The following is a 461373-nucleotide window of genomic DNA, read 5'->3' as shown; positions in this document are numbered from 1 at the left end:
CGGCAGCGCCGCCCGCCAGACCGGTGCCCACCACCAGCACCTTGTATTTCCGCTTGTTGGCCGGATTCACCAGCTTCATGTTGAACTTGTGGCGTTCCCACTTGCTTTCAAGGGGGCCGTCAGGGACGTTGGACTTCAATTCCATGGTCAAACCTCAGCGGATGACGCCCAGCAGGACGGAGATGGGGAAGGATAGGTTGACCGCGGCCACGAGCACCGCCAGCACCGTGGCGATGGCCCGGCGGGCGATGTTGTAGCGGGGGTGCGACCACCCGAAGGTCTGGGTGAAGCTCCAGACCCCGTGCCAGAGATGCAGTCCCAGGCAGAGCTGGGCCACGATGTAGACAGCGCTGGCCAGGGGCTGCTGGAAGCCCCGGACGAAGTTTCCGTAGGCGTCGCCATGCACGAAGGCGGGGTGAGCCTGTCCAGTGGTCAGGTGGAGCAGGTGATAGATGATGAAACCGGCTAGGAACACACCGGTATAGCGCATGGTTCGGCTGGACAGGGTGGCAGCCTGGAGCTGCTGAGCCCGGTAGCCCTGGGGGCGGGCGGACCAGTTGCTGAGGGTCAGGCTGAGGGCAGCCCAGGCGTGGAGCAGCACCACCACCAGGAGCACGATCCGGGAGATCCAGATGCCGCCGCCGTGCAGGGATTCCTGCAGGAACTTGGCATAGGCGTTCATGGTCGTGGCCCCCATGTAGGCCTGAAGGTTGCCCAGCATGTGCACGGTCACGAAAACGGAGAGAACAACCCCGGTCACGGCCATCACGATTTTCCGGCCCACTGAGGAGGCCAGGAAACTGGCCTTGACTGGGCTGCCCCAGGTTTGTTCGGCGACTGGCATCAATCCTCCCTTTAACGAACTCGCAGGGTTCTGCGCATGGGTCATTTTGTGGGATCGTTCGTTGCTATATCAAGCAAAGAATATACTTATTTATATATCGATAGATTTATCACATAGTCTGATATGACCGTTGCGTGTCCAGCATGCCACTGGGGGCGGAGGGTTCAATAAAAAACCGCCGCGCAGGGCGGCGGCTCGAAGGGGTCTCGCAAGGCTGATTTCTGGACAGCGGCTTAGCTTTCCAATGCCGTGGGCGTCTTCTTGGTGGCATAGACTGCCCAGACGATGGCAAGGGCGCAAACGATCACTGGCATAAATCCTCCTATAACGAATTCGCAGGGCTCTGCGCAAGGCTCATTCTGTAGGAGTGTGTATGGATATATCAAGCAAATAATATACTTATTTATATATCGATAGATTTATCACGTAGTCTGATATGACCGTTGCGATCTCCGTATGTCATCGGGCGCGGGAGGCAAAAAAACCGCAGCACTGGGCGGCGGTTCAAGGGTGTCTCGCAACTCTAGCTTTCCACCTCAGCAGTCTCCTTCTTGGCGTCATCGTCCACCAGTCCTGGGGTCTCCTTCTTGCTGGTGTATACCGCCCAGGCGATGGCCATGGCGCAGATGATCGCCACGATGATACCTACGATCCTGTTGGAGGTATGGCCTTCGGCGGGGAAGAGGGTGAACTTCATGATGATGCCCAGGGCCAGCAGGCTCACCATGTTCATGACCTTGATGAGCGGGTTGATGGCCGGACCAGCCGTGTCCTTGAGAGGATCGCCCACGGTGTCGCCGGTGACCGCAGCCTTGTGGGCCTCGGAGCCCTTGCCTCCGTAGATGCCGTCTTCGATCATTTTTTTTGCATTATCCCACGCGCCTCCAGCATTTGCCATGAACACTGCAAGTAGTTGCCCCACGAGGATCATACCTGCCAGGAATCCACCCAGGGCGTAGGGGCCCAGGAGAAAGCCCACGATCAGGGGGCAGGCGATGGCCAGGATGCCGGGGCCCACCAGCTCGTGCTGGGCCGTCTTGGTGCAGATATCCACCACGCGACCGTAGTCCGGCTTCTTGGTGCCGGCCCAGATCTCCTTGTCCCGGAACTGCACGCGGCATTCCTGGACGATGAAGTAGGCGGCCCGGCCCACGGCGCGGATCAGCATGCCGCTGAAGAGGAAGGGCACGGCCCCGCCCAGGAGGAAGCCGATGAAGACCTTGGGATCAGCCACCGTCATCTTCCCGGCTTCGGTCAGATACTGGCTGACCTTCATCATGTTGATCTTGTCCTCGCTGCCCACCGCGATGACCGCGATGAAGCTGGAGAAAAGGCTGACGGCGGCGATGACTGCGCTGCCGATGGCGATACCCTTGGTCTCGGCCTTGGTGGTGTTGCCCACGGCGTCGAGGTCCGCGAGGATCTGGCGGGCCCGCTTGTAGGAACCGGGTTCGGCCTTTTCCATCTCCTCCTTGTCGTAGCCCATCTCACCGATGCCATTGGCGTTGTCGGCGACTGGCCCGAAGACGTCCATGGAAATCGTGTTGCCCGTCAGGGTCAGCATGCCGATGCCTGCCATGGCCACGCCGTAGGCGATGAACATGGGGGGCGTCCCGGCGTAGGTCAGCACCGAAAGGAAGACCGCGATGGCGATGACCACGACATTGGCCACGGTGCTCTCGTAGCCCACGGCAAAGCCCTGGATGATGTTGGTGGCGTGGCCCGTGGTGCAGGCCTTGGCCAGGCTCTTCACCGGGGCATGGCTCGTGTGGGTGTAGTAGCTGGTGACCTTGTTGAGAACGATGGCCAGGATCACGCCGATGAAGCAGGTGATGGCCGGACGCATGTCCAGTCCCGCCACACCGAAGTTGGCCCAGGCGGGCAGGGCGGTGGGGTCGCCACCGGGGAAGCCCGCAGCTGCCACGGCGTTCTGCGCCATGTAGGTCGCGTCGAAGCGCAGGTAGTAGGCCCCCAGGATGAAGAAGCCCAGGATGCTGATGGCAGAGCCGATCCAGAAGCCCCGGTGGACGCTGTGGAGGGCTGTGTCGGAGGTATCGTTGGGTCCGGCCTTCACGGTGTAGGTGGAGATGATCGAACCCAGGACGCCGATGCCGCGCACCAGCAAGGGGAAGATCACCCCCTTGTGCCCGAAGGTGGCCATGCCCAGGATCATGGCGGCCACGATGGTCACCTCGTAGCTCTCAAAGATGTCGGCAGCCATGCCGGCGCAATCGCCGACGTTGTCGCCCACATTGTCGGCGATGGTGGCGGCGTTGCGGGGATCATCCTCGGGGATGTCCTTCTCGATCTTGCCCACCAGATCCGCACCCACATCGGCGGCCTTGGTGTAGATTCCACCACCCACTCGCATGAAGAGGGCCAGCAGGGTGCCGCCGAAGCCGAAGCCCAGCAGGGCCTCGTAGGCGTTGACTCCGTACATGAGAAAAATCATGGTGCCGCCCAGAAGGCCCAGGCCATCGGTGAGCATGCCGGTGATGGTGCCCGTGCGGTAGCCGAGCTGCATGGCCTCGCCATAGGAGTGCTTGGCGGCGGCGGCCACCCTCAGGTTGCCGGAGGTGGCCAGGCGCATGCCCACGAAACCCACGCACCAGCTGAAGAGGGAGCCCACCAGGAAGGCACCGGCACGGCCATAGCGGAAGGCCTCGTGGGTTCCGGTATAAGTCACGGCCAGCAGGATGGTGATGAGGATGATCAAGGGGCCGATCTTGGTGAACTGGGCGCCCAGGTAGGCGTTGGCTCCCTCCCGGACGGCGTCCGCGATGTCCTGCATCTTCTTGGTGCCCTGGTCCGCCTTCTTGACCTGTTTGACCAGCATCAAGGCGTAAAGCAGACCGGCCACGGCGATGAGCAGCACGATGATGAGGGCCACCCGTTCCACCGTGTTGAATCCATAGCCATCAAGGAAGGGTGAGAAGAATCGGAACGCACCCTCTCCGTGGCCCTCCGGGGAGGGGGGTGCTCCGGGCTGCCAGGCGTAGGCCACGGCAAAGAAGAGCATCATGAAAAAGAGATAGAACCTCCGTTTCATGGGAGCGTTTTTTAGTCGATCCAACCACTTGGTCACCATGACACCCTCACAAAGAAAGTGATGAAGAGACCGCCCCCGCTGATCGAGCACGGCATGGAAAAAGCCTTGTGGGAAAAGCTAAAAATCGATTTTCTGGTTGAATGCGCCCCAAGGGTAGCAGGAAGACTCAGAGTTGCAATGCTTCTATCGAACCGTTGATTTGATTCCATGATTTCGCCGCTAGACTGGTTCACTGACCGCCGACCAGTAGCGGCAATACCACTTCAGGAGTTCCATGTCCCGCCTATGCCTTTGCACCTCCAAACGCCCCTTCGACAAGTGCTGTGAACCCTACCTCACGGGCAAGAAGCTGCCCGAGACGGCGGAAAAGCTCATGAGGAGCCGTTTTTCGGCCTACGCCCTCTGCAAGGCCGACTACTTGATCGCCACGACTGCGGAAAAGGAGCGGGCCGAACTGGAGCGCGAGGAGCTGACTGCCTACTGCCGGACGGTGAAGTGCATCAGCCTCAAGATCATCTCCACCGAGGCCGGTGGACCCGAAGATTCCGAGGGCATCGTCCTGTTCCACGCCAGCCTCCAGGTGGACGGCAAGCGGATGCTACACCGGGAGAAGAGCCGTTTCGTCCGTGAAGAGGGGCGCTGGGTCTATGTGGACGGCGAGACGAATTAGGCGAGCCGATACATAGGAAACGCCCCTGAATCAGGGGCGTTTCCATTTTCCTCGTTGTCTGGCAGTTCACATCCCCTTGAGCATCCGACGCACCAGGAAGGGACCTTCAAAGATGAGAGCGGAGTAGACCTGGACCCAGGCCGCGCCGTCCTGCATGGCGGCCTTGGCGTCCTCGGCGGAACCGATGCCCCCGCAGGCCACGAGCTTGAGGTGAGGGGGGATGCGCTGAAGGATGCGGCGCTGGACCTCGCGGGCCTTCAGCTTGAGTCCCTTGCCGGAGAGCCCGCCGTCCCCCCAGGAGAGCACCTTGTCCCGGTTGATGTCCGAGACGATTCCGCGGTCCAGGGTTGTATTGGTGGCGATGATGCCGGATAAGCCGGAGGCGGCGATGACGTCCACGATGGCATCCAGCTCCTCGCCGTCCAGATCCGGGGCCAGCTTGACCAGGATGGGCTGGGACTCGAGGCCCATCTCCTTGCGGATCTGCATCATCCCCCCCAGAAGGGGGGCCAGGGCCTCGGGGGCCTGGAGTCGACGCAGTCCTGGGGTATTGGGTGAACTGATGTTGAGGGCGATGTAGTCCACTTCCGGGGCGATGAGCCGATAGGCCTCGCGGTAGTCATCGAGGGCCTTCTCCTCGGGGGTGACCTTGTTCTTGCCGATATTGCCGCCCACGATCAGGCCTTTGGGGCGCCGCTTGAGGCGCTGGGCGACCACTTCGGCACCCTCGGAATTGAATCCCATGCGGTTGAGGATCAGCGATTCCTCGGGGAGCCTGAATAGCCGGGGCAGGGGGTTGCCGGGCTGGGGCTTGGGGGTCACGGTTCCGATCTCTACGGATCCGAAGCCCAGAGCCTTCCATAGGGGCAGAACCTCTGCACCCTTGTCCAGGCCTGCCCCGAGGCCGATGGGAGAGGGGAAGTGCAAGCCGCATGCGTCCATGGCCCGGGAGGAAATGCCCGCTTGGCAGAGTCCTTCGAGGAGCGCCATCGCCCCGGGGATCCCCTTGGCGATACGGCCTCCCTTGAAGGTCAGATTGTGGGCTGTCTCCGGGGAAAGGCGAAAAATCAGGGGACGTAGCAGACGATAGGCATCAAGGGACATGGATCACCGGGAAAGAAAAAGAGCCTGCGGGCTCCTCTTCCAGCATACATGACCCGGAGCGGCCCCTGGCCGCGGCTATCCTGGAGGGATGCGAGGATGCCGATACCACCTGATGGATCTACCCATGGCCTTGGGGCAGGAACAAGGCGATCTCCTGGCCTGTCTGGTCAAGGTGCTGGGAGGAAGCCGGGAGGATTTCGCTGAGGTCGGCCTCGAGCGATTGAGTCTGGACGCACGCCACAAGGGGCGCATCCGCTACCTGGCCACGCTGCGCTTCGAATCGCACCGCGCCTTCCAGGAATGCTCCCTTCCCCCTGGGTGCCGTCTGGTGCGGGCCCCGGAAGCTCCTGACTTCACTGTGCCGCGCGTGACCCACGCGCCACGGGTTGTGGTGGTGGGTACAGGACCGGCAGGGCTCTTCTGCACCCTTCGCCTCCTGGCCCATGGCATCCAGCCCATCGTCCTGGAGCGAGGGCCCCGGATGGACCAGCGCATCCAGAAGGTGGAACGCCTCTGGAACGAGGGCATCCTCGACCCCGAGGCCAATGCCCAGTTCGGAGAGGGCGGGGCCGGGACCTTCAGTGACGGCAAGCTCACCACCCGCACGGGCCACATGTTCACAAAGCATGTTCTCGAACTATTTGTTCAGTTTGGGGCCAAACCTGAAATCCTCTACCAGGCCAAGCCCCACATTGGCACCGAACTCATCCAGGACTGCGTGGTGCGGATGCGCCAGTGGGCCGAGGGGCAGGGCGCTATCTTCCGCTTCGATACGGCCCTCCAGGATCTGCGCTGGTCCAGGGGGCGGATCTCCGCGGCCGTGACGCGCTCCGGGGAGGAGATTCCCTGCGATCACCTGGTACTGGCCCCCGGTCATAGCGCCCGGGATACCCTTGAGATGCTCCACCGCCATGCGATGGGCATGGAGCGCAAGCCCTTCGCCATGGGGCTCCGCATTGAGCACCCCCAGGAACTCATCGACCGTGCCCAGTATGGGGTTTCTGCTGGGCACCCCAGTCTGGGCGCAGCGGACTACAAGCTGGTCTGCAATCTAGGCCCTGATCGGGCGGCCTACAGCTTCTGCATGTGCCCCGGAGGCGAAGTCATCCAGTGTGCCAGTGAGCCCGGGGGTGTGGTGGTCAATGGGATGAGTCGGTCCAGGCGGGATTCCGGTTTCGCCAATTCCGGCCTCGTGGCCAAGGTCAATGTGCAGGATTTCCCCTCGGACCATACCCTCAGCGGAATGCACCTCCAGCGCACATGGGAGGAGGCGGCCTTCAGGGCTGCAGGAGAAAGCTATGGCGCTCCTGCCATGTCCGTCGAAGACTTTCTCAGGGCTCGTGCGACGGGAAAAATCACCCGGCATCGCTTCCGCCCCAAGGCCGTTCCTGCTGATCTGCGCCAATGCCTGCCGGACTTCGTCGTTGACCAGCTGGCTGAGGCTTTGCCTGTCTTCGACCGGAAGATCCGGGGTTTCACCAGCCGCGAAGCCCTTCTGCTCGGGATTGAAAGCCGCACCAGCAGCCCGGTGCGGATTGTCCGGGGGGATAACGGCCAGAGCATCACCCACCCGGGGGTCTACCCCTGCGGCGAGGGTGCCGGCTACGCCGGAGGCATCACCTCGGCCGCTGTGGACGGGATCCGCATCGCGGACTTGGTGGCCGATTCAGCTCCCGTGGTGGATGTGTCCGCGATCCAATAGCTTACTTGCTAATCTTTCAGCTACGTCAATGGCATAGTCGATATCAGCGTCCGTGAGGGCCCCGCTACCGGCAGCAGCCATTCCATTGATGATGTAGAGAGCATAGTGCTCGATACGGTGGAGTTCTCCGTGACGAGCACCCTTGTCGGATGGGGCTTCGTGGGACATGAGCGCCTCCTCTCATCCGAAGCATAGGGCGGATTCGAATCTGCGCCAAAAAGAGCCGATAGGCCCTCTATGTCCTCACGCGCCTCAACCGGAGGAAACCGATGCCCAGGGCCAGGAGCATCGGGGCCGCGGCACCCCACAATGGCGGGATGTCCCCCGCCTGCGCCACCATGGAAAAGAGCGTCTGAACAGCGAAGAAGAGAAGACCTGCGACCAGACCGATGCCCAGGGCCTGACCACGTCCCTTGCGGGGGGCGGGGAAGGAGAGGGAGAGGATTGCAAAGACCAGGCATGGGCCAGCCAACCACTGGAGGAATCGGCCCCAGAGGAGCGTCGCCCGGTCAGGGGAGGGTGCCCAGCGTTGCCACTGGAAGAGGGCCAATGTTGAGGCTTCCTCAGCCTTGGCGTACTGGCGAAGCGCCTGACTCGGAAAGAGGTCGACAGCCTCTGGGCCTGGTTCCATCTTCAGCCCTTCGGCATCGACCTGTTCTGATTGCTGGGTCTTCAACCTCCATCTAAGCAGAAGGCTCCCACCGGGTTCCCTCTCCAGGGGAAAACCCCAGCGGACTTGTCCGTCCATGTACCAGTGGATGCCGGTTCCCCCTAGGTAGAGCCATGAAGTGGCAGCACCTCTCTTTTTGACCTTCTTGGTGATCTGTTGGAGGAGCGCCGTTGCTTTCTGGTTGGCAATCGGGGCCACCACGACCTGGAGGATGAGGGTGCCAGCCAGCACTAGGCCCCATGCTTTCCAGGCGGATAAGAACCACTGCACAAAGCTGACGCCACCGGATTTCAACGCATTCCACTCCCGGGAGGCACACGCTTCCGAAATGGCGAGCACGCTCCCCAAGAGGAAGGCGATGGGCAGCACAAGCACCAGGAAGGGGGAGAGATTCCAAAGCCAGTAGTGCAGGAACACCAGGATGGATACATGATTCTTCGAAAGATCCCCGGCGAGGGATGCGAAGTCGATGAGAAGTCCAAGTCCCAGAAAGGTGAGAAGCGTCCCAGCCCAGTTCTTCAGCCAGACTGATCGGCTCCACTTGTGAAGAATCCCGCTGGAGTTCTGCGCGGCATGATGGGCCATCAGGTGTGGCAGATGAGGAGCCCAGCGGCTGGCTCGCTGCATCAGTGATGCAAACAGAGTCGAAATACGGTATTTCAGGCGTTCCCAGGGACCGTTGCTGTGATGTGGGGTCATTCGCTGCCGGAGCAGGTAGAAACCAGCCCCCAGAAAGAGCAGAGGGACCAGGAAGAGCAGCGCCGGAGCCCGGATGGATCGGTTGACGAAGAGATCTTCCGTCGTTCGCATGATGAAGTAGTAGGCCAGGATCACACCCAGGCTCTTTGGAATGGAACCGCTCCCTGGAAACCGAGGATGGGCGATGCCCAAGGCAATACCCAACAGCAATAGGGCGGCCACCGCAATGGGAAGCGTGATGCGCCGGCTCAGCTCAATCCAGCCCTCCGGCGTGAGGTGAGCAAGAAGAACCCCCGTACCCTCGTAGCGGAGAGGTGTGGGCGGAAGAGGCCGAAAATTCTTGGGAGAAGAGATGATGAGGTTTTGCGTCTTCTGATTGATATGGATAATGTTGTGATCTTTTCTTGAGTAGACCACGCCGTTCACCTCCTCGAGACGCAGGCCCATATCGGAGAGTTCTGACTGGACGGGTGTGTCTAATCGGGTGACATGGTTGGCCACCAGATGCTGCACGGAGTCAGGAGAGACTTCCATGAGGTGGACTTGGCCCGTCGGTGACATCCAGATGGAGGATTGGGGTGCACCGGGTGGATTCCATGGGGCGCTCCCTGGGGCCAGCCAGCGGGTTCTTGCCTCCTCCTGAATGGAGGACTTGAGTGCTGCCTGCCATTTAGAGACCTTGGGGACCAATAGATTGGAGTTCACCAGGGAGAGGACGACGACACCGATGGAAATGAAGGCCCATGGCTTGATGAGGTGACGCATCCCGATCCCGAGTCCATTGGACGCCACCAGTTCAGAACCTTCGGCCATGTGCTGGGTGCCTAGCAGGCCTCCCAGGACGGCCGCCATGGGCAGAACCATGCTCAGATCCTCGGGAATGGAAAGCGCGACCATGGGAAAGACCCATCGGAAGGGGGCCCCCATGTGGAAGAGTTGCCGGGAAATGAACATCAGTTCGTAGGCCAGCATGAGTCCCAGGTAGAACACCAGGGCCCCGGCGAAGGGGGTCAGCCAGCGGCGAAGGAAGTATCGGGGAAGGATCGGGAGCACGGGTGATTTAACTTTCGATAATGTATATTATGTAACCTTGGGCCCATACCGGAAGCCGCTTAACCTTGGTTCAAGCCAAGCAATTAGATGACTTTGGCACCGAGGAGATCGTGGACATGCAGAACGCCACAGAGCTTTCCCGAGGCGTCCTGCACGATCAGGAAGGTGATCTTACGGGTCTCGAAGATTCGGGAGGCTTCAATGGCCATCATGGTGGGCGGCACTGAGATCGGCGACGGGGTCATCAGGTCTTCCGCCCGGAGCTTCAGCGGGTTGATGCCGGACTTCTCGGCTCGTTCGAGGGCGCGTCGGATATCTCCGTCACTCACAACGCCCATCAACTGACCGTCCCGCAGCACGGTAGTCATCCCCAACTTGCCTGAAGTCATGGCGGCAAGTGATTGAGTCAAGGTGGCTTCAGGCACAATGGCGGGAGCATCTGTGTGCATGAGGTCCGAGCACTTCAAGAGCTTGGCCCCCAGGGCCCCCCCGGGATGGAAGGTGGCGAAGCGCTCCCGGGTGAATCCGCTGGAAACCATGCGATGGGCTGCCAGGATATCTCCCCAGATCAACTGGAGCGTGGTGGAGGCCATGGGGGCGAAGTCCAGCGGGCACCCTTCCCCTTCGGGGAGCTGGTAAGGAAAACACCACTTGGCGGCCTGCCCAAGGCGGCTGGAGGCCTTGGAGGTGATGGCTCCGATCTCCACCCCCAGGCGGATAAGGCTGGGAAGAAGGCGCAGGACCTCCTCCGTCTCCCCACTGTTCGAGAGCAGGAGGACCGTATCGTCCGGGGTGACCATGCCCAGGTCCCCATGCAGGGCGTCTCCCGGGTGGATGAAAAGGCTGGGGCATCCCGTGGAGGCCAAGGTGGCCGAGATCTTCCGGGCGATGAGGCCGGACTTCCCCACGCCCGAAAGGACCACCCGGCCCTTGGAGCGGAGTAGATGTCCGGTCCACGATTCCAGGGTCTGGGTATCCAGGGATTCCTGAAGGAGGGCCACAGCGCTGGACGCAGCCTTCAGGACTTGCAGCGCAGCATCCCGGCGCTGCTCGGGTGTGGAGTCGTCAAGGGTCTGGTCAGTCGTGGGCATGGTCATGGGGTCTAGGTTACCATCCAAGCTGAGGGTTGCGCCCTGGAGGCAAGTTCATGATCAATGTGACGGATATCCGCATCAACAAGGTGGAGGGCGACGAGAAGCTCCGGGCCTTCATTTCCATTGTGATCGATGACTGTTTCCTGGTAGGGGACATGCGGGTGGTTGAGGGCGAAGACGGCTACTTCGTAGCCATGCCCAGCAAGCGCAAGCGTGATGGCTCGTACAAGGACATCGCCTACCCCCTCAGCCAGGAGGTCCGGGAGAGCCTGGAACAACAGATTCTGACCGCTTATGAAGCAGCCACGGGTCATCGGGCCATCTCCCTGATCGACAAGGGCGAGGCCAGTACGGTCCGCCCTGACCTTCTGAGTGTCGAGGAGTTCGGATTCACGCCCAAGGGCACTGTCTAGACTCGCTTCCCGCCTGGACAGCCTCACAAACACTAGGTAAACTGACCGCTGCGATGGGGAGTCGCCAAGTGGTAAGGCAGCAGGTTTTGATCCTGCCTATCGAGGGTTCGAATCCTTCCTCCCCAACCACACAGAAGCCCGACCGATGGTCGGGCTTCTGTGTGGTTGGGCTCATCTCTGAAATCAGCTCAAGAGGCTGTAGACATTGTCTCTCTGGCGGGGGCGGAAGCCCGCTTGGCGGATCAGGGTATCCATCTCCCCGATATTGAACTCAAAATGTGTTCCCGCAGCATTTACGACATTTTCTTCCAGCATGAGGCTACCCATGTCATCGCAACCGTAGTGCAAGGCTAGCTGGCCGGTGCGTCCGCCCATGGTGACCCAGGAACTTTGCATGTGCTTGAAGTTATCGAGGTAAATTCTTGCAATAGCAATTGTTCTCAGATAGTCGGCATGGGTGGCGGTGTGCACCCTTCCCTTCCACACCGTATTGCCTGGCTGGAAGGGCCAAGCTGCGAAGGCGGTGTACCCCCCTCCATTGCCCCGGGTCTGGGCTCGGTCCTGTTGTTCCCGTAGAACCTGGAGGTGCTGAATCCTGTCTTCCAGGCTCTCGTTAATGCCAAACATCATGGTTCCAGTGGTTTTCATCCCAATCTTGTGAGCCTCTTCCATGACCTCTAGCCATGCCTTGGTGTCCCCTTTGAGCGGAGCAATGGTCCTGCGAATGCCATCCACCAGGATCTCGGCTCCGCCCCCCGGGAGGCTTCCGAGCCCTGCTTCCCGCAAGGCCTCCAGGGTTCCCTGAAGGCCTAGACCATTCAGGCGGGCCATGGCCCGGATTTCCACAGGGCTGAATCCGTGGACCCAGAGCCCCTGTTCGTGGCGGATCAAGGACACGATCTCCAGGTAATAGGTCCAGGGAAGCTCAGGATTGACACCCCCCTGAAGGAGGATGCCGGTCCCGCCCAGTCGCTTGGCTTCCTCGCACTTCCGGCGGAGCTCGTCCATGGACAGCACAAAGCCAGAGGCATCCCCCGGTGATCGATGGAAGGCGCAGAAGGTGCAGTGGATGTTGCATATATCTGTAAAATTAACATTCCTATCAATTACAAACGTAACCTCATCACCCTTATTGTGACGTTGACGACTGGCCGTGGCCAGGATGGCTAAGTCAGGAAGCTCGGCCTTCTGGCACAGGAATAGTGCTTCCTGATCGCTCAGGCGGTGTCCCTGCTCAAGGGCGGTTTTGAGTTCAGCGATGCGTGGTTCCAAGGAAGACTCCTGGACTTCAGTCTAGCCAATAAAAAGGGCCCGGTGTCCGGGCCCTTGGCGTGCTCAAGTGGCGGCTTCTATTCTTCTTCCTCAACGGCAACCAGAGCTTCCTTGGAGACGAGTTTGACACTGGCCTGGCGCTTGCCCGTGTGCTTGTGGGCTTGGGTTTCCAGCTTCTCCAAGGCCTGAGCCAAGCTGGCATACATGTCGTCCGTTTCCGCACTGGCAAGGAAGTCGCTGGTCCGTGTCTTGAGGGATACCTCCGCGAGGTGACGGTGCTTCTCAACGCTGACGGTGACGTGCACATCGATGATGTCATCGAGGTACGTGGCCATCTTCTCCAGGCGCTCTTGGGAGAAGGACCGAAGAGCGTCCGTAACTTCGACATGGCGGCCGGTGAAGTTTACCTTCATCGCGGACTCCTTAGAAATGGGGCCTGGGAGGCCCGGGGATGAACGGAAGTGAAGTGGTGAAGCTGTTTTGCCCGCTGCATCAGTACCTCTATCGGCGGCGACGGCGGGAAGCTGGAGGAATTTTCAATTCTTCCCTGTATTTGTTAACCGTCCTTCTTGCAACTTTTATTCCGTCACGTTCCAGGAGGCCCGCGATCGCTTCGTCCGAGAGGGGTTTTGCTGGATTTTCGGCCTGCACAAGGCTCTTGATCTTGTGCTTCACCACCGTCGCTGAGACGTCGTCGCCGGATGAGGAACCGAGGCTGGCGCTGAAGAAGTAGTTCAGGTCGAAGAGTCCCTGGGGGGTGTGGATCGTCTTGGCCTTGACCACCCGGGAGATGGTGGACTCGTGGAAGCCCGTCGCCTCGGCCACGTCCCGAAGGACCATGGGCCTCAGGCGCTCTACCCCGTGCTCCATGAACTCCATCTGGAGCTCGACAATACAGGATGCCACCCGGAGCACCGTCCTGTTCCGATCCTCAACCCCCCGGATGAAGTCCCGGGCGGAACGGTATTTGTCGCGGATGAAGTCCTTGTCCCCCTTGCCCTCGGACTTGGAGAGGAAGGTGCGGTACTCTGGGCTGACCTTGAGCCTGGGTACGCCGTCATCATTGAGATAGACCTTCCAGATACCGTCCTCACCCTTGATCACAACCACGTCGGGCTTGACGACCCTATCCCCAGCGGGGTCGAAGGCCCGGCCTGGGGCCGGGTGGAGATGCCGCAGCACCGCCAAGGCGTCCCCCAACTCCTCACTGGTGCAATCCAGCGCTTTCCGGAGGCGTCCATTGTCCCGGAGGGACAGAAGATCGCAGTGCTCCCGGATGATCCGCACCGCCAAGTCATCGGGCTCAGCCCCCGCGTGACAGAGTTGGAGTAGAAGGCTTTCCTGCACGGAGAAGCAGGCGATCCCGCTGGGCGAGAACTCCTGGAGGATATCCAGAAGTTCCCGGAGTTGGGCCCCATCCAATCCCAGTTCTTCGGCCAGAGCTTGAAGATGGGTCTCCTCGGAGCTATCCGGGTCCAACCTCATGAAGCCCTTGGGGTCGATGTGATCAATGATCCGCTCCAACAGGGGAGCCCTGGGGTCATCCGCCTCCATGATCTCGTAGAGTTGGCTCAGGAGATGTTCGTGCAGCGTTTCGGAGTTGGCCAGGCGATCTTCCCAACTGGTCCGCTCATCCTCCGGGAGGTTGCTGGTGCGGGGAAGGTCGGCGTCCCAGGAGTTCTCAGCCCCCAGATCTGTTTCCTGTACCTGCGAGACGCCTTCTTCCGTAAAGCCCTCAAGATCGCTGCCGGGGTTCATCTCCTGGTTTGCATCGGGTTCAATGGCTTCGAAAGCCTCTTCGGACTCGGTGGGGACGGCATCCAGAACCTGGGAATCGTGACCCTCTTCGATGGCTTCGAGGGTGGGGATCTCCTCCCCAGCTTCCACCATCTCCAATAGGGGGTTCTCTTCCAGTTCATGCTCGATGGTATTGCTCAGCTCCAGGAGATTCATCTGCCAGAGCTTGAGTTTCAACTGCATAGCGGGCGTCAGAGCCAATGTCTGGCTCTGGGCGAGTCGCTGGGAAAGACCGTGACCTAAATTAGCCATTAATCGAGCCTGAACCGGTCGCCCAAGTACACCCTGCGGATATCAGGGTCCTCTGCGATCTCATTGGGAAGTCCGTGTTTCATGATCATGCCATCCGCCAAGATATAGGCACGGTCTGCAATCTGCAAGGTCTCCCGGACGTTGTGGTCGGTGATGAGAACCCCGATGCCGCGGGCCTTGAGATCCGCGATGAGATTCTGGATCTCCATCACGGACTTGGGGTCCACCCCGGCGAAGGGTTCGTCGAGAAGCATGATCTTGGGATTGGTGACCAGGGCCCGGGCCATCTCGCAACGGCGGCGCTCGCCACCAGAGAGGCTCATGCCCTCCGTATTGCGAACCTTCTGGAGATGGAATTCTTCCAGAAGAGTCTCGCAGCGCTCTTTCTGCTGGGCCTTGGGCATGGGCAGGAACTCGCCGAGGGCCATCAGGTTCTCCCAGACCGTCAGGGAGCGGAAGACACTGGATTCCTGGGGCAGATAGCCGATCCCCTTCCTGGCCCGGCGGTGCATGGGCATGGTGGTGATGTCGTGGTCACACCAGTGGATGCAGCCCTGGTCCGGTGCCTCCACTCCGACCACCATGTAGAAGGTTGTGGTCTTGCCTGCGCCGTTGGGGCCCAAGAGGCCGACCACCTCACCGGGCATGACCTCCAGGGACACCCCTCGGACCACGGAGCGGTCTCCATAGCGCTTGTGGAGGTTCTCGGCCCTCAGGCTCACCTGGGACGGATTCGTCATTGTTGCACCTCTGCAAGTCCCCTCACCCGCCCCTGCCATTTGGCAGTCCGGGTGGCGACGTCGATCTCGATGGCCTCACCCCAGCCTTCCCCCAGGGAACCCCGGAGGGTGACCGCGCCCGACGCCGTGATCCGTTTGACCGTATTGCCGGGCCCCAGGTGGAGCACGGCCCTCCCGCAGGAGAGCTTCCAGCCCTGTCCCCGGCAATCCACCCGGCCCGTAAGGGTCACGGCGGTGGGGGTCACCTCGCCCTTATCCGCCCGGAGCACATAATCACCCTCGGCACCGGAGAGAGTCCCGTTGAGGCCATCCGGGAAGGTGCTCACGTCGCCAAGGCGGACGAGGCGGGGACCGCTGATCCGCTGCTGGAAGCGCTGGAGGGTGGCTGGCCCCCCTTCCAGAGTCCACCGTGCCTGCTCCCAGAGTAGACGGTTGCCGCGCAGGGTGCCGCCGTCGCTAAGGTCACCCCGGATGGGTCCCGTGAACTCCCAGCGTTCCGGCGTTCCCCTGCCCTCCCCTGCCGTGAAGGTGCCGAATTCACTGCGGCCATGCACCGGCGCCACCATGTGCCAGTTCCGGTTTCCGTAGCGGACCTCGATCTTGGGGCTGCTCAGAGTGCGTCGGCCCCAGGAGAGCACCGCAGTCCCTTCGGCCCAGATGTCCCCCGGCGGGAGGGCGGCTGGCAGGTCCGTACCGCCGGCGACCTGCCGCATCAGCATTCGGGGGGCATCCAGGGAGATGGTGCCGATGTTCAGGGGCTGCTCCAGGCAAACACTCCCCTCCAGCCGGATTCCGTTCTGGGTCCAGCGGGCGCCATCGGAGCGAAGCCTCTCTTGGCCATTCGGCACATTGCGCCTGGCCTTGAAGTCCTTGAGCTCCACCTGGCTGAGAGCCTGTCCCTCCACAGGCCGCGGCGCCTGCCCCTGACTGGCCTCTCCGTTCCATCCGTCGTCGCGTTGGAAGTGGAGCGGCGCGACCCAGTGTATCCATGCGGGGTCGATCTCCGCCCTTTCCGCTTGCAGGCTCCCTCCTTCCAGGGTGGCCCTGACATGATCGAGCTTCCCAGAACTGAAACCATCGCTCAGGCGCAGGGCGTCGACCTCCATAGCTTTGAGGGTGCCAGGTTCCGTCGCCTTCCAGCGGACAGGCCCTTTCTCTACTGTCATTCCGCCATCCACATCCCGCTGCCAGCCGGGAGGAAGGGTCCAAATCCCTCGCCCCTTGCCCTCCAGATCCTGCCAATGCAGGGTACTCAGCCCCCGCCACACGCCGCTGTCCCAGCGCAGGGCGGGACCGGAATCGGGCATCTCGCCCTGACCCATGAGGCTCGAGGTGCTGGGACGGCGAGCTCCGATACGGACGGGGCCATTCATGGTCCAGATCTTGTCCTTGCGATCGGCTGTGGGTGCCAGGACCTTCCAGGTCTCCTGGGCCTGCTCCATGGTTCCATCCACTTTTTCCAGGTGGAGGGCGTTCTCATCCCCGGTCACCGTATCGTATTTGAGAATGAAACGGCCATTGTCGAGCTGCTCGGTGATGGTGCCAAGGCGGCCGATGCGCTGTCGACTCCCCTGGACCGATGCGATTTCGCTGTTCTTGCGGCCCTTGCCCCCACTGACGGCCGCCAGAAACCCCGTATACCCCACGACACCGATCACCAGGCCGTAACCCATGACCCGCCACAGGCGGAGCCGGACGCTCATCAGAACCTGAGGCCTCATGATTCCACCCCAGCCGCCACGGGGGTTTCCACCTTCCAGCTCCGCCCCCAGCGGGCCGAGTCCATGGGGGACACCGCCAAGCGTTGGAAGGAGCCCACCTCCAGGTCATGCTCGCAGGAGAACCAGGTGAGAGGTTCACCTGCGCCCCCAAGGCGCAGCTTGCAGTGCCGGTCCTTGAAGAAGTTCGGCGGAGCCTGCAACGCTCCCTCAACCACCACCAGAGGGGTGGGGAAGCCCTGGCCGAAGGGCTCCAGGCGCTCCAGTTCCTCCGCTCGGGGAACCAGGTCCAGACGACCGCCATCCGTATCCAGGGGAGGAACGCCGATGACGATCGATTGCTCAGCGGCTCCCCGCTCGAAAACCTTCCGGACGAAGGGAAGTTTGGCCGCCTCGAAGGTCATGCCCCCGGCCAGACGGTGTCCTCCACCAGAGATCAGGAAGGGACGGGCCTGATCCAGGATCTCGCTGAGGTTGTAGCCCTCGGGAGCCCGCAGGGAACAGTGGGCCACGCCATCCATAAGCGTGCAGACCGCCGAGGGACGGGCGAAGTTCCGCATCCGGTTCCCGGCCACCACCCCGATCACGCCCTTGTGGGCCTCCGGATCCAGGACAAAGTCGAAGGCTTCGGCCCCCGGTGAGGGCAGGCGCTGCATCAGTTCGTCCTGGATGGTGCGGCGCTCGGCATTCAGCTTCTCGACCTGTTCCGCCAGGGTGGCGGCCTCCTTGGCATCCCGGCAGAGGAGCAGGTGCACGGCATCCTCCGCTCCGCCCAGCCGCCCCACAGCATTGAGCCGTGGGGCCACGTTGAAGGCCAGATCCTGCCCCTTGACCCTGCCCTCGACCTTGGCAGTTCGCAGCAGGGCCGCCAGTCCAGGGGCATTGGCTCCGTTCAGGGCCGCGAGGCCCCGGCGCACCAGCAGGGCGTTCTCCCCCTGCAGGGGCACCATATCGGCCACCGTGCCCAGGGCCACCAGCTTGAGAAGTCCATCAAGAAAGGCCGCATCGCCCCCCCTCGGGAAGGGCACTGCGTCCATGAGTGCCTGGGCCAGCTTGAAAGCCACGCCCACCCCTGACAGATGGGTATTGGGGAAGTTCCCCCGCCCAGGATGAAGCACAGCCCGGGCAGCAGGCAGCTCCTCACCCATGGCGTGGTGGTCCGTGATGATCCAGTCGATGCCCCACTCCCGGCTGGCTGCGACCTCGGCACAGGAGTTGACCCCGCAGTCTACGGAAATGAAGAGCCCGCGTTTGCCTGCATCCGCCAACTGCCGGATGCAGTCCAGGTGGAGACCGTAGCCGTCACTGAACCGATTGGGAATGAAGAAGGAAACCGCGGCCCCCATCCGTTCCAGCACGCGCACCAGGAGGGCCGTGGCCGTGACGCCATCGGCATCGTAGTCGCCATAGACCAGGATGGGCTCCATAGCCGCCACGGCCTGCCGGACCCGGGCCACCGCTTCTCCCATCCCAGTCATCAGGAATGGGTCGTAGCTGCGCTCCCAGGCGGGATCCAGGCGCCAGGCCAAGTCCTCAGGATGATCCGCGCCCCGCAGCCAGGCCAGACGGGCCAGATCTTCCGGGAGGCTCCACTCCCGGGCCAGGCGCCCCCAGGCCACCGGGCCGGACGCCACGGCTCGGCGCAGACACCAGGGACGCAGCATCATGGGTGATCAACCCGCACAACAATGACCTGGCCCCTGGAACGTCCGCGCATGAATCCTCGACTGAATCTATCGAGTGTAGCAGACCGCTAGTGGTGCCCCGCAGGAGCCTCCGCGGGGAGATCCATGAAGGTGACCCGGCCTGTGGAGAGATCGTAGAGGGCGGGCAGGACCTTCACCTTGCCTGCGGCCACGAGATGTCGCACGATTTCGCTGCGGTCCATGATGATCCTGGCCTGACGGAGGGCGTTACCCCGCTCCATGCGGCGCAGATGTTCGGTCGGGGTTTCGTTGGGATCCTCGTGGATCTCCGTCTCAATCCCGGCCATGGCGGCCTGGAGGGACCAGAGATTACCGGGCATGGGCTTGCCATGGGCCTCCTTGACGGCTTTCACCGCCCCGCAGGCCGTGTGCCCCAGTACCACCACCAGCTTGGAACCCAGGTGCTCCACAGCGTATTCCACACTGGCCAGCCCCTGGATATCGGGGCAGTTGCCGGCCTCGCGGATCGTGAAGAGCCGCCCCAGACCCTGATCGAAGATCAGGTTGTCCGATAGACGGCTATCAGAGCAGGTGATGATGACGGCAAAGGGAGCCTGTCCCTTGATCAGGCTGTCCCGGACAGCGGGGTCCTGGTTGCTCATCAGGGAGCGCACCCGTTTTCCGTCCATGAACCGCTTGTTTCCGGCCACCAGTTCGGCCAGGGCAGCGTCGGGGGTCAGGATGGGGTTTTCGAGGAGGACCCGCATCTGGGCCTGGGCCACTTCCTGCTGGAGCTTGACATTGTCCAGCATCAGCCTCTGTTGCACGGCCTCTGAGGCCGCCAGGGTTGCAGGAGCGTGCATGGGCTTGGGCTTGCGAACGACCCGCCGGACGGGTTTGGGGAGCGTCTTGGGAGCTTCCTCGGCCCCTTCAGCCTTCTCAGTCTTCGCCCTCTCCTCCGGCACTGCGGGGCTGTGCTTTACAGCCTTGGAACTGGTCCGTGTCCCCTCCTTCACCACGACCTTGGTAGCCTCTTCATGGGAAGGTGGCTCGTTGGTGGATACGAAACACAGACCGGCTGTGAGCAGGAACGACAGCATGCTTACCTCCTTATGCCTTGCCTTGACAACAATACCCCAAGAAAAGAAGGCCCCGTGATTGATCTGCACTGCCATTCCCTCTACTCGGATGGAACCGATTCGCCTTCCGCTTTGGCCCAGGCGGCCCACACCCAGGGGCTCAAAGCCCTGGCACTCACGGATCACGACACCCTGGCCGGATTGCCAACCTTCATGGCCTGTCAGCCCAAATGCTCCACCCGCCTGATCCCGGGCATCGAGCTGAGTTGCCGATTCATCGGCATGGAACTCCATATCCTCGGCCTCTTCCTGGATCTCCAGGACGAACAGTTGCATGAGCGGGTCCTCGGGCTGGGTCGGCGACGAGAGGAGCGGAATCGCAGGATGATGGAGCGACTCGGGGATATCGGCATCCAGATGGACTGGGAGGATGTGAAATCCCATGCCGGAGCAGAACTGGTATCAAGGGCTCACTTCGCCAGGGCGCTGCATCGCCTCGGCTTTGCCGGAAGCCCCCAGGACGCCTTCAAGCGCATCATCGGCGAGGGTTGCCCCGGCCATGTCCCATTTCAGGAACTGCAACCAGCGGAAGCCTGCCGCTGGATCCGGGAGGCCAAGGGGGTACCGGTGGTGGCCCATCCCGGGCGCTCAGCCAACCGGAACTTCCGCTGGGACCAAGCCATGGCCGACCTCAAGGCCATGGGGATCTGCGGATTTGAAACCTATTACGCCGATTACAGCCCCACGGAAGAGCGCTACTTCCTGAAACTTGCTCTGGAACTGGACATGGCCCGGAGCGGAGGAAGCGATTACCACGGCGCCACCAAACCCGGCATCAGTCTCGGGACCGGTCGCGGCTCCCTGGCCATTCCCGATGATGTCCTGAATGAACTGGAGGGCTGGTGCGAGCGCTGAGGCAGCGTAGAATCTCCCGTATAGAGGCCAGTCATGCCCAGAAAGATCCTGATCGTCGAGGATGATCCAATAAATGTGAAATTCATGTCGGTAGTACTGGTCCGCAAGGGGGGCTACGAAGTTGCCGTTTCGGAGGACGTGGAGGAAATCCTGAGCCTTGCACAGTCGGGAGATATTTCCGCCATCATCATGGACATCAGCCTGAGTCACTCGGTCTATGACGGGAAAAAGGTGGACGGTGTCTTCATCACCCGCCTCCTCAAACAGAACCCCGCCACAGCCAAGGTGCCTGTGATGCTGGCCACGGCCCACGCCATGTTCGGCGACCGGGAGCGCTTCATCGCGGAAACCGGAGCCGAGCACTACATCTCCAAACCCATCCACGACCCGGATCTTTTCCTCCAGGAAATCAGCCGTATTCTGCCGGAAGGCCCATGAAACCCACAGGAAAACCCAAGCCCGGCAAGGGGCCAGAACGCACGGCCTACCGGATCCTTCTTGAATACGATGGGTCCCGCTACCAGGGTTGGCAGAAGCAAGGCGAAAAGCAGTCCGCCCAGGGCGTGCGCACCGTGGCAGGCACCCTGGAGCGGGTGCTGCACCAGGGGGGCCTGCGTGTGCTCAACCTGACGGGTTCCGGACGCACCGATGGAGGGGTTCACGCCGCCGGTCAGGTGGCCCACCTCCACTTGGCGGCCCCGGCTCCCCGGCCTGCGGAGCTGCGGCGGATCTTTGACGAAGGTCTGCCTGCTGATATCGCCATCCGGGAGATCGTCCCCTGCCCCGCCTCCTTCCATGCCCGTCACGATGCCACCTTCCGGACCTACGTCTACCAGATCGCCCTGCGGCGAAGCGCCTTCGCCAAGCCCTACGTCTGGTGGGTCAAGGCCCCGCTCTCCCTGGATAAGCTCCAGCAGGCCTGGTCCAGCTTCGAGGGGGTTCACGACTTCAGCGCCTACGCCGATCTGGAACCCGGGGAAAGCCCCAAGGGCCATGTGCGCTCCTGCCAGTGCGCAAGGGAGGGCGACCTGATCCTGCTTCGGATCACCGCCGGTCACTTCCTGCGGCGCCAAGTGCGCCGCATGGTGGGAGCCGCCGTCCAGTGCGCCCTCGGCCGCGAAAAACTGGAGCAGCTCCGCCAGGATCTGGAACAACCTGGTCCCGAAGCCACCCTCTACTGGTCCGAAAAGGCGGCGCCTTCTTCCGGCCTTTTCCTTGAGCGGGTGGGCTATGCCGGGGATGAGATGGAACCGGAGGCCCGATCGGTGGTGGCGGTGCGGTAGGGGGCGATTTTCCTTGCTTTCGCACTCTTTGAGCCTATCCATTTGGCTGTATAGCTGGAGCACCAGCAATCGCTGTAATGGATTTCCCGGGACGGCAGCTCCAGAGGCGCGCATCCCAGGCACAATCCCATGGAAAAGTCGCAGGATGCCGAGGTCTTGTGTGAAGTATCTTGTAATTAATTAATAATTTTACAATCTCCGCTATTCTTTGAATGTCCTCTACCGAAAGGAACTCAGTGGCAAAGACAAAGGCTCAGGCTGACAAGCGAAAGCGCGAAGTGGAAAAGAGGAAGAAGCTGGAAAAGATCATCCTGAGAAAAGCGGCTGAGATGCCTGATGCCAGCGTTCAGGAAGGGCCCGCCATCGAGAAGAAGACGGACGCTGGAACGCAACCCATCCCTGCCGGGGAGCGACCTGAAGATCCCGGCGTCAAGTGCCTGAGATGCGACGGCACTGGTCACATGATCGTCGATTGCGACTTCTGCAGGGGCCAGGGAGCCGTCACCGTGAAGTGCCGGAAATGTTCCGGATCCGGGACCTATTCCCAGAAAGCGGGCCCATGCGCTCGTTGTGAAGGCAAGGGCGTGCTGGCGGATGGCACACAATGCCCTCGCTGCAAGGGGCACAAGACTCAACTGGCGTTTTCTACCCCCTGTTCCAGGTGTTCTGGTGTCGGCGCCCTGAAGATGGACTGCAAGAAGTGCAAGGGCAGTCTCCAGGTCGAGATCGACTGCAAGACATGCAATGGAACAGGTGTTTATAGGCGGTAGTCGGGTATCCGTTTGCCCACATCAGTCCGTTATGCCACGATTGATTAATCAAGGAGCATTACGGATGGGCGAGCGGTTGCATGTTCACGTATTTTCGGTCGCAGTCGGCCTCCTTGCTCTGTCCATCTCAGGCTGCCAAGGCAGACCCAAGCCCAACCCCACTCCGGTCACACCCCGCCCCGTCGCGAGCATGCCGGTTCCCACTCCGGGCCCCACCCCGAGCAAGCCCGAGTCCAGGCGCGAGACCATCTTCTTCATCAAGAAGGATGCAAGTCTATCCCCTGGAGCTTTGAAGAAGCTCAAAGCGTGGACAGCCTCCTGGGGCAAGGACGGGGTATGGGTACTCGCCTGCCCCGCAAATCCTGGAATCACGCCCTCCCTTAGAGAAAAACGATTCATGGTTATGCGTTCCGAGCTCCAGAAATCGGGTGTCTCCAAGATCGAAACCAAACTCATTCCGCCAGAGCCCGCTGGAAAATATGAGCCCATCTATATTATTAGAACATCCACAAGCGGAGATGGGGCCCCTCCCAGGTGATCCGCCCGTGTGACAGTGTATGAATTGTTTCTTGTTTTCGAGGTTTAGTTGAACACCTCGACAGGGACTGCCTTCCCTGCCTGGATCCTGACGCCATAAACCTTTTTCAAGGCTTGGTGGTTGCTGGGGGTGTAGTGGACGTTCACACCTCCCAGGTCTATCTGGAGGGCATCCATGGCGGCCAGGAAGGCTTCGCGGGTCGGGTTGGCACCGCACTTCTTGAGGCCCTCCACGAAGACGGCGGCATTCACATATCCCTCCAGGCTGCCGTAATCAAGGTTCTCCCCTGCGGCCTTCATGTCCTTCTGATAGGCTGCGATCAGTGGCACCCTGGCGTCAACGGGTGAGGGCATGACCTGGGAGATGTAGACGCCATCGCCATCGGCACCCAGAGCCTGGACCAAGGATTCCGTTCCGACGAAGGAGATGGTCGCAAACGTGGGTTTGAAGTGGTCGGTCTTGGCCTTTTTCACGACTGCGGCCAGAGACTGGTAGGTTCCGATCAGGACGACGGCCTCGGGTTGCGCCTCCTGCAATTTGGCCAGTCCCGCACCGACATCCTCTGTATTCCGCTTGAAGGTGCCCTTCCCCTGGAGACTCATGGAGCGTCGGCGGAGGGCAGCCAGGACACCCTCCTCTCCAGCGGCCCCAAAGGAGTCGTTCTGGACCATGATGCCGATTCTTTTGATCCCCAGGTCCTTGGTCAGATGCTCCACCAGGTATTCCGTCTCGTCCGCATAGGAGGCCCGAACGTTGTAGACGCAATTCTTAACGGGACTCCGGAAAGAATCCGCCCCGGTCAAGGGAGCCACGAAGGGAACCCGGGACTCGGTCACGAGGGGAAGGACGGCCGAGGAGGTCGGCGTCCCCACGTAGCCAAGCAGTGCGAAGACGTTATCGCTCTCGAGGAGCTTCGCGGTGTAGGCCACACACTTGCCCGGCTCATAGGCATCGTCGTAGCTGATCAGCTTGATCTTCCTTCCGTTCACGCCACCGGCGGTGTTCACCTTGTTGAAATAGACGTCCACGCCGACCTTCAACCGGGAGCCCAATTGGGCCGCAGGCCCACTCAATGCATTCGACATCCCGACCCGCAACTCCTGCTGCAGAACGCCCGCTTCACCCCACGCGAATGAAGCGCCTGAAGCAATGATCGACAACAGTGCGGGAAGAAGAATTTCGCGCATGATTCCCTCCAGAGGATGCTTCCTCGGTGAGGGGACTATCGACAAGCTTTTATGGAATCTGAATAATCGTCGATATTCATGAGTTCAAGTGGTCAAAAAAGGGCAAATATACAGAATCTATACAACCCTATTCCAGGCCCTCTTTCCCATCTCCACCTGGTCCCCGCTGGTTTGTGTGGCGGCGAGGCTGGTGGCAAGGGCAAGGACAATCCAGGTCTGTGAAGTGCGGTCCAGCCGGGGCAGGAGCTCAGCCACCGCAGCGGTGGCCAGGAGGCGGTGGCCACCATCGTTCATGGGGTCACTGGCCGCAACGGCCTCGGCCAGGATGGGCATGAGGTCCGTCGGAGCCACTCGGCCCAATACCTGGAGCGCCGTGCGGCGGGCCTCGCGGGGATCGGCATCCAGAATGGCCTCCAATAGATCTCCGGGGTTGGCTTCCCCGTCCACAGGCTCAAGAGCGGGCCATTCCTCCGATGGAAAGAGGTGGATCAGGGCGGCGGCCTGGAGCCACTGGGCCGGCCCAGCCCCCGCCAAGGCGGCAAGGTAGGCGAAGATCCAGGAAGTGCGCCCCTGAAGCCCCCGATCCGCCTCCAGCAGTTTGCGGGATGCCGCTTCCGCCAGGAATCCCAGGACGGGCTCGCCTCTCCTGACCATGCTTCCGAAGAGATCCAGGACCGCCACAAGGCTCCCCTCGCAGATTACGCGGACGGGATCCCCCGAAGGCGCCTGGGGCGCAGGACCCTTCAGGCGCTTCAATGCCCGCTGGTGCCAGTAGAGATCGGCGGGAAGGGCGGCGCAGATGGATTGGAGGAGCGGCAGGAGCCCCGCTCCCAGCCCCAGACGACTGGCCAGATCCTCCATCTGGTGGGCCAGGATGCCTTTGATGCCGGTGCTGGCCATGTCCGGTGACACTCGGGTCCGCAGAGATGCATAGGTCTCGGCCCCAGAGGATGCCTCAGGCACGTTGGCTGCGGGTCCCGTGGCCAATCCCAGGGCGTGGGCCGCCAGCATGCCGTGCAGGGAAGGCACCTCAAGCCAGGGAGCCAGGAGCAGGATGGCCCGCAGCACCATCAAGCCCTGGGCTGATCGCAGGGCGGCGGGGCCTGAAAGTGGTAGGCGTTCCACCAGTTCCTTCAGGGCTGTATCCTGCCCTCCTGTCTTGACTCTCCGGGCATAGACCGCCATGAAGTCCGGCGTAGGCTCCCGCAGTTCCAGAAGCCAGGCCTTCCTCAGAAGATGCTCCATGTCACCAAGTCTCCCAGATTCCTGAGGGTGAAACCCAGTTCCAGGCGATTTTCACGGCTTACCGAACTGGTGGCGTTGAGGGATGTGCGGGAGAACTTCAGGTTCGTGGCGATGCACGGGGTGACATAGGCCAGAACCACCTGTCCCGTGGAAAGCTTCTTGAGGGCCAGGTCATAGTTGGCTGTGAATTCCAGACGAAGGCGGTCATCCATGAAGCGATGCATGCCCCCGGCCTGGATGCCCCGCTGGCGCACCAGGAATGGACTGATGGCCGTGGAGAACAGGGCCAGATTGAGGCGGCTTCCGTCCCCGGTCTTGTATTCCGCCGACAGGGAGTTGTCCCCGGAGCCTTCGCTCAGCGCGGCGGAGCGCCGGAAGCTGATGCGCAGGCGATCGTTGGGCTCGATGTCGAGATCATTGTCGATGGAGCCCCACCCGCTCTCGATCCGCCCATCCGAAAGGATGATGGGCTGGAAGTGGTATTTGGTGGAGATCCTCCAGCGCACCAGATCCAGGTAGTCGCTCCCCTTTCCCGGACGCCCCAGGAGGTGGTGCTTCATGCCGAACTCCAGGCTCCTTTCGCCCATGGCACTGCCTGCCACGCCTGGACGGGAATCGACTTCGTCGAAGCGGGGCACCCTGCCCGCCTGATCGTAGTCCGTGGTTTCCGTGAAGGCGACGAAAGGCTCCAGGACATGCTTGAGATCCCCGCTGAAGCCCATGAGCTTCAGGTTCTCGAAGGTGCGTCCCAGGGGAGGGCCTGAAAGCTGGATCCGGCCGGATCCCAGGAGGCGGTTGGCTGAATCGCCATCCACCCACATGGGATTGAAGGCGGCGCTCTGAGCCGGGTCGAGAAATCCACCATTTGAGATGGAGGTGTCGAAGACCGAGTTGTGCAGGGTGGCGCTGTAATGGGTGAAACGCCCCTGGAGCTGGAGGTCGGTCCGGAAGGGCCCGAACTGCCCGATGCGCCCCTGGAGGCGGGTGAAGATATCCTCCCGGTTCCATCGGTAGGAAGGTTCAGGGAGATCATCTCCAAGATCCAGGCGGTAGGCCATCTGGCCCACTCGGACACCCCCGTCAAGGTAGAAGCGACCTGCAGAGATGGGGAAGAGACGTGCCTGTATTTCAGGAAGTGTTTGCTTTTTTAGTGAATTGGGAAACTCTGAACTATAGAATGCGTCAGATTCCGTGAAGAAGCTCTTCTGCTCCGAGGCGACCAGATTGAAGCTGGCCCAGGAGAAGTTCTTGCCGACGAAGACAGAACTGTCGTAGTTGGCCTGCTGAGCAGTGACAATGCCGCTCCCGTAATCCGATTCCAGGAGCGTGTCCGAAGCCTGATTGATATCTGCCGAGAACTGCCACCCGTCTTCGCGCTGCCAGAGTTCCTTAAGGGAGTAGCGGTACCGGTTCTCGCCATCACTCGTCTGGTGGATGGCCCGGCCCTGGAAGCTGCCCTGATGGGTCGGTTCCGGGCTCCACCGCAACTCGCCGCCCCACATGGTGCCTTGCTTGGAGTAGTACTCCGGCGAGAATGTGGCATCCACGGTGTCCCCGAAGGTCTGGTAGTAGGGGATGCTGAGAGCCCACCCCGTGGCGCCCCCGTATCGGATATTGGGAGGCAGGAGACCGGGTGTTCGCTGGGACTTGGCGGGGTACATGATCCAAGGCATGTAGTAGGGGGTGGGTACGTCCTTGATCCAGAGCCAGAGGTTCTGCATGGTCGCATAACCCTCCAGATCCACCTTGAGGTTGGAGACCATGGCTTTCCAGCCGGGCCTCTCCTCGGGACAGGGGGAGACCTCCACCTTTTCGAATTCCCAATGGCGCAGGGAAGTGAAGGAGACCTGCCTTGAACTGAGGGACCAGGTGGGAGGAATCTCCAGGAGCAGTGCCTGGGCCTCTCCCACCTGCTTCCGCCAATCCATCTTCAGGCGCTCGCAACGAAGTCGGAGCCCAGGCGCCTCCATGCGGATGTGTCCCTCGGCAACGATCTCGTCGGTGGAGGGTGTGTAATGGATGCGGTCCGCCACCAGAAGGATGGAGTCGGTCTGGATCGCCCCGGTCTCCAGGTCCCAGGAGTCGAACTTTTCCGTGACCTTGTCGCCCCGCCAGCGGAAGGGGAGGTGGTTGGAAAGCCCATCCTGGGGGTTGAACGGGCGCATGGGAACCAGCTCCGCAGGAGACGGAGTGGTCTGGGGCATGGGGAACGGGGGCAGCGAAGGGAGACTCTGGGCCCCCAGGCCGCCAGCAATGACACAGAGAAGAGCTGATCGGATCAAGGCATCACGCGCTGTAGATGCGGAGTGCCAGCCAACCCAGAGTTGTGCCGCATGAGGCTGGCCTTCCCGCGAAGGAACCGGACCACCAGCCACCCTCCGAGGAGGGTGGCTGCGGCGGCGATGGGAGCCAGCCAGTGGAGGTGCATGAAATCGTCCCTTCTAGGGATCAGGCCTTGGCCTTGGGCCGCCTGACAGGCTTGGAGGGCTTTTCGGTGCTCGGTTCGACGGGCTTCTCAGCCTTTTCCTCAACCTTCTTGCGGCCACGGGGCGCCGCCTTCTTGGGGGCTTCGGCCACGGGCTCAGCGGGGACAGGAGCTTCCACCTCCGTCACCTTCCGGGGACGGCCCCGCTTCTTGGCGGGAGCAGCAGCCTCGGCGGCGGGTTCCGCAGGGGCCGGAGCGGGGCTTCCTGCGCCCAACTTCTTGGGACGGGGCAGCGGGGTGATGAGGCTGGCCACATCCAGAACCGGCATGGGGGCCGGGGCCACCGGAGCGGCTTCCACCTGGACGACCTTCACTTCCACAGCCTTCACTTCCACAGCCTTCACTTCCGGCTCAGGCTTGGGGGCCACAGGCGTTTCGACGGTGGTGGCAGCTTCCACCGCAGGCGCGGGCTTGCGAGCGGGGCGCCCACGGCGACGGCCTGAGGACTCGGCCTTGGGGGCTGCGGCCTCCCCGGAATCCCCGGCTTCATCTTCGGGCTTGGCGCTTTCGAAGAGGGCACGGAGACGATCCCGCTCCTCCAGTGCGGCCTTCTGGGCATCCCGGCGATCGTACTTGTAGTCGGCACCCCGCTCGATGGCGGAGGGCTTGGGCGCGGGGGCAGGCTCATCCAGGGCCTTCTCGAAGGAGATGGGAGAGTCTCCACCCAGCACCACCGTCTCATCCTCCATGTCCCGGACCCGTTCGGGGCGGCTGGGGGCGGTCGGCTTCTCGGCAGCTTCCTCGTCCTTGCGCTCGATCTCCGCGGCCATCTCGCCGTAGAGCATTTCGGCATCAGCCAGGATGATGATGCGGGTCTCGTGGGTCTCTTCCAGTTCCGCCAGATCCTTGCGCTTCTGGTTGAGCACGGCCATGGCGATCACCGGAGCCAGCTTGACGCGGACCTCCTCGACACCCTCCTTGCTCAGGAGGGACTTGAGGCGACGCACTACGCTGAGCACCAGGGATTCCAGGTTCTTGACCTTGCCGGAGCCTTGGCAGACGGGGCAGTTCTCGTGGGTCACGTTCTGGATGGAGGGACGGATGCGCTGACGGGTCATGACCAGGACGCCAAAGCGGTTGATCTTGCCCACTTCCATGCGAGCCTTGTCCTCGCGCAGGCACTCCACCAGGCGCTCCTGCACCAGGCGGTTATTGGTGTCCCGCTTCATGTCGATGAAGTCGATGACCACCAGACCGGCCAGATCGCGGAGGCGCAACTGGCGGGCAGCCTCCTCGGCGGCCTCCATGTTGGTCTTGAAGGCCATGTCCTCCACGCCTTCGCCGCTGGTCTTGCCGGAGTTGACGTCGATGGCCACCAGGGCCTCGGTCTGGTCGATCACCAGGGCGCCGCCGGAAGGGAGGTTCACCTTGCGGCCGTAGATGCGGTCGATCTGCTCCTCGGTCTGGTACTTGGAGAAGAGGGGCTTCTTGCCGACGTAGTGCTTGAGCACATGGGCGTGCTGGGGCATGGTGCGCTTGAAGAAGCCCTGGGCGGCGTGGAAGGTCTCCAGATCGTCGATGTGGACCTCTTCCATATCGGCGCTGAAGGCGTCGCGCAGGGTTCGGGTGACCACATCGTCTTCCTGCCAGACCAGTCCTGCGCCCTGCCGGTGCTTGTAGCGGTGCTGCACTTCCTTGTAGGTGTCCAGGAGGAACTCCAGATCCCGCTGGAAGTCATCCTTGGTGACGCCCAGGGAAGCAGTGCGGACGATGACGCCGAAGTTCTTGGGGATCTCCAGCTCATCGATGAGCTTCTTGAAGTGCTCACGCTCTTCCCGGCTCTCGATCTTGCGGCTGATGCCATTCATGGGGTTGCCGGGGGTCAGCACCAGGTAGCGGCCCGGAAGGCTGATCTGGGCGGTCATCATGGCGCCCTTGGAGCCCAGCTCCTCGCGCACGGCCTGGACCATGATCTCCTGATCCTTGTGGAGCAGGTCCTGGATGCGGCCTCGGCGACCGTCGGCGCTTACCAGATCCCTGGGCAATTCCCCGATGGGGAGGAAGCCGTTCTTCTGGCCACCGTAGTGGATGAAGGCAGCCTGGAGGCTGGAATCCACACGGACCACCTTGGCCTTGTAGATATTGCCCTTGATCTTCTCGTTATGGACGAACTCGATATCGAAATCCGAGAGTCCTCCATCGACCAGGGTTGCCACCCGGATCTCTTCGGGATCCGTGGCATTGATGAGCATGACTTTCTTGTTCAAAGGTTCTCCTCGGTGGGAGCAGCCGCCATCACCGTTGTAGGGGCTGTCCGCGCTGAAATAGTTGAATGATTGTGAGGGATGGGATGTTCCGTAGATGGGATCGCCACTTGCATCGGGCGGGGATGTTTTTGGCAACTGCCAATCTCGAGCGGGGTCTGATGACTGGGCAGAACGCCTTCATTGTCACAGGCGCGCCTCTACCCGGCAAGGGGCGCCCTCTGAAATCAGTTCACACGGATTTCACATCGTGTTACCTGGGAGGGCGAATCCGGCGTCCAGTCTGAACAAGTCCTATTTTGGAGGATCCAAGATGCACAAGACTCTGGCTTTCGCACTCGCCCTGGTGGCCTGCGGCTCCGCCTTCGCACAAGGTGTGGTGAAGGTGGACCCCAAGCTGGGGGCCTACAAGCAGGTGCCCGGCGTGAACGGCACCCTGAACTCCATCGGCAGCGACTCCCTGAACAACCTCATGACCTACTGGGTGGAGGCCTTCCGCAAGCAGTACCCCAACGTCAAGATCCAGGTCGAAGGTAAGGGCTCCAGCACCGCCCCCCCGGCCCTGATCGAGGGCACTGCCCAGCTCGGCCCCATGAGCCGCGAGATGAAGGGCGAGGAGATTGACAAGTTCGAGAAGAAATACGGATACAAGCCCACCCGCATTGCCGTCGCCATCGACACCCTGGCGGTCTTTGTCCATCGCAACAACCCCATCAAGAGCATGAGTCTCAAGGAAGTTGACGGCGTCTTCTCCAAGACTCGCAAGAGCGGGAGCAGGGAGATCAAGACCTGGGGCGAGCTGGGAATGAAGGGCGAGTTCGCCGCCAAGCCCATCTCCGCCTATGGCCGCAACTCCGCCAGTGGCACCTATGGCTACTTCAAAGAGCACGCCCTCAAGAAGGGGGACTTCAAGGACACCATCAAGGAGCAGCCCGGTTCCAGCTCCGTGGTCCAGAGCGTGGGCACGGACAAGTTCGCCATCGGATACTCCGGTATCGGCTACAAGACCTCCAACGTCCGCGCCGTGCCCCTCGCCGACGATGGCCGCTACAACGGTCAGGCCTTCGAGCCCACCTATGAGAACGCCCTGAATGGCAAGTACCCCATGGCGCGCCAGCTTTACATCTATGTCAACAAGAACCCCCGCAAGCCCATCGATCCCCTCACTCAGCAGTTCCTCACCTTCGTGCTGAGCCACCAGGGACAGGAGATCGTGGTCAAGGATGGCTACTATCCCATGCCCGCCAACATGCAACAGGCTGAGCTGAAGAAGCTGAAGTAGGTAACATGACTCGAATTCCTCCTGCCCTGATCCGGGCGAAGCGTACGGATCGCTTCATGACCGGGATCATCACGATGGGTGGTTTCCTGATCATCGCTGCGGTGCTGGGTATCCTGGTCTTCATTGGCCGGGAAGCCCTGCCCCTGGCCCGCTCGGGCAAGAGCCGCACCAATCCTTCTCTCCAGGTGGCCCCGGTCGCCGGCCTGCTGGCGGATGAGTCCGGCAAGGTCATTGGCCTGCTCCGCCCGGATAGTGGCGTGGAGTGCATCGCTCTCCCCTCCGGCACCCCCCTGGCCACCCTTCAGGATGGCCCTGTCCGCCCATGGAAACAGGCCACGGAACCCTCCTCAAGGGGGGAATTCGCGGTCCTGGACCAGGAGAACAAGCTCTTTTTCGGGCGCTTGAATTGGGAAAAACCATCCGGTGATCCGGATCCGACCCATTGGACGCCCACCGTGGAGTGGAATGGGGGTATGCCCGCGTCCATGGACACCTTGCTGGCAGTCAGGGCCCTGCCCCCCTCAGGCTTGGCCACCCAGCCAAGCTACCGGGTTCTGGCCTCCGGCAAGGATGGCCTCAGCTGGACGGAGTGGAGCGAGGGTGCCCTGACCTGGAAATCCATCACGATCCCTGAACTCCAGGACACGACTCAGGCCATCTGGAGCGCGGACGGCGCTCACCTCTGGGCGGGCACCCGCAGCGGGAACCTTCATTTCCTGAGCATGGAAGGGGAGCCTACCCTCAACAGCAGCCTCGCCTTCGGGGAACCGGTTACCGCCCTTGGTTTTGTTCTGGGTCAGACGAGCCTCCTGGTGGGTGGCGAGCAGGGCAAGCTCTTGGCCTGCCAAGCCATCAAGAAAGAGGATGCGTTCCTCCTCCAGTGGTTCCACCAGTTTGAAAAGCTCAACGGACCCATCCGGGGATTCAAGTCATCTCTGCGCGACAAGCGGTTCCTGGCATGGAGCCCCAATCATGTAGTCGTGGACCATCTGACCACTGAGAACCGGATCTTTTCGGCCTCCGCCCAGGACACGCGCCACGCCTCCCTCAGCGCCAGAGGCGAATTCATCTATGCCGCCAGCAGCACGGGCGAACTCCGATCCTGGTCCATGGATGCACCCCACCCCGAAATCAGTGCCAAAGTGCTCTGGGGCAAGGTCCATTACGAGGGCTACGAAAAGCCCGAACAGGTATGGCAGAGCAGCGGCGGCACCGACGACTTCGAGCCCAAGCTGAGTCTGATGCCCCTGGTTTTCGGCACGCTGAAGGGCACCCTTTTCGCCATGCTCTTCGCCCTGCCCCTGGCCCTCTTCGGGGCCCTCTACACCAGCCAGTTCGCCCACCCCAGGCTCAAGAACATCATCAAGCCCGCGGTGGAGATCATGGCCGCCCTCCCCTCCGTGGTGCTGGGCTTCCTGGCGGGGCTGGTGTTGGCGCCTCTCCTGGAGAAGTCAGCCATCCATGTGATCCTCCTCCCCTTCTTCGCTCTTCTGGCCGCCTGCATCGTGGCTCCCCTTTGGATCCGGATGCCCAAGGGCTTCCGACTGGGCTGGGGACAGGGACGGGAAACCCTGTGGCTGATACCGGCCATCTTCATCGGATTGGGCCTATGCATCGTACTGGCACCTTCCTTCGAGCGAATTTTCCTGGGTGGTGACTTCCGGGCCTGGCTGCTGGCAAAGCACAGCATCACTTACGACCAGCGCAACGCCATCGTGGTGGGCTTCGCCATGGGCTTCGCCGTGATCCCCATCATCTTCTCAGTGAGTGAGGACGCCCTAAGCTCTGTGCCCAAAGCCCTGACCTCCGCCAGCCTCGCATGCGGAGCCTCTCCCTGGCAGACCGCCTGGAGGGTCGTGGTCCCCACCGCCAGTCCTGGCATCTTCAGCGCCATCATGGTGGGCCTAGGTCGGGCCATCGGAGAAACCATGATCGTCCTCATGGCCACGGGCAATACCCCCCTCATGGACTGGAGCCCCTTCAACGGGATGAGGACCCTGGCCGCCAACATCGCCGTTGAGGCCCCCGAGGCTCCGGTGCATGGAACCCTCTACCGGGTGCTCTTCCTCACGGCCCTTCTTCTTTTCGCCCTGACCTTCCTCTTGAACACCGGGGCTGAGGTCATCCGCCAGCACCTCCGCAAGCGCTACGAGACGTTTTGATGACCGAAACCTTGAACATTCCCCCCCGCTGGCGCGCGTTCATCCGCCGCGGCAGCGCTATGGTCTGGCTTTCCGGTGCAGCCCTGGCCCTCTCCCTGCTGATGATGGTGGGACTGGTGGGCTATATTGCCGCAAAGGGCCTTGGCTTCTTCTGGCCGAGTTCCATCGTGCAGGTCCAGACCTCCGAGGGGCCGATTCTGGGCGAGATCTCCGCCCAGGAGAAGGCCCATGGCACGGACCCCGCCAAGACCCAGTTCCGGGTCTGCAATCGTGACCTTTTCGGCCAGGACTACCGTTGGGTGCCCAGTGCTGATATCCAGGATCCCCAGCGCCCCGCCGATGCGGTCCTGGTGGAGCGTCTGGAGAACGGCCCCTTCATTGGATTCATCCAGGATGGGAGCTCTGGGGAGACTCTGGTCCTTCGGGCTGTGGACGGCCAGACCTTGGAAATCCCGCGAAAGCATATCGTTCGAATCGTTCCATCCAATGCCCTCGGCGTCTTCGGCAAGAGCCGGGTCTACGCCTCCCGCCTCTGGGAGTTCGTCGCCGGGGATCCCAGGGAATCCAACACCGAGGGCGGCGTCTTCCCCGCCATCTTTGGAACCGTGATGATGGTCCTGTTGATGTCCATCGCGGTGGTGCCCCTGGGCGTTGTGGCCGCCCTCTTTCTCCGGGAGTACGCCCGACAGGGATGGGTGATCCGAGCGTTGCGCATTGCCGTCAATAATCTGGCTGGCGTGCCCTCCATCGTCTTCGGGATCTTCGGACTGGGCTTCTTCATCTACACCGTGGGCGGAACGCTGGATCAGATCTTCTTCTCCCAGAAGCTCCCCACCCCCACCTTCGGCACCGGCGGTATCCTCTGGGCATCTCTGACCCTGGCCTTGCTGACAGTGCCCGTGGTGATCGTATCCACCGAAGAGGCGCTGTCTGCGGTGCCCCGTAGCCAGCGGGAGGCCAGTCTGGCCCTGGGTGCCACCAAGTGGCAGACCATCTGGAATGTCGTCCTGCCGGGCGCCCTGCCTGGGATCCTCACGGGGCTGGTGCTGGCCATGGCCCGGGGCGCGGGTGAAGTGGCTCCCCTCATGCTCACCGGGGTGGTCAAGCTGGCACCTTCCATGCCGCTGGATGCCAGCTTTCCCTTCCTGCACCTTGATCGCAAGTTCATGCACCTTGGTTTCCACATCTATGATGTAGGCTTCCAGAGCCCCAACAGCGAGGCCGCCAAGCCCATGGTGTTCATGACCACCCTCCTGCTCCTCTTGATTGTCCTGCTGCTCAACCTGGCGGCCCTGCGTCTTCGCAGCAGGCTCCGGGCCAGAGTCGGCGGGAGCAGCTTCTGATGCCCACACCTGGAGTCCTTGATATGGATCTGAACGAACGGCCGGTCATTCCCGAACCGGTCCCCACCATCACGGAGCCACCCCGTGCGGGGGAAGCGCACATACTGAGCCAGCAGGGAACCCCCCTGACGGATCGGGCTGCCCTGGAGGCCCCCACCATGGTCTCCGTGAAGGACCTGAACCTCTTCTACGGTCGCAAACAGGCCCTCCACGGGATCAATCTGGAGGTCGGCAAGAACACCGTCATGGCCCTCATCGGTCCTTCGGGCTGCGGCAAGAGCACCCTGCTTCGATGCATCAACCGCATGAACGATCTCATCGACAACGTGCGGATCGACGGGCATGTCCGGGTGGGCCAGTCCGATATCTACGCCCCTGACGTGGATGTCATTGGCCTTCGGATGCGCATGGGCATGGTCTTCCAGAAGTCCAATCCCTTCCCCAAGAGCATCTACGAGAACGTGGCCTACGGATTGCGGGTCCAGGGTGTGAAGAACAGGGCCGTCCTTGACGAAGCCGTGGAGCGCAGCTTGATCTCCGCGGGGCTCTGGGATGAGGTCAAGGACCGCCTCAACGAAAGCGGCCTGGGTCTCTCCGGTGGCCAGCAGCAGCGCCTCTGCATCGCCCGGGCTCTGGCGGTCAAACCTGAGGTCCTGTTGATGGACGAGCCCTGTTCCGCCCTGGACCCATTGGCCACCTCCCGCATCGAGGAGTTGATCTTCGAACTGAAGCGGGATTTCACCATCGTCATCGTCACCCACAACATGCAGCAGGCGGCCCGAGTCAGTGACTTCACGGCCTTCTTCTGGATGGGGAAACTGATCGAAGTAGGTCTTACTGAAAAACTCTTTACCAATCCGCGGGAGCGTATGACCGAGGATTACATCAGCGGGAGGTTCGGCTAATGGGGCGGCATTTCGACAACGAGCTGCGGGATCTAAAGTTCAGTCTCCTGGCCATGGCCGGCCTGGTGGAGGAGATGGTAGAGCTGGCCCGACAGTCCTTCACCGAGCGCTCCGATGCCAAGGCGGATCGCGTCATCGCCCTGGACCACAATGTTGACGAGCTGGAGCTGAGTCTGGACCAGGCTTGCATCGACCTCCTGGCCCTGAGGGCACCCTTCGCTTCGGACCTGAGACTCTTGGCATCCACCCTCAAGATCGTGCCGGAGTTGGAGCGGATCGGTGACCATTGCACCAACATCGCCAAGCGGGTCAAGTTCATCAGCGCCTATCCCCATATCCTGACGGCCCAGCAGATCGAGGCACTTGGGGAGGCCACCCACTCCATGGTGAAGCGGGCCATGGACGCCTTCGTGAACGGGGATGCGGAACTGGCCAAGGCCGTCATCGCCGACGACGATTTGGTGGACGAAATCTACGTTCAGGTTTCCAAGGACATGCTTCAGATCATGCTCCAGGATCCAAGTGCCATCGAGCGTGCGAGCCACCTGATCATCCTGGTGAAAAACTGGGAGCGGATTGCGGATCAGGCCACTAATATCGCGGAGGAGGTGCTTTTCATCCTGGAAGGCGTCAATGTGAAGCATCCCTACCTCCAGAAGCGCGAGTCCTAGGAGACCCCATGCCTCACCTGCTACTGCTTGAAGATGATGCGGACATCCGGCTTGGACTCGAGCAGCACCTCAAGCGCGAGGGCTTCACCGTAAGTTCCTTTGATACTGGCCGGGAGGCCATCCGGTACATCCTCCAGGCCGGCAACGGCACCCCCAAGCCCGATGTGGCGCTGCTGGATCTCACGCTCCCGGATATTGACGGCCTGGATGTCCTGAGAGCCATCCGTACGGACAACCGGCTCAGGGCCCTGCCCGTCATGCTGGTGACCGCCAGGAACGAGGAGATCGACCGGGTCCTGGGACTTGAACTGGGAGCCGACGACTACATCTCCAAGCCTTTTTCCAGTCGGGAGTTGGTGGCCCGGGTCAGGGCCATTCTCCGCCGAGCGGCCTTCATGGACGCCACCGAGCGCCAGCGTGATCTGGCCTTCGGTCCCATCTCCGTGGATCTGGATGCCCACGTTGCCAGGGTGGACAGGGAGCCGATCGATCTCACCCGCCGGGAATTCGAACTCCTGGCCTACTTCCTTCAGAATCCCCGCCGAGTGCTCAGCCGGGAAAAGATCCTCCAGCAGGTCTGGGGGCTGGAATACCTGGGGGAGAGCCGCACCATCGATGCCCACGTGCGACGGGTCCGGGCCAAGCTTGGGGAGGCATCCAACCTCATTGAGACCGTGGTGGGGGTGGGCTATCGCCTGGGCAGCGTGGACGCCTGAAATCCCTTGAAACCAGCAAAGCCGGGCTTTCATCGCCCGGCTTTGCTGTGCTCCTGGACACTAGTGACTGACCTTCTCCCCTCCAGGCGTTAGGATGGAAAGGTTGGGCCGTGAAAGAGGGAGCCACGATGTCGTTGAATACGTTGATCCGCCGGGTGAAACCCCGGGAAACGGTGTTTCTTGATCTCCTGGAGGCCTCTGCGGCCAATCTGCTGGAGGCGACCCGTTACTTCGACACGACCTTCCGCGAAGGGCAGCCCGGTCACTGGGGCCCCATGAGGGACCGGATGAAGGCGCTGGAGCACAAGGGGGATGCCCTCACGGTCCAGATCATGGACCGCCTCAACCACACCTTCGCCCTGCCTCTGGAGCGGGAGGACATCATCATCCTGGCCCACAAGCTCGATGACGTGGTGGATGGGCTATACGCCCTCTGTGAGATCCTGATGCTGTACAAGGTGGACACTGTGCCGGAGGTGACCCATGAGATCAGTCCGCTCATGGTGAAGGCGGCCCAGGAGATCCCGCCCCTCATCGAGGGATTGCGCACCTTCTCCCAGACTGCGGAGATGCGGGACCGGGTGCTGCTCATGACCGAGATCGAGAACCAGGCCGATGCGATCTACAACCGGGCCTTGGCCGAACTCTTCAGCGTTCCCCGCGATCCTGTGACCGTCATCAAGTGGAAGGAGATTCTGGATCACATGGAGGAAACCTGCGACCGCCTGGAACTGGTGGCCAAGGTTGTGAGTTCCACGATCATGAGAAACGCCTGACAGGCAGTTTGTGTAATCCAATATTGATATATAATTTATACAAATACCGCGCCTAAAACTCAGCAAGCTTCACGTGACACACGATAACCATCCATGTCGAGGTGCCCATGGGTGGTGTCAGCGGATCCAGGGCCACCGCATGATGGAATTATTAGATAGAGGTCGTCTCTCCATTGTGTGGGAATCCAAGCAAAGCAGCCATACGATAATCCGGCGACATGGCGGCCTGCATCCTGCGGAACTTGATGCTTCCCATGGGGTTCGGGTCCTGGCGGAGGAGATTCAGCACGATATGGCGGAGGACCGCGCTGCACTCAGGGCCGCTCCCCTTCCGAGTCCGATTGGCATCTTCCCGAAATGCCACGTCTAGGACCCAGTGGAGCTTGTTCTCGATGCCCCAATGATGGCGGGCGGCCGAACCAATAGCCTCGGCTTGGGTCATGGGCAAGGTGGTGATGTAGAACCGTTCTTCCAGGGCAGACTTGCCGTTGCGCAGCGATTCTGATTGGATTCGCACGATCGTCTCCAGCTTGGGCCATTCCAGGAGAATGCTCTCTGGAAGTTGCTCAACGGCATCCAGGGTGGTCACGCGGCGCCGCTCATTCCGACCACGTCGAGACTCCAAAGACTCGGCGCTGCCGTGAGCAGTGCCCACCAAATTGGCATCCAGACTTTCGAAGCACGCCTTGATGGCCTTGTGGAGGCGCTCCTGGTTGCCCTTGACGGCCAGAAGGTAGTCGGCCTTCTTCGCCACGATCCCCTTGGCGATTCCCTTCTGGCACCCCATGGCGTCGATCGTCACGATGCACCCTTTCAGATCCAGAACCTTGAGGAGTGCGGGAATAGCTGTGATCTCGTTGCTCTTTTCGTTGACGGCGCATTGTCCAAGCACCATATGGTTCGCAGAGGACCAAGCGCTGACCATGTGCAGGGCCGACTTACCGGCTGCAAGCGATGCCCGGAGCGTCTTGCCATCCAGGGCCACAACATCCCCAGGAACCTTCTTCCGTACGTCGCGAACCCAGGAGAGGAAGCACTCTGTGAAGGCCTTGGGGTCGAGCAGGATGAACACCCGGTTGATCGTATCGGCGCTTGGCACACCGTTGGGCAGCGTGAGGAAGGTCCTGAGCCAGGCCTCCTGCGACTTGGCGAAGCGGTGGATGTCCTCCCAGCTGTCAGCGCCACAGAGAACGGCCAGGACGGCGATGAGAATGATGTCGAGAAGGAGGTGCCGCTGACCACGCGTGCTCCGGGGATCGGGCAAGGATTCGAGGTGATCGGCGAGGGTTCTGGCTTTGGTTACCATGGACAGTTCTCCATGGAATGTCATGCCACACTTGATTATGAAGTACAAGTGTTATATGGGCCCGCACAGTTGATTTGCCAGCAATATGGCCCGATTTATTGCTTTTTTGATTATTTGTACATGCGGCGGCCCTGTCAGCGGATCCCTTTCTCTCACGCCGGTGTTGGAACTCGTTCCTGAGCATTGCGTCAACTGCCACGCCTGCATCGCGGCCTGTCCAGTGAAGCATTGCAACGACGGATCCGGGGATCACGTAGTCGTCAATCACGACATGTGCCTGGGATGCGGGCAGTGCATCAAGGCCTGTCGGCATGATGCCCGCCGTCCATTGGATGACGCGGAACGCTTCTTCGCCGACTGCCGCACCGGCGTGCCCATGGTGGCCATCGTGGCCCCAGCTGTGGCGGCGGTCTTCCCGGATCGCTGGCTGAACCTCAACGGATGGCTGAAGTCCATGGGAGTCGAGGCCGTCTTCGACGTGAGCTTCGGGGCGGAACTGACCGTCAAGAGCTACCTGGACCACCTGGAGAAGCATCACCCCAAGGCCATCATCGCCCAGCCCTGCCCGGCCCTGGTCACCTTCGCCGAGATATACCACCCGGAGCTGCTCCCCCACCTTGCCCCCTGTGACAGCCCCATGCTCCATACGGCCAAGATGGTCCGCCGCTTCCACCCCCGCTACCGGAACCATCGCATCGTCGTGGCCAGCCCCTGCGCCGCCAAGCGCCGGGAGTTCGATGAAACCGGCATCGGGGACTACAACCTCACCTTCAACGCCATCCTGAAACGCCTGGAGGAGGACAAGCGTCGGCTCGATCAGTATCCCGAAGCCGAATACGACAATCCCCCGGCCGAGCGGGCGGTGCTCTTCTCCACCCCTGGCGGCCTTCTGGAAACGGCCCGGCGCTGGAACCCGGAGGTGGATGCCGTGACACGGAAGATCGAGGGTCCCCAGGTCATCTATCACTACCTGGCCCACCTGAACGAGGCCATCCAGCGCGGGGAGAACCCCTTGCTGGTGGATTGCCTGAACTGTGAGCTGGGGTGCAACGGCGGCCCAGGAACCCCCAACCAGGGGGCGCATCCAGATCACGTAGAGCATTCCGTCGCCCGCCGGGCCAAGGCCTTACGGCAACGCTACGCCCAGGGGGAGGAACCCTCCCGGGAGCGCATCCAGGCTGCGGTGCTGACCCATATCGAGGCCTTCTGGGAGCCTGACCTCTACCGCCGGACCTATGTGGACCGACGGCGTAACAACAAGGTGGTGAGGCCCATGCCCCAGGAGATCCGGAGCATCTACGATCGCATGGCGAAGGTCAGCTCCAGGGATGAGCTCAACTGCGGGGGATGCGGCTACGGCACCTGCGAGGAGATGGCGGTGGCCATCCACAACGGCCTCAATCGCCCCGAGAACTGCCACCACTACAAGCAGCGTCGCATGGAGGCCGCTGCCGCCGAGGCGGAACGGATGCTGGGGCTGGTGGACCTGGATGCGGAACTGGCTCGCATCAACCGCGCCATGGCCGAGATCGAAAAGGACACCCGTCTGGCCCTCACCATGGCTGAGGAAGCCGTGACCACCATGGGATCGGCCTCCGGTTCAGTGGAGGAACTGGCCCGAACAAGCAAATCCATCGCCCAGTTCACGGGCACGATCCGGGAGATTGCCCAGCAGACAAGGCTCCTGGCCCTGAACGCCTCCATTGAGTCCGCCCATGCCGGGGAAGCCGGAGCCCGCTTCGCCGTCGTGGCATCCGAGATCAAGGCCCTGGCTTTCTCCTCGGGCAAGGCCGCCGATGAGATCGTCGAGCAGGTGGACGCCGTCCGCCGCAACGCTGGCCGAATCGAGACCGTCGTGCAGGACCTGCGCCAGCTCACCGAGAGCATCCACCGCACCCAGGATGCCATCACCCTGGCCGTCGGCCGCCAGCAGCAGGATTCCCGTGGCACCTCCGAGCGGATCCTGGGCATGGCAAGAAGCGTGGCGGATCAGGTGAGGAGCCTGGCGGAGAATAAGGGGTCGAAGAATCCGTAGGCCATGGACTGGCTTGCGGGGGGCTCAGGGTATACCTTGTGGCAGCCTATCCACCCAGGAGCCTCCCATGCTGCGCACTCCGCTGCTCGCCCTCGCTTGCATTGTCCTGCCTGCCCAAGAACAGGCTTGGAAGGCTTTTGGAGAGCGATTGATGACCACAGCCCCGGCCTCTATTCGGAACGGCACCGATCTGGACAAGGCCCGCTTCGTGACCCACATGGTGGCGAACCGGATGGCCGCCCAAGGCATCCCCCCCAACGCCACTTTCAAGGGGCGCCTGCGTGCCGCCTGGACCAGCGGCGTACGCCACGCGGACCGGGGCAGCTGCGGCGATGTGGCAGAGATCCTGGAGGGAGCCTTCCGGGGAGCTGGCATCAAGGGCGATCTTCGAGGGATCGTTGCTGAGCCGAAAGGGGTCGGCCGATACAACGTGGCGGACGTGAACCGGGACCATGGAGCCCTTGCCATGGTGAGCGGTGGCAAGGTCTACCTCTTTGATCCTTGGCAATACGGCCGGACCAAGACATCGTACGCCGGAATGGGCCTCCAGGATCCCTGGAATGGCATGGAACTGGACACCTGGACTGCGGCCATGCGGAAGCAAGGATACGGCACCTTCTCCCTGGTGGACGGCGGAGGCATCGAAGCCTGGCGAGCCCAGGAGACCCGAGCCCAGGAACTGCGGGGGCGGCTCCAGAACAAGGGCGTGCCACGCCCCGCCGAGGCGACCCGCAGTGCCGACGGCACCCGCAGCCAGGAGGAGCGTGATCTCCTCGCCTGCTTCAAGGCCTGGGCCGAGGACGGTATATCCGAGCGCAACCGGAGCGAGCCGGGCGCCAATTACGCCATGGAATGGCTGGAAGGGCCGCGCCTAGAGGGGGATAAAGTCATCTTCGCCTACAGTCTCACCAAGGAATACGGAGAGCCTGGGAAGCGTCGACGCCAGAGTGTCTTCAGCCGAGGCATCTTCAACGATGACGGCAGCCTGAAACCGGGGCAGAACTGGTTCTCGATCGGGGAAGTAAGGGGACTGTGCAACCAGTACCGGGCCAAGTCACGAAGATAGCCAGGGGCCATCTTCTACCCCTTCAAATCCCAGGAAGTTCACGCGGTAATCACAACAGGACCGTCAGCGCCTTCGCCGGATCCGAACCGGAACCAAACTGGGCCTTGGAATCCGAACGGTCGCCAGGAGGATGGAACCCAGGGCCAGAACAAGGAAGGCAATCATCATGCTGCTGGCCATGGGAACCTCCGCGTGTCACTTCACATCGTCTGATGCCGCCCGAAGCTTGAGGGTTTAAAACCTCAGAAAATAACTTCGTCTAAGGCCTATTTGGCACTTATCTCAGCGCTTTGCGCCCTCGATATCCATCCCAAGCAGCTCCAGGAGTTGGTGATCATGGGAATCCCCAGGGTTGGGCGTGGTCAGGAGCTTCTCACCGGTGAAAAGGCTGTTGGCTCCGGCGAAGAAGGCCAGGGTCTGCATCTCGGTGCTCATGGCAGAGCGGCCAGCGCTGAGGCGGATCCGGCTTTCGGGGAAGAGGATCCGAGCCGTGGCAATCATGCGGATGAACTCCAGGGGAGGCGGGGGCTCCACACCCTCCAAGGGAGTGCCTTCCACGCTCACCAGCTGGTTGATGGGGATGCTTTCGGGGGGGGGATTCATCAGGGTCAATTCGTGGAGGAAGTGGATGCGATCCTCCACCTTCTCGCCCATGCCCACGATGCCCCCTGAGCAGACCTCCAGCCCCGCGGCCCTGACAGCCTTGATGGTGCGCAGCCGATCATCGAACTTCCGGGTGGAGATGATGGTCTCGTAGAACTCCCGGCTGCTGTCGATATTGTGGTTGTAGACCGTGCAGCCAGCCTCTTTGAGTCGTTTGGCCTGCTCTTCTGTGAGCATCCCCAGGGTGACGCAGACCTCCATGTCCATGGCAGCCACATCGCGAACGATATCCAGGACCTGCTCAAAGGGCTCTCCGTCTCGCACCTCGCGCCAGCTGGCCCCCATGCAGTAGCGGGTGGAACCGGCGGCCTTGGCCTTCCGGGCACCCTCCAGGACCCGTTCCTTCTCCTTGAGGGGCTCGGGCTTCAGGCCGGTGCCATGGTGGCTCGACTGGGGGCAATAGGCGCAATCCTCCGGGCAGGCGCCGGTCTGGATGGAATCCAGGGTGCAGAACTGGATCTCGTTGGGGTTCCAGTGGGTCCGGTGGGCGGTAGCGGCGCGGAAGAGAAGCTCGGGAATCGGCAGGTCGTGAATGGAGCGTATTTCTTGAATGGTTGGCATCAAAATCCTTGCAAGCCCAAAGATTGAGTTTACCACGCCCCTTGCAGCATGCCCGGCCTCCACATACATTCAGGTCATCCCTTCAAGATTCCGAAACGGATGTATATCCCCTTCAAGGAGATGCCCATGCGCGTCAGATGGTTCTCAAACCTGTTGATCAAGCGGAAGATGTACCTCGTCATCGGGGTGCTGACCTTTGCCCTCCTGGGAAGCGGCTTCGGAGCCTACATCGAGGGGACTCGCGGGATCGCCAACCTGAAATACATGTACGGCACGAACCTCCGTCCCATCGCTGACCTGGGGGAGGCCCGGCGGCAAGCCGAGCGGGCCCGGTTCAACTGTTCCGCCTTCATGTCCGCTCCTCCCCAATTCCAGCCGTTCATCCAGCAGGACATCAACGGCACCGATGCAGCCTTCGACCAGTATTGGGCGGCCTACACCAAGATGCTTTCCAGTGATGTGGAAAAGGCCAAAGCCCCCGAACTCGAAGCAGCGGTCAAGGAGTTCCGGAAGCTGAGGGATCAGCACTTCCTGCCCCCTTCCCGCGCGGGGGAGATGTCCAAAGCAGGCATGTTCATGAAGGAAACCCTGAATCCCCTGATGGAAAAGATTGTCGTCCTGGGCAATGAACTCATGGAGGACAACAGGAGGCAGGCTGAAGAGACCCTGAACGCCAGCATCCGGAAGGTCCGGGCAGAAGCCATCTTCGGACTGGTCTTCATTGCTGCGGCACTAGCCATCTCCATCTTCTTCGGCTATCTCATGATCCAGTCCATCTTCGGATCTCTGACGGAGTTCCGGAAAGCCCTGGAAGCCGTAGCCGCCGGTGATCTCACCGTAGAACCCCACACCGAAGCCAAGGACGAATTCGGGGATATGAGCCTGACCCTGAACAACATGATCAAGCAACTGCGCGGCGTCATGGGGGGGGTGCGTCGCGGTGTGGAGGGCCTGGCCAGCGGTGCCACTCAGCTTTCGGCTTCTGCCGAGGAGATGGCCACCACCAGCGCTGATATCGCCCGGAGTGCGGAGACCCAGCGCACCAGCTCTGAGCGTATGGTCGCCGCTGTCGCGGAACTTTCGGCCTCCATCGATGAAGTCAGCCGCGGAGCCCAATCCTCCCTGGAGCGCCTGGGCGAAGCCCAGGAGGCCACCATCAAGGGTGATCAGGCCGGGGCCGCCACTCACGAGGCCATGGAGGGCATCACCCAGACTGCCGGACAGATCGCCAAGGCGGTCACGGTCATCCAGGAGATCGCCCAGCAGACGAACCTCCTCTCCTTGAACGCCGCCATCGAGGCTGCCAAGGCCGGTGAGCATGGCAAGGGCTTCGCGGTCGTGGCCGAGGAGGTGCGCAAGCTGGCGGAACGCAGCAGCGTTTCGGCCAAGGAGATCGCACGCTACATTGAGGAAGCCAATGATGCCATTCACAAGGGCGGCTCCACCGTGGCCACCTCCGTGGAAACCCTCAAGCAGATCCGCACGATCCTGGAGGAATTCGCCTCCATCATGAGGCAGACCACCACAGCGACCTCCGAACAGGCCGCGGCAGGAGCCGATGTCGCCCGCCAAGTGGAGATGGGTTCCCACGAGGCCATCGCCATCGCCTCAGCCATCACCGAGATGTCCGCCACGACCAATGAGGTGGCCCGGACCTCCGCAGATCTCCACCAGCTTGCCGAAGGTATCCAGAGCCAAGTCAGAAGCTTCAAGATCTGATCATCGACCGGGAAAGCAGAAAGGCGGACGCCCTTGCGGTGCGTCCGCCTTTTTTGTCAGGCACTTCCCACGGGGGGCATAAGCGTCGACTATAGATACAAGTCCAACTGACAATTCCAGTCAATTAGCTGTCTCAAGGAGCCGACCGTGACCATCCAGTGGTTCGCCAACATGTCTGTCAAACGGAAGATGTACCTGGTGCTGGGGGTGCTCTCCGCCGCCCTGCTCCTGATGGGGTTCTCGGCGTCATTGTCGAACAGGATGGGACTGGTGAACCTGGACAGGATGTACAAAGGCAATTTGAAACCCATCGCCGAGCTGGGAGAGGTCCGGCGTCTCGTGGAGAAGACAGCCTTCCACTGTTCGGCCCACATGTCGGCCCCTCCTCAATTCCAGGACGCCATCGATATGGACATGAACGCCACGGATGCGGCCCTGGATCAGTCCTGGGTCGCCTATACCAGGATGCTCTCCAGTGAGGTCGAACGCACCAATGCCCCCAAACTTCAGGCACTCCTCAAGGAATTTCGCGCCGCCCGGGACACCGAATTCAAGCCCGCCTCCCGCAAGGGGGAGACCAGCAAGGCCGGATTGATCATGAAGGACCGGATGCGCCCCCAGATCGCGGAACTCAACCGCCTCGGAGCCCTATTGATGGAGGAGAACGAGTTCCAGGGGGAAGCTGCCCTGAAGCAGAACAGGGCCGCCAGCACGACCTACAACCTCCTCGGGTGGGCTTTTGTCGCTGCATGTCTGGTCATCGGGCTCGGCTTGGGCTATCTCATGGTTCGGACCATCAACGGTTCGCTGACCCTGTTCAGGGGAGCCCTCGAGTCTGTGGCCGCTGGCGACATGACGGTCAAGGCTGCCGTCACCTCCAGGGACGATTTCGGCGACATGAGCCGGACCCTGAACCACATGATCGAACAGCTCCGTTCAGTCCTGGGCGGCGTGCAACGTGGCGTGGAGGGCCTGGCCAGCGGTGCCACTCAGCTTTCAGCTTCCGCCGAGGAGATGTCCACCACCAGCTCTGACATCGCCCGAAGCGCCGAGACCCAGCGTTCAGGTTCGGAGCGGATGGTGGCCGCCGTAGCCGAACTCTCGGCCTCCATCGACGAGGTCAACCGCAGCGCCCAGTCCTCCCTGGAGCGCCTGGGCGAGGCCCAGGAAGCCACCATCAAGGGGGATCAGGCCGGAGCCGCTACCCACGAGGCCATGGAGGGCATCACCCAGACTGCCGGACAGATTGCGAAGGCGGTCACGGTCATTCAGGAGATCGCCCAGCAGACGAACCTGCTCTCCTTGAACGCCGCCATCGAGGCCGCCAAGGCCGGGGAGCATGGCAAGGGCTTCGCGGTCGTGGCCGAGGAGGTGCGCAAGCTGGCGGAACGCAGCAGCATCTCGGCCAAGGAGATCGCCCGTTACATTGAGGAAGCCAACGATGCCATCCACAAGGGCGGTTCCACCGTGGCTACGACCGTGGCAACGCTCAAGCAGATCCGCACGATCCTGGACGAGTTCGCCGCCATCATGCAGCAGACCAGCACGGCCACCTCAGAGCAGGCCTCAGCCGGAGCCGATGTGGCCCGCCAGGTTGAGATGAGTTCCCAGGAGGCCATCGCCATCGCCTCCGCCATCACGGAGATGTCTGCCACCACGAACGAGGTGGCCCGCACCTCTGCGGATCTCCACCAACTCGCCGAAGGGATCCAGAGCCAGGTGAGAACCTTCAAGATCTAGTGCGACACCGAAAACAAGGCGGGTGACCCCATGGCCATCCGCCTTACTCCTGGTGATCCGACTCTTGGAGAAGTGCCAGAATCTGCTGGTGGGACTGGTTCACTTGGTTCACCTGATTCAGGGCGCTGGTACCGGACAGGCTCAGGATCTGCCACTTGATGAGGTTGACGACCTCGTCCAGGGGGCTGGCTTCACGGAGATGGTTGCTGCGGGCGGTCAAGTTCTCCGCCTGGATGCCCAGGGCATTGGAGACAGTCACCAGCCGTTGCACGGAGGCACTCAGGGAGGCACGGGTCTCTCCCACGCTCTTGAGGGCAGCGATGACGGCGGCGGCGGAGGATTCGGCGCTGGCACAGCTTATGAGAGTTGTGGCGCCGAGGGTGAGACCCAGGGCGGAGCTGGCACTCGAGCTGATGGAACCCACAGAGACCCTCACCGTACCGAAACTCCCCACAGCCACATCAAGTTCCGCACCAAAAACATTGGTGCCATTGAACTTGGTGTTCAATCCGATGTCGGCGACCGTCTTGATGATGCTCTGGAACTCGGCGTTGAGGGTCACCCGGTTGGAATCGCTGGTGAAATCCATCCGGGCCTGATTGCTCAGCTCGGCAGCACGGGTGAGGAGGTTCCTCACCTCGCTGAGCACGGTGTATGCGACTTGCAGGTAGCTCATGCCGTCAGCGGCGTTGCGCCTGCCCTGGGAGGCCGTGCGGATCTGGACCAGGGCCTTATCGGAATCCTGATCGGCCACCTTCGGGGTGCTCAGATGCTCGATGGTCTGCCGAAGACCCGTTCCATCGATACTGAACTGGCGGCTTGCAGTGATGGCGGCGATTGTGTTGAGTATGGAAGCCATGGCACCCTCTTTCGTCCTTGCCGCCAGAATCGTGCCTCTACCAGGCGTGATAGAACTGATTGCGCGTGGTCACTTCCAGATCCACCTGGAAGAGTTCCCGGAGGTGGGAGGCCGTCAATAGATGATCCTTGGGGCCATCCTGTGTGATCTTCCCACCCTTGACGAAGATGACCCGCTTGATTTCCGGAATGATATCCGGCAGGTGGTGGGTCACCAGAAGAATCGTGATGCCCTTCCCAGCCAGATGGCGCATGATCTGGCGCAGCTCATCCTGGGCGAAAAGATCCAGGCTGTTGCTGGGCTCGTCGAAGACCAAGGTGCAGGGATCATGAACCAGTGCCCGGGCCACCAGGATCCGCCGAGCTTCCCCGGAAGACATTTCTGAGACACAACGATCCGCCAGATGGCCAGCCTCAAGAAGATGAAGCACGTCCTCGGCCCTGTGCCTCATCCAGGGGCTCACCTCCAGATGGGGCCATAGCCCGATGCTGCTGAAGAAGCCTGAAAGGACAGCCTCAAGCCCGGTGATGGGCCGCGAGCCGAAAAGGCCAGGGTCGTTGGAGACGACACCCAACTTGGAACGAAGCTCCGCCAGATTCCAGCGCTGCCGACCGAAAACCGAGAAGTGGGAATCGTCTGTGGCCAGGGGATAGCATTCCTGGAAGATGGCTTTGACCAGCGTGGACTTGCCACTCCCGTTGGGGCCGAGAATGGCAAGATGCTCTCCCTGTTCGATCCTGAGGTCGATCCGATCCAGAGCCAAGGTGGATCCCCGGTAGACGGACACATTCCGGAAGACCACCAGGGAGTTCTCTTCCCCCCCCACCATCAGTTCTCCTCGGAACTGGGGGCGACCACCCCAGCGGAAACGGCCCAGGTCAGGACCTGATCGGGGGTCAGATCCACGGGACGGAGCCTGGAACGATCCACCATGATCACATAGCCAGAGGTGGGGTTGGGGGCCGTGGGGACGTAGACCGCCACCATGGTTTCCCCTTCGGGCATCGCCCAGCGGCAGTCCGAGCGGGCCACCAAACCCAGAGTGTAGGAGCCGGGCATGGGCCATTCCACCACCACCACCTCCCGGAAGCTCCCTCCCTTGCCCTGCTGGATGGCGGTCATGAGCTGCTTGGTGGCGCCATAGACCCCTTTCACCACCGGAACTCGCAGCATCAGGTCATCCATCCACTGGAGAAGCTGGCGCCCCAGCAGGTTCCCGACCAGAACGCCCACCAGGAAGAGGATCACCAGGATGCCCAGGACCGAAAGGGCGGCCACAGCCCAGTAGGGCAGGATCGGAAGCCCCATCCTGTGGGCAACCCAAGTGAAGGGGCCCTGAAAAATGCCCACCAGTGCGTTGAAGATCATCTGGAGGACCCACAGGGTCACAGCCAAAGGCAGCAGCGTGATGAGACCCGCGACCAGATAGCGACGAATCATCGCTTGGACCCTTCCTTCTCTTCCTGGATGATCCGGCTCTCTCCACGGGCCATCCGATCACTGGCCAGTCGCCAGAAGTTGCGGATATAGGAGACCCCACTCCAGATGGCCAGGATCATGGCCACCCATAGGAGGAGGACGCCCATGCCCAGGAAGAAGCTGTAGGGCCTGTTGAGCTGAATGAAGAAATGGAAGATGCCCACGTTGGTCCACTGGAAGAGCCAAGCATCAAGCTGGGGCCCCAGGATCAGGCAGGAGATGGAGGCAATCTGGGCACCCAGCTTCCACTTGCCCAGGCGCTCGGCGGCGATGGTGATCCCCTCCTCGGAGGCGATGGCCCGGAGCCCCGTGATGGCCATCTCACGGGCCAGGATGATGAAGACCATCCAGGCGGGGGCGAGATTCAGTTCAACCAGAGAAATCAAGGCACCGCTTATTAATAACTTATCAGCAAGTGGATCAAGAAGCTTCCCTAAGGTCGTCACCTGCCGCCACTTGCGCGCAAGATACCCATCCAGGAGGTCGGTAATGGAAGCCGCCCAGAACACCAGGATGCCGATGATTTCATAGCTCCTCACCCTGGTCATCAGCACCACCACGAGGATGGGCACCATGAGGATGCGGGCGAAGGTCAAGTAGTTCGGCAGGTTCATGGATTCGAGGGTTCCCAGGGGGCACATGGCGCCTGATCCAGCATAGCAGGGGGATTCAGGCCGAGGTCTTCCGGAAACGCCCGGTAGCAAGGGAGAGGAGGGCTATTCCCAGCAGGGCCAGGGCGACCATCTGGGGCCAGAGCACCTGGACCCCCTGCCCCTTCAGAAAGATGCCCCGGATGATGATCAGGAAGTGCCGAAGGGGGTTGAGGTAGGTCACCCACTGGATGCCCAGGGGCATGTTGGCGATGGGGTAGATGAAGCCCGAGAGCAGGATGGCCGGCATGATGAAGAAAAAGGTGCTCATCATGGCCTGCTGCTGGGTGCGGCAGGTGGTGGAAATAAGAAGCCCAACGCCTAATGTACTCAACAGATATAACCCTGTAGCCAGAAAGAGAGCGGGAAGGCTCCCCAGGAGCGGGATTTCGAACCAGAAGACCGCCACGACGCTGATGAGCACGACGTCGAAGTAGCCGATGAGCGCGAAGGGGAGCGTCTTGCCCAGGATGAACTCCATGCGTCCCATGGGGGTCACCATGATCTGTTCCATGGTGCCGATCTCCCGTTCCCGGACGATGGCCATGCTGGAGAGAACGATGGAGATGATCATCACCAGCTGGGCGATGACACCGGGCACGAAGAAGTTGCGGCTCTCCAGGTTCGGGTTGAACCAAGCCCTGGAGGCCAGGGCCACGGGCTCCGTATCCAGGCGGGTTCCTGAGCTTCGGGCAAAGCGGTCCACCAGGATCCGCGAATTGAAGGCCATGGCGATGCGGTTGGAGTAGCCCAGGATGATGCTGGCGGTATTCGAATCGCTGCCATCGAGGATGATCTGGGCCTGGGCCGTGCGCCCCCCCAGGAGGTCATCCCCGAAGCCCCGGTTGAGGCGGAGTACGGCCTTGGCCTCCCCGGACTGGATCACTTCCCGTAGCTCCGCGTCGGAACGCAGCCTGCGGATGAGGTCGAAGTGCCCCGACCCCTCGAAACGGGCCACCAGGTCCCGGCTGGAAGGGCTGTTGTCCAGGTCGAAGATGGCGGTACGGATGTGGCGGACATCGGTGGTGACGGCATAGCCGAAGATCAGCACCTGGACGATGGGCACCATGAGGATGACAGCCCTCATCCTCGGGTCCCGGAAGATCTGCAGGAATTCCTTGATGAGCATGTATTTCAGGCGTTCAAGCACGGACGCTCCTAAGCCAGACGCTTCTTGAAGGTGAGCACGGCCAGGGCCAGCATGGCCATCGCGAAAAGGGTCAGCAGCAGGCACTCGGGCCAGAAGATGGCGAGACCGGCCCCCTTCAGATAGAGCCCCCGGAGGAAGGCCACGAAGTAACGGGCAGGCACCAGGTAGGTCACCAATTGGAGGGCCCGAGGCATGTTGGATATCTCGAACATGAAACCCGAAAGCAGGAAGGCCGGAAGGAAGGTCATGGTGAAGGCCAGCTGACTGGCCAGGAGCTGGGACTTGGCCAGGGAACTGATGAGCACCCCCAGGGCCAGGGCCCCCACCAGGTAGATGGCCGACACTCCGAAGAGCAGCCAGAGACTGCCAATCAGGGGCACATCGAAGAGGAAGCGTCCCGCCAGGACGGATAGCAGCATGTCCACCATCCCCACGACAAAATACGGCACCAGCTTGCCCAGGATGAGTTCCGGCCCCCGGATCGGGGTGGAGATGAGCTGCTCCATGGTGCCCGTCTCCCACTCCCGGGCCACCGTCAGGGACGTCAGCAGGGCGGTGATGAGCATCATGATGACGGCGATGAGCCCGGGGACGATGTACCGCTTCGATTCCATCTCCGTGTTGAACCAGGCCCTGGGGCGCAACTCCAGGGCGGGCACCGGTTCCCGGCCCGTCTGGCGCCGGACCCTGGCCACCAGGATCTCCTGGGAATAGGTGCGGACGATGGCTTCGGCGTAGCCCATGGCCAGGGTGGCCGAGTTGGCGTCACTCCCGTCCGCCAGCACCTGGACCTGGGTATTCCGATCCGCTCCCACCCGTCTCCCGAAATCCTGGGGGATCACCAGGGCCAGCATGGCCTCCCGGCGATCCAGGGCCTCCTCCACCTCTCCATATCCCCTGGCCTGGCGCACCAGGGAGAAATACCGGGAATGCTGGAAGCGGGCCTCCAGTTCCCGGCTCTGGGGCGTCACACTCTGGTCCCAGACCACCAGGGGCACCCGGTCCACATCCAGGGTCAGGGCATAGCCGAAGATCAGCAGCAGAACCAGGGGCAGCGCGATGCTGACCCCCAGCGCACGGGGGTCCCGGAGCACATGGATGAACTCCTTGCGGGCGATGGCCCGGAACCGGTTCAAAAAAGGGGAATTCCACCACCAAGACACCAAGACACGAAGAAAAGCGAAAGAAAGAAAAGCTTTTCTTCGTGGTTCCTTAGTGTTCTTTGTGTCTTCGTGGTGGAATTTCATCCCTTGAACTCCCTCTGGGCGCCCTCTTCACGGTCCTTGCCCTCGATGAGGGAGACGAAGACATCCTCCAGGCTGGGCGTAATGCGCTCGAGAGCCCGGACTTCGAAACCCGCCTGCTCCATCGCATCCCGCAAAATCGGCACGATCCGCTCCGCATCCGCCGTCATCAGGTGGATGTCCCGGCCGAAGAGCACGGCATCGCGCACCCCCGGCAGCGCCGCCACGACCGTCAGGGCATCGTGGGCCCGGTCGCAGCTCAGCGACAGCACCTGCTCGGTCATCCGGTGCTCTTTCATCTCCGTGGGCGTCCCCAGGGCCACCAGCTCGCCCCGGTAGATGAGCCCCAGGCGGTCGCAGTATTCGGCCTCCTCCATGTAGTGGGTGGTCACGAAGACCGTTACTCCGCCCCCGGCCAACTGGTGGATGAGATCCCAGAAGTCCCGGCGGCTCATGGGGTCCACCCCCGAGGTAGGTTCGTCCAGGAAGAGCACCGGGGGTTCGTGAAGAAGGGCACAGCCCAGGGACAGGCGCTGCTTCCAGCCCCCCGGGAGCTGTCCCGTACGGGTGCGGCGTTGCGCCTGAAGATGGGCCATCTCCAGGACCCAGGCCTTGCGCTCGGCCTTTTTCGCACCGGGGATGCGGTAGATCCCCGAGTAGAAATCGATGTTCTCCTCCACGGTGAGATCCTCATAGAGGCTGAACTTCTGGCTCATGTAGCCGATGTTCTGCTTGATGGCCTCGCGCTGGGTGCGGATATCGAAGCCCGCCACAGTGCCCGAGCCTCCGCTGGGCTCCAGGAGTCCGCAGAGCATCCGGATGGTGGTGGACTTCCCTGCCCCATTGGGCCCCAGGAAGCCGAAGATCTCGCCCTTGGCCACCTCCAGGCTGACACCCTTCACCGCCACGAAATCCCCGAAGCGCCGTTCCAGGTCCTTTAGGGTGACGACGTTCATGCGTCCTCCCGGGGAATGGCCGAGGTGAAGACATCCTCCAGATCAGGCTCGATGACCTTCAGGCCAAGGACTTCCATTCCTGAGCCCTTGAGGGTCGCTTCGATGGAGGCTTGTCCTGCTTCTCCTTCCGCCACCAGGATGTGCACCCGATCCCCGAAGAGGGCCACCGAACCCACCCGGGCCTCCCGCAGGAGGCGGGCCGCCTCCCGGGGACGGTCACTGCGCAGTTCCAGCAGGGTGCCCTTCAGCAACCCCTTCACGCCTTCCACCGTATCCAGGGCCAGGAGTTTCCCCTTGTGGAGCAGGGCCACGCGATTGCAGCGCTCGGCTTCGTCCAGGTAGGCCGTGGACACGAAGATGGTCACCCCTTCCTTCTGGAGCTGATAGAGAATCCGCCAGAAATCCCGGCGACTCACGGGATCCACGCCATTGGTAGGCTCGTCCAGGAAGAGAACCTTCGGGGTGTGGATCAGGGCACAGGCCAGGCCCAGCTTCTGCTTCATGCCCCCGGACAGGTTGCCGGCCCTGCGCCGCCGGAAAGGGGTGAGGTTGCTGAAGGCCAGGAGCCGCTCCATTTCAGATTCCCGCCCCTTGCGGGGCACCCCGTAGAGATCACCGTAGAAGTCCATGTTTTCCTGGACCGTCAGATCCGGGTAGAGTCCGAAGCGCTGGGCCATGTAGCCGATCCGGTCCTTGAGGGCATCGGCTTCCCGGACGATGTGCAGGCCGTCCACCCAGGCATCTCCCCCTGTGGGATTGAGAATGCCCGTCAACAGGCGCATGGTGGTGGTCTTCCCGGCACCATCGGGTCCCACCAGGCCGAAGATCTCCCCGGGGGCCACCCTCAGCGAGAGCTCATCCAGGGCGACCACCTCTCCGAAGCGGCGCCCCAGGCCTTCCACCCGGATGGCGTCCATCAGCGGTTCTCCAGGATGATCTCCGCGTCCGCGGGCATGCCGGGCTTCAGTTCCATGGCCGGGTTGGGCACATCGATCTTGATGCGGTAGACCAGCTTCACCCGCTCCTTCTGGGTCTGGACGCTCTTGGGGGTGAACTCTGCCTCGGAGGAGATGAAGGACACCCGGCCCTGGTAGACCTTGCCCGGGTAGCTGTCGCTGCGGAGCCTGGCAGCCTGCCCCACCTTGACCCGTCCCAGGTCCGTCTCCTCGACGTAAGCCCGAAGCCAGACCTGCTGGAGGTTCCCAATGGTCACGACGGCGGTGCCCGGCGAGACGTATTCCCGAGGTTCCACGTTCTTGGAGAGGATCACGCCACCGGTGGGCGCCGTCAGGAGCGCGTAGCCCGCCTGGGTCCGGGCCAGCTCGAAGGCCTTCTGGGCGCTTTCGGCCTTGGCCTTGACCTGATCGATGTCCTCGGAGCGTGGCCCCTTTCTCACCAGTTCGTATTGCTGCTCCGCCTGGCGTGCCTTGGCCTGGGAGGCCAGGAAGGCTTCCCTGGCCGTCTGGTAATCCCGGTCCGAGACGATGCCCTTGTCATGGAGGCCCTGATAGCGCTTCTCGTCATCCTGGGTGCGGCGGAGATCGGCCCTGGCCTGTTCGAGGGCTTGGCGGGATGCCTCGACCTCCTCCCGCCGGGAACCCGCCAGGGCGGCCCGGAGGACTGCCTGGGCCGTGGCGGCATCGGCCTGACGGATAGCCAGCTGCTGCTGAAGGTCCTGATCCTCCAGTCGAGCCAGGAGTTGCCCCTCCTGCACCATCTGCCCCTCGTCCACCAGCCGTTCGGCGACCCGGCCTGCCACCCGGAAACTGGCCTGGGTCTGGACCACTTCGATATTGCCGGAAACCTTGATGGCCCGATCGGTTCCATTCCTATGGCAAGCCAGACAAAGCACAGCGAGCATCAAGGGGGTGAAGAGGATCGAAGGCTTCAGCACGGCAGGCTCCCCATGGCGAGTTGGATCCGATCAGTGGCCTCCTGAAGAGAGGCTCTGACCGAAGCGAGAAAAGGCAGGTCTTCTTCCGGCTTCGAGGCGATGCCCCGCCAGAATAGATCGAACCAGGCGAGACGCGCCAAAGGCAGAACGAGTTCCGTGGGAACCCCCGCGATCCGGACCGCCATGATGGGCACCAGATCCAGGATCTCCATGTAGAGCCTCAGGAAAAAGAAGCCCCCCAGGGGAACGATCAGATCCTTGCGGATCTCGCCCTTGGCGATCCCCTCCCGGAAGACCCCCAGCATGGTCTCGAAGACCGGCTTGATGCGCAGGGCGATGGCCTCCTGGATCCCCTCGACACCCCGGGCCAACTCCCCTCGGACCAGGGAACGGAAACCTGGATCCGAAGCCATGTGCGCGTGGACGGCTCCCAGCATTTCCCACAGACGCTGAGCAGTGTGCTGAGCTTCCGTCTCCAGGAGAACGACTTCGAAGCGCCGGACCATGGGGGGGAACTTCCGATCCAGGATGGCCGTGAACATGGCCTCCTTGTTCTCGAAGTGGTAGTAGATCAGCGCCGGGTCGCACCCGGCCTCCCGGGCGATGGCCCGCATGCTGGCCGCCTGGAGTCCATCCCGGCTGAATACGGCCTGGGCGGCGTCAAGCAGCTTTTCCGGTTCGATCCGCTTGGCTTTTGGGCCACGGGATTTGGCTACAGTCATTATTCCGCCTTTTCAACGACTGTTGAATCATGAGGCGGAATCACGGGGGATGCAAGGGGATTTCATCGGGCGTTGAGAAAAGAAAAGAGCCCCGAAGGGCTCTCTCTCACGGATAGGACCGGAACTACTCGACGGAGATGGGGACTTCCGTGGTGTAGTCGAAGATGGCAACTTCGGGGGTCTCGAAGGCGATGCGGCTCTCTTCCACTTCCTTGATGGCCACCTGGGCCCAGAAGGAGGCGAGCTTGGGGGCGTCCTGGGCCTGACCCTGCTTGTTGACGGGGACGACCACCTCGACCTTGGGGTAGGCGCCGCGCTGAAGCTGCTCGCAACGCTTGCCGGAAACCACGACAAAGCGGTACTTGTTGGCGATTTCTTCAGGAATTTGAACAACGGTGCGTTGGATCATGGAGGGCCCTCGAAGGAAGGAAGTATAGCAATCTTTTCGCTTCAATTCCAGACGTGATGGTCGGGCTTTGCCAGGCCATCACGTGGGGGTCAAAGGGGGGACATCGCGAGCGCAGCGAGCAGGCGGTCCCCCCTTCACGGCGGAGTTAGACTGGTAGAGGCGTCCGTAGGACGACCCTGAGGTCTGCATGAAAATCCTGCTTGGTGTCACCGGAGGCATCGCCGCCTACAAAGCGGCCGAACTTGCCCGCCTGCTCGTGAAGGCTGGCCACTCGGTCCGCTGCTGTCTGACGGATGCGGGAAGCCGTTTCATCACCCCCCTGACTCTGGCCACCCTCACCGGAGAGCCTTGCTTCGGAGCCAACCCCGATTACCACGAATGGCGCCCCAATCCCAAGGTCGAGCATGTGGACCTGGCCAAGTGGGCGGATCTCGTGGCCGTGGTCCCCGCCACCGCCGACATCATGGGCAAGACCGCCAATGGCTTGGCGGACGACCTACTCTCCACCATTCTCCTGGCGGCCCGGGGCAAGATCCTCTGGGCCCCTGCCATGAACCAGGCCATGTGGGCCCACCCCGCGGTCCAGGCCAATGTGACCCGGCTCCAGGGCTTCGGCCATGCCTTCGTCAACCCCGTGGAGGGCCTCCTGGCCTGTGGTGACGAGGGCGCCGGAAAACTGGCGGACGTGTCGGAGATCTTCGAGGCCATCCAGACCCTGCTGGCCCCCAGGATTCCCATCCTGGCGGACCGGCACATCCTCATCACCGCGGGCCCCACCCGGGAGGATCTGGATCCCGTCCGCACCCTCACCAACCGCAGCACCGGCTCCATGGGGGTGGAGCTGGCCCGGGCCTTCCGGAACGCCGGAGTCCGGGTCCACCTGGTGCTGGGGGGGGACTTGAAAGGCCCCAGTGGGGTCGAGGTGGTCCGGGTCCGCAGCGCCCAGGACATGCTGGAGGCCTGCCAGGCCCTCTGGCCCGATATGGACGGCTTGGTGGCCGCCGCCGCCGTGGCAGACCAGCGCCCCGAGCACTGCGCCCCCGAGAAGGTCAAGAAGCAGGAAGGGCCCGAAACCCTGGTGCTGGTGCGCACCCCGGACATCCTGGCCACCCTCGCCAGCCAGAAGAAGGCGGGTCAGTGGGTGATCGGCTTCGCCGCCGAAAGCGAGCACCACCTCGCCCATGCCCAGTCCAAACTGGAGAAAAAGGGCCTGGACGCCATTCTCGTCAACGATATCTCCGGAGATCGGGGCTTCGGCTTCCAGGCCAACACCCTGACCCCCATCACCAAAACCGGCCCCCACCCCAGCCTGGGACCAGCCCCCAAGGGGGAACTGGCCCAGGCCGTGGTGGCGTGGTGGGGACAGCGCCTCAGCGCAGGTTCTTGATGTAGGCCACGGCGCTGTCGGCGGAAATCCGGCCCGAGTTGACCGCAAAGCCGATGGTACTGCCGGCCATGATCAGGTCGTAGCTATCGCCGTACATCCCGCCAGCATCGTTGCCGATCACATAGAGCCCCGGGATGGCCCGCCCCTGCTTGTCCACGGCCTCGAAGCGCTCGCTGACCTTGACCCCGCCGAGGGTGCCCAGGGAGGTGGCCACGCTCTTGATGGCGTAGAAGGGGGCCTTCTGGATGGGGTGGAGGAACTTGGGATCCTTGGCGAACATCCCGTCGTGGCGTTCGGTGTAGGCCACGTTGTAGCGCTGGACTTCAGCCTTCAGGCTGGCCGCGGGCATCCCGGTCTTCTTCGCCAGCTCCTCGAGCGTATCGGCCCTGAAGGCCACACCGGCCTTCTCTCCCCGCTGGAAATCGTTCTCGAACTTGTCCAGCTTGGTGGTCACGGGAACCATCACCCCCACGCCCACATCGATCCCCTTGGTCTGCATGTAGTCCAGGCTGCCCTTGTCGAAGACCACGAACATGCTCCCGCCCTGGCGCTCCAGGGCATTTCCGGCGAAGGGCCACTGGAAGATGACGGATTCGTCGCAGAATCGCTCACCACTTGGATTGAGCCAGAGGTGGGGCTGTTTGGCCGCAGCTCCGAGGTGGCTTGTGGTGGACTCACCCACGGGGCCGGGACGGTAGGAGGCCATGACTTCAAGGCCCTCTGGGGCGGCTCCGGCGGACCAGGCCATCTGAATCCCCTCGCCCACCTTGCCCTTGTTGGCGATGGGCATGACATCCGGGAAGCGGGTGTATTTCTGCATCATCTCCTTGTTGTTGAGGAAGCCTCCTGTGGCGATGACGACGGCCTTGGAGTGTATCCGCAGCTTCTCGCCCTTGGCGTTCTCCGCCACGACACCCACGACCTTGCCCTTCTCGATGATCAGACTCTTGGCGGTGGTCTCCTTGTAGAGGGGCTGCCCCAGCTCGGCGAACTTGGCCTGGAAGGCATTGATCCAGCCAGCGCCGCGCCCCTTGTAGATGTGCCAGGTGTAGAGACCTCCGGGATAGTTGGAGGTGAGCTGCTCGAAGTGGACGCCATGCTGGGCCATCCAGTCGATGGTGTCGGCGGACTTGTCAACATAGGCCCGCACCATCTTGGCGTTGGCGCGCCAGTGGCTGTATTCCATGATGAGTTTGAAGGCCTGGTCCCGGCTCAGGGTGTAGTTCATGGCCCGCTGCAGGGAGCTCTCCACGGCGAAAATACCTTCAGAGTAGGCCCCGGTGCCACCCGTCACCGCCTGCTTCTCCAGGAGCACGACCTTGGCCCCCTGCTCTGCCGCCGCCAGACTCGCTGCGGTGCCGGAAGCCCCGGCCCCAACCACTACGATATCGGTTTCCAGGGTCTTCTCTGCCTGGGCGAAAAGGGCCGCGCCTGCGGCAAGAGCGAAGGTCAGGAACCGGATCGATCGGTACATGGCACCACCTGTGGGTTGTTGGATTCGGGGACATTACAACGCCATCCAGCTCCTCATACAAGAACTCATCCCAGGCCTTGTCGGAACAAGGGCCTGGGATGATGGATCCTGAAGACTCCGGGCTATCAGAGCCCGAAGCGGTGCTTGAAGGTGTAGGACACCTCGGCCCGGAGGAAGTAGCCGGGGTCGTTGGATGCCTTGAAATTGCCGGGTATCATGCGCTCGTAGACCACATGGCCCTTGAGATCCTGGGTGAAGCGCATGTCGGCCCGCAGTTCGTAGAGATCGCCGCGATCCTTGTCCGTGCCGGTGGAAGGCTCCAGGGCTGCCATGCGGTAGTAGGTGGCCCGCAGATCCACCGCCTTGCAGGGGGAGCACTTGAATTCCAGCTCCCACATGCCCAGGTTCTGCCAGTAGGCCACACCCTTTTCGGGAGCGATGGCGTAGACGTAATATTCACTCCACTTGGGGAAGCGGCTGAAGACGGGGTTCCATGCAGTGACCTTATTGGAATCATCCTGGCCGGACAGGGCGATGTAGCCAGCGGAAACACTGGGCTTCCAGGCTGCATCGAAGGACTTCTTCACCCGGGCATAACCGCCCCAGGCAGAGATATCCTTGGCCTCAATGGACTGGGCCGCGTTGGCATCCTGGCGACCCCACTGGTAGGCGAACTCACCGGTGGCGCTCCAGCCATGGCCGAACTCCTGGGCCGCGCGGGCGCCCAGGGTGCTGAACTGGCGTTCCGGCTGGAAGGAGGCTGCGGTGGCAGCTCGGTAGTCGTGCGTTTCAGACTTCAGGATGTAGTAGGCATCCAGGGTATTGCCGCTCCACTCCTTTCCGGTGTAGTAGAGACCGATGGCCTGTTCGTTCCGCTCGCTGAGGCGATTGATGGGGGTATCGTCCTCATTGAGCACCGGGAGACGGTCATCCGAATGGTTCGTGATGCCGATGAACTCCAGCTTGGACTTGCTCCAGGCATAGGCCACATCCACGGCGTTGAAGTAGGTGGTGCGGGACCCGTCTCCGCCGGTGCCATCCATCAGGATGAAGCCTTCGCCCCGGACGATGTTCTGGCGACCCACCCTGGCCGAAAGCTGGGGCGTGAACTTGTAGTCCACGTAGAGGGTATCGAAGAAGACCTCACGCCCGTTGTAGGCCGCGTTGTCAGGGCGGGTGATCTTCCTGGCTTCGTGGCAGATCCCCGCAGCGATCTCCAGATCGGGGGTGAGATCCGCCACGGCCCAGAGGCGGCTGCGGAAGCGGTACTGGACTCTGGCATCCGCAGCGGCGCTGTTGAAGTCGGCGTTGTTCCAGCGCTCGGTCCGCACACGCTCCTCGAAGCCGAGGTCGATGGTGGGGGTGAAGCTCTTGGCAGCAGCGTCCTGGGCGGCAAGGCCGCTGCCCGGGATCAGCCCGCAGGTGAGGGTGGCGCAAAGCAGCGCCGTCCGGTGGTTAAGTTTCATCCGTTTCTCCTTATTTGGTCGGGGATGGTTGGGTAGATCAATCAGAACATTTTGTGTATCATTTTCAGCATGCACATTGCGCATTGGATCAATCCAACACCAAGTATACCAAAATTTACACAAAACAGAAACGGCCGATTGATGGGCCGTTTCTGTTTGTGTGCTCGGAGAGGGCCCTGCCGACTTCGACCTTGGTACCGGTCCAGACAGCAGACAAGCAAAGAGCCGCCGGATGCTTACCCATCCAGCGGCTCGGCTATTTTTCAGAAAATCAGCGCTTGACCAGGCAGCAGGCCATGGCGATGGAGTTGGTCTTGGCCTCGGCAGAATCGGAGCGGGAGGTCATGACGATGGGGTGGGTGGCACCCAGGATTACGCCGGCATTCTTGGCCTTGGCGTAGAACGCCAGGCTCTTGCCCAACACGTTGCCGGCCTCGATGCTGGGGAAGAGGAAGATGTCCACCTTGCCGGAGACCTCGCTCTTGATGCCCTTGTGGTGGGCGGCCTCGGGGCTCACGGCCACGTCCAGGGCGATGGGCCCCTCGATAACACACTCGGGGATCTCACCGGCCTTGACAGCCTGGACCAGACCATCGGCATCCACCGTGGAGGGGATCTTGGGGTTGACCTGCTCGTTGGCCGTGAGGGCGGCCACGTAAGGCTTCTGCACGCCCAGGGCGTTGAGGGCCTCGATGGCATTGGTGAGGATCTGCTTCTTCTCGGCCAGGCCGGGGGCCACGTTCATGCCGCCATCGGTGTGGAAGAGGAGCTTCTCGGCGCCGGGAATCTCGGAACCGACGAAGTGGCTGAGCTGGCGACCGGAGCGCAGGCCGCACTCGGCGTTGAGCGCGCCCCGCAGGAAGTTGCTGCTGTTGATGATGCCCTTCATGAGGATCTGAGCCTCGCCGTTTCGCACCAGGCTGGCGGCCTTGAGGGCGGCCTTGTCCAGATCGGTCTCGTTGACGATGCGCACATCGGCGGGAAGGCCGACTTCAGCGGCCATGGGACGGATGGCAGCCTCGTCGCCCACCAGGATGGCATCCACCATGCCGAGGTCGTAGGCGGCCTTGAGGGCTTCGAGGACCTCATGATCCTGGGCAGCGGCCACAGAGACCGTCACCCTGCCCAGTGTCTTCGCCTGATCAACCAGATACTGCCAATTCTTCAACAAGGCTCACCCCTCCAAATGATTAGAAATGCCAATGACAGTCTAGATTCACGAGGCTGTGGCTTCGATCACTTCACGCCCAGCACCTTGAGGAAGCGCCCCATGCCCTCCACTTTGCCCCGGCCCCTGGGGAGGTGAAGGACGGCGACGATCTGCCCGTTGCCCCCCGCAACCCACGCAGAAGTGGCTCCGGGATCGCCCACCACAGGAGCAGTGCCGGTCTTCAGCCACCAAGTCTCGTCCTTCCCAATGGTCACCCCCAAGTAGCGTTGGCACTTCACCAGCAGGAGTTCCTGGGCTGGGTCCATCAGCCACTTCAGCATGGCCTCGGGGCTGGTACGCAACAGCTCGCCGTCCCCCACCCACTCAGGGGTGATGGGGGGCAGCGTGTCTCCGGGGGGGAGACGATTGCCCAGGAAGGGGTTAAAGCCCTCCTCCAGGTGGAGTCGCCCCACCCCTTCGCCCAGGTATTTCTTCCATTCTTCCGCAGAAAGGCGAGCCCAGGTGAGAAAGGCCAGATTGCAGCTCTGTTGGAGGGCCTTCTGCAGATCAAGCTTTCCATGCCCCTTCTTCAGCCAACACGTGTGAGATCCGTCTGTGCCAGTGCATTTGTATTCCATCCCGGCACTGGCCCACTCCTCACCCTCCAGGCGCAGCCAGACCAGCTTGGCAAGGCTGCCCATGGGGTATTCCCGGGAGGTCTCCCCGTACAGCTTCGTGGGTCCGTCCACCACCGCCACTGCCAGTGCCTCACCTGGAAGGAGTTCCGGGGCCACGGGAGCCTGGGCGCCCAGGACACCGCAGATCAGGAGGGCTCCTATAACCCTTGCAGCGCTAAGGTTCCACATCAAAGGTCCCCAGAGTCACCGGGCCCGCGCCCGGAAGTTGCAGTTTCTCGTAGCGCCATCGCCGCTCCTGGTCCGTCCCATCGTCCAGCACGGCCTCCACCACGATGCGCTGGGGATCGCCGTTACGCCAGCCCGAAGTCCAGCGCAGGGTGTACGTACCTGGAGGCGGGTTGTCGTGCCGGTAGTCGCCGGAGTAGCTCAGGAGGCCGCCGGAGGTGCTGCGACGGCCAGCGGTGACCAGATCCCCTCCGGGCTCAAGCACTTCCAGGTGACCATCCCACCAACCCTCAGAGCTTCGGACGGGATTGACCCGCAATCGGATGCGGGAGGAGGAGACCCACCATGTGCGGATCTGACGCAGCCCGGAATCCGGCTCAAAGAACTCGATGCGGTTCTCGCCATTCTGGGCACGGACCTCCATCCGGCTGGTCTCTCCGACCCGCATGTGCCAGGTGGTGGCCTGACCATTGATCCAGACCATGATCCGGCGGTTGCGCCAGGCGTTGGCCTTGATCTCAGCCTCCCGTTTGAGGCGCTCAGCCTTGAGCTGTTCCGGCGTCTTGTCCGGCACATCCTCGGATGCGTCCTCGGCATAGGGGTCGAAGGCCTGGGGTTCATCCTTGGGGGGATTGGGATCCCGGGGATCCACCAGCTTGAAGGCCACTTCCTGATTGGGCTCGCTGATCCAGCCCCCAAGGGGAGTCTTGATCTCCAGACGCCACTGCTTGAGGTCGGGAGTATAGGTCTGGGCGGCGAGTCCGAGACCCACCAGCGCCAGGATCACGGGCAGGAGTCTCATTTCTTGCCTCCTTCCAGGACCTTCAGCGTCAGGCCATCGCAGGTGGTCCACTGGGTTTCGTTGGACATCAGGCTTAGCTTCGCCGGGCGCAGCTTGTAGTTGCCAGCCATCCCGGCCCGGAGCCAGATCCGGGCCACGGGACTGACCCAGGTGTTGAGGCGCGGGAAGAGGAAGGTCACCTTGTCGGGATGCACCTCGATGCGGGGCTTGGACCAGCGGTCGTTCTCGTCCGTGGCGTCCGCCTCGGAGAAGGGCTTGCCTTCCATCACGAAGCCCTCCAGCTTGACTGTCGGTTCCAGCCCGGCTGGGATGGGAACCTCGAGCATCACGTACTCCGCCGCCTGATTGACTCGGATCTGGAGCTCCATCCAGGCCTCCTCGCCCTGCTGAAGCGAGCCGTTCCAGGGCTGGCGCACCCATCCCTGGCGGGGATTGCCCGTGTCCTGGGGGGTCAGGAGCTTCCAGAGCTTGCGCCCCAGATCCAGCCTCAGGGCGCCGGAACTCTCCGCCTTCTGAGGTGGCGCAGCGCTCCCGGGGACCTGATAGCCGTAGGTCCAGACCAGGACCCCCTGACCATTGGCGGTAAAGGTCACGGGCTTGGGCTCATTCATCGCCAGGAAGCCGGGCCTCGGATCCCTGCTGCCCCAGCGGCGGTAGGCCAGACGGTCGGCGCTGGCGAAATCCCAGGATGGACCACCTTGGACCTGGGCCTGGAGATTGGCCTTGCCCCAGTTGAGCTTGCGGGTCTTGGCCAGGCTTGGCACCAAGCCCACCACCTGCGAGGTGGACCAGGTGGAATACCAGCCATAGCCACGGTATTCCGTGCTCAGGTAGGCCTCCCCTGCGGGAAGCAGGGGCGAGGCGGGCTTCAGGAGACAGAGGGCCTTGAGGGCCATGGCCGTGGGCACGATATCGCCTCCGGCATAGCCGTACCAGCAGTCCCGGCGACCTTCCCAGTGGGCCAGTCCGCCTTTTTGCACAGCGGACTGCTCCAGTTTGGCCAGGAGGGCCGCAGCCTTGGGATGGTGAGCCTGGGCCGCCGCCAGGGTGGTCATGGCCAGGACGTGAGCCCCGGGCCAATGGCCCTTCAGGGCCTTGTCCGCGGTGCTGTCCAGCATCCCCTTCACGGGTTCGCCCGTCTGCACCAGGGAAAGGAGGAGGAAAGCCGCGTCAGCCGCAGGGTCCGCCAGGGCTGAATGGTGGGGGTCGTAGGGCTTGGCACCTCGCTCATCGGCCTGCCGGGCGGCTCCCTGGAAGGCCTGGAGGGCGGCCTGGCGGCCACGGCGGTAGGCGTTTTCATCCACCTCGTAGCCCATCTGCCGCATGGCGGCGAAGCTCTGGATGGCATAGCCCGTGGTGTGGGGATTGGAGTCCACCCCGAAGTCCCTGGGAGCCCACCAGCCCCAGCCACCGTTGGGAAGCTGGTAGCCGTAGACCCGGAAGACCCCATCCCGGATGTTGCGGTCCAGGTTCTTGAGCTGGGGCCAGTCCAGGGGCGGCATCAGGCGCTGTTTCACCAGATCCGCCACCATGAGGTTGGGAACAAAGCTCGACAGGGTCTGCTCCACGCACCCGTAGGGGTAGTTGATCAGGTAGGGCAGCGAGGGCGCCAGGAGGTGCTCCAGGTTGCCGATGGGCGTCAGCACAAGACTGGCCTCCCCGACGGCCTTGGGGGGCGTCGGAATGGTGATGGTCTGGGGTCCGCCGCTGAGCACCACCGAACCGCTGACGCTCACGGGCACCAGGGGGTCCAGCACAGGCAGGCTGCGACGTTCGGCGTCCTTGAGGGAGCCGCCTTCCACCCGGGCCGTCACCGTCAGGTTTCCGGTCTTGTCCGTCACCAGAGGCAGCGCGAAGCGGTATTCGCCCTGGTTGACCAGGGAGAACTGGGCGTCGGGGGTCCCAAGAAGCTTGCCATTGGACACTTCGATCCGAACCTTGCCCGAAAGGGGCTGGCCCGAGAGGTTCCGCACCAGGGCGATCACCCGGGCCTCCTCGCCCACCGAAAGGGTGCGCGGAAGGGTCAGGCTCACCTGGAGAGGCTTGCTGGCGGGACGGGAGGACCTTCCGACGCCGATCTTTGTATCCGAAGTCAAAGCCGTGGCGGTGGCCCGCCAGGCTGTGAGGTTGTCCGGCAGGTCCAGTTCGGTGGAGGCCTTGCCATCGCTACCCACGGCGATCATGGGTGCCCAGTGGGCGGTGTCCTTGAAGTTCTGCCTCACCTTGTCTGCGTCATCGCTCTTGAATTCGCCGCGCTTGGTCTGTTTAAGGCTCCATACGGGGCGCTGGCGACGCAGAAGATCGTAGAAGCTCCAGTCCGTGCTTCCGGCCCGGAGCACAGCATGACGCCGGGTCGGGTGGAAAAAGCGCACGGGATCCGGGTGGAGCTCAGCCGAGAGAGCGTAGATGGCTTCGTCCACGACCCCCACGGCCAGATCCGCCGGAACCGGCTTGCCCTGGTAGTCCCGCACTTCGACATTGACTTTCATCTTCTGACCGGGCTGGTAGCGTTCCTTGTCTGGCTGGACTTTCACCTCCAGGCGACGGTCCAACTTGGGTACCCGGATGGGCACCTCCACCATCTGGCGCCGTCCCTCGGCGATGATCTCGAAGACGGCCCAGACATTGGGCTGCATCTCCGCAGTCACCGGAATCTCCACCATGGCTGTGGTCCCCTGCACCGCGCGGGACTGGCGCTGCCCCAGGTTCTCGTGCTCCATGGACCAGTGGAGGGTCAGCTTGGGCTTGGGGAGTTGCACCAGGACCCGGGCTGTCTCGCCCACCCGGTATTCCCGCTTGTCGGCACTCGCTCTCAGGTCCGGGCTGGCGGGCAGTGGCGTGCCTTCCGCGGCTACCGTCATGAGGCGCTGGGCCTGGACCGGCCGCCCGGCCCGATCCCTGGCCTCGGCCACCAGGAGGTAGACCCCTCCCTCGGGAATGGTGATGGGGGCGCTGGGCCCCTGGGCCGAGGCCACGGTCTGGCCTGGCTTGAGGTTATGGGGCGTCGCCCACCAGTTGGTCCGGGTGGCCTCGATCTTCGCAGCCCGAAGCTGGACGGGAATCCCCTTGAGCTCCTGGCCCTCCAGATCCACAGCGCGGGCCGTCACCTGGAAGGGCTTGCCTGGGAGGGCCACCTGACGGTCGGCACCGATCATGAGCACCATGTCCCCGGCGCTGGCGCGGACCTGGGCCTGGCCCGAGTTGCGCTGGCCAGAAGCGTCGGTCACCTTGACCACGAGGCGCCAGAGGCCATCGCCGCTAGCCTTGAGCTCGTCCAAATGCCCCTGTCCGTCCTCGTCAAGATCGATCTGGCCGCCCTCCACGAGTTCGGGGGCCGGGCTGTCGTCCTCATCGTAGTAGGAGAGCCAGGGATCCCGCTTGGGGGCCACCTTGTAAAGGAACCAGTCGGCCTTGGCGTTGCGCACCGCCGCGCCGTAGAAATACTTGGCCTCGATACTGAAGGGCAGCGCATCCCCCAGACCGACCTTGCCCTTGGGCGTGCTGACCTTGACGGAGAAGGTGGGCTTCACGAACTGCTCGACCTTGAACTCCGCCTGGCCGGGCCCCTGGGGTCCCTGGAAGACCACCCGGAAGAGTCCCAGACGGCCTCCGCCCGGGAGCTGGATGGTGGCGCCGTAAGTCCCAGTATCCGCATTCAGGAGCTTGGCTTCGCCCTTGGCCACCTCGGTATCCTCGGGATCCAGGACACGGTAGGGAAGCGAAGCCACCCCCTTCACGACCTGGTTTTCAAGGTTCTCCACCTTGCGGAGGATCGCCTTGACAAAGACTTCCTGCCCGGGGCGGTACAGGGGACGCTCCGTGAAGGCATAGAGGCGCTGTTGCACCTTGGAGAAGCTCTGGCCCTCGATGGCCAGGAGGGCGAAGCTTCCGCCAGCCTGGGCCAGCACCACACGGCGCAGACCAGGTGTGGCCTGGGTCTGAACAAACCCGTCAGAAGCGAAGCTCAGATCCCTGCCCTGCCGGTTCTCGAACACCTGGCCCTTCGCCCCGGCACGGGGCGAGCCATCCAGGGCCGAAAGAGCCTGGATGCGGAGATTGGCGCCATCCTGTTCCGCCAGTAGGGCAAGATCCGTCACCAGCCAGGGGATGTAGGCGGCCTCAGAACCCCGCAGGACCTCCAGAAGGTAAAGCCCCGCCGGCTGACCCGGCAGTTCGATGCGGCTCAGATGGCCATTCCCGCCGGTCTCGTCTTCGCTGTCTTCGTCCTCGGAAGCCTTCCCGCCCGTGATCTCCTCCGAAACCTTGGGCAGGAGCTCCGTGACAAGGCTCATGTCATCACGGCCTTCCAGGGGCATGGCCTCGCCGTGTCTCGGGTTGCGGGCCTCCGTCTTGGCGGCCGTCAGGCGATCGGATTGCTTGGCGGTGTCCCGGAGACTCCGGGTGGCGGTGCGATGGACCGTCACAAAGGCCCGGCGACCGCCCCAGAGAAAGGCTTCCCGCAGGATGTCGAGGGGGTCGCTACCGGCCCGGGTGCCCTCTACAATGGGGGTGCCGCTCTCGGATTGGAGCACCTTCTGGAGGAAGGTTCCGGGGTCCTTGATGCGGTGGATGCGCAGCCGGATATCCGTGGTGATGGGGCCAGCTGCCTCCAGATAGGCAGTCCTCCCAGGCAGTGTCGGTCGGGGTACCGAGAAGGCGCCGACCCAGCCCCCCTCCCGCCAAGGGGCCTCGGCCCCCTTGGGCTTGGCCGTCCCCGTCGTGGGCAGCAGCAAGGCCACGGGGATCAGGAGCGTCAGTAAGGGCTTGAACCAGCGCATATCAGGATCCAGAGACAGGTGAGTCGACAAGGATCTTCCACCGGTAGACACCGAGGAAGCTTGGATTTTCAGGCAAAGGTCGGAATTCCGGGTCGGGGTGGTGGGTCAGCTCGTCCAGTCGGACCCGCCGGACTTCCCCGGACTGCCCGAAGCCTTCCGGCCCTGTGTGGTAGAGCAGAACCGGCTGACCATCCGCATCCGGTCTCACGAAGGCCATGGCGTGATCCGGACTGGCATGGGCTCCGCCCCGGGCAAAGAAGATGAGATCACCGGGGCGGGCCTCGGAGAGTTCCCTGCCGAGGGACACGCAGGCCAAGCGCCGCAGGAAGGCCCCCTTGGCGAAGGGCCTCCAGCCATCAGGTGTGGGAAAGGCCCGTCGCCAGGGCCCTCCCATGGAAAGGGATGGATCGGATGCCGCCGGGGAGCCCTGGAAGCCAACCCGATCGCGCCAGGCTTCGGTGTGGGGACCCCAGGCCTCCCGGAAGGCGAAGCGCAGGAGCCCGGCGCAATCCCGCTGGGCGGGCTCCCATGCGTTGCTGGGAGCCTCCAGCTGCTGCTCCAGGATGCCGACGAACCAGGTGCGGAAAGCCTCCCGGTCGCCCTGTTCAAGCAGGGCCATCCCGGGTGAACCAATTATTGGATAAACCATTAATTGACTTACAAACCTTGGCCAAGCCCGCACGCGGACCTGAACCGGCGCAGTTGGAGCCAGAAAGAAGCCCTCTCGCCCATTGCCCCAGACATCGGCGCCCTCCACCCGCCCCCCCCACGCATGTCGCTCAAGACCGAAAAGGGAGCGGCTCTCCAGAACGATGCGCTGCACAGGATTTCCTGGGGAGGACTCCACCCGAACCCAGGTTTTCCGGGGCGCCAGGGCCCCGTAGGCCACGACCAGCACGGCTCCGGCCAGAACCATGACACGGTGATGCGGGTTCATCGCGGTCGGCCCTCCAGACCGCCAGGACCCCAGTCCAGTTCCATCCCCCGTTTGCCCAAGCCCCGGATGGCACCGAGGAAGGGACCGAAGGTGGAGGCCACCTCGGCCCCGGCCTCATCAGAGGTCGCGGGACCTTCCAGCCACCACCAGGATCGGCCCCCGCCCGTAGCCCGAAGGTAGGCCAGAAGGAGGCTTTCCAAAGCGGCGGAGACCTTGGGGCCATCCAGTTCGGCCCTGGCGAAGGCTGGACTCTGCCAGTCCGCCAGGGTGGGGGCCTGGCCCATGAGACCCGCCGCCACCGCCTGGACCGCCGCATCATCCGTGCCCACCACCAGGGTGTCGTTCACAAATACATAGCTGGGGGAGAAGGCCTGCTCGGTGCGCATGCGATGGATTTCGGCCCCGGCGAAGGGACGCTTCTGGTGCTGTCCCTTGAATAGCTTAGGCAGCAGACGGGCCATGGAAGCCTGGAGAGCGGCCTTCTGGGCGGGTTTGACGGCCACGGCCAGGGCCAGGCTCGGGGTCATGCCGGGCTCGCCGTAACCGCCGAAGAAGCCCGCCTGACCCGAGCGCTGCTGCTCCATGGCCTTGTAGCGGTCTTCAGCCTTCATCTTCTGGAACTGGCCCATGGCCGTCTTCTGGGTGGAGGTGAGGGGGGGAGGCGCCACCCAGCCATTCCAGTAGATCGCCGCTCCCCTTAGATCCAGGGCATTGTGGACGGCGTTCAGCTCATCCCGGAGCCCCTTGCGCCCCTCCCGGCGGGTCTTGGCCTGCCGGAGTTCAGCCTGATAGGCATTCTGCTGTTCAGGGGTCAGAGCCTGCCCCCCATCCGCGAAACTGGGCATGGACGGGTCTTCGATGGGCTCCTGGTGGTCCATGCGCAGGAAACTGGAGACAAGGACCTCCGTGGGGCCCGCCCCCAGGGAGAGGGCCAGGGCTCCAGTCCGGGGCGCGGCCTTGGCGATGAACGGGTTGGGCCAGACCCCCTGGGAGGCCCCCAGGAGACGGCGTCGGATGGCAGTGCGCTCAAAGGCGGCATCCGCACCGATCCGGGGCATGATCCAGAGGGAGACCTCGGTCTCGGGGCGCAGGGCGGCCATGGCCACCTTGCACCACTCCAGACGGTCCCCCAGGTTGGTCTGGGCCTTGGGAAAGAGGAGGGACCTCAAAGGGGCCTCCCGGTCTGAGATCCAAGTGCCCTCGGGAGTGGTGGCCAGGCTCAGGACGCCCCCAGCGCCCCGGACCTGCGTGATCTGGACACCCTTCCAGTCCACGGTCCGGCTGCGTGCCCCCTTGGACAGGGGATTGAGCTTGAGCAGCTCCAGCGCCAGCTTGGTGCGGGTGGGCAGATCCCCAGGGATGAAGACGAGGGTTCCGGCCCCCGGGCCGGAGGTATCCCGGCTTACACCATAATGGAGGATCCATGCCTCGCGGTTCGCCAGGGGTTCCAGGGCGGCGGAAGCCTGCTTGAGCCAGGGGTCGAGGTGACGCAGCAGGAAGCCCGCCCGGGATCCCTGGGCGAGAGCGGCGGAGACGCCCCCTTCCCCGCCGCCAAGGCCCTTCAGTCGCTCCAGGCCGGAACGGAGGCGGCTCATGCGCAGGAGAACCCCCGGCTGGGGCGCCCGCTCCAGAGCCTTGGGCAGGCGCGAGGGCCCGTCGATCTTCGAGAGGAGGACAGGACTGGGAATCCACTGGAAGCGCCATGCGTCATGACCATCCAGATGGAGCCCCAGTCCGTGGGTCCAGGGACGATCCACCCGGTTGCCGGGCTCCATGTAGAGGAAGGGATCCTTGTCGGGAAAGCGGTAGCCTCGCATATAGAGGTAGTGGGCCACCTCATCGCGGTCGGAGGCTTTGCGCAGAGCGGTCTTGGCCCAGGTGTCCAATGGACGCTCCCCCAGGAGGACGAGGGCCGCCCTCCGGGAACGGTCGTGCTCCTTGAGATGCTCCAGGAGCTGAGCGGTCTGATCATCGTAGGACAACTTGGCGTATCGGGTGCTGTTCCACAGATCGTGCCCCTTGGGATCCTTGACCCGGATATACCAGCTCTGGGCCTCATTCCAGGCCCAGGTCTTGGCTCCCTCCGAGCCCCATGCGGTCTGGCCATGGATCGGCGCCCAGGAGCCCATAACGACCACCAGGGCGAGTCCACGCATCAACTGTTCTACCCGCCGCACAGGGCCTCCCCCAAATTAAGGAACCATCATGCTACCGTCATCCGTCCAGATCCAAGAGTGAAGATATGCCCAACCCAAAACCAGCTCTGGGGGTCTACCCAGGAAACGCCCAGCTCCCCAACACCGCAGGCCGGGAAGCCCCGGTCACTTCCGGAAGATTGCCCGGCACCCCCAGGGCGCTGGCCGCACCCAGAAGGGCCCAGCTCACGGCCTCCCGGGCACCGGGCGGGAAGTCGGCATCGTCTTCGAGACGCAGGCCCGGCAGGCGTTCTTGGAGTTCCTGACGGAGACGGCGATGCTGGGCGCCGCCACCGGAGAGCATGAGGGGCGTGCCCTCGGGGCAGAGGCCCCGCAGCCCCAGCGCCACGGCCTCCGCACTGAAGGCCGCCAGGGTGACCAACCGGTCCGCCACCGGCAGCGCCTCCAGACAGGAGATCCTCCCCTCCAGCCACTCCGCACCGAACACCTCCCGCCCCGTGGATTTGGGGAGGGGGAGATGGAAGTAGGGGTTGGCGAGCCAGCGCTCCAGCATCTCTCCATGCACTCTGCCCGTGGCCCGGCCGCCTTCCGGGTCGTAGGGAAGGCCCATCCATCGCTGGGCCGCCAGATCCAGCAGGCTCATACCCGGCCCCAGGTCCCAGGCCCGAACCTCGACCCCATCCCAGACCGTAGCATTGGCAATGCCCCCCAGGTTCAGGGCGATCCAGGGTTCGGCCTGCCCCCGGAGCCAGAGTTCCGTCAGGGGCACCAGGGGCGCCCCCTGCCCGCCAAGAGCCATGTCCCGTCGGCGGAGATCCCAGACCACGGGACAGCCCAGGGCCTCCACCAGCAGGTAGGGATCCGCCAACTGGAGCGTGGCCCCGGCCTCCGGCCGGTGCTGGACGGTCTGCCCATGGAGGCTCGCCATGTGAGGCGTCTTCCCGCTGCGATCCGCCAGCTCCCGAGCCGTCCGGGCATGGTGCTCCCCCAGACGGCGCTGCAGGATGCACAACTCGCCAGGGCTCGATTGATTCCCGGCGGCCCGGAGGACCGCGTGGCGGAGGTCGACGGGATAGGGAGAGTGGAAGTGCTCCAGGAGTTCGAGGAAGGGACGCCCCCCCTTGTACCCTCGGGGCTCGACAGCGACCAGCACGGCATCCAGGCCGTCGGCGCTGGTGCCGGACATGAGGCCCATCACCAGCCAGGGGACATCAGACGAAGGAAGATCTGCCAGAGGGCTCATGGGAGTCATGTTAGCTTAGGCATGTCTCCGAGGTTCCCATGCTCGCGTTGATTCTCCAGAATGGCAATCGTATGGCCCGGCGCGGCGATTCTTCCTCGGCACCGGGATGCGGTTGCTTTGTGGCTATCGCGATCATCGCCATCGTGGCCTTTCTGGTGAAGAAGAGCCTCAAGGACCGCCAGGCAACCCAGCAGCAGTCCCCCATGGCCCCGCGGTCTGCCGGAGAAGGCCCCATCAGCTCCCACACCTTCGCCTGCCCATTCCCCAAGTGCCCCAACTGCGCCGCCAGTGCAGAGAAGATGAGGCAGCAGTGGGACAGCCTGCGCAAAGTCACCTGGACCTGCGGCTACTGCGGTGCTGTCCAGGTGCAAGACCTCCGGGATGATGAACTTCCTCCCAGCGCCAGGCAGCGCCTGGGAATGGATCCCGGCGCAAACCCGAACCAGCCCTTCTACCCCCAGCAGGGCAATGGGGGCATGGGCGGTGTGGGCGGACTCCTCACGGGCATGATGATCGGCAGCATGATGGGGGGCGACCGCCATGGCCACCACGATAATCAGGACGATGACCGCTGGGGCGGTGGCGGAGGTTCCGGCGACTCCGGTGGCGACAGCGGCTGGGGCGATTCCGGCGGAGACGACTTTGGCGGGGGCGATTCCGGCGGCGATTCAGGAGACTGGTCCTGATTACCCGTCTCTCCCACTCCCTGGAGACCACCGCGTTCCCAGAGGAGATCTGGCCTGGACTCGAGGCTTTCAGCCGTGAGGCCCGGAACTACCGTGTCCTTGAAAACCTCAAGGGCGAGAAACTGGTGTGGGAGATCATGGCTATCACGCACACCCGCTGCTTCGAAGCTGATCTGGCCCCATCCCCTCTGGGCTGCCGCCTCAGATTGGAACAGGAGATCCGGGGTCCCCTGGGATGGCTGTTCGGCCTGTTCTGTGCCCGTCGATGGAAGCGGGAGATGGTGCTGACCGCACGAAGGGTGGCGGGGGGAACCGGGCGCTGCTAGGGTGGACCCATGTCCTCCCTGGAAGTGAGCCTGGACGGCGCGTTCTGGCGGTTTTCGGCCCGCCTGGGAGTGGGTGTGCGCCGCAGTCTCGGCCGCCTGGGGGCCATAAGCTGGATTCTGTACCAGTGTTTCTGGCACGGCCTCCGGCTGCGATGGCACCAGCTCGGCGTCGTCCTGGAGGTCACCAGGACGCAGATCCGCTTCACGGCCCTGGACGCCCTCAGCCTCACCTGCTTCACGGCCTTCCTCATGGGGGGCATCACCCTCCTCCAGGTCTTCGGCCAACTCTCCGCCTTCGGAGCCGAAACCTACCTGAGCCGCCTCCTTGCCAAGCTGGTGATCCGGGAGCTGGGCCCCCTGATGGTGGCCATCATCGTCATCGGGCGCAGCGGCACGGCCATCGCGGCCGAAATGGCATCCATGAAGCTGAGCGGCGAGGTGGACAGTCTCTGGGCCTCGGGGATGAACCCGGTGCAGTATCTCCTGATCCCGAGACTCCTGGGGGGCATCGTATCGATCTTCACCCTGATTGTTTTCTTCGGCGCAGTCGCCCTCCTGGGGGGCTTCTTCCTGGCCTGGCTCTGGCTTCCCCTCAGCTGGCGGGCCTTCCTCGACAGTCTTGGGAAGGTCATCGGTTCCCGGGAATTGGCCATCACCCTCGTGAAGTCCATGCTCTTCGGAACCTTCATTCCATTGATCTGCGCCTATTGCGGCCTTCGGGTCCAGGCCAGCCCCACCGAGATCCCCCAGGCGGTCACCAAGGCTGCGGTGTATTCTCTGGTGGTCGTGCTGGTCGGGGGCGCCGTGGTTTCGGTGATGCTCTATGGCTAGGCCGATCCTGCAACTGGATGGTGTAACCCTGCACACGATGGAGGGTTACACGGTGCTGGAAGACGCCACCTGGGAACTGGCACGGGGGGCCAAGCTCCGGGTGAAAGGCCCTTCCTCCCACGGGACTACGGCCTTCCTCCGGCTCTGCGCGGGCCTGATACACCCCCAGTCCGGTCAAGTCCATCTGGAGGGGGAGCCCCTGTCTCCCTATCGCTTCTCCCACCCCTTCCTCGATCGGGGGGGCCTGGCCTGGGTGCCTCAGGATGGCGGGCTTCTGGTGAATCAGACCCTGTTGGTCAACGTGGCCCTGCCCCTCCGCTTCGTGCGAGGGCTGTCCAAGGTCGAGGCCGAGAAGCGAGCCCTCGAATGGCTGGAACGGGTTGGACTGAGCTCCCTGGCTCAGCGTCGCCCCCACGCCATGCCCCCCCAGGAGCGATGGATGGGAGCCCTGGCCCGCTCCGCCGCCTCCGGTGCGGAACTCTGGCTGGTGGACCCGCCCCAGGGAGGCCTCAGCCCCGCCTTGCGGCAGAAGACCCAGGAATTGCTGGACTCGGTCACCGGGGATCCCACCATCACGGTCCTGCTTGTGGAGGATGGCCCCTGGCTGACGGATCCCCCCCGGGACTGGATCCAGCTTGCAGAAGGAAGCCTGTCCACCGGGAGTACGCCATGAAGATCGAACGGGACGATGCCAAGATCGGGGTCATGGTGATCGTCGCACTCCTCCTCTTCGGGGGGCTGCTCATGTATCGGAGCGTTTCGGCCCTGGCGGCCAGGGAGACCCGTCTCAAGGTCCGTCTGGCCAGCGCTTCGGACGCAGTGGTGGGCACCGAAGTCCAGCTCCAGGGCTTCCGGGTGGGTCAGGTCAACAGCATCGAACTGGAGCGCCACGGCGTGGAATACACCTTCCTGGCGACCCTGGGAGTCCAGAAGGACCTACTCCTCTGGAAAGGGACCAGTGCTGTCATGACTTCAAAGGTGGTGGGAGGTTCCTTTCTGGAACTCAAGCTCCCTCCAGTCGAGGGCCGCAAGACCCCCCTGGATCCCGGAGAAGTGCTGGAAGCCACGAATTCCGCTTCTCTGGGCTCCCTCATCGAGGAGATCCAGGGATTTGTCCGCAACCTGGACCAGGGGGTCACCGAATTGCGGACTCACCTTCAAAGGAAAGGCCTGGGATCCCTCCTGGAGCACCCGGCCGTGAGCCGCACCCTGGGGAATCTCGACGCCACCCTGGCGGAATACCGCACCCTGGCCCGGGACGGCCAGACCGTGGCCCGCCACAGCGAGGCCAGCCTGAAGGTCCTGGACCAGGATCTGGCCAGTGCCCAGAAGAGCCTCGTCGTGGTCCAGGAGCTGCTGGAGCGCCGCTCCGATGAGCTGGACAGCATCGTGGTGAACCTCGACGAGAGCCTCCAGAACCTCAGGACCTTGAGCTCCGACACCGAGCAGTTGATGAAGACCAGCGGACCCGAGGCTGCAGCCGCCATCAAAGCCCTGAACCGCAACCTCAAGGCCGCAGAAGAGCTCCTTGAGATTCTCAAGAACAAGCCCAGTCGGGTTCTATGGGGAACCCCCTCCAGTAAGGAGCAGGAAAAGGCCAGGAAGAAGGTGGAGCGCCCGGGGGCGCCCTGAGGGGGCCTCCACCCCCTGACGGGATGCCGAATCAGGTCATCGGTTGCTCCCGCAGGTGAGCCTTGACCCCTTCCACGAAGAGGGGGAGTGCCGGGTTGGGATTGTCGCGCTTCCAGGCCACCACCAGGTCCGTACAGGAGCTCTCGTCTGCAAAGGGCACAAAACGCAGGCGGTCACTGGCCCCCTGGGCCACGTGGCCAGCCAGAACTGCGATCCCCAAACCCGACTCCACCATGGCAAGTGCGGTTTCAAGGTGTTCGGGTTCAGCCACCACCCTGGGCGCGAAGCCAGCCTTGGCGCAAAGCCCCGAAAACCACTCGGACCCAGCGGGAGCATCGATCCGCGATGGCAGCACGAAGGGTTCCCCTGCCAATCGGGAGAAATCGATGCAGTCCTCGGAGGCCAGGGGATGATCCATCGGCATGACCACCATCATCCGGTCTGTGCAGATGCTCTCCCAGGCCAGATCCGGAAAGTGCTCCAGCCCCATGGAGAGGGTGAAGCCCAGATCCAGGCGCCCCTTGTGCAGATGTTCATTCACGAGGCGCCAACTCAACCGCTGGACTTCGAGCGCCACACCTGGGTGATCCCTGTGGAATCGCTTGGTGAGCAGGGGAAAGATCTTCTGGGTGGGCGTCCCGAGCATCCCCAGCCGCAGCTTGCCCACCATTCCCCGTTCCAGATCCCGCACCTTGCGAAGGGCCTCATCCACCCTTGCCTGGATGCCGTAGGCCTCGCTGAGCATCATCGTTCCGGCTGGAGTCAGGCGGACGGTCCTGCGGTTGCGGAAGAAGAGCTGGCGCCCAACCTCTTCCTCGAAATCCGCCACATGGCGGCTCACCGTGGACTGGCTGATACAGAGGAAGTCCGCTGCGGCAGTGAAACTCAGGCGTTCAGCCACCGCGACAAAGTACCGCAACTTGCTCAAATCCATGGCGTGTCCGGAGAAAGTGAAGTCGCACGACTCCCTTTTCATTCTATGCATTTTCTGCATAAGTCAAACTCAATTAATGAATTTTACACAGCTTAGATTGGGATCTAGATTATCCAGTAACAACATTCCTTTTACGGGAGAAACATATGAGCACCGGCATGCAGCGTTTCGGGGAAAGCATGAATCGCATCAAGACCGCCGTGGAACTGGGCACCCCCGACCGGCCTCCGGTTGTCCTGCAGATGAGCGCCTTCGCCGCCCGCCACCTCGGGGTCAAACTGGCCGATTTCTGCGCCTCCCCCGCCCTCTCCAACGAGACCATCATCAAGTCCGCCCTCTCCCTCGGGGACGTGGACGGCGTCACCCTGATGATGATGAATCCCAAGGTGCTTAGCCTGGAGAGCATGTGTGCCGTCGAGACCCCAGGCATCGAGCTGGGGGAGGATGACATGTGGCAGGTGCATGAAACCGAACGCATGCAGCCCGAGGATTACGACGCCATCATCCAGATGGGCTTTGCGCCGTTCATGATGGGGCAGTACATTCCCAAGCACTTCGGCAACCTCATGGCCTCGCTGGGGCCCATGTTCGGCTTCGCCCCCACGGCGGGCAAGAACACTGTGGAGGCGGGCCTGGTGCCCTTCGCACCCCTGGCGGCCATCACCCCCTTCCAGACCTTCATGGGCGGACGTTCCATGGTCAAGTTCAACCGGGATCTCTTCCGGATGCCCGAAAAGATCATGGCGGCCATGGATGTGGCCCAGAAGGATGTCCTCGCCAACGTCCGCAAGCTCATCGGCATGGCGCACCCCTTCGCGATCATGACGCCCATCGGCCGGGCCTCGGGTGAGTTCTACTCACGCAAGGTACAGGAGAAATTCATCTTCCCCCACTACAAGGAGTTGGTGGAGACCGTGGTCGAGTGTGGTGCCTACGCGGCCCTGCATGTGGACGACAACTTCGAGCGGGATCTGGACTTCTTCCGGACCCTCCCCAAGGGCAAGTGCATCTTCCAAGCCGACAGCAGCACCAATATCTTCAAACTCAAGGAGGCCCTGGGCGACCACATGTGCATCATGGGCGATGTGCCGGCCACCATGCTGGCCCTGGGCACCCCTGACGAGGTGCACACCTACGCCACCCGTCTCGTGCGGGAGATCGGCCCTTCGGGCTTCATTCTCTCCTCGGGCTGCGACGTGCCCCCCAACGCCAAGGTCGAGAACGTCAAAGCCCTGGTGGAAGCAGCCAAGGGCTGATCCTCCCACTTCCGAAAAAGAGAGGCGCCAAATGGCGCCTCTCTTTTTCGGAAGTCATATTTTCAATTAAACAGGTTGAAAACATTCAGAAGCATTTTACTCAACCTTTTGTCTCACAAAAATGATTGCCCCTCATCCGTCTTGATCCGATGATATGACCAGAAGCAAGAATCCCTGAACCAGACCGGAACGGATGGGGTTGGGTTGGGGGCAAGCGAGAAGCGTTCAGCTGACCGACTACGGTTGTGTCAGCTCTAGTCTAGCCCGAATTAGAGACTTTTATCTCGATACATCGAGAGCAAATCTGGAGGACACCATGAAGCGCAACATGTACCAGTGGGTCAACGAAATCCTGGCTTCCCCCGAGCGGAAGGCCCTGCCCATCGTCACCTATCCCGGTGCCGACCTCACCGGCGGACGGATCATCGACATCGTCTGCAACGGCAAGGTGCAGTTCGAGTGCATCAAAGCCCTCTCCGATAAGTACCCCTCTGCGGCCGCCATCACCATCATGGATCTCTCCGCCGAGGCCGAGACCTTCGGCAGCCCCGTGAAGTTCTCGGACCACGAGGCCCCCACCGTCACCGCCCCCATCGTCACCGACAAGGCCGCCATCGAAGCCCTCCAGGTGCCCAAGGCCGGCCTGATGCGCACCGAGGCCTACCTGAAGGCCGCCGAACTCGCCGCCGAGAAGATCACCGATCGCCCCACCCTGGGCGGCGTCATCGGGCCCTTCTCCCTGGCGGGCCGCCTCTTCGATGTCACCCAGATCATGATCGCCGTGCGCCGCGACCCTGAGATGATCCACACCCTCATGGCCAAGTGCACCCAGTACGTGACGGAATACATCCTGGAGTTCAAGAAGGCCGGTGCCAACGGCGTGGTCATGGCCGAGCCCACCGCCGGACTGCTCTCCCCCGCCATGTGCAAGACCTTCGCCTTCGACTACGTGAAGCAGATCGTGGACCAGGTCCAGGACGAGAACTTCATCGTGGTGCTTCACAACTGCGGCCACGCGGTGAAGCAGGTTCCTGCCATGGTGGAAACGGGCTCCAAGGTGCTCCACTTCGGCAACGCGGTGGACATGATGGAGATCATGCCCCAGATCCCCGCCGATGTGGTGGCCTGCGGCAACATTGATCCCTCCAATGTCATGCGCACGGGCAGCACCGAGATGGTCCGCGAGAAGGTCTCCGAGCTCCTGGCCAAGACGGCCTCCTACAAGACCTTCGTGCCCTCCACCGGTTGCGATGTGCCCCCCGGCAGCCCCCAGGCCAACGTGGAAGAGTTCTTCTCGGCCCTGGTCGACTACAACCGCGCCCAGGCCACTGTGGCCAAGGAGGCCTGAAGGTTCCGATAAGCTGGAGAGCTGAAAGGTTTACCCCCTCCATGCTCCAGCCCATCGCCCCCCCGCCCTTCAACCTCCAATGGGGATTCAGCACCCGTGCTGAATCCCCATTTTTCATGCCTTCGCGCCTCCTCTCCCAGGTCCACGGCACCCGGGTTCTGGAAGCCTCGGATCAGCTCCAGGAAGGGGACGGACTCTGGACCATGGAACCCGGACGCTTCATCGGCGTGCGGGTGGCGGACTGCACCCCAATCCTGCTGGCTGGCCCCATTGGTGAGCGTCCCTGGGTGGCCGCCCTCCATGCCGGGTGGCGAGGGGCTGTGGGAGCCCTGGGGGAACCAGGAATCCTGCGTAATGCCCTCGGGATCTTCCGAAACCTGGGAGGCAAGCCCTGGGACCTGATCTGGGCCCTGGGCCCAGCCCTCCAGGCCTGTCATTTCGAGGTCGGTGAGGAAGTGGTGGAAGCCGCCCGACGGGATCCAGCCTGGCGGGAGGATCTCGCCAAACCGGGCCCGGGGGGCAGACCCCACCTGGATCTCGCCGCATTCCTGAAGTCCCAGGCTCTGGATCTGGGATTGGACCCGGCGAAGGATGGATCCCTTTCCCGCTGCACGAGGTGTGAGGGGGATATTTTCTACAGCTACCGCGGCGGCGACCTCAAGGAGCGGCAGTGGGGCTGGGTCCGGATTGATTGAGGGGCAGGACCACGCTGACCACCGTTCCCTCCCCTTCGTTCCGGATCGACACGGTCCCGTCGTAGGCAGCCAGGAACTGCCGCACGGAAGGCAAGCCCCCCCCGGGCGAGCGGACATCCATGATGGCGTCCTGGTGCAAGGTGGAAAAGGGCTCGAAGGCGGTGTCCAATCCCATGGGAGGGATGGGGCCACCTTCGTCCCGGATCTCGAAGTGGCTTTCCGGACCCTCCATCCACGCGCGGATGAAGATCGTCCCCGTGGGGGTCGGTCCACCGACAGCGTGCTGCACGATAAACTGCAGCATCTTGGCGAAGTCACTGTACACCCCGAACAGAGGGAAGGCACAGGACTGATCATCAATCTGCACGGCAACGCCAGAAGGAATGACGCCCTCAGCCTGGAGCAGTTCCAGTTCCTGCTGGAAGATCTCCTGTGGCACCAGCCATTCCGGGGTGGCGGGCCCCCCCTGTGCCACCCGTCTTGAGAGAGCCTTGAGAAGACCATCCACCTGACGCACCGCATTGCTGAGCTCACCCAAGGTCTGGCCAACCTCCGCCGAGGGATCCGGCAGCAGCTCAATCAAGTGTTTCCCATTGCTCCGCAGACTGTCCACCGGTGAGCGCAGTCGCTGGGTGATCTTCAGGAAGAGGCTTTCCATGATGACCTGGCGTTCGTGGCGGCCAAGGTCCGCTTTGGCTTGCTGGAGATCCAGGTATGCCTTTTCCATCCCCTCATAGCTGGCGGCCAGGGCACGGCTGCTCTCTGTAAGGCTGGCGATGAGCTCCGCGTTCTCCCGGCTCACGAGAGCCATGGAGGCGAACATGGCCAGCATCTCCAGTTCCAGGGGCAGGAAGGGCTCGGCACGGGACATCACCCAGACCCCCCACTTGGATTCAGAAGCCTGACTGTCCTGCAACACGATCAGACAGGCCTCTCCGTTCAGAGGCCAGAATCCATGGGCTACCCCATCCTCCCAAAGGCGATTCGCGCGAAGCCCCTCCCCGTGGAGGGGAACCCCTTTGGGCAGGACCTGGGCCTTGAGGTAGAAGGGGGAAGTCGAGGGGAGGACCGGAGCCGGTTCCAAAGCCTCTCCGTTCCAGCAAACACCCTCCAGGTAGGCCATGCTCTGGTGGGATCGATAGGCGTACAGGGTGCTGACCTTCAACTCGCCCCGTACTTCCTCGAAAATCAGGGCACTGAGGCTGAGCGGATCATGCTCGGTGAGGATGCTCTGACTGAGGGCCAACAGGCGTCCCAGGCTCTGGTTCCGGGTCTGCAGATCCCGCTGGGTAGCGAGGAGTTTGGCATTGGTATCCTGGGCGACCCGGAGCTGGGCTTCCAGGTGTTCAACCATCTGGGCGCTGAGATTGCGCAGAACGGCGCCTTCCCGCACGGCATCGACTTGCTCTCGGCGCCCCTCTAGATACCCGTTCACCTGTTTTACGAAAGTGAAGGGATCAATGGGCTTGGGTATGAACCCATCACACCCGGCCACCAGGGCGGTTTCCCGGTCGCTCTTGAGGGTCTTGGCCGTCAGGGCAATGATCGGGGTGGTCCGCAGTTCAGCCTGCTGGCGGAACTTGGTGGCGGTTTCAAACCCGGAAAGCCCTGGCAGATTGATATCCAGAAGAACCAGGTCCGGCATCAAGGACAGGGCCATATCGAAGCCCTGGATACCGTCCTCGGCCCAATGGACCTCGAACCCAGCCTGCCCCAGAAGGCGCTGGACAAGACGCCAATTGATCGGGTTGTCCTCGATGCAGAGGATCCGGACGGAGCCAGAGTCAGTCATCGTTGCTCCCCACGCAGTATCGGAAGACTCAAGGTGAAGGTGCTGCCTTCTCCCTTGGTGCTCTCAACCAGGATCTCTCCACCCATCATCCCCATCAGCCGCTTGGAGAGAGCCAAGCCGAGCCCTGTCCCCCCGAATCGACGGGTGATGCTCCCATCCACTTGCTGAAAGGGCTTGAAAAGGCGCCCCATCTCAACGTCGTCCATGCCGATACCCGTGTCAGAAACAGCGACCCGGAATGTATCGCCCTCGACCCATGACCGCAAGGCCACCCTGCCCCGCTCGGTGAACTTGATGGCGTTCCCCAGGATGTTGGTGAGCACCTGTTTCAGCCGGAAGGGGTCTCCCATCACCTGCACAGCCTCCTCGGAGGGTGAAAAAAGGAACTCGATGGGCCGATCCAGGATCAGCCCCGGCGCCAGGAACTTCATTTCCTCCAATACGCTGACGGGATCCATGGGTTCCAGATCCAGCTCGAACTGGCCAGCCTCGATCTTCGACAGGTCCAGGATCGAGTCGATCATGCTCAGGAGGCTGCGACCGTTCTCCAGGATAATGTTCAGATCCTCCCGGACATCATCCGGGATGCGTTCGCTGCTCTCCTGCAAGAGCAGGCCAGAGAAGCCGATGACCGCATTCAAGGGGGTTCGCAGCTCGTGGCTCATGTTCGCCATGAACTCATCCTTCAGCCGATCCACTTCCTGGAGCTTCTGGAAACTGGCCGTCAGGCTTTCGTTGAGCTCAACCAGCTCCACGGTCTTCGACTGGACCTTCTCCTCCAGGGTGTCGGCCCAGGCCTTCAACTCGGCCTTGCTCTGTTCCAGCCCATGGGTCCGTTCCTGCACCACATGCTCCAGACCCGCCCGGGTCTCCTCCAGCTCCCAGATGGTCTCGGTGAGCTGGCGGGTCCGTTCCTGGACCCGGAACTCCAGAAGACGGTTCTGGCGCTCGATCTCTTCCCGACCGGCCCGAAGGCGGCTGGTCATCAGATTGAAGCTCCGCCCCAGATCCTCAAGTTCGTCCCGGCTTCCCACGGAAATGGGGGGACCCTCCAGGTCGCCTTCGGCCACCTTGCGCGCCGTTCTGGTCAACTCCAGCAGGGGGGCGACGTAGTTGTGCGAGATCAGGCGCATCATGGCCAATCCGATCAGAATGGCGACCGCACCCGTGCCGAATCCCATCTGCACGATCTCATGGGAAAACTGGTGGATATCTGCAGTGGGAAGCCCCACAACCATCGAAAGGCCCCCTGGAAGGGGCGCCTCCACCAGGCAGAGCCCCCGATCGTCCCATGGAGCCGCCCCCCCCTGGCGCAATGTGTGGACCCGCCGCTCCAGATCGGCAGGAGTCCTCTGCCCAGCGTAGAGGCGCTCCCCCTTGGGGCCCAGGACTGCGCAGAACGCCACAGCATTGCCGTCATCGATCGCCCTCAGGGCTGAGGCCAGAAGCCTGGGATCCCCGGTCCCCAGGACCGGTTCCACGGCATGCACCGCAACTTCAGAGATGTAGCGGGCGAAGTCGGCCCGACGTTCAAGGGACTGATGCCTAACGTGGTAGGGATAGTACCCGGCAACGAATGCAAGCGAAACAAACACCAGGACGGCGATGAAGATCCCGAGCTTGGTCTTGATGGGCAGACGGAGCATCCGTCATTCTAGCCTCAGACAGGGGTCAGGAAGTGAAAACACGCTGCCCCGTACCGGCGGACCTCAACCTCCTCCCAACCTGGGACTGGGGCTAGGTCGGTTTTTGCATCTGTCTCCCAAACCATGACACCACCTGATGCCAGCCAGCCCAGGAGCCTGGGGGCGATTTCCAGCCAGAGGGCAGCAGCGGCTTCGTAGGGGGGATCCGCGAAGAGGACCGCCACTCCTTGGAACTGGTCCGGAGCCAGACCTCGCACATCCTTGCGCAGTACCGAGATCCCGGTGCCCCGCGTGTTGGCCTCCAGAAGAGGGAAGGCCGCCGGTGCGGACTCCACGCAGGTCACCGGGGCATAGCCCCTGGACCAGGCCTCCACGGAAACCGCTCCTGTCCCCCCGAAGAGCTCCAGGAAGCCCCCCTGGGGCCAACGCTGCAGAATGGAGAAGAGCGCCTCCCGGGCCCGGTCAGCCGTAGGGCGGATCCGCAGATCCCCAGGCTCCAGAGACCGGAGCCGACGCCCCTTGAGAGAACCAGCAATAACGCGCACTACAGACTCCCGGTAAGACTTCGCCCGGAGACCCATCCCCGGAACTGCACGGTGCCGAGCGCGGCTCCGCCAAGCAAGGCACGGGGGTCCGGGGGGACGCAGAGGTCGCTTGCGACCGGACGGTCCCCCCGGAACTGCACGGTGCCGAGCGCGGCTCCGCCAAGCAAGGCACGGGGGTCCGGGGGGACGCAGAGGTCGCTTGCGACCGGACGGTCCCCCCGGAACTGCATCAGTAAGCCCACTTCAGCAGCGTTCCGCCCCAGGTGAACCCGGCCCCAAAAGCCGCCAGCACAAGGGTGTCCCCCTTCCCCATGCGTCCAGCCTCGTAGCACTGGTGCATGGCCGTGGGAATGGTGGCCGCAGTGGTGTTGGCGAAGTAGCGGATGTTGTTGGCCATGAGCTCCGCGGGGAGCTCCAGGCGCTTGGCGGCGGCCTCCATGATCCGGATGTTCGCCTGATGGGGGATGAAGAGCTTCAGATCCTTGGGGTCGATGTTGTTCCGGTCCAGCATCAGCCGACTGGCCTCGGCCATCTCCCGCACGGCCCGCTTGTACACCTCCTTGCCTTCCTGGTAGATGTAGTGCTTCTTGGCGGCCACGGTCTCAGCACTGGCGGGCATCACGGATCCGCCGGCCTCCATGCGCAGGAAGGCACCCCCGGAGCCATCGATGTAGTGCTCGAAATCGAGGATACCCAGGCCATCCTCGACCTGTTCCAGGATCACCGCACCGGCACCATCGCCGAAGAGCACGGCGGTGTTGCGGTCCGACAGATCCAGGATGGAGCTCATGACATCACAGCCCACCACAGCCACCCGCTTGAACCCGCCCCCGGCCACCATATTGGCGCCGGTGGTGAGGCCGAAGAGGAACCCGGAGCACCCGGCATTCAGATCGAAGCCGAAGCACTTGGTGGCGCCGATCTTGTGCTGGATCAGGGCCGCCGTGCAGGGGAAGAACATGTCGGGCGTGGTGGTGCAGGCCACGATGGCATCCAGGTCATCCGGCGTGAGGCCCCGGTTCTTCAGGGCCATCTTGAGGGCCTCGGCCCCCAGATCCGAGGAGCCGACCCCCTTCTCAACCCAGCGGCGCTCCTTGATGCCGGTGCGGGTAGTGATCCACTCGTCGTTGGTCTCGCAGTACTGCGACAGCTCATCATTCGTGACGATGCGATCGGGGAAGAACTGGCCAGTCGCGGTGATGCCCACGGAGGCAGCTAGTTTACGGGTCAATGGAACCTCCAAGTGGAATCCAAACCTTTGATTGTGAACAATCCGGGCCGACTTTGCCACGGTTGCGAATCCAGAGCAGCGAAGACAGAGATTTAGATAGGATGAATCCCATGCGCACCCTGGCTGTTCTCCCTTCCCGATACAAGGCCACCCGCTTCCCGGGCAAGCCCCTCGCCCCCATCGCGGGTCAGCCCATGATCCAGCGGGTCTGGCAGGCGGCCAAGGCAGCGGAAGGCGTGGACCGGGTGGTGGTGGCCACGGACGACGAGCGGATCCAGGCGGCCGTGCTCGCCTTCGGCGGCGAAGTGGTCATGACCGACCCCGCCCTGCCTTCCGGAACGGATCGGGTTGCCGCGGCCCTGGAGGCCCTTGGCGAATCCTTCGATGTGATCGTGAACATCCAGGGGGACGAACCGGCCATGCACCCCGAAACCGTGGGGGTTCTGGTGAGACTCATGGCGGAAAACCCCGATCTGCCTCTTGGGACCGTGGCCTGCCCCTTCAGCAATACCGAGGAGCTCTTCAGCCCCAACATCGTCAAGGTCATCACCAACGATCTCGGGCACGCCCTCTACTTCAGCCGCAGCCCCATCCCCTACCTGCGCAATAGCCAGGTTTTCGAGCAGGACTTCCGCCCCTGGATGAAGCCAGAGCAGCTCGCCCTGTACAAACGCCATCTGGGCCTCTACGCCTACCGCCCCGAAGCCCTCCGGGCCTTCATGAAGCTGCCGCCCCATCCCCTGGAACAGGCCGAGATGCTTGAACAACTCCGGGCCCTGGCCCACGGCATGACCATGGGCGTCGCCCAGACCCCCTACCTCAGCCTGGGGGTGGACACCCCGGAGGATGTGCCCCTGGTGGAAGCGCTGCTGAAAGAACGAGGACTGGCCTAGCCGCAATTGACCAGCACTCCCTGCGCCAGTTCCAGGATCTCGTCGTCGCTCACGCCCTTCTTGCGCTGATCCGCCAGATCCGTGAAGGCGCGGTATACCTGGACCAGCCCATCCCCCTCCAGGAGGATGCCCAGGGCCTCCAGCTTGGCCCGCAGGGCATTGCGACCGCTGTGTTTTCCGAGCACAAGGCCGGTATCGGGGAAGCCCACATCCTCGGGCTTCATGATCTCGTAGGTGCTGCGTTCCTTCAGGATGCCATCCTGGTGCACTCCGGACTCGTGGGCGAAGGCGTTGCGGCCCACCACCGCCTTGTTGGGCTGGGGATCGAAACCCACGAAGCCCGACAACATCCGGCTCGTCCGGTAGATCTCCGGCGTGCGGATGCCGGTGGAGAGTCCCATGAGATCCCGGCGGATCCTCAGGGCCATGACGATCTCTTCCAGGGCCGCATTGCCCGCCCGCTCCCCGATGCCGTTGACCGTGCACTCCACCTGACGGGCCCCGGCGGCTACCGCTGCCAGGCTGTTGGCCACCGCCAGCCCCAGGTCATTGTGGCAATGGACGCTCACCGTGGCCCGATCCCCGATGGCCTGGACCACCCGGCCCACCAGGGGCCCGAACTCTTCCGGGAAGGCATAGCCCACGGTGTCCGGCACATTGAAGATGGTGGCACCGGCATCCGCCGCGACCCGGGCCACCTCCACCAGGAACTCGGGCTCAGTGCGGCTGGCATCCTCGGCACTGAACTCGACCTCATCCACGAAGGAACGGGCGAAGGCCACGGCCTTGGCGGTCTCCTCCAGCACCCGTTCCTTGTCCATGCGCAGCTTGTGCTCGCGGTGGATGGGACTGGTGGCCAGGAAGGTGTGGATGCGCGGTCGGACAGCCCGATCCAGGGCCCGGGCAGAACGTTCGATGTCTTCACGTTTGGCGCGGCTCAGGCTGGCCACGGCGGAGTGCCGGACCTTGGCGGCGATCTCCTGGATGGCGGTGAACTCCCCCTCGGAGGCAATGGCAAAGCCAGCCTCCATGACATCCACGCCCAGAGCCTCAAGCTGAAGGGCCAGCTGGACCTTCTCGGCCGCGGTCATGCTGCACCCGGCGGCCTGCTCACCATCCCGCAGCGTGGTATCGAAGATGAATACACGGTCGCCCATTGCGGACCTCCACAGATCTCAATCTGGAACGCTGGTTCGAATTAAACAAATTGATTCTATTTTTGATACAATTAGCATTCGTGATTGAATTAGCAAAAGCGGAGACGCCATGGACCCCCAGTTTTCCCTCCGGATCTTTCAGGCTGTGGTCAATGAGCGGAGCTTCACCCGGGCGGGTGAGCGGCTGGGGCGCACCCAGTCGGCCATTTCCCAGGCCATCCACCGCCTCGAAGAGGATCTTGGGGAAACCCTCCTGGACCGCAGCGGCAGGGATCTCCTGCTGACGGATGCAGGCAAGGTGGTCTTCGAAGCCGCCTGCCGCCAGGAGAACCTGAACCAGGAACTGATGCACCAGCTCCAGGAGCTTCGCAACAAGAGCGTAGGGCGGATCACCCTGGGGGCCAACGAGAGCATGACCCCCTACCTGCTCCCGCTCCTGGTCCGCTTCCGCCGCCGCTACCCCAAGGTCAAGGTGGTGGTCCGCCGGAGCCGCTCTTCCGAGCTCCCGGAGAACATGCTGCGCGGTGATGTGGACTTCGGCTTCTCGAGCCATCTCCCCAAGGATGAGCGCTTCGACGCCATTTCCATCGCCAGGGACCACCTCAGCTTCGTGGTGGCCCCCAACCACCGTTTGGCTTCACGGGACGAGATTTCCATCCGGGACCTGAGCATGGAATCCTTCATCGCCCACAACGTCAACAGCCCCTACCGGGAGAAGGTCATCCAGACCTTCACGGATTCCCGGGTGGACCTCAACATGGACCTGGAGATGCCCTCCATCGAAGGCATCCGCCTCATGGTCCAGGCCGGAGAGGGCGTAGCCTTCCTGCCCTACCTGTGCGTCAAGAGCGATCTCGAGGCGGGCCTCCTGAAGGAGGTCAAGGTTCAGGAACTCTGGCATGAGCGGGAGATCTACCTCCTGCGCATCGAAAAAAAGCCCCTGAGCCACGCAGCAGAAGCCTTTCTGAGCGTGATCAAGGGCTGAAACAGGATCCATCAAAGCAATGTTTCCTAGTCGCAGGTGGTGCGATCCGGATCCCCCAGGAAGAGGTGGTAGGCCGGGTTCTCGGTCTCATCGGTGTAGGGGTAGCCCACCTCATTCACGAAGCGCTGGAAGGCCTTGCGCTCGGCCTTGGGCACCTGGACCCCTACCAGCACCTGACCATAGGTGGCGCCATCGTTGCGGTAGTGGAAGAGGCTGATATTCCAGGTGTCAGCCATGTGGGATAGGAAGTCCAGCAGGGCTCCCATGCGTTCGGGGAACTCGAAGCGGTAGACCACCTCGTTGATGTCCTGCTTGACCAGGCCGCCCACCATGTGGCGGATGTGGAGCTTGGCCAGTTCGTTGCCCGTGAGGTCCTTCACGCGGTAACCCTTGCCATTGAGCATGGCCAGGGTGCTCTCCCGCTCCTCGCGCCCCTTCACCGCGAGACCGATGAAGACAAAGGCCTGGGAAGGATCGGAAAAGCGGTAGTTGAACTCCGTGATGGGGCGGGGTCCCAGAACCCTGCAGAAGGCCTTGAGGGCACCGGGCTTCTCCTTGAGGTTCAGGGCGAAGAGGCACTCGCGGTCCTCCCCCAGCTCGGCCCGCTCGGCGATATGCTGGAGGCGGCTGAAGTTGATGTTGGCCCCACTGATGATGCCCACCAGATTCTCCTGCCTGGCGCCGGTGGCCTCGACGTATTTCTTGATGCCCGCCACCGCCAGGGCGCCGGAGGGCTCCGCGATGGAGCGGGTCTCGTCGAAGATGTCCTTGATGGCCGCGCTCATCTCGTCTGTATTGACCCGGATGACCTCGTCCACGCACTTCTTGCAGATGCGGAAGGTCTCCTCGCCCATGAGCTTGACCGCCACGCCATCGGCGAAGATGTCCACTTTGTCCAGGGTCACCCGCTTGCCCGCCTTCAGGGAATGGTAAAGCACGGCTGAGCCCTCGGGCTCCACGCCGATGATCTTGGTCTCGGGACGCAGGTACTTGATGTAGGCTGCCACCCCGGCGATGAGCCCGCCCCCGCCGACGGGAACGAAGACAGCTTCGATGGGACCAGGGTGCTGGCGGATGATCTCCATGCCGATGGTGCCCTGCCCCGCGATGACCTCCGGATCATCGAAGGGGTGGACGAAGGGAAGCCCCTGCTCCTTGGAGAGCGCCAGGGCGTGCTCGCAGGCCTCGTCATAGCTGTCCCCGAAGAGGACAGCCTTGGCCTTGCGCCGCCGTACGGCATTCACCTTGATCTGGGGGGTCGTCTTGGGCATGACGATGATGGCGGGAATGCCGAGGTGCTGGGCCGCCAGGGCCACCCCCTGGGCATGGTTGCCCGCCGAGGCCGTGACGATGCCGTTCTTCCGTTCCTCGGGACTCAGCCAGGCGATCTTGTTGTAGGCCCCCCGGAGTTTGAAGGAGAAGACCGGCTGGAGATCCTCCCGCTTCAGGAAAATCCGGTTGCCCAGACGGTCATCCAGCAGAGGCGCCGCATCCAGCGGCGTCTCGATGGCCACCTCGTAGACCTTGGCCTCCAGGATCTTCTTGATGTACTTCGTTGTCATCGGGGGCTCCGGAAAAAGCACTTCCACCACCAAGGCACGAAGAACACCAAGAAAAGCAAAAGAAAGAGAAGAAAGGCATCCTGCTTTTCTTCGTGTCCCTTAGTGTCCTTGGTGTCTTCGTGGTGGAATTCCTCAAAGTGGCAGGTCGTCGGCGTGGAGGGGCTTGGCGCCTTCGCCGCAGTAGGGGGCGACCTCATGGCCGTGGCCCTTGAGGACGTACTTGTAGATCAGGAGACCTTCAAGACCCACGGGACCCCGGGCGTGGATGCGGGCGGTGCTGATGCCCACCTCGGCGCCGAAGCCGTAGCGGAAACCGTCGGCGAAGCGGGTGGAGGCGTTGTGGTAGACCCCGGCGGCGTCCACCTCATTGAGGAAGCGCTCCACGACGGCGGCGTCCTCCGAGATGATGCACTCAGTGTGGCCGGAGCCGTGCTGCCGGATGTGGGCCAGGGCCTCGTCCAGGTCCTTTACGACCTTCAGCGCCAGGATGGGGGCACCGTACTCCGTGTCCCAATCCGCCTCGGTGGCAGCCTGGATCATGGGGGCGATGACGCGGGTGGCCTCGCAGCCCCGCAGTTCGACACCCCGGGGGGTGAGATCCCCCACCAGTTTGGGGATCATCTCCAGGGCTATGGCCTCGTGGATGAGCACCGTCTCCACCGCGTTGCAGGCGGCGGGGTACTGGAGCTTGGCGTCCCGCACCAAGCGCACGGCCATGGCCTGATCGGCCTTGGTGTCCAGGTACATGTGGCAGATGCCCTCGGCATGCCCAAGCACGGGGATGCGGGTGCGGGCCTGGATGGAGCGCACCAGCTCGCTGGAACCCCGGGGGATCACTAGGTCCACGGACTGGTTCTGCTGGAGGAGGATATCGATGGAAGCCCGGTTCTCCAGGATCACCAGGGCGTTCTCGGAAAGCCCAGCCTCCTTGAGCCCTTGCTTCATGAGCCCCACGAGGCAGGCCACGGAGTGGGCGCTCTCCCGGCCGCCCTTGAGGAGGGCCGCATTGCCGGACTTGATGGCCAGGGAGCTGATCTGCACCGCCGCGTCGGGACGGGATTCGAAGATCACCGCCAGGACACCGAGGGGCACGGGACGGCGCTCCAGCACCAGACCTTCGTCGAGCTGGCGGCGGATCTGGAGCCTGGCCAGGGGATCGGCCAGCTCCACCACGGACTCGAGGCCCCGGATCATCTCTTCCACCTTGACCCTGTTCAGCTTGAGGCGCTGGTAGGCCGAGTCGCTCAGTTCCCCGGAGGCCAGCATGGGCTCGGCGGCCTTGAGGTCCTCGGCGTTGGCCGCCAGGATTTCGTCCATCCGCTCTTCAAGAAGCTCCGCAGCCCGACGGAGGGCCTTGCAACGCACATCATGGGCACTGAAGGCCAGCGTGGTGGCCGCACTGCGGGCATCGGCAATCCGCGCCAGCACATCCTGTTCCAGATTCGTCGTCATGCCTTCACCTCTTTCTCCGACCTGGGACGGGGCACGAAATAGGTGCCCACAGGCCGCCCCACGGCCACATCACGAACCGATCCCGGCTTCTCGCCGGAAGCGATGACCACAGCCACACCTGCATCCATCCCCAGGCGGGCCGCTTCGAGCTTGGTGCTCATGCCGCCTCGGCCCCGCTCGCTGCCGCCCTGGGCCAGGGCCCAGATCTCCGGCGTGAGCTCCTTCACCACGGGGATGAGGGGGGCTTCGGGATTCACCTTGGGATTGGCTTCGTGAAGCCCCTCCACATCGGAGAGGATGAGCAGGAGATCGGCCTCGACCTCGGCGGCCACCAGGGCCGAGAGCTTGTCGTTGTCGCCAAAGACCCGACGCCGGGCCGGGGTCTCTTCCACCCGCTCCAGTTCCAGGGTCGAAACGGTGTCGTTCTCGTTGATGATGGGGATCACGCCGAGCTGGAGCAGCTTCTCCAGGGTCGCCCGGAGGTTGCCCCGGCGCACGGGATCCGCGAAGTCATCCTCCACCAGGAGCACCTGGGCGCAGACCGTATCCATGCGGTGGAACCCGGACTGGTAGAGTCCCATCAGTTCGCCCTGGCCCACGGCGGCGCAGGCCTGCTTGAGGTCCAGGGTCTTGGGCTTGGAGGCCAGCCCCAGGCGCAGGGCCCCCAGGCCGATGGCGCCGGAACTCACCAGGACAATCTCCCGTCCATCGCGGCGCAGGGCCACCAGGGCCTCCATGAGGGTGAAGAGGCGCCCCAGGGCGGGATAGCCGTCGGCATCCAGCAGGACGTTGGTGCCGACCTTGATGACGATGCGGTGGGGATGGCTACGATGGAAGGTCATTTCCCCAGCCCTCCAGCCACGCGGGTGGCGTGCTCAATGCCCCGGGCGATGGTGGAGCGCAGCTTGCCGTCCTCCAGCACCATGAGTCCGGCGATGGTGCTGCCGGCAGGGGTGCAGACCTCATCCTTGAGGGCCGCCGTGTGCTTGCCGCTCTTGAGGGCCATGGTGGCGGCCCCCAGGGTCATCTGGGCAGCCAGCTCCTGGGCCACGGCACGGGGGAGCCCGCACTGGACACCGCCCTCCGCCAGGGCCTCCAGGATCACGAAGACGAAGGCGGGGCCGCTTCCACTGAGGGCCGTCACGGCATCCAGGTGCTTCTCCTCCAGGCTCATGACCCGGGCGATGGGCTCGAAGAGGGTCCGGGCCTTGGCCAAGTGATCCTCCGAGGCTGCCTGGCCGGGGGAGAGCACCACCATGCCCTGGTGCACGGAGCAGGCCGTGTTGGGCATGGCCCGCACCACGGGGGTGCCCTGGGGCACATGGGATTCCAGGGATGCCAGGGTGACGCCCGCCGCGATGGAGATCACCAGGGGATGGTGATTCAGGGCACCGACCTTGCTAAGTTCCTTCAGAACCGGCCCGATCTCCTTGGGCTTGACGCAGAGGAGCACCACATCGGACGCCTTGGCGGCTTCCGCAGGGCTGTCGGCCAGGGTGACCCCCATGGCGGCAGCCTTGGGGGCCACGGCCATGTGGTTGGGGTCCGCAGGATGGATCCGCTCCGGCGGGAAGCCGCCGGCCTCCACCAGACCGGCACTGATGGCCTGTCCCATGGTTCCGAAACCGATCACGGCCACGCTAGGGAAAGCAGTCATGGAAGCTCCTGATACGAAAAAACCCCGACCGGTGCGGGGGTGCGGGTAGCGTCGATCTGTTCAACGAGTGAATCTAGCGCGAGACTCCCCACCCACCCCGGAAAATGGGGCGAGGGTGCGGAATGCTGATTCGCAGGGAAATGCACATGGCAGTAGCCTATCATTTCCGGTGAATCCCTGTCCAGGAGAGCCTCATGGCCGTTGCCCACCCCTTCGGAAGCATGCTTGCACCCTTGAAGGAGCTGGGCAGCTTCTTCTCCCTCCCTGCCCTCGGACAGCACCTCGGGCAGGACCTAAGCCGCCTGCCCATCTCCATCCGACTCGTGCTGGAGAGCGTCCTGCGCAATTGCGACAGCAGGCGCATCACGCCGGAGCACGTGAGGCAGCTCGCCGCCTGGCAGCCCGAGGCCCCGCGGGTGGACGAGATCCCCTTCGTGGTGGCCCGGGTGGTGCTCCAGGACTTCACGGGGGTGCCCCTCCTGGTGGATCTCGCCGCCATGCGAGATGTGGCCCGGGAGCTCGGGCAGGATCCGAAGCACATCGAACCCCTGGTGCCCGTCGATCTCGTGGTGGACCACTCGGTGATGGTGGACCACTACGGCACCAAGGACGCCCTGAAACGAAACATGGAGCTGGAGTTCCAGCGAAACCAGGAACGCTACGCCTTCATGAAGTGGGGCATGGGGGCCTTCCAGACCTTCAAGGTGGTTCCTCCGGGCTTCGGCATCGTCCATCAGATCAACCTGGAATACCTGGCCCGGGGTGTCCACCGCAGCGAGGATGGCGTCTACTACCCGGACACCCTGGTGGGCACCGACAGCCACACCACCATGATCAATGGGGTGGGCGTGGTGGCCTGGGGCGTGGGGGGCATCGAGGCCGAGGCCGCCATGCTGGGCCAGCCGGTCTACTTCCTCACCCCCGATGTGGTGGGCTTCGAGCTCAAGGGCAAGCTGCGGGATGGCGTCACCGCCACGGATCTGGTGCTGACGGTCACGGAGATCCTGCGCCGGGAGAAGGTGGTGGGCAAGTTCGTGGAGTTCTTCGGCGAGGGCGCCGCCAGCCTGACGGTGCCGGACCGCGCCACCCTCGCCAACATGGCCCCGGAGTACGGCGCCACCATGGGATTCTTCCCGGTGGACGAGGAAACCCTGGCCTACTTCAAGGCCACGGGCCGGAAGAGGAAGGAGATCGAAGCCTTCGAGGCCTACTTCAGGGCCCAGGAGCTCTTCGGTGTGCCCCAGGCAGGCCAGATCGATTACAGCCAGACCCTCAGCCTGGACCTCGGCACCATCATCCCCTCCCTGGCGGGTCCCAGGCGGCCCCAGGACCGCATCGAGATCGGCCACATGGCCGCCCGTTTCGCGGAGATCTTCCCCAAGTCCCTGCACCGGGCCTACCCAGCAGGCGAGGGACTCGAACTGCACAACGGCGATGTGCTCATCGCCGCCATCACAAGCTGCACCAACACCTCCAACCCCGGCGTCATGCTGGCGGCGGGGCTCCTGGCCCGGAATGCCGTGGAGGCGGGCCTGCGGGTGGCCCCCCACATCAAGACCTCCCTGGCCCCAGGCTCCCGCATCGTCACCGAGTACCTGGAAGATGCGGGCCTCCTCAAACCCCTGGCCAAGCTGGGCTTCAACCTGGTGGCTTACGGATGCACCACCTGCATCGGGAATTCGGGCGAACTGGCCCCAGAAATCAACGAAGTCATCGCGGCCCACGACCTAGTGGGGGCTGCGGTGCTCTCGGGCAACCGCAACTTCGAAGCCCGGATCCACCCGGCCATCAAGGCCAACTTCCTGGCCAGCCCGCCCCTGGTGGTGGCCTACGCCCTGGCGGGGAACGTGACCGTCGATCTCCTGCGGGAACCCCTGGGGGAGAACCAGAAGGGTGAACCGGTCTTCCTCGGGGACATCTGGCCCAAGGCCAGGGAGATCCGGGCCCTGCTCAAGAAAGCCATGAAGCCCAGGGCATTCCGGGAGAACTACGCCAAGGTGGCCAGCAAGCCCGGCAAGCTGTGGGAGAAGATCGCGGGCGCGACCGGGGAGACCTATTCCTGGCCCACCAGCACCTACATCGCCAAGCCCCCCTTCTTCGAGGGATTCGGCCTTGGAGAGAATCCCGGATTCACACCGGGCGTGAGATCGGCGCGGATCATGGCCCTCTTCGGGGACTCCGTCACCACGGATCACATCTCCCCGGCAGGCTCCATCAAGGAGGCCTCCCCGGCGGGGCAGTACCTCCTGGCCCAGGGCGTGGCCAAGGCCGACTTCAATTCCTACGGCTCCCGTCGGGGCAACCACGAGGTCATGATGCGGGGCACTTTCGCCAATGTGCGCATCCGGAACCTCATGCTGCCCATGAAAGAGGACGGCTCCCGCGAGGAGGGCGGCCTGACCCTGCACCAGACAAGCAATAATAAACTATTTATCTTTGATGCCGCCATGCGCTACCAATCCGAAGGCGTGCCCACGGTGGTCTTCGCCGGTGAGGAATACGGCACCGGCTCCAGCCGGGACTGGGCAGCCAAGGGCACCCAGCTCCTGGGCATCAAGGCCGTGGTGGCCCGGAGCTTCGAGCGCATCCATCGCGCCAACCTCGTGGGCATGGGAGTCCTGCCCCTCCAGTTCATGCCGGGCGACTCCTGGGAGACACTGGGAATCGTCGGCAACGAGCTCATCGATATCGAACTCGACCCCGAACTGAAGCCCCAGAGCGAAGCCCAGCTCCGCATCACCCACCCCAATGGGAACGTCATCAATGCCTGGCTGAAGCTGAGGATCGACACCCCCATCGAGGTCGAATACTACCGTGCCGGGGGAATCCTGCCGTATGTGTTGAGGGAACTGCTCAGAGCCAACATCTAGACGAGTGCTGTCCACCTTGACGCTCCGGCTTGGCTTCGGGAGGGTGAGGGGTGCTGCGGAAGTGCCCACTGTTGTATGTATTTATAAATCACATTGGCAACTTGTTTTCATAGCCATTCATCAGCCTTCTTCTTTTATCCTGGCCATCCTGCATATCCTGTTGAAAAGCTTTGAACAGGATGCGCACGGATGGCCAGGATAAAGGATTAAAAATAACGAAACCCCTCCGGTGCAGATCCGCCACGCCGCGCCGGAGCACCTTCCAACCCATGGGACCGTCTGGCGTCCTCAGAGTCGGATCCGGTCCCACCCGTTCAATACGCCAGTTACCCACCCAACCCCTTGAAACGCTGAAGGGTACGCTGGCGCTCCAACGCGTGGTCCACGATGGGGGGCGGGTAGTCCACACCCTCCACCGCCCACGGAGCATGGATCTGCTTGGCGGACACCTCCTCCAGTTCGGGGCAGTACCTGCGTATGAACTCGCCCTCCGGATCGAAGTTCCGGGACTGGGTGACGGGATTGAAGATGCGGAACCAGGGCTGGGCGTCGCAGCCCGTGGAGGCCGCCCACTGCCAGCCGCCGTTGTTGGCAGCCAGATCGAAGTCCAGCAGGTGCCGGGCGAAGAAACGCTCCCCGCGCAGCCAGTGGATCCCCAGGTCCTTGGTGAGGAAGGAGGCCGTCACCATGCGGAGCCGGTTGTGCATCCAGCCCGTGGAGAGGAGCTGCCGCATGGCGGCGTCCACCAGGGGATAGCCTGTCCGTCCCTCGCACCAGGCCTGGAAGCGGGCCTCGGCCTCCAGCCCCTCCTCCCAGGGAATGAGATCGTATCCGGATCGGAAGGCGTGGGATTCCACCTCGGGACGGTGCCAGAGGAGCTGCTGGTAGAACTCCCGCCAGATCAGCTCATTGAGCCAGGCCTGGGCCCCCTCGGTGCCGCGCTCCAGGGCGAAGCGCACCAGCTCCCGGATGGAGATCGTGCCGAAGCGCAGATGGACCGAAAGGCGGGAGCCCCCGTCAATGGCAGGGAAGTCCCTATTTGACTTATAGTTGTCGATCTTTTCTTGAAAACCTTCCCAGAATACCCGCGCGCCCCTGGTGCCCGCCCGCAAAGCCAGATCGGTCTTCCTGAAGCCCAGCTCTTCCAGCTCGGGAATCCGCTCCCCGGGAGGCTTGGGCGCCAGGCGCTCCAGCCCTTCCACCGAAAAAGGCGCCAGACGGTGGGGGCCGAGGGTCCGCATCCAGGCGTTCCGGTAGGGCGTGAAGACCGAGAACATACGCCCTGCCCCCGTCAGGATCTCGTCGGCCTCGAAGATCACCTGATCCCGGAGGGCCGTGAAGGCGATCCCCAGGCCCTCAAGGGCCCGGGCCACGGTCTCATCGCGCCGAACAGCCTCAGGCTCGTAGTCCCGGGCGCAGACCACCTCCCGGACCCCCAGCTCCAGGGCCAGACGAGGAATGATCTCCCGGGCATCCCCGTGCCGCACCAGAAGGCCTGACCGACCTGAAGGCTGCGCCAACTCGCGGTCCAGCTCCCGCACGGAGCCCAGGATGAACTCCACCCTGCGATCCTCTTTCGAAGGCAGGGCATTCAGGATGGGGGCATCGAAAACGAAAACGCAGTGGACCTGCCCGTATCGCCCGAGGGCGTGGTGCAGGGCCGCGTGATCCTTCACCCGCAGATCGCGGCGGAACCAGACAAGGGCGGCGGTGTCACTCATAGACACCCGAGTATAGACTCACACCAAGACTGGCCTACCCCGCTTCGTGGAATCGAGTCCGAGCGCCAACCCCCCTGTTCGCTGTTTCCATCCATTTCATCCTGAATATCCCAGTTTCTCCTTGTAGAGCAGCGGATCGAACTCCGCTCTTCTCCTCGGACAGTCCAGGTTGGTGCAGAGCATGCAGTTCTCGTACTTGGTATCGGTAGAGAAGATGATGCCCGTCAGGGACTTGGTGGGGAACATCATCAGGTTGGGGCTGAAACGGATGCCGGTCTGGGCCTCCACATCCCCCAGGAGACCCATGAGGGGTATCTGCTGATCCAGAGGCCAATCCGGCAGCGAGCCAGGGTTCATCATGGCCACGGGACCCGCCGCGTAGGTTTCACTAACGTGGGGCACCAGGTATTCCATGGTCTTGAGGAGCACCTGTTCCTTGATGGTGTCAGCCCAGAAGCCCTCCAGGGGGCTATCGAAGCCGTGGGACCAGTGGTCCAGCTCCACCCCGCAGGTGGCGGCGAAGGGGAAGACCCGCCCCACCTCCTTGAGGTTGATTTTCACGAGACGGCTCTGGAACGCGACGCCAGCTACCGTGACCGTGTCCTCCCCGATCGCATCGATGGGGGCCATCCGGAAGATGGCCTTGGGACGGGCCACCGCCTGGGCCTCGGCCACCATTTCCGTCAACCGCTCCAGGCGCCGGGGGTTCTCCCTCAGGCGCAGGATGGTCTTGAGTTCCTGGACATCCAGGGTCAGGGGGATACGGTCCAGCAGCGTGGTTTCCATGGGGCTATCCCAGCAGGGCCCGGACCTTGGCCAGGCGCCCTTCCTTCTCGCGAAGCTGTCCCCGCATCTTGTCCACGGCAACCTGGGGAGCCTTGTTGACGAAGTTCTCGTCGGCCAGACGCTCCCGCAGGGGGGTGGCCTCCTTCTCGAGTTTCTCCAATTCCTTCTCCAGCTTGGCTCGGTCCGCCGCCGGATCCTTGAGGCCCGCCAGCTCCAGGGCCACCAGACCGCCACCCACCACGGAAACCGCACGGCTGGGGCTGGCCAGATCGCCATCCAGGAAGCTGAGGCTCTCCAGCTTGGCCATGGACTTGAAGCCGTCCAGGAAGACCTCCAGCTCCTTCAGGGTGGTGAAGCCGGGAAGACGCTTGCCGGGATCGATGCCGTTCTCGGCCCGCAGGCGCAGGATGGCGGAAAGGGCCTCCTGGAACTTGGGCATGAGCTCGGGGTTGCCGCCCTTCTTCTGAAGCATGGGGTGGTCCAGGGGCCAGGACCGGGCCGCCAGGAAGCTGGGCTCACCCGGAACCAGGCGCTCGGACATCACCGCCTCGTGGATCTCTTCTGTAACAAAGGGCACAACCGGGTGAAGGGCCCGCAGAAGGATGTCCAGGAAGTGGAGGATGGCAGCCTTCTGCTCCGTCGTGCCCTGCTGGAGGGTCACCTTGGCCAGCTCGATGTAGGTGGCGCAGAAATCGTCCCAGACCAGGTGGTAGAGGATCTCGGCGGCCTCGTGGAAGCGGAACTCCTCGATGGCCTGGGTGGTGCGCTCCAGGGCGTCCTTCATGCGGGCGGCCATCCAGTACTCGGCCTCGCCCAGCTCGGGCTCCACCGCCAGGGTCACGTCCGGAGTCAGGCTCATCTGCACGAAACGGGCGGCGTTCCAGAGCTTGTTGCAGAAGTTCCGGGAGGCCTCCAGGCGGCTCTTGGAGAGGGAGATGTCCGTGCCGGGGGCCGCCATGGCTGCCAGGGAGTAGCGGAGGGCATCGGTGCCGAACTCCTCCATGGTCTCCAGGGGGTCGATGACGTTGCCCTTGGACTTGGACATCTTGCTGCCGTGCTCATCGCGCACCAGGCTGTTGAAGTAGACGTCCCGGAAGGGCACCTCGTCCGTCCAGAGGAGGCCGGACATCACCATGCGGGCCACCCAGAAGAAAAGGATGTCATAGCCCGTGATGAGGACGCTGGTGGGGTAGTAGCGCTTGAGGTCCCGGGTCTCGTCGGGCCACCCGAAGACGCTGAAGGGCCAGAGGGCCGAGCTGAACCAGGTGTCCAGGGTGTCGGGGTCCTGCTCCAGCTTCTCGGAGCCGCACTTGTCGCAGGTGTCCGGGGCCTCCTCCTCGACCATGAGGTGGCCACAGCCCAGGCAGGTGTAGGCGGGGATGCGGTGGCCCCACCAGAGCTGGCGGGAGATGCACCAGTCCTGGATGTTGTTGAGCCAGTGCTCCCAGACCGTGGCCCAGCGCTCGGGGGTGAAGCGGATGCGGCCATCCCGTACCGAGGCCAGGGCAGCCTTCGCAGCCTCGTCCACCTTCATGAACCACTGTTCAGAGACCAGGGGCTCCAGGACGCAGCCCGTGCGGTCCGAAACCGAAACCTGGTGGGTGTAATCCTCGATCTTCTCAAGGAGGCCCTGGGCCTCCAGATCCGCCAGCACCTTCTTGCGGCACTCGAAGCGGTCCAGGCCCGCGTAGGCGGCACCGGCCTCGGCAGTCATCTTGGCATCGAAACCGATCACCGTGATGCTGGGCAGGTGCAGGCGCTTGCCCGCGGCATGGTCGTTGGGATCGTGGGCCGGGGTGAGCTTAACGCAGCCGGTGCCGAACTTGGGGTCCACCATCTCGTCGGCCACCACGGGAATCTCGCGGCCCGTGAGGGGCAGCTTGAGCATCTTGCCCACGAAGGCCTTGTAGCGCTCGTCCTCGGGATGCACCGCCACGGCGGTATCGCCCAGCATGGTTTCGGGACGGGTGGTGGCCACCACCAACTGACCCGAACCATCCGCCAGGGGGTAGCGGAGGTGCCAGAGCTTGCCCTGCTTCTCGACGTACTTCACTTCCAGGTCAGAAAGGGCGGTCTGACTGGCCGGGTCCCACTGGATCATGCGGGGGCCCTTGTAGATGCGCCCCTGCTTGTAGGCGGCGGCGAAAACCTTGCGCACGGCCTTGTTCAGGTCCGGATCCATGGTGAAGCGCTTGCGGGTCCAGTCCACGGAAGCGCCGAGGCGGCGCAACTGGTTCTCGATATCGCCCTGGTTCTGATCCTTCCACTGCCAGAGACGCTTGAGGAATTCCTCGCGGCCCAGATCGTGGCGGGTCTTGCCTTCGGCCTCCTTGATCTGCCGCTCCACCACCACCTGGGTGGCGATGCCCGCGTGGTCCACGCCGGGCACCCAGAGGGCGTCGAAGCCCTGGGCCCGCTTGAAGCGCGTGAGGATGTCGTGGAGGGTGAAGACCAGGGCGTGGCCCATGTGGAGGTTGCCCGTGATGTTGGGCGGCGGGATCACGATGGACCAGGGCTTCTTTCCACTTTCGGGCTGGGCCTCGAAGATCTTCGAGTCCTCCCACTGGGCATACCACCGGGTCTGGGCGGTCTTGAAATCAAAGGCCTTGTCCATTTCGCGCATTTAGGAATTCCAAAAAGAGTTTCTGGCTCACATCAGGCAAGCGGTACCCGGGAATCGCCCATCCGTGCAGTCTTCCAAGGTCCGAAACAATCAGTTTACATCAAGGATGGGGGCCCACTGGAGCCTTGAAAGGGAAAATGGGAATGGTTGATTTTCACAACATTCATAATGGCTTGCACCGGGTCCGAGGGGACCTCGGTCACATCCAAAGTTGACCTGACCCTGCCATAAGCAGGATCATCATTGGCTGGAATGCCGGAGATACGGGTATTCCAAGCACGGGAGCAGTCAAGATGACCCAATGCCTTACCAGGGATTTCAAGAGGATCGCCATTATCAACCGAGGCGAACCGGCCATGAGACTCCTGCGGGCCGTCCGTGACTGGAATGCCATCCACGAGACCCGGATCAAGACCATCGCCCTCTATACGGAACCTGACCAGGCCGCGATGTTCGTGCGGGAGGCCGACGCCTCCCACTGCCTTGGAACCCCCATGTTCCTGGACGAGAAGGATCTCGACGAGGAAGGCAAGCCCCGCCGCAAGAGCCGTTATCTGGACTACACCGCCCTGCGGGAGGCTCTGGTGGCGACCCAGGCGGATGCCGCATGGGTGGGTTGGGGCTTTGTGGCCGAACACGCCGAATTCGCCGAACTCTGCACGGAGCTCGGCATCACCTTCCTGGGGCCCACGGCCGACGCCATGCGCAAGCTCGGGGACAAGATCGGTTCCAAGCTCCTGGCCGAGTCCGCAGGCGTTCCCGTGACCCCCTGGAGCGGGGGAGCTGTTGATTCCCTGGAGGCTGCGAAGACCCACGCCAAGCACATCGGCTTCCCCCTGGTCATGAAGGCTACGGCAGGCGGCGGTGGGCGGGGCATCCGCTTCATCCACAGAGAGGCGGATCTTGAGGACGCCTTCGAGACATGCGCCGCTGAGGCCCGCAAGGCTTTCGGCGACGGCACCGTTTTCATGGAAGCCCAGGTCAAGGCCGCCCGGCACGTCGAGGTCCAGATCCTGGCAGACCAGCATGGCACCACCTGGGCCGTAGGCACCCGCGACTGTTCTGCCCAGCGCAACAATCAGAAGGTGATCGAGGAGGCCCCTGCCCCCTTGCCCGCCGAAATCGATCGGGCCCTCAAGGAAGCCGCCGTCCGTGTCGCCAAGGCCGCTGGGTACACCAGCGCCGGCACGGCTGAGTTCCTCTACGAACCGGCCACCCAGGACAAGCCTGCGGGCTTCTTCTTTATGGAAATGAACACCCGCCTCCAGGTGGAGCACCCGGTCACCGAAGAGACCACGGGCGTGGACCTGGTGCAGATGCAGATTGCCGTGGCCCGGGGCGAGGCCCTGCCCCCCGAGCCGCCCGCCACCCACGGACACTGCATCGAGGTGCGGGTCTGCGCCGAGGATCCGGCCCGGAACTTCGCCCCGGCCCCCGGCAAGGTGGTCTGTTTCCGCCCCGCCTTGGGCCCCGGTGTGCGCACGGATTCCGGCATCCGGGAAGGGGACCAGATCCCCGTTGAGTTCGACTCCATGATCGCCAAGATCATTGTGACCGGCGCCACCCGTGAACAGGCCAGAGCACGACTGGTGCGGGCCCTGCTCGAATCCCTGCTCGTGGTCGAGGGCGGCAACACCAACAAGGCCTTCCTGCTCCAGCTCCTGCAGCGTCCCGAGTTCGCCACCTCCGCCATCGATACGGGCTGGATCGACTCCCTCATGCGCAAGGGCTTCGGCGGAGCCACCGGGCCCGATGCCTGGGTGGCCCTCCTCACCACCGCCATCGAACTCCACCGGAAACAGCACCACGAAGAGGAAATGAACTTCTTCGCCTCCGCTTCCCGGGGTCGGCCGGTCATGGCCCCCAAGCAGCGCCGCCCCATCGAACTGCGATACGGCGGTGGTACCTATCAGTTCCACGTTTCCACCCTGGAACCTGATTTCTACCGGATCCGAGTGGACAACGCCCAGATCGATCTCTGTTTGAGCCACGACGGCCCTTATGAATCGCGGGTTTCCTACGCGACTCCCGAAGGTCCCAGGCAGCAGCGGGTCATCACCGTGGCCACCGGCCTGGACCATCTGGTCGAGATCGATGGCTGGCGTTACGACATTTCCCGGGATCCCGGTGGCCTGCTGCGGGCTCCCGCCCCCGGCCTGGTCCTCAAGCTCCACGTCAAGGAGGGCAGCCAGGTCAAGGCTGGGGACCGCCTCCTGGCCCTGGAGGCCATGAAGATGGAGATGCCCGTGACGGCCTCCATCGACGGTCGGGTGCGCAAGGTCCTGGTGCGCCAGGGCGTCCAGGTCGCCGCCGGCGAGCCCCTGCTCGTGCTGGAGCCCCTGGTGGAAGCCGGAGCATCGGTGAAGGAGAGCGCCCGCCTCGAATTCCCCAGCAATACCGCCGTGCTGTCCCTTCAGAACGGCGATACGGACCACCGCACCCTCTCCCTGTTCATCCATCGCGAACTGCGCCGCCTCCTCCTGGGCTTCGACCTGGGGGATGACGCCCTGCGGGAGTTCCTGGCGGGTCTGGTGGTTTCCGACCCCGAGACCTCTGCTCCCCAGATCGATTTCGATATGGTGCCCCGCCTGCTGGCGGTCTACCTGGACATTGAGGGACTCTTCTCCCGGCAGTATTCGGGAAGCTCCAGTTCCATGCCCTGGACCTCCCATGAGCAGAGCTTCCACCTCTACCTCCGGGAATACCGCTCCGAGGGTAAGGGCCTGCCCGAGGACTTCCTCTGGGCCCTGCGCAAGGCACTGAAGCACTACGGCATCACCTCCCTGACCCCCTGCCCCGCTCTCAACAGCGCCCTGGTGCGGATCTTCCGTTCCCATCAGAGCCTCGCCACCAAGAACCGGGTCATGACGGCTCTGGTTCAGGCCTGTCTGGATCTGCCGACCTGGCGTGCTTCCGCCCGCCGCCCAGCCTTCCGGAAGATCCTGGACATGCTGGTGGCCCTCACCCAGGACGCCAGCCCCGCTGTCTGCGAGACGGCCCTCCAGGCCCGCTACCAGCTCTTCGAGGCCCAGGATCAGGTCCAGCGCAAGGAGGATGCCCTTGTCAAGGTGCGGGTGGCACTCCAGAAACTCCGGGAGGAGCACTCCTGCCTGGGACCCAGCTTCGATCAGCATGACTCCGAGGAACGCGCCGCCCTCATGAAGGAGTTGACGCGTTTCCCCTTCTCCCTCATGTCCCACTTCGCGCCCATGCTCCTCCAGGGCGAGGAGGGCCTGACGGGACTGGTCATGGAAGTGATGCTGCGCCGCCTCTATCGCCCCAGGCCGGTGAGTGAGCCCTGTGCCCTGCGGGTGGATGGCCGCCTGCAACTCCTGGCGCGCATCGAAAAGGACGGCCAGCCCATCCGGATCCTGGCCACCTTCGCGGAAATCGGCGCGATCAAAGAGGCCCTCAGCGGCCTGAACCATCTGGCGGCCCAGATCCCGACCGGCGCCCGGGCCGTGGTGGACCTCTTCGTTTCGATCCCTGAAGAACCCTGCGAAGAGTCGGACCACAGCCTCCTCACCGATGCCCTGACCATGTGTGAGCTGGATGCCCGCATACAACGGGTCTGCGTCATGCTCATCCACCCAGAAACGGCGATGCAGTATATAACCTTCGCCCGCAAGAAGAAGGGCTGGGAAGAGATCGCCGTCCAGCGGGGCTTCCACCCTGCGGTGGCCGAACGCCTGGAGCTCTGGCGCATGCGGGATTTTGACGCCCGCCGGGTCTTCAGCTCTGATGATCTCCATCTCTTCCATGCCAGGGCCCAGAAGAATCCCCGTGACGAACGGTTCTTCGCCACGGCTGAGGTGCGCGAGCTTCACCCCGTGCGGGATGCCGAGGGGCAGGTCATCGCCCTGCCGGAACTGGAATACACCCTCCTCGAGTCCTTCCATGCCATCCGGGGCCAGCAGCTGGGACGCGGCCCCAAGACCCGCCTTCCCTGGAACCGGGTCACGATTCTCTTCTGGCCGACCCTTCAGGCCCGCCGGGAGGATATCTTCCGGATCGTGGACCGCCTCTTCCCCTCCGCCCACAACCTGGGGCTGGAGAAGATATCCCTGCGCATGATGCTGCAGGAGGACAGCACACAGGAGCCTCAGGACATCGTCCTTTCGATCTCCGACCGCACCGGCCCACGCCACGAGATGACGCTGAACGAACCCCATTCCGAGCCCCTTAGGGCCCTGGATGACTACACCCTCAAGCTGGTGCGGGCGCGGCAACGTCGGGTTCCGTATGTCTATGAGATCGTCAAGATGATCGCCCCGGCGGAAGCCTCGGCCAAGTTCGCAGCAGGCGAGTTCGAGGAATACGATCTGGACCCAGAGAACGGCGATCGATTGATCTCGGTCAAGGGCCGCCCGTATGGCGAGAACGCCGCCAATGTGGTCGTAGGCGTGGTTCGGAACTTCACAGACAAGTACCCTGACGGCATCACCCGCGTCCTAGTGCTCGGCGATGCCATTCGCGAGTTGGGAGCCCTCTCGGAGCCGGAATGCCGCCGCGTCATCGCCGCCCTCAACCTGGCGGAGGAGATGAACATTCCCCTCGAATGGTTCCCGGTCTCCAGTGGCGCCAAGATCGCCATGGACTCCGGCACCGAGAACCTGGATTGGACGGCCTCCGTCCTGCGGCGCATCATCCACTTCACCCAGAAGGGTGGGGAGATCAACGTCGTGGTGGATGGCATCAACGTGGGCGCCCAGTCCTACTGGAATGCGGAATCCACGATGCTCATGCACACCCGTGGCTGCCTGATCATGACCCCCACGGGTTCCATGCTCCTCACCGGCAAACGGGCCCTGGACTATTCCGGCAGCGTCTCCGCCGAGGACAACCTGGGCATTGGCGGCTTCGAGCGCATCATGGGTCCCAATGGTCAGGCCCAGTACCACGCCCATGATCTGGGTGAGGCCTGCCAGATCCTGATGCGCTACTACGAGCACACGTACTGCGCACCTGGCGAGCCCGGTCCCCGCCGCCGTCCCACCAGCGACGAGATTGACCGGAATGTCTGCATGGAGCCCTACACCGGCCCCGAGCCCTTCGAGACCATCGGCGAGATCTTCCAGGAAGAGACCAATCCCGGCCGCAAGAAACCCTTCGATATCCGGGCCACCTTGCGTGCCGTCATCGACAAGGATTGCGAGCCCCTGGAGCGCTGGCCCATCCAGACCGATGCCGACGTGGCAGTCATCTGGGACGCCCACATCGGCGGCTGGCCCGCCTGCATGGTGGGAATTGAATCCAAACCCCTGCCCCGCATGGGCTATGTCCCCTCGGACGGTCCCGATTCCTGGTCCGGCGGCACCCTCTTCCCCCAGGCCTCCAAGAAGATCGCCCGGGCCATCAACGCGGCCTCCGGCAACCGCCCCCTCATCGTGGTCGCCAACCTTTCTGGCTTCGACGGTTCTCCGGAATCCCTGCGGCGTCTCCAGCTGGAGTACGGCGCCGAGATCGGGCGCGCCATCGTGAACTTCAAGGGGCCCATCGTCTTCTGTGTGGTGGCCCGCTACCACGGCGGCGCCTACGTGGTCTTCTCCAAGGCCCTGAACCCGAACCTCAAGGCCCTGGCCCTCACGGGCTCCTTCGCTTCGGTCATCGGCGGCGCCCCTGCGGCGGCGGTGGTCTTCCCCGAGGAGGCCCGCTCTCTGGCCCTCCAGGACCCCAGGGTGGTCCGGGCCGAGAAGCGCCTGAAGGCCGACCCCACGGCCCACAAGGCCCGCAAGGATCTCCAGACCATCCTGGCCACGGTCATGGCGGAAAAGACACGGGAGGTGGCCGAGCAGTTCGATGCCATCCATACCGTCCAGCGGGCCAAGCAGGTGGGCTCCCTGGATGGCATCATCGACCCCAACCAGCTCCGTCCGGCCCTCATCCAGGCCATCGAAGAAGGCATGGGTGTCGCTGGTCCCGCCACAACTGCAAAGAGCTGAGCCACAGGAAGACACCAAGGACACATACCAGCGACCCACGGCTTTGCCCCAGGGCGCATGCGTATCAGCAGCCTTTTCGGGAAACCCCCCGGCTCTGCCGGGGGATGTCTTTATCCTGCCCATCCTGCATATCCTGTTCAAAGCTTTTCAACAGGATATGCAGGATAAAAGCAGAAGGCTAATGAACTGCCGCGAAAATAACGACCATCGGCTTTTACACGCTCAATAAGACCACTATTTGACTCCAGAAGTTCAAACACCTTCAGGGTTGCCGCAACACTAGGGGGAGCGACGCTGTTGGAAAAAATAGGGCCGCACCCTGTGGAGTGCGGCCCGAAAGAGAAGCGGCTTCTGGTATCTGCTAGCTGCAACCCGTGGTGGCGCCGCAGGTCTGGCACTTCAGGCAGGCGCCGTTGCGCACCAGGGTCAGGTGGCCGCACTCGGGACAGGGATCGCCGGTGTAGCCCTTCTCGCGGGCGGACTGGGCGGCGCTGGCGCGCTGGGCGCCCACCGTGGCCATGGTCGGAGCGGGAGCCGCCACCCCCGCCACTTCCGCGGCGGAGAAGAGGGGCACCATGCCGGCGTTGGCGGCCTGGAAGTCCTGGGCGGGGCTCTCGGGCTTGCGGCTGTCTACCAGGTTCATGAGGCGCTCGGGGTCCACCTGGGCCAGCTCGAAGCGGCCCAGGTAGCTGATGGCCAAGTCCCGGAAGACGAAGTCGATGATGGAGGTGCTGAGCTTCACCGCATCATGGCCCGAGACCATGCCATTGGGCTCGAACTTGGTGAAGAGGAAGGCGTCGCAGTACTCCTCCAGGGGCACCCCGTACTGGAGACCCATGGAAACGGCAATGGCGAAGGAGTTGAGCAGGGAGCGGAAGGCCGCGCCCTCCTTGTGGATGTCCAGGAAGATCTCTCCAAGGGTGCCGTCCTCGTATTCCCCGGTGCGGAGATAGAGCTTGGTGCCACCTACGGAAGCCGACTGGGTGTAGCCGCCCCGCCGGTTGGGGAGCTTCTTGCGGTAGGTCCGCACCACCTGATGGGAGAGGGCCTCGGCCATCACCTGGGTCTTTTCGACCACCGTGGCCTCCTCGTCCGCCAGGGCTTCCAGGCCTTCGAGCTGCTCCAGGTTGGTGGCCAGGGCCTGGCTCATCTTGGAGCCGTCCCGGTAGAGGGCCACGGCCTTGAGCATGAGCTGCCAGGAGGCCTTGTAGATCTCGCCAACTTCCTCGACGGTGCTCTCGATAGCCAGGTTGATGGTCTTGCTGATGGCCCCGGAGAGGAAGGGCTGGGCGGCGCCCATCATGCGGATGTGGCCCAGGGGCGCGATCAGGCGCTGGCCCTTGCGACCACAGCGGTTGGCGCAGTCGAAGATGGGAAGATGCTCGGCCTTAAGGTGGGGAGCACCCTCCACGGTCATGGCACCGGCCAGGGCTTCCAGGAAGGTGCTGACGGCGGCTTCGGGGAAGTCCTTCTTCAGGCGTTCCACATCCAGGGTGAAGGCGGGGTCGAAGGCGGTGGGGAGCTTGGCCTCGATGACGGCCAGCTCTTCCTCCGTCCAGCCCTTGGCCAGGAGCTCCTTGCGGGTGATGCCGGGGGTCTGGTCCGTGATCTCAACCCAGCCCACCACGTAGCGTTCGATGTCCTGGATCTGGGTGGTGGTGTAGCCCAGGCGGGCCAGGGCTTCGGGAATGGCGCGGTTCACCAGCTTGAAGTAGCCGCCGCCGGAGAGCTTCTTGAACTTCACCAGGGCGAAGTCGGGCTCGACGCCCGTGGTGTCGCAATCCATGAGGAGACCGATGGTGCCCGTGGGGGCCAGCACGGAGACCTGGGCGTTGCGGAAGCCGTGGGCTTCACCCAGCTCCAGGGCCTTGTCCCAGCTCTGGCGGGCCGCGTTCAGGACGCTCTTGGGGATGCCCTCCCCCGTGAGGCCCTGGGGCGTGATGGAAAGGTTCTCGTATTCGGAGGTGGCGGCGTTGTAGGCGGCCCGGCGATGGTTGCGGATCACCCGCAGCATGTGGGCGCTGTTCTTGGCGTAGCCGGGGAAAGGACCGTGCTCCTTGGCCATCTCGGCGCTGGTGGCATAGGCGTCACCGGTGAGGATGGCCGTGAGGGCGGCGCACCACTGGGTGCCTTCTGGGCTGTCGTAGGGGATGCCCAGGCGCATCAGCATGGCGCCCAGGTTGGCGTAGCCCAGGCCCAGGGTCCGGTATTCGTAGCTCAGGCGGGCGATGGTCTCGCTGGGGAACTGGGCCATGAGCACCGAGATCTCCAGAACCATGGTCCAGAGGCGGATGCCGTGGCGGTAACCCTCCAGATCGAATCCACCATCAGGAGTGAGGAAGGCGCACAGGTTCAGGGAGGCCAGGTTGCAGGCCGTGTCGTCCAGGAACATGTATTCGGAGCAGGGGTTGCTCGCGTTGATGGGGCCATCCTCGGGGCAGGTGTGCCAGTCGTTGATGGTGGTGTTGAACTGCACCCCGGGGTCCGCGCAGGCCCAGGCGGCGTAGTTCACCTTGCGCCACAGGTCCTGGGCCTTGAGGGTCTTGCTGACCTTGCCATCCACCCGGCGGGTGAGCTGCCAGTCGCCGTCGGCCTCCACGGCGCGCATGAAGGCGTCGGGCACCCGGATGGAGTTGTTGGAGTTCATTCCGGCCACGGTGGCGTAGCCTTCGCCATCCCAGCCGGTGTCGTAGGTGTGGATGTCCCGCTCGAAGTCCCCCTGGGAGAGGCGGTACAGGCTCTGGGAGAGGAAGGCCGGGGCGGCGCCGTCCCTCTTGGCCTTGGCCAGGGCCTTGCGCAGCTTCTCGTTGGTCTTGGGGTCGGCATCGCGATCCACGCTGCCTTCCACGGCCTCGCAGAGGGCGTTCCAGTGCCTTACCAGCAGCTGGCTACCGGCGGCCAGCATGGCCACCTTGCGCTCTTCGTTGACCTTCCAGAGGATGAAGGGCTCGATGTCCGGGTGGTCGAGGTCCAGGCAGACCATCTTGGCGGCCCGGCGGGTGGTGCCCCCGGACTTGATGGCCCCGGCGGCCTTGTCACCCACCTGGAGGAAGCTCATGAGGCCGGAGGAACGACCGCCGCCCGACAGGGGTTCTTCGGCTCCGCGGATCTTGGAGTAGTTCGAGCCGGTGCCCGAACCGTACTTGAAGATGCGGGCCTCGCGCTCCCAGAGGTCCATGATGCCGCCGGGGTTCACCAGGTCGTCGTTCACGCTCTGGATGAAGCAGGCGTGGGGCTGGGGCCGCTCATAAGCGCTGGTGGACTGGCGCATCTCCCCGGTCTTGGGATCCACATAGCTGTGCCCCTGGGCGGGACCAGAAATGCCGTAGGCGAAGTGCAGGCCCGTGTTGAACCACTGGGGGGAGTTGGGGGCGCACATCTGGTTGGCCAGCATGTATACCAGTTCGTCATAAAACGCCTGGGCGTCGGCGGGACCGTCGAAGTAGCCGAAGCTTTCCCCCCAATGCCGCCAGCAGCCCGCCAGCCGATGGAAGACCTGTCGCGAATCGCTCTCGCCACAGTTCAGGGCATCGATGCCCTTCCGCCGGAAATACTTCTGAGCCAGGATGTCCACCGCCACCTGGGACCAGCTTTCAGGCACCATCACGTTCTTGGCCTCGAACACCACCGTGCCATCCAGCTTGGTGATGCGGCTGGTCCGGGGCACAAAAGGGATGCCCTCCAGGGGATCGCGACCCTGCTTGGTGAAGTGGCGGGAGATCTGCATGAATGCCTCGGACGCGAAACATGCCCTCCACCGGTGAAGGTGAAGAAGCGATAGGGGGTGGGTGGAACACGACACCCGCCCAGGGGATCAAGGGCGGTCTCGTCAAACCTCAAGGGGTAGTGTCGAGATACAAGATTCACCCCAAGATCTTGGGGTGTCAAGGGCCGATACCCCAATTCACGTCGAGTTCACCCGATCCCCATGTTTTTTCAAAGGTTAATCGTCGGTAAGGGAAAGGCCGAGACACCTATACTGAGCGGTACTCAGACCCGAGCGCAGAGCAGAAGCCACCATGCCCACCACCGACCCCCCCCAGAACGACATCCCGCGGCAGGAACTTGCAGATCGCCTGCGACTCAGCGAGCAGCGGTTCCGGGAGATCGTGGACCAGAACCCCTACGCCGTCCACATGATCGACACCCAGGGACACACTCTCCACGTCAACAACGCATTCCGCAGACTGTTCGGAGAGGCTCCGCCGCCAGGCTACTCAGTCTTCGAAGACCCCATGCTCATCGCCGCTGGACAGCGGGACGCCCTGATCGCCAGGTGCCGTGGGGAGGAGAGGCAGGCCCCGGAATTCTGGGCTGATCCCAGCAAATCGGACCCAAGAGTCCCCATCAGGCGCTTCTGTGTTCGCCTGAACGCCTTTCCGCTCCGGAATCCCGATGGGGAGATCGAAGCGTACGTGATCATGCTCGAGGACATCACGGCCAGGAAATTGGCGGAGGAAGCGCTCCGGGAGAGTGAGGCCAAGAACCGGGCCTTCGTGGAAGCCATTCCCGACCTCATCTTCTTCTCCACCGTGGACGGCATCTGCCTGGACTATCACAGCAGCCACGCCGAGGCGTTGCTCGTCGCCCCTGAGGAGTTCCTGGGCAAAAACATCATCGAATTCATGCCACCGGAAGTCGCCCAGCGCTGCCATGAGGCCTTCCGCCAAGCCGATCTCACCCATTCGGTCCAGGTCGTGGACTACAGCCTTCCCATGGGGGGGAAGTCGGTCGACTTCGAAAGCCGGGTCGTTTCCTGCCTCCCAGGCTCGGTCCTCTCCCTTGTCAGGGATGTCACGGAGAGAAACCGCGCCGAGAAGGCCCTGCGGGAAAGTGAGCAGCGCTTCCGGGGGTTCTTCATGAACACCAGCGACGGCATCCTCTGGCTGTCGGTTCAGGGAGCGGAGGATTATCGCATCGAGGATCTCAACCCGGCAGCCCAGGCCCACTTCCGGATCTCCGCCAGTTCCGCCAAGGGAAAGGCCCTGGGGGAGATCCTCCCCCCGGAAGGCGCTGCCAAGTTCATGAAGGGCTTCGAAGATTGCCTTCAGAGCGGCAGACCTCGAACCTTCACCGCCTCCCTGACACTCCCGGACGGCAGGAAGGACTTCACGACCCTGGCGGTCCCTGTCCTGCGGGGAGAGGGACGCTACGATATGGTGGCCATCGCCCGGGACATCACCCAGACCCTCCAGGCCGAACAGGCCATGCGACAGGCCCAGAAGCTGGAGAGCCTGGGCGTTCTGGCCGGGGGTATCGCCCATGACTTCAACAACCTCCTGACCGCCATCCTGGGCAACCTGAATCTGGCCCAGCTCCATCTCTCTCCGGCATCCCCCGCCCTGCCCTACATCGATAGCGTGGAGAAGACGATCCTCAGGGCCGCGGAACTGACCAAGCAGATGCTGGCCTACAGCGGGCGCGGCCGCTTCGTGGTGAAACCTCACGACCTCAACCATGTCGTACAGGAGATGGCTCACCTCCTGCATGTCTCCATTTCGAAGAAGATCAGCCTCCAGATCCATCCGACCATCCCCCTGCCCCCCATTGAAGCCGATGCTGCCCAACTCCAACAGGTGGTCATGAACCTCGTGACCAACGCCTCCGATGCCATCGGAGACCAGGAGGGCACCATCCAGATCACCACAGGGACCCAGGTGATGGACGAGGCCTTCATCCTGGCCCAACTCCACGGACAGGGCCTATCCCCAGGCCGATACGTGACCCTGGAGGTTTCCGACACGGGGTGTGGCATGACCCAGGAGGTCATCAGCCGCATCTTCGATCCATTCTTCACGACCAAAACCGTGGGACGTGGACTCGGTCTTTCCGCCCTCCAGGGAATCATCCGGGGGCACCATGCGGGCTTCCGCATCTATAGCGAGGTCGGCAAGGGGACAGTCTTCCGGCTATTCTTCCCGGCCATCGAAACCCCGGTGGTCCACCCGGAACCGCCTCAGAACCTTCCGGATTCCCGCGCGGGAGGACTGATCCTGTTGGTGGATGACGAGCCCAGCATCCGGGAAACCACCTCCACCATGCTTGAGGCCATGGGCTTCGAAGTCATGATGGCGAACGACGGAAGGGCCGCAGTGGATCTCTTCCAGCACCATGCTGATCGGGTCCGTCTGGTGCTCCTGGATCTGACCATGCCCCGCATGGATGGCCGGGAAGCCTTCCAGGCCATCCGGAGCCTGAACGCGAATACCCCCGTCATCCTGAGCAGCGGTTACACCGAGCAGGAAAGCAGTAAGGATTTCATCAACCAGAGCCTGCTCACCTTCCTCCAGAAGCCCTACACCTTCCGGGAGCTCAAGGCCGCGATCCAGAAGAGCCTTGAGTAGGCATTCCGGCCCGGGGTCCGGTATACTCGCTCCAAGTTCCCATTTGATTTAAGAAAATTTTCTGATTACCATTAGATCCTTGAATGGCTGTCACCTTTGTGTACGGTCCGCCTGGAAGGGCAGATCGGACGTGGAGGTTCTTGTGGGAGGAGCGTGTGGACATCAAGCAACTTCGTTGTTTCATGGCCGTGGCGGAAAACCTGAATTTCACCAAGGCTGCCAACCAGCTCTTCGTCACCCAGTCAGCCGTCAGCTATCAGATCGCGGGCCTCGAGAAGCAGTTGGACCTGAAGCTCTTCGTACGGGATCGCCATACTGTCCAGCTCACAGCGGCCGGGGAGGTGCTCTTCCAGGAGGCGAAGCGCCTGGTGGCGGAGTTCAATGATGCGGTGGACAAGGCCCGGATGACCGAAAGCGGCATGGTGGGCAAGCTCTCCATCGGCATCCTATCGTCATTCAAGTTTTTGCCATCCCTCATCAAGAAATTCAGGTCCAGCTACCCGAGCATCGCCGTGACGGTGACCCGCCACAACATGAACCAGCTCAACGAGGCCCTCAAGGCCGGGGAACTGGATCTGATCTTCACCATCTCCTTCGCCCTGGCCAATCTCCGCAACGTCCGTTCCTACACCTTCCTGCCGGACGCCGCCGCCATCTTCATGCGCCCCGACCACCCCCTGGCGTCCAAAGACAAGATCTCCATTCTGGATCTCAAGAAGGAACCCATCGTCAGCCTTTCCGCGGAATCCTCCGCTTCCGGCCTGGACTGGCTGGAGAAGATCTGCCGGAAGCGTGGATTCGCACCCAATATCGTCCAGTACTCCGATGATCTGGAAACCCTCCTCTTCATGATCGACGCCGGTCTAGGCATTGGCATCCTTGCCAAGCACGCCATCGGCTTCTACCCCAACTTCAAGCTGAAGGCCGTCCAACTGGAGGACCCGGATGCCAGCATCGAAGGCATCTGCGTCTGGAAAGACCGCAGCAGCAATCCCTCGGTGCCCCTGTTCCTGAAGAAGCTGGGCGTCGTGAGTCCGAACGAAGTCGATCTCTCAAAAGGATGACCAGAAGGGGGGCTGAAAAGCCCCCCTTCTCATATCAGATTCGACGAGGGGAGTTCAGCCCGCGTAAATTGCCATCACCGCGTGCAGCAGCTTGATGGCTTCCGTCTTGGGTCGCTGGAAGGCATTGCGGCCCATGATGGAACCGAAAGCGCCTCCGGCGGCAATCTCCCTGACCTCGGCCAGAACGTCCTCCGTGGCCTTGGCCTCGCCTCCAGAAAAGATCACGATCCGCCGACCCCCGAAGGCGGAATGCATGACCTCAGCCACTCGCTCACGCAGGGTCCCAACCGGCAGGTGATACTTCTCGTACACCTTGACGGCCTCCGGCACATAGGTGTTCGCCTTGGGTGGCTTGACCTTCACGATGTGGGCCCCCAGCTGGCAGGCGATCTGGGCGGCGTAGGCGGTCACGTCCGCCGCCTGCTCGCCCTCCTTGGCCAATCCCGACCCGCGGGGGTAGGCCCAGACCACGGTGGGGAGCCCAACAGCCTTGGCCTCGGCGATCAGGTCCCGCAGGTCCTCGTACATCACGTTGCGGTCATCGCTTCCTGGGTAGATGGTGTAGCCGATGGCGGCGCAGCCCAGGCGCAGGGCGTCCTCCACGCTGCCGGTGACGGCGCTGCAGGGCTCGACCTTGCTCAGGCTGTCGCTGTTGTTGAGCTTGAGGATGAGGGGGATCTCCCCGGCGTAGTCCGAGGCGATGGCCTCCAGGAAGCCCAGGGGGGCGGCGTAGGCGTTGCACCCGGCCTCGATGGCCAGCTCCACGTGGTAGCGGGGATCATAGGCCGGAGGGTTGGGGGCGAAGCTGCGGGCCGGTCCGTGCTCGAAGCCCTGGTCCACGGGAAGGATCACGAACTTGCCTGTGCCCGCCAGGCGCCCCGTATTCATCAAGCGGGCCAGATTGGCCTTCACGCCTGGGTTGTCGGACGCATACCAGGACAGGATTTCCTTCACGCGGTCAGTTGCCATGATGGCCTCCTAATTGGGGTGTGATCAGCCGCAGTATAGTCCCGCCTAGCCATTCATGCCCATCCAAGGGATGAAATGACTTATTCTTCACACCTATCGAATAGCAAACACCCCCCTGCCATGATGGAGACCATGCTCCGCCCCCTCCTCCTTTCCGCCTTGGGAACCCTGGTGCTCGCGGCCGGAAGCGAAGCTGCTCCCCGCCAAGTGGGGGACCCGGAGCTCCTGGAGCAGCTTGCCCCCTGGATGGAGAGCGCCATGGTGAGCACCAGGAACTTCGGGGCCTGGCCGGACACGCCCTGGGAATTGCGCCTGCACCCCGATGATGCCTCCTTTGAAGCGACCACCGCTGCGCCGACCGCCCGGGCTGCGGCCTGGATCGGCGATACCCTGCACCTTCGCCCCTGGGAGAAGCTGAGACGTCGGGATCTGGGCCCCCTTCTGCGCCACGAGTCCGCGCATCGCCGCCTTCTGGACCAAAACTTGACCCGCTGGCGGGAGGAGGCCCTCTGCCTGTGGGCCGAGGGCCACCCGCGCCCTCCCGATCCCCTCCCCCCGGACCCGGCTCCTGCCATCCAAGCCCGTCTGGACCTCGCCCTGGCCGCGGGCACCACCGCAAGCCAAGCCTGGGCCTACGCTTGGCTCCGGGCCTGGCTGGCAGGAAGCCCTCTGCCACAGCTCCCCCCGGTCTCCGCCACCACAAGCGACCCCTGGGAGGCGGTACCATCAGAAGCTCCGGTAACGGTAGTCTGGCCTCCAGAACGGCTTCCCCGGACCCTGGAAGTCAACGGCGAAGAGCTCCGATGGCAGGCGGGCGCCCATTACACCTTCCACGGCACAATCCGCTTCTCTCCTCCGGCCCCGGTATCGGCACTGGAAGGGAACTGCCGCCTGGAGGGCGTCTCCGCGGGCTGGCGCCTGAGCTGGACCACGACTTCAGAGACCTGGATCGCCGCAGCCACCGAGGGCGAACTGGGGGCCGAAGCCCCCTTCGAGGCCAAGCGGGCCTTGGCAGGGGTCCTCAAGGCCTGGCTGGGAGGGCCCAGGCACCCGGATGGAACCCTGTGTCCCCTCACCCACTGCGCCGTAGTGCGCGGCATGCCGACAGCCCAGGCCTTCGAGGCTGTCCGAACAGCACCGCCCTGGCCCATCCCCCCCGAACGGGCCCGTTTCACCGGCTCCCATGGCGGGGCGCCCATGAGCCCCAGGGAGGTCTGGGGCGGCCCGGATGACAGTGTGGCCCTTCCAGGCCCACCGATTCCGGAAGATCCATGGAATACCTGGACACGCCAGGTCAACCCCGCCCAGGTCAAGGCTCTGAAGTCCTCCGTTCGACCAGGGCTCAAACCCGGTCAGCGGGGCATCCGCCTGGGCGCCTCGGGTCCCTATGCCGTGGAATCCCTTCGGTTGGAGGCCGGACGCCGCTTCGGATGGACCCTCTGGCCCAGTAATGCCTGCGAGGCAACCCTGCTTCCAGATGGGAGCCTGCACCTCCTGGGCCACGGCTGGGGCCACAATGTGGGGCTGAGCCTCGCCTCAGCCATCCACCGGGCCCGCTCCGGCGAGAAGGCCGAAGCCATCCTTGCGGACACCTATCCCGGGGGTGCCCTGGATCACTGAATTCCATTGCACTGACAGCTATACTGACGACCGTTCTCAAACCCATCCGCGGGTCTACGGAATCGGCCCAGCCCCTTCAAAAGGAGTCTCAGATGGAAGCCAACATCACCCAGGATGCCATGGGCACCCACATCGACTGGAAGCATGAGGGCATCACCCCCCACATGATCGACTGGTTCTGGTCCAACATGGAGAAGAGCTTCCTCCTGTGGCACCCCGCCCAGCACGAGCCCCTGGTGTGGGCCGTCCCCGTCCAGCACGGCAACCCCATCGGCTCCGTGCACATCGCTCCCCAGACCTGGAACGACGGCACCCGCCAGAACCTCTACATCCGCTTCGAGAAGCTTGAGGATGTCCCCGCCGAGGTCCGCGACTACATCTGCTACGAGCACGTCGTCATCGTGGGCGGGCTGGGGCTGGGCGAAGAGGCCCTGGCCGCCGGGAACCCCATGGGCTACCGCATCCACCAGTGGGAGAAGACCGACTACGGCGTGGTCGGCAAGTCTTCCGCCATCGGTGGCCGCAAGAAGGAGACCCCCGCCGAGGGCATGATCTGGTCCGCCCACTGCATCGAGGAGATCGGCAACTGGGGCAACTTCCTCGCCCCCATCCACCAGCTCTTCAAGGTTGTGACCAACACCCAGTACAACCCCTTCGCCGACCTGAGCGTTGAAGGCAAGGGCCGCAACGCGAAATACAAGTTCATCAAGTAGTCTCCGACTCACCTTGATCGTCCGGGGCGCTCCACCAGGGGCGCCCCTTTTGCATTCTCTCAAGGTGCAGCAGCATCATCGGCTCGTGCGATCGGATCAGGCAGGATCGGCAATCCAAGGGGCAACGGCCGATGGGCAGTTGCCCCTTGGTTCCAGGTTATTTCCCCCGCATCCCGCGAATCCGCCGGATCAGGGCATTGGTCGAGCTGTCATGACCCAAGGGCGGCTCCTCCCCGCTCTCCAGTTCCGGCAGGATCCGGCTGGCCAGGGCCTTGCCCAGCTCCACGCCCCACTGATCAAAGGAGTTGATGTCCCAGATCACCCCCTGGGTGAAGACGATGTGCTCGTAGAGGGCCACCAGCTTGCCCAGGGTCGCCGGATCCAGGCGTTCCGCCAGGATCAAGCTGGAGGGTCGGTTGCCTGGGAAGGTGCGGTGGGGCACCAGGGCCTCGGGAACCCCCTCGCCCCGGACTTCCTCGGCGGTCCTGCCGAAGGCCAGGGCCTCGGCCTGGGCCAGGACATTGGCCAGGAGCATGTCGTGATGGCGCCCGAGGGGGTTCTGGCTCCGGGCGAAGGCAATGAAGTCGCAGGGGACCAGGGCCGTGCCCTGGTGGATGAGCTGGTAGAAGGAATGCTGCCCATTGGTCCCGGGCTCCCCGAAGTAGACAGGCCCTGTCGCATAATCCACGGGACGGCCATCCGAGCTCACAGACTTGCCGTTGCTCTCCATGGTGAGCTGCTGGAGGTAGGCGGGAAAGCGCTTGAGATACTGATCGTAGGGCAGCACCGCCACGGTCTGGGCCTTGAAGAAGCTGGCATACCAGAGGCCCAGAAGGGCCATGGTGACCGGCAGGTTGGCCTCCAGAGGGGCCGTGCGGAAGTGCTCGTCCATTGCGTGGAAGCCGGCAAGCATCTCCCGGAAGGCCTTGGGGCCGATGGCGATCATGGTGGAGAGGCCGATGGCGCTATCCATGGAGTAGCGTCCACCCACCCAATCCCAGAACCCGAACATATTCCGGGGGTCGATGCCGAAGGCCTCGACCTTGGCAGCGTTCGTGCTCACCGCCACGAAATGCCGGGCCACGGCCGCATCGCTGCCCAGTCCAACCAGGCACCAAGTCCGGGCCGACAGGGCGTTGGTCATGGTTTCCTGGGTCGTGAAGGTCTTGGAGGAGACGACGAAGAGAGTCTCTGCCGGATCCAGATCCCGGGTGGCTTCGGCGAAGTCCGTGCCGTCCACGTTGGATACGAAACGGATCACCAGATCCCGCATGACGTAGGGCCGAAGGGCCTCGAAAGCCATGACAGGTCCCAGATCGGATCCGCCGATGCCGATGTTCACCACATTGCGGACGGGCTTGCCCGTGAAGCCCTTCCAGGCCCCGGTGCGCACCTGCTCAGCAAAGGCCGAGAGGCGGTCCAGGGTTTCATGGACTTCAGGCACCACATCCCGGCCATCCACGAAGACCTGTGCGCCCCTGGGTGCCCGGAGGGCCGTATGGAGCACTGCCCGGTCCTCGGTGCGGTTGATGCGGTCTCCGCGGAACATGGCCTCACGGGCATCCAGAAGTCCGCTCTCGGTAGCCAACGCCCTAAGCAGGGTCAGCGTCCGGTCCGTCACGCGATGCTTGGAATAATCGAGATAGAGCCCCGCCCCCTCACAGGAAAGCCGCCCGGCTCGGGCGGGATCCATGGAGAAGAACTCCCGCAGGTGGCATCCCTGAACACTGCGGTATTCCTCCTCAAGGGCCCTCCAGGCCTTTCGCTGAGAGAGGGGCACGGGACTCATGGCAAGCTCCTCAGGCGGGGATCTGGTTCTTGTATCCAGCGAACTTCACGAGACACATGATGAAGAGCACCAGAGTAGCAATCCCAGCCAGCATATTCACCACGGGGATAATGCATAAGCAGCTGCAGATACAGTAGGCCAACCCCAGGTTCTTCCCGCAATCCCCGACATCCGTGCGTCCCTGGCTCTGGAAATAGCCCTGATAGGACTCGGAAATGGCCTTGTAGACGAAGAAGTTCCAGACAAGATTGAAGAGGGGGATGATGAGAAGCCAGACCATTCCAGGCTCCATCTTCCGGTAGGGAGCGGGCACCTTCTTCAGACACTTGCCCAGGAAGAGGATGATGGCGATGGCAATGGCGAGCCCGATGATCGCGCCAATGACCACGATCCCGCAGGCGAGGCCCGCCATGCCCATGGCGGCGGCGGCATCAGCATCGGGGGATCGGCCTTGAAGCAGGGCCAGACAGGGCGTGAGGTTGAGCATGGGCTCTCCTTAATTGGGTTGGAAGTCTCATGTTGGCATGACACACTGCCTTTTTTCGAGGGGCAAGCCGACCTTGAGCCAGTGTGGGAGAGTCCTGCGCGCTCAGGCTCACATCCGGAAACGGCCCACCATCCCCCTCAGTCCCTCAGCTACGTTGGAGAGATCCTCGGCGGTCCGGACGATTTCCTGGACCGTGGCGGAGAGTTCGTGCGTGGCCGTGGCGTTCTGGGCCAGGCCCTGCCCGGTCTCCTGCATCATCTGGTTCACATCGGTGCTGGTGTCGGCCTGGGCCTGGGTGAAGGATCCGATCTGATCAATGCGTTCCGTCACCACCTGGATACGGGACCGGATGGAATCAAGGCTCTGTATCGTGGTGTGGACACTCTCGGTGCCGCCCTGGACGACGTTCCGGGTCAGTTCAATAAGTTCCTCCACATCCTTGGCCGCCCCCCGGGAGCGGTCAGCCAGCTTGCGCACCTCCTCGGCCACCACAGCAAAGCCCTTACCATGGACACCGGCCTTGGCGGCCTCGATGGCTGCGTTCAGGGAGAGCAGATTGGTCTGCCGGGCGATCTCCTGGATAACCCGCACGGTCTGCACAATCCGATCCGTGACCCCTTGGATTTCGGCCATGCTGCGGACGGTTCCCTGCCCTGCCTCGGCGCTGAGCTCGGTATCCGCCACGGCCTTGCGGCTCTCCTGCTGACCATCCTGGGTATGACGGGCCACCAGAGAGGCGTTTTCCGAGAGTTCCTTCATGGACTGGGCCACACGCACGCCAGCAGTCCTCAACTGCTCACTGACCCGGGCGATCTCATCCATGGCCCGCCCCATCTCCCCCGCAGAGGCCGACAGCTCTGTGCTTCCCGAGGCGACGCGGTCCGCAAAGCCCGAAACCTCCAGGATCTGGCCCCGGAGATTGGCGTTATAGGCATTGAAGGCCTGGGCCGCCTGGCCGATCTCATCCTGGCTCTCGATGGCAATGGTCCTGGAGAGATCGCTGTTCCGGAGACCCTCGACCAGTTCCCGGAGGGGGCGGGTGACCCGCCGGACGAAGGTGCGCACCCCCAGGAAGAGCAGGAAGGACAGGACCAGCAGAGTGCCCAGAATGGCCAGGGTGTAGGCCCGGACCTCGGCATCCAGGTCGTCCATGTAGACACCGGTGCCGATGTTCCATCCCCAGGGCTCGAAAGCCTTGACGTAGTTCATCTTGGGGAAGGCTCCCTGCTGGCCCGGCTTGGCGAACATGAGATCAAGGAAGCCCCCCTGGGGCTCCCGCGCAAGCTTGTTCAGCTCCACGTAGATCAGCTTCCCCTTGGCATCCTGGAAGGTATCCACCGCCTTGCCTTCCATCTCGGGCTTGATGGGCACGGTGACGATCTTGAGATCCCGCGTGAAGATATAGAAATAGCCCGTCTTGCCGAAGCGGATCCCCTTGATGAGGTCCAGGGCCCTGCGCTGGGCCTCGGCCTGGGTGATCGCCCCGGCCTTCGCCTGAGCCTCCTGCCCCTCCAGGATTCCGCAGGCGGTTTCCGTCAGGTGCTGAAGGTATTCACGCCGGGATTCCAGCAGGCCCTTCCGGATGACCGGCATCAGCACGAGCCAGGCCACCAGGAAGATCACCCCCAGAGGGGCGAGGGTGAGGGCAACGATCTTTCCGGAAAGGGTCTTCGGAAGCAAGGCCATGATCGTCTCCGGTGGGGGGTGTCATTCCCTCATCGGAGAGCGGCCTCCACAACTCAATTTTCCGGCAGGGCTCCGCTCAGACCCCCGCCAGCGCCTGATCCAAGTCGGCCTTGATGTCGTCGATGTGCTCGACGCCGATGGAGAGGCGGATCAGATCGTCGGTGACCCCCGTGGCCAGGCGATCCTCGGCGCTGAGCTGCTGGTGGGTGGTGCTGGCGGGGTGGATGATGAGGCACTTGGCATCCCCCACGTTGGCCAGACGGGAGAAGAGGTTGACCCGGTTGATGACAGCCTTGCCGACTTCCAGGCCGCCCTTCACTCCGAAGGCCATGATGCCGCTGAATCCGGCACCGGGACGGAAGAAACGCTTGGCGATGGCATGGCTGGGGTGGTCCTCCAGGCCGGGATAGTTGACCCAGGCCACCTTGGGATGGGCCTTGAGCCACTGGGCCAGAGCCAGGGCGTTCTGACCGATGCGTTCCATGCGCAGATGCAGGGTCTCGATGCCCTGGATCAGGAGGAAGGCATTGAAAGGGCTGATGACCGCCCCCATGTCCCGCAGGCCTTCCAGCCGGGCCTTGGCGATGAAGGCCCCAGGGCCCATGAGGTCGGTCAGCACCGCCCCGTGGTAGTTGGGGTTGGGAGAGGTGAACTCGGGGAACTTGCCATTGGCCCAGTTGAAGCGCCCGCCGTCGATGATGATGCCCCCCAGGGAGGTGCCGTGGCCGCCGATGTATTTCGTGGCACTGTGGACCACGATGTGAGCGCCATGAGCCAGGGGATTCAGCAGATAGGGACTCGGAAGGGTATTGTCCACAATAAGAGGCACCCCGGCCTCCTCGGCGATGGCGCCGATGGCCTCGAAGTCTGGCAGGTCCAGCTTGGGATTGCCCAGAGCCTCGGCATAGAAGGCCCGGGTGCTGGGTCGGATGGCCTTCCGGAAGGCCTCGGGATCACCGCTGTCGACAAAGGTGGTCTCGATGCCCAGGCGGGTAAAGGTATTCTTGAAGACGTTGAATGTTCCGCCGTAAAGATTGTCGCTAGATACAATATGATCACCCGTCTTCAGAATGGTGGTCAGCGCCAGGGTGATGGCTGCCATGCCCGAGGCCGCCGCCAGGGCGCCGATGCCGCCCTCGAGTTGGGCGACGCGCTCCTCGAAGACCGCCTGGGTCGGATTGCCGAGACGGGTGTAGATATTTCCGGGCATTTCAAGATTGAAGAGCCGAGCCCCATGCTCTGCGGTGTCAAAGACGTAACTTGTGGTCTGGTAGATGGGCACGGCCCGACTCTTGGTGTCCTGGTCAGGTTTGTGTCCCCCATGGAGAGCAATGGTTTCAAATTTCAGGGGCTGGGTCATGGAGGGCTCCGAGCGCCAGAACGCGGCAACTCCCGAAATCATGGAAGCACTTGGACCACCCGTCAATTTACGACTGCCCAAGCAAGAATCTCATACGGACTGAATCCAACATGTTTAAAGCTTTTTTCTCCCCCCTCACTTCAATCCTGCGCAAACCGCGGTCCACCTCCTCCCAGGGGAAGGGGCACCTCTTGGCTCGCGGGGACATCCGGACGGTCGTGGCAGGACTGGATAAGCGTGGAGAGGGTCTGGTGGTTTGGGAGAACGCTGGCGAGATCTGGTCCGCACGGATGGAATCATCGAGAAGGTCTGCACTGGCAACCTTCCCTGTTTCCGAAGGCAGGCAGCCGACCCTCGCCCTCGCGGAGCACAGCAGGGGCATGCTCGTCTGGATGATAGGCCCTCCTGGGCGGGAGCATCTCCTGGCCTCTACCGTAGAGGCAGGAGGGGCCGTCGACGCCTCCCAGCATCGCCTGGACGCTTCGGGTCCCATCCAGCACCTCCAGGTGGCCATGGACCGCCGCGGGGGTGCCATCGTCCTCTGGAGCCAGTCTGGCCCCAGGGGCTGGGAGATCCGAGTGCAGACCTATGACGGCCGCACCAAGTCCTGGGAGGAAGCCTCCACCCAGCTGGGGCAATCCGATCCCACCCCTACCCGGCCACACCTGATCATGAACAGACAGGGCGTTGCCATGGCGATCTGGCAGGCCCGGGAAGAGGATTGTGAAGGGCTTGTGGTCGCCTACAACTGGCCCCACGAAAGAATCTGGTCCGACCATCTGGTCCGCATCGCCGCCAGCAACGCTGCGGAGTTGACAGCCTCCCTGGACAGCCGCGGGAACGCCCTGGTCTGCTGGATCCAGCGTTTCCCCGGAGAACCGGCCGTCCTGGAAACCTCGCGATTCTCGGAAGCCTCCTGCGAATGGAGTCCCCCCTATACCCTGGCCACGGCCCCAGGCCTGTTCCAACTCCGAATGAGCACCGATTCGAACGGAGAATCCATGCTCGCCTGGAGACAGAAGGAGAACGCCGGAAGCGAGCATCTTTTCGGTCGCCTCTGCCGGAAGGGGGACTGGGGAGACATTCTGCGCATCAATTCCGGGCCAGAGTATCTGGGAGACTATGCCCTCCTCAAGACCGTGGATCAGGCGGCGGTCCTGCTCCTCCCAGTCAGGGGAGGAGCCGTCATACACCGGATGGAGGGAGCCTTCTGGCTACCTCCAATCCCGATCGCCCAGGACAGCACGGAAGTCACCCTGCACCCCACCCTCCTGAAGCACCCTGCTGGGCTCACGGCCCTGTGGCTTTCCGGCAGCCAGAATGACGTCCGGCTGATGGTCTCCAACGTTTCTTGACGCCGGAACCAAGGTAGATGGTCATTCCCTCCACCTCGAAGGATTCGTCTATCCGGGCTGGAGCCCTACCGCGGGGGGGCTTCATCGTGTGGACAGCAGGTACCGCGCCAGATCGAAGTACTGGTGGGCCCCCTTCACCGCCTCCTCCAGATCCAGGAATTCCTCCTGGGTATGGGCCACCCGGATGGACCCTGGACCGGTCATCACCACGAAGCGGTCCCGGGCCAGGTTCCGCAGGGTGTGGGCGTCTGAGGCAAAGGGCACCGGAGCCATGGGGAAGCCCTCGATGGCTGGGAAGATCTCGGCCGCCCGCTCGAAGAGCACCTCCACGACTCCACAGGAAGGGGTGAGGCGGAGGACATCCTTGGAAAAGGTCGTACCCGGCACCGTGCGGGCGAAGACCTTGGCTTCGGCCTCGTCGGGCACCACGTTGATGGCCCGGCCCGCCTGGAGGGTGCCCAGGTTCCAGACCTCTGGGCCCAGGAGGGGATCGATGCGCTCCGGCAATGCCCGCAGGGCATTGATCCAGTCCAGCATGGGGAAGGCCGCGTTGATGCCCTCCTCGGGGGTGCCGCTGTGGGCGGCCTTGCCGTGACAACGGAGGTTCAGGTGGGCGGAGCCCCGCTGCCCTGCGGCCAGGACGCAACCCGTGGGCTCACCATTGATGACGGCAGTCAGACCCTCAAGGCGGGGCCTGAGGTCCAGGGCGATACGAGCCCCCAGGCTGTCGGTTTCCTCACCAACAACGCCGAGGAAGGCCACATCGCGCTGTCCCTGGGCCAGGAGCCCCCGGATGGCCTCCACCATGGTCACCAGGATGCCCTTGGCGTCACAAGTGCCCCGCCCCCAGAGACGCCCCCCCTCGCGATGGGGCGGAATAAAGGGCGGTACCGTATCGAAGTGGGTGCTGAAGAGGACCTTGGGTGATCCCCAGGTGGCCAGGAGGTTCCGCCTCCCGCCCTCTACGGGCTGCCAGTGGAGCTCGGCACCCAATTCACCGAAGAGCTCCATCAGAAGCGGCATGAGGCGGGCTTCCTGGCCCGTCGTGGTCTCGACAGAACAAAGCCGGAGTATCCACTCCGCGATGCGCTCAGGCTCAGGCGAAAATAAAATATTGTCCATTAATCACTCCGGCCAGATTCCATCAAAGACGTAGGTCACGGGCCCGGCCAGGAGGATCCTGTCCTCCACGAAGCGCACCTTCAATTCGCCTCCGGGCATGCGGATCACCACCTCGTCATCCACCAGCCCTCGGTTGCGGCAGACCGCCGCCACCGCACTGGAGCTGGTTCCCGAAGCCAGGGTGTAGCCAGCCCCCCGTTCCCAGATTTCGATGCGCAGGGTGCTGCGGTCGATGACCTCCACAAACTGCACGTTGACCCGCTCGGGAAAGAGGGGGTGGTGCTCGATCTGCGGCCCCAGTCGTCGGGCGGTCTCCGGCGCCACCGGGAGGCCCAGGACCACGGCGTGGGGATTGCCGACGCTGACCCCCTGGATCAGGACCCTTTCCCCGCCCAGATTCAGGGGGAAGTCGCGGATCTCGGCTCCGGGGGCCACCCCCGTGAAGGGCAGGGATTCCGCCCGGAAGGAGGGCCGCCCCAGATCCAGTTCGATGAGGCCGTCCGGCATGAAGCACAAGGGCACCTCACCCGCCGGGGAGGCGATGCGGCCCTTGTCCCCCTTCAGGTATCCCTCATCCCGCAGATACTGGGCAAAGATCCGAAGACCGTTGCCGCTGCGCTGGGCCTCGCCCCCATCGGGATTGAAGATCCGGACCTGGAAGGGCTCCGAGTCGTCCAGGGGTCCCAACAGGATCCCGTCCGAACCGGCGCCCCGCTCCCGGTGGCAGATCCGCGCCACCCGGTCCGCATCCAGATGAAAGGTGTGCTTCCGGGGGTCCATCACGAAGTAGTCGTTGCCCAGGGCGTGGTATTTGCGGAAGGGAATGCCGGAAGGGTTCATGGAGGGCTCTAGGAAGTCAGAAGAACCAGTATCGACGCTCAGGGCACCCAGGCCAAGGTGGCATTAGTGCTGGGTCTGTACCTGGGGGAACAGCTTCTGGAAAGAGGCCTGGACCAGGGGGGTCACCACCAGCAGGTTCAGGGGCAGCGCCATCAGGACGTTCTTCCAGAGATGGCCCAGGTAGATGGTCTTGAGGAATCCGGAGAACCCCACGTGCAGCAGGGTGCCGTAGACCGTCATGATCAGCACCATACTGCCCATGAGGACGGTCCTGAGGGTGATATGGAAGGTCCTGGGGGATTCCTGGGGATGGGCGACCCGGTGTGCAACCCAGTAGGCAACCCTGCCCACCACGAGCAGCTCCACCAACAGGGCCACAAAAAAGCCCGGCCACACCCCCACCAGGAAGGCGGGGATGACCCTGTGGGTGAATCCCAGGGCGAGAACGAGGTTGTACAGCGTCATGCCGATCACCATGCCCGCACACATGAGCGTTCCGAAGACAAAGGATTCCTTGGGGCTCTTCCCCATAACGACCTCCACACAATGAAGTTGGTTTCTATTTCAGGGCGGCGACAGCCGTCTCGAAGTTGTCACCCACCAAGCGGAGCAGGCGCATCAGCTCCCGCCGGTCCCTTTCGCAAAGGGGGGTGATGGTGCTTTCGATGCTCCTCCGGTGCGCCTCGGTGGCCTGGGCATGAAGGGCCTCCCCTTCCCTGCCCAGACGCAGGCGCATCAGGCGATGATCCTTTTCGTCCGCCCAGCGTTCGATGAGCCCCTGCCGTTCCATGCGCTGCAGGATGCCGCTGAGGGTGGCGGGTGAGACGTGAAGGTGCTTGCCCAGTTCCCGCTGGGTGATGCCTTCATGTTCACCGATCACATTCATGCACAGCCCCTGGGTCGGCGGCAGCCCCGGCTTGGGCATGCTGCGGGCCAGCATGGAGAGCCGGAGATGGTTGATCCTCCGGAACTCCTGCATCACGTCCAGGGAAACTGGATCCAAACCTTCCTGGCCGTGGCCGGAAGCATCCTCAGGGCGGTTCATCTTCGTTCCTTCGATTAGAGCGAAGACGGCCAAGAACCTTTTCGCATACGAAAGGTTAGCATGCGAAACATCCTGAAGCAATCCTTCGTTTCATAGCCATCCGCACACAAAAGCGTATATCCCACCACCAGGCAACCCTACCGCGCGGGGTTGCCTGGTGGTGAAAGCGGCTTTTGAAGCTTTACGATTGATGGCAAACGGGTATCAGCGCTTCAGCCCATTCCAAAAAGTCCCCGCCGCTCCCAGGAGGATGCGCCCCAACAGGCTCCCGGTGTCCACGAGATCCAGCAGGTCGCGACCGGAATCCGGCTCTCCCAGTATTCCCCCCTGGTCCGGCGGCAGGGATGCGGCCGCCTTCTTCTGACGCAGGTCCTCCTCCAGCTTCAAGCGCTCCCGTTCACGGGCCTTCTCCAGCCCGCCGCCGTCAACGAAAACCAGCACCTGTCTCAACTCATCCCGGTCAAACCAGAGCCCGTGGTCCCGGCAGGAATCCAGGATGACCCCGGAGATCCGGGCGTAGTTCACCCGGTTCATGAAGCGGGCGCAGACCGGACATTTCCGGTAACGCACGGCGTTCGTGTGCGGAGGCAGCGGAGCCGAAGGAGCGGATTGTCCTGGGAGTGAGAGGTTCTGGGTGGCCCTCGCTTTGGACAGAGCCTCGAAGCAGTCCTTGGCCAGCCACAGCCCCCCACACCCCTGGCACTGGTGGAGATCCACACCTCCGATGGGGGTATTGACCAGCTTCACCTGACATCCAGGGCACTGGAGATCCGAGTTCTCAGGCTGCTCCAGGACCTGGACGGAAGCACCGCAATGCCCGCAGTATCGGGCCCTCAGCGATACCAGGGAGAAACAGGCGGGACAGGCCACAGATGCCAGTTGGGAGCGGCAGTAGGGACATTGGACCTCGTTCTCGCCCACGTTCGCACCACAAGAGGCACAGCGTAAGATCGCGGCTTCCATGCTTGGGATCTCCTTTCGACCAGTCTTTCACCGTTCTGATCCAGCGGCTCAAGATGCCTTCAAGCGGACCGCCTTCCGGGGGTCCACGGTCACCCGGCTGAGGAGCAGCCCCACCAGGAGCGCCATGCCGACCTGGACCATCTGGAGGGCGCTATCCAGCCCCACGTTGACCTGTCGTGATCCCAGGAGGGTGAAGCTCTGGACCCCGATGACCCCGGGGACCAACAGCACCATGGCCGGCAGGAGCGGCACGAAGGGTGTGCGTCCCGAGCGGCGGGCCCAGAGGGTGCTGCCGATGCCCAGGAGGTAGGCGGCGAAGCCGATGCCGAATTCAGGGCCCAGGCCCTCCCCCGCAAGACGAGCCCCCCCGAAGGCTACGACACAGGCCACCAGCATGGGCAGGAGATCCCGCCACCGGGCATTGAAGAGCACGACGAAAGCCGGGGCCACCATGAACATGGCCACCATCTGAACCCATCCGGGAAAGGAGCTGGGCGCCGCCGTCATGCCCGTCTGGAACCAATGGACCCCGATGCGCTGGGCCACCACCATTCCGGTGGCCAGCTGCCCCAGGTCGAGCAGGGTATGCAGTCCGCGGGCGCTGCCCGCCAGAAGGTTGTCCGTGGCCATTTCATTGGTGGTCATGACGATGCCGGGACTGGGGATCAGGACAATGATGGCCCCCAGGGTCACCACCAGGGCGGAAGCCTGGGGAATCCAATGGCAGAGCATGACCGAAAGCAGGCCCGCCACCACCGCCCCCAGGAAAGGCAGCACCCGGATCAAGGTCTGCCGAGCCCTGCAGAGACCGATCATCAGCCCCACCAGGCCACCCAGAACCCCGCCCAGCAGCAGCTCCCGCCATCCCCCATTCAGGAAGACCGTGACACAGGCGGAAAGCAGGGCGTTGGCCAGCACAAGATGCCGTTTGGGGTGGACCTCCGGGGCCGCCACGATGGCCTTGACCCGCTCCGAAGCCTCCTGGAGCCCGATCGCGTCCTTCAGCACCTGGAGGGTGACCTCATGGAGATCCCCGATCCGCCCGAGGTCCATGGTGTCCGAGCGGCCCCGGAGCAGGAAGGTGTGCTGAATGCCGTCAATGGTGATGTAGCTGAAGAAACCCGTGGGGATGGCGAAGAACTGGGCCTCAATGCCCAGCTTCTGGGCGACCTGCCCCATGGTCTCCTCGAAGCGGTTGGCCGGAGTGCCCGTCACCAGCAGGGCCCTTCCCAGCTCCAGCAGGAACTCGATCTGGGGCGAAGCGGGATGGGCCAAGGGTTCCTCCGGCTACCTGGGTGCGTTCCGCCAATGGATCAGCAGGGTCAACCCCAGGAGGATGGCACCGCAGACGATGCAGCAATCGGCGATATTGAAGGTCCAGTAATGCCAATCCCCATAGTAGAAATCCAGGAAGTCCACCACGGAGCCCCGGGTAAGGCGGTCCAGGCTGTTGCCCAGGGCGCCTCCGAGGATGAGCCCATAGGACCAGCGCATGAGGGTGGGTGTCCCAGCCTTGAGGAATTCGTAGCCGAAGTAGAGCACCGCCAGGAGCCCCACCACCAGGAAGAGGGCCATCCGCAGGCCGTCGGAGGCGTTGGCGAAACTCCCGAAGACCGCACCGGGATTGAAACCCAGGGTCAGATTGAAGAAGCCGGGGATCACAGGCTTGACCTCGCCCGGCTGGAACCGGGCGAGGATGGCGGCCTTGGACCAAGCATCCAGCCCCAGGGAGACCAGGGGCAGGATGAGCCAGGGAAGTCGGGTGGTCCAGGCTGGCTTCACGCGTTCGCCCGCACCACGTCCCAGCAGCGGGGACAGAGATCGGCGTCATCGCCCTGCCCGGCCCCGCCCTTGTGGTTCCAGCAGCGGGGGCACTTGGTGCCGGTGTGGGTCGTGACTTCCACGGCCAGTTCCCCTTCCACGAAGCGGAGGCTGGATACCACCAGGAGATCCTCCAGGCTCTCTCCGAGCCCGGCAAGAAGCTGCTGCTGGGCGGCGGGAAGGGAGATGGTGATCTCGGCATCCAGACTGGTGCCAATGGTCTTGGCGGCCCGGTGGGGCTCCATGGCGGCCTGGACGGCTTGACGGACTTCCCAGAGCTTCTCCCAGGTCTGGTCGGCCGGAACGAAGGCCCCTTCGGGGAAACGCTGCTCGAAGACACAGCCCTCGACACCGGGGATGTGCTCCCAGGCCTCGTCCGCGGTGAAGCTGATGAGGGGGGCGGCCAGGATGGCCAGCCCCTCCGCCAGGCGGCGGCAGACCGTGCGGCAGCTCCGGCGGCGGGCGCTGTCCGTGGCGTCGCAGTAGAGGCGGTCCTTGATGATCTCGAAGTAGCGTCCCGAGAGTTCCAGCTGGCAGAAGGAGAGCAGGGACTGGGTGGCCTTCAGGAAATCGTAGGAGAGGTAGGCCTCCCGCAGTTCCTTGGCCAGGGCCAGGAAGGCGCTCCAGACCCAGCGATCCAGAGGAGACCAGGCCTCCTCGGGCAGGTTGTCCGCCCTCGGGTCGTATTCGGAAACCGCCCCCAACAGGAAGCGCAGGGTGTTGCGGATCTTGCGGTAGGCGTCGGCGTTGCGCTCCAGGATGTCCTTGGAGATGCGCACGTCCTCGCTGAAGTCCACGCTGGCCACCCAGAGGCGCAGGATGTCGGCGCCCATGGTCTTCATGACCTCCTCAGGAGCGATGACATTATTCATGGACTTGGACATCTTCTGTCCCTTGCCATCCAGCACGAAGCCGTGGGTGACGACCGTGCTGTAAGGCTTCAGCCCGCTGGCCGCCAGATTGAAGAGGAGCGAGGAGTGGAACCAGCCGCGGTGCTGGTCCGAACCCTCCAGATAGATGAAGTCGCCGTAGTCCTCAGGCTTCAGCTCGGGATGGATGCGACTGACCACCGTGGCGGAAACGCCGGAGTCGATCCAGACGTCCAGGATGTCCGTCTCCTTCTGGAGCGCGCTGGAACCGCACTGGGCGCAGACGGCGCCCGCGGGCTTGAGCTGCTCCACCGGCAGATCGGCCCAGGCCTCGATGCCCCCCTCCTCGATGGCGGCGGCGGCCTTCTCGAAGATCTCGGGGAGCACCAGGGGCTCGCCGCACTCAGAGCAGCGCAGCACGGTAATGGGGGTGCCCCAGGCCCGCTGACGACTGATGCACCAGTCGGGTCGGCCGCTGATCATGGCATGGATGCGGTTGCGCCCCTGGGCCGGCACCCAGCTGGTGGTGTCCACGCCCTCCAGGCCCAGTTCCCGCAGGCTCCGGCCATTCTGGAGCTCGTCGTCCATGGTGATGAACCACTGTTCCGTGGCCCGGAAGAAGATGGGGGTCTTGGTGCGCCAGCAGTGGGGATAGCTGTGCTGAAGCTTCTCCTCATGGAGGAGGGAGCCGTTGGCCCGCGCCTTTTCGACCACGATGGGATTGCAGTCGAAGATGTTCTTGCCCTCCAGTTCGGGGTCGTTCACGGCGGGCACGAAGCGGCCATCGGGTCCCACTAGCTGGAGCAGGCCAAGGTGGTTCGCCAGATTGAAGTCGTCCACACCGTGGTCGGGAGCGGTGTGCACCAGCCCCGTGCCGGTATCCGCGGTCACGTAGTCAGCCAGGAGCACCGGGGACTCCCGGTCGATCCAGGCGTGGCGGGCCTTGAGGCTCTGGAAGGCGCTGCCCTTGCGGATCTCCTTGGTGTGGAGTTCGACGCCGAGCTTCTTCTGGAACTCTTCCTGGAGGCTCACCGCCACGAGGTAGTGCCGGTCCCCGGCCTTCACCACGGCGTATTCCATGTCCGGGTGCATGGCGATGGCCAGGTTGCTGGGCAGGGTCCAGGGGGTGGTGGTCCAGATGGGCAGGTAGAGCGGTGTGGGCAGTTCAAGGCGCCGCGCCTCGGCGTCGGAGACCGGGAAGGCCACGGTGATGGCCGGGCTGGTCTTGTCGGCGTATTCCACCTCGGCCTCGGCCAGGGCGGTGCGGGCGCCGTAGCTCCAGTGGACCACCTTGAGCTTGCGGCTCACGGCGCCCCGCTCGAAGAGCTGCCCCATGAGGCGCACCACGGCGGCCTCGTACTTGGGTTCCATGGTCACATAGGGGGCGTCCCAGTCCCCCAGCACGCCCAGGCGCTGGAAGCCCGTGCGCTGGGTGTCCACCCACTTGTTGGCGTAGGCCCGGCACTTGGCCAGGAATTCGCTGCGGGACATCTCCCGGCGCTTGGGGCCGAGGTCCTTCTCGACGGCGTGCTCGATGGGCAGGCCGTGGCAGTCCCAGCCTGGGATGTAGGGGGACTCGTAGCCGTCCAGCCAGAGGGACTTCACCACGATGTCCTTGAGGATCTTGTTGAGGGCGTGCCCGATGTGGATGGCGCCGTTGGCGTAGGGAGGGCCGTCATGGAGGATCCGGCGCCCCCTGCCCTTCCCGCTGGCGTTCTCCGCCTTGCGATGGGCCTCGATGCGCTGGTAGAGGCCCTCGGCCTTCCACCGCTCCAGGCGCTTGGGCTCCCGCTGGGGGAGGTCCGCCTTCATGGGGAACTCGGTCTTCGGCAGGAATACCGGATACTTCTTCTTCACGGATTCGCTCATGGCGCCCTCGTGCGCAAAGGAGTCCACCCAAGGACCCCGGGATTCGTAAACATTCAGACTACACGGCGGAACGGGAACTGAGAAGGTCCAGTACAGAAAGGTGGGGAGGGTCCGCTTGCGATCCGCGACGACTCCAGCCAAATCCTTCTTTTTCTCCGCGCCCTTTCTTTTAAACCTCTGCGCCCTCCGCGTTGACTCCTTTGATCTTTCCCCCTCAGATCCCGGGATTCACCCAGGGCATCGTCGGACTGGGGGTTCCCACCACTCCGCCCACCCGGACGGCAGCCACCACGATCCATCCTGTGGGCCGACCGATCTCCTTCAGGTTCATGCGGATCCTGCCCCCAGGGGCCGGGAGGTCGGGCCGACGCTGCTCCAGGATGACCTCACCCCGGGCGATGACCTCCGCGGGCGCTGGGCAGGCCAGGCCCAGGGGGAGGTAGTAGACCCTCACCTGCTCGACGCCCACCAGCACCTCGCCCTGGACATCCTTGTGGGGAAGCTGCACCTCCAGCTCCCTCAGGGAGAGCCAGCGCACGGTGCAGGCCTGGGGGGCCACCCTGGGCCTTGGAATGGGGTCTCCCTTCCGGCCGCAGGCGGTGGATGCCAAGCAGAGCCCCAGGAGCAGAGCCGGAGCGGTCAGGTGGGATAGGCTGAAGGGTCGCACGGGACTATGATGCCCTATTCTCAAGAAAGGAACCCCCTTGGAGTGGTCGCTCCCCCCTGAGCTCGCCTGGCCCCAGTTCCTGAGGCTCCTGCGCTATCCTGCGCCCCCCAAGGGCTGGCTGGAGGCGGCGGCGGATCTCCCGGATATACGCAAGCGCCCTCTCCTCCTGCGCTGGATCGCCCAGCACCCCAAGAGCCCCGCCCATCTCCGGATGCGGTTGCTGCCCCGGCTCCCCTGGCGGGCCCTGGTCGCCATCGCCCAGGATGCCAGCGCCCACCCCCAGGCCCGGTCCCATTCCGTGGAACGGCTCCAGGCGCTCTGGGGCGGCATGACCCTCGGGGAGCGCCGGAGCTTCGCGATCCATGCCCCCCGCCCGATGTGGGAGGCAGTCTGGAAGGTGCGGGACACCGGCATCCTGGCGGCCTTCCTGGCCCATCCCAAGCTGGGTCCCGAGCCTCTTTGCGCGCTCATCCAGCCCCCCATGAGCCCCTTCCAGGCCATGGCCCTCCAGCGCTCCCGCTGGCGGGAATCCTCCCTTATCGCCGAGCAGGTGCTGGTGGCCCTGGATCAGAGTCTCGCCCTGCCGGAAAGCGGTCTGGTCCTGGGCATGGCGGCCTCCTGGATCCGGACCCTGTCCATGGAGGAACGTCTCAATGCCGCAAACCGGCTGACCCACCCTGCCCTGCGGAAGATGACCCGGGCCTGGGCGATGCCCATTCAGGACGAGGATTGATCCGCTCAGCCCTCGGTTTCGAGAGCGGCCTCACTCCTGAAGGCGGCCCTGAAGACAAACCTCACAAAGGGGCCGATGATGAAGATCTGAGTAAAGAAGGCGAATGGGAGATTGTAGACCATTTTTTGCAACCAGTTTGAAATAATTTCACAATTAATACCATTATATAGAATGGTTGCAACAAAACTCATGGCCGGGCACATCAGGCAGATGGTCATGGCCGTGATCCCAAGAATGACCACCATGGGCCTGTCCGTCCTCGGATCGACAAAGCGGAAGGCCATCCTTTCAGCGGCCTTGTAGACTATGGCGCTTTCCAGGATGAAGGCGACGGTGAACTCCACGGGGATCTCCCTCGCGGCCAGGAGGAAAACCCGGTTGCTCATCGACCCCATGGCGATGGCCACGTTATAGACCGTAAACGCTGTGACCGAGACAAGCACGGTCAAGGCCATGAAGAACAACTTCTCGAATTTCGTTTGCGGCATACGAGCCTCCCAAAGTCGGTTTGAACACCGTCGCCAACATTGACGAGACAGTGCGCTAGACCTTGGTGCCGTGATCAGGTTTACGTGCAGAATGCACTACATGTGTCGTTTGCCAAGGGGGTCAGGATAGCGCGGGGATGCCGGGGATTCAAGCGGCGTGGCCGTCCAGCTGAATAGCCGAGGATCGTACTTTCCCCGAGGAGAAAAGTCATGTTGGCATAAAGGAAGACCCGGTTATCGGCGTTGCTCAGCCGAAAAAGACATGAGCTGGGATGCAAAGGATGAAAGGGATGAAAAGCCAGAGGAGGCTCGGCGCTCTGGGCAGGTTCAGGAAGGGCAAGGGGGCGTAGGCACCTACGAGCCACAGCCCCCTTGTCCTTCCTGAACGCGTGCGGCTTTGCCGCGCGCCCCAGCATAGCGGGGCGCGCCAGATCGCCTTTGTGGAACATCGTTGCCCGCTGATTGCTTTATCCTGTTCATCCTTTGCATCCCAGCTAATTCATTTTCATGGCATATCAAAGGTCTTTGTGCTGGATGACAACAGAGGCCATCTACTTCACTCTCCCCACCGGGAATCCCTGGCCGCTGATGGACACCGTGGGGAACTGGGCGTGCTTGAAGACCTGTTCCGCCAGGTCCGGCACCTCGGATTCCACGTAGGCCGCCAGTTCGGTAGTGTGGATCAGGCCGCTCTTCCCCTTGTCGGCCCTGCCCAGCATCCCCTGGGTCAGGGTCCAGGTGAAGAGACCGTGGCCCTGATAGCCCTCCAGGGCCTCCTGCACCGAGGTCGAGGCGGAGAGGATCGTGGAGCCCACGGCCCGGGAGAGCACCTTCATGGCGGTGTCCTCGCTCATACCCCGGGTCAGGAGCGCCGTCTGCATGGCCTGCCCCAGCTGACCGGCGTTGCAGGTGTCGATGATGATCAGCTTCTTGGTGGAGGGGATGTTGGCCACCAGCTCCTTCAGCATCCCCTGGGAGAGGGCATCTGCCTTCAGTCGCTGGGTGCTCAGGGCCCCGACATTGGAGGTGATGAGGAAGTATTCCCCCTCGTCCACGGTGCCGTGGCTCGCCAGGTACAGGATGAAGACATCGTCGGGATGGATGGCCTTGAAGCCCTGCAGGGCGCTGATGACGCCCTCCCGGGTCGTGGCCTCCCGGGTGCTCAGGCTCGTGATCTTCACCTGCTCGAAGAGCCCCTGGGCCCCCTGGCGAAGGGTGTCGGCGAAAAGATTCGCGTCGGCCACGGCGTACTTCAGGCTCAGCTTGGGGTTGCGGAAGTCCTGGATGCCGACCACCAGGGCGTGGAGGCTCGGCTTGTGGAGGGACGCAAAGCTGGCCACCACCCGATGGGTGGCCTCGTTGCTCTGCATGGTGTTGTCGGCGTTGAAGGCCGCCGCGCGGATGGTGTGGGTTCCGGGGGACAGCCTGAGGCCGTAGCTGCGGTAGACCGCACCGGCCTCCTCCTTCTGCACCACCTTCAGGCCCCGCCCGCTGTCCATGAGGACCGCCGATCCATCCAGGTAGAGGCGCACATCCCCGATGCCGCCTCCCCGATCCTCAAGCCTCAGGGTCACCCTGAAGTCCTCCGCCGAAGTCGTGGCCGGGGTCTGGACGATGCTGAGCCTGGGGGGCTGCTTCACATCCGCCAGGGTCTTGAACCCCTCCATGCTTACGCCGGAGAGGGCCATCTTGACAAGATCGGGGCGGAAGAAGGCCTCGCGGTAGTTCTCGATGCCGTAGACACTGGCCCCGACCCGCACGTTCATGTAGCGATCGCCATTGAGCGAGGCGTTGTAGTAGCCCTCGGGTGTGATGACAATCCACTCGCCGTCGGCGAAGTGGACAAAGCGCGCCAGTTCCCTGCCCGTCCCGACATCCCATAGACGGGCGGTCACATCCCGGGATTCGGACAGCAATCGCTTGCCGTCCGGCGAGAGGGTCAATTCAGTGATGGCCCCCTGATGGCCCTTGAAGCTGCGGATCAGGGTCTGATCGCTATAACGGAAGAGGTTGATGGTCTTGTCGGTACTCCCGGTGGCAAGCAGGTCGTTCCTGTAGCTGACCGCACGGGCGGTGACGGCCTGGACATGGGCCTTGAACTGCCGGTGTATCCTCCATTTCGGACGGTTGTGGGACATCTTGGCGTCGATGTCCATCTCGTCCTTTGCGTCGATCCTGAAGATGGTGATATCCGGACTGCCCGAGTCCCCGAAGATGGATCCCAGGGGCACATCGACGAAATAGAAGCACCGGTTCCGGGAGTCGTAATCCGAAAAGACCTCTGGCGAAGCGTTGTAGAAGGATTCCTCCTTGACCATCCGGGAGGCCTTTTCGATGGCAAACTGGTCCCCGGACTTGAACAGCTTGGTCAGCTCATGGTGAAAGGCATTGAAGTTGTATGATTTTTCAAGAGATGCCCCGGCCAGGTTCCAACGTTCAACCAAGGTCTCGATGGGATCTTTACTTCCCTGGCCAGGAACCTGGATCTTCATGCTCAGGAAGGCACCGTCCGCCGAGAAGGCCGACCCGTGGATCTCACGGGCAGGAGAGCCGAAATCCCTGATGGCCCGGCCCGTGGCGAGGTCGTAGAGGTCCAGGTGATCCCCCATGGAACTCACAGCAGCCAGACCCTTGGCAAGGCCGTATCCCACACTCGTGACATTCTCCCGCAGATTGATGACGCGCCGTTCCTTGGCCTCGGCGTCAAAGACCCGGAGGCGATAGGGCGATGAAGCCTCGGCCACCTGCATGGCACCGTCCGGAGACTGGAAGGCCATCCCCTCCGGCCCCCGCTTGACGACAGCCTCCATCCGATCGGGGTCGATGGTGACCAGGAGCCCCTGCCCGACAAAGAGCATCCTCCCCTCAGGCGTGAAGCTCAGGTAGGACAGGGTCCAGTAGCTGGAGAGCTTCTGGCCGCTAAAGGTTTTCAGGATCCGACGCTCCTTGACTCCCGCCACGATCACATCGCCGCGAAGGGTGGTGAAGAGCACCTTGGAACTGTCCGGGGAGCATCCGACCGAACGCAGGGGGGGCACGTAGCCAGAGGTACTGCCGGGATCCACCGGGGCCGGGATAGCCGCCAGGAGTCCACCCGAATCAAGATTCCAGATCCGGAGGGCCAGCCCCTCCACCGAGCCGAGAATGCTGCCATCGGGGCTCACATCGATACTGCGCACCTCGTCCTGATGGCCCCAGAAGGTCCTGATCAGGCGCCCGGTGTCGATATCCCAGAGGCGCACGGTCTTGTCACGGCTTCCAGAGACGAGCCTCCGTCCATCCGGGAGAAAGGCCAGGCACTTTACCACCCCTGTGTGCCCGGAGAGAGTCTGAAGCTCCCGTCCGGTGGCGGTCTCCCAGATCCTGATGGCGCTGCCCCCGCTGGCGGCAGCCAGGAGGCTGCCATCCGGGGAGAAGACAATCTTCCTCCCCTCACCGAAGTCGTCGGCGGTCTTGAACCCAAGCTGCAGGTAGATCTCCGGCACCTGGGCTCGGAGCGCCGCAGGAAGGAACAGGAGTCCCAGGATGAGAACAAGGGAGACCCCGTTTCGGCGGAGGAAGAAAGCAGGCATGGGCGTCTCCGGCATGACTTGGAACACAGGCGATGGAGCCGGATTCAGATCCGCCCTACGACCTCTGTAACGCAGCGCTCGATCCCCACCCAGACATCACTGAGACGCGGGTTGTCGAACATGTAGGCAGCCGTGGTCACCAGCTTCAGCGCCTCATCGATGACCACCTCCCGAGGGCTGGGCACAGGCTGATACACGTGGCCAAGCCTTTCCATGGCGGCCTGGACATCACCGCCACTGCCCAGGGTGAGCCGGGCCTTCTTTCCGGCCTTGGCGAGACAGAGCCCCACCATGGCCGGCGCGATGCAGATGGCCCCCACGGGCTTCCCTGCTTCGAAGAAGGCCCCGATGAAGGCCTCCACATCGGGTCGGACCGTCGCCTCAGGACCATGGAAAGCGAAGCCGCAGAGGTTCTTGGCCACCCCAAAGCCTCCGGGGATCACCAGAGCGTCATAGTCGCCCGCCTTGGCCTTCGCCAGATCCAGGCACTGCCCTTTCCGGGCGATGCGGCTGGATTCCTCCAGAATGTTGCGGCTGCCGACCGCCACCTGACCCGTGGCGTGGTTAAACACATGGTGCTGAGGGGCATCGGGCGCGACGCACTGGACCTGGACCCCCTGCTGGTCCAGGGCCAGGAGAGCCAGAACGGCCTCGCGGATCTCGGCACCATCCACGTGGCCGCAGCCGGCCAGCAACACAGCGATACGAGGGGACTTGGGCATGGGAAGCTCCGCGTGAAAGCCCCATTATGCCCCCTTGCACCCTGGGCGATGATCCGAGTGGCCTGTCTTCGGAGGCGCTTTCCAGAAACGGCGGGAACAAAGCTCCACAAGAACGGCCCCAGGGGCCCAGTTCTTCCAAGAAAGTCCTTGCCCAGGCCCGACCGAACGTCGTATATTGAGACTCGTTCTCAACGAGAGGCGCCACCTGCTCACCCTGGAGTCCACCATGAAACACCTCGCCCTGATCCCAGCCCTTTCCGCCATCATCTCCTTCCCGGCCCTTCGGGCTGCGGAACCCGAAGCAGGGGCCGTCCGATCCATCGTCACCGCCCCTGCCGGCCTCACAGACGTGGGTGTCCTTGAGCTGGAATTGGGGGGAAGCCAGAGTTACGGCAAGGACCACACCCGGGAGGGAGGCATCGCTGCCCAGTTCAACCTCGGTCTCAGTTCATGGCTGGACCTGCGCCTCGGCTGGACCGCACGGGCATGGAACCGGGATGCGGATGGCCAGGGCAACGATGGGGTGAGCGATCCCTACATCGGAGGCCAGGTCCTCTTCGCCGGTCAAGACAAGACGGGAGCCGACATCGGTCTCGCCTATTCCCACCTGATGCCCAGGGCCAGTGTCAGCAAGGGGCTCAGCTCCGGCTACCACGAGGACACCCTGCTCTTCACCATCAGCAGGTCCATGGGGCGATGGGCTCTGGATGCCAACGCCGGGGTCGCCCGCACCCGCGTGGAGGACGGTTCCCGCAAGGCGAACCAGAAGGTGGGCTCCGTCGCCATCACCTATGCCCCCGCCCAGGGCTGGAACCTGACCCTGGACACCTACGGGGTGGCCAAGTCCGACCTGGGGGATAGGGAACTGGGCAGCATCCTGGCTGCCAGTTGCGATATCAACGACAAGCTGACGGTGGATATGAGCGTCGAGCGGGGCTGGGCCGATGCCTCTCCACGTTTCGCCTTCAACGCCGGGTTGATCTACCGCATCGGAAAGCTGTGGGGGAACTAGGATGAACACGACACTCCGACTCAGTGACCTCAAGGCCGGGGACCGGGCCAGGGTGACCAGCATCCAGGCCGAACCTGCCATCCGGCAACGTCTTCAAGAGATGGGCCTCACCCGCGGGGAAACCCTGGTGCTGGAAAAAGTCGCCCCCCTGGGTGATCCTATGGAACTGCTGGTCCGCAGCTACCACCTCTCCCTTCGCCGGGAAGAGGGGGCCTGCATCTTCGTCGAAAAGGAAGGTTGAGTCATGGTTACCATCGCCCTCGCAGGCAATCCCAACTGCGGGAAGACCTCCCTCTTCAATGCCCTCACCGGAGCGCGCCAGCACGTGGGCAACTGGCCCGGTGTGACCGTGGAACGCCGGGCTGGGACCTTCCGTTTCGAGAAAGGCGAGGAGGGTACCGTGGTGGACCTTCCCGGTACCTATTCCCTCTCGGCCCGCAGCGAGGATGAGCGCATCGCCGCCTCCTACCTCTCCGAACCTGAAGTGGATGTCATCGTCAACGTCGTGGACGCCACCAACCTGGAGCGCAACCTCTACCTGACGACCCAGTTGCTGGAACTCAAGAGGCCCATGATCCTGGTGCTGAACATGGCGGACGAAGCCAAGGCCCAGGGCCTGGAACTGGACCTGGAAACCATGCGCAAGCTCATCGGGGGCCCCGTGGTGACAACCGTGGGCAGTACCGGCGAAGGGCTGGAAGCCCTTAAGGCAGCCGTCCTGGAGGTCGCCCCCGGAACCTCAGCCCCAACCATGCCCCATGTCAACTATGGCTTGGACATCGAAGGTGAGGTCGCCAAGCTGGAGCTGGAGATCTCGCGGGACGAGAAGCTGGCTGCAACCATGCCCCCCCGTCGTCTCTCCCTGAGACTCCTTGAGGGCGCACCGGATGCCCTGGAAATGGTGGAGCGGAGCCACGCCAGCAAAGCCATCCAGGCCCGCCTGGAGTCCAGTCTGGCCTTCCTCGACGATCACCTGGGGGCCGATGCCCCAACCCTCCTGGCCGAGTACCGCTACGGCTTCGCCCGGGGCCTGGTCAAGGAGTCCGTCAAGCGCGGCGAGACCCCCGCCCTGGACCGATCCTCCCGCATGGACCGGGTTCTGACCCATCGATTCTGGGGCTTCCCCATCTTCCTGGCAGTCATGGTGGCGGTTTACTCCCTCACCTTCGTTGTGGGAGCCTACCCTCAGGACTGGATCGGCACTGGATTCGAGTGGCTACAGGCCTTCCTGGGCAGCCACCTGCCCGAGGGCGAACTCACCAGCCTCCTGGCGAACGGAATTGTGCCCGGCGTAGGCTCCGTGGTCGTATTCCTGCCCGTCATCATGATCCTCATGGGATGCATCTCCTTCCTGGAGGACTCTGGCTACATGGCCCGGGCCGCCTTCATCATGGACCGCCTCATGCACAAGATGGGGCTGCACGGAAAGAGCTTCATCTCGCTCATCATGGGACTGGGCTGCAACGCCCCGGCCATCCAGGCAACCCGCACCATCGAGGCCCGCAGCGACCGGCTCATCACCATCCTGGTGAATCCCCTCATCTCCTGCTCCGCCCGCCTGCCGGTGTATATCCTCTTCGCCGGGGCTTTCTTCAGCCCCTTCCATGGCGCACTCGTGATCGTGGGCATGCACGTCCTGGGTTTCGCCCTCGCCATCATCATGGGCAAGGTGCTCCGTCTGACCCTCTTCCGCCAGGATCAGGCCCCCTTCGTCATGGAGCTGCCCCCCTACCGCATGCCACTCCCGCGCACCACCATCCTCCACATGTGGGAGAAGGGGACCATCTTCCTGAGGAAGGCAGGCACCGTGATCTTCGCGGGCGCGGTCCTCATCTGGTTCCTGAGCCAATACCCGGGCATCAACGACAAGTCCCTGGCCATCGAGCGCCACAAGCAGGAAGAGCAGATCAAGGCCCAGGGGCTCGCTCCCGAAGCCGAAAAGGCTGCCATCGATGATCTGGAATTCGCCCACCAGGGCCGGATCATGAACAACAGCTATGCCGCCCGCTTCGGCCAGCTGGTTCAGCCCATCTTCCGTCCCATCCTAGATCCTGATCACAGACGCCCCGAGGCATGGAAAGATGGCGTAGCCCTCACCGCAGGTTTCGTGGCCAAGGAGATCGTGGTGGGCACCATGGGCGTTCTCAACCAGGCCAGAGAGGAAGGAGAAGAGGGCCAACTCAGCCCACTGCAGCAGAATCTGCGGGACAACTCCGGGTTGACCCCCCTGACTGCCATCGCCTTCATGGTCTTCACCCTGATCTACATCCCCTGCCTGGGCACGGTAGGCATCATCCGCAAGGAGACCCAGAGCTGGGGGTGGACAGGCTTCAGCGTGGGCTACGGGTTGGTCCTGGCCTGGGTCCTCTCCTGGCTCATCGTGACCCTCGGCCGGGCCCTAGGGCTGGGATGACACCCGATGAAGCCCTCCATCGGCATCAAATAGGAATGAGGAGGTTTCCATGCAGACCATCGTCGTTGTCCTGATCGTTCTCGCCGCCGTGGCCTACCTCACGCGCAGCCTCTGGCAGAAGAAGCCCCCCCAGGACAAGTGCGGGGGAGGCTGCTCGGGCTGCTCCTGCGGACACTGAAATAAGGAAGGCCCCCGGGTTCGGGGGCCTTCCTCCAAGATGTCAACAGGGCCGGAAGCCAGGATGCCATCCTGCCCAGCCCCTGACAGCTTTACTGCGGCATTCCTGGGAAGTCCCTGGGCGCCCCGCCCTTCTGCAGGTGCAGCAGGAACTCCTTGTTCCCTTCGCCCCCCAGGATGGGACTCTCCAAAAGCCCCTGGGGTCGCAGTTCCGTGCCACTGAAAAAGGCCCATATCTCCCGGACCACCCGCTCGTGGACGGTCGCATCCCGCACGATGCCCCCGGCGCCCACATCGTCCCGGCCCGCCTCGAACTGGGGCTTCACGAGGAGGACGGCCTGGGCACCCTCTTTCAGACTCGGCAGGATGGGGGGGATGGCCAGGCGCAGGCTGATGAAGCTGAGGTCCGCCACCAGCATGTCGCAGCGCTCAGGGATGGAGGCGGGATCCCAGAGCCGGAGGTTCATCTGCTCCATGGAGACCACCCGCGCATCACTGCGGAGCTTCCAGTGGAGCTGGTTGGTGCCCACATCCACCGAGTAGACCCGGGTGGCCCCCCGCTGCAGCAGGCAGTCCGTGAAGCCCCCGGTGCTGGCTCCGGCGTCGAAGCAGACGAGCCCCTGGGGATCCAGGCCGAAGCCATCCAGAGCCCCCACCAGCTTGAGCCCGCCCCGGCTCACAAAGGGCAACGCATCCCCCCGCAGGCGGATGGGCGCATCCTCGGCGATGGCCGTGCCGGCCTTGGTGACGGGGCGGTCCTCCACCAGCACGTCCCCGGCCAGGATACGGGCCTGGGCCTTGGCCCGGGTCTCACAGAACCCGCGCTGCACGAGGAGTTGATCGAGGCGGATCTTGGCCATCCTCCAAGCTTACAGGCATTCGGCCTGCGGATTGAGGACAGGTTTCCCCTCCGAGCTCTCGTGTGAGAGCATGACACGCGGTAACTACGGGCGGTCAATGTTGCGACAAAGTCACCTGATCGCCGATGCCGATGCCCAAGCAAGGCAACGTCCAGCAGTCCATGGAGATCGTCACTGACATGCATTTGATCAGAAGCATTAAAAAGACCGTAGATAAACTGGATAGATCTCTTCCTAGTCCACGCAGGTACCGACTCATCATGTCAAAAAATGAGATCGAGTTATTCGACAACCTGATACAAAAATCACAGCATTATCTTGAGTTCGGCATGGGTGGAAGTACGATCCGCGCCCTGATCAAATCCAAGGCAAAGGTCTATACGGTTGAGTCCAGCCATGACTGGATAGAAGCCATGCGTGAATACCGCATCATAAGAAACCAGGAGAAACATCGACTGCGTGTTTTTCGAGTCGATATAGGCCCAACCCGAGAATGGGGCCACCCACAGTCGGAAGATCATCATCATTTGTTCGAGGGTTATTCCTCCGGTGTATTCAAATCCATCAACGCCGGGGAACTGGACTTCATTCTGATCGATGGAAGGTTCAGGGTCGCATGCGTCCTGAAAACCATTCTGGCGTGCCACGGAAACGAGAGGGTCAGGATCATGATCCATGATTTCTGGAACCGCGAGGAATACCACCGTGTGCTTGAACACCTGGATGTCCTTGACAAGGTGGATACAGCAGGCATTTTTTCGATCAAAAAGAATGTCGATCTGGCAGCAGTCGAAGCGGACTACAGGATCTACAAGACCGTCCCAGACTGAGTCAGAAGAAAAAGATCCACCTCCAAGCACCAAGACTCAAAGGAAAAGCAAAAGAAAGAAAAGCTGAAAAGCATTAACTTTTAATTATTCATCTTTTCTTTCTTTGCCTTTCTTCGTGCCCTTCGTGTCTTCGTGGTGGAAGTATTTTTTCAGCCTTTGAGCCTGACCAGCAGGTCCTTGGCTTCCACGCTGTCGCCCACGGCGGCGTGGAGTTCTGCCACGACACCGTCCATGGGGGCGTAGACCGTGGTCTGCATCTTCATGGCCTCCATCATCAGGAGCTTGTCCCCCTTCTTCACCTTGGCCCCCACGGAGGTGGAGAGGCTGGCGATGAGGCCGGGGATGGGCGCCGCCACGTGGCTGGGCTCCTCCAGGTCCGCCTTGGGCCGGGCCACGGTCTTGGGGGCGATCCCCTTGTCCAGGATCTGCGCCGAGCGCGCCATCCCGTTCAGTTCGTAGTTCACGGAGCGCTTGCCATCCTTGTCAGGCTCGCCCACCGAAATCAGCTTGATGATCAGCGTCTTGCCGGGCTCGATGTCGACCGTGATCTCCTCGTCGGGCTTCAGGCCGTAGTAGAACGCGGGCGTCGGCAGCTTGGCCACCTCCCCGTACTCCCGCTGCTGCTTCACGAAGTCCGAGAACACCTGGGGATACATCAGCCACGAGAAGAGATCGTCATCCGTCGCCTCGCGGCGCAGCTTGTCCGACAGCTCCCGGCGCAACTCCTCCAGGGCCGCCTCGTCCACCTGCGCCCCCTTGGCCTTCAGGTTCCCGGGCGCGGTCTCCCGCTCATACTTCGCCCTGGCCTCGGCAAACTTCTCGGGACCCAGCACCGCCTGCCAGACGTCCGTCGGCCAGCCGCCCTCGGGCCAACCCAGCCCGCCGGAGAGCATATCGATCACACTCTCGGGGTAGGGCATGGATCCGGGCTCCAGATTCACCACATCCGCGGGCTTCACCCCCCGGCTGAAGAGCAGCAGCGCCATGTCCCCCACCACCTTGGAGGAGGGCGTCACCTTCACGATGTCCCCGAAGAGCTGGTTCACCTCGGCATAGGCCCGGGCGATCTCGGGCCAGCGGTGGCCCACCCCCATGGCGGCGGACTGCTCCTTCAGGTTGGTGTACTGCCCGCCGGGCATCTCGTGGAGGTAGACCTCGGCGGAACCGGTCTTGGGGGCCGTGTCGAAGGGCTTGTAGAACTCCCGCACCTGCTCCCAGTAGTCCGAGAACTCGTTCAGGGCCTCCAGATCCAGGCCCGTGTCCCGATCCGTGTGCTGCAGCGAGGCCACCACGGAATTCAGGTTGGGCTGGGAGGTGCTCCCGGACATCGATGCCAGGGCCAGGTCCACGATGTCCACGCCCGCCTCGGCGGCCTTCAGCACGGAAGACGCCGCCACCCCGCTGGTGTCATGGGTGTGGAAGTGGATCGGGAGACCGATCTCCTCCTTCAGGGCTTTCACCAGCTTGTGGGCGGCGTGGGGGCGGCAGAGCCCCGCCATGTCCTTGATGGCCAGGACGTGGGCGCCCATCTTCTCCAGCTCCTTGGCCAGCTTCACGTAGTAGGCCAGGGAATACTTGTCCCGCTTCTCGTCCAGGATGTCCCCGGTGTAGCAGATCGCCGCCTCGCACACCGCGTGGGTCTTCTGCACCGCCTCCATGGACACCCGCAGGTTCGGCAGGTAGTTCAGGGAGTCGAAGATCCGGAAGATATCGATGCCCGTCTCCGCCGCGTGCTTCACGAAGCCCGCCACCACGTGGTCCGGGTAGTTGGTGTAGCCCACCGCGTTGGCCCCGCGCAGGAGCATCTGGAAGCAGATGTTGGGGATCCGCTCCCGCAGATCCCGCAGGCGGCCCCAGGGATCCTCGTTCAGGAAGCGCATGGCGGTATCGAAGGTCGCCCCGCCCCACATCTCCAGGGAGTAGAGCTGGGGGGCCCGGTGGGCCACGGCACCCGCCCCGGCGAGCATATCGAAGCTGCGCACCCGGGTCGCCATCAATGATTGATGAGCATCCCGCAGGGTGGTGTCCGTGATCAGGAGGCCCTTCTGCGCCTTCGTCCACTCCGCGAAGCCCTTGGCGCCCAGCGCCAGGAGCCTCTGGCGGGTGCCCTCGGGGGGCGTGATCCGGTGGTCGTAAGCCGGGGCCTTGGCCGGGGCCAGGGCCTTGGCGGGGCTGTAACCCTTGGTGTGGGGGTTCCCGTTGACGATCACGTTGCCCATGTAGTTCAGGAGCTTGGTCGCCCGGTCCCGGCGGGGCTTGAAGGCGAAGAGCTCGGGGCTCGTGTCGATCAGGGTCGTCGTCGCCTCACCGCTCCGGAAGATGGCGTGCTCCACCACGTTCTCCAGGAAGGGGATGTTGGTCTTGACGCCCCGGATGCGGAACTCCGTCAGGGCCCGGCGGGTGCGGGCCAGGGCCATCTCGTAGGTCTGGCCGCTGGTCACCAGCTTGGCCAGGAGGGAGTCGTAGAAGGGCGTGATGACGGAACCCGCGAAGCCCATGCCGCCGTCGAGGCGCACCCCGAGGCCGCCGGGGGAGCGGTAGACCGAGATCCGGCCGTAGTCCGGGATGAACTTCTTCTCCGGATCCTCCGTGGTGATGCGGCACTGGATGGCGAAGCCGTTGCGGGGCACCTCCGCCTGCTGGGGCATCCCCACCTCGGGGCTGTGGAGCTCGTACCCCTGGGCGATGAGGATCTGGGCCCGCACCAGGTCCAGGCCCGTGATGACCTCCGTGACCGTGTGCTCCACCTGGATCCGGGGGTTCATCTCGATGAAGAACCACTCGTGGCGGTCCAGGTCGTAGAGGAACTCCACCGTGCCCGCGTTGTCGTAGCGGATCTCCTTGGCCATGCGGGCCGCGGCCTCGCAGAGCTCACTCACCACCGCCGGGGGCAGGCCGAAGCTGGGGGCCACCTCGACCACCTTCTGGTGGCGCCGCTGCACGGAGCAGTCCCGCTCGTGGAGGTGGATCACGTTGCCGTGCTTGTCGCCCAGGATCTGCACCTCAATGTGCTTGGCCCGGCCGATGTACTTCTCCAGGAAGACCGCCGGGTTGCCGAAGGCCTGCCCCGCCTCGCCCTGGGCCTCGTCCAGGAGCGACTCCAGGTCCTCCTCCCGCAGCACCACGCGCATGCCGCGCCCGCCGCCGCCGAAGGCCGCCTTGATGATCAGGGGGAAGCCGATCGACTTGGCGATCTTCATGGCCTCAAGGCGGTCCGACACGGGCTCCTCGGTGCCGGGGAGCACGGGCACCTGGATCCGCTTGGCCAGGGCCCGGGCGGCGGTCTTGTCGCCCATCATCTCCAGCAGCTCGGGCCGGGGCCCCACGAAGATCAGCCCCGCCTCCTCGCAGGCCCGCGCGAAGTCCGCGTTCTCTGAAAGGAAGCCGTAGCCGGGGTGGACCGCGTCCACGCCCTTCTCCTTGGCCACCCCGATGATGCTCTCGATATCCAGATACGCCGCCACCGGCGCCTTGCCCGCCCCCACCTGGTACGACTCGTCCGCCCGGTAGCGGTGGATGCAGAAGCGGTCCTCCTGGGCGAAGATGCCCACGGCCCTCAGCTTCAGTTCGTGCGCCGCCCGGATGATCCGCACCGCGATCTCCGAACGGTTCGCCGCCATCAATTTCTTGACTGGACGAATCCCCGAGGGCTGCGTGGTGGACTTCTTGGCTTTGGACATGGGTCACCTGGGAACGGGTAGACGAAAGGCAAACACCTGGAGATGAGATGCCGGGAAACGGTGGGACGGCGTCCGTCCGTGTTCCATCTTACCCGTTTTGAGGGGAGGATGGCTTCCATGGACCGCATCTACCTTGATCACAACGCCACCACCCGGCCCCTCCCTGAGGTGGTGGAAGCCATGACGGCCTGCCTCCGGGACGGCTTCGGCAACCCCTCCAGCGTCCACGCCTTCGGCCAGAGCGCCCGACGACTCCTGGACCGCGCCCGGGAGCAGGTGGCGACCCTGCTGAATGCCTCTCCCGAAGAGATCCTCTTCACCAGCGGCGGCACCGAGGCGGACAACCAGGCACTGCGTTGCGGCCTGGAGCACGGTGGCTCCCTTGTGACCAGCGTCATCGAGCACCCGGCCATCCTCAACACCTGCCGCTTCCTGGAGGCCAAGGGCACCCGGGTCACCTATCTCCCGGTGGACGAACAGGGCATCCTGCGCCTGGACACGCTGGGGGGGGCGCTTGAAGGGGCCTCCCTGCTCTCGCTCATGGCCGCCAACAACGATCTGGGCACCCTCCAGCCGCTGGCCGAAGCTGCAGCCCTGGCCCGGACCCAGGGCGTCCTGGTGCATACGGACGCCGTCCAGGCGGCGGGCAGGATTCCCCTGGATGTGCGGACCCTGGGGGTGGATCTCCTCAGCCTTTCGGCCCACAAGCTCCATGGCCCCAAGGGGGTGGGGGCCCTGTTCGTGAGACGTGCCCTGCCCCTCCGCCCTCTGATCCAGGGGGGATCCCAGGAGCGCCGCCTGCGGGCCGGGACGGAGAACCTCCCGGGCATCGTGGGCTTCGGTGTGGCCTGCGAATGGGCCCGACAGCGCATGGATGCCAACTGCGAAGGGATTTCCGCCCTGCGAGTCCGCCTGGAGGAGGGCCTGCTCTCCATCCCCGGCTTCCGGCTCCACGGTCACCCCGCCCTGCGCCTGCCCAACACGGTGAACGTGGGCCTGCCTGGAATCCTCGGGGCGGACCTCCTGCTCAACCTGGACCTGGAGGGCATCGCCGTCTCGGTGGGCTCGGCCTGCAGCTCCGAAAGCCGGGAGCCCTCCTACGTCCTGAAGGCCCTGGGCATCCCGGACCTGGAGGCCCGCCAGACCCTGCGCTTCTCCCTGGGCTTCGAGAACACCGAAGCCGAGATCTCCCGGACGATCCAGGTCACCCGGGAGATCGTTCAGCGGCTGAGATGAACAGAGTCAAGCTCCCCCCAGGTAAGCCTCCTTGACCCGGGGATCCTTGGCCAATTCAGAGGCTGGCCCCTCCAGAACAATGCGACCATTCTCCAGCACATAGGCGCGGTGGGCGATCTTCAGGGCCATATGGGCATTCTGCTCCACCAGCAGAAGAGTGAAGCCCAGGGCGTTGATCTCCTGAAGCGTCCGGAAGACCTCTTTGACCAGAAGCGGGGAAAGTCCCATGGAAGGCTCGTCCAGGAGAATCAGTCGGCAGTCGGTCATGAGCGCCCGTCCCATGGCCAGCATCTGCTGCTCGCCACCGGAAAGCGTGCCCGCGAGCTGAGTGCGACGCTCGGCCAAGCGCGGGAAGGTCTGGAAGACCTTCTCATAGGCACTTCGGACCCGGTCCTTTTTCCGGTTGGTCCAGGTCGCCAGGGCAAGGTTTTCCTGAACCGTCAGATTGGGGAAGACGCCTCGCCCCTCGGGGACGTGGGCGATCCCCATGGACACCAACTTGTGGGCGGGCAGGTCCTTGATGCTCTGATCCTGGTAAAGGATGTCTCCCCCATCCGTGGGGATCATGCTGGAAATCGCACGCAGCGTGGTGGATTTGCCTGCGCCGTTGGCGCCCAGCAGGGTGACGATCTCGCCTTCCTGCACTTCCAGATCGATTCCCCGCAAGGCCTTGATGGCACCGTAGGAAACGGAGAGCTTTTCCAGTCGCAGGCAGGTCATTCCGCCACCTCCTCCTCTCCCAGATAAGCTTCGATCACCAGAGGATTGTTCACAACTTCCCTGGGTGCGCCGTTTGCAATGGTCTGGCCGAAATCCAGGACCTGGACGTGCCCGCACAGTTCCATCACGACAGGGATCTGATGCTCGATGAGCAGAATGGCCAAGGGAAAGTCCTGATGGACTTGGCGGATCAGGCGGATCAACTCATCCACTTCGCTGGGATTCATGCCCGCGGCCGGTTCATCCAGAAGCAGGACCCTGGGATCTGTGGCCAGGGCCCGGGCGATTTCCAGCCGTCTCTGTTCGCCGTAGGGCAGGCTGCCTGCCCATTCCTGGGAGCGGTCCGCAAGCCCGAAACGCGCCAAGTGTTCCAGGCTCTCGGCCCGTACCCGCGCTTCCTGGCGTTTGAAATTCCCGGTCCGGAAAATCGCCCCCCAAAGGGTATGGCCGATCCGGGCATGAAAGGCCATGGCGATGTTGTCCAGGACCGTCATGTCCTTGAATAGACGGACATTCTGGAAGGTCCGGGCGATGCCCGCGCGGGCGATGACATCCGGCGGAAGCCCCGTGAGATCCCGGTCTTCCAGCAGAATCTGCCCCTGGTCGGGCTGATACACGCCGGTGATCACATTGAAGGTCGTGGTCTTGCCAGCGCCATTGGGCCCGATGATGCCCTGGATATCGCGCTCTCCCAGTTCCAGATTGAATTCGGAAAGGGAGGTCAGACCGCCGAAGCGCTTGGTCAGGCCTTGGATCCGCAGGGCCATCAGGCCACCCGCTTCGGACGCAGCCATCGCCATTCCTTGTGCCCCATCAGCCCATACTGCCGTGTCAGCATGATCACGATCAGGATCAAGGGACTGATCAGCATCCGCCATTCGGCCAGTTCCGGGGCGAAGGCGCTCAGGAGGTTCCGCAGCACCTCCATCAAGACGGTATAGGCCACGACGCCCAGGATGGAGCCGGAAAGGCTGGCCATGCCGCCCAGGTAGAGCATCACCAGGATCTCGGTGGTCTTGATGTAATCAAAGCTTCGCGGGGTGATGAACTGCTGGGATTGCGCCCACAGGCCTCCCGCCAGGCCAGCGAATGCCGCCGCGATGGTGAAGGCCAGGTTCTTGGTCCGCAGCAGATTGACGCCCATCAACTCGGCGGCGATGGTGTTTTCACGGATGGATACCCACACCCGGCCGAAACTGGATTGGATCAGGTTGCGCAGCACCACGATGGTCAGGAGCGCGCATACCGTGACTGCGATGAAATTGGTGTTCTTGGGAATCCCCGTGAAACCTCTGGGGCCGCCCAGGAAATCCATGTTCTGGATGGCGTTCACGATGATCATGTTGAAGCCGAGGGTGATGATGGCCAGGTAATCGCCGACGGTCTTGAAGGTCAGGCGTCCGATCACGTAGCCGACCAGAGCCGATAGAAGCATGGCTCCGCCCAAGGTGACGACCAGGATGAAAACCTGGCCGATGACGGGCGGCAGGGCGCTGGAGGCGGGCAGAAGCCTGGTGGCGAGCACCGCAGCGGTATAAGCTCCAACCGCCATGAACCCGGCGTGCCCCAGGGCAAATTCTCCCAGGTAGCCGTTGAGGAGGTTGAGGCTGGCCACCAGGATGATGTTCATGCCGATGATCGTCAGCACGTGGAGATAGTAGGGGTTGAACACAGCTGGGCAGAAGCCTGCGTCCGCGAGGAGCTGCATGGGAATGGCGATGACGAGCACGGCGCAGCACACCACCCAGAGGGCAGGCTGGAAAGGGGGCCGTGCTGTTGGTGGGTTGGGTTTCAGAGCCATTTTGTAAGACCGTCCTCCGACTTTTCCGTTTCCATGGCCACTGGGGCTAGACCTTCTTCAAAAGGGGCTTGCCCATGATCCCGCTGGGCCAGATCAGGAGCAGGATGATCAGCAGGCCGAAAGCGATCCCATTCTTCAGATTGGAAGAGAGGTAGGCGACGGTGATGACTTCCACACCTGCCAGGAGAAAGGCCCCTATGACGGCGCCTTCGATGGAGCCGATGCCGCCGATCACGGCCGCGATGAAAGCCTTCCACCCCAAGTCGATGCCCATGTAGGGGTCAAGGGAGTACGCCTGCCCATAGAAGATGCCGCCTGCCGCAGCCAGCGCCGAGCCGATGGCGAAGGTGACCGAAATGATCAGATTGAGGTTCACGCCCATGAGGGGGACCACACTCGCGTTATCGGCCACAGCCCGCATCGCGGTGCCCACAAGGGTCTTGTTGACGATGATCCAAAGGACCGCCATGAGCGCCAGGGAGATCAGGATGATCAGCACCTTGTCCCAGGTGACGAAAACGCCGAGATGCTGCTGGAGCCAGACCACCGATCCTGTCGGGAGCCTGGCTGGGATCTGCCGGGTCTCGGGCCCGATGAGCAGCCGAACCAGGTTTTCGAGGAAGATGCCCACCCCCAGGGCCGTGATGACCACAGACATGCGCTGGGCGTTCCTCAGCTTGCGGTAGGCCACCCTTTCGATGGTGACGCCGACCAGGGCCGTCAGCAGCATGGCCAGGATCATCACGAGGCAGAACGGGAGTCCGCCAAAATGCGTGACAATGATCAGACCGATGAAACCGCCCAGCATGAAGATATCGCCGTGGGCAAAGTTGATCAGGCGGATGATCCCGTAGACCATGCTGTAGCCCAGGGCGATCAGGGCATAGACAGCGCCAAGCTGGGCCGCGTTCAGGAGCTGCTGGATGATGGTGTCCAAGGCGGGCCTAGGGGTTGACAGCGGAATCGAACACGAACTTGCCGTTCACGATCTTGATGACCACTGCCCCCTTCTGGGGATCCCCATTCCCGGCATAGGTGATGACGCCACTGACGCCCTGGAATCCCTTCGTGGCGGCAATAGCATCCCGGATGGCCTTGGGATCTGCCTTGCCCGCAGTGGCGATGGCCTTGCACACAAGGTAGACGGAGTCGTAGGTAAGGGCGGCCGCCGCATCCGGCAGCATTCTGAAGCGGGCCTGATATTTGGCAATGAAGGCCTTGCTGGCAGGATTTTCCGAGTCCGGAGTGTAGTGGTTGGAGAAGGATGCCCCGTTCATGACATCTCCCCCCAGCTTGATGAGCTGTGGGTTGTCCCAGCTGTCACTTCCCAGGACAGCGGCGCTGATGCCCAGCTTGCGGGCCTGCTGAACCTGCAAAGGAACATCGTTGAAATAGTTCGGGAGGAAAAGGACGTCGGGTTTGGCCCCTTTGATCTTGGTCAGCTGGGCCGAGAAATCCGTGTCCTTGGTGTTGTAGGTCTCGAAGCCGACGATGGTGCCGCCGGTCTTGGTGAACTCGTCCCTGAAGACTTCCGCGATGCCTTTGTTGTAATCGCTGGCGATGTCATAGAGCACCGCAGCAGTCCTGGCCTTCAGCTTCTCCGTGGCGAACTGGGCCACGACCTTGCCCTGGAAGGAATCGATGAAGCAGGCCCGGAAAACGAAGGTCCGCCCCTTGGTGACATTGGGATTGGTGGACCATGGCGAGACTTGGGGGACCATCGCGGCTTCGGCGATGGGGGCCCCGGCATTGGAGCACTTGCTGGACTGGGAGCCGATGATGGCGACGACCCTGTCCTGGCTGATCAGCTTCTGGAATACCGTGGCTGTGGATTCCGGCTTGTTTTCATCATCCTCGATGATGAACCTGACCTTCATGGTCTTGTCGCCGACCTTGATACCCTCGGCGTTGACCTCATCCTGTGCCAGCAGAATGGCATTCTTGGTGGACTGGCCCAGAGCCGAAATATCGCCGGTCAAAGGAGCCGAGACACCAATCTTGATTTCCGCGCCACGGGGCTTGCATGCGACCAGGATCAGCATTGCAAATAGTGGGATGATTGTCATTTTTTTCACAGGGTGTTTCCTTAATAAATGCAATCCGTGGACCTACCCGATAAACACCTTGAAACGACTCATTTAAAGTCGCGATAAAAAAGCATAGCGGTCACGCTTGTCTGCACGCAGATTTTTGTTCAGAACCCCGGATCCTCGTTGGCCACCAGCACATGCACATCCGTAAAAGAAGGCTTGCGGGTGAGGATTGTGGTCACGCGGCAGATCCGCTCCGGAGAGTTGCAGTCGAAGCAGGGGCCTGGAGCAAAGCATCCGGGAATCGGTTTCAATGGTGCATGCGCGTCATCGACCTCAGCCATCCCATCCAACCCGGAATGCCTCTCTTCCCCGGCACCCCTGGGCCCCGACTGGAACCCCTGGCCTCTCTTGAACGCGAAGGTTACGTGGAGCAATGGATGGGCATGGCCTCCCACACCGGCACCCATATCGATGCCCCCGCCCATCTCCTCCCGGGAGGCCGGGGCCTTGAGGCGTTTCCAGCGGGACACTTCGTGGGGCCGGGGCTCGTCATCCCGGTCCGATCGGAAACCCTCATCCGCCTTGAGGATCTGGCGCCCTACGAAGCCCGCATCCGGGAATCCCGCTTCCTCCTGCTTCACACGGGCTGGGATGCCCGCTGGGGGGCCCCCTCCTATTTCGAAGCCTTTCCGATCCTGGAGACCGCAGCGGCGGAGTGGCTGGCTTCCTTTGATCTGGCGGGCATCGGCATTGACGCCCCCTCCCTGGATCCCGTGGACAGCCAGTCCCTGCCCAACCATCGGGCCTTCCTGTCGCGGGGCACCTGCCTCATCGAGAACCTGAGGAGCCTTGGAGCCATCGGACCCGAACCGTTCCTCTTCTCCTGCCTGCCCCTGCCCTTCCGGGAAACCGACGGGTGTCCGGTGCGGGCCGTAGCTATGAGGCCTGCACCCTGATCTCTCCGAAGGCTTCGCCCTGGACCAGCTTCACGCGCCCCGTGCGCACCAGCTCCAGCAGAGCCAGGAAGGTGAGCACCAGGTCGTCCCGGGTGATGGAGGTGCCCAGGAGGCCACCGAAGGAGGCCCATTGGCCAGCCTGGAGATGACCGATGACCTCGGCAATGCGCATGTCCAGGGTCTTGGGGGGGGTGCGGACCTCCACCGGAGGCGGAGGGAGGAGGCGCTTGAGGGCGTCCCGGTAGGCCCCCAGGAGATCGAAAAGGGTGGCCTGAATGGGCTCGTCTTCCACCTTGGCATGCTCCAGGATGTCCAAGCCCTGGGTGAAGACGACGGAACGCCATTCAGCCTCCCGGCCCGAGAGTTCCTGGGCCGCCTCCTTCACTTGCTGGTAGTCCAGCAGGCGCTGGATCAGCTCCTCCCGGGGATCCTCCTCCTCGCCATCCTCCTTGGGAGGCAGAGGAAGAAGCATGCGGGACTTGATCTGGAGGAGGTGGGCCGCCATGGCCACGAACTCCGCCGCGATCTCCAGGTTCAGCTCCTCCATGAGGAGCAGGAAGTCCATGTACTGCCGGGTCACATCGGCCATGGGCAGGTCGAGGATTTCCAGCTTGTGCTCCCGGATCAGGTAGAGGAGCAGATCCAGGGGCCCTTCAAAGGCCGCCAGCCGCAGGGGCAGATCCCTGAATTTGGTCTCGAAACCCTTGGGGGGCTCGAAGGTGGCGGGTGGGGTGATGGACTCCATGGAAACCAGTGTACCTGCTTCAGCGGCAAGCGTATCCGAATCCCCAGACCGTCTGGATGAGCTGGGGGGCGGACGGATCAGCCTCGATTTTCTCGCGGAGCCTCCGCACGTACACATCCAGAAGCTTGGGGCTGCCGTAGTGGTTGGTGCCCCACAGGGCGTCCGTGAGTTCCTCCCGGCTCATGGCCCGGCCCGAGGCCCTGAGGAGGTTGGCAAGAAGGTGGAATTCCCGGGGGGTGAGCCTCACTTCTATACCATCCCTGAAGACCCGGCGATTCTGGGGCTCCAGGCGCAGCCCCTTGAACAGCAGGGCGTCGTCCGAGGGCGAAACGGGGTTCAATCGACGAAGCACGGCCCGTATCCGCGCCACCAGCTCCCGGGGGTTGAAGGGTTTCACCATGTAGTCGTCCGCCCCGGCCTCCAGTCCCTGGATCTTGTCGTGATCGTCTTCCTTGGCGGTCAGCATGAGGATCCCCTGCCCTCGCCCCGAGGCCCGAAGGGTCCGGCAGACTTCAAAGCCGTCCATCCCGGGAAGCCCGATATCAAGCACCATCAAGACAGGCCCTTCACACGCACACAGCTCCAAAGCGGCCTCCCCCGAGCTTGCCTCCAGAACCTGGAAACCACTCTTGAGAAGAACTGACCGGATCAGAAGACGAGTCGCAGACTCATCTTCAACAACGATTAGCTTATTTTTACATAAATCCATTGAGCACCCTGATTGCGATTTTTTCCACCAATACAGCCTTGCCACAAGGACTTTAGTGGGCATCAAGAATAATACAAACAATCCAGTATGTATGATTAAAATTTATTCACCACTCAAATCCAACACGACCTCATCAGCCTTCTGAAGCCGGTGTCGCAGATGACGACGCTTTGTGCTACAAAGGAATCATGGAGACCATGAATCTGATCGAAACGGGCGAAGCCCATCGAAAACGGAAGTCCTTCGGCGCTGCCGTGGAGTGCTTCACGCAAGCACTGGAGCAGGAGCCGGAAAACCTCCTGGCCCTCCGAGGCTTGGCCGATTCATTCCGGGGTCTCAAGGCCTTCCCTGACTGCATCGCCATTTGGCGGCGATACCTCGATCTCAAGCCCCGGGATGTCTCCACCATCGTCCGTCTGGGGGATGCCCACAAGAAGATGGGGAATCGGGACGAAGCGATCCGTTGCTACTCCCAGGCCCTGGAGATGAATTCCACCAACCGCTACGCCCTCATGGGCCTGGGGGACCTCTACTACCGGGAGCAGGACCTGTCCAAGGCCCTGGAATACTGGGAGATCCTGATAAAACTGGATCCCACCCTGGTTAATATCCAGACCATGGTGGGCAACATCCACCGGAAACATCTCCGATTCGAGCGGGCCCGGGCCTGTTTCGAGGCCGCGCTCCAGAGCGCTCCGAACAACCCCTACGCCATCTTCGGCATGGCCGATACCCTCCGGGGCCTCGGCGAATTCGAGCAGGCGGCCCCCTTCTGGCGGATCATGCTGAAGATGGATCCGGACAACCACCAGGTCATGACCCGAGCCGGGGATTGCTTTCTACGCCTTTCGCTCTTCACCGAAGCGGAGGAGCTCTTCAAACGAGCCCTGGCCATCCGCTTCGAGAAACCCGCCGGGCTCGGGCTGGCCCGCACCTACCGCCAGATGGGGGCCCACAGAGAGGCCATCCAGTGTTACCGGGACATCCTGGACAGAAGTCCAGACGACATCCGCACGGCGCTCCAACTGGCAGACACCCTGGCCGAGGCATCGGGCCCTCAGGCAGCCAAGGATTTCCTCGTCGAGGAACTGGGCAAGCGCCCCAGCCTCAGGGAGCTGGAGAATGCCCTGACCCGCCTGGGATGACCGTCCACTTGGAACGCAGAGCCCGACAGTAGGCCACAGCTTCCCTGGGCGTCCGACAGAAGACGTCCGCGCCAGCCCAGGCGGCGCTGCTTTCATCGCAGGCTGAACCGCCCACCAGGATCCGGATTTCGTTGCGGAGATCCGCGCGGCGAACCGCTTCCACACAATACCTCATCACCTGGAAGCCAAGACTGGAGGCACAGGAAATCCCGACGAACTTGGGATGGTAGTGCCTGACGGCCCGTTGGAAATCCACGGGCTGCACCCGCACCCCCAGGTCAATCACACGCAAGCCCGCAGCCCCGAGGATGGCCCCCAGGAGATTCTTCCCGAGCTCATGCCCGTCGTAGACCGTTCCAATGAGGATGCTGCCCATGCGCCCCGCCCTCGGACGGCTGGGACCCAGCCCCAGGATCCCCAGCGCATTGGCAAAGATGTCCGAGGCCACAATCATGTCGGCAACGGCATACTCGCCCCGCTCATAGCGTCGGCTCACAATCTCCATGCCCATCTGGAGCATCACGAGGATATCCGCCGCCTTCTGGTGACTGTCCAGAAGCTCCTTCACCCTCTCAAGGGTGGAGGCCTCCGCCAGATTGGCGAATTCATCTACGAGAGAACTGGGCATAGGAGGAGCTTCCCACAAGAAGGGGCCTGCATCGCGCAGGCCCCTTTGGAAAGAACAGTCGCTGAGGACTACTCGTAGAGGCCCTTGCGGTGGGCGCGCAGGTACTTGGCGCAGAACTTGTCCTTGCCGAGCAGGGCCTGGGAGGCGTAGATCATGCCCATCATGTTCTTGTCGCAGGGGTTCAGGATGTAGCCATCCATGCCGACGGTCATGGTCTGAACCACCATGAGGCGGTTCAGGACGGGACGGTTGGGCAGGCCGTGGGAGATGTTGCTCAGGCCGCAGGTGAAGTGGACTTCAGGGAAGCGGGCGCGGATCAGCTTGATGGACTCCAGGACTTCGACGCCGCTGCCATCGTTGGTGCTGAGGGGCTTCACCAGGGGATCGATGTAGATATCGTCCTGCACGATGCCTTCCTTGCCCAGACCTTCGACCAGGTCCGTGGCAATACGGAGACGATCCTCGGCAGTGTTGGGCATGCCGGCATCTTCGATGCAGAGGGCGACAACCTTGCCATTGAATTCCTTGACCAGGGGCAGCACGGTCTTGAAGCGGTGGCTCTCCATGTTGATGGAGTTGATCATGGGCTTGTAACCGGGCTTCAGGAGCTTGAGACCCACTTCCAGCGCCTTGTCATCGGGACTGTCGATGCAGAGCGGGTGGTCGGTCACCGCCTGGATGGTCTCCACCAGCCACTTCATGAGCTCCAGTTCCTGGCCGATCATGTTGCCGCAGTTGACGTCGAGGTAGGTGGCGCCAGCTTCGACCTGCTCCAGAGCGATCTTCTGGATATAGGCGGCATCCTTGGCTTCCACAGCCTCGCGGATAGCCTTGCGGCTGGTGTTAATGAGTTCACCGATAATCATCATTTGGGATTTCCTCCTCGACCATGGAAATACATCTGATATGACCAGTCAAGTGATAATACGAGGGGCGCCCCTCTTTTTGAGACTGGCCTCCATTCTACACCGCCGTACCAAGGGAACCAGAGACCCCGCAAAGCTTATGACTTGAAGGATCCGGGCGCCAGTGGCATTCTGGTTGCTTGGAACCCCTTCGAGGTGCACAGGTGTTACTTCATCTCCATTCTTGATCTTACCGACCGGGCGGAACTGCCCCGATGGCTAGCTGCCCTCGCCAGGAGTGCGGAGACGGAGGAGGATACCCGCAGGACGGTTGCGACCATCCTGGGCGAGGTCCGCTCCGGGGGCGCGCAAGCCGCCATCCGCTGGACTGAAAAGCTCGATCGCGTGGTCCTGGACCTCGATCGTCTCCGGGTGCCCGAATCGGCACTCCAGGAGGCCCGGACCCGACTGGACCGTGAGCAGCCCGAGCTCATGTCAGCCCTCCGCTCCATGATCGCCAACATCCGGCGCTTCGCCGAAGGCCAGCGGGCCTGCCTGCAGGACCTGAGCCTTGGTCTGCCCGGCGGCGGCACTGTGGGCGAGCGCTGGGTCCCCCTGAAGCGCGCTGGTGTATACATTCCCGGTGGAAGAGCCTTCTACCCCTCCACCCTCGCCATGACCGTCATTCCGGCCCAGGTGGCTGGCGTGGAACGCATCGTTGGAGTCACCCCCCCCAAGCCCGAGGCGACGCTGCCCGGGGCCTGGGGCATCGACCCCCTGGTGCTGGCCTGCGCCTCCGAGCTTGGACTTACGGAGCTCTACCCCTTCGGCGGAGCCCAGGGCCTGGGCTTCCTGGCCTTCGGCGAACCCGCCGTGGACATCCTCACCGGCCCCGGCAACCGCTTCGTCTCCGAGGCCAAGCGCCAACTGGTGGGCACATGCGGCATCGATGCCCTGGCCGGTCCCACGGAACTCCTGGTCATCGCTGATGGCAGCGCCAATCCCGCCTGGGTGGCGGAGGATCTCCTGGGTCAGGCTGAGCACGATCCGGATGCCGCCGCCGTCCTCCTGAGCGAGGATCGGAACCTGCTGGAGGCCGTTTCCAGGGAACTGACCGCCCGCATCGAGGCTTCGCCCCGCCGGGCCATCCTGGAGCAGAGCATCCAGGCCCACGGACGACTGATCCATGCCGAACGAGAGCTCATCGTGGCCTTCGCCCAGGCCTGGGCCCCGGAACACCTGGAGGTCTGCGTCGAGGACCCCGAGTCCTGGCTGCCGGATCTGACCACCGCCAGCGCCCTCTTCCTGGGCACTTCCAGTGCTGAGGCCTTCGGTGACTACGGCGCAGGTCCCAACCACGTCCTTCCCACGGACCGGAGCGCCCGCTTCGCCAGTCCCCTGGGCGTGGCCACCTACCTCAAGCGCCAGAGCCTCCTCAGGCTCAGCCCCGCCGACGCTGCTTCCATGGCGCCCTGGGTGGATCGGCTGGCCCAGGCAGAAGGATTGGTGCATCACGGTCGCAGCGCAGCCCTGCGCTGCGGTCATAATCAGAAGTAGGCGCGTCGAACCCGTGTCGCGCCGACCCCCTTCCGCACGGAGGCTTCGCTTCGCCCATTCCCAGCCCGATGAGCAGCCATGACCCTCTCCGCCACCACCCCTTTCACTGAAGTTCTGCGCCAGCGCCTCGGGGCTCCCGAGGGCGGCCTGCTCCTGGGGCCTTCTCCTGCAGCCCTGAAGGAATCGGTGGAAAGCGCCTTCGGAGGTTCAGTCAGCCTGGTGGATGAGACATCCCTCCAGCCCGGCGAACCCAACCAGCGACTGGTGGTGGACTGCAACCCCGACACCCTCCTGCTCCGCAGGGTGGACGGCACGGATCTGGGAATGCTCCTGGGGGCTCCCGAGCGCTTGGCCTGCCTTCCCTCCAGACCGATCGAGGCGGAGATCCTTCCCTCCCTCGGCCCGGTCCGACGCCTCCTGGCCCTGGACATCGATGGGGTGCTCATCGACGCTGACCGCAGCTTCATGGAGGCCGTGGCCCGCACCGTGGCGGAGCTGCGCCCTGCCCTGCCCTGGGGCGATGCATCCTTCCGGGCCTTCAAGCGCCTCGGGGGCTTCAACAACGACTTCAAGCTGGCCGCCGGTGCCCTGGCCCTGGCCGAGGTCTTCGGCAATGTGGACGTCGTGCCCCTGATCGGGGCTGCCATGGGCAAGGGCTTCCCGGAGCTGGAACCCCGCATCGCCGAGCTGGAGGAACAGGTCAAGCCCGTGGTACAGCGCCATTACAGCGACACCATCAGCTTCGAGAAGGCCTTCGCCACCCTGGAGGAACTCCAGTCCACCGGCTTCGAACTGGCCATCCTCACGGGCCGCCCCCCGGAGGAGCTGGCCCTGGCCTGGCTGGTCCTGGGCTTCAGCCTCCCGGCGATCCCCGACCGGGCCCCCCACCTCCGCAAGCCCTCGCCCTGCGGCCTTCTGCAACTGGCCGACGCCTTCCAGGCCACGGAGATCGTTTTCGCCGGGGATACGGTGGATGATGCCACCTGCCTGCGCCGGGCCGCCGAGATCCGTCCCGAGCTGCGCTGGCGTTTCGCCGCCATAGGCCCGGAGCGCCACCGCTTCGAGCGGCCGGAAGACTTTTCCTTTGCCTTCCTTCGTGAACTGCTGCCCGTCCTCCAAAGGGAGTCCGCATGAGAAGTGCCACCCTCCAACGCAAGACCGGCGAGACCGAGATCCGGCTGACCCTGAACCTGGATGGCGGCGAAACCCGCATCCAGACGGGACTGGGCTTCTTCGATCACATGCTCATGCAGATCGCCAAGCATGGCGGCCTGGGCCTCCAGATCGAGGCCAAGGGCGATCTGCCCGTGGACAGCCACCACCTGGTGGAGGACGTGGGCCTCTGCCTGGGCGAAGCCCTCAAGGAAGCCCTCGGCGACCGCCGGGGCATCGAGCGGTACGGCCATGCCTACGTCCCCCTGGATGAGGCCCTGGCCCGGGTGGTCATCGATCTCTCCGGCCGCCCCTGCTGTGTCTTCGAGGCCCCCATGCCCCACCTGGTCATGGGGGATGGCTTCCAGACCGAGATGGTGCGGGAGTTCTTCGTGGCCCTGGCCAACCGGGGCGCCCTCACCCTCCATGCCGATGTCCTGCGGGGCGTGAACCTCCACCACAAGATCGAGGCCCTCTTCAAGGCCCTGGCCCGGGCCCTGCGCCAGGCCGTGGCCATCACCGGGGGGGATGTCCCGTCTACCAAGGGCACCCTGGTCTAGAACTCACCGATCGGAAAAGAGTCAACGCAGAGGGCGCAGAGTTTATAAAGAAAGGGCGCAGAGAAAAGATGAGAAAAGCAATCGAGACAGGCGCCGATCTCGCGAAACCTCCCCGCCCGGTTGCCTTACGACTCCATGCTCAGCGTCCCAGATCCTCCTTGCTTTTCAGCTTTTCTCTGCGCCCTTTCTTTTCTTTCTCCGCGCCCTCTGCGTTGACTCCTTTCCCGCCCCCCACCGGAATGTCCCCATGCTCACTCTGATCGACTACGACGCAGGAAACCTGGCCTCCCTGGAGGGGGCCCTGGAGCGCCTGGGACTGCCCTACCGGCTGGCCCAGGGTCCCGACGAGGCGGGTGAGGATGGCCCCCTGGTGCTCCCGGGGGTGGGTCACTTCGAATCCGCCAAGCGCTCCCTGGTACAGCGGGGCTGGTGGCGGGAACTACCGGGCATGGTGGCCTCGGGCCGCCCCCTGCTGGGCATCTGCCTGGGCCTTCAGCTCCTGGCCGAGGGCAGTGAAGAGGCCCCCAGGGAAGACGGCCTGGGCCTCCTGCCCGGCGTCGTGCGCCGCCTGGGCCCCGGAGTCAAGGTCCCCCACATGGGCTGGAGCCAGGTGACCCTGAACCATGCCCATCCCGCCTTCGGGAACCCCACCGGAGGCTGGCTCTACTTCGTCCACAGCTATGCCCTGGAAGCCAATGAAGGCACCATCCTGACGGCGCACCACGGTCGCGATTTCGCCGCCGTGGAGGCCCGGGGCCGCACCCTGGGCTTCCAGCCCCACCCCGAGAAATCCGGCCCCCTGGGGCTCCTGCTTCTCCAGTCCGCCCTGGCCTGGATGGGCGCAACACGGGAGACGACATGCAACTGATTCCCAGCATGGACCTCATGGCAGGCCGCCTGGTGCGCCTGCGCCACGGTGACCGCAACCAGGCCACCTTCTATGAGTTCTCGCCCGAATCCTGGGTCGAGAAGGTGATGGCCGCCGGAGCTACCCGCATCCACCTGGTGGATCTGGATGCCGCCTTCGGAGAGGCCCACCAGGGCGCCTTCGTCGAATTCCCCAAGCGCTACCCATCGGTCCAGTTCCAGCTGGGAGGTGGCCTGCGGAGCCGGGAAACCGTCCAGGAAGTCCTGGATCTAGGCTTCGAGGCGGTGGTGGGCACCCTGGCGGTCGAGAAGCCCGAGGCCCTCGCGGACCTCCAGGGCCTCATCGCTGCGCTGGACATGAAGAATCTGGAAGTCGTCACCCGGGGCTGGCAGAGCGCCAGCGGCCGCAGCAACGAAGCCATCTTCCGCTCCCTCCTGGACCTGGGCATCGACCGCGCCCTGGTGACGGATGTGGGCCGGGACGGCACCCTGGAGGGGCCAGGCATCGAGGCCACGGCCCTGGTGGCCAAGGCCGGTTTCCAGGTCCAGGCCAGCGGTGGCCTCAAGGCCATCACAGACCTGGAGTCCCTCTCCCTGGTTCCGGGCATCACTGGAGCCATCAGCGGCAAGGCCCTCATGGAAGGCCACATCGTCCTTGAGGATCCCAGGGTCCAGGCCGCCCTCCGGGGAGGTGCCTGATGCCCGCGAAACGCATCGTTCCCTGCCTGGACGTCAAGAACGGCCGAGTGGTGAAGGGTATTCAGTTCAAGCAGCTGCGTGACCTGGGAAGCCCGGTCGAACTGGCCAAGCGCTACGACAAGGAAGGCGCCGACGAGCTGGTCTTCCTGGACATCGCCGCCTCCCTGGAGAATCGCGGCACCCGCGAGGCCTGGGTGCGGGGCGTGGCCCGGGAACTGAGCATCCCCTTCACCGTGGGGGGCGGCGTCTCCTCCGCAGAGGATGGCCGCCTCCTGCTGCGGGCTGGCGCCGACAAGGTCGCCGTCAACACCGCCGCCTCCAACCGTCCCGAACTGGTGACGGAGATGGCGGAGGCCTTCGGGCGCCAGTGCGTCGTGGCCGCCGTGGACGTGAAGCGCGATCCAGAGCTGGGATGGCGGGTCTACCTCAAGGGCGGCACCCAGCCCACGGAGCGCTCCGCCATCGAGTGGCTCTGGCAGCTCAATGAGCTGGGGGCCGGTGAGATCCTCCTGACCTCCATGGACCGGGACGGCACCCTGGACGGCTTCGATCTGGAACTGCTGGAGCAGGCCTCCAAGCTGCCCATCCCCCTGATCGCCTCGGGGGGCGCTGGCAAGGACGTCCACTTCCTGGAGGCCCTCGAGCACGGTGCCGATGCGGTGCTGGCCGCCACCCTGTTCCACGAAGGCATCCTGCCCATCCCCACCCTCAAGACCTACCTCGCGCAGCATGGCGTTGTGACTCGGAGCTGACATGGACATCTCGACCCTCAAATTCGACGAAAACGGCCTGATCCCGGGCATCGTGCAGGATCTCTACGGCGAGGTCCGCATGATGGCCTGGCTCAACCGTGAGGCCCTGGATCTCACCCAGAAGACCGGCTTCGTGACGTTCTGGAGCCGCTCCCGCCAGGCCCTCTGGACCAAGGGGGAAACCAGCGGGAACCGCCTCAAGCTGGTGCAGATCCGTCCCGACTGCGACCGCGACACCCTCCTGATCCTGGCGGAACCCGAGGGTCCCGCCTGCCACAACGGGACCTCCAGCTGCTTCGACGGCGAGGAGCCCTGGCCCACCACCCTGCCCTGGATGGGCCGCCTGGAGACCCTGCTGAAGGGCCGGAAGGCCGCCGCCGACCCCGAGGGGAGCTACACCCAGAAGCTCTTCGCCAAGGGTGTGGACCGCATCGGCAAGAAGGTGGTGGAGGAGGCCGGCGAGGTGGTCATCGCCGCCAAGAACGATGATCGCGAGGAATTCCTGGGCGAGGCGGCAGACCTCATCTTCCACCTTGACCTGCTGCTCCTGAACTACGGCGCCTCCCTCAACGAGGCCATTGAAGTGCTCCACAAGCGCCACGCCAAGGCCACGGGAGGACCCGCCTGATGCCAGTCCGAACCCCACACTTCCCCGATCTCCTCTTCCGGGCCGCCGGACGCCTGCGGCGCTGGGAGACGGCCCTCATGACCCTTCTGGAGCAGGCGGGCTGCCGGGAGATGCACCCCTCGATGGTGATGCGGGATCCCGTACCGGAAGGCGCCCTGCGCTTCTTCGACGGCGAGGATCTGGTGGCCCTGCGCTGGGACTTCACCGTCGCCCTGGCCGGTGTCGTCACCCGCCGCTTCCCCGAACCTCCGGGCCGGATCTCTTACGCTGGCCCGGTCTTCCGTCGCCCTGTCCAGCCCTGGGAGGCTGTCGAACGCTTCGAGGTGGGCTGCGAATTCATCCAGAACGGGGCCGAGGCCAACGGGGAGAGCGACCTCGAACTGGCTCGCCTCCTCATGGCGGTTCCCGGGGCCATCGGCCTGAAGAACGCCATCATCCACCTGGGCAACGCCGCCCTGGTGCGCCGTCCCATGGAGGCTGAGCAACTCTCGCCGGAGCAGACGAAAGCCGTGGTATCCGCCCTCTCCCGCCGTGCTCCCCACCGGGTCCTCCAGGTCCTGGAGGGACACCCCGCCGCAGAGCGCCTGACGGCCCACGCCCAGGCCCTGGTCTCCGAACTGGGTGGCGCCGAGGCCCTCAAGGCCCTGGACGCCAGCCCCTACGCCGATCTCCTCAAGGACGATCGTCGACACATGGAGCAGGCCCTCCGGAGCCTGCTGCCCATCCTGCCCCCCAACCTGGAACTGCGCCTGGATCTGGCGGATGTGGAGGGCCTGGACTTCTACACCGGCCCCACCCTGCGCCTCTGGGCCCCCGGCGCCCAGCAGGAACTGGCCTCGGGCGGCCGTTACGACGGCCTCTATCCCGAGCTGGGCAAGCCCTGGCAGGCCGCAGGCTTCTGCGTCCGCATCTCCCGCCTCCTGGACCTGGCCGAAACCCGGCCCGACCTCTTCGAGCAGCCATGAGCATCCTGATCGCCTATCCCAAGGGTCGCCTCGGCGACGAACTGATGAAGCTTCTGGTGGACACGCCGCTAGCCCTGGACGCCACGGCCATGAAGTCCCGGGTGCTGCGGATCCCCACCGCCACCCCCGAGGTCCAGGCCCTGCTCCTCAAGGGCAGCGATCTGCCCCGGTACGTGGCCGCCGGTGTGGCCGCCCTCGGCATCGTGGGCTCGGACACCCTGGACGAGCTGGATATGGATCTCCTGGAGCTGGCGGACCTGGAATTCGGTGCCTGCCGCATGTCCCTCTGCGTCCCCCAGGGCACGACTTTGGAGGAACTGCGGAACCGTCCCCACCTCCGTCTGGCCACCAAGTTCCAGCGCTCCACCGAAGCATGGCTGGCCAAGGAAGGCCTCACCGCCGAACTGGTGCCCCTCAGCAGCAGCGTCGAGCTGGCCCCCCTCCTGGGCCTGGCGGACGGCATCGTGGACCTGGTGCAGACCGGGGGAACCCTCAAGGCCCACGGCCTGGTGGAGATCGCCCTCCTGGGCCGCTCCTCCGCCCGCCTCGTGGCAGCCCGGGGCGCCTACCTCAGCGAGCCCCACAAGATCAAGCCCCTGGCCGAGATCCTTATCAAGGCACTGAAGCACCAGGATTGAGCCCGGCCCGCGTCGGCTAAGGATGCACCACGAAGAGAGAAGCGGCCAGGACGGGAAACCGGACTGGCCGCTCGGCATTCAGCCCGACATCAGGAGGCGGTCCAGACCATTTTCGACACATCACGAATATGGTCTGGACCATTTTACGACATACGCGATAATAGTCAGATGACACACCGGCCCCGATTCTATACAGCGCTCCTGAACGACCATTTCCGAAGGAACCGCCAGATGGCCCTGGTGAGCGGCCCGCGACAGGTGGGCAAGACCACGGTCTGCCGAGGCCTGGGGGACCGATACTTCAACTGGGACAACACGGATGATCGCCGCATTCTCGTGAAGGGCCCGGCGGCGCTGGCAGAGGCCCTGGAGTTGGATCGTCTGCGAGCCGACCTGCCGGTGGTCGTCCTGGACGAACTGCACAAGACCCCCCGCTGGAAGGCTATACTCAAGGGCTTCTTCGATACTTATGGCGAGCGGGCCAAGGTCATGGTGACGGGCAGTTCCCGACTGGATGTCTTCCGGCGGGGGGGCGACAGCCTCATGGGCCGCTACCTGCTCTACCGCATGCACCCCTGGTCCGTGGCGGAGTGCGCCCGGGTCGACCTCCCCGACCATGAGATCCGTCTCCCCATGCCCATCGATGAAGCCGACTGGGAGGCTCTCTGGGTCCATGGCGGCTTTCCGGAGCCATTCCTGCGGAGGGACCTCCGCTTCACCCGACGCTGGCGTTCCCTCCGGCAGGATCAGCTCGCGCACGAGGATCTCCGGGAACTCACCCGGGTCCAGGAACTGGGGACCCTGGAGATCCTGATGCGCCTCCTGGCAGAGCGCAGCGGGGAGCAGCTCGTCTACGCCAATCTGGCAGCCGAGGTGGGGGTGGCCGTGGACACCATCAAGCGATGGGTGGATCTCCTGGAGCACCTCCACTACGGATTCCTGGTCCGCCCCTGGTTCACCAACGTGGCCAAAGCCCTGCGCAAGGAGCCCAAATGGTTCCTGCGGGACTGGAGCGGCATCCTGGACGAGGGGCATCGGGCCGAGACCCTCACAGCCTGCCACCTGCTCAAGGCCGTCGAGGGGTGGACTGACCTGGGATTCGGAACGTTCGAGCTGCACTACCTGCGTGACAAGCAGAAACGGGAGGTCGACTTCCTGGTGGTGAAGGACCGCCAGCCCTGGTTCCTGGTAGAGGTGAAGACCAGCGACACCCGCCTTTCGCCAGCCCTGGCCTACTTCCAGGCCCAGACCGGTGCCCCCCACGCCTTCCAGGCGGTCGTGAACCTGCCCTTCGAAGCTCTGGATTGCTTCAAGGCCATCCGACCCGTCACGGTCCCCCTTCGGACCCTGCTGAGCCAGATGCTCTGAAGCCCTGGCGAGCAAAAAGGAAGGGGACCTGTTCCCGCGGATCCTGGTAGCATAAAGGGTTCGGAGTATTCATGAGCGGATTCCTGCTGACTCTTCATATCATTGCGAGCCTGATCCTCATCGGGGGCATCCTGCTTCAGCCGGGGGCCAAGGGCGGCGGATTGGGAGCGGCCTTCGGCGGCGGCGGAGCCAACAGTGCCTTCGGTGCCCAGGGTGCCGCGCCCTTCCTCGCCAAGCTGACCTACTGGGTGGCGGCCTGCTTCCTGGCCACCTCCCTGCTCATCGAGTTCAACATTGTGCGTGAGAATCGCTCGGTTCTCGAGAAGAAGACCAGCACCCAGCCGGTTCAGAGCGCCCCCGCCCCGCAAATGCCCGCCCCTGCTCAAAAGTAGTGCTTGACAGCATCCTGGATGCATGGGATTCTTAGTATTCAGGCCCGCGTGGTGAAATTGGTAGACACGCCATCTTGAGGGGGTGGTGACCACAAGTCGTAGCAGTTCGAGTCTGCTCGCGGGCACCATAAAGCAGCGATCTCCGGGTCGCTGCTTTTTTGTATTTAAAGGATCCAACGCAGAGGGCGCAGAGATGAGAAGAAAGGGCGCAGAGGAAAAGCCAGAGGCCAGTGCCATTCTCACACCCCTGGTCAGCTGGTTCGAAGCCCATCGCCGGGTGCTGCCCTGGCGGGCCCTGGATCTGGATCAGCCGCACCCGGACCCTTACGCAGTCCTGGTTTCGGAGCTGATGCTCCAGCAGACCCAGGTGGTCACGGTGGTGCCCTACTTCGAGCGTTGGATGCTGGCCCTACCCACGGTCCGGGCCCTGGCCGAGGCACCAGAGCAGCAGATCCACAAGCTCTGGGAGGGGCTCGGCTATTACCGTCGCGCCCGGTTCCTGCAGGCGGCGGCCAGGAGCATCCATGAGCAGGGTTGGCCTGCGGACCTCGAGGGTCTCCTGGCCCTGCCCGGACTGGGGCCTTACACCGCGGCGGCCATCGCCTCCATCGCCTTCCAGTGGCCCGAACCCGCCCTCGATGGCAATGCCTTCCGGGTTCTGGCGCGCCTACTGGGCATCGAGACGGATCCCAAGGACAGGGGGAATGAGCTTCGCACCTGGCTGCGCCCCGCCCTGACCGCCCACGGTCCCTCCCGCATGACCCAGGCCCTCATGGAGCTGGGCGCAACCCACTGTTCCAAACGGGCCCAATGCGATTCCTGCCCCCTCGAAACCGATTGCAGGAGCCGGGCGGCGGGCACGGTGGACCACATCCCCCTGGTGGCCCCCAGGGCCAAGGTCCGCTCCGTGGAGATCACCCTGATCGCCATCCAGACAGCTGGACAGTACCTGGTGAACATACCCGCCCCAGATGGACTCCTGGCTGGACTCTGGTCCTGGGCACTCAGGGAAGAGATCCAACCCCAGGACCTGAAGGCCGCCGAGGCCGCTCGTGGCTATCGGGCCGTAGAAATCAAAAGGTGGAAGGGATGGACCCAGGTCTATTCCCACCGCCGGGAACAGGTCACCCCCCTTCTCCTGGAAGTGGAGGAACCCTTCCCACCCACGGAAAACCAGTGCTGGGTTTCAGCCCAGGAATTGCGAGCCCTCCCCATGGGCAGGCGGGATCAGCGACTCCGGGACCTGGTGCTCCAGTCGGGAGAGGATTCTCACGCGGAGGCAGCGGAGAAAGAGTAGAAAAGAGCCCAATTAGTCGGGTTACAGAGTGCGGTGCAACCCCTTCGAAGTGAGGGAGACCGCCAGTGGAGGCAGTCCCATGGCTGTGAGGGCAGCGCAAGCATCCTCCCGGCGTCCCTTGGGGGTGACCAGAAGGCAGCAACCACCTCCCCCTGCTCCGCAGGGTTTCATCCCGGCGTACCAGCCTTCCCGGTGACCGCGCTCCCGCACAGCCCGCATGGCATCCGTCTCAACGGCTGGCGAAAGACGACAGCGGGCCTGCCCTTCCCGTTCGAGGAGGGCTCCCACGGCGGCGGCGTCCCTGGGCACGGCCACGGCCATTTCAAGGGTGATGTCCCGGATTTCCTCCAGGGCCTTGCGGGTGACCCCATCCCCTTCGATGAAGCGCCGGTATGCCTCCCAGTTGGTGAGCCCGGAATGGTGGGGCTTGCCGGTGTAGAAGACCATCAGGTCCTCCAGGAGTTCAGGATGGGGCGAAAGCGTCTCCCATCGGGGTTCCGGCAGATCCCAGTGAAGGGCCAGGCAGCCCCCCAGGGCGGCGGGGAAATAGTCCTGCCAGCCCGTGGGCGTGCGGAGCTCCCGGGCTTCCAGATCCCTCATCAGGGGAACCCGGGCCGCCAGCTCTGGCCCCGCTTCCAGTCCCTCGCATGCCCCCAAGAGCCCCACCCCCATACAGGAAGAGGTTCCCAGCCCCGAGCCCTGGGGCACAGGGCTCCGGAGGGCAAGGCGGGCCGGACGCTGACGGGCGGCGCTCATCACCCGCCAGACCCAGGATAGCTCCGGAACCGGAATGAGCTCCGGCCATTCCCGTTCATGGAAGGCGACGCCGAGATCCCGGCTCTCCACCTGGAAGCCGACCCCCTGCCGCTCCACCTCCAGTTCGATCCAGAGATCCACCGCGGCATTGACGGTGACACAGCCCTCCATGAGTGCGTAGATGGGCCAGAGATCGAGGGTGCCCCCGGCCAGATCCACCCGGACGGGCACCCTCCACGATTCGGTGAAACTCACGCGTCAGGCCCCCAGGTCTTCCAGTTCCTGCTGGGCCGTGCGAGATTCCGAAGTGCCGGGGAAGCCGGACTTGATCTCCCGGAAGGCCTGGATGGCGGCAGGCTTGAGCCCCAGCCACTTGAGGCACTGGGCCCGCTTGAGCTTGGCGGGCAGGAATTGGTTGGAGGTCGGGTGCTCCTTGAGGAGCTGCTCAAAGACGGACTTGGCCTTGTCGTAGGCCTTGAGATTGTAGTGGGAGAGCCCCAGATAGAAGAGGGCATCGGGCTTGCGGGAGCTGTTGGGATTGCCCTTCACAAAGAGCTCCAGGCTTTCCGCAGCCAAAGCATAGTTACCCCGGTTGTAGTCCAGCAGTACGGCCTGCAGGGCCTTCTCGTCATCCTGTACAGGAGGAGCCTGGGGCTCAGGCGCGGGCGTCGGCTTGCCGGAGCGACGCGCTGGCGTCTCCTGCAGACGACCGTTCAGGCTCCGGGTGGAGTCCTGGAGCTGGCGGAGGGTGTCCTGGAGATCGGCCTGGAAGCGCCGGTCGAGCTTGCGGGCCTCATCGGCAGCACTGCGCTCCGCCTCCTGCTTCTGATTGGCGTCCTCCATCTGACGGCGGAGCTTGAAGACTTCCATCTTCATGTCGCCCATCTCGACCTGCATCTTCTTAAGCTGTTCCTCGGATTGACACCCCACGAGCCCGCCCAGGACGAGCAGGGCAACCAGAGCACGTTTCACCATGAGTCCTCCATGCAAAAGAGCGGAGGAATGAATCCCTCCGCTCCCACTCCAAGTTTCAGAAACCTACTTGAGCTTGAATTCACAACGGCGATTGATGAGCCAGGTCTCTTCATCCTTGCCCTGGACCTTGGGCTTCTCCTTGCCGTAGCTGATGGTGCTGAGGCGATCCTCAGCCACGCCAAGCCCCGTAAGGTAAGCGTAGGCGGAGTGGGCACGCCGGTCACCCAGAGCCAAGTTGTATTCCACGGTACCGCGTTCGTCACAATGCCCCTCAACCTGAACCTTAGCCTGGGCGTAGGCCTTCATGAAGTCGGCGATGGCCTGGAGCTTGGCCTTGTCGGCCTCGCGGATGCCGGAGTGGTCGAAGTCGAAATTCACATCCTTCAGAGCGGCTTCAGCGGCGCGCTGGAAAGAGGCGGCCTTTTCAGCCTCGGCCCTGCGGGCGGCCTCGGCTTCGGCAGCAGCCTTGGCCTTGGCGGCATCGGATTCTGCCAGACGGCGGGCCTCAGCTTCGGCGGCAGCCCTGCGGCGGGCCTCTTCTTCGGCGGCAGCCCTAGTGGCAGCGTCGTCGTCCACCTTGGGCTGTTCAGGTACGGGAGCTGGCTTCTTGCAGGCCATTCCGGCCCCCATCGTCAACAGGACAGCAACGGGGATGACGATTTGCGCGAATCGCATGATGATTCCTCCAACGCTGCCAAGTTTATCCAAAGTCACCCAGGTGCAACTGAAAAAGTTTCATAGGGATTTTTTTTTGCCAGGGTACACCTGCTGGTAGAAATTCGATTTAGGTCGAAATGAGGACCACTAAGATTATTGTCAATACATATTTAGTCCCAAAAGTCGCCCTTTGAGGCAAACTCAAGTCCATGGAATTTACAGTTCTAGGCAGAGGTAAAGCAGGGTGCGCCCTGGCGGAGGCCTGGGGCCCCAGAGTCTCCCTGGTCTCTCGGGAGGCTTCCCCGGAGGGCTGGGTTCTGCTGGCGGTTCCGGACGGCGCCATCCTGGAGCAGGCGGCCCGCTTCCCGGGGCGCTGCGTCCACATGAGCGGAAGCCTCCACCTGGAGGGGCTTCCCTGCGCCCATCCCCTCACCAGCTTCGATGGCGAGGCCCGGGACTGGCGGGGAACCCCCCTCGGAATCTCTGGGGAGATTCCCGAAGTCGTGGGGCGGGCCTTCGCCGACCTGGGCTTCCTCCCCTTCGGGCTGCCTCCCGAGCTGAAGGCTCTCTACCACGCCTGTGCCGTCCTCACCTCGGGACACGCCGCCACCCTCTGGCTTGGCGCCGAGGAGCTCCTCAGGGCCTCCGGCATCCAGCTTCCCGGAGAGGGGCTCCTGCCCCTGGCCCGGGCAACTCTGCGAAATATCCAGCAGAAAGGTCCCGCCGGACGGACCGGCCCCTTCGTCCGCAACGACCAGGGCACCATAGAAAGGGACGCCCTGGCCCTTCCGGAGGCCTGGAGGGAGATCTTCCTGAAGCTGGGGCACGCCCCCCTGGAGCCATCATGCCGACCCAACCCATCGAAGCCTGCCTGAGCCCCCTGGACCTGGCCGCCCATGAGATCGAAGTGGAGCTGCGCCTCCCCGCCGATCTCATGGCCAAGGGCCCCGTTCTGGCCCTGCCCGCCTGGACCCCAGGCTCATACCTGGTGCGGGATTACGCCAAGTTCCTGGATCGTGTGCGCCTCACAGATGCCGAAGGGAAGACTCTGGAGCTGCGCAAGCTCGACAAGCAGCGCTGGCAACTCCCGGCCATGAAGGGTGAAGCCACCCTGCGCTACCGCCTCTTCTGCAATGAGCTCACGGTCCGGACGAACCATGTGGACGCCAGCCATGCCCAGCTCCAGGGAGCCGCGACCTTCCTCTACCCCGAGGGGGAAGGCCGTCCTGTGGAAGTCCGCTTCGAGAGCTGGCCGAAGGATTGGAGAGTGGCCACCGGCCTACCCAAGCGAAGGGGCTGCTATTTCGCCCAGAACCAGGACGCCCTGGTGGATGCCCCTTTCGAACTGGGCACCTTCAAGCTCCACACCTGGAAGGTCGGGAAGACCGCCTTCGAGCTGGCCATCACCGGGAAGCACGCCGGGGACGAGGAACGCATCCGGGAGGCCACAGAGCGCGTCACCGAGGTCTGTGGGGAAATCTTTGACGGCTTCCCTTTCCAGCGCTACGTCTTTCTCCTCACCTTCAGCCCCGGCCAGCGGGGCGGCCTGGAGCACCGGGAAAGCACGGCCCTTCTGGCGGACCCTCACCATCTGGACAGCCCCGAGGGCTACTACGAGCTCTTCACCCTCATCGCCCACGAGTTCTTCCACGTCTGGAACGTCAAGCGCCTCCGGGCATCTGAGCTGGGCCCCTTCGACTACAGCCGCGAGAACCCCACCCGCCTCCTCTGGTTCCACGAAGGCTTCACCAGCCTCCTGCAGTACACCCTGGTGACCCGGGCGGGGCTGGTCCCCTGGTCCTGGGTGGAGCGCAAGCTCTCGGCCCTGTGGACCGAATACACCACCCGCGCGGGACGCCTGGAGCAGAGCCTGGAGGAGTCCAGCTTCGACGCCTGGATCCGCCTCTACAAGCCCAACGAGTGGAGCCCCAACAGCAGCGTGAGCTACTACGAGAAGGGCGCCCTGGTGGCCTGGATGATGGAGGCCCGCATCCGTCTCGCCTCCAAGGGGAAGCTGGGACTGGAGGATCTCTTCCGCCTGCTCTGGAAGCAGATCGGGGATGGCCATCTTCGGGACGAGGATCTGCGCAAAGCCTACGGGACCCTGACCGGCCAGGACCCCGCTCCCTTCTGGGATGCCTGGATCTCGGGGCTGGAGGAACTGGATCCCCGGGAGATCCAGCAGGCCTTTGGGCTGCGCTTCGAGAGCCGCGCCCCCTGGGAGCAGCTCCGCCGGGTGGACGACCCCGATGGATTGGCCCGCGCCAAGGTCTACACGGGCCTCGCCTTCGGTTCCGGCGCCACCATCCAGAACGTCTTCCCTGACTCCCCCGCCGCCCAGGCTGGTCTGAGCTACGGCATGGAGATCCTGGCGGTGAACGGCTGGCGCACGGCTTCGGGACACGATGCCCAGAACCGCTTTGGGGATCTCCCCCTGGGCTCCCGCTTCGAGGTCCTGGCGGGCCATCTTGGCCGGGTGAGCACCTTCTCACTCACCACCCAGGAACACCCCCACCGCAGCACCCTCATCCAGGCGGATAGCGGGGCCACCCCGGCCCAGCGATCCGCCTTCAAGGCATGGACAGGGCTGGCCTTCCCGGCCCGGAGGATTCAACGATGACCGCACCCGCCAAACGCAATCCCCTCGACTGGGATCTGGGCAACGTGCCCCCGGGCATCGCCTGGGGCGGCGTGGACGAGGCGGGGCGCGGCGCCTGGGCCGGTCCTGTGGTGGCGGCCTGCGCCGTCCTGAACCCGGACGTGGTGGCGCGCTGGGGCCATGTCCTCCGGGGGGCCCGGGACAGCAAGCAACTCTCCCCAGATAAGCGGGAAGCCCTGGCTGCGGAGCTCAAGCTGGTGCTTCCCGCATGGGCCGTGGCGGAAGTCGACAACCTGGGCATCGACCGGGAGAACATCCTGGAGGCCACCAAAGAGGCCATGCGCCAAGCGGTGAAGGGCGTGCAGCTCCGCCCCCGGATCCTCTTCGTGGATGGCGACCGCGCCCCGGCCACGGGCCTTCCAGAGCGGCTGGTGGTGGAGGGCGATGCCCTGAGCTGCGCCATAGCCTGTGCCTCCATCCTCGCCAAGACCCACCGGGACGCCCTGCTGAGGAATATGGAAACGGATTATCCCGGCTACGGTTTCGCCCAGCACAAGGGCTACGGGACCCCCGAACACCGGAAGGCCCTGAAGGCCCTGGGCACCTGCGCCATCCACCGCATCAGCTACGGCCCCGTGAAGGCCTGCCTCCGCCCGGATGAAGCAGCCCTGGCGGACCTCCGTACCAGACTGGAGGGCTGCGCCTCCGTAGCGGAGCTCCAGGCCTGGGTCGCCGAGGGGCTCCGCCCTGCCTACGGTCACCTGCGGCCCGAGTGGGTCGAGGAGCTGAGGCGGGACTACGGGGATCGATTGGCTCGTCTCGCGATGGAACCGGATTCGGCCTGCTAGCATGAACAGTAAGGTAATTGGATGGGAGTACCCATGAAACGTTGGATTATCGGATGCCTGCTGAGCTGCTTCGCCCCCCTCTGGGGCCAGGCCCCCGCCCAGCAGGAAGTGGTCCTCTCTGCTTCCGCCGGAAGCAAACTGGGCATCGCCGTGCCCTTCCCCCAGGCCACCGGCATGGACAGCGCCCTCCTGGAAAAAGAGTTCCACTCGGTCATCCTCAGCGATCTGGAGGAGGCCGGGCCCTTCGCGGTGATCCGCCAGAACCTGCCCAAGACCACAGATGCCGCCAGCTACCCAGCCTGGGTGGCCACTGGCACCGACTGGCTGCTGATCCTCAAGATGAGCCACCGCCCCAACGGCGATCTGGAAACCCGCCTGGAGGCCATCGACGCCAAGCCCGGCAAGGGGGTCTTCGGCAAGACCTACGTTGGCCGAGACAATGCCCTGCGCCTCATGGCCCACTCCATTTCCGATGATCTCGTGGCCCGCCTCACCGGAGAACGCGGCGTGGCCGCCAGCCGGGTCGTCTTTGCCCGCCAGACAGCACCGGGGGTCAAGGAGATCTTCCAGATCGACCGGGACGGGGCCAAGACCTCCCAGATCACCTCGTACCAGAGCCTCACCATCAGCCCCACCGTGGCTCGGGATGGGCGTCTGGCCTACGTGACCTACAAGGGGGGCTACCCAGCTCTCTGGGGTCAGCGCAAGCCCGGCGGCCCCCACGAGAAGCTCTACCCCATCGGTGAGAAGCAGCCCCAGGGTCCCTGCTTCGCCCCCTGCTGGTCCACGGACGGGAAGCGCCTGGCCTTCGCCCAGGGCGACCGCAAGGGCAATAGCGACATCATGGTGCTGGATCTGGCCACGGATCGGGTGCGCCGCCTCACGGAGAGCGACTGCATCAACACCGAGCCCAACTGGAATCCCAGCGGAAACCAGCTGGCCTTCACCTCCGACCGGGACGGCGGTCCCCAGATCTTCCTCATGGAAGAGGATGGCTCCAACGTCCGGCGCCTGACCCGGGAAGGCAACTACAACACCAGCCCGTCCTGGAGCCCCGGGGGTTCCATGATCGCCTACGTCTCCCGCTTTGAAGGCAAGTTCGACCTCTTCGTCTACAAGCTGGGCGAGGGCAAGGCCTACCAGATCACCACCGGCGTCGCCAGTTCCGAGAGCCCCTCCTGGTCCCCGGACGAGCGCCGTCTGGTCTTCTCCAGCGGCAGCCGTGGCGGCACGCAGCTCTTCACCACCGACCTCTCGGGCAACCAGCTCAAGCGTTTGACAGATTTCGCCGGGTGCCAGAGCCCAAGATGGGTAAGGAGCAGGTAGATCGACACCAGGAAAAGAAAGCGCACGAAGATCCTCTTCGTGCGCTTTCTTTTAGGGTTGCATCCTGGCCATCCTGCCAATCCTGTCCCTTATTTTTCAAAAGGATATCCGGGACACACAGAATGAAAGGCAAGGACATCCCCTAGGCATTTCATGATCCTGAACCGCCTTGCTTTGTCCGTATGCTTTCGCGTTCCTGACCTTCGTCGTGGCCAAACGCCCGCGCCCCGGCTATCCTGAATCCAAGCCGGGCCCCATGCATCGGGGTGCGATGAACCGGGTCAGGTCGGAAGAAGCAGCCCTAAGTCGTTCCCCCGAGTGCCGTGGCAAGCCCGGCCCTTTTTGCATCTGCTCGCATCCCTTCCCAAGAATGGAATCTGGACGCCGATAATGTGGACAAGTCCCCGGGGGCGTCCATGCGAACCATTGATTTCCGCTCTGATACGGTCACCCGTCCCACCGATGAGATGCGGAGGGCCATGGCTGCTGCGGAGGTGGGGGACGAGGTCCTGGAACGGGATCCCACCGTGGATCGCCTGGAGCGGCGCGTGGCAGAGCTGGCTGGCTTCGAGGCCGCCATCTGGACCCCCTCCGGCAGCATGGCCAATCTCATCGCCCTGATGCTTCACCTCCAACGGGGCGACCGCTTCCTGGCCCCGGAAAAGGCCCATGTCCTGGGCTCTGAACTGGGAACCGCCGCCTGGCTCGCCCAGGGCATGCCCGAGGCCCTGCCCTGGGAGGGCGGCCCCGGGAAGATCACCCCTCACCAGCTCTGGCGGGCCATCGGAGCGGAGGGGCCGTACTACACCCTGCGCACCACCCTGCTCTGCCTGGAGAACACCCACAACTTCGCCGGAGGCACCTGCCTGGGGATCCCGGAGACCCGGACGCTCATGGACATCGCCCATGACCAGGGGCTGAAAGTCCACCTGGACGGGGCCCGGCTCTGGCACGCGGCAGCCTTCCTTGGAGCCAGTATCCAGGACCTCGCCCTGGGCGCCGATACCCTCTCCCTCTGTCTGAGCAAAGGCCTGGGGGCCCCAATGGGCTCCATCCTGTGCGGCAGCAGGCCCCTCATCGATGGAGCCCGACGCCTCCGCAAGATGCTGGGGGGAGCTGTCCGCCAGGGGGGCGTAGTCGCCGCCGCAGGACTGGTGGCCCTGGACTACCTGCCCCGGATACCGGAGGATCACGCCAAGGCCCGGCGACTGGCTGAGGGCTTGCGGCTCATGGGGCTGCGCCCCCAGGAGCCCGAAACCAACATCGTCCTGGTGCCCGTCACCGATGCCCCCCTGGCCATGAACGCCCTGGAGGCCAAGGGGGTCCGGGTCCTGCCCGCAGGCAGCGCCCTGCGCTTCATCACCCATCGGGATCTATCCATGGAGGATGTAGAGGATGCCCTCGCCCGCATCCAACCCCAGACCCAGGCCCTCCTGACAACCTGGGAAGGCGATCGGCCGATGATATGAATCCATCCTATCTTTAGACAAACCATCACCACGGCTTCGTGCTAGGGTCTCCAGGAGACGATCATCGATCCATCTACTGGAGGACCCTTTGTTCTGGACGCGGCGCAATCTCCTTTCCATGGGCGGCCTGGTCCTGCTCCTCAGCCTGGCCTGCGGCGGTGCAGGCACAAGCCAGACGGTGAGCACAGACGGGGGCGGAACCCTGGACTCGACCTTCGGCAGCAGCGGCATGGTCACGACGTCCATCGGAGGCACCAACGACGCCGCCTAGGCGATGGTCATCCAGGACGACGGAAAGATCGTGGTCGCCGGGTATTCCTACAACGGCACATACAAGAACTTCGCAGTGGCCCGCTACACGACTTCCGGGAGCCTGGATACCACATTCAGCGGCGATGGCATCAATACAGCCTCCTTCGGCAGCGTGAATGCTGAGGCCCTCGCCATCGGCCTGCAGAGCGATGGAAAGATCGTCCTGGCAGGCTATTGCATCAGCTCCGGGCAGCCTCAGGTCGCCCTGGCGCGGTTCACTGACGTCGGAGACCTGGACACAAGCTTCGGAAGCTCGGGCAAGGTCACCCAGACCATCGGAACAGCCTCCAGGGCCCGGGCCCTCCTCATCGACAGCAGTGACAACATCATCGTGGGCGGCTACGCCGTGCCCTCCAGCGCTATGGTCTTCACCCTGGCCCGATTCGATAGCGAAGGCACCCTGGACACCGACTTCGGCTCCAGCGGCATCCGCGAGACCTCCTTCGGAAGCGCCGACAGCCAGGTCTACGCCCTGGCCTTCAGCGGCACCCAGATCGTGGCCGCGGGCTCCTACAACAGCAATTTTGCATTGGCCAGATACACCAGTGTCGGCAGCCTGGACACCGGCTTCAGCAGCGATGGCATGGTCACCGAGTCCATCAGCACCTCCGATGACCACGCCACCAGTGTCGTCATCCAGAGCGATGGCAAGATCGTGGCGGGCGGCGGGGCGTTCGTCGGCACCTCCTATCGCTTCGCCCTGGTCCGCTACACCACCGCAGGCGCCCTCGACACCAGCTTCGGAACGGGAGGCGTGGTCACGACCGACTTCTCCACCAGCACCGGCGACGGCGTCAACAGCCTGGTTCTCCAGAGCGACGGCATGCTCCTGGCGGGCGGCACAGCGGGCAGCTACTTCGGCTTCGCCCGCTACGACACCTCGGGAACGCTGGACTCGACCTTCGGCACCAGCGGACTGCTCACGGGATCGATTTCAGACAGCAGTGCCAATGTCATCCAGGCCATGGCCCAGCAGAGCGACGACAAGATCGTAGCCGTCGGCTACACCACGATCAGCTCGGCCAACAAGCTCGCCCTGGTGCGTTTCTATCCATGAGACGCAGTTGAATCTTGAACGCCCGGGCCCCCAAAACGGGGGCCCAGGCGTTTAACATGGATGCATGTCCGAATCCAGAATCAAAGCCATCTTCAACCTGACTGTCCTCGTGGCCGCCCTGGGCTACTTCGTGGACATGTTCGACCTCCTGCTCTTCCCGATCCTCCGGCAGCCCAGCCTGCGGGACATGGGCTTCACCGGAAGCGCCCAGATCGCCCCCTACGCCCATCTCCTCAACGCTCAGATGATCGGCATGCTCCTGGGAGGCATCTTCTGGGGGGTGCTCGGAGACAAGAAGGGCCGCCTTTCCACGCTCTTCGGCAGCATCGCCCTCTACTCCATCGCCAATATCGCCAACGCCTTCGTCCACAGCATGGAAACCTATACCCTGTGGCGCTTCCTGGCGGGCTTCGGGCTGGCGGGGGAACTGGGGGCCGCCGTCACTCTGGTGAGCGAGATTCTTCCCAAGGACCTGCGGGGCTACGGCACCACCATCGTGGCGGCAGTGGGGATCTTCGGCACCGTGGCCGCCAGCCTGGTAGGCAAGTACCTGCCCTGGCGTGCAGGCTACCTGGTGGGGGGCATCCTGGGACTGGTCCTGCTCTGCATGCGGGTGAGCATCCGCGAGAGCGCCATCTTCAAGAACCTGGGACACGAGGGCGTCTCCCGGGGGAACTTCTTCGCCCTCTTCACGAATCTCAATCGTCTGGGGCGCTATGTCCGCTGCATCCTCATCGGTCTGCCCACCTGGTTCGTGGTGGCCATCCTGATCACCCTGGGACCGGAGTTCGCGCCGAAGCTGGGGGTCACAGGCCCCATCGTGGCGGGAACAGCGGTCGCCTGCTGCTACACCGGCATCACCCTGGGCAGCGTCTTCAGCGGGGTGCTCAGCCAGATCTGGGGCACCCGCAAGAAGGTGGTGGGCCTCTTCATCGCCGGAACCGTGCTGGGGGTGGCCGTCTACCTCCTCACCCGGGGCCTCACCCCCTTCCTCTTCTACCTCCTGGCCCTGTACCTCGGCCTGGCCTGCGGCTACTGGGCAGTCTTCGTCACCATCGCCGCCGAGCAGTTCGGCACCAACCTCCGTTCCACCGTGGCCACCACCGTGCCCAATTTCGTCCGGGGCGCCGTGCCTCTCATCACCCTGGGATTCATGACCTTCAAGGAGCGCCTGGGTTTCGTCTCGGCGGCCTGGGTGGTGGGCCTGGCCTGCTTCGCCCTGGCGGGCTTCTCCCTCTGGGGCCTGGAGGAAACCCATGGGCGGGACCTCGACTTCGTGGAGTAGACCTGTGGACATCAAGCAGCTGCACTGCTTCACCCTGGTGGCCAGATACCTGAACTTCTCGGATGCGGCCAAGCACCTGGCGGTGAACCAGTCCACGGTGAGCTACCAGATCGCGGAACTGGAGCGGCAGCTGGATATGAAGCTCTTCCACCGGGACAAGCAGGGGGTGAGCCTGACGGCCTCCGGCACCATCTTCGCCCAGGAGGTTGGCCGGATCCTGGAAGACCTCAACGAGGCCATCAACAAGGCCTGGATGGCCAAGTCGGGCGCCGCGGGGACCCTGGCCATCGGCTTCCTCAGCTCCATGGAGCGGGTCCTGGGGGATGTGGTGAAACGCTTCCCCCTGACCCACCCCAACATCAGCCTGTCCCTCACCCAACCCTCCATGCAGGGCCTGAACGATGGGCTGCGGGACGGCTCCCTGGATGTCGGCGTCACCTTCTCCTTCGGCCTGGAGCCCTTCGAAGGCCTGCGGCAGCTGCGCCTCTGCGGTGAGAACGTGGCCGTGGTCATGCCCCCTGACCACCCCCTGGCCACCCGGGAACACCTCTGCATCGCCGATCTCCGGGACGTCCCCATGGTCACCATGAGCGCGCCGGATTCGGGCTCCACGGGCGCTACCTGGATCCTCGAACGCTTCCTGAAGCGGGGCTTTTCCCCCAACGTGGTGCGCCGCACCTCCAGCTTCGAGACCATGCTCTTTCTCATCGAGTCGGGGCTGGGGGTGGGCTTCCTCACCCGCCAGTCCGCCCTCTACTACTCCAACTTCAAGCTCCTGGCCCGGGACCTGGAGGACGAGGACCTGGCCGTGGACCTAGTCCTGACCTGGCGCGGGGACAATGCCAACCCCTCCCTGCCCCTTCTGCTGCGGGAATTCGGGATAGTGCCCTGAGGGTATCGAATCCCTCCATGGCCCCATGCAATAATTACATCAACGCAAATCATATCTTCACATAGTAGAATAACCTCCATACCAATCATCTGACATATGGAGGTCTTTATGACCCGCACCATGACCCCAGAGCAGCGGATCCAGGCTGCCCTCGCCCTCCAGCCCGTGGACCGCATCGTCTGCGCCCCCTGGATCACCTCATACGCGGCCCAGTTCGCCGGGATCACGAACAAGGAGTTCATGTGGAACTGGAAGTCCGCCATGGCCGCCTACGACAAGCTGGCCGCCGCCTACCCCCAGTGGGACTGCAATGCGGCAATGCACTACATGTACGGCGATGCCAACCTGATGCGTCACGTCGGGTTCAACCACTACAAGTTCCCGGGCACCGAGTTGCCGGACAACGACATGTACCAGACCCTGGAGCTGGAGGTCGTCTCCCGGGAGGAGCTCCGGATTGTGAAGGCTAAGGGCCTCCAGCCCTTCTACCTGAAGCTCCTCAAGAACATCCACAAGACCAGCACCCCCTACCTCATCTGGGGCTTCATCAAGTCGGACATCTACCAGAAGAAGGAGATCAAGTCGACGCTCAAGCGCGGCCAGAGCTTCCTCTACGGCGCAGGGGCCCCCACAGGCAACGAACTCTTCTCGCTCACCCGGGGCATGGGGAACTACGTCAAGGACATGTTCCAGATGAAGGACGAGCTGGTGGAGATCCTCTGGCGCTTCAACGAGGACTTCTTCAAGCTGGCCATGAAATCGATCAAAGGCAACGGCATCCGCCGCGCCTTCGTCCCCTGCACCCGCACCAGCTCCACCTTCCTGAGCCCCAAGAACTTCGAAAAGTTCTCCTGGCCCTTCATCAAGGACATGGCCGAAAAGCTCATCGCCCAGGGAGTCGTTCCCATCTTCCACATGGACACGGACTGGGGTCCCAACCTCGAGAATTTCCTCCAGCTCCCCAAGGGGAAGTTCGCCGTGGAATTGGATGGCGAAACGGACATCTTCAAGGCCCATGAGATCCTGAAGGGCCACGCCGCCATTTCCGGCGACATCCCCTCCTCCATGCTGGCCCTCGGAAGCCCCACGGAAGTGGACGAATACTGCAGGAAGCTCATCACCACCGTCGGCAAGGACGGCACCGGCTTCATCCTCCGCCCCGCCTGCACCATGCCCATGAACGCCAAGCACGAGAACGTGAAGGCCATGTTCGAGGCCGTGGACAAATACGGACGCTACAACTGATACCCGTTTGCCATCAATCGTGAAGATCTAGAAGCCACTTCCACCACCAAGCAACCCCGCCGCGTGGGGTTGCTTGGTGGTGGATTTTATTGTTTTCCGAATGCGTATCAGCAGCCTTCACCAACAGTCATATATTCTAATTATTTTATCCTGGCCATTCTGCATATCCTGTTCAAAGCTTTTCAACAGGATATGCAGAATGGGTAGGATAAAAGCAGAAGAACAGTCAAGCGCAATTAAAGAACTATTCGAAGATCCTGAATTCCGTCTGATTGTTGATCTTCCCAGTCACCCTTCCACGCCTGGACACTCCAATCCAGGTTTCGCGCCATTTACGGTTGTAGATATAGATCTGATCACCCTTCACCTCGCCTTCCAGCTTGATGATCCCGGCGGCCTGGTTCCTGTCGTTCTTCTGTTCCAGGTAGAAGGAATTGCCCTTGGTATGGGTCACGTACAGGGTTCCATTCTGGCCCCCCGCTGCGCCGGTTTCCCATCGAAAGGTTCTGCCTGTAATGAATGGGGCGGTCTCTTCCCTCCCTTGGCGGTCCATGGCCGCAGGGGCGATCTTGAAGGTGAAGCTGGCGGAGGCCGTCGTGAGATCCCCGGTGATCTCGTCATCCCTAAGGGCACCATCCCAGACTTCCTTCCACTGGCCAACGTTCAACAGCACGACCCTTCTTCCGTTATTGATCACCGCTCCGTATAACCGGACGGCCCCGGCGGATCGGTTCATCTCATTGGTCTGTTCCATCTCAAAGAGCGGTCCATCCACTGAGATGATTTTCATCATGCCTTTATGGCCGCTATTGGCGGTCCATCGAAAGACTTCACCCCTCCGGATCATGCGGGCCCCTTGAGCGGAAAGGGGTGCAGCCAGTGCGAGCAGTAGGCCCAGGGAAACTGAGATTCTTTTCATGTGACGAGCTCCGGGTGAAAGAGGTGGAGATGTAAAGGCAGCCGAGCAACAGGATAAAAAACAGCAGCGGGGAAGCATCTCCTCCGCGCCCTCCGGGTGAAATGCTTACTTATTCGGGTCCTCGACGTTGGTCCAGTTCACCCCGGGCGTGGGGGGTGGGGGCGGATCAGGGAGTTGATTGGTTCCCCAGGGGCGATCCTCGGCGCCCCCGGAATTGGCCTGGGACTTGGCCTCCTGGACTCGGAGAACCGCTGCGGCATCTGATTCCGCCGAGGGGGCTGTGCCGGGCTTGAAGGCTAGGGACAGCGTGCGATCCGAGCCCCCGCCGGCCCTCAGCCCAGTGACCCGGTCGATCTTGACCCACTCCATGCCCTCGGGAGCCTTGAACTCCTCCCGGGGGGTGGTCTGGAGGGCCGTCTTCATGAAGTCCACCCAGATGGGAAGGGCCACCTTGGCACCATCGGCCCCACGGAAGATGGTCTTCTTGGCGTCCAGGCCCACCCAGACACCGCAGGTGACACGGGTGGAGAAGCCCAGGAACCAGCCGTCGGTGTTGTCATCCGTAGTGCCGGTCTTCCCCGCCACCGGCCAGCCCAGCTCATTGGAACGGGCACCGGTGCCGGACTGGGCCACGCCCTGAAGACACTGGATGAGCTGAAAATCGCTCATGGGATCCAGGGCCACCTCTCCCTGCACCCCTTCATGCTCCTCCAGCACCTTGCCAGTGCGGTCCACGATCTTCTTGATCAGGAAGGGCGAGGGCGACTGGACCCCTCCATTGGCAATCGTGGCGTAGCCCCGCACCATGTCCTTCAGGGTCAGGTCGGCGCTGCCGAGGGCAAGGCTGGGCACGGAGGGCATGCGCCCCTGGACACCGGCCTTCCGGGCGAAATCGATGACATTGCCGATGCCAGCGGCCTCCAGAGTGCGAACGGCCGGGATGTTCCGGGAGTCCCGGAGGGCCTCCCACACGGGAATAGGTCCCCAGTAGTTGTGCTCGTAGTTCTTGGGTTGGTAGAGATCCCTGCCGAAGGTGAAGCGGGTGGGCACATCGTCCACCATGGTGGCGGGAGTCATGCCCCGGCCGAAGGCCGCGCCGTAGACGAAGGCCTTCATGGTGGATCCCACCTGCCGCTCGGCCTGCCAGCTGCGGTTGAACTTGCTCCGGTTGAAGTCGTAGCCGCCCACCATGGCGCGGATCTCGCCGGTCCGGTGGTCCACCGCCAGGAGCGCCCCCTCCACGGAGGGCTCCTGATCCAGTTCCACCTGCGTGGGAACACCGCTGGAGGTAGCCTTCACCATGAAGAGGGGCGCCGCCCCCCGGACAAGGCTCCCGGCAACCCCCTGCCCAGCCCAGGCGAAAGCCGAGGTCGGCACGTCCAAGGTCGTCTTCCCGATCCGCACCTGGGCGGATCCTCCCCGCCACCCCAGGATCACGCCTCGCACCGAATCCCCCACCTCCAGGAAGCGGTTCCATCCGGGAAGCTGGACGCTCTCAGGGCTCGCGACGAACTCCACACTCTCCTTGCGAAAGCCCCGACGGCGGTCCACAGCCTTGAGCCCCTTGCGCACAGCCTCATTGGCCGCCTGCTGCCACACGGAATCGATGGTGGTGTGGACTTCAAGTCCGCCACCCAACACCTTGTCCTTCCCGTATTTCTCGTAAAGGTATTTCCGGATCTCCTCCACAGGGTAGGGAGCAATGGCCTCTTCGGTGGCATGTTCCCGGGCCAGACGGATGGGATGCTCCACCAGGAGCTTGGCATCCGCCTGCTTCAGGTAGCCTTCGTCCGCCATCCGACGGAGTACGTGGTCCCGACGGGCCTTGGCCGCGACCCGGGCCCGGGGGTCGGCATTGTAGGGGTTGTAGTAGTTGGGACTCTGCACCAGCCCTGCCAGGAGAGCACACTCTTCCACATTGAGCTGGGCAGCGCTCTTGCCGAAGTAGAACTGGGCCGCCGCCTCAATGCCGTAGCGACCGCCTCCGAAGTAGACCTCGTTCGCGTACTGCTCGAAGATCTGCTTCTTGGTGTAGGCCTTTTCCAGCTTCAAAGCCAGGATGACCTCCTTGAGCTTGCGGTCCAGGCGCTTCTCGCGCTTGGCGGTGACCGTGCGGACCAGCTGCATGGTGAGGGTGGACGCCCCTTCCTGGCGGCGGCCGAAGCTGGTGGCGAAATTGAAGAAGGCCCGGACGAAGCCCTTGGCCGAAACCCCTTTGTGGTTCATGAAGTCGGCGTCCTCTGTGGCGATCACCGCCCCCACGAAGGCCTTGGGGATGTCCCCAAAGGGGATCACGACACGGTTCTCCTCCGCGAAGATCCCGATGGTGTCCCCGTTGCGGTCCAGAACCTTGGTGATGGTCTTGGGCACCCGCAGGGCGAAGTGCTCCAGATAGGCATCGGCATCCCGGCTCATCCAGGACCAGGCCACGGCCAGGACAACGAGGCATGCGGCCCCCAGGCCCAGCACGCACCAGATGACGCGGCGCATGAGGGGGCTGAGGCGCGAGGAGGTCTTGGGGCGAATGGAGGATCGCTTCGTCATCCTCTCAGGTTACCCTAGGAGCTCACCTAGACAGGCTTCCAAGCTTATGCGCGCACCGATACTGGCCATCGTGGCCAAGCTGAAATCCGAATGGCTCCCCGGCACCCTCCGGGCGGTGGTCCCCCTCTTCCTGGAGAAGGGGTGGGTCATCCGGGCCCAGCCCTCGCTTCTCCCGGCCTGGGAAAGCGCGGGGCTTCCCCCGGACGAGCTCCATGGAGAGGAGATCCTTTCCGAGGCCCTGCCCCTTGCAGATCTCTGCCTGGTGCTGGGCGGGGACGGGACCCTGCTTTCCGCTGCGCGGACCATGGGACACAACGGGGTCCCCCTCCTGGGAGTCAATCTGGGTTCCCTGGGATTCCTCACAGCCCATCCCGCCTCCGACGCCCGCCACATCGTCCAGGCCTACTTTGCGGGAGAACTGATCCCGGAAGAGCGCTCCATGCTCCACGCCGAACTGAGGCGGGGCGAGGAAGTCCTGGTCCAGCAATCCGTCCTAAACGATGCGGTGCTGAGCAAGGGCACCCTGGCCAGAATCCTGGAGTTCGGCCTGCACATCGACGGCTTCCCCGCGGCCATCATCAAGGCCGACGGCCTGATCGTGTCCTCCCCCACCGGTTCCACCGGCTACTCCCTTTCGGCCGGGGGTCCCATCCTCCATCCGACCCTGGACGCCTGGGTCATCTCCCCCATCTGCCCCCACAGCCTCACCCTTCGGCCAACGGTGGTTCCGGGAAGCGTTTCCATCTGCATCACCCTGGAGCAGACCGACGAGGCCCACCTGACCCTGGACGGCCAGCTGGAGTACCCCATGCTCCCGGGCGATCGGGTGATTCTCCGGAAAGCCCCCCGTTCCGTGACCCTGCTCCAGAACCCGGACCTGCCCTTCTTCAAGCTTCTCCAACAGAAGCTGCACTGGAACCGAAGGTAACCCATCCGAGACGAGGGTATTTCGTCCATGCTGAGAATCACGGCCTATCTCCTGCTTCTTACCCTGTCCCCAGCCTTTGCCGCCAAGCCTCCCAGCCGCGGCATTGTCTTGGAACCTGCCTCCAGTGCCTCCGAATCCCGCATCGCCCTGGTCATCGGAAACGGGACGTACAAGGACGCCCCCCTCAAGAACCCTGTGAACGATGCTCGGGCCATGGCCCGGTCCTTACGGGAATGTGGCTTCCAGGTAGACTTGGTGCTCAACGCCAATCGAACCCGCATGTTCCAGGCGGTGCGGGAGTTCGGGGTGAAGCTCCAGGGCGGAGGCGTGGGGCTCTTCTATTACGCTGGCCACGGCATGGCCGTGAAGGGCACTAACTACCTGATCCCCGTGGGCACGGATATCACGGCCGAGGATGAGGTGGAGGTCCAGGCCCTCAGCGTCCAGACCGTGCTCAACAAGATGGAGTCCGCCAAGAACCGCCTGAACCTGCTCGTGCTGGATGCCTGCCGGAACAACCCCTTCATCCGCAGTTTCCGGAGCGGCAACCGGGGTCTGACCCAGATGGACGCCCCCGCGGGCAGCTTCATCGCCTACGCCACGGCTCCCGGGAGCACCGCCGCAGACGGCACCGGAGAGAATGGACTCTACACCCAGCACCTGCTGAAGGCCCTGCGTCAGCCCGGCCTGAGCGTGGAGCAGGTGTTCAAGAGGGTCCGCGTGGGCGTCAAGCAGGATTCGAAGGATCAGCAGGTCCCCTGGGACAGCTCCAGCCTCACCGGCGATTTCTACTTCCTGCCCAGCGATGCCCCGCCGGAGACACGCCCTCAGCCGGAAGCCCCCATCCTGCCCAAGGAACCGGCCTTCCCGACGAAGCCCGCTGTCTGGCGCAGCCCCCTGGTGGAACCCGCGAACACGGAAACCCTCCCCGAAGTGGACCGGATCGTGGCCCGCCACCTCCAGGCCCTGGGCGGGGCGGCCGCCCTCAACACGGTGCACTCCTTCCGCTGCGTGACCCGCACGGAAGGCACCGGTTCCCAGCCTCTCCGAATCCTACACGAGATCGGCAAGGACGGCTCCTACCGAACGGAGAACAGCGGCATGAGCTCCTCCGTGGCGGTCTACCGGGAGGACCGGGGATGGTTCCAGTTCGGGAAGAATCCCCCCCAGACGACCGGGCGGGAAAAGGTGCTTCTGGCGGCCCGCAGCGAGCAGTGGGAGGGCTCCCTGGCCAGGTACCGGGAGCGCGGGGACTCCCTGGTGCTGGTGGGGCGGGAGGCCCTTGAGGGCCGCGACATGCTCAAGCTGAGGCTGAAGCGTGAGACGCCCCCCAACACCCAGGACATCCTCATCTGGATCGACGCCGAGACCCATCTGGTCCGGAGGATGCTCAACACTGTCTTCCAGAACCGGAAGAAGATCGACGAATACGACTGCTGGCTGGAGGACTACCGGGAGATCGATGGCATCAAGGTGCCCCACAGGACGAGGGCGAAGACCCTAGCCAACCAGACCTACACCACCCTCGTGGAATCCATCGAGTTCAACCCGGAGATCGATCCCGCCCGCTTCGAGATGCCCAAGCCCTAGATCCCGCCCCTCAGGTTGGCCGTGGTCCAGAACTTACCGTCCCTCTCCTGCAGCAGGGCCACGAGGCGATCACCGTGGAGGGCCCGGATGGGGGCGCCGGGATCGGGGAAGCCCTCCGGCAGCGTCCAGCTGGAGGCTTCGATCGCACCCATGGGGATGGGCCGACCGTGCAGGAGGTGGTCCAGTTCGGCATCATCGATGCGGCGGGCGGGGCACCAGGGGATAAGGGCCTCGCCCTGGAGGTGGATGCGCTGGCCCGAACCAGGGTCCTCCCAGGGGCCGATGGCGGTGCGACGGAGGGCGCACAGGTGGGCACCGCAACCCAGGAGGCGTCCCAAGTCCCGGGCCAGGCTCCGGACATAGAAGCCCCCCCGGCAGGTGATACGCAGCCGCGAACTCCGGGGAAGGTCATGGGAGAGCCACTGGGCGCTGTGCAGGAAGACCCGGCTGGGGGGCAGTACCACTTCCTCGCCCCGGTGGGCCTTCTTGTAGGCCGACTCGCCATCAATCTTTTTGGCGCAGGTGGCCGGAGGCACCTGATCCCGCCAGCCCAGAAAGGCGCCCAGAGCGGCCTCCAGCTTTTCAGGGGTGAGGTACCCGGCGTCCCCCTGGGACACCGGGAGGCCAAGATGGTCGCAGGTATCCGTTTCCTCGCCCCAGACCAGCTCGGCCTCGTAGGTCTTGGGGAGGGGGTGCATGAGCTCCATCAGGCGCGTGGCCTGCCCCGCCAGCACCAGCAGGAGCCCGTCCGCGAAGGGATCCAGGGTGCCTCCGTGCCCCAGGGGGTATTTCTTCAGCCCGGCCTCATAGGCCTCGCGTTTGAAGGTCCTCACCGCATCGAAACTGGAACCGCCCACGTCCTTGTGGACGAGATAGACGCCGGGCTTCAAGACTCGGGCTCCACCGTATCGTCCGCAGGCCGCTGAGCCTCCTCTTCCTTGATCTTGGCGAAGATGGCCTCCATCTTGTTGCCCTCTTCGATGGTGGTGTCCAGGAAGAAGCGGAGCTCCGGGGCCTTCTTGAGACGCAGACGCTGGGCCAACTGGGTCCGCAGGAAGCCGTTGGCCCGGCCCAGGGCCTTGCCGGTGCGCTTGATCTGATCCTCATCCCCCAGCACGGTGTAGTAGACCTTAGCCACACCACGATCGGCCGTCAGGCGCACAGCCGTCAGAGTCAGGAAACCGAGGTCGGGATCCCGGAGGTCTCGCAGGACGAGGGTGGAGAGGATGAAATGGACTTGGTCTTCAAGTTGTTCAGGACGGAGCATGTATTTCCCTTCGGAACACCATTGTAAACGAAAGCCGGCAGGGCATCCGTCAAGCATGCTGAATCCACCGGAAATGGCCAAGCTGTCGCAGCGGGAACACAAAGTAGAATGGGACGAAGACGGAGAATCATCCCATGTCGCCCTCTTCCCTCCCCGCGATGCCCCGGTTCGACCAGGATCATCTGGGTGGGGTATTCGGGTCTGAACACCGCCTTGTGGACACCCGGGATGTGGAAGAGGCTCAGGCCCTCACGGGTTCAGTGTTGGGCCATCATCAGCTCCGCACCATAGGCCCGGCTCCTTCCCTGCATGTGACGCTGGATCGCATTTCCCTGGGGGAGATCTCCTTCAATCGCCTTCGCTGGCAGGCCCACATCACCCTGGATCCGGGCCGATTGCCGGGTTACTACCTGATCAGCCTCCCCACGGGAGGCAAAGCGCGGGTCTGCCAGGATGGCTTGGAGAACTACTCTGTCCGGGGCAGCTCTGGGATTGGCAATCCCTCGCAATCCTTCTTCCTGGAGGCCCATAAGGACTTTGATCAGCTGCTGATCACCATCTCCCGGAACTGCATTGAGCGCACCTGGACTGCGATGACAGGCAGGGCACCGAAGGAACCCATCATCTTCGAAGGGCCCATCCAGACAGGCAGTCCGGCCTGGTGGAGCTGCCTGGGCCTTCTGCAGCAAGGCGTCAGGGCTGCCCAGCTGCCTCCCGGAAGCCAGGCCCGGACTTTCGGCGAGCAATGTCTGGCCCAAGGAATGGCCACGGCCCTGCTCACCCTGCACCCCCATTGCCTGGCCTCCAGCCTCGTCAATGCCGACCCCAGATGGGCCCCTGGCTACCTTCACCGGGCTGAGGCCTTCCTGAAGGCGCACCTGCACGAGCCTCTCGAGATTGAGGATGTTTCACGCCATTGCGGCGTCTCCAAACGGACCTTGTTCGCCACCTTCAAAGAGCATCACGGCATGGGGCCGATGCGCTGGCTGAAGGAACGGCGATTGGAGGCGGCCCGGATGGCCCTATCAACACCAACGTCGAATCGGACCACCGTCTGTGGAGTGGCCATGGCCCATGGTTTTCTGAATCAGGGCGACTTTGCCAGGGCCTACCAGGACCGCTTCCAGGAACTGCCTTCCGAGACCCTGAGGTTGGCTCTGCGACCCCGGTAGAGTTCAGGCTGGGGAGGACTACTTGGCCACGGCGTTCTTCACATGGTCGGCCATTCGCCGGTAGGCCTTCTCCGCAATCTCCCGGGTACCGCTGATGAGGTTGAAGCAGTGGTCCACTCCGGGTACGTCGTAGTGGTCCACCAGCGCCCCGGCTTTTTCCAGCGATTTTGCGTACCGCACGCCTTCATCGTGGAGCCGGTCGTACTCGCAGGTGAGGACCACGGCGGGGGCGATGCCTTCAATGCCCTGGTCGTTGGTCCCCCAGGCAGGAGAAACCAGTCGTGTCGTGCGTTTTGCAGGATCTGGGATATAGCAGGCGTTGAACACTTCACTAAGGAAGGGCGTGATAAGGGCCTTTTTGTAATCCGTGTGCTTCAGCCCCGCATCGGTGACGCAGTCCAGGGGTGGGTAGACCAGTACCTGGAGCGCGATCCTGGGACCTCCCTGTTCAAGAATCAGGCGACACACACCAGCCGACAGGGAGCCTCCGGCACTTTGGCCCCCGATACACAATCTCTTGCCGTCCCACAGAGGGTTGTCGGCGGCCACCCAGACCGCCGCATCATGGGCCTGCTCCAAAGCAACCGGGAACCGATGCTTGGGCGCAACCGCATAATCGGCGTTGATCACCACCACGCCGGCATGGTGGGCCAGGAAGCGACACCATGCGTCATCCTGCTCCGGACCCGCCGCCACAAAGCCGCCACCGTGAAGATTCAAGTAGACCCCCGGTTTTCCTTCAGAGGACTCCGGCGGCAGATAGGCCTGGCAGGCGAGGGGGCCATGCCGGGTGGGAATGGTCAAAGGCATCCTTCGCCCGGGAATTTCCGGAAAAGACAGTTCGGGTCCTGGATGGGGAACGAGCACTTTCCCCAGGAGCTTGCCCAGCGTATCTGCCACGATTTGAATCGAAAAAATCCCCATAACAATCCCTTTTTGAATAAAAAATTAATCGATTCAAAACAACATCTAAACCAGTTTAAACAGGTGCACCAGGACGCGATCCGCTCCAGGAACCTCGATGACCACGCCATCATCGGTCTCCACCGCATACTGAGCATCGATCATCCCGCCACAAATCTGGATGACCCGAAGAAAAGCTCCACGCTGGAGGCCGATATCCTTCACGGCTTCAAGCAGGGGCGTGATCATGGCCAAATCTTGACCGATGGCGCTGCCCAGGAAAACCGCCCCAGCGCAGTCCCGTCGCCGGAGTGCAGAAAAGTGCATTTTCACCGTGAGGTCCGTCAGCAACGCTTCGATTTTCCCGTCCCTGGCCCTGCAATCCCCTTGGTTCGATAGCCGTCCGATGGTGCAATGCCTGCATGGAACTCTGGGATTCCCATTGCCACCTGCAGGATGAACGCTACGGCGCGGATGTCGGGGGCGTGATCCAGCGGGCACTGCAGGCTGGGGTCGCCCGGATGGTCTGCTGCGGCACCCGGGAGGAGGACTGGTCCAGGGTTCTGGAACTGGCAGAAGGCCACGACTGCATTGTCCCCATGCTGGGCCTCCACCCCTGGTTCGTGGGCGAAGCCCGGCCGGGATGGCTCGACCGGCTGGGCGAACTGACCCGGAAGCAGCCCTTGGGTATCGGCGAATGCGGCCTCGATTTCGCCATCGAAAACCCAGACAGGCCAAGGCAGGAACAGGCCTTTGCCGCCCAGGTGCGGCTGGCCCGGGATCTGGATCGCCCCCTCTCCATCCACTGCCGCCAGGCCTGGGAGAGCCTCCTTCAGATCTGCCGGGAGGAAGGGCTCCCCAGACGGGGTGCAGTGGTCCATGCCTTTTCCGGGTCCCCTGAAGTGGCCCGGCAGCTCCAGGACCTCGGGCTTTTCCTGGCATTCGGGTGCTCCCTGGCCAACCCCGCCAACAAGCGGACACCCAAGGCCCTCCTGGCGGTGCGGGAGGATCGACTCCTCCTCGAAACCGACTCCCCGGACATCCCGCCCCGGCACCTGCCGGACTGGCCCCCGGAGGGCCTCAACGAGCCCAGGTACCTGGCTCTGGTGCTGGAGACGGCGGCGAGGATCAAAGGCGTCGGCGTCCTCAAGCTCGCCGAGCAGACATCACAAGCTGCTGAACGCCTTTTTGTGAATGTTTGAATCATATAATTGCAGCAACAACTTTCCCCGATGCTACCATCTACATCACACATCTCACCGGAAAGCGATTGACCACCCCCTCTGCCACGCGATTGCTGCATCTGGCTGTCCAAAAAGGGCTTCTACCCCTGGAGGACCTCCATCGAGCCCAAGCGAAAGGTCCCTGTGACCAGGATTCGTCCATGCTCATCCGGACTCTCCTCGAAAAGGGAATCCTGACGGAATCGCAACTCTCCGACCTGAAAGCCGATCTACCACTCTCCGTTCTCGATAGTCCTCGCCCCCCCAAGCAGGCCCCTCCGCCCATGCCGGCGATCTATACCGCAACCCGACTCCGGACCTGGGGACACTACCGGAACCTGGAGTTCATCGGCGAAGGCGGCATGGGCCGCATCTTCAAGGCCTACGATCCAAGCCTCCAGCGGAACGTCGCCCTGAAGGTCCTGCGGGGAGATTCGCCGGAACTGCTGATCCGCTTCCTCCTGGAAGCCCAGCACCAGGCCGCCATCGACCACGCCAACATCTGCCGCGTGTATGAAGTGGGCGAATGCGAGGGGCACTCGTTCATCGCCATGCAGTTCATCGAGGGTTCCAACCTGGAGGACCTTTCCCCTGAACTTTCCGTCGTCCAGCGAGCGAAGCTCATGGCCACAGTCGCCGAGGCCATCCACGCTGCCCACCGCCTGGGTCTGATCCATCGCGATATCAAGCCTGCCAACATCCTGGTGGAAAAGGATGAGCAGGGTCAGCTGAAGCCCTACGTCCTGGACTTCGGCCTGGCCCGGGGATCCAGCCCCAGCGGTTTCTCCGTCAGCGGCCTGGTCCTGGGCACCACCCACTACATGGCCCCCGAACAGGCTCGGGGGGAAAACAGCCGCCTGAGCTGCCGGACCGATGTCTACGCTCTGGGCGCCACCCTCTACGACATGCTGGGCGGCCAAGCTCCCTTTGCGGATGTGGATGGGGCCGTGTGCATCCAGAAGACCTTGGAAGAGGAACCCCTCCGCCTCCGAAGCCTGTGCCCCGATCTACCGAAGGACCTGGAAACCATCGTCACGAAATGCATGGAGAAGGAGCCCTCGCGACGCTACGAATCCGCCCGGGAGTTGGCGGAGGACCTGAAGCGCTTCCTGGCGGGGGAACCCATCTTGGCCCGCCCCCAGACCTTGTCCTATCGCACCTTGCGTTTCGCAAGACGCAACAAGCCGATGATCGCCCTGGCCGCCACAGCCCTGGTGGCGATCACCCTTTCAGGCAGCGGCATCCTGTTCGCACGATTCAAGGCGGCACGCCAAGTGCGATGGGCCCAGCAGTACGGACAGGAGGCAGAGCGCCTGGAGGCCCTGGTGCGCTACATCTACCTCATGCCCGCCCACGATATCCGCGGCGAGCTCACCCTCGTCCAAGAGCGGGTGGAAGCCCAGCGCAAGCGGGCTCTCTCCCTGGAAGGGGACGTGCAAGCGGCTGCTCTCTACGCCCTGGGACGGGCCTACCTGACCAACCGGGACTTCGACTTGGCCAGAGCTTCCCTTGAGAAAGCCTGGAACCAGGGGCTGAGAACCCCCGATGTGGCTTATGCCCTGGGCAGGACCCTGGGCTTCATCTATCAGCGGGAACTGGAAGCGGCGTGGCACATGGCCGACCAGACCTCGGTGCGCCTCCGTGTCGCAGAGTTGGATCGTGTCCTCAAATCCCAAGTCATCCACTACCTCCGCGAAGGACGCGAAGCCGGCCTGGAGCCTCCCGCCTACATGGAGGCAGAGCTGGCCTATTTCGAGATGAGATACGATCACGCCCTGGAGATGGCAAAGCGGGCCCACAGAGAGTCCCCCTGGCTCTACGAAGCCCTGGCTCTGCAGGCCGAAATCCATCTCGTAAAGGCCAACACGCTCAACGACTCCCAGGCGTTCCTCAAAGAGCACAGCCAAGCCTCGAAATGCCTGGAGGAGTGCTTGCAGGTCGCACCCTGCGACCCCCATCTGCTGGAAATGATGTCCCGGCGATGGTGGCAGGAACTGGATTGGCGACGGGACCACGGCATGGATACCCAAGCCCCTTTCCAGGCCCAGTTGGCCGTTTGCGACCAGTGGCTCAGGATCATCCCGGGAGACCCTGCGGCACTGGCCCGGCAGGCCAGCGCCTACGTGGAAATCGCCAGACGGGGAGCCCAGAACGACGTGACCTTCCGGTACCGGATGGCCGAGAAGGGCGTCCAGTTGGCGGAGTCCATTCTTGCAAAGGATCCCGCCAGTCTCGACGCCATGTTAGTCAAGACATCAGGCACAACCATCATGGCCTTCTGCCAGCGGGAGCTGGATCAGGACCCAACAGCCTGTTTCGATCAAGCCCTGGACTGCGCAAGACGATACCTGGAGCGCAACCCCTGGCTTCCCGAGGTCCATTCCATCGTCGGGGCCGTGCTGGCCGGAAAGCTGGAATGGCAGCATCGCAGCGGCACCTACGACGACACCCTGTGGCGAGGCTACCTGCCACGTCTGGATGAGGCTGTCCGCCGCTATCCCCACCTTTCCTTCATGGTCACCCAGGTCGGGTGGTGCTGTTCCGCCATTGCCGACAGCCAGATGAGGCGAGGTCAGGATCCAGGTCCCATGCTCCAGAAGGCCCAGGCCCTCTTCGCCCAGTCCATCGCCCAGGACCCGACCTACTTCCAGGCCTATGAGAAAGAGGGGCTTTGCCGCCTCATTCGTGCCAGATGGCTGGCCAGCCGGGGCCAGGACCCTTTGCCGGAGATCCAGAAGGCACACCTGTCCTTCCAGTCCGTCCTCAAGGTGGCCCACAACGACATCAATACCCTGCTGGATCTCCTCATCGCCGACAACATGGCCGCCAAACAACGGATGCTCCAGAAGCAGCGACCCGATGAGGACCTGGCCCAGGCGGAGGCCGTCCTCGGCATCCTCCAGAGGGAGCAGAGGACCCGGACTGCCCGGCGCCTGCTCGCGGAAGCAGACCATTGCCGCCTCGCTGCCCAGGCTTCCCCCAGCAACACGCAACGCCTTAAGGCCGAAGGCCTGGTGAAGGAAGCGGTGAAGCGGGATCCCGGCAACCCCGACGCCCAACAGCTCCTCAGGCGCATCCGCGCGGATCGGTAGTCGGTATCACCCCTGCGAGGGGCGTGCACACAGCTGAACCGAGCCGGGTGGAACATTCCGGTCGAATGACTCATACGCCTAGCGCGGCAGGCCCCACATGAACCAAGAATCAGCAATTACCCCTGATTTGCCCCACAAATATGATCATTTCAATATTTTCCCAACATTGGCATGATTTATACCTATTTATTAAACATTGCAATCATATCACCAACATCAGATGCGCCACCGGATATTGGGGTTGAGCCCGTCAACACAAGGCACTTGTTCGACCATTAAGTGCACTGAATGATAGTATTTGATCAATCCGATTCCCTCAGGTTCGACACCTTGCCTGTTTTTCATGCCAACCAATGCTAGGAGCCATTCAGATCTTGCAGGTCTCGGCCCATGATTGTTGTTTGGTTTTTATAATTTATTCTTTAAACGCTTCATTCATCAATATATGAGCCCGGACAAGTCTCGATAGACGGCTTGAAAATAAATTTCAGGCGCCATCTCCAAACATGCCCACACGGCACTTGCCGATTTCAAAACAAATAATATCTATAATTATAGCAAGTGAATCTTCGTTGCATAAGCGAGCATTCAGACACTGTGACCTCGCCCACAAGCGCCCTGACAGCTTGAACGCTATGACAAGTGGATTATCATTAAGTCAGACCATTTCTGATTGATTCAAAAGATAATTAAAACATACCAGGATCACCCCACCACAAACCTCACGCAAAAGGACTTACAAAATGACCCCAAGAGGCCCTTGATTATTGGGCTAGTGAAGTATTGCCATTTTTTTAACATGCATTGAGGAGCCGGTTTGACTCACGGCACCCTGTCCTTTCTCTGTCTGGAGAAATACATGAAAAATAATTTCTTTAAATGGCTTGTCCTTTTGGCGGTTGGCCTCGTCGCAGGGGCTAACGGCGGCAATACCTTGGCCTTCGCTCCCATCCTCGGTGATGTCGCCCATGACCTCGGGATCGGCATTCCCCTGGCCCAGGGCAGTTTCCTGGGAATCTTCCTGTTCGTGGTGGCGATCTCGATCGTGGTCGGGGGCATCCTGGCGGATCGCCTCGGGGTCACCAAGACCATGATCATCGCCTCGCTGGCGGGCATCATCCCCAACCTTCTATTCCCGATCCTGGGCCATATCTTCGGGGCCGTTGTCGTCCTGCGGATTTTCCAGGGCTTCGGCGCCGGTTGCGTCTTCGCCCTGATCCCCCTGGTAGCCGCTCATTGGTTCGCACCTGAAGAGAAGGGCCGGGTCGTCGGGATGGGCATGACCATGCTCAACGCGGGCATGATGGTGGGCATCGTGGGCGCCCCCATGGTCTACCAGAAGGTGGGCAACTGGCGCTCCACCATGATGTGGATGGGCCTGGTGGAAATCCTCATCCTCCTCTTCGCTCTCTATATCTCAGCCAACTACAAGAAGAACGAGCCTGTTCACACCACTGCCGCCCATGGTCAAGAGGCCTCCGGCTGGCAGACCATGAAGAGCGCGTTGCACAACCCGACCACGTACATCGGGATCATCATGTGCATCTTCATTTCGTGGCTCCTCAACGCCCTCAATGACCTGACTCCCCAGTACTTTGCCCTGAATGCCCCCATTGGCGTCGGTTTCGGACGGATGAAGGCGGGTCAGCTCATGCTGGCGGTCCAGGTGGGCACCATCCTGGGTGGCCTCATCGGTGGCTTTGTCCTCGACAAGATCTTCAAGGGCAATCCCAAGCCGGTGCTGCTCCTGGGCTTCCTTGTCACAGCCGTCTCGGTCTACAGCATCCTCTTCCCCTCGGTCTACAACAGCTTCCTCCTGATCCCCATCCTGGGACTTGCCGGAGTGACGGTCGCCTTCCTGAACCCGGCCGCTGCGGTATTCGTGGCCCAGACCTACCCCGAGAAGATCGTAGGCAAAGTGGTGGGCATCTGGCTGGGCATCGGGGCCTTCGGGGGAGGCATGGGCATCATCTCCAGCGCCATCTGCCTGCACGCCACCGGAACCTACGTCCTGACCATTCGCCTCTTCGCCGCCGTGGCCATCCTCGGCCTGATCCTCTCCCAGGTCCTCAACCGCGACGTCAAGCTCAGCCTCACTGCCGAGCGCAACTAGTTCTGCCTTCCCAACCCTCCTTGAAAAGGATGTCCGCATGAAGAAGCATTTTCTGACCGCCCTCTCCCTGGGCCTGCTCGCCAGCGCAAGCCTCTCGGTCTTCGCCCAAAGCCCTTCCACCCCCGCCGATGTCGATTCCCGGCTGAAAGCCCTGGAAGACCAGTCCGGCCGCCTCCACTACTTCGGCCTGCTCCATGTTTCCGACCAGATGTGGAACAGCACGGGCTCATTCAAGGGCACGGATACGTTCTTCGGCGATTCCGGCCACGTACCTGAAGTGGGATTGGATCTCTTCCTGACCTACAAGGTGAATGAGAACTGGAAGGTCGTCCTGGAGGAAGAGGCTGTCCGGAGCTTCAGGAGTGGCGGCTACGGCACCAGCCCCAAGGATGAGGGCACCGCTGCCGGCAACCAGATGCTGGACCAGATGTATGCCCAGGGCACCTACGGTCCGGTCACCCTCACCGCTGGCAAGTGGGATTACGTCCCCTGCTACGGCGCCGTGCTGAACATGGCCGACCGCGCCATGAGTGGTGTCCAGGTGGCCGTCGGGAAGGAATACTACGCAAAGCTTTCCTACGGCTACCTTCGCCAGAACTGGACCGGCGCCCCCCTGAACCCCAACCTGGTTTCCCTGGGCTCCTGGAGCACAGAAGGCGTGGTTGCGGGCCAGGCTGCCACCATCACCTTCAACGGGGGTGATAACCACTACACCGCCCTGGAAGCGGGTGCTGCCCTTCTCCCCAAACTGAACGTCAAGGCGGCCTACCACCGCATCTCCACGCCGGGCGGAGTCTCACCCACCATCACCCTGGCTGACAACACGGTCATCCACACTGGCCCCACGGACAGCACCAGCTTCAACCTCTGGGAGGTCGGGGCCGACACCACCGTCATTCCTGGGGTGCGTCTCTGGGCCACCTACGAGCAGTCCAATGCGGACACCCAGAACAAGATGTACATGGGCGGTTTCGATATCGGCCATCCCGACTTCAAGCACGCCGGTGCCTGGCACCTGTCCATGCGATACGTCAAAGAGGAGGCCAATTCCTCCGTCGGCCCCTGCAATGACTGGTGGATCACCGGCATCAACATGGCCAATCGCACCTTCAATGGCATCGAAGGCCCCCAGCTCTTCGCGTCCTATACCCTCCAGAAGAACGTCAACTTCATGGTGTGGGCAGGTTCCAGCAAAGCCACCAACGGCGCCGATGGCCACCAGAAGACCGCGAAGCTCTGCATGAACTTCTTCTTCTAGCATCAGAGCGATTGGGTGGTGGGTGGGTGGGACCCTCACCACTGGAATCGGTCAAGCACAGATCAAACAAGCTGAGAACCCATATGGCGACGATCAGCAAAAAAACCAAAAAGGAGAAATGAAATGGAAGCCAACATCACCCAGGATGCCATGGGCACCCACATCGACTGGAAGCACGAGGGCATCACCCCCCACATGATCGACTGGTTCTGGTCCAACATGGAGAAGAGCTTCCTCCTGTGGCACCCCGCCCAGCACGAACCCCTGGTGTGGGCCGTTCCCGTCCGGCACGGCAATCCCATCGGATCGGTCCACATCGCCCCCCAGACCTGGAACGACGGTACCCGCCAGAACCTCTACATCCGCTTCGAGAAGCTTGAGGATGTCCCCGCCGAGGTCCGCGACTACATCTGCTACGAGCACGTCGTCATCGTGGCCGGATTGGGACTGGGCGAAGAGGCCCTGGCCGCCGGGAACCCCATGGGCTACCGCATCCACCAGTGGGAGAAGACCGACTACGGCGTGGTCGGCAAGTCCTCCGCCATCGGCACCCGCAAGAAGGAGACTCCCGAGGAGGGCATGGTCTGGTCCGCCCACTGCATTGAGGAGATCGGCAACTGGGGCAACTTCCTGGCCCCCATCCACCAACTCTTCAAGGTCGTGACCAACACCCAGTACAACCCCTTCGCCGACCTATCCGTTGAAGGCAAGGGCCGCAACGCGAATTACAAGTTCATCCAGTAGTCTCTGACCCACCTTGATCGTCCGGGGCGCTCCACCAGAGCGCCCCAACGGCTTGGCCATTTGGTAAACGCGGTTTCCCTGGAGGGCCATGGCCTTGGGAAGGGGCGAACGGCACAGGGATGGAACTCGGCCGGTGTTCTGCGGGCGGGACCTCCACGGTCCGCATATGCCGCGGCTCATCCTTGGGTGAAAGCCCACTGATGATTCAGCACTAATTTAATCATATCAAGTCTTACATCAGGATAGTAGATGCCGTTCGATTCGACGGAAACAACCAGTCCCTTTTCACTGGCGACCGGATCCAGACCGCGGGCGGGACAGAGGTCAAGCTGTATGGCTTGTTCAATTCCCCGGGATTTCATTTCCCGGCAGAGTGCTTCAAATACCGCCAGGGCACCCTCGGCCAAGTAGCCTGTGCCGCCATACACAACCATGGTGGTCTCCTTCGCATTGAGAAAAGAGAAACAGAGCGAGCAGCTATCGTGGGTGGCCCAACCCAGCTGGGTGCAACGCGGGGAATTCCTGATCAGCCATGACATTTCCTTGCCGCTTCACCGGGGAAAGTGGTGCAAACTGTTCGGCGGATAGATGTCGCGACACCCAGCCTGACGCCCCCTATTCAAAGCTTGTCCATTTAGATTTATTGAATATAAAAATATGTTCAGAAATCCATAGCAGAAAGCTTGGACATTCACACATTCGAAACCCAACGAGGTGACGTCATTGGCATAGAATTACATGATAATGAAGATTGTTTGACCGGAGAAGCGGCTTAAAGCTGAAATGTTTCGGGGTGATCATTAAGCTTTTTTTGATAATTTTTATTCATAAAAACACCCCCACGGAGGCCTTTTGGATACCCAGCACTTGCGCTGTTTTATGGCTGTCGTGGAATACATGAATTTCACCAAGGCAGCCAGGCAGCTCTGCTTGACTCCATCGGCCATCAGCTACCAGATCGCCTCCCTGGAGCGTGAGCTGGGGGTAAAGCTCTTGGAGAGGGTCCCGAACGCTGTTCGCTTTACACCTGCGGGCCAGTTCTTCTACAACGGCTTAAAGGGTTTCATGGCCTCGTATGAGAACTTGGTGACGGGTGCTCAGCGCAGGGCATCCGGCGCAACCGGGAATCTGGCCATTGGTTTTTTGGGCGGGGTGGAGAAACGATTTCTTCCCATCATTGTCGAACATTTTCGTTCCCTTTTCCCCTCGGTCTCCCTCCAAATCAACCGCTTTGACATGATCCCCCTGGCGTATGCCCTGGAAAAGAGAGAGGTGGACATCGCCTTTACCCTGGCCTCCGGACTTCCCGAGAATACGAATCTTCAGACCAAGCTCCTTCTCAGAGAGCGAGTGGTTGTTGTGATGCAGCCAAGTAATCCATTGGCCCAAAGGGAGAGTCTGGTCCTGGAAGACCTCAAGGATGTTCCTTGCGTCGATCTCGTCCGGCCCGTAGGGGTTCCGGTCCACGACCCGTTTGTGGAAAATTGTGCTAAGCGGGGCTTCAAACCCAGGATTGTCGAACGGTTCTCGGACATGGAGTCCATGTTCTTGGCCGTGGCGTCTGGAATCGGCATTACCGTCTTTCCCAAATATCGCGCCGAGCCCTTGGTCAGCCCCCAACTCACATATGTGCCGCTCCAGGGAGAAGGCAGCACCGCAGACTGCGTCGTGGCATGGGATCCCCGCACATCCAATCCTGTGGTCCACGAGTTCTTGAAGGAATTGGATACCCATACGTGGGGAAGCGCATAGGTAGAGGCTGCGGGCAACCGGGAAGCCAGGTTCAGTAGCCCCCGATCACCGCGGTCAAACCGTCCGCAAAGAGGGAGGAACGGCTAATCTGGATCTTTCCGGAAACGTCCATGGTCCTCTCCAGCCTATTCCTGTCCGGCGCCTTGGCCATCCTCCCGAGCGCCGGAACACCGACTCTGGCGGCCGCCCAACCCGAAGCCGTGACGCCAGCCCTTCCGGAGGACCCGGCGGTGGCCCAAGCCCTGGCCCCCTGTGCCGCCATCATCCGGAAGGAGTTCAGCCAGGTACTGGCCCAGGCCTCGAAGCGCATTCCCCGGGGCAAGCTGGGGGAGGAGAACCTCCTGGGTTACTGGGTGACCGATCTCATGCGGGAGCGGGCCAGCCGCTGCCTGGGGCAGCCCGTGGCCTTCGCCTTTATCAATTCCGGTGGCCTTCGGGCGGATCTCCAGGCCGGACCGGTGCGGGTCGCGGACATTTTCGAACTCATGCCCTTCGACAACGAGCTGGTGGTGACGGAATACACCGGCCGGGAAGTGCTCCAGCTTCTCCGGGGGGGCCTGATCAAGAAGGCTGGGGAACCCTGTTCCGGTGTCCTCATCAGCCTCCAGGGCACACCAGAGCGCCCGGTAGTCTCTGCAAGCTGGCTCCAGACTGCTCCCCTTGATCCCGAGACCACCGTGCTCATCGCCACCACGGACTACCTCCTGGCCAGCGGAGACGGCCTCCCGACCCGAGGACGTTCCAAGAAGGTGATCCCCACGGGACTCCAGATCCGCCAGATCCTACTGGAAGCCTGTGCCGAACTGGGAAGCCAGGGAAAGTCCCTCCCCTGCCCCGCCCCGGGCCGCTACTCCTTCGCCCCAGGCATGCTGGAGGCCCTGCTGGAACGGAGGATCGCATGGTAGACCGCCGGGCATTCCTGGGGGGACTGGGTGCCGCTTTCCTGGCCTCTCGCCTGCCTTTGCGGGCCGAAAGCTCGCCCCGCATCACCCTCCTCCACACCAACGACACCCACTCCCATCTGGAGCCCCTCGCCAGCGGTTCCCTGGCGGGCCGGGGGGGCATCGCCCGACGGGCCGCACTGGTGAAGCGCCTGCGGAGCCAGGGAGGCAATCTGCTCCTGCTGGATGCCGGAGATGTCTTCCAGGGAACCCCCTACTTCAACCGCTTCAAGGGATCCCTGGACTACAAGCTCATGTCCATGGCGGGCTACGATGCGGGCACCCTGGGCAACCACGACTTCGATGCGGGCATAGAGGGCCTGATGACGGCCCTGGAGGAAGCCACCTTCCCCATCCTGAACTGCAACTTCACCTGGGAAGGCGCCCCCCGCCTGGGGCAGAAAATCCTGCCCTGGACGGTCAAAACCTTTCCGGGCCTGAAGGTGGGCCTCACGGGCGTCGGCGTGGAGTTCCACGGGCTGGTCTTCCCCAAGAACCACGAGGGGGTGGGCTGGCGGGACCCCGTAGCCCCCCTTGGGGCTGTGGTCCGGCGTCTCCGGGAGGTGGAGAAGGTGGATCTGCTGGTGGTGCTCTCCCACCTGGGCCTCGACCATCACGGCGCCGCCATCGACGACCTGAACCTGGCCCGCCTGGTGCCGGGCATCGATGTCATCATCGGCGGCCACACCCATACCTTCATGGACACCCCCGTGCGGGTGGACGACACCCACATCTTCCAGGTGGGCTACGCGGGTGTGAACCTGGGGCGGATGGACTTCGCCCTGGGGCCGAAGGGCGAGGCCATCGCCTGCGGATCGGCCTCGCTGCCGCTTGTCGATCGCAGAGGCTGACACAGCCTGACGGACTTCCACCGATTCCGCTCAGCGCAGGAAGAGGCGCCGATAGCGTTCATGATCCTCCTCGGTGTAGACGTTGAAGAGGATGCTTTTGAAGCGGTCCGGGTAACGCTCCAGCCATCGGGAAACCGTTTCCAGGGCGATGGGCGCCGCCTCCTCCGCCGGGAAGCCGAAGACCCCGGTGGAAATCCCGCAGAAGGCCAGGGTCCGAATCTCCTCCACCTGTGCAGCAAGGTCCAGACAGGCGGTGTAACAGGAGGCCAGGAGCCTCCGGTGTTCAGCGGTGAGCCTGCCCTGGACGATGGGCCCCACGGTGTGGAGCACAAAGCGGGACGGCAGGTTGTAGGCCCGGGTGAGCTTGGCGGTCCCGGTGGGTTCGGGCTCCCCCTGGAGGGCCATGATCCTGGCGCAGTCCTCCCGGAGCCTGGGCCCGGCGGCAGAGTGGATGGCATTGTCGATGCACGCGTGGAGGGGGGAGAAGCAGCCCAGGAGTTCACTGTTGGCGGCGTTCACGATGGCATCGACCCCGAGGCGCGTGATGTCACCCCGCCAGAGGATCAGGCGGCCGGAAGCTCCGTAGCCGAAGGACTCCCGCACCGAAGGCAGGGCATCCGCCTCCACCCAGCCCCCCGCCAGCCGCTCCGCCCACAGGAGCCGATCCAGTTCCACCAGGAGCTCTTCGGACCAATTCCCAGGGGGTCGCCGGTTCAGGAGCCCCCTCAACAGGCGACGCGGTTCCCGGAAGCCCTCTCCGGCCCCCAGAAAGTCCAGGACTCGTTCCAGGACGGCCTGGGCCTCCTCCCCTTCACAGGGACAGGGACGAGACCAGGGAAGGTCGATGGCAACCAGATCCCGATAAGCCTGAAGCGGCAGGGGAGGCATGACGGGCCTTTCCGGAACGGAACCCCCGTCCCTTACTCGCTTCCACCCTTGACACCTTCCTTGATGCCCTTCCCCAGCTCCGTTGCGGCCTTCCCCACCTTCTCGCCGCCCTCCTTGACCACCTGCCCTACTTTCTGGGCTCCCGCCTTGACGGTCTCGCCCACCTGCTTGCCAGCCTTGCCAATGGCCTGCCCCGTCTTGCGCACCGTCTGCCCCGCCTTGCGCCCGATCTTCCGGGGTCCGGCCTCCTGGGATTCTGCCGCCTTGGGAGCAGCCTCCGGCGCCGTCATCTCGCGGGGTGGCGTCTTGGGAAGGGGGGCCATCTCCTCCGGAAGCACCGAAAGACTGAGGTACAAAAGGGCAGACAGGATCATGGGGATTCCTCTCATTACAGGATATCTCAAGTTATTCGATGCGTTGTAGCGGGTCTAAGTTCCGGTGGAACCTCGCCCCGTCTTGACTTTCGTTTTTTATTCGCTAAGCTAGGGGATGCCCCGACGCTCCGGGGCCGCTATGGAGGTGGGGGTGCTGGCAATGTGGGTTCCGGAGTTACCTTTCCAGCTGGCCTGCCAGCGGGAAAGGACTTTGCGGGACCGCCCCCTGGCCTTCCTGAGCCCCCAGGGGGGGCGCACCCCCTGCCTGTGGCTGGTGAATCGGCTGGCAAGGGCAGCGGGCGTCTCGTCAGGTGATCCAATGGATCATGCCCTGCGTCATCTGCCGGGCCTACGGGTGCTGGACCCGACCCCCCAGACCTGGTGGGAGGCCCAGATGAGCCTCAAGGACTTCCTCTCCCACTGGAGTCCCCAGGGGCTCCTGGGACGCATGGGGGAGGCCCTGCTGGAACTGAAGGGCACGGACCGTCTCTTCGGCCCCGTGCGGGATGCCGCCTGGAAGTTGCGCCGGGAGCTGGCCCAACAGGAGGGCTGGGAGAGCCATGGCGGCCTGTCCGAAAGCGCCGCCGCCGCCCAGCTGGCGGCCCGCATGGAGCACCAGCTGGAGTGGGTGCCCGGGGGCCATGAAGCCAGCTTCCTGGCCCCCCATCCCCTGGCCCGGCTGCCGGATCTGAACCTGAGGGCAGCCTCAAGACTGCGGCGCCTGGGGCTCCGGCTGGTGGGGGATCTCCAGCCCATGCCCCTGCCCACCCTGACCCGTCTGCTGCCCGAACCCGAGGCCCGCCAGCTCCTGGACCGGGCCCGGGGCCAGGACCGCCCCCGCCTGCCCCTCCTGGCGGAGCCGCCCGGCGAATCCAGCCACCCCTGGCGCCTGGAACCTCCCCGCCTGCCGGAGGAAGTCTCCCTGGCGGCCTGGTGCCTGGAGAAGCTGTGGAGCGAGCCCCGCTCCCCCCGGCGGCTCCAGCTGAACTGGTGGGACGTGGATGGCGAGGCCCACCACTGGGTGGCCCCCCTGGACAGCCTCACCACGCCCCCCCTGGAACTCTCCCGCACCGTGGAAAGCGCCTTTCGGGTCAGCTGCCAGCGGCGCATCCTGGTTCACCGCCTGGAGCTGCGGGTGGCCTGGGGCCTGGGCCGCCCCCAGGGCCTCTTCGAATCCAGCCTCACCCGCAAGCTGGGCGCCCTGGAGCCCGCCCTGGCCCGACTGCGGCAACGATTCCCCGATCGACCAGTAATGCCTGGTTTTTCAATCATTTAAAAGCATTACTTCCACCACAAAGACACAAAGGGCACCAAGGAAAAGCAAAGAAAGGAAAAGCGAACAGATTCAACGCAGAGGGCGCGGAGAAAAGCAAAAAGAGAGGGCAAAGAGAGCCTTGCGGACACTCATGCCCACTCAGGTGCCCTGACCTGCCCCGCTTCGCGGGGGCACGCAGCGATAGCTGCGTGCGTTCTGGAGGGGAGGGGTGCCATCGGCAAGCAAGCTTGCCTCAGGCCCCCCTCCCCTCCAGAACCTGGCCAGAGCCCCAGACTTGGATGAACCAAGCCCAGTGCCCCCCGTACACGTCCCCACCTTTTTCACATTTTCACCCTTCTCTCCCTCTTTCCTTGCTTTTGCTTTTCTCTGCGCCCTTTCTTTTCACCCTCTGCGCCCTCTGCGTTGACTCTTTTGATCTTTTTGGCCTTCCCCATGTCCCTCCTCTTCGTGATTACCGATTTCAGTGCCGGTGAAGGCATCTACACGGCGGAACAGCTGGCGAGGCTCATTCCGCGCCTGGGGTATGACCATGCGGTGATCTGGGATCGGGGACTTCAGGGATATCCGAGGCTGCGGGAGGAGCTGGCCTTCCAGAAGGCTTCCGTATCTCTCCATGTGGGCTGCCGCTTCACGTGGGAGGGGCACGCTTACGGGGCGCTTCCCTTCTCTGACACGGGCTACGCCGGGCTCTGCCGCCTCCTGACGGACCAAGCCCACGGCGGCCCCGGCGAGCTCCCCCGGGACTGCGCCCTCCTGGCCTCGACCTTGGAAGGCCTGGAGCACCTGGCCCGAAACGGCTTCCAGGGGGCCCTCCTGGCCCACCCCCGCAGGCACCGGGAGGTCGCCGAAGCCCTGCGCCTGGGTCACGAGGTGGTGGCCCCCCAGGTGCTGCGCTTCCGCACTCCGGCGGGCTTCGAGTTCCACCGTCTCAAGCGGGCCATGGCCACCCAGTCCACCGTGGTTCGTACCGAGCCCCTGTGGGACGAGCGGGACGGGGCCCTGGACCGGGCTACCTGGGAGGGTCGCTTCCCCTGGGCCGAGCCCCGCATCGCCCTCAGCACCCAGGCCCTCCAGGAGCGCATCGCGCCCTGGAAGATCCACTGGGGAGCCTGGGTGAGCGCGGGACCTCTGGGGCTCGATGGCCGGGATCCCGACGAGGCCCTGCGGGCCGCCGTCCAGGAGGGCCTGCCCAGGCGCTACGCCCGGATCGGCGGCGAGATCGAGAACCGCGTGGCCCATGAACTTGATCTGATCCGCAGCAAGGGCTTCGCCAACTACTTCCTGCTGGTGCGGGACATCGTGGGGCACCTGCGGCCCTCGGGCCTGGTGACCCGCACCTGCGGCCGGGGCAGCGGGGCCGCCTCCATCGTCAGCTATGCGCTTGAGTTGACCAACGTGGATCCAATCGGTACCCATCTGATGTTCGAGCGGTTTCTGTCGGAAGCCCGGGTGGATCCCCCGGACCTGGATATCGATTTTGCCTGGGACGAGCGTGAGCGGGTCATCCAGTCGGTCTTCGAGCGCTATGGACGGGAGCGGGTGGCCATGGTCTCCAACCATGTCTTCTACCAGCCCAAGTCCGCCCTGCGGGGTGTAGCCATGGCCCATGGGCGCCCCGAGGCGGAACTCAAAACCCTGGCCCAGCTGGTGCGGGGCTGGGACGGGGGCCTGGAGAAGGCCGCCCAGAACCCGGCCTGGGCACCCATCCTGGCCCAGGCCTCGGCCCTGGAGGGCCACTTCTGCCAGTTCTCCGTGCATCCCGGGGGCACCGTCATCAGCCCCGGCCCCCTCTGGGAGCACGCTCCCTTCCAGCCAGCCCCCGCCAAGGAGGGTGTGAGCATCACCCAGTGGGACAAGGATGGTGTGGAGAACTACGGGCTGGTGAAGATCGACCTCCTGGGGAACCGCAGTCTGGCGGTGATCCGGGACGCCTGCGCTGTCCTGGGGGATCGCGTTCCCCCTCGCCTGGACCAGCACGCCCGCCAGGACCCGGAGACCCAGCACAAGCTCGGCGCCGGGGAGAGCATGGGGGTCTTCTACGTGGAGAGCCCCGCCACCCGCCAGCTCCAGCAGCGGGTGGGGCGAGGGGACTTCGAAACCCTGGTGATCCACTCCAGCCTCATCCGGCCAGCGGCCCACCACTGGATCGACGCCTACGTGCGGCGCATCCGGGGCGAAGAGGTCTACACCCCATCCCACCCGGCCCTGGGGGAACTGCTCTCCGAGAGCTTCGGGGTGCTGGTCTACCAGGAGGACGTGGTGCGGGTCTCCATGGCCCTGGCGGGGTGGAACCACGAGGAGGCGGACCGTCTCCGCAAGCTCCTGGGCAAGCCCGACTGCGGTCGCAAGCTCCCGGCATTCGAGGCCCGCTTCCGGGAGGGCTGCGCCGCCCAGGGGGTCAGCCCGGAAGTCACCTCCGAGGTCTGGTCCATGATTCAGACCTTCCGCGGCTATTCCTTCTGCAAGCCCCACTCCGCCAGCTACGCCCAGGTGAGCTTCGAGAGCGCCTGGCTCAAGACCCACCACCCGGCGGCCTTCTTCGCCAGCGTCATCACCAACCAGGGGGGCTTCTATCCCGCCATCGCCTATCTGGGGGACGCCCGGCGCCATCGTCTGGTGGTTCGGGGGCCCGATGCCAACGCCTCCCGCTGGGCGTTTCACGCCGAGGGAGAGCAGGGGCTCCGGGTGGGCCTCATGCAGGTGAAGGGGGCCCGGGAGGAGGAAGTGAAGGGGCTCCTGAAGGAGCGGGAAGAGCATGGCCCCTTCGCCAGCCTGGAGGAGCTCCTGTCCCGCAGGGAACTCTCCCTGCCCACGGTGGAGGCCCTGACCACGGCGGGAGCCTTCGACCGCTGGGCCCCGGATGGCGATCGCACGCGCCTGCTATGGACGCCCCTCGGGGGCGTTCCCAGGGGCATCCGCCCCCGGCCCACGGACCCCTTCGAGCGGGCGGAACTGGAACTGGAGACCCTGGGCCTCACCTTGGAAATCCACCCGGCGGCCCTGGCCCGGGTGCGCCACGGCGGCGGCACCCACCGGGCGGCCCACGCAGAGGTGCCGGGACGGCGCCTGCGCTTCTGGGCCCTGGTGGTGGCAGAGAAGACGGTGCGGACGGTCGGCGAGGACGGGCTTGGCCCGGACGCGCCGGGGGGAGCACGAGGGGGACGCAGAGCGAGCCCTGCGAGCGGGCGGTCCCCTTCGTCCAGGCCTGGTGGGGAGGCCATGCAGTTCATCACCTTCGAGGATGAGACCGCCCTCTGCGAGGCCGTGGCCTTCCCGGAAGCATTCCGCAGGCGCAAGAGGCCCTACCGCGTGGGAGACGTCGTGCCCGTCCTGGGCCAGAGCACGAAGCAGGATGGGCTGACGGTGCTGGAGGTGGAGGGGTAGAAGGCGGGAACAAGGCGCCAAGTGCCCCCAAAAGACATCCCGATTATCCATGTATCTCCGAAACCTCTGGGTGAGGCGGGTTTTGGACAGGATTTGTCGCGCCATGGGACCGAACCTTCGAGTCATGGAGGTGTTCCATGGCGATCAATCGGATCCAGTTCCAGAAGGGTCTGTCCTTTCGGGATTTCCAAGCCCGGTATGGCACAGAAGTGCAGTGCAGGGACGCAATGGTGAAGGCAAAGTGGCCACACGGGTTCCAATGCCCGAAGTGTGGTAGTGGCGGGGCTTACTTCTTGGTTCCTCGGCAGTTGTTCCAGTGCAAGGCTTGCCACCACCAGACATCTGTCACCGTGGGGACCGTCATGGAGTCCAGCCACCTCCCACTGAGGACCTGGTTCGAGGCCATGTACCGGCTTTCACACGGCAAACACTCGATTTCTGCCCTGGAACTCAAGCGTTATCTGGGTGTCAGATACCCCACTGCCTACTACCTGAAGCAGAAGATCCTTTGCGCCATGAGTGCTGCGGAATCGAGCCGGAAGCTCAAGGATCGGGTTGAGATCGATGATGCCTATGCGGGTGGAGCTACCCACGGAGGCAAGCGTGGCCGTGGGGCTCCCGGGAAGCAGCCCTTCCTGGTTGCGGTCCAAACAGCGATGGAGAACCACAGGCAGGTCATCTATACCGTGCTCAAAGCCGTGACGGACTTCAAAATTGAGACGATCGAGGCATGGGCCAAGAAGGCCCTGGACCCTGGAACTCACGTCGTATCGGATGGCCTTCACTGCTTTCGTGGCGTCGCCGCATCTGGAGCCTCCCACGAACCCATCAAAAGTGAAGGGGGTTGGAAGGGTTCCAAGATGGAGGCCTTTCAGGCCGTGAACACCGTCATCTCCAACCTGAAGGGCAACATCCTCGGCGTCTGTCGCTGGTGCAGCGCACGGCATCTGCCCAGATACCTTGCCGAACACCAGTTCCGTTTCAATCGCCGCTTCAACCTCCAGGCCATCTTCCCTGCCTTGTTCGCCGCAGTCACAAATACCCCGCCTCACCCTGTCCGCCTCCTGGTTTCGGAGGCATGTGGATAATCGGGAAAGACATTCCTATTGCATATCTAATACATAGCCTATACCATCTCGCAAGAATACGGCATGCACTCCTTAATGTTATCGATTTTCATCATTCAAAAACATGATTATCAATAAAATCAAAAGAGGACAACATGAGCGTCTGGAAGAAATCAAGATACACAACCGCCTTTCAACTCGATTCAGACACCGTGGTTTTGCACAATTGTTTCATGGGTGCATTGGCACGGGTTCCAGCCCAAACATTCAGCGAGATTGAGGCACTTGTCGGAAAACCGGATTCAGGGAAGAACCCAGAAGGGGGGGTGTGGGAAGAACTCTGCACCAACGGCTTCTATTCCCCGACAGACCTGGATGAGCGGTCCCTGGTGGAAGGAATCTTGTCCAGGGAAGGCGACCATGGACACCAGGATCTGATCATCCTGCCCCACGAAGACTGTAATTTCAGATGCGTCTACTGCTACGAGAGCCATGCCGGCGGACGCATGACGGCCGAGGTTGCGGGAGGCCTCAAACGATTCGTCGAAACCGGAGCACAGGAGTGGTCCAGCTTGCACACTCGATGGTTTGGAGGCGAGCCCCTCCTGGCCCAGGATCTCGTGCTTGAGCTGTCGGATGCATTCCTCGAAAGCTGTGCCAGGCATGGACTCCCCTATCGGAGTCAGATGACCACGAATGCCTATCTCCTGAACCCCAAGGCTCTGGATGCCCTTCTCCCAAGAAAGATCCAGGATTTCCAGATCACGCTGGACGGCCCCGGCCCGGTCCATGACACCACCCGCTTCCTCGCCGGGGGCGGAAGAACCTTCCAGACCATCTACGACAACCTGCTGGCCATGAAGGCGCGAAGGGAGGAATTCACGGTATCGGTCCGGATCAATTTCAATCCGGAGTCCCTGCCCCTCATGGATGCCTTTTTCGAAACCTTGGCCCAGGACTTCGGGGAAGACATACGATTCGGGATCTATTTCAGACCCATCGGGAAATACGGTGGCCCCAACGACGACCACCTCTCGGTGTGCGAGTCAGGTGTATCCAAGATCGTGGAGATGGATCTCAGCCGGGACTTTGCCAGACACGGCAACCTCGACAGACTGGTTCAGAAAAGCCTCGTGGCGCATGGTCAGGTTTGCTACGCCTCGAAGAAGAACTCCCTGGTCGTGGGGTCAGATGGAACACTCTACAAGTGCTCGGTGGCATTTGAAGATCCCGCCAACCATGTGGGACACCTGCGGCAAGATGGCACCCTGGAACTGGATCGAGACCGCTGGCAAAAGTGGGTGAGCACTCAGCACCTGGATTGCAAGGCCTGTGAGCCATGCCCCGTCTTCCCGCTCTGCCAAGGCAAGTATTGTCCCCGCTCCTCCCTCCAGGCAGGCAAACCCGTTTGCCCTATGACCCGCACGACCTATGCCCAACTCGTGCAGCTTGCAGCGGAAGCTGGCAACCGGGCCAGTGGACCGCACCATGCGAAAGGAGGTAATCAGAGCAGACCAGAGAGACAGCAGTAGTCACCCTTTTCAGCCATGAACGTTTTCATCCAAGGAGAATCCGTGGACAAGCGAAAGATCCAAGAACTTAAGGACGCCAAGCAAAAGATCACTGAGGGCTCCCTGACCCTCTGGAACGCCCGCCTGGACGCCCTGATCGCTGGGGGCTATTCAGGAGAGCTCATCAATCACATCACCGCCGTAGATATCTGCGGGTGTGGCGGAGGCTCTCCGATCTGCGGGTGTGATTGTCCCGCCCCTTTCACGAGCTGCTCCAGCCAGCCCTCATGGGATCACGGTATCAACGAGATCAACCAGGCCCTCGTGGTCCTCACCAGGGAAGTCAAGGCCCTCAGAGAAAAGAGCGTGCTATAGAAGCTGCAGCGCGAGCAATGCAGAATCAGCCCAGGGGGGCCGCCATGCGCGGCCCTTTTTCAACCCGAGTAATCACGGCTCAGCCTTCCTTCACCGCCTGGATGGCTGCCTGGCAGAGACGGCGGATGCCCGGCTGGAGGTCCAGGGTGGCCAGGGCCTTCTCCGACACCCACTGGCCCCCTTCGGGAGGCGGAGGCAGTTCATCCTCGGCTCCCTTGGTGCGCAGGAGGTGAGTGAGGTAGAGGCGCTGCTGGCCCTCCAGCCCCTCCAGGCGCAGGAGCCAGGGGTTCGGCAGCCGGGAGGTCCGCTCATCGAAGACCACCGGCAGCTTGCTGGTATCCACGAAACGGAAGGGGATGCACCACCCGATGGCGATCTGATTCTGAAGCAGGGTGGGCGGCAGGAAGCCCGGAGCCCAGGGGATGTGCGGCGGCATGAGCAGGCCCCGGTGGGGGCTGTGGGGGCTGGGCACCAGCAGGACGAAGGGGGTGGCCGATCCATGGACCAGCACCCCCTCGATGAAGGTGGTCAGATAGACTGCACCCTCGGCCATGTTCTACCTCCCGCCAGCTTCACGCAGCTCGGCCAGGATGCGATCCCTGGCGGCGCTCACCTCGGCCACCATGGCCTCGGGGGCGAACTTCCGGACCTCCTTGGTGCGGCGGTCCCGAAGCTCCACGATGCCGTCCTTGAGGCCCTTGGCGCCCACCACGGCCCGCAGGGGGAAGCCCAGCAGGTCGGCGTCCTTGAACTTGGCGCCGGGGCTCATGCCCTCACGATCGTCGTGGAGCACCTCGAAACCGGCGGCCTCCAGCTCCTTCTCCAAGCGGGTGGCCACTTCGGAAACGTCGGGGTTGGCGGCGTCCAGGCTGAGGAGGTGCACCTGGTAGGGGGCCACGGGCCAGGGCCAGATGATGCCGTCGGCGTCATAGTTCTGCTCGATAACGGCGGCGACCGTGCGGGTCACACCGATTCCGTAGCAGCCCATGACCATGGGGTTCTCCTTGCCCTGCTCGTCCAGGAAGACGCAGTTCATGGACTTGGAATACTTGGTGCCCAGCTTGAAGACCTGGCCCACCTCGATGCCACGGAAGGCCTGGAAATGGCCATTCCCGCAGCGGGGGCAGGTGTCGCCCTCGACCCCTAGGCGCAGATCGAAGTACCCCTTGAAGAGCTTCAGATCCCGCTTGGGGTTGAAATTGAAGTGGTGGTAGCCGGTCTGATTGGCACCACAACTCAGGTTGACGGCCCCTTCCAGGGAGCGGTCCACGTACATGGGGATCTTTTCAAGTTCAACAGGCCCGATGAAGCCGCTCTGGGCCCCGGACAGCCCCTCGGCCTCAGCGACGGGCACCAGCTCCAGGACGTCGGCCCCCAGCAGGTTGCGGAGCTTGACGGGATTGGGCTCATGATCGCTGCGGAGCACCATGCCCACGTCGAAGGTATCCTCGCCTTTGGAGGCGCGGAAGAGGTAGAACTTCGAGGCCTGGTGGGCCTCCAGCCCCATGGCCTTGGCCTGCTCCTCCATGGTGATGATGCCGGGGGTGTGGAAGTGGGCCTTGGAAAGGGGCTGCTCGGCCCCGTGATCCACCGCCGGGACCTGGGGGGCCTCGGTCTTCTCGCTGTTGGAGGTGTAGTCGCAGGCATCGCAGGAGAGGATGGCATCCTCGCCGCTCCCGGCGAGCACATGGAACTCATGGGTGAAGCTGCCGCCGATGGCGCCGCTGTCGGCCTCCACGGGGCGGAACTTCACGCCCAGGCGGGAGAAGATCCGCTTATAGGCATTGAACATCACCCAGTACTCGCGATCGGCGTCCGCGTCGTCGGCGTGGAAGGAGTAGCCGTCCTTCATGATGAACTCGCGGCCCCGCATGAGTCCGAAGCGGGGACGGATTTCGTCCCGGAACTTGCTCTGGATCTGGAAGAGGTTCATGGGCAGCTGCTTGTAGCTGCGGACGTTCTTGCGGACGATATCGGTGATGACCTCTTCGTGGGTGGGCCCCAGGCAGAACTCGCCGCCCTTGCGGTCCTTGAAGCGCAGCAGTTCCTTGCCGTAGAAGCTCCAGCGGCCAGACTCCTGCCAGAGCTCGGCGGGCTGCACGGCGGGCATCAGGAGTTCCTGGCAGCCATCCTTCTCCAGTTCCTCCCGCACGATCTCCTGGAACTTCCGGATGCTGCGGTAGGCCAGAGGCAGGTAGTCGTAGATCCCCGCCGCCAGCTTCATGATCATGCCGGAGCGCATCATGAGCTGCTGGCTGACGACGTCCGCATCCCGCGGCGCCTCCCGGAAGGTCTGGATCAGGAGTTTGGACTGTTTCATTTCGGTTCTTTCAGGGAAAAAGGTTACTGCAGCAGGGACTGGACGAGCTGGCTGGCGGCCTTGCCGTCGTAGGCGCTACCGTGCTTGGCCTGGAGGGCCTTCATGACCTGGCCCATGTCCTTCTTGGTGGAAGCGCCGACCTCGGCGACGGCGGCCTTCACGGCAGCCTCCAGGGCAGCCCCCTCCAGCATGGCAGGAAGATAGGGCTTCAGGATCTCGATCTCAGCCCGTTCCTGATCCGCCCGGTCATTCTGGCCGGCCTTCGCGAACTGCTCAATGCTGTCCTCCCGGCTCTTCACCAGCCGCTTGAAGACGGCGATGGCATCCGCTTCCGAGAGCAGCCCCTGGGGCCCGAGTCCCTTGGCCACGGCCTCGTTCTTGTAGGCGGTGAGGGCCATGCGCAGCACCATGGTGCGCGGAGCGTCCTTGGCGAGCATGGAAGATTTGAGATCGGCTTGAAGGCGTTCGAGCATGGCGTCGTCCTGACAGATGAACCCTAATCCTGACGCCGAAAGCGCGCCCCATCAATAATCAGGTTGGAAGGAATGGCACCGATGGAGTAATGTTGGTCAAAATCATAGCGAGGCCTGCGTCCCATGAATGTTGCCATCATCAACCCCTTCGTCGAGTCCACCCTCCGCAGCCTGGACATGATGGCGGGAATTCAGGCAGAGAAAGTCGGTATCGAACTAAAAGAAGATTTAATTACAACTTACGACATATCGGCCATCATCGGTCTGACGGGTGAGACCTCGGGATCCATCATCATCTCCATGCCCGAGAAGCTGGCCTGCAAGATCGCCGCGAACATGCTGATGGAGGATGTGCCCACCATGAGCAAGGCCGTGGAGGATGCCATCGGCGAAATCGGCAACATCGTGGTGGGTGACGCCCGCCGCTCCCTCATCCAGGACGGTTTTTCCCTGAACATCTCCATCCCCACCGTGGTCATCGGCTCCGGCCACAAGATCAGCCGCTCCGGCGACATCCCCTGCATCGCCATCCCCTTCACCACCGAGTTCGGGGACTTCGAGGTGAATGTCGGGCTTCGCGAATAGAAGCGAAAAGCTCAACGCGGAGGGCGCGGAGGGAAACAAGAGAGGGCGCAGAGGGAAAGCGTAAAGCTTCAAAAGCCGCTGCCACCACCAAGGGCGCGCGTGTATCGCACCACTGGTGCTGAACACTCTGGTCTGGTCAACGCATCAGGTTTTACTTATTAATATTTTATCATAAAAGTTTAAAAGACGAATGAAAGACAACCGTCTTTTTCCTGCTTTTCTCCGCGCCCTTTCTTTTCAACCTCCGCGTTCCAGCTTTTCCATCAACCGGATCAGACGAAGCTCACGTGCACCTCTTTCAGGAACCGTTCACTGAGGGTTCGCTGGAGGTGGCGGATGATGTTGCGGCGGATGTCCAGGCTTTCTGGAAGGCTGGGATCCTGCAGGGCCTCGTTGATCTTGGTGCCCACCATGAAATGGATGATGTCGCTGTCCAGCAACACCCCCGCCAGGCGAGTGACGGCGTTGGGGCGCAGGAGGTCGGGATTCTCCTCCTGTTCCAGCATCCGGGCCAGGGCCGCCAGGGTGATGGCTCCCTCGGTCACCAGTTCGAAGCCATCCATGTGGGATACGGGGGGGATGTTGGGGTCCAGATCTGAAAGGTCCATGGAGAGGGGGCGCCCCAGCTCCCGGGAGAGGATCGAGGCCGTGGTGCCTCCGCAGATGATCTTCTTGCCTTCAAAGCCCAGGGCCGCTGCGGACAGATCCCCGTCCCGCTCCTTCTTGACCGGCGCCCCGGTGAAGACGAGGACTTCCCGGGGTTTACGGTAGTAGATGACCCCGCAGGAGATATCGTCTTTCGCTTTGAAGTTGTCCTGGGCCAGGGCCCGGTGCACCAGGTTGCGGGCCAGTTGGCGACCGGAAATGGTGGGACGGTCCTTGACCACCTGCTCCAGGTAGGCGTTCACGGCCTCGATCCCCCATCCGAGGGGCGAGAGCCCCTGCCCCACGCCAGCCTGGATGACCCCATCGGAAAAGATGACGATCCGGTCCCCGGGGCGGACCACAAAGTTGGAGACGTGCAGGAAGGCATCCCGCTCGTTGGAGGTCTGGATGGGCACCGTGACCTTGGGGACATCCAGCACAGCGCCATCCCGCAAGAGGACGAAGGAGGGGTTGTCGTATTCCACGATGCGGGTGGCGCCCTGGCGGTCCATGTCGACGATGGTGAAGGTGGAGTAGGCGATGCCCCGCACTTTGCAGACCGGAAGGGTCTCCATGATCGTGCTGGCGGCCCGGGTGATATCCACATCGCTGGCCACGTACTTGATGGCCATGGTGGTGGTGAGGTTGGCCAGCACGGCGGCCTTGATGCCGCTCCCCAGGCCATCCGCCAGAACCGAGATCACCCGCTGACCATCATCCACCTTCTGGGAGAGGAAGATGTCGCCGCAGGCCATCTGCCGGAACTTCTTCTCCTGGAAGTGGTCGATCTCGATGAAGTGCCGGGGGCTGGTCATCGCCCACTCTTCCCGTTGCCGGTGGAGTCCGGCGCAACCTTGAAGGAATCGATGATGGAGGCCAGGATCATCTCGGTCTCAGCGGCATTCTCGCCCAGCAGGTAGGCGATCTGCTGCACCGTGGTCACGTTCTTCCGGATGACCTCCTCGGCCTTCTGGATGATCAGCCCACGCTCCACCAAGGGCTCCGTGATGTCGTAGACGATGCCTCCCACCACGCGGCCGGGCTCGATGGTGAACACAGAGACCCGCAGGATCAAGCCCCCCACCCGGAGATCCTTCATAACGGCCTTGCCATCCTCCAGCTCCGTCCGGAAGAGCCGATGGAAGGGGGCCACCTTGGTAATGTCAGCTCCGGCCATGCCGGGCTTGGCGTCAAAGACGGTGAGAACGTCACCCCCCAGGATCTCGGCGAACTTCCGGTTGCATTCGACAATGTCCATACTCTCGTCAACGATCACGACACCGCAGGGCATGGAGCGCATGAGGGCGTTGGCTTTGTTGGAGGCCAGCTTGCGCATGTATGCGACGCACATGCTGACCTCAGCCCGGCCATCCACCATGGCTGCCGCGAGGGCACGACAGGTATCGTAGCCGCAGCCCCCGCAATCCAGCTCGTCCGACGTCATGCTCTTCCCCAATCGATGGAGGGCGGCCGCCATCTCATCCCGGAGCGGTTCCCGGGTCTCCACGGGGGGCTCGGAGAATTCCCGCCGGATGTCCATGGTGGGCAGGCGCAGCCCAGGCTCCGGAATCCTGGCGTAGCGGAGGATCTCCAGCATCTTGGACGCGGTCCCGCTCCGCTCATGGCTGCGGGGCCCATTGACACAGCCCCCGTCGCAGGCCAGGAGCTCCAGGAAGAGGGGATCCTTGAAGGGAGCCTCATGAATACCCTCAAGGGCCGTCATGATCTGCTGGACTCCGGAGAAGGCCATGGTCTTGACCTCGCCCAGTCCTCCACAGACTTCCATGCTCTGGAGCATGCCCCCGGAAATGGGATAGAGGGCGCCGTCCCGAGAGGGCTCCGGCAGGAAAATATCCTCCGGATCCTCCTGTATCTCATTGAGCACAATCCCCAGGTCTTCGAACCACTGCCTCAGCAGGGTGAAGGTGAGAGCCACGTCCACCTTCATGCTGGGGTCATCGGACTCCAGCTGCTTGGCGATGCAGGGGCTCAGGTAGACGATACCGGTGTCACCGCCGAACTCCCGCTTCAGCATCCGCGCGTGGACGGCCATGGTGGAGAGGAAGGGGGTCAGGTACGGACTCAGGCCAGGGTAGTATTTCTGGATCAGCTCCACCACCGAGGGGCAGGTTGTAGAGATGAATAGCTTATTTCCGCTAGTGCGAGCCAGTTCGGCGCATGCGGCGGAAACTTCCTGGGCCCCCAGGGCGGTTTCAGACACGGCGTGGAAGCCGAGCATCTTCAGGGCATGGATCAGCTGGCCGGGACGGATGCCGGAAAACTCGGATATGAAACTGGGCGCCAGGGAGGCCACCACCCTGTCCTTGCGGCGCACCAGGAGCTTGGCCCGGTTCAGATCGTCCCGGACCCGCTTGGCCCCCACCGGACAGGCGTCCACGCAGATCCCGCAGTAGATGCAGCGTTCCGGGATGATGGAGGCCTGGTTGTTCTCCACGCGGATGGCCTTGACCGGGCAGTGGCGGATGCACTTGTAGCAGTCCCGGCAGTAGCCCTGCTCGGTGTAGATCGGCTTCTGGAAATTCATGGGATCCCCCCTCACTTCAATCCGAAGCGCTCATCCAGCAGATCAGGCAGGGTGGAGGGATCCACCTTGCACAGGCAGGTTCCGTCAAAGCAGACGTTGGGACCTTCCTTGCAGGAGTCCTGACAGAGGGTTCCCGTCACCTTGACCTTGTCTGCCAATCCCCGGTCCTCGAGGTAGTTGCGGATGATCTGAACGGAACCGACGTTTCCCCGGGCGAAGCAGGCGCTGCCCATGCAAACCACGATTTCATGGGGAAAGTCGGAGACCGCTGTCATGCAAACCTTTCGTCAGTCACTTCTCGGAGTGCGTGGGGAGAACCTTGGCCTGGGAGCGATGACGCTCCGCCAGCTTGCGCGAAATGATGGCCAGGCTGGAGTAGAGTTCCACGTTCTCCACGATCATGCTCTGGGGGAGATCGAGGGTCAGGGGGGCGAAGTTCCAGATGGCCTGGATGCCGGAGCGCACCATCATGTTGGCGATCTCCTGGGCCTTGGCCTCCGGCACGGCGATGATGCCGATGGAGATGTGCATCCGCTTGGCCAGATCCTCGAACTTCTCCGTGGGGAGGACCGTCACCCCCTGGAACTGCTGACCGACCTTGGCGGGGTTGGCGTCGAAAGCCGCGACGATCTTGATGCCGGCCTTCTCGAAGCCCTGATAGCCCAGCAGGGCCAGACCCAGGTTGCCCGCTCCCACCAGGAAGGCATCCGAGGAGTTGTTCCAGTTGAGGAAACGCTCGATGGACTGGATCAGGTCATCCACCCGATGTCCCACCTTGGGCTTGCCGACGCTGCCGGTGGCCGCCAAATCCTTGCGCACCTGGGTGTGATGGATCCCCAGCTCCTCCGCCATCATGGTGGCGGATACGATCTCCTGGCCGTTCTCCTGCAGCCGCCGGAGCAGGTGATAGTAGCGGGGGAGTCGCCTGAGGGTAGGTTCAGGGACTGGCTCCATCTTCATCGTCGGCTCCTGGAAGAAAGGGGTGGCAAGGGAACTACAGCCCGAGGGCGGCGCGAATGAACTGATCCCGCTTCAGCAGCCCCAGGGAACCCTGGGATGCCTGAACCTCGTCGTAGGCCTGGCTGGCGTCGGCGGGAGTGCCTGGGCGCCAGATGGCAAAGGGGACGGGATCATTGGCGTGGGTGCCGGTCTCCACGGGGGTGGGGTGGTCCGGCAGGACCGCAAAGGCGGCCTGGACGCCCTTGGCCTCCAGCCCCTCCATGATGGGGCGGATCAGGCGGTCATCGAGATACTCGATGCAGCGGATCTTGAGGTCCAGATCGCAGCCGTGGGAGGCCTCGTCCGTGGCTTCCACGTGGACGTACACGAAGTCGTGGTCCTCCAGGGCATCCAGCGCAGCCTGGGCCTTGCCTTCGTAGTTGGTGTCGTAGAGGCCGGTGGCCCCCTCCACATCGATGCGAGTCAGCCCCGCGTAGACGCCGATACCGAAGATGAGGTCCACGGCGGAGATCACGGCGCCCTTGACGCCATAGAGGGACTCCATGGTCTCCATCTGGGGGCGGTGCCCCGGAGACCAGACCCAGATGGCATTGGCGGGATCCTTGCCCTTGGCGACGCGGGCCAGGTTCACCGGATGCTTGGCCAGAATGGCTTTGGCCCGCTCGTGCAGGTCGAGGAGACGGGCCACGGTGGATTCCGCTTCGGCACCGTTGGCCTTGGGCAGGAGTTCCGATTCCAGGGTGCCCACGTGATCGTGGGGCGGGGCGCACTCGAAGTCGGCGGAGGCCCAGCCTCCGGGAAGCACCAGAAGGTGGCGGTAGCTCACCCCGGGATGGAAGACGGCGGGGCGATCCCCCTGCCCTCCTCCCAGTTCCCGGTCCAGATCCCGGATCAGGATGGCGGCCTCTTCGGAGCTGATGTGCCCGGCGGAGTGGTTCTTGATCCGTCCCTCGGCATCCAGACAGATGAGGTTGCAGCGCATGGCCACATCCTCCGGGGCCAGGGCCACGCCCATGCTGGCGGCCTCAAGGACGCCGCGCCCCTGGAGGCAGACCCGGGGGTCGTAGCCCAGGACCGAGAGGTTGGCCACATCCGAGCCCTCGGGCATCCCCGTGGGGATGCTGGCGAAAAGCCCAGTGACGCCCTCGCGGGCGATGCGGTCCATGCAGGGCTTCTTGGCGACCATGAGGGGCGTCTTGCCTCCCAGAGCCGCCACGGGACGGTCAGACATGCCGTCGCCGAGGATGATGACGGCCTTCATCAGCGATATTCCTTCTGCAGATGGGCCTTGAAGGCCTCGTAGCTGGCGTCCATCCGGCCGCAGACCTCGGGCTTGTCCTCCAGGCCTTCCAGGCTGGGAGGCAGCGGGGGCTCGACGTTGATGCATGCCTTGACCTCTGCCGGGAACTTGGCGGGGTGGGCGGTTTCCAGAACAATGGAGGTGTAGGCGCGGCTTGAGGGATCGACCTCGTTCAGGCGCTCCAGGCCGGCCCAGCCCACGGAACCATGGGGCTCCAGCATGACCTGGGTTTCGCGGTAGACCCGGGCCAGGGTGGCCTTGGTCTCTTCATCGCTGATGCTCACGGAGAAGAAGTCCCGCCGCAGGGCCTCCATGTCCGGTGCCTGGTGGATATGACCGGTCTCATCCATGCGCCCGCCGTAGAGGGCCACCAGACGGGCAAGGTTGGAGGGGTGCCCCACGTTCATGGCATTGGAGATGCACTCGCGGGAGGGCTCGATCTTCTGGTAGGTTCCGGTGGCCAGGAAGCGGGGCACCTCGTCATTGGCATTGGTGGCCGCCACGAAGCGGGCCACGGGGAGGCCACTCCTGTAGGAGAGGACGCCGCCCATGAGATCGCCGAAGTTGCCGGAGGGCACGGAGAAGACCACCTTCTCCCCAGCGGCGATGTCCGCCAGACGGGAGGCCGCGTAGACGTAGTACACCGACTGGGGCAGCAGGCGTCCGATGTTGATGGAGTTGGCGGAGGAGAGATTGAGCCCTTTGAGATCGGGATCAGCAAAGGCCCTCTTCACCAGGGCCTGGCAGTCGTCGAACTTGCCATCCACCGAGATGGCGGCCACGTTGTTACCCAGGGTAGTCATCTGCTTCCGCTGGCGGTCGGAGACCTCACCGGTGGGGAAGAGCACCAGCACCCGGATCCCCGGGACACCGAGGAAGGCGTGGGCCACGGCGGAGCCGGTGTCGCCGGAGGTGGCGGTGAGGATCAGCAGCTCGGAGCCCTTGGACTGCACCAGACGTCCCAGGGCCCGGCCCATGAAGCGGGCCGCAAAGTCCTTGAAGGAGGCGGTGGGCCCCTGGTCCAGACGCATCACAAAGCGCTTGTCCTGGACCTTCTCCAGGGGGACGGGGAAGTTGTAGGCGTCCTCGCAGATCTCCGCGAGCTGGGCGGGAGTGAAGACCCCCTGGGCATAGGCGCCCAGGATCTCGGCGGCCATGGCGGGGAAGGCCATGTCCCGGGCCCGCTTCAGGAAGTCTGGGGCGAAGGCGGGAACCTCCGATGGCATGTAGAGGCCCTTGTCACTGGCCTGCCCCTGCAGGAGAGCCCCGGCCAGATCGGTGCGGGGGGCGTTCAGATTGGTGCTGTAATACTCGATCATCCAATGGGCTCCAGCGAAAATTCGTCCACTCCCCACCATCTTATCAATGAAGAGGCCGAAACGCCTCAGGGGATGCCGGAGAGATAGCCTCTCACGACATCCCCTGTCTCAGTAAAACCGGAGCCGATAACCGGGAAGCCGGAAGTTCAGCGGCTATACCGCCGCAACATCCTCATATTCCTGCGGTATGCCGCTCCCCGGGTGAAGTTGATGGCAACCTGCTTGGGAAATCGGGTAATGGAGGTGGCGAGGCCGATGAAGGTCCGGACCATCCGGGCCGATGAGCTTCCCTGGCGGGCGGCGTTGTCGTAATAGACCATCAGGGCGCTGCGCATGACGGACTTCGGAAGATTGAAGAGCCCATAGGATTCCAGGACATCGTGGTTGATGCGCCGAGTACCGTCCTGCTCGGTGACGATCAGATCTTCTGGCTTTATTTCCTGGGGCATGGCGCGCTCCTGATCCCTAGTCTATCGGCCCTGGAGCCCTGAAAATCAAGTACCAGATTTCGCACACCTCACACAGCAATGCTGTCAAAATGTTGCAGCGCGGACGCGTATCGGGCCCAGGGAGGCACCCACCACATGAAAACGGCAGTTCTCTCCATCTACTTCACGATCTTATCGATCCTGAGCATTTACGGAGCTCATCGCCTCTGGATGCTGCTGCTTTACTACAAGCACAAGAAGCACGAACCCCAGCCCAAGGGCGACGAGAACTACCTGCCCCACGTCACGGTTCAGCTGGCTGTTTTCAACGAGATGAACGTCATTGAGCGTCTCATGGACTACGTCGTCAAGATGGAGTGGCCCAGGGAGAAGCTGGAGATCCAGCTCCTGGACGATTCCACCGACGAAACCATCAAGGTGGCCCAGGCTGTCTGCGAGCGCTACCGCAAGCTGGGCTTTGATATCGCGTACATCCACCGCACCGACCGCACCGGATTCAAGGCCGGTGCCCTCAACCACGGACTGAAAGTGGCCAAGGGCGAGCTGGTGGCCATGTTCGACGCCGACTTCCTGCCCACCCCCGACTTCCTCAAGAAGGCGGTCCCCCACTTTGCCGACAACAAGGTCGCCTTCGTCCAGGGCTGCTGGGATCACCTGAACCGCGACTTCAACCTCCTGACCCAAGTCCAGGCCATCCTGCTGGACGGCCACTTCGTCTTCGAACACACCGCCCGCCACCGCTCCAACGCCTTCTTCAACTTCTCCGGCACCGCCGGCATGTGGCGCGTCGCCGCCATCGCCGATGCCGGGGGATGGCAGCACGACACCATCACCGAGGATGCCGACCTCAGCTACCGGGCCCAGCTCAAGGGCTGGTGCGGCGTCTACCTCAAGGACCTGGTGGTCCCCGCCGAACTCCCCGTGGAGGTCAACGCATTCAAGAGCCAGCAGCATCGCTGGGCCAAGGGTAATGCCCAGGTCATCCGCAAACTCATGAAGACCCTGCTCACCAGCAAGGAGAGCCTCCACACCAAGGCCGAGTGCTGGTTCCACCTCACCGCCAACTGCAATTACCTCCTGATGGTCATCCTGGCCATCATCATGGTTCCCTGCATGATCCTCCGGGCTGGCACCTCCCCCAAGATGCTGATCATGACGGATGCCCCATTCTTCATCCTCAATGCCGTCAGCGTGGGCCTCTACTTCGGTCTCTCCCAGCGGGAAGCCAGCAACAACAAGAACTGGATCAGGCGCATGAAGTACATCCCGGGCCTCATGAGCCTGGGTATCGGACTGGGCCTCAACCAGGCCAAGGCCGTTCTGGAAGGCTTCTTCACCGATGACATCGAGTTCAAGCGCACCCCCAAGCTGGGCGTAGACCAGCATGGCAACGCCGCCAGCAAGCGCGCCTACAAGGTTCCCAAGAGCTTGGTGACCTTCCTGGAACTGGGCTTTGCGTTCTACTATTTCGCGGCCCTTATCGTGTCGATCTACCTGCGCAAGTGGGCCTCGGTCCCCTTCCTCTGGCTCTTCTTCAGCGGCTTCGCTTACATCAGCCTCATGTCCATGGCCGATATGCAGCTATTCCGCCGTCTTGCGATGGATGAGCTGGAAGACCACGAGAACGCCTCCAGCTTCGTGCAGTAGCCCCCCAAATGGCCCGCCCTCGGCGCCTCAGTGCAGTAGCCCTCCGCTACCAGCCTGAGGCGCCGTTTCTGGATAGCGCCCCCCGTCTGGTGGCCAAGGGACAGGGCCTCCTGGCCGACCGCATCCTGGAACTGGCCAAGGAACACCACATCCCCGTGGAGCAGGATGCAGATCTCCTGGCCCTTCTGGAGCCCCTGGACGTAAACCGCATGATCCCCAAGGAACTCTTCCAGGCTGTCGCCATCCTGCTGGCGACGCTCTACAAGGCCAATAAGCCCGAGGGGCAGGTCGGGCCCGGCGTGCTCCGTCTGAAGTAGAGGCCTCCGGGAACACGGTCAAGGCATGGGAACCGCCTTTGGAAGTACGAGACGATACACTGGTTAGAGAAGGTTGCGACCCCTGAGCGGAAGGGCGTCCCTCCACCGGAGCAAGATGAGCACCAAGCCAAGCTATTTCAGTCAATCCAAAGAACTGCTCGACATGATCAAGTTCGAGCACACGGTATTCGCCCTTCCCTTCGCCCTCCTGGGGGCCATGGCGGGGGCTCAAGGCCTGCCCCCCTGGCGGACACTCTTCTGGATCCTGATGGCCATGGTGGGGGCCCGTACGGCGGCCATGACCTTCAACCGCCTCGCGGATGCAGATATCGATGCGGAGAATCCCCGCACAGCCACACGGGCCCTGCCCGCCGGAAGGGTTTCCAGGGGGGTCGCCCTGGTCTTCCTGGGGCTGTCCATCGTCCTTTTCGGGTATTCGGCGGGCATGCTCGGTCCCCTGCCCTGGAGGCTGGCGCCCCTGGCCCTCTTCATCATCCTGGGCTATTCCCTCTGCAAGCGTTTCACGGCATGGGCCCATGTTGTCCTGGGTCTCTCCCTGGCTGGGGCTCCCCTGGGGGCCTGGATCGCGGTCACAGGGCGCTTCGAACTGACGCCTTGCTTCCTGGCTCTGGGGGTTCTGGCCTGGACGGCGGGTTTCGATATCCTCTATGCCCTTCAGGATGAAGCATTCGACAAGCAGAGGGGCCTGCATTCCATCCCCTCACGTTTTGGCGTGGGGAATGCCCTCGTCCTTTCACGGCTTTTCCATATCGTTGCCCTGGGAGCCTGGGCCGCCTTCAACGCACGGCAGGACGCCCATATCCTCCCCTGGCTGAGCTGGGCGGCGGTGGCCATGATCCTCGCCCGGGAGCAGTGGGTGGTCCGGGGGGGGCGCCTGGACCGCATCGACCACGCCTTCTTCACCCTGAACAGCCTGGTGGGAGCAGTCTTCTTCGCTGGACACCTGCTCGAGTTCATTCTGGGAGCTGTGCTCTAAGTCATCCTGCCTCGACAGACGAGGTGCTTGCGACTAGTTTATTTTAATGGTTCGTAAACCCATCACCCGCCGCGCCATCCGCCTCAGCCGACCGGATCGGGACAAGTTCTTCACCTTGATGCTGGTCTTCAGCCATCGCACCTTCCGGTGGTCCGTAAGACGCAAAGCGGTGCTCTGGGCGGCGGGAACCTTGCTGGCTGTCTATGCCGTGGCCATGATCGGCTCGGCTTATGGGCTATGGGCCTCCAAGCGCCTCATGAGCTTCACCCAGCTCCAGCGCGAGACCGCATCCCAGCAGTGGCAGGTCAAGCAGAGCCTGGAGCAGGCCCAGGGCCTGGAGAAGGAGATCTCCACCCTGAAAGAGCAGCTCTCCGAACTCCTCAAGCAGATCGATCCCAGACAGCCCGTTCCCAGCCTGCCAGCGGTCCCTGGGGGACAGAAGGAGGAAGGCAGCCAGGATCCCAGCAAGATCAGCAGATTGCGGATGGACCTGGAACGCACCAGTGAGCAGGCCAAGCTCATACGCGCCAGCATGGACCCGATCATCGAGCGATGGAACCGCACGCCCTCGATCCTCCCGACAGCGGGCTATCTGAGCTCGGGTTTCGGACTCCGGCTCAGCCCTTTCTCCAAGAACAGCGACAAGGGCGCGGCTCCTGTGGGCTTTCACTCGGGCCTCGATATCTGCAACGCCCCGGGTACCCCCATCCAGGCCACAGCGGATGCCGTCGTGGTCACGGCGGGCTGGATGGACGCCTACGGCTACTGCGTGGTCCTGAGACACTCTGACGAACTCGAAACCCTCTATGCCCACATGTCCCACCTGGAGGTCGTCCCCGGCCAACGCGTGACCCGAGGTCACATCCTGGGTGAAATGGGGCAGTCCGGACAAGCCACCGGGGTTCATCTGCACTACGAAGTGCGCCTGCACGGACGACCGGTCAATCCGAAGCCGTACCTGCGCCTCCAGAAACAATGGCTGTCAGCCCTAACCTGAGCGAGTGTGCACCATGTTCAAGAAGATCCGAAGCAAAGCCCGCACCGAAGCCGCGCCCGCCATCCATACCCTCCTGGGCCGGGGTTCCCGTTGGCAGGGTGAAGCGCATCTCGGCACGGCCAGCCTGAGGGTGGAGGGCACCCTGGAGGGGACCATTCACAGTGAGGGCGAGGTCACCATCGCCCCCACTGGCCTCGTGAAGGGAACCATCCACGCAAAGCACTTGATCGTGACTGGACGCATCGAGGGGGTTTTCAAGGTCGAGGGCTGCCTTGAGATCCATGGCACGGGGTGTGTCGAGGGGGAGGTGGAGGTAGGCACCCTGGTGGTGGATGAAGGGGGCACGCTCCAGGGCACCTGTCAGCGCAAGGGGCAACCGAAGAAGGTGGCCCATGTGGTGCCGGAGAAGGGTGTGGAACCGGTGGAAAAGGATGCCGAGATGCCGTGAGTGGCGCCGTCCCTAGCGGAACAGGGGACCAGCCTCCGCGGCCTTGAGACCGAGGTAGGTGTAGGCCGCTTCCGTAGCCCGTCGCCCCTGGGGGGTGCGGTCCAGGAAGCCGATCTGCATGAGGTAGGGCTCCACCAGATCCTCCAGGCTATCCCCCTCCACCTCACCCAGGGCGGCGGCCAGGGTGCGCACCCCCACGGGCCCACCCTTGAACTTGGTGCACAGGGATTCCAGGTAGCTCCGATCCAGGGCGTCCAGGCCCAGTTCATCCACCTCGTGAAGCGCCAGGCATGCGTCTGCGATGGGCGAGGTAATGATCCCCTGCCCCTTCACCTCGGCGTAGTCTCTGCATCGGCGCAGCAGGCGGTTCACGATGCGTGGGGTTCCCCGGGAGCGCCTGGCAATGGCCTCGGCCCCGGCAGCCTCGATCTCCACTCCCAGCACATGGGCGGTGCGGGTGGCGATGATGGCCAGTTCCGCACGGGTGTAATACTCCAGGCGATGGACCATGCCGAAACGATCATGCAGAGGCTTGCTGAGGAGGCCGGCCCTGGTGGTGGCCCCCACTAGTGTGAAGGGCCGAAGATCCACCTTCAGGGTCTGGGCCGAGGGCCCCTGGCCGATCAGGATGTCCAGCTTGCGATCCTCCATCGCGGAATAGAGCATCTCCTCAATGGCGGCGGAAAGACGATGAATCTCGTCGATGAAGAGGAACTCACCCTCCTCCAGGTTTGTGAGGATGGCAGCAAGATCACCCTTCTTCTCCATGGCGGGTGCCTGGATCACCTTGCAGGGGGATCCCATCTCGTTGGCCAGCACATGGGCCAGGGTCGTCTTGCCCAGGCCGGGGGGACCGAATAGGAGCACATGATCCAGTACGTCCCCTCGCTTGATGGCCGCATGAAGGGCGATCTCGAGGCGGGTCTTCACCTTCTCCTGACCGATGTATTCCGGAAGGCGCTGGGGGCGCAGGGAATATTCGAAGGTCTCGTCGCGCTCGGCGGGGTCCAGATCGGGGTTGCGGTGATAATCCATGGGTCTCAGCTCTTCTCCATTCCCTCACGGGCAGACGTGATTGTCCACTCTCCCCCAAGGGTTCATGATTCTGCCAAGATGTATTTTCATCACATCAATGCCCCTCTGGAGTTCCTGTGGCAGAGCGTTTCTCCATCACCATCCGGGACCGCTACGGCTTTGAGCGATCGATTCCCGTGTCCCGAAGTGTGCTCCTGGGACGCCAGAATCACTGCGACATCGTCCTTCCTGACAGCATGGTGAGCCGGGGACACCTGAAACTCGAACTGGTGGATGGCGTCTGGTGGGCCGAGGACCAGAACTCCTCCCACGGGACCTTCTTCGAGGACCGGCGCATCACCCGGATGAAGTGGGATCCTGAGACCTCCCTTCGGATCGCAGATGGTGCCTACCTCCTGACCCTCCGGAATGAATCCCCCTTCGCGTCAGAAATCAATCTCCAGGCCATCCTCCAGACAGCCCACCTGATGTCTGGGGAGATCGAACTGGATGACCTGCTGGAACAGAGCCTGAACCGCCTTCTGACCATCTCAGGTACGGACCGGGGCTTCATCATGCTCCCCGAGGGGGGGGAACTGGAAGTCAAGGTCCAGCGCAACCTGGGCGAGGACATGACCCGCAACATCCACCTGTCCATGTCCAGTGTCCGAAAGGTCTTCGAGCAGGCCGAACCCATCTGGATCCACAACGTGGCCTCGGACCAGGAGCTCATGGCCCAGCAGTCCGTCATGAACCTCCAGCTCAAGACCATCCTCTGCATGCCTCTCATCGTCCAGGGGAAGTGCATCGGCGTGGTCTACCTGGACAGCCGCAGGATCATCACCGAGCCGGTGGACCGGGCCACCTTCGAGGCCATTGTCTCGCTGTGCGCCATCGCCATCGAGCGCACGCGACTGGCAGAGGAGAGCCTTCACAACCACATCCTGGCCACGGTGGGACAGGTGGCCAGCTCCATCGTCCACGACATCAAGAACGCCCTCTTCGTGATCGCTGGCCACGCCCAGATGATCGGCGCCCACTACGAGGCAGGCGACAAGGCCCAGCACCACGTGGCGGAGATCCTGGGCGCGGTGGAGCGTCTCAGCCAGTTGAGTACCGATGTCCTGGACTATGCAAAGATCCGGGAGACCAAGCTGGAGCCCGTGGAGATCGCCCCGTTCATCAGGAGTCTAGTGGATCCCCAGGAACAGCGGGCCCGGGACCTGGGCATCACCCTGGAGACCGAGGGCCCTGAATGCACGGGTGCCCTGGACCGTTATCGTTTCGCCCGGGTCCTGGAGAACCTCCTGGCCAACGCCATGGATGCCCTTGCAGGGAGGCCCGACGGACGGGTCATCGTGCGCTGGGAGGACTGCCTGGGCGAGATCCGCATGGAGGTGGAAGACAACGGCAAGGGCATCCCCAAGAAGGTGCAGCGCCGGATCTTCGAGCCCTTCTTCACCCACGGCAAACCCAAGGGCACTGGCCTGGGCATGGCGACGGTCAAGAAGATCATGGAGGAGCACAAGGGCGCCATCGAAGTCCGCAGCGAAGAGGGCATGGGCACCCTGGTGAAGATCACGATCCCCAAACAGGGCTGCGCCTCCCCGGAGGTATCCACCGGCGGCTTCAGGACACTGAATTCAAGAGGTCAGGAATGATCCGGGTCGGACAGGGCTTCGATGTACACCGATTCTCGGCCCCGGAGGAGGGCCGCCCCCTGGTGCTCATGGGCATCCAGGTGCCCCACGACCGGGGGCTGGCCGGGCACAGCGACGCGGACGTGATGCTCCACGCCCTCACGGATGCCCTCCTGGGCGCCGCAGGCCTGGGGGATATCGGTCAGCATTTCCCGGACACTGATGCGGCTTACAAGGGTGCCGATTCCGCAGAACTCCTGAAGAACGTCATGGCCAAGCTCCACGGGTTTGGATGGCGGGTGGGCAATGCCGATGTCCTCCTGATCGGGGAACGCCCCAAGGTAGGGCCCCACCGCCAAGCCATGCGGGAGCGCGTGGCACCCATCCTCGGAGTTGAAGTGGAGGCCCTGAACGTCAAAGCTACGACCACGGAAAAGCTTGGGTTCACGGGCCGGGGTGAGGGGTTGGCGGCCCAGGCTGTGGTTCTGCTCATCCGGAGCTCTGCCCGGTTTCTTCTGCCTGAGTCGGACAGGTGACAAAGGGGCTTCTGTCACAAACCTTCGCCGGACTTGCGGCATCCCACAATACAAACCGTCCCAAGCCTTGATGGAGGCGGTGAACCCGTCCAGACTGAACGGACTCACTCCCGGAGGAATCCATGTCCAAGTGGCGCTGCACCGTATGCAACTACATCTATGACCCTGAAGTGGGCGATCCGGACGGCGGCATTGCCCCCGGAACCCCCTTTGAAAGCCTCCCGGATGACTGGGTCTGCCCCCTCTGCGGCGTGGGCAAGAGCGATTTCGAACTGGAAGCCTGATCTGAGGGAGACCGCCCCATGGGCTTGACCACACTCGCTCCTGACGTCTATAGCGTAGGCGTCAAGGATCCGGATCTGGCGATTTTCGATATCGTCATCCCCACCGAATTCGGAACCACCTACAACGCCTACTTGGTGAAGGGATCGGAGAAGATCGCCCTCATCGACTGCGTAAAGCGCCCCTTCGCCGGGGAGTTCCTCCGCCACATCGAGGAAGTCTGCCCGGTCACCTCCATCGACTACGTCATCATCAACCACTCCGAACCGGACCACTCCGGGGCGTTGGCGGATCTCCTCCAGCGCCATCCGGATGTGGAAGTGCTCCTCACCCGCTCGGCCAAGACCTTCGTGGACAACTTGGTGAACCGCGAGTACCGGTTCCGGATCGTGAAGGACGGCGAAGAGCTTTCACTGGGAGACAAGACTCTCTCCTTCGTGGACGCGCCCTTCCTCCACTGGCCCGACACGATGCTCACCTGGCTGAAGGAGGACCGGCTCCTCTTCACCTGCGATTTCCTGGGGGCCCATTACGCCAGCGATGTCGACTTCAACGATGAACTGGCGGACCCGGAAGCCGCCCGCAAGGCCTTCGAGTTCTACTACGCCACCATCATGCGGCCCTACAAGGAGCACATCCTGAAGGCCGCCGTACGGGTGCGGGAGCTGGACCCGGTCATGATCGCCCCCTCCCATGGCCCCATCCTGCGGAAGGATCCCCTCTCCTATCTGGCTTACTACGAGGAACGGGCCTCCATCCTGAACCGCACCCAGGAGTTCAGGGTACCGGTGGTCTATGTCTCGGCCTACGGAAACACCGAGGCCATGGCCCGGAAAGTGGCCCAGGGACTCACGGAAGGCGGGGTGAAGCCCATCCTCATCAACGCGGTGGAGAAGGGCATCCCAGCCATCATCGACGAGTTCGAGCAGGCCTCCGGTTTCCTGATCGGCACCCCGACATTGAACGCCGATGTGCCCCATCCCATCCTGGAGCTCGTGGCCTCCCTGGTTTTCCTGAACATGCGCGGCAAGCCCGCCTCGGTCTTCGGATCCTACGGCTGGAGCGGTGAGGCGGTCCGGACGGTCCAGGACATCCTGTTATCCATGCGGATGAAGGTGGGACCGGATCCCATCAAGGTCCGCATGACCCCTTCGGCTGAGGAGCTCAACGCCTGTGTCGAGTTCGGACACGCCTTCGCCGAGATCGTGAAGAATCCGAGCGCAAAATAGCCAGCCATACTGCAGGAAAAGGGGCCGCCACAGCGGCCCCTTTTCCTGCAGACAGAATTCTTCGACCGGTCGAACGTGCCTTACCTGATAACGGAATCGCAGTCAATAAACAGCTAGTATCGTTTACACCCATGCGGCAGATCGCTAAAATGGCGACAGGCTTCACTCGATTCTTCCAAAGCAGTTAAAGAAAGGTGCTCATGACTTCATCCAAGCCCCGCAAGATCATCCTGGCCGAAAAGGACATGCCAACGGCCTGGTACAACGTCATGGGTGATATGCCCAATCCTCCCGCAGCAGTGCTCCACCCCGGCACGCACCAGCCCGTGTCCCTCGAGGACATGACCGCCATCTTCCCCCTTGAAATCGTCAAGCAGGAGATGTCTCCCGAGCGCTACATCGACGTCCCCGAGGAAGTCCAGGACATCCTCAAGTCCTGGCGCCCCTCGCCGCTCTATCGTGCCACCCAGCTCGAGAAGGCCCTGGATACTCCCGCCCACATCTACTACAAGTACGAAGGCGTCTCCCCCTCCGGCAGCCACAAGAGCAACACCGCTGTGGCCCAGGCCTACTACAACAAGAAGGAAGGCACCAGGTACATCACCACCGAGACCGGTGCGGGCCAGTGGGGCTCCGCCCTCTCCCTGGCGGGCAGCCTCTTCGACATCGACATCAAGGTCTTCATGGTGAAGGTGAGCTACGGCCAGAAGCCCTACCGCCGCCTGATGATGGAGACCTGGGGCGCCAAGGTCATCCCCAGCCCCAGCATGGAGACCGCCTATGGCCGCTCCATCCTGGCCAAGGATCCGGACAACCAGGGTTCCCTAGGCATCGCCATCTCCGAGGCCGTGGAACTGGCCCTCCAGCGGGACGACACCAAGTATGCCCTGGGCTCCGTGCTGAACCATGTGGCCCTGCACCAGACCATCATCGGCCTGGAAACCATCAAGCAGCTGGAAGTCTTCGAGGATCAGGCCGACATCGTGATCGGCTGCCACGGCGGCGGCTCCAATTTCGCGGGCCTCTGCTTCCCCTTCGTGGGCCAGAACCTCCGGGGCGAGCGCGGCCAGAACAAGGCCCGCTGCATTGCCGTGGAGCCTTACAGCTGCCCCACCCTCACCAAGGGGACCTACGCATTCGACTTCGGCGATACCGCCGGGATGACGCCCATCATGAAGATGTTCACCCTGGGCCACGACTTCATGCCCCCCGGCATCCACGCCGGCGGCCTGCGCTACCACGGCGCTTCACCCCTGGTGAGCCAGCTCCTCCACGAGGGGCACATTGAAGCCCGCAGCGTCCACCAGATCCCCAGCTTCGAAGCCGCCGTCCTCTTCGCCCGCACCGAGGGAATCCTCCCGGCGCCCGAATCTTCCCATGCCATCCGCGCGGCCATCGATGAGGCCCTCAAGTGCAAGGAGGAGGGCCTGTCCAAGACCATCGTCTTCAACCTCACCGGTCATGGCCACTTCGACATGAGCAGTTACGAGCGCTATCTCTCCGGCCAGCTTGAGGACTATGAGTTCCCGGACGACGCCCTGACGGAAACCCTGGCCAGCCTGCCCGAGATCAAGGGCTGAACCGCCCATTTCCCCTTCGCGCTGGAGGCCTCCCGAGGTTTCCAGCGCGAAGACTTGATAAGGATTACATAATGCTTCAGGTCAACGAATACTTCAACGGAACCGTGAAGTCCATCGCCCTCCAGGAGAAGGAGGGGCGCGCCACAGTGGGCGTCATGGCGAAGGGGGAATACGAATTCGGCACGGATTGTGTAGAAATCATGACCGTGGTCGCAGGCCAGCTCACCGTCAAGCTCCCCGGCGAAGACAAGTGGCAGGACTACCTCCCCGGCTCATCTTTCGAGGTGGCTGCCAAGGTCAAGTTCCAGCTCAAGGTCCCCGTGGATACCGCATATCTGTGCCGTTATCGCTGATCCAGGCTTGCCATAATGGCCTTGTTTTGGCAAAGTTAACGGGTTAGCCGCAGCGCAATCTTCTTCCGGAATTCCATTTGGGTTCGCTGCGTACCCGGCATCTTGTTCCTACCCTGCCTCGGCGGGGCTCAGTCACTCCTTGAATCATCAATCCTTCACATCCTTCTGCTACGCAGATCCATTCACCAATAAGGGGGAATATCCATGGTGCAGGCAAGTCAAGGAGTCGGTCTGATGGACCGACTCGCCAAGGGGCTTCGGTCCATCCGATGGGGAGTAATCCCCGCATTCCTGATGCTGCTGGCGTGTTCGGGTTGGGCACAGGCCAGTGAAGCCGATCTCGTGATCCCCGACCTCAAGGGCGAACTCTTCCTCGGCACCATCACAGGCCATGGCCTCTTCCTGATCGGCTTGGTGGTCTGCCTGGCCGGCATCGCCTTTGGCCTCTGGAAATACTCCCAGATCAAGGCTCTGCCCGTCCACAAGTCCATGTCGGACATCTCCGAGCTGATCTACGAGACCTGCAAGACCTACCTGATCACCCAGGGCAAGTTCCTGTCCGTGCTCTGGCTCTTCATCGCCATCATCATGGTGGTCTACTTCGGCGCCCTCCAGCACTACACCGTGGGCAAGCTGGTCACGATCGTGATCTTCAGCATCATCGGCATCCTGGGCAGCTTCAGCGTCGCCTGGTTCGGCATCCGCATCAACACCTTCGCCAACAGCCGCACCGCCTTCGCTTCCCTGAAGGGCAAGCCCTTCCCCACCATGGCGATTCCCCTGGAAGCCGGCATGAGCATCGGCATGCTGCTCATCAGCGTCGAACTCCTGCTGATGCTCATCATCCTGCTCTTCATCCCCGGCGATCAGGCCGGTCCCTGCTTCATCGGCTTCGCCATCGGTGAATCCCTTGGCGCCGCTGCCCTCCGCATCGCGGGCGGCATCTTCACCAAGATCGCCGACATCGGCTCCGACCTCATGAAGATCGTCTTCAAGATCAAGGAAGACGATGCCCGCAACCCCGGCGTGATCGCCGACTGCGTGGGCGACAATGCTGGCGACTCCGTGGGCCCCACGGCCGATGGATTCGAAACCTACGGCGTCACCGGCGTGGCCCTGGTCACCTTCATCCTGCTGGCGGTCAACGAGGGCACCGCAGGCGCGGCCTACAAGACCATCCAGATCCAGCTCCTGGTGTGGATCTTCGTCATGCGCATCGGCATGGTGGTGACCTCCGCCATCTCCTACTGGATCAATGGCGCCATTGCCAAGGCCAAGTTCGCCAACGCCGCCAAGTTCAACTTCGAAACCCCCCTCACCACCCTGGTGTGGCTGACCTCCATCATCTGCATCATCGCCACCTACGGCCTGTCCTACCTCCTGATTCCCAACCTGGGTGGCAGCACCAGCCTCTGGTGGAAGCTCTCCTCCATCATCACTTGCGGCACCCTGGCCGGCGCAGTGATCCCCGAGCTGGTGAAGTCCTTCACCTCCACCAACTCCGCCCACGTCCGCGAAGTGGTCACCGCCTCCCGCGAGGGCGGCGCCAGCCTCAACATCCTGAGCGGTCTGGTGGCTGGTAACTTCAGCGCCTACTGGATGGGCATCGTCATCGTCATCCTCATGGGCGCTGCCTGGGCCGTTTCCACCCTCGGCCTGGGCGCCCTGATGACCGCCCCCGCCATCTTCTCCTTCGGTCTGGTGGCCTTCGGCTTCCTGGGCATGGGCCCTGTGACCATCGCCGTGGACTCCTACGGCCCCGTGACCGACAATGCCCAGTCCGTCTACGAACTCTCCACCATCGAAGCCATCCCCGGCATCGAGAAGGAGATCGAGAAGGACTTCGGCTTCAAGCCTGACTTCGACGAAGCCAAGCTCTACCTCGAAGAGAATGACGGCGCCGGCAACACCTTCAAGGCCACCGCCAAGCCCGTGCTCATCGGCACCGCCGTCGTGGGCGCCACCACCCTGATCTTCTCCATCATCCAGATGCTGAGCACCAAGTTCGGTCATGCCCAGGTGGTCGAGGGGCTCTCCATCCTGAACCCCCTGTTCCTGCTGGGTCTCATCACCGGCGGCGCCGTCATCTTCTGGTTCTCCGGCGCCTCCATCCAGGCCGTGTCCACCGGTGCCTACCGCGCCGTGGAGTTCATCAAGAACAACATCAAGCTCGATTCCAACGCCACCAAGGCCTCCGTGGAAGACAGCAAGAAGGTTGTGGCCATCTGCACCCAGTACGCGCAGAAGGGCATGTTCAATATCTTCCTGGCGGTCTTCTTCAGCACCCTGGCCTTTGCCTGCGTCAACCACTTCTTCTTCATCGGCTACCTGATCTCCATCGCCATCGTGGGCCTCTACCAGGCCATCTTCATGGCGAACGCCGGCGGTGCCTGGGATAACGCCAAGAAGCTGGTGGAGACCGAGCTGAACCTGAAGGGCACCGAACTCCATGCCGCCTGCGTCGTGGGTGACACCGTGGGTGACCCCTTCAAGGACACCTCCTCCGTGGCCCTGAACCCCGTGATCAAGTTCACGACCCTCTTCGGCCTCCTGGCCGTAGAGCTGGCCATCACCCTGAACCCCGCCGTGAGCCATGCTGCTGCTTTCGTGTTCTTCCTGGTTTCCCTGGTCTTCATCTGGCGTTCCTTCTACGCCATGCGAATCCCTGCCGTGGAGGAGCCCACCGAGCTCGGCGGCCACAAGGCCCACGTGCCCCTGCCCGCCCACCACGTGGAAGAGGCGGACTTCGAAGAGGCCTGATCCAGGTTTCTGATCACTGGACGAGGGGGCAGCTGACTGCCCCCTCGTTTTTTTATTACGGTAACAAAAAAACGGGCAGGATCTTTTCGTATCCAGAATCCCGTTGCCACTTGTCAAATCCGCTCAATTTTGTCATGGTTAAGAAACCGATGGAGGAGCGATCCCCATCAGTAGATTCCAGGAGGGTGATGAGCCCAATGAGCGGAGTCGAAAGGGGTGGATCGCCGAAGGGCAGACGTGTCATCAGCGTGTGTCCTGGACGTTCGGGCTAACACCCGGCGGCTGTCGCAGCGCAAAATCGTTGCGGAGTGCCTGAGGACGTAAACCGGGGGCCCCATCGGGTTCCAGGGTTGGTTCTAAGGCTTCCCTCGGTAGGAGGCACTTGTGGAATCACCCAACCCCCAGCACGCTCAGACCTCCATGGCACTGGCCATGCTGGTGGAGCTCTGCGCCCAGGAATCCCCCTCCGGCAAGGAGTCAGGGATCCTGAAGCCCCTGCTCCCCATGCTGGAACGCCTGGGAGCTGCCGTCGAAGTCCGGGAGCCTGTCCGCGGACGATGCAACGTACTGGCCACCTGGGGCGAACCCAAGGTCCTTTTCTCGACCCATCTCGACACGGTGCCCCCTTTCCTCCCGGTGCGGGTCGAGGGGAACCGGGTCTACGGGCGGGGCGCCTGCGACGCCAAGGGCCAGATCGTGGCCCAGCTCCTGGCCATCGAAACGCTCCTGGCCCAGGGCAAGACCGGCTTTGCCTGGCTGGGTGTGGCCGGGGAGGAGACCGATAGCCTCGGGGCCCAGGACGCCCTTCGCTGGAGGGATCGTTTCCTGCAGTGCCGCGCCCTGATCAATGGCGAACCCACCGAGCTGAAGCTCGGCACGGGTCAGCGCGGGCTGGAGAGCGTGGTGCTCTGCTGCAAAGGACAGGCAGCCCACAGCGGCAGCCCTGAGTTGGGGCGCAGTGCCATCCTGGACCTCTTCAGCTGGATCCAGAGCATCCAGGCCCGGCCCGGCCCGGTGGATCCGCAGCTGGGGCCCGAGGTTTGGAATCTCGGGACCATCCAAGGCGGGGAGGCTGTCAACGTGGTCCCGGCCCATGCCGAGGCCCGCATCCTGGCGCGCACGGTGCCCGGCACTACATTCTGGGAGTCGCTCATGGGCTTCCAGCCCGAGGGCGCTTCTGTGGAATCCATCCTTTCGGAACCCTGGGACCGCTACCCTGAGATCCCCGGCTTCGAACACGCCCCCATGCCCTTCGGATCCGACGCACCCCGGCTCCGCAAACTGATCCCCGATCAGACAGTAGTGCTGGCGGGACCGGGCAGCATCCGGGTGGCCCACACCGACGACGAACACATCGACCTTGAAGACTTGACCGCAGGCATAGAGCTCAACCTCAGACTTGCCTCGCACTTTATGGAGGACCAGCCATGAAACACCCAGGACACGCGAATCACGCTGAGGATGCCATGAACACCAATGCTGCCACCACCAAGCCCGCCGGTCTCCCCCCCAAGCAGGGCCTCTACGACCCCAGGTTCGAACACGATGCCTGCGGCATGGGCGTCGTCGTCAATATCGATGGGAAAAAGGATCACCGGATCGTAGAGCAGGCCCTCACGGTCCTGACGAACCTCACCCATCGCGGTGCCCGTGGTTCGGAGCCCAACTCCGGCGACGGCGCCGGCATCATGATCCAGATCCCCCATAAGTTCTTCCAGAAGAAGGCCGACAAGAAGGGCTTCAAGCTCCCGGAGCCCGGTGAATACGGCGTGGGCGTCATCTTCATGCCCCCCGATGTGGCTCATCAGCGCGCCATCGAGATCCACTTCGAGAAGATCGTCGCCGCCGAGGGCCAGAAGGTCCTGGGCTGGCTCTCCATGAGCACGGACAACTCGGACCTGGGAGAGACGGCCAAGCGCAGCGAACCCCGCCAGCGCCAAGTCTTCATCGCCCGCAACCCCAAGATCACGGATCCCATGGAGTTCGAGCGCAAACTCTACGTCATCCGCAAGCGTGCCGAGAACGAGATCCGCTACGGAAGCAACCTCACCAGCGGCGAATACTTCTACGTCTCCAGCCTTTCCTACAAGACCATCATCTACAAGGGGCAGTTCGTCTCTGATCAGGTGACCGGCTACTTCACCGACCTCGCCGATCCCGATGTGGAAAGCGCCCTGGCCCTGGTCCACTCCCGCTTCAGCACCAACACCTTCCCCAGCTGGGAGCGCGCCCACCCGTACCGTTACATCATCCACAACGGCGAGATCAACACCCTGCGCGGCAACATCAACTGGATCCGCGCCCAGGAGAAGTCCCTGGAGTCCGAGATCTTCGGCGACGATATGGCCAAGATCCTTCCCATCATCCAGCCCGATGGCAGCGACTCGGCGATGTTCGACAACTGTCTGGAGTTCCTGGTGCTGGCGGGCCGCCCCCTGCCCCACGCCATGATGATGATGATCCCCGAGCCATGGTCCCGTCACGAGACCATGGACGACGACAAGAAGGCCTTCTACGAGTACCACGCCCACCTGATGGAACCCTGGGACGGCCCCGCCGCCATGGGCTTCACCGACGGCACCGTGGTCGGCGCCATGCTGGACCGCAACGGACTGCGCCCGGCCCGCTACTACGTCACCAAGGACAACCAGCTCATCCTGGCCTCCGAAGTGGGCGTCCTGCCCATCGCCCCTGAGAACATCGAGCAGCTGGGCCGCCTCGAGCCGGGCCGCATGCTCCTGGTGGACACCGAGCAGAAGCGCATCATCAGCGACCAGGAGATCAAGCGCCAGATCGCCACCGAGCACCCCTACCGCGATTGGCTGAACAAGTACCAGGTGCGCCTGGAGGATCTGCCCCAGGCCAAGGCCGACCAGCTGCCCAAGACCGACTACGAAACCATCATCAAGCGCCAGCGGGCCTTCGGCTACACCGACGAAGATCTGCGCCTCATCCTGGCCCCCATGGCCGAGAACGCCATTGAGCCCATCGGCGCCATGGGCACCGACACCCCCCTGGCGGTCTTCTCCAACAAGCCCAAGCTCCTCTACAACTACTTCAAGCAGCTCTTCGCCCAGGTCACCAACCCCCCCATCGACGCCATCCGCGAGGAACTCATCATCGCCACCGAGGTGATGGTCGGCGCCGACAGCGATCTGCTGAAGCCCAGCCCCCAGAACTGCCATCAGCTGCGCCTGGACTACCCCATCCTCACCAACGAGGAACTGGCCCAGATCCGCTCCTCCAAGATTCCCGGCTTCGTCACCACCACCCTGCCCTTCCTTTACAAGGCCGGGTCCGGTGCCAAGGGCATGGCCCTGGGCATGGAGGAACTCTACGCCGCGGCGGACGCTGCCATCGCCCGGGGCATCAACATCATCGTCCTCTCCGACCGTGAGATGGACAGCACCCACGCCCCCATCCCGGCCCTCCTGGCCCTCTCCGGTCTGCACCACCACCTGGTCCAGAACGGCACCCGCACCCGCATCGGCCTCATCGTCGAAAGCGGCGAGCCCCGCGAGGTCCACCACTTCGCGGCCCTCATCGGCTACGGTGCCACCGCCGTCAATCCCTACCTGGCCTACGAGTCCATCGACAACATGATCCTGATGGGCCAGATCATGACCGTGGACCGCGAGAAGGGTTACAAGAACTACGTCAAGGCAGCCATCAAGGGCGTGGTCAAGACCCTCTCCAAGATGGGCATCTCCACGATCCAGAGCTACTGCGGCGCCCAGATCTTCGAGGCCGTGGGCATCCACCAGAGCGTCATCGACAAATACTTCACCTGGACCCCTTCCCGCATTGGCGGCGTGGACCTGGATGTCATCGCCCAGGAAGCCCAGATGCGCCACGAGGCAGGCTTCCCCCCCTACCCCACCAATGCCGAGCAGACCCTGGTCATCGGCGGCGAGTATCAGTGGCGGAAGGAGGGTGAATACCACCTCTGGAACCCCGAGACCATCTACACCCTCCAGCAGTCCTGCTGGAACGGGGACTACAGTGCCTTCAAGCAGTATTCGAAGGCGATCAACGAGCAGGACACGAGCCTGAAGACCATCCGTGGCCTCTTCGAGTTCAAGCTCGCCAACCAGCCCCTCCCCCTTGAGGAAGTCGAGCCGGTGGAAGCCATCGTCAAGCGCTTCAAGAGCGGCGCCATGAGCTTCGGCTCCATCAGCAAGGAAGCCCACGAGACCATCGCCATCGCCATGAATCGCCTGGGTGGCAAGAGCAACTCCGGTGAGGGCGGCGAGGATCCCGGGCGCTTCAAGCCCCTGCCCAACGGCGATTCCAAGTGCAGCGCCATCAAGCAGGTGGCCTCCGGCCGCTTCGGCGTCACCAGCGACTACCTCATGAGCGCCAAGGAACTCCAGATCAAGCTCGCCCAGGGCGCCAAGCCCGGCGAGGGCGGCCAGCTCCCGGGCCGCAAGGTCTACCCCTGGGTGGCCAAGGAACGTCACTCCACGCCCGGCGTCGGCCTGATCTCCCCCCCGCCCCACCATGACATCTACTCCATCGAGGACTTGGCCGAACTGATCTACGACCTCAAGAACGCCAACCGCGAGGCCAGGATCAACGTCAAGCTGGTGTCCGAGATCGGCGTGGGAACCATCGCCGCCGGCGTTGCCAAGGCCCATGCGGATGTGGTCCTCATCAGCGGCTACGATGGCGGCACCGGTGCCTCCCCCGTCAGCAGCATCAAGCACACCGGCCTCCCCTGGGAGCTCGGCCTTGCCGAGACCCATCAGACCCTGGTACTCAACAACCTGCGCGACCGCATCGTGGTGGAGACCGACGGCCAGCTCAAGACCGGCCGCGATGTTGTCGTCGCCGCCCTCCTGGGCGCCGAGGAATACGGCTTCGCCACCACCCTCCTGGTGACCATGGGCTGCGTGCTGCTGCGCGCCTGCCACCTGGACACCTGCGAAGTGGGCGTCGCCACCCAGAACCCCGAGCTGCGCAAGAACTTCAAGGGCAAGCCCGAATACATCATCAACTTCCTGACCTTCATCGCCCAGGAGATGCGAGAGATCATGGCCCAGCTCGGCTTCCGCACCATCGACGAGATGGTGGGCCGCTCCGACAGGCTGGAGATGCGCGAGGCCATCTCGCACTGGAAGGCCCAGGGCCTGGACTACTCCGAGCTCCTCTACCGCCCCGACATGGGCGATGACGTGCCCGTGCGCTGCACCAAGAAGCAGGACCACGGCATGGAGCAGACCCTGGACTACCAAGTGCTCCTGGATCTGGCCAAGCCAGCCCTGGAGCGCGGCGAAAAGGTCAGCGCCACCCTTCCCATCCGCAGCCTGAACCGCGTGGTCGGCACCATGCTGGGCAGCGAAATCACCCGCAAGTATGGTGCTGAGGGCCTGCCCGAGGACACCATCCAGCTCCACTTCAAGGGCTCCGCGGGTCAGAGCTTTGCCGCCTTCGTCCCCAAGGGCCTCTCCATGACCCTGGAAGGCGACTCCAACGACTACCTTGGCAAGGGCCTTTCGGGCGGCAAGATCGTCGTCTATCCCATGGAGGGCACCACCTTCGTGGCCGAGGAGAACATCATCGTCGGCAACGTCGCATTCTACGGCGCAACCTACGGCGAAGCCTTCATCCGCGGCATGGCCGGTGAGCGCTTCTGCGTGCGCAACAGCGGCGTCACCGCCGTGGTCGAGGGCGTGGGCGACCACGGCTGCGAATACATGACCGGAGGCCGCGTCGTGGTCCTGGGACGCACCGGACGCAACTTCGCGGCGGGCATGTCCGGCGGCGTCGCCTACGTGCTGGACGAGAAGGGCAGCTTCCCCATCCACTGCAACCAGGAGATGGTCAGCCTGGAACCTGTGGAAGGCAAGGATGCCGAAGAGCTCAAGGCCCTGGTCGAGAAGCACTACACGGCCACCAAGAGCGCCGTAGCCCAGCGGCTCCTGGCGGACTGGGACAAATCGCTGTCCAAGTTCGTCAAGGTCATGCCCAAGGACTACAAGCGCATGCTGGAGGCCTTCGAGGAGGTCGCCGCCAAGGGTCTCAGCGGCGAGGAAGCCATCATGGCCGCCTTCGAGCTGAACAAGAACGACAAGACCCGCGTGAGCGGCAACTAGACCTGGCGAGGAGAGGAGTAGATTATGGGCAAGCCCACTGGATTCATGGAATTTGAGCGAGAACTCCCCGCCGATCGCACCCCTGCGGAGCGACTCAAGGACTGGAACGAGTTCCATCTCCACATGCCGGAAGAGGATCTGAAGCGCCAAGGCGCCCGCTGCATGGACTGCGGCATCCCCTTCTGTCACACCGGCGGCCTCTTCAAGGGCATGGCGGCCGGATGCCCGGTGAACAATCTCATCCCCGAATGGAATGACTTGATCTACCGGGGCATGTGGAAACAGGCCTACGAGCGCCTGGCCAAGACCAACAACTTCCCGGAGTTCACGGGCCGGGTCTGCCCCGCCCCCTGCGAGGGCTCCTGCACCCTGGGGATCCACTATCCCCCGGTGACCATCAAGAACATCGAGTGCACCATCATCGACAGGGCCTTCGAAGAGGGCTGGATCCAGCCCCAGCCCCCGGTCCACCGCACCGGCAAGCAGGTGGCCGTGGTGGGCTCCGGTCCCGCCGGTCTGGCCGCCGCCACCCAGCTCAACAATGCCGGGCACCTCGTAACCGTCTTCGAGCGCTCGGATCGCGTGGGCGGCCTGCTGATGTATGGCATCCCCAACATGAAGCTGGACAAGAAGGTGGTGCAGCGCCGGGTGGACCTCATGGCCTCCGAACGCGTGAAGTTCATCACCAGCACCGAGGTTGGCAAGGACTATCCCGCCGATCAGCTCCTCAAGGAGTTCGACGCGGTGATCCTGGCGGGCGGGGCCACCAAGCCCCGGGACCTCCCCATCGAGGGCCGCAACCTCAAGGGGGTCCACTTCGCCATGGAGTTCCTCCACGCCAACACCGCCAACCTCCTGGATGAGGGCGAGGGTTCCTCCATCTCCGCCCAGGGCAAGGATGTCATCGTCATCGGCGGCGGCGACACCGGCACCGACTGTGTGGGGACCTCCCTGCGCCATGGCTGCCGCAGCGTCATCCAGCTCGAGATCATGAACCGGCCCCCTGAGGTCCGGGCCGAGAGCAACCCCTGGCCCGAGTGGCCCGTCGTCTTCAAGCAGGACTACGGCCAGGAGGAGTTCCAGGCCCTCCACGGCCAGGATCCCCGGGTCTACACCATCACCGCAAAGCGCTTCGTGGGCGATGAGCAGGGCCACCTCAAGGAAGTCCACACCGTGAAGGTGGAGTGGGTCAAGGACGACCAGGGCCGCATGATCCCCAAGGAGATCCCCGGCTCCGAGAAGGTCTACCCCGCCCAGCTCGTCCTGCTGGCCATGGGCTTCCTCGGCCCCGAGGACCAGCTCCTGGAGCAGCTCGGCGTCGAGCGGGATCCCCGCAGCAACGCCAAAGCCGAGTACGGCAAGTTCGCGACGAACATCCCAGGCATCTTCGCCGCCGGCGATATGCGCCGCGGCCAGAGCCTGGTGGTCTGGGCCATCAACGAAGGCCGGGCCGCCGCGCGCGAATGCGACCGATTCCTGATGACCACTACCCATCTGCCCTGACTTATGCGAGGGTGAAATGAGCGCCGGCCCCGCACCAGGGGTCGGCCTTGGCGTTAGCAGGCATCATGACGAGGGTACCGAATGTCCGATAGGGTCATCATTTTCGACACCACGCTCCGGGATGGCGAGCAGGCCCTGGCCGCCAGTCTGACAGTCAAGGAGAAGCTGCAGATCGCCCTGGCCCTCGAACGCCTCGGGGTCGACGTCATGGAGGCCGGCTTCCCCATCTCCTCCCCCGGTGATTTCGAGTCGGTCCAGACCATCGCCCGTGCCATCAAGAACAGCCGCGTCTGCGCCCTCTCCCGGGCCATGGAGAAGGATATCGATGCCGCCGGCGAAGCCCTGAGGGTCGCCAGCCAGTTCCGCATCCACACCTTTATATCGACATCAACCATTCATGTCGAAAGCAAGCTCAAGAAGGGCTTCGAGGATGTCCTGGAGATGGGCATCCAGGCGGTGAAGCATGCCCGACGCTACACCGACGACGTGGAGTTCTCCTGCGAGGACGCGGGCCGCACCCCCATCGATCACCTCTGCCGCATGGTGGAGGGGGTCATCTCGGCCGGAGCCACCACCGTCAACATTCCGGACACCGTGGGATACACCGTTCCCAGCGAGTTCGGAAACATCATCAAGACCCTCTTCGAGCGGGTGCCCAACATCCACAAGGCCGTGATCTCGGTCCATTGCCACGATGACCTGGGCATGTCGGTCGCCAACTCCATCACGGCCCTCCAGCATGGCGCCCGGCAGATCGAGTGCACCATGAATGGCCTGGGGGAACGGGCGGGCAATTGTTCCCTGGAAGAGGTGGCCATGATCATCAAGACCCGGCAGGCCATGCTCGGGCTGCACACCGGGATCCACCACCAGGAGATCCACCGCACCAGCCAGCTGGTGAGCCACCTGTGCAACATGCCCATCCAGCCCAACAAGGCCATCGTGGGGGCCAACGCCTTCAGCCACTCCTCCGGCATCCACCAGGACGGCGTCCTCAAGGCCAAGAACACGTACGAGATCATCACCCCCGAGAGCATCGGCCTGCCCCAGAACGTTCTGAACATGACCTCCCGCTCGGGGCGTCACGTCATCAAGCACCGCATGGAGACCATGGGCTATCCGGAAGGGAGCTATGACCTGGATCAGCTCTACGAGAGCTTCCTCAAGCTGGCGGATCGGAAGGGCCAGGTCTATGACTACGATCTGGAGGCCCTGCTCTTCTTCAATCAGCTCCACGAAGAGCCCGAATACTTCAAGATCAACTACCTGAGCGTGCAGTCCGGCGCCAGCGTCCTGGCCACCGCCAGCCTGCGGGTCCAGGTGGGGGAAGAGGAAGTGGCGGAAGCCGCCACCGGCAACGGCCCCGTGGACGCGGTCTACCAGTGCATCACACGGATCACGGGCTTTGACCTCCGCATCGCCAACTACGAGCTCAAGAGCAAAACCGAGGGCACCGACGCCCTGGGCCAGGTTGACATCGTGGCCGAGTTCGAAGGCCGCAAGTTCCATGGCATGGGCCTGGCGACGGATATCGTGGAGGCCTCGGCCCAGGCCCTGGTCCACGTCGTCAACCACATCTACCGCGCCAAACAGGTTGCCGAGTACAAAGAGCAGTTCCAGAGAACCCGAATGGAGACCATCTGACCATGACCAGCACCTACCAGATCGCAGTGCTCCCCGGGGACGGCATCGGCCCCGAAGTGATGAACGAGGCCATCAAGGTCCTGGAGAAGGTCCAGTCCGCCTTCGACCTGAAGCTCACCTACTCCTGGCATGATGTGGGCGGAATCGCCATCGACAACCACGGGTGCCCCCTGCCCGAGAGCACCCTTAAGGCCTGTGAGGCCTCGGACGCCGTGCTCTTTGGCTCCGTGGGCGGCCCCAAGTGGGAAGGCCTGCCCCCCAACCAGCAGCCCGAGCGGGGCGCCCTCCTGCCCCTCCGTGGCCACTTCAAGCTCTTCTGCAACCTGCGTCCTGCCCAGATCCACCAGGGCCTGAACCACCTCTCCCCGCTGCGTGCCGATATCTCCCAGAAGGGCTTCGACATCGTCTGCGTGCGCGAGCTCACCGGCGGCATCTACTTCGGCCAGCCCAAGGGCCGCGAGGGCGAAGGCGCCCAGGAGAAGGCCTACGATACCGAGATCTACCACCGCTTCGAGATCGAGCGCATCGCCCGCATCGCCTTCGAATCCGCCCGTCTCCGCAGCAGGAAGGTGACCTCCGTGGACAAGGCCAATGTGCTCCAGAGCTCCATCCTCTGGCGCCAGGTGGTGACGGAAGTGGCCAAGGACTACCCCGATGTGTCCCTGAGCCATATCTATATCGACAACGCCACCATGCAGCTGGTGAAGGATCCCGCCCAGTTCGACGTGCTCCTCTGCTCCAACCTCTTCGGAGACATCCTCTCCGACGAGTGCGCCATGATCACCGGCTCCATGGGCATGCTGCCCTCCGCCAGCCTCAACGAGGGGGGCTTCGGCCTCTTCGAACCCGCCGGTGGCTCCGCTCCGGACATCGCGGGCAAGGGCATCGCCAACCCCGTGGCCCAGATCCTCAGCGCCGCCCTCATGCTCCGCTACAGCCTCAAGCAGGAAGCCGCCGCCCAGGCCATCGAGCGGGCCGTGGCCGAGACCCTGGCCGAGGGCTACCTGACGGGCGACCTGGCCCAGGGCGAGGGCAAGCACCCCGTCCAGAAGACCGCCGAGATGGGTTCCCAGATCGCCGCCCGAGTCCGCGCCCTTTAAGCTTTTTTCCAGAGCCTACATGACCCGAGAAATCCCGTTCAACTACACCTCCGCCGAGGATCACCAGGCCGTATCCCTCCTCCTGGGTCCGGAAATTGTCGAAACCCTGGAAACCCTCAGCAGTCGCAGAGTCACGGGACGTTCAGCTCGCCTGCTGGCGCGGATCTTCGGCGAGATCCTCATCCACCGCCGGAATCCCTTTCTCTTCCAGGAGTTGCTGGATTCCAAGAGCCGCCAGGAGCGCCTCTTCCTCAAGGCGGACCAGGATCTGCATGCCATCGAGTCCAACGCCAAGGGCGACCCTCTGGTCATGGAAGTCCTGGCATCCTGTCGGCGACTCCTCTCGGAATTCCGGGACGAGGTGGAGGACACCCCCTCCCTGCGCAAGCGCATGAAGTCCGAACTGGGGGGCGTAGTGGGCCCGAAGAACGTCCTGGTGGACCCATTCGCCCTGGTCTCCCACGCCACCGACGCGACGGACTGGCGCCTGCACCTGCCCGTCGCCGTGCTCATGCCCGACGACGAGGCCCAGGTGGCTCCCCTCCTGGCGGCCATCGGCCGCCTGGGGCTGAAGGCCATCCCCCGGGGTGGCGGCACGGGACTCACCGGTGGGGCCATCCCCCTGCGCCCGAACTGCGTTGTCGTGAACCTTGAAAAGCTCAACCGCATCCAGCCCATCGAGCTGAAAAGCTTCGTCCTGGCCGACGGGAGTGGGGCCAGCGCCCCCACGGTGCACCTCCAGGCCGGTGTCATCACCGAGAAGGCCATGGAGGTGGTGGAGGAGAAGGGCCTTGTCTTCGCCACGGACCCCACCAGCGCCTGGGCTTCCACCATCGGCGGCAACATCGCCGAGAACGCCGGAGGCAAGCTGGCAGTGCGCTGGGGCACCTGCATCGACAACCTGCTGGAATGGCGCATGGCCATGCCCTCCGGACAACAGTGGGTCATCCGCCGCACGGACCACCAGCTCCGCAAGATCCTCCCCCAGGACATTGTCACCTTCGAGATCTCCGACGAGAGCGGGCGCATCCTCAGGACCATCCCCCTCAAGGGCACCGAGATCCGCAAGGAAGGCCTCTGGAAGGACATCACCAACAAGGCCCTGGGCGGCGTCCCTGGCCTCCAGAAGGAAGGCACCGACGGCGTCATCACCTCCGCCGAGTTCATCCTCTACCCCGAGTACGAGGCCAAGCGCACCCTCTGCATCGAGTTCTTCGGCCCCAATATGGACGAGGCCAGCCGAGTCATCGTCGATATCTCCAAGGCCTTCCCCTTCCCCGATGATGGGCACGAGAGCCTGCTGGCCCTGGAGCACTGGGATGACGAGTACGTGCGGGCCATCGACTACAAGGTGAAGGCCGCCCGGGCCGAAACCCCCAAGGCCGTGCTGCTCATCGATGTGGCGGGCCACACCTCTGAGGAGGCGGCCCGGGGTGCCCAGCGCATCCATGCGGTCCTGGAGGGGTACCCCAACACCATCGCCTTCGAGGCCCGGGACAACGCCGAGGCCAAGAAGTTCTGGCTGGACCGCAAGAAGCTGGGCGCCATCGCCCGGCGCACCAACGCCTTCAAGCTCAACGAGGACATCGTCATCCCCCTGGCGGCCCTGGCGGACTTCGCCCACTTCATCGAGCGGGTCAATGTGGAGGAGGAGCGTTACACCCAGACGCGCTTCATCGAAAGAACTGCGGACTTCCTGGGCACCCTCGAGGATCGGGAGGACGGCGAGACGCTGGCCCTCAAGATCCCTTCGGGACAGGCCCTCTGCACCGCCGCCCGGATGGCGGTGGAGCATGCGGGCGAGACCCTGCTCCAGGAGCAGAGCATCCTGACCAAGCTGCGCTATGAACTGACGGAGCTCATGCGGGGCTATCCCACCATCCTGGAGAACCTGGACCGGATCCACACCGAAGTGCGGGCCCGCAGGGTCATCCTGGCCACCCACATGCATGCGGGCGATGGCAACGTCCACGTCAACATCCCCGTGCTGTCCAACGACCGCCCCATGCTGATGCGCGCGGACAAAGTGGTGGATCGGGTCATGGAGAAGGTGGTGGAGCTCGGGGGTGTCGTCTCCGGCGAGCACGGTATCGGCGTCACCAAGCTCAAGTATTTCGATCCCCAGCGCATGGCGGAGCTGAGCGCCTACCGGAAGGAAGTGGACCCCGAGGGGCTCATGAACCCCGGGAAGCTTGAGGATCTCTCGGTCCTGGACCACATCTTCACGCCCTCCTTCAATCTGATGGAGTTGGAGGCCCGCATCCTCAAGCACGGGCAGCTCGAAGAGCTGGCCCGGAAGATCGCCCACTGCGTCCGCTGCGGCAAGTGCAAACCCGACTGCTGTGTCTTCCATCCCGCCCGGAGCCTCTTCTTCCACCCCCGGAACAAGAACCTGGCCATCGGCTCCCTCATCGAGGCCCTGCTCTTCGAGGCCCAGCGGGAACGCTCCACGCGCTTCGAGCTGCTCCAGTGGCTGGAGGAGATGGCCGATCACTGCACCATCTGCCACAAGTGCCTCAAGCCCTGCCCGGTGGAGATCGATACCGGCGAGGTCTCGGTGCTGGAACGCGAGATCCTGGCGAGCTGGGGCTATAAGCACACCCCCCTCGCCACCAGATTGACCCTCAAGTACCTCGACACCCGCTCCCGCTCCTTCAACCGCCTGTTCCGCGCCACCTTCGTGCGGGTGGGAAGCCTGGCCCAGCGCATCGGGCACCGGGTGGCCAAGCCCTTCATCTCCGGTCGGGCCGAGGCTCCGGACTTCTACCCGCTCCAGATGCTCCGCTCCCCCCAGAGCCCTGTCCCCAGCCAGACCCTGAGAGACGTGCTTCCCAACTGCGAGCCGGATCAGGTCCTGGTCTTCGAACCTGAGAAGCCCGCCCGCACCAACGTGGTCTACTTCCCGGGCTGCGGCTCAGAGCGCCTCAATTCGGCAGTCTCCATGGCCGCCATCCATCTGCTTCTGGAATCGGGGGCCCGGGTCGTCCTGCCTCCCCCCTTCCTCTGCTGCGGCTTCCCGGCCCACGTCAACGCCAAGACCGCCATGCACAGCCGCATTGTGCTGCGGGACACCATCCTCCTCTCCCAGATCCGTGACATGTTCTGCCACCTGCCCTTCGAGGCCTGCGTGGTGACCTGCGGCACCTGCAAGGAGGGCCTGGAGGAGATGGAGGTCGGCAACCTCTTCGGAGGCAAGGTGGTGGATGTCTCGAAATTCGCCATGGACCAGGGCCTGCGGATCAAGGGCGAGGGCAACTACCTCTACCACCCCCCCTGCCACGACTCCCTGGACGGCAAGGCCCAGGCGGTCCTGGCCAGGATCGGCGGATTCGACGCAGTCCACACCGTTCCCCACTGCTGTTCCGAAGCCGGCACCCTCTCCATCTCCCGGCCCGACATCTCGGACGCCATGCTGCACCGGAAGCGCGAAGCCCTTGAAGAGGCCGCCCACGAGCACGGGACTCGTCAGATCCTCACCAACTGCCCGTCCTGTCTCACGGGCCTCAACCGCAACCGCGACCAGGGTTTCCAGCCCAAGCACATCGTCATCGCCATCGCCGAGGCCCACAGCGGGCCCAAGTGGCTGGACAAGTTCAAGACCCAGGCAGCCAGGGCCAAGGCTGTGTCATTCTAGAGCTTCAACGCAGTTGTCCATATGCGAGCGCAAGCCCTGGATGACTGAACGCATTTTCTGGTCCTGGTCTCGAGTTGAGTAGCTATAGGTTTAGGAGGAACAGTGGTTGACGCGATTGCTATCCGCTGGCACGGGCGAGGTGGCCAGGGTACGGTCACGGCGTGCAAGGTCTTCGCTGAGGCCTGTCTCAGCGACGGTCACTATGTGCAGGCCTTCCCGGAGTACGGCCCCGAGCGGGCCGGTGCGCCCATCAAGGCCTACAACCGGGTCAACACCAAACCGCTGCGCGGCCACTATCCCGTGCTCCGCCCCGACATCGTCGTCGTGGTCGATTCAACCCTCCTGGACTGCATCGATGTCACCGAGGGCGCTCCCGATGGGGCCGCCTTCATCGTCAACTGCAATCCCAAGAACTGCGGGGATCTGAGGGCCAAGATCAAGGCCAAGCCAACCCAGCGGGTGGTTGCCGTCGATGCCTCCCACATCTCCATCGCCACCCTGGGCCGCCCCATGCCCAATGCGCCCCTGATCGGCACAGTCACCAAAGTCTCCGACATGCTGAGCCTCCAGGCGGTTCTCGACGACATCAAGGTGAATTTCAGCAAGAAGTTCAGCCAGAAGGTCACCCAGGGGAACCTGGAAGCGACCCGAAGGGGCTATGAAGAGGGAGTGGAGCTATGAAGGCCTGGCAGGAACTCAATCTCGGAGGGGTCGTCAGTGAACCCGGAAGCTCCCGGAACTTCCAGACGGGCTCATGGCGCTCCTACCACCCGGTCTGGATCGAGGAGAACTGCTGCCAGTGCATGCTCTGCTGGATCTACTGCCCAGACATGTCCGTCAAGACCGCGGACGGCAAGCGTGGCGAGTTCGATTATGACTTCTGCAAGGGATGCGGCATCTGCGCCCTGGAGTGCCCCGGCAAGAAAGGGCAGAAGGCCATCGTCATGGAGGAAGGGGTGTCCGGGCCTGAACCGGACGCCCCGAGGGGGAGCACGCGGGGGGACGAAGAGCGAGCCGAGCGAGCGGGCGGTCCCCCCTCGTCCAGGACGGAAGGGGTATAGCAGATGACGAAGATGGTTGCAGCCACCGGCAACGAGGCGATCGCCAACGCCATGCGTCTGGCGAAGGTCGACGTCTGTTCCGCCTACCCGATCACCCCCGCCACCGAAATCATGCAGCGCTTCACCAGCTTCGCCGCCAACGGCAAGGTCCAGACGGAAGTGCTCCTGGCAGAGAGCGAACACAGCGCCATGAGCGGATGCATCGGCGCCTCCGCAGCCGGAGGGCGCGTGGCCACCGCCACCTCTTCCCAGGGTCTGGCCCTGATGTGGGAGATGCTCCTCGTCGCCTCGGGCCAGCGCCTGCCCATCGTCATGGCGGTGTGCAACCGGGCCCTGGCCGCGCCGACGAACATCGGATGCGACCACTCCGACAGCATGGGCACCCGTGACTGCGGCTGGATCCAGCTCTACTCGGAGACCGGCCAGGAGGCCTTCGACAACATGCTCATGGCCTTCCGGATCGCCGAGAACATGGACATCCGCATGCCCGTGATGGTCTGCCAGGACGGCTTCATCACCAGCCACTCCATCGCCAACGTCCAGTGGGTGGAGGAGAACGCAGCCGCCACCTTTGTCGGCGATTACCGGCAGAGCAACCCCCTCCTGGACCTCAAGCGCCCGGTCAGCTACGGCCAACTCGCCCTCTCAGACTTGTACATGGAGTACCGCAAGGCCCATGACCACACCATGAGCCTGGTGCCCCAGGTCGTGCGGGAGGTCGCCGCCGAGTTCAAGGAGATCTCCGGCCGCAGCTACGACCTCTTCGAGAGCTACCGCCTCGACGATGCCGAGATCGGCATCGTGGTCATGTCCTCCGCCGCTGGCACCACCAAGGACATCATCGACCGCTACCGCGACAAGGGCATCAAGGCCGGCCTCCTCAAACCTCGGCTCTACCGGCCCTTCCCCTACGAGGATGTGGCCCAGGCCCTGAAGCACCTCAAGGCCCTGGCGGTGCTGGATCGCGCCGACAGCTTCGGCGCCTCCTTCGGCCCCCTCTTCCTGGATATCGCGGGGGCCCTCTCCGCCTGCAACGAACGCCCGATCATGATCAACAAGATCTTCGGGCTGGGCGGCCGGGACTACATGCCGGAACAGGGCGAGCACGTCCTGGACGAGCTGATCCAGATCGCCAAGGGAGCCCCCGTGAAGGCGGCCAAGGAGTACATCGGGGTGAGGGGTTGATGATGGCGACACCACTGAATCTGAAAGAGCTGTCGAAACAGGAGGAGCTCTTCGCCCCCGGTCACCGCATGTGCGCGGGCTGCGGAGCCCCCATCGTCGTGAAAATGGTCATGATGGCGGCCCAGCACCCCGTGGTGGTAGCCAACGCCACCGGCTGCCTCGAGGTCTCCACCTGCATCGCCGAGAACACCTCCTGGAAGGCCCCCTGGATCCACACGGCCTTCGAGAACGCCGCCGCCACCTTGGCCGGTGCCGAGACCATGTACCGCTCCCTCAGGAAGCAGGGCAAGCTTGAGGGCGATATCAAGTTCATCGCCTTCGGCGGCGACGGCGGCACCGCCGACATCGGCCTCCAGAGCCTGTCGGGCGCCATGGAGCGCGGCCACGACATGACCTACATCTGCTACGACAACGGCGCCTACATGAACACCGGCATCCAGCGTTCCTCGGCGACCCCCTTCGGTGCGGACACCACGACCTGCCCCGTCGGCAGCCAGAACCCCGGTAAGCTCCAGCACCGCAAGGACCTGACCCGCATCATGGCGGCCCACGGCATCCCCTACGTCGCCCAGGCCTCCCCCAGCCACTGGCAGGACCTGATGACCAAGGTGCGCAAGGCCCTGGACATCAAGGGACCCAAGTTCATCAACATCATCGCCCCCTGCAACCGCGGCTGGCGGACCGAGATGGATGACGCAATCAAGCTCTCCCGGCTGGCCGTGGAAACCTGCTACTGGCCCCTCTTCGAGATCGAGAACGGCGTCACCCGGATCACCACCATGCCCCGGGAAAAGAAGCCCCTGACCGACTTCATGAAGCCCCAGGGCCGCTTCAAGCACCTCTTCCAGCCTGGCAACGAGTGGATGCTGGCCGCCGCCCAGGAGCACGTCGACGCCTGCTGGGAACGACTGCAGAAGGAGCAGGCCTCGCCCATCCGGCACCGGGGCTGATACCAGCCGAAAAGCCAACCACAAAAAGCAGATAGATAAGTGATCCAATAGCCACCTTATTTATCTGCTTTTACGATTTCAGTTTATAACACCAAGCCCATATCCCGATCGAATCTAAAGCCCACAATAGTCCATGGCTACGATAAAAGTAGGCGTTCAGGCCCCGCCATGGAGCAGAACCGTCCACAGACACCGATTAACACCGATTAACACCGATAAAGAGACCCGATTATTCGGTTTGCTTCAGCCAAACCCGAGGGGCTAGGAAGGCCTTTGGCAGGCACCGAAAAGCAATGAATTAGCTGGGATGCCAAGGATGAACAGGATAAAGCAATCAGCGGGCAACGATGGTTCACAAAGGCGATCTGGCCCGCCCCGCTATGCGGGGGCGCGCGGCAAAGCCGCACGCGTTCAGGAAGGACAAGGGGGCTGTGGCACGTAGGCGTGCCTACGCCCCCTTGCCCTTCCTGAACCTGGCCAGAGCGCCGAGCCTCTTGTCAGCGGCTTTTCATCCCTTGTAAGCGTTCAGCCCCCGCAGGGGGATGGACGCTTACAAATTCAGTCCATATGAGCCATTAGGTTGTACTTTTCGTTCAGGGTGGCCATGCTCATGGAATGAGCGAGAACGAGCGTCAGCTGATCTCTGAAAACCAGGCCCTAAAGGCAATGGTGGAACAGCTTTTGGGGCGCGTGGCGGATCTGGAGGCGCGCATCACCCAGAACTCCGGCAACAGCTCCAAGCCCCCCAGTTCGGACATGGGTAGGAAGCGCAAGCCACCGGTAGATCCGAGTGGACGGAAGCGCGGCGGTCAGCCGGGTCACGCCGGAAAGACCCGGGAGCAGGTTCCGCCCGAGGAGGTGGATGAGGTGAAGGACGCCGATCCCGAGGCCTGCGAGCGTTGCGGGGAATCCCTGGAGCAGGCCCCCCGGCGGGATGCCATCATCCGGCAGTTCTGCGAGTCGCCAGCGTTCCGGGCCTTCATCACGGAGCTGAGGCAGTGGTCCAAAGCTTGCCCCCGGTGCGGGCATGTCACCCGCGCGGCTGCGCCGGTGGGGACCCCAAAGGGTGCTTTCGGCCCCCGTCTCCAGGCGCTCACCGGGGTGCTCTCGGGGCGCTTCCGGCTGACCAAGCGGGAGATCATGGTGATGCACCGATCCGTCTTTGGCGTGCGGATGTCCCTGGGTTCCGTGGCGGCCTGCTGCAAGTCGGTGAGCGAGGCTGTGGCCCCGACTGCCAGAGCGATCCACGAAGAGGTGAAGGCCTCCCCAGTGGTGCACGCCGATGAAACGGGGTTCGGTCGCTGCGGAGAGGATCGGATGTGGCTCTGGGTCGCCGCAACGGCGGAGGCCGAAGCCTTCCGACTTCTGCCAGGACGGGGCCAAGCGCAGGCCAAGGACATCCTCGGCGAGGACTACCCGGGCATCATCCAGCGCGACCGATGGAAGCCCTACGAGAAGTTCCTCAAGGCCAAGCACCAGCTCTGCCACAGCCACATTCGACGTGACGTGCAGGGGATGTTGGAGAGCAAGGGTGAGACGGGAACCCAGGGCTGCATGCTGAAGCTGGCCAGCGACAAGGCTTTCCATCTGTGGCACCAGTGTGAGCAAGAGGAAATCAGTCGGGAGGAACTGGCCAAGGGGACACAGTCGATCCAGGCGGAGATGCGGGAGCGGTTCGAGATCCTGGCGAAGCACCCCGATACCACCAAGAAAGCACGGGGGACAGCCAACGATCTGCTCCGGCAATGGGATCGACTCTGGACCTACCTGACCCATGAAGGGGTGGTGCCGACCAACAATGAAGCCGAGAGGGCGATCCGCAAGGCGGTGCTGTGGCGGAAGGTGAGCCTGGGGGTGGAGAGCGAGCATGGCGCCCGCTTTGTGGAGCGCATGCTGACCCTGGCAGGCACGGCCCGGAAGCGCGGCGTGGACCTGCTGGAGTGGCTGACTCAGGCCATGAAGGCCAGCCTCGTCGGAATCGCCGCACCGGATTTCACAGCCTGATGCGGTCCCCGTGGAATCAGAAACCCCCTCCATGCGGAGGGGGCTGAACGGCTACCATCCCTTTTATCCTTGGCATCCCAGCTCATGTCTTTTTCGGCTGAGCAAAGCCGATAATCGGGTAAAGAAATGGTCTACGGGTGGGACACCTGGGTCTGTGGATGAAACAGCTTTTGTTTCTCTCCTCGGAGAAAGCGCGATTCATTGCCACGAATCGAACTGCTACTGAAGTGATCTTCGCCATTGTTTGCATATGTCATGTAAGCTAGTGACTGGAAGTGAACCATTGGATAGTTTCCATTTTGCGATCAATGCCACGATGCCGATTTTTCTGGTCATTGTGCTGGGCTGGGTGCTCATGCGCATGGGTGTCTTCAACCAGGCCTTCGCCGATGTGGCGGACAAGTATGTATTCAAGGTGGCCCTGCCTGTCCTGCTCTTCTACGACATCGCCACCACCAATCTCCGCCAGGGTTTTGACCTAAAATTCGTCCTGTTCTGCATGGTCAGCACCACGACCATGTTCCTGGGGATCTGGCTGCTGGCTCACCTGTCCATGAAGGACAAGTCCCTGGTGGGCGCATTCTCCCAAGCCGCCGCCCGGAGCAGTGCCGCGATCCTGGGCATTGCCTTCGTCATGAACATCTATGGAAATCTGGGCCAGACTCCGCTGATGATCGTGGCGGCGGTCCCCTTGTTCAACATCTATTCGGTGATCATCCTTTCGTCTTCTGCCTCGGACAACCCCGGTGGCAGGGGACATATCAAGCACACCTGTCTCAATGTCATCAAGAATCCGATTATTCTGGGCATCCTTGCCGGACTTCCCTTCTCCCTGCTTGGGATCAAGTTCCCGGTGATCGTGGCGAAGACCATCACCAGCGTGGGCAGCACCGCCACCCCAGTGGCCCTTCTGATGGTGGGAGCGGGCTTCGAGGGACGGAAGGCCCTCGCCAGGATCAAGCCCACCGTGATGGCAACCGCCATCAAGCTGCTGATCCTGCCAGCCATCTTCCTGCCCCTGGCTGTCTTCATGGGCTTCACGAAGAGTGAACTGGTGGCCGTCCTCATCATGACGGGCTCCCCCACCACCGTCAGCTGCTACATCATGGCCAAGAACATGGACAACGACGCGATCCTGTCCTCCAGCATCATCGTCCTGGCGACCCTGCTCTCCTCCGTCACCCTCACGGGGTGGATCTTCCTGCTGAGGCACATGGCCTTGATCTGAGCGGGGAGAGAAAGAGAGCCTCACGCGGAGATGCGAAGAGCGCGGAGGAGAAATCCAAACGTTCAAATCCATCTGAAAGGATTCCTCCCCTGGAGGGCATTCCCCTCTTGAGACGCGCCATCCAGGTGCGCACCCCAAGGGAGGACCCCATGAATCTCTTCATCACCACGGCTGCAGCAGTCACCGCCATCAGCGGATGCGCGGCCCTGTTCCAGGCCCCTGCGCCCAAGGTTCCAGCACCTGTCCCGCAGCATGAGATGGCTGCGCCGAAGATCCCTGAGGGGAAGCCGGAAGCCACACTTTCGCCCTTCTTCTGGGTCAAGAGCGAGGATCCCAGTGTGGACCAGCTGCCCCTCAAATCCACCTCCGTGAAAACGGATATCGCCGGGGTCATCGCCGATGTGCGGGTGACCCAGGTCTATCGGAACGAGGGCCGGAACCCCATCGAAGCCGTCTACATCTTCCCTGCTTCCACTCGGGCCGCAGTATACGGCATGAAGATGACCATCGGCGAACGCACCCTCGTGGCGAAGATCCGCGAGAAGGAGCAGGCGCGCCGGGATTACGAGCAGGCACGGGCGGAGGGCCGGAGCGCCTCCCTGCTGGAGCAGCAGCGCCCCAACGTCTTTCAGATGAATGTGGCCAACATCATGCCCGGAGACGAGATCCGGGTTGAACTCTCCTACACCGAACTCCTGGTGCCCACGAACGGAACCTATGAATTCGTCTATCCCACCGTGGTGGGGCCTCGCTACTCGAACACACCGTCATCCAGAGCTGACGCGTCCGAAAAATGGGTAGCCAATCCCTACACCAACGAAGGTGAGGCTCCTTTATCCGCCTTCGCTATCCAGGTGCGACTGGCAGCGGGTCTGCCCATCCAGCACATCACCTGCGGGACCCACAAGACCGGAGTGACCTACGATGGCCCCAGTGATGCATCCGTGAAGCTGGACACCTCGGAAACCCACGGCGGCAACCGCGACTTTATTTTGAAATATCAGCTGACAGGTGACCAGATCCAGTCCGGCTTGCTGCTGGCCAAGGGCGCGGAGGAGAACTTCTTCCTGCTCCAGGTGCAGCCTCCCAAGGCCGTGAAGCCCGCCATGATTCCGCCCCGGGAGTTCATCTTCATCATGGATGTCTCCGGTTCCCAGATGGGCTTTCCCATCGAGATCTCCAAGACCTTGATGGAGGACCTGGTGAGCCATCTGAGGCCCCAGGACCGATTCAATGTGGAGGTCTTCGAGTCCGGCTCCGCCCTCTGGTCCCCCGAGGGTTCCAGGCCCGCAAACCGGGAGAACATCCAGGACGCCCTCGCATTCATCGGCCAGCAGAGGGGCGGTGGGGGCACAGAGATCATCTCGGCCCTGCGCCACGCCTTGGCGCTACCCCGCGCGGAGGGCATGTCGCGCACCTTCGTCATCTCCACGGATGGCTATGTTTCTGTGGAGCCCGGCGTGCTTGACGTAATCCGCGAAAACCTGGGGGGCGCCAACATGTTCGCTTTCGGCGTCGGTTCCTCCGTGAACCGCCATCTCATCGAGGGCATGGCCCATGCAGGCATGGGAGAGCCATTCGTGCTGACGAATCCGGCTGAAGCCCCGGCCCAGGCGGAACGGTTCCGCAACTACATCGCCTCGCCAGTGCTTACGAACGTGAAGCTCACTTTCAACGGTAACTTCCAGGCCTATGATGTGGAACCCCTCCAGGTCCCGGACCTCCTCGCGGAACGTCCCGTCATCTGCTTCGGAAAATGGAAGGGCGGCACGACAGGCTCCGTGGAAGTGACAGGCATTTCAGGCAACGGCCCCTTCCGTCAGAGCTTCGAGATCTCCAAGGCCAAGGTGATGGACCAGGAAGCCTCCCTGCGCAACCTGTGGGCCCGGCATCGGATCCAGCTCATGGGGGACTATGCGGGTCTGGGCGATGCAGAGGGCCTGAAGAAGAGCATCACGGAACTGGGTTTGAAGTATGGACTGCTCACGAACTACACCTCCTTTGTGGCCGTCGACAGCCAGATCCGCAACCATAGCGGCCAAGCCCAGCTGATCACCCAGCCCCTGCCCCTTCCCCAGGGCATTTCCAACATGGCTGTGGGAGGCAGGCTCGCCAAATCCATGGCCTGCGCCCCAGCTCCCAGATTAAAGATGGACCTGGAATGTCGGCGAGAGGAGCCGAGTGACCGGAAGCCCATCGTCTCGGATACCGCCGATCCAATGCTCGGAATCCGCCAGGCGGAGCTTGCCCAGCGTTTGAAGGAGCCGACCGTGGCAAAGCTGCTTGCCGACACCCCGGCCGGCACCTTTCTGGAACTCCGTATTGATGCCAGGGGCAATATCCTGTCCGCTCGCTTCACCAAGCCATTCCGTGGCGCCAGGGAAGCCTGTGAAACGATCTTGAAGTGGCGATTCCAGAACTGGACAGGGCAAGGCATCACCAGACTGCGCATCCCCGTGTGACCTTTCAGGCCTACCGCCCTGGTGGGAGCATTCCCAGCAGGGCGGCCAGACCAGACTTGGCCCCTCTGGCAGGCCACGCCACAGCGTATTCGAAACTCATGTCTGCGTCCTCCAGCCTGACGTACCGGAGATGTCCGCCACCATGCTGCTCACAGGTCTCCCGTGGCTGGATGCCAATGCCCCGCCCCATCTCCAGAGCCAGCCACAAGGACTGGAAGTCAGGAAGGAATTCGGCGCGGTTGAAGTCGATTCCGACCCGCGCACAGACCTCCCGATGCCAGGCCACCCCAGGCCCCCCCATCTCCTCACTGAGGCTCACCAGTGGCTGACCCCGGAGTTCTTCAAGGCAGAGGCTCCGGCGCTCCGCAAAGGGATGCTCGCCATGAACGACCACCATCATCGGCTCCCGGGCCAGGGTTCGCACCGCCAGCCCATCCGGGTGTTGATGCCCAAAGAGGAGCGTGAATCCACAATCGATCTCCCCATCGAGGATGGCGTCGAACAGGTGAGCCAGGGTAAGGTAGCGCGTCCCCACCTGGACAGCAGGGTATTGCTTGGCGAAGTCCAGCAGAAGGCGGGGCAGGAGCTGCATTTCAATCCCCCCCACGTAGCCGAGGATGAGGGAGCCTCCCACTTGGTCTTTCAGGCCCTGGCAACGCCGGACCACAGCTTCGTATTCCTGGAGGAAGGGCTCCACGAAGCGAAAAAAGTGATGCCCGGTGGATGTCAATGCGACCACCCTGGAGGATCGCAGGAAAAGCACCCGCCCAACCGTCGCCTCGAGCTGGGTGATCTGGTAGCTGAGAGCCGACTGGGTAAGACACATTTCCTTGGCGGCCTTGGTGAAGTTCAAGCACCTCGCATTGGCCTGGAAGCAGCGCAGCCTCCGGAAGTCAGGAAGAGCCCCCTCCTGCCCAGGAGTCTCCGATGGTTCGCCGTCGGAATGGGAGCGGCAATCGGCAAGGGCATGGGCATACTCCAGGCATAGCCGCCGGAGCTCCCGGTACAGAAGGTCCCCAGCGGGGGTTAGCGAGAGGTGCTTCCCAGTGCGTTTCAGCAGGGCAACCCCAAGGAGCTCCTCAATGGAAGCCAGTTGATAGCTGACGCCAGGCTGGGTCAGGCCGATGGAATGGGCGGCCCGGGTCAGCTGGAGGTGTTCGCCCACGGCCAGAAAACATCGAAGCTGCCTGCGGTCCACCAGAGCCCTCCTCGGGTCATTATCGTTCAGATCAGGAAATGAAAGCAGCCGTCCAGTCTCCCCGGGAGCTGGACGGCTGGAAATACGAACTCGGACGAGATCGGGCTAGCGCTTCTTCTTGTTCGAATCGAAATCGAAGGTGTGGCACCGGTCGCAGAAGCTCTTGTGGGGCTCCTTATGGGCAGAGTGGCATTCGTTGCACTCGATCTTGCCGATGTGGGAGTCGTGGGGGTTGATATTGGCGAGGTAGACGTGAGGCCCCTCTTCCTTCTTGGCGGTGCGCTTGGCCATGCCTTCGTAGCCTTCGTGGCACTCCAGACACTTGTCGATCTTGGCCGCCTTCGTGGGCTTCTTCGTCAGGTGGCAGTCCTCGCAGCTGACTCCGTTGGTCTTGTGCTTGTCTGCCAGCAGCGCACTGTTCTTGGTCGAGGCCGACATGAAGGTCGCCGCGATGAGGAAGGGCAGCAGAAGCAGATAAAAAGAGCGTTTTGCCTTGTTGAACATGAAGGTTCCTCTCTCTTGATCCGGTTGGCTACTTGAGGGACTTGACGTAATTGGCGCTGTTGAGGCCGGCCAGACGCCCCGAGATGGAGGCGAAGCCCATCGTCAGCCCCTCGACGGTCATATAGCTGTCGGAGTAGAGACCTCCCGCCACATTGCCCACGGCATACAGGCCCTTGACCGGATAGGAGTCCTGGTCCACGGCCTCGAGTTTTTCATTGACCTTGATGCCGCCGATGGTCGTCAGGTTGTAGGTCACCACCTCCAGGGCATAGAAGGGCCCCTTGGCGACAGGATAGAGCAGATGTTCCTTGGCCTTGCCGAACTGGCCATCCTTGCCGTCCTTCACATAGCCGTTGTAGCTCTGGATCTGGCCCAGGAAGGGAGCCTTCTGGAAGCCAGCATTGGCGGCCAGCTCTTCGAGGGTGCTGCCCTTGTGGACAGTGCCTTCCTTGATGCCAGCCTCCAGGGCCTCCTCGATCTTGGGCAGGGGGCCGGAGATGGCACCGGGGATCCCGCGGATGTGCGCAAAGGAATCGCGCATCCCCGTCTTGGCCACTTTGAACGTGTCGACGGTGGCCTGGTCGAAGACCACGAAGCCCTGTCCGCCGATGGACACCAGGGCGTGGGACACGAGGGCGTTATCGTAGACGTGATCCTCGTTGTAGTAGCGCTGGCCGGTGCGATCCACCCAGAGAAGGGGGATGTGGATGAAGGGCTCCAGCTTGGTCATCAGCAGGGATTCTTTGTTGTCCTTGGTGACGATTCCGGTGCCATGGTACTCGGTGACGTTCTCCTTGTATTTGGCCGCGCCAGCTTCCCAGGCCATCTTCATGCCCACACCATCATTGAACATCCAGCCCATGGGGTGACCGACGATCCCGGCGGCCTTGGTCATCTCTTCGTTGCCCATGTAGCCGCCGGTGGCGACGATGACTGCCTTGGTCTTGATGGTCTTCACCTGGCCGTCCTGGGTGCGGACATCCACGCCGCAGACGGCGCCATCGGCACCCTTGCGGACCTTGAAGCCCTCGGTCCGGAACATCACCGTGCCTCCGGCCTTCTCGAAGGCAGACTGCAGGGCAGCCATACCCTGGAAGCCGTCCCACATGTGGTAGATGATGGTGGGCACTTCGCCGTCCTTCATGTGGGCGAACTGCTGGGGCTCCATGGGCAGCCAGAACTTGACCCCGTTGGACTGCATCCAGGCGATGGTGTCGGCGGAGTTGTTCACCGTGGCCAGGGCCAGGCGGGCGTTCATCAGCAGGTGACTGTAGTTCTCCATCTGGTGGAAGACATCCATGGGCGTGATGTGCATCCGTTCCTTCTGCTGGAAGGTGGTGTTGATGCCCATCATGCCCTTGGTGAGGGCCGAGGAGCCCTGCATGGTGCGCTCCTTTTCCACCACCAGGACTTTCACCCCGGACTGAGCGGCAGCGAGGGCGGCACAGGCACCGGAACCGCCCCCTCCGACGACGACGACATCAAAATCCCCGGACGCTGGAGCGCCCGCGGCGTGGCACAGGGTGCCGACCACCGCGGACACCAGAATCGCCGCCAAGCCCTTCAAAAACCTTCCGCTTCCCATGGCTCCCCCACAAATCAATGGTGTTGATAGTTAAAGCAAGCAAACAAAAGCAGGCCGGACGATCACCAATTGCCGTCAGGAGAAAGCCGACTCATGATTTTTTTCACGATAACAAATCAGAAACAGACCTGCGGCCTGTGTGGGTTGTGCCCTTCGGGCAGCCAGACAACTGCCGTTCAAAGGCCGAAGCCAGGAGATCAACACACACGATGCAACGGGTAGTCCTCAGTTTCCGGGCCTACGCCCTACCCGTCCAACGGAATTTCCAGATGGAGACAACCCTGTCCCTCAGCCTCCCGGGAGGGATCCATATCAAGCATCTATTCAAATAAAACACCTTACATATGATTCCAAAGTGATTATTTATTTATCTATCGAAAAACCTATGGCTATGCTGCCCGGATGGACAAGCTCCACAGCGCAAGTCATTCCGCTACGGCCCCTAAAAGCAGCGGCGCAAGCCCTCGAGGTAGGCGGAACGTGCGTCATCCTCTTCCGCAGGCGCCCAGGCTGCCGCCTCATCCTCGCTCAGTGGCAGATAAGGTCCGGCCTTGGCTTCGAAGAAGACCGTCCCGGGCTCAAGACTCACCGCGGCATGATAGGTCCCGGAAGGGATATCGATGGCCAGGACGCCGTTCTCCCGGGAGAGCAGCACCGTCTCCCGGATCTCGCCCTCCTCGGAGAAGAGGACAATCCCCAGGCGTCCGCTCATCAAGACCATGGCCTCGCCCTTCTCGGGATCCAGGTGGCGATGGGGCCGGATGTAGCTCCCGGGTTCGATGGCGTTCAGGAGCCGATGGCAATGGGACTCATTGGAAGGATGGAGGTTGTGGTTCTTGCGGAGCCGCAATGAAGACCGGGCCTCTTCCGAAAGTCGTGCCAGCAGATCGCGGGTGACAAGCTTCATCTGTCCTGCCTCGAAAAAGCGCCAGCGGAATCCGGTGTTCACCGGGATCCGCTGGCGCTGGTCACACGATGTCCCCGAGCGGGAATCGCCTACTGCTTGATGTTCACGGGCTTGAGGAAGGGCATCAGGTTGCGCAGCTCGGCGCCGACCTTCTCGATGAGCTGGTCCTGTTCCTTGGCGCGGACGCCCTCGAACCACTTGCGACCGGTCTCGTTCTCCTTCATCCAGGCGTTGGCGTAGCGGCCGTCCTGGATTTCAGCGAGGATCTCCTTCATCACCTTCTTGGTCTCATCGGTGATGATGCGGGGGCCGCCGGTGTAGTCGCCGTACTCGGCGGTGTCGCTGACGGAGTAGCGCATGTAGGAGAGGCCGCCCTGGTACATCAGGTCGACGATCAGCTTCATCTCGTGGAGGCACTCGAAGTAGGCGATCTCAGGCTGGTAGCCAGCATCGACCAGGGTCTGGAAGCCAGCCTTGATCAGATCGGAGCAACCGCCGCAGAGCACGGCCTTCTCGCCGAAGAGATCAGTCTCGGTCTCTTCCTTGAAGGTGGTCTGGAGCATGCCAGCGCGGGTCAGGCCCATGGCCTTACCGTAGCTGAGGGCCTGGGCAAAGGCCTGGCCAGAGGCATCCTGCTCCACGGCGATCAGGCCGGGGACGCCGCCGCCCTCCTGGAAGAGCTCGCGCACGCGGTGGCCGGGGCTCTTGGGGGCGATCATGCTGACATCGACACCCTCGGGAGCCTTGATGAAGCCGTAGCGGATGCTGAAGCCGTGGGCGAACATCAGGGTCTTGCCGGGCTTCAGGTGCTGGGCGATCTCGGTGTTGTAGACCTTGGCCTGGGTCTGATCAGGCAGCAGGATCATGATGACGTCGGCCCAGGCGGCGGCATCGGAGACGGTCTTCACCGTCAGACCGGCCTGCTCGGCCTTGGCCTTGGACTTGGAACCTTCATAGAGGCCCACGCAGACCTCCACACCGCTGTCCTTGAGATTGAGGGCATGGGCGTGGCCCTGGGAGCCATAGCCGATGATCGCGACCTTCTTGCCCTGGATCAGGGCAAGGTCTGCATCCTTGTCGTAGTACATGGTTGCCATTGGAGGGACTCCAGTAGAGGGCCGCGAAGCAGCCCGGGTTCAAGATTGAAAGGGATCAGCGCTGGGGAGCCAGGGACTCCGAAGCCGTATAGCTGGATTGTACGCCAAAGAACCCGGCTCCCCGAGCCATGGCGACCGCACCAGTACGACCGATCTCCAGGATGCCATAGGGACGCATGACATCCAAAAGGGCGTCGATCTTGCCCGCGCTGCCGGTGCACTCAAGGATCAGGCTGTCGGCGGCGATATCCACCACGGCGGCCCGGAAGGCCGTGCCCAACTGCATGATCTGGGGTCGGATATCAGGATCGGCCTTGACCCGGAGCAGCACCAGGTCCCGGACGATGGAGGGAAAACGGGAGAGCTGCTCCACCCGCTGGACATTGAGAAGCTTCTCCAGATGGGCATGGGCCATCTTGGCCCCGGCCTCGTCCGTCTCGACCACAATGGTCATGCGGGAGATCCCCGAATGCTCGGTGGGACCGACGGTCAGAGAGTGAATGTTGAAACCTCGACGACGGAATAGGGACGTCACCCGGTTCAGGACACCGGGCTCATCATCCGTATAGACGACGAAGACGTGGGACATGGAACCTCCAGGGGTATTCATCGCTTACCTGCCTTCTTCTTCGCCGTGGCCTTGGCGTGCTCAGGGCGGCGAAGCATGTCGTGGAGACTGGCTCCGGCGGGCACCATGGGGAAGACGCTGAGCTCGGGCTCCACCCGGAACTCGATCAGGTAGGAGCCGGATTCGGCCCGGGCGCGCTGGATGGCGGGGGCGACGTCGTCAAAGCTGGACACGGATTCGCCGGCGATGCCGTAGGCAGCAGCGACCTTGACGAAGTCAGGGCTCAGGATGGGGGTGGAGGCGTAGCGGCGCTCGTAGAAAAGCTCCTGCCACTGGCGAACCATACCCAGGTAGCCGTTGTTCACAACAGCGATGTTCACCTTGAGGCCTTCCTGGATGATCGTCATCAGCTCCTGGATGTTCATCTGGAAGCCGCCGTCCCCTGCGACGATCCAGACCTCCCGGTCAGGACGCCCCATCTTGGCGCCAATGGCGGCAGGCAGGCCGAAGCCCATGGTGCCCAGGCCGCCGGAGGTGATGAGGCCGTGTTCGTGCTTGTAATACTGGGCCTCCCACATCTGGTTCTGCCCCACATCCGAGACCATGAGGGCCTTGCCCTCGGTGGCCTTCCAGATTTCGTGGATCACCTGGGGAGCCTGGATCAGCCCCTCGTGCCCCAGGATGGCTTCCGCCTGGGCCTCGCCCTTGGTGCTGCGGATATGACCCAGCCATTCATCGTGCTCCATGGCCTCCAGGCGGGGCAGCATGGCCGTCAGGGCGGCCCGGAGATCAGCCACGACGGGGACATCCACCTTGACGTTCTTGTCGATCTCACTGGAATCCACGTCCACGTGGATCTTCTTGGCATGGGGGGCGAAGGTCTTGAGATCGCCGGTCACCCGGTCGGAGAAGCGCATGCCCAGAGCGATGAGGAGATCGGCCCCCTGAACAGCCTTATTGGTCCAGGATTCACCATGCATGCCCAGCATCCCCATGTTCAACGGATGGCTGGCGGGGAGGGCGTTGATGCCCATGAGGGTGGTAATGACCGGAACGTTGAGCTTCTCGGCCAGGGTGCAGAGTTCGGCCTCTGCACTGGAAAGGCGGATGCCGTTCCCTGCGAGGATGACTGGACGCTTGGCGTGGCGGATGAGCCTGCAAGCCTGTTCCAGAGCCTCCTCGGAGGGCTGCCTGGGGATATGGCGCAGGTGACGCTTGGGCGCCGCCGCATCCCAGTCGAAGTTTCCCTTGAGCTTCTGGGCATCGGTGGTGATATCCACCAGGACCGGGCCAGGGCGGCCGGTGCGAGCCACGGCGAAGGCCTCCCGGATGGCCGGGGCGATATCCTCGGGGCGCTGCACCAGATAGTTGTGCTTGGTGATGGGCAGGGTCACACCCGTGACATCGATCTCCTGAAAGGCATCGGAGCCCAGCAGGTTGGAGCGGACCTGCCCAGTGATGGCCACCATCGGAATGGAATCCAGCATGGCATTGGCCAGGCCGGTCACCAGATTCATGGCACCGGGGCCGGAGGTCGCGATCACCACGCCCGTGCGTCCCGAGGCCCTGGAATATCCGTCGGCCATGTGACAGGCCCCCTGCTCGTGGCGGGCCAGAACATGGTGAATGGCGGGATAGTCCAGAAGGGCATCGTACAGGTTGATCACCGTGCCGCCGGGGTAGCCGAAAACAGTATCTACGCCTTCACGGATCAGGCTTTCCCATATGATTTGGGCACCGCTCAGTTCCATGGATTCCTCCTTCGGGATCGGGTATTGAGAAAACCCCGCGACCTGGGGTCAGCGGGGTTCCGGATGGGATGATTCAGTGATCTATTCCGGCCCCACGCTGCGTACAACCACAAGCCCTACCACAGGTACGGGCAGCAGCGCGAGGACCAGACCGGTCTCGGTTTCGCAGCGGGAGAGAATTGGATGCGAAGCGTCCATCATGGACATAAGTTACACCGCTTCCCCAAAAAACACAGCATGAGAAGTTCTAATCACAACATTACCCTGACACCGCCAGCCCCCCTGGTCCCGTAACGGCTATAATCGCCATCAAGGAGTGAATTCATGCGTTCAGACATCATCAAGAAGGGCCTGGAGCGGGCCGGACACCGCAGCCTCCTCAGGGCCGCTGGCGTGAAGGAAGAGGACTTCGGAAAGCCCTTCATCGGCATCGCCAATTCCTACACCGATATCGTTCCCGGCCACGTGCACCTCAGCAAGTACGCCGCCGATCTCAAGGACATGATCCGCGAACTGGGCGGCGTCCCCTTCGAGTTCAACACCATCGCGGTAGATGACGGCATCGCCATGGGCCACGCGGGCATGCGCTACTCCCTGCCCAGCCGCGAGCTCATCGCCGATGCGGTGGAGACCATGGCCATGGCCCACTGTTTCGACGCCATGATCTGCATCCCCAACTGCGACAAGATCACCCCCGGCATGATCATGGGCGCCCTCCGGGTGAACATCCCCACGGTCTTCCTCACCGGCGGCCCCATGATGGCGGGCAAGAAGGCCGACGGCAGCGCCGCCGACCTCATCAGCGTCTTCGAAGGCGTGGGCAAGGTGCAGAGCGGCGAGATGACAGAAAAGGAACTGGCCGCCCTCGAAGGCTCCGCCTGCCCCACCTGCGGCTCCTGCTCCGGCATGTTCACCGCCAACTCCATGAACTGCCTCCTGGAGGCCATCGGCCTGGGCCTCCCTGGCAACGGCACCATCCCCGCCGTGGACCCCCGCCGCAAGGACCTGATGCGCCGCGCCGCCGAGCAGATCTTCGAAGTGCTCAAGCGCGACATCAAGCCCCGGGATCTGGTCACCAAGGAAAGCCTGGACAACGCCTACGTGCTGGACATGGCCATGGGCGGCTCCACCAACACCGTGCTCCACGGCCTCGCCATCGCCCAGGAAGCCGGCTTCAGCTACCCCCTGGAGCGCCTGAACGAGCTTTCCGCCCTCACCCCCTGCATCTGCAAGGTGGCCCCCTCCGTGCCTGACGTCCACATCCAGAACGTGGACGCCGCCGGCGGCATCAGCGCCATCCTCAAGGAAGTCTCCAAGAAGCCCGGTCTCCTGAACCTCAATGCCATGACCGTCACGGGCAAGACCCTGGGCGAGAATATTGCGGGCCAGGACAGCAAGGACCTGAAGGTCATCCGCACCATCGAGAACCCCTACACCGTCGATGGCGGCCTGGCGGTCCTCACGGGCAACATCGCCCCCAACGGCGGCGTGGTGAAGAGCGCAGGCGTCGACGCCAGCTGCTTCGTCTTCGAGGGCGAAGCCATCGTCTTTGAGAGCGAGAACGACTGCCTGGCCGCCCTGGCCATGCGCAAGGTCAAGCCCGGCCACGTGGTGGTGATCCGCTATGAGGGCCCCAAGGGCGGTCCCGGCATGCCCGAGATGCTCTCCCCCACCTCCATGATCAAGGGACAGGGCCTGGGCAAGCAGGTGGCCCTCATCACCGACGGTCGCTTCTCCGGTGGCACCGCGGGCCTCTGCATCGGCCATGTCAGCCCCGAGGCCGCCGAGGGTGGCCCCATCGGCCTCATCCAGACCGGCGACCGCATCAAGATCGACATCCCCAGCCGCACCATGAACCTGCTGGTGGATAACGCCGAGCTGGCCAAGCGCAAGGCCGCCTGGGTCAAGCCCGCCTACAAGATCAACAAGGGCTGGCTGGGCCGCTACTCCCGCATGGTCACCAGCGCCAACCTCGGCGCCGTCCTGGCCCTGCCCGAGGAGATCGGCAAGTAGCAGCAACACGAAGCACACAATAAAGGGACCGGAGCAATCCGGTCCCTTTATTGATGGCAAACGGTTATCACAACTTGAACCCCTGCACCACCCGCCTCAAGCCATCAGCGACCCGGGCCAGCTCATCGGCAGTGGAGGCCACCTGCTGCACCGTGGCGGCCATCTGGTGTGTCGCAGCCGCGTTGTGGGCGAGTTCTTCAGCATTGGCCTCCACCATCTGGTCCACCCTTTGGGAAGTGCTGCTCTGCTGGCGGCTGAGCTCATCCACCTCCCCGATGCTGGAAGAGATGAGGGCGATGTGGTTTCGTATCGCCTCCAGGCTGTGTATCGTCGTATCCACACTGCTTGCCCCGCTGGCGACGGTTTCGCGGGTGCGCAGCAACAGGTTCTCGATCTCCTGGGCGCTGCCCCGGCTCCGCTCAGCCAGTTTGCGGACCTCCTCGGCCACCACGGCAAAACCCTTGCCCTGGGCCCCGGCCTTGGCGGCCTCGATGGCCGCGTTGAGGCTGAGTAGATTGGTCTGACGTGCAATATCCTGGATGACCTGGACGGCCTTCACGATCTGCGCCGTAACCTCCTGGATTTCCCCCATCCCCTGGGCCGTCTCCCTGCCGGTCTGAACCCCCTGTTCCGCCTCGTGCACCGCCTCACGGGTCTGGAGCCCTGTCTGGGAAGTGCGTTGGGCAGTCGATTCGATATTCGCCATCAACTGTCGAATGCCATCGGTCATCTGATCGCCCGCCCCCTTGAGGGTCTCCCCCACCTTGGCGATCTCGGAGATCGTGCGGGCCATCTCCTCAGCGCTCGCCGCCAGTTCCGTGCTCCCGGAGGCAGCTTGTTCGGCATAGTTGCGGACATCCAGTACCACGGTGCGCAGCGAGGCGTTGTAGTCGTTGAAGGCATTGGCAGCATGCCCGATCTCGTCCCGGCTCGACACCTCGATCCTCCGGGAGAGATCCCCGTTCCGGATCCCCTCAATCAGTTCATTCAGAGGACGCACCAGGCGGGCCGACACCTTGATGGAGACCAGGAAGATGAGGACCGCTATGACCAGTGACGAGATGGTCAGCATGGCCGTGATGGCACGCAGATCCCTGGCCATGTCATCGGCATAGATCCCAGCCCCGAGGACCCACCCCCAGGCATCGAAGCGCTTGACGTATGAGATCTTGGGAAAGAGCTTCTCCCCCTGCCCCGGCTTGGTCCAATCATAGTGATAGAATCCGCCTCCCGACGTCTGGGCGATCCGATCCATGTCGCGGAAGAGTTTGGCAACCCTGGGCTCCAGACGGTCCATGGGCTTGTCCTCAAGGCTTGCGTCCGGATGATGCAGGAGGATGGGGCCTGGCCCCTGTATCCAGAAGTAGTTATGCCCACCAAAGCGAAGGCCTGCAAGCAGGGCGTGCGCCCGCTCCTGGGCGTATTCCATTGTCCGCTTGCCAGCGCTGACCTCGACCTGCTGGTTCTCCAGGATCCCCATGGCGGTTTCCACCACGTAGCGGGTCCCGGCCTGCTTGGCATTCAGGGTGGTCTGGCGCACCCTGGGCAGCAGAACGAAGAAGAAGAGCACCAGGAACACCACCACCGGGGCCAGGCTCATCGCCAGAATCTTGCCGGATAGGCCTTGAAAAGAAGTGCGGAGAGACATGGCAACCTCTGGAAATCCTGGTTCAGCGTCCATTACAAGGAATTGTTCGGCAAACCCTGTTCCAGAGATGAATCTGCAGGTTGGGATGTCCCCTATTGATGAAAATCCTGGTTTCCAACAGGGGTTGATTGCGACGTATAGGATCGTGAGGACGGCACGACGCCTGCGAGATCCGGCCTCAAAGTGCCGCTCCAGCCAATTTTGATATAACAAATATAATTACCATTCAAATCGGTATCGGTGCAGTAGATGTTGTCCACGCTGGAATCCGGTGAACTGAGAGCCTTCATCTTCACCCCGGACAGAGGGCCGGCGTCATCGGTAACGGTACCTGTAATACGGATCTTCCGCCCCTCAGCTGCGCTCATGATCCCGGGGATATCATCAAAGTACCCGTCAGGCAGGCCCTGATTGTATAGCGACACGGCCTCACGGATTGCATCGCTGATCTGAACCGGAACCGTGGACGGCGTCCACCAGTCCAGGTCAGTGCCACTGGAATCCGACCAGAGCCAAGCCACACCGTTGGAATACCGGAGAGATTGGAAGACGTTGTACACAAGATATCGACGACGTTCATGGGATGCCGTTTCTGGATTAGATGAAAAATAATAGGAGTTATAGATAGGCTTTGAACTAGCAACATAATTCATAACACCATTCAGATAGACAGCCATTCCTACCCGTACATAATTCTTGTATTTTAAATCATTCTCAATAAGAGCCAGTGCATCGTTCATCACATAGATACGACCACTTTCGAACTCGGATTCATAGCTGTAATAATAGCTACCCTCGTTCCCATCAATAAGTTTCATACCCGGCTCTATCCCGTCCAGCATCCCGTCCAGGAAGGACGCCAGCAAGCCGTAGGGACTTCCCTGGAGATCCGCCGCTTCAATTGAGGCTCTGACACTGCCATCACCATCATAAAGAAGCCCTCGCATGCTGCTCAACAGTGTTGTAAACAGGATCTCAGTTCCAGGGGCATCAGACTGGATGATCTGGATGAAGCGTAGACCGCGTTCTCGGACTTTTGCCTGCACCTCCTTGAACGTGTGCCCATCAGGGTTTTCGACGCTCATCGAGGCGGGTTGCTCGCCAAACATCCATGGATTGAAACCGTAGATGGCGTAGGGTTCCGTATCGATCAGAATCCCCATCCCTCCTGATTTTGCATTCAGGACAAGATTGTGAAGATTCGTCTCTGCAGCGGCCCAATCAGAGTCATCAAACCAGTCCCACTTTTCACCATACTCAGATAGTTCAGCCGAACAGAGAATACGGACATAGTTCCTGGCCAGAGTCCCTGCAGGGGCGGATGACAAGGCTGTCCTGTCATCCAGAAAGCCGCCCACCGCACCGGCATTGTGACGAAACAGGAGGTCTCCACCAATATTGGACACAACCGTACCTCGGAATGGTCCGGAGAAGACAGCTGCGTTCGCCGCATAGAAATCGGTCCGGGGAACTCTCCCGCCGAATTGGATCAGTTGGGCTGCGGGTCCAACCGTCAGGACCGCCTCCGAACTGGTCTCCTCCCCCACACCGTTCGCCACCTTGACGCGATACGCGCCGGAATCCCCAGTCACCGCTGGAAGTGTTGTGTATGAAGCCGCAATCGCTCCGGGGAGGCCCACCCCATTCTTGTACCACCGGTATGAGAGCGGGGCAGTCCCGCTGGCCACCACCTTGAGGGTTGCGGTGGCACCATGGCTCACGGTCTGTCCAAGCGGCTGACTCGTGATGGATGGAGCCAGAGCCACCGTCAAACCCGCGTTCACGCTAGTGGCCTCCCCGCCGACATTCGAGACCTTCACCCGAAAATAGGACCCGGAGTCACCACTCACGGTGGCAGGCGTCGTGTAGGAAGCGGAGTTGGCCCCGGGGATCCTCACCCCCTCGTTGTACCACTGGTAGGTGAATGGGGCAGTCCCGCTCGCCATCACCGTGAACGTCGCGGTCGACCCCAGCTTCACGGTCTGCCTGGCAGGTTGGCTCGTGATGGATGGAGCGACAGCTATCGTCAAACCCGCATTCACACTGGTCTGCTCCCCTCCGACGTTCGCCACCCTCACCCGGAAATAGGATCCGGAATCGCTGCCCACCGTGGCGGGCGTCGTATAGGAGGCTGAGGTTGCCCCGGGGATTCTCGCCCCCTTGTCGTACCACTGGTAGGACAGCGGAGCCGTCCCGCTCGCCACCACCGTGAACGTCGCGGCCGAGCCCAGTTTCACAACCTGGCTGACGGGCTGGCTCGCGATGCCTGGAGCGACGGCCACCGTCAAATCCGCGTTCGCGCTGATCGCCTCTCCCACAGTATTTGCCACCCTCACCCGGAAATAGGATCCGGAATCGCTGCTCACGGTGGCAGGCGTCGTGTAGGAAGCGGAGTTGGCCCCGGGGATTCTAACTCCCTTGTTGTACCACTGGTAGGACAGTGGGGCAGTCCCGCTGGCCACCACCGTGTATTTCGCAGCCGAGCCCAGTTTCACAATCTGGCTGACGGGTTGGGTCGTGATGGCTGGGGCCAGATCCGCCGCCAAAGAGAAGGCAACACCGATCAAGGGAAAGATAGCCGGAATGAATCTTGGGATCACAAACATGGCCACACCACATTATATAAATTGATGTTGAGATCAATAAACAGTGGACAGCGTCAATTTGCGACCATGAATGAGAATCTGGTGATTCCTAACACATGAAAATACTTTGATTTAAAATCATCAATCCAAACCACCTGACTCACTAACCAGAGTCAGTCACCTATTTCAAGTTCTGCATAGGCGCTCCTTTCTTCAGTTCCAGCATCCTCAACATCCAATCCTTGGAGATACATTCAGCCCCAGCCTTCTTGCTGGCGAATTCAGACGCAGATATCCATCGGCAACACTTTATTCCAAGATGAGACCCAAATCGTAGGGTTGATGTTGAAGGCCCTGGGTCATTTTGCGAGAATGGCAGGCATCTCATTTGCACGACGGGGCCATTATTCCCTGTCCATCTGGACTCTCCGGCATGCCCCTCCCCTTCGAACCCTTGACAAATCCCATCCTTGAGGCCGCTTTCGAGGTCTATCAGGAGCTGGGCCCGGGCTTCATGGAGCCGGTCTACGAAGCCGCCCTGTTCATCGCATTGAAAGACAAGGGCCTGATGGTGGAGCGGCAGGTGCCGGTCCAAGTCCGCTTCCGAGGCAATCTGGTTGGCACCCACCACATCGACCTCCTGGTATCCCAGGAGGTGGCCTTGGAGGTGAAGGCCGATCCAGAGCTGACCCAGGAGCAGGCCACCCGGATGCTCAATCACCTGAAGGCCTCGGGCCGCCCGGTGGGCATCTACATCAACTTCGGCACCCCCAAGCTGGAATGGCGACGCATCTTCAACCGCCTGGGCCCGGAAGACCTTGAGGACAACCTGAACAATGGGTAATGCGCGCATCGTTGTCGCCATGAGCGGCGGCGTGGATTCCAGTGTAGTGGCGGGGCTCCTGAAGCGGGAAGGACACCCCCTCATCGGGGTCACCCTCCAGCTCCGCCCCTGCGACGACCGGATGTCCAGCCGCTCCTGCTGCTCCATGGACGCCATCAACCAGGCCCGGGCCGTGGCCGGGGCCCTGGATATCCCCCACTACGTCCTGGACTGCCGGGCCGACTTCGAGGAGAAGGTGCTGAAACCCGCGTGGGCCGATTACCAGGCGGGACGCACCCCCAGCCCCTGCCTCCACTGCAACCGGGAGATCAAGTTCGGGATGCTCCTGGCCCACGCCCAGCGCCTGGGAGCCGACCGCATCGCCTCCGGCCACTACGCCCGCGTGCTCCACGACAGTTCGGAACCCCAGCTCCTGCGGGGCCTGGACCGCCATAAGGACCAGTCCTACTTCCTCTCCGGCCTGGAACTGGATGCCCTGCGCCACCTCCTGCTTCCCCTTGGCAGCTTCACCAAGGCCCAGGTCCGGGACATGGCCCGGGAGATGAAGCTGCCCACCGCCGAACGCCATGAAAGCCAGGACGCCTGCCTGGTCTATGAAGGCCTGAGCTTCCCCGAATCCCTGCGCCAGCGCTATGGAACCGAAACCCATTCAGGGAATTTCATCGACCCATCCGGCAGGATCCTCGGCCCCCACCAGGGCCTGCACCACTACACCATCGGTCAGCGCCGGGGCCTGGGTATCGCCCTGGGACAACCCGCCCATGTCATAGGACTGAATGCCGGAGATGGCTCCGTCATCCTCAGCACCGATTCCCGGGATCTCTTGGCCACTGGATTGCGGGCCAGTGGCGTCCACTGGTATGCCTCCCCCCCCGAACGCTGTGAGGTTCAGATCCGCTCCCGCCACACTGCAACGCCAGCCCGGGTGGAGCACCTCGGCCCTGCCGAGGCCCTGGTTCGCTTCGATGCTCCCCAGAGCGCCGTCACCCCCGGCCAGGCCGTGGCGTTCTATGATGGGGAACGGGTGCTTGGGGGAGGATGGATCGAAGCCCCGATCAGCACTCGGCTGCAACATACGATCCATCTCTGAAAACACATGGGAATCCAATTGAGCGAACCGATGGAAACGAGAACAGACTCCCCTGAGCCAGAGCAGAAGAATGCGGAAAAGACTCGAGTCCTCTCGCGGTCATACGACATCCTCATGGCACTCAATAATCATCCGGATGGGCTGTCCCTCCGGGAGATCTGCCTCTATGTCAAATTGCCACGATCCACTGTCAGACGGATCCTCGACACGCTGGAAGAGCAGAATATTGTCATCACGGCATCATCCACCAGCCTGTACCGATTGGGCCCGACCTTGGCCCTTTTCGCCTCCAACATCCGTCCTTTTGATATCACCAAAATCGCTCGCCCAATGCTGATGCAACTCGCAGACAAGACCGGCGAAAATGTCAATCTGTGCGTCGTGGCTCACGGAATGGCTGTCGTGGTGGACCAGATCATTGGCATCTATCCGCTCCACACCGTCACCACCATTGGAACCTCCATTGCGCTCCATGCGACAGCCAGCGGCAAGGCCCTCCTGGCCACCCTGTCAGAGAAAGAACTGGAAGCCCTTCGCCTTCAGATCAAGCTTGCACCCCTGACGCAAAACACCATGACGGATTGGGACAGACTGCTGCTTGAGATTGAAACCATCAGGGCCACGGGAGTGGCCATAGACCGCGAGGAACACCAGGTTGGCGTCAACGGCATTGCAATACCCATAAAAAGTCCCGGCGGAGAGAATGGCGCCATAGGCATAGCCATGCCGACACACCGTTTCCAGGCCAGGGAAAGAGAGCTTATCGAGCGACTCCTGCAGGACACGCAGGACTTGCACTGGAAGCCTTAGGACCAGGGGTCAAGGCTCGTCGGGAAACCGATGAGCAGAGTGCGATAACCATGCAGACAAAGCGCCCGGCCCCGGCCGGGCGCTTTGTCGTTTGAAGCCGAGAGTGATTGTTGCAAATCGCAAGTGTCCACCAGGTAGACCCTGACATGCCAACTGGTGGACAAAAATACCTTGCACACCCATGCGATATGTCCTAGATTTGATGCAAGTGATCCACTAGGCAGTACCGAACCCATCAGTTCATCGCGAATCAGCATTCAGGATGAAATGATTAATAATCCACAAGACAAGGACAGATAAATCGTCTGCCTAAAGCATCCTGTTTAAGTCCCGATACAAGATATTGGACTAAGTAGGGCCATTAATGTTGTAAGCAATCCTAATTGAAGTGTGGAATATTCCGATAGGGGCCGTCATGACTGACAGCAGTTAATGCCTCAGAAGAAATGAGCGATTTGAATATTTTATCAATCAATAAACCACAGGAGAAAACATTATGTCCGTAATCAACGCCAACACGGTACTGGATGAGAGCTCGTTCAGACCAGTCCACTGGGTTCTCTTCATCCTGATGATCACCCTCATCTCGTTCGACGGCTATGACCTGGTCGTATACGGAACGATGGTTCCCACGCTGATGAAGGCCTGGCACCTGAATCCTGCCCAGGCGGGTGTGATCGGAAGCTACGCCCTGATCGGAGCAGGCTTCGGTTCCATCGTGTTCGGCACCCTGGCCGACAAGATCGGACGCAAGCGGGCGCTGATCATCAGCGGATCCCTCTTCAGCCTGGCCATGGGCCTCACGGGCTTCACCAACTCCCCCCACACCTTCGGATTCTGGCGCTTCATCGCCGGCTTCGGCATCGGCGGCTCCTTCCCCAACGTCATCGCGATGCTGAGCGAGTATGCCCCCAAGAAGAAGCGCGCGCAGATGATCGCCTCGGTCATGGCGGGCATGCAGATCGGCGGCATCCTGGCGGCCGCCCTGAGCATGTGGCTCAGCCCCATCTTCGGATGGAAGGGCATGATGTTCATCGGAGCCATCCCCCTTCTCCTGATCCCCGCGTTCATCGCCTTCCTGCCCGAAGCCCCGGAGAAGCTCATCAGCAGCAACCGGATCGATGAGCTGAAAGCGACGCTGCTGAAGTTCGAGCCCAGCCTGCTCATGGATGCCAGCACCACCTTTGAAGTGAACAAGGGCGCCGGAAAGTCCAACCTCGCAGCGCTGTTCACGGATGGCCGCGCCTTCTCGACCGTCATGAGCTGGGGCATGTATTTCATGTGCTACTACATCATCTGGGGCGTGTCCGTCTGGCTCCCCAAGCTGATGATGAATGCGGGCTTCGGCTTCAAGTCGAGCGTGGCCTTCCTGATCACCCTCAATGTCGGCGGCTGGATCGGCAGCAACCTGGGTGGTGTCGTAGCGGATAAGATTGGTGCCAAGCTTACCACCATCATTCTTTACATCCTGGCCTTCATCACGATCAGCCTCCTGGGAGTGACCCACAACTTCATGGCCGCTTCCGTCCTGGTCTTCCTGGCCGCCGTCGGCTTCATGGGTGGACAGAACGTGGCCCACGGTTACATCGCAGCCTACTATCCCCCTCCGATGCGCTCCACGGTCATGGGCGTGTGCTTCACCGCTGGCCGAATCGGCGGAATCGCCGGCCCCACCCTGCTTGGCGTTCTGATGATGATGGGCCTGTTCAATTTCGTCGGCCTGGCTCTTCCGGCCCTCCTCGGCGCCATCTTCCTCTTCCTGATCCAGGACAAGCACAACTACACCAAATTGCAGGCCAAGGCCGAATAGCAGCTGGCGCAATACACTAGCAACAACCCGATCAACACATGGATGTATGAAATGGCAGACAACATGCAGCAGCTTTTTGAAGAACGTCTGGGGCGTTACCAGGGTGCGATCACCTTCGGAGCCATCGACCGTGTGCCCATCGGCGTCGGCTCCAACACCTTTGCCGAGACCTACGCGGGCACCAGCAAGCAGGAAGTCGTCTACGATCCCCAGAAATGGCTGGAGGGCGAGATCAAGTTCTGCCAGGACTTCACGGAAGTGGATGTGCTGAGGAACAACAAGTTCTGGACACCCCTTTGCGATGCCGTAGGCCTCAACACCTACAAGTTTCCGGGCCGGGACCTGTCTCCTGACACCCCCCTCCAGTTCGTGGAGGTCGAGAACATGCTGGCCGACGAGTATGACGAACTGATCGCCAACCCTGGCCAGTTCATGCTCGAACGCTTCATCCCCCGGGTCTTCGACGATATGGGGAAAGGCCATGCACGTTCCCATTTCGCCATGCTCAAGGGAGGGCTGGCCCAGGCGCGGTACGGGGAGATCATGCGGAATCGTGGCATCCAGCTGCAGACCCAGTGCGGGATGCCCCAGCCCATGTCAGGCGCCTTCCTGGCCCCCTTTGATGCGCTGGGAGATGTGATGCGCGGGATGCAGGGGATCCTCAAGGACACCATGCGTCAGCCTGAGAAGGTCCTGGAAGCCTGCGAAGTCCTCGTACCCATCATGGTGCGCTTCGCCCTTTCCACTGCGGATCCCCTGCGCCGGTATCCGATCTTCGTGCCCACCCACAAGCCCATGTTCATGTCGCCCCGGCAGTTCGACAAGTTCTACTGGCCCTCCTTCAAGAAGGTCCTCCTTGCCCTTATCGATGCGGGACACAGGGTCCGCTGCTACATGGAGGGCGACTGGTCTGCCCACTGGCACCACTTCCTCGAACTGCCCAAGGGGTCGATGCTCCTGGATGTCGACGATCCCGCGGAGAACATCTTCAAGGCCAAGAAGGAGATCGGTCACCACATGGCCCTCGCCGGGGGCATCCCCAGCACCCTTTTCATCCTGGGCACCCCGGAGGAGATGGACGCCCGGGTCAAACTGGTCTGCGAGAGCTGCATGCCGGGCGGTGGGTTCGTCCTGAGCGGCCCCTGCTACATCCCTTCCAATTCCAAGGTGGAAAACTACCGCGCCATGCTCGATGCAGTCATGAAATACGGCTGGTACGACAAGAGCATCAAGGCCAGGCCGCTTGAACCCCTTCCCATCAAGACCGTCCCCCCGCGCATCGGAGACAAGGGAATGCTCACGCCCTGGGCAGTCAAGAAGGCAGAACTGGGTGGCATCACCGGGGACGAAGCCCTCATCCAGGGCCCCTGGGAATCCATTGAGGACATGGCCTTCAACTGGCTCTGGAGCTGGATTTTCTGAACGCAGCCCCCCCAAGTGCTTAGGCCCTGCCCTGCAGGGCCTAAGCCAGAGAGTAGGGTCTGAGCAGATACAGAAACAATAAATTCACAAAAACCTGCATATGCCTACGAAAGGAAAAGGTAATGATAAAATTCTTTTCAAAGTTTGCAACCTTGCCAATATTGGCGGCCTTGCTACTCGGTTCTATATGTCAGGCAAAGGCTGCTGACACCCGTAAGGAGAATCCAGTGACACCTCAAACATATGTCCTCATTCCGGGCGCGTGGCACTCTGGATGGTTCTGGAACCGTGTCAAACCTCTGCTGGAGGCGAAGGGAAATAAAGTCATCACGGTCGATTTGCCAGGGCATGGAGACAACGCGATACCTATCAGCGGGCAGAACATTGACTCCTATGCTGAATTCGTCAGCAAACTGATAGATGAGCAGTCTGAGCCTGTCATTCTCGTCGGCCACAGCATGGCTGGTGCGGTTGTTTGCAGAACGTCTGAGATCAACCCCAAAAAAGTCAAAAAGATGGTCGTACTCTGTGGATTTCTATTGCAGAATGGGCAAAGCATGAACGGAATGACAGATGGCCTCCAGCCAACCGATTGGATGAAGCTATCAGATATTGGGTTTGTCAGTCTTTCCAGAGATCAAAAGGTTTCCTTTGTGAATCCCAAGATCGCTAGATCAATCTTCTATGGTTCACTCACTGATGAACAGGCAGGTATTGCTATCCTTCACCTGGGCGGTGAATCAATTGCCGCACAGATCCAGCCGATCAATTTGGGTTCCAATTTTGCGAGCGTCCCCAAATTCTATATAAAAACATTGAATGACCATATTCTTCTCCCAGAGTTCCAGGAAAAGATGATCAAAAACAGTTCTCTTGAGAAGGTGTACACTATCAATTCGGATCACAGCCCCTTCTTGTCTGCTCCAAAGGAACTGGCTGACATCCTCCTGGATATCGCCGCCCATAAGCACTAATACAGTTCCCCTCCCCGAGGGCATCCCCAGCACCCTTTTCATCATCAGATATCGGCAGCATTTTTTCCTTTATGCTGCTGGTTTGAGGGGAGCGCTCTGGCATTGGGGCCAGAGCGTTTCCTTGCACTATCGATCCTGCAGATATCAGGACCATTTTTTACATCTTCCGGCACCTGATACCAGGATGTATCAGGTGCCGGAAGTGATGCCTATCGAACTGACTGGAAATTGCAGACGCGAAGGACCATGCAGTCTGGCTCGCGAATCGGGGCCCTGTCCTATTCGACGACTTCAGCCTTGATGATGCGGTCGTTGGCCCGGATGGCCAGGACCACCTGGATGTCCTCCTCGCCGACGCACTTGCCGAAGACGGTGTGGATGCCGTCCAGGTGCTGGACACCGGAGCGGGGGCCGTTCACGACGAAGAACTGGCTGCCGCCGGTATCCTTGCCAGCGTGGGCCATGGAGACCGCGCCCAGCTCGTGCTTGTGGGGATTGCCCTTGGTCTCGCACTTGATCTTGTAGCCAGGGCCGCCGGTGCCGGGCATGCCGGTAGCACCCTCACGGGTGTTGGGGCAGCCGCCCTGGATCACGAAGTTGGGGATCACGCGGTGGAAGGCAAGGCCATCGTAGAACTTCTCGTTGATGAGCTTCACGAAGTTGGCCACGGTGCCAGGGGCCTCGTTGGGAAAGAGTTCGAGGTTGATGTCGCCCTTGTCGGTGGTGAAGCGGACTTTGGTCATGGGATCTCCTAGCGAAGCTTCAGAATACCCGCTTTCGAACCAATCCCGCCCTGTCGGCACACTGCCATGACCACCGGAATACGGGTAGGCTGCTAATGGAGGTTCTCATGAGGAAGTCCCTGGTACTGGTCGCAGGTCTGGCCATTCTGGCGTTTGGCGCGGGTTGCGCCAAGAAGACCAACCCCATCCTGCCCAGGAAGCCCGTACCCGCCGGAACCGTCGAGATCCAGTTCACCAAGACGGTCCAGGGTCCCCTGGATCTCACCCTGGACGGCACCCGCATCCCCGTGCAGCAGAACTCCAAGAAGGGCGGCCTGCGCCTGATCGTCTCCGGCCTGACGCCCGGGAAGCACCGCTTCGTCCTCATCAGCCCCCTGGAGGCCTTCGGTCCCGACCAGGGTGAATGGGAGCTCCAGGAGGGCAAGGGGCTGTTCCAGGTCTTCTTCGCCCAGCACTTCAACGCCACCCTCTATGGCAAGTCCGAAGAGCTGCCCCCGGCACCTGGACTGCCCGGCGTGAAGGCCCGCCTGGAGAAGAAGTAAACCCCGGATGAAGCTGGTATCGCGCACTCTCATCATCGCCTGCGGGCTGGGCGTCGCCCTGCTGGCAGGCTTTGTCGCCTACAAGGCCCGTTCCCTCGCCCACGAACTGACGGATCCCCCTTTCTACAAGCCCCAACCCCTGAGCCGGGTCGAAGCCACCTATCGGGAATTGGCGGCGGGCAGCCAGGGGGATCCAGGGGGAACCTGGTCCTCAGAGGAGGTCTCGGGCCTTCAGCTCTGGCATCTCCGCCGAGCCAGACCCAGCCGGGGCATCGCGCTCCTGCTTCACGGCTTCGGGGACGACCGCTGGGGCACCAGCCCTGCCCTGCGAGTCTTCCCCGACCTGGACGCGGCCATCTTCACCTACCTGCGCCGGGACGATGCCTTACGGCGCGGGGGCCCTGCCCCCCTGATCACCTTCGGGGCCCGGGAGTCCGATAATGTCGTGGCCATCGTCCATCACCTGGAGGCCCAGGGCACCCCACGGCGGCGGATCATCATGATGGGACGCAGCCTCGGGGCCAGCGTGGGCCTCCTGGCCCTGGCAAAGCTCGAGGCAGAGGGCAAAGGCCCCCTGGGAGGCATCATCTGGGAAGGAGCGCCTGCCAGCAGTCGGGACTTCGGAGAGCGCGTCGTGCGGGGCCCCAAGGACCTGTTCTGGCATCCCATCCTGGCTCCCCTGATCGGGGAACTGGGAAGTCGCATCGCTGCAAACCGAGGCAGCTACGACCGCCAGGAAACCGATCTGCAGACCATCCTCGCCCATCGGCGCCTAGCCACCCCCGGCCTCTGCTTCCTGGCCACCCAGGACCGCCTGGCCTCCGTTCCCGCCCAGCGGGCCTTCGTCGCCGCCTTCGAGCGCATCGAGGTCATCGAAGCGGATACCTGGCATCTCCACTGCGCCGAAGTGCTGGGGCCGGTCTACCCGGAGGCCATCCGACGCTCCACAGCCAACTGGCTCCCGTGATTTCCGGATCTGCGTTCCCCGTGTCCCAGACTTCCTGGGCACCCCGGTGATCTCACACGCATCCTTTTTCAGTGTGCCCAGGCTTTGCTTCGCGCAGCTTTCATCCGATCAAAGCAGATGGGCCCGGAACAGGAGCTGCCTTGAACCTCCTCAAAGTCCGATCACCGGAAGACGGATGCTCGACCGATAGGCCCTTGTTTGCAGTGGCTCTGTATGCGCTCTTCCTTTGCGTGGTGCCACTCCTGGCTCATGGGCATTTCTCAGGGCTTGGCTTCAATCCCACCGACGATGGCTTCTACCTGGCCTTCAGTCGGCGCCTTCTGGAAGGCCAGACCCCGCACCGCGACTTCATCACCGTGCGTCCAGTGGGCTCGGCGATCCTGCATCTCCCTTTCGTGCTTCTCGGCGGTGATCACGTCTTCCTGATCTCCCGGCTCTTCGTCTGGTTCCAGTTCGCATGGATCGCCCTGGCATGGACGCGCATCGCAAGCCGTCTTCTCCGAATCAAGCGCGATCCGGTGGCAGAGCTGCTGATCGCCACCATCGCCTTCGCGCTCTGCTGCCACTACTTTCCGGTAATGGTCTGGTCGACCATCGACGGTTTGTTCCTCAGCGCCACAGGCCTTCTGCTATGCCTGGGGAAATCCAGGAAGTCCCGGGCCCTGGGCTATTTCCTGATCGGAGCAGCCTATGTCTGCAAGCAGAACTTTGCCGTTCTCGCCCCCATGGCCATCGTTCTCCTGGGACACCGCAGGAGCCTTCTCGCATGGGTATCGGTCGCATCACCGGGCCTGGGCTATGTGGCGGCCATGGCAATCATGGGGGCACTGCCGGACATGTGCCTGCAACTCGCTTCGCGGGCCGATTTTGTCACCCCGGGCTTCCTGAGATTCATCTGGGAATATGCGACCGCGTGGGGAATGCTTTCGGGATTTGTGGCCGGGCGCCTTCTGTGGACTCGCGCGACATCCGAAAGCGGACAGGATGGCGCGCGGACCCGCATAGCCATCCCCACCGGCCTTCTTGCCATCACGGCAGCGGTGCTTGCAGCGAGCTTCTCCATGGGCCAGGGACGATTCCTCTATGCGCCGTCTTTCGGACTCTTCGGCATGGCCCTGGGCGCCACCCTCCAGTTTGGAGTGGAAGGAGACGGCTCATCCGAGGCGGCCCCCCTGGGACTTCTGATCGTCGTATCCGCCTGGTGTGCGGCCCTGTCCATCGGCTACAACACACCAGCCCTGGCCACAGGACTTTGTGTCATCTATTTGCTGTCGCTTGCCCGGATCACGGTGGAATCGGTTATCTGTCGCGCCATTGCGGTCCGCTCCTCGGCCATCCTCGCGATCATGACGGGGTTGGTCATGGCCAACTTCATCTCGGCACGGAAGGAGTATGTCTATCTGGACCGACCTGCGAAGGAACTGAGCTTCCCACTGGATGACGTTCTTCCTGGCGGGAAGGGACTACGAACGAACAAGAACACATACGCCTTCCTGGCCGATCTCAACAAGGCCATCGTCAAGGTGTCCGATCCTCGCTACGCCATCCTCCCCGATCTTGCTGCCTACTGGGTCAAGTCCAATCAAGTCAACCCGCTGCCCATGGATTGGGACCAATGGGTCGACCTCGGAAACCCTGAACTCCTGGCCCGGGTCACGGATTCACTGGCAACCCAGCGCGGCTCGCTGACCGTCATCGTCCAGAAAGTGCAGGCTGCCAACCTTGCCAAAGGCTTCACGGCGCTGCCGGAAAGCGACCGGTACGCTGTCGCGGCCTATGTCCGGAGGCATTTTACGCAAGTAGGCGAGACTGAGTTCTTTACACTGTACCGATAGGAGTGCGGAATCTGGCCGTGATGACACAATCGGTGTCACCTCAATGGACACCCCAAGGGGATGGCAGCCGTGTCGAATGACTACAAATACTGGGCTTTCATCAGCTACAGCCACCAGGACAAGCCCTGGGGCGATTGGCTGCACAAGGCGCTGGAGACGTATCGCGTTCCGCGGCGTCTAGTGGGACGTCCCTCGCGGGACGGCAGTGTTCCGAGACGTCTTTTCCCGGTCTTCCGGGACCGCGAAGAACTCCCCACCTCGGCCGATCTCGGATCTAACATCAGCGAAGCCCTGGCTCAATCGCGCTACATGATCGTCATCTGCTCACCCAGATCGGCGGTATCGCACTGGGTGAATGAAGAAGTCACGGCATTCAAGGCGCTGGGGCGCGGAGACCGCATCCTCTGCCTGATCGTGGACGGCGAGCCGAATGCTTCGGACAGACCCACCTCAGGCTTGCTGGAGTGCTTTCCCGAGTCAGTGCGCTACCGGGTCGGCGACCATGGGGACCTCACCCAGGAGCGCGCAGAACCCATTGCGGCGGATGTGCGTCCGGGCAAGGATGGGAAGGCGAATGCCAAGCTGAAGCTCCTGGCGGGCATTCTTGGAATCAATTACGACGATCTCCGCCAGCGCGAGAAACGTCGCCAGTTCTGGCAACGCACCGGTGCCGTGGCGGTCGGCCTCGCACTCGCCACCCTGATCGGCAGCGTCTGGTACCACGGCCACCTGGAAGCCGAAAAGATCGAACGCGCCCACAATCTCCGCCTGGCGCAACTCATGGTGCAGAAGGCCAAGGATGCCGTCGGGCGGCGCGACGAGGCGGCGGCCATCTTCTACGGTGCCCACGCCATCAAACACAGCCTGCTTGCCCATGTGAATCCCCTTGAAGATGACTTGCTGGCCTCCTTGTCCCTCGACGCCCTGCCGGGCGGAACTCTGGCCAACGAGCACTTCACCAGCGGTCTTTCGGCGTCTCTGGACGGGAGATGGCTTGCCTGGGGACGGGACGATGGCCGTATCACCCTTTGGGATGTGGCGGGCCAAAAGGCACGGACCTATCTCTCCGGCCACACGGGAAGCGTCTGTGCCACGAGCTTCGACCCGAGCGGAGCCGTGCTGGCCTCCGCTGGAAAGGATGGGAGCGTCCGTCTGTGGAGCGTCGCGACAGGATCGCTGCGCACGGTCCTCCACCAAGGTGCCCTCCCCATGCGAACCGTTGCCTTCAGCCACAGCGGCAGGCTGGTGGCCGCCGCAGGGGACGATCCATCCATACGGATCTGGGACACGGCGTCGCAGACATCCATCCGGGTTCTCAGCGGCCATTCAGACCGGGTATCCGCCATCGCTTTTGCTCCCGACGAGAAAGGCCTGGTTTCCGCGGCTCAGGACCGCTCCCTGCGGCTCTGGGATCTGGCCAAGGGCCGTGAGGCGAGGGCGCCCTTCAAGTATGCCGAGCCTCCCCGATCCATCGCATTCAACAAGGACGGAAGCCAGCTTGCTGTAGGTTTATGGGACTGTACCGTGCGCCTCTGGGATGTGGCGACCTGGCACGAACTCGCCACCCTATCCGGTCACAGCAAATCGGTGGAGTCCGTCCGCTTCAGCCCCGATGGCCAGATTCTCGCCTCGGGGAGCCTGGACAACACCGTCGGCCTCTGGGAGATCAGCTCAAGGTACAAGATCACGACCCTGAGCGGCCAGACGAAGGCGATAGCCTCGCTGGCCTTCTTCGGAGACGGCCACTCCCTGGCATCGGGCAGTGAGGACGGCTCCATCCGATTCTGGCGGGTCACGAAGCAGCGCTACCTGGCGTCGCTGATCGGGCATGCCGGTCCCATACGCGCCGTTGCCTTCAGCAGGGATGGTGGCGTCCTCGCCACTGCCGGAGATGACTCAAAGATCCGCATTTGGGATGTGGGCAACCAGCGTCCGATCGCTGAACTTTCGGGTCACACTGACTCCGTGCGCACCCTGGCCTTCAGCCCAGACGGCAAGCTGCTGGCATCGGGCAGCCGGGACCACCGCATCAAGCTCTGGGACTGGGCCCACAGGCGGGAAAGCCGCTTCATCGCGGATCACGGCGAATGGATTACCAGCATCGCCTTCTCGCCGGATGGCCGTGTCATCGCATCCGCAGGTTGGGACAACAAGGTGAAGCTCTGGGCGATGCCGGACCTTCGGCCGCTCGGCACCCTGGGCGGCCATGAAAAGCCCGTGGGCGGCCTGGCCTTCTCTCCCGATGGCAAGCTCCTCGCCTCGGCGAGCGACGACGCGACGCTCCGGCTATGGAATCCCACCGATAAGCGCGAGCTCACTGTTCTGAAAGGGCACAGGGATCTGGTTCGTCCGATCGTGTTCAGTCCGGATGGCTCATTCCTCGCTTCGGGCAGCGGCGACTCAAGAATCAAGCTGTGGGATGTCAACCAAAGGCGCGAGATCGCAACGCTTCCGGGGCATCATTCATTGATGGTCTGGGCGCTCGCCATCGACCCCAAGGGGAGCCTGCTCGCGTCAGGATCGCAAAGCAGTGATCGCCAGACAATCCGTCTCTGGAACCTCCCGCAGCGGCAGCTCATCGCCCGCCTGACTGGACACAACGGCTTTGCGCTGGCTCTCGCATTCAGTCCAGATGGCCAACTGCTTGCCTCGGGCGGATCGGACGGGACCCTCCGCTTCTGGAGGGTTGCCGACTTCTCTCAAGGACGCCCCCAGGATTCCTCCGAAGACACGCCATCCCTCCTGCAGCCATTCCTGTCATCCCCCCCGTATCAGCTTGGCAACGCATCGGCAATGGTCCAGAAGGTCAGTCAAATCACCGGACTGGAGCTGATCGGCACGGACGCCGTACCCAAGGTCGCCCCTCCGCGATAAGGGATCGAAAAGATGAATCCCACCATCCTCCGGACATTGTCAACTGCAGGCCTCACGGCGCTGGGCATCGCCCTGTTCTCGGTGCAGCCCCGGGACCGCTATGGAAGTGATGGCCCCGGCTCGACCAGCCTCAAGGCGCTGGATGGATCCGCCCGCCAGGATCTGGCGATCGCGATCCAGATAGAACTCAAGCTGCTGGGATTCTATCCCGGCCCCATCGACGGGAATATCGGCGCACAGACCCGCACCGCCATCTGCGCCTATCGGCAGTGGTCCGGCGAATCCGACGACAGCGCCGAGGCGCTGCTGCTCGCGCTCCGGCGCAGGCCGTAGATAAACGCAGGGTAATCATTCATAGGCATTCGCAAACAAAGGAAAAAACCCCACCACCAAGCCTCCAAGGGCACCAAGTCCCACCAAGATGGCAAGCGAGTGGCAATACGGAAGCATTTATGATTAAAAATATTTAATAGATATAATACTACTGACCTATTTCCATGGCAGTTCATTGCCCTTCTGCTTTTATCCTGCCCATCCTGCACATCCTGTTGAAAAGCTTTGAACAGGATTGGCAGGATGAAAAATAAAAAACCCATATACCAGGTAACAAAGGCTGGCAAGCTCACGGTTTGACGCCGCATCCCAGTGTGCAGACAGAAACACCCAGTGAAGGCTCGGATGAGAAGAGTAATGGCCGGGCATGAAGAAAACTCGCCAAGGGGGCGCGCGGCTCATCCCCTCCGGTTGCGGAGTTGTTCTAGGCTGCGGGTCGCCTGATCGGCGTCGATCCCGGCCTGCTGATCCCCGGGAAGGCCCTGGCCGGAGAAATCGCACTGCGTCGGGCCAGGGAATCGGGCTTCCAGGTCCACCAGGAGAGGCATCAGCACCTCCCGCAGTTCCTCGGCCCGGGAATAGCGCCGCCCGGGATCCTTCGACAGGCACCGATCGAGGATTGGAATCAGTTCCTCCGGCAGATCAGGTCGCCACCGCCTCGGGTCCTGCGGCGCCTGATCACAATGGGCTTCGAAAAAGGAGCGGATCGTGGGCGTTTCGGGCACCTCATAGGGCCAATTACCCGTGAGCAGTTCGAACAAGATCAGACCCACCGCGTAGAGGTCGCTCGCGGTGCCCAGCGGCCCGCCCCGGATCTGCTCGGGGCTCATGTACCTTGGCGTTCCAGCGAAGGGTGCGAAGGTCGCCGTCCAGTCATCGGCCACCTGCTTGTTCCACTCCTTCCAGAGGATCCCCAGCCCGAAGTCCAGGATCTTCACATCCTTCACCTGCACCGCCCGGTACCTCGGGAGGGGATTGAAGATCCGGATGTTCCGGGGTTTGAGGTCCCGGTGGAGAACCTCATACCGCTGGGCATGCTCCAGACCCGCGAGGATGCCCTGCATGATGGCCCGGAGGTCCGACCAGCTGATGAATCCCCGCGCGTGCTGAAGAAAGCAGTCGAGGTCATAACCCGGGAGGTACTCGATCACCAGGACAAAACCGCCGGTAACTTCGAGCACATCATAGAGAACCGGCAGGTTCGGATGGTGATACATCCTCGCCATCACTTGGGCTTCAGACCGCAGCGAGTCCAATTGGAAATGTTCCCCGGAAACCAGGATGGTCTTGATGGCAACTTCCCGCTGGGTGATCCCCGTATCCCGGGCATGCCAGACTTCCCCCAGGCCACCGGCGCCGAGAAGGCCCAGGAGCTGGTACTTCCCGATGAAATCCCCCACCCGGTTCTGCACTTTCGGACCCGAAGGAGCCGGGGCCTGGACCAGCTGGGTGGTGGCATCGGGAGAGGCGGCGCCGGGCTCAGGGGGAAGGATCCGGAAACCCATGGCCAGAATGGCCTTCAGGGTCTGCTCAGCCGTCAGGCGGTCGTAACCCTTCTCGCTCTCCGGCAGATCCGAGTAAGGGACAAGGCAGGGATGCTGCCGGAGTCCGTCATTCCGCTGGGCACCCCAGACCCAGCCCTCCTGGATTCTCGCAAGAGCCCAATTCTCATGGACATTCCTTGCGATCTGGTCCAGAAGGCCCTGGAGTCCCGGAGGCAGTTCGACCTGTTCTGTCGGAAGGGGGGAGGGATGGTAAGGGTTCACGTGGCCTAATTCATCTCCAGATACGTGTGCAGCTTGCGCTGTTCCGTCAGGGCGGTCTTGAGGGCTTCGTTGGCATCGCTGTTGGCGCTGATCTTGCGGCGGCGGGTGGGGCCTTCCACCAGCTCGTCGGGATCGTAGTGGACGCTTTTCAGGACATCGTCCGTGGTCTGGGCGGGCACGATCTGCTGGATGCGGAAGTCCTCGTCCTCGTTGACGATGACGTGGGCCTCGTTGACGCTGCCGAAGAGGTTGTGCCGCATGGCCAGGGTGTCCTGATAGGCCCCCACGAGGAAGAAGGCCAGGTAGTAAGGCTCCCCGCTCTTGGGCTCGTGGAGGGGGATCTCGTCCCGCACGTCCTTGAGGTCGATGAACTTCTCCACCTTGCCGTCGCTGTCGCAGGTGATGTCGCAGAGGGTGGCCGACAGGGTGGGCTTCTCCTTGAGGCGGTGGATGGGCATGACCGGGAAGAGCTGGTCGATGGCCCAGTGGTCCGGCATGGACTGGAAGAGGCTGAAGTTGGCGATGAGCTTGTCCGCCAGACTCTTGTTGAGATCCTGGAATTCCTCGGGGATGTATTTCAGGCTCTTGTAGCTCAGGATGCGGCTCAGCTTGCGGCAGACCTCCCAGAAGAGGATCTCACCCTTGGCCCGGTCATCCAGCCCCAGGTAGCCCAGGTTGAAGAGGGTGATGAGCTCGTCCTTCTGGGTGATGGCGTCGTGGTACATCTCGGCGAAGTTCTTCACGGAGATGTTGTCCCGGGTGTAGGCCAGCTCCTTGAGGATCTGGGGCTCCTGGCCTGACAGTTCGACCCGGTACTTGGTGTGGGTCGTATCGATGAGGCCGATGACATCCACCACCAGAACCTGGTGGTAGGCCACGATGGCCCGGCCGGACTCGCTCAGGAGGTTGGGCACGGGCACCTGCTCCTGGGTGCAGATGTCCTTGGTGGTGTAGACCACGTCCGCCGCATATTCCTCCATGGTGTAGTTCATGGAGCTGTGGAAGGTGGTGCGGCTGCCGTCGTAGTCCACCCCCAGACCGCCGCCGACGTTGAGGTACTTGAGGGGCACGCCGCGCTTCACCAGCTTGGCGTAGACCCGGGTGGCCTCCTTGATGGCGGCCTTGATCTTGCGGATATCGGTGATCTGACTGCCGATGTGGTAGTGCAGCTCCTGGACCGAATCCAGCAGGCCCCGGCGTTCCAGGGTGTCCACCGTATCCAGGATCTCCTGGGTGTTGAGGCCGAACTTGGCGTGATCTCCGGCGCTGGACTCCCACTTGCCGCTCCCCATGGCATTGAGCTTCATCCGCAGACCCAGGAGGGGCTCCACCTTCAGCTCCTTGGCCACCTTGAGGATGAGGGGCAGCTCCGTCATCTTCTCTACGGTGATGAGGACGTTGCGGCCAGCCTTCAGGGCCAGGAGCGCAATTCTAATGAATGACTCATCCTTATAGCCATTACAGGTCACCAGGGCCTCGGCATGGAGGTTCATGGACAGGGCGATCATCAGTTCAGCCTTGGAGCCGGCCTCCAGTCCATAGCGGTACTTGTAGCCCGCCTTGACGATGTGATCGACAACTTCCTTGATCTGGTTGGTCTTGACCGGGAAGACGCCCTGATAATCGCCTTCGTAGTCGTATTCCTTCATGGCCTTGTGGAAGGCCTCGTTGAGCTCAGTGACCCGGGTGGCGAGGATCTGCGGGAAGCGCAGGGTGACCGGGGTGCGGATGCCCTTCTTGTGAAGATGGGTGACGACCTCGTGGATATCGCAGGACAGGTTCTCGTCCCGGGTGGGATAGACCTCCAGGTGGCCTTTGCTATTGATGCCGAAGAAGCCGTACCCCCATTCCTTGACGCCATACATGGTCGCCGCATCCTGGATGGTGAAGTGCTTCATCGCCATTTTCTTTGTGCCTCCCGAAATGATTCTCGAATGCCCATTAGAGGAAAAATTTCGCTGGGAATCCAACGAAAACTTCGAAACTTTCCTAATTCCCCAGAACCCGGGCCAGCGTGGCCAGCCAGTGGCGGTGCCTGACCCGCCGCAAACCCGTTCTGCGAGTGACTTTCTTCCACTGGGAGGTGTTCCTGGGCAGATCCTCCGCGCCCAGGGTGTGGAGGGGGCTCGGGCCGCCCCAGAGCTCCGGGTCCCCCCAGAGGGGCTCCCGGTTCCAGGGGCACACCTCCTGGCAGCGATCGCAGCCCGCCACCCACTTGGCTTCCGGCATGGCCGCCAGGACCTCTGGGGGCGGTTCAGCCTCGCTCTCCAGGGTGTAGGTGGAAAGGCAGCGCCGGGGCTCCAGCAGGCAGGGGCTGAGGGCTCCGGTGGGGCAGGCATCCAGGCAGGCGGTGCAGCTCCCGCAACGGGAACCCGGGAAAGGGGTGTCGGGCTCCAGTTCCACACCCAGGAGCAGCACCCCCAGGAAGCCCCAGGAACCGCCCTTCCCGGCGATGAGGAGGGTGTGCTTGCCCTGCCAGCCAAGGCCGGCCCGGACGGCCAACTGACGCTCCAGGATGGGGGCGGTGTCCACACAGATGCGCCCATCGATGCCGGGAAGGCGCTCCTGGGCCCCCTCCAGGAGGCGCTGGAAACGGGCCTTCATCAGGGCATGGTAGTCCCCACCCCAGAGGTAGCGGCTCACCCGCAGGCTTCCCGGGGCCGCCCCCGGCACCGCGTCGGGGCGGGCGTAGGGGAAGAAGCCCACCAGGGCCGTCCGGGCGGTGGGCATGAGGCTCCGGGGATCCAGCAGGGCCCTGGGATCCAGGTAGGGCAGCAGCTCACCCCTGCCCTCCCCGAACCAGGTATCGAGGTGGCTCCGCTCCCCCTCGAAGGACTCGCAGGAGGCCAAGCCCACCTTGGCGAAGCCCAGTTCCTGCGCCCTGGCCAGCAGCCAGGCCCTCAAGTCAGCGTTCTGCATATCCATAGGCTACTATGGTGAGTCGTGCCTGTATTTCAGGAGTACCCATGAAGATCCTCGTCGCCCTGAAGCAGGTGCCCGATACCGAAACCAAGATCAAGGTCGCAGCGGACGGAAGATCCCTGGACCCCATTGACGTGAAGTGGATCACCAACCCCTATGACGAGAACGCCATGGAGGAGGCCCTGCGCATCAAGGAGGCCCAGGGCGCCGAGGTGGTGGCCGTCTCCGTGGGCGGGGAGCGGACCAGGGAGATGCTGCGCAACGCCCTGGCCCTGGGGGCCGACAGTGCCGTCCTCATCCGCGCCCTTGAGACGGGGGATCCCCTTTCGGTGGCCCGGCACCTGGCGGCCTACGCCCAGGGCAAGGGCTTTGATCTCCTTCTGCTGGGCCACATGGGCTTCGGCGGCGACAACGGGGCCGTGGGCCCCATGCTGGCGGAACTCCTGGGGCTGGCCCAGGCGACGGTCGTCACCCGGCTGGAGCTGGGCGAAGGCTGCTTCCGGGCCGAACGGGAAGCCGAGGGCGGCACCGAAGTCATCGAGGGCAGCCTGCCAGCGGTGATCACCACCCAGCGCGGCCTCAACGAGCCCCGCTACCCCACCCTCAAGGGCATCATCGGCGCCAAGAAAAAGCCCCTCGAAGAGCTGGAGGGAACGGCCACAGAGGCTGCCATCAGCATCTCTGCCATTGCCCTGCCACCGGCCCGTCCCGAAGGAAGAAAGCTGGAGGGGAATGCCGCAGCCCAGGCCGCGGCCCTCCTCCAGCTCCTTCGGGAGGAAGCGAAGGTGATTTGAAGTGAGGTCGGACATGATTCTGGTTTTTTGCGAGTTGAAGGAGGGCAAGCTCCGGAAACCCTCCGCTGAGGCCCTCAGCGAGGCTCGGCGGCTGGCGGATGCAGCGGGCGTCCGGGTGGGCGCCATCGTCGCGGGCGCGGATTGCTCCGGGGCAGAGGATGCCGCCCGGTACGGCGCAGACCTGATCCTCAAGGCCGAGGCCCCCTCCTTGGCGGCCTACAGCAGCGATGGCTTCACCACCCTCCTGGCCGAAGCGGTCCAGGCCAAGGGCGCCAGCGTCTTCCTGGCCTCCGCCACGGCCCTGGGCCGGGATATGGCCCCCCGCCTGGCCGCCCGCCTGGGGGTGGGCTATGCCGCCGATGTGACGGGCCTGGGCCTGATGGAGGGACGCCTCCGGGCCCTGCGCCCCCTCTATGCAGGAAAGGCCCTCGCCACCTGCGACTTCGCCACCCCTGTCCAGGTGGCCACCACCCGCCCCAACGTCTTCCCTGTGACCGAGTCCCCCAGAGCCCCTGCCTTGGAAGCCCTCCCTGCCCCCCTGAGCGATTTCAAGGCGGTGGTGAAGGAATTGCTGGCCAAGGCTGGCGGCAGGACGGAACTCGCGGAGGCGGAGATCATCGTCGCCGGGGGGCGCGGCATGAAGGACGGGGCGAACTTCAAGCTCCTGGAGGACCTGGCCGAGGCCCTCGGAGGCGTGGTGGGCGCCTCCCGTGCCGCCGTGGACGCAGGCTGGGGCCTCCCCCACGCCATGCAGGTGGGCCAGACCGGCAAGGTCGTGAGCCCCTCCCTCTACATCGCCTGCGGCATCAGCGGCACCGTCCAGCACGTGGCGGGCATGGGGGGCTCCAGGGTCATCGTCGCCATCAACAAGGATCCCGAAGCCCCGATCTTCAAGCTCGCCTCCTACGGCATCGTAGGGGATCTCTTCGAGGTGGTGCCCATGCTGACGGCCTGCCTGGGCGGTCGACATTAGCGCACCCGTGGGGTGCTCAGGAGACGCCAAGGGCCAGAGGCGGATCCTTCGAGCCTGGGCCCCCCTGGAGATGGCTTGGCTGCTCATGGCGGTGGAGGGCCCCTTCATCGCCGCGGTGATCGCCCGACTGGTGGACCCGACCCTCAACCTGGCAGCCTTCGGCGTGGCCTTCCCCCTCGCCATGCTCTTCGAATCCCCTATCATCCTGATCATGAGCGCCTCCACAGCCCTGGTGGCGGACCGGGACTCCTACGGCAAGCTCAAGCGCTTCACCTGGGGACTGAACGCCCTCATCACGATCGCCATGCTGCTCTTCGTGCTGCCGCCTGTCTTCACCTGGGTGACCCGGAGCCTGATGGGACTTCCGGAAGCCCTGGCGGCCTTGGCCCACGGAACCTGCGTCCTGATGCTGCCCTGGCCCGCGGCCATCGGCTACCGCCGTTTCTACCAGGGCCTTCTCATCCGCAGGGGGCTCACCCACCGGGTGGCCTACGGCACGGCCCTCCGACTGGGGAGCATGGGCGCAACGGCCCTGCTGCTGGCCACCTTCACCCACTGGCCCGGGGCCTGGGTGGGGGCCGCCGCCCTCTCCACCGGGGTGTTCCTGGAGGCAGCGGCCAGCCGCTTCTGGGCGAGGGGATGCGTGGGGGACCTGAAGCGCCGGGAACCGGAAGGCCAGCGCCTCAGCTACGCCGCCATCGCCACCTTCTACCTCCCGCTGGCCCTGACCTCCATGCTGAACCTTGGGGTCAATCCCCTGATCTCCTTCTTCCTGGGGCACTCCCACATGGCCTTGGAATCCCTGGCCGTGATGCCCGTGGTCAACTTCTTCATCTTCATGTTCAGCACCGCAGGCCTCACGCTCCAGGAAGTGGCTATCCCCGTGCTGGGAGGGGGGGCCGAGGAGCGGGCGGCCCTGCGGCGCTTCGCATGCACCACAGCCCTGGTGGTCTCTGTTCTGCTGGTAATGGTAGCCTTCACACCCCTGTCGAGGATGTGGCTCCAGGGAGTCGCGGGCCTCGCACCTGACTTGGCCACCCTTGCGGTCCTCCCCGTGGCGATTCTCGTCATCCAGCCGGCCCTGACGGTGCTGGCGAGCTACCAGCGGGCCAGCCTCGTGGTGTCCCGCACCACCCGTCCCATCACCTGGGCTTCGGTCCTGGAAGTGTGCTGCATCGCCCTGGTGCTCCTGCTCCTGACCCGCCTCTGCGGCTGGGTGGGCGCCACCGCCGCCGCCTGCGCCCTGGTGGCGGGCCGCGCCGCATCTAGCCTGTACCTGCTGCCCAAGCTGAAGGCCTAGTGTGGTGTCAGAGCCGCTTTGAATGGTTCACATTTCAACGGGACACCACACTAGACGATCCCCATCTCCCGGAGGAACAGGCCCACGGCAGGGTTGTCGCAGTTGTCCCGCCAGACCACCACGGAATTGATGGCCATCTCAGGCTCTTCGAAGTCGACACACCGGAGATTGAAGCGGGGATACAAGGCGACCCGCGCCCGACTCAAGCAGGAGATGCCCAGCCCTGACTCGATCTGGAAGAGGATGGTCTCAAGATCGGAGGTCCGACGCACGACATTGGGGATGAACCCACGCTTCGCGCAGAACCCTTCGAACCACTTGCTCATGACCGACGAGGCCTCCCGGTTGATGAGGATCATAGGCTGGTCCTTGAGATCCGTCACAGTCAGACGCTCACGCTGGGCCAGGGGATGGTCGTTGCGCATGACCACCGAGAGGACATCCGCAGCCAGGACATGCACCCGGTAGTTCGGCATTTCTGCCAGTCCAACGGAAATGGTGATACCGATGTCCACCTCTCCCCGCTCCATGGCCGTGTTCAGGGCATCGATGGGAAAACGGTTCAGGGTGACGGCAATGTTGGGATGGGCGATGTTGAACCGGTTGATGGTCTCCGGAAGAAAGGGCTCCGAAGCCAGGACCCCGATGGAGAGCTTGCCCAGGGACCCGGACTTGGTCATGCGGACCTTGTCCACCGCCTCATCCAGTTCCGCCAGGATCCGCTGCACATCCTGGTAGAAGACCTCCCCCGCCGGGGTGAGGCGCACCGAATGCTTGTCCCGGATGAAGAGCTTCACGTCGAGCTGCTTCTCCAGTTCCGCGATCTGGTAGCTGATGGCGGACTGGGTGATGAAGACCCGACTGGCAGCCTTGGTGAAGTTGAGGTGCTCGGCCACCGACATGAAACAGCGAAGCTGCCTGATTTCCATACGCTACCTCACGGCCACAAGGCAGTCGGGATCTGGGGCAGGAATCCATGCAAGCGCTTCGATGAACATCTCCCCAGTTTAGTGCCTCCCCTGAAATAGCTGAACCAAAAGGTAGGACCAGTCCAGGGATCGCGCTTTCCCCGAGGAGAAAAGCCTGTTGGCCGCGGATAAATTGGATGCACGCGGATCAGAGAAGTCCACCTGGGCACCTGGGACTGGTTCAGCAAGGGAGAGGGAGGCGGAGGCACGTATGCGTGCCATAGCCTCCCTCTCCCTTGCTGAACGCGGGCGGCTTCGCCGTCCGCCCCCGCGTTGCGGGGCAGGCCCAGGTGCCCCGCCTATAGACCATTTCTTCATCTGTGTGAAGTCGGACTATCCTGCCTTTTGCCAGCCCGATTACGGGGAGTCAGGTCCCCATCAGTCCATGGATATTTTGAAGCGACGCAGGAAGGCTCGGTCCTCATCCGACCATGAATCCTCCTCCTGGTTCTGGGGCGGTGGGAGGTCCGGTCCGGGCTCCGCAGGGGCCTCACCCACCTCCGGCTGACGCCGATGCAGGGCCACCGTGGCCTCCACCATCAGGGCCACATCGAAGCCCTCCTCCTGGATCTTCTTCGCCAGCTCACGGCTTTCCGGATCCTCAGCCATGGCGCGCATGATGGCTTGGCCCAACTGCTCGATCAGTTCGTGCAGACGCTCGGGGATTTCCATAGGGCCTCCATCTAACGGATTCAGCATAGCGGGTTATACTTCCGTGAAACCACAGGCTTACGGAGCGTGCGCATGAGCAAGCTGGAAGGGAAGGCTGTCGTGGCCCAGGGGGGTGGGCCCACCGGGGTCATCAACCAGAGTCTGGTGGGGGTGGTCCTGGAATCCCGGGAGTACAGCCAGATCACCCATGTCTACGGGGCCCGCCACGGGGTGCGGGGCATTCTGAACGAGGACTTCATCGATCTCTCCCAGACCACCACCCACAACCTGGAGCGGGTGGCGATCTCCCCTTGCTCCGCCCTGGGCTCCACCCGGGACAAGCCGGACGAGGAATACTGCGAGAAGATCTTCCGGGTGCTTCGGGCCCACGAAGTCCGGTATTTCTTCTACATCGGCGGGAACGACAGCGCCGACACCTCCCGGATCATCCGGGATTACGCGGTACGTGACGGCTACGAGCTTCGGGTGCTCCATATCCCCAAGACGATTGATAACGATCTCCTGGTGACGGACCACTGCCCGGGCTACGGCAGCGCCGCCAAGTTCGTGGTTCAGTCCTTCATGGGCCTGAACCTGGACAACCACGCCCTCCCTGGCGTCTACCTCGGGGTCGTCATGGGACGGGAGGCGGGCTGGCTGACGGCCTCCAGCGTCTTCGCCCGCCGCTTCCCCGATGACGGTCCCCACCTCATCTACCTCCCGGAGCACAACTTCGATTTCGAACAGTTCCTGACGGACGTGGACCACGTCTACCAAGCCAAGGGCCGCTGCGTGGTGGCCGTCTGCGAGGGGATCATGGACGCCTCCCGCACCCCGATCATGTCCCGGCTCCAGTCCCGGGAGGAACGGGATGCCCATGGGAACGTCCAGCTTTCCGGAAGCGGCGCTCTGGCGGATGCCCTGGCCAACGCCGTGAAGACCCGCCTCCAGATCAAGCGGGTGCGGGCTGACACCTTCGGCTACCTCCAGCGCTCCTTCCCGGGTGTGGTTTCCGAGGTGGACTCCGAGGAGGCCCGGGAAGTGGGCGAGCGGGCCGTGCAGTTCGCCGTCTGGGGCGAGAACGCGGGCTCTGTGGCCATCCGAAGGACCGGGGACTATTCCTCGGAGTACTTCCTGACCTCCCTGGAGAGCGTGGCGGGCAATACCAAGTCCATGCCCCCGGGTTTCATCCTGGGGGACAACGATGTCACCACGGCCTTCAAGGACTATGCCCGTCCCCTGATCGGCCCCCTGCCCCGCTATGACCAACTCTCGGCCCCCAAGGTCAAGAAGCTGCTGTCGCACCCGTGATCGCAGACGCCCCCGGACGGGGGCGTCTGCGATTGAAGAGCTACCCATTCTCCCGCAGCGCCGCCACGATTTCCGTGATGGCCTGCCCGGCCAGCACCAGATCCAGCTGGCAGGTTCCCACCTGTCGATGCCCGCCACCGCCGTAGTTGAGGAGCAGGGAACCGATATCGCTGCCACAGGTGCGGTTGAGGATGCTGTGCCCCACGGTGCACACGACATTCTGGCGCTCGCGGCCCCAGAGTATCCGCACGGAGACGTTCTGCTCCGGGAAAAGGGCGTATTCCACAAATCGGTTGCCGCTCAGGATCTCGTCCCGGTCCCGCAGATCCAGGATGAGCACATTGCCCTCAAGGCGGGCATGCTCCCGGAGCATGGCCTCGTAGTCCTTCTCCTGTGCGAAATAGCGATCCACACGCTCCTTCACATCCGGGTGGGCCAGGATGGCCTCGATGGACAGGGTCCGACAGAATCCGATCATCTCGCGCATGAGGGCGATATTGCTGATGCGGTAGTCCTTGAAGCGCCCCAGCCCGGTTCGGGGATCCATGACGAAGGAGAGGAGCACCCAGCCTGCGGGCCGCAGGATCTCCTCCCGGGTGAGACTGCCACTATCACTGCGGTCCACGGCATCCATCAGGCCGCTTTCGTCGAACATCCAGAAGCGGGATGCCCCTCCGAAGTGGTCATAGATCACCCGTGCGCAGCTCGGGGCACGGTAGGCCGCTCCCTCTGCGGGCAGCGCCCCGGTCTGGGCCAGACGCTCTTCCTCGCTGGAATGGTGATCGAACCACATCCCGCAGCCGGGAATGTAGGGAACATTGGCCACCACATCCTGGGTATCCGCAGAGACCTTGCCGTCCTGCACATCCTTGGGGTGGACAAAGAGGTAGTCGTCCACCACCCCGATCTCCTCCAGCAGGGTGGCGCAAGCCAGCCCGTCAAAGTCGGAACGCGTGATCAGTCGCATGACTCCCTCCCTGACCTATGCCTCGACCATGCTCAGCGTAGTCATGAGAACAGAAACAGGCTCAAAGGCAAGGAGATAACACCGTAAAAAAACGGCACACATAACTCAAAGCACTTATCCTGCACATCCTGTCGATCCTGTTCAAAAATCAGGCAAACAGGATCGCGCACGGATGTGCAGGATAAAAGATGGAATCTCTATACCCTGAAGAAGCCCTCTTCCTCCAGGAATGCCTCGGCGTCCTCCCGATCTCCGAAGCGGGCGACCACCTCCACGCCCTCCCGGACGTCACCGTCGGCGGCATCGAGCCGGTTCCGGCACTCCCGGATGATGCAGCCGCCGCCGACCTCGTCCAGCCCAAGCTGCACCAGTTCCCATTCCACGCCATGCTCGTCCCGCCAGACAGAAACCTGCATGTCAGGCATTCCGCTCGAAAAAGAGCACCACCATGCCGAAGCCCACGCGGTCCCCGGGTTTCAGCTCCCGGGCATCCCCCAGGATGAGTCGCTCACCCTTGACATAGGTGCCGTTGGCCACCCCGTGCTCCTCGACCATGAAGTAGCGGCCGTGCTCGCACAGGATCCTGGCATGCCGACGGCTCACACTGAGCTGGGGATCCTCCTCCGTGAGATCGATATCCGGATGGATGCCCGTGTTGGGATCGAAGCGCCCCACCAGGGCGCCATGGGAATTAATGAAGAACTTTTTGCCAGAGATCACCGAAACCAGACAGGCGGAAGTCCCCTGAACCCTCATGCGCTGGCTGCGTCCTGGGTCCTCGACCTTGGCCGCGAGTTCCCGATTCCGCTGGGCCAGACGCTGCATCATCTTCACCGAGACCTCTGGGTTCTGGCGGATCATGCGGAGGAAGGTCCCACGGCTGATGGTGATCAGGTCCGTGTCTTCAAGGGCCACAGCCGTATTCATGCGAGGTATGGGCTCCAGCAGGCTGCCTTCCCCGAAGAAGTCTCCCTTGGCCAGCTCCTCGGACCAGTCCCCCGCGGGCTCGTCCCCGACGTAGAGCCGCACCTTGCCTGACAGGATGATGTACATCTGCTGGGCCATTTCGCCCTTGCGGTACACCGTCTCGCCCTCGCGGAAGCGGAGTTTGCTTTGATCGATGAAGCTGGATTCGGCCATGGTCTACCTGGGACTAGCTCCACAATAACCGGGAGAACTGGAGGGGGGAACGGCGGAAACGTGATTTCTTCATGCAACCAAGTGACTGACCAGGATCTTGAGCCCGATCCCGACCAAAACCACCCCGCCTCCCAGCTCCGCCCAGCGTTCGAACCTCGCTCCGATGCGTTTGCCGAACTCGCAGCCCACCAGAGAGACCAGGAAGGTGACCACGCCGATGAGGATCGCGGGCCCCAGGATGGGCTTGTGCAGCACGCTGTAGGAGAGCCCGACTGCCAGGGCATCGATGCTGGTGGCCACCGCCAGGATCAGCAGATTCCGCATGCTCATCACTCCCTTGTAGACCTCCAGATCGCAGGTGGGATCCTTGATGCCAAAGGACTCATAAATCATCTTGCCCCCCACCAGGGCCAGAAGACCGAAGGCGATCCAGTGGTCCACATGCTCGATGTGGGACCTGAAGGCGCCCCCCAGCCCCCAGCCCAGGATGGGCATGAAGGCCTGAAAGAGCCCGAAAGCCAGGGCCGCCCGCAGGGCATAGCGGACCTTCATATCGGGAATACATATGCCACTGGAGATGGAAACCGCAAAGGCGTCCATCGAAAGGCCAAGGGCGATGAGGAGGTGGGTAAGCATGGGGAAAGGGTATCAGACCAGGGTGCCCGCCCTTATCCAGCGCCCGGGCCTGATATGCTCCCATCGTGCAACGAGGTCGGCATGGAGAAGGAGTTGGACTGGGCGCTGCTCTGGCGCCAGCTCATTGAGCGTCGGACCCGGGGGAAGGCCCGCCAGCCGGAAGACGCCTGGGAGGGCCGGGCCCAGGCATTCAACGAGCATGTCAGGATGCGCTGGGATCGGGAGGATTCCAGCCGGAGCTTCCTTCTGGATCTCCTGAAGGCCCACCCGGGTTCCACCGTGCTCGATATCGGTGCCGGAGCAGGGGCATGGGCCTGCATGATCGCGCCCCACGCCGCCAAGGTCACTGCCCTGGAGCCTTCAAGCGCCATGCTCGCCATCATGAGGGAGAACATCCGAACCGCTGGCGCCGGAAACATAGAAGTCGTGCAAGGGGCTTGGCCCGGGGCCGCGGTGGAGAAACACGATTTCTGCCTATGCTCCCACGCCATGTATGACAGTCCGGATCTCCCAGCCTTCGTGCGACGGATGGAGGAGCTCAGCAGGAAGGCCTGCTTGCTGCTCTTGCGGGCCCCCGAGCCCGATGGCGTCATGGCGGAAATCGCCCGCAGGGTCTGGGGCCATCCCTACGACAGCGCAAACTTCCAGGTGGCCTACAACTGCCTGCTCCAGATGGGCATCTTCGCTAACGTGCTCATGGAGGACGCGCGGCCGTGGAAGACCTGGAGCCACGCCAGCATGGACGAGGCCTTTCTGGAGGTGAAGGAGCGGATGGGGCTGAAGGAGGATTCCAGGCATGATTCCAACATCAAGTCCATCCTTCAACGCAGGCTCACCCTCCGGGAGGACCGCCTAGTCTGGCCCTCGGGGGTTAGATCGGCCCTGGTTTACTGGTTCACACCAACTGCTCCGCATCCCTGAGCTGAACGCTCACCAGCCGCGAGATCCCCCGCTCCTCCTGAGTAACGCCGTAGAGCGTATCGGCGGCCACCATGGTGGGCTTCTGGTGGGTGATGACGATGAACTGAGTGCTTTCCTTCATCTTCTGCACCATGGCGGCGAAGCGGCCCACATTGGCCTCGTCCAGGGGGGCGTCCACCTCGTCCAGCACACAGAAGGGGCTGGGCTTGAAGTGGAAGATGGCGAAGAGGAGGGAGATGGCCGTCAGGGCCTTCTCACCGCCGGACAGGAGGGTCAGGGCCTTGGCGGACTTGCCCGGGGGCTGGGCCGTGATCTCGATGCCGCACTCCAGCAGGTCCTTGGGATCCTGAAGGGTCAGGTGGGCGGTGCCCCCCCCGAAGACCTCCCGAAAGACCTCGGTGAAGCGGGCATTGATGAAATCGAAGGCCTCCTTGAAGCGTTCCTCGCTGGTGGCGTTGATCTCCTTGATGGTGGACTCCAGGTTGCCGATGGCGTCGAGCACATCCGTCCGCTGCTGGTTCATGAAGCTGAGACGCTCCTCGGCCTCCGCCAACTCCTGGATGGCCAGGGGATTCACGCTCCCCAGGTCCAGACGCTTGGATTGGAGTTCGCTGAGGCGGGTCTGGTGCACCAGTTCGCCCTCATCCCAGGCCGCCCGCTCTTCCTCCGAGATGGAGGCCAGGAAGTCCGGCACCGTGAGGTTGAGGGCCAGCTCCACTTCCTTGCTGAGGGCCTCCTGGCTCCCCTGGACCTGGGCCCCCTGGATGAGGCTGTCCTGGTGGAGCTGCCGGGCATTCTCCAGGGCCTGCTGGAGTTCCCGGGCCATGCGCTCCTGGACCCGAAGGGATTCTCCGGTCTCCTCGATTTCGGGAAGAAGAGTCCCCATCTCCTCCTGGAGCTTGTGACGCTCGGACAGGAGCCCCTGGGTCTCGGCCTCCAGTTCCTGGATGCGAGCCTCAGCGGTCTGGGCCCGGCCCTCAGCCTGGGCGATATCAGCCTCCATGCGCTTGCGCTCGGCCTCCAGATCGAAGGCGCTCCGCTGGAGCTGCTGGAGGTGGCGCTGAAGACCATCCCGTTCTGCCCAGGCCGAGGCCCGCATCTGGGTGGCCTCCACCAGGGTTTCCCGCCGGTTTTCCAGCTCCCGCTGAGCGACCATCTGCCGCTCCTCGGCGGCGTGGATCGCCCCTTCAATCTTTTCTTCCTCGGGGTTTTCCTGGGCGGTCTCCATCTCCCGGAGAGACTTCTTCAGGGCCTCGATTTCCGTTTCCAGCCTCCCCCATTGCTCATCTGCCCGGATCTGAGCCTCCTGGATCTCCTGGAGCTGCTTCCGGGCCGAAGTCTGGCGCGACTTGAGATCCTCCTGGGAACGGCGGGCCACCAGACGGTCCTCCTCCATCTCCCGGAAGCGTTCGGTGGCCTCCTGCATGCGGGAGGCCTTGGTCTTGACCTCGGATTCCAAGGCCTCGGTGCGGTCCAGCAGCTCCTCGCGGCTGCGCTTGGTGGCCTCCAGATCGGCCCGCAGCTTGAGGGGCGAGGCCGCAGGAGCCTCAGCCCCCACCTGGATGGGGCCGTAGGGCAGCCTGAGGAGGTGGGGAGAGACAAAGGCCAGATCGGGGTGGGCCTGGGCGAGCCCCGGCAGGACCTCGTCGGAACACGTGAAGGCTCGATCCAGAAGGGATGCCAGGATGCGGGGCCTGCCGGGCTTCCAGCGGATGCCGAAGCCCAGCGGTGCGCACCCTTCGGGCGGCGCGGGGGGCTCGGCCCCGGAGCCCACCGAGACCAGGAGCTGGCCGGGGGCATCAACGGCCAAGGAAGGATCGCCCAGCGCCACGGACTGGATCCAGGTGCCCAGGAGGCGTTCGAGGTCACTGCGCTGCTCCTCGGCCACCTCCAGTGCATCGGCGAAGGCCACCGTTTCGTGGCTTCGCTCCCGAAGCCACGAAAGGGCCTTCTGCATGGCCTCCGAGCCCCCGGCCTGGCGCACCAGCTCCGAGAGCTGGCGGAGGCGGCGCTCCTCGGCGTCCAGGGCGCCTTCGCTCTCCCTCAGGGCGGCAGATGCCACGCGATGGGCATCGGAGTGTTCCTGCCTGGCCCTGGACTGGATCTGGAGGGCCTCCTCCATTTCCTCTAGACGCGCCTCGGCGGTCTCCAGTTCGCGGCCCAGGCGCTTCTCGTCGGTCTGGAGAGACTCCAGCCGGGGGGCCCGCAGGGCCTCCTCGTGATTGAGGGCGTCCAGGCGCCCCTCCAGCTGGGCAATCTGCTGGTGGACAGCCTGACGCTGCCGCTGGATCTGGAGCGCGGCCTTCTGGACCTCGGCCCGCTTGTCCCGGAGCTCCCGCAGCTCGGATTCCGTGCGTCGCAGGGCTCCCCCCGCCAGAGCCACAGCCTCCTCGGCCTCGGACACCAGGTCCTGCCGGGCCTCCAGGGCGGCCTCGGCCCGCTTCAGGGAGGCCTGGAGGCTTTCCAGTTCTGCACTGGAGCCCTCGGTGCGTGTATCCAGTTCCTGGAGGCGGGTTCTCAGCAGCTCCACCTGCTGCTGGGCCTCCTGGATGCGCTCGCCCTGAAAGCCCCGATCCTGGTCCAGGAGCCCCAGGCGCTGGTCCACCCCCAGGATGGAACGGGAGCGCCGGTCCTGGGCGCTTCGCAGCTCCTCCAGGCGGTAGCGGAGGTTCTCCACCTCGCTGGCCTTCTCGGAAGCCTGGGCCGTGAGGAGGGCGATCTGGCGCTCCAGGGTGTCCAGGTTCTCCATGATGCGGTCTTTGGCGGCCTCCAGTTCCACGGCCTTGCCCGCCAGGAGGATGCGCTGGGTCTCCTTGAGGGCGGCATCCAGCTCCAGGGCCCGCCGGGCCTTGGCGGCCTGCCGCTTGAGGGAGTCCTGCTGCTTGCCCAGCTCGAAGAGGATGTCGTCCAGGCGCTGGAGGTTGGTCTTGGTGTCCTCCAGGCGGCGCTCGGCATCGGCCCGGCGGTTCTTGTACCGGGTGATCCCGGCGGCCTCCTCCAGGAGCTGGCGCCGATCCTTGGGCTTGGTGGACAGGATGAGATCGATCTGCCCCTGCTGGATGAATGAGTAGGCCCGGGTTCCCATGCCCGTGTCCATGAGGAGATCCTGGACATCCTTGAGGCGCCCCTCCCGCCCGTTGATACGGTACTCGCTGCCCGAGTCCCGATAGAGGCGCCGGGAGATCACCACCTCCCGGGTGGCTCCGGGCAGGGCCGGATCCGGCATCTCCAGGGTGAGCTTCACCTCGGCCATGCCCATGGGCTTGCGCTGGGAAGTGCCCGCAAAGACCACATCCGCCATCTCGGCGCCGCGCAGGGCACTGGCCCGCTGTTCCCCCAGCACCCAGGCCAGGCTGTCCGAGATGTTGGACTTGCCGCAGCCATTGGGCCCCACCACGGCGGTCATGCCGGCGGGGAAGCTGAGCTTCTGGGGGTCCGCGAAGGACTTGAAGCCGTGCAACTCAAGGGCAATGAGGCGCAATCAATTCTCCTGGGGAACATTCCGTCTGTTCACTCCATAACCATGCCAGGACGACGGCTCTTTCGCAGAGGAGAACTGCGTCACACGTCCAGCCCTTTGGAAAGCCGCCGCGGGACGATAGACTCGATCGGTAAACAAGCACGAATCGGAGAGCATTTTGAGCGATACCCCAGCCCCCAGGGAGATCCCATGATCAGGTCCTCTGGCGGTCCCGTAGTCTGGGTGGAACCCAGCCGACTCCAGGCCGGAGGCCAGACGAAGGCCCCCGGGGGAGTCCCCACAGAGGACCACTTGGCCCAGGTCCTCGCGCCCCTGCCCGCTGGCCCCACCCGCTGGATCGTGGATGATCTCTGGGCTCCATCTCTCTTCCTGCAGGATGTGGTGGAGCTCCCCAAGGGCACCGAAGCTCGGGAGGCCTTTTTCCAGTGGCGCTACACCCAGGGGCTCGGCCTGGAGGGGCCCCAGGCCGTGCAGGCCCTGGCCATCGGAAGTGCCTGGCTGCTGGTGGGCATCCCCCAGTCCCTGGTTGAGCCCTGGACCCAGGTGGCCGCGAAGCTCGCCCGCCCCATCTTCGCCATGGTCCCCCGCTGGCTCTGGCTCTACAACCGCCTGGCTCCCTCCCAGGAAACCCCGGGGATGCTGCTTTCCCTGGCCCCAGCAGAGAGTGGGACCTTCACCGGCTCCCTCGTAGCCTGGGGCGGTACCCTGAGCCTGATCCGCCAGTGGCACGAACCAGCCGACGCCAACACCTGGATGCAGGAGCGTGTCCTGCCCACCCTGGCCTACCTCCAGCGGGAGGGCTCCATGCCCCACGGCCTCTGGATCTGGGGCAGCAGCACCTGGCCCTCGGGTCCTGTGCCCCACCACATCCTGCCCCCTGAGATTCCTGCCCAGGAGGCCTTCTGATGGGCCTGCCGATCCTCAAACTCAATCTCGTGCCCCCCCCCTCCCTGTGGAGACGCCACCACATGGCTCTGGGTCGCGGAGCGGTGCTCCTGGGCATGGTCTGTCTCCTGGCCGTGATCGGCCTCACGTGGCAGGCTCGGAACCAGGCCCGGAAGGCCGGTCGCCAGGCCGTGCTCATTACCAGCCAGACCCGGGATATCGCACGGCAGGAAACCCAGCTCATTTCGGAGCTCCAGGAGATCGATGTGGAGCGGGAAACCCCGCGCTGGAAGCTTGCGGAGCGCATCCTCACCGAACGAAGCGTCCCCTGGACCCGGATCACCTCGGAGCTGGAGCGGAACCTCTCCCAGGATGTCCGCCTCAAATCCATCCAGCGGACCCGGGGCAACGACAAACAGGTGGAGATCAAGCTCAAGGGAGAGGCCAAGACCCGCGAGGCCGAAGTGGCCTTCATGGCAGCCCTCCACAAGAACCCCTTTTTCGCTCAGGTGATCCTGGAACGGGAGGCTGAACGCCAGGGGGGCGGTATCGATTTCGACTACACCCTGATCGCCTCGGCAACCCCGCCAGCTTACACCCCCCTGCCCACCTACGGTCCGGCAAAGAAGGCGGCCGCCGCCCCTCCCCCAATGCCCACGAAACCCCCGATCCCCATGAAATCAGCTGTTCCCAGGCAGCCCCCCGTCATCCCGCAACCGCCCATGCCCGGGAGGCGGCCATGAACGCGAGCATGCGATCCAGTTCGATCTGGGCTGCCGGGGGCGGCGCCCTGGTGCTCCTGAGCCTTCTAGCAGGACTGGTCATGCTCCCCGATGCTCACCGCACCCGCACCCAGAAGCAGCGGGCTGCCCAGGAGGCCCAGAAGGCATTGGATACCCAGCGGGAAGCCCTGAAGACATACGCTGATCTGGCCCAGAACATCCAGCAGGGCAGGAAGCAGCTGGAAGACCTGGAATCCAGATTGCCCAAGGGCTCCGTGGGCGAGCTCCAGTGGGACCTCAGCCGGACCCTGCACCAGGAGGCCCAGAAGGCCGGTGTCCGACTGGCAACGGTCAAGTTCGGCCTCCCCAGCCGCGAGGGCGCCAAGGGTACGGAAATGGAAAGCCTGGAGGTGGAGTTCACAGCCCTGGGAATCTATCAGGCACATAAGAAGTTCATGTTATCCCTTGAAAAGGCGAATCTCCCCTTTGCTGTCTCCAGCGCCCGCCTGGAGGAGAGCCCCGAAGGGGCCCGCCTCGGGGTGACATTGCGGACCTTCCGCCGGGTGGCCCCATGACCGCGCCCCGCACCTCCTTCCAGAACCTCCTCCAGGAACTGCGCACCAAGCGGTGGACCCAGGTCGCCCTGGTCGTCATGGTGCTTCTCTGCGCCTACGTCTTCTGGCCAGAGGCCCCCAAGGGCCGGGGGCGCACCGCATCTGGCTCTCAGTCCTCAACCCGCTTGGAGCCGGCCCAGCTCCAAGCCTTGCGGAGCCTTGGAGATCTCGCAGGGTTGCGCCGGGCTGGGGAATTGCCGGGCGAAGACCGGATGTACCGGGATGTATTCCTCTTTGACACCCCGCCCCCCCCAGCTCCCAAGCCCAAGCCGCTGCCTCCGCCGCCCCCCCCCAGCCCCGAGGAGCTCAAGGCCGCCCAGCTGCGGGCCGCCCGACAGGCGGAACAGGGCACCCAGCCCAGCCAGCTCCGCTACCTCGGCCACCTGGAGAGCCGCAGTTCTGGGCGCATCGGAGCCTTCATGAAGAGCGAGGAGCCCATCACCCTCAAGAAGGGGCAGCTGGTAAACCCCAAGTGGCGGCTCCAGGAGCTCACGGACGAAACCGCGGTCTTCCAGAACCTCACCTACACCGATATGCGCTATACCCTGCGGGCCACCGAAGCCCAGGCTGGCGGCCCGCAGTCCGCGAGTCGCGCCAAATCCAATGAATTCTGATCCCGGATGCAAATGATGGCCATGACCCCACGTCCCTCCCACCTGCGCCCCGCCCTGGCGGCCACCCTGTGCCTCAGCCTGAGCCTCGGTTGCGCCCTCCACAAAGCCCAGAAGGCCTTCGAGGAAGGCCGCTACGAAGAGTCGGTGGAAGCATATCGGGAGGCCGTCCACAGTGATCCAACCAATGTCCAGGCCCGCATCGGCCTGCGCCGCAGCGCCTCCATGGCCGCAGAGAAGCATCTGGAAAAGGCGCGGGAATCCGAACGCAAGGGGCAGAATGCCAAAGTGATCGATGACGTCCGGAAGGCCTTGATCCTGGACCCCTCCAATACCCACGCCCAGGAGTGGATGCTCAAGCTGGAGAGGGAAGCCGAAGCACAGAGGAGCAAGACCGCACCCGAGGAGAGCCTGGAATCCATCCGGGAACGCTCCGAAGCGAAGCCCACCTCATCCTTCGAGATCAATCCCCGCTCGTTTGAGAGCCTGGATCTCAACTTCACCCGGAAGACCAGCCTCCGCGAGATCTTCGCCACCCTCAGCAAGACCACCGGAGTGAACATCCTCCTGCACACCTCGTTCCAGGATTCCAGCATCTCCGTGGATCTCCGGGGGCTCAACTTCCAGAGGGTCCTGGACTCCCTGATGCTTCAGAACGAGCTCTTCTATAAGGTCATGGACAGCAACTCCATCATGATCTTCAAGGCCACCCCCGCCAACCGCCAGCAGTTCGAGAACCAGGTCATCAAGACCTTCTACCTCTCCAATGCCACGGCTGACGACGTAAAGGGCATCTTCAGCGCCCTCCAGCCGGAGATGAAGACCTTCGTGGACAAGCGCCTCAACGCCATCACCATCAAGGCCAAGCCCAACGAGCTTGCGGTGGCCTCCCGGATTGTCAAGCAGCTGGACAAGGCCAAGCCCGAAGTCATGGTCTACATGGAACTGCTCGAAGTCACCGAGAGCAGCAAGGAGCAGGTGGGCCTGATCCCCATCGTCAGTGCCACGGATACCACCGGGACATACCGCATGGGGGCGACTCTGGACGGGGCCGGGAGCATGAACTCCTTGACCGGAACCCTGAATATTTCCAAGAGCAGCATCCAGTATCTCCTCCCGAACCTCGCCCTTGACGCCCTGAAGTCCTCGGGTGACGCCAAGCTGGTGGCCAGCCCCAACGTGCGGGTCGTCTCAGGCGAAACCGGCGAGATCAACATCGGCGACAAGGTGAGCACCACCCAGTCCTCCCTGGGGACGGTGTCCTCCACCAGCACGACCAGCACCTCCAATCTGACGACTTCCACCAGCTACAGCTACGAGGATGTGGGCGTGAAGATCAAGGTGGAGCCCCGGGTCCACTTCAACGGCGACATCACCATCAAGATCGAATCCGAGGTCAAGACCCTGAAGTCCAGCTCCACGGCGGGTCGCCCTGACATGGGCCAGCGCATCATCAAGACCTCCGCCCGCCTTCGGCAGGGCGAGACGGCCATCTTCGCCGGCATGCTCAAGGATGACGAGCAGAAGACCAAGCAGGGCATCTGGGGCATTGCCGACATCCCGCTGATCGGCGATCTCTTCAGCAGCCATTACAAGAAGCGGGACAAAACGGACGTGCTGCTCACCATCCGGGCCGCCCTGGTCCGTCGGCCCGACCTGGACGCCGAAGACTTCGAAGCCTTCGACCCGGATCTCTCCAGGAACGGCCCCTTCTCGCCCCGTCCGGACGCCAACCACAAGCCAGGGAAGCCTGTTCACCTGGGCCCATCCTCTAGGCCCGCCCCGGAAGCCCCGGCGCCCCCGGCCACCCCCAAGGAGCCTGTGGAGGAAGCCCCCAAGCCAGTTGCCAAGGCAGAGGCAGCCACCTCGGACTTGGTGTGCTTCCTTTCCCCCATGAACGTTCAGGTCGCCAAGGGACAACGCGTCCAGATGGCCCTGCAGGTCAGCGGCGGCAAGGGGGTGAGCAGCGGAAGCTTTGAACTCCACATCGATCCCAAACTGAAGCTGCATCAGGCCAGTGCCGGAGACTTCATCTCCTCCGAAGGCGGCACCCTCGAACAGTCTGGGAAGGATGGCGTCCTGAAGTGCAGCTTCAAGCGCCCCACCACCAACGCCGATAGCGGCACCCTGGTGAACCTGGACCTGGAGACTCTGGAGGCGGGCAGCGCCCCGGTGCTGATGCAGAACGGCACGTATATGGTGAACGCCAACCCGATCCCGGGTCGGGTCATCAACGCCCTGGTCACCGTGGAATAGCCATGCTCTGGAAGCGCTCCCAGCGCGGCTTCACTCTCCTGGAGATGCTCACCGTGGCCACGGTCCTGGTGATCCTGGCCTCGGCGGTCATCCCCATGGTGAAGAACGGCATCACCCGGCAGCAGGAAATCGAGCTGCGCCGGAACCTGCGGGAGATGCGCACAGCCATTGACAACTACAAGGCCATGGCGGACCAGCAGAAGATCACAGCCCCTCCTGTGGCGAACAACGGCTATCCGGAATCCCTGGAAGTCCTCGTGGAAGGCGTATCTCTCACCGGCAAGACCACCAAGATCCGCTTCCTGCGGCGAATCCCGGTGGATCCCTTCACGGGCAAACCCCAGTGGGGCCTTCGCTCCGCCCAGGACGAGTCCGACAGCACGAGCTGGGGCGGCGGAAGCGTCTTCGACGTCTACAGCCTTTCGGACCGCAAGGGGATGAACGGGATTCCCTACAAGGAGTGGTGATCCCCTACCCCGCTTTGGCCAGGGCCTTCCGCTGAATGTAGCGGCGGCACTGTCCGAGGCGGCTGTACCCCAGCATGATGCCCAGGATGAAATCCTCCTCAGGACTCAAGGTCTCCAGAGGCTTCCGGCACATCCGGGTCACCACCTCCACGCACAGGGGATCCCCCAGGAAGATGTTGATTCGGCTTTCGCTGACCCGCTCGACATGGAAGCAGATGCCCCGACGCCGAAGACGCTCCACGGCCCCGGATTCCAGCGAGCTGGGCAGCGTGTGCAGGACAAGGCTCCTGAGCCCCTTCTCATACTCGTAGATGTGGTGTGCCAGGACTCGCATACGGGCTCCTACAGCTCCCTGACCCATCGACCCAGCCGCTCCTCGGTCAGATGGGACTGGCTTGCCTCATCCAGCACCAGCCCCGCAAAGCGCCCCTCCACAACAGCCCTGGAAGCATCAAAGGCATAGCCATCGGTGGGCCAGTAGCCAACCCGAACAGCCCCGGCCTTGGATACGGCCTCATGGAGTATTCCCAAGCCATCCACGAAAGTGTCTGGGTAGCCGGAGGCATCTCCGAGCCCGAATAGAGCCACGGTCTTTCCGGTCAGATCCAAGCCGCGCAGCTGTCCCACAGCGCTCTCCCAGTCGTCCTGGAGATCCCCCGCTCCCCAGGTGCTGGTTCCGAGGAGAATGCGGTCGAAGTCCATCAGGCTCGCCATCCGGAAGGTGGCAACGGATGCAAGCCGGGTCTCACCCGGCAGCAGCTTAGCGAGCCTTCCCGCAATGCGTTCCGTATCGCCGAGGGTTGAACCGAAGAGGATCAAATTGCTGGGCATGCATTCTCCTTGCCGGCCACCAATGCCGGTACAGATCGTGTCAAAGAGAGGGCGGGCCTGAGGGAGGGGCAGACGGATGCGTATCACGGAGAAGCCTCTTTTGCTTACAGAATGAAGCCGTAGCCCAGCCTGGGCGGCGGTGGTGCATTTAGTTTATTGAGACTCATTCTCAACATCAAGCCCAATTTCCACCCCGGACACGGCTCTCCCCTAAAATTCGTGCTTGCCATGCTCCTCAACCCGCGATACGATTTGGTTTCACGCTGATCAGCCTCGAGGGGTGCGGCGGAATCCAAGCGGATATGGCGGAATTGGTAGACGCGCTAGCTTCAGGTGCTAGTGGCCTTACGGTCGTGGGGGTTCGAGTCCCTCTATCCGCACCACCTAAACCGGCACCTTGCGTGCCGGTTTTTGACTTGCCAGGGCGTCCGGCCCCCTCCGGACTCGACCCCCTTCGCGGCACGGGACTGCGGGACGGGTGACGGGATGAACCCCGAAAAGGAGCCCACCATGGCCCTGACCACCGATCAGAAGACGATCATCATCGAAGACTTCAAGCAGCACGCCACCGACACCGGTTCCCCCGAAGTCCAGGTTGCCCTGCTGACCAAGCGCATCAACGACCTGACCGAGCACTTCAAGACCCACACCAAGGACTACCACAGCCGCCGCGGCCTCCTGATCATGGTCGGCCAGCGCCGCAGCCTGCTGGACTACCTGAAGCGCAAGAACAAGGCCCGTTACGCCTCCCTCATCGAGAAGCTCGGCCTGCGCCGCTAGTCTTACAAGCGTAATAGCAAATAGCAAAAACGCCCGCATCCGCGGGCGTTTTTGCTATTACGCGAGAGTGAAACGACCCGAAATCGTATTCAGCTCGTGGGCCATCTTGGCCAGATCATCAATAGTACGGACACTCTCGGTAACCGCAGCCGAAAGCTGGTGGGTGGCAGAGGCGTTACCTTCGGTGATCATCAGAGTCTTCTTCATACGTCCTGCGAGCTGGCCGCTCTCATCAGCCTGGGTGCGGACACCCACAATGGAGAAGCTGCAGCCGTCGAAAATCACCTTGGTCCCGGAAACCAGTTCGCTCAGCCCCCCCTGGACGGTTTGAACACACTCCGCCCCTTTCACCACGCGGGAACCGCTCTCCTGGATAAGGTGCGAAATCTCTTCGGCAGCCTTGGCGGAACGTTCCGCCAACTTCCGGACCTCCTCGGCAACCACGGCGAATCCCTTGCCGTACTCAAGGGCCTTGGCAGCCTCGATGGCAGCATTGAGACTCAAGAGATTGGTCTGATTGGCAATCTCGGTGATGACCGTCGTGATCGCTTCAACCTGGGAGGAACTATCCTTGATGGCCTCCATGGCCCGGATGGAGGCATCCACGGTCTGCACACTGGTACGGCCGACTACACCCATCTTCTCCAGCATCGCCATATCCGAAGTCTGCCCAGCGTGGACCTTTTCAAGGAAGTCCTTGATGTTGTCAATGGTCCTGGCGGAACTCTCCACCTCTACCCGCTGCTCATCAGCACCACGGCTGATCTCCTGGGTCGCCCCCTCGATCTGGGTCATGGTCGCGGAGAGCTCTGTGGCGGTCGAAGCCACGCGCTCACAGATCTGGGCAATCACTCGGGAATCTTCCCGGATCCTGGTGATGGCTTTATTGACTTGGATGGAAATAGCGCTTAATTCATCATCATTATCGAGTTTGCACGTGATGGAAAGATCGCCATTGGCCAGAGCCTCAGCACTCCTGGCAATGGACAAGGCACTCGCCTGGAGCCTCTGGCCGAGACGAAAAGCCGCCCAGAGCCCCAGTAGCGCTGTCACCAGGAGCACTGCGACGACAGCTATCCCGCGGGATGAGCCCCCTGCCCCCGAGAGGGAGAGGATGGCCAGAACCAATGTTCCGGCAATGGGAATCATGCATATGTAAAGAATCTTGTTACGAATTTTCAGTTCTTCCAACACATGACTCTCCGCATTTATTCCATGGCTAACCCCATAGTACCGCACAACGGTCCGTTCGTACCACAAAAACAAGGAGAGAACATGGAGCTATCCGCATTCCCTAAACGGCTGGCCCAATTCCCCCCGCCTATCCGTCATGCCCTTGGCCCACTATGATTAAAGAACCGTGAAGCCTCACGGAAGCCGCCTTTGATTGGTGCTGGTACATGCCTGAGCCCCTCCCCATTCCCCTTGAACCCAACCCCTACAAGGTCCTGGACCGGCGAATGATCTACGACTCGCCCTGGATCCGCGTCCGGGAAGACCGGTTCATTCACCGTCGGGGAGCGGAGGGTTGCTACGCCGTGTGTGGCTTCCGTCGCACCGCCTGCGGGGTCCTAGCCCTGGACGAGCAGGATCGGGTGGTGCTGGTGGGGCAGTGGCGCTACCCCCTGGAGCACTACTCCTGGGAACTGCCGGAGGGAGGCGGAGACGAGAGGGAGAGCCCCTTTGAGGCCGTGCGCCGGGAACTCCAGGAGGAGGCGGGTCTGGATGCCCTGGTCTGGGAGCCCCTGGCCTTCTTCCATACCAGTAACTCCAGCACCGACGAGGAGGTCTTCCTCTTCCGGGCTTCAGACCTGATGGATCACCCCGATGGCCATGCCCCCGAGGAGGACGAGGAACTCGCCCTGCGCCGGGAACCCTTTGAACAGTGCCTGTCCAGGGTGCTCTCGGGTGAGATCACGGACAGCCTCACGGTGATGGCCCTCCTGGCCGAGCACGCCCGCCGGACAGGGGTTCCCGGCCATCTCGCACCGGGACTGGCAGAGCGCTTCTTTCAGTGCCCCATGGAGCACCCCAGCCCGGGACGGACCCGGTGGCAGGAGGTGGGGCGATGATCCTCTCCCTCCATCCCGATACACCCCAGCAGCGGCACCTGGAGCGGATTCTCGAGATTCTCACCAGGGACGGCGTCATTGCCTACCCCACGGATACCCTCTACGGCCTGGGCTGCCTCATCTCCCGCAAGAAGGCCGTGGACAGGATCCTGACCCTCAAGCACCGGGATCCCCGCAAACCGATGTCCATCCTCTGCGCCGACATGGAAATGCTCTGCCGCTACGCCCGACACATGGAGACCAGCACCTTCCGCCTCCTCAAACAGCTCCTTCCGGGCCCCTACACGGTCATCCTTCCCGCTAGCCGGGAAGTTCCCCGCTACCTCCAGGCCAAGCAGACCGTTGGGCTCCGCATTCCGGACAACCCCTTCTGCACGGCCATAACCAAGCTCGCCGGAGAGCCCATCCTCAGCACCAGCGCCAATCTCTATGGAGAGCCCCCCCTTCTGAGCTCCTGGGAGATCCAGGAGGAGCTGGGACATGCCCTGGACATGGTGGTGGACTGCGGTGAACCCGTGGGGGAATCCAGCACAATCCTGGATCTCACCGGAGACGAACCCCTTGTGCTGAGGCAGGGAGCCGGACCATGGCCGCTAGGCTGATCGCCTCGCTCTTCCTGGGGGCGAGCCTCATGGCCGCCACGCCCTGCCTTCCTCCGGTGAAGGCGGTGCCATCCGATGCTTCTCTACGGGATGTCCTGCAGCGGGAACACTTGGCCCAGGCCCTGGAGGAGAGTCTCAGCTACCTGGAGAGCCCCAGAGGCAGAAGGGACTATGCCAAGTGTGCAGCGCCCTTCACCCTGGAGCGAGTTCAACGCACCCTGAAGCGCCTTCAGACCCTTTTGAGACGCTGCGGGGATCTCGATGAGCTTAATAAATCATTATCCTCCGAATTCCAGTGGATACCCATGGCCGGCCAGGACGACCAGGGCACCGTGGCCCTCACCGGCTACTTCACCCCGGTCTACGAGGCCTCCCGCGAGCGGGGGGGCGCATACCGATGGCCCCTTTACAGCCGCCCCGGGAACCTGGACCGCTGGCCCCTGCCCCACCCCACCCGGATAGAGCTGGAAGGAGCCGATGGCCTGAGCACCGCCCGCGGAAAGCTCAAGGGACTGGAAGCCTTCTGGCTCAAGAATCGATGGGACGCCTACATGATTCAGGTGCAGGGCTCGGCCCAGCTCCGGATGCCGGATGGGTCTCTCGTCGCTGTCGGCTTCCACGGCGCCACCCAATACCCCTACACCCCCATCGCCTTTGAAATGAGCCGGGACAGGAAGATCCAGGAGGAGTGCCTGAGGGAAGGCAAAGTCAGCCTCCGCGAGCACTTCCAGCTCCATCCGGAAGACATGGACACCTACGTCCAGCGCAACAATCGCTTCGTATTCTTCAAGGACATCCCCGGGCCACCCAGGGGGAGCCTCGGCGTGCCCGTCACCCCCCTGCGGACCGTGGCCATCGATCGGAGCATCTATCCCTCGGGCCTCCCCATCCTGCTGGCGGGACTGCCCACGGATGTCCCGAACCGCCTGGTCCTGGCCCAGGACTCCGGTTCAGCGATCCGGGGTCCCGGCAGGCTGGACCTCTACTGCGGCATCGGCCCCGAGGCAGGAAACCAAGCCGGGCGCTTGGTCCATGCACCAGTCCAGGCCTACCTGATGCTGATCAGGGAAGAGCAGGATGGACGAGATGGCAAGGATGAAAAGCTTAAAGCAAGGTCTGGCAGCAAACCCTGATCCAGCTTATTAATCTGTGCCCTCTGCGTTTACTCTTTTGAACTTCCTGGCTAAACGACTTCGCCCCACCCCCCTCTATACCTGTGAGCGGAACGATTCCGCCCTTTCAGTTGGAGGTTCCAATGTCCCTTCGTTCCATGATCCTGGCCTGCGCCGCCCTCGGTCTCGTCGCAACAGCCCCCCTGGCGGCCCAGCCCTTCCCCGGGTGCAGCGCCCCCGGTGAGGGCCGCATGGGTAGGCAGATGGCTGCCACCCTGAAGCTAACGGATGATCAGCGTTCCAAGATCGAGACCATCCGGGCAAAGCATGCGGTGGAACTCAACGCCAAGCGCCAGGCCCTCCAGGATGCCCAGAAGGCCTTCCACCAGGCTTGCCTGAACCCGGCCAGCACCCCTGCCCAGCTCAAGCAGCTCCATCAACCCGTGGCCGACCGCCAGCTTGACCTCATGATGGTCCAACGGGCCATGCGTCTGGAACAGAGGGCCATCCTCACCCCTGAGCAACAGGCGGAAGCCGACAAGCTCTGCCAGAACATGGGCCAGGCAGGATACGGGAATGGCCCCCGCCGCGGTGGCCGGGGTATGCGCCGCTGATACAGTGGGGGGTGGAGTGACCCATGCCCTTCATCCCCCGCCTGATTCTTTGCCTGAGTCTCCTCCTTTCCATTGCCGGCCGCTGCCAGGAAACGGTGCGCTTCCGGCAATGGATCGGGGGGGAGGAGACCGGGGGGATGGAGGTCAGGGCCGTCGTGGATGGCCCCCGCCGCCGAATCGAGAGCCGGGAATGGATTCGCCTTGAACGCCTCGGCTTGGCGGTGGAGCAGGAAGTCCGGCAGACCCTCTGGAGGGATTCCGAGGGAGCCATCCAGGTCCAGTGGCTGCTCCGGCTGGCCCAGGAACCCATGGAGGGGGAAGCGGACTGGTCTCCCAAACGTCCCAGGCAGCTGGACCTGAAACCCAAGGGCATGCCCTCCCGCGCCCTCTCCATCCCCGAAAACACCATTCTCTGGCCGGAGGAAGCGGATGCCCGCATGATGGCCGCCGCCGCGAGAAGAAGTTCTTTGTCCCTGCGTGGCTACGTTATCCCCATGCAACAAACCTCAGCCCTGGAACTGGAGTGCCTGGGGCCTGATCCCCTCCCTGGATTTCCTGAGGCGGTGCGATTCAAGGGCAGAAGCCAGGAAGGGCCCATCAGCAGTGAGGTTGAGATCTGGATCTCGCCGACCCGGGGGGAACTGCGCCACCGGGGCAAGGTCATGGGAATGGACTACCTGCTCCAGCGGGCTGAGCTGCCCGCCCCTGACAGGGCCCCCAAGGCCCAGGGATTCTTCGAGGCGACCCTGAACCCCCTGCCCCCCCACGTCCTCAGGCTCTGGCTCCGGGACCTCACGGTCACCTGGAATGGCGATCAGCCGCCCACCCTCCCTGAGGATCCCCAGCAGACCCGCATGGCCCCTAATCGGTACCGTCTTCGCCAGGCGGATGCCCCGAGCCGTGCGGAAGCTCAGGATCCCCCGGTCACCGGGAGACCCACTCCCGGGGACGCCCCCTATCTGGCTTCCAGCCCACTGCTTCGCCTGGAGGACCCGATCTTCGATGGTCTCCTCTCCCGGCTCAACGCCCCCAAGGGAGCCAGCCGCTGGGACTTGGCCCGCCGCGTCACCTCCTTCGTCTTCGAGTGGATCGAAGAGAAGGACTACAGCGTGGGATTCGCCTCCGCCCAGGAGGTGGCTCGGAATGGTCGAGGGGACTGCACCGAACACGGCGCCCTGGCCATCGCCCTCCTCCGCCGTCTGGGGGTTCCCTGCCGGGCCGTGGCGGGATGGGCAGCCCTGGAGAACACCCTGGGGCTGCACTTCTGGGTGGAGGTGGAACTCGGAGACCGGTGGGTACCCATCGATCCCACCTTCGATCAGGCTCCCGCCTCCGCCTTCCGCATGAAGCTCAGCACCTCGGACCTGGCCGAGCTCGGCAACCTGGGCTGGGACACCGCCGCCACGAACCTGAAAAGCGGCACATGGAGCCTTGATCAACCCTGGCCCCAGGGGGTGAGGGTGGAAGGCGAACGTCTGCAGATCGGACACGGCCCCGCCTTGCTGGCCCAGGGGCGAACCTGGATCATCACGCCCACGGGCCTTTGCCTCTCAGGTTCGCCGATTGTCCAGGTGGAATCGACGATCCGTCCCACCAGCGCCCAGACCCGGAATGCCAAGCGACTGATGGGATCCTCCGGCCAAAAGGGATGGTGGGCATCCGACAGCAAGGTGCTATGGATGGAAATGGGCCCCAGCGCTTGGCTCCGGCTGGGACCGGTGGACGAGGCGCAGGCCCTTGCCCTCCTGGAAGCCCCCAGCATCCAGTTTCAGGCCGGGCCATCATCCTGAAGGCTTGCCCAGCCCCCGGCCATGCCTACATTCGCCATCAGAAGGTCATGGCTGAGTGGCTTGTCTAGCATGAAAGGGAGATGGAATGGCAGCCTTTTATTCCAACTTCAGGATCCGGGGTAAGTTCTATTTCATCCTGGCGACCCAGGTGGTGCTCCTGCTCTGCGTGGCCCTCATCGGCTGGACCAGTCTGAACCGGCTCCAGCGCGACCAGGCCTCCATCACGGCCATCTTCAACAAGCTGACCGCCACCACGGATGTCATCGCCAATTCCAACCGCTTGCGGATCGTCCACGTCTCGCTCCTGGGAGCGCACAGCTACCCGGAATATCTGTCCAAGCGCACAAAACGCCTGGCAGAGGTCGAAGGCACCCTGGCGGACAACCTGACCCGCATGGAGGCCCTGGACTGGGGAGAGGACAAGACCCAGGTGGCCGGGATCGCCCAGGCGATCCGTCATTATGCGGGAGCCTTCGCTCCGCTTTTCAAGGAGGCCACCACCAACCCGAAACCCAACATCCCCGGGATGATGGATGCCAACCTCACAGAGATGAACAAGGCCAGGGACGACCTGGACAAGCTGTTGGCTCTCTATCAGAAGAAGGCTGAAACGATGAGCCAGGCGGACGAAGTCTTCGCAAGGCGCCAGCAGCTCCAGATCATCCTGGGCGTGGTCATCGCCCTGGTCCTCGGGATCGGCTTCACCCTGATGGTGGGCCGACGGGTGGAGGGGGATGCCAAAGCCATCGAGGCCGCCATGGAGGGCCTGGAGGCCGGTGACCTCACCCAGCGATGCAAGGTGGATAGCCGGGACGAATTCGGCCGGATCTCAGGCAGGCTGAACCGGACCGTGGCCAAACTCCAGGAGGGCTTCCGCCAGATCGCAGCCATCACGGAACGGGCCGCCAGCGGCGCTACCGAACTCGCGGCCACCACCCAGGAACTGGAAGCCGCAACCTCCGATATCAGCAGATCGGCCGATGCGCAGCGGAGCGAGGTAGGGCGTTCTTCCCAGGCCATCCAGGCGGTGGCAAAGTCCGTGGAAGATGTCCGGCACCGGACTTCCCAGGCCGAGAAGCTCTCCGCAGCCTCCCTCCAGGCCAGTTCCGAGGGCATGACGAACGTCGGAGAATCGACAGACGCCATGGCGGCCATCCAGGAGAGTTCAGAAAAGGTGGGCAGGATCACGACCCTCATCGCTGATATCGCCCGCCAGACCAATCTGCTTTCCCTGAATGCCGCCATCGAGGCGGCCAAGGCCGGGGTCCATGGCAGGGGCTTCGCCGTGGTGGCGGATGAGATCCGCAAGCTGGCGGAGCGCAGCGGCTCAGCCGCCCGGGAGATCTCTGGGCTGATCGAGGAGAGCGGAGAGCGGGTGGGCGTAGGTTCCAGGGCCGTCCAGAACGTCAATGCCTCCCTCCAGCTCATCCAGGAAAACATCCGGGACTATGCGGACCAGATCAAGGAGATCGCTTCCTCCATGGAGGCCCAGTCCCAGGCCAGCAGCCACGTCGTGGACGGCATCCAGCGGACCCAGGACCTGACGGAGCGCAACGCATCCGCCACCGTGGAGCTCACGGCCACCATCACGGAAACGGCCCGCACCGTCGAGGATCTGGCCCGCCTGGCCTCCGAGTTGCGCGCACTCGCCTCCCGCTTCCGAGTGAATTAGGCCTTCGGTTTCCCCCCCATCTCCCAGGCCAGGACGATCAAATCGCCGGTGCGCTGGCCAGCCCGTTCGAGTTGGCCCTTCACGATGGAGCCCTGGGCCTGCCAGAACAGGGGCCAGTAGGCACCCCCCCGCCGCTTGCCCCGGCCCCGCCCGGCGGCCCTGTCATCCGCAAGCACCAGGGAACTCAGTGAATAGGTTTCCTGGAGCCAGCGCCAGGGGCTCTGGAGCGTCGTCCGCCCCTGGGTGGTCGGCAGGATCCTCAGGGAGGAGGGCTCCACGTAGCGCTCCACCAGACCGGTTTCCCAGCGCGAGTGAACTCCCCGCTGTCCCGTATCCTTGCCGTCATAGTTGCTGATGGTGTGGAGGGGGACATGGAGATCCCCCACGTAGTGGCTCAGATAAGAGGTCTCCAGAAGCACCCTGCCCCGATCACGGTCCCGGAAGGCAGAGGCCAGGCTCCGAACCTGGTCCTGGACAGTCCAGGGCAGCTGCCCCGTCTTCTGGAAACGGCGGGCGCCGATCTGGTCGATAGCCTCGTCAGGCGTCAAGGGCACCGAAGAGGGGCCACCATACACGTCACTGTTGATGAAATGCCGAGGCGGCTCCTTGCGGTCCCGCCGCCAGTGGTCAGGGTCCGAGGCGTGCTCCACCACCATGCCCTCCTGCCCCGAGAACCAGGCTCCCACCACCCGGGGAAGCCCACGCACCGAGGCGCTGGCGATAATCCGATGCCCCTTCCCCCCCCAGGCCGCTCCGGGCACTCCGGACACGAGAAAGAGGGACAAGGCGAGCAGGCGAAGCATCATTTCAGGTTCCAGACCAATCAAGATTGCCATTGGGAACGGCGGAGAATCGGACAGAAGCGAAGCAGGACCTCAGTCCTGCTTTTCTCCGTGCCCTCTGTGTTAACTCTTTTTCCACGACATCACTTCGGGATGGTTCCGGTGCGATCCCAGCGGGTCCAGCTAAAGAAGTGGCGGGCGCCGTCCACGAAGTTCGCGACCACATCGGCGGGACCGCTGGGTATCCGGGCATTCTGGTCGTCCACCCCACCCTCCCGGTAGCTCCACCAGATGAAGAAGGGACGGCCCCGAAGGTGGTCAACGGGAAGGAATCCCCAGTAGCGCCCGTCCAGGCTGTTCTCGCGGTTGTCTCCCATGGCAAAGATGTGCCCCTCGGGGACCTTCACCGGTGCCAGATGGTCCCGATAGCCATAACCAAGGGGCTCCCTCCCCTGCTGGTCCATGGCCTGGATCTCAGGATCCTGGTAGGGCCATACCGCAGAAACGGGCAGGCTCTCCGGAAGATCCTCCGTGACGACCCCGGTGCTGCGGGTCGCGGGCCATGGGCCGGGCAGAGGGCCGTCCTCGGGTCTGGGGGAGTGGTGCTCCCAGGGTCCGGTGGCCTGCTTGCCGTTGATGTAAAGGCGCTTGTCCCGGATCTCCACGGTGTCCCCTGGGAGGGCGACACAGCGCTTCACGTAGTCCTGATCCCGTTCCAGGGGGTAACGGAAGACGATGATATCCCCGCGATCCACACCCCTCATGGGGAAGAGCTTCTCCTCCCAGGCCCACTGGGGACGGGCGAAGATGAACTTGTTGATCAGCAGGTGGTCCCCGATCAGGAGAGTGCTGCGCATGGACCCACTGGGGATGGTGAACTGCTGCCCAACAAAGGTCTTGAAGAACATGATCAGCAGGATGCCGAAGCAGGCCACCTCAAGGTTGTCCCGGAATGAACCCTTGGCCACACCTGCGGGCAGCACCTCAACTTTGTCCTTCGCCATGAAAACTCCAGTAAGGGTCAGGCTATTCCGGCCTGGGTGCATCTGCGAACATGCGGGAATTCAGCCGCTGGATCGTGACCCACCGCCCATCCTGCCATATCCGGGTCTCCGTCACACCGACTTCGGGTACATAGAATGAACGGATCCGAATCCCGAGCTTGGCCTTGTCCTGGGTTTCCACCCAATAGCCGATGCGATCGGACCCCGGCGGGAGTGGGGTGCCAGCCTCGGCGGTGGAGCGTCCAAGAAGCCGACTGACCGCATCCTTGGTCTCCCAGGTCTGCACCTGGGGGAAGCCCTCCGGGAGGATGGTCTGGAGGATGGTCTTGCCATCCCAGATCGCCACGCCCCCGCGGCGCAGGAAGAGGCGCTGAGAAGCCTGGCCCCGCAGGGTGGAAAGGGTTGTGCGGACATCAAGCCCCCCCTCCATCTGGGCGGTGGCATCCACCCGGAGCTGAAGCCGCTCACTGGTCCGCTGGGCCTCGGGCAGGCTGGGGTTCTCGTAGCCCAGCACCAGCCCTGCCTCCCCAGGGCCGAAGGGCACCGGTGCCTTGGCGCGATCGCACCCGAGCAGGGAGAGCAGGGTCAGACCCGAGAGGGCCCAGGATTTCACCGAAGCCCCTTGTTGAACTTGGCCAGCAGATCCGTCAGGCTGGCGCCCTTGGCATCATTGCGCGGCTTGACTTCAGGGCGGCGCTCCTGGCGTCCCCCTTCAGTCCGTCCGGATTCCCGCTTCTTCTCGGGCCGGGGAGCCGAGCTTTGGGGCTCGGGCTTGCGGGGCCTGGGGTGGGGGCGCTGGTGTTCAGCACGGGCCTGTCCCGCGGGAGCGGGGAGGAGCGCCTTGATGGAAAGAGAGATCCGCTTGGCCTGAAGATCCACGTTCAGGACCTTGACCTTGACGGACTGCCCCACCGTGAGGGCATCCGCGGGGTTCTTGATATAGGTGTGACTGATCTCGGAAAGGTGGACGAGACCGTCCTGATGAACGCCCACATCCACGAAGGCTCCGAAGTCGGTCACATTGGTGACGATGCCCGGAAGCTCCATGCCGGATTCCAGATCCGAGGGTTTGTTGACCCCCTCCATGAACTGCACGGCCTCGAAACCCTGCCGGGGATCCCGCCCAGGCTTGCGCAGCTCGGCGATGATATCGGTGACGGTCTCCACGCCGAAGCGATCGTCCACGAAGAGCTTGGGATCCAGGCCGCCGAGGGCAGCCTCGTTGCCCACCAGTTCGGGAATGGTCTTGCCCGTGAGCTGGCAGATGCGCTGCACCACAGGGTAGGCCTCGGGATGCACGGCGCTGGCATCCAGGGGGTTCTCGCCATCCTGGATCCGCAGGAAGCCCGCGGACTGCTGGAAGGCCTTCTCGCCGAAGCGGGGCACCTCCATGAGCTGTTCCCGGTGCTTGAAGGCACCGTGCTCGAAGCGGAAGTGGATGATGTTCTTGGCCAGGGTCTCGCCAATACCCGCCACGTAAGCCAGAAGCTTGTAGCTGGCGGAGTTGAGGTCCACCCCCACACGGTTCACGCAGGACTCGACCACCTCGTCCAGGCTCTTCTTGAGGGCGGTCTGATTCACGTCGTGCTGGTACTGGCCCACACCGATGGACTTGGGCTCCACCTTCACCAGCTCCGCCAGGGGATCCTGGAAGCGCCGGGCAATGGAGATGGCACCGCGCACCGTGACGTCCTGCTCGGGGAACTCCTCCCGGGCAACCTCACTGGCGCTGTAGACCGAAGCCCCGGCCTCGCTCACAGAGATGCAGATGATCCCCTGGCGATCCGTATCCTTCAGCCACTGGCGGATGAAGGCCTCGGTCTCCCGGCCGCCGGTGCCATTGCCCACAGCAATGGCTTCCAGGGGGTATTTGGTGGCGATCTGCTCCAGCACAGCGCGGCTGCCCTCGAAATCCCGCTTGGGCTCCAGGGGGTAGATGGTGGAGGTCTCCATGAACTGCCCCAGGCGGTTGATCACCGCCAGCTTGCACCCGGTGCGGATGCCGGGATCCACACCCAGGGTGCACATCTGCCCTGCGGGAGGAGCCAGGAGGAGATGGTCCAGGTTGGTCTGGAAGACCTTGATGGCCTCGGCATCGGCCTTCTTCTTGGCCTCGACCCGCACGTCTGTCTCCAGAGTAGGGGCCAGGAGGCGATCGAAGGCATCACGGCAGACCTCATGCAGCAGCTTGCGGTAGCCGGACTTGGGATTCACCTGGACCCTGGAGACGAGCTGGGTCACCAGCTTCTCGCCTTCCACCAGGAGTTTGACGGTGAGGATCTCTTCCTTTTCGCCGCGACGCACCGCCAGGATGCGGTGGGCCGGCATCTTCTTGATGGCTTCCTTGTAGTCCCAGTAGGACTTGAAGCGAAGCGCCTCCTGGCCGTCCTTGCGCTCCTCGCGCAGGCTGGACTGGAGAATGCCGTGCTCGTAGAACTCCTCGCGCAGCCAGACGCGGACGTCGACGTTTTCTGCCAGGCGCTCCGCAAGGATATGACCGGCGCCTTCCACGCACTGGGAAGGCGTCTGGATGCCCTCCTGATCCTCCTTGACGTAGGAGGCCGCCAGCATCAGGGCATCGGCGCCGCTCTCATCCGCGAGCAGGGCGTCCAGAAGGGGCTCCAGGCCCCGCTCCCGGGCGTCCGTGGCCTTGGTGCGCTTCTTGGGCTTGTAGGGGAGGTAGAGATCCTCCAGCTCAGTCTTGGCCCAGGTGGACTCGATGCGGGCCTTGAGCTCGGGAGTGAGCTTGCCCTGCTTGTCAATGGTCTTGAGCACCGTCTCCCGGCGCTCCAACAACTCCTTGAAGTAGGCCACACGGTCTTCGATGGCCCGGATGGCCACCTCGTCCAGACTCCCGGTGACCTCTTTGCGATACCGGGCAATGAAAGGCACCGTGTTGCCTTCATTCAGCAGTCCAACCACCGCGGCCACCCCGGCCCGAGGCAGGGAGAGTTCCTGGCAGATGCGATCGACAACCAACTCCACGTCACTTCCTTTCGAGCTCACCGAGGGTGAAGGGCCATCTTACCTCATCGCAGTTCCAGAAGGTCTATCCCCGAATCATCTGAATCGCGGCTAGAATGGCTCTATTCTAGGATTCCCAAATGAGCAAAGCAGAAGGCACTTCCAAGGTCCAGCGCGTCGGCATCGTGGGTGGCGGCCAGGCTGGACTGAGATTCTTCAACCTCCTGAACCAGAGCCAGGGAGCCGAAGTCTCCTATGTGGTGGACCGCCATGCCGAAGCTCCTGCCATCCAGGCAGCAAGACAGGCGCGGGTGCCTGTCTACACGGACCTGGACGCTGCCGTTAGAAGCCATCCCACGGATATCGTCTTCGAAGTCACGGGCCATGCGGAGACCAGCGCCCACCTGTTCGACCTTCTGAAGAACTCCAGCACCCGGATCCTCACCAGCGATCTGGCCCGCCTCCTGGTGCAGATCCTGGAAGAGGACCGCCACCGCATCGAGAACGAAGTGGTGGGCGATATCGGAGAGATGAAGACCGAGATCACCGAAAGCCTCAAGGGCAGTGCCGGCTTGGTGGGGCGCATCAACTCCGTCATGAGCAGCATGCAGATGCTGGCCCTCAACGCCAGCATCGAGGCCGCCAAGGCCGGTGTCCATGGCCTTGGCTTCGCCGTGGTGGCCGACAACATGGGCAAGTCCGTGGAGACCGTCCGCAAGCTCACCCTCGAAATCGAAACCATGAACACCAAGATCCGTCAGGTGGCGCTCAACATCGATCGCGTGCTGGATCGGCTGAAGTAAGGGTTAGGCGTTCAAACCTCCGTCATGGAATAGGACCGGCTGCAAAAGCAGAACCTTCCGCGGATAAATTGAATGAACGCGGATCAAAGAAGTCCACCTGGGCACCTGGGGCTGGTTCAGCGAGGGAGAGGGAGGCGGAGGCAAGCGAGGTTGCTTGATGCTGAAAAAACTTTATTACCAGTTTACTTCATCCAAACCCAAGGGAGTGCACGACTTCCAAACTGGGCGAATACTCACAATTGGCAGCATGTTGTTTACATGTTCCATTACATCTTATCTTTCTGCTTTTATCCTGCCCATCCTGCCCATCCTGTCTATCCTGTCTATCCTGTCTATCCTGTTTGAAGGTATTTCAACAGGATAGACAGGATGGGCAGGATGAAACAATAAAAGAGGATAAAATGACATCATTAATGACTGACAAGTTCATGATCAATGAAAGTCTGCTGCTTGATGTCATCTATGGCTGTTGGCGCTGAATTCCCATTCAGATCCTTCATCCCAGCCTCTATTTCCCAGACCGAAGCGAGCCGATAGCTAAGTTTATCTTCGCACCAAGGTCAACGGCTCGGCCTTCCCGCTATCCAGGGTGTAGACGAAGCGCCGCAGGAAGCTCTGGCCCAGAAGGCCGTCGATACCGACTTCGGAGGCGGGGATGGCAGATCCGGCCACAGACTGCTCAGTCATGCCCTTGACGGTCACAGCAGGAAAATCCAGTTGCCGTCCCCGGATCTTCTGCCCCCCGGCCAGGACCAGGGTGGATTCCCTCCCAAGAAACCCCTCGCACCCGGCAGCGACGATGATCTCCGTGCTGAGACAGACCCGCTGGGCACCGGTATCGACGATAAAGCAGCAGGGTTCGTCCCCCACCAAGGCTTCCACCAGGACCAGACCGTTTTCCTGGGCAAGCTGCTGAGCCATGGCCCAGCGGGCCAGCTCCCGGCGAAGCCCCCGGACCCGCTCCACCTCCCGTTGAAGACCGGATCCACCCCTGGAGCGCTGCTGTTGACGAAGGTCCGCCAACAGTCGGTTGAGCCCCTGGAAGAAGCCGACATCCCTACCATCCTCCTGGAAGGATTCCAGAGCCCCGACCCGCGACGCCAGGGCCTGCTGCTCATCCTGGAGGCGTTCCCGATCCCTCTGGAGTTCGTCCCTGCTCTGCCTGGCCAAGGCCTCGTAGGCATCCGCCGAAGCCTTGATCTGATCCACCAGCGCGTTGTAGCGCCCCACCAGGGCATTCCGCTCCTCGAGTCGGCGATTGAAGCGCCGCACGGCCTCCGCATCCCTTGGATCGGGCCTCAGGGCCAACGGCTTATCCAGCGCGGCAAGCTGGGATTCCAGATCGCCGAGAGGCTTGGCCTCCCGCTCAGCCTCAACCCTGGCCTGATCGAGGCGAGTGTTCCACTGGTTCACCCGTTCGTTGAAGGCGTCCACCTGGGCATTGACCCGTTTCCGGGCCTCCTCCAGCCTTTCCCCGCGATAGAAGCGCTCCACCACGGATTCCGCGGCCCGGATCCGGTTTTCGAAGCCGCTGGCATCCTGGGCGAAGACTGGAGACATCAGGACGGGAACAAGCAGGGACAGGACGCGCATGGCCTATCGTATCCCTGTGCAGTTCATCCTGCACATCCTGTCGATCCTGTTTGCCGACTTATTAAACAGGATTGAGAGGATGGCCAGGAAAAAGACCTGTTTCAGGCCAGGATCTCCCCCAGGGCTTTCACCAGTGCCCCGCACTGCTCGGGAGTCCCGATGGTGATCCGCAGGAACTGATCGATCCGGGGCAGCTTGAAGTGGCGGACGATGATGCTCCGCTCCCGCAGGGCAGCGGAGAGCTGGGCGCCATCCCGCTTGGGGTGCCGCGCGAAGATGAAGTTGGCGACGGAAGGCAGCACCTCGAAGCCAAGAGCCTCCAGGTCGCCCACCAGCTTGTCCCGGCACGACATGATGGCGTGCCGGGTCTGCTCGTAGTAGTCCCGGTCTTCCATGGCGGCGGTGGCACCGGCCATGGCCAGGCGGTCGATGGGATAGGAGTTGAAGCTGTTCTTCACCCGGTCCAGGGCCTCGATGAGCTCCGGATGACCGATGGCGAAGCCCATGCGCAACCCGGCCAGGGAGCGGGCTTTGGACAGGGTGTGGATCACCAGCAGGTTGGGATAGCGGTTCACCAGGGTCACGGCGGAGTCGCACCCGAAATCCACATAGGCCTCATCGATGACCACGGGACTATCGGGGTTGGCTTTCAGGAGGACCTCGATCTCGTCCAGGGTGAGCCAGCGGCCCGTGGGGGCGTTGGGATTGGGGAAGATGATGCCACCATTGGGGCGCTGGTAGTTCTCGATCCGGATCTGGAAGGTTTCATCCAGAGGCACCAGTTCGAAGTTGATCCCGTAGAGACCGCAATAGACGGGGTAGAAGCTGTAGGTGATGTCCGGGAACAGAAGGGGGTTGTCGTGCTTGAGGAGGGCCAGGAAGACCAGGGCCAGCACTTCGTCCGAGCCGTTGCCGACAAAGATCTGCCTGGGCTCGATGCCCTGGGTGCCATAGAAGCCTGCGATGGCCTCCCGGAGACGATCCGCATTGGGGTCAGGGTAGAGACGCAGGGTATCCGCCGTGGCGGCCTGGATGGCCTCCAGGACCATGGGTGAGGGCCCGTAGGGGTTCTCGTTGGTGTTCAGCTTCACCAGATTCGTCAGCTTGGGCTGTTCCCCAGGCACATAAGGGGTCAGGTTATGGACGACCTTGCTCCAGAATCGGTTCATATCACACTCTCTAAGGGCGGAAAGCAAGCCATGGCAGGCCTCCGCGAAACGGTACCCAGGTTAGCACGGCAGCAGGGGCCACCCTCGGGACCTGGGCAGTCTCCTACTTCCGCGTCGAAAAGGTGAGGGTGCTGGAGACAAAGGACCCAGCCTCGTTGGTGACAGTCAGTGTCAGCGAACTGCCAGGCTCCACATCCGTCAGTTGGAGGTGAAGGGGACTGGCCTCACCGCTTGCGATCACTTGGCCTCCCCGCTTCAGTTCGGCCTTGCCCCCCTTGAATGCGGCCACGACCCCAAAGGCCATGGCGGAACCGGACACCGGATCGGCCCGCAGTTCCAGGAGTTCAGGACGCGGAACCACCTTGAGGTTCAGGTTCTGGCTGGTGGTCAGCCCCGCGGCATCCGTGGCGGTGAGTGTGTAGCTGGTCGTCTTCTCCGGCTTGACATCCACGGACGAACTGGCGCCGCCGCTCAAATCCTGAGCACCGGGCTCCAGGACCAGTTTTTTTGCATTGGCGACCGTCCAGACGAGCTTGGCGCCGGTCCCCTCCGTGATGACCGGGGGAAACGCCTCGAAGCGGGTGATCGCACCGGGGGGAGACAGCGGCACCCGGAGCGTCGCACTGTTGTTCCGGCCATCGGAAGCCGTGCCCTTGCAGAGCAGCACGACTTCTGCCCCAGCCCCTGCCTTCCAGGTCACGGAATCACCGTCATCGCCGCCTTCGAAGCTCCCCCCGACGATGGTCCACTTGAAGGCAAGATCCGTATCCGAAGTGACACGGGCCAGATGTCCGCCACTCTGGGCCGTCACGGGGCTTTCGGTTTCAATGCGCAAGGTGGGAGCACCAGGAACAGGCTCCGAGGTGGCAGAGCTCTCCTGCGATGCGGGCTGGGGAATCGCAGATGCAGGCTTGACTGCGGCCCCACGCCCCCCGAAAACAGCATAGGCAAGAAGAAGCACCACAGCCGCCGCAAGGGTTCCGATCAGGATGTGGGTTTTTTGTTCAGAGGTCACGGTTCCTCCCTCAGCACATGGCAGCTATGCCGGACAGGGGGGCAAGCCCCCCCTGGACAGGCCTCCAGGCTAGCACATTAGCAACGATTCACATTTCCCGGGCTGCATCACAAGGAAAGCATCCCCCGGGCTGACCCGAGGGATGCCGTGGCCTCAGTGCACTGTCCGCCAGACCCTGGGCTTGGGATACTGGGCACTGGCCTTGCCGGTGATGGTGGTGGCCGCCAGGGCTGTGGCACTGGAGTCAGAGCTGCTGCTCGACGCCACGGTGCCAGTCTGGATCACCCCCCGGGTGCCCAGGGCGGTGTAGTCCGAAGCCACCCCGATCCAGGTGTACTTGCTGCCGCTCTGGCAGGACACCCCGGACCGGGTATCCACCACCACGGGATTCAACACATCACAAATGATGTTGCTGTAGGTGTAGCCACTGCCCCCGGTGCAGACATCGGCCTCGGTGGGGGTGAAGTACGAGTAGTAGAGGCTCCCGGAAACCACCATGGGGGTGTTGATCCCCTTGGGGACGAGCTTCGTGGTGGTGTCCCGGGTCGGGAAGGTCCGGTAGTATCCGAACTTGGTGCTGCTGCTGGAGCTGGGGGCCAGGTAGTAGGAGCTGCTCCCGGATGAGATGACTGGATCCCCGTACGCGTAGGACGTGAAGCTGGGATAGGCGTCCAGCAGGTGGGAAGTGGTGCTGGAGATCACGATGGGATTGGCGCTCGTGAACCCCCATCGCAGGCTGTCCTGGCGGTCAAAGATCACGGAGAGCCGGTGGTTGGAGGGCAGCGCCGCCGCCGTGTAGCTGTAGTCGAGCGGGTTGTTCCGGTCCCCGCTCTCCATGGCGATCCCGACGGCCGCCGGAGTCGGCGACGACGTGAGGGTCGCCTTACCGGGGAAGGAGCTCACCCGGAAGGGGGCGGGAAGCGTGGAATACAGGGCCTCGCTGTAGTGGAGCGTGGTCTTGGTGCCGGAACTCAGGGAAATGGCGTTGCCGCTCTTGTCCTTCGCCACAAGCCGGATCCCCGCAGAAGAGGTGGCTTCGCCGTCGGTGGTCCAGGTGCTCATGTCCGAGCTGTCCGTCCGGTACTGGTAGGTCGAAGAGCTGCTGGTCGTGTCCGTCAGCTGGCGCCCCCAGGACCAGAGGCCGCCCCAGAAGTCCAGGAAGTAGGCCCGCTGGGCCATGCCGGAGTTCAGGACGAACTCGAAGGGCACCACTCCCTTGGAAATGGGTCCCACGGTGATATTCCCACTGCTGTCCGTGCCACCGATGAGAGAAGTCATATCCGTCGCCGCGATGATCTTCCCGGTGTAGACATCCAGGGCCAATACCGATCGCCCCAGAAGAATGGGATTGCCGGAGGTGTCTGTGAAATTGGACTCGATCTCAGGCACGCTATGCCCACCCCCCAGAAAGAGGACATCCCGGACGACGGAAGTGGAAGAGTCACCCGGGGTCGCCGTTACCTGCACCCGTCCGATGGCTGGTGTGCTGGTGGAAAAGCCCATGTTGGCCACAACACTCTTGACCGCAGCCAGGTTTGGGGAACCGGTGCGGGTGAGGATGTTGTCTGCAGTGAGATAGGCCGCTTCATCGGGCCGCAAAGACCACTTGAGCACAGGCGTGAAGGGATCCGCCAGGTTGATGGCGTAGTAGCTGCGCCCGCCCTTCCCCAGCCCGAAGATGCCCAGGCAGCGCTCAGGGCCCGGTGAACTGGAGATCTCCACCTTGCCGTCGGCCGACCCGCCGTCCGAAGGGGGCAGGTCCAGGTGGTAGATCAGCGGCGAACCGTCGACCATGAAGCGGTGGGCATTGGTGCTGATCGTGACCTGATCCAGATTCCCAAGGAAATCCGTGGGCATGAAGCTCCACAACTCGTCCACCGCCCCGGTCCGGATGGTGCGGACCGTCCCATCCGAATCGGTCACCTGCGTGGCCTTGGTGACTTCCCCGAAGGCGTGGAGCCAGCCCTGGTTGGTGCCCACCAGGATGAGACGGAAGCGGTCCCCGTCCACCCCTTTGAGGGCGTCGGTGAGGTTCGCCGAAACATCGGAGAACTTGTATTCGATGGCCGCAGGCGAAGAATTGATGATATCGCCCATGATGTTGGCGCGGTTGGTAGTGGGCCGACCATCGCTATCCAGGGTGCCGTCCAGATCCCCGCCCATCACGAAGCGCATGACGTTCTTCTGGGCGGTGCCGCCCGCCGCGTAGGAGGCCACATTGGTCCCCTGGGCGATGTAACTCTGCAGGGTTGTGTTCGTGTCGGCGAAACTCACCTTCAGGCTGTCCTCGGCCGTGGAGGAGGAGCTGCGCGGGATGCGCGTGTAGAGCTTCCGGTTCTTCCATAGCCGGTTGTAGTACATGGCCTGCTGAGCGGACCACTGAGCCGTCGTGGTATCGAGGGTCGTGGTCGTGTTGCCCGAGGTATCCAGGAACTTCAGGGTGTTGCTGCTCAGAATGGTGTTGAACATGAGCATGTCACCACCCCAGATGGAACCGCCAGTCGTCGGAGGACGGAACCTGCCCACGTAGATCTGGTTACCCAGGCTGGCACCGACGTAGGGAAGGTTGGGATTGGTGGAGGTGTTGATGTTGGAGGCGGAAATGGCGGACTGGATGGCGTAGCCGAGGCTGGTGCTGAGGGTGTCAGGGCTATTGGCATCGAAGAAGTAGATGGATCCGGAGACACGGCCACCGTTGCCGCTGCTGAGCGTCGAATCCCACTGGAAGGGGGTGAAGGTGCTGATATCGGACCATGAAGTCAGGGCCGGATCGCCGATGGCAGCAGCCAGGAACAGACTGCGCTTGGGGCTGGAGGAATCCTTGTAGGAACCGCCCAGACTGACCCCCACCGCCATGGTGGTGATCCGGTGGTCCTTGCTGAACTGGACACTGCCCCGTCCCTTGATGGCGTACGGCAGGTAGCTCGAGGGTGTGCCGGAAGTGGGATAGCTGCCCGGGGCGGCCTTGTAGTCCGTCCCGGCGGTGCCCAGCGAGGAGTCCGACATATGCGCAGCGATGCCCGCAAAGGTGAAGAGATTCCAGTTCGCGCCGTAGCAGTCGATCAGACTCGGATCTGCCAGGATCGCAGCGTTGCCGTTCCTGGCATTGAAGGAGGTGAGCCCGCCCGAGGTGGACAGGTAGGGTGTGTCCCCATTGGTGTTCTTGGAGCTTCCGCCATTGTTGTCCGCCCCGTCGGTGAACAGGATCAGGAAGTGGTTCATGCACTGGGAGGGTGCATCATCCCCGGTTGCAACACTCTCGAAGACACTGTCAGGATCCGTGAACTGGGCCAAGCCGCGCGCCATGGCGTAGGTGAGCGGGGTGCTGGTGCCCGGCATGAGGTAGGCGATCCGGCTCATGCCGCCCGTGGAATCTGAATTCAGCACCTTCCAACCGGTGTCCTGGCCGATCACGGGCGAGGAAGCCGGGTCAGCACTGGTGACCGTGGTCGCCGAGGCATTGGTGATTGTCGTGCCGTCGGAGGAATCCCCGCTCTTGTCCAGGAAGCGGTAGGCCCACAGTACATCGGCCTGGTGGCTGATCCACGTGCTGATGGCGGCCCGCTTGACGGCCTGGACCCGGGTCAGGGTCGGCACGAGGTTGATGGAGGCAGACTTGCTGGATTCTCCGGTATAGGCGCCCGCCAGGCTGTATTGCGGGACATAGATCGTCCCGGAGGCAGCCGTCGAACCGAAGCCCCGCCCCCAGTTGACACTGCTCTGCCCTCCGGCAAGGGAGGGGGTTTCGGCATCGAAGACGATGTATTTCCCGCTGTAGGACCCGACATCGTAGGTCCCGAGAAAGAGCCAGTCCACATAAGCCGGTCGGTACAGCACATAGTTGAGCGTCACACTGAAGGAGTCCCCGCTCCAGATGGTTCCACCGGACTTCAATCGATAGGTGAGGTCCATCTCCATGGCATTGCCGGAACCATAGGTGGTGGGCGTCCCATCCGCATTGGTCTTGACTTGGGTATCCGTCACCGTATGTGAGCTGAGCGGATTCCCAGTGGAACTGGCATCCATGATCTTCCATGGGATCGGGATGTCGATCGTGCGGGTCGCAGAGCTGCTCACCGCATAGGCGAAGCGCACATGGCTGGCCGCCCTGACCCAGTTGCGCACATCACTTGAACCGCTGCTCAGCCCGGACAGACTCAGGCTTGAGCTCACACTACCGGCATCGGAGGCCGAAACCTCGGTCCCATCGGGCTTGATGAGCTTCTGGCTCGTCAGGGTCCCCACCGTGCTGCCCTTGAGGGTCGCTGTGACATGGGCTGATGACGAGGCTGAACTCGGGATGCTCCAAGTGAAGCTTGTCCCGCTGCCGGAAGTCGGACTCCCTTCAGATGCCGACCAAGTCACCGAGTAGCCGGACGAAACTGTGGCTGTGAACGTCACAGAGCCCCCCGCCGAAAAAGTGGTGACGGACGGCGAGATGGAGATCACCGAGCTGGAGGTGCTCGTGTATGTCCCCCCCACGGTGATCGTGATGGTGGCATTACTGGAGTTCCCGCCACCGCCCCATCCTCCGCCGCTCTTGGAAGCACGAGCGGTGATGGTGTAGGTAGAGGCACTACTGAGCGTGAAGCTCATATAGTTCCAGTACTCGGAAGTGCTCAGGCTTCCCCCGTCCGTCGTATCTGTATTGGGGTAGAGGGGATGGTACATGAGGTTTTCCATCGACCCCGAGAAGTCGAAGATCGTCAGGATCTCCGGCTTCACCTTGGTCTGGGTGGACTGCTGGTAGAGGTCCAGGAAGTCGGTATTGCTGCCCTGAAGGCGAGTGTCGAGCTGGGCAGACAGGGGCAGGCTTGCGGAAACGGCGAGCAGGAGAATGCACCCAAGAACGGTGCGGATACGAGTCGACATGAATGCTCCAAACACTTATTGCACCGGCGTTGAAATCCAAACTTCCTTGCTGTGGGTGAAGTTCACACCCGCCACGCCCACCTGGGAATCGCTTCGGATGGCCCAGAGGTCGGGAGCCTGCTTGGCCTCGCTCCCGGTGGAAGGGGTATAGGCCCCGCTGCCCACGCCCTGGCTGGTATCCGCCACAGGAAGCTTCCCCATGCGGGTGACACCAATACTGAAGGACTGGGTGTGGACCGTCCCGGAGGAGCTGGTCAGGCTGGGAAGGGTCACCGCAGTCGTACTGCCCGGCGTGTAGCTCGTCGGCGCAGTCGGCGTCCCGGACATGACATCCCAGGCCTTGCCGGAAAGCGTGGAGTCCTCCAGGAGCGCCGCCTTCATGGCCACCAGATTGGAGGCCGACCCGCTGGCACTCGCACTGTTGTTGTAATCCATCCAGAAGATGGACCATTCGACGCCGGAATCCGCAACATTTTTGGCCATGGCCCCCTGGCGGCCAGTGCCCGAAGCCACCACTTCCCGGAAGGAGTTCTTGGCCATGCCGATGGCGGCAATGGTCAGAAGCACCAGGAGCATGAGGGTCACAAGGATCGTGACGCCCCCGCGCTGGAACTCCCGACTGCGTTGCAAGGCGGGTTTGAGCATGGGGAAATCTCCCTTCAATTCATCGACAGGCCGAAGTGGCGCGGCACCATGACCAGACTCTGGGTCTGTTCCTTGTAGGCCAGCGTGGGCGTGGCGGAGTCCGAGAACTCCGTCCGAGGATTAGCAGTCCGGGTGGTCACATCAACCCTCACGATCACCGGAATGGAGCGGAACCAGTGTTCGCTGTTCTGGGTGGTGGTGTAGTCCGCGCGCCCCACCGTCGCCAACTGGGAATCGATGGCTGCCCGGATCGCGGCCCAGGTGGTGTAAGCGCTGCCACCGATCCAGTTCCGACCGGAATCGGCGCTCATATAGACCCGGAAACCCGTGACATTCTCGCTCACGATCTGCCTGAGGGTCGTGTCCGCCGTGAAGCCAGAGGTGCTGTAGGCCCCCTGGTCCCGCACCAGACACGGGATGCCATTGGGATTGCGGTTCTCGGGATCGGGGTCGAGCTTCAGAAGCTGGATGCTGTATTTGACAAGCTGGGCAGGCTTGATGAACATCACGCCGCTGCCGGTGAGGTGCTTGGCCTTGGAGGGGATCCCCAAAGAACCGCTGCCAGTGATCGAAGCCGAGGAGTTGGTTCCTGCCACCACCGTGACCGCGGAACCCGACGCCGACACGGAACTCACATAGCCGCTGTCCCAGGAGTCCTTGAAGATGAAGGTCTGCCCGACCTTTACCATCTTGGCGTAGGAGGATTCCTGGCAATCCACCGTATAGGTGTAGTCGGAAGCGGAAGCGGCACTTTCCGAAGCCACCAGTTCCGCTGCGGTCTTGACCGAAGCAGCACTGCTCGAAAGGGTCCCCTCGAAGGGGAGGGGTTCGTCCATGTAGAAGTAAAGCTCATCCGCCCCCTGGGTGACCCCACTGATGGTGCTGGGATTGGGAACGAGGCGGAAGGGAGGGACATCGGAACTGACGGATGGAGGCGTGGCAAGGTCCGCGAGGTACATGCCAGCGTTGTTCAGGTCTTCGCCGATGAGATCGATGGACATGCGGTTGCGGCGTTCACTCGAAAGCTTTTCTCCGCTCCCGTAGAAGGTCCCAAGGCTGGCCTTGAACACCGATGCCATACCGGTCATGAGGAGCATGGTGAAGACAAGCGCCACCAGCAGTTCGACAAGGGAGAAGCCACGTGATGGGCGGACATCAGCCATGCAGCACCCGCCTGGTAAGGGTCACGGTCCGGGTGATGGCTGACCCGCTGGCATCCGTCTGATCTGCAAAGGTCACCGTGACGGTGTAGTCCGAGTATTTCCCCGTGCTGCCGGTGACAGCCGCCCCCTCGGAGGCAGCGGCAACGAAGAAGGCGCTAGGCTTGCTCGACACGGGAGCCGAAGTGGTGGCCACGCCCGCGGCATCGAATCCGAGATAAACCGTCGTCCCCTTGCCGATGAACTGGAGCTGGGAGAGCGTCCCGGGGGTGGAATAGTTGCTGTCGGTGATGTTGAGCCAGCCGAGCCGCCCCTCCATCTCGATCTGATCCATCACCCTTTCTGCCACCTGGACGGCCGTGTGAAGGCTCTTGCCCCCCCGCGATGCTCGGAGGGACATGGTCTGGAGCATGGCCAGCCCCAGAAGGCCGATGGCCAGGATGAAAGCCGCCATCAGCATCTCTACCATGCTGAAACCAGCCTGCCGGTTGGGGAGCCGCCGTTGTGTCACAGCTTCCTCCATGCGTCATTGTTCTCGCTGACGCCAGGGTTGTAGAACTTGTAGATCGTGGCTCCATTGTTCAGGACCACGATCAAGCCCATGGGGCCACCCGGAATGGCATTGCCGTTCCGGATACCCACCACGGCGATGTAGAAGGATGAATTGAAGCGCTTGTTAACGCCGCTGATCTTCACGGACCCCAGGTTCGATAGGTTTGCGGCATCCGAACTGGGATCACTGAGAAGGGACTTGAACGCATCCTGATTCTTGAAGGGCTCAACGGTGGAAAGGGCCGTGTTGCCAGAAGCGGCCACGGACCACCACCCGCTTCCGGCCGCCACCACCCCGGCATGGAGGCAGTTGGGGTTCTTCGGAAGGAAACGATAGGCTTCCGAGGATGTCAGGCCCTGGGCAAGGATCGTCGAACTGGAAACGGCCACGCCGGCCTGGGTCGTGGCGTCCCCGTAGGCCAGCAGAAAGGGGTTGCCGCTAGCCCATTCGCCCTGGACTGCGATGGTGACATCCCCGCCAGTGGCCACACAACGTTTATGGGCAGCCGAGAGGGTACCTTCCAATTCATCCAGGGTCGCACGCACAGCCCCGGAGGAGCGGCTGCCGAGCCTGGACACACCGGCCATGACCAGTATTCCGACGATTGCCAGCACAAGCAGCAATTCGATCAGCGAATAGCCATGCCTGCACGAGGTCGGCAGAGTGGATGCATTACTGGCTCGAAACCGGATGCGGATGGGGCACCTCCTGATGAACCTCTGGTTCCCAGTAAGTTTGCAGCCCCGGCCCCTCCCGGATAACAACCACAGGCCGAAACGACAAACCGATGCCACAAAACAGCTTTATGAACCGCCCAACCGTCGGATGCCATTCAGCTGCGCCAGCTCCCCCCACGCCGCCCCAAGGCCCCCAGCACCTCCTCCGCCGCCCGCAATCCGTGGTCCTGGGCTTCCTCGAAAAGGGCGAAGCCGGATAAGTCAGAGTGGGCGAAGTGGATGCCATGAAAGGGCTGGCGGGCCATTTCCAGCTCCCTGCCCCAGAGGAACCCCACCCTGGGACGGAGCATGGCGTGGGCCCAGCGCATGGCATCAATGCGGGTGACGCAGGCATCAATGTCGGGATGGACCTTCCGCAGATCCCCCAGGATCAGCTCCCGGCAGGCCTCCGGATCCATCATGAGCATGCGGATCCACTCGCTGCGTATGTCCTCCCCGGTAAAGGGGTGGTAGTAGGTCCAGACCGTAGGACCCCGGTCGCGGGGGGTCTGGTGAGTGGCGACCACGTAGCCCAGTCCGGGGCTATCCCGGATGACATTGTCCCAGGCCACGGGAAAGCCCTTCTCCCGGGGGCGCTGGCGCAAGGTGAGGTTGGCCACCAGCCAGGGACTGGCCTGGAAGGCCTGGAAGTGCTCCTTTCCCCGCATCAGGGCCAGGTCCGGGATCACGCGCCCTGCCATGGCCACGGGACCGGCAAAGATGATCTGCCGGGCTCTCCAGCCCAGGGCCCTGCCCCGCTTGGCATCCCAGGCCGCCACCTCAACCCCTCCGGGCACGGGGCTGAGGCGGGTCACGGCGAGACCGGTACGGAGGCGTCCCTGGCAGCGGGACGCCAAATGATTCACCAGGAAGCCGTTGCCCTCAGGCCAGGTCAGGAGAGGACGGCTCTCCTCCCCCGGCCCCTCCTTGCGGGAGGCGTAATAGAAGAGCCCGGCCCAGGCGCTGACGGTCTCCAGGCGGCCCCCGAAGTCGTCGCGGCAGGCATAGTCCAGGAACCAGCGCAGTCGCTCCGAGGTGAGCCCCCGCTCGTCGAGCCACTGGGCGAAGCTGAGTCGATCCAGAGCACGCACCTCAGGGGCATCAGAGCCCCGGAAGCGCGGCAGAGCGAAGGCCGGTCGGCCCTGGCGGTCCCGCCACTTCACCCAGCGGTTCACCTCGGTGAAGAAGGCGTGGTACTGACGGCGTTCCTCGGGGCTCTCCCCCAGGTGGAGGTAGAGCCCCTCCCACCACTGCCCCTTGTCGAAGATGCGCTCCTCCGGGGCATGGACCAGGTGCTGCTCGGCGAAGATAGGCTCGCCCTTGGCGTCATAGCCCTCCAGCACCCCGGCTTCGTCCAGGAGCCGCACCAGGGCACGGACCTCCTTCGTGGGAGCAGGCACATAGTGGGCCCCCCAGGGGAAGGAGCTGATGGCGTTGCCTCCGGCGCGGCTGGTGCCCCCGAGCTCATCCTCCATCTCCAGGAGCATGTAGTCCCTGAAGCCAGCCCCCTCCAGTCTCCAGGCCGCGCTGAGCCCGGCGATGCCACCCCCCACGATGAGAACAGGCACCGATTCGTAAGAGTCAGGCAGCGGGAGCACCCCTTCCCGAAGGGCGTGGCCCAGATCCAGGGAAGGACCGGCGAAGGCGCAGGGGATCTCCGGAGCCTTCTTCTTCCCGCAGGCCAAGGAAGCGAGAGGCAGGGATGCCGCAGCAGAAAGGAAGGTGCGACGCTTCATCACGACCACCGCTTCCACTCCGCCGCATAGAGGTGCACCAGCACCTGGTTGTCCAGGCGGTTGACCTCGGTGGGCAGGCGCTCCATATCCCTGGGGAAGGCGAACATGGCGGCCATGCTCTCGTCCGAGAGGTGCCGGAGATCGGGAAGCGTGTGCCGGGGAAGCTCCAGAGGCGCGGGGCTGGCCAGGACGAAGCCCCAGACCGAGAAGCTGGGCACCGCCAGGTGGTAGGCCCGGGTCTGGAAACCTGCGGCCTCGATGGTGTTGTTGATGCACCAGAAGGACTTCCTGGCCATGAGGGGGCTGGTGCTCTGCACGGAGATCACGGCATCGGTTGCCAGACGCCGCTTGAGAGAACGGTAAAACCGGGTGGTGTACAGCTTGCCCACAGCGTAGCTGTTGGGATCTGGGAAATCCACCAAGGCTACATCGAAGGGGGCCTCGCTGCGATCCTCCAGAATCCACACCATGGCGTCGGCGTTGACCACCTTCACCCGTGGATCCGAAAGGCTCCCGCCGTTCAGCTCCCGCATCATGGGCATCTCCCTGGCCAGGCGGGTCATGACGGGGTCCAGGTCCACCAGCACCACCTGCTGCACATCCTTGTGCTTGAGGACCTCCCGCACCGCCAGACCGTCCCCGCCCCCGCATACCAGGACACGCTTCGCTTTGGGCCTGGCTGCAAAGGCCGGATGCACCAGGGCCTCGTGGTAGCGGTACTCGTCAGCACTGCTGAACTGGAGATTGCCATTGAGGAAGAGCTGGAAGCTGCCTCGCCCCCGGGTCAGGACGATGCGCTGGTAGGGGCTGTCCTTGGCGTAGACGATCTCGTCGGTGAAGATCTCCTCCTCCACCGAGAGGGTGAAGCGGTTGGCACCCATGACACCCAGGCCCAGCAGAACCATCACCACGGCACAACGCACCCTCAACATCACGATGCCCGAAAGCTGGGAGCGCAGCAGGAAGGTGGTCCAAAGCCCCACCCCGGCGTTCAGAAGGCCGAAGACCAGGGAGGTGCGCACCAAGCCGAGTTTGGGCATGAGCAGCAGCGGAAAGAGGAGGCTGGCCGCCAGAGCGCCGATGTAGTCCAGGGTCAGGACCTGGGCCACCAGATCCTTGAAGCGCACCTGATGCCGCAGGATCCGCATCAGCAGTGGGATCTCCAGGCCCACCAGGGTCCCGATGACCGTCACCAGGCCGTAGAGCACCACCCGGAAGGCATGGGTCTGGGCGAAGGCCAGGAAGAGGAGGGGCGCCGAGAGGCCCCCCACCACCGCCACCGCCAGCTCCAGGTCTACGAAGCGCTGGGCCAGCCCCTGGGAGATGAACTTGGAGAGGTACGAACCCAGGCCCATGGCGCTGAGGTAGACCCCGATGACCGTGCTGAACTGGAGAACCGAATCCCCCAGGAGGTAACTGGAGAGAGTCCCGGCCACCAGTTCGTAGATCAGCCCGCAGGCGGCGATCAGGAAGACGCTGATGAAGATGAGAGGGGCCTTGAGGGGTTCCTCGGTCCCGACTTGCGGATCAACCATGGATGGCCGCAGCGATGATGATGGAGATCCCCAGGATCAGGGCCCCCAGGACGATCCCGAGGGCGGTGTTCTGGTCCTCCTCGATCTCCTTGCGGAGAGAGAAGGGAAGCACCTTCATCAGGAAGAGCCATACAACCCCGAGAATGACCAGTCCCAGGAAGCAGAAGATCGCGGCGGTCTTGAGGTGCCCCAAGAGAACATAGGTTTCCATCACTTGCCTCCTCGGAATCCGTGATTGTGCAGGAAGGTACGATAGCCCCCTGGGGTCTGACGCACGCTCGGAGGTAGCTCCATGCGCTTGCGGTCACCGAAAAACTCCCGGCCGAAGAAGCCATTCCCCCCAAGAAGGCCCAGCCCCCCGGCGAGACAGATCAGATAGAAGGTGCGCATCAATCCTCCCCTGCATTCTGGCTGGAATACATGCTCTCAGCCCAGCGTCGGCTCTCGAAGGAGAAGGCCCGGATTACCTGGAAGACCGGAACCAGAAGCGCCGCCAGGAAGGCGAGGAGGACATAGGCCCAGCGCACGATGCCACTTCGCAGTTCCACAGTCATGGCCCTGACCGGGGCCTGCTTGCTCTCCCAGGAGGGGGCCAGACGGAGAACGTACGTCCCCGCGGGCAGCGCCGAGAGGTAGACCGTTCCCACGGGGGAACCCTCGGTCCAGGGCCCGTCGCTGTCAGAACCGTGATAGTAGCTGGAAGACACCTCGAAGAGTTCCACCAGTCCGGTGGATTCGTTCACCAAAGCCCCTTCGACGCCAATCCAACTGTTGTTCACGGGAGCAGTGAGCTTCACCTCCAGGTTCTTCCGGCTGTCGGTGATCTGGATGGGCTGGGAGAAGAAGACCAGTTCAGGTTCAGGGAGCGCCCCCGGGGCCGATGGCACTCTTTCCTGGAGATTGAAGGTCTCCCGGTAGAGAAGGGTTTCCCGATGGGTGACCGTCTCCCAGAAGGTGATCCCCAGGATCAGGGCGAGGGCTGCCACCATCCACATCCCCAGCTCCCAGGCCTTCTTCCAGTGGGGATTGGGCTGGTGGGAAGCAACCCCTGTGGGCGTCGGGGGCTGGCCCTGGAGCTTGAAGGCCTGCCAGATTTCGGCACCTTCCATGTAATCGGAACGGGTCCAGTTCACCTCGGAACCGCCGCCGGGCTGGGCCTGCACCTCCATGGAAAGGCTCACCGGAGCCTTCACGAACTCGGCGACCTGGGCCGTTTCCCCCTGAGCGACCCTCCAGTAGAACTCGCCCCAGACCCCTTCCACGACCGCCGGGACGTCCTGGAAGCGCCGATAAGTCTCTCCCTGGAGTTGGACCGTGCGCTGGTGGGCCTGGGGGAAGCGGATCTCCCCGGGCGCCACGGGTTCCGCAAAGCTCCAGTGCCCATCGCTTTCGATGAGCCAGAAGAAGCCCCCCTTTGGGTCCATCATCAAGTATTCGGACCAAGGGTAGCGGACCCCCTCCAGGGTGCAGCTCCGCAGCAGATGGCCGACGCAAACCAGGGGTACCCCCCGCAGGCGCCCCTCGGCCCCCAGGGGAATGAACATCCGGACATGGGGCTGCTGGAGGGACTTGAGATAGGTGAGGCGCCCCTCGGAGGCATCCAGCAGGCTGCCGCAGGATGGACAGGTGACCCGCTGGGTCTGATCCGGGGCCCGCAACTCCAGAGGAGAGGCGCAGCGGGGGCAGGGAAGCCCCTGGACCTTTAGACGGGGAGCCGCCGCCACCGGGGGAGGTGCCTGGATTTTGAGTTCCTCCAGGGTGGTCTGGCGCCCGGTGAAGAAAAGGGGGGCTTCCTCCCCGTAGTCCAAGGTGGCGAAGGCCCCGTTGGCCCCGGCCAGATCCGCGAAGGGGTATTGCCCCCCCAACGCCACTTCCCATGGGATTTCGCCCTCAGCCGAGGCGAAGGTACCGCGGCTCACCTCGACCACCTGCCAGCGGCCCTGCTCCCCCAAGTCCAGGTCCAGCCCCGGGGAAAGCATCTCCACGCCGGGCACCGCCATTTTCAGAGCCTGCTGGAAGGTCAGATAGAGGCGCCCCTGGGCCTCCGCCAGCCATCCCCATCGACCGTCATCAAGGGCAAGGTACCACTCGTCCCACACGCCCCCCATGGGGTGCTTCATCTGGGTACGCCCCACCATCTGGAAGCGCCTCCCGGCGAATCGCCCCTCGGCGCCAAGGGCAAGGAGGGAGCCCGTATCCACCAGATCCGCCATTTTGCCGATGAGCCTGGGGTCCCGATCCGTGCGGGCGGAAAGAGATTTGCAATAGCTGCAGACCGCCACCATCGTTCCTGGACGGAAGCCAAGAGGGGCACCGCAAGTGGGGCATCGGGAGGAGGAGGTCATGATGGAACCAGGATGCCAGGATCATCCCAGGTTCAGGGGTCCAAATCCATCGCTTCCCCGGTCCCTGAATGACACTCGGCGGGGACAGCCTCCCGCCGACCATGCCCGTGGGAGCATGAGCGGGACCGGTCCAAGCCCATGGGCCGAGTCCTTGTGTATTCGAGGAAACATTGAGCCAGCGTCCCATTCTCTTCCCCACCCGAGCCCTGGGCATCCTCTTCCTGGGATTCTTCAGCGCCTGCAGCGGATCCAAGTCCGCTCCGTCCATCACCTCCCAGCCGGAAAGCGTCACCACTGTGGTCGGGCGCTCGGCGGAACTTGAGGCTGGTGTCAAAGGCAAGCCCACGCCAGACCTGGTCTGGCAGAAGGATGGCGTGAACATCAGCAGCCAGACGGAATCCACCTGCACCATCAGCGATCCCAAACTGACGGATGCCGGTGGCTATACGGTGTACGCCAGCAACTCCCAGGGGAGCGTCACCAGCGAGATCGCAACCTTGACTGTCCTGCCAGTGCCAACCCTGTACCGGCCCTTCGGCATAGCCGTGGACAGCGCCAAGACGCTCTATGTCTCCGACGCCACGCGCCACACCATCAGCAAGCTGGTTCCCAATTCCGATGGAACGGTCACCCAGTCCCTCCTGGCCGGCTCAGACGGCATCTCTGGCTCCGAAGACAAGTCAGGCTCATCGGCATCCTTCAACAGCCCCGAGGGCCTGGCCCTGGACGCATCCGGCAACCTCTACGTGGCAGACTACGGGAATCACACCATCCGCAAGATCGATACCCTGGGCGCTGTCACGACCTTCGCCGGTCAGGCGGAGGCTTCCGGCACCGTTGACGGCGACCGGCTCAGCGCCCGATTCAACCACCCCATCGGCTTGGCCTTTAATGCCTCCTATAGCGTCCTCTACGTGGCCGACTCCGGGAACCACACCATCCGTGCGATCAACATCAAATCCCAGACGGTGAGCACCTTCGCCGGTACCGCCGGGTCCCCCGGAACCAGCTCCAGCATGCTCAGCAGTCCCAATGGTGTCGCCGTCTCCACCTCCGATGACGTCGACACCCTCTATGTGACTGACTATGGGAGCTCCACCATCCGCAAGATCACCAGCAGTGGTGGAATCTCCACCCTGGCAGGCTATGCAGGAGATACCGGCACCGCCAACGGCACCGGGAATGGCGCACGGTTCAACCAGCCCGTGGGCATCACGCTCCACACCTCCGGCTATCTCCTGGTGGCCGATGCCTACAACCACGCCATCCGGAAGGTCAGCACTTCGGGATCCGTATCCACCCTGGCCGGAGAGAGTGGAGTATCCGGCAACGAGGATGAAAGCGGTTCTGAAGCCCATTTCAGCCGCCCCAGCAACATCTGTGTGGACAGCTCCGGCATCGCCTATGTGACGGATTACAAGAACGGGCTGATCCGCACCATCACGACAGCCGGAGTCGTGGGAACCTTGACCAGCCCTGTTGAGTAACAGAAATCAGGCCTCCTCCAGAACCTTCCGCCGGGCCTCGACGATCTTGTCCGCATCCCTGCCCTCCAATTCCTGGAGGTGGTCAAAGGCCCAGGTAAAGAAGCCCACCCCCATGGTCTGGCTGCGGATTTCTATGATTAGTTCATTCATTTCACTCTGAGGCAGATAGCCGTCCACCACGTCCCAGCCCGGCCAGCCCTCCTTGGCGTCAAAGCCCAGGATTTGACCGGCACGGTGTCCCGTCACCATGCGCTGGGCCTTGGAGGTGTGCTCGCTGGGCACGGAGATCTGGATCCTCAGGATGGGCTCCAGAAGGGTGGGAGCGCATTTGGTGAGCCCTTCGGTCATGCCAATGCGAGCTGCGGTCTTGAAGGCCATGTCGGAGCTGTCCACATCGTGGTAACTGCCGAAGAAGAGGCATACGCTGAGGTCCACCACCGGGAAACCCAGGGGGCCCTGCCTGCAATAGTCCCGGACCCCCTCTTCCACGGCCGGAATGTAGTTCCGGGGCACCACACCGCCCACAATCTCTTCACTGAAGTGGATCCCTTCGCCACGCTGGAGGGGCTTGATCCGGAAGTGGACATCCCCGAACTGCCCGTGACCGCCGGTCTGCCGCTTGTGGCGGCCCTGGACCTCGCAGCCCTTCCTGATGGTCTCGCGGTAGGGCACCAGGGGCTTCTCGGCATTCACCTCCACATTGAACTTGGACTTGAGCCTCGCCACGGCGTTCTTCAAGTGGATCTCGCCCTGACCCCAGAGGATGCGCTCCTGGGTTTCGGCATTCTGCTCCAGACGGAAGGACTGATCCTCCTCCACCAGCTTGGTCAGGGCGCTGGAGAGCTTGACCTCCTCGCCGCTCTTGGTGGCCTTGAGCGAGATGGGGATCACGGGCTGGGGCGGCTTCGGCCATTCCATGCCCAGGGGAGCGGGCTGGGACGACAGGCCATCCGAGGTGTGGATGGAATCCAGGCGTCCAAGGGCCACAATCTCTCCCCGCACCGCCCTGGTGAGCTTCTCCTGCTTCTGGCCGAAGAGCTTGTTGATGCCTGAAACCCGCACCCCGGCAAGGGAGGCACCATCGGCGATCTCGCCATTCCAAACCCGCACATAACTCTGCTTGCCCACGTGGGGGGCATGGACGGTCTTCCAGACCTGGGCCAGGGGAGTCACATCGGCGGGGATGCCGATGCGCTGGGCCGTGACAGCCGCCTCCGGAGCCTCGTGCCGCAGGAGCTTGAGGATGCGGCGGACCCCTCCATCCTTCTCGGCGCTGCCGAAGATGCAGGGCACCAGCTTGGCTTCCTGGAAGCCCTGGCGCATGACTTTGAAGACCTCCTCCATGCCCGGCAGACGGTCTTCAAGAAGCATGGCCATCAGATCGTCGTCAAGGCTGCAGATCTTCTCCAGCATCTCCTGGCGGGAGTGCTGCAGTTCCTCCTTGGCAGACTCAGGCACCTCGATCCGCTCCGACTCCTGGTGTTCCCTGTAAAGGAAGGCCCGTTCGAAGGAGAGATCCACATAGCCCCTGAGGCATTCGCCCTCGATGAGGGGGAACTGGCGAAGTACCAGGGGACTGGCGGTCCAGTGCTGGAGAGCCTCCACCGTGGCGCCGAGATACTTGGCGGCCTGGGCCGAGTCCATCTTGTTGACGAAGATCATGTGGGGGATGGAATGCTCGTCCAGGAAGCGCAGGATGGGGGCGGCCATCATGGCGCGATTGGGGTCGGGTTCCACCACCACCACGGCGGCATCCGCCACCATCAGTGCCCCGGTCATCTCTTGAAGGAACTCCACGGAGCCGGGGCAGTCGATGAAGCTCCATTCCTCGTCGAGATAGTTCAGGGTGGCGACGTCCGCATCGAGGGACATCTGGCGGGAACGGGCTTCCGGGGAGAAATCCGCGACGGTGTTGCCATCCCGGACGGAACCCTTCCTGGGGAGGGAACCCGTCGCGAAGAGCAGGCTTTCCAGAAGCGATGTCTTCCCAGACATGAACGGCCCCACCAGGGCCGCGACGCGAGGAGCAGATGGAGACTTGGGCACGATCATTCTCCTTGATGTGTTGTCAGTGGGTTACGCCCACGTTTTACACCTGGGGGCCAGGAAGGCAACAGAAAATGGCAAGGGCGGATAATCTTGACCGAATCAATCAGGAAATATAAACTGGCGATTCGCACCATTGTGGGGAACCCGTGAAGATCTCGGCCCGCGGCAGATATTCCATGCAAGCCCTCTTCGACCTGGCTCACCACAGCCACGGCCAGCCGGTCCCCCTCCATCTCATCGCCGAACGCCAGGATCTGAGCCTTCCCTTCCTGGAACAGATCTTCAACAAGTTGAAGAGGGCCGGCGTCGTGGCCAGCGTCCGCGGCCCCAAGGGGGGCTACATCCTGACCCAGCCCTGCAACCAGGTGACGGTGGGGGACGTGCTCCGCCTCACCGACCCCGGCTTCTACGCGGTAGCCAAAGAAGACCCCAGCAAGGCCAACACGGCCCTCAGGGATGACGACAAGATGAACCGCATCCTATGGAAACAGCTCGCGAACCACATCAGCAACTTCATGGACACCGTCACCCTGGCTGACCTTTGCGTAGAGAGCCAGAGCAACGCCTGCCCGGAGTGCACCTGCGCGGACTACACCCAGGAGCTGAGCGAACAGTTCAGAACAGGGAAGCGCAAACCCTGTGAGCTGGATATCTGATGTCCAATCCATGTGCCCTGCCGGGCTTTGCCCTTCCTCCCACCCCTGATGATCTGAAGACCCTCCCCAAGCTGGAGGAGCGGCTCCGCCGGAAGGTGGGCACCTGCATCAGCGAATACGGCCTCATCCAGGACGGCGATCGCATCCTGGTGGGCCTCTCCGGGGGCAAGGATTCCTGGGCCCTGGTGGACCTCCTGATGAGCCTCAAGCGCAGAGCCCCCATCACGTTCGAGGTCCACACCCTGACCATCGATCCGGGCTTTCCCGGCTACAACCCGGACCGTATCGCGGCGGCCTGCGAGGAGCGCGGCATCCCCCACCTCGTGCTGGACGCCCCCATCAACACCATGGTGAAGAAGAAGCCCGAGATCACCCCATGCGCCATGTGCTCCCGCCTGCGGCGCGGCGTGATGTATTCCTACGCCAAGCGGGAGGGCTACACCAAGATCGCCCTGGGCCACCACCTGGACGACCTCATCGAGACCCTCCTCATCAACCAATTCTTCGAAGGGCGCCTCTCCACCATGCCGGTGAAGCTCACCAGCGACGACAGCGCCAACACGGTGATACGCCCCCTGGCCTACATCGAGGAAGAGGATCTCCGCCGTTTCGCCTGGCTCAAGGGCTACCCCATCGTGCCCTGCGGCTGCCCCCTCTGTGGCGCCAGCACCCTGGAGTCCAAGCGGGCCTACATCAAGGCGATGGTGGCCCAACTCCGGGAAACAGCCCCGGACATCAAGTTCTGCATGCTCAACGCCATGAAAAACGTCAAGACCAGCCACCTGCTGGACCAGAACCTGCTGGGGCTGCCGGAGGAATACCGGAAGTAGCCTTGTGGCCGGATGCCACGCATGGACATCCGGCCGCAGGACAGAGTCTTACCGGGGCAGCCGCTCCGCAACTTCTTCCAGTGGCCATTCCTCCTGGGTACCAGCCGCCAGATCCTTGGCGGCGATGACGCCCTTCTCCAGCTCGCCATCCCCCAGGATCAGGGCCAGCTTAGCCCCCAGGCGGTTGGCGGAGGTCATGCCCTTCTTAAGGTTGGCGTTGCGGGTCTCCAGCTGGACCCGGCAGCCCTGGGCCCACCACTGACGCACCAGCTCAAAGGCCTTGAGGGTCGCGGCATCCCCCAGGGGAATGAGCACGGCGGGGGCTTCCACGGGAGCATCCCCATGGAGGGCCTGCATGAGGATGGCAAGGCGGTCCAGACCGATGGCCCAGCCGAAGGCGGGGGTCTCGGGACCTCCGAGCTGCTTCACCAGGCCGTCGTATCGCCCGCCGCCAAGCAGGGCTGACTGGGCCCCGAGATCGCTGCTCAGGACCTCGAAGGCCGTGCGGGTGTAGTAGTCCAGGCCCCGCACCAGACGGGGGTTCTCGACGAAGGGGATGTCCATGGCGGTCAGGAGGGCCTTCAGGCGCTCGTGATGGGCCCGGGAGGCCTCGTCCAGGTGGTCCACGATCAAGGGATGGCCCTCCAGGGCCTCCTGGCAGCCCGGCACCTTGCAATCCAGCACCCGCAGGGGGTTCTCCTGGATACGGCGGTGGCAGTCGGCACAGAAGCGTTCCTGGCGCGCCTCGAAGAAGGTCCGGATGGCGGCGTGGAAGGCCGGACGGCACTCGGCGGTGCCCACGGAGTTGATGGAGAGCTGGAGATGCCTGAGGCCCAGTTCCCGCAAGAATTCGAAGAGCAGGAGCAGGCTCTCGGCCTCGCTCTCGGGGGAGGCCACACCGAAGCTCTCGGCGCCGATCTGCCAGAACTGCCGGTAGCGCCCCGCCTGCATGCGCTCGTAGCGGAACTGGGGACCGACATAGAAGAGCAGGCGGGGGTCGTTATTAATTAATAATTTATGCTGAATGGCCGCCCGTACCACCCCGGCCGTATTCTCGGGCCGCATGCAGACATGGCGGTTCCCCTTGTCCATGAAGTCGTACATCTCCTTGTGGACGATGTCGCTGCTCTCCCCCACGCTGCGCTTGAAGACTTCGATCTCCTCCAGGATGGGGGTGCGGATCTCCTCATAGCCGTGCCGTTGGAAGACACGCCTCGCGGTTTCCTCGATATGCTGGAACCACCGCACATCATTGCCGAACAAGTCTCGCGTGCCTTTGACGGATTGAGCCATCTGTGAAACTCCCAGGGATCCTATTCACCCTCCTAACCAGCCTACTGGCTTGGAGCCAAACCCCCAAGCTCCCGAGCCACCCCCAGCGCCTCAAGATCGCCCTGGACCCTGGCCACGGGGGGGAGGACGGGGGTGCCATCGGCGTCAAGAAGCTACAGGAGAAGGAGGCCTCCCTGGACCTGGCCCTGGCCCTGGCCCAGGCCTTGGAGACCGCGGGTTTCGAGGTCCTGCTCACCCGTAAGGAGGATACCTTTGTGCCCCTGTGGGAACGGGCCCAGAAGGCCAACGATGCCGGGGCCGACCTCTTTCTCAGCCTGCACTTCAACGCCGCCAGATCCAAGGGGGCCCGGGGATCCGAAGTCTATTTCCTGAGCCTGGACCAAGGAGATGCCGATGCTGCTGAAGTGGCGAAACTGGAAAACGCCGGAGGCGACAGGAATCCTGAAACCCAGGACGTGGTGGCTGGCATCCTGGACGACTTGGCCCAGAAGGCCTTTCTCCAGGACTCGGAACGACTGGCGGTGGCCATCCAGACCCAGCTGAACCAGATCGGCAACATCAAGCAGCGGGGCGTCAAACAGGCACCCTTCGCCGTCCTGAGGCGGGCCGCCATGCCCGCCGCTCTGGTGGAAGCGGCCTTCATCTCCAACCCCAAGGAGGAGGCCAAGCTCCGGGATCCGGCCTTCCGGAAGAGAGTGGCCGAGGCGGTCACCCAAGGGGTGCGACGATTCTTCGCCAATGGCTTGCCAACCTCGAGACGAAAGGCCATCTTGGGACCGAGGTAGGGTCATGGCCAGCCACAACCGGTACCGCGAGGAAGAAGGAACCGTCCTCATCGAGCTCCGCCTCCGCAATTCCCGCCAGCTCTTCGACGCCCGGGACCCGGCCCCCTTCCGGGAGCGGGACCTGGATGACGACGCCGTGGACTACCTGGTGTCGGCCGTGGAGGAGTTCCCGCTGGGCAAGCCGCTCAAGCTCCTCCTCTTCTTCGAGGATGAGCCCCTGCCCCATCACCTGCGCCCCGAGGAGCTGGTGGCCGCCATCCGAGCCCACTTCGAATACGAGATCGAACTGACCACCCGCAAACTCAAGCGCCTCCTGGCCCAAGGCCAGATCGCCGCCCTCGTCGCCGCCATCCTCCTGGGAACCTGCCTCACCCTCAACAGCACCGTCATCGCCAGGATGCGCCCCACCCCTTGGCGGGAGATCCTCAAGGAAGGCCTGCTCATCCTCGGATGGGTCTCCTGGTGGCGCCCCCTGGAGGCATTCCTGTACGACTGGTGGCCCTACCTCCGGCGCATCCGATTGCAGCGGAAGATCGTGGGGATGGAGATCGTGGTGGAGTACGAGTAAGGGATCACTTCCCTGCGCCATCCGCCAGCGCCGCCGCCCGGCTCACCCGCCAGATGGGCAGAAGCTGGTCCAGCAGGGCACCGAAGTGGTCCAGACGGATGGCGTTGGGACCGTCGCTGAGAGCCTTTTCAGGGTTCTCGTGGACCTCGAAGAAGAAGCCGTCCACCGACGTAGCCGCCGCCCGGGCCAGGGTGGGGATCATCTCCCGGGCCCCGCCGGTGGCGGTGCCGAGGGCGCCGGGCTTCTGGACACTGTGGGTGGCGTCGAAGATCACCGGGCAGCCGGTCTTCCTCAAATGGGGAAAGCTCTGGAAGTCCACCACCAGATTGCCGTATCCGAAGGTGGTGCCCCGCTCCGTGACCCAGACGGCATCGGAATCAGGCACCGAGCGCACCTTGTCCACGGCGTTCTTCATGTCCCAGGGGGCCAGGAACTGGCCCTTCTTCACATTGACTGGCCGCCCAGTAGCTGCAGCGGCCAGCAACAGGTCCGTCTGGCGGCACAGGAAGGCCGGGATCTGGAGCACGTCCACCGCCGCGGCCACCTTGGCGCACTGGCCAGCCTCGTGGACGTCCGTAAGCACCGGGATCCCGTATTGCTGGCGGATCTCCGACAGGATTTCCAGGCCCTCTTCCATGGAAATGCCGCGATAGCTGGAGAGGGAGGTGCGGTTGGCCTTGTCGAAGCTGGCCTTGAAGAGGAAGGGGATCCCCCTGGACTCGGTGATGTCCACAAGGCGCTCCGCCAGGAACATCGCATGCTCCCTGGACTCGATCACGCAGGGGCCGGCGATGAGAAAGAAGCTCTGGTCGGTGTAGGGTTTCTGGAAGTCCATGGTTTTCCTCGAATCCCAAGTCTAATGCAGACCCTAAGCATCAGCACAATTCCGACCGAAGCATGAGACGATGGGAACGGAATTTTTTGTATGTCGAAGCCCCTCCTCAATGATGATCTGAACCGGCAACTGGTGGCAGTCCTTCTCAAGGAAGGCCGGATCAGTCACGCGGTCCTCGCCACACGACTCGGCGTAAGCCGCCCCACCCTCATCGAGCGGGTGAAGCGCCTGGAGACCGAGGGCATCATCCAGGGCTACGGGGCCCGGGTGAGCCCCGCCTCGGTCCTCAAGCCCATCGTGACCTACGTCGCCGTCCGCTTCGACGAATCAGCGGACGCCACGGCAGAAACCCCTTTCCTGGAGGCCCTGGAAAAGGAGCCGGACGTGCTGGAGGCCCACGCCATCACCGGGGAGGATCAGCTCCTGTTGAAGATCGTGGCCGACTCCCCTGCGGGTCTCCAGGAGCGCCTCAAGCGCATCCGCGCCATGGGAACCCGGGTGGAGACCCGCACCACCATGGTCCTCCAGACCCTCTTCGCCAAGCCGGGTCCCGTGCCGGCTGAGCCCACCGGGAGCAAGGCACGGAAGAAGTGAATGCCCAGCCGCTCAGCCCCCGATAGGGACGGAGCGACGGGAGATCCAGCCTTAGGGTTACCGCCACTCCACCTTCGCCGGATTGCGCGGCGGTATGCGCTGGTATCGGTACTTGGGCATACCCAGCATCAAGGCACCGCAGACGCTATGACCCTCCGGAAGGCCCAGGGCTGCCTGCAGTGGTGGATAGACCTTTGCGATGTGCATAAGGAATCCGGCCCAACAGGTGCCCATTCCCCTGGCCGCCGCCGCCAGTTCGAATTGGCTAAGAGCGATGGCACCATCTTCGGCACACCAAGCCCAATCATCAGGGCCATGGACCACCACCAGATGGGGGGCCTTCCGGAGGACAGGATCCATGCCCTGATCCCACATCTGGACAAAAGCCGCGTAGCGGGGGGGAAGGTCCGCGTCCTGGCGGAGCGCATCGACCACCAGACCCGCCAGACGCTGAACCTCCGCGGGGTTCTGGATGACCAGCCACGACAGAGGTTGGCGATTGACGGCGGTGGGGGCCCAGCGAGCAACCTCGATGGTCTGGTGGATCAGGGCCTGGGGCAGCGGTTCAGTCTTGAACTCCCGCACGGATCGACGGCTTTCCATGAGCTGATCCAAGGCAGGGAGGGACACCTTCAGGGTGCGGTCGATGGCCGAGGACTGAGCCAGGGGGAGTCTTTCATGCTGCAGCGCTGAACTCGGACAGATGGCTACGCAGTGGCCGCAATCGAAACAGATCTGTTCGCCACCTGCGCGGAAAACAGGGAAACCTTCCGTGTTCGTGTCGAAAAGCCCTACAGGGCAGACGTCGCCACAGAGGCCGTCCTTTGCGCAAGTGGTGTGGTCGATGGTGACAAGACCCATGAAAGCCCTCCTGTTTGATGATTTAAAAATAATAGACCGGTCGTCTACATAGTAGGTAAAAAATGGATTGAGCACTACCGAAGAACGGTGGCAAACAGAACGTCAATAAAGTCCTGCATCGGTTGGGGAGATCTCCCGACTTTGGACCGAAGAATGGCCCCTTCCCAGCCTGAAAGGATGAAGCCGGCAGTGACGTCCGGGTCAAGACTGGTGGGAAGCTGGGCGACCCCCTGGGCTTCCCGAAGGCAGTTGGCGATCTGTCCCCGCCACATCCTGAAGACTTCGTCCAGTCTGACGCGGAAACGTTCATTCTGGGCGGCCAATTCCTGGGCGAGGTTTCCGATCAGGCAGCCCTTGGCGCATTGGTTTTCCGTGATGAGCCTCAGGCCTTCCTTCAGAAGATTGCGGATTCGATCAAGAGGGCCTATCACATCATCCCGGAGGACATTCGCCAGATGATCTTCCATATGCGCGGCAAAATGATCAATCACCGCAAGTCCGAAATCCTCCTTACTCTTGAAGTAATAATAAAACGATCCTTTGGGGACACAGGCTTCCTTGAGAACCGAATCGAGACCCGTGGCGTTATAGCCCTGAAGGGCGATCATCTCCGAACCGAGCCTTGTAGCTCGATCAGACTCCACTTAAGCTGAAGCTCAGTGGTAAGGAGTTGAAATGAACGAAGTGGTTAAGACGATCCTGAAGCGCCGCAGCACCCGGGCTTACACTCCCAGTCAGATCTCCGAGGAGGAGCTCCATGTCCTTCTGGAGACCGCCCGCTTCGCTCCCAGCGGCATGAACCGCCAGCCCTGGCACTTCACGGTGGTCCAGAACCCCGAGACCCTCCACCGCATCAACGAAGCCTGCCGCCAAGTGCTCCTGGGCTCCGGCGTCAAGGCCATGGAAGAGCGGGCCAAGGGGAACAACTTCAGCATCTGCTACCAGGCCCCCACCCTGATCCTGGTGGCTGTGGATGAGCAGGTCCACACTGGCCGCCTGGATGGCGCCGTGGCCCTGGAGAACATGTTCCTGGCGGCGGAATCCATGGGCCTGGGTTCCTGCTGGATCCACGCCGTCAGCATGCTCTTCAACGGCGGCGCCAACGAGGAGCTCCGCAAGGAGCTGCACATCCCCGCCGGGTTCGTCGTCATCGGCTCCGGGGCCTTCGGGCACAAGGCCGCCGAAGCCCAGGCCGCCCCCCGCAAAGAGAACACCATCACCGTCCTCAAGTAGCATTTCCCGAGAGATCCATGACCACCCAGCACCGCAAGCTCATCATCATCGGCACCGGCCCTTCGGGGTTCACCGCGGCCATCTACGCCTCCCGGGCCAACCTGACCCCCCTGGTCTTCGAAGGCGTCCAGGCCGGAGGACAGCTCACCATGACCACGGAGGTTGAGAACTTCCCGGGCTTCCGCGAGGGAGTCCAGGGCACGGCCCTGATGGACGAGATGCGGGAGCAGGCCACCCGCTTCGGCGCCGAGATCCTGCCCGAAACCGTCACCAAGGCCGATCTATCCAGCCGTCCCTACCGCCTCGTCACCGAACAGGGCGAGTACACCTGCGACGCCCTCATCATCGCCACCGGCGCCAGCGCCAAGTGGCTGGGCATCGCCAAGGATGAGATCCTCTCCCGCAAGGGGGGCGGCGTCTCCGCCTGCGCCACCTGCGACGGATTCTTCTACCGGGGCAAGGAGATCGCCGTGGTCGGCGGCGGCGACACCGCCCTGGAAGAGGCCACCTTCCTGACCAAGTTCGCCTCCAAGGTGACCCTCATCCATCGCCGCGACAAGTTCCGGGCCTCCAAACCCATGCAGGAGCGGACCCTGGCCAACCCCAAGATCCAGGTCGCCTGGAACAAGACGGTGACCGATGTCCTGACCCATTCCGTGGCCCTGCCCACGGGTGAGAGCGTGGAGAAGATCCGCGCCCTCGTCCTCAAGGACACCGTGGACGGCTCCACTTCCGAACTCCCGGTGGAGGGCCTCTTCGTGGCCATTGGGCACCAGCCCAACACCAGCCTCTTCCAGGGGCAGCTCCCCACGGACGAAGCGGGTTACCTCCTCGTGGAGAAGGGCAGCACCCGGACCTGTCTTCCAGGCGTCTTCGCCGCGGGGGATGTCCAGGACCACACCTACCGGCAGGCCATCACCGCAGCCGGCTCCGGCTGCATGGCGGCCATCGACGCAGAGCGCTGGATGACCGAACAGGGGATCGCGGAATGAGCGAGCCCCTGCGCATCCCTACGCCCCTGCTGGCTCCCTCCATTCTCTCCGCCGATTTCGCCCGCCTGGCCGATGGCCTGAAGGTGATGGAGGCCGGTGAACCCTGCGTCGTCCATGTGGACGTGATGGATGGACACTTCGTGCCCAACATCACCATTGGCATGCCCGTGGTGGCAGCACTCCGGAAGGAGACCAAGCTCACCCTGGACTGCCACCTGATGATCGAGAACCCCGGCCGCTACGCCCTTGAGTTCATCCAGGCGGGGGCGGACTGGGTTTCCGTCCACCTGGAAGCCGATCCCCACATCCACCGCACCCTGTCGGCCATCCGAGGAGCCGGAGCCAAGGCCGGAGTCGTGCTGAACCCCGGCACCCCCGTGGAGGGTCTGGTGGACCTGGTCGGGGACTTCGACTTCGTCCTCCTCATGAGCGTCAATCCCGGCTTCGGCGGCCAGAGCTTCATCCCCAGGATCCTGGACAAGGTGGCCCGCCTCGACACCCTGCGCCGGGAGCGCAACATCCCCTTCATGATCCAGGTGGATGGCGGCGTGGGCATGGGCAACGCCCGGGAACTGGTCCAGGCCGGGGCCGATGTCCTGGTGGCCGGGAATGCCGTATTCAAGGCCCCGGATCCCGTGAAGGCCATCGCGGAACTACAGGCGAAGATGTCGGCCCGATAGTAGCTGGCAAGGCGCGTGCCCCCGGGTCCCATCAGGATCCAGGCGCAAGGCCGTGCAATCAACGGCTCAGCCAAAGCCGGAGAATGGCAGAACCCCCTGGAAACCTTTGATTTCCAGGGGGTTTTCTGGTGGCCCCACCCGGATTCGAACCGAGGACCAAGCGGTTATGAGCCGCCAGCTCTGACCGCTGAGCTATAGGGCCGCATCCATTGTATCCGTTCGGGATGGCTTTTTCTAATCAGGGTTCTCCGATCCACCGCGTACCGGCGGGGGCCTGGAATCGGTAGGTCTTTGCATCCACTGGGGCCATCGCACGGGGCTGCGTGAGTTCCAAGGTCTGCCCTGCGCCGGTGGCGTCCACCCAATGGATTCTCCAGAGCAGCCCCTTCCGGCCTTCCAGATCAACCTTGATCCCCCCGGGGCGGCGAGGAATCAGTTCCAGGCGCTCCCCCCCGGGGTATCGGATCTCGTAGGCCTGATCCAGGTCCTTGGGATCCACGAGAATGCTCAGAAGGGGCATCTCCCGCTGCAGAGATCGCAAGGAAGCGCGCTGGGCTGTGCGGGCAGCAGGATCGTACTGCACCAGGGTCCGGCCATCACAGACCACCAGCAGGCCCTTGTCGTATGCCACGCGCACCTTGCCCCCGGGCGCGACCTGGAGCCGTCCCGTACGCCTGACCTTGCCGAAGACCGCGCTATCGGACTCCTGGATGAAGGGGCTCTCCAGGCGGGGCGAGGACCTGAGCCCCTGCCACCACGCCGGAGGGGCAGCCAGAAGGCTGGCACAGGCCAGACCCAGAAGGGCTTTCAGCACATCAGCTCCGCTTCAGGACCAGGGAAAATCGGCTCGCCCCTCCCCTGGTGGGAGCAGACTTCTCCACACTCAGCTCTCCGACGACCTGTCCCCCCTGGAGAACCTGGACCCGCAATTCCAGATCCGAGTCGTCCATAGTCTCGGACAAGGTCACCCGGAGGCCTTCCGGTGCGGGAGCAGCGATGGGCTGGAGACTGGGCAACTTGGCCATGGGCCTGGGGGAGGGAACGGCGGGCCTGGGCAAGACCGGCACCGCGACGCCCTTGCCGAGTTTCGAAGTGGTCGGCGAGATGTGCGGCATGGTCATTTTGGGAACAACCACTGGAGGCAGAAGCCCGGAAGGGTTTCCGTTCAGCTTGATCAAGGGAGGAGACCCAGAGGCGACCGCAATCTCCGTTTTCCCACGAGCATCGCCCATGTCCGCCAGATGCTGGATCTTGATATGGGCAAGGGCCAGCTTAGTGATCCCCCGCAGCGTCTCGAAAACGCCGTTTCCCTCTGAAGCGATGGCGAGATAGCTGGGCGCCTGACGAGGGTTGAGTTCCGCCTCAAGCTGCTCCACAGGGATGATCTGCTTGAGGTCCCGCTTGTTCCACTGGAAGACGATGGGGATGTCCCCCAGTTCCAGCCCCAGCTCCCGCAGGTTGTCCCCGAGGTTCTGGAAGCTCTCTTTGTTGGCGTCCAGCATGGGCGTCTGGCTGTCAGCCACGAAGACAATGCCATCTACACCCTTGAGCACCAGCTTGCGGGTGGAGTTATAGAAGACCTGGCCAGGCACGGTATAGAGCTGGAGCTTGGTCTTGAACCCACCGATGGTGCCCACGTCCAGGGGCAGCAGGTCGAAGAAGAGGGTCCGATCCGTTTCCGTGTTGAGGGAGACCATCTCTCCCCTGGCCTTCTGGCTGGTCTTGCCGTAGATGGTGTTCAGGTTCGTGGTTTTTCCGCACAGACCGGGTCCGTAGTAGACGATCTTCGCCGTCATCTGCCGGGTGGCGTGATTGAAGAAAACCATCGTCATGAACCCCTGTATGTGCAGCTAGTGTAGCTTGAAGACCCTGTGGGAACCAAGCAACGATAACGCACAGGAGATCAGCAACTGCGCATGACCCCCACCAGCACCCCCTGGATGTCGATCCGATCGGGAGAATAGCACTTGGGGCCCAGATCAGGATTGTGGGGAATCAGCCAAACCCCTTGGGGATCCCGGCGGTATTCCTTGAGGGTCGCCTCCTCCCCATCAATGAGGGCCACCACGCGATCGCCGTTGCGGTATTCACCCCGACGCTGAAGCACCGCCAGGTCGCCATCCAGGATGGCGTCATCCGTCATGGACTCCCCCCGCACCCTGAGTACGAAGAGGCCCTCCCGATCACGATGGATGCTGTTGGGAACCTCCAGGGGAATGGCCCGGGTCTCGGGAAGCAACGGGGCGCCGGCCGCGACATCGCCGCAGAAAGGAAAGAGGCGCCCCATGGCGCGCTCCACCGGTGGCCGCGCAGGGGACTCCGCCTTGGGTTCATCGGCCATGTCGGCGAGGATGATGTTGTTCCCCTTGCCATGACTGCGATCGAGGAAGCCTTTTTCGATAAGATGCTGAACATGCTTGTGAATGGTGCTGACCGCACTGGAGCCCACGCCATCCGCAATCTCCTTGAGGGTCGGACTCCGGCCCTCCTCCTGGAGGAAGGTACGGATGAATTGAATCACGGAGAGTTGGCGCCTGGTCAGATTTGTAGCTTTCATGCATCCAAATCTAGGCAAAGGATTCGTGCCGGTCAACCTTTTTTTCGCTTTTTTTGCTTTGACATTTTCCCATCCGATCACAGCCCTCAAGGAGAACCCATGTTGATGACGATCCAGAGGATCTACCAGGCAGGTGAGCGATGACGAGGGTGAACAACTTCTCCATCGAAGTGGCGACCGTCAACGGCTCAGGCAGCCAAACCGCGAACAACGTCCTGATGCGGGCCATCTTCCAGATGGGCGTGCCGGTGAGCGGCAAGAACTTCTTTCCCTCCAACATCTCGGGGATGCCCACCTGGTTCCAGATCCGCTTGAGCCACAGGGGTTATGCGGCCCGCAAACCAGAAACCGATCTGATGGTCTGCATGAATCCCGAAAGCGCCGCCGAGGACATCGCAAGGCTCCCCCCCGGAGCCCTGTGCATCTATGACGAGTCCCTCAAGCTGGGGAATTGCCGCCAGGATATCACCGCCTTCGGGGTGCCTTTCCAGGAACTGGCGACGGCCTGCTGCCCCGAGATGAAATTCCAGCGGCTCGTGAAGAATATGGTCTACGTCGGGGTCCTGGTCAGGCTCCTGGGCATTGAGATGAGCGAGGCCACCCTTGCCCTCGCCAGACTGCTCAAAGGCAAGGCCGAAGCCCTGAACCATGCAGCCATGGACGCTGGTTACCAGTGGGCCCTGGCCAATCTGCCGGACCAGGAGGAACTCAGGGTACAGCGTGAACCCAGGAGCGGGGCCCGACTTCTCATCGATGGCAATACGGCCTGCGCCCTGGGCGCCCTTTTCGCGGGGGTCACGGTGGTGGGGTGGTACCCCATCACCCCCAGCACCGGTCTCATTGAGGGCCTGGCGGAGTATGCGGCCTCTCATCGCCTTGACCCAGAAACAGCCGGTCCCACCGTGGCCATCCTGCAGATGGAGGATGAACTGGCCAGCGCCGGGATGGTGGTGGGGGCTGGCTGGGCCGGGGCCCGGTCCATGACGGCCACCTCCGGCCCCGGACTATCCCTTATGACGGAGTTCATCGGACTCGCCTACTACGCCGAGGTTCCCGGGGTCTTCGTGGATGTGCAACGAGTCGGCCCCTCCACCGGGCTCCCCACCCGCAGCAGCCAGTCGGACATCAAGCTCTGCGCCAAGGCCGGCCATGGGGATACCCTCCACATCAACCTCTACCCGGCCACCATGGAGGAGTGCTTCCGTTTCACCTACGACGCCTTTGACTTGGCAGAGCGATTCCAGACCCCCGTATTCCTGGTGTCGGACCTGGATCTGGCCATGCAGAGCTGGATCACAAACCCTTTCGAATACCCCGAGGGCAATCTCGACCGAGGCAAGGTCCTGGATGAAGAAGCCCTGAAAAAGATCCAGGCCTGGGGGCGCTACCGGGATGTGGATGGCGATGGCATCCCCTACCGCACCCTGCCCGGCACCCCCGGCGGCAAGGGCGCCTACCTGACCCGCGGCTCGGGGCACAACGCCCAGGCCGTCTACACCGAGAACCCGGCTGAATACACGGAGGTGCTCCTGCGCATCCAGCGGAAGATCCTTTCGGCCGCCTCCGTCCTGCCGCAGCCCATCCACCTGGAATGCGGGGGCAAACGGGGTGTCCTGGCCTACGGTTCCAGCGATCCAGCGGTGATGGAGGCTTTGGACATCCTCCGGGAGCACCACGGGACCCGCCTCGACTACCTGCGGGTGAGGGCCCTGCCCTTCTCCGAAACCATCGGGGGTTTCCTCCGGTCCATGGAGGTGGTCTACGTGGTGGAGCAGAACCGGGACGGCCAGATGGCGGCCCTCCTGAAGGAATTCTTTCCGAAAGAGGCCCCCAGACTGCGAAGCGTCCTCCACTTCGACTCCACCCCCATCACCGCCCAGACCATCGTCGACCAGATCCTCTCCCAGGAGATGTGAACCATGAGCACCTCTCCCACGACCAACAAGCTCGGCCTCAGCCTCCAGGACTACACGGGGGGCAAGTCCACCCTCTGCGTGGGCTGTGGCCACGAGGGCATCACCCTCCAGATCATCCACGCCGCCTTCGAACTGGGCCTGGAACCCCATCAGGTCGCCAAGCTCTCGGGGATCGGCTGCTCCAGCAAGACCCCAGCCTACTTCCTGAGAAGCGCCTGGGGCTTCAACTCCATCCACGGGCGCGCCGCGGCGGTCTGTACCGGGGTGGCCCTGGCCAATCGCTCCATGAAGAACCTCCTGGTGAGCGGTGATGGCGACTCCATGTCCATCGGCCTGAACCACTTCACCCACCTGATCCGCCGCAATGTGCCCGTGGTCTACATCATCGAGGACAATGGCGTCTATGCCCTCACCAAGGGCCAGTTCTCCGCCACGGCGGACCAGGGATCCGCCCTCAGGTGGGGCCAAGTCAACGAACTCCCCCCCGTGGATCCATGCACCCTGGCCATGGAGCTGGGCTGCGGCTTCGTGGCCCGTTCCTTCAGCGGCAACCCCAAGCAGCTCAAGACCCTCATCAAGGCCGCCTTCGCCCATCCTGGCACCGCAGTGTTGGATGTCATCAGCCCCTGCGTCACCTGGAACAACCACGAAACCAGCACCCGCTCCTACCAGAGCGCCAAGCAACGCGAGATCCCGCTCCAGGAGCTGGGCTTCATCCCCCCATTCCACACGGAGCCGGTGGAGATCCCCGCAGGAGAATCCCGCGAGGTTACCTTCCCCGATGGCAGCCGCATCACCTTCCGGACCCTCCACGAGGACTACGACCCCTCGAACCGGATCGAAGCATGGCGGATCGTCCACGAATCCCGGGAGAAGGGTGAACTTCTGACGGGGCTCCTCTATTGCCACCCCGACAAGCCCACCCTCCACGATTTCGTGAAGACCACCCAGACGCCCCTGACAGCCTTGCCCCAGAGCACCCTCAAGCCCGGGCCCGAGGTGCTGCTGAGGATCATGGAGGAATTGGCGTAGAAAAGGGGAGAGGTCGAAGCCTCCCCCCTTTCAGGATGGAACGTCTCAATGATCTCTCCCGGTGGCCGGGAGGGATCATGCAAACACAACCTGGTTCCCACCCCGCAGGATGGCGCGGTTCAGGGCCTCCTCGGTGGCGATCTTGAGGTCGGCCAGGGCGTCACCCCTGGAGGGAAGAAGCGTGGCGACCCCCAGACTCACCGTCAGGATGCCGATCTTGGCGTGGGGATTGGGGATGGCGGCGGTATAGACCTCAGCCCGGAAGCGCTCGCAGACGGAAACAGCGCCGATGTTGTCGGTCTCGGGAAGGATGCAGACGAAGCCGGTTCCGCCGTGACGCCCCATCACATCCCCCGCCCGCTGGATGCCATCGCCCAGGATGGCGGAAAGCCGACGCTGGCACTCTTCCACCGCATGGCGGCCGTGGCTCCGCTGGTAGGCCTCGAAATGGTCCAGGGCAATGAGCACCAGGGCCAGGGAGGTCCGGTTCCGGGCGGCCCGGCGCCACTCGACCTGGAGGGAACTCTCCATATGGGCCTCGTTGGGCAGCCCCGTCACCGGATCGATCCAGGAGATCTGCCTGAGGATGGACCGGTACTGTCCGGCCTCCACATGCTGCCGGACCCGGGCCAGGGTGAGGGAGGGGCGGAGAGGCAGCGGAATGAAGTCAGCGCATCCCGCCTTGACGGCCTTGGATTCGAAACCCTCCTGCTCCTTCCCCCCCAGGAGGATCAAGGGCGTCTCCTTCACCATGGGTTCCTGCTTGAACTGCCCACAGGCCTCGAAGACATCGCAATCCGGAAGAGCGGCATTGAGAAGGATGAGATCCGGTGAGGCATGACGGGCTGACTCCAGCCCCTCGGAACAGGAAGCGGCGCTGAGGATTTCGAACTCCCCACCGAACATGGCCCTCAGGGATTCGGTTTCCTGGAGGGAGGGATCGACGACCAGGATGGATGGCTTGCCGTTCATGGGAGACTCCGGTACGACATAGGGGCTGAAACAGGGGGAATGCACCCATCTTACTCCGCGTCCGCCGCAGCGCCACAGGTCTCCGCTCCCCAACTTGGGGCATAATCGAACTTCCATCTTCGTCCGGACTGCCCTTGCGTCTCATCATCAGCGAAAAACCGAGCATGGGCCGCGCCATCGCGGCCGCCCTTGGAGTCCAGGGCAGTGGCAGGAGCTTCATCCAGGGCCAGGACCTGATCATCACCTGGTGCGTCGGCCACCTCGTGGAAGCCCTGGCACCCGAAGGCTACGACCCCAACCTGAAGGCCTGGCGCCTCGACACGGTGCCATTCTTCCCAGAGACCTTCCAGTACGCCCCCATCGAAAGCTCGAAGGATCAGTACGAGGTGGTGGCACGCCTCCTGAAGCGGGATGACGTCACCGATGTCGTGAATGCCACGGACGCCGGGCGCGAGGGTGAGCTGATCTTCGATCTGGTCTACCGCCTCGCGGGTTGCGACAAGCCAGTGTTCCGTTTCTGGACCTCCAGCCTCACGGATGACGCCATCCGGGAAGCCTATGGGGCCATGAAGCCCGGCGAAGCCTATATCGGACTCCGGGATGCCGCCCGCTGTCGGCAGGAGGCCGACTGGCTGGTGGGTATCAACTGCACCCGGGCCCAGACCCTGGTGATGCGGCGCTCCGGCGGTGAGGGCGTCTACTCCGTGGGCCGTGTCCAGACCCCCACCCTGGCACTGCTCGTCAATCGGGAACTCGAGATCACGAACTTCGTCCCGAAGGACTTCTGGACCCTATGGGGCATCTTCGGCGCGCCAGAAGGCACCTACAAGGGCAAGTGGTTCCAGAAGCTCGAAGGCAAGGACCAGGACCGCTTCGACAGGGAAGAGGATGCCAGGGCCCTGGCGGAGCGGCTCCAGGGCCAGCCGGGCAAGGTGTCCAGCGTCACCTCCAAGACCGAGAAGAAACGCCCCGAGCTCCTCTACGACCTGACCACTCTCCAGAAGGAGGCCAACAAGCGCTTCGGCTTCACGGCCGAGCACACCCTGGAGGTGGCCCAGGAACTCTACGAATCCAAGCTCATCAGCTATCCCCGCACCAACTCCCGCTACCTCACGGAAGCCGATGCCGAGAAGGCCCCGGGATGGATCAAGTCCATCTCCCAGGGACAGTTCGAGGAGCTGAAGCCCTTCGTGGAGGTTCTGCGCAAGCGCTGGCCCGTGAAACTGGACAAGCGCTTCGTCAACGACAAAGAGGTCGAGGACCACTCGGCCCTGGTGCCCACGGAGAACCCGGCCCGCAACCTCTCGGGGGACAAGGCCAAGGTCTACGAGCTCATCGCCCGCCGCTTCCTGGGGGCCTACTTCCCGGAGCGCATCGAGGCCAAGACCACCATCGTCACCAAGGTCCTGGACCAGACCTTCAAGACCACGGGCACCGTGGTGAAGGAGCTGGGCTGGTCCGAGGTGGATCCGCCCCACAGCCGCCCCAAGAAAGAGGCCAAGGCCAAGGATTCCGAAGCCGAGGAACCCGAGGAAGACGAGGAGACCGGCACCCTGCCCCCGGTCACCAAGGGCCAGGCCGTGGATACCAAGGAGCTCTACCCCAAGGCTGGAAAGACCTCGCCTCCCAAGCGCATGAGCGAAGGCGATCTCCTGGGGGCCATGCAGGGCGCCGGGCGCGAACTGGAGGATGACGAGCTGAAGGGCGCCATGAAGGATTGCGGCCTGGGCACCCCCGCCACCAGAGCCAATATCATCGAGACCCTGTTGAAACGTTCCTATATGGAGCGCAAGCGGAACATCCTCCAGCCCACCCAGAAGGGTATCGAACTGATCCAGGGCCTCCAGGCCGAAACCCTCACCAGCCCGCAGCTCACGGGGCAGTGGGAGGCCGAGATGGAGCGCATCCGCCGGGGCGAGGCCCAGCGGGATGCCTTCATGGGCCGCATCCGGGGCTTCGTGACCGAACTCATCGCCCAAATCAAGGCCAAGGCCCCCACCGGTTCCCGGCGCCCCTTCGGCCCCGTGATCGGAAGCTGCCCCAAGTGCGGCTCCAACCTGCACCAGCGGGACTGGCAGGGACGACACTACGTCAAGTGCGCGGCGGAGAAGGACGCCGACTGCCGGGTGTCCTACGACACCGATCCCGAGGGCAAGGCCCTTGAGATCTGCCGTTTCTGCCAGGGTCCGGTGCGGGCCACCCGGAACGGGAACAGGATCTGCGCCATCTGTGATCGCTGGCAGGAGGAAAGGACAGTCCAGAGCCCCCAGGCCGCGCCACCGGCAACCGCCACCTGCGAAGTCTGCGGCCAGCCCGCCCGCATCATCCCCAGCACCCGCAAGGGGCAGTTCTTCGCCCGGTGCGGGAGCTGCGGAACGATGAGGGAACTGGCTACATCATCCGAGGAGACACCGGCCCCAGGCTCTGGGCCACTTCCTTCATGAACTTCCGCACCCAGATCTTCCCGGGGTCCTGGTCGTAATAGCTGTGCCAGCAGATCGTCTGCACCATGGGCTCGATGGCGATGGGCGGCATGATGAGACGCAGGGGAAAGTGATCAAGGAAGATGTTAGCCAAACGCAGGGGAATGGTGGCGATGCGGCTCGTACCCACGACAAAGTGAGGCAGGACGCCAAACCATGTGGCAATCATATCCATGCGACGATGGTAGCCGAGACGGCTCAGGAAGATCTCGTCCCTGGAGGGAGCGCGCTCCCGCCCGAAGCGCAGCAGGACATGGCGCATCTCGAGGTACTGCTCGATCGAAAGGGTATCGCCGACCTCCCTGTTGTCCTTCCATACGATGCAGGTGTAGACATCCTCCAGGAGCACCTCACTGGAGTGGGAGGGTGCCTGGAAGTTGTCCGGCAGCACCCGGAAATCGATCTCCCCCCGTTCCAGAGCCTCCAGGGGATAGTCGGCGCTGGAGACGATCTCGAAGGTCAGGCCCGGCGCCTCCTCGTGCACCCTGCGCATCACCTCGGGCATGAACACGATGGACATGTAGTCCGAAATCATGATCTTGAAGTGGCGCTGGGACACCGTCGGATCGAAGGTGGGCTTGGTGGCGATGGTGGACTGGATGTGGACCAGGCAGTCCTGGACGGGTTTCGCGAGGCTCTCCCCCAGGGGGGTGGGCACCATCTTCCGACCCACCTGCACCAGCAGCTCGTCATTGAAGAATTCCCTCAAGCGGCCCAGGCACCCGCTCATGGCGGACTGGCTCAGGTTGATCCGGTTGCCCGCCCGAGTGATGTTTTTTTCATCAAGCAATGCGTCCAGAGCCACGAGCAGATTGAGATCCAGCTGATTGAAGTGCATTCCGTCCCTCGCGCGTCCCGTTGGCCTGAATTTTAGATCAGGATCATCTTCCGATCAAATTCAGCACCCAGCTAGCGGTAATACCCCTGCCCGATCATTGGTCTGGCTGAGGGTGAAGGATCAAAAGAGTAAACACAGAGGGCACAGAGGTTCAAAAGAGAGCGCACAGAGAAAAGCAGGATTCGGCTCTGGCGGCGGGGACTCGTTCTTTGAATCTGTATCCCTTTCATCCCTTTCATCCCTTTCATCCCCTTCATCCTGGCTAAATACCATTTTTTGCTGCTTTTGGGTCGTAGCCATCCCCTTTCTCACGGGCTGAGCCGAGTAATTGGTAACCATGAAAAAGGCGGTGGAGTGGATCACTTATCTTGTTATTAATGAGAAATATTATCCAACCCCATACATGCTCACCTTGGAATCATCTGTTTTACGGATACCTAACATCGACAAAGGTGATACCTACCCCACGGACAGACTCCTTATGATTGAAATCGTCGCAGCCGATGATAGGTATCTTGAATCTCCATGATTGAAGGCCGGTTTCCACGCTAGCCTATTCGATATCGGACGCTTGATATGGTCAGTTTTGAGCAAAAGGGCGTTGAGATCGGGTCGGGTCGCAGCAGAACCTGAGGGTTCTCGTGCTTCTTTTTTTGAATAATTAATCAACGAGTGCATCCATGGTCGCGTTATCCATTGACGGTCAAACAGTCGAAGCCGAGGAGGGCAAGTCGCTCCTCCAGGCCGCCCTCGACGCCGACATCTACATCCCCCACATCTGCTCCCATGAGAATCTGGACCCCGTGGGGGCCTGCCGCCTTTGCGTCGTGGAGATCGAAGGGCGGGAGGGCGCTTGCACTTCCTGTACCACGCCGGTCCAGGAGGGGATGGTGGTGACCACCCGCTCCGAGAAGCTCAAGCAGATGCGCCGCCTGTCCACCGAGCTCATGCTCTCGGGGCACCCCTCGGACTGCACGGGCTGTCCCAAGTTTGGGGCCTGTGAACTCCAGTCCCTCATCCAGTATCTGGAGGTCACGGACCAGCGGCTGCGCAAGCGGGTCAACATCGTCCCGAGCGACACCTCCAACCCTCTGGTCATGCATGACATGGGCCGCTGCATCCTCTGCGGGCGCTGCGTCCGGGCCTGCGGGGAGCTCCGGGGCGTAGGCGCCCTGACCTTCATCAAGAAGGATGGCCGCACCCGCATCGGAGTGCGGGACGGACTCAGCCTGGCGGAGGCGGACTGCCGCTTCTGCGGAAGCTGCATCGAGGTCTGCCCCACGGGCTCCATCCGGGACCAGGAGGGCCTCCTGGATCCCAACATGAACCGCAAGGCGGCCATCGTCCCCTGCCGCAGCACCTGCCCCGCCGGAATCGACATCCCCCGTTACGTCCGCCTGGTCCGGGAGGGCAAGCCCTCGGAAGCCCTGGCGGTGATCCGGGAGAAGGTGCCCTTCCCCGCCGCCCTGGGCCGCATCTGCGATCACCTCTGCGAAAGCGCCTGCCGCCGCAGCGAGCTGAGCGATTCCATCTCGATCCGGGCCCTCAAGCGCTACGCCGCTGAACACGGCGACGAGAGCTGGAAGGCCGCTTCCCGCCAGCTCCCCCCCACCGGCAAGAAGGTCGCCGTGGTGGGTTCGGGGCCCGCGGGCCTCACCGCCGCCTACTACCTGGCCAAACAGGGCCACGCCGTCACGGTCCTGGAGGCCCTTCCCGAGGCCGGGGGCATGATGCGGGTGGGCATTCCCGGTTACCGCCTCCCGGTGGAGGTCCTGAACGCCGAGATCGACGAGATCCGCAAGGTCGGGGTGGAGATCCGGACCAGCAGCAAGGTGGCATCCGCCGATCAGCTCCTGGCCGAAGGCTACGATGCCGCCCTGGTGACGGTGGGCGCCCACAAGGGCATCAAGCTCCCCACCCCCGGCTCCGATCAGGCGGGAATCCTCGTCAACGCAGAATTCCTGCGCCTGGCAGCCCTGGGAACCCCACAGCCCGTGGGCGAAAGGGTCGTGGTCATGGGCGGCGGCAACGTGGCCTTCGATTGCGCGGGTGTGGCCCGGCGCCTGGGGGCCAAGGAGGTCCACGTGATCTGCCTGGAGGCCCGGGACAGGATGCTCGCCAGCCCCGAGGAGATCGTAGAGGCCCTGGAGGAGGGCACCCGGATCCACCCTTCAGTCAACATCAACGAGATCCTGGGCAAGGATGGCAGGGTGAGCGGCGTCCGCTGCGTCAGCATCCGTTCCTTCAGCTTCGACGCCAACGGCCAGGCCATCCTGGACGTGGTGCCGGATTCCGAATGCGTCATCGAGGCCGACACCATCATCATGGCCGTGGGCCAGCGCCCGGACCTGACGGAGGACTTCGGACTCCCCCTGGGACGCGGCAACCGCGTCACCGTGGATGAGATCACCCTGGCCACCCCCAAGCCCGGGATCTTCGCCGCAGGCGATGTGGTCACGGGCACCAAGTCCGTCATCGCGGCCATCGCCGCCGGACGCAGCGCCGCGGCCTCCATTGACCGCTTCCTGGGCGGCAACGGCCAGATCGAGGAGGTCCTGGCCCCGCTTTCCGAGCCCAATCCCGTCCTGGGAACCGAGGCAAGCTTCGCTGCCGCCCCGCGCTGCGACTGCCCCGAAGGCTACGACGACGAGAAGGCCCACCAGGAATCCAGCCGCTGCCTCCAGTGCGATCTGCGCCTGCGGATCACCGAGCAGAAGTTCTGGAGCGCTTACTCCCATCGCTGATCGAGGTTTAGACGTGTCTTTAGAAATCATCACCCCGAGCAGCGGCTCGACCATGTTCACCGAAACCCAGGGCTTCCCCGCCCTCCGCAAGGCCCTCTCCATGGGCCGGGAGGCCCTCCAGGCCCAGACCGGCCTGGGGACAGACAAGACCTGTCTCATCGCCCGAGCCTTCGACGCCGAATCCGGCGCGGCCATCCGGAGCACCCTCCTGGCCAAGACCCCCCTCGGCATTCTGGAGGGACTCGGCATTGCAGCCCTGGCCCTGGGAGCCACCAAGGCCATCCTTGCCCTGGCCACCCCAACCGAGGCTCTGAACGTCGCCATTCCGGAACTGCAGAAACTCCTGCCCCTGGAGATCGAGGTGCGGATGATCCAGCCCTCCTTCATGGCAGGAGAGGACAGCGCCCTGGCAGAGCTCCTCAAAGGCAAGCCCGCCATGGCCGGGGGCCACGAGGATGCATCCACGCTGGTCCTGGACGCCGAGACACTGGTGAGGCTGGCCACCGGAGCCCAGACCATCCTCCTGCAAGTAATTGGCGCCGTGAAGCAGGAAGCCATTGTCGAGATCCATGCAGGCACCACCCTGCGCCAGGTGATCTTCGAGCAGTGCGGCGGCATGAAGGGGGACAAGGGATTCAAGTTCGCCCTGGCGGGAGGGCCCACGGGGGCCTTCATCCCCGAGGCGGGACTGGATGCCCCCGCTTCCCCCGGCACCATCGTGGTGGGCGATGAAAGTGCCTGCACTGTGGACATGGCTCAGCGCTGCCTGGCCTTCACCGCCCAGGAGGCATGCGGACGCTGCCTCCTCTGCCGCGAGGGGAGCTACCAGCTCAAGGAGATCCTGTCGGACATGGCCTCAGGCAAGACCAAAGCCGAGGACGAGGCCCAGATCCGGGAACTTGCCGCCGCCATGGCCGAGGGTTCCCTCTGCCCCGTCGGCCGCCGGGCCGCCGATCCGCTCCTCACGGGCCTCCAGCACTTCCCCGAGGAGTTCGAGGCCCACATGAAGCGCAAGCGCTGCCCAGCCCTCGTCTGCAAGAAATATGTCACCTTCCACATCCTGGGAGAGACGTGCACGGGATGCGAGAAGTGCCTGGGGGTCTGTCCCGAAGAGGCCATCGAGGGCGAGGAGGACTACATCCACGTCATCGACGCCAAGGCCTGCACCCAGTGCGGCCTCTGCTTCGAGATTTGCCCAGAGGGCGCCATCGTCAAGGCCGGTCCCCTCAAGCCCAAGACCCCCAAGGAACCTATCCCTGTGGGGACATGGAAGAAACGATGAAAAAGATCCACCTCCAAGACACCAAGAAAAGCCAAGAAAAGATCTTTTCCTTTCTTTCGCTTTTCTTGGAGCCTTGGAGTCTTGGAGGTAAATCCTTTCTGCTTTTTTCTTTTCCAACCACCTGGAGGTATTAAATGAAGCAGCTTGAAACAGACGTCATCGTCGTCGCCGCCGGCCTCTCGGGCTTGGCTGCCGCCATCTCCGCCGCCGAGAACGGCGCCAGCGTCATCGCCTTCGAGAAAGCCAACACCACCGGCGGCGCTGCCAACATGGGCATGGGCCCGCTGGGCATCGGCTCCAACATCCAGAAGCACCAGATGGTGAGCCTCACCCCTTTCGAGGCCTTCCGCAAGCACATGAGCTTCACCCATTGGAATGTGGATGCCCGCCTGGTGCGCGATTATTACGCGAAGTCCGGCGATACCATCCAGTGGCTGGAAGAGATGGGCGTGGAGTTCTTCGGAGCCATGCCCGCCTATGCCGCCCCTGAAACCATGAAGCCCTATGCCACCTCCGAGGCCACTTGGCACGTGGTGAAGCCCATCGGCGGCGGCCTCCCCGGCCCCCGCTGCGCGGGCGCCATGATGAAGTGCATGACCGAACGGGCTGAGGAACTCGGGGTCCAGGTTCTACTGGAGACCCCCGTGAAGAAGATCCTCGTGGAGGATGGCAAGGCCGTGGGCGTCATCGCCGTGGACAAGAACGGCGAGGAAATCGAGGCCCGAGGCAAGGCTGTCATCATCGCCACCGGCGGCTTCGGCGCCAACCCCCAGATGCTCAAGGAGCAGACCGGCTTCGAATGGGGCAAGAACCTCTTCTCCTTCGCCATCCCCGGCATGACCGGCGATGGTCTCAACATGGCCTGGGAGGCCGGTGCCGGCAAGACCCCGGTGACCATCGAGCTGATGTACCAGATCCCCGACAACATGGCCCACTTCGCCATCGAGGGCGCCTTCCGCCAGCCCTGCCTCTGGGTGAACAAGCTGGGCAACCGGTTCATGAACGAGGATGGCATCCCCAACACCACCTTCACCGGTAACGCCATCGTGGCCCAGCCTGACCACGTCTGCTACTCGATCTTCGACGCCAAGCTGCTCAAGCACTACAAGCGGAATGGGCCCGACATCCAGTCCCACGTCCACCCCCACGACATCTACCAGCAGTTCGATGAGGCCATGAAGGCGGCCTTCGCCGAAGGCTACGAGCACGTCTGCGAAGCGGACAGCCTCGAAGAGCTGGCCGACAAGATGGGCATCGACAAGGAGGGCCTCCTCAAGACCGTCGAGGAGTACAACGAGGATTGCGACAACCATTACGACAGCCTCTTCGACAAGGACCGGGCCTTCATGCAGCCGATCCGCTCCCCCAAATACTACGCATGCCGCCAGTACCCCGGCGGCTACGGCACCCTGGGCGGCATCAAGATCAACCACAAGACCGAGGTCATGACCGATGAGCACAAGGTCATCCCGGGCCTCTATGCCGTGGGCGTGGACGCCTGCGCCATCTACGGACACACCTACCCCTTCATCCTGCCGGGCAACACCATGGGCTTCTGCCTCAACAGCGGCCGCATCGCCGGTGAGAACGCTGCGGAGTTCATCAACGAGTAGGACGTAGGAGACGAGGCCGCGGAAGCGGCCCCGTCTCCTACGTGATTTTTTCCGATTCCAGAGACAGCCCCGCCCTGTGTGGCGGGGCTGTTTCGTGCAACAGCATGGGTTGCGCCTGGGTTCCAGGCGCCCTGGTCGACTACGGTATTATTTATATGTTTAAAAAATGTAAAATTACAATCGGAATAACACGACCCGATCCCATTGGCCCCCCCTGTTTCAAGGATTAACGATCAAACGAATCATCGAACCGATTACTAATCCTGCGATATCAAACAGCCGAAGATGATCTGTGGGGCAGCCTTGATGTGCCGCCCCCCCTGCTACCCGCATAGAAGTGCATGAATTGACATGGAACGATTCTGCGAATGACATCCGTCTGGATCTGCTTGTTTTTTAATACTGTGACCAATTATGATGAATCATAAATACAATACTCGACAGCTACCCCTAGAACAATAGCGGAGGCCAAGTTGGTTGAGATCCAGAACACGAGGAGATATCGCCGCATTTCAGTGGGCTCTGAGCACACCGTTGGTTTTCGCATCAATGGACTCGACCTGAAAGGCATTCCCATTTCGAACCTGAGTGCCGGGGGGTGCTTCGCCATACTTCCGAAGACACTGGTTCCAAGTGTCCGGCAAGGCTACCTGCTCATGGACTTCATGCTGGAGCACAAGGGCCTCCCCAACGCACCCTTCTGCTCACAGGTGGTCCATGTGGTGACTGGGCTTCCAAACGCATCCAGGAGTGACATCGGCCTGGGGATCTCATTCCTTTCCACCTCCCCCCATTTCTACGAATGGGTAGACACTTACGTGTCTGCCTACCCCTCCAGTTCGAAGTGATCAGCGGAGCTCCCGCGCCCGGCACGACCACGGAGCCTCAACGTATCCACTATTAAAACTAACGTTACAGTAATAAAACCCCACGAATCATGGTAGGATGGTCGGATTTCCTACGGGCAAGCCGAGAAACCCGCTCAACAAGGAGCGGTTGGGCACTCCCCACGACCAGAAGGCCAAGCAGTCATGACCAAAGCGCCCAGAGTCACCGGCGTCATCCAGTGCAAGAACGAGTGGGGAATTCTGGCCCTGTCCATCACTCACGCACTGATCCATCACGTGGATGAGGTCTACGTCCTGAATGATTCCAGTACGGACGAAAGCTTCCAGGGCCTGCAGCGCCTACAGGCCCTTTGGCCCGGTCGGCTGCACGTTTTCCACCAGAACAACGGTATCTTCCTTCAGGAAGCCCAGCTCAACACCCTGGTCCTCCTGGCCAGACAGTCCAACCCCGACTGGCTCTACGTCTTCGACGCCGATGAATTCCTTCTCCCCTCTCCCCGCACTTCCCTGAGGGAGATCCTGGCCAGGGTTCCTGAGGACTGCGCCGCCATTCGCTACAATCTGAGGAATTTTGTCTGCCCCCGGAACTTCAACGAGCGCAGCACGGGGGACTACTCAAGCATCCACTACGAAGGTCTGCCAGACCCCAATCTTTCCTTGAAATTCAGCGAACGCTACCAGGCAATCTACGAGGAAAAACTGAACCTCTTTCATATCCCCTTCCCTTCGAAAGTGATCTTCAGGAATCTCGATTCGATACGCGTCCTCGCAGGGGCCCACGACATCGTCCATTACACCGGAAAGCCCATGCGATCCGTGAGCATCGACTCTCTCTACACTGCGCACCTTTCCTGGCTTTCAATGGACCGTCTCAAACGCAAGGCTGAGCAGGGGAAGAAGCATGTCGACAATGGGCTCCCACGTCGCCACGGCTGGCAGAACCAGCTCATCCACCAAGTTGCCTGCGACAACCGCCTTGCCCGGTTCTGGGAAAGACACTCTCTCCCCGGGGAGGGTCAACCAACCGACCTTGCTCCACGCAATATCCGGAAGAACGCGGACTTCAGGGAGGGCATCCGGCCAGCCGTGGAGGCCCTGATACGGAATGGCTTCGATGCCGGGGACCTCTCCATCGTGGACGCCCACCGTCTAGCAGCCGGGGCGGCCTCACCAACGGCATTCCAGTTCACGGACCTCATCCAACTGACCCACCGCCACCATAAACTTCTAGGAGAGCACCCAGCCGCCAAGCACAGGCAAACGCTGCTCCAGAGCCTCCAGAGACTGGGTTCCCGCCTCATCAGAAGCCTTGGAAAGCGCTGGAGACGCCTCGTCGCTTAGGTCCCCATGAAAGGACCTACCCCCGCTCGCGGCGACCGGCGGGCTCCTGCATGCTGCTCAGGAAGTCGTCGTTGTTCTTGGCCTTGCCCAGGCGATCGATGAGGAGCTCCATGCTCTCCACAGGTCCCGAGCCAGATAGGATCTTGCGCAGCACCCAGATCTTCTGGAGCTTGGCGGCGTCGATAAGGAGATCCTCCTTGCGGGTGCCGCTGCGGAAGATGTCCATGGCCGGGAAGATCCGCTTGTCACTAAGCTTGCGGTCCAGCACGATCTCGCTGTTGCCGGTGCCCTTGAACTCCTCGAAGATCACGTCGTCCATGCGGCTGCCGGTCTCCACCAAAGCCGTGGCGATGATCGTGAGGCTCCCGCCCCCTTCGATGTTGCGGGCGGCGCCGAAGAAGCGCTTGGGGCGCTGAAGGGCGTTGCTGTCCACGCCGCCGGAGAGAACCTTTCCGGAGGGCGGTACCACCGTGTTGTAAGCCCGGGCCAGGCGGGTGATGGAATCAAGGAGGATCACCACGTCCTTCTTGTGCTCTACCAGGCGCTTGGCCTTCTCGATGACCATCTCGGCCACCTGGACGTGACGGGTGGGACTCTCATCAAAGGTGCTGGAGATGACCTCGCCGCGCACATTTCGCTGCATGTCCGTCACTTCCTCGGGGCGCTCATCAATGAGAAGCACGATGAGAAAGACCTCGGGGTGGTTCGCCGTGATGGAGTTGGCGATGTTCTGCATGAGCACGGTCTTGCCGGTGCGGGGAGGCGCCACGATGAGGGCACGCTGTCCCTTGCCCAGGGGAGTCATCAGGTCCATGACCCGGGTGCTCAGTTCCTGGGGGTCCCGCTCCATCTTGAGCATCTGGGTGGGGTACAGGGGCACCAGACTGTCGAAGTGAAGGCGTTCCTTGGCCAAGGCAGGGGGGTCGAAGTTGACCGCATCCACCCGCAGGAGGGCGAAGAACTTCTCCTCATTCTTGGGGGGTCGGATCATCCCGGAGAGGGTGTCACCGCTCTTGAGGTTGAACTTCCGGATCTGGCTCGGAGAAACGTAGATGTCATCGGAACCGGCCAGGTAGTTGAACTCGGGGGCCCTCAGGAAGCCGAAACCCTCGGGAAGGACCTCCAGGACCCCCTCGGCGAAGAAGAGACCTTCCTTGGCGGCCTGAGCCTCCAAGAGTCGGAAGATCAGCTCCTGTTTCCTCAGTGACAGGGGGTTCTCGATGCCATAGGCCTTCGCCATCTCGGCCAATCGGCCAATGGATTGTTCCTTCAGATCATGAAGATTGAGGACAGCTGTAGCAATTTTTTCAATAGGCATTGGTATCCCCCCCCTTGGGGAAGAGCCGACAGTCTCTGCGGTAGGATTTCACAGTATGCCGCCTTCTCGGAGCTTTTGCCACTCTAATTCCGGGCATTCAGACCCCCGCCCGAAGCTCGGAAGGCGTCAGATGAAGGGCGAACTCGAAGCCCCGCTCCCCCCAATGGAGGACGGTGCAACTGGCCTTCTTGACATCAACAAAGCGCCCTGTGAGGTGATGGATCAAATCTGACAGGAGCGGCTGATGACTGACCAGAGCCAGGGTGGCGGGGACTTCGGCTTCGGCCAGAAGCCCCCGGAGCCAGTATTCCACATCCAGAGGACGCCCCTCGGGCACCAGATCCTCGCAGTAGTCGGCCCTGAAGCCTTCCGGAGCGGCCTCCTTGAGGCAGAGCAGCGTTTCAGCAGCCCTGCGGTAGGGACTGCTGTATCCCCTGCTAGGAACAAATCCGCGGGCCACAAGTCCCTGCATAGCTGCCCTGGTGCGGGCCCAGCCCTCTGCCGTCAAAGCGCGTTCCGAATCGCGCTGGCCTCGCTTGGGGTCTTCCGCGATGCCGTGTCGAATAAGCAGCAGGGTGATCATGGGGTGATCATCGCATGCCGCCTGGCATTTTTTCCATGGCCTTTTCCCCGCTTGAGTGGGATACTGCTTGATTGGGCCAAGTCCGGCTGGCGTTTTTCGCCATTCCCGTTCGGCGAGCGCCCGGGAGACACACTTGAGCACAATCACCTTCGCAGCCCTGGGCTGCAGCGAACCTATTCTTGCCGCCCTGGAACGGCGCGGTTTCCACACCCCTACGCCCGTTCAGGCAGAGTGCTACCAGCCCGGCCTTGAAGGACGTGACCTGCTGGTCCAGAGCCGCACCGGCAGCGGCAAGACCCTGGCCTTCGGCCTCCCCCTGCTCCACCGCCTCCATCCAGACCGCTTTGCCCAGGCCCTCATCCTGACCCCCACCCGGGAACTGGCCCAGCAGGTGGCGGCCGAGCTGTCCAGTGTGGTCCCCCAGCTGGATCTGGCCGAGCTCGTGGGCGGCATGAGCTACGGCCCCCAGCTCAAGGCCCTGAAATACGGCGCCCGGGTCATCGTGGGCACCCCCGGCCGCACCATGGACCACCTGGAACAGGGTTCCCTCGATCTCTCCCAGGCCACCATGGTCGTGCTCGACGAGTGCGACGAAATGCTGAACATGGGATTCCTGGAAGATGTGGAGAAGATCCTCTCCCGCCTGGGAAATCGGCCCCAGACCTACCTCTTCTCCGCCACCCTGCCCGGCCCCATCGCCGCCCTGGCCCAGCGCTTCCTCAAGAATCCCCACCGCGCCCAGCTTAACGATGGCCCCGCCACCTCCCACGCTGACATCACCCACACCCCCTGCCTGGTGGCTGAACCCTATCAGTCCAGGGCCCTGGTCAACATCCTGCTCCAGGATGACCCCTCCGCCGCCCTGGTCTTCACCAAGACCAAGGCCCAGACCGAGGAAGTGGCCCAGATGCTCCGCGAGGCAGGTCTCTCGGCAGACCACCTCCACGGTGATCTGGCCCAGGCCGCCCGGAACCGCATCCTGAACAACTTCAAGACCGGCAAGCTCCACATCCTGGTGGCAACCGACGTAGCCGCCCGGGGCCTGGACATCGAGGGTCTGCCCCTGGTGGTCCACCTGGGGATCCCCACCCAGGTCGAAAGCTACGTCCACCGCTCGGGCCGCACAGGCCGAGCCGGCGCCAAGGGCACCAGCCTCGCCCTCGTGGGGCAGAAGGAATCCCGCATCCTGATGGCCTGGGGCCGTCGTGTCGGCCTCCAGCTGGCCTGGCGCCCCGTGCCCACCCAGGAGGAGATCCGCGAGGCCAAGGAGACCCGCCTGGCCCTCCGGCTCAAGGAAATCAAGGCGGAAAGCCACCGTGAGCTGGCCAAGCGCCTCCTGGAGAGCACGGACCCAGTCGAACTGGTGGCCGCACTGGTTTCTCTCACAGATGGCCAGTCCCATGCAGGGTACCGCATGCCTGATCCCAAGGAAATGGAAGCCAAGCTGGCCCGCCCCTTCAAGCCCAGGCCCGGCGAGCGCACTGGCTGGAGTGCCGACGGCCCCAAGGCCACTTCCGACAGGAAGCCCTATGCCGGTCGGGAGACCTCCAGTGCCGCCCCCCGTGGCCCCCGGAAGCCTGAAGACCGGGCATTCGGCCCCCGCAAGCCATTCCACAAGGATCGGCCCGTGACCGAACGCAAGAGCGGCCCCGGTTTCGTGAAGAGAAACAAGGCCGACTGAAGGCCACGCAAATAAATGAGAAGGGGGCCTAACGGCCCCCTTCTCATTTATTTACAAAGAACAGGGATCAATCCTCGTCCTCGTCGATGAGCTTGCTCCGCAGCTCCTTGCCCAGCTTGAAGTAGACCACCCGCTTGGAGGGCACGGCAATGGTCTCGCCACTACGGGGATTGCGCCCCTGGCGGGCCTTCCGGTCACGGAGACGGAAGCTGCCGAAACCTCGCAACTCGACACCGTCCCCATCCCTCAGGGATCCGATGATGCTTTCGAGAAAGGTGTTCACCAGTTCGTCCGCATCCTTCTTGGAAAATTCCAAGTTTTCCATCAAGTGCTTGGCAAGATCAGCCTTGGTCAAAGTTTCCACGGCTTCCATGGTGTGCTCCGAAAATAGCTATTGGGGTCGTTTATCCATAGAAGCAACAACACTCCCGTGGGTCAAGAGACAAGTACGAAACATGAGAAACATTAAAATAATGAATCAAAGCGTTTCTACTAATCAAATATCTTACGCAAGGATCCATTCCAGAAGCCAGCGCGGCCCCTCGCCGGTCCCGCCCTGGGTACGGAAGTCCTTCTCGGTGGATGCCCAGCAGCTGCTGAGATCCACATGGGCCCAGGAGTCGTTCTTCGCGAACTCCTTGAGGAAGAGGCCGGCGGTGATGGCGCCGCCCCAGCGGGAACCAGCCGAGTTCTTGAGATCGGCGATCTGGCTCTTGATGGATTCCCGGTATTCCTCCACCAGGGGGAGCTGCCAGAGGTGCTCACCCACGGCGGCCCCGGCGTCCATGAGACGGTCCACCAGCTTCTGATCGGTGCCCATGATGCCCGAGACGCCTTCTCCCAGGGCCACCAGGCAGGCGCCGGTAAGGGTGGCCAGATCCACGACGTGGTCACCCTGGAACTCCGCGGCGTAGTCCAGAAGATCCGCGAGCACGAGGCGTCCCTCGGCATCCGTGTTCAGGACCTCGATGGTCTTGCCGCTGCGGCTGCGGATCACGTCTCCGGGCTTGTACGCGGAACCCGAGGGCATGTTCTCAACGAGCCCAAGGATGCCCGTGACCTGCACGGAGGCATCCAGTTCGGCGCAGGCCATGACGGTGGCCAGCACGATGGCGGCACCGGTCATGTCGTCCTTCATGGTTTCCATGCCCTTGGCATCCTTCAGGGAAAGGCCGCCTGAATCGAAGCAGACCCCCTTGCCCACCAGGACGATGTGCCTCTTGGCCTTCTCCTTGGGCTTGTATTCCAGCGTCACAACCCGAGGGGTCTTGGCGGACCCCTGGCCCACAGCCAGGACACCATTGAAATTCCCCTTGGCCAGGGCCTCAGGATCGAGCACTTCCACAGCCACCTTATGCTCCTTGCCCAGCTTCTTGGCCAATTCGGCAAAGACTTCGGGGCTCAGGTTGGAGGGGGGGGTGTTGGTCAGCTCGCGGACGCGATGGCAGGCGGCCACACCGGCCTGGATCTGGGGAAGGCGGCGGCGGGCCTTGCGGGTGTCATCACCGTTGGTGAAGACCTCCACCTTCTCGAAGGCCTTGGGCTCAGGCTTGCCTTTGAAGGCGGCAGTGTCAAAGTTGGCCAGGAGGACCCCCTCCAGCACCGCAGCCTGAACTTCATCATGCTCCATATTGGAGGTGGAGGGAGAAATGACACCCACCTTCTTCCAGCCCTTCTTGAGGCAGGAGCGGGCGGCGGCCCCCACGGCCTTGCGGATCTTGTTGGGGGTAACAGCCTCCTCCTCGCCCAATCCCACAAGGACCATCCAGCGAGTGTCCTTGACGCCATTGGGATGATGGAGAGGCACCAGTTCCAGGTAGTCCGCCTTGAAATCGCTCTCATCCATCACCTGGCGGGCGACCTTGCTGATGGCCAGGGGAAGACGGTGCCGTTCACGCCCGGAGAAGACCGGCACGATGAGGGCATCTCCAGAGAAGTCCTTCCCGGGCTGGGAATTGATATCAACAGAAACCATGGTCATCCTCCAGGAAGCAATCCTATCCGAACCCCATCGGCCTCAACACACGTATTTCTAAATTTAGGTCAAAAAACAACCAAAAAAGAAACCAAATAAGTCCTAATCTACCGATTCCGATTCTTCCAGAGCTTCAAAGGATGCCAAAAAAGGCCCTTCAGCTCCTGGTTCTGCCTCGAAAGACAGCTCGCTGGACACCGGCATCTCAGCCACTCCCTGAAGCTTCCGCTCCATCTGGCGAGTCCGGACACCGACCTTGTCCATCTCCCGGGTTGCGGCCTGCAGTTTGGACTGGACCCCCTGGATCCAGACACCGAAGCGCTGGAACTCAGCCTTGACCTCCCCCAGTACCTTCCAGACCTCGCCACTCCGCTGGCTGATGGCATGGCTGGCAAAGCCAGCCTGGAGACTGCTCAGAAAAGCACACAGATTGGTGGGTCCGACCACAACCACCCGCTGCTTCCGATGAATGCGGTCAAACAGCCCTGGGCGCCCGAGAATTTCCGCATAGAGCCCTTCGGTGGGCACGAAGAGGAGAGCAAAGTCCGTAGTGTGAGGTGGCAAAATATATTTACCGTTTATTTTTACAGCTTCCAGCAGGACTCGCCGCTCCAGCTCCGCCCCAGCCCGATTCGCCCCATCCTGGTCCCCCCGATCCCTCGCCTCCTGGAGCCGCTGATAGTCCTCCAGAGGGAACTTGGCATCAATGGGGATCCAGACAGGCTCCCCTTCCGGACCGGGGAGGCGCACCGCAAAGTCCACGGCCTCCCGGGAGCCCGCAACCAGGCGCTTTTGCGTCTCGAACTGCCCAGGGGCCAGGAACTGCTCGAGCACGGCCCCCAACTGGACTTCCCCCAGCACACCTCGGCTCTTGACGTTGCTGAGAACCCGTTTGAGCCCCCCCACGTCCTGGGCCAGACTCGCCATCTCCCCCAGGCCGCGGTGAACCGATTCCAGGCGCTCACTCACCTGGCGGAAGCTCTCCCCCAGGCGCTGATCCAGACTCGTGCGCAGACGCTCGTCCATGGATTGGCGCATCCGCTCCAGCCGCTCCTCCGTGGTGCCCCGCAGGAGCTCCAGACCGCGCTCCAGCCGAAGCTGCATGGCCTCCAGGTGACGCCCCTGCTCGGAGCGCCCCATGGCCAGGGCATCCTGGACCTGACGCCCCTGGGATTCGGTCCCCTGGGCGAAGGCCTGGACCACTCGGCCCTGGGAGTCATGGAATTCCTGACGCAGGCGCTGATGGGCATCCTCGATGTCCTGGACGGAAAGCGGACGCCGGGCCTTGGCCAGGAGCGCCATCGCCCCGGCTCCGGCAAGAAAGGCGAGCCCGATGGAAAACAGCTGGGAAGTATCCATGGCTTCAGAGTGCCATGGTTGGCAGGACAGGAAGTGTCCACCGTGCCTGCCGCCCCTCGCCCTGGGCCTCCAGAGTCAGTTCCGCCACCCACTCCGTGGGCCAGGGCCCCCGGGATCCGGCCCACTCCACCACCAGGTAATCGGAGCTGCCGATTTCCTCCTCCAGACCCAGGCTCCAGGCCCCTTCGGCCCCCAGCCGGTAGAGATCCAGGTGGAAAAGGCGGCCCCCGGGGGTGGGATAGCGATGAAGTACGGCATAGGTGGGCGAGGCCACCTCATCGGGATCCCCCCCCAGGCCCTGGAGGAAGCCCCGGGTCCAGGTGGTCTTCCCGGCCCCCAGCTCGCCCCGGAGTAGCCAGGTCCCCCCCGGAGGTGTCAGAGCCGCGAGATCCCGTCCCAGGGATTCAGTCTCCAGGTCGTCCACAAGGAAGCGTTCAGGCATTCCCTTCCTCCCGATTGAGCTCCCGCAGGATACTGGACAGGCTTGGCCCCAGCTCCCGCACCAGCATGGGGCCAGGTCCAAGGCGGTCCGCAGCGGCCCCATGAAGCCAGAGGGCCTCGGCCACAGCCTCCTTGAGGTGCGCAGCACCCTGGCCCTCCTTCTTCCAGAGAGCCACCTTGGCCGCCACGATCCCCGCCAGGAAATCACCGGTACCACCGGTGGAAAGGCCCCGATGCCCCGTGGGGTTGACCCATACCTCAGGAGTGCCCCCACCCGTCACCACGCTCTGGGCCCCCTTCAGGGCCAGGATGCCAGGTCCGGTAGCCACTTCCATGGCCTGGACCAATCGATCCGAAGTCTGGTGGGAGGGGGGTTTCACCTTGCCGAAGAGCCGGGCGAACTCCCCGGGATGGGGGGTGATCACGGTTTCGGGGCGGGCCATCCAGAACGGCCCCTCGCCCTCCCTCAGGGCGCTGGCATCCAGCACCAGCGGCCCATCCCATGCGGGAATCTCGCTGACCCCGCCCGGTCCCACCAGCAGGACATCGATGCCTTCGGGGAGGATGCCCTCCCAGGGTCTTACCATGGCCTCGGGCACCTGGGAGGCGATTTCGGCGCGGACTTCGGAATCCGCAAGCACCGTGACCAACCCTGCCCCGGCCCTCAGGGCACCGAGCGCCGCCAGCACTGCCGCGCCGCTCATGCCCCGACCGCCTGCCCGGATCGCCACATGGCCGAAGTCCCGCTTGTGGGTATCCCACCGCTCCGGAAAGGGTCGGCTCGGGCGATCCATCAACATCAGCTTCGCCTCAGGCCCCCTGGGGAGCGGGATGGGGATCACCGTGATATCCCCACAGAAGCTTCGGGCCGGTCGCAGGCCGTGGCAAACCTTGAGGTGCCCGAAACAGGCGGTGCGATCCACCAGGAGGGCGGGCCCGGAGACATCAGAAGAACTGGGATCCAGCCCCGTAGGCAGATCCAGGGCCAGTACCCGGAAGGTCGGCCGATCCCGGTGATGCTGGATCCAGGCATGCATCTCCGCCACAAAGGTCGCAGCGGGGTCCCTCAATGGAAGGCGGGTGCCCAGCCCGAAGAGACCATCCACCACCCAGCCCCGGAAGATCTGGACAGCCCCCGCCTCTAGACACCGATAGCTGCCCCCAAGCCCTTCCCAGAGCCGGGCCTGGAGGGCGGCATCCCCTCGCCAGACGGGGTGGGCGTCCAGGGTCCAGACCTCCACCCACTGCCCCCGCAGGCGGGCCAAGCGCGCCAGGGCCAAGGCATCGCCTCCGTTGTTGCCGGGGCCAGCCAGGACATGAAGTGGTTCGTCCACAGGGAGAAGCCCAAGAGCCCCGAGTGCGGCGTGTTCCTGGAGCACCAGGCTGGGGATCCCCCATCCCTCGATGGCCCCCTTCTCGAGGGCCTGCATCTCGGAGGCACGGAGCAGCGGAATCATGGGCACCAAGCTATCACGCATGGAGGGCCTGGAGACGGGCCTGGATGGCTCGGGTCGCAAGGACGACCTCCTCCTCGGCCTGCCCGATCAGGGCATCCAGTTCGGCAGCTGAAAGCTCCAAGGCAAATTCCTCCATCCGCCTGGCCTGCATACTCAGACGGTTGGCCCCCAGGGTGGCGGCGTTGGACTTGAGGTCATGGGCGAGCTTGATTATCCGGGGCCTGTCGCCCCCAGCGAGGGCTTCACGCAGATGCGCGATCCGCGGAGCTGCATCCCGGATGAAGGCATCCACCAGTTCCGCCACCGCACCGGGGCCAGCAACGGTCTCCAGATAGAGGAGCCCTTCCCAGGTGGTTGAATCAAGACCATCTCCGCATGTTTTCCCATTTTTGTCCATGTTGGCTTCAAGCTCCGCCGCCATCAGACCCCCCGGATATTTGGATGCCTCCCACAGGGATTCTCATCGTTCTCCGGGGCTCATTTCATGAACTTTCAGACCATCCGCCCCCCCATGGGCGCCCCCCCCAGGAGGTGGAAATGGAGATGGAACACCGTTTGCCCGGCATCGGACCCGCAGTTGGCAACCAGCCGCCAGCCGCTCTTTTCCAGCCCGAAGCGCTCCGCCAGGGATTTTGCCACCAGCCCTACGCGTGAGAGGGCCACAGCGTTGGTTTCCGTGAGTTCATTCAGACCAGCAAAATGCTCGCGCGGAATGATGATCAGATGGACGGGGGCCTGGGGAGCGATGTCCTTGAAGGCGACCACATGCTCGTCCTCGTGGACAATGGTCGAAGGGATCTGCTTTGCGGCAATCTTGCAGAAGATGCAGTTCGGATCGGACATCGGGGGCTCCTTGTTTCACATCATCTTGCACCAACCTGAAATACCACAGAACACCGGAAGCATCGGCCGCCTCTGCGTGTCCACCAACACCGCCCTGCACCTCGTCCATCCCCTGGGCTTCGACACCTCCGACTACTACCTGCGAAGGGCCGGGCTGGACTACTGGGAGAAGCTCGCACCCACCCACTATGAGAACTGGACAGACTGCCTGGCCCGCTGCCCGGCAAAGCGCCTCTGGTTCGCCAGCACCAAGGGGGATACGTTCCACACCCAGGTGGCTTTCGAAGACGGGGATGGCATCGTCCTGGGCTGCGAGACCAAGGGACTGCCTGACGAAATCCTGGCCGCGAACCGGGATCGGCAGGTCAAGATCCCCATGCCGGGTGACTTCCACCGGAGCCTGAATCAGGCCCAGGCCGCCGCAGTCCTGCTCTATGAGGCTCTCCGCCAAGTCAAGGCATGGTAAAGTTCGCCCATGGGTCATTCCAGTGCAACCCCCCCGAATCCAGAATTCCTGCTGGAGGTGGCGCAGACACTCGCGAGGTTTGCGCGGGTGGAGGATGCGTGCGGGGACTTGCTGAACCTCCTGGAGACGGAGGCGCATCTCGAACAGGTCACGCTCTGCACCCTTGACCGGGCATCCGGAGAGCTCCGGATTCAGGCCACCACCGACCCAGAGTTCACCGCCAATGCCAAAGTCCGCCTGGGGGTCGGCCCCCTCGGAAAAGTCTTCGAGAACCGGGAGTCAGCCTCGGAATCCAGATCCGGCGGGGCATTCCTGGCAGCACCGGCCATCATCGGCGAATCGACAGTCGGCCTGATTTCCGCCTTCCACCGCGGCAAGACGGGAGCCCGGGCAGACCTCGCCCTCCTGGAGGCCGTGGCGCAGTTCATCGCGGATGCCATGCGTCTTCGCAAGCGGGTCCGGGATGAGGTCATGGCGGGTCTGCAGGAACATGAGCCCCGCGATCCCCTGAAGACGGAACTGGCCCAATCGGCCACCATCGTCGGCTCATCCGACGCCATGAAGGGCGTCTTCCAGCTGATCGGGGGCGTGGCCTCCACGGATGCCACCGTGCTCATCCTCGGAGAATCCGGCACCGGGAAGGAGCTGGTGGCCCGGGAGATCCACACTTCCAGCCGTCGCGCTTCAGGCCCCTTCGTGGCCATCAACTGCGCCGCCCTGCCGGAATCCATTATCGAGAGCGAGCTCTTCGGCCATGAGAAGGGAGCCTTCACAGGGGCCATCTCCTCCCGCAAGGGGCGTTTCGAACAGGCGGACGGCGGCACCATCTTCCTGGACGAAGTGGGTGAACTGCCCCTGGCGGTCCAGGCCAAGCTGCTGCGGGTCCTGCAGGAGCGGGTCTTTGATCGGGTGGGCGGCAGCAAGCCCATCAAGACCGATGCCCGGGTTCTGGCTGCCACCAACCGGGATCTGGAAGCGGGGATCAAGGGCGGCACCTTCCGGGAGGATCTCTTCTGGCGCCTCAATGTCTTCCCGATCTGCCTGCCCCCCCTCCGGGCCCGGCGCAGCGACATCGTCCCGCTGGCCGACCACTTCGCAGAGAAGCACGCCCGCGCCCACGGAAAGGACATCCGGCGGATCTCCAGTCCGGCCATCGACCTGCTCGTGAGCTACCACTGGCCTGGCAACGTCCGGGAACTGGAGAACTGCATCGAACGGGCCGTGATCCTCAGTTCAGACGCCGTCATCCACTCCTACCACCTCCCCCCCAGCCTCCAGTCCGGCGAGAGCTCGGACACAGCCCCCTCCTCCACCCTGGAAGCTGCCGTCTCCCGCCTGGAGAAGGAGATGCTGATGGAGGCCCTCAAAATGACCAACGGCAATATGGCAGCCGCGGCCCGTCGCCTGGGGATCACCGAGCGCCAGATGGGCTTCCGGGTCCATCGTTACGGCATAGACTGGCATCGCTACCGGACAAAAAAGTAGGAATCCATCCATTTCCCACATTTTTGTATCGCCCGTCCCCACACCCTAGTCCATTCAGAGCAGCTTTTTTTCAACACTTACAAACAGTTATCAACCTGGCCCGTTTCTTGATTACCCCATGGGTCTGTCTGGACCTGTTCCATAGGAGAAAACCCACATGAGCTGCTGCTGCAACAAAGCCGAAGAGGCCTCCATCATGGCCACCTACGGCTCCAATTCCTTCTCTAACGCCGTCATGCGGGAACGCCTCCCCAAGAGCATCTTCAAGGAGCTCCTGGCGGTCCAGGCCGGCGAGAAGGAACTGACCCTGGAAGTGGCCGAAGTCGTGGCCGCCGCCATGCGCGACTGGGCACTGGAGCGGGGCGCCACCCACTACAGCCACTGGTTCCAGCCCCTCACCGGCCTCACCGCCGAGAAGCACGACTCCTTCATTGCCCCCACCGGGGACGGCCGCGTGCTGATGGAGTTCTCCGGCAAGGAGCTCATCAAGGGTGAGCCCGACGCCTCCAGCTTCCCCTCCGGCGGCCTGCGCGCCACCTTCGAGGCCCGGGGCTACACCGCCTGGGATACCAGCAGCCCAGCCTTCCTGAAGGAAGACGGGTCCGGCGTCACCCTCTGCATTCCCACGGCCTTCATTGGCTACCACGGCCACGCCCTGGACAAGAAGGTGCCCCTCCTCAAGTCGATGGTCGCCCTCAACAAGCAGGCCATGCGCGTACTCCGCGCCCTGGGCAACACCAGCTCCAAGCGGGTCGTCGCCACCGTGGGCCCCGAACAGGAATACTTCCTCGTCGACAAGTCTTACTACGAGCAGCGTCCTGACCTCATCCTGACGGGTCGCACGGTCTTCGGCTCCATGCCCGCCAAGGGCCAGGAGATGGAGGACCACTACTTCGGCGCCATGAAGGACCGCGTCCTTTCCTTCATGGGCGAGCTGAACCGCGAGTTGTGGAAGGTCGGCGTTGACGCCAAGACCCAGCACAACGAGGTGGCCCCCAACCAGTTCGAGATCGCCCCCATCTTCTCCACCACCAACGTGGCCACCGACGGCAACCAGCTGACCATGGAGACCATCCGCCGCGTCGCCAGCCGCCACGGCATGGTGGCCCTGCTCCACGAGAAGCCCTTCGCGGGCGTCAACGGCTCCGGCAAGCACAACAACTGGTCCATGAGCACCGATGACGGCCAGAACCTCCTTGAGCCCGGCGAGAACCCCGAGACCAATGCCCGCTTCCTGCTCTTCACCACCGCCGTCCTGGAAGCCGTGGACACCTGGTCCACCCTCCTGCGCGCCTCCGCCGCTTCCGTGGGCAACGATCACCGCCTGGGCGCCAACGAGGCTCCCCCCGCCATCATCTCCGCCTTCATGGGCTCCCAGCTCACCGAACTGCTGGAGTCCATTGCTGACGACAAGACCTACGCTGCCAAGGCTGGCGAGAAGATGCACCTGGGCGTGACTGCCCTGCCCAAGCTGCCCAAGGATCTCTCGGACCGCAACCGCACCAGCCCCTTCGCCTTCACCGGCAACAAGTTCGAGTTCCGCATGGTGGGCTCCTCCCAGTCCATCGCCGGCCCCAACGTCGTCATCAATACCATCGTGGCTGACGTCCTCTCCAAGGTGGCCGACCGCCTGGAGAAGGCCAAGGACAAGAACGCCGAGATCCAGAAGTTCATCAAGGAGAGCTACGGCAAGCACCGCCGCATCGTCTTCAACGGCAACGGCTACTCCGATGAGTGGGTGAAGGAGGCCGAGCGCCGTGGCCTTCCCAATATCCGCACCACCGTGGAAGCCCTGGCCGAATACGCCAAGCCCAAGGCCGTCGAACTCTTCGAGCGCCACGCCGTCCTCAGCAAGGAAGAGCTGGAGAGCCGCACCCACATCTACTTCGAGGGCTACTCCAAGCAGATCAACATCGAAGCCGGCGTCATGATCGAGATGGCCAAGCGCTCCATCTTCCCCGCCGCCTCTGACTTCGCCGCCGGTCTGGCCGGTGCCGCTGCCGCCCTGGCCAGCATCGGAGCCGTGTCCTCTCCCCAGGAGAAGCGCGCCAAGAAGATCGCCGAGATCCTCGCCGAACTCTGCGACGAGACCGAGAAGCTGGAGAAGGCGTTGGCCGAAGCCCAGGGCATCGAGGATGCCCACGCCCAGGCCAAGGCCTACCGCGACAAGGTCTTCGCCCAGATGGGCGTCGTGCGAGAGAAGGGCGACAAGCTGGAGATGCTGGTGGCCCGCGACGCATGGCCCTTCCCCTCCTACGAGGAACTGCTGTTCTCCCTGTAAGCCCAGGGACGGAAGTCTGACCGGAGGAGCCTCCAGGAACCCGGAGGCTCCTCCTTTAATGTTCGCAACCCCCACCCTTTTCGAGGGTGGGCTTTGCCGTGCCCGCGAGGACGCTTTGAATCCGAACCCAAGCTTTGGAAGACGCATGTTGCGCCTGCTCCCCCTGTTGTTCCTGGCCGCCATGCCAGCCATGGCCCATGACAGCGCCACCCATGTCAATGATTCCGGAGCCACGGCCTGGATGCTGACCTCCACAACCTTGGTGCTCCTGATGGTCCCGGGCCTGGCCATGTTCTATGGCGGCCTGGTCCGCACCAAGAACGTACTCGGGACCATGATGCATTCCTTCGCCGCCCTGGCCGTGGTGGGAGTCATCTGGGCAATCGTGGGCTATGCCCTCTGTTTTGGACCCAACACCCTCGGCGGGCTAGTGGGCTGGAGCAAGGGCCTGGTCTGGCTGGACAGCATCGATCACACCATCATGTCCAGCAATGTGCCGGAGTACGTCTACGCCATGTTCCAGGGCAAGTTCGCCATCATCACCCCCGCCGTCATCGCCGGGGCCGTGGCCGAGCGCATCACCTTCAAGGGCTGGATGGCTTTCATCGCTGTCTGGATCATCGTGGTCTATGCCCCCATCTGCCACTGGATGTGGGCCTCGGACGGCTACTTCTTCAACATGGGGGCCAGAGGCGTCATCGACTTCGCCGGTGGCACCGTGGTGGAGATTTGCTCCGGCGTCAGCGGCCTGACCTTGGCTCTCTACATCGGGGCCCGCCATGGCTACCCCAAAGCCGTCATGTCCCCCAACAACCTAGTCATGTCCCTGACCGGAGCGGGCCTCCTGTGGGTGGGCTGGTTCGGTTTCAACGCTGGCTCCTCCATCGCTTCCAACCTCGACACCGCCCGGGCCCTCTGCGTGACCCAGGTTGCCGCCGCAGCCGGTGCCCTCACCTGGGTCCTGATCGAGAGCGTCCGGGATGAGCGCCCCACCAGTCTTGGCATGTCCTCGGGCATCCTGGCTGGCCTGGTGGCCATCACCCCCGCCGCCGGTGTGGTCCAGGTGAAAGGCGCCATCTGCCTTGGGGTCCTGGCGACCTTCGCCTGCTACGCCATGATCCAGGTCAAGAACAAGCTGGGCTATGACGATTCCCTGGATGTCTTCGGCGTCCACGGCACCGCTGGCATCATCGGCACCATCGGCCTGGTCTTCTTCATCCGGCAGACGTGGTGGGCGGAGGCTGGCCAGAAGATCGCCGGTTGGGGCATTGCCCAGCAGCTGAAGGTCCAGATCGCTGCGGTTGGCGCCACCATCGCCTTCAGCGCCATCGTGACCCTGCTCGTCGCGATCATCATCGAAAAGACCATCGGACTCCGGGTTTCCGATACCGTCGAGAAGACAGGCCTTGACCATGATATCCACGGTGAGCGCGGCTACGGCCTCGCCAACCTCAACTGATCGGAGGCAGGATGAAGCTCATCATCGCCATCATCAAGGAAGAGAAGCTGGACGAGGTCCGCGAGGCCCTCATCGCCGCCGAGATCGAACGCATCACCGTCAACCGCGTCAGCGGCCACGGACGCCAGCAGGAGATCGTGGTCCAGCGCGGCAAGACCATCATCCCCAACCTGATCCCCAAGGTCCAGATCACCATCGCCTGCAACGACGAGTTCGAGGACATCATCGTGGACACCATCACCCAGACTGCCCGGGAGAACGGCGGCACCGTCGGCGATGGCAAGATATTTGTCCAGGATCTGAAGGATTGCATTCGGATCCGCACAGGAGAACGCGGCGGACAGGCGATCTGATGCCGCGAACAAAAAAGTAGGCTTTTTACCGTTTTACTACATTTTTGTCACCCCACCCACTAAGCCCTTGATTCAGGAAGTTACAGGATCTACAGGGTTATCACCGTCCTTTTACAACTGGCACGATTCCCGCTTCGTCTGCTTGCTTTGAATCCGTCCTAAGGAGAAATTCCACATGGCATGGTGCCGCAGAGAAACCAGGGAGCCGACCACCACCCTATCCCTGGAAGGGCTGAATTTTTCCCGATAGGCCCAGGGAAACGAATTTGACCAGAGTGGCTTCCGGGATCAAAGGAATCCACTCCGAAACATTTGCGAAGCTACCCCTGGGGGCTTAGCTTCGCCATGTCTGCGAGGGACATATGAACACAGCACCCAGCCCAGGAAGGCGCCTGATCCGCCTCCTACCCCTATTGCTACTGGCCGCCGCTCCTGCCATGGCCCAGGGCAGCGATCCCGTTCCAGTCAACGACTCCGGCGCCACAGCCTGGATGCTGACCTCCACCACCCTGGTCCTCCTGATGGTGCCTGGCTTGGCCATGTTCTACGGCGGCCTGGTCCGCACCAAGAACGTCCTGGGAACCATGATGCACTCATTTGCGTCCATGGCCATCGTGGGTGTGCTTTGGGCTGTGGTGGGCTACTCCCTCAGCTTCGGTCCCAATGCCCTCGGAGGCCTCATCGGATGGAGCAAGGGTCTGGTCCTGCTCCGCAGCATTGATCACACCATCATGTCCACCGGGGTTCCTGAATACGTCTTCGCCATGTTCCAGGGCAAGTTCGCCATCATCACCCCCGCCCTCATCGCCGGGGCCGTGGCCGAACGCATCTCCTTCAAGGGCTGGATGGCCTTCATCACCCTGTGGATCCTCTTCGTCTACACCCCCCTCTGCCACTGGGTCTGGGCTTCCGACGGTTTCTTCTTCAACATGGGCGCGAAGGGCGCCATCGACTTCGCTGGCGGCACCGTGGTGCACATCTCCTCTGGCGTCAGCGGTCTGGCCCTGGCCCTCTACCTGGGTGCCCGCCACGGCTACCCCAAGGCCGCCATGTCCCCCAACAATCTGGTCATGACCCTCATGGGTGCGGGCCTCCTGTGGGTGGGCTGGTTCGGCTTCAACGCCGGATCCTCCATCGCCTCCAACCTCGACACCGCCCGGGCCCTCTGCGTCACCCAGGTCTCCGCTGCGGCCGGCGCCCTCACCTGGGTGCTCATCGAGACCCTGCGGGATGAGCGCCCCACCAGCCTGGGTATGGCTTCGGGCATCCTGGCGGGCCTCGTGGTCATCACCCCTGCCGCTGGCGTGGTCCAGGTGGGAGGAGCCATCTGCCTGGGCATCATCGCCTCCTGCGCCTGCTACGCCATGATCCAGCTCAAGAACAAGCTCGGCTACGACGACTCCCTGGATGCCTTCGGCGTCCACGGCACCGGCGGCATCATCGGCGCCATCGGCCTGGTCTTCTTCATCCGGGATTCCTGGTGGGTCGAAGCGGGCCAGAAGGTCGCTGGCTGGGGAGTGATGAAGCAGCTCATGGTCCAGCTGACGGCGGTGGGCACCACCATCCTCTTCTCTGTGGTCATGACTCTGATCATTGCCTTCATCGTCAACAAGACCATCGGCCTGCGGGTCACGGAGTCCGTCGAGAAGACCGGACTGGACCACGATATCCACGGTGAGCGCGGCTACGGCCTCGCCAACCTGAACTAGCCGGAGGCAGCATGAAGCTCATCACCGCCATCATCAAGGAAGAGAAGCTGGATGAGGTCCGCGAGGCCCTCATCGCCGCCGAGATCGAGCGCATCACCGTGAACCGCGTCAGCGGCCATGGCCGCCAGCAGGAGATCGTGGTCCAGCGGGGCAAGACCATCATCCCCAACCTGATCCCCAAGGTCCAGATCACCATTGCCTGCAATGACGAATTCGAGGACCTCATCGTGGACACCATCGTCACCACCGCCCGCGAGAACGGCGGCACAGTGGGGGACGGCAAGATCTTCGTCCAGGATCTGAAGGAGTGCATCCGGATCCGAACCGGGGAGCGGGGCGGAAAAGCCATCTAACGCGAAGAAAAAGCTCCAGCAATGCAAGAATGCCCCGGGTTGGTTGCTCACCCCGGGGCATTCTTCGTGTTCTTTGCATTTCTTCGTGTGCTTCGTGGTCCCACTCTGTTCCCGCGAAGCGCACCCGTCAGTTGCAGCCGCAGCCACCGCCGCAACCAGCCTCTTCCTCGCAGCCGTCGGGACCGCAGTTGCAATCCGCGCCGCCGCAGCCGCCCTTCTTGCCGAGGAGGTAGGTCTGGGCCATGTCGATGATGGCCTGGTGAGGACGGGCCTTCACAGAGAGGGCGATGTTGATGGCCTGGATCATGTCCTCTTTGGAAACCTCCAGCTGGGTCAGACGGTAGTGGTGGACCTGGAAGGCGTTCTCGGCATTGGCTGCAGAAGCGGCGCCAAGGGCGATGAGCTCGGCGATGGCCTCGGTGATCAGGCCTTCCTGGGGGGTTTCGTTTTCAGACATGCGTTCTCCGGTGGAATCGGCCCTCGGGCCCTTCGTAAAAAAGTCGAAAGTACAGTTTGACTGGGCCAGTCCCCTAGAACAAGAGGGCAGTGAGCCCCCTGCAGATACAGAATATCCATGCAGAACTCAGCAACTTCCCGAGGGCCGGGCCAGCATGGAACAAAGGCCCCGGATGGCCCTCATGAACCCACACCCCTTCGGCGGCTCCCGATCCAACGGATCGGCCGCTTGGCATCCAAAGAGCCGCTTACGACTCTCTGAAGAGCATTGCCACGCGCCAGGCAGCTCCTTCATGGCCGCCCTCATGCGAGTAGTCTGCCTGGAGTCATCCCTCTTCAACTTATGCCAAAGACTATCCTTCTGGCCTTCTTCAATCGCAACCAGGAAACCAGGAGGCCTGGATACAAGAACTCTTGGAAGCCCACGGTTTGCGGCCTCGATCGCGAAGAAGAGATCGTCCATATTCGACTCGTGCCATTTCCGTGAGTCGATACTGAAAGTGCCGGTATGAAAAGCAGCGGTGCCTGTCCCTATGACATCCACACTCATGTCGCAGTCCAACCCCTGGCTGAAGTGAATAACAGTGCGATCCCGCATGTACGAAGAATAGGGAGCCTTGAAGAGCGCACCGTGGAATCCCACCACGGCCCGATCATCGCGCCGGACGAGGGCCTCTGAAAGCACTTGGACGTAACGATCCGGATAGAGAATGTCATCATCGAAGCAGAAATAGCGGCAGGCCATGGGGTGGATACAGGCACCCAGGAACTTACCGTTGCTGCCCAGGCGACCGTGGTCCAACGCGAGCAGAGGCACGATCTTGGGGTGCTCTGCGAGCCATGCTGGAACCTTGTCGTACTGGTCCAGAAAGAGATAGAGCCGGTCAACCTGAGGCAGAACAGAAGCTAGAGCACGCGGAAGGGACGTGGCACGGCTGGGCATGGTCGCCATGCCTCCAACGAGGGGGAGCCGATCCGAGCGGTTGGCGACATCTGACATTTCATCCGGCTCCTCTGCTTAGTGGAAACTGCCATGATTGATACTGCCAGAGGTCAGGAGATCGATTTGCCAGCGTGGAACTCATTTTTCCGTCACATGTTGAGCCGCCGCGCGCGGGTGGAATCGAAGGCCCACCACAAGGTCACGCGCCTGGAGTCCATTCTGCGCAGCTCGGCGGCGTTTCCCGAAGCATTGGGACCCCAGGATGTGTTTCTTTCACCCCATTCCGACGACATCTGTTTTTCTCTGGGAGCCCTGGCTCACCGCCGACACGCCGGCATCCACCTGACCCTGTTCCCCTATGTGCGCTACGTAGCGAAACCCGGCCTGAAGAAGGTCCCAGGTCCCGTAACCGCCCTCCGCATGAATGAAGATGTGGCATTCACAACCCGGTGTGGTCTCCAGCCCAGGTTTCTTCCCCTTGCCGATGCCGACCTCCTGGGAATCCCTCGCTATGACAGAAGCAGCATCGAGCCATGCCTTGCCCGGACTGAATCACCCCTCCTGGAGGCCCTGGCAGATTTCTCCAGGCATCATCGAGAGGGACCCCGCCCCTGGCTCTTCTGCCCCATGGGCATCGGAGGCCACATGGATCATGTCGCGACACGGATGGCGGTGACCCGCAACCTGACCGGGATCGCCCGGAAATACCGCGTGGCGTTCTACGAGGATCTCCACTACGCGTCGGAAGCCAGGGTCCGCCTCGCCGGTCTGGCGGACTTCAGGCAAGACATCCCCGGCACCCCGATGCGACGGGTGAAACTGCCACTCGGAGAGGAGGTCCCCCTGAAACTGTCCTTGCTTCAGGGCTATTCAAGCCAGTTCGCGGAGGTGCCCCGGGATATTGGGGCATTCACGCCGGGACTGGCGGACACCCCTCCCCATGAAGCTCTCTGGACAGCCGAAGAGTGGTCCTGAAGGACCTCCTCAAAAGCGCGTGTTGTAAGCGAAGACCGTATTGAAATCCTTATGGGCCCCGAGCTCGATGTATTCGACGACCTTGGAGATGTCCGAGGCCCGTCTGAACTCATCCCGCGAGAGGAGGGCCATCTTGGCCCCGGCTCCGGCAGCATTGCCCACCATGGTGATGCGACCGTCCAGTTCCTTCGGGATCAGGCCGATCACGCAGGCGTTGTGCGGATCCATGTAATTCCCGAAGGCACCTGCCAGGATCACCTCGGTGATCTCCTCCAGGGCGATGCCCTGCTTTTCGCACAGGATCCTGACCCCTGCGGCGATGGCCCCCTTGGCGGCCTGGAGGGAGCGGATATCCCCCTGGGTAAGTAGGATCGGGCGACCGTGCGCCGTGGCCTGCTCATCCACCAGAAGGAAGGCCGGGGAGTTCTCGAAAGTCACGAGACGGTCCAGGAAGGGGGCAGCCTTGGGGTTGTCCACGCGGTCAGCGGAAAGGATCCTTCCCGGCTTGGTGATGATCCCCAGCTCCAGGAGCCCCGCCACCAGGTCAATGAGGCCGGAGCCGCAGATCCCCTTGGGCTTGACGTCCCCGATGACCGAGAGTTCCATGGTCTCGCCGAAACGGATGTGGTCGATGGCCCCATCAGCGCCGCGCATCCCGCTGCTGATCTGGGCCCCCTCGAAGGCGGGACCGGCGGCGGTGGAACAGGAGACCAGTCGGTCGCGCGTGCCCAGCACCATCTCACCATTGGTGCCGATATCGATGGCCAGCTTCATGGTGTCGCTGCGATCCATCTCCGTGGCCAGCACCACGGCAACCGTATCCCCTCCGACGTAGCCCGCGACATTGGGCAGCACAAAAGCCCGTCCCGCTGGGTTGATGACCAGATCGATGGCGGCGGGAGCCAGGACGAGGGCATTGCTCACCACGGGGACATAGGGCACCAGGGCGATGTGCCGGGGGCTGAGCCCCAGGAACAGGTGGTGCATGCAGGTGTTCCCGGCGAAGCTCAGGGCGTAGATATCGTCCGGGGTCGCCTCCACCCGGGAGGCGGCAGTCTCGATGAGGCGGTTGAGGGTCTCGATCACCGTCAGGTGCAGCTCCTCGAGGCCATTCTTCTGATTGGAGTAAGCGGTGCGGGAGATGACATCCCCCCCGAACTTGGTCTGGGGATTCAGGGCCGACACGTGGCAGAGCTCCCGACCGGTGTGCAGGTCCATCAGGTAGCCCACGATGGTGGTGGTGCCAATGTCGAAGGCCATCCCCAGGAGGCGGGAGGTGGTGTCGTGCTTCTCGACCCCGCAGACCTCCTGTCCCTGGATCAGGGCGGTAACCTTGAAGTCTGCACCCCGGAGCGTGGCGGAAAGCCCCTTGAGGACCGACAGCTGGATCGTGAGTTCCTGGCAGTCCGTGAAGGCCTCGGCCAAGCCATCCTGAAGCCGCTGCCAGTCGCTGCGCTGATCCTCGAGATGGGGCAGCGGCAACTCGACGTATCGCTTGCTGACCACGGGCACCAGTTCCAGGGCCCGGGTAACGGACTTGGTGAGGATGTTGCTCTTCTTCACCCCCTCCATCAGGAGCACTTCCGTGTCCTTCAGGATGCGGGTGTGACAGGCCAGACGTACCCCTTCCGCCAACTCCGCCTCAGAGAGCAGGTGATGCTCCTGGGCCGTGGGTTCGGAAGTGCCGCCGGAGACCTGGACGCGGCACTTGCCGCACTTCCCGTTTCCCCCGCACGGGAAGTCGTAGCTCAGGCCAGCCAGATAGAGGGCTTCCCGGGTGGTCTGCCCGACGGGAACACTGACCACGTTCCCCTGGGGTTTGAAGACAACATTGCAATGTTCCATGACGGCAGGATCCCTCAAGGCTGGATGGAGCTCAGTTCACGCTGGATATGCTCGGCGACGATCTCTTCCAGATGATCCTGGCCAGGCCCGAATATGATGGCGGTGAAGTGGACCTGGAAAGTCTCGGAAACGGCGGCGTCCCAGCCTGGGGAACTCTGCACACTGATCCGCTTCCCCGTGGAGGCCAGCCAGAGGTGATCCTTGCTGCCGTTCTCGATGAAAACCTTGATGTGCCCCACCAGATGTCGCTGGTGCGCAGCCCAGTCCCGAACCCCCTCCACGCAGCGGATCATGGCGGCCGCGAAGTGCGTGCCCCCTACCCCCTGGGCGAAGGCCACGGGCTTGGTGATGGAATAGACCGCCGGGCTCTCGCCGGGTGCGTGGAAGAGTTCTTCAGCCGAAGGGCGGTGCTGGCCGTGGGCATGCCCCTGAGGGGAGAGCGCGACCGTCTTACGCTTCAGGACCTTCATCTACTTTCCCCCAAATGCGAGTGTCGATGCCGGACGTGGCTGATACCTCCAGGATCTCCGCCCGGGGGTTCATGGCCCGGACCTGCTCCCGGATGGCCTGAAGCGCTACGCCATCCACCAGATCACACTTGTTGATCAGGATCAGATCCCCGGAGCTCACCTGGCCCTCGATCAGGCCCGGGGTGATCTCAGTCAGTTCCTCCCAGCGCTCGGCGTCCACCACGGCGATGACGACGATGCGCTCGATCCCCTTGCCGTACTGGTTCACGGTCTCAATGATCTTCTTGGGGTAGGCCAGGCCCGTGGGCTCGAAGATCACCCACTTCGGCTGGATCTTCTCGTGGAGGTCATTGAGGGTCGTGACGAGATCGGCGGTGAGGGTGCAGCAGATGCAGCCGGCGAAGAGCTCCTTGACGGAAAAGCCACCAGCCTGGAGCACCTTGTTGTCGATGCCCACCTCCCCGATCTCGTTCTCCAGGATCACCAGGCTGGGCTTCTCGGAGCCCTCACGGTTCACCAGATGATGAGCCAGGGAAAGGATCAGGCTGGTCTTGCCGGACCCCAGAAAGCCCCCGAAGATCACCAACTTCATATAAAACTCCAATCACACGATAACAGAACACCAGTCAGACTGATGTGATGATATTACATCAGGATTTTGCGGCCCCAAAGACTTTCCTCAGGAGGCTGCTGGCCTGCCCAATGGGATCCTTCCGGATCGCCTTTTCCTGATCGGCAATCATGAGGAAAAGCCCATCCACGGCCTTCTGGGTCACGTAGTCGTCCAGGTTGGCGTTCTCCTTTTCGATCAGGCCCAGGGCCGCAGCCTGGCCCGCCACTTTGTCGTATCGCTTGGCAAGCTTCACCTTCCGGGTAGCCACGGCGACCTTGGGCTTGAATTTCAGAGTGATGGCCGCACCACTGCTCTTCCGGAAGTACTGGGTCGCGCTGTCCTCGGGTCCCGTGAGGATGGCTTTTGCATCCTCCAGGGTCATCTTCCGGATGCTGTCCATAAGAATGGGCTTGGCCTCCACCACAGCTGATTCCGCGGCCCGGTTCATGGTGGTCACCAGTTCGTCAGCGGGCTTCTGAAGTCCCACGGTGCGGAGCATCTTCTCGGCCTTGGCCAGGGCCGGAGGAAGGGGGATCTTCACCTTGGGGTTCCCCAGGAACCCGTCCTGGACCGAAAGCTTCCCCACGGCCACTTCGGCTCCCTGGACGAGGGCCTCCTTGAGGCCCTTGCCGGTCTCCCCTTGGGTAAGGCTGGAAAGATCCCCTGCCCAAGCGGGAACGAGAACCAGGGAGAACATCACCAACAGGCTTCGCATCATGGCTACCTCCAGAAACAGGGTGTTCAGTCACCGATACGTTTGAGTTCGATACCGCGGTAGTAGTGCTTGAGTATCCGCTCGAAATCCCAGCCCTCCAAGGCGAATCCATAGGCCCCGCTCTGATCCATGCCCACGCCATGGCCCCAGCCCCGGCCGTAGAAGATCCAGCGCCGTCGATCTCCCGTCCCGAGAACCAGGTAGCGGAAGGCGTTGTCCTTGAGCCCCAGGAGTCCCCGGATGCGCATCCCGGTGAAGCGGTGTCTCCGCCCTGCCCGGTCCTGCACGACCATCTCCAGGACGCGGCCCGCCTCGTTGTGGGTGAGTTCCAGATCGCGGATACCCCCGATTCCGGCCTTGGATTTAAACCGCTCCAGGAGTTCGGATTCAGGGATCTCCACCCGCCAGTGGGCCGTGGCATTGTAGCGATCCAGGCTGGCCCCCTCCGGATCCAGACGCCGCACCAGGAGCGGAGCCCCGCCGGGAGCCGCCAGCCATTTCAGCTGGTCCCCCACCTGGGCCGTGGTCTCGGTTTCCAGGCGCAGGAAACCACCGGGCGCCTCCTCCACCAGAAGCGGTCCAGGAGCCAGCTCAAGGGCCTTCGGCTCGCCGCCCTTCGGGCGCACCTGCCCATCTTTCTGCAGGACACCGGACTGCCATGCCACGGGCTCCAGTTCCTGCCACATCCTCCCCAGGACCTCGAGCCCCTGCCCCAGCGACGGATGAGGCTGCTTCCAGAGAGCGGGGGGCACGATGCCCCGGCGGGCCAGAAAGGCCGCCAGGGACGCATCCTCAGCCCGGAAGGGCTGGGAACCGAGGAAGTATGTGGCATCCTCTCGCCGCTCAAGCCCCTCCACCACCTGGTCCAGTCCGAGGGCACGGGCCATCCAGAGGTAGATACCAGCCCCAACGGCGGGTTCTGAGGATACGTTCCTTCTCCCCAGGCGAGCGGTGAGGATCCCCAGAGGCTCGAGCATGTTTACGGCCCTGAGGGGCTCTTCCAACCTGGCAGCATCAAGGGTCTGGCGAGGGATGATCCCGCAGGCCGCCAGCCGAAGCAGCTCCATGTTCAGCCATGCCTGGTCTCCCTCTGGGGCCAGAGCCCCCTGGAAGAGGACCCCCTCGGGCCGGGCAACGTAGTTGCTGACAGACTGGAGGTAAGGGTGTCCGGCTCCGAAAACGTGGGTGTTGTCCACGGTCTGCCCCCCGCAGTTGGCCATGAAGAGGGCCTGGATGGGCTTGCCGCCATAGGTGGCAAAAAGGCCCCGGGTCTCCTCAATGGCCTGGTCCGAGAGCTTGTGCTCTCCGTCCCGGCCCCCGTAGACCTGGTCCGCCACGGTATCGGTCATATCGAAGCCGTCCTTGGCCCGCTTGCCGCGGTTGGACCAGGCGTAGGTCCTGGCGGCCACCGCCTGGGCCTTCAGGGCCTCCAGGGCGGGATAGATCCCGGGCCCCAGCTCCCTGGGCACCACACCCCGCAGGTAGGTCTCCAGCTCCACCGTATTCACGACCGTCAGACGCCCCTGGGCGTTGGGGAAGAGCTCGACCCTCCCCCGGTAGCGCCCCTTGCCCTCCAGTTGGACCCAGTCCCCCGAGGCCTGAAGCAGCACCCCCCCGGCCGGCAGGGGAACCCGCTCGTAGCGCTCGGTCACCGCATAGAGGGCCCGCCCCTTCATGGGCACTCCAGGGTGTCTTTCGGTGGAGACCCAGAGTTCCATGAAGCCCTGGCTCCGGAGCTTTTCAAGAAGGGGCTCGGCTTCCACCGGACGGGAGAAGCGGCCCGTCACAACCCGCCAGGAATCGGAATCCGGGATGGGCAGCCGCTCGGTCGAGGCCCCCAGCTTCGCCACCAGGGCCTCGGCCACCGCAGCGTCCATGGGGCCCCCGACCTGGACCCGGTATTCATCCGTGGGGTTGGCTGCCCCCTGGCTGTCCCACCAGATCCGCACCTTCTCACCAGCATTCACGGCCAGCAGTGGGCGCCCCTCCCGAGTGCAGACCTGCCCTCCCCCATCCAGACGGACAATCCACTCCAGGGCCTGGGTATCCAGACCCACACGGATGGGGATATCCGAAGGGGCCCCGGCTGCTCGCAGCATCGGGGCCCCCAGGGCAAGGCAGAGAATGAGTGGAGTCAGGAACGAACGCATTCTTTCATTATGAGGAGAACTCACGCGGAGTCGCGGAGAGAAAAAGAGGGAAACCAACCCTTGCTTTGTTTTTCTCCGCGCCTCCGCGTGATCCCTCTTTCCCCTCAGATCTCCGCGAAGAGCGGATGGCTCAGGTAGCGCTCGCCGGTATCGCAGAGGATGGCCACCACGGTCTTGCCCTTGCCCAGTTCCGCCGCCACCTTCAGGGCGGTGTGGACGATAGCGCCGGTGCTGATGCCGGTGAGGAGACCTTCCTCCCGGGCCAAACGGCGGGCCACCCGGATAGCATCCTCATAGCCCACATCCTCGACGCGGGTGTATGCCTTCTGGTTCAGGACAGCGGGCACGAAGTTGGCGCCAATGCCCTGGATCTTGTGGGAACCGGCCTTGCCCTGGGTCAGGAGGGGACTGTCCACGGGCTCCACGGCCACCACCAGGGTGCCTGGCTTCTTTTCGGCCAGGACTTCGCCCACGCCGGTGATGGTTCCTCCGGTGCCGATACCCGCAATGAATGCGTCCAGTTCAGGAACCTGCTCCAGCACCTCCAGAGCGGTGGTGCGCCGATGGACGGCTGGATTGGCGGGATTCTCGAACTGCTTCACCAGGAAGTATTTGGAATCCGAAGCGGCCAGTTCTTCGGCCTTGTCCACAGCACCCTTCATGCCCAGGGCCCCGGGGGTCAGGACCAGCTCGGCGCCGTAGGCCTTCAGGATGGCCCGGCGCTCCAGGGTCATGGTCTCGGGCATGGTGAGAACAATCCCGTAGCCCTTGGCGGCGGCCACGAAGGCCAGACCGACACCCGTATTTCCGCTGGTGGCCTCCACCAGGATGGAACCCGGCTTCAGCAGCCCCCGGGCCTCGGCGTCCTCGATCATGCTGAGGGCGATGCGATCCTTCACGCTGCCGCCGGGGTTTGCACTCTCCAGCTTGACGTAGATCGTGGCGCTCCCCTCGGGGACGATGCGGTTGAGGCGGACCACCGGGGTCTGGCCGATCAGTTCGTAGGCGTGCTCGACACGGTTGGGACGGGGCATGTTCTCTCCTTGGAATCAGATCAATCGAGTTGGTGTTTCAGGTCGGCCCAGAGATCCTCCAGGGATTCGATGCCGATGCTGAGGCGAATGAGGTTGTCCGAGATGCCGGCCCGCCGGCGGGCTTCGGGGGTCATGGAAGCATGGGTCATGGTGGCGGGGTGGGCAACGAGGCTTTCCACCCCCCCCAGGCTCTCGGCCAGAGTGAACCAGCGCAGGCCCCGCAGGACGGATGGAACCTTGGTGGGATCCTTGAGTTCGAAGCTGATCATCCCGCCGAAGCCCTTCTGCTGACGCTTTGCCAGTTCATGCTGGGGATGGGAAGGGAGGCCGGGGTAGTTCACCCTGGCGACAGCGGGGTGGGCCTCCAGGCGGCTGGCCAGCTCCGAGGCATTGGCCTGGTGGGCCGCCATGCGCAGGGTGAGGGTCTTGAGCCCCCGTAGCACCAGGAAGCAATCGTGGGGGCTCTGGCTGATGCCGAGCAGGTTGTTGAGATAGGGCAGGCGCTGGGCCAGATCCTTGCGGTCCGGAGCGGCCACCACGGCCCCGCTCACCACATCACTGTGGCCGTTGAGGTATTTGGTGGCGCTATGGAGCACCAGATCCACCCCCAGTTCGAAGGGCCGCTGCAGGATCGGCGAAAGGAAGGTGTTGTCCACCAGGGAAAAAGCCCCCCGCTCCCGGGCCAGGGCGGCCACGGCGGCGATATCGGTCAGGCGCAAGAGCGGATTGGAAGGACTTTCGATCCACACGAGGCGGGTATTGGGCTTCCAGGCCGCCTTGACGGCCTCCAGATCCGCCAGATCGAGGTACTCGACCTGCAGCCCGTAGGTATTGCGGGCGTGCTCCAGGGCCCGGAAGGTGCCGCCGTAGCAGTCCTCGGTCACCAGCACGTGGCTGCCATGCTCCAGCAGGTTCAGGGCCAGCAGCACCGCCGACATTCCGGTGCTGGTACAGGTGGCCCCGGAGCCTCCTTCCAGGTTGGCGATGGCCTCCTCCAGGCGAGCCCGGGTCGGGTTGCCGCTGCGGGTGTAGTCGAAGCCGGAGCTCGTCCCCAGATCGAAGAAAGCGAAGTTCGTGGTCTGGTAGATGGGCGGCACCACGCTGCCATAGGCCGGATCGGGCTGGGCTCCAGCATGGACGCAACGGGTGTCCAGGCCGGCTTCCGGCAGAAGCTCAGGACGCTTTCCCCAACCGACATTCGGGCTTGTGCCAGGCGGAACAATCCCGAAGTGATATGCTTGACTTTCAGGAGCAGCGGACTCAGACATTTCGGGATCTCCAAGGGTTCCGGGGTCGCCGGTGCACCCAATACTGAGGGATGCCAGGATATTGTCAAGTATTTTGATTTGAATTGAAAGAAATAGGAATCGACCTATGAAAATGTCAACCAAAGGGCGATACGGACTGCGGGTCATGCTCGAACTGGCTCTCAACTATAGGCAAGGACCGGTCCTGGTCGATGCCATCGCCCTGAATCAGGGGATTTCCGGGAAGTACATCCACGTCCTGGTCGGCGCCCTGAAGACGGCCAGCCTCATCAAAGCCGTCCGCGGCCCCAACGGGGGTTACGAGCTGACCCGGGATCCCGCCACCATCTCCATCCTGGAGATCATCCAGGCCATGGAAGGGGATATCGCCCCCCTGGATTGCATCCGGGACGCCTCCTGCTGCAACCGGGTGGATTCCTGCGCTTCCCGGGAGATCTGGTGCGAGGTCGCCGCCGCCATGACCAAGGTGCTGGCGGGCCGCACCCTGGCGGATCTGGCCCAGCGCCAACAGGGCAAGGAGAAGGGGAGCCCGGACTTCTGCATCTGAGGGTGGTCCCTCAGCTCTCGTCCGGTGAATCGAACAGCCTCAGAGAGGCCGCCAGGAGCGGCACAGCCATGGTGAAGGGGGAGATCACCCGGGTATCCACCGGGATTCCCACGAAGGGACCTCCAAGGCAGAGGGCGCCATAGCCCACCAGAGGCAGGTAGATCACCGTGCGGTGGAGCCGCCCCAGGGGCAGCAGCGGCAGATAGCGCTCCAGGCGCTCCCCCAGGAAGCTGATGATGAAGGTGGTCAGGAACCATCCGAAGAAGTTCTGGAGGGGGATCCCGAAATAGGGGCCACCCCGCTCCCAGACCCAGGCCCGGACATCATGGACCATCACAGGATCCATCGAAAGATCCCAGGCAGTCATGGTCAGGGCCGCCAGTACGGCCGTGAAGAGGCTCCAGAGCAGCCCCCGGGTGACGCCCGCCGCCTTCCCCCAGGTGATGAGATCCGCCATCATGCGGCTGGGGTAGAGGACCATGAAGTAGGCCAGGGGAATGACCACGGGCACTGTGCTTGCGATCTTGGGGTCCAGGACATCGGTGTAGTGGTAGTGGCCGAAGATCAGGCCTGTCTTGGCACCCACGTATTCCATGACGAAGGAGACCACCAGGGCCAGGGCAAAGAATGCGAGGGCCCGTCGCCACCCCGTCAGATAGACGGCATGGACCAGCACCAGGAGGGAGAAAACATAGGTCATGGCCTGGAAGGGCAGCTTGCCCAGGGTCATCTGCCAGCCCAGCACCCCCAGGTGGGCGGCGAGAAGCATGGCCAGGACCACAATCAGGACAGTCTCCAGGAACGGGTTGTACTCGATATCACGCTCCAGGTGCCGATCGAAATGCCTGCTGAACTTCATCACTCACCCCCCTCCGGGACAAGGGGAGCCACCCGTGCCAAAGCCGGAGACCGCATCTGCACCAAGCGCCCCAGCGCCCCCAGGGCGGCGATCCCCATGGTGAAGGGCGGCAGCACAGCCAGACCGCCAGACAGTCCCACAAAACAGCCAGAAAGCCCAATCAGCCCATACAGAACCACGGGAAGGGCCACCAGGACCTCCGAGGGAGCAGCCGCTCCGGCCTCTGGCAGCCCCCGCTCAGCCACTCGGTAACTGATGCAGATGATGAAGGTCAGTTCCAGCCAGCTCACATAGTTTGCGAAGGGGATGCCCAGGAAACCCCCGGGCTGGAGCCAGACCCAGGCCTTGACAACCTGCACCATGTAGGGATCCAGGGTGAGATCCCAGGAACTCATCACCAGGGCCGTAAGAAGGGCCAGCAGGACCACCCTTCCATGCCCACGCCGCCCGCACCGGGGGGTGCCGTCCACCATGAGATTCACCACCACATGGCTCATGTAGAGCATGGTGAACCAGCCCAGGGGAATGATCACCGGCACCCCCAGGAAGCGGGGCCCCAGGACTGCGGTGTAGTAGTAGGGCGTGGCCAGATCCGTGGCGAGGCTCAGGGCCTCCAGCACGAAAGTCAGCCCCGCCGAGACGCAGAAGAAAAGCAGACAGTGCCGCCATCCCCAGAGCCATGCGCCATGGCCCAGCGCCCCAAAGGCCAATAGGATATTCCCCAGCACCAGGGGGAAGCTGGAACCTGGCACCCAGGCGCACAACAGCCACGCGCTGCCGATGCCTAAAAGCAGAAGGAAGAGACCGACGAGAACCACGTTCCGAAGCGTCATGGGCGAATCCAGGGATAGGGGTGTTCCCTCCAGTCTGGAGCAAGGGCACTGGCCCTTCAACAGCCAACCCACTTTCCCAGAGCGGCCCAGCGCCTCGCCCGCAACGTCTCGGCATCCAGAAGCTCCCCAGAAGGCCCCTGGCGGTGCGTCAGGAGGGCAATGCAAAGCCCATCAGCCGGGCGATAAAAAAGAGCGGGGCCGGTGTAGGCCAAGTGGAACCAGAAGGCCGAAGGCTCTCCCGAAGCTCCATGCACCGCCGGGGCGGGAGGGGGCAGCTCGGTGGAGTCCTCCACCAGGACGTGGATCCCTCCAGGCCCCGGAGGGAGCTGGGCCAAGAGGCTCCCGAAACGCCCGGCCCCGGTCAGGGCGCGCTGGAGCCCCAGGCCCCATCTGGCACCATCTGCGGCCTGTACCGTATCCACGGCCATGCGATCCGGAAAGCCCCCGGCCAGCCAGCGTTCCAGTACCCGTGCCATCCCCTCGGGGCTGGTCCCGAAACCCGCGTGACCCATCATGCCCGCCCGGGCGTTGGCATCGTGGGGGAGCCCTGGTGCCTGGGGGGGGAAGGGCCAATGCGGACAGGCCAGACGCCAGGCGTCGGCATCCTGTCCATCCGGCACCGCTCGGGGGGCCTCGGACCAGGGGGCCGCCAGAAGGCCAGTGGCCGCTTCCCCCAGAGCCGCGAAGGACTGCCCGGTCTCCCTTGCCAGCAATTCCGCCAGCATCCGATAGCCCAGATCGGAGTAGAGGAAGCTGCCGACCCTGCCCGGGGTGAGGAGCGCATGGCGCCCCCACCCGCTGAAGGCCGCCAGATCTTCCGCCAGACACCCCGGTCGATAGGGGAACCAAGGGGGAAGCCCGGAACTGTGGGAAAGGAGCTGCCGCACGGTGAGGGCCTCGGCGCGCTCTGTGAAGCCAAGAACACCCCGGCGGTCCTTGTCCAGATCCAGATGGGCCAGGGCCAAGGGAGCTGTCACCAGAGGTTTGGCCAGGGATGCGAGATCGAAGAAGGTCATGGATAAGCCTTTACCACCGGATGGAGACCCTTGTCCCCCCCTCCGGGCGGGAGAGGAAGCGGAGATCCGCCCCCTGGGCGTTCACCCACTTCAGGGCCAGGGGCAGGCCGAGGCCGGTGCCATCGGGCCTGCCGGACTCGAAGGGCCGCAGCATCCTGATCAAGGTATCCTCGCCGAGCCCTGGCCCTTCGTCCAGGATCTCCAGACTCCCCTCGCCCACGGTGATCCGGACACACCCCCCGGAAGGAGTGGCCTGGCAGGCGTTCTCCAGGAGGTTCACCAGAGCCTGATGCAGGAGCATGGGATCCGCGAGGGCCCTGCCCTCCCCCTCGAGCACTAGCTCCCGCCCCTGGGCCAGGGGGCGTTTCCCGACCTCCCGCATAGCCTGGGCGGCCACGCCCTGGAGCTCCAGCTCCACGCACTGGGGTTCCAGGGGTTTGGCCCACTGAAGGAAGCGCTGGACCAGCAGCTCCAGCTCTTCAGTCTCTTCCAGGAGGGTGGTGGCCTCCTGGCCGTGCCCCGCCCGCTTCAAGAGTTGGCCCTGGCCCTTCAGGACTGCCAGGCCGTTCTTCAGCTGATGGGCCACTCCGGCAGTCATTTCCCCCAGTTCCGCAAAGCGCTCCCGGAGCAGAAGTCGCCTTTCCTCCTGTTCGACCTCCGTGATGTCCTCGAACTGCACCAGGGCCCCCACCCGATCTGGGGTGGCGATGCGCCGAAGGCTCCAGCGGCGCCCGCCACCATCGCAGCGCCAAGTAGAACCGGGCTCCCGCCCCAATCCCTCCAGGATCCATGGGAAGGGCTCCAGAACGAACCCCGCGTCCAAGCCCACCACGCCAGGCCGGACCTCCAGGAGCTCGCGGCCAGCCCGATTGAGGCCCGCCACACGCTGCCTCTGATCCACCCAGAGCAATCCGAAAGGCAGGGCGTCCAGAACTCTTTCGTGAACGGTCCGCAGTTCTCCCAGGCTCGCCGCCAGCGCCCCCCGCTCGTGAAGGCTCTGGGACACCGCCCCCAGGAGCAGTTCCTCCGGATCCTGGGGGTGACGCCGCCGCAGTCGCCACCAGCGGATGGTGAACATCGCCAAGCCGAAGAAGATGAAGGCCAGCGGGAGGGTGCCGAGCACCCAGGGGTGAAGTTCAGAGGAACGGACCATGAAGCCCAGCGTATGCTCGGGTCAGCACGAAAGGAAGGCTTCATGCTGCAGATTCCAGCCCCTCCCCCTGGCACCTTCGCCCCGTATCACGCCCCCTATCTGGCTCTAGTGCCCCCCGAGAGCTTCGGCGCCCTCCTCCAAGCCCAACCAGGGGAGCTGGCGACTCTCCTGGCCCCCCTGGACGGCGACTTCCGCTATGCGGAAGGCAAGTGGAGCATCAAGGAGGTGGTGGGGCACATCACGGATACCGAACGTATCCAGGCCTACCGCCTGCTCTGTTTCGCCCGAGGCGAGAAGCGCTCCCTCCTGGGCTTTGACCAGGACGCCTTCGTGGCGGAAGGTGGCTTCTCCAGCCGCTCCCTGGCGGATCTGACGGAAGAGTTCAGGCTGGTCCGCCAGTCGACCCTGGCCCTCCTCCGGGGGCTCCCCGCAACCTCCCTGGAGCGCCTGGGCCAAGCCAACGAAAAGACCATCGGAGTGGCGGCCCTGGCCTACCTCATCCCAGGCCACGCAGCCCACCACATACAGATCCTGAGGGAGCGCTACCACTAAAGCGCTGCCCCCAGAACGACGGATGGGCACCAGTGGGTGCCCATCTTGGGTCGCGCCAGTCGGGGGTTCCGGAATCCTCCAACTGCGGATGGGGCACGTGCATAAATGGCCCCAATTTTTCGGGTAAAAGAGTGTTTTTTTCTACCCGACGCCAAGCATAATCCCTGTTTGAGGGCATTCAAGGGGCGAAATATGCCGCCTTCAAAGCCGTACCAAGCCCCCCGGCATCATGGATGGCCGGATGGCAGGCTCGACCGCGACAGAGGTGGACCGCTGGCTCCATGGCATCCTTGCCCCGGTGCAGGGGCAGCCCCGGATCCGAGGCCGCAAGTGTCAGGAGCTGCCCAGGCCTGATGCTCCGGTGAAGGATCCGGAGGAACTCCAGCACCTTCGGCTCATCCGGAAGCCCCGTCACCACGATCTCCAGAGAATCGCCAGCGGCTTCGCCCAGGACCCGCAGGAGCCCCAGGCAGGACTGGGGGGCTCCCTCCAGTTCGGGCGCGAAACGCGCCAGCACCCCTCGGGCGGCCTCCTGGAAGTCAGGCCGGTCCCAGTGGTTCCCCAGGCGCAGCAGCGCCAGGGCCGCCAGGGCATTGCCAGAGGGGATGGCGTGGTCGAATACGGGGCACTGCCGCAGAATCACATCCAGGGCCTCTGTGCCGAAGAATCCCCCCTCAGCCTCGTGGAAGCGTTCCAGGAGCGCCTCTCCCAGTTCCTGGGCCCAGTGGAGCCACCGCGAATGGAAACCTGTCTGATAGAGATCCAGGAGGCCAAGGATGAGCGCCCCGTAGTCCTCCAGGAAACCCGGAGTGTGTCCCCTGCCCTGCCTCCAGGTGCGCAGCAGGGTGCCGTCCCGCCAGAGTTCGCGTTGGAGGAAGTCAGCACATGCCTCCGCTGCCTCCAGGTATCGGGGCTCCCCCAGGAGGGCGCTCCCCTTGGCCAGGGCTGAGAGGGCCAGGCCATTCCAGGCCACCAGGATCTTGTCATCCCGGTGGGGACGCACCCGGCGATCCCGGTAGAGCCTGATCCGCTCCCGGAGGATGGCCAGTTCCGACTCAGGAAAATCGCCAACCTCCATGCGGTGCAGCAGGCTCCGCCCTCCCTCGAAGTTGCCTTCCGGGGTCACGCCGTAGGCCCGGCAGAAGAGATCGGCCCCAGGGCCTAGCACCTCCTGGACCTCTCCCCAGGAAAAGGTGTAGAAGCGGCCTTCCTCCCCCTCGGAATCCGCGTCCTCGCTGCTGAAGAAGCCCCCCGAAGCGTCCCGCATCTCCCCCAGGAAGTAGTCCAGGATCTCCCGGGCCCGCTCGCCGTGACGAACCTCTCCCGTGACCCGGAAGGCCTCCAGGTAGACCCAGGCCAGCTGGGCATTGTCGCAGAGCATCTTCTCGAAGTGAGGAACCTTCCAACGCTCATCCACGCTGTACCGGGCGAACCCGCCTCCAAGGTGGTCCCGGATCCCCCCCGCCGCCATGGCATCCAGGGTCCGGATCGCCATGTCGAGAGCCTTGGGATCCCCCCGCCCCAGCAGGAGCGTCAGAGCCGGGATGGGAGGGAACTTGGGGGCACCCCCGAAACCACCCCATCGAGCATCGAAGGAATAGGACAGATGACGGATCGCCACCTCAAGAAGCCCCTCGCCAGGGGGGTCGCCCCCGATTCCGCGCCCCGCCCGAAGGGCCGCCACCAGCTCCCCGGCTTGGGCAAGCACATCCTGGCGGCGTTCCTGCCAGACCCTGGCCACCCCCTCCAGGACATCCAGGAAGCCTGGCATCCCCCCCCGGGAGACCGGAGGGAAGTAGGTTCCTCCGTAGAAAGGCTCCAGTTCGGGTGTCAGCCAGACGCTCATGGGCCATCCACCCCGTCCGGCCAGGAGCTGAACGGCTCCCATGTAGAGCTCGTCCAGATCCGGTCGTTCCTCCCGGTCCACCTTGATGGGAACGAAGTGCTTGTTCAGGAATGCGGCGACATCGGCATTCTCGAAGGACTCCCGCTCCATGACGTGGCACCAGTGGCAGGCGCTGTAGCCCACCGAGAGGAAGATGGGGAGGTCCAGCTCCCGGGCCAGATTCAGGGCCTCGGGTCCCCAGGGATGCCAGTCCACCGGGTTGTGGGCGTGCTGAAGGAGATAGGGACTGGTGGCTTCAATCAGGCGGTTGGGCATGGCGGGCTCCCTGTCTTGGGATTCCGTTCATTCCCCGGCGTGCCCGAGCACGATGATCGGTTCCCGGATCTTGGAGATTCTCCCGAAGTTGTGCAATTTCTGGAGGTGGACGGGAGCAAGCAGGGTGCCTTCCGGAATGATCAGCAGCCCTTCCACCGTCTCGATGCCATGGACAAGGGTCTGGCCTTCCTTGAGCCCGGCCAGAGACACGGGGCGGGGCACAGGCGTGACAGCTCCCTCGGTCTTCCGGCGCAGGAAGCTCACCAAGGCGCGGAGAACTGCCATGTCGTAGCAGGCCCTATCGCCTCCCATCGCCTCCAGGGCATCGGATTCGGATTCCCCCTGGGACTTCAGGGCCTCGAAGCCCCTCACGGCACGGAGAATGCGCCCCCCCATGGGGATCCGATCTTCCTTGAGAGGGTCCATGGGGAACCCGGTTCCGTTGTAATTCTTGTGCATGTAGTGGACGGAGTCGGCGACCTCCTCCATCCGCGGGATGTTCGCGATCAGCTCCGCCCCCATCTGGGGCACCCGGTTGGCCAAGTCCTGTTCCTCTGGGGTGAGCTCCGCGCCAGCCTGCAACTTTGCGCCCAACTCGGGAGGGAGGGTAAGAATGCCGATCTGGGAAAGGGTGGAGGCGATACCGAGCACCCAGGGGTTCTCCATCCCCAGTTCCCGGGCGACCCCCTCGGCCAGCTCCCCGGTGGCCTGGGCCCTCCCGAAGGAAGCAGGAGCCAGGAAGGCCAGTAGGTCCACCAGCATCTTGACCGTCCCCTTCAGGGTCTGCTGGAGCAGGGCCTTTTCCGCAGTGATGAGTTCCTGTTGGCGGAGCCCCTGGTTGAGCACCCGGATCAGGTCATCGGTGTCACAAGGCTTGGTCAGGAAGCGGTAGACATTCCCCTGGTTCACGGCATCCACGGCCGTCTGCAGGTCGGCATTCCCCGTGAGCATGATGCGGACCGTGTCCGGAAACTGCTCCCTGGTCCGGGATAGCAGTTCGATCCCGTTCATCCCGGGCATCCGCATATCGGAGACGATCAGCTCGAAGGGATGGGTCGCCAGCATCTCCAGGGCCGAGGTGGCATTGTCCAGGAACACCATGTCCCAGTCAGCCCTCATGGACCGAAGGCTTCTCTGGAGCCCCTGCAGCACCATTGAGTCGTCGTCCACGAAGAGAATCTGTTTCCTGGCCATGACTTCTCCAGAACTCGTTTTCGGGTTTGCAGAAACGAATCCTGAGTCTGGTTAGTAATCCCCCTCGAAAGACTCCGGAAGGATGGGTGGCTCCGGAAGGGTTTCGTAGATCCGCTCATCAATGCGCAGCGCACGGACGAATCGAAGGACCTGGGCAGTGGATACCAAGGCGATGGCGGGAACTCCGATCCAGATGGCCTCGGTCCAGAGGGCCCCGAGGAATCCGCGCAGGAGCGTCAGATTCAAGGGGATGGGTCCCACCTGGATGGGCTGCCAGGCGCACACGAAGCGGATCGGTGTGACGGGGAGGAAAACCGCCACGCCCACCCCCCCAAGGGTGCAGGCGTCCAGGAGGCAATGAGAAAGGGCGCAGAGCACCATGCATATCCACACCCTCGGGCGCCGCTCATCCTTTCTGAAAGCCAGGAACATGACCAGACTGGCCAGCAGGAGCGCCGCTGCCAGGGAGTGGGTCACCCCCCGGTGGTTCAGCACATGACGTCCCGAGAGGTGAAGAAAGGACATGAACCAGTCCAGATCCGGGGCCAAGGCACAGAAGAGGGCCAGATTCCGGGTTCGAGGCTGCGAAGACTCCCCGTCCCGGAGCAGGACGTGGATCGTGGCACCAGCCGCGACATGACCAAAGAATGAGGGCACTTCTGACTCCTTGAGCGTTCCAGCTGGCCAGAGTCCCGAATGGGAACGACACCTGCATGTCCGGCCGTCGATGATTACTAAATCAAGGAATGCTCCATCATCCGCTCAGGTTTCATCTTGGCAGATTACGATTTTTTTGGCATGGTTGAAGAACCGATGGAGGAGCGGTCCCCATCAGTAGTTCCAGGGAGGGCGATGGGCCCGATGATCTGGAGCGAAAGGGGAGGATCGCCGAAAGGGAAGCGGATCATCAACGCTGACCTTGGACGCATGGGCTAAGACCCGGCGGCTGTCGCAGCCCCCAAAAGCTGCGGAGTGCCTGAGGACGCAATCGGGAGCCCCTGGTTCCCGGGTGAGTTCGGAGGCTTCCCTTGGTTCGGAGGTGCTCACGCAACCGCCCCTGCCATTTGCAGAGCTGACGTAGCCCGCGCCTCCGGTCGTCATCGACCTTGTGGTTCAGCGCGGTTTACAATCTCTGGAGGCTTCACATGCAGCGATCAAAAACGGGGATTCCACCCTTCACCCTGATCCAGGAGGTGCTCCGATGATCGTCATGAAATTCGGGGGATCTTCCCTCGCCGATGCTGCCTGCATGCGGGAAGTGGCCGATCTGGTCAGGAAGGCCCTCTCCCGGTCCCCCTTGGTGGTCTGCTCCGCCTCCGGCAAGAGCACCAACGCCCTCTTCTCCATGGCCAAGAAGTCCGAAGCGGGCCAGAACGTCGAAGCCCTGGAGGAACTCCGGGCCCTCATCGACAAGCACCACAGCATCGCCCTGGACCTCTTCCCGGCGGGCATGCCCGACTACCTGGAGATGGCCATCTCCCAGCTCTCCAGCGAGCTTGAAATGATGCTCAGGGGGGTATCTCTCCTGAAGGAACTCTCCCCCAGGAGCATGGACACCATCGCCAGCGTGGGCGAACGCCTTTCGACCCGCATCCTGGCCGCCTACATGGGCATGGAGTGGTTCGACGCCCGCACCGTCATGCGCACGGATGCCACCTACGGCTGCGGCAAGCCCCAGATCTCCGAGATGAAGGCCCTGGTCCTCGAAAAGCTCGCCCCCAAGATCACGGACGGCAAGGCTGTGGTCACCCAGGGTTACATCGGCGCCACCGAAGACGGCTGCACCACCACCTTGGGGCGAGGCGGAAGCGACTACAGCGCGAGCCTCTTCGGCTCGGCCCTGGGGGCCGAGGACATCCAGATCTGGACCGACGTGGAGGGCGTGCTCACCTGCGACCCCCGCATCGTCCCGGACGCCCAGCCCATCGCCGAGCTGAGCTTCAACGAAGCCGCCGAACTGGCGGCCTTCGGGGCCAAGGTGCTCCACCCCGCCACCATCCAGCCTGCGGTGGAAGCAGGCATCCCCGTCACCGTGCGCCACACCCGCATCCCCAACGGCCGCTTCTCGACCATCACCGACGAGGTGAAGACCGGCCGTCCCGTCACGGCCCTGGCCACCCGCGGCCCCGTCACGGTGCTCACGGTGAGCTCCACCAGGATGCTCAACCAGAGCGGCTTCCTCTCCAAGCTCTTCGACGCCTTCACCCGCTACGACATCAGCGTGGACCTCATCGCCACCGCCGAGGTAAGCGTCTCCATGACTGTGGAGCCCCAGGCCTCCATCGATGCCGTGGTCAAGGATCTCTCGGAGTTCGCCACCGTAAGTGTGGCCACGGACCGTGCCATCGTCGCCATCGTAGGCGAGCGCCTGAAATACACCCCAGGCATGGCGGGCCCCCTGCTCAGCGCTCTCTCGGGCATCAACATCGAAATGATCAGCATGGGCGCCAATGAGATCAACATGAGCCTCGTGGTGAAGCAGGAGGAGGCCCCCAGGGCCCTCCAGCAGCTCCACGGCGCCCTGATGACGGGAGGTTACCTGTGATCCGCGTAGGCATCTTCGGACGGGGCCGCCTTGGCACCGCCATCGCCCAGGCCCTGGAAGGCGCTTCCGATCTCGAACTCGTATGGCATGTGGACCAGGGCGAGGAGCCCACGGGCGCCGTTGATGTGGCGGTTGCCGCCAGCGCGGCCCCGGCCATCGAGGGCCACCTCCAGTGGGCCCTCCAGACCGGTTCCAACCTGGTGATCGGGGTAACGGGATGGGAGCTTCCCGACCGTTTCGCGGAGCGCATCGGTGACCGCATCGGTGTCCTGGTGTCCCCCAACTTCTCCCTGACGGTGGCCCTCATGGGCCGCCTGGCCACGGTACTGGGTCGCTTCGCCAGCCTGGATTCAGAGGTGGATCCGTACGTCCTGGAGCATCACCACCGCATGAAGGCGGACGCCCCGGGCGGCACCGCGACCTACCTGGCCAACTCGGTCCTGAAGGGCTGCCCCCGCAAGGCATCCTGGACCATGAGCCCGAACCCGGCCCTGGACCAACTCCATGTCTCGGTGATCCGCGCGGGCACCGAGTTCGGCACCCACACCGTAGGCCTGGACGGCCCCGCCGAGACCCTGACCCTGACCCACACCGCACGTTCCCGGGCCCTCTTCGGTCGGGGCGCCCTTCACGCCATCCGCTGGGCGAATGGGCGGAAGGGACTCTATTCCTTCAACGACTTCGCCAAGGGGATCCTGGATTCCCTGTTCGATTTTGGAGACCTGTCATGAGCGCCCCCTTCTCCGGCCTTTGCGTCGCCCTGGCAACCCCCTTCACCCCCGACCAGGAGGTGGATTTCCCGGCCTACCGGCGCCTCGTAAAGCACGTGGTGGAGGGCGGGGTCGACGGACTCTGGGTCCTGGGCACCACCGGCGAAGCCGCCACGGTCACCGACTCCGAGCGGGATGCCCTCATCACCGCCACCCTGGAGGAATCCCAGGGACGGCAGGTCATCGTGGGTACGGGCTCCAATGACACCCGCAAGACCATCGCCATGACCCGCCGGGCCCAGGAGTTGGGGGCCCACGGCGCCCTGGTCATCACCCCCTACTACAACAAGCCCATGCCCTCCGGCATCGTGGCCCACTTCAAGGCCATCGCCGAGGCCGTCCCCGGCTTCCCCCTGGTGGTCTACAACGTCCCCGGCCGCACCGGCATCAACCTGGCCCCCGCGACCCTGGCCCAGCTCTGGGAGATCCCCCAGGTCGTGGCGCTCAAGGAGTCCACGGGCAACATGGCCCAGATCTCCGAAATCCTCAGGACCTTGCCCCAGGGCAAGGCCCTGCTCTCGGGCGACGATTACCTGGCCCTGGCCACCATCGCCATGGGAGGCGCTGGCCTGGTGAGTGTCATCGGCAATGCCCTGCCCCGCCAGACCAAGACTCTGGTGGAGCTGGCCACGGCCGGAAGGCGCGCCGAGGCCGCCGCCCTCCACGCCAAGCTCTACCCCCTGATGGACGCCCTCTTCACCGAGAGCAACCCCATCCCCGTCAAGGCCCTCCTGGCCCAGTTGGGCATCTGCGGCGACATGATGCGCCTGCCCCTGCTGCCCGCCCAGGCCACCACCCACGCCTGCCTCGCCGAATGCCTCAAGCCCGTCCTGGAGAACGCCTGATGTCCGCTTCCGCCCTTGAAGTCTTCTACAGCCGCCCCATGGATGAGATCGTGGCGGATCCGGCCCTGGCCGAAACCCACCAGACGCTCCTGAAGGCCCTGGAAGTCGGCGAGATCCGCTCCGCCAGCCCCCAGACAGATGGCTCCTGGAAGGCCAACATCTGGGTCAAGACCGCCATCCTGGCGGGCTTCCGCCACACCCAGACCGCCGAAGTCCCCGGGTGGCCCGGCCCCTCCTTCGACCGCACCGGCTTCCCCCCCCGGGCCTTCCGCCTGGAAGAGGGCGTCCGCATGGTGCCCGGCGGCAGCGCCGTGCGCCGCGGCGCCTATGTCTCTTCCGGCGTGGTGATCATGCCCCCGGCCTACATCAACGTGGGCGCCTTCGTGGACGCTGGCGCCATGGTGGACAGCCACGTGCTGGTGGGCAGCTGCGCCCAGATCGGCAAGAACGTGCACTTGAGCGCCGCCGTCCAGGTGGGCGGTGTGCTGGAACCCGCCGGCGCCGTACCCGTGGTTATCGAAGACGAAGCATTCGTTGGAGGCAACTGCGGCCTCTACGAGGGCGTCATTGTGCGCAAGCGGGCCGTCCTGGCCCCCGGCGTGCTCCTGACCGCCTCCACCGTGATCTACGATCTGGTGAACGGCACCACCCTCACCAAGGAAGTGCCCGAGGGCGCCGTCGTGGTGCCCGGCACCCGTCCCGCCTCCGGCGAGTACGCCAAGGCCCAGGGCATCAGCCTCTCGGCCCCCTGCATCGTCAAGTACCGGGATGCCAAGACCAACGCCGCCACGGCCCTGGAAGAGGCCCTGCGATGATGCCCGCCTCCCGGCTCGGGCACCTCAAGCCCAGCCCCATCCGCGCCCTGAGCGAGGGCGCTCCCGCCAGCGCCATCCCCATGGGCCTGGGGGAGCCGGGCTGGGCCCTGCCTGAGCCCGGGAGGCTCGCTTTTCTTGGTATTGAAGGTCCCTGCGCCTACGGTCCCAACGCCGGGCTCCCGGAACTGCGGCAGGCCGTGGCGGAATTCCACGGCGAGCATCTGGACCGGGTCATGCTGGCCACCGGCAGCCAGGGGGCCCTCTTCGCCCTCTTCCAGGCCTGGCTGGAGCCCGGGGATGCGGTGCTGGTGCCGGACCCCGGCTTCCTGTCCTATCCCGCCCTGGCCCACATGGCCGGGGCCACCCCCCTGCCCTACCCCCTGGGCTCCGATTTCCGCCTGGACGCCGACGCCTTCTGCGAGGCCCTGGACCGGGCACCCCAGGCCAAGATGGCCATCATCAACCACCCCGCCAACCCCACGGGCGCCGGAGCCGGTCTCGAAGCCCTGGCCAAGGTGGCGGAGGCCTGCGACAGGCGCGGCATTCTCCTGATCTCCGATGAGGTCTACCGGGAGCTCTATCTCGGGGAGCGGCCCGCGAGCCTTCGCCAGGTCACCCAGAGCGGCCTGGTGCTTGGCTCCGTGAGCAAGGCCTGGGGCGGCCCCGGCCTGCGCCTGGGCTGGGCCCTGGGGGATCCCACGTGGCTGGCCCCAGCCCGCCTGCTGCACGCCTACATGGTCACGGCCCCCGCCAGCCCCGCCCAGCGCTCGGCCCTGGCCCTGATCCGGGAATCGGCCACCGTCCTCCCGGGGGCCCGCCAGGAGATCCGGACCCGCTGGAACGCCTTCGAGGAGGCCTACCGGACCCACTTCGGAAGCGCCCCGGCCCAGGCCAGCGGCGGTTTCTACCACTGGCTGAAGGTCCCCGGGTCCGCCCTGGCCGACCCCATGGCCTTCTGCCTGCGCCTGCGGGACGAGGGCGGCGTGGTGGTGGTGCCGGGTTCGGCCTTCGGCGAAAGGGGACGCCATCACATTCGCCTGAGCTTCGCGGGACAGCCCGAGGCCATCGCGGAAGGGGTGCGCCGACTGGCCCCCTACTGGAGACAAGGATGACGCTTTTCGCCCTGGATGAATCCACCTGCCGGGACCTGGCCCAGGCCCACGGAACGCCCCTCTTCGCCTACCACCGCCCCACGGCGGCGGCCCAGTACAGGCGCCTGCGGGCAGCCCTCCCTGATCGCGCCCGCATCGCCTTCGCCGTGAAGAGCAACCCCCACGCAGAACTCCTCAAGGTCTTCGCCGGTCTCGGCGCCAGCTTCGACTGCGCCTCCGGGGGCGAGCTCACCCGGGTGGCTGCCCTTGAGTTGCCCAAGGGCATGACCTTCTATGCCGGCCCCGGCAAGCGGGATGCGGAACTGGCCCAGGCCCTGGCCCAGGGCGCCCGGGTCCAGGCCGAGGGCTGGGAGGATCTGGAACGCCTGGATCCCCTGGCCACGGGACCCCTGGCGGTCAACCTGCGGGTCCATCCCGCCAGCGGGGCCGACGAAAGCAACCGCATCATCGGCGGCACGGGCCCCTCGGCCTTCGGTGTCGACGAGGAGGATCTCCCCTCCATCCTGGAGCGGGCCTCGAAGCTCCACCACGTCCGCATCCGCGGCCTCCATGTCTTCGCCGCCAGCAACCAGCGCAACGCCCAGACCCTCCTGGCCACCCATGCCATGGTCCTGGACCTGGCCAAGCGGCTTCACCAGGATTTCGGCATCGAACTGGAGCAGATCGACCTGGGCGGCGGCCTGGGGGTGCCCTATACGGAATCCGAGACCCCGCTCGATGTCGAAGCCCTGGGCCAGGGCCTGAAGGACCTCCTGGAAGCCCACCCCTGGTTCAAGGGCGAACTGATCCTGGAGCCCGGCCGCTTCATGTCCGCCTCCTGCGGGGTCTACCTGGCCAAGGTGATCCGCGTGAAGGAGAGCCGCGGCACCCGTTTCATCATCCTGGAGGGCGGCGTCAACCACCTCCTGCGCCCCCTGCTGACCGGCGACCCCTTCCCGGTGAGGGTCCTGGGCCGCAGCGGCGCGGTAAGACCTGCCACCCTGGCGGGCCCCCTCTGCACCAGCCTGGACCGCCTGGGCGACCTGGACCTGCCCGAGGTGGCCCCGGGCGACATCCTGGCCTTCGGCACCGTGGGCGCCTATGGCTTCACGGAGGCCATGGGCGAGTTCCTGAGCCACCCCCGGCCCCCCGAGGTCTGGGTGGGCTGAGCCCTACTGCCGCACGAGGCGGTAATCCTTGATCACCCAGCCCGCCACAGGCTTCCCGTCCTGCAGGCCCGACTGGTACGTGGAATCCATGGCGGCACGAGTGACGGCCACATCAAGGCCGGACCCGGGAACGCCATTGACCACGATGACCTTCTGGGCCCTGCCCGTGGAATCCACATAGACCTTCACCCTCACAGTGCGGTCCTCGCTGAGGTATTTCCGGGGCACATCCTCGAGCGAGATGGGCGTGCTGTGCACCATCTTGCAGTCAGCGCTCCCTTTGGCGAAAGCGGGTGCGACCAGGGCATTGAGACTTGTCCATAAGATAAACATCGACAGAATCTGAACGGGTTGCCTCATGACACAGCCTCCTCGGGCGGATATCAGGCTCTACCCATCTGCTCCAGTGCGAAGGGATGCAGCCTTGGATCTTGAATTGATAAAAAATTCAACCACACCCAGACGCCCTTGTCACCCTATTTTTATTTATCAACAATAAACAAAAGATTAGCGCAGCCTGGCGAACTGGAATTCCCGGACAATGCACCCTGGCAACATCTTTCCATCCCTCACCGCAGGGCGGTAGGTGGAGGCCAGGGCGGCCCGCGTAACATCCGCGTCGATGGCCGAGCCGGGGAACCCGTTCATCACGATCACCTTCTGAGCCCTGCCCAGGGAATCCACATAGACCTTCACCCTGAAGGTGCGATCCTCGTCCAGGAGGCCCCGCGCCTCGGCACTGATGCGGACCGGCGCAGCGCTCACCATCTCGCATCTAGCTGATTCCCGGGCATGGGCCAGGGGGGAACCCAGACCGAGACCCAGCACCAGAAGGACCAAGCTTCCCCGAAGGGCCTGAGAGAGCTGTTCCAGGATCATGCATCCTCCACGGAAGAATCTCTTCTTCCGCTCAAAGCATGGATCGCCGATGCGGCCCCCCCCGTGAAAGCTCTGGAGCAAAGCTGTAAACATTCGCCCGACAATCGGCTTGTTTCATAATGGAAGAAATGCCATAACCCAAAAACAGCAAAAAAAGCATTTAGCCAGGATAAAGGGGATGAAAGGGATACAGAAGCAAAGATTGAGGCCCGGTCAACCAACCAGTCTTTGCTTTTCTCTGTGCCCTCTCTTTTGAGCCTCTGTGCCCTCTGTGTTTACTCTTTTGATCCTTCAGACTCAGCCAAGCCGACAGTCGGGAAGGTTCACCCCTCCGTATCGCCCGGATCCTTGAAACGGTCCTCCAGCAACTCTGCCGGGTGCTTGGCCTGGAGCTGCGAGCCCCGCTTATCGAGCCCGCCGCCAAGCTGGATGAGGCAGCCGGGGCACTCGGCGCAGAGGTACTGGGCACCGGTCTGCTCGGCGTTGTCGAGCTTGCGCTTCAGCATGCCCATGGAGAGCTCGGGCTGCTTGACGGTGTAGGATCCGCCCATGCCGCAGCAGGTGTCGCTCTCATTCATTTCGCGGAGATCGAAACCGGCGGCGCTGAGGGCGGCCCGGGGCTCCTTGTAGATCCCCACGTGACGCTTGGCGTGGCAGGAATCGTGGTAGGTAACGCTCTGGAGCTCCATCCCGTCCTTGGGGGTCAGGCGACCTTCCTGGATGAGCTTGGCCACCAGTTCGGTGAACATGACGGTCTTGGCGGCCACGGCCTCGGCCTTGGGCACCAGCCCCCCCATACCCTGCTGCTGGAGCAGATGAGGCCACTCCTTCTTCAGGGCCGTGGCGCAGGTGGCGCAGGCGGTCACTACGTATTCGACATCCTCAGCCAACAGGGGCCCCAGGTTGTGGGCCGCCGCCAGGGCCGCCATCTCGTTGGCGCCGGAGGCCCAGTGGGGAATGCCGCAGCAGGACTGCTCCTGGGGGAAGATAACCTCAAGCCCGGCCTGGTTGAGGACCTTGACCACCGCCACGCCCACCTTGGGCGATACGAAGTCGATGGCGCAGCCGGCGTAGAAGGCGACCTTGCCCCCCCCCTTGGGCTGGCGGATCTCAGGGAAGAGGTCCCGGAAGGGCTTCGGCGCGATGGCCGGCAGGCTCCGGTGCTCCGCGAGGTTCGACAGGAACATGGGCAGGTGCCGGATGAACCCATCTTTGGCGAAGGGCTTCTGGGCGATGGAGGCCGCCCGGAGCATGGCGTGGAATACCTTGCGGTTGTTGATGATCTGGAGGGCGCTCTTCTGGATGAAAGAGAGGCCTTCCTTCTTGGCTAGCCGCCGCCGCAGTTCCAGGATGAGCCCGGCGATATCGATCTTGCCCGGACACACCTCGTTGCACTTGCCACAGCCGATGCAGAGCCCCTGGATGTCCTCGGTGGTCTTCAGCTCGTTGAACCATGCGGTCAGGATCGTGCCGATCCCGCCGGTATAGATGTGGCCGAAGACATGCCCCCCCACCAGGCGATAAACCGGGCACACGTTCAGGCAGGAGGCGCAGCGGATGCACTGGAGGGCCTGCTTGAACTCGGGATCCGCCGCCATGGCGGTGCGCTGGTTGTCCATGAGGATGATGTGCAGATCCTTCATCGTGCCGTCATCGTTGGGGACGGGCCCGGTGATCATCGAGACGTAGCTGGTGATGAGCTGGCTGGTGGCGCTCTTTGGAAGGGCCCTGAGGATCGGGGCGGCATCCGCGAAGCGAGGCACCAGCTTTTCGATCCCCACGATGGCCACATGGATCTTCGGCAGAGTCGTGACGAGCCGGGCATTGCCCTCGTTGGTCATGATCACCAGGGTGCCGGTCTCGGCGATGGCGATATTGGCACCTGTCACCCCCAGGTCCGCCTCGAAGAATTTCTCCCGAAGCTCCTTCCGGGCCACCTTCACCAGGCCCTGGATCTCTGGGGAGAGGGGCCGCTTCACCTCCTGACTGAAGATCTCCGCCACCTCCTCCTTGGTCAGATGCAGCGCGGGCATGACCATGTGGGATGGCGTCTGATGGGCCAGCTGGACGATCCACTCGCCCAGGTCCGTTTCGTCCGCCTGGATGCCGTGCTCGGCCAGAAATTTATTGAGATGGATCTCCTCCGAGGCCATGGACTTGGATTTGGCCACCTTTTTGACGCCCTTGGACTGGCAGATCCCCAGGATGTAATCAAGGACGGCCTGGGGGCTGCTGGCCCGGAAGACCTTGGCTCCACGGGCCTCAGCCGATTTCTGGAACTGGTCCGCCAGCTCCGGAAGGTGCCCGGCCGCCTCGCCCTTGATGGCGGAAATCTCGCCGCGAAGGGCCTCGAAATCGACGCCCTCATAGGCCTTGGCCCGGGTGGCCGGGTAGTTCCAGCGGTCCAGGATGCCTCCCAGGTTGGGGTTTTCCAGGGCCTTGGTGATGGACTGGTCAAAGGCCTTGCTCACGGACGCCCCCCTTCCAGATCGTCGATGCAGATCACGATCACCCGCTCGGGGCCGTGGACCCCAATGGCGAGCACCCGCTCGATGTCCGCCGTACGGCTGGGCCCCGTAATGAAGGTAAGGTAGCGGCTCCTGGCCGGATCCACCTTGGTGAGGAGGGTCGCCAGATCCGGCACCAGGTTCCTGGTCGGCAGCAGGGCGATATGGGTCCAGGGCAGCGTCGAAGCCAGCCGCTGCTCCACCCCGGAGGCGTCCTGGACCAGGGTGCCGGTGTCCGCGATGCCCCAGTCCATCTGGGTGATGCCGACCCGGGCCCCCTTGGCATTCTCCCGGGTAACCGAAAGCGCCAGCCCCGGGATCGGGGCGCCCAGGAGCTGCTCTGCACAGCCCTCCAGGAAGCTGCCCCCCGCCCAGACGGCGGGGGTTCCTTCGACCTCAAGGCTCTTCAGCAGGAATTCGAGGGCCTCAGCTCCGGTCGGGAAGCGATGGACCAGACCACCGGCGGCCTCGGCCCTGGTTTTGAACAGCTCGTACATCTCCACCTCACGTCAGGACAGAAGAGCCGGGCTCCCGCAGACCAGGTCCGCGGGAGCCCATCTCATCACTTCACGATGGCTTCCGCCACAGGAATGGTCCAAGTGAACACATAGGCCTGAAGGAAGACCAGCAGACCCACCAAGCAGGCCAGGGCGATGCTGTGCCAGAAGACGCCCCTCAGGATCTCGCCCTCCTTGCCCTGCTGGCCCGTGGCCACACCGGCCACCACGATGCTCTGGGCGTCGATCATCTTGCCCATGACGCCGCCGCTGCTGTTGGCGGCACAGGAGAGGATCGGGTTGATGCCGAGCTTCTCGGCGCTGATCTTCTGCAGACCGCCGAAGAGGACGTTGGAGGAGGTGTCGCTGCCCGTGAGGGCCACGCCCAGCCAGCCGAGGAGAGGCGAGAAGAAGGGGAAGAACATGCCGGTGGAGGCGAAGGCGAGCCCCATGGTGGCATCCAGCCCCGCGTACCGGGTGGAGAAGCCCAGGGCAAGCATGGCGGTGATGGTCAGAAGGGAGATCCGGATCCGCTTGAGGGTGCCCAGGAAAATCTTGAAGAGCTCTCCGATCGAGAGGCCCAGGAAGAGCCCGCTCACGAGACCGGTCAAGAGGAGGCTGGTGCCGGTGGCGGACAGCCAGTTGAAGGTGTAGACCGCCTCCTCGACAACGGGCTTGGCGACAACCGGAGGAGCCTTGACGACGGCCTTGTCCAGAGTGGGCACGGGGATCTTGATGACAGACTTGCCAGCCAGGAAGTTCTCGTGGCCCTTGGCGCCACCATTCAGATAGGTCTTGAAGGTGGGGTGGCCCCAGGCGAAGACGAAGGCGCAGAGGAAGACCCAGGGCATCCAGGCCCTGACGATGCGCCCGGCGGAGTGGTCGGGACGGGCGGCGGCCTCGGCAGAGCGCTCCTCGGCGGACTCGTGTTCAAAGTGCCAGGTGGTCTTGGGCTTCCAGAACTTGAGAAGGGCCACTGTGGCGACCAGGGAAATCACGGAACTGAAGATGGCCACCAGGGAGGGCCCGAAGAAATTGCTCACGATGTACTGGGTGATGGAGAAGCTGGCGCCGCAGGTCAAGCAAGCGGGCCAGACCTCCCACATCTTCTTGCGCCCGGCCATGGCCCAGACCACCCAGAAGGGCACGATGAGGGCGAAGGGCAGCATCTGACGGCCCACCATGGCACTGAGGGCCTGCTCAGAGAGGCCCGTGACCTTGGCGAGGGTGATGATGGGAATGCCCAGGGCACCGAAGGCCACTGGCGCGGTGTTGCCGATGAGAGCCAGCACGGCGGCCTTGATGGGGCGGAAGCCCAGGCCGATCAGCATGGCTCCGGCAATGGCCACGGGGGTTCCGAAGCCCGCTGCGCCCTCGATAAAGGCCCCGAAGCTGAAGCCGATGAGGAGGACCTGGATCCGGCGGTCATCCGCGAGCCCCGCGATCGAATGCTTGACCACCTCGAAGTCGCCGGTCCTCACCGTGATGTCGTACACGAAGATCGCGCCGAGGATGATCCATCCGATGGGCAGCAGGCCATAGGCGGCACCATAGCCCGCAGCGGCGATGGCCAGCTTGACCGGCATGCTGTAGACGAAGATGGCGATGGCCAGGGAGGAGACCAGGCCGAGAATGGCAGCCCAGTGGGCCCTGATGTGGGCGAAGCCCAGCAGGGCCAGCAGGACCACGACGGGAATCGCGGCAACAGCAGCGGAAAGGAATACATTGCCCATGACAGGGGTGTACACCTGGGTCCATGTAAGCATTTCACCCTCCATTATGAAGCCATCTTTCTAGGTATTTTCACCTATGTCAACAACCATATTCACCTAGCCGACATCCGCAAGGCCGAACGATCAGATACGGCAATCCAGGGGGATCGGATAACGATTTGCTGTCAAACGCAGCGTAATCGCGCACGGGGATGCGGTGGCACATAATGAACTCGGCGGTCCCTGCCATCGTGTATATTTAATTAATTTTCTTATCCTGCCTATCCTATCCCTCCTGTTAAAAAGCTTTGAACAGGATGGATAGGATAGGCAGGATAAAAGCGGGCTCGATAATCAAGTTCAATTATGAGAACTTCCGCAATAATCCCCACCCGTCATTTCCTTGCCCTAAGGACGGCGGTTTGGCCGTGAGGCCCCCCTGGCTGCCTTCACGGCGCCGATCCTCAGACCGTTGTCAGCCCCTCGCGGATGGCGAAGCGGGTCAGTTCGGCGATGCTGTGCATGTCGAGCTTGTTCATCAGGTTCTGACGGTGGGCTTCGACCGTCTTCTGGCCGATGCTCAGTTCCTGGGCGATCTCCCGGGCCCTCATGCCTTCGGCCAGGAGCTTCAGGATCTCCTGCTCTCGGCTGGTCAGGAGGGCCAGCGACTTGGCAGGTGCGGGGGATACCTGCTGCACGAACTCCTCAACCACGAAGCCGGCCACCGCAGGGCTCAGATAAGGCTTGCCGCTCACCACCGTCTGGATGGCCCTGGCCAACTCTTCGAAGGCCGCCTCCTTGAGCACGTATCCGAGGGCGCCGGCCCGGAGGATCTGGGTCACGAAACGCCGGTCCGCGTACATGGACAGGGCAACCACGCGGATGGCAGGGTTCTCGCCCACGATCTGTCGGGTGGCTTCGATGCCGTTCAACCCCGGCATCGCGATATCCATGATGATCACTTCAGGTTGCAGGGTCCTGGCTGCGGCCACCACTTCGTGGCCATCAGCGGCCTCTCCCACCACCTCCATACCGGGTTCCTGCGCGAGGAGGGTCCGAAGCCCCTCCCGCACGACGCGATGGTCATCTGCGATCAGAATGGTAGTCAAGGCAAGTCCTTAGATACCCAAGGGTAGCACGAGCAGAACCGTCGTCCCCTCGCCGGGGAGGGACGTAATCTCCACCCGGCCGTCCAGTTCCGCCACCCGCTCCTGGATATTGAAAAGCCCGAAGCTGCGTCTGGCCTCCCTCAAAGGCTCCACCTCCGACATCACGAAGCCCTTGCCGTCGTCCTGCACCCGGCACAGGACGGACTCCTCGGTCCAGGCCAGCATCACGGAGACCTGCTTCGCCTCAGCATGCTTGACGATGTTCAGGAAAAGCTCCCGGACGGCTGAGAATACGAGGAATCGAAGCTCCTCGGTGATTTCCAGGGCCTCCCCGACCTGGGAGAAGCGGACCGCCAAGTGGTGCTTCTTCTCGTTCTCCTCACAAAGCCACTCCACCGCGGCGCTGAGGCCCAGCTGGTAGAGGATGGGAGGACTGAGCTCCCAGGTCAGGGAGCGGGTCTCGTTCACCGCCTCGCCGATGAGGGCCTGGACCTCCTCAAGGGGCCCGGCGAAGGGCGTCCCGGCGGCGGCCTGCAGGATCGTAGCGACCTTCACCTTGCCCATGGCCAGAACCGCTCCGAGCTGATCGTGCAGCTGGGTGGCGATGGTGCGCCGCTCCTTTTCCTCGAGCAGGGTGAGCTCAGCGGCCAGGGCGCGGAGCTTGCGCCGGGTCAGGTCCAGTTTGGCCTCCATCTGCCGTTGCTCGGTGATGTCCCGGACCACGCAGACCCAGCTGGTCATGAGCCCGTCCTTGCCCCGGAGGGGCATCATGGCCAGTTCGCTGACGAAGATATCCCCGTTCTTGCGCCTCATCTGGAAGTTGGGGAGGTGCAGGAAGCCCTTCTCCGAAAAGGCTTCCAGAGCCCGGGCCTCCAAGGTCTCGTAGGAGGCTTCATCCACATGGAGGATGCGTGCGGATCTCCCGAGCAGCTCCTCCCGTTCGAAGCCGAATAGCTGCCGGGTGGCCGGATTGCAGTCCCGGATGGTCCGCTCCCCCGCGTTGACAATGAACAGGGCGTCCAGAAGGCTCGCAAAGGTCTTGTTGAGGATCTCCTGGGAGTTCCGGAGCGCCTCCTCTCCCCGCCTTCGGCCCGTGATGTCCTGGATGATGCCGTCGATGTGCTCCAGTTCGCCGCGCTCATTCCGCTTGGCCCTGGCATTCTCCAGGATCCAGATGGTGCTGCCATCCATCCGCCGGACCTGGGACTCGTGCCCGTGCACTTCCCCCTCCCCGGTGAGTCTCGCCTCAAAGGCCATCCGAAGCCCAGGGTCCACATAGAAGTCCCGCCGGAGGTCCCGGACCCCTTTCTTCATCGCCTCGGGGCCCGAATAGCCCGCCATCCGGGCGAGGGCCGGGTTGACCGTGAGGAAGCGGCCTTCCGGGTTGGACTGATAGATCCCCTCGGCGGCGTTGTCGAAGATGCTGCGGAGCTTGCTCTCGGCCTGGCTGAGGGCGGACTGGGTCTTCTCGAGGGCCGCGAAGTCCCGCTTCAGCTCCTGGTTCGCGGCCTGCAGCTGGGCAGACCGCTGCTGCACCAGCTCCTCCAGATGGACCTGATACTTCAGGAGATCCTCCTCGGCCTGCCTGCGGCGGCTGATGTTGGCGGACAGGATTGCGATGATCGTGACGAGCAGGACCACGGTGCCCGCCAGGGTGACCAGGAGGTTCCGGTGACGGATCAGGAGCGATTCCGGCAGGTTGATGACCTGACTCCCCTTGGGCAGGGAAGCCAAGGGGATCTGGAACTTGGCCAGGGCGTTGTAGTCGAAAATGAGCCTCCCTGGGGTCTCGCGCTGGATCGGGATATCCGCTGGGCGCTCCCCCGCCATCACCCGAAGCGCGATACGGGCCGCGGCCTCACCCTGGGCGGCCCCGCTCGTGAGCATGCCCCCGGCCAGACCATGACCCAGATTGAAATCCCAGGCCCCGAAAACGGGGACCTGGGCAGCTCCAGCCACAAGCTCCATGCTCTGCTTGTATTCAAAGAGGCGCCCCGTGACGTCCCGGCTGAAGAAGGTGTGGAACACGATGCTGTGAGGAGGCAGCGTCTTCAGTTGGGCCAGGATTTCGGCCATGGACAGGCCATCGAGGAAGACGAAGCGGACCTGGGGATAGGACGGCGCCAGAACCCGAAGGTGATTGCCGACGATCTGCCCGGTCTCCGTGGAGTCGTTCACCACATGAATGAACTGGGTGCGGGGCTGTAGCGCCAGCGCCACATCCAGACTCCCCTTCAGGTCCGCCTCCTCGCTTACGCCCGTGAAGCTGGGGTGCCCGACCAGATCCTCGGCCCGGGCCTCATTGACCCCGCAGAAGACCACGGGGGTGCCGGGAAAGAGCTCTTCGCCGAAACGCCGGATGAAGTCAAAGGCATTGTTGTCGGTCACCACCACCAGATCGGGCCGGTAGGATCGGTATTTCTTCCGGAAGACCTGGGAGAGCTGCACCAGATAGTCGTCCCGATAGAAGCGCTTGCTGTCGAGATACTCCACATAGATGTTTTCCATGCCCACCGCAGGCGCAAGCACCGAGGTGATACCCAGGTGCTCCTCATCGGTCCACAGGAAGCCCTTGTAGTATGAGTGAATTATCAAAACCTTTTTACCGCCCTGCCCGGCAGCCCCTCCCCCCTGGGCCCAGACGGCCTGCCCGGAAACCATCAGAAGACAGCACAGCACAATCAGGAGCCTGAGCCCGAGGGCCAGACCTCCCGGGGCCCTGCGCCCTTCGCCCCGATCCGCGGGATCCATCGTCTCGGACACATCACCCCCAGAGGCAACAACTCCCTCCATTGTTCAGCAGTCGGGTAGATCTGGCACCCCCCAACCTGATCCGCCCCGTCGATGGGGAGGGCCCACCCCGACGTTGTATGAATGGTAATCCATTCTTACATCTTTACTTTTTCCTAATCCTTCAAGTGGCTAGACTGGTCCACTCGCCTGCACTTCAAGAGGATCTGTGAGCCAAAATAGACCATGGTGTTCCAGCTACCCGCCAGGCGTCGGAAGCGAAGCCCAAGCCCTTCCCTTCCAGAACCTCGGGCATCTGGCCCACGAGACCGCCAGGAAATTCGGCACCCGCAAGGCGACCACGCTGGTGCTCCCCAACGGCATGGAGGCGTCACTCTCCTTCCGGGATGTGGACCGCTTTGCGGACTCCTTCGCCTCCTATCTCCGGCAGGGCCTGGGTCTCAGACCCGGTACACGGGTGGCCATCCTGCTGCCCAACTGCCTGGCCTATCCCATCTGCGCCTTCGGCATCCTGAAGGCCGGGTGCGTGGTCGTCAACACCAACCCCCTCTACACCGCCCGGGAGCTGGAGCACCAGCTCAACGACAGCGGTGCGGAGGTGCTGGTGATGCTGGACCACTTCGGAGACAAGGTATCGGAAGTGCTGCCCAGGACGCCCGTGAAGGAAGTGATCCTGACGGGCATAGGGGACTTCTTCCCCTGGGCCCACGGCCTGCTCATCAGGACCAAGCTCGCCCTCTCCCGGCAGGTGCCCCCCATGGCGGTGCCCCACATACGGCTCAAGGCGGCCTTGCGCCAGGGAATCCTCTGCCACGCCAAGGAACGCCTCCTCCAGCCCGAGCACCCCATTCCCGAACCCCAGCTCGGGGACCTCGCCCTGCTGCAGTACACCGGAGGGACCACGGGAACGAGCAAGGGCGCCATGCTCACCCACGGCAACCTGCTGGCCAACCTGGCGCAGATCAACGAGATCACGAAGGGCTACCTCAGGCATGGGGAAGAGACAGCCATGAGCATCCTGCCCATGTACCATGTCTTCGCCTTCACCATCAACCTGCTCTTCGGGTTCTTCTCCGGCAGCCACAACATCCTGATCCCCAATCCCCGCCCCCTGAAGAACCTGAAGGCCGCCTTCCGGAACCACGACATCACCTGGATGAGCGCCGTCAATACGCTGCTCAAGGCCCTGCCCGACGAGAAGTGGTTCGCGGAAGCCCCCCCCAGGCACCTCCACTCCGTCTATGCTGGCGGCATGCAGACCCATCCAGCCGCTCTGGAACGCTGGGAAGCCCTGACCGGCAGCGTCATCATCGAAGGATACGGATTGACGGAGGCCAGTCCCCTCGTGACCTTCAATCCCCCCATCCGGGAAGGCGGCATGGTCCGCCGCCACCTCGATCAGGTTGGGGGCGCCGGGCTCCCGCTACCCGGCACCGATATCCGCATCGTCGACGACTCGGATAGACCCGTCGCTCCGGGCGAGCATGGGGAACTAGTGGTGCGAGGCCCCCAGGTCATGCAGGGCTACTGGAACCAGCCCGAAGAGAATGCCCGGACCCTGCGGGGGGGATGGCTCCACACCGGGGATATCGCCGTCCTGGACCCATCTGGTTATGTGACGATCACGGACCGCAAGAAGGACATGATCATCGTCAGCGGCTTCAATGTATTCCCGAACGAGGTGGAAGCCTGCATCGCCCTGCACCCGGATGTGGCCGATGTAGCAGTGATCGGCATCCCCCATGAGGCCACTGGCGAGGCGGTCCACGCCTACGTCGTGGCCCGGTGCCATGGCCTGACCCACGAAGAGATCCGCGCCCACTGCAAGAAGCTGCTGGCCAACTACAAAATCCCCACCCATGTCAATTTCATCGGCGAGCTTCCCAAGAACGCCGTGGGCAAGGCCCTGCGGCGCCTCCTCCGCCAGGGGACCATCCACAGGACCTGAGTTTCGGGCTGGAATCACCGCGGGGCGGCCTCCAAAGGCCGCCCCTGCTTGGTCGCGAACAAAGTCGCAGCGAGACTCATCCAATGACACCGCAGGGAGGGCGCCAGGTCATATCAGGATAAAATAATTGAGATGCAATTATTGATTTAAAACCACTATTTTAAACAGATTGCCCTGCTATTCTTCACCCTACAGACTGAGCCCAGGGCACCTTTTAAGTGCATACGAGGTCCAGTGTCGTTATTTCGCTACATGACTTCGCCAAGCTCAACCCATATGTGGGGGGATACATGTCCATGAAAGCCAGTGATCTGATGGTCAAGTGCCTGGAAAACGAGGGCGTGAAATATGTGTTCGGGGTGCCCGGCGAGGAGAACCTGGACTTCCTGGAGGCCATGCGCAATTCGAACCTGCAGCTGGTGCTCACCCGCCACGAGCAGACCGCCGGTTTCATGGCGGCCACCATCGGCCGCCTTACGGGTGTCCCAGGCGTCTGCCTCGCCACCCTCGGTCCCGGGGCCACCAACCTGGTGACCGCGGCGGCCTACGCCCAGCTCGGCGCCATGCCCATGTGCATGATCACGGGGCAGAAGCCCATCCACTCCAGCAAGCAGGGGCACTTCCAGATCGTCGATATCGTGGACATGATGAAGCCCCTCACCAAGCACACCAAGCAGGTGGTCCGGGGCGGACGCATCCCCGCCATCGTCCGGGAATCCTTCGCCAAGGCGAGCGGGGAGCGTCCCGGGGCCGTCCACATCGAGCTGCCGGAGGATGTGGCTGCGGAAGAGACCAGTGCGGTGCCCTTCCCCGTCCATCCCGTGCGCCGCCCCGATGCCAACGAGAAGGCTGTGTCCACTGCAGCGGAGTGGATCGAGCAGGCCCATTCCCCACTCATCCTTCTCGGAGCCGGAGCCAACCGCAAGCTGGTCTCCAAGATGCTGATGCAGTTCGTCGAGCGCACGGGCATCCCCTTCTTCAGCACCCAGATGGGCAAGGGCGTGCTTCCGGAGGATCACCCCCTCTGCCTGGGCACGGCTGCCCTCTCGGAACGGGACTACCTCCACTGCGCCATCGAACGGGCCGACCTCATCCTCAACATCGGCCACGACGTGGTGGAGAAGCCCCCCTTCTTCATGAAGCCCGGCGGCACCCGGGTCATCCACATCAACTTCGTCGGGGCGGACGCGGACGACATCTACTTCCCCCAGCTTGAGGTGGTCGGCGACATCGCCAACGCGGTCTGGCAGCTCCAGGAGAAGGTCCGGGTCTCCCCCCGCTGGGACTTCGCCTACTTCATGAAGGTCAAGGCCCGGGTGGACGCCCAGGTCGCGGAGCGTGCGGATTCCGACAGCTTCCCGGTCCTCCCCCAGCGCCTCGTGGCGGATGTGCGCAGTTCCATGGGCCCCTGCGATATCGTCGCCCTGGACAACGGGATGTACAAGATCTGGTTCGCCCGCAACTACCGGGCCTGGAAGCCCAACACCCTGCTCCTGGACAACGCCCTGGCCACCATGGGGGCGGGCCTGCCCTCAGCCATGGCCGCCAAGATGGTCCACCCCGCCAAGAAAGTCCTCGCGGTCTGCGGTGACGGTGGCTTCATGATGAACAGCCAGGAGTTGGAGACGGCGGTTCGCCTCGGCCTGGACCTGGTGGTGCTCATCCTGAACAGCAACGGCTACGGCATGATCAAATGGAAACAGGCCGGCGCTGGATTCGAAGACTTCGGTCTGGATTTCGGCAACCCCGACTTCGTCAAGTATGCCGAGGCCTACGGCGCCCATGGCCACCGCATCACCCAGACTTCGGAGCTTCGGCCCAAACTGGTGGAATGCCTCAACGCCAAGGGGGTCCATGTGATCGAGGTTCCGGTGGACTATTCCGAGAACGCCAGGGTCCTGACCAAGGAACTCAACGAAAAAGCCTGCACCATCTAGTGTGGTGGCCCGGAATGACTGGAACCAGCTCCAAGACGGGCCACCACACTTCCATCGGGGCATGGCCCCTTTGGCGAAAAGCACGCGGTGCGTGCTTTTCTGTCACCCCCTTGGGGGCACTGCCGTGCCCCCAAACCCCCGCCCAGTGTGGTGTCAGATCCGATTCAAACGGTCCGCATTTCACTGGGACACCACACTAGGAGCACCACCATGGCCCAAACAACGGAAACCTATCCCATCTGGGTGGCTGGCCAGGCCCTGGAGACCTCCCGGGCCCTGGAAGTCCTGAGTCCCTACTCCGGCCAGGTGGTCTACCGCACCTTCCTGGGCGGAGAGGCCGAATACGAGCGTGCCATCGAGACGGCCCAGGCCGCGCGCCATGAGATGCAGGCCCTGCCGGTCTTCAAGCGCTTCCAGATCCTGAAGCAGGTCTCGGAGGCCATCGAACAGAACCGCGAGCGCTTCGCCACCATCATGGCCCGGGAGTCCGGTAAACCCGTAAAGGTCGCCCTGGCCGAGGCGGACCGGGCCGCCCAGACCTTCCTCATTGCCGCCGAGGAGGCAAAGCGCCTTCCGGGGGAGCTCATGAGCCTGGACTGGATGGCCTCGGGCGCCAACAAGGAAGCCATCATCAAGTATTTCCCGATCGGCATCGTGGCGGGCATTTCGCCCTTCAACTTCCCCCTCAACCTGGTGGCCCACAAGGTAGCCCCGGCCATCGCCGCCGGGTGCCCCATCATCCTCAAGCCAGCCTCCAAGACCCCCATCTCGGCCCTGTTCCTGGCATCTTTGATCGCCGAGACCGATCTCCCCAAGGGCGCCCTCTCGGTGATCCCCATGGACCGGGAGACCGGGAACGGCCTGGTGACCGATGACCGCTTCGCCCTCCTGAGCTTCACGGGCTCCCCGGACGTGGGCTGGGAGATGAAGAAGCACTGCGGCAGGAAGAAAGTGGTTCTGGAACTGGGCGGCAACGCCGGGTTGATCCTGGACCAGGACGCCGATGTGGAGAGGGCCGCCGCCCGCGCCGTGGCCGGAGCCTTCGGCAATACGGGCCAGAGCTGCATCCACACCCAGCGGATCCTGGTGCACGAAACCCTGTTCGAAGCCTTCACCACCCGCTTCACCGCTCTGGCCGCCCAGCTCGTAACGGGGGACCCGGAGGACCCGAGTGTGGATCTCTCCGCCATGATCGATGAGAAGAACGCCAAGCGCATCGAGGCCTGGATCGAGGAGGCCAAGGCTGACGGGGCCAAGGTGCTTCTGGGGGGCGAACGCAAGGGCAACCTGATCCCGCCGACGATCCTCACGAACACGAAGCCGACCATGAAGGTCTGCGCCCTGGAGACCTTCGGCCCGACGGTGGCGGTGGAGCCCTTCTCGGACTTCCGCCAGGCCATCGAGGCCATCAACAACTCGCCCTTCGGACTCCAGGCCGGGGTCTTCACCCATGACATCCGCAAGGTGCGCTACGCCTTCGAGCAGCTCCATGTGGGCGGGGTCACGATCAACGAAGTCCCCACCTTCCGGGCCGAGCACCAGCCCTACGGCGGCGTGAAGGATTCGGGCATCGGCCGGGAGGGCCCCAAATACGCCATCCTGGACATGCTGGAACCCCGGGTCCTGTTAATGGATTACAATTCGCCGCTCTGAGGCATCATACCGGTGGGGGACCCCACCATGAGCGATACGGCGAAACTGGAACTGGACGGACGTACGCTGGAACTCCCGGTGATCGTAGGCACGGAAGGAGAACGTGCCCTCGATATCCGGGAGCTGCGCAATCAGACCGGCTGCATCTCCTACGACGAAAGCTACGGCAACACCGGCAGCTGTCAGAGCGCCATCACCTTCATCGATGGCGATAAGGGCATCCTGCGTTTCCGGGGGATTCCCATCGAGGAGCTGGCTGAGTATTCCTCCTTCGTGGAAACCGCCTACCTCATCATCTACGGCCACCTGCCCGCGCAGGTCCAGCGGCAGCGATTCTCAGCCCTCCTCACGGAGTACCAGACCATCCATGAGGACATGAAGTTCCACTTCGAGGGCTTCCCGTCCTCCGCCCATCCCATGGCCATCCTCTCGGCCATGATCAATGCCGCGAGCTGCTTCATCCCGGAACTGACCCGCAACTACGATCCAGTGGCCTTCGAGCGGATCGCCGCCCGGCTCATCTCCCAGGTGCGCACCCTTGCGGCCTACGCCTACCGCAAGTCCCACGGACTGCCCTCCATCTACCCCAAACGAAAATACGCATACACCCAGAACTTCCTGCACATGATGTTCTCCTCGCCGGACGAGGACTACGAGATCCATCCGGCGGTCCTGAAGGCCCTCGATCTGATCTTCCTGCTCCATGCCGACCACGAGCAGAACTGTTCGACCTCCACGGTGCGCATGGTGGCCTCGAGCCGGGCCAACCTCTTCGCCAGCGCCGCGGCAGGCGTCTGCGCCCTATGGGGCCCCTTGCACGGGGGAGCCAATCAGGCGGTCATCGAGATGCTCAAGGAGATTCAGGAGACAGGAGATGACGGCAGTCGCTTCCTGGAGAAGGTGAAGCGGAAGGACGGCGAACACAGGGCCAAGCTCATGGGCTTCGGGCACCGGGTCTACAAGAGCTATGACCCGAGAGCCAGGATCATCAAGGCCCGCTGCGACGAGGTGCTGGAACAGCTGGGTGTCCATGACCCCCTGGTGGACATCGCCAAGAAACTGGAAGAAACGGCCCTGCGGGATCCTTATTTCCTGGAGCGGAAGCTCTATCCCAACGTGGACTTCTACAGCGGCCTCATCATGCAGGCCATCGGTATCCCGCTCGACATGTTCACCGTGATCTTCGCCATCGGCAGGATGCCTGGCTGGATCGCCAACTACAAGGAAGTGATAGAGGATCCGGGCGGCCGGATCTATCGTCCGAGACAGATCTACCAGGGGCGGGCATTGAATCACTACACCCCCAGCGATATCCGCTGCTGAAAACGCCAGCCAGGAACAAGAGCACCCAGGAGGTCCGAGGCCAACAGCCCTGGCAGACCAGGGCACTCTCCACCCATCAGACGCCCCCGCCCAGCATCCAGGCGGGGGCGTTTCCGTGTAGACAGCAGCGCAAGCACCATTAATCACACCAGAACGGCAAACGTGACGATTGTCAAAAAATAGAATCCATTCATCTGAATGAGCCCCGAAATTCACCTTTTCTTAACCTATGTTTGCCTTGAGTCTAAAAATTAAAAATATAAGATCTATGTTGAAGCCCAACTCGAAATGAGCAGCCAATACAACAAGGGGGTCGACCATGACATCGACCGAGATCCATGCATCAGAAATTCCTGCACCTACGGCCTCTTCGGGAGGTCTTGCCAGGCTTGCATCCAAGGGCCCGTCAGAATGGGCCCGAACCTTCAGGCCCGCCCTCGAGACCCCCCTGGTGCGCCAGGTGGGGAAGGTAGTCGTCGATGGCTTCCTGGCCGGAATGGCCTGGATGACAGTCCACCTCATCTGGCTAGGGGAACCCGGCCCTTTCCTCCACACCTGGATTTGGGTCCTGGCGGCTCTCACCATAGGGCTGGCACATCGGTCCAGCCTCCAGCATTACCGAATGGTCAGCATGAAAGATGCTGCGCAATTGGCTCTGGCCACCTTGTTTCTGGTGCTCATATCACTGGCGTTGAGGCTCGCGGAGCCATTTCTTCATGTCCATTCATCAACCCCCAAGATCGCCTTCGGGGCCGCCCTTCTGACTGGGATTCTCTGGGCCACATTCCGATTCTCGTGCCGGGAGTTGAGCGAAGTCGTGCACCGCCATCAGAGCGCCACTTCCGCCGAGGTGGGTCCGGTCCACCGGACCTTGATCATCGGGGCAGGCAGAGCCGGCGCCCTGGTGACCCAGGAGATACAGCGCCATCCCAATCTGGGTTATGAGGCCGTGGGGCTGGTTGACGACTCGCCCGCCAAGCGGAATGTCAGGATACAGGGCGTGCCGGTCCTGGGAAGCACAGCCCAGCTCACGAACCTGATCCAGGAACAGCGGATCACCCATGCCATCCTCGCCATCCCGAGCGCTCCGGGTCCGGTGATCCGCAAGCTCACGAAAACCCTCCAGGACAGCCAGATCCAGATCAAGACGGTCCCCGGCGTCTATGCCCTTCTCGGCGCCCAGACCTGGAAACCTGTCATCCAGGACGTTTCCATCGAGGACATCCTCCGCCGGGATTCCGTCCAACTGGACCACAGCGCCCTGACGCAGGCCTTGTCCGGAGCCGTTCTCGTCATCACGGGAGCCGGGGGCTCCATCGGCAGCGAACTGGCCCGCCAGGTCGCCGCCTTCACCCCCAAGCACATCGTGCTGCTCGGCCGGGGCGAAAACAGCCTCTGGGAGGTCCAGAGGAGTCTGGCGAATCTGTACCCGCACCAATCGATCTCGATGGAGCTGGTGGACATCAGGAACCGCACCGGCCTGAGGGAAGTCTTCGAGCGCTACCGACCGGATGTGGTCCTCCATGCCGCCGCCCACAAGCACGTCCCCTTCCTGGAGACCCATCCCATCGAGGCTGTCCAGAACAACATCTTCGGAACCCTGAATGTGGTTGAAGCGGCATTGGACTTCGGAGCAGGAGCCTTCGTCAACATTTCCACAGACAAGGCGGTCAACCCGACCAATGTGCTTGGAGCCAGCAAGAGGATCGCCGAACTGGTCGTCCTGGATGCAGCCAGGAAGGCCGGGGATTACCGGCGATTTGTCAGCGTCCGATTCGGCAATGTCCTGGGCAGCCGCGGCAGCGTAGTGCCCATATTCAGGGATCAGATCAAGAAGGGCGGCCCCATCACGGTCACCCACCCAGAGATGACGCGCTATTTCATGACCATCCCGGAAGCCAGCCAGCTGGTGATCCAGGCTGGCATGCTGGGGAACACCGCCCGGGTCTACCTCCTCGACATGGGCGAAGCCGTCAGGATCGTGGATCTGGCAAGAGACATGGCCCGATTATCCGGCTTCGCTCCCGGGAAGGACATCGAGATCCAGTTCGTCGGACTCCGGCCAGGCGAGAAGCTCCATGAGGAGCTGTGTCTGGAGAAAGAGCGGATCTCCACGCGGGTCCATCCCAAGCTTTTCGAAGTGGCGCCTCAGGGCTTGACCCCCGAGGCACTGGAGGAGGCCCTCCGGGCCCTTCAAGCGGCAATTCAGCTGCCTTACGAACAGCGTCAGCCCGAAATCGTGAAACTCCTGCAGACCTATGTGCCGACATACAAGCCATCGCTTCTGGGTGTGGGGCGATTCGGCGGCCACGTCAAGGATCGACGAAGACAACCACACCTGCTCCCTCCGGGAGCCCCCTGCCGCAGACGTCACTGAAACCAAGATGTGATGGGTTGCCATCCATCCAGCGCTGGAACCCCCATGAACATGAAAACGTGGATCACCTGGACCGCCCTGGCCCTTCCCCTCACAGGACAGGTCGCCACTCAGCCCCAACCCGCCGCCACCGCAACGGCCAGGACACCGGACAAGCCTGCATCGCAGGAAAAGGGGGTGGGCTCCACCCCTCCGGAGAGCCCAAAGGTTTCAGCCGTTGCCCCCCAAGCACCCCAGACACCTCAGTCAGGCAGCACCCCAGCGCCAAGCCCCCGCACCCTGGTCCTGGCCAGCGATATCTTCGCAACCGCGACGACCTTCGCCCAGGCTTCAGACCCCCGTGTCAACGACGGGTATGTGCTGGGCCAGGGTGACGTTCTCCAACTCAACGTCTACGGCGGTCTCGTTCTCGAAGAGAAGATCGAGGTCGAGCGGAATGGCAACTTCACCATTCCCAAGGTCGCGACGACCAATGTGGGCGGCCTTACCCTCCCCGAAGCCAAGCGGAAGATCCAGTCGCTCCTGGAGAAGCACTATTCCAACCTCCAGTCGGTGGACCTGGAGATTTCAAGGGTCCGCAATGTCCAGGTCTTCCTGCTCGGCGAAGTGGCGCATCCCGGGTCGTACGTCGTCCCAGGGGTCAGCTCCATGGTGAATGTGCTCGGCACCGGTGGCGGACCTTCCCCCCTGGGAAGCTATCGCCACGTCCAACTCCTTCGGAACGGACGCCAGATCGCCAAGGTGGACCTCTACAAGCTTCGATTCGAAGGACGGGGCCTTGTTCCCATCAGCCTCCACGATGGAGATACCGTCTTCGTCCCCCTTGCGGGCCCCAGGGTTCTGGCAGAAGGGGCCTTCAAACGGGTCCCAGCGTCCACATCCGGTGAGACAAGCCAGGTCCAAGTCGAGTTGACAGAGGCCGAATCCGCCATGGACGCCGTTCGCTGGCTCGGAGGCCTTCAGGCCAGCGCATACTCTCGCCTGATCACCCTGCAGAGGACCAACCCGAGCACAGGGAGCATGAGCGTCACCAATCTGGATCAGGACATCCTGCAGAAGGGCTTTCCGCTCTTCGAGGGGGATGTCCTCCGCTCCCTGTCCCGGATCGACAGGAACGAAGGCCAGGTCGAAATCGCAGGTCACGCACGGGTTCCCGGCAAGTTCGGCCTGGAACCCGGCATGACCATCGGGGATCTCCTGGAGAAGAACGCTCAGATCATTCCCGACACCTATATGCCCAAGGGGGAGGTCATCCGGACCCGACCGGATGAGACGACGGAAATCCACGGATTCGACGTGGAAAAGGCCCTCAAGAGAGATCCGAAACACAATCTGGTCCTCCAGTCACGGGACCGGGTCGAACTCTTCAGCGTCACGAGCTTCCGCCTTCCCCGCCGAGTCACCATCCTGGGGCCCTTCACTCGCCCAGGAATCTACGATTGGCATGAGAACATGCGCGCTTCCGACCTGATCTTCCGGGCCGGGATCCCAAGGCTCAACGCCGATAGGTGTTATGCAGAATTGGCCAGAATGAAGGACGGGAAGCGGAGCGAAATCATCCGCCTGGACCTGGCCAAGCTGCTTCCCAGCGAAACCAAGTGCGTCGTGGATCTCGAAGACGAGGCCCTCAATCCCCGTCTCCGGCCCTATGACCAGATCACGCTCTACGAATCGTCAGACTTCCAGATCCATAGAAGCGTCCTCGTCAGCGGCCAGGTCAAGCGCCCAGGGGTCTACACCATCGAGGAGGAGCACTTCACCCTGCGCCAGCTCATCGAAAGGGCTGGAGGCCTGACCAAGGACGCAATGTCCCGTGGAGGCGTCTTCCTCCGTTCAGCGGTCAAGGCCAGGGATCTCACGAAAATTGACCTGGAGGAGGGCAGCGTCGACCCCAATGACCCCACGACCCAGGGCATCAACAAGGTCCTGGAGCGCCTGGCCGAGACCAAGCGGGGACGGAACACGGATGACCTCATGCCCAATCGCCTGCTTCATGACCTGCAGGTCGGGACCCTCAATCGTCTCGTGGTCGATTTCGATGCAGCCATCGGCGGGGACGCCCGCCAGGACGTGGAACTGCTTGATGGCGACCAGATCCTCATCCCCAGGAAGGTTGACAACGTCTACGTGGTGGGCGAAGTGGCGAGTCCCTATGCGACCTTCGCCCTCCAGAACCAGGAGAAGGTTTCGGATGTCATCGCTCTCGCCGGAGGCCTCACGCACAACGCAGACAAATCCGAGGTGCGCCTCATGAAGGCCAATGGCCGCATCGTAGACAGTTGGGTCATGTCCAAACGCGTCGAACCGGGGGATGTGGTGCTGGTCCCGCAGAAGATCCGTCGAGACACCACATGGCAGGACAATCTCAACGCCCTCACTCCCATCGCCATCCTCATCAACGCGCTTCGGAATTGAAAATGGATTCCACCCTCGAACCCACCCCCCTGTCCCCTGGAATGGTCGACCAGCAAGTCCCCCTGATCCCTGCAAGGAATCTTGGCGCACGACTCGAGGCTCACCCCGTCATCTTCGCAGCCATGGGCGCACTGGTTTTGGCCATCGGAGTGGCCCTCTACACAAGAACCCTGCCTGACTACTATGTCTCCGAAGCCCGGATTCTATCGGACATGGGGCGCCCTGGCGCTACGCCCATGGGGGTATGGACGCCGGGCGTCGAACGGGAATCGAACGGCAACCCAGAGAAAGAGGGGCCGACCCTGGCCTATTCGGACATGCTGCGGAGCCGATGGATCAATGATCGACTCCTGTCAGAAAAATTCGATTTCCACCAGGCCTCCTGGGGATTCGGCCCAGGCCCCATGGAGCACCACATCACAACCCTGAAGGACTATTTGGGAGCCCGCACCACCGACGAGGCGATCCGAAGACTCCAGGGCATCCTTTCTGTGCAGAGGGACAGCAAATCAGGCCTTCTCACCTTGAGCGTGGAGACACGATCCCCGGAACTTTCCCAACTGATCGCCCGCCGGACCGTATCGCTGCTGGAGGAACTTCTGGTCCATCTCTCCCAGCAGGCCGGTGATCAGAGGAAGGGATTCACCGAACGCCAGCTCAAGATCGCCCGGCAGGAATACAACGAAGCCAAGGCCAAGATGCTGGCGTTCCTTGACCGGAACTACAACTACCAGACGAGCCCGGATCCCAGCATCAAGGTCCAGGGGGACCGCCTCCAGATGGAGATCGACCTGGCCAAGCAGGTCGTCACCAATCTGGCCCTGCACCACGAGCAGGCCCAGATCGACGCGACCAACGACACCCCCCCCCTGATGGTCCTGGACAAGGGAAGCCTTCCAGAACTGAAGAGCCGTCCAGCCCGATCCTCATTTGTCGTGCTCAGCTTCCTGCTGGCCTACACAGGGCTCTGGGCCTGGAGCCGTCGAGCCTGGCTTCGCAGCCTTTTCAGAACCCAGGAGTAGCCCTTGGAGTTGACGATCCCCCGGAGGCTCCCCCACCGAAGTTTTCTCCGCAGCCTCTTCTCACTGGCGGGAGGAACAGCCATCGGCCAGGGCCTGATGGTGGCGGCAGCCCCGGTCATCACCCGTGTGTACAGCCCAGCGGAGATGGGCGCGTTCAGTGTATTCGTCACGGTTACCGGAGTCCTCAACGCGATCAACTCCCTGCGCTACGAGATGGGGATCCCGGTTGCAGAGGATGAGAGCAGCGCCAACAGACTCCTCTTTCTCTGCGCAGGGCTAGTCACCGCCTTCTGCGGAATCCTTTCGGCGGTCCTGTGGTTCTGGGGAGGATCGCTTTGCCTACTCCTGAAGGTCCCGAATCTGACTCCCCTGCTCTGGCTGCTGCCCCTGGCTGTGGGAGTGGCGGGGTACACCGAGGCTTTGAACTTCTTTTCAACCAGAAAACAGGCCTTCAGCGCCCTCGCACAGTCCAGGATCCTTCAGGGGAGCAGCCACGCCCTGCTTCAGATCCTGTTGGCGTTCACAGGGGCGGGCGCCCTGGGTCTGGTGGCGGGTGACATCGGCTCCAGGGTCCTCGGGGGCTTCCGTCTGGCCTGGACCCTGAAACTGAGAAAGCGTTTCACGGATGCCCGGTGGGAGAAGGTCGTTGAGACAGCCCGCAGATTCTCCCGCTACCCCAAGTACATGGGCGGAGCCAGCTTCCTCAACCTTGTCGCCCTTCAGATCCCCTTCATACTCATTCCCAGCAACTTCGGTCCAGAGGCTGCCGGACACTATTTCCTGGCGTATCGCACCCTTTTCCTCCCGGCCAGTTTCATCGGCGATGCCATCTCCCAGATCTTCCTGGGAGAGGCCGCCGAACGGGTCCGCCAGGGCGCACCCCTGGGGCCCCTCACCATGCGGATCGTCATCGTGCTGGCGGCGATCTACACCCCCCTCTATGCCATGTGCCTGGGCGGGGCAGGAAGGCTTTTCCCGGTCATATTCGGCGGCAGGTGGAGTGCGGCGGGAGAGTATGCCCAATTACTGGCCCCCATGATTCTCCTGTGGTCACTGGCCAGGCCCATCAGCATCCTGCTGATCGTCAGAGACAGACTGAAAGAGAGCCTTGCGGTCACCTGCCTGCAGATGGTGGGCGTCTGCACAGCCATCTATCTGGGTGGACGCACCGGTTCCATGCGCACAACCGCCGCCTATATATCCATTTATGGAGTCCTTTTCTCCATGCTCTCGATCGTCCGCTTTCTCAGGGCCGCAGAGGTGGACATGGCAACCGCCTTCCGCCGTCTTGCGATCATCCTGGCCCTCAGCGCCCCGCTGGTGATCGCCATCAGGGCAGGCGCCAGCCATCTTGGGTCCCTCGGCCTGATGGGCGTCACCGTCCTCGGAGTGCTTATCGTATCCGCCCTATCACTGGGCTTTCTGCGTCGGGAGGGTCTGCTGTGATCCGGATCGCATTGGTCGGCCAGCCGTTCTGGTCGCGGAGAATGGTGGACCTGTTCAGGGAGCACTGCCCGGAAATCGAAGCTGATTTCGTACCCCTCAGCGCGCTGCTTCGCCCTGCCCACGCAAAGCAGCTCCTCAAAGCCGACATCTTCCTGAGGATCGGCTACAGGCCGGGCGGAAGCACCTGGAGAGCCGTCGCCTTCGATACCCTTTGGGCAGGCATGCGCCGACTCAATCCCAGCGCCCAGGCGATCCACTACTGGATTGGCACAGACGCCCTGAACACGCTGGAAGATTTCCGCGCGAATCGCCTGAGGAAAGGCCCTGTCCGAAAGGCCAGGAAAGACACCCATTGGGCCGTCTCCCCGCCCCTCGTCGAGGAATTGAGGGAGGTCGGCTTCAAATCCAATTGCATCGCCCTGCCCGTCCCCCTGAAGGATGTAGAGGCTCCCGAAGCTCTCCCGGCACCCTTCACAGTCCTGGCCTATATCCCGGAAGGGAGGGCGGAGTTCTACGATGGTCCCTCCATCTATGCCTGCGCCAAGGCGCTGCCGCACATTCCGTTCGAGATCATCGGCGGAGAGGGCACTTGGGCCCGTCCATCCCTGCCCAACCTGACGTTCTTCGGCTGGCAGGAGGACATCCGTCCCTTTCTGGCTCGAGCCTCCGTACTCGTCCGGCTGGTCAAGCATGATGGGCTCCCGGGGACGGTCAGGGAGGCATTCCAGGCGGGCCTGCATGTGATCTATTCCCACCCCATGCCTCATGTCCACAGAGTCCCCTACCGGGAACCCGCAGCACTCCAATCGGCCCTCGTCGAACTCCACCGCAGGTTCGAGGCAAGGGACCTGAAGCCGAACCTGGCGGGCAGAGACTATGCAGAAGAAACCTTCGACCTCCAGAAATGCATGAGCGCCTACCTCAGTGACTGCCGCGCGCTCGTGGAGAAGGGAGAGTCCCCCCAGGAGCCGAGCCTCACATGCTGAAAAAAGTCGCCTATCTATGCCTGCAGGCCACCAAGCAGGGCCAAGCCTCGTACGCCCATGTCAATGAGATCATCGATGGCCTGCGCAGGAACGGTGTCGAAGTGCAGCTATTCGAACCTGCCAATGCAGAAAAGAGCCTCCAGCCAGGAATCGGCAAGCGACTGTTCGACGCCTTCTGGGTCCAGTTCCGTCTCATCTGGCACATCCGGACCTTCGACCTGCTCTACATACGGGGCCACTTTCTGGCCTTCCCGGCCTCCATTGCTGCCCGATTGTTCCGCGTTCCCCAAGTCCGCGAGGTGAATGGCCCGTACGAGGATATTCATCAGATCTATCCATGGACTCGCCCCATCGCCCCCCTCATCCGGGGACTGTCTCGACTCCAGAACCGATTGGCAGGCACCATCATCACGGTCACTCCGGAAATGGCCAAGTGGTGCAAGGAGGATTGCGGGCACGCGAGTGTGGAGGTCGTCCCCAACGGCGCCAATCTCGACATCTTCCACGCTGAGGCCCATGCCCCCAGCGCGCCTTTGGATGCCTATGCCATATTTTTTGGAGCATTCTCTCCCTGGCAGGGCATTGACGTCATGCTCAAAGCGGTTGAGCATCCCGAATGGCCCAGCAATGTTTGCCTCCTCCTCGCAGGAGATGGCCTGGAGCGGCCCAAGGTCGAAAGCGCAGCGAACAGGAATGAGCGCGTCCGATATCTGGGCACCATTCCATACCGCGAACTGCCCGGGTTCGTGGCACCGGCCCTTGTGGGCCTCTGCGTCAAGGACGACGGAGGCACCCACACCAGCACGGGATGGTCCCCCCTGAAACTCTACGAGATGATGGCAACAGGCATTCCGGTCGTCGTCACGGATCTTCCGGGCCAACGGGAGATCGTGGAGAAGAGCCGATCCGGCCTGGTGATACAGCCCGGTGACCCGGCGGAATTGGCAAGAGCGGTTGCTTCCCTGGCCTCAAATCCTGCCCTGGCCAAGGAGATGGGATCCCGGGGCCTGTTGGAAGTCCGGGAGAACCACTCATGGGCTCGCCGAGCCAATGACACCCTGGGCATCCTCCAGGAAACCTTCAGACGGGCGAGGAGTGCGTGATCCGCCTTCACCTGACCCTTCTGCTGGCACTCATCCAGATCGTCTTCACGGAACGCATGGCTGTCCAGCTGGCCACCGGGGGGCGCGGAATGGTCATGCTTGCCAACCTGATCGATCCCTGGCTGACCTTGGGACTGGTCGTAATCCCCTTCTGGTCCGATATCAAGCAGGTCCTGGGGACCCGAGTATTCCGCCTCTACTGGCTGCCCTTCACGGCCTGCAATCTCGTCCTGCCGGTACTGGCCTTTCTTCTGAACGGCTACCCAGCAAGAGGCATCTTTGCCACCTGGAACGCCATCCTGCCCATCTGCATCATGTTCGTCGGGATTGTCGGCACGTTCCGGGGGGGTGCCTATCAAAGGACCATCTCGAACTACTTCCTGCTGGCCATCCTGGTCCAGGCCCTGCTGGCCATGGCCCAGATGGCGGGCAGCCTGGGGTACATGCCCGGTCCATTGCGCGTCATTTATGAGTGGGACCTTGCCGTAAAGGTGAAATTCACGGGCAACAACCTGATTGTCGGAAGATCGACGGGATTCTATCTGAATCCCAACTCCCTCGGGGTGTGGGGTCTCCTCGCATTCTGGATCTCCTTTTTCCTACTGGAAGGGAGGAAGCGCACAATCGGTCTGGTGGCGTCCTTCCTGACGATCCTGCTCTGCCAGTCCCGGGGCACCCTCTTTGCCCTGCTTGGCAGTGCAGCCACCTATGGAATAGCCCTGACATACAGGCGAGGTGACAGGGAGGACCGCAAACGCATTCTCCACCTGACCGGGCTCCTTGCGGCCATTGCCATCGTCCTGATCGCCACACCGGAAATAGGGGACAGCCTCCACGGCCTCCTGCTGGATGTGCCCATCATCGGCAGGGCATACGAACGCTACCTTTCGGGGGCCATGGTCTTCACCCAGGGGGCGTCTGCCGACGCCAATTTCAATGGAAGAGTGTCGTTCTGGTATGAAATATTCAAATACATATCCACACACCCGTTCGGGACCCTGGGGCAGCCGGAGTACAAGCTCGGGATACCGATGGACAACCAGTTCGTATCCGCCTTCGCCCAGGGAAACCTCTACTACCTTGGCGCGCTCCTGCTTCTGCTATTTGGAGGAGCACGACTGATCGGCAGCAGCCTGAACACGTCAAAACTGCTCGCCACAGCAAGCATCGCCATCGCCATCAACGGAATCACCGCAGTACCGCTGAGCTACCCCGCCTCATACCTCTACTGGGCCATCGTGGGAGTCTTTCTGGCGGAACACGTGACCCGACATTCCAAGGAGGTCCATCCATGACCCGGCTTCTCATGGCTGCCACCATCCATCGGACCCTTGAGGGATTTCTGCTCCCATATGCCCAGCATTTCCGGAAAAAAGGCTGGGTAGTCGACGCCCTGGGACGGGGAACCACCCATTCCCAGGCCTGCTGCGAGGGATTCAACCACTGTTTCGAGGCCAGCTGGAGCCGGAACCCCCTGCATCCAGATGGACTCTTCGGCACGCCACGGGAGATCCGACGGGTAGTCGAAGAAGGGAACTACGACATCGTCCACGTCCACACACCCGTGGCAGCCTTCATCACCCGGCTCGCGCTCAGAAAGCTCCGCTCCGAAAGCTTGAAGGTGGTCTATACGGCCCATGGCTTCCATTTTCACGATGGCCGCAACGCCCTCAGCAACCTGGGCTTCGCCTCCATGGAGCGCCTGGCGGGTCACTGGACAGACAGGCTGGTGGTCATCAACCGCTCCGACGAGGCCGAGGCCCTGCGCAGAAGGATTGTGGCCCCCTCTCGCCTCAGCTACATGCCAGGCATCGGCCTTGATCTGTCCTACTATGCACCCGAAACTGTCCCGGACCGGGAAGTCCTTGGAATCCGGAGAAGCCTTGGACTCTCGGCCAACGCCCCCCTGTTCCTGATGGTCGCCGAGTTCAACCCCGGCAAGCGGCACGCCGATGCCCTCAACGCCTTTGCAGCTCTTCAGTGCCCCAATGCCCACTTGGCCCTGGCTGGCCAGGGGAGGCTGCAAGCCGAACTCCAGGCATGGAGTCATAAGAGAGGCCTGTCCGACCGGATCCACTTTCTGGGCTATCGAAGCGACATTCCGGCTCTGATGAAAGCATCCGCAGCCACCCTGCTCCCCTCGGAGCGGGAAGGACTGCCCCGAAGTGTCATGGAATCCATGGCCCTGGGCGTTCCGGTGATCGGATCCGATGCCCGGGGGGTCCGGGATCTTCTGGATGCGTGCGGAGGCATCAAGGTCCCCGTGGGAGATGTGGACGGCCTTCGAAAGGCCATGGAGCACGTGATCCAACACCCGATGGAAGCCGCCAGAATGGCAGCAGGGGCGAAGGCCAAGGTCAAAGCCTACGACTTGAGCGCCCTCCTGCAGCAACATGAGGTGCTCTACCAGGAGCTCCTGAAGAAGTAGCGCACAACTCAGTCCATGCGACCCCAGGGAGCCTATTCCTCCCAATCAATATCACGCTGGAGTATTTTGGCCGGATAGCCACCAATCAGCACATGTTCGTCGGAAAACACACCAACCACGCAGCTACGATATGCAACAACGGAATGCGCACAGATAATGGCACCCTTCAGGATATCGACACACGAGCATATCCAGGTATGAGCGCCAATCACGATCGATTTCAAAGGCGTCTTCATCGCACCATTCACATACATACGATGCCCATCTGAATCACGAATATTAACATCCCACCCCAATAGGACATCATCACCAATTTTAATTTCATCATTACATGCTATAAAGCAGTTTTTATTAGCACTAAAGTTATTTCCGAATGTCAATTTGCCACTATCAACCCGCAGCGACGCACCTTCAGCCAAATAGGCCCTTCCTTTGAACAGGATTCCCGCATTCTTGCCGCATGACAAATAGCCACGACAATTGGAAGCTATGCCAGCGCTTCCGCCAAAACCGATCTTGATCATGAAGGTAGATACGCAAGCATCTATCTTGACGCCACCCCTATAGAGCTCTCCGATCCTTATATTATAAGCCACCAAGATCGGCATTCGAATTGCGACCTTTATAGGGAAAACCTTCAAATTGAAATATATAGTCTTAGGCATACTCACAATCGCCATAACCTTCAAATTCACGATCGACTCCTATACCTGGATCTACTCATTGGTAGAACGTGAAGCAGCATCCAACTGAAGGCCCACCCCTTGGCCGAGATCATTGTTCTTGAGTTTCAGTCCCTGACACAATTCGGCCTGGATCGCAGCAGCCTTCCTCTCCCTCGCAGGCGTCTTCCGGGAAATGCGATTCCCGATGAGGACAGCGTCGCGACACAGCCTGAGCCATATGCCACTACCTCCAGCGTCCTCCACACGATTCCTTCGCAGCTTCAACCCCGGAACCTGGTAGGCCGAAAGGCCATGCTGCCCAGCATTGCGAATGACATTCCCCTCCAGGACAACGGGAAACGTGCATGCGTTCAGGGTCACTCCAGATCCCCTGCTCTCCTCTACCCAGTTCGATTCAAGCCGGGCTGGCCCCCCAAGCCTCCCGACGAGGATTCCGCTCCCATAGCCATGAATCTTCGACCCCATGGCGGTCCGGATCACCCGATTGCCCTTAAGGAGTCCCCGGGCGTGGTCTCCCAACACGATGCCCCAGGAGTATCCCCGGTCCCTGGAGCCGCAATCCATCACGAGGTTCCCCTCGAACCTGGCCTCCACAGGTGGAAGCCCTGGGCGGGACTCAACATGCAGTCCACCGGTCCCGCAATCCCTCACCTGGTTGTCCAGATAGAGGACCTTCATCGGCCCATCCACCTTCTTCTCGGGATCCACATCGCTGGTTGCCCCCATCCTTCCATTGCCTTCGCAGAGATTCTGCTGAAAGGCCAAGTCCCGGACCGGGATGCCAATGAAGCCGTCTCTGGCGTTTTCTGAGAGCACGCAGCCCTGGACGACAGCCCGGTCCACATCCTTCGCATATATCCCATCAATGGTCGCCCCCATGCGGTCCGAGGGAAGGGGGCCTGAAGGGACACGACCACACCCCCTCACCCGCATCGCCTTCAGACGAAGCTGACCCAGCCCCACAGCCTTGACACCTGAGGCATCAAGTCCACCCCCTTCGAGCGCAAGCCCCTCCAGCGAGACAGTGGCTCCCTTGCCCTGGAGAAGAAAGAAAGGCTGTGGGACCTGCCGATGCAGAACCGTTCGACCGGCGACGCCGATGATGCGGAGGGATCGATGGACCCTCAGGCCTGCACACCAGTAGACCCGAGGCTCCAGGGCCAGCTCGCCCCCCATCGGAGTGGCATCAATCATCGCCTGAAGCCGCTGGCTTTCGTCCTCCGCCCGGCATCTCGCAGCAGGAGCACAAAGCACCAGGAGCGTGAAACAGGCCCGGCTGAGGAATGGCGGCATCAAGCCTCCCATGGCTTCCGGTAGATGGGAAAGAAGTCGCCTTCTTCCCCCCCCCTCCCCTGGGAAGCTGCCAGGGCGTGGTACATGTCCGGCAGCAGGATCTTCCTGAAGGTGGAAAAGGTCGTCACCTGCTTGGACAAACGGTATTTGAAATCAAATAGCCCATCCCGCCTGGCCCCAAGCCCCCCGCCGAGATGCAAGGTGCTGTGCCCATTCTCGATACCCCAAAGACGTATGGCATTCACCAGGATCTTGCTGGGGGAGCCATCCCGGTGCGCATCGAGCACACCCATAAGGAAGTAGTGAATAATGCCATTCATCTCAGAGAAGAAGGCGCCACCGGTAACTTCACCATCCGGTGAAAAGCTTGTAGCGAGGTGGAAATGCGGCTGCGTTTCCCGCACCAGCAACTCGAAATACCCCTTTGAAAAATAATAGAACGGAGCTGCCCCCAGACGTCTCATGGACTGATAATAGGCATCAATCACAACATCAATGGTCTGCCACTGGTCCACCTCCACCCGATAGCCCTGCCCCATCTGTTTATTAATGAATCTTCTATTTTTATCATTAATCCCAAGCCAACTCTTCTCGCCATCCCGGAGATCCATGAATACGGAAGGGCCATGGGAAGCCACCGCCCCCAGGGGGGCCAGGAGTGCATCCTCGGCTCCGAAAAAGGGATTCAACCGGAGAAACAGGGATACGACCCTCTCCTCCCGAAGGAAAGCCTCCATCTGAGCATGCATCTCGGGAACCAGCGTCCTCCACCCCTCCCCCCAGTAAAGAGGGGCAGGATAGCCATAGGCCGAGGTCGCATCGTAGTAGCCGGAAAAGGCCTTCCCAAAGCCCTCCAGGGGACGCTTGATCAGCGGCAGCAGCATCCCGTGGGTTCCAGTATCCAACAGGAAGAGCAGAGGTTCCCCCCCTTCATGCTGGGCACTGGCCTGCATGTAGCCCGGCAGATGGAAGAAGTCTCCGGGGACCCGTCTCAAAGCCTGAGACCAGCGAGGGTCATCAATTCCCACAAATCCAGCGCCCTGCTGAGAGATGCGGTTCATGCAAGGTCCTGAACGGGCAATCGGACCAAACCGATGGCCGAGGGGAAGGGACTAAAGAGATGCCGCAAACGATTCACAGTAAATAAACACATGTCATAAAGTGTAAACACATAGATGGACGAACGCGATCACTTCAATTCCATAAATGGTAACAAATTGGTAAATAACACTAGCAAAAAACAGATCAAAAAGCCAGGCAAGAGACATCCCAAGCAAAGGACATCCTTTTCCAGGACGTTATGCTAGCATGACCCTTTCAAGATAAACGCTCATCCCAGGAAATACTCATGCCACTCGCCACCACCTCCTCGGTAAAGCCATCCACCCAGATCCCCCCCTGGCCCTCCTACTCACCGGAGGAGATCGAGGCCGTTTCACGAGTCCTGGAAAGCGGGAAGGTCAACTACTGGACAGGAGATGAAGCCAGGGCTTTCGAGAGGGAGTTCGCGGAGTCGGTTGGATGCGGCCACGCCATCGCACTCTGCAATGGCACTTCCGCCCTGGAGCTCGCCATTCATGCCCTTGGCATTCCCTCCGGATCCGAGATCGTCACCTCCCCTCGCACCTTCATCGCCAGCGCAAGTTGCGCGGTCATGCAGGGATGCCGTCCCGTCCTGGCCGACGTGGATCCCGTGAGCCAGAACATCAGTGCAGAGAGCATCGAGAAGGTCCTCACAGAAAAGACCCGGGCCATCATTCCCGTGCACCTGGCGGGCTGGCCCTGCGATATGGACCCGATCATGGCGTTGGCGGAACGCCGGGGCCTCAAGGTCATTGAGGACTGTGCCCAAGCCAACGGAGCAACCTACAAGGGCAGGCCCGTGGGCAGCCTGGGGCATGCGGCGGCATTCTCCTTCTGCCAGGACAAGATCATCACCACCGGCGGGGAGGGAGGCATGCTGACCACCCGCGACAAGTCTGTGTGGGAAAAGGCATGGAGTTTCAAGGACCACGGCAAGAACTGGGATGCGGTGTACCACCGCGAACATGCCCCCGGCTTCCGGTGGCTCCACGAATCGTTCGGCACCAATTGGCGAATGACAGAAATGCAGGCCGCTATCGGACGGATTCAGCTTGGCAGGCTACCGGAATGGACCCGCCTCCGCCGACGCAACCTGGCACGCTGGAACGACGCACTCAGCCGCTTCCCGAGCATCCGCATCACGCCCTTCCCCCCTGAAATCGGACACGCCGCCTACAAAGCCTATGCGTTTATTCGGCCAGAGCACCTGAAAGACGGCTGGAGCCGGGATCGGATCATGACCGAGATCTCCGCCCGACAAGTCCCCTGCTTCAGCGGAAGCTGCAGTGAAATATACCTGGAACAGGCATTCACCCGGAAGGAATGGCAGCCAGACAGGCGCCTCCCCGTGGCGAAGGAACTCGGCGAGACGAGTCTGATGTTCCTGGTCCACCCGCCCCTCACTCCCGAGCACCTGGATCACATGATTGCCGTTACCACGCAGGTCCTGGAACGAGCCACCCGCTGAGAGCCACCCATGCGCAGATCACGCCCTGTCTATCGAGCCTTCAAACGCAGCCTGGACATCGCCCTTGCCGGAGGCGCCCTGCTCTTCCTCTGGCCAGTCATGGGAGTGCTCTGGATACTCGTGCGAAAGCACATGGGTTCTCCGGCGATCTTCCGCCAGGAGCGGGCCGGGCTCGACGCCGAGCCGTTCCACGTATTCAAGTTCCGTAGCATGGTGGAGGCATATGACGACAAGGGGGAGCCCCTCCCGGACGCCGAACGCCTCACCCCCTTCGGCCGATTTCTGCGGCGATCCAGTCTGGACGAACTGCCCCAGCTTTGGAATGTCCTCAAGGGAGACATGAGCCTCGTGGGACCCCGCCCCCTCTATATGGAATATGTGCCCTACTACTCCCCAGAACAACGGCGACGCCTGGATGTGAAGCCCGGCGTCACGGGCCTCGCCCAGATCACCGGCCGCACCACCCTGAACTGGGAACAGCGACTGGCCCTGGATATCAGGTACGTTGATCGGGCCTCCCTCAGCGTGGATATATCGATCATTCTCAAGACGTTCCGCAAAGTGCTCGGGTCTGAGGACATTCCCGAATCCGGGCTGGATTGCGAAACACGGTTCCGGGGAACCTCCATGCCGGACGAAGCCCCTGCCACTGAGACCCCCTAGCCCACAAGCTCAAGAAGCCCCGGTGCACATGTTTGCACCCAACCCCTTACCCCCTGTCCGAGACCGTTTTCCCGAAGGAGGCTCCAGTGCGCGCTCTATGGCTCCCAGTCGCCGCGTTGATGACACTTGCCGGGTGCAGCGGTGGTGACAACAGCAGCAGCAGCACCCCCACGCAGACCTCAGAACTGAGATACCTCCAGGTAAGCGGAACCGCACCCAACTCTCAATATGTCGTCGACAACAAGGCGAAGCTTGAAGAGGCTCCATTCAATGGCACCGTCCTGGCCCTCATGTCAGGTCGGATCATCTTCCACCCGACCGCCCTCTTCTCCTCGCCCAGTCCAGCGTACTGGTTTGCTGCGGATCAGGCGAACCTGCCGAACATCAATTCCTCGATATTGACTGACAACTTTCTGCTCATGCGCGGCAATGCAGATGCGAGTTTCGACCCCTTCAGCGACACCCACTGGGCTACAGCCTCCGCCAACATCCGGACGGTAGCTCAGATGGCCAAACTCGGCCAGCTCAAAGGTGTAGCCTTCGATCCTGAAGGCTATACCCCCGGCAGGAACATCTTCACCTACGCCACCTACTCCGGGCACACCTTCGCCCAGTGCAAGACTCAGCTTCGACTGAGAGGCCAGCAATTCATGTCGATCATCCAGGAGGAGCACCCGAACAGCGTGGTCTTCCTCTTCGGAGGACTGAGCATGCAGAGGGAGCTGCTGAATGCCGCGCAGGCACAGGCGGATCCGGATGCGTACATCGCAGACCGCCTTGAGAATTCTGCAGGAATGGATGGTCGGTACGGCCTCCTCCCCTCTTTCCTGAACGGCATGCTGGACGTCATCAGCACGGGGATGCAGATCGTGGATGGCAGCGAGGTGACCTACACGTATAGCCGCAGTGAGGATTACACCCTGGAGCGCGAGCTGACCCTCACTTACGCCCGGAACCATCTTGTCGACTCTTCCAATCGCACAAAATACGCCAATCAGGTGAAACTGGGGGCTTCCGTATATATGGACGCCTCGTTCGATCAGCTGAGTGACAGCAGCAATCTGGCCCACTACATGAACAGCGCCACTCGTACCCGATTCTTCAACTATCAGCTCTACTGGGGGCTCAAGACGACGGATAAGTATATGTGGATCTATTCCGAGACAGCGGACTGGTACAAGGGAACGGATATCCCAAGCGGCGCCACGACAGCCATGACCTCGGCCAAGGCCCGGGTGGATGCATCACAGGACCAGGGCGACAGCACCATCGAGGCGGATATCGCTACTGCCGAAGCGCAGGTTCCGTGATGTTGCCTTTCATCGCACAGACACCAGAATACCGAGTGCCTCGCCGTGCATAGACTGATACGCGCCATCTGCTACCTCCTCTACTACGGCTGGGCCCGCCACCTGCCCATCTCCTGTCGTCCCTACGCATTCGGGGCCAAAAGAATACGCCGCGCACTCTGCCGACACCTCCTTTCAGAATGCGGCCGCAATGTGAACATCGAACACGGGGCCGACTTCGGAACCGGCAACCTCATCAGAATCGGAGACAACTCCGGACTCGGAGTGGATTGCGTAGCCGGAGGGCCTCTGGATATAGGACGGAACGTGATGATGGGCGCCGGAGTCATCATCTTCACCCGGAATCACGCATTCGAGGACACCGACATCCCCATGCAAGCCCAGGGTTATTCCCCGGCCCAGCACGTCATTATCGAGGATGACGTATGGATCGGGGCAAGGGTGATCATCCTTCCGGGCCGTAGAATCGGCAGGGGGGCTGTCATTGCGGCAGGTGCCGTCGTCACCAGAGATGTGCCCGCCATGAGCATCGTCGGCGGCAATCCAGCCAAGCCGATCAGGACCCGTCTCTAGCTATAAAGGTATTTATGAATATTCTGATAACTTCCGCAGGACGTCGCAACTATCTCGTACGATGGTTCAAAGAGGCATTCACGAATTCCGAACGGGAGGGCAAGGTCATCTGTGGCGATGCTTCGCCCATGGCCCCGGCCCTCCAGGAAGCGGACGAGGCAATCCACCTCCCCCTGGTCTCCTCTCCGGACTATGTAGACCACCTGCTTGCCGTCTGCAAAGCCAAAAGCATCCGCCTCGTGGTTCCCCTCAATGACCTGGAGCTCCCGATTCTCGCAGCCGCCCGGGCAAGATTCCTGGAGGAAGACATCATCCTCGCCGTTTCCGATCCCCAGGTGATCGACCTGTGTTTCGACAAACTGGCCACCCATCGATTCCTTCAGCGAGTAGGCCTCTTCCCTCCACTCACCTTCGCCAGCATCTCGGAGGCCCGTGGAGCTATCCAGAAAGGGAGCATTCAGTTCCCGATCATCATGAAGCCCCGCTGGGGCTCTGCATCCATCGGGGTTGAAGTCGTCCGTTCAGAGACGGAGATGGCGGAAGTGCATCCGTTTTTCATTGAGCGGCTCAAGCGGACCATCCTCGCGGAGGTCAGCTCCCAGAATGAAGCCCAGTCGGTTCTGATCCAGGAATTCCTGCCCTGCCAGGAATTCAGCCTGGACGTCGTCAACGACCTGCAGGGGAATCACGTGACAACTTTTGCCAAGAAGAAGATCGCCATGAGGGCGGGGGAAACCGACAAGGCCATCACCGTGGACATCGATGCGCTCAGCTCCGCAGGGCGGGTACTGGGGGAGAAGCTTGGACATGTCGGCAACCTGGACTGCGATGTGTTCTGGGATGGGGAATTCGTGCGCGTCCTGGAGCTGAATCCCAGATTCGGAGGGGCGTACCCCTTCTCCCACGCCGCCGGAGCAAATCTACCGGCCGCCCTGCTCGCCTGGGCCCTGGGCGAAGAGGCTGAACCGGAGTGGCTGAGGATCAAGCCGGGAGTGGCCTCTGCCAAGTTCGATCAGATCACGGCCGTGCAGGAAGCCTAGAGAAGGCCTTCGCCAGGTTCGCCATGGAGCAGTTCTGCATCCCGAAACGATCCTGCAATCCAGCGAAGTGCGTCAAGACCTCCTCAAGCATGGCGATGTTTTCACTCAGGTCCCTGCCGAAATTGTGGGGATGCCACCAGAGGTGGTAGACCCCGTTGCGCCGCGCGGCATCCGTCATGGAACGCTTGATCCTGGCGAGCTTGAGTGAATCCAGAGGCCGAAAGGCCGATGAGAATGGCTTCAGGAACGCGCTGGCAGGCAGGTTCAGAGGCTCGTCCTCGGAATGAGCCTGGAGATGATTCGTCTGGTGTCCCGAAACAGGAAGATAGACATCGACAAGTCTCCCGACCCTCTGCCTCAAGGCCATCCCTTTGGGGCCAGGGTCGACCCTGTAGATCCAGTGGGGCCGGTTCCCGCGGAAGGAGGAGATGCCCAGGGAACGCGCAATTCCCAGGGCCGTCGAATCGTACTGGTTCCGCGGGAAAACCAGACTCTCCATGGCAATCCCCTTCGCTCCCGCCACCTCGGCCCAAAGCCTCAGGTCCGCATCGAAAGCCTCTGGATCCCAGAGGCTTTCGAAACAGTAGAAGTGCGAATAGGTGTGACAACCGACCTCCTGCCCGGGGGTATCCAGGATGCGGTCAAGCAGATCAGCCCCGAAGTGTAGCGGATCCGAAGCCTCATCCTGTCCCAGCTCATGGGCGAGGGCGGCGTAGGGATCCAAGGCCTGCGTCCCATAGGCAGGCCTGACTGCCGGCAAGGCCTCCATCAATGCCCTTCGGGTGCGGTGGAACACGAAGCCGACGGTCGCCCAGGTGGTTTCTATCCGATGCCTCCGGAACAGGTCCAGCATCGCCGGGATGGCCTCTCGCTCACCAAGGATATTGGGGATATAAGAGGCATAGCCGGGAAGATCTCTCATCCCCCAAGCCAACTCGAAGTCGAGGGAGATGACGAAATGTCCATGCCCAAACAGTGTTTTCTTCTGGATCATTCAGGATGCCCAAGCGGTTGTGCCTGGGCCTAACAAGGAAAGGCCAGGGCGGATAAGACTCAATACTTATCCACAATAATGAACGAGTCAACAAAAGACAGATCCATCCTGACCGATACATCGGATCGCGAACCTACACCCAGCTCTCCTGCCGGATCTCGCCATCGATCCCCACGACGATCACCTTGATGGGCACCTTCCGGGTGGCCTTGGCGGCGGCGGACTGGGCGAGCCGCAGGAGGCCACCGCAGCAGGGGACTTCCATGATCATGACGGTGATGGTGTTCACCTGGGCCTCATCGATGAGGCCCACCAGCTTATCCGTGTAGACCTCCTGGCCCTGGTCCAGCTTGGGACACGCGATGGCAAGCTTCTTTCCGGGCAGACAGCGCTGGTTGAAATCGGCCATGGTGAAGGCCACGCAGTCTGCGGCCAGCAGGAGATCAGCCCCATGAAAGACAGGATTGGCCGGAGAGATGAGGTGCATCTGAACTGGCCACTGGGTGAGCTGGCTCACCAGGCCGTCCTGAGCCTGGGGGGCAATGGGGTCACGCAGGATCGTGCGGGGGGCGGAGCCGGGGCAGCCTTCGTGCATGGTCTTCTCCTTGTATTCGGGGATGGAGATCTCGTGGGCTCTGAGATAGTCCAGGGCCTGATTCAGGTAGGTGGTCTGGGAATGTTCATGGAGGTGCTTGAGGTGGGCCTTCAGGGTGTTGGCCCCCTTGGGGAGGATGTTCTCCAGGGTCAGGCACTCGTCATAGGGGGCGGCCTCGCGGGTCTCCACCGAGATGGCCCCCACCGGGCAGTCCCCGATGCAGGCCCCCAGACCGTCGCAGGTAATTTCAGACACCAGGCGGGCCTTGCCGTCGATCATCTGAAGGGCCCCTTCAGGGCACCCTTGGGCACACTGGCCGCAGCCATTGCACTTGTCTTCGTCGATGCGGATGATCTGCCGTTCCATTTCGTTCTCCCGTGGAATCAGGATGCAGCCCAGCGCCGGACCTTTCCTTGATTGCCATCAAGAAACCCGTTTCCGTGGACAAAAAAAGAGGGCGCCGGAGCGCCCTCTTCCATTCCATGGACCTTGGAGACTTAGTCCTTCTTCACTGCGGGAGCCAGCTTGGCCATGTTCTCGTAGACCGCGAAGCGGTTCGTGACATCGCGCTGGGCCTGGGCCAGGAGCTCCTTGAAGCCCTCGGGGTTGGCCCGCTCCACGATCCGGTAGCGGTTCTCATTCCGGACGTAGCTGCCGAGCTCGATCTTGGGAGCGGCGCTGTCCATCTGGAGGGGAGCCTCGCCGTTGGCGGCGCGACGGGGGTCGTAGCGGAAGAGGGGCCAGTGACCGGAATCCACGGCCAGCTTCTGCTGCTCCACACCCTTGACCAGATCGAAGCCCTGGGCGATGCAGTGGCTGTAAGCCAGGATCAGGGAGGGTCCGTCGTAGCTCTCGGCTTCCTGGAAGGCCTTGATGGTCTGGGCATCCCGGGCGCCCAGGGCGACCTTGGCGACGTAGACGCTGCCGTAGGACATGGCGATCATCGCCAGATCCTTCTTGGGCATGGTCTTGCCGGCGGTGGCGAACTTGGCCGAAGCACCGATGGGGGTGGACTTGGAGGCCTGACCGCCCGTGTTGGAGTAGACCTCGGTGTCGAGCACCAGGATGTTGACGTTGCGTCCCTGGGCGATGACGTGGTCGAGACCACCGTAGCCGATGTCGTAGGCCCAGCCGTCGCCGCCAAGGATCCAGACGCTCTTCTTCACCAGGAAGTCGGCGAGGCCGAGGAAGCGCTTGGCCTCAGGGGTGTTGATGGCCTGGAGCTTCTGCTTGAGGAGGACGACCCGCTCACGCTGATCGCGGATGCCCGCCTCGGTGCTCTGATCGGCATTGACCAGACCGGCCACCAGATCGTCACCCAGCTGGGAGGCGAAGGACTGGAGGAGCTCCTGGGCGTTCTCGGTGCCCTTGTCCACGGCCATGCGCATGCCGAAGCCGTATTCCGCGTTGTCCTCGAAGAGGCTGTTGGACCAGGCGGGACCGCGGCCTTCCTTGTTCACCGTGTAGGGCGTGGTGGGCAGGTTGCCGCCATAGATGGAGGTGCAACCCGTGGCATTGGCGATGTAGGCCCGATCGCCGAAGAGCTGGGTGAGAATCTTGACGTAGGGGGTCTCGCCGCAGCCCGCGCAGGCGCCGGAGTATTCGAAGAGGGCTTCCTTGAAGGCCGTCCCCTTGATGTCGAGCTTGAGCTCGGCCCGATCCGGGAAGGGCAGGTTCAGGAAGAAGTCGTAGTTCTGGATCTCCGCTTCCCGCAGGGGGAGCTGGGGAGCCATGTTGATGGCCTTCCGGCCTTCATTGACCTTGTCCTTGGCGGGGCAGTTGGCCACGCAGATGCCACAACCGGTGCAGTCCTCGGGGGCCACCTGGATGGTGAACTTCTTGCCCTTGAATTCCGCGCCCTTGTAGTCCGTGCTCTTGAAGGTCGCAGGGGCACCGGCCAGGAGGGCGGCGTCATAGACCTGGGGACGGATGGCGGCGTGGGGGCAGATGGTGGAGCACTTGTTGCACTGGATGCAGACCTCGGGATTCCAGGTGGGAATCTCGGTGGCGATGTTGCGCTTCTCCCACTTGGTGGTGCCCACGGGCCAGGTGCCATCCACGGGGAAGGCGCTGACAGGGAGCTGATCGCCCTTGTTGGCCATCATGATGGCCTGGACCTGCTTGGTGAACTCGGGAGCCTTGTCGGAGACGAAGGGAGGACGCACCCGGGTGGAGGTCACGGTGGCGGGGACCGTCACTTCGTGCAGGTTCACCAGGGTGGTGTCCACGGCCTCGAAGTTCTTCTTGACCACGGCGTCGCCCTTCTTGCCGTAGGTCTTCTTGATGCTCTTCTTGATCTGGTCGATGGCCTCGTCCTTGGGCAGAACCCCGGAAATGGCGAAGAAGCAGACCTGCATGATGGTGTTGATGCGCACGCCCATGCCCGTGGCCTTGCCCACTTCGTAGGCGTCGATCACGTAGAACTTCATCTTCTTGGCGATGAGCTCTTCCTGGACTTCCTTGGGCAGGTGCTCCCAGATCTCGTCCTTGCCGTAGGGCGTGTTGAGCAGGAAGGTGGCGCCGGGGGCGGCACTGCTCAGCATGTCGTACTTGTCGACGAAGCTGGTCTGGTGACAGGCCACGAAATTGGCCTGGCTGATGAGGTAGGCCGAGCGGATGGGGCGGGGCCCGAAGCGCAGGTGGCTGATGGTGATGGCGCCGGACTTCTTGGAGTCATAGACGAAGTAGCCCTGACCGCAGTTGGGGGTCTCCTCGGCGATGATCTTGATGGAGTTCTTGTTGGCGCCCACGGTGCCGTCAGCACCCAGGCCGAAGAACATAGCCCGCTTCACATCGGCCGCTTCGATATCGAAGGTGGCATCGACCTTCAGGCTGGTGTGGGTGACATCGTCCACGATGCCCACGGTGAAGTGGGCCTTGGGGGCTTCGGCCGCCAGGTTGTCGTAGACAGCCTTGACGCAGGCGGGAGTGAACTCCTTGCTGGCGAGGCCGTAGCGGCCGCCCACCACCTTGGGGTCCAGGGTGGTGTAGCCACGGTCCCGGGCTTCCCGCAGACCGGCGACCACGTCGACAAAGAGGGGCTCGCCCACGGCACCGCATTCCTTGACCCGGTCGAGGACGGCGATGGACTTGACGGTGGCAGGCAGGGCCTCCACCAGGTGCTTCACCGAGAAGGGACGGTAGAGGCGGACCTTGATGAGGCCGACCTTCTCGCCCTGCTGCAGGGCCCAGTCGATGTACTCGTGGGTCACATCACAGGAGGAGCCCATGGTGATGATGACGCGCTCGGCATCGGGGGCACCGTAGTAGTCGTAGAGCTTGTACTGGCGGCCGGTGAGCCCTGCGAACTTGTCCATCTCCTCCTGCACGATGCCGGGGCAGGCGTCGTAGAAGAGGTTGCAGGCCTCGCGAGCCTGGAAGAAGGTGTCGGGGTTCTGGGCGGTGCCGCGCAGCACGGGGGCGTCGGGGGTGACGCCCCGCTTGCGGTGGCTTTCCACCAGCTCATCCGTGACCATGAAGCGCAGATCTTCGTCCGTCAGCATCTCGATCTTGTTGACCTCGTGGGAGGTCCGGAAGCCGTCGAAGAAGTGCAGGAAGGGAACCCGGCTGCGCAGGGTGGCGGCCTGGGAGATCAGGGCGAAGTCATGGGCCGCCTGGACGCTGTCGGAGGACAGCATGGCGAAGCCAGTCTGACGGCAGGCCATCACGTCGCCGTGATCGCCGAAAATGGAAAGGGCGTGGGTGGCCAGGGTGCGGGCGCTGACATGCAACACGAGGGGAGTCAGCTCACCCGCGATCTTGTACATGTTGGGAATGAAGAGCAGCAAGCCCTGGGAACAGGTAAAGGAGGTGGTCAGAGCACCAGCCTGGAGGGAACCGTGGATTGCACCGGCGGCGCCGCCTTCAGACTGCATTTCCACAACGAGAGGAACCGTATTCCAGATGTTTTTTCGCCCCTGGGAGCTCCATTCATCGGAAAGTTCCCCCATGGTGGACGAGGGCGTGATAGGGTAGATCGCAATCACCTCATTTGTGCGATGCGCTACCGATGCCGCAGCCTCGTTACCGTCAAGGGTAACCATGCGTCTTTCGGCCATGAGTATACCTCCTAGTAAGCGTTGAACGAAGCCGCTCCGCGGCGGGGGTGGCGCCGTGTGGCGGGCCCGCGCAGTAAGAAAGCTAGCAATTCCATGTAAATGAAGGCTCCTTGGTCATCGCGATGTTGACGCATCGCCAGACGACTGTCAAGCGACATGAAAATTAACCCACCCGGCGACACGAATATTGACCCCCTTGTTGTATGAGCCCGTGG

382 protein-coding genes, 4 tRNA genes, 1 other RNA gene, 1 pseudogene and 2 riboswitches (1 of these 390 cut by a window edge) are annotated in these 461373 nt (G+C 63.0%); of the genes and pseudogenes, 195 read left to right on the top strand and 193 right to left on the bottom strand.

Translation table 11 applies throughout. The annotated features are described in order from the left end of the window. The 3 genes from HOLFODRAFT_RS0202370 to HOLFODRAFT_RS0202355 all read right to left on the bottom strand — a co-directional run. Positions 1–145, bottom strand: the 5' portion of a protein-coding gene (locus tag HOLFODRAFT_RS0202370) for a fumarate reductase/succinate dehydrogenase flavoprotein subunit (protein ID WP_005032020.1). Its footprint begins 1772 nt before the window's first position; 145 of the gene's 1917 nt are visible here — the first part of the coding sequence; the start codon lies at positions 143–145; its stop codon lies off the left edge, out of view. 9 nt (positions 146–154) lie between these two features. Further along, positions 155–844, bottom strand: coding sequence for a succinate dehydrogenase cytochrome b subunit (locus tag HOLFODRAFT_RS0202365; RefSeq protein WP_005032022.1), 690 nt, complete (start codon positions 842–844; stop codon positions 155–157). A gap of 523 nt (positions 845–1367) precedes the next feature. Further along, positions 1368–3932 (bottom strand): sodium-translocating pyrophosphatase, encoded by a 2565-nt coding sequence (locus HOLFODRAFT_RS0202355; RefSeq protein WP_005032026.1) that lies wholly within the window; start codon positions 3930–3932, stop codon positions 1368–1370. A 235-nt stretch (positions 3933–4167) separates the two neighbouring features. Here HOLFODRAFT_RS0202355 and HOLFODRAFT_RS0202350 point away from each other — a divergent pair, with 235 nt between their 5' ends. Then, complete coding sequence (locus tag HOLFODRAFT_RS0202350) at positions 4168–4563, top strand: YchJ family protein (RefSeq protein ID WP_005032028.1); 396 nt, start codon at positions 4168–4170, stop codon at positions 4561–4563. A gap of 66 nt (positions 4564–4629) precedes the next feature. Here HOLFODRAFT_RS0202350 and HOLFODRAFT_RS0202345 read toward each other — a convergent pair whose 3' ends face one another. Then, positions 4630–5667: a quinone-dependent dihydroorotate dehydrogenase gene (locus HOLFODRAFT_RS0202345; RefSeq protein ID WP_005032030.1), complete on the bottom strand. Its 1038-nt coding sequence runs from the start codon at positions 5665–5667 to the stop codon at positions 4630–4632. Between the two features lie 88 nt (positions 5668–5755). Between HOLFODRAFT_RS0202345 and HOLFODRAFT_RS18900 the strand changes: the two genes are divergently transcribed. Next, positions 5756–7369 carry an NAD(P)/FAD-dependent oxidoreductase gene (locus HOLFODRAFT_RS18900; RefSeq protein WP_148300323.1) on the top strand — a complete coding sequence of 538 codons (1614 nt, stop codon included), beginning with the start codon at positions 5756–5758 and terminating at the stop codon, positions 7367–7369. A gap of 235 nt (positions 7370–7604) precedes the next feature. Here HOLFODRAFT_RS18900 and HOLFODRAFT_RS0202330 read toward each other — a convergent pair whose 3' ends face one another. Both HOLFODRAFT_RS0202330 and HOLFODRAFT_RS18895 read right to left on the bottom strand, forming a co-directional pair. Further along, positions 7605–9791 carry an LptF/LptG family permease gene (locus tag HOLFODRAFT_RS0202330; RefSeq protein WP_005032036.1) on the bottom strand — a complete coding sequence of 729 codons (2187 nt, stop codon included), beginning with the start codon at positions 9789–9791 and terminating at the stop codon, positions 7605–7607. Between the two features lie 83 nt (positions 9792–9874). After that, entirely contained in the window at positions 9875–10888 is a 1014-nt protein-coding gene (locus HOLFODRAFT_RS18895; RefSeq protein WP_005032037.1) for a KpsF/GutQ family sugar-phosphate isomerase, read from the bottom strand. A 50-nt stretch (positions 10889–10938) separates the two neighbouring features. Here HOLFODRAFT_RS18895 and spoVG point away from each other — a divergent pair, with 50 nt between their 5' ends. Next, positions 10939–11298 carry a septation regulator SpoVG gene (gene spoVG, locus HOLFODRAFT_RS18890; protein ID WP_005032039.1) on the top strand — a complete coding sequence of 120 codons (360 nt, stop codon included), beginning with the start codon at positions 10939–10941 and terminating at the stop codon, positions 11296–11298. Positions 11299–11352: 54 nt separating this feature from the next. Continuing rightward, positions 11353–11427: transfer RNA gene (locus HOLFODRAFT_RS0202315), tRNA-Gln, on the top strand. 54 nt (positions 11428–11481) lie between these two features. Here HOLFODRAFT_RS0202315 and HOLFODRAFT_RS0202310 read toward each other — a convergent pair. The 7 genes from HOLFODRAFT_RS0202310 to HOLFODRAFT_RS0202280 form a co-directional block, all read right to left on the bottom strand. After that, positions 11482–12570: a CofH family radical SAM protein gene (locus tag HOLFODRAFT_RS0202310; RefSeq protein WP_005032042.1), complete on the bottom strand. Its 1089-nt coding sequence runs from the start codon at positions 12568–12570 to the stop codon at positions 11482–11484. 77 nt (positions 12571–12647) lie between these two features. Next, on the bottom strand, positions 12648–12983 hold the full coding sequence (hpf, locus tag HOLFODRAFT_RS18885) for a ribosome hibernation-promoting factor, HPF/YfiA family (protein WP_005032044.1): 336 nt from the start codon (positions 12981–12983) through the stop codon (positions 12648–12650). Positions 12984–13071: 88 nt separating this feature from the next. After that, positions 13072–14619 (bottom strand): RNA polymerase factor sigma-54, encoded by a 1548-nt coding sequence (gene rpoN / locus HOLFODRAFT_RS0202300; RefSeq protein ID WP_005032046.1) that lies wholly within the window; start codon positions 14617–14619, stop codon positions 13072–13074. Next, on the bottom strand, positions 14619–15359 hold the full coding sequence (gene lptB, locus HOLFODRAFT_RS0202295; RefSeq protein ID WP_005032048.1) for an LPS export ABC transporter ATP-binding protein: 741 nt from the start codon (positions 15357–15359) through the stop codon (positions 14619–14621). The genes rpoN and lptB overlap by 1 nt, the downstream gene beginning before the upstream one ends. After that, a complete protein-coding gene (locus tag HOLFODRAFT_RS0202290) occupies positions 15356–17080 on the bottom strand; it encodes a hypothetical protein (protein WP_005032049.1) in 1725 nt (574 codons plus the stop codon). Before HOLFODRAFT_RS0202290 ends, lptB begins: the two co-directional genes overlap by 4 nt. Beyond that, complete coding sequence (locus HOLFODRAFT_RS18880; protein ID WP_005032051.1) at positions 17077–18744, bottom strand: single-stranded-DNA-specific exonuclease RecJ; 1668 nt, start codon at positions 18742–18744, stop codon at positions 17077–17079. Before HOLFODRAFT_RS18880 ends, HOLFODRAFT_RS0202290 begins: the two co-directional genes overlap by 4 nt. Before the next feature lie 86 nt (positions 18745–18830). Further along, positions 18831–19823, bottom strand: coding sequence for a carbonic anhydrase (locus HOLFODRAFT_RS0202280; protein ID WP_005032053.1), 993 nt, complete (start codon positions 19821–19823; stop codon positions 18831–18833). 54 nt (positions 19824–19877) lie between these two features. Here HOLFODRAFT_RS0202280 and HOLFODRAFT_RS0202275 point away from each other — a divergent pair, with 54 nt between their 5' ends. From HOLFODRAFT_RS0202275 to HOLFODRAFT_RS0202260, 4 genes are all read left to right on the top strand, one after another. Then, positions 19878–20717, top strand: a complete 840-nt coding sequence (locus HOLFODRAFT_RS0202275; protein WP_005032054.1) for a PHP domain-containing protein — start codon at positions 19878–19880, stop codon at positions 20715–20717. A gap of 33 nt (positions 20718–20750) precedes the next feature. Next, on the top strand, positions 20751–21155 hold the full coding sequence (locus HOLFODRAFT_RS0202270) for a response regulator (protein ID WP_005032056.1): 405 nt from the start codon (positions 20751–20753) through the stop codon (positions 21153–21155). Then, a complete protein-coding gene (locus tag HOLFODRAFT_RS0202265; protein ID WP_005032058.1) occupies positions 21152–22000 on the top strand; it encodes a tRNA pseudouridine synthase A in 849 nt (282 codons plus the stop codon). Before HOLFODRAFT_RS0202270 ends, HOLFODRAFT_RS0202265 begins: the two co-directional genes overlap by 4 nt. Positions 22001–22236: 236 nt before the next feature. Next, positions 22237–22770, top strand: a complete 534-nt coding sequence (locus HOLFODRAFT_RS0202260; protein WP_005032060.1) for a hypothetical protein — start codon at positions 22237–22239, stop codon at positions 22768–22770. A gap of 582 nt (positions 22771–23352) precedes the next feature. Here HOLFODRAFT_RS0202260 and HOLFODRAFT_RS0202250 read toward each other — a convergent pair. From HOLFODRAFT_RS0202250 to HOLFODRAFT_RS18875, 5 genes are all read right to left on the bottom strand, one after another. Further along, complete coding sequence (locus tag HOLFODRAFT_RS0202250; RefSeq protein WP_005032065.1) at positions 23353–24495, bottom strand: ABC transporter substrate-binding protein; 1143 nt, start codon at positions 24493–24495, stop codon at positions 23353–23355. A gap of 117 nt (positions 24496–24612) precedes the next feature. Next, positions 24613–25740, bottom strand: a complete 1128-nt coding sequence (locus HOLFODRAFT_RS0202245; RefSeq protein ID WP_005032068.1) for a hypothetical protein — start codon at positions 25738–25740, stop codon at positions 24613–24615. Next, entirely contained in the window at positions 25725–27905 is a 2181-nt protein-coding gene (locus HOLFODRAFT_RS0202240) for an LPS-assembly protein LptD (RefSeq protein ID WP_005032069.1), read from the bottom strand. The genes HOLFODRAFT_RS0202245 and HOLFODRAFT_RS0202240 overlap by 16 nt, the downstream gene beginning before the upstream one ends. Before the next feature lie 113 nt (positions 27906–28018). After that, entirely contained in the window at positions 28019–28168 is a 150-nt protein-coding gene (locus HOLFODRAFT_RS24725) for a hypothetical protein (RefSeq protein WP_005032072.1), read from the bottom strand. 20 nt (positions 28169–28188) lie between these two features. Then, positions 28189–30432, bottom strand: a complete 2244-nt coding sequence (locus HOLFODRAFT_RS18875; protein WP_005032075.1) for an Rne/Rng family ribonuclease — start codon at positions 30430–30432, stop codon at positions 28189–28191. A gap of 310 nt (positions 30433–30742) precedes the next feature. Between HOLFODRAFT_RS18875 and HOLFODRAFT_RS0202230 the strand changes: the two genes are divergently transcribed. From HOLFODRAFT_RS0202230 to HOLFODRAFT_RS0202200, 7 genes are all read left to right on the top strand, one after another. Further along, positions 30743–31711: a PstS family phosphate ABC transporter substrate-binding protein gene (locus tag HOLFODRAFT_RS0202230; protein ID WP_005032077.1), complete on the top strand. Its 969-nt coding sequence runs from the start codon at positions 30743–30745 to the stop codon at positions 31709–31711. A 5-nt stretch (positions 31712–31716) separates the two neighbouring features. Next, positions 31717–33873 carry an ABC transporter permease subunit gene (locus HOLFODRAFT_RS18870; RefSeq protein WP_005032080.1) on the top strand — a complete coding sequence of 719 codons (2157 nt, stop codon included), beginning with the start codon at positions 31717–31719 and terminating at the stop codon, positions 33871–33873. Then, positions 33873–35216, top strand: a complete 1344-nt coding sequence (gene pstA / locus HOLFODRAFT_RS0202220; protein ID WP_005032082.1) for a phosphate ABC transporter permease PstA — start codon at positions 33873–33875, stop codon at positions 35214–35216. Before HOLFODRAFT_RS18870 ends, pstA begins: the two co-directional genes overlap by 1 nt. Positions 35217–35239: 23 nt before the next feature. Continuing rightward, positions 35240–36121, top strand: coding sequence for a phosphate ABC transporter ATP-binding protein PstB (pstB, locus tag HOLFODRAFT_RS0202215; protein ID WP_005032085.1), 882 nt, complete (start codon positions 35240–35242; stop codon positions 36119–36121). Then, positions 36121–36792: a phosphate signaling complex protein PhoU gene (gene phoU / locus HOLFODRAFT_RS0202210; RefSeq protein WP_005032087.1), complete on the top strand. Its 672-nt coding sequence runs from the start codon at positions 36121–36123 to the stop codon at positions 36790–36792. The genes pstB and phoU overlap by 1 nt, the downstream gene beginning before the upstream one ends. Before the next feature lie 8 nt (positions 36793–36800). Further along, on the top strand, positions 36801–37508 hold the full coding sequence (locus tag HOLFODRAFT_RS0202205; protein WP_005032089.1) for a response regulator transcription factor: 708 nt from the start codon (positions 36801–36803) through the stop codon (positions 37506–37508). A gap of 128 nt (positions 37509–37636) precedes the next feature. Continuing rightward, the gene (locus HOLFODRAFT_RS0202200) at positions 37637–38284 is read left to right on the top strand and encodes a DUF47 domain-containing protein (protein WP_005032092.1); all 648 of its coding nucleotides are present in this window, start codon (positions 37637–37639) and stop codon (positions 38282–38284) included. A 151-nt stretch (positions 38285–38435) separates the two neighbouring features. Here HOLFODRAFT_RS0202200 and HOLFODRAFT_RS18865 read toward each other — a convergent pair whose 3' ends face one another. Continuing rightward, positions 38436–39590, bottom strand: a complete 1155-nt coding sequence (locus HOLFODRAFT_RS18865; RefSeq protein WP_026939181.1) for an ISAs1 family transposase — start codon at positions 39588–39590, stop codon at positions 38436–38438. 163 nt (positions 39591–39753) lie between these two features. Here HOLFODRAFT_RS18865 and HOLFODRAFT_RS25460 point away from each other — a divergent pair, with 163 nt between their 5' ends. Then, positions 39754–41625, top strand: coding sequence for a [Fe-Fe] hydrogenase large subunit C-terminal domain-containing protein (locus HOLFODRAFT_RS25460; protein ID WP_158412899.1), 1872 nt, complete (start codon positions 39754–39756; stop codon positions 41623–41625). 151 nt (positions 41626–41776) lie between these two features. Next, positions 41777–42691 (top strand): hypothetical protein, encoded by a 915-nt coding sequence (locus tag HOLFODRAFT_RS0202185; protein ID WP_026938958.1) that lies wholly within the window; start codon positions 41777–41779, stop codon positions 42689–42691. A 282-nt stretch (positions 42692–42973) separates the two neighbouring features. Here the strand turns inward: HOLFODRAFT_RS0202185 and bioB are convergent, their stop codons facing one another. Continuing rightward, positions 42974–43915, bottom strand: a complete 942-nt coding sequence (gene bioB / locus HOLFODRAFT_RS0202175; RefSeq protein WP_005032101.1) for a biotin synthase BioB — start codon at positions 43913–43915, stop codon at positions 42974–42976. A gap of 126 nt (positions 43916–44041) precedes the next feature. On the opposite strand from bioB, the gene HOLFODRAFT_RS0202170 reads away from it, so the two are divergent. Together HOLFODRAFT_RS0202170 and HOLFODRAFT_RS0202165 are read left to right on the top strand one after the other, a co-directional pair. Further along, entirely contained in the window at positions 44042–45634 is a 1593-nt protein-coding gene (locus tag HOLFODRAFT_RS0202170) for a HAMP domain-containing methyl-accepting chemotaxis protein (RefSeq protein WP_005032103.1), read from the top strand. A 147-nt stretch (positions 45635–45781) separates the two neighbouring features. Then, positions 45782–47374 carry a methyl-accepting chemotaxis protein gene (locus HOLFODRAFT_RS0202165; RefSeq protein ID WP_005032106.1) on the top strand — a complete coding sequence of 531 codons (1593 nt, stop codon included), beginning with the start codon at positions 45782–45784 and terminating at the stop codon, positions 47372–47374. Between the two features lie 43 nt (positions 47375–47417). Here HOLFODRAFT_RS0202165 and HOLFODRAFT_RS0202160 read toward each other — a convergent pair whose 3' ends face one another. The 11 genes from HOLFODRAFT_RS0202160 to HOLFODRAFT_RS0202110 form a co-directional block, all read right to left on the bottom strand. Then, positions 47418–48233, bottom strand: a complete 816-nt coding sequence (locus tag HOLFODRAFT_RS0202160; protein WP_005032108.1) for a flagellin — start codon at positions 48231–48233, stop codon at positions 47418–47420. Between the two features lie 37 nt (positions 48234–48270). Next, positions 48271–49062, bottom strand: a complete 792-nt coding sequence (locus HOLFODRAFT_RS0202155; RefSeq protein WP_005032110.1) for an ABC transporter ATP-binding protein — start codon at positions 49060–49062, stop codon at positions 48271–48273. Then, entirely contained in the window at positions 49062–49673 is a 612-nt protein-coding gene (locus HOLFODRAFT_RS0202150; RefSeq protein WP_005032112.1) for a DUF502 domain-containing protein, read from the bottom strand. Before HOLFODRAFT_RS0202150 ends, HOLFODRAFT_RS0202155 begins: the two co-directional genes overlap by 1 nt. Further along, positions 49670–50353 (bottom strand): CDP-diacylglycerol--glycerol-3-phosphate 3-phosphatidyltransferase, encoded by a 684-nt coding sequence (pgsA, locus tag HOLFODRAFT_RS18855; RefSeq protein ID WP_005032114.1) that lies wholly within the window; start codon positions 50351–50353, stop codon positions 49670–49672. The genes HOLFODRAFT_RS0202150 and pgsA overlap by 4 nt, the downstream gene beginning before the upstream one ends. A 28-nt stretch (positions 50354–50381) precedes the next feature. After that, a complete protein-coding gene (locus HOLFODRAFT_RS0202140) occupies positions 50382–51512 on the bottom strand; it encodes an ABC transporter permease (RefSeq protein ID WP_005032117.1) in 1131 nt (376 codons plus the stop codon). 8 nt (positions 51513–51520) lie between these two features. Continuing rightward, positions 51521–52759 (bottom strand): ABC transporter permease, encoded by a 1239-nt coding sequence (locus HOLFODRAFT_RS0202135; RefSeq protein WP_005032118.1) that lies wholly within the window; start codon positions 52757–52759, stop codon positions 51521–51523. After that, positions 52756–53712 (bottom strand): ABC transporter ATP-binding protein, encoded by a 957-nt coding sequence (locus HOLFODRAFT_RS0202130; RefSeq protein ID WP_005032120.1) that lies wholly within the window; start codon positions 53710–53712, stop codon positions 52756–52758. The genes HOLFODRAFT_RS0202135 and HOLFODRAFT_RS0202130 overlap by 4 nt, the downstream gene beginning before the upstream one ends. Next, a complete protein-coding gene (locus HOLFODRAFT_RS0202125) occupies positions 53709–54629 on the bottom strand; it encodes an ABC transporter ATP-binding protein (RefSeq protein WP_005032122.1) in 921 nt (306 codons plus the stop codon). The genes HOLFODRAFT_RS0202130 and HOLFODRAFT_RS0202125 overlap by 4 nt, the downstream gene beginning before the upstream one ends. Next, entirely contained in the window at positions 54629–55606 is a 978-nt protein-coding gene (locus tag HOLFODRAFT_RS0202120; protein ID WP_005032125.1) for a beta-barrel domain-containing protein, read from the bottom strand. The genes HOLFODRAFT_RS0202125 and HOLFODRAFT_RS0202120 overlap by 1 nt, the downstream gene beginning before the upstream one ends. Beyond that, the gene (locus tag HOLFODRAFT_RS0202115; RefSeq protein ID WP_005032128.1) at positions 55600–56328 is read right to left on the bottom strand and encodes a TetR/AcrR family transcriptional regulator; all 729 of its coding nucleotides are present in this window, start codon (positions 56326–56328) and stop codon (positions 55600–55602) included. The genes HOLFODRAFT_RS0202120 and HOLFODRAFT_RS0202115 overlap by 7 nt, the downstream gene beginning before the upstream one ends. A 124-nt stretch (positions 56329–56452) precedes the next feature. Further along, positions 56453–56737 carry a DNA-directed RNA polymerase subunit omega gene (locus tag HOLFODRAFT_RS0202110; protein ID WP_005032130.1) on the bottom strand — a complete coding sequence of 95 codons (285 nt, stop codon included), beginning with the start codon at positions 56735–56737 and terminating at the stop codon, positions 56453–56455. Between the two features lie 187 nt (positions 56738–56924). On the opposite strand from HOLFODRAFT_RS0202110, the gene coaBC reads away from it, so the two are divergent. After that, a complete protein-coding gene (gene coaBC, locus HOLFODRAFT_RS0202105) occupies positions 56925–58124 on the top strand; it encodes a bifunctional phosphopantothenoylcysteine decarboxylase/phosphopantothenate--cysteine ligase CoaBC (protein ID WP_005032132.1) in 1200 nt (399 codons plus the stop codon). Here coaBC and HOLFODRAFT_RS0202100 read toward each other — a convergent pair. The 9 genes from HOLFODRAFT_RS0202100 to HOLFODRAFT_RS0202060 all read right to left on the bottom strand — a co-directional run bounded on the left by HOLFODRAFT_RS0202100 (position 58108) and on the right by HOLFODRAFT_RS0202060 (position 72993). Further along, a complete protein-coding gene (locus tag HOLFODRAFT_RS0202100; protein WP_005032133.1) occupies positions 58108–59598 on the bottom strand; it encodes an FAD-dependent oxidoreductase in 1491 nt (496 codons plus the stop codon). The two genes, coaBC and HOLFODRAFT_RS0202100, sit on opposite strands and share 17 nt — an antisense overlap. 125 nt (positions 59599–59723) lie before the next feature. After that, entirely contained in the window at positions 59724–61064 is a 1341-nt protein-coding gene (locus HOLFODRAFT_RS0202095) for an alginate export family protein (protein WP_005032135.1), read from the bottom strand. 271 nt (positions 61065–61335) lie between these two features. Then, the gene (locus HOLFODRAFT_RS0202090; RefSeq protein ID WP_005032137.1) at positions 61336–62235 is read right to left on the bottom strand and encodes a phosphate acyltransferase; all 900 of its coding nucleotides are present in this window, start codon (positions 62233–62235) and stop codon (positions 61336–61338) included. Between the two features lie 65 nt (positions 62236–62300). Next, positions 62301–63080 (bottom strand): hypothetical protein, encoded by a 780-nt coding sequence (locus tag HOLFODRAFT_RS0202085; RefSeq protein WP_005032138.1) that lies wholly within the window; start codon positions 63078–63080, stop codon positions 62301–62303. Continuing rightward, the gene (locus tag HOLFODRAFT_RS0202080; RefSeq protein WP_005032141.1) at positions 63067–63879 is read right to left on the bottom strand and encodes a hypothetical protein; all 813 of its coding nucleotides are present in this window, start codon (positions 63877–63879) and stop codon (positions 63067–63069) included. Before HOLFODRAFT_RS0202080 ends, HOLFODRAFT_RS0202085 begins: the two co-directional genes overlap by 14 nt. Continuing rightward, positions 63876–68657, bottom strand: a complete 4782-nt coding sequence (locus HOLFODRAFT_RS0202075) for an alpha-2-macroglobulin family protein (RefSeq protein ID WP_005032143.1) — start codon at positions 68655–68657, stop codon at positions 63876–63878. Before HOLFODRAFT_RS0202075 ends, HOLFODRAFT_RS0202080 begins: the two co-directional genes overlap by 4 nt. Before the next feature lies 1 nt (position 68658). Beyond that, a complete protein-coding gene (locus tag HOLFODRAFT_RS0202070) occupies positions 68659–69594 on the bottom strand; it encodes a DUF1175 family protein (RefSeq protein WP_005032145.1) in 936 nt (311 codons plus the stop codon). Beyond that, complete coding sequence (locus HOLFODRAFT_RS0202065; protein ID WP_005032147.1) at positions 69591–71771, bottom strand: hypothetical protein; 2181 nt, start codon at positions 71769–71771, stop codon at positions 69591–69593. The genes HOLFODRAFT_RS0202070 and HOLFODRAFT_RS0202065 overlap by 4 nt, the downstream gene beginning before the upstream one ends. A gap of 94 nt (positions 71772–71865) precedes the next feature. After that, entirely contained in the window at positions 71866–72993 is a 1128-nt protein-coding gene (locus HOLFODRAFT_RS0202060) for an anhydro-N-acetylmuramic acid kinase (RefSeq protein ID WP_052572402.1), read from the bottom strand. A gap of 38 nt (positions 72994–73031) precedes the next feature. Here HOLFODRAFT_RS0202060 and HOLFODRAFT_RS0202055 point away from each other — a divergent pair, with 38 nt between their 5' ends. The 5 genes from HOLFODRAFT_RS0202055 to HOLFODRAFT_RS0202035 all read left to right on the top strand — a co-directional run bounded on the left by HOLFODRAFT_RS0202055 (position 73032) and on the right by HOLFODRAFT_RS0202035 (position 76468). Further along, complete coding sequence (locus tag HOLFODRAFT_RS0202055; protein WP_005032150.1) at positions 73032–73679, top strand: hypothetical protein; 648 nt, start codon at positions 73032–73034, stop codon at positions 73677–73679. Positions 73680–73816: 137 nt separating this feature from the next. Next, positions 73817–74005 carry a hypothetical protein gene (locus HOLFODRAFT_RS0202050; RefSeq protein WP_148300321.1) on the top strand — a complete coding sequence of 63 codons (189 nt, stop codon included), beginning with the start codon at positions 73817–73819 and terminating at the stop codon, positions 74003–74005. Between the two features lie 9 nt (positions 74006–74014). Next, positions 74015–74836, top strand: a complete 822-nt coding sequence (locus HOLFODRAFT_RS0202045; protein ID WP_005032152.1) for an MlaE family ABC transporter permease — start codon at positions 74015–74017, stop codon at positions 74834–74836. After that, complete coding sequence (locus HOLFODRAFT_RS22445; protein WP_084053218.1) at positions 74829–75509, top strand: ATP-binding cassette domain-containing protein; 681 nt, start codon at positions 74829–74831, stop codon at positions 75507–75509. Before HOLFODRAFT_RS0202045 ends, HOLFODRAFT_RS22445 begins: the two co-directional genes overlap by 8 nt. After that, the gene (locus HOLFODRAFT_RS0202035; RefSeq protein WP_005032156.1) at positions 75506–76468 is read left to right on the top strand and encodes an MlaD family protein; all 963 of its coding nucleotides are present in this window, start codon (positions 75506–75508) and stop codon (positions 76466–76468) included. The genes HOLFODRAFT_RS22445 and HOLFODRAFT_RS0202035 overlap by 4 nt, the downstream gene beginning before the upstream one ends. A 31-nt stretch (positions 76469–76499) precedes the next feature. On the opposite strand, the gene HOLFODRAFT_RS0202030 is transcribed toward HOLFODRAFT_RS0202035, so the two are convergent. Beyond that, entirely contained in the window at positions 76500–77402 is a 903-nt protein-coding gene (locus HOLFODRAFT_RS0202030; RefSeq protein ID WP_026938951.1) for a LysR family transcriptional regulator, read from the bottom strand. Between the two features lie 146 nt (positions 77403–77548). On the opposite strand from HOLFODRAFT_RS0202030, the gene HOLFODRAFT_RS0202025 reads away from it, so the two are divergent. The 3 genes from HOLFODRAFT_RS0202025 (at position 77549) to HOLFODRAFT_RS22440 (ending at position 80701) form a co-directional block, all read left to right on the top strand. Continuing rightward, positions 77549–78658 carry a uroporphyrinogen decarboxylase family protein gene (locus tag HOLFODRAFT_RS0202025; RefSeq protein ID WP_005032159.1) on the top strand — a complete coding sequence of 370 codons (1110 nt, stop codon included), beginning with the start codon at positions 77549–77551 and terminating at the stop codon, positions 78656–78658. A 316-nt stretch (positions 78659–78974) separates the two neighbouring features. Then, the gene (locus HOLFODRAFT_RS0202020; protein ID WP_026938950.1) at positions 78975–80006 is read left to right on the top strand and encodes a uroporphyrinogen decarboxylase family protein; all 1032 of its coding nucleotides are present in this window, start codon (positions 78975–78977) and stop codon (positions 80004–80006) included. A gap of 41 nt (positions 80007–80047) precedes the next feature. Beyond that, positions 80048–80701, top strand: a complete 654-nt coding sequence (locus HOLFODRAFT_RS22440) for a purine nucleoside phosphorylase YfiH/LACC1 family protein (RefSeq protein WP_005036949.1) — start codon at positions 80048–80050, stop codon at positions 80699–80701. On the opposite strand, the gene HOLFODRAFT_RS23705 is transcribed toward HOLFODRAFT_RS22440, so the two are convergent. The 4 genes from HOLFODRAFT_RS23705 to HOLFODRAFT_RS0201990 form a co-directional block, all read right to left on the bottom strand. After that, complete coding sequence (locus HOLFODRAFT_RS23705; RefSeq protein WP_005036951.1) at positions 80664–82493, bottom strand: response regulator; 1830 nt, start codon at positions 82491–82493, stop codon at positions 80664–80666. The two genes, HOLFODRAFT_RS22440 and HOLFODRAFT_RS23705, sit on opposite strands and share 38 nt — an antisense overlap. Beyond that, positions 82490–84139: a sensor histidine kinase gene (locus tag HOLFODRAFT_RS22435; RefSeq protein ID WP_005036953.1), complete on the bottom strand. Its 1650-nt coding sequence runs from the start codon at positions 84137–84139 to the stop codon at positions 82490–82492. The genes HOLFODRAFT_RS23705 and HOLFODRAFT_RS22435 overlap by 4 nt, the downstream gene beginning before the upstream one ends. A 14-nt stretch (positions 84140–84153) precedes the next feature. Beyond that, complete coding sequence (locus tag HOLFODRAFT_RS18830) at positions 84154–84684, bottom strand: RsmD family RNA methyltransferase (RefSeq protein ID WP_005036954.1); 531 nt, start codon at positions 84682–84684, stop codon at positions 84154–84156. Positions 84685–84913: 229 nt separating this feature from the next. Then, entirely contained in the window at positions 84914–85915 is a 1002-nt protein-coding gene (locus HOLFODRAFT_RS0201990) for a beta-ketoacyl-ACP synthase III (protein WP_005036957.1), read from the bottom strand. Between the two features lie 110 nt (positions 85916–86025). Between HOLFODRAFT_RS0201990 and kdsB the strand changes: the two genes are divergently transcribed. Further along, positions 86026–86808 (top strand): 3-deoxy-manno-octulosonate cytidylyltransferase, encoded by a 783-nt coding sequence (kdsB, locus tag HOLFODRAFT_RS0201985; protein ID WP_005036959.1) that lies wholly within the window; start codon positions 86026–86028, stop codon positions 86806–86808. Here the strand turns inward: kdsB and HOLFODRAFT_RS18825 are convergent. Continuing rightward, the gene (locus HOLFODRAFT_RS18825) at positions 86805–87965 is read right to left on the bottom strand and encodes a 2-isopropylmalate synthase (RefSeq protein ID WP_005036962.1); all 1161 of its coding nucleotides are present in this window, start codon (positions 87963–87965) and stop codon (positions 86805–86807) included. The two genes, kdsB and HOLFODRAFT_RS18825, sit on opposite strands and share 4 nt — an antisense overlap. A gap of 109 nt (positions 87966–88074) precedes the next feature. Here HOLFODRAFT_RS18825 and HOLFODRAFT_RS0201975 point away from each other — a divergent pair, with 109 nt between their 5' ends. Beyond that, positions 88075–88950, top strand: coding sequence for a LysR family transcriptional regulator (locus HOLFODRAFT_RS0201975; protein ID WP_005036964.1), 876 nt, complete (start codon positions 88075–88077; stop codon positions 88948–88950). Between the two features lie 26 nt (positions 88951–88976). Here the strand turns inward: HOLFODRAFT_RS0201975 and ilvA are convergent, their stop codons facing one another. The 4 genes from ilvA to proC all read right to left on the bottom strand — a co-directional run bounded on the left by ilvA (position 88977) and on the right by proC (position 93621). Then, positions 88977–90512, bottom strand: coding sequence for a threonine ammonia-lyase, biosynthetic (ilvA, locus tag HOLFODRAFT_RS0201970; protein WP_005036967.1), 1536 nt, complete (start codon positions 90510–90512; stop codon positions 88977–88979). 132 nt (positions 90513–90644) lie between these two features. Further along, positions 90645–91964, bottom strand: a complete 1320-nt coding sequence (locus HOLFODRAFT_RS0201965; RefSeq protein WP_005036970.1) for a glutamate-5-semialdehyde dehydrogenase — start codon at positions 91962–91964, stop codon at positions 90645–90647. Next, complete coding sequence (proB, locus tag HOLFODRAFT_RS0201960) at positions 91961–92806, bottom strand: glutamate 5-kinase (RefSeq protein WP_005036972.1); 846 nt, start codon at positions 92804–92806, stop codon at positions 91961–91963. Before proB ends, HOLFODRAFT_RS0201965 begins: the two co-directional genes overlap by 4 nt. Beyond that, the gene (gene proC, locus HOLFODRAFT_RS0201955) at positions 92803–93621 is read right to left on the bottom strand and encodes a pyrroline-5-carboxylate reductase (protein ID WP_005036975.1); all 819 of its coding nucleotides are present in this window, start codon (positions 93619–93621) and stop codon (positions 92803–92805) included. Before proC ends, proB begins: the two co-directional genes overlap by 4 nt. A 194-nt stretch (positions 93622–93815) precedes the next feature. On the opposite strand from proC, the gene acnA reads away from it, so the two are divergent. After that, a complete protein-coding gene (gene acnA / locus HOLFODRAFT_RS0201950) occupies positions 93816–96491 on the top strand; it encodes an aconitate hydratase AcnA (RefSeq protein ID WP_005036977.1) in 2676 nt (891 codons plus the stop codon). A gap of 326 nt (positions 96492–96817) precedes the next feature. Here the strand turns inward: acnA and HOLFODRAFT_RS0201945 are convergent, their stop codons facing one another. From HOLFODRAFT_RS0201945 to HOLFODRAFT_RS0201935, 3 genes are all read right to left on the bottom strand, one after another. Then, positions 96818–98212: a cryptochrome/photolyase family protein gene (locus HOLFODRAFT_RS0201945; protein WP_005036979.1), complete on the bottom strand. Its 1395-nt coding sequence runs from the start codon at positions 98210–98212 to the stop codon at positions 96818–96820. A gap of 96 nt (positions 98213–98308) precedes the next feature. Next, the gene (locus HOLFODRAFT_RS0201940) at positions 98309–98998 is read right to left on the bottom strand and encodes a hypothetical protein (protein ID WP_005036981.1); all 690 of its coding nucleotides are present in this window, start codon (positions 98996–98998) and stop codon (positions 98309–98311) included. 4 nt (positions 98999–99002) lie between these two features. Further along, complete coding sequence (locus tag HOLFODRAFT_RS0201935; protein WP_005036983.1) at positions 99003–101621, bottom strand: valine--tRNA ligase; 2619 nt, start codon at positions 101619–101621, stop codon at positions 99003–99005. Positions 101622–101914: 293 nt separating this feature from the next. Between HOLFODRAFT_RS0201935 and HOLFODRAFT_RS0201930 the strand changes: the two genes are divergently transcribed. Next, complete coding sequence (locus tag HOLFODRAFT_RS0201930) at positions 101915–107563, top strand: ATP-binding protein (RefSeq protein ID WP_005036985.1); 5649 nt, start codon at positions 101915–101917, stop codon at positions 107561–107563. 361 nt (positions 107564–107924) lie between these two features. On the opposite strand, the gene HOLFODRAFT_RS0201925 is transcribed toward HOLFODRAFT_RS0201930, so the two are convergent. Next, a complete protein-coding gene (locus HOLFODRAFT_RS0201925; RefSeq protein ID WP_005036986.1) occupies positions 107925–111290 on the bottom strand; it encodes an adenosylcobalamin-dependent ribonucleoside-diphosphate reductase in 3366 nt (1121 codons plus the stop codon). Positions 111291–111582: 292 nt separating this feature from the next. Here HOLFODRAFT_RS0201925 and HOLFODRAFT_RS22430 point away from each other — a divergent pair, with 292 nt between their 5' ends. Together HOLFODRAFT_RS22430 and HOLFODRAFT_RS0201915 are read left to right on the top strand one after the other, a co-directional pair. Continuing rightward, positions 111583–113907 carry a PAS domain-containing hybrid sensor histidine kinase/response regulator gene (locus HOLFODRAFT_RS22430; RefSeq protein WP_005036988.1) on the top strand — a complete coding sequence of 775 codons (2325 nt, stop codon included), beginning with the start codon at positions 111583–111585 and terminating at the stop codon, positions 113905–113907. A 155-nt stretch (positions 113908–114062) separates the two neighbouring features. After that, complete coding sequence (locus tag HOLFODRAFT_RS0201915) at positions 114063–114971, top strand: LysR family transcriptional regulator (protein WP_005036990.1); 909 nt, start codon at positions 114063–114065, stop codon at positions 114969–114971. Positions 114972–115025: 54 nt separating this feature from the next. Here HOLFODRAFT_RS0201915 and HOLFODRAFT_RS0201910 read toward each other — a convergent pair whose 3' ends face one another. Beyond that, positions 115026–115940, bottom strand: coding sequence for a class I fructose-bisphosphate aldolase (locus HOLFODRAFT_RS0201910; protein WP_005036992.1), 915 nt, complete (start codon positions 115938–115940; stop codon positions 115026–115028). Positions 115941–116072: 132 nt separating this feature from the next. Here HOLFODRAFT_RS0201910 and HOLFODRAFT_RS0201905 point away from each other — a divergent pair, with 132 nt between their 5' ends. Both HOLFODRAFT_RS0201905 and HOLFODRAFT_RS0201900 read left to right on the top strand, forming a co-directional pair. Further along, positions 116073–117560: a hypothetical protein gene (locus HOLFODRAFT_RS0201905; RefSeq protein WP_026938947.1), complete on the top strand. Its 1488-nt coding sequence runs from the start codon at positions 116073–116075 to the stop codon at positions 117558–117560. 92 nt (positions 117561–117652) lie between these two features. After that, complete coding sequence (locus HOLFODRAFT_RS0201900) at positions 117653–118273, top strand: hypothetical protein (RefSeq protein ID WP_005036995.1); 621 nt, start codon at positions 117653–117655, stop codon at positions 118271–118273. 157 nt (positions 118274–118430) lie between these two features. Here HOLFODRAFT_RS0201900 and pgi read toward each other — a convergent pair whose 3' ends face one another. From pgi to HOLFODRAFT_RS0201880, 4 genes are all read right to left on the bottom strand, one after another. After that, positions 118431–120062: a glucose-6-phosphate isomerase gene (gene pgi / locus HOLFODRAFT_RS0201895; RefSeq protein WP_005036997.1), complete on the bottom strand. Its 1632-nt coding sequence runs from the start codon at positions 120060–120062 to the stop codon at positions 118431–118433. A 10-nt stretch (positions 120063–120072) separates the two neighbouring features. Then, positions 120073–120549: a hypothetical protein gene (locus HOLFODRAFT_RS0201890; RefSeq protein ID WP_005036998.1), complete on the bottom strand. Its 477-nt coding sequence runs from the start codon at positions 120547–120549 to the stop codon at positions 120073–120075. Between the two features lie 108 nt (positions 120550–120657). Further along, a complete protein-coding gene (locus tag HOLFODRAFT_RS0201885) occupies positions 120658–122235 on the bottom strand; it encodes a methyl-accepting chemotaxis protein (protein WP_005036999.1) in 1578 nt (525 codons plus the stop codon). A 76-nt stretch (positions 122236–122311) separates the two neighbouring features. Then, positions 122312–123595 carry an O-acetylhomoserine aminocarboxypropyltransferase/cysteine synthase family protein gene (locus HOLFODRAFT_RS0201880; protein WP_005037000.1) on the bottom strand — a complete coding sequence of 428 codons (1284 nt, stop codon included), beginning with the start codon at positions 123593–123595 and terminating at the stop codon, positions 122312–122314. A 110-nt stretch (positions 123596–123705) separates the two neighbouring features. Here HOLFODRAFT_RS0201880 and HOLFODRAFT_RS0201875 point away from each other — a divergent pair, with 110 nt between their 5' ends. Beyond that, the gene (locus tag HOLFODRAFT_RS0201875) at positions 123706–124950 is read left to right on the top strand and encodes a hypothetical protein (protein ID WP_005037002.1); all 1245 of its coding nucleotides are present in this window, start codon (positions 123706–123708) and stop codon (positions 124948–124950) included. An 81-nt stretch (positions 124951–125031) separates the two neighbouring features. On the opposite strand, the gene HOLFODRAFT_RS0201870 is transcribed toward HOLFODRAFT_RS0201875, so the two are convergent. The 9 genes from HOLFODRAFT_RS0201870 to HOLFODRAFT_RS0201830 form a co-directional block, all read right to left on the bottom strand. Further along, entirely contained in the window at positions 125032–126072 is a 1041-nt protein-coding gene (locus HOLFODRAFT_RS0201870; protein WP_005037004.1) for a M20 family metallopeptidase, read from the bottom strand. 3 nt (positions 126073–126075) lie between these two features. Next, a complete protein-coding gene (gene dapF, locus HOLFODRAFT_RS0201865) occupies positions 126076–126912 on the bottom strand; it encodes a diaminopimelate epimerase (protein ID WP_005037006.1) in 837 nt (278 codons plus the stop codon). 63 nt (positions 126913–126975) lie between these two features. Beyond that, positions 126976–127443 (bottom strand): DUF2798 domain-containing protein, encoded by a 468-nt coding sequence (locus HOLFODRAFT_RS0201860; protein ID WP_005037007.1) that lies wholly within the window; start codon positions 127441–127443, stop codon positions 126976–126978. 28 nt (positions 127444–127471) lie between these two features. Beyond that, the gene (locus HOLFODRAFT_RS18815; protein ID WP_005037009.1) at positions 127472–127957 is read right to left on the bottom strand and encodes a MarR family winged helix-turn-helix transcriptional regulator; all 486 of its coding nucleotides are present in this window, start codon (positions 127955–127957) and stop codon (positions 127472–127474) included. 204 nt (positions 127958–128161) lie between these two features. After that, positions 128162–128920: a zf-TFIIB domain-containing protein gene (locus HOLFODRAFT_RS0201850; RefSeq protein WP_005037012.1), complete on the bottom strand. Its 759-nt coding sequence runs from the start codon at positions 128918–128920 to the stop codon at positions 128162–128164. Positions 128921–128968: 48 nt separating this feature from the next. Further along, a complete protein-coding gene (locus tag HOLFODRAFT_RS0201845; protein WP_005037015.1) occupies positions 128969–130195 on the bottom strand; it encodes a threonine/serine exporter family protein in 1227 nt (408 codons plus the stop codon). Positions 130196–130207: 12 nt separating this feature from the next. Beyond that, positions 130208–130702, bottom strand: coding sequence for a signal peptidase II (gene lspA / locus HOLFODRAFT_RS0201840; protein ID WP_005037017.1), 495 nt, complete (start codon positions 130700–130702; stop codon positions 130208–130210). Beyond that, positions 130699–133479, bottom strand: coding sequence for an isoleucine--tRNA ligase (ileS, locus tag HOLFODRAFT_RS0201835; protein ID WP_005037019.1), 2781 nt, complete (start codon positions 133477–133479; stop codon positions 130699–130701). Before ileS ends, lspA begins: the two co-directional genes overlap by 4 nt. Positions 133480–133693: 214 nt before the next feature. Beyond that, complete coding sequence (locus HOLFODRAFT_RS0201830) at positions 133694–134146, bottom strand: hypothetical protein (protein WP_005037022.1); 453 nt, start codon at positions 134144–134146, stop codon at positions 133694–133696. A 37-nt stretch (positions 134147–134183) separates the two neighbouring features. Between HOLFODRAFT_RS0201830 and HOLFODRAFT_RS0201825 the strand changes: the two genes are divergently transcribed. After that, positions 134184–134879, top strand: coding sequence for a hypothetical protein (locus HOLFODRAFT_RS0201825; RefSeq protein ID WP_005037024.1), 696 nt, complete (start codon positions 134184–134186; stop codon positions 134877–134879). Positions 134880–134884: 5 nt separating this feature from the next. Here HOLFODRAFT_RS0201825 and HOLFODRAFT_RS0201820 read toward each other — a convergent pair whose 3' ends face one another. The 3 genes from HOLFODRAFT_RS0201820 to elbB all read right to left on the bottom strand — a co-directional run bounded on the left by HOLFODRAFT_RS0201820 (position 134885) and on the right by elbB (position 139661). Then, complete coding sequence (locus tag HOLFODRAFT_RS0201820; protein WP_005037026.1) at positions 134885–135367, bottom strand: DUF2798 domain-containing protein; 483 nt, start codon at positions 135365–135367, stop codon at positions 134885–134887. 551 nt (positions 135368–135918) lie between these two features. Then, positions 135919–138939, bottom strand: a complete 3021-nt coding sequence (locus tag HOLFODRAFT_RS22425; RefSeq protein WP_005037028.1) for a WD40 domain-containing protein — start codon at positions 138937–138939, stop codon at positions 135919–135921. A 44-nt stretch (positions 138940–138983) separates the two neighbouring features. After that, a complete protein-coding gene (elbB, locus tag HOLFODRAFT_RS0201810; RefSeq protein ID WP_005037031.1) occupies positions 138984–139661 on the bottom strand; it encodes an isoprenoid biosynthesis glyoxalase ElbB in 678 nt (225 codons plus the stop codon). Between the two features lie 226 nt (positions 139662–139887). Here elbB and HOLFODRAFT_RS0201805 point away from each other — a divergent pair, with 226 nt between their 5' ends. The 4 genes from HOLFODRAFT_RS0201805 to HOLFODRAFT_RS23700 are packed head-to-tail and all read left to right on the top strand — an operon-like array spanning position 139888 to position 143264. After that, positions 139888–140673, top strand: a complete 786-nt coding sequence (locus HOLFODRAFT_RS0201805) for a transporter (protein ID WP_005037033.1) — start codon at positions 139888–139890, stop codon at positions 140671–140673. A 1-nt stretch (position 140674) separates the two neighbouring features. Next, a complete protein-coding gene (locus HOLFODRAFT_RS0201800; RefSeq protein ID WP_005037035.1) occupies positions 140675–140914 on the top strand; it encodes a FeoA family protein in 240 nt (79 codons plus the stop codon). A 3-nt stretch (positions 140915–140917) separates the two neighbouring features. Further along, positions 140918–143086, top strand: coding sequence for a ferrous iron transport protein B (feoB, locus tag HOLFODRAFT_RS0201795; RefSeq protein ID WP_005037037.1), 2169 nt, complete (start codon positions 140918–140920; stop codon positions 143084–143086). Positions 143087–143135: 49 nt separating this feature from the next. Beyond that, positions 143136–143264, top strand: a complete 129-nt coding sequence (locus tag HOLFODRAFT_RS23700) for a FeoB-associated Cys-rich membrane protein (RefSeq protein ID WP_005037039.1) — start codon at positions 143136–143138, stop codon at positions 143262–143264. Positions 143265–143355: 91 nt separating this feature from the next. Here HOLFODRAFT_RS23700 and HOLFODRAFT_RS0201785 read toward each other — a convergent pair whose 3' ends face one another. After that, the gene (locus HOLFODRAFT_RS0201785; protein ID WP_005037041.1) at positions 143356–144123 is read right to left on the bottom strand and encodes a TlyA family RNA methyltransferase; all 768 of its coding nucleotides are present in this window, start codon (positions 144121–144123) and stop codon (positions 143356–143358) included. Between the two features lie 125 nt (positions 144124–144248). Here HOLFODRAFT_RS0201785 and HOLFODRAFT_RS24220 point away from each other — a divergent pair, with 125 nt between their 5' ends. Next, positions 144249–144953: a hypothetical protein gene (locus HOLFODRAFT_RS24220; protein WP_148300319.1), complete on the top strand. Its 705-nt coding sequence runs from the start codon at positions 144249–144251 to the stop codon at positions 144951–144953. 149 nt (positions 144954–145102) lie between these two features. On the opposite strand, the gene HOLFODRAFT_RS0201775 is transcribed toward HOLFODRAFT_RS24220, so the two are convergent. Continuing rightward, positions 145103–148633 carry a pyruvate carboxylase gene (locus HOLFODRAFT_RS0201775; protein ID WP_052572393.1) on the bottom strand — a complete coding sequence of 1177 codons (3531 nt, stop codon included), beginning with the start codon at positions 148631–148633 and terminating at the stop codon, positions 145103–145105. 117 nt (positions 148634–148750) lie between these two features. On the opposite strand from HOLFODRAFT_RS0201775, the gene HOLFODRAFT_RS0201770 reads away from it, so the two are divergent. After that, complete coding sequence (locus HOLFODRAFT_RS0201770; RefSeq protein WP_005037046.1) at positions 148751–149869, top strand: cysteine desulfurase family protein; 1119 nt, start codon at positions 148751–148753, stop codon at positions 149867–149869. Positions 149870–149875: 6 nt separating this feature from the next. Here the strand turns inward: HOLFODRAFT_RS0201770 and HOLFODRAFT_RS0201765 are convergent, their stop codons facing one another. From HOLFODRAFT_RS0201765 to HOLFODRAFT_RS0201745, 5 genes are read right to left on the bottom strand one after another with little or no spacing between them, the layout of a single operon-like run. Continuing rightward, the gene (locus tag HOLFODRAFT_RS0201765) at positions 149876–150589 is read right to left on the bottom strand and encodes an ABC transporter ATP-binding protein (protein ID WP_005037048.1); all 714 of its coding nucleotides are present in this window, start codon (positions 150587–150589) and stop codon (positions 149876–149878) included. Next, the gene (locus HOLFODRAFT_RS0201760) at positions 150586–151383 is read right to left on the bottom strand and encodes an ABC transporter ATP-binding protein (protein ID WP_211237921.1); all 798 of its coding nucleotides are present in this window, start codon (positions 151381–151383) and stop codon (positions 150586–150588) included. Before HOLFODRAFT_RS0201760 ends, HOLFODRAFT_RS0201765 begins: the two co-directional genes overlap by 4 nt. After that, positions 151356–152390, bottom strand: coding sequence for a branched-chain amino acid ABC transporter permease (locus HOLFODRAFT_RS0201755; protein WP_005037052.1), 1035 nt, complete (start codon positions 152388–152390; stop codon positions 151356–151358). The genes HOLFODRAFT_RS0201760 and HOLFODRAFT_RS0201755 overlap by 28 nt, the downstream gene beginning before the upstream one ends. A 46-nt stretch (positions 152391–152436) precedes the next feature. Further along, on the bottom strand, positions 152437–153327 hold the full coding sequence (locus tag HOLFODRAFT_RS0201750) for a branched-chain amino acid ABC transporter permease (RefSeq protein WP_005037054.1): 891 nt from the start codon (positions 153325–153327) through the stop codon (positions 152437–152439). Positions 153328–153334: 7 nt separating this feature from the next. Next, complete coding sequence (locus HOLFODRAFT_RS0201745) at positions 153335–154456, bottom strand: ABC transporter substrate-binding protein (RefSeq protein ID WP_043485752.1); 1122 nt, start codon at positions 154454–154456, stop codon at positions 153335–153337. Between the two features lie 284 nt (positions 154457–154740). On the opposite strand from HOLFODRAFT_RS0201745, the gene HOLFODRAFT_RS0201735 reads away from it, so the two are divergent. Beyond that, positions 154741–155379, top strand: a complete 639-nt coding sequence (locus HOLFODRAFT_RS0201735; protein ID WP_005037059.1) for a cyclase family protein — start codon at positions 154741–154743, stop codon at positions 155377–155379. On the opposite strand, the gene HOLFODRAFT_RS18800 is transcribed toward HOLFODRAFT_RS0201735, so the two are convergent. Both HOLFODRAFT_RS18800 and HOLFODRAFT_RS0201725 read right to left on the bottom strand, forming a co-directional pair. Then, positions 155360–156124 carry a segregation and condensation protein A gene (locus tag HOLFODRAFT_RS18800; RefSeq protein ID WP_005037061.1) on the bottom strand — a complete coding sequence of 255 codons (765 nt, stop codon included), beginning with the start codon at positions 156122–156124 and terminating at the stop codon, positions 155360–155362. The two genes, HOLFODRAFT_RS0201735 and HOLFODRAFT_RS18800, sit on opposite strands and share 20 nt — an antisense overlap. 19 nt (positions 156125–156143) lie before the next feature. Next, positions 156144–156833 carry a response regulator transcription factor gene (locus HOLFODRAFT_RS0201725; protein ID WP_026938940.1) on the bottom strand — a complete coding sequence of 230 codons (690 nt, stop codon included), beginning with the start codon at positions 156831–156833 and terminating at the stop codon, positions 156144–156146. A 197-nt stretch (positions 156834–157030) separates the two neighbouring features. Between HOLFODRAFT_RS0201725 and HOLFODRAFT_RS0201720 the strand changes: the two genes are divergently transcribed. After that, positions 157031–157978: a tetratricopeptide repeat protein gene (locus tag HOLFODRAFT_RS0201720; RefSeq protein WP_005037065.1), complete on the top strand. Its 948-nt coding sequence runs from the start codon at positions 157031–157033 to the stop codon at positions 157976–157978. Here the strand turns inward: HOLFODRAFT_RS0201720 and HOLFODRAFT_RS18795 are convergent. Beyond that, complete coding sequence (locus HOLFODRAFT_RS18795; protein WP_005037067.1) at positions 157941–158606, bottom strand: cobalamin B12-binding domain-containing protein; 666 nt, start codon at positions 158604–158606, stop codon at positions 157941–157943. The genes HOLFODRAFT_RS0201720 and HOLFODRAFT_RS18795 overlap by 38 nt on opposite strands. Before the next feature lie 68 nt (positions 158607–158674). Beyond that, a complete protein-coding gene (locus HOLFODRAFT_RS0201710) occupies positions 158675–159475 on the bottom strand; it encodes a methyltetrahydrofolate cobalamin methyltransferase (RefSeq protein ID WP_005037069.1) in 801 nt (266 codons plus the stop codon). 192 nt (positions 159476–159667) lie between these two features. On the opposite strand from HOLFODRAFT_RS0201710, the gene hisD reads away from it, so the two are divergent. The 13 genes from hisD (at position 159668) to HOLFODRAFT_RS18780 (ending at position 170326) form a co-directional block, all read left to right on the top strand. Further along, positions 159668–161008 (top strand): histidinol dehydrogenase, encoded by a 1341-nt coding sequence (gene hisD / locus HOLFODRAFT_RS18790; protein WP_158412897.1) that lies wholly within the window; start codon positions 159668–159670, stop codon positions 161006–161008. Positions 161009–161086: 78 nt separating this feature from the next. Further along, the gene (locus HOLFODRAFT_RS0201700; RefSeq protein WP_005037072.1) at positions 161087–162142 is read left to right on the top strand and encodes an HAD family hydrolase; all 1056 of its coding nucleotides are present in this window, start codon (positions 161087–161089) and stop codon (positions 162140–162142) included. Then, the gene (gene hisB, locus HOLFODRAFT_RS0201695; RefSeq protein ID WP_005037073.1) at positions 162139–162720 is read left to right on the top strand and encodes an imidazoleglycerol-phosphate dehydratase HisB; all 582 of its coding nucleotides are present in this window, start codon (positions 162139–162141) and stop codon (positions 162718–162720) included. The genes HOLFODRAFT_RS0201700 and hisB overlap by 4 nt, the downstream gene beginning before the upstream one ends. Positions 162721–162967: 247 nt before the next feature. After that, positions 162968–163588: an imidazole glycerol phosphate synthase subunit HisH gene (gene hisH, locus HOLFODRAFT_RS0201690; protein WP_005037076.1), complete on the top strand. Its 621-nt coding sequence runs from the start codon at positions 162968–162970 to the stop codon at positions 163586–163588. Beyond that, positions 163579–164286, top strand: coding sequence for a 1-(5-phosphoribosyl)-5-[(5-phosphoribosylamino)methylideneamino]imidazole-4-carboxamide isomerase (locus tag HOLFODRAFT_RS0201685; RefSeq protein WP_005037078.1), 708 nt, complete (start codon positions 163579–163581; stop codon positions 164284–164286). Before hisH ends, HOLFODRAFT_RS0201685 begins: the two co-directional genes overlap by 10 nt. Continuing rightward, positions 164286–165038 (top strand): imidazole glycerol phosphate synthase subunit HisF, encoded by a 753-nt coding sequence (gene hisF, locus HOLFODRAFT_RS0201680; RefSeq protein ID WP_005037081.1) that lies wholly within the window; start codon positions 164286–164288, stop codon positions 165036–165038. The genes HOLFODRAFT_RS0201685 and hisF overlap by 1 nt, the downstream gene beginning before the upstream one ends. 1 nt (position 165039) lies before the next feature. Beyond that, positions 165040–165666: a bifunctional phosphoribosyl-AMP cyclohydrolase/phosphoribosyl-ATP diphosphatase HisIE gene (hisIE, locus tag HOLFODRAFT_RS0201675; protein ID WP_005037082.1), complete on the top strand. Its 627-nt coding sequence runs from the start codon at positions 165040–165042 to the stop codon at positions 165664–165666. Further along, positions 165666–166631, top strand: coding sequence for an ATP phosphoribosyltransferase regulatory subunit (locus tag HOLFODRAFT_RS0201670; protein ID WP_005037084.1), 966 nt, complete (start codon positions 165666–165668; stop codon positions 166629–166631). The genes hisIE and HOLFODRAFT_RS0201670 overlap by 1 nt, the downstream gene beginning before the upstream one ends. Beyond that, complete coding sequence (gene hisG, locus HOLFODRAFT_RS0201665) at positions 166628–167269, top strand: ATP phosphoribosyltransferase (protein WP_005037087.1); 642 nt, start codon at positions 166628–166630, stop codon at positions 167267–167269. Before HOLFODRAFT_RS0201670 ends, hisG begins: the two co-directional genes overlap by 4 nt. A 231-nt stretch (positions 167270–167500) precedes the next feature. Then, positions 167501–168637, top strand: a complete 1137-nt coding sequence (locus tag HOLFODRAFT_RS0201660) for an ATP-binding protein (protein ID WP_005037088.1) — start codon at positions 167501–167503, stop codon at positions 168635–168637. 71 nt (positions 168638–168708) lie between these two features. Next, positions 168709–169029 carry a preprotein translocase subunit SecG gene (gene secG / locus HOLFODRAFT_RS18785; protein WP_005037090.1) on the top strand — a complete coding sequence of 107 codons (321 nt, stop codon included), beginning with the start codon at positions 168709–168711 and terminating at the stop codon, positions 169027–169029. Between the two features lie 42 nt (positions 169030–169071). Continuing rightward, positions 169072–169157: transfer RNA gene (locus tag HOLFODRAFT_RS0201650), tRNA-Leu, on the top strand. Between the two features lie 65 nt (positions 169158–169222). Then, positions 169223–170326, top strand: coding sequence for an A/G-specific adenine glycosylase (locus tag HOLFODRAFT_RS18780; protein WP_005037092.1), 1104 nt, complete (start codon positions 169223–169225; stop codon positions 170324–170326). 21 nt (positions 170327–170347) lie between these two features. Here HOLFODRAFT_RS18780 and HOLFODRAFT_RS0201640 read toward each other — a convergent pair whose 3' ends face one another. The 3 genes from HOLFODRAFT_RS0201640 to HOLFODRAFT_RS0201630 all read right to left on the bottom strand — a co-directional run bounded on the left by HOLFODRAFT_RS0201640 (position 170348) and on the right by HOLFODRAFT_RS0201630 (position 172732). Continuing rightward, positions 170348–171337 carry a GHMP family kinase ATP-binding protein gene (locus tag HOLFODRAFT_RS0201640; RefSeq protein WP_005037094.1) on the bottom strand — a complete coding sequence of 330 codons (990 nt, stop codon included), beginning with the start codon at positions 171335–171337 and terminating at the stop codon, positions 170348–170350. 3 nt (positions 171338–171340) lie between these two features. Continuing rightward, on the bottom strand, positions 171341–172057 hold the full coding sequence (locus HOLFODRAFT_RS0201635; protein ID WP_005037096.1) for a tetratricopeptide repeat protein: 717 nt from the start codon (positions 172055–172057) through the stop codon (positions 171341–171343). A gap of 63 nt (positions 172058–172120) precedes the next feature. Beyond that, entirely contained in the window at positions 172121–172732 is a 612-nt protein-coding gene (locus tag HOLFODRAFT_RS0201630) for an OmpA family protein (protein ID WP_005037098.1), read from the bottom strand. A gap of 191 nt (positions 172733–172923) precedes the next feature. On the opposite strand from HOLFODRAFT_RS0201630, the gene HOLFODRAFT_RS22410 reads away from it, so the two are divergent. The 11 genes from HOLFODRAFT_RS22410 to HOLFODRAFT_RS0201580 all read left to right on the top strand — a co-directional run bounded on the left by HOLFODRAFT_RS22410 (position 172924) and on the right by HOLFODRAFT_RS0201580 (position 183747). Next, positions 172924–173589 carry a DUF2520 domain-containing protein gene (locus tag HOLFODRAFT_RS22410; RefSeq protein WP_005037100.1) on the top strand — a complete coding sequence of 222 codons (666 nt, stop codon included), beginning with the start codon at positions 172924–172926 and terminating at the stop codon, positions 173587–173589. Continuing rightward, on the top strand, positions 173559–175334 hold the full coding sequence (locus HOLFODRAFT_RS18770; RefSeq protein WP_005037101.1) for a M61 family metallopeptidase: 1776 nt from the start codon (positions 173559–173561) through the stop codon (positions 175332–175334). Before HOLFODRAFT_RS22410 ends, HOLFODRAFT_RS18770 begins: the two co-directional genes overlap by 31 nt. Continuing rightward, on the top strand, positions 175331–176161 hold the full coding sequence (locus HOLFODRAFT_RS18765) for a ribonuclease HII (protein ID WP_005037103.1): 831 nt from the start codon (positions 175331–175333) through the stop codon (positions 176159–176161). Before HOLFODRAFT_RS18770 ends, HOLFODRAFT_RS18765 begins: the two co-directional genes overlap by 4 nt. A 33-nt stretch (positions 176162–176194) precedes the next feature. Further along, positions 176195–177487 carry a PD40 domain-containing protein gene (locus HOLFODRAFT_RS0201610; protein WP_005037104.1) on the top strand — a complete coding sequence of 431 codons (1293 nt, stop codon included), beginning with the start codon at positions 176195–176197 and terminating at the stop codon, positions 177485–177487. Positions 177488–177732: 245 nt separating this feature from the next. Continuing rightward, an RNA gene (gene ffs, locus HOLFODRAFT_RS23690) (signal recognition particle sRNA small type) lies at positions 177733–177828 on the top strand. A 75-nt stretch (positions 177829–177903) separates the two neighbouring features. Then, on the top strand, positions 177904–178956 hold the full coding sequence (locus HOLFODRAFT_RS0201605; protein ID WP_005037106.1) for a threonine aldolase family protein: 1053 nt from the start codon (positions 177904–177906) through the stop codon (positions 178954–178956). An 88-nt stretch (positions 178957–179044) separates the two neighbouring features. Further along, a complete protein-coding gene (locus tag HOLFODRAFT_RS0201600; RefSeq protein ID WP_005037108.1) occupies positions 179045–179227 on the top strand; it encodes a hypothetical protein in 183 nt (60 codons plus the stop codon). A gap of 3 nt (positions 179228–179230) precedes the next feature. Next, the gene (locus HOLFODRAFT_RS0201595) at positions 179231–180325 is read left to right on the top strand and encodes an NHL repeat-containing protein (protein ID WP_005037109.1); all 1095 of its coding nucleotides are present in this window, start codon (positions 179231–179233) and stop codon (positions 180323–180325) included. A gap of 64 nt (positions 180326–180389) precedes the next feature. Next, entirely contained in the window at positions 180390–181610 is a 1221-nt protein-coding gene (locus tag HOLFODRAFT_RS0201590; RefSeq protein WP_005037111.1) for an MFS transporter, read from the top strand. 4 nt (positions 181611–181614) lie between these two features. Next, complete coding sequence (locus tag HOLFODRAFT_RS0201585) at positions 181615–182502, top strand: LysR family transcriptional regulator (protein WP_026938936.1); 888 nt, start codon at positions 181615–181617, stop codon at positions 182500–182502. A 108-nt stretch (positions 182503–182610) separates the two neighbouring features. Further along, positions 182611–183747, top strand: a complete 1137-nt coding sequence (locus tag HOLFODRAFT_RS0201580) for a uroporphyrinogen decarboxylase family protein (protein WP_005037116.1) — start codon at positions 182611–182613, stop codon at positions 183745–183747. 244 nt (positions 183748–183991) lie between these two features. On the opposite strand, the gene HOLFODRAFT_RS0201575 is transcribed toward HOLFODRAFT_RS0201580, so the two are convergent. Together HOLFODRAFT_RS0201575 and HOLFODRAFT_RS0201570 are read right to left on the bottom strand one after the other, a co-directional pair. Further along, entirely contained in the window at positions 183992–184501 is a 510-nt protein-coding gene (locus tag HOLFODRAFT_RS0201575) for a hypothetical protein (RefSeq protein ID WP_148300318.1), read from the bottom strand. 270 nt (positions 184502–184771) lie between these two features. Then, a complete protein-coding gene (locus HOLFODRAFT_RS0201570) occupies positions 184772–187210 on the bottom strand; it encodes a penicillin-binding protein 1A (RefSeq protein ID WP_005037120.1) in 2439 nt (812 codons plus the stop codon). Positions 187211–187256: 46 nt separating this feature from the next. Between HOLFODRAFT_RS0201570 and HOLFODRAFT_RS18760 the strand changes: the two genes are divergently transcribed. Then, complete coding sequence (locus HOLFODRAFT_RS18760) at positions 187257–188138, top strand: NAD(+)/NADH kinase (protein WP_005037123.1); 882 nt, start codon at positions 187257–187259, stop codon at positions 188136–188138. Positions 188139–188165: 27 nt separating this feature from the next. Beyond that, positions 188166–189728, top strand: a complete 1563-nt coding sequence (locus tag HOLFODRAFT_RS24215) for a caspase family protein (RefSeq protein ID WP_005037125.1) — start codon at positions 188166–188168, stop codon at positions 189726–189728. On the opposite strand, the gene truB is transcribed toward HOLFODRAFT_RS24215, so the two are convergent. Both truB and rbfA read right to left on the bottom strand, forming a co-directional pair. Further along, positions 189725–190618 (bottom strand): tRNA pseudouridine(55) synthase TruB, encoded by an 894-nt coding sequence (gene truB, locus HOLFODRAFT_RS0201555; protein ID WP_005037127.1) that lies wholly within the window; start codon positions 190616–190618, stop codon positions 189725–189727. The genes HOLFODRAFT_RS24215 and truB overlap by 4 nt on opposite strands. Then, positions 190615–190995, bottom strand: coding sequence for a 30S ribosome-binding factor RbfA (rbfA, locus tag HOLFODRAFT_RS0201550; protein WP_005037129.1), 381 nt, complete (start codon positions 190993–190995; stop codon positions 190615–190617). The genes truB and rbfA overlap by 4 nt, the downstream gene beginning before the upstream one ends. A gap of 134 nt (positions 190996–191129) precedes the next feature. Between rbfA and HOLFODRAFT_RS0201545 the strand changes: the two genes are divergently transcribed. Next, positions 191130–192167, top strand: a complete 1038-nt coding sequence (locus HOLFODRAFT_RS0201545) for an AraC family transcriptional regulator (protein WP_005037130.1) — start codon at positions 191130–191132, stop codon at positions 192165–192167. Positions 192168–192185: 18 nt separating this feature from the next. Here HOLFODRAFT_RS0201545 and HOLFODRAFT_RS0201540 read toward each other — a convergent pair whose 3' ends face one another. Further along, positions 192186–192977, bottom strand: a complete 792-nt coding sequence (locus HOLFODRAFT_RS0201540; protein ID WP_211237920.1) for an alpha/beta hydrolase — start codon at positions 192975–192977, stop codon at positions 192186–192188. Between the two features lie 42 nt (positions 192978–193019). Between HOLFODRAFT_RS0201540 and HOLFODRAFT_RS24960 the strand changes: the two genes are divergently transcribed. The 6 genes from HOLFODRAFT_RS24960 to HOLFODRAFT_RS0201510 all read left to right on the top strand — a co-directional run bounded on the left by HOLFODRAFT_RS24960 (position 193020) and on the right by HOLFODRAFT_RS0201510 (position 201500). Next, positions 193020–193469 carry a hypothetical protein gene (locus HOLFODRAFT_RS24960; RefSeq protein WP_169732718.1) on the top strand — a complete coding sequence of 150 codons (450 nt, stop codon included), beginning with the start codon at positions 193020–193022 and terminating at the stop codon, positions 193467–193469. Positions 193470–193492: 23 nt separating this feature from the next. After that, a complete protein-coding gene (locus HOLFODRAFT_RS0201530) occupies positions 193493–194272 on the top strand; it encodes a TatD family hydrolase (RefSeq protein WP_005037137.1) in 780 nt (259 codons plus the stop codon). A gap of 182 nt (positions 194273–194454) precedes the next feature. After that, positions 194455–197385 (top strand): protein kinase domain-containing protein, encoded by a 2931-nt coding sequence (locus HOLFODRAFT_RS22405; RefSeq protein WP_005037139.1) that lies wholly within the window; start codon positions 194455–194457, stop codon positions 197383–197385. A gap of 859 nt (positions 197386–198244) precedes the next feature. Then, positions 198245–199498, top strand: a complete 1254-nt coding sequence (locus HOLFODRAFT_RS0201520; RefSeq protein ID WP_026938932.1) for an MFS transporter — start codon at positions 198245–198247, stop codon at positions 199496–199498. A 37-nt stretch (positions 199499–199535) separates the two neighbouring features. Beyond that, positions 199536–200756 (top strand): hypothetical protein, encoded by a 1221-nt coding sequence (locus tag HOLFODRAFT_RS0201515; protein ID WP_005037143.1) that lies wholly within the window; start codon positions 199536–199538, stop codon positions 200754–200756. A gap of 123 nt (positions 200757–200879) precedes the next feature. Further along, positions 200880–201500, top strand: coding sequence for a hypothetical protein (locus tag HOLFODRAFT_RS0201510; protein ID WP_005037145.1), 621 nt, complete (start codon positions 200880–200882; stop codon positions 201498–201500). Positions 201501–201676: 176 nt separating this feature from the next. On the opposite strand, the gene HOLFODRAFT_RS0201505 is transcribed toward HOLFODRAFT_RS0201510, so the two are convergent. Then, positions 201677–201934, bottom strand: coding sequence for a hypothetical protein (locus tag HOLFODRAFT_RS0201505; protein WP_005037147.1), 258 nt, complete (start codon positions 201932–201934; stop codon positions 201677–201679). 418 nt (positions 201935–202352) lie between these two features. On the opposite strand from HOLFODRAFT_RS0201505, the gene HOLFODRAFT_RS0201500 reads away from it, so the two are divergent. The 3 genes from HOLFODRAFT_RS0201500 (at position 202353) to HOLFODRAFT_RS0201485 (ending at position 205044) form a co-directional block, all read left to right on the top strand. Beyond that, entirely contained in the window at positions 202353–203252 is a 900-nt protein-coding gene (locus HOLFODRAFT_RS0201500; RefSeq protein ID WP_005037149.1) for a LysR family transcriptional regulator, read from the top strand. Between the two features lie 110 nt (positions 203253–203362). Next, positions 203363–204157, top strand: a complete 795-nt coding sequence (locus tag HOLFODRAFT_RS0201490) for a 5'-nucleotidase C-terminal domain-containing protein (protein WP_005037151.1) — start codon at positions 203363–203365, stop codon at positions 204155–204157. Beyond that, on the top strand, positions 204151–205044 hold the full coding sequence (locus HOLFODRAFT_RS0201485) for a bifunctional metallophosphatase/5'-nucleotidase (RefSeq protein ID WP_005037153.1): 894 nt from the start codon (positions 204151–204153) through the stop codon (positions 205042–205044). Before HOLFODRAFT_RS0201490 ends, HOLFODRAFT_RS0201485 begins: the two co-directional genes overlap by 7 nt. 30 nt (positions 205045–205074) lie before the next feature. Here HOLFODRAFT_RS0201485 and HOLFODRAFT_RS18745 read toward each other — a convergent pair whose 3' ends face one another. Together HOLFODRAFT_RS18745 and HOLFODRAFT_RS0201475 are read right to left on the bottom strand one after the other, a co-directional pair. Next, complete coding sequence (locus tag HOLFODRAFT_RS18745) at positions 205075–205932, bottom strand: protein-ADP-ribose hydrolase (protein ID WP_005037156.1); 858 nt, start codon at positions 205930–205932, stop codon at positions 205075–205077. Positions 205933–205964: 32 nt separating this feature from the next. Further along, positions 205965–206306: a hypothetical protein gene (locus tag HOLFODRAFT_RS0201475; protein ID WP_005037159.1), complete on the bottom strand. Its 342-nt coding sequence runs from the start codon at positions 206304–206306 to the stop codon at positions 205965–205967. A 160-nt stretch (positions 206307–206466) separates the two neighbouring features. On the opposite strand from HOLFODRAFT_RS0201475, the gene HOLFODRAFT_RS0201470 reads away from it, so the two are divergent. From HOLFODRAFT_RS0201470 to HOLFODRAFT_RS0201445, 5 genes are all read left to right on the top strand, one after another. Next, positions 206467–207582: a Y-family DNA polymerase gene (locus HOLFODRAFT_RS0201470; protein WP_026938931.1), complete on the top strand. Its 1116-nt coding sequence runs from the start codon at positions 206467–206469 to the stop codon at positions 207580–207582. 432 nt (positions 207583–208014) lie between these two features. Next, complete coding sequence (locus tag HOLFODRAFT_RS18740; RefSeq protein ID WP_005037162.1) at positions 208015–210966, top strand: helix-hairpin-helix domain-containing protein; 2952 nt, start codon at positions 208015–208017, stop codon at positions 210964–210966. A 137-nt stretch (positions 210967–211103) separates the two neighbouring features. Continuing rightward, on the top strand, positions 211104–212054 hold the full coding sequence (locus tag HOLFODRAFT_RS0201455; protein ID WP_005036503.1) for an IS1595 family transposase: 951 nt from the start codon (positions 211104–211106) through the stop codon (positions 212052–212054). A gap of 305 nt (positions 212055–212359) precedes the next feature. After that, positions 212360–213565: a radical SAM/SPASM domain-containing protein gene (locus tag HOLFODRAFT_RS0201450; protein ID WP_211237919.1), complete on the top strand. Its 1206-nt coding sequence runs from the start codon at positions 212360–212362 to the stop codon at positions 213563–213565. 42 nt (positions 213566–213607) lie between these two features. Then, positions 213608–213919 (top strand): hypothetical protein, encoded by a 312-nt coding sequence (locus HOLFODRAFT_RS0201445; protein WP_005037166.1) that lies wholly within the window; start codon positions 213608–213610, stop codon positions 213917–213919. A 79-nt stretch (positions 213920–213998) separates the two neighbouring features. Here the strand turns inward: HOLFODRAFT_RS0201445 and HOLFODRAFT_RS0201440 are convergent, their stop codons facing one another. From HOLFODRAFT_RS0201440 to HOLFODRAFT_RS0201430, 3 genes are read right to left on the bottom strand one after another with little or no spacing between them, the layout of a single operon-like run. Next, positions 213999–214472 carry a hypothetical protein gene (locus HOLFODRAFT_RS0201440; RefSeq protein ID WP_005037167.1) on the bottom strand — a complete coding sequence of 158 codons (474 nt, stop codon included), beginning with the start codon at positions 214470–214472 and terminating at the stop codon, positions 213999–214001. Positions 214473–214475: 3 nt separating this feature from the next. Continuing rightward, entirely contained in the window at positions 214476–216239 is a 1764-nt protein-coding gene (locus tag HOLFODRAFT_RS0201435) for a proline--tRNA ligase (RefSeq protein ID WP_005037170.1), read from the bottom strand. Positions 216240–216262: 23 nt separating this feature from the next. Next, positions 216263–216712 carry a GatB/YqeY domain-containing protein gene (locus HOLFODRAFT_RS0201430; protein WP_005037172.1) on the bottom strand — a complete coding sequence of 150 codons (450 nt, stop codon included), beginning with the start codon at positions 216710–216712 and terminating at the stop codon, positions 216263–216265. A 123-nt stretch (positions 216713–216835) separates the two neighbouring features. Between HOLFODRAFT_RS0201430 and HOLFODRAFT_RS0201425 the strand changes: the two genes are divergently transcribed. Continuing rightward, positions 216836–217297, top strand: a complete 462-nt coding sequence (locus tag HOLFODRAFT_RS0201425) for a chemotaxis protein CheX (protein ID WP_005037175.1) — start codon at positions 216836–216838, stop codon at positions 217295–217297. A 272-nt stretch (positions 217298–217569) separates the two neighbouring features. Here the strand turns inward: HOLFODRAFT_RS0201425 and HOLFODRAFT_RS0201420 are convergent, their stop codons facing one another. The 7 genes from HOLFODRAFT_RS0201420 to HOLFODRAFT_RS0201390 form a co-directional block, all read right to left on the bottom strand. Further along, positions 217570–218757 carry a SpoIIE family protein phosphatase gene (locus HOLFODRAFT_RS0201420; protein WP_005037178.1) on the bottom strand — a complete coding sequence of 396 codons (1188 nt, stop codon included), beginning with the start codon at positions 218755–218757 and terminating at the stop codon, positions 217570–217572. After that, complete coding sequence (locus HOLFODRAFT_RS0201415) at positions 218754–220487, bottom strand: [Fe-Fe] hydrogenase large subunit C-terminal domain-containing protein (protein ID WP_005037180.1); 1734 nt, start codon at positions 220485–220487, stop codon at positions 218754–218756. Before HOLFODRAFT_RS0201415 ends, HOLFODRAFT_RS0201420 begins: the two co-directional genes overlap by 4 nt. Before the next feature lie 11 nt (positions 220488–220498). After that, a complete protein-coding gene (locus HOLFODRAFT_RS0201410; protein WP_005037182.1) occupies positions 220499–220762 on the bottom strand; it encodes a (2Fe-2S) ferredoxin domain-containing protein in 264 nt (87 codons plus the stop codon). Positions 220763–220778: 16 nt separating this feature from the next. Beyond that, positions 220779–221447 carry a redox-sensing transcriptional repressor Rex gene (locus HOLFODRAFT_RS0201405; protein WP_005037184.1) on the bottom strand — a complete coding sequence of 223 codons (669 nt, stop codon included), beginning with the start codon at positions 221445–221447 and terminating at the stop codon, positions 220779–220781. A gap of 34 nt (positions 221448–221481) precedes the next feature. Further along, complete coding sequence (locus tag HOLFODRAFT_RS0201400; protein WP_005037185.1) at positions 221482–222708, bottom strand: cofactor-independent phosphoglycerate mutase; 1227 nt, start codon at positions 222706–222708, stop codon at positions 221482–221484. Continuing rightward, positions 222708–224066, bottom strand: a complete 1359-nt coding sequence (thrC, locus tag HOLFODRAFT_RS0201395; RefSeq protein WP_005037187.1) for a threonine synthase — start codon at positions 224064–224066, stop codon at positions 222708–222710. The genes HOLFODRAFT_RS0201400 and thrC overlap by 1 nt, the downstream gene beginning before the upstream one ends. A gap of 146 nt (positions 224067–224212) precedes the next feature. Then, positions 224213–224515 (bottom strand): hypothetical protein, encoded by a 303-nt coding sequence (locus HOLFODRAFT_RS0201390; RefSeq protein WP_005037189.1) that lies wholly within the window; start codon positions 224513–224515, stop codon positions 224213–224215. A gap of 135 nt (positions 224516–224650) precedes the next feature. Between HOLFODRAFT_RS0201390 and HOLFODRAFT_RS0201385 the strand changes: the two genes are divergently transcribed. The 5 genes from HOLFODRAFT_RS0201385 (at position 224651) to HOLFODRAFT_RS18730 (ending at position 228921) form a co-directional block, all read left to right on the top strand. Further along, the gene (locus HOLFODRAFT_RS0201385; protein ID WP_005037191.1) at positions 224651–226162 is read left to right on the top strand and encodes a cellulose synthase family protein; all 1512 of its coding nucleotides are present in this window, start codon (positions 224651–224653) and stop codon (positions 226160–226162) included. A gap of 8 nt (positions 226163–226170) precedes the next feature. After that, positions 226171–226479: an EscU/YscU/HrcU family type III secretion system export apparatus switch protein gene (locus HOLFODRAFT_RS0201380; protein ID WP_005037192.1), complete on the top strand. Its 309-nt coding sequence runs from the start codon at positions 226171–226173 to the stop codon at positions 226477–226479. A 115-nt stretch (positions 226480–226594) separates the two neighbouring features. After that, positions 226595–227476 (top strand): UbiA-like polyprenyltransferase, encoded by an 882-nt coding sequence (locus HOLFODRAFT_RS0201375; RefSeq protein WP_005037194.1) that lies wholly within the window; start codon positions 226595–226597, stop codon positions 227474–227476. A 46-nt stretch (positions 227477–227522) separates the two neighbouring features. Further along, positions 227523–228473 carry a M23 family metallopeptidase gene (locus HOLFODRAFT_RS22400; RefSeq protein ID WP_005037196.1) on the top strand — a complete coding sequence of 317 codons (951 nt, stop codon included), beginning with the start codon at positions 227523–227525 and terminating at the stop codon, positions 228471–228473. A gap of 13 nt (positions 228474–228486) precedes the next feature. Continuing rightward, positions 228487–228921 (top strand): bactofilin family protein, encoded by a 435-nt coding sequence (locus HOLFODRAFT_RS18730; RefSeq protein WP_005037199.1) that lies wholly within the window; start codon positions 228487–228489, stop codon positions 228919–228921. Between the two features lie 12 nt (positions 228922–228933). Here the strand turns inward: HOLFODRAFT_RS18730 and ruvB are convergent, their stop codons facing one another. Beyond that, a complete protein-coding gene (ruvB, locus tag HOLFODRAFT_RS0201360; RefSeq protein WP_005037201.1) occupies positions 228934–229956 on the bottom strand; it encodes a Holliday junction branch migration DNA helicase RuvB in 1023 nt (340 codons plus the stop codon). Positions 229957–230072: 116 nt separating this feature from the next. Between ruvB and HOLFODRAFT_RS0201355 the strand changes: the two genes are divergently transcribed. The 20 genes from HOLFODRAFT_RS0201355 to HOLFODRAFT_RS18715 all read left to right on the top strand — a co-directional run bounded on the left by HOLFODRAFT_RS0201355 (position 230073) and on the right by HOLFODRAFT_RS18715 (position 261181). Then, the gene (locus tag HOLFODRAFT_RS0201355) at positions 230073–231596 is read left to right on the top strand and encodes an ATP-binding protein (protein ID WP_005037204.1); all 1524 of its coding nucleotides are present in this window, start codon (positions 230073–230075) and stop codon (positions 231594–231596) included. Further along, the gene (ispF, locus tag HOLFODRAFT_RS0201350) at positions 231593–232111 is read left to right on the top strand and encodes a 2-C-methyl-D-erythritol 2,4-cyclodiphosphate synthase (RefSeq protein WP_005037205.1); all 519 of its coding nucleotides are present in this window, start codon (positions 231593–231595) and stop codon (positions 232109–232111) included. The genes HOLFODRAFT_RS0201355 and ispF overlap by 4 nt, the downstream gene beginning before the upstream one ends. A 122-nt stretch (positions 232112–232233) precedes the next feature. Beyond that, entirely contained in the window at positions 232234–232395 is a 162-nt protein-coding gene (rd, locus tag HOLFODRAFT_RS23685; RefSeq protein WP_005037207.1) for a rubredoxin, read from the top strand. Between the two features lie 18 nt (positions 232396–232413). Then, entirely contained in the window at positions 232414–233622 is a 1209-nt protein-coding gene (locus HOLFODRAFT_RS0201340; protein WP_005037208.1) for an FprA family A-type flavoprotein, read from the top strand. A 200-nt stretch (positions 233623–233822) separates the two neighbouring features. Next, positions 233823–235202, top strand: coding sequence for a TrpB-like pyridoxal phosphate-dependent enzyme (locus tag HOLFODRAFT_RS0201335; protein ID WP_005037211.1), 1380 nt, complete (start codon positions 233823–233825; stop codon positions 235200–235202). Positions 235203–235273: 71 nt separating this feature from the next. Beyond that, positions 235274–235555 carry a pyrimidine/purine nucleoside phosphorylase gene (ppnP, locus tag HOLFODRAFT_RS0201330; RefSeq protein WP_005037213.1) on the top strand — a complete coding sequence of 94 codons (282 nt, stop codon included), beginning with the start codon at positions 235274–235276 and terminating at the stop codon, positions 235553–235555. Between the two features lie 234 nt (positions 235556–235789). Then, positions 235790–238315, top strand: coding sequence for a sodium-translocating pyrophosphatase (locus HOLFODRAFT_RS0201325; protein ID WP_005037215.1), 2526 nt, complete (start codon positions 235790–235792; stop codon positions 238313–238315). Between the two features lie 142 nt (positions 238316–238457). After that, positions 238458–238637: riboswitch (Lysine riboswitch) on the top strand. Between the two features lie 62 nt (positions 238638–238699). Beyond that, the gene (locus HOLFODRAFT_RS18725; RefSeq protein ID WP_005037216.1) at positions 238700–239746 is read left to right on the top strand and encodes a M20 family metallopeptidase; all 1047 of its coding nucleotides are present in this window, start codon (positions 238700–238702) and stop codon (positions 239744–239746) included. A gap of 35 nt (positions 239747–239781) precedes the next feature. Next, complete coding sequence (gltB, locus tag HOLFODRAFT_RS0201315) at positions 239782–244410, top strand: glutamate synthase large subunit (protein WP_026938930.1); 4629 nt, start codon at positions 239782–239784, stop codon at positions 244408–244410. Between the two features lie 24 nt (positions 244411–244434). Continuing rightward, positions 244435–245913: a glutamate synthase subunit beta gene (locus HOLFODRAFT_RS0201310; RefSeq protein ID WP_005037218.1), complete on the top strand. Its 1479-nt coding sequence runs from the start codon at positions 244435–244437 to the stop codon at positions 245911–245913. Between the two features lie 81 nt (positions 245914–245994). Then, positions 245995–247557 carry a 2-isopropylmalate synthase gene (gene leuA / locus HOLFODRAFT_RS0201305; protein WP_005037220.1) on the top strand — a complete coding sequence of 521 codons (1563 nt, stop codon included), beginning with the start codon at positions 245995–245997 and terminating at the stop codon, positions 247555–247557. Between the two features lie 2 nt (positions 247558–247559). Continuing rightward, positions 247560–248657 (top strand): 3-isopropylmalate dehydrogenase, encoded by a 1098-nt coding sequence (gene leuB / locus HOLFODRAFT_RS0201300; protein ID WP_005037222.1) that lies wholly within the window; start codon positions 247560–247562, stop codon positions 248655–248657. 19 nt (positions 248658–248676) lie between these two features. Then, positions 248677–252291, top strand: coding sequence for a DUF3683 domain-containing protein (locus HOLFODRAFT_RS0201295; RefSeq protein WP_005037224.1), 3615 nt, complete (start codon positions 248677–248679; stop codon positions 252289–252291). A gap of 102 nt (positions 252292–252393) precedes the next feature. Then, a complete protein-coding gene (locus HOLFODRAFT_RS0201290; protein ID WP_005037225.1) occupies positions 252394–252972 on the top strand; it encodes a 2-oxoacid:acceptor oxidoreductase family protein in 579 nt (192 codons plus the stop codon). Then, positions 252969–253352 (top strand): 4Fe-4S binding protein, encoded by a 384-nt coding sequence (locus HOLFODRAFT_RS18720; protein ID WP_005037226.1) that lies wholly within the window; start codon positions 252969–252971, stop codon positions 253350–253352. Before HOLFODRAFT_RS0201290 ends, HOLFODRAFT_RS18720 begins: the two co-directional genes overlap by 4 nt. 3 nt (positions 253353–253355) lie before the next feature. Continuing rightward, positions 253356–254537: a 2-ketoisovalerate ferredoxin oxidoreductase subunit alpha gene (porA, locus tag HOLFODRAFT_RS0201280; protein WP_005037228.1), complete on the top strand. Its 1182-nt coding sequence runs from the start codon at positions 253356–253358 to the stop codon at positions 254535–254537. 2 nt (positions 254538–254539) lie between these two features. Continuing rightward, positions 254540–255487, top strand: coding sequence for a thiamine pyrophosphate-dependent enzyme (locus HOLFODRAFT_RS0201275; protein WP_026938929.1), 948 nt, complete (start codon positions 254540–254542; stop codon positions 255485–255487). Positions 255488–256102: 615 nt separating this feature from the next. Beyond that, entirely contained in the window at positions 256103–257491 is a 1389-nt protein-coding gene (gene tnpC / locus HOLFODRAFT_RS0201265; RefSeq protein WP_005031572.1) for an IS66 family transposase, read from the top strand. Positions 257492–257774: 283 nt separating this feature from the next. Then, on the top strand, positions 257775–258719 hold the full coding sequence (locus HOLFODRAFT_RS0201260; protein WP_026938928.1) for an AEC family transporter: 945 nt from the start codon (positions 257775–257777) through the stop codon (positions 258717–258719). Positions 258720–258868: 149 nt separating this feature from the next. Next, positions 258869–261181, top strand: coding sequence for a VIT and vWA domain-containing protein (locus HOLFODRAFT_RS18715; protein WP_005037236.1), 2313 nt, complete (start codon positions 258869–258871; stop codon positions 261179–261181). Positions 261182–261191: 10 nt separating this feature from the next. On the opposite strand, the gene HOLFODRAFT_RS0201250 is transcribed toward HOLFODRAFT_RS18715, so the two are convergent. From HOLFODRAFT_RS0201250 to ilvB, 7 genes are all read right to left on the bottom strand, one after another. Then, positions 261192–262379, bottom strand: coding sequence for a LysR family transcriptional regulator (locus HOLFODRAFT_RS0201250; protein WP_005037238.1), 1188 nt, complete (start codon positions 262377–262379; stop codon positions 261192–261194). A 105-nt stretch (positions 262380–262484) separates the two neighbouring features. Continuing rightward, complete coding sequence (locus tag HOLFODRAFT_RS18710) at positions 262485–262883, bottom strand: cytochrome c3 family protein (RefSeq protein ID WP_005037240.1); 399 nt, start codon at positions 262881–262883, stop codon at positions 262485–262487. A gap of 28 nt (positions 262884–262911) precedes the next feature. Next, entirely contained in the window at positions 262912–264468 is a 1557-nt protein-coding gene (locus tag HOLFODRAFT_RS0201240; protein ID WP_005037241.1) for an FAD-dependent oxidoreductase, read from the bottom strand. Positions 264469–264910: 442 nt separating this feature from the next. Next, complete coding sequence (locus HOLFODRAFT_RS0201230; RefSeq protein ID WP_005037243.1) at positions 264911–265375, bottom strand: WbuC family cupin fold metalloprotein; 465 nt, start codon at positions 265373–265375, stop codon at positions 264911–264913. An 89-nt stretch (positions 265376–265464) separates the two neighbouring features. Beyond that, the gene (ilvC, locus tag HOLFODRAFT_RS0201225; RefSeq protein ID WP_005037245.1) at positions 265465–266472 is read right to left on the bottom strand and encodes a ketol-acid reductoisomerase; all 1008 of its coding nucleotides are present in this window, start codon (positions 266470–266472) and stop codon (positions 265465–265467) included. A 55-nt stretch (positions 266473–266527) separates the two neighbouring features. Further along, a complete protein-coding gene (gene ilvN / locus HOLFODRAFT_RS18705) occupies positions 266528–267061 on the bottom strand; it encodes an acetolactate synthase small subunit (protein ID WP_005037247.1) in 534 nt (177 codons plus the stop codon). Positions 267062–267078: 17 nt separating this feature from the next. Next, the gene (ilvB, locus tag HOLFODRAFT_RS0201215; protein WP_005037249.1) at positions 267079–268791 is read right to left on the bottom strand and encodes a biosynthetic-type acetolactate synthase large subunit; all 1713 of its coding nucleotides are present in this window, start codon (positions 268789–268791) and stop codon (positions 267079–267081) included. Between the two features lie 324 nt (positions 268792–269115). Here ilvB and ilvD point away from each other — a divergent pair, with 324 nt between their 5' ends. Continuing rightward, positions 269116–270804: a dihydroxy-acid dehydratase gene (gene ilvD / locus HOLFODRAFT_RS0201210; RefSeq protein WP_005037250.1), complete on the top strand. Its 1689-nt coding sequence runs from the start codon at positions 269116–269118 to the stop codon at positions 270802–270804. 67 nt (positions 270805–270871) lie between these two features. On the opposite strand, the gene HOLFODRAFT_RS0201205 is transcribed toward ilvD, so the two are convergent. Both HOLFODRAFT_RS0201205 and HOLFODRAFT_RS18700 read right to left on the bottom strand, forming a co-directional pair. Next, a complete protein-coding gene (locus HOLFODRAFT_RS0201205; RefSeq protein WP_005037252.1) occupies positions 270872–272452 on the bottom strand; it encodes a methyl-accepting chemotaxis protein in 1581 nt (526 codons plus the stop codon). Positions 272453–272544: 92 nt separating this feature from the next. Next, the gene (locus HOLFODRAFT_RS18700) at positions 272545–275058 is read right to left on the bottom strand and encodes an immunoglobulin domain-containing protein (RefSeq protein ID WP_005037254.1); all 2514 of its coding nucleotides are present in this window, start codon (positions 275056–275058) and stop codon (positions 272545–272547) included. A 412-nt stretch (positions 275059–275470) separates the two neighbouring features. Here HOLFODRAFT_RS18700 and HOLFODRAFT_RS18695 point away from each other — a divergent pair, with 412 nt between their 5' ends. The 6 genes from HOLFODRAFT_RS18695 (at position 275471) to HOLFODRAFT_RS0201170 (ending at position 281987) form a co-directional block, all read left to right on the top strand. Further along, a complete protein-coding gene (locus HOLFODRAFT_RS18695; RefSeq protein ID WP_005037256.1) occupies positions 275471–275881 on the top strand; it encodes a GxxExxY protein in 411 nt (136 codons plus the stop codon). After that, complete coding sequence (gene mnmA / locus HOLFODRAFT_RS0201190) at positions 275874–276971, top strand: tRNA 2-thiouridine(34) synthase MnmA (RefSeq protein WP_005037258.1); 1098 nt, start codon at positions 275874–275876, stop codon at positions 276969–276971. The genes HOLFODRAFT_RS18695 and mnmA overlap by 8 nt, the downstream gene beginning before the upstream one ends. Positions 276972–276977: 6 nt before the next feature. Then, positions 276978–277781, top strand: a complete 804-nt coding sequence (locus HOLFODRAFT_RS0201185; RefSeq protein ID WP_026938926.1) for an IclR family transcriptional regulator — start codon at positions 276978–276980, stop codon at positions 277779–277781. Positions 277782–278277: 496 nt separating this feature from the next. Next, complete coding sequence (locus tag HOLFODRAFT_RS0201180) at positions 278278–279591, top strand: MFS transporter (RefSeq protein WP_005037261.1); 1314 nt, start codon at positions 278278–278280, stop codon at positions 279589–279591. Between the two features lie 51 nt (positions 279592–279642). Continuing rightward, positions 279643–281013 carry a uroporphyrinogen decarboxylase family protein gene (locus tag HOLFODRAFT_RS0201175; protein ID WP_005037263.1) on the top strand — a complete coding sequence of 457 codons (1371 nt, stop codon included), beginning with the start codon at positions 279643–279645 and terminating at the stop codon, positions 281011–281013. A 122-nt stretch (positions 281014–281135) separates the two neighbouring features. Beyond that, positions 281136–281987 carry an alpha/beta fold hydrolase gene (locus HOLFODRAFT_RS0201170; RefSeq protein WP_005037264.1) on the top strand — a complete coding sequence of 284 codons (852 nt, stop codon included), beginning with the start codon at positions 281136–281138 and terminating at the stop codon, positions 281985–281987. Positions 281988–282265: 278 nt separating this feature from the next. Here the strand turns inward: HOLFODRAFT_RS0201170 and HOLFODRAFT_RS0201165 are convergent, their stop codons facing one another. After that, positions 282266–282730: a peptidylprolyl isomerase gene (locus tag HOLFODRAFT_RS0201165; protein WP_005037266.1), complete on the bottom strand. Its 465-nt coding sequence runs from the start codon at positions 282728–282730 to the stop codon at positions 282266–282268. Positions 282731–282837: 107 nt separating this feature from the next. Here HOLFODRAFT_RS0201165 and HOLFODRAFT_RS0201160 point away from each other — a divergent pair, with 107 nt between their 5' ends. The 5 genes from HOLFODRAFT_RS0201160 to HOLFODRAFT_RS0201140 all read left to right on the top strand — a co-directional run bounded on the left by HOLFODRAFT_RS0201160 (position 282838) and on the right by HOLFODRAFT_RS0201140 (position 289281). Next, positions 282838–283272, top strand: a complete 435-nt coding sequence (locus HOLFODRAFT_RS0201160) for a hypothetical protein (RefSeq protein WP_005037267.1) — start codon at positions 282838–282840, stop codon at positions 283270–283272. A gap of 7 nt (positions 283273–283279) precedes the next feature. Then, positions 283280–284239, top strand: a complete 960-nt coding sequence (locus HOLFODRAFT_RS0201155; RefSeq protein ID WP_005037270.1) for an alpha/beta fold hydrolase — start codon at positions 283280–283282, stop codon at positions 284237–284239. A 140-nt stretch (positions 284240–284379) separates the two neighbouring features. Beyond that, positions 284380–286074: a hypothetical protein gene (locus HOLFODRAFT_RS0201150; protein ID WP_005037272.1), complete on the top strand. Its 1695-nt coding sequence runs from the start codon at positions 284380–284382 to the stop codon at positions 286072–286074. 69 nt (positions 286075–286143) lie between these two features. Beyond that, complete coding sequence (locus HOLFODRAFT_RS22395; protein WP_052572389.1) at positions 286144–288948, top strand: toll/interleukin-1 receptor domain-containing protein; 2805 nt, start codon at positions 286144–286146, stop codon at positions 288946–288948. Positions 288949–288960: 12 nt separating this feature from the next. Then, the gene (locus HOLFODRAFT_RS0201140) at positions 288961–289281 is read left to right on the top strand and encodes a peptidoglycan-binding domain-containing protein (protein ID WP_005037276.1); all 321 of its coding nucleotides are present in this window, start codon (positions 288961–288963) and stop codon (positions 289279–289281) included. Between the two features lie 398 nt (positions 289282–289679). Here the strand turns inward: HOLFODRAFT_RS0201140 and HOLFODRAFT_RS22390 are convergent, their stop codons facing one another. The 3 genes from HOLFODRAFT_RS22390 to queG all read right to left on the bottom strand — a co-directional run bounded on the left by HOLFODRAFT_RS22390 (position 289680) and on the right by queG (position 293966). After that, on the bottom strand, positions 289680–291047 hold the full coding sequence (locus HOLFODRAFT_RS22390) for a protein kinase domain-containing protein (protein WP_005037278.1): 1368 nt from the start codon (positions 291045–291047) through the stop codon (positions 289680–289682). 5 nt (positions 291048–291052) lie between these two features. Beyond that, on the bottom strand, positions 291053–292951 hold the full coding sequence (gene speA / locus HOLFODRAFT_RS0201130) for a biosynthetic arginine decarboxylase (protein ID WP_005037280.1): 1899 nt from the start codon (positions 292949–292951) through the stop codon (positions 291053–291055). Positions 292952–293036: 85 nt separating this feature from the next. Continuing rightward, the gene (gene queG / locus HOLFODRAFT_RS18680) at positions 293037–293966 is read right to left on the bottom strand and encodes a tRNA epoxyqueuosine(34) reductase QueG (RefSeq protein WP_005037282.1); all 930 of its coding nucleotides are present in this window, start codon (positions 293964–293966) and stop codon (positions 293037–293039) included. Positions 293967–294013: 47 nt separating this feature from the next. Here queG and HOLFODRAFT_RS0201120 point away from each other — a divergent pair, with 47 nt between their 5' ends. The 3 genes from HOLFODRAFT_RS0201120 to HOLFODRAFT_RS0201110 are packed head-to-tail and all read left to right on the top strand — an operon-like array spanning position 294014 to position 297036. Beyond that, a complete protein-coding gene (locus tag HOLFODRAFT_RS0201120) occupies positions 294014–294763 on the top strand; it encodes an electron transfer flavoprotein subunit beta/FixA family protein (protein ID WP_005037283.1) in 750 nt (249 codons plus the stop codon). Positions 294764–294776: 13 nt separating this feature from the next. Further along, a complete protein-coding gene (locus HOLFODRAFT_RS0201115; RefSeq protein ID WP_005037286.1) occupies positions 294777–295736 on the top strand; it encodes an electron transfer flavoprotein subunit alpha/FixB family protein in 960 nt (319 codons plus the stop codon). A gap of 7 nt (positions 295737–295743) precedes the next feature. Continuing rightward, positions 295744–297036 carry a hypothetical protein gene (locus HOLFODRAFT_RS0201110; protein WP_026938924.1) on the top strand — a complete coding sequence of 431 codons (1293 nt, stop codon included), beginning with the start codon at positions 295744–295746 and terminating at the stop codon, positions 297034–297036. Positions 297037–297086: 50 nt separating this feature from the next. On the opposite strand, the gene HOLFODRAFT_RS0201105 is transcribed toward HOLFODRAFT_RS0201110, so the two are convergent. Together HOLFODRAFT_RS0201105 and HOLFODRAFT_RS18675 are read right to left on the bottom strand one after the other, a co-directional pair. Next, complete coding sequence (locus HOLFODRAFT_RS0201105) at positions 297087–297965, bottom strand: LysR family transcriptional regulator (protein WP_005037290.1); 879 nt, start codon at positions 297963–297965, stop codon at positions 297087–297089. A gap of 417 nt (positions 297966–298382) precedes the next feature. Beyond that, positions 298383–298676: a hypothetical protein gene (locus HOLFODRAFT_RS18675; protein WP_005037292.1), complete on the bottom strand. Its 294-nt coding sequence runs from the start codon at positions 298674–298676 to the stop codon at positions 298383–298385. A gap of 72 nt (positions 298677–298748) precedes the next feature. Between HOLFODRAFT_RS18675 and HOLFODRAFT_RS0201095 the strand changes: the two genes are divergently transcribed. Further along, positions 298749–299966 carry a 6-phosphofructokinase gene (locus tag HOLFODRAFT_RS0201095; protein WP_005037293.1) on the top strand — a complete coding sequence of 406 codons (1218 nt, stop codon included), beginning with the start codon at positions 298749–298751 and terminating at the stop codon, positions 299964–299966. A gap of 40 nt (positions 299967–300006) precedes the next feature. Here the strand turns inward: HOLFODRAFT_RS0201095 and HOLFODRAFT_RS0201090 are convergent, their stop codons facing one another. The 4 genes from HOLFODRAFT_RS0201090 to HOLFODRAFT_RS0201075 all read right to left on the bottom strand — a co-directional run bounded on the left by HOLFODRAFT_RS0201090 (position 300007) and on the right by HOLFODRAFT_RS0201075 (position 302709). Further along, positions 300007–300933 (bottom strand): hypothetical protein, encoded by a 927-nt coding sequence (locus tag HOLFODRAFT_RS0201090; RefSeq protein WP_005037295.1) that lies wholly within the window; start codon positions 300931–300933, stop codon positions 300007–300009. 197 nt (positions 300934–301130) lie between these two features. After that, positions 301131–301349 carry a hypothetical protein gene (locus tag HOLFODRAFT_RS0201085; protein WP_005037298.1) on the bottom strand — a complete coding sequence of 73 codons (219 nt, stop codon included), beginning with the start codon at positions 301347–301349 and terminating at the stop codon, positions 301131–301133. Between the two features lies 1 nt (position 301350). Next, positions 301351–302073, bottom strand: a complete 723-nt coding sequence (locus tag HOLFODRAFT_RS0201080; RefSeq protein ID WP_005037300.1) for a cyclic nucleotide-binding domain-containing protein — start codon at positions 302071–302073, stop codon at positions 301351–301353. A gap of 69 nt (positions 302074–302142) precedes the next feature. After that, positions 302143–302709 carry a manganese efflux pump MntP gene (locus HOLFODRAFT_RS0201075; RefSeq protein ID WP_005037304.1) on the bottom strand — a complete coding sequence of 189 codons (567 nt, stop codon included), beginning with the start codon at positions 302707–302709 and terminating at the stop codon, positions 302143–302145. An 81-nt stretch (positions 302710–302790) separates the two neighbouring features. Here HOLFODRAFT_RS0201075 and HOLFODRAFT_RS0201070 point away from each other — a divergent pair, with 81 nt between their 5' ends. After that, a complete protein-coding gene (locus tag HOLFODRAFT_RS0201070) occupies positions 302791–303630 on the top strand; it encodes a class I SAM-dependent methyltransferase (protein WP_005037306.1) in 840 nt (279 codons plus the stop codon). Here HOLFODRAFT_RS0201070 and smc read toward each other — a convergent pair. Then, positions 303605–307111 (bottom strand): chromosome segregation protein SMC, encoded by a 3507-nt coding sequence (gene smc / locus HOLFODRAFT_RS0201065; RefSeq protein ID WP_005037308.1) that lies wholly within the window; start codon positions 307109–307111, stop codon positions 303605–303607. The genes HOLFODRAFT_RS0201070 and smc overlap by 26 nt on opposite strands. Before the next feature lie 189 nt (positions 307112–307300). Between smc and HOLFODRAFT_RS0201060 the strand changes: the two genes are divergently transcribed. From HOLFODRAFT_RS0201060 to HOLFODRAFT_RS0201035, 6 genes are read left to right on the top strand one after another with little or no spacing between them, the layout of a single operon-like run. Further along, positions 307301–308017: a hypothetical protein gene (locus tag HOLFODRAFT_RS0201060; RefSeq protein WP_005037309.1), complete on the top strand. Its 717-nt coding sequence runs from the start codon at positions 307301–307303 to the stop codon at positions 308015–308017. Next, on the top strand, positions 308017–308739 hold the full coding sequence (locus HOLFODRAFT_RS0201055; RefSeq protein ID WP_005037311.1) for a PilN domain-containing protein: 723 nt from the start codon (positions 308017–308019) through the stop codon (positions 308737–308739). The genes HOLFODRAFT_RS0201060 and HOLFODRAFT_RS0201055 overlap by 1 nt, the downstream gene beginning before the upstream one ends. Next, a complete protein-coding gene (locus HOLFODRAFT_RS0201050) occupies positions 308736–309293 on the top strand; it encodes a hypothetical protein (RefSeq protein WP_005037313.1) in 558 nt (185 codons plus the stop codon). Before HOLFODRAFT_RS0201055 ends, HOLFODRAFT_RS0201050 begins: the two co-directional genes overlap by 4 nt. Further along, the gene (locus HOLFODRAFT_RS0201045) at positions 309290–309946 is read left to right on the top strand and encodes a hypothetical protein (protein ID WP_005037315.1); all 657 of its coding nucleotides are present in this window, start codon (positions 309290–309292) and stop codon (positions 309944–309946) included. The genes HOLFODRAFT_RS0201050 and HOLFODRAFT_RS0201045 overlap by 4 nt, the downstream gene beginning before the upstream one ends. 21 nt (positions 309947–309967) lie before the next feature. Next, positions 309968–312199 (top strand): hypothetical protein, encoded by a 2232-nt coding sequence (locus tag HOLFODRAFT_RS0201040; RefSeq protein ID WP_158412895.1) that lies wholly within the window; start codon positions 309968–309970, stop codon positions 312197–312199. Between the two features lie 2 nt (positions 312200–312201). Then, on the top strand, positions 312202–312666 hold the full coding sequence (locus tag HOLFODRAFT_RS0201035; RefSeq protein WP_005037318.1) for a type II secretion system protein: 465 nt from the start codon (positions 312202–312204) through the stop codon (positions 312664–312666). Between the two features lie 4 nt (positions 312667–312670). Here HOLFODRAFT_RS0201035 and HOLFODRAFT_RS0201030 read toward each other — a convergent pair whose 3' ends face one another. Further along, positions 312671–313000 carry a DUF2023 family protein gene (locus HOLFODRAFT_RS0201030; protein ID WP_005037319.1) on the bottom strand — a complete coding sequence of 110 codons (330 nt, stop codon included), beginning with the start codon at positions 312998–313000 and terminating at the stop codon, positions 312671–312673. 8 nt (positions 313001–313008) lie between these two features. Further along, positions 313009–313497 carry a flavodoxin gene (locus HOLFODRAFT_RS0201025; protein ID WP_005037321.1) on the bottom strand — a complete coding sequence of 163 codons (489 nt, stop codon included), beginning with the start codon at positions 313495–313497 and terminating at the stop codon, positions 313009–313011. A gap of 296 nt (positions 313498–313793) precedes the next feature. On the opposite strand from HOLFODRAFT_RS0201025, the gene HOLFODRAFT_RS0201020 reads away from it, so the two are divergent. Together HOLFODRAFT_RS0201020 and rpsO are read left to right on the top strand one after the other, a co-directional pair. Continuing rightward, positions 313794–313880, top strand: a tRNA-Leu gene (locus tag HOLFODRAFT_RS0201020). Positions 313881–314007: 127 nt separating this feature from the next. Then, entirely contained in the window at positions 314008–314277 is a 270-nt protein-coding gene (gene rpsO, locus HOLFODRAFT_RS0201015) for a 30S ribosomal protein S15 (protein ID WP_005037323.1), read from the top strand. Between the two features lie 57 nt (positions 314278–314334). Here the strand turns inward: rpsO and HOLFODRAFT_RS0201010 are convergent, their stop codons facing one another. After that, positions 314335–315129, bottom strand: a complete 795-nt coding sequence (locus tag HOLFODRAFT_RS0201010) for a methyl-accepting chemotaxis protein (protein ID WP_211237917.1) — start codon at positions 315127–315129, stop codon at positions 314335–314337. Positions 315130–315677: 548 nt separating this feature from the next. On the opposite strand from HOLFODRAFT_RS0201010, the gene HOLFODRAFT_RS18670 reads away from it, so the two are divergent. The 6 genes from HOLFODRAFT_RS18670 to HOLFODRAFT_RS0200980 all read left to right on the top strand — a co-directional run bounded on the left by HOLFODRAFT_RS18670 (position 315678) and on the right by HOLFODRAFT_RS0200980 (position 322139). After that, positions 315678–316349: an NUDIX domain-containing protein gene (locus HOLFODRAFT_RS18670; RefSeq protein WP_005037327.1), complete on the top strand. Its 672-nt coding sequence runs from the start codon at positions 315678–315680 to the stop codon at positions 316347–316349. Beyond that, positions 316346–316951 carry an L-threonylcarbamoyladenylate synthase gene (locus tag HOLFODRAFT_RS0201000; RefSeq protein WP_005037329.1) on the top strand — a complete coding sequence of 202 codons (606 nt, stop codon included), beginning with the start codon at positions 316346–316348 and terminating at the stop codon, positions 316949–316951. The genes HOLFODRAFT_RS18670 and HOLFODRAFT_RS0201000 overlap by 4 nt, the downstream gene beginning before the upstream one ends. Continuing rightward, complete coding sequence (locus HOLFODRAFT_RS18665; protein ID WP_005037331.1) at positions 316936–318084, top strand: MltA domain-containing protein; 1149 nt, start codon at positions 316936–316938, stop codon at positions 318082–318084. The genes HOLFODRAFT_RS0201000 and HOLFODRAFT_RS18665 overlap by 16 nt, the downstream gene beginning before the upstream one ends. A gap of 122 nt (positions 318085–318206) precedes the next feature. Further along, positions 318207–318677 (top strand): Spy/CpxP family protein refolding chaperone, encoded by a 471-nt coding sequence (locus tag HOLFODRAFT_RS0200990; protein ID WP_005037333.1) that lies wholly within the window; start codon positions 318207–318209, stop codon positions 318675–318677. 23 nt (positions 318678–318700) lie between these two features. Then, a complete protein-coding gene (locus HOLFODRAFT_RS0200985) occupies positions 318701–320467 on the top strand; it encodes a transglutaminase-like domain-containing protein (protein WP_005037335.1) in 1767 nt (588 codons plus the stop codon). A gap of 85 nt (positions 320468–320552) precedes the next feature. Continuing rightward, a complete protein-coding gene (locus HOLFODRAFT_RS0200980; protein ID WP_005037338.1) occupies positions 320553–322139 on the top strand; it encodes a methyl-accepting chemotaxis protein in 1587 nt (528 codons plus the stop codon). On the opposite strand, the gene HOLFODRAFT_RS22385 is transcribed toward HOLFODRAFT_RS0200980, so the two are convergent. The 4 genes from HOLFODRAFT_RS22385 to HOLFODRAFT_RS18655 form a co-directional block, all read right to left on the bottom strand. After that, positions 322136–322945: a S1/P1 nuclease gene (locus HOLFODRAFT_RS22385; protein WP_005037340.1), complete on the bottom strand. Its 810-nt coding sequence runs from the start codon at positions 322943–322945 to the stop codon at positions 322136–322138. The two genes, HOLFODRAFT_RS0200980 and HOLFODRAFT_RS22385, sit on opposite strands and share 4 nt — an antisense overlap. Before the next feature lie 119 nt (positions 322946–323064). Further along, positions 323065–323925: a signal peptidase I gene (lepB, locus tag HOLFODRAFT_RS0200970; RefSeq protein ID WP_005037343.1), complete on the bottom strand. Its 861-nt coding sequence runs from the start codon at positions 323923–323925 to the stop codon at positions 323065–323067. Positions 323926–323947: 22 nt separating this feature from the next. Next, complete coding sequence (locus HOLFODRAFT_RS0200965; RefSeq protein ID WP_005037344.1) at positions 323948–324538, bottom strand: hypothetical protein; 591 nt, start codon at positions 324536–324538, stop codon at positions 323948–323950. Next, positions 324535–326910 (bottom strand): Tex family protein, encoded by a 2376-nt coding sequence (locus tag HOLFODRAFT_RS18655; protein WP_005037346.1) that lies wholly within the window; start codon positions 326908–326910, stop codon positions 324535–324537. The genes HOLFODRAFT_RS0200965 and HOLFODRAFT_RS18655 overlap by 4 nt, the downstream gene beginning before the upstream one ends. A gap of 119 nt (positions 326911–327029) precedes the next feature. Here HOLFODRAFT_RS18655 and HOLFODRAFT_RS25455 point away from each other — a divergent pair, with 119 nt between their 5' ends. Further along, positions 327030–327692, top strand: coding sequence for a methyl-accepting chemotaxis protein (locus tag HOLFODRAFT_RS25455; protein WP_005037347.1), 663 nt, complete (start codon positions 327030–327032; stop codon positions 327690–327692). A 543-nt stretch (positions 327693–328235) separates the two neighbouring features. Here HOLFODRAFT_RS25455 and HOLFODRAFT_RS0200950 read toward each other — a convergent pair. From HOLFODRAFT_RS0200950 to HOLFODRAFT_RS18645, 13 genes are all read right to left on the bottom strand, one after another. Beyond that, positions 328236–329285 carry a retropepsin-like aspartic protease gene (locus HOLFODRAFT_RS0200950; protein WP_005037350.1) on the bottom strand — a complete coding sequence of 350 codons (1050 nt, stop codon included), beginning with the start codon at positions 329283–329285 and terminating at the stop codon, positions 328236–328238. 101 nt (positions 329286–329386) lie between these two features. Next, positions 329387–330454, bottom strand: coding sequence for a histidinol-phosphate transaminase (gene hisC, locus HOLFODRAFT_RS0200945; protein ID WP_005037352.1), 1068 nt, complete (start codon positions 330452–330454; stop codon positions 329387–329389). Positions 330455–330557: 103 nt separating this feature from the next. Then, positions 330558–331469: a hypothetical protein gene (locus tag HOLFODRAFT_RS0200940; RefSeq protein ID WP_005037353.1), complete on the bottom strand. Its 912-nt coding sequence runs from the start codon at positions 331467–331469 to the stop codon at positions 330558–330560. Between the two features lie 153 nt (positions 331470–331622). After that, the gene (locus HOLFODRAFT_RS0200935; RefSeq protein ID WP_005037355.1) at positions 331623–336341 is read right to left on the bottom strand and encodes a pilus assembly protein; all 4719 of its coding nucleotides are present in this window, start codon (positions 336339–336341) and stop codon (positions 331623–331625) included. 15 nt (positions 336342–336356) lie between these two features. Then, complete coding sequence (locus HOLFODRAFT_RS0200930) at positions 336357–336986, bottom strand: hypothetical protein (protein ID WP_005037356.1); 630 nt, start codon at positions 336984–336986, stop codon at positions 336357–336359. Positions 336987–337000: 14 nt separating this feature from the next. Then, a complete protein-coding gene (locus tag HOLFODRAFT_RS0200925; protein WP_005037358.1) occupies positions 337001–338149 on the bottom strand; it encodes a PilW family protein in 1149 nt (382 codons plus the stop codon). Then, positions 338142–338657 (bottom strand): prepilin-type N-terminal cleavage/methylation domain-containing protein, encoded by a 516-nt coding sequence (locus HOLFODRAFT_RS22380; RefSeq protein WP_005037361.1) that lies wholly within the window; start codon positions 338655–338657, stop codon positions 338142–338144. Before HOLFODRAFT_RS22380 ends, HOLFODRAFT_RS0200925 begins: the two co-directional genes overlap by 8 nt. After that, positions 338654–339493, bottom strand: coding sequence for a pilus assembly FimT family protein (locus tag HOLFODRAFT_RS0200915; protein WP_280113167.1), 840 nt, complete (start codon positions 339491–339493; stop codon positions 338654–338656). The genes HOLFODRAFT_RS22380 and HOLFODRAFT_RS0200915 overlap by 4 nt, the downstream gene beginning before the upstream one ends. Before the next feature lie 38 nt (positions 339494–339531). Continuing rightward, complete coding sequence (locus HOLFODRAFT_RS0200910) at positions 339532–341151, bottom strand: flavin monoamine oxidase family protein (protein WP_043485750.1); 1620 nt, start codon at positions 341149–341151, stop codon at positions 339532–339534. Then, positions 341151–342686, bottom strand: a complete 1536-nt coding sequence (locus HOLFODRAFT_RS0200905) for a polyamine aminopropyltransferase (RefSeq protein WP_005037368.1) — start codon at positions 342684–342686, stop codon at positions 341151–341153. Before HOLFODRAFT_RS0200905 ends, HOLFODRAFT_RS0200910 begins: the two co-directional genes overlap by 1 nt. Continuing rightward, positions 342679–342897: a DUF350 domain-containing protein gene (locus tag HOLFODRAFT_RS0200900; RefSeq protein WP_005037370.1), complete on the bottom strand. Its 219-nt coding sequence runs from the start codon at positions 342895–342897 to the stop codon at positions 342679–342681. The genes HOLFODRAFT_RS0200905 and HOLFODRAFT_RS0200900 overlap by 8 nt, the downstream gene beginning before the upstream one ends. Next, positions 342897–343076 (bottom strand): hypothetical protein, encoded by a 180-nt coding sequence (locus HOLFODRAFT_RS0200895; RefSeq protein ID WP_005037372.1) that lies wholly within the window; start codon positions 343074–343076, stop codon positions 342897–342899. The genes HOLFODRAFT_RS0200900 and HOLFODRAFT_RS0200895 overlap by 1 nt, the downstream gene beginning before the upstream one ends. Continuing rightward, a complete protein-coding gene (locus HOLFODRAFT_RS18645; RefSeq protein WP_043485748.1) occupies positions 343076–345031 on the bottom strand; it encodes a DUF4178 domain-containing protein in 1956 nt (651 codons plus the stop codon). The genes HOLFODRAFT_RS0200895 and HOLFODRAFT_RS18645 overlap by 1 nt, the downstream gene beginning before the upstream one ends. Positions 345032–345201: 170 nt before the next feature. On the opposite strand from HOLFODRAFT_RS18645, the gene HOLFODRAFT_RS18640 reads away from it, so the two are divergent. Further along, positions 345202–346518, top strand: a complete 1317-nt coding sequence (locus HOLFODRAFT_RS18640; protein ID WP_005037376.1) for an immunoglobulin domain-containing protein — start codon at positions 345202–345204, stop codon at positions 346516–346518. 6 nt (positions 346519–346524) lie between these two features. Here the strand turns inward: HOLFODRAFT_RS18640 and HOLFODRAFT_RS0200880 are convergent, their stop codons facing one another. Further along, positions 346525–348570 carry an elongation factor G gene (locus tag HOLFODRAFT_RS0200880; RefSeq protein ID WP_043485747.1) on the bottom strand — a complete coding sequence of 682 codons (2046 nt, stop codon included), beginning with the start codon at positions 348568–348570 and terminating at the stop codon, positions 346525–346527. 143 nt (positions 348571–348713) lie between these two features. Between HOLFODRAFT_RS0200880 and HOLFODRAFT_RS18635 the strand changes: the two genes are divergently transcribed. After that, on the top strand, positions 348714–349223 hold the full coding sequence (locus HOLFODRAFT_RS18635; protein WP_052572378.1) for an RrF2 family transcriptional regulator: 510 nt from the start codon (positions 348714–348716) through the stop codon (positions 349221–349223). Further along, positions 349223–350053: a tRNA 2-thiocytidine(32) synthetase TtcA gene (ttcA, locus tag HOLFODRAFT_RS18630; RefSeq protein ID WP_005037382.1), complete on the top strand. Its 831-nt coding sequence runs from the start codon at positions 349223–349225 to the stop codon at positions 350051–350053. Before HOLFODRAFT_RS18635 ends, ttcA begins: the two co-directional genes overlap by 1 nt. Before the next feature lie 48 nt (positions 350054–350101). Here the strand turns inward: ttcA and hisS are convergent, their stop codons facing one another. Then, entirely contained in the window at positions 350102–351346 is a 1245-nt protein-coding gene (gene hisS / locus HOLFODRAFT_RS0200865) for a histidine--tRNA ligase (RefSeq protein WP_005037384.1), read from the bottom strand. A gap of 2 nt (positions 351347–351348) precedes the next feature. On the opposite strand from hisS, the gene HOLFODRAFT_RS0200860 reads away from it, so the two are divergent. Then, the gene (locus HOLFODRAFT_RS0200860) at positions 351349–352131 is read left to right on the top strand and encodes an N-acetylmuramoyl-L-alanine amidase family protein (RefSeq protein ID WP_005037386.1); all 783 of its coding nucleotides are present in this window, start codon (positions 351349–351351) and stop codon (positions 352129–352131) included. A 4-nt stretch (positions 352132–352135) separates the two neighbouring features. Next, positions 352136–352699 carry a hypothetical protein gene (locus HOLFODRAFT_RS18625; protein ID WP_005037388.1) on the top strand — a complete coding sequence of 188 codons (564 nt, stop codon included), beginning with the start codon at positions 352136–352138 and terminating at the stop codon, positions 352697–352699. Between the two features lie 4 nt (positions 352700–352703). Here HOLFODRAFT_RS18625 and kdsA read toward each other — a convergent pair whose 3' ends face one another. Next, positions 352704–353534 (bottom strand): 3-deoxy-8-phosphooctulonate synthase, encoded by an 831-nt coding sequence (kdsA, locus tag HOLFODRAFT_RS0200850; RefSeq protein WP_005037390.1) that lies wholly within the window; start codon positions 353532–353534, stop codon positions 352704–352706. Positions 353535–353624: 90 nt separating this feature from the next. Here kdsA and HOLFODRAFT_RS0200845 point away from each other — a divergent pair, with 90 nt between their 5' ends. Next, positions 353625–354128, top strand: a complete 504-nt coding sequence (locus HOLFODRAFT_RS0200845; RefSeq protein WP_005037392.1) for an Lrp/AsnC family transcriptional regulator — start codon at positions 353625–353627, stop codon at positions 354126–354128. A 57-nt stretch (positions 354129–354185) separates the two neighbouring features. On the opposite strand, the gene HOLFODRAFT_RS0200840 is transcribed toward HOLFODRAFT_RS0200845, so the two are convergent. Together HOLFODRAFT_RS0200840 and HOLFODRAFT_RS0200835 are read right to left on the bottom strand one after the other, a co-directional pair. Beyond that, complete coding sequence (locus HOLFODRAFT_RS0200840) at positions 354186–354989, bottom strand: nitroreductase family protein (protein ID WP_005037395.1); 804 nt, start codon at positions 354987–354989, stop codon at positions 354186–354188. Between the two features lie 74 nt (positions 354990–355063). Then, on the bottom strand, positions 355064–355597 hold the full coding sequence (locus HOLFODRAFT_RS0200835; RefSeq protein WP_005037396.1) for a TetR/AcrR family transcriptional regulator: 534 nt from the start codon (positions 355595–355597) through the stop codon (positions 355064–355066). A 67-nt stretch (positions 355598–355664) separates the two neighbouring features. On the opposite strand from HOLFODRAFT_RS0200835, the gene HOLFODRAFT_RS0200830 reads away from it, so the two are divergent. From HOLFODRAFT_RS0200830 to rpe, 3 genes are read left to right on the top strand one after another with little or no spacing between them, the layout of a single operon-like run. After that, positions 355665–356222, top strand: coding sequence for a nitroreductase family protein (locus HOLFODRAFT_RS0200830; RefSeq protein WP_005037398.1), 558 nt, complete (start codon positions 355665–355667; stop codon positions 356220–356222). 17 nt (positions 356223–356239) lie between these two features. Further along, positions 356240–357214: a thioredoxin-disulfide reductase gene (gene trxB, locus HOLFODRAFT_RS0200825; RefSeq protein ID WP_005037399.1), complete on the top strand. Its 975-nt coding sequence runs from the start codon at positions 356240–356242 to the stop codon at positions 357212–357214. Beyond that, positions 357211–357894 carry a ribulose-phosphate 3-epimerase gene (gene rpe / locus HOLFODRAFT_RS0200820; protein ID WP_005037401.1) on the top strand — a complete coding sequence of 228 codons (684 nt, stop codon included), beginning with the start codon at positions 357211–357213 and terminating at the stop codon, positions 357892–357894. Before trxB ends, rpe begins: the two co-directional genes overlap by 4 nt. Before the next feature lie 126 nt (positions 357895–358020). On the opposite strand, the gene HOLFODRAFT_RS0200815 is transcribed toward rpe, so the two are convergent. The 4 genes and pseudogenes from HOLFODRAFT_RS0200815 to lexA all read right to left on the bottom strand — a co-directional run bounded on the left by HOLFODRAFT_RS0200815 (position 358021) and on the right by lexA (position 360451). Next, positions 358021–358096 (bottom strand) — tRNA-Ile (locus tag HOLFODRAFT_RS0200815). 36 nt (positions 358097–358132) lie between these two features. After that, positions 358133–358708: a LolA family protein gene (locus HOLFODRAFT_RS0200810; protein ID WP_005037403.1), complete on the bottom strand. Its 576-nt coding sequence runs from the start codon at positions 358706–358708 to the stop codon at positions 358133–358135. A gap of 436 nt (positions 358709–359144) precedes the next feature. Then, positions 359145–359720, bottom strand: a pseudogene (locus HOLFODRAFT_RS25665) (GTP-binding protein); the annotation flags it as partial. Between the two features lie 77 nt (positions 359721–359797). Continuing rightward, on the bottom strand, positions 359798–360451 hold the full coding sequence (gene lexA / locus HOLFODRAFT_RS0200800) for a transcriptional repressor LexA (RefSeq protein ID WP_005037407.1): 654 nt from the start codon (positions 360449–360451) through the stop codon (positions 359798–359800). 140 nt (positions 360452–360591) lie between these two features. Here lexA and HOLFODRAFT_RS25020 point away from each other — a divergent pair, with 140 nt between their 5' ends. Both HOLFODRAFT_RS25020 and HOLFODRAFT_RS25015 read left to right on the top strand, forming a co-directional pair. Beyond that, a complete protein-coding gene (locus HOLFODRAFT_RS25020) occupies positions 360592–362367 on the top strand; it encodes a 2-oxoacid:acceptor oxidoreductase subunit alpha (RefSeq protein ID WP_005037409.1) in 1776 nt (591 codons plus the stop codon). Between the two features lie 3 nt (positions 362368–362370). Further along, positions 362371–363399, top strand: a complete 1029-nt coding sequence (locus HOLFODRAFT_RS25015; RefSeq protein WP_005037411.1) for a 2-oxoacid:ferredoxin oxidoreductase subunit beta — start codon at positions 362371–362373, stop codon at positions 363397–363399. 75 nt (positions 363400–363474) lie between these two features. Here the strand turns inward: HOLFODRAFT_RS25015 and HOLFODRAFT_RS0200785 are convergent, their stop codons facing one another. Then, positions 363475–364371: a diguanylate cyclase gene (locus tag HOLFODRAFT_RS0200785; protein ID WP_005037413.1), complete on the bottom strand. Its 897-nt coding sequence runs from the start codon at positions 364369–364371 to the stop codon at positions 363475–363477. Between the two features lie 134 nt (positions 364372–364505). Here HOLFODRAFT_RS0200785 and HOLFODRAFT_RS18615 point away from each other — a divergent pair, with 134 nt between their 5' ends. After that, entirely contained in the window at positions 364506–366815 is a 2310-nt protein-coding gene (locus HOLFODRAFT_RS18615; RefSeq protein WP_005037416.1) for a DNA topoisomerase 3, read from the top strand. On the opposite strand, the gene HOLFODRAFT_RS0200775 is transcribed toward HOLFODRAFT_RS18615, so the two are convergent. Further along, complete coding sequence (locus HOLFODRAFT_RS0200775; protein ID WP_005037419.1) at positions 366763–367692, bottom strand: LysR family transcriptional regulator; 930 nt, start codon at positions 367690–367692, stop codon at positions 366763–366765. The two genes, HOLFODRAFT_RS18615 and HOLFODRAFT_RS0200775, sit on opposite strands and share 53 nt — an antisense overlap. A gap of 680 nt (positions 367693–368372) precedes the next feature. On the opposite strand from HOLFODRAFT_RS0200775, the gene HOLFODRAFT_RS0200770 reads away from it, so the two are divergent. From HOLFODRAFT_RS0200770 to HOLFODRAFT_RS0200745, 4 genes are all read left to right on the top strand, one after another. Next, on the top strand, positions 368373–370436 hold the full coding sequence (locus HOLFODRAFT_RS0200770; protein ID WP_005037421.1) for an FAD-dependent oxidoreductase: 2064 nt from the start codon (positions 368373–368375) through the stop codon (positions 370434–370436). Positions 370437–370449: 13 nt separating this feature from the next. Next, on the top strand, positions 370450–371718 hold the full coding sequence (locus HOLFODRAFT_RS0200765; protein WP_005037423.1) for an NADH-ubiquinone oxidoreductase-F iron-sulfur binding region domain-containing protein: 1269 nt from the start codon (positions 370450–370452) through the stop codon (positions 371716–371718). A gap of 134 nt (positions 371719–371852) precedes the next feature. Beyond that, on the top strand, positions 371853–373331 hold the full coding sequence (locus HOLFODRAFT_RS0200755; RefSeq protein WP_005037425.1) for an FAD-dependent oxidoreductase: 1479 nt from the start codon (positions 371853–371855) through the stop codon (positions 373329–373331). A gap of 1031 nt (positions 373332–374362) precedes the next feature. Next, on the top strand, positions 374363–375520 hold the full coding sequence (locus HOLFODRAFT_RS0200745) for a glycosyltransferase family 2 protein (protein WP_005037431.1): 1158 nt from the start codon (positions 374363–374365) through the stop codon (positions 375518–375520). Positions 375521–375536: 16 nt separating this feature from the next. Here HOLFODRAFT_RS0200745 and rho read toward each other — a convergent pair whose 3' ends face one another. Together rho and HOLFODRAFT_RS18610 are read right to left on the bottom strand one after the other, a co-directional pair. Then, complete coding sequence (gene rho / locus HOLFODRAFT_RS0200740; RefSeq protein ID WP_005037433.1) at positions 375537–376838, bottom strand: transcription termination factor Rho; 1302 nt, start codon at positions 376836–376838, stop codon at positions 375537–375539. A gap of 97 nt (positions 376839–376935) precedes the next feature. Further along, positions 376936–377421 (bottom strand): SixA phosphatase family protein, encoded by a 486-nt coding sequence (locus HOLFODRAFT_RS18610; RefSeq protein ID WP_005037435.1) that lies wholly within the window; start codon positions 377419–377421, stop codon positions 376936–376938. Between the two features lie 133 nt (positions 377422–377554). Between HOLFODRAFT_RS18610 and HOLFODRAFT_RS18605 the strand changes: the two genes are divergently transcribed. Continuing rightward, a complete protein-coding gene (locus tag HOLFODRAFT_RS18605) occupies positions 377555–379102 on the top strand; it encodes a DEAD/DEAH box helicase (protein WP_005037437.1) in 1548 nt (515 codons plus the stop codon). A 67-nt stretch (positions 379103–379169) separates the two neighbouring features. On the opposite strand, the gene HOLFODRAFT_RS0200725 is transcribed toward HOLFODRAFT_RS18605, so the two are convergent. The 7 genes from HOLFODRAFT_RS0200725 to HOLFODRAFT_RS0200695 form a co-directional block, all read right to left on the bottom strand. Beyond that, positions 379170–379475, bottom strand: a complete 306-nt coding sequence (locus HOLFODRAFT_RS0200725) for an HU family DNA-binding protein (protein ID WP_005037440.1) — start codon at positions 379473–379475, stop codon at positions 379170–379172. Positions 379476–379607: 132 nt separating this feature from the next. Continuing rightward, positions 379608–381077, bottom strand: coding sequence for a leucyl aminopeptidase (locus tag HOLFODRAFT_RS18600; protein ID WP_005037442.1), 1470 nt, complete (start codon positions 381075–381077; stop codon positions 379608–379610). A 102-nt stretch (positions 381078–381179) separates the two neighbouring features. After that, positions 381180–382436: a DNA recombination protein RmuC gene (locus HOLFODRAFT_RS18595; RefSeq protein WP_052572374.1), complete on the bottom strand. Its 1257-nt coding sequence runs from the start codon at positions 382434–382436 to the stop codon at positions 381180–381182. A 4-nt stretch (positions 382437–382440) separates the two neighbouring features. After that, a complete protein-coding gene (gene tsaE / locus HOLFODRAFT_RS18590; RefSeq protein ID WP_005037447.1) occupies positions 382441–382878 on the bottom strand; it encodes a tRNA (adenosine(37)-N6)-threonylcarbamoyltransferase complex ATPase subunit type 1 TsaE in 438 nt (145 codons plus the stop codon). Then, positions 382871–384334 (bottom strand): NAD(P)H-hydrate dehydratase, encoded by a 1464-nt coding sequence (locus HOLFODRAFT_RS0200705; RefSeq protein ID WP_026938916.1) that lies wholly within the window; start codon positions 384332–384334, stop codon positions 382871–382873. The genes tsaE and HOLFODRAFT_RS0200705 overlap by 8 nt, the downstream gene beginning before the upstream one ends. A 13-nt stretch (positions 384335–384347) precedes the next feature. Further along, positions 384348–384755, bottom strand: coding sequence for an Hpt domain-containing protein (locus HOLFODRAFT_RS0200700; protein WP_005037452.1), 408 nt, complete (start codon positions 384753–384755; stop codon positions 384348–384350). Positions 384756–384826: 71 nt separating this feature from the next. After that, a complete protein-coding gene (locus HOLFODRAFT_RS0200695) occupies positions 384827–385177 on the bottom strand; it encodes a histidine triad nucleotide-binding protein (RefSeq protein ID WP_005037454.1) in 351 nt (116 codons plus the stop codon). Positions 385178–385187: 10 nt separating this feature from the next. Between HOLFODRAFT_RS0200695 and HOLFODRAFT_RS0200690 the strand changes: the two genes are divergently transcribed. The 7 genes from HOLFODRAFT_RS0200690 to HOLFODRAFT_RS0200660 all read left to right on the top strand — a co-directional run bounded on the left by HOLFODRAFT_RS0200690 (position 385188) and on the right by HOLFODRAFT_RS0200660 (position 393283). After that, on the top strand, positions 385188–385643 hold the full coding sequence (locus HOLFODRAFT_RS0200690) for a tRNA (cytidine(34)-2'-O)-methyltransferase (RefSeq protein WP_005037456.1): 456 nt from the start codon (positions 385188–385190) through the stop codon (positions 385641–385643). 9 nt (positions 385644–385652) lie between these two features. Further along, on the top strand, positions 385653–387128 hold the full coding sequence (locus tag HOLFODRAFT_RS0200685) for a sigma 54-interacting transcriptional regulator (protein WP_005037458.1): 1476 nt from the start codon (positions 385653–385655) through the stop codon (positions 387126–387128). Between the two features lie 157 nt (positions 387129–387285). Then, positions 387286–389409 carry a glutamine synthetase III family protein gene (locus HOLFODRAFT_RS0200680; RefSeq protein ID WP_005037461.1) on the top strand — a complete coding sequence of 708 codons (2124 nt, stop codon included), beginning with the start codon at positions 387286–387288 and terminating at the stop codon, positions 389407–389409. 145 nt (positions 389410–389554) lie between these two features. Then, positions 389555–390868, top strand: coding sequence for an ammonium transporter (locus HOLFODRAFT_RS0200675; protein ID WP_005037463.1), 1314 nt, complete (start codon positions 389555–389557; stop codon positions 390866–390868). Positions 390869–390879: 11 nt separating this feature from the next. Further along, entirely contained in the window at positions 390880–391221 is a 342-nt protein-coding gene (locus tag HOLFODRAFT_RS0200670) for a P-II family nitrogen regulator (protein ID WP_005037464.1), read from the top strand. Positions 391222–391583: 362 nt separating this feature from the next. After that, positions 391584–392930 (top strand): ammonium transporter, encoded by a 1347-nt coding sequence (locus HOLFODRAFT_RS0200665; RefSeq protein WP_005037466.1) that lies wholly within the window; start codon positions 391584–391586, stop codon positions 392928–392930. 11 nt (positions 392931–392941) lie between these two features. Beyond that, positions 392942–393283: a P-II family nitrogen regulator gene (locus HOLFODRAFT_RS0200660; RefSeq protein WP_005037469.1), complete on the top strand. Its 342-nt coding sequence runs from the start codon at positions 392942–392944 to the stop codon at positions 393281–393283. 127 nt (positions 393284–393410) lie between these two features. On the opposite strand, the gene HOLFODRAFT_RS0200655 is transcribed toward HOLFODRAFT_RS0200660, so the two are convergent. Together HOLFODRAFT_RS0200655 and HOLFODRAFT_RS0200650 are read right to left on the bottom strand one after the other, a co-directional pair. Next, positions 393411–393740 carry a hypothetical protein gene (locus tag HOLFODRAFT_RS0200655; protein ID WP_005037470.1) on the bottom strand — a complete coding sequence of 110 codons (330 nt, stop codon included), beginning with the start codon at positions 393738–393740 and terminating at the stop codon, positions 393411–393413. A gap of 126 nt (positions 393741–393866) precedes the next feature. Beyond that, complete coding sequence (locus tag HOLFODRAFT_RS0200650) at positions 393867–394739, bottom strand: hypothetical protein (RefSeq protein WP_005037472.1); 873 nt, start codon at positions 394737–394739, stop codon at positions 393867–393869. Positions 394740–394772: 33 nt separating this feature from the next. Here HOLFODRAFT_RS0200650 and HOLFODRAFT_RS0200645 point away from each other — a divergent pair, with 33 nt between their 5' ends. After that, positions 394773–395657, top strand: a complete 885-nt coding sequence (locus tag HOLFODRAFT_RS0200645; RefSeq protein WP_005037474.1) for a PIG-L deacetylase family protein — start codon at positions 394773–394775, stop codon at positions 395655–395657. Between the two features lie 9 nt (positions 395658–395666). On the opposite strand, the gene HOLFODRAFT_RS0200640 is transcribed toward HOLFODRAFT_RS0200645, so the two are convergent. The 7 genes from HOLFODRAFT_RS0200640 to HOLFODRAFT_RS0200610 form a co-directional block, all read right to left on the bottom strand. Continuing rightward, positions 395667–397502 carry an ASKHA domain-containing protein gene (locus HOLFODRAFT_RS0200640; protein WP_005037477.1) on the bottom strand — a complete coding sequence of 612 codons (1836 nt, stop codon included), beginning with the start codon at positions 397500–397502 and terminating at the stop codon, positions 395667–395669. A gap of 14 nt (positions 397503–397516) precedes the next feature. Beyond that, positions 397517–397972: a hypothetical protein gene (locus HOLFODRAFT_RS0200635; RefSeq protein ID WP_005037479.1), complete on the bottom strand. Its 456-nt coding sequence runs from the start codon at positions 397970–397972 to the stop codon at positions 397517–397519. After that, positions 397953–398564, bottom strand: coding sequence for a CobW family GTP-binding protein (locus tag HOLFODRAFT_RS0200630; RefSeq protein WP_005037481.1), 612 nt, complete (start codon positions 398562–398564; stop codon positions 397953–397955). The genes HOLFODRAFT_RS0200635 and HOLFODRAFT_RS0200630 overlap by 20 nt, the downstream gene beginning before the upstream one ends. Before the next feature lie 58 nt (positions 398565–398622). Further along, the gene (locus tag HOLFODRAFT_RS0200625) at positions 398623–399303 is read right to left on the bottom strand and encodes a DUF4197 domain-containing protein (protein ID WP_005037483.1); all 681 of its coding nucleotides are present in this window, start codon (positions 399301–399303) and stop codon (positions 398623–398625) included. Positions 399304–399326: 23 nt separating this feature from the next. Further along, positions 399327–401399, bottom strand: a complete 2073-nt coding sequence (locus HOLFODRAFT_RS22375) for a SpoIID/LytB domain-containing protein (protein ID WP_158412894.1) — start codon at positions 401397–401399, stop codon at positions 399327–399329. Between the two features lie 155 nt (positions 401400–401554). Then, positions 401555–402484: a cysteine synthase A gene (gene cysK / locus HOLFODRAFT_RS0200615; RefSeq protein ID WP_005037486.1), complete on the bottom strand. Its 930-nt coding sequence runs from the start codon at positions 402482–402484 to the stop codon at positions 401555–401557. A 20-nt stretch (positions 402485–402504) separates the two neighbouring features. Beyond that, positions 402505–403752, bottom strand: coding sequence for a trans-sulfuration enzyme family protein (locus tag HOLFODRAFT_RS0200610; protein WP_005037488.1), 1248 nt, complete (start codon positions 403750–403752; stop codon positions 402505–402507). A gap of 106 nt (positions 403753–403858) precedes the next feature. On the opposite strand from HOLFODRAFT_RS0200610, the gene HOLFODRAFT_RS0200605 reads away from it, so the two are divergent. Then, positions 403859–404299: an RrF2 family transcriptional regulator gene (locus HOLFODRAFT_RS0200605; RefSeq protein ID WP_005037492.1), complete on the top strand. Its 441-nt coding sequence runs from the start codon at positions 403859–403861 to the stop codon at positions 404297–404299. 10 nt (positions 404300–404309) lie between these two features. Here the strand turns inward: HOLFODRAFT_RS0200605 and HOLFODRAFT_RS0200600 are convergent, their stop codons facing one another. The 4 genes from HOLFODRAFT_RS0200600 to HOLFODRAFT_RS0200585 are packed head-to-tail and all read right to left on the bottom strand — an operon-like array spanning position 404310 to position 408160. Continuing rightward, positions 404310–405158, bottom strand: coding sequence for a carotenoid biosynthesis protein (locus HOLFODRAFT_RS0200600; protein WP_005037494.1), 849 nt, complete (start codon positions 405156–405158; stop codon positions 404310–404312). Next, positions 405158–405991 carry a carotenoid biosynthesis protein gene (locus tag HOLFODRAFT_RS0200595; protein WP_005037497.1) on the bottom strand — a complete coding sequence of 278 codons (834 nt, stop codon included), beginning with the start codon at positions 405989–405991 and terminating at the stop codon, positions 405158–405160. The genes HOLFODRAFT_RS0200600 and HOLFODRAFT_RS0200595 overlap by 1 nt, the downstream gene beginning before the upstream one ends. 56 nt (positions 405992–406047) lie before the next feature. Then, complete coding sequence (locus HOLFODRAFT_RS0200590; RefSeq protein WP_005037499.1) at positions 406048–407007, bottom strand: serine hydrolase domain-containing protein; 960 nt, start codon at positions 407005–407007, stop codon at positions 406048–406050. 10 nt (positions 407008–407017) lie between these two features. Then, a complete protein-coding gene (locus HOLFODRAFT_RS0200585; protein WP_005037500.1) occupies positions 407018–408160 on the bottom strand; it encodes a sensor histidine kinase in 1143 nt (380 codons plus the stop codon). Between the two features lie 42 nt (positions 408161–408202). On the opposite strand from HOLFODRAFT_RS0200585, the gene HOLFODRAFT_RS0200580 reads away from it, so the two are divergent. Continuing rightward, complete coding sequence (locus tag HOLFODRAFT_RS0200580) at positions 408203–408712, top strand: DinB family protein (protein ID WP_005037502.1); 510 nt, start codon at positions 408203–408205, stop codon at positions 408710–408712. 178 nt (positions 408713–408890) lie between these two features. On the opposite strand, the gene HOLFODRAFT_RS18580 is transcribed toward HOLFODRAFT_RS0200580, so the two are convergent. The 3 genes from HOLFODRAFT_RS18580 to HOLFODRAFT_RS22370 are packed head-to-tail and all read right to left on the bottom strand — an operon-like array spanning position 408891 to position 412724. Continuing rightward, on the bottom strand, positions 408891–410873 hold the full coding sequence (locus tag HOLFODRAFT_RS18580; RefSeq protein WP_005037505.1) for a thioredoxin domain-containing protein: 1983 nt from the start codon (positions 410871–410873) through the stop codon (positions 408891–408893). A 27-nt stretch (positions 410874–410900) separates the two neighbouring features. Beyond that, the gene (locus tag HOLFODRAFT_RS18575; protein WP_005037507.1) at positions 410901–412067 is read right to left on the bottom strand and encodes an HD domain-containing phosphohydrolase; all 1167 of its coding nucleotides are present in this window, start codon (positions 412065–412067) and stop codon (positions 410901–410903) included. Between the two features lie 51 nt (positions 412068–412118). After that, a complete protein-coding gene (locus HOLFODRAFT_RS22370; RefSeq protein ID WP_005037509.1) occupies positions 412119–412724 on the bottom strand; it encodes a metal-dependent hydrolase in 606 nt (201 codons plus the stop codon). A 149-nt stretch (positions 412725–412873) separates the two neighbouring features. Beyond that, positions 412874–413053, top strand: a riboswitch (Lysine riboswitch). A gap of 215 nt (positions 413054–413268) precedes the next feature. Between HOLFODRAFT_RS22370 and lysC the strand changes: the two genes are divergently transcribed. From lysC to HOLFODRAFT_RS0200535, 6 genes are read left to right on the top strand one after another with little or no spacing between them, the layout of a single operon-like run. Continuing rightward, positions 413269–414612: a lysine-sensitive aspartokinase 3 gene (gene lysC, locus HOLFODRAFT_RS0200560; RefSeq protein ID WP_005037511.1), complete on the top strand. Its 1344-nt coding sequence runs from the start codon at positions 413269–413271 to the stop codon at positions 414610–414612. Further along, positions 414609–415343: a 4-hydroxy-tetrahydrodipicolinate reductase gene (locus HOLFODRAFT_RS22365; RefSeq protein WP_005037512.1), complete on the top strand. Its 735-nt coding sequence runs from the start codon at positions 414609–414611 to the stop codon at positions 415341–415343. Before lysC ends, HOLFODRAFT_RS22365 begins: the two co-directional genes overlap by 4 nt. Next, positions 415340–416227, top strand: a complete 888-nt coding sequence (gene dapA, locus HOLFODRAFT_RS0200550; protein WP_005037514.1) for a 4-hydroxy-tetrahydrodipicolinate synthase — start codon at positions 415340–415342, stop codon at positions 416225–416227. Before HOLFODRAFT_RS22365 ends, dapA begins: the two co-directional genes overlap by 4 nt. Continuing rightward, positions 416227–417042 (top strand): 2,3,4,5-tetrahydropyridine-2,6-dicarboxylate N-succinyltransferase, encoded by an 816-nt coding sequence (locus HOLFODRAFT_RS0200545; RefSeq protein WP_005037516.1) that lies wholly within the window; start codon positions 416227–416229, stop codon positions 417040–417042. Before dapA ends, HOLFODRAFT_RS0200545 begins: the two co-directional genes overlap by 1 nt. Continuing rightward, the gene (locus tag HOLFODRAFT_RS0200540; RefSeq protein WP_005037517.1) at positions 417039–418154 is read left to right on the top strand and encodes a pyridoxal phosphate-dependent aminotransferase; all 1116 of its coding nucleotides are present in this window, start codon (positions 417039–417041) and stop codon (positions 418152–418154) included. The genes HOLFODRAFT_RS0200545 and HOLFODRAFT_RS0200540 overlap by 4 nt, the downstream gene beginning before the upstream one ends. Beyond that, complete coding sequence (locus tag HOLFODRAFT_RS0200535) at positions 418151–419302, top strand: diaminopimelate decarboxylase family protein (protein WP_005037520.1); 1152 nt, start codon at positions 418151–418153, stop codon at positions 419300–419302. Before HOLFODRAFT_RS0200540 ends, HOLFODRAFT_RS0200535 begins: the two co-directional genes overlap by 4 nt. Positions 419303–419305: 3 nt before the next feature. On the opposite strand, the gene HOLFODRAFT_RS0200530 is transcribed toward HOLFODRAFT_RS0200535, so the two are convergent. The 7 genes from HOLFODRAFT_RS0200530 to HOLFODRAFT_RS0200500 all read right to left on the bottom strand — a co-directional run bounded on the left by HOLFODRAFT_RS0200530 (position 419306) and on the right by HOLFODRAFT_RS0200500 (position 428769). Next, positions 419306–419662, bottom strand: coding sequence for an energy transducer TonB (locus HOLFODRAFT_RS0200530; RefSeq protein ID WP_005037523.1), 357 nt, complete (start codon positions 419660–419662; stop codon positions 419306–419308). A gap of 147 nt (positions 419663–419809) precedes the next feature. Further along, positions 419810–420181 carry an energy transducer TonB gene (locus HOLFODRAFT_RS0200525; protein ID WP_005037525.1) on the bottom strand — a complete coding sequence of 124 codons (372 nt, stop codon included), beginning with the start codon at positions 420179–420181 and terminating at the stop codon, positions 419810–419812. A 323-nt stretch (positions 420182–420504) separates the two neighbouring features. Beyond that, positions 420505–422652, bottom strand: coding sequence for an L-lactate dehydrogenase (quinone) large subunit LdhH (gene ldhH / locus HOLFODRAFT_RS0200520; RefSeq protein ID WP_005037527.1), 2148 nt, complete (start codon positions 422650–422652; stop codon positions 420505–420507). Continuing rightward, entirely contained in the window at positions 422649–423185 is a 537-nt protein-coding gene (locus HOLFODRAFT_RS0200515) for a LutC/YkgG family protein (RefSeq protein WP_005037530.1), read from the bottom strand. Before HOLFODRAFT_RS0200515 ends, ldhH begins: the two co-directional genes overlap by 4 nt. A gap of 65 nt (positions 423186–423250) precedes the next feature. After that, positions 423251–424951: an L-lactate permease gene (locus tag HOLFODRAFT_RS0200510; protein ID WP_005037532.1), complete on the bottom strand. Its 1701-nt coding sequence runs from the start codon at positions 424949–424951 to the stop codon at positions 423251–423253. Positions 424952–425361: 410 nt separating this feature from the next. Next, positions 425362–426006: a response regulator gene (locus HOLFODRAFT_RS0200505; protein ID WP_005037535.1), complete on the bottom strand. Its 645-nt coding sequence runs from the start codon at positions 426004–426006 to the stop codon at positions 425362–425364. Positions 426007–426015: 9 nt separating this feature from the next. Beyond that, a complete protein-coding gene (locus HOLFODRAFT_RS0200500) occupies positions 426016–428769 on the bottom strand; it encodes a sensor histidine kinase (protein WP_026938909.1) in 2754 nt (917 codons plus the stop codon). Between the two features lie 196 nt (positions 428770–428965). Here HOLFODRAFT_RS0200500 and HOLFODRAFT_RS0200495 point away from each other — a divergent pair, with 196 nt between their 5' ends. The 12 genes from HOLFODRAFT_RS0200495 (at position 428966) to HOLFODRAFT_RS0200440 (ending at position 447395) form a co-directional block, all read left to right on the top strand. Further along, positions 428966–430705 (top strand): AMP-binding protein, encoded by a 1740-nt coding sequence (locus tag HOLFODRAFT_RS0200495; RefSeq protein WP_005037540.1) that lies wholly within the window; start codon positions 428966–428968, stop codon positions 430703–430705. Between the two features lie 296 nt (positions 430706–431001). Continuing rightward, complete coding sequence (locus HOLFODRAFT_RS0200490; RefSeq protein WP_005037542.1) at positions 431002–432642, top strand: acetolactate synthase large subunit; 1641 nt, start codon at positions 431002–431004, stop codon at positions 432640–432642. 210 nt (positions 432643–432852) lie between these two features. Continuing rightward, positions 432853–434295, top strand: a complete 1443-nt coding sequence (locus HOLFODRAFT_RS0200485; RefSeq protein ID WP_005037544.1) for an aldehyde dehydrogenase family protein — start codon at positions 432853–432855, stop codon at positions 434293–434295. Between the two features lie 27 nt (positions 434296–434322). Continuing rightward, entirely contained in the window at positions 434323–435618 is a 1296-nt protein-coding gene (locus HOLFODRAFT_RS0200480; protein WP_005037547.1) for a citrate synthase, read from the top strand. Positions 435619–436078: 460 nt separating this feature from the next. Further along, positions 436079–437995 (top strand): polysaccharide biosynthesis protein, encoded by a 1917-nt coding sequence (locus HOLFODRAFT_RS18560; RefSeq protein WP_158412893.1) that lies wholly within the window; start codon positions 436079–436081, stop codon positions 437993–437995. Positions 437996–438040: 45 nt separating this feature from the next. Then, the gene (locus HOLFODRAFT_RS0200470; protein ID WP_005037550.1) at positions 438041–440410 is read left to right on the top strand and encodes a polysaccharide biosynthesis/export family protein; all 2370 of its coding nucleotides are present in this window, start codon (positions 438041–438043) and stop codon (positions 440408–440410) included. Positions 440411–440412: 2 nt separating this feature from the next. After that, on the top strand, positions 440413–441432 hold the full coding sequence (locus HOLFODRAFT_RS0200465; protein ID WP_005037551.1) for a GumC domain-containing protein: 1020 nt from the start codon (positions 440413–440415) through the stop codon (positions 441430–441432). Positions 441433–441435: 3 nt separating this feature from the next. Then, positions 441436–442878, top strand: a complete 1443-nt coding sequence (locus HOLFODRAFT_RS0200460; RefSeq protein ID WP_005037554.1) for a lipopolysaccharide biosynthesis protein — start codon at positions 441436–441438, stop codon at positions 442876–442878. A 44-nt stretch (positions 442879–442922) separates the two neighbouring features. After that, a complete protein-coding gene (locus HOLFODRAFT_RS0200455) occupies positions 442923–443864 on the top strand; it encodes a glycosyltransferase family protein (protein ID WP_148300315.1) in 942 nt (313 codons plus the stop codon). Beyond that, positions 443858–444967, top strand: a complete 1110-nt coding sequence (locus HOLFODRAFT_RS18555) for a glycosyltransferase family 4 protein (RefSeq protein WP_005037558.1) — start codon at positions 443858–443860, stop codon at positions 444965–444967. The genes HOLFODRAFT_RS0200455 and HOLFODRAFT_RS18555 overlap by 7 nt, the downstream gene beginning before the upstream one ends. Beyond that, positions 444964–446262 (top strand): O-antigen ligase family protein, encoded by a 1299-nt coding sequence (locus HOLFODRAFT_RS0200445; RefSeq protein WP_005037561.1) that lies wholly within the window; start codon positions 444964–444966, stop codon positions 446260–446262. The genes HOLFODRAFT_RS18555 and HOLFODRAFT_RS0200445 overlap by 4 nt, the downstream gene beginning before the upstream one ends. After that, a complete protein-coding gene (locus tag HOLFODRAFT_RS0200440) occupies positions 446259–447395 on the top strand; it encodes a glycosyltransferase (RefSeq protein ID WP_005037563.1) in 1137 nt (378 codons plus the stop codon). Before HOLFODRAFT_RS0200445 ends, HOLFODRAFT_RS0200440 begins: the two co-directional genes overlap by 4 nt. A 32-nt stretch (positions 447396–447427) precedes the next feature. Here HOLFODRAFT_RS0200440 and HOLFODRAFT_RS18550 read toward each other — a convergent pair whose 3' ends face one another. From HOLFODRAFT_RS18550 to HOLFODRAFT_RS0200425, 3 genes are read right to left on the bottom strand one after another with little or no spacing between them, the layout of a single operon-like run. Next, positions 447428–448090, bottom strand: a complete 663-nt coding sequence (locus tag HOLFODRAFT_RS18550) for an acyltransferase (protein ID WP_005037565.1) — start codon at positions 448088–448090, stop codon at positions 447428–447430. A 21-nt stretch (positions 448091–448111) separates the two neighbouring features. Next, positions 448112–449374, bottom strand: coding sequence for a right-handed parallel beta-helix repeat-containing protein (locus HOLFODRAFT_RS0200430; protein WP_005037566.1), 1263 nt, complete (start codon positions 449372–449374; stop codon positions 448112–448114). After that, on the bottom strand, positions 449374–450435 hold the full coding sequence (locus tag HOLFODRAFT_RS0200425) for a GNAT family N-acetyltransferase (protein WP_005037570.1): 1062 nt from the start codon (positions 450433–450435) through the stop codon (positions 449374–449376). The genes HOLFODRAFT_RS0200430 and HOLFODRAFT_RS0200425 overlap by 1 nt, the downstream gene beginning before the upstream one ends. A 287-nt stretch (positions 450436–450722) precedes the next feature. On the opposite strand from HOLFODRAFT_RS0200425, the gene HOLFODRAFT_RS0200420 reads away from it, so the two are divergent. The 5 genes from HOLFODRAFT_RS0200420 to HOLFODRAFT_RS0200400 all read left to right on the top strand — a co-directional run bounded on the left by HOLFODRAFT_RS0200420 (position 450723) and on the right by HOLFODRAFT_RS0200400 (position 455511). Then, positions 450723–451925: a DegT/DnrJ/EryC1/StrS family aminotransferase gene (locus tag HOLFODRAFT_RS0200420; protein WP_005037571.1), complete on the top strand. Its 1203-nt coding sequence runs from the start codon at positions 450723–450725 to the stop codon at positions 451923–451925. 9 nt (positions 451926–451934) lie between these two features. Continuing rightward, positions 451935–452588: a sugar transferase gene (locus HOLFODRAFT_RS0200415; RefSeq protein ID WP_005037572.1), complete on the top strand. Its 654-nt coding sequence runs from the start codon at positions 451935–451937 to the stop codon at positions 452586–452588. A gap of 86 nt (positions 452589–452674) precedes the next feature. Continuing rightward, positions 452675–453898: a hypothetical protein gene (locus HOLFODRAFT_RS25170; RefSeq protein ID WP_005037574.1), complete on the top strand. Its 1224-nt coding sequence runs from the start codon at positions 452675–452677 to the stop codon at positions 453896–453898. A gap of 45 nt (positions 453899–453943) precedes the next feature. Next, positions 453944–454471 carry an acyltransferase gene (locus HOLFODRAFT_RS0200405; protein WP_005037576.1) on the top strand — a complete coding sequence of 176 codons (528 nt, stop codon included), beginning with the start codon at positions 453944–453946 and terminating at the stop codon, positions 454469–454471. 14 nt (positions 454472–454485) lie between these two features. Continuing rightward, positions 454486–455511 (top strand): ATP-grasp domain-containing protein, encoded by a 1026-nt coding sequence (locus HOLFODRAFT_RS0200400; protein ID WP_005037578.1) that lies wholly within the window; start codon positions 454486–454488, stop codon positions 455509–455511. Here HOLFODRAFT_RS0200400 and HOLFODRAFT_RS0200395 read toward each other — a convergent pair. The 3 genes from HOLFODRAFT_RS0200395 to nifJ form a co-directional block, all read right to left on the bottom strand. Next, positions 455489–456433, bottom strand: a complete 945-nt coding sequence (locus HOLFODRAFT_RS0200395) for a polysaccharide deacetylase family protein (protein WP_158412890.1) — start codon at positions 456431–456433, stop codon at positions 455489–455491. The genes HOLFODRAFT_RS0200400 and HOLFODRAFT_RS0200395 overlap by 23 nt on opposite strands. Before the next feature lie 205 nt (positions 456434–456638). Next, positions 456639–457466, bottom strand: a complete 828-nt coding sequence (locus tag HOLFODRAFT_RS0200390; RefSeq protein ID WP_005037583.1) for an ATP-binding protein — start codon at positions 457464–457466, stop codon at positions 456639–456641. A gap of 131 nt (positions 457467–457597) precedes the next feature. Beyond that, complete coding sequence (gene nifJ / locus HOLFODRAFT_RS0200385) at positions 457598–461158, bottom strand: pyruvate:ferredoxin (flavodoxin) oxidoreductase (RefSeq protein WP_005037584.1); 3561 nt, start codon at positions 461156–461158, stop codon at positions 457598–457600. Between the last annotated feature and the right edge of the window lie 215 nt (positions 461159–461373).

The sequence above is a fragment of the Holophaga foetida DSM 6591 genome, from assembly GCF_000242615.2.
GTDB classification, from domain to species: Bacteria; Acidobacteriota; Holophagae; order Holophagales; family Holophagaceae; genus Holophaga; species Holophaga foetida.
This window is presented reverse-complemented; position numbering and strand designations above follow the sequence as displayed.

Bases quoted from the DNA above. Each gene is read 5' to 3' on its own strand.
- HOLFODRAFT_RS0202365 (WP_005032022.1), bottom strand. From the start codon at position 844: ATGCCAGTCGCCGAACAAACCTGGGGCAGCCCAGTCAAGGCCAGTTTC.
- HOLFODRAFT_RS0202355 (WP_005032026.1), bottom strand. From the start codon at position 3,932: ATGGTGACCAAGTGGTTGGATCGACTAAAAAACGCTCCCATGAAACGG.
- HOLFODRAFT_RS0202350 (WP_005032028.1), top strand. From the start codon at position 4,168: ATGTCCCGCCTATGCCTTTGCACCTCCAAACGCCCCTTCGACAAGTGC.
- HOLFODRAFT_RS0202345 (WP_005032030.1), bottom strand. From the start codon at position 5,667: ATGTCCCTTGATGCCTATCGTCTGCTACGTCCCCTGATTTTTCGCCTT.
- HOLFODRAFT_RS18900 (WP_148300323.1), top strand. From the start codon at position 5,756: ATGCGAGGATGCCGATACCACCTGATGGATCTACCCATGGCCTTGGGG.
- HOLFODRAFT_RS18895 (WP_005032037.1), bottom strand. From the start codon at position 10,888: ATGACCATGCCCACGACTGACCAGACCCTTGACGACTCCACACCCGAG.
- spoVG (WP_005032039.1), top strand. From the start codon at position 10,939: ATGATCAATGTGACGGATATCCGCATCAACAAGGTGGAGGGCGACGAG.
- hpf (WP_005032044.1), bottom strand. From the start codon at position 12,983: ATGAAGGTAAACTTCACCGGCCGCCATGTCGAAGTTACGGACGCTCTT.
- rpoN (WP_005032046.1), bottom strand. From the start codon at position 14,619: ATGGCTAATTTAGGTCACGGTCTTTCCCAGCGACTCGCCCAGAGCCAG.
- lptB (WP_005032048.1), bottom strand. From the start codon at position 15,359: ATGACGAATCCGTCCCAGGTGAGCCTGAGGGCCGAGAACCTCCACAAG.
- HOLFODRAFT_RS0202290 (WP_005032049.1), bottom strand. From the start codon at position 17,080: ATGAGGCCTCAGGTTCTGATGAGCGTCCGGCTCCGCCTGTGGCGGGTC.
- HOLFODRAFT_RS18880 (WP_005032051.1), bottom strand. From the start codon at position 18,744: ATGATGCTGCGTCCCTGGTGTCTGCGCCGAGCCGTGGCGTCCGGCCCG.
- HOLFODRAFT_RS0202280 (WP_005032053.1), bottom strand. From the start codon at position 19,823: ATGCTGTCGTTCCTGCTCACAGCCGGTCTGTGTTTCGTATCCACCAAC.
- HOLFODRAFT_RS0202270 (WP_005032056.1), top strand. From the start codon at position 20,751: ATGCCCAGAAAGATCCTGATCGTCGAGGATGATCCAATAAATGTGAAA.
- HOLFODRAFT_RS0202265 (WP_005032058.1), top strand. From the start codon at position 21,152: ATGAAACCCACAGGAAAACCCAAGCCCGGCAAGGGGCCAGAACGCACG.
- HOLFODRAFT_RS0202250 (WP_005032065.1), bottom strand. From the start codon at position 24,495: ATGCGCGAAATTCTTCTTCCCGCACTGTTGTCGATCATTGCTTCAGGC.
- HOLFODRAFT_RS0202245 (WP_005032068.1), bottom strand. From the start codon at position 25,740: ATGGAGCATCTTCTGAGGAAGGCCTGGCTTCTGGAACTGCGGGAGCCT.
- HOLFODRAFT_RS0202240 (WP_005032069.1), bottom strand. From the start codon at position 27,905: ATGCGCCCGTTCAACCCCCAGGATGGGCTTTCCAACCACCTCCCCTTC.
- HOLFODRAFT_RS24725 (WP_005032072.1), bottom strand. From the start codon at position 28,168: ATGCACCTCCACTGGCTGGCTCCCATCGCCGCCGCAGCCACCCTCCTC.
- HOLFODRAFT_RS0202230 (WP_005032077.1), top strand. From the start codon at position 30,743: ATGCACAAGACTCTGGCTTTCGCACTCGCCCTGGTGGCCTGCGGCTCC.
- HOLFODRAFT_RS18870 (WP_005032080.1), top strand. From the start codon at position 31,717: ATGACTCGAATTCCTCCTGCCCTGATCCGGGCGAAGCGTACGGATCGC.
- pstA (WP_005032082.1), top strand. From the start codon at position 33,873: ATGACCGAAACCTTGAACATTCCCCCCCGCTGGCGCGCGTTCATCCGC.
- pstB (WP_005032085.1), top strand. From the start codon at position 35,240: ATGGATCTGAACGAACGGCCGGTCATTCCCGAACCGGTCCCCACCATC.
- phoU (WP_005032087.1), top strand. From the start codon at position 36,121: ATGGGGCGGCATTTCGACAACGAGCTGCGGGATCTAAAGTTCAGTCTC.
- HOLFODRAFT_RS0202205 (WP_005032089.1), top strand. From the start codon at position 36,801: ATGCCTCACCTGCTACTGCTTGAAGATGATGCGGACATCCGGCTTGGA.
- HOLFODRAFT_RS0202200 (WP_005032092.1), top strand. From the start codon at position 37,637: ATGTCGTTGAATACGTTGATCCGCCGGGTGAAACCCCGGGAAACGGTG.
- HOLFODRAFT_RS18865 (WP_026939181.1), bottom strand. From the start codon at position 39,590: ATGGTAACCAAAGCCAGAACCCTCGCCGATCACCTCGAATCCTTGCCC.
- HOLFODRAFT_RS0202185 (WP_026938958.1), top strand. From the start codon at position 41,777: ATGACCACAGCCCCGGCCTCTATTCGGAACGGCACCGATCTGGACAAG.
- bioB (WP_005032101.1), bottom strand. From the start codon at position 43,915: ATGCCAACCATTCAAGAAATACGCTCCATTCACGACCTGCCGATTCCC.
- HOLFODRAFT_RS0202170 (WP_005032103.1), top strand. From the start codon at position 44,042: ATGCGCGTCAGATGGTTCTCAAACCTGTTGATCAAGCGGAAGATGTAC.
- HOLFODRAFT_RS0202160 (WP_005032108.1), bottom strand. From the start codon at position 48,233: ATGGCTTCCATACTCAACACAATCGCCGCCATCACTGCAAGCCGCCAG.
- HOLFODRAFT_RS0202155 (WP_005032110.1), bottom strand. From the start codon at position 49,062: ATGGTGGGGGGGGAAGAGAACTCCCTGGTGGTCTTCCGGAATGTGTCC.
- HOLFODRAFT_RS0202150 (WP_005032112.1), bottom strand. From the start codon at position 49,673: ATGATTCGTCGCTATCTGGTCGCGGGTCTCATCACGCTGCTGCCTTTG.
- pgsA (WP_005032114.1), bottom strand. From the start codon at position 50,353: ATGTGCCCCCTGGGAACCCTCGAATCCATGAACCTGCCGAACTACTTG.
- HOLFODRAFT_RS0202135 (WP_005032118.1), bottom strand. From the start codon at position 52,759: ATGAAATTCCACCACGAAGACACAAAGAACACTAAGGAACCACGAAGA.
- HOLFODRAFT_RS0202130 (WP_005032120.1), bottom strand. From the start codon at position 53,712: ATGAACGTCGTCACCCTAAAGGACCTGGAACGGCGCTTCGGGGATTTC.
- HOLFODRAFT_RS0202125 (WP_005032122.1), bottom strand. From the start codon at position 54,629: ATGGACGCCATCCGGGTGGAAGGCCTGGGGCGCCGCTTCGGAGAGGTG.
- HOLFODRAFT_RS0202115 (WP_005032128.1), bottom strand. From the start codon at position 56,328: ATGACTGTAGCCAAATCCCGTGGCCCAAAAGCCAAGCGGATCGAACCG.
- HOLFODRAFT_RS0202110 (WP_005032130.1), bottom strand. From the start codon at position 56,737: ATGATCCAACGCACCGTTGTTCAAATTCCTGAAGAAATCGCCAACAAG.
- coaBC (WP_005032132.1), top strand. From the start codon at position 56,925: ATGAAAATCCTGCTTGGTGTCACCGGAGGCATCGCCGCCTACAAAGCG.
- HOLFODRAFT_RS0202100 (WP_005032133.1), bottom strand. From the start codon at position 59,598: ATGTACCGATCGATCCGGTTCCTGACCTTCGCTCTTGCCGCAGGCGCG.
- HOLFODRAFT_RS0202095 (WP_005032135.1), bottom strand. From the start codon at position 61,064: ATGAAACTTAACCACCGGACGGCGCTGCTTTGCGCCACCCTCACCTGC.
- HOLFODRAFT_RS0202085 (WP_005032138.1), bottom strand. From the start codon at position 63,080: ATGTGGAACCTTAGCGCTGCAAGGGTTATAGGAGCCCTCCTGATCTGC.
- HOLFODRAFT_RS0202080 (WP_005032141.1), bottom strand. From the start codon at position 63,879: ATGAGACTCCTGCCCGTGATCCTGGCGCTGGTGGGTCTCGGACTCGCC.
- HOLFODRAFT_RS0202075 (WP_005032143.1), bottom strand. From the start codon at position 68,657: ATGCGCTGGTTCAAGCCCTTACTGACGCTCCTGATCCCCGTGGCCTTG.
- HOLFODRAFT_RS0202070 (WP_005032145.1), bottom strand. From the start codon at position 69,594: ATGAACCCGCATCACCGTGTCATGGTTCTGGCCGGAGCCGTGCTGGTC.
- HOLFODRAFT_RS0202060 (WP_052572402.1), bottom strand. From the start codon at position 72,993: ATGAGCCCTCTGGCAGATCTTCCTTCGTCTGATGTCCCCTGGCTGGTG.
- HOLFODRAFT_RS0202055 (WP_005032150.1), top strand. From the start codon at position 73,032: ATGCTCGCGTTGATTCTCCAGAATGGCAATCGTATGGCCCGGCGCGGC.
- HOLFODRAFT_RS0202050 (WP_148300321.1), top strand. From the start codon at position 73,817: ATGGCTATCACGCACACCCGCTGCTTCGAAGCTGATCTGGCCCCATCC.
- HOLFODRAFT_RS0202045 (WP_005032152.1), top strand. From the start codon at position 74,015: ATGTCCTCCCTGGAAGTGAGCCTGGACGGCGCGTTCTGGCGGTTTTCG.
- HOLFODRAFT_RS22445 (WP_084053218.1), top strand. From the start codon at position 74,829: ATGGCTAGGCCGATCCTGCAACTGGATGGTGTAACCCTGCACACGATG.
- HOLFODRAFT_RS0202035 (WP_005032156.1), top strand. From the start codon at position 75,506: ATGAAGATCGAACGGGACGATGCCAAGATCGGGGTCATGGTGATCGTC.
- HOLFODRAFT_RS0202030 (WP_026938951.1), bottom strand. From the start codon at position 77,402: ATGGATTTGAGCAAGTTGCGGTACTTTGTCGCGGTGGCTGAACGCCTG.
- HOLFODRAFT_RS0202025 (WP_005032159.1), top strand. From the start codon at position 77,549: ATGAGCACCGGCATGCAGCGTTTCGGGGAAAGCATGAATCGCATCAAG.
- HOLFODRAFT_RS0202020 (WP_026938950.1), top strand. From the start codon at position 78,975: ATGAAGCGCAACATGTACCAGTGGGTCAACGAAATCCTGGCTTCCCCC.
- HOLFODRAFT_RS22440 (WP_005036949.1), top strand. From the start codon at position 80,048: ATGCTCCAGCCCATCGCCCCCCCGCCCTTCAACCTCCAATGGGGATTC.
- HOLFODRAFT_RS23705 (WP_005036951.1), bottom strand. From the start codon at position 82,493: ATGACTGACTCTGGCTCCGTCCGGATCCTCTGCATCGAGGACAACCCG.
- HOLFODRAFT_RS22435 (WP_005036953.1), bottom strand. From the start codon at position 84,139: ATGCTCCGTCTGCCCATCAAGACCAAGCTCGGGATCTTCATCGCCGTC.
- kdsB (WP_005036959.1), top strand. From the start codon at position 86,026: ATGCGCACCCTGGCTGTTCTCCCTTCCCGATACAAGGCCACCCGCTTC.
- HOLFODRAFT_RS18825 (WP_005036962.1), bottom strand. From the start codon at position 87,965: ATGGGCGACCGTGTATTCATCTTCGATACCACGCTGCGGGATGGTGAG.
- HOLFODRAFT_RS0201975 (WP_005036964.1), top strand. From the start codon at position 88,075: ATGGACCCCCAGTTTTCCCTCCGGATCTTTCAGGCTGTGGTCAATGAG.
- ilvA (WP_005036967.1), bottom strand. From the start codon at position 90,512: ATGACAACGAAGTACATCAAGAAGATCCTGGAGGCCAAGGTCTACGAG.
- HOLFODRAFT_RS0201965 (WP_005036970.1), bottom strand. From the start codon at position 91,964: ATGACGACGAATCTGGAACAGGATGTGCTGGCGCGGATTGCCGATGCC.
- proB (WP_005036972.1), bottom strand. From the start codon at position 92,806: ATGACCTTCCATCGTAGCCATCCCCACCGCATCGTCATCAAGGTCGGC.
- proC (WP_005036975.1), bottom strand. From the start codon at position 93,621: ATGACTGCTTTCCCTAGCGTGGCCGTGATCGGTTTCGGAACCATGGGA.
- acnA (WP_005036977.1), top strand. From the start codon at position 93,816: ATGGCCGTTGCCCACCCCTTCGGAAGCATGCTTGCACCCTTGAAGGAG.
- HOLFODRAFT_RS0201945 (WP_005036979.1), bottom strand. From the start codon at position 98,212: ATGAGTGACACCGCCGCCCTTGTCTGGTTCCGCCGCGATCTGCGGGTG.
- HOLFODRAFT_RS0201940 (WP_005036981.1), bottom strand. From the start codon at position 98,998: ATGGAAACCACGCTGCTGGACCGTATCCCCCTGACCCTGGATGTCCAG.
- HOLFODRAFT_RS0201935 (WP_005036983.1), bottom strand. From the start codon at position 101,621: ATGCGCGAAATGGACAAGGCCTTTGATTTCAAGACCGCCCAGACCCGG.
- HOLFODRAFT_RS0201930 (WP_005036985.1), top strand. From the start codon at position 101,915: ATGACCCAATGCCTTACCAGGGATTTCAAGAGGATCGCCATTATCAAC.
- HOLFODRAFT_RS0201925 (WP_005036986.1), bottom strand. From the start codon at position 111,290: ATGCAGATCTCCCGCCACTTCACCAAGCAGGGTCGCGATCCCCTGGAG.
- HOLFODRAFT_RS22430 (WP_005036988.1), top strand. From the start codon at position 111,583: ATGCCCACCACCGACCCCCCCCAGAACGACATCCCGCGGCAGGAACTT.
- HOLFODRAFT_RS0201910 (WP_005036992.1), bottom strand. From the start codon at position 115,940: ATGGCAACTGACCGCGTGAAGGAAATCCTGTCCTGGTATGCGTCCGAC.
- HOLFODRAFT_RS0201905 (WP_026938947.1), top strand. From the start codon at position 116,073: ATGCTCCGCCCCCTCCTCCTTTCCGCCTTGGGAACCCTGGTGCTCGCG.
- HOLFODRAFT_RS0201900 (WP_005036995.1), top strand. From the start codon at position 117,653: ATGGAAGCCAACATCACCCAGGATGCCATGGGCACCCACATCGACTGG.
- pgi (WP_005036997.1), bottom strand. From the start codon at position 120,062: ATGAGTCCCGTGCCCCTCTCTCAGCGAAAGGCCTGGAGGGCCCTTGAG.
- HOLFODRAFT_RS0201890 (WP_005036998.1), bottom strand. From the start codon at position 120,549: ATGCTCAACCTCACGCCCTGTCTGGCCCTGCTTCAAGGCCGATCCCCC.
- HOLFODRAFT_RS0201885 (WP_005036999.1), bottom strand. From the start codon at position 122,235: ATGGCCTTGCTTCCGAAGACCCTTTCCGGAAAGATCGTTGCCCTCACC.
- HOLFODRAFT_RS0201880 (WP_005037000.1), bottom strand. From the start codon at position 123,595: ATGACCCAGCCCCTGAAATTTGAAACCATTGCTCTCCATGGGGGACAC.
- HOLFODRAFT_RS0201875 (WP_005037002.1), top strand. From the start codon at position 123,706: ATGTTTAAAGCTTTTTTCTCCCCCCTCACTTCAATCCTGCGCAAACCG.
- HOLFODRAFT_RS0201870 (WP_005037004.1), bottom strand. From the start codon at position 126,072: ATGGACAATATTTTATTTTCGCCTGAGCCTGAGCGCATCGCGGAGTGG.
- dapF (WP_005037006.1), bottom strand. From the start codon at position 126,912: ATGAACCCTTCCGGCATTCCCTTCCGCAAATACCACGCCCTGGGCAAC.
- HOLFODRAFT_RS0201860 (WP_005037007.1), bottom strand. From the start codon at position 127,443: ATGGGGAAGAGCCCCAAGGAATCCTTTGTCTTCGGAACGCTCATGTGT.
- HOLFODRAFT_RS18815 (WP_005037009.1), bottom strand. From the start codon at position 127,957: ATGAACCGCCCTGAGGATGCTTCCGGCCACGGCCAGGAAGGTTTGGAT.
- HOLFODRAFT_RS0201850 (WP_005037012.1), bottom strand. From the start codon at position 128,920: ATGGAAGCCGCGATCTTACGCTGTGCCTCTTGTGGTGCGAACGTGGGC.
- ileS (WP_005037019.1), bottom strand. From the start codon at position 133,479: ATGAGCGAATCCGTGAAGAAGAAGTATCCGGTATTCCTGCCGAAGACC.
- HOLFODRAFT_RS0201820 (WP_005037026.1), bottom strand. From the start codon at position 135,367: ATGCCGCAAACGAAATTCGAGAAGTTGTTCTTCATGGCCTTGACCGTG.
- HOLFODRAFT_RS22425 (WP_005037028.1), bottom strand. From the start codon at position 138,939: ATGCCTGCTTTCTTCCTCCGCCGAAACGGGGTCTCCCTTGTTCTCATC.
- elbB (WP_005037031.1), bottom strand. From the start codon at position 139,661: ATGCCCAAGTCCCCTCGTATCGCTGTGTTGCTGGCCGGCTGCGGCCAC.
- HOLFODRAFT_RS0201805 (WP_005037033.1), top strand. From the start codon at position 139,888: ATGAAACACCTCGCCCTGATCCCAGCCCTTTCCGCCATCATCTCCTTC.
- HOLFODRAFT_RS0201800 (WP_005037035.1), top strand. From the start codon at position 140,675: ATGAACACGACACTCCGACTCAGTGACCTCAAGGCCGGGGACCGGGCC.
- feoB (WP_005037037.1), top strand. From the start codon at position 140,918: ATGGTTACCATCGCCCTCGCAGGCAATCCCAACTGCGGGAAGACCTCC.
- HOLFODRAFT_RS23700 (WP_005037039.1), top strand. From the start codon at position 143,136: ATGCAGACCATCGTCGTTGTCCTGATCGTTCTCGCCGCCGTGGCCTAC.
- HOLFODRAFT_RS0201785 (WP_005037041.1), bottom strand. From the start codon at position 144,123: ATGGCCAAGATCCGCCTCGATCAACTCCTCGTGCAGCGCGGGTTCTGT.
- HOLFODRAFT_RS24220 (WP_148300319.1), top strand. From the start codon at position 144,249: ATGCCGATGCCCAAGCAAGGCAACGTCCAGCAGTCCATGGAGATCGTC.
- HOLFODRAFT_RS0201775 (WP_052572393.1), bottom strand. From the start codon at position 148,633: ATGTCCAAAGCCAAGAAGTCCACCACGCAGCCCTCGGGGATTCGTCCA.
- HOLFODRAFT_RS0201770 (WP_005037046.1), top strand. From the start codon at position 148,751: ATGGACCGCATCTACCTTGATCACAACGCCACCACCCGGCCCCTCCCT.
- HOLFODRAFT_RS0201765 (WP_005037048.1), bottom strand. From the start codon at position 150,589: ATGACCTGCCTGCGACTGGAAAAGCTCTCCGTTTCCTACGGTGCCATC.
- HOLFODRAFT_RS0201760 (WP_211237921.1), bottom strand. From the start codon at position 151,383: ATGGCTGCGTCCGAAGCGGGTGGCCTGATGGCCCTGCGGATCCAAGGC.
- HOLFODRAFT_RS0201755 (WP_005037052.1), bottom strand. From the start codon at position 152,390: ATGGCTCTGAAACCCAACCCACCAACAGCACGGCCCCCTTTCCAGCCT.
- HOLFODRAFT_RS0201745 (WP_043485752.1), bottom strand. From the start codon at position 154,456: ATGACAATCATCCCACTATTTGCAATGCTGATCCTGGTCGCATGCAAG.
- HOLFODRAFT_RS0201735 (WP_005037059.1), top strand. From the start codon at position 154,741: ATGCGCGTCATCGACCTCAGCCATCCCATCCAACCCGGAATGCCTCTC.
- HOLFODRAFT_RS18800 (WP_005037061.1), bottom strand. From the start codon at position 156,124: ATGGAGTCCATCACCCCACCCGCCACCTTCGAGCCCCCCAAGGGTTTC.
- HOLFODRAFT_RS0201725 (WP_026938940.1), bottom strand. From the start codon at position 156,833: ATGGATTTATGTAAAAATAAGCTAATCGTTGTTGAAGATGAGTCTGCG.
- HOLFODRAFT_RS0201720 (WP_005037065.1), top strand. From the start codon at position 157,031: ATGAATCTGATCGAAACGGGCGAAGCCCATCGAAAACGGAAGTCCTTC.
- HOLFODRAFT_RS18795 (WP_005037067.1), bottom strand. From the start codon at position 158,606: ATGCCCAGTTCTCTCGTAGATGAATTCGCCAATCTGGCGGAGGCCTCC.
- HOLFODRAFT_RS0201710 (WP_005037069.1), bottom strand. From the start codon at position 159,475: ATGATGATTATCGGTGAACTCATTAACACCAGCCGCAAGGCTATCCGC.
- HOLFODRAFT_RS0201700 (WP_005037072.1), top strand. From the start codon at position 161,087: ATGACCCTCTCCGCCACCACCCCTTTCACTGAAGTTCTGCGCCAGCGC.
- hisB (WP_005037073.1), top strand. From the start codon at position 162,139: ATGAGAAGTGCCACCCTCCAACGCAAGACCGGCGAGACCGAGATCCGG.
- hisH (WP_005037076.1), top strand. From the start codon at position 162,968: ATGCTCACTCTGATCGACTACGACGCAGGAAACCTGGCCTCCCTGGAG.
- HOLFODRAFT_RS0201685 (WP_005037078.1), top strand. From the start codon at position 163,579: ATGCAACTGATTCCCAGCATGGACCTCATGGCAGGCCGCCTGGTGCGC.
- hisF (WP_005037081.1), top strand. From the start codon at position 164,286: ATGCCCGCGAAACGCATCGTTCCCTGCCTGGACGTCAAGAACGGCCGA.
- hisIE (WP_005037082.1), top strand. From the start codon at position 165,040: ATGGACATCTCGACCCTCAAATTCGACGAAAACGGCCTGATCCCGGGC.
- HOLFODRAFT_RS0201670 (WP_005037084.1), top strand. From the start codon at position 165,666: ATGCCAGTCCGAACCCCACACTTCCCCGATCTCCTCTTCCGGGCCGCC.
- hisG (WP_005037087.1), top strand. From the start codon at position 166,628: ATGAGCATCCTGATCGCCTATCCCAAGGGTCGCCTCGGCGACGAACTG.
- HOLFODRAFT_RS0201660 (WP_005037088.1), top strand. From the start codon at position 167,501: ATGGCCCTGGTGAGCGGCCCGCGACAGGTGGGCAAGACCACGGTCTGC.
- secG (WP_005037090.1), top strand. From the start codon at position 168,709: ATGAGCGGATTCCTGCTGACTCTTCATATCATTGCGAGCCTGATCCTC.
- HOLFODRAFT_RS18780 (WP_005037092.1), top strand. From the start codon at position 169,223: ATGAGAAGAAAGGGCGCAGAGGAAAAGCCAGAGGCCAGTGCCATTCTC.
- HOLFODRAFT_RS0201635 (WP_005037096.1), bottom strand. From the start codon at position 172,057: ATGGTGAAACGTGCTCTGGTTGCCCTGCTCGTCCTGGGCGGGCTCGTG.
- HOLFODRAFT_RS0201630 (WP_005037098.1), bottom strand. From the start codon at position 172,732: ATGCGATTCGCGCAAATCGTCATCCCCGTTGCTGTCCTGTTGACGATG.
- HOLFODRAFT_RS22410 (WP_005037100.1), top strand. From the start codon at position 172,924: ATGGAATTTACAGTTCTAGGCAGAGGTAAAGCAGGGTGCGCCCTGGCG.
- HOLFODRAFT_RS18770 (WP_005037101.1), top strand. From the start codon at position 173,559: ATGCCGACCCAACCCATCGAAGCCTGCCTGAGCCCCCTGGACCTGGCC.
- HOLFODRAFT_RS18765 (WP_005037103.1), top strand. From the start codon at position 175,331: ATGACCGCACCCGCCAAACGCAATCCCCTCGACTGGGATCTGGGCAAC.
- HOLFODRAFT_RS0201610 (WP_005037104.1), top strand. From the start codon at position 176,195: ATGAAACGTTGGATTATCGGATGCCTGCTGAGCTGCTTCGCCCCCCTC.
- HOLFODRAFT_RS0201605 (WP_005037106.1), top strand. From the start codon at position 177,904: ATGCGAACCATTGATTTCCGCTCTGATACGGTCACCCGTCCCACCGAT.
- HOLFODRAFT_RS0201595 (WP_005037109.1), top strand. From the start codon at position 179,231: ATGGTCATCCAGGACGACGGAAAGATCGTGGTCGCCGGGTATTCCTAC.
- HOLFODRAFT_RS0201590 (WP_005037111.1), top strand. From the start codon at position 180,390: ATGTCCGAATCCAGAATCAAAGCCATCTTCAACCTGACTGTCCTCGTG.
- HOLFODRAFT_RS0201580 (WP_005037116.1), top strand. From the start codon at position 182,611: ATGACCCGCACCATGACCCCAGAGCAGCGGATCCAGGCTGCCCTCGCC.
- HOLFODRAFT_RS0201575 (WP_148300318.1), bottom strand. From the start codon at position 184,501: ATGGAACAGACCAATGAGATGAACCGATCCGCCGGGGCCGTCCGGTTA.
- HOLFODRAFT_RS0201570 (WP_005037120.1), bottom strand. From the start codon at position 187,210: ATGACGAAGCGATCCTCCATTCGCCCCAAGACCTCCTCGCGCCTCAGC.
- HOLFODRAFT_RS18760 (WP_005037123.1), top strand. From the start codon at position 187,257: ATGCGCGCACCGATACTGGCCATCGTGGCCAAGCTGAAATCCGAATGG.
- HOLFODRAFT_RS24215 (WP_005037125.1), top strand. From the start codon at position 188,166: ATGCTGAGAATCACGGCCTATCTCCTGCTTCTTACCCTGTCCCCAGCC.
- rbfA (WP_005037129.1), bottom strand. From the start codon at position 190,995: ATGCTCCGTCCTGAACAACTTGAAGACCAAGTCCATTTCATCCTCTCC.
- HOLFODRAFT_RS0201545 (WP_005037130.1), top strand. From the start codon at position 191,130: ATGTCGCCCTCTTCCCTCCCCGCGATGCCCCGGTTCGACCAGGATCAT.
- HOLFODRAFT_RS0201540 (WP_211237920.1), bottom strand. From the start codon at position 192,977: ATGCCTTTGACCATTCCCACCCGGCATGGCCCCCTCGCCTGCCAGGCC.
- HOLFODRAFT_RS24960 (WP_169732718.1), top strand. From the start codon at position 193,020: ATGGGGAACGAGCACTTTCCCCAGGAGCTTGCCCAGCGTATCTGCCAC.
- HOLFODRAFT_RS0201530 (WP_005037137.1), top strand. From the start codon at position 193,493: ATGGAACTCTGGGATTCCCATTGCCACCTGCAGGATGAACGCTACGGC.
- HOLFODRAFT_RS22405 (WP_005037139.1), top strand. From the start codon at position 194,455: ATGCTCATCCGGACTCTCCTCGAAAAGGGAATCCTGACGGAATCGCAA.
- HOLFODRAFT_RS0201520 (WP_026938932.1), top strand. From the start codon at position 198,245: ATGAAAAATAATTTCTTTAAATGGCTTGTCCTTTTGGCGGTTGGCCTC.
- HOLFODRAFT_RS0201515 (WP_005037143.1), top strand. From the start codon at position 199,536: ATGAAGAAGCATTTTCTGACCGCCCTCTCCCTGGGCCTGCTCGCCAGC.
- HOLFODRAFT_RS0201510 (WP_005037145.1), top strand. From the start codon at position 200,880: ATGGAAGCCAACATCACCCAGGATGCCATGGGCACCCACATCGACTGG.
- HOLFODRAFT_RS0201505 (WP_005037147.1), bottom strand. From the start codon at position 201,934: ATGGTTGTGTATGGCGGCACAGGCTACTTGGCCGAGGGTGCCCTGGCG.
- HOLFODRAFT_RS0201490 (WP_005037151.1), top strand. From the start codon at position 203,363: ATGGTCCTCTCCAGCCTATTCCTGTCCGGCGCCTTGGCCATCCTCCCG.
- HOLFODRAFT_RS0201485 (WP_005037153.1), top strand. From the start codon at position 204,151: ATGGTAGACCGCCGGGCATTCCTGGGGGGACTGGGTGCCGCTTTCCTG.
- HOLFODRAFT_RS18745 (WP_005037156.1), bottom strand. From the start codon at position 205,932: ATGCCTCCCCTGCCGCTTCAGGCTTATCGGGATCTGGTTGCCATCGAC.
- HOLFODRAFT_RS0201475 (WP_005037159.1), bottom strand. From the start codon at position 206,306: ATGATCCTGTCTGCCCTTTTGTACCTCAGTCTTTCGGTGCTTCCGGAG.
- HOLFODRAFT_RS0201470 (WP_026938931.1), top strand. From the start codon at position 206,467: ATGTGGGTTCCGGAGTTACCTTTCCAGCTGGCCTGCCAGCGGGAAAGG.
- HOLFODRAFT_RS18740 (WP_005037162.1), top strand. From the start codon at position 208,015: ATGTCCCTCCTCTTCGTGATTACCGATTTCAGTGCCGGTGAAGGCATC.
- HOLFODRAFT_RS0201455 (WP_005036503.1), top strand. From the start codon at position 211,104: ATGGCGATCAATCGGATCCAGTTCCAGAAGGGTCTGTCCTTTCGGGAT.
- HOLFODRAFT_RS0201440 (WP_005037167.1), bottom strand. From the start codon at position 214,472: ATGGCCGAGGGTGCAGTCTATCTGACCACCTTCATCGAGGGGGTGCTG.
- HOLFODRAFT_RS0201435 (WP_005037170.1), bottom strand. From the start codon at position 216,239: ATGAAACAGTCCAAACTCCTGATCCAGACCTTCCGGGAGGCGCCGCGG.
- HOLFODRAFT_RS0201430 (WP_005037172.1), bottom strand. From the start codon at position 216,712: ATGCTCGAACGCCTTCAAGCCGATCTCAAATCTTCCATGCTCGCCAAG.
- HOLFODRAFT_RS0201425 (WP_005037175.1), top strand. From the start codon at position 216,836: ATGAATGTTGCCATCATCAACCCCTTCGTCGAGTCCACCCTCCGCAGC.
- HOLFODRAFT_RS0201420 (WP_005037178.1), bottom strand. From the start codon at position 218,757: ATGACCAGCCCCCGGCACTTCATCGAGATCGACCACTTCCAGGAGAAG.
- HOLFODRAFT_RS0201415 (WP_005037180.1), bottom strand. From the start codon at position 220,487: ATGAATTTCCAGAAGCCGATCTACACCGAGCAGGGCTACTGCCGGGAC.
- HOLFODRAFT_RS0201410 (WP_005037182.1), bottom strand. From the start codon at position 220,762: ATGACAGCGGTCTCCGACTTTCCCCATGAAATCGTGGTTTGCATGGGC.
- HOLFODRAFT_RS0201405 (WP_005037184.1), bottom strand. From the start codon at position 221,447: ATGAAGATGGAGCCAGTCCCTGAACCTACCCTCAGGCGACTCCCCCGC.
- HOLFODRAFT_RS0201400 (WP_005037185.1), bottom strand. From the start codon at position 222,708: ATGAAGGCCGTCATCATCCTCGGCGACGGCATGTCTGACCGTCCCGTG.
- thrC (WP_005037187.1), bottom strand. From the start codon at position 224,066: ATGATCGAGTATTACAGCACCAATCTGAACGCCCCCCGCACCGATCTG.
- HOLFODRAFT_RS0201390 (WP_005037189.1), bottom strand. From the start codon at position 224,515: ATGCCCCAGGAAATAAAGCCAGAAGATCTGATCGTCACCGAGCAGGAC.
- HOLFODRAFT_RS0201385 (WP_005037191.1), top strand. From the start codon at position 224,651: ATGAAAACGGCAGTTCTCTCCATCTACTTCACGATCTTATCGATCCTG.
- HOLFODRAFT_RS0201380 (WP_005037192.1), top strand. From the start codon at position 226,171: ATGGCCCGCCCTCGGCGCCTCAGTGCAGTAGCCCTCCGCTACCAGCCT.
- HOLFODRAFT_RS0201375 (WP_005037194.1), top strand. From the start codon at position 226,595: ATGAGCACCAAGCCAAGCTATTTCAGTCAATCCAAAGAACTGCTCGAC.
- HOLFODRAFT_RS22400 (WP_005037196.1), top strand. From the start codon at position 227,523: ATGGTTCGTAAACCCATCACCCGCCGCGCCATCCGCCTCAGCCGACCG.
- HOLFODRAFT_RS18730 (WP_005037199.1), top strand. From the start codon at position 228,487: ATGTTCAAGAAGATCCGAAGCAAAGCCCGCACCGAAGCCGCGCCCGCC.
- ruvB (WP_005037201.1), bottom strand. From the start codon at position 229,956: ATGGATTATCACCGCAACCCCGATCTGGACCCCGCCGAGCGCGACGAG.
- ispF (WP_005037205.1), top strand. From the start codon at position 231,593: ATGATCCGGGTCGGACAGGGCTTCGATGTACACCGATTCTCGGCCCCG.
- rd (WP_005037207.1), top strand. From the start codon at position 232,234: ATGTCCAAGTGGCGCTGCACCGTATGCAACTACATCTATGACCCTGAA.
- HOLFODRAFT_RS0201340 (WP_005037208.1), top strand. From the start codon at position 232,414: ATGGGCTTGACCACACTCGCTCCTGACGTCTATAGCGTAGGCGTCAAG.
- HOLFODRAFT_RS0201335 (WP_005037211.1), top strand. From the start codon at position 233,823: ATGACTTCATCCAAGCCCCGCAAGATCATCCTGGCCGAAAAGGACATG.
- ppnP (WP_005037213.1), top strand. From the start codon at position 235,274: ATGCTTCAGGTCAACGAATACTTCAACGGAACCGTGAAGTCCATCGCC.
- HOLFODRAFT_RS0201325 (WP_005037215.1), top strand. From the start codon at position 235,790: ATGGACCGACTCGCCAAGGGGCTTCGGTCCATCCGATGGGGAGTAATC.
- gltB (WP_026938930.1), top strand. From the start codon at position 239,782: ATGAACACCAATGCTGCCACCACCAAGCCCGCCGGTCTCCCCCCCAAG.
- HOLFODRAFT_RS0201310 (WP_005037218.1), top strand. From the start codon at position 244,435: ATGGGCAAGCCCACTGGATTCATGGAATTTGAGCGAGAACTCCCCGCC.
- leuA (WP_005037220.1), top strand. From the start codon at position 245,995: ATGTCCGATAGGGTCATCATTTTCGACACCACGCTCCGGGATGGCGAG.
- leuB (WP_005037222.1), top strand. From the start codon at position 247,560: ATGACCAGCACCTACCAGATCGCAGTGCTCCCCGGGGACGGCATCGGC.
- HOLFODRAFT_RS0201295 (WP_005037224.1), top strand. From the start codon at position 248,677: ATGACCCGAGAAATCCCGTTCAACTACACCTCCGCCGAGGATCACCAG.
- HOLFODRAFT_RS18720 (WP_005037226.1), top strand. From the start codon at position 252,969: ATGAAGGCCTGGCAGGAACTCAATCTCGGAGGGGTCGTCAGTGAACCC.
- porA (WP_005037228.1), top strand. From the start codon at position 253,356: ATGACGAAGATGGTTGCAGCCACCGGCAACGAGGCGATCGCCAACGCC.
- HOLFODRAFT_RS0201275 (WP_026938929.1), top strand. From the start codon at position 254,540: ATGGCGACACCACTGAATCTGAAAGAGCTGTCGAAACAGGAGGAGCTC.
- tnpC (WP_005031572.1), top strand. From the start codon at position 256,103: ATGAGCGAGAACGAGCGTCAGCTGATCTCTGAAAACCAGGCCCTAAAG.
- HOLFODRAFT_RS18715 (WP_005037236.1), top strand. From the start codon at position 258,869: ATGAATCTCTTCATCACCACGGCTGCAGCAGTCACCGCCATCAGCGGA.
- HOLFODRAFT_RS18710 (WP_005037240.1), bottom strand. From the start codon at position 262,883: ATGTTCAACAAGGCAAAACGCTCTTTTTATCTGCTTCTGCTGCCCTTC.
- HOLFODRAFT_RS0201240 (WP_005037241.1), bottom strand. From the start codon at position 264,468: ATGGGAAGCGGAAGGTTTTTGAAGGGCTTGGCGGCGATTCTGGTGTCC.
- HOLFODRAFT_RS0201230 (WP_005037243.1), bottom strand. From the start codon at position 265,375: ATGAAGCTTGTCACCCGCGATCTGCTGGCACGACTTTCGGAAGAGGCC.
- ilvC (WP_005037245.1), bottom strand. From the start codon at position 266,472: ATGGCAACCATGTACTACGACAAGGATGCAGACCTTGCCCTGATCCAG.
- ilvN (WP_005037247.1), bottom strand. From the start codon at position 267,061: ATGTCCCACGTCTTCGTCGTCTATACGGATGATGAGCCCGGTGTCCTG.
- ilvB (WP_005037249.1), bottom strand. From the start codon at position 268,791: ATGGAACTGAGCGGTGCCCAAATCATATGGGAAAGCCTGATCCGTGAA.
- ilvD (WP_005037250.1), top strand. From the start codon at position 269,116: ATGCGTTCAGACATCATCAAGAAGGGCCTGGAGCGGGCCGGACACCGC.
- HOLFODRAFT_RS0201205 (WP_005037252.1), bottom strand. From the start codon at position 272,452: ATGTCTCTCCGCACTTCTTTTCAAGGCCTATCCGGCAAGATTCTGGCG.
- HOLFODRAFT_RS18700 (WP_005037254.1), bottom strand. From the start codon at position 275,058: ATGTTTGTGATCCCAAGATTCATTCCGGCTATCTTTCCCTTGATCGGT.
- HOLFODRAFT_RS18695 (WP_005037256.1), top strand. From the start codon at position 275,471: ATGCCCCTCCCCTTCGAACCCTTGACAAATCCCATCCTTGAGGCCGCT.
- mnmA (WP_005037258.1), top strand. From the start codon at position 275,874: ATGGGTAATGCGCGCATCGTTGTCGCCATGAGCGGCGGCGTGGATTCC.
- HOLFODRAFT_RS0201185 (WP_026938926.1), top strand. From the start codon at position 276,978: ATGGGAATCCAATTGAGCGAACCGATGGAAACGAGAACAGACTCCCCT.
- HOLFODRAFT_RS0201180 (WP_005037261.1), top strand. From the start codon at position 278,278: ATGTCCGTAATCAACGCCAACACGGTACTGGATGAGAGCTCGTTCAGA.
- HOLFODRAFT_RS0201175 (WP_005037263.1), top strand. From the start codon at position 279,643: ATGGCAGACAACATGCAGCAGCTTTTTGAAGAACGTCTGGGGCGTTAC.
- HOLFODRAFT_RS0201170 (WP_005037264.1), top strand. From the start codon at position 281,136: ATGATAAAATTCTTTTCAAAGTTTGCAACCTTGCCAATATTGGCGGCC.
- HOLFODRAFT_RS0201165 (WP_005037266.1), bottom strand. From the start codon at position 282,730: ATGACCAAAGTCCGCTTCACCACCGACAAGGGCGACATCAACCTCGAA.
- HOLFODRAFT_RS0201160 (WP_005037267.1), top strand. From the start codon at position 282,838: ATGAGGAAGTCCCTGGTACTGGTCGCAGGTCTGGCCATTCTGGCGTTT.
- HOLFODRAFT_RS0201155 (WP_005037270.1), top strand. From the start codon at position 283,280: ATGAAGCTGGTATCGCGCACTCTCATCATCGCCTGCGGGCTGGGCGTC.
- HOLFODRAFT_RS0201140 (WP_005037276.1), top strand. From the start codon at position 288,961: ATGAATCCCACCATCCTCCGGACATTGTCAACTGCAGGCCTCACGGCG.
- speA (WP_005037280.1), bottom strand. From the start codon at position 292,951: ATGGCGATGAAGCACTTCACCATCCAGGATGCGGCGACCATGTATGGC.
- queG (WP_005037282.1), bottom strand. From the start codon at position 293,966: ATGCAGAACGCTGACTTGAGGGCCTGGCTGCTGGCCAGGGCGCAGGAA.
- HOLFODRAFT_RS0201120 (WP_005037283.1), top strand. From the start codon at position 294,014: ATGAAGATCCTCGTCGCCCTGAAGCAGGTGCCCGATACCGAAACCAAG.
- HOLFODRAFT_RS0201115 (WP_005037286.1), top strand. From the start codon at position 294,777: ATGATTCTGGTTTTTTGCGAGTTGAAGGAGGGCAAGCTCCGGAAACCC.
- HOLFODRAFT_RS0201105 (WP_005037290.1), bottom strand. From the start codon at position 297,965: ATGGAAATCAGGCAGCTTCGCTGTTTCATGTCGGTGGCCGAGCACCTC.
- HOLFODRAFT_RS18675 (WP_005037292.1), bottom strand. From the start codon at position 298,676: ATGGAAATCCCCGAGCGTCTGCACGAACTGATCGAGCAGTTGGGCCAA.
- HOLFODRAFT_RS0201095 (WP_005037293.1), top strand. From the start codon at position 298,749: ATGAGCAAGCTGGAAGGGAAGGCTGTCGTGGCCCAGGGGGGTGGGCCC.
- HOLFODRAFT_RS0201090 (WP_005037295.1), bottom strand. From the start codon at position 300,933: ATGCGACTGATCACGCGTTCCGACTTTGACGGGCTGGCTTGCGCCACC.
- HOLFODRAFT_RS0201085 (WP_005037298.1), bottom strand. From the start codon at position 301,349: ATGCAGGTTTCTGTCTGGCGGGACGAGCATGGCGTGGAATGGGAACTG.
- HOLFODRAFT_RS0201080 (WP_005037300.1), bottom strand. From the start codon at position 302,073: ATGGCCGAATCCAGCTTCATCGATCAAAGCAAACTCCGCTTCCGCGAG.
- HOLFODRAFT_RS0201075 (WP_005037304.1), bottom strand. From the start codon at position 302,709: ATGCTTACCCACCTCCTCATCGCCCTTGGCCTTTCGATGGACGCCTTT.
- HOLFODRAFT_RS0201070 (WP_005037306.1), top strand. From the start codon at position 302,791: ATGGAGAAGGAGTTGGACTGGGCGCTGCTCTGGCGCCAGCTCATTGAG.
- HOLFODRAFT_RS0201060 (WP_005037309.1), top strand. From the start codon at position 307,301: ATGATCAGGTCCTCTGGCGGTCCCGTAGTCTGGGTGGAACCCAGCCGA.
- HOLFODRAFT_RS0201055 (WP_005037311.1), top strand. From the start codon at position 308,017: ATGGGCCTGCCGATCCTCAAACTCAATCTCGTGCCCCCCCCCTCCCTG.
- HOLFODRAFT_RS0201050 (WP_005037313.1), top strand. From the start codon at position 308,736: ATGAACGCGAGCATGCGATCCAGTTCGATCTGGGCTGCCGGGGGCGGC.
- HOLFODRAFT_RS0201045 (WP_005037315.1), top strand. From the start codon at position 309,290: ATGACCGCGCCCCGCACCTCCTTCCAGAACCTCCTCCAGGAACTGCGC.
- HOLFODRAFT_RS0201040 (WP_158412895.1), top strand. From the start codon at position 309,968: ATGACCCCACGTCCCTCCCACCTGCGCCCCGCCCTGGCGGCCACCCTG.
- HOLFODRAFT_RS0201035 (WP_005037318.1), top strand. From the start codon at position 312,202: ATGCTCTGGAAGCGCTCCCAGCGCGGCTTCACTCTCCTGGAGATGCTC.
- HOLFODRAFT_RS0201030 (WP_005037319.1), bottom strand. From the start codon at position 313,000: ATGCGAGTCCTGGCACACCACATCTACGAGTATGAGAAGGGGCTCAGG.
- HOLFODRAFT_RS0201025 (WP_005037321.1), bottom strand. From the start codon at position 313,497: ATGCCCAGCAATTTGATCCTCTTCGGTTCAACCCTCGGCGATACGGAA.
- rpsO (WP_005037323.1), top strand. From the start codon at position 314,008: ATGGCCCTGACCACCGATCAGAAGACGATCATCATCGAAGACTTCAAG.
- HOLFODRAFT_RS18670 (WP_005037327.1), top strand. From the start codon at position 315,678: ATGCCTGAGCCCCTCCCCATTCCCCTTGAACCCAACCCCTACAAGGTC.
- HOLFODRAFT_RS0201000 (WP_005037329.1), top strand. From the start codon at position 316,346: ATGATCCTCTCCCTCCATCCCGATACACCCCAGCAGCGGCACCTGGAG.
- HOLFODRAFT_RS18665 (WP_005037331.1), top strand. From the start codon at position 316,936: ATGGCCGCTAGGCTGATCGCCTCGCTCTTCCTGGGGGCGAGCCTCATG.
- HOLFODRAFT_RS0200990 (WP_005037333.1), top strand. From the start codon at position 318,207: ATGTCCCTTCGTTCCATGATCCTGGCCTGCGCCGCCCTCGGTCTCGTC.
- HOLFODRAFT_RS0200985 (WP_005037335.1), top strand. From the start codon at position 318,701: ATGCCCTTCATCCCCCGCCTGATTCTTTGCCTGAGTCTCCTCCTTTCC.
- HOLFODRAFT_RS0200980 (WP_005037338.1), top strand. From the start codon at position 320,553: ATGGCAGCCTTTTATTCCAACTTCAGGATCCGGGGTAAGTTCTATTTC.
- HOLFODRAFT_RS22385 (WP_005037340.1), bottom strand. From the start codon at position 322,945: ATGATGCTTCGCCTGCTCGCCTTGTCCCTCTTTCTCGTGTCCGGAGTG.
- lepB (WP_005037343.1), bottom strand. From the start codon at position 323,925: ATGGCGAAGGACAAAGTTGAGGTGCTGCCCGCAGGTGTGGCCAAGGGT.
- HOLFODRAFT_RS25455 (WP_005037347.1), top strand. From the start codon at position 327,030: ATGAGCAAAGCAGAAGGCACTTCCAAGGTCCAGCGCGTCGGCATCGTG.
- HOLFODRAFT_RS0200950 (WP_005037350.1), bottom strand. From the start codon at position 329,285: ATGCGCGTCCTGTCCCTGCTTGTTCCCGTCCTGATGTCTCCAGTCTTC.
- hisC (WP_005037352.1), bottom strand. From the start codon at position 330,454: ATGAACCGATTCTGGAGCAAGGTCGTCCATAACCTGACCCCTTATGTG.
- HOLFODRAFT_RS0200935 (WP_005037355.1), bottom strand. From the start codon at position 336,341: ATGTCGACTCGTATCCGCACCGTTCTTGGGTGCATTCTCCTGCTCGCC.
- HOLFODRAFT_RS0200930 (WP_005037356.1), bottom strand. From the start codon at position 336,986: ATGCTCAAACCCGCCTTGCAACGCAGTCGGGAGTTCCAGCGCGGGGGC.
- HOLFODRAFT_RS0200925 (WP_005037358.1), bottom strand. From the start codon at position 338,149: ATGGCTGATGTCCGCCCATCACGTGGCTTCTCCCTTGTCGAACTGCTG.
- HOLFODRAFT_RS0200910 (WP_043485750.1), bottom strand. From the start codon at position 341,151: ATGAAGCGTCGCACCTTCCTTTCTGCTGCGGCATCCCTGCCTCTCGCT.
- HOLFODRAFT_RS0200905 (WP_005037368.1), bottom strand. From the start codon at position 342,686: ATGGTTGATCCGCAAGTCGGGACCGAGGAACCCCTCAAGGCCCCTCTC.
- HOLFODRAFT_RS0200900 (WP_005037370.1), bottom strand. From the start codon at position 342,897: ATGGAAACCTATGTTCTCTTGGGGCACCTCAAGACCGCCGCGATCTTC.
- HOLFODRAFT_RS0200895 (WP_005037372.1), bottom strand. From the start codon at position 343,076: ATGCGCACCTTCTATCTGATCTGTCTCGCCGGGGGGCTGGGCCTTCTT.
- HOLFODRAFT_RS18645 (WP_043485748.1), bottom strand. From the start codon at position 345,031: ATGACCTCCTCCTCCCGATGCCCCACTTGCGGTGCCCCTCTTGGCTTC.
- HOLFODRAFT_RS0200880 (WP_043485747.1), bottom strand. From the start codon at position 348,570: ATGATCGTGCCCAAGTCTCCATCTGCTCCTCGCGTCGCGGCCCTGGTG.
- ttcA (WP_005037382.1), top strand. From the start codon at position 349,223: ATGTCCAATCCATGTGCCCTGCCGGGCTTTGCCCTTCCTCCCACCCCT.
- hisS (WP_005037384.1), bottom strand. From the start codon at position 351,346: ATGGCTCAATCCGTCAAAGGCACGCGAGACTTGTTCGGCAATGATGTG.
- HOLFODRAFT_RS18625 (WP_005037388.1), top strand. From the start codon at position 352,136: ATGGCCAGCCACAACCGGTACCGCGAGGAAGAAGGAACCGTCCTCATC.
- kdsA (WP_005037390.1), bottom strand. From the start codon at position 353,534: ATGGACTTCCAGAAACCCTACACCGACCAGAGCTTCTTTCTCATCGCC.
- HOLFODRAFT_RS0200845 (WP_005037392.1), top strand. From the start codon at position 353,625: ATGTCGAAGCCCCTCCTCAATGATGATCTGAACCGGCAACTGGTGGCA.
- HOLFODRAFT_RS0200840 (WP_005037395.1), bottom strand. From the start codon at position 354,989: ATGGGTCTTGTCACCATCGACCACACCACTTGCGCAAAGGACGGCCTC.
- HOLFODRAFT_RS0200835 (WP_005037396.1), bottom strand. From the start codon at position 355,597: ATGATCGCCCTTCAGGGCTATAACGCCACGGGTCTCGATTCGGTTCTC.
- HOLFODRAFT_RS0200830 (WP_005037398.1), top strand. From the start codon at position 355,665: ATGAACGAAGTGGTTAAGACGATCCTGAAGCGCCGCAGCACCCGGGCT.
- trxB (WP_005037399.1), top strand. From the start codon at position 356,240: ATGACCACCCAGCACCGCAAGCTCATCATCATCGGCACCGGCCCTTCG.
- rpe (WP_005037401.1), top strand. From the start codon at position 357,211: ATGAGCGAGCCCCTGCGCATCCCTACGCCCCTGCTGGCTCCCTCCATT.
- lexA (WP_005037407.1), bottom strand. From the start codon at position 360,451: ATGAAAGCTACAAATCTGACCAGGCGCCAACTCTCCGTGATTCAATTC.
- HOLFODRAFT_RS25020 (WP_005037409.1), top strand. From the start codon at position 360,592: ATGACGAGGGTGAACAACTTCTCCATCGAAGTGGCGACCGTCAACGGC.
- HOLFODRAFT_RS25015 (WP_005037411.1), top strand. From the start codon at position 362,371: ATGAGCACCTCTCCCACGACCAACAAGCTCGGCCTCAGCCTCCAGGAC.
- HOLFODRAFT_RS0200785 (WP_005037413.1), bottom strand. From the start codon at position 364,371: ATGAACGGCAAGCCATCCATCCTGGTCGTCGATCCCTCCCTCCAGGAA.
- HOLFODRAFT_RS0200775 (WP_005037419.1), bottom strand. From the start codon at position 367,692: ATGCACTTCAATCAGCTGGATCTCAATCTGCTCGTGGCTCTGGACGCA.
- HOLFODRAFT_RS0200770 (WP_005037421.1), top strand. From the start codon at position 368,373: ATGGTCGCGTTATCCATTGACGGTCAAACAGTCGAAGCCGAGGAGGGC.
- HOLFODRAFT_RS0200755 (WP_005037425.1), top strand. From the start codon at position 371,853: ATGAAGCAGCTTGAAACAGACGTCATCGTCGTCGCCGCCGGCCTCTCG.
- HOLFODRAFT_RS0200745 (WP_005037431.1), top strand. From the start codon at position 374,363: ATGACCAAAGCGCCCAGAGTCACCGGCGTCATCCAGTGCAAGAACGAG.
- rho (WP_005037433.1), bottom strand. From the start codon at position 376,838: ATGCCTATTGAAAAAATTGCTACAGCTGTCCTCAATCTTCATGATCTG.
- HOLFODRAFT_RS18610 (WP_005037435.1), bottom strand. From the start codon at position 377,421: ATGATCACCCTGCTGCTTATTCGACACGGCATCGCGGAAGACCCCAAG.
- HOLFODRAFT_RS0200725 (WP_005037440.1), bottom strand. From the start codon at position 379,475: ATGGAAGCCGTGGAAACTTTGACCAAGGCTGATCTTGCCAAGCACTTG.
- HOLFODRAFT_RS18600 (WP_005037442.1), bottom strand. From the start codon at position 381,077: ATGGTTTCTGTTGATATCAATTCCCAGCCCGGGAAGGACTTCTCTGGA.
- HOLFODRAFT_RS18595 (WP_052572374.1), bottom strand. From the start codon at position 382,436: ATGGATACTTCCCAGCTGTTTTCCATCGGGCTCGCCTTTCTTGCCGGA.
- tsaE (WP_005037447.1), bottom strand. From the start codon at position 382,878: ATGCCTGAACGCTTCCTTGTGGACGACCTGGAGACTGAATCCCTGGGA.
- HOLFODRAFT_RS0200705 (WP_026938916.1), bottom strand. From the start codon at position 384,334: ATGATTCCGCTGCTCCGTGCCTCCGAGATGCAGGCCCTCGAGAAGGGG.
- HOLFODRAFT_RS0200700 (WP_005037452.1), bottom strand. From the start codon at position 384,755: ATGGCGGCGGAGCTTGAAGCCAACATGGACAAAAATGGGAAAACATGC.
- HOLFODRAFT_RS0200695 (WP_005037454.1), bottom strand. From the start codon at position 385,177: ATGTCCGATCCGAACTGCATCTTCTGCAAGATTGCCGCAAAGCAGATC.
- HOLFODRAFT_RS0200685 (WP_005037458.1), top strand. From the start codon at position 385,653: ATGGGTCATTCCAGTGCAACCCCCCCGAATCCAGAATTCCTGCTGGAG.
- HOLFODRAFT_RS0200680 (WP_005037461.1), top strand. From the start codon at position 387,286: ATGAGCTGCTGCTGCAACAAAGCCGAAGAGGCCTCCATCATGGCCACC.
- HOLFODRAFT_RS0200675 (WP_005037463.1), top strand. From the start codon at position 389,555: ATGTTGCGCCTGCTCCCCCTGTTGTTCCTGGCCGCCATGCCAGCCATG.
- HOLFODRAFT_RS0200670 (WP_005037464.1), top strand. From the start codon at position 390,880: ATGAAGCTCATCATCGCCATCATCAAGGAAGAGAAGCTGGACGAGGTC.
- HOLFODRAFT_RS0200665 (WP_005037466.1), top strand. From the start codon at position 391,584: ATGAACACAGCACCCAGCCCAGGAAGGCGCCTGATCCGCCTCCTACCC.
- HOLFODRAFT_RS0200660 (WP_005037469.1), top strand. From the start codon at position 392,942: ATGAAGCTCATCACCGCCATCATCAAGGAAGAGAAGCTGGATGAGGTC.
- HOLFODRAFT_RS0200655 (WP_005037470.1), bottom strand. From the start codon at position 393,740: ATGTCTGAAAACGAAACCCCCCAGGAAGGCCTGATCACCGAGGCCATC.
- HOLFODRAFT_RS0200650 (WP_005037472.1), bottom strand. From the start codon at position 394,739: ATGTCAGATGTCGCCAACCGCTCGGATCGGCTCCCCCTCGTTGGAGGC.
- HOLFODRAFT_RS0200645 (WP_005037474.1), top strand. From the start codon at position 394,773: ATGATTGATACTGCCAGAGGTCAGGAGATCGATTTGCCAGCGTGGAAC.
- HOLFODRAFT_RS0200640 (WP_005037477.1), bottom strand. From the start codon at position 397,502: ATGGAACATTGCAATGTTGTCTTCAAACCCCAGGGGAACGTGGTCAGT.
- HOLFODRAFT_RS0200635 (WP_005037479.1), bottom strand. From the start codon at position 397,972: ATGAAGGTCCTGAAGCGTAAGACGGTCGCGCTCTCCCCTCAGGGGCAT.
- HOLFODRAFT_RS0200630 (WP_005037481.1), bottom strand. From the start codon at position 398,564: ATGAAGTTGGTGATCTTCGGGGGCTTTCTGGGGTCCGGCAAGACCAGC.
- HOLFODRAFT_RS0200625 (WP_005037483.1), bottom strand. From the start codon at position 399,303: ATGATGCGAAGCCTGTTGGTGATGTTCTCCCTGGTTCTCGTTCCCGCT.
- HOLFODRAFT_RS22375 (WP_158412894.1), bottom strand. From the start codon at position 401,399: ATGCTGCGAGCAGCCGGGGCCCCTTCGGATATCCCCATCCGTGTGGGT.
- cysK (WP_005037486.1), bottom strand. From the start codon at position 402,484: ATGCCCCGTCCCAACCGTGTCGAGCACGCCTACGAACTGATCGGCCAG.
- HOLFODRAFT_RS0200610 (WP_005037488.1), bottom strand. From the start codon at position 403,752: ATGTCTGAGTCCGCTGCTCCTGAAAGTCAAGCATATCACTTCGGGATT.
- HOLFODRAFT_RS0200605 (WP_005037492.1), top strand. From the start codon at position 403,859: ATGAAAATGTCAACCAAAGGGCGATACGGACTGCGGGTCATGCTCGAA.
- HOLFODRAFT_RS0200600 (WP_005037494.1), bottom strand. From the start codon at position 405,158: ATGAAGTTCAGCAGGCATTTCGATCGGCACCTGGAGCGTGATATCGAG.
- HOLFODRAFT_RS0200595 (WP_005037497.1), bottom strand. From the start codon at position 405,991: ATGACGCTTCGGAACGTGGTTCTCGTCGGTCTCTTCCTTCTGCTTTTA.
- HOLFODRAFT_RS0200590 (WP_005037499.1), bottom strand. From the start codon at position 407,007: ATGACCTTCTTCGATCTCGCATCCCTGGCCAAACCTCTGGTGACAGCT.
- HOLFODRAFT_RS0200585 (WP_005037500.1), bottom strand. From the start codon at position 408,160: ATGGTCCGTTCCTCTGAACTTCACCCCTGGGTGCTCGGCACCCTCCCG.
- HOLFODRAFT_RS0200580 (WP_005037502.1), top strand. From the start codon at position 408,203: ATGCTGCAGATTCCAGCCCCTCCCCCTGGCACCTTCGCCCCGTATCAC.
- HOLFODRAFT_RS18580 (WP_005037505.1), bottom strand. From the start codon at position 410,873: ATGCCCAACCGCCTGATTGAAGCCACCAGTCCCTATCTCCTTCAGCAC.
- HOLFODRAFT_RS18575 (WP_005037507.1), bottom strand. From the start codon at position 412,067: ATGGCCAGGAAACAGATTCTCTTCGTGGACGACGACTCAATGGTGCTG.
- lysC (WP_005037511.1), top strand. From the start codon at position 413,269: ATGATCGTCATGAAATTCGGGGGATCTTCCCTCGCCGATGCTGCCTGC.
- dapA (WP_005037514.1), top strand. From the start codon at position 415,340: ATGAGCGCCCCCTTCTCCGGCCTTTGCGTCGCCCTGGCAACCCCCTTC.
- HOLFODRAFT_RS0200545 (WP_005037516.1), top strand. From the start codon at position 416,227: ATGTCCGCTTCCGCCCTTGAAGTCTTCTACAGCCGCCCCATGGATGAG.
- HOLFODRAFT_RS0200540 (WP_005037517.1), top strand. From the start codon at position 417,039: ATGATGCCCGCCTCCCGGCTCGGGCACCTCAAGCCCAGCCCCATCCGC.
- HOLFODRAFT_RS0200535 (WP_005037520.1), top strand. From the start codon at position 418,151: ATGACGCTTTTCGCCCTGGATGAATCCACCTGCCGGGACCTGGCCCAG.
- HOLFODRAFT_RS0200530 (WP_005037523.1), bottom strand. From the start codon at position 419,662: ATGAGGCAACCCGTTCAGATTCTGTCGATGTTTATCTTATGGACAAGT.
- HOLFODRAFT_RS0200525 (WP_005037525.1), bottom strand. From the start codon at position 420,181: ATGATCCTGGAACAGCTCTCTCAGGCCCTTCGGGGAAGCTTGGTCCTT.
- HOLFODRAFT_RS0200515 (WP_005037530.1), bottom strand. From the start codon at position 423,185: ATGTACGAGCTGTTCAAAACCAGGGCCGAGGCCGCCGGTGGTCTGGTC.
- HOLFODRAFT_RS0200510 (WP_005037532.1), bottom strand. From the start codon at position 424,951: ATGCTTACATGGACCCAGGTGTACACCCCTGTCATGGGCAATGTATTC.
- HOLFODRAFT_RS0200490 (WP_005037542.1), top strand. From the start codon at position 431,002: ATGAAAGCCAGTGATCTGATGGTCAAGTGCCTGGAAAACGAGGGCGTG.
- HOLFODRAFT_RS0200485 (WP_005037544.1), top strand. From the start codon at position 432,853: ATGGCCCAAACAACGGAAACCTATCCCATCTGGGTGGCTGGCCAGGCC.
- HOLFODRAFT_RS0200480 (WP_005037547.1), top strand. From the start codon at position 434,323: ATGAGCGATACGGCGAAACTGGAACTGGACGGACGTACGCTGGAACTC.
- HOLFODRAFT_RS0200470 (WP_005037550.1), top strand. From the start codon at position 438,041: ATGAACATGAAAACGTGGATCACCTGGACCGCCCTGGCCCTTCCCCTC.
- HOLFODRAFT_RS0200465 (WP_005037551.1), top strand. From the start codon at position 440,413: ATGGATTCCACCCTCGAACCCACCCCCCTGTCCCCTGGAATGGTCGAC.
- HOLFODRAFT_RS18555 (WP_005037558.1), top strand. From the start codon at position 443,858: ATGCTGAAAAAAGTCGCCTATCTATGCCTGCAGGCCACCAAGCAGGGC.
- HOLFODRAFT_RS0200440 (WP_005037563.1), top strand. From the start codon at position 446,259: ATGACCCGGCTTCTCATGGCTGCCACCATCCATCGGACCCTTGAGGGA.
- HOLFODRAFT_RS0200430 (WP_005037566.1), bottom strand. From the start codon at position 449,374: ATGCCGCCATTCCTCAGCCGGGCCTGTTTCACGCTCCTGGTGCTTTGT.
- HOLFODRAFT_RS0200425 (WP_005037570.1), bottom strand. From the start codon at position 450,435: ATGAACCGCATCTCTCAGCAGGGCGCTGGATTTGTGGGAATTGATGAC.
- HOLFODRAFT_RS0200420 (WP_005037571.1), top strand. From the start codon at position 450,723: ATGCCACTCGCCACCACCTCCTCGGTAAAGCCATCCACCCAGATCCCC.
- HOLFODRAFT_RS0200415 (WP_005037572.1), top strand. From the start codon at position 451,935: ATGCGCAGATCACGCCCTGTCTATCGAGCCTTCAAACGCAGCCTGGAC.
- HOLFODRAFT_RS0200400 (WP_005037578.1), top strand. From the start codon at position 454,486: ATGAATATTCTGATAACTTCCGCAGGACGTCGCAACTATCTCGTACGA.
- HOLFODRAFT_RS0200395 (WP_158412890.1), bottom strand. From the start codon at position 456,433: ATGAGAGATCTTCCCGGCTATGCCTCTTATATCCCCAATATCCTTGGT.
- HOLFODRAFT_RS0200390 (WP_005037583.1), bottom strand. From the start codon at position 457,466: ATGGAACGGCAGATCATCCGCATCGACGAAGACAAGTGCAATGGCTGC.
- nifJ (WP_005037584.1), bottom strand. From the start codon at position 461,158: ATGGCCGAAAGACGCATGGTTACCCTTGACGGTAACGAGGCTGCGGCA.